Raw genomic sequence first — 452,136 nt, 5'->3', positions numbered from 1 at the left:
GGCTGGCCGGGTTGAGCGCGTTCTTGATGATCGAGATCGCCCTCGTCGAGTAGCTCATCGAGAGATGATCGGACAGGTCGATCGGGCACCCATCCTGCAGCGTGATGTTCTTGACCGTCGCGCCGGGGCCGGCGGTGAGGAACGTCGACTCAGACGGGGTGGTCACCTCGTCGTAGGTGGTCCGGATGATCGTGTAGTCGATCCCGGGCAGGGTGTCGCCACCGGCGTTGACGTTGTTGATGAAGTTCGAGCCGACGACCTGCTGGATACCGGAGATACCCACGGGGAGCTGCGCGAACCCGAGGATGTCGATGCCCAGGTTGTTGATGCTGCGGCCGAGTGACCCGATGCCCAACAGCGTGGTGCCGTGGTTGGTGGCACCGAGGGTGATCAGCTTCTGCACCTTGCTCGCACCGCCGTTGAACTTCAGGTACTGACGCGCGAGGACACCGCCCTGCGAGTGCCCGACGATGTCGACCTTCGACGCACCGGTCGCCGCGAGAACGCGGTTGACGAAGGTTGCGACCTGGCCGGCCGAGGTCGGGATGTCACCGGTGCCGTTGGTCCCGGGGATCAGGGAGATCACGCCACCGCCGTTGGTGATGTTGAGCTTGCCGTAGTTGAACGTGAAGGTGCAGTAGCCCGCCGCCTTCAGATCCGGGGAGATCCGCGCGAAGTTGTCGTAGGCGTTCTCCCACGTGCCGTGGAGCAGGACGACCGGGCGCTGACCCGACTTGGGCTTGCAGCCGAAGTCGTTGGCGCCGGGGGGCGCGGCGTTGGGATTCAGGATGGCGTAACCGAAGGCGTTGCCGAAGTTGGTCTGCTGCGGCCCCACCCCTGAGGTGTCCGAGGCGGTGCTGCCGGTGCCGTCGGGCACGGTGAAAGGACCGGCCACGGCGTTGGTGGTGATGGAACGGTTGGCCGTTCCGTTCTGTTGTTGGAGCTGAACCTTCGGAGCCGCCTTCGTCGGCTTCTTGGCCCCCTGCTTGATGGTGTCGGTTAGTTGCTGCACCGACGGTGCCGCGGTGGCCGGACCGGCCAGGCCTGCACCGAGTCCCGCCACAGCCGCGATCGACACGCAGCCGATCGCGAGGCGCTGGAGTCCACGAGTGGTCTTCATGTGTGCCCTTTCAGGGATCTCTTCCGGCGCCGCGGAAGCCGAATGCCCCCTGTTCGTACGCCGGGCGAAAGATATCCACGACAAGGGCATCCGTCGGACACATTCACCGAGGTACGTTCGTTTTCGGTAACGCGTGACCTGGGTCACTGTGAACAGTCACGACGCAGGGACCCTGTTCGCGTCGTATTCCTCAACGCCTGTTGGAGGAGGTCACCACTGGGCCCGTCATCGGGGTCATGCCCTCACCCGACCGGCGCGAGCACCGTGACCGAGTTGTGTCCGCCCATGCCCAGCGAGGGCTTCACCGTGATCCCGTCGACCATGGGCGTCGCGCCGTCGAGGAGCTGCGGATGCGCCTCGGCGACCTGTGGGGGCGCCGGGACCACGCCGTGCTCGGACCCCAGCGCGGCCGCAGCGATCTCGACCGCGGCCGCCGCACCCTGGCAGTGCCCGGTCAGCGGCTTCATCGAGTAGACGGCGGGGCGCGACTCGGCGAACATCTCCCCGAGGATCGCGGTCTCGGCCGCGTCGCACTGCGCGGTGCCGGGGCCGTGCGCGTTGAGGTACCGCACATCCCGCGCGGCGACGCCGGCATCGGCGAGGGCGTCGGCGACACACCGCATGATCTCCCGATGATCGGGCGCCACCGACGCCACGTGGAACCCGTCGTGCGACATCGCGCCCCCCAGGATGCCGAGGTAGCCCCGCGCGGGGCCGCGCCTGCTCACGACGAACCCGACTGACGCCTCCCCCATGGCGAATCCGCGGCTACCCTCCTGGAACGGTCGGCACGCGTCGAGCGGTTCGGTGTCGACGACACCCGCTCCGAGCCGAACGAAGTGATCGACGTTCTCGGGGGTGAGCGACAGATCGGTGGCGACGCACACGACGTCGTCGACGATGCCGGCGTCGAGCCACATCTTCGCGGTGATGAGTGCGACATTCCCGGAGCTGCATGTGGCCGACACATTCATCGCGGGACCGTGGAAGCCGAATTCCTGCATGAGGGTCGAGATGGGCGTCGAGGGAAGCAGACCCATGTAATCGCGAATGCGGCGGTGACCGTGATCGTCGAGATGGAACGACCGCCAGTCCTCGGTGTCGCCGAGCACCACGCCGTGCAACAACCCCACCCGGCGGCCGGGATCCCACCCCCGTGCGTGCGCGTCGTCGATCGCCTCCCTCGCCGCGAAGCGCATGGCCTGCGAGAAGCGACTGCGACCATCGGCCGGGTCGCCACCGTCGGGCACCTTCGCGAGCCAGATGCCACCCCCGTCGGCGTACGCCGCCCCCTGGTGGAGGACGGCGGCAGGTTTCCCGCCCGACACACCGCCCCACAGCGCATCGGTGCCCCACCCGTAACCGGTGACGGCTCCGACGCCGACGATGTCCACATTGTCCGTGCGATTGTTCGAGATCATTTCGGTGACACCTTTCGTCGTCGCGAGATCGGGGAAGACATCCCCGAGAACCATTGAGATACACATGGGGCGACAACACAAAAGAAGGCGTCAACAATGCGACATCACCAATGCGCAGTCACCCTTTCTGCACATTTTTCGAGTCCTCTCATCGCCTGTTGATGGTCCGATAGACTTCGCCGGTCGGGTGGACGAGACCCCGACGTCAGGTGAGCGTGGCGCGACGGGGAGGCACGGGGTGACCGATCCGGACCGTCACTACAAGATCCTGATCGATCACAGTCCCGACGCGATCGTCGTGCACGAGGGACGCCGGCTGGTGTTCGTGAACCCCGCGGCACTCCGCCTCGTCGGTGCGCATTCCCGCGATCAGGTTGTCGGCCATCTGTTCTCCGAGTTCGTCGACCAGGGCTCATTGGGTGCGCTACGGGAACGCATCCGCAGTCTCGAGGTCGAGGGCGTGCCGTCCACGCCGACCGAGATGATGCTGCGCTGCATCGGGGGCCGGCAGACGCCGGTGGAGTCCCGCTCGGTGCTCACCCTCTGGGAGGGGCGCCCGGCCTATCTCGCGGTCCTGCGTGATCTCTCCGCGCAACGCGCCGCCGAACGTGCCGCGGCGGCGGCCGAGCACCAGTTCGCCAGCGTCGTCTCCACCCTCGCCGAAGGTGTTGTCGTACAGGACCCCGACGGCATCGTGCAGTCGATCAACGCCGCGGCGGCCAGCGCCCTCGGTGTCGATGCGGCGGCCGTGGTCGGTCGGGACCTTCCGCGAGAGTTGGTGCGCGCCATCACCGTCGTCGACACCGACGGTCGGCCCGTGGCCCACGCAGACCTCCCTCACGCCACCACCTCGCGTACCGGCCGACCGACCCGTTTCCTTCTCGGCGTGACACGCCCCGACGGGACCCAGGTGTGGTTGCGCGGCACCTCGGCCCTGATCGACGATCACCCGCTGTCGCATCTGGTCGCGTCGTTCACCGACATCACCGCCGAACGCGCCGCCGCCGCACAACTCGCCTACCAGGCCACCCACGACTCACTGACCGATCTGCCCAACCGCCTCCACGTGGTGTCGGTGCTGACCGAGACCATGGCGTCGGCCGAGCGTGGGCCGATCGCGGTGCTCTACGTCGATCTCGACAATCTCAAGACGATCAACGACTCCTTCGGCCACAGCATCGGTGACGCCGTACTACGCGAGGTGTCGAGGCGACTCCGCGCGGTCGTGCCGGACGGGTGCCAGGTCGGTCGGGTCGGCGGTGACGAGTTCGTCGTACTGCTCGCGGGCCCGAGTGCCGACACCGACGAGGTGTCCGAGGCCGTCCACCACGCGCTGTCGCGCCCGCTCGAACTCGACGGCTGGACGATGGGAGTCGGCGCGAGCATCGGTCACGTGGTGGTGCCGCAGGGCGACGGCCGCACCATCGACGACCTCCTCCGCGACGCGGACATGGCCATGTACGCCGCCAAGGGGGCGGGTGGGAACCGGACGGTCAGGTTCTCCACCGACCGCACGGGCTGACACATCGGCGAACCGTAGGCTCGTCTGGTGCCTCCCACCGAGTCCTCGACCCCATCGGTCGACGCCACCGATCCGTCCTCGACACGCATCGAGGTGTCGCGCGTGATCGCCGCATCGCCCGCCGAGGTGTTCGCGGTGCTCAGCGACCCGCAGGGACACGTCGCCATCGACGGGTCGGGCATGTTGATGGGCGCCGACGGCGACCGGGTGCGCGCGGCGGGCGACACGTTCGTCGTGCACATGGACCGTGAGGCCCTCGGCGACATCCCGATGGGCGAATACGACGTGACCGTGACGATCGCGTCGTTCGAGCGCGACCGCGAGATCTCCTGGACGATCCTCGGCCGCATGCGCCCGCCCATCGGCCACGTGTACGGCTACCGACTGCGGCCCGAGGGCGACGGCACACGGGTCACATCGTTCTACGACTGGTCCGACATCCACCCGGAGTGGCGCGCGAAGGGCATCTTCCCGGTGATCCGACCTGAGTCACTCACGGCGACCCTCGGCATCCTCGCGCGCACGGTGCTCCGCGGATATCCCTGCGCGACCCCGACGGCCTGACGTCAGCGCTCGAGGCGCTCGTGATCGGCCGGATCGAGCGTGCGTCGGGTGACCGAGGTCGACCGACCGTAGATCGCCTCGTACGCGGCACGGTCGGCGACGGCCTGACGCCGACGGCTCTCCGGGAGCAGGTCGGGATCGAGTCCGTGCTTGCCGAGGCGGTGCGTCCGGTTCTGGTCCATGTAGGCCGCGCAGTAGATCAGCCCGAGAACCGCTGCGAGAGCGACCATCTGCGCGCGTAGCCACCACGGCCCCGGGAACATCATGAACACCGCGAAGATCGGTAGGAACGGCACCATGCCGCGCACGAGGTGTCGGATGTAGAAGTTGCGCCCCAGCAGATCTCGGCGCACCCAGTCGCGCAGGTCGTCGTCGAGGGTGCGGCCGAACGCGTATCCGATCCACTGCCACACCGTCGGTCGCGTGCGCGCCCGTGTCGATCCGATCATCGCTCGGCCTCCTTCTCCGCGGCTGCCCTGGCCGCGGCGTTGATCCGCCAGAGCACCTCGCGCAGATCCTCGAGATCGGCCAGGGACACCCCCAGGGCGTCGACCACGGCCGGCGGGATGTCGAGGGCTCTGGTGCGCAGGGCCGCGCCGGCGTCGGTGAGGGTGACGTCGAGCTGACGCTCGTCGGCGCTCGATCGCTCGCGGGTGACGAGTCCGGCCGCCTCGAGTCGTTTGAGCAGCGGCGACAACGTGGCGGAATCGAGCATGAGCACCTCCCCGATGGCGCGCACGCTGCGCGGCGACGACTCCCACAGCGCCAGCATCACCAGGTACTGCGGGTGGGTCAGCCCCAACGGTTCGAGCAGCGGCCGGTAGATCGTCAGCACGGTGCGGTTGGTGACGGCCAGGGCGAAACACACCTGCCGGTCGAGCCGGAGCAGATCGTCGGTCGCGGGAGCATCGGTCACGATATGGATAGTACACGATTGAATCGTGCACTATCTATCTTGCCGATCGCCCTACGACGGATCCCGCCGTCGGTGTCGACGGCGGGATCCGGTGGGCGATCGGTGATCGCTAGCGATCTGTGCAGGTTCTAGTAGCGGGTGCGGGCACTGAAATCGAGGTCGTTGCCGCCCCACAGCAGGATTCCCGAGACCGCCACGGTGCCGAGCACGAACATGGTGATGAGCATGGCCTCTCCTTCTCGTCGGCGAACGCCCCGAGTGGCACGTTCGTTCTGTTCCCCAGAATAGAACCGAAAAGAGGCTGCGCACAGGGAAAGTCGGCGACACCTCGTCGGCCCGTGCGAAGTGACGTGCGTCGCTGTGCGTCGCGGGCCGAGTCGCGGGTCACCGCCGACCGCGACACGTGACCGCCGTCAGTCCCCGGAGCGGAAGATCCGGCGACGCCGAGGCCGCGCGGTCTGCCGCAGCTCGGTCTCGCTCGTGAGCTTCACGCGGGGACGACCCGCGGTGGTCCCGCGACGTCGTTCGACGCGATCGATGGTGGCGATCCCGCGGGCCCGCACCGGTTGCACGCCGCGGCGACGGAGGAACGAGTCGAAGTCGCCCATCGCGTGCGGGCGGGTCGCGAGTCGACCCCCCGCGGCGTCGGCGATGAAGGCCTGCACCGTCTCCTCGGCGTCGGCACGGTTGGCGCCGATCCCGCCGGTGGGGCCACGTTTGGCCCAGCCGACCACGTATGAGCCGGCCACCTCGACCGAGGCGTCGGAGATCCGGCCGGCCTCGTTGGGGATCCGGCCCGCTGCGTCGTCGAACGGGAGGCCGGGTATCGGCCGGGTGCGGTAGCCGATGGAGGAGATGAGGTTGTCGGCAGGGATGTCGCGCACCACGTCGCCGGTGCGGACACGGACCGCCCGGACGCGGTCGTCCCCCAGCACCTCCAGCGGCGTGGAGTCGTACAGGAAGACGATCCGCTTGTGTGCCCCGTCCACCTCGGCGGTGACGGTGATCGACTCCTGATCCGACGCGTCGACGGTGATGATCTCGACCCCGGGGGTGTTCACCAGGGCGGTGTACTCGGCGGGAGTGTGGGCGCCGGTGTCGCGACCGCGGCGGCCCAGCAGGACCACCTCGTGGGTGCGGTGGGCCTCGAAGAAGTCCAGGGCCCGATCGGCGATGTCGGTGCGGCCGAGATCGGCGAGATCGGTGTGGAACAGGCGCACGATGTCGAGGGCCACGTTGCCCGTGCCGACGATGACGGTGCGCCCGATGTCGGCCGACTGCAACGGGTTCGGTGCGTCGGGGATGCCGTTGTACCAGGCGACCGCCGCACTCGCCGAGGTGCTGCCGGGAAGGTCCTCACCGGGGATGCCGAGACGACGGGGCTCCGACGCCCCGATGGCGTAGAAGACCGCGTCGAAGTGGTCGGCGAGATCCTGCGGCGAGACGTCGCGACCGACCTCGACACCGCCGAGCACCGTCACGCGAGGATCCCGCAGGTGCAGATCGAACCCGCGGGTGATGTTCTTCGTCGCCGGGTGATCCGGCGCCACGCCCGAACGCACGAGTCCGCCCGGCGTGGGCAGCTTGTCGATCACCGTGACCTCGACGGCGGTGCGCATCAGCAGGGTGCGCAGCGCGTAGCCCGCCGAGGGACCGGTGCCGACCAGCGCCACCTTCATGCCCTCGGGCAGCCGCAGCAGCGGCACGTACTCGGTGGGCTTCTGGTCCTGGGAGACCTCGCGGTCGCGGTAATAGGCCGCGTTCACCTCGGCGAAGTGCAGATCACGCGGACCGAGGCGGTCGACCGGGAAGATCGCGTCGACCGGGCACGCATCCGAACAGGCACCGCAGTCGATGCAGGTGTCGGGATCGATGTGCAGGATGTCGGCGGTCCCGAAACCCGGCTCGCCCGGCGCGGGGTGGATGCAGTTGACCGGGCAGACCGACACGCACCCGGCGTCGCTACAACACGACTGGGTGATCGCGAACGCCATCAGAGAAGATTCGCCCTGCGGTACCACCGTGCGGCCGGACGCGTGAGGAGACCGACGCTGTCGAGGAACTCCATGAGGTGGACGCAGCTCTCGCGCATCATCGACTGGAAGTGACGGTTGTTCTTCTTCACCGCCATCGCACGCTTGCTGTCCAATCCGGCGTTGGTGTACAGGTGCGGCGAGTGCAGGCTCGTCACGATGAGGAAGCCGGCGATCGCGATGATGAGTGCGCTGAGCTGGCGACGGAACCAGCCGACACCCTCCATCGACTCGCGCACCTCTTCACGCGCGAACTTCATGTGGCGCGACTCCTCGAGCACATGGATCTCGTTGACCGTGCGCACCAGAGGCAGCACGCGGTCGTCGTTCATGCAGCCGCGCTGGAAGACGTCGAGGACCTCTTCGGCGACGAGGATCGCGCTGTAGGCGACCTCGTTCTTCGCCAGCGCCATGAACGCCTTGCCGGCCCAACCCACGAACTTCGACGGCCGGTAGGAGGTGCCCACCATGACGTCGGCGCCCTTGGCGAACATCAGCGAGTGACGGCACTCGTCGGCGATCTCGACCAGCGACCACTGGAATTCGGGCGAGTGGTACTCGCCGAGGTACTGGTCGCGGATGACCATCTCCTGCAGGATCATCTCGAACCAGATGCCGTTGGTGGAGATGGACGCGAACTCGTGCCGGGTCAGCTCGATGCGCTGCTCTTCGGTCAGCTCGTCCCACATGTCGGTGCCGTACAGCGACGACCATTCCGGGCTGCAGCCGTACTTGGTCGGATCGAGGGGCTCGTTCCAGTCGATCTCGGTCATCGCGTTGCGCGACATCCGTGCGGCGGACGCGATCAGTCGGTCGGACACCTCGTTCGACCCCTGATCGCGACGGGTCTCGGTGGTTCCGGTGCTCTCGACGGTGATCGTCATCTCGCGTCCCTCCATCGTGACAACTGATGTTGTAGTCAATGAACGTTGTAGTCAACGCTCATTGTCACGATACGTGCTCGGCGTACACCTGTAAACCCTCGGCGGTGGCCCCGAACGCAGAACGTCCCCGTGGGGTGTCGCGGTGGACGTGGTGTCCACCGCTCCCCTCCACGGGGACGATCTCAGCAGTTCAGGCCGGTCGTGCGGGACCGCCCGAGGTCAGGCGCGCTGCCTCACTCCCTCGGGGGCATCGAGACGCGCACACCGTTGTCGCCACCGTGCTCGGGACCCGCGTCGGGGTGATCAGCCGGCAGACGACCGCGGAAACGAGCGGCCTCGCTGTCGCGGACGTCGGAACCCGAGTGCGCCGGGCGGTGGTATGGACCGGGCTTCGGTCGCACCTTGCCGCCGGGGAACGCCAGCCGCAGGATGGTGCGCTGCACCTGTCCCCACTGGGAGAAGAACGGACCGGTGTTGTACGGCAGGTCGTAGCGCTCGCAGATGTCCTTCACCTTCGGGGCGATCTGCGAGTACCGCGAGCTCGGCATGTCGGGGTAGAGGTGGTGCTCCACCTGGTAGCTCAGGTTGCCGCTGGCGATGTGGAACAGCGGGCTGCCGTCGATGTTGGCCGCGCCCACGAGCTGACGGGCGTACCAGGCACCGCGACTCTCGTCGGCCGCCTCCTCCTTGCTGAAGGTGTACGCCTGGTCCGGGAAGTGTCCGCAGAAGATGATCGCGTTCGACCACACGTTGCGGATGATGTTGGCGGTGAAGTTCGCCCAGAAGGTCGCGACGAACGTGTCCTCGACACCCGGCAGCACGCGGTCGGCGACCGATGCGATGGACTTCGTCCGCTTGCCGTTGAGTTTGCGGATCTGCTTGCCCAACCGCGAGCCCTTCGACTGGTGGACCCGACCACCGGTCGCGATGGCGGTCAGCGCGAACGCGCCGGCGCTGATCGCGGGCCAGCCGATGTAGTCCTTCACGATCTGAGCGCGCATCTTGCCGCCGATGCCGCGCAGGTCCTTGAGGACCTCGGTCGGCGACTTTTCGCCCCGTCGCAGCGCCTCGAGGTCGAGATCGTGCAACGCCACGCCCCACTCGAAGAACGCGATGAGCAGCAGGTTGTAGAACGGCTGCGCGAGGTACACGGGATTCCACGGCTGATGCGGGTCGATGCGCATGATCTCGTAGCCGAGATCCTTGTCCTTGCCGCGGATGTTGGTGAAGGTGTGGTGCACGTAGTTGTGCGAGTGCTTCCACGACTCGGCGGTCGATGCGGTGTCCCAGTCCCACACCGACGAGTGGATGTTGGGATCGTTCATCCAGTCCCACTGGCCGTGCATGACGTTGTGGCCGATCTCCATGTTCTCGAGGATCTTCGCCGCGCCGAGGGCCGCCGTGCCGGCGAACCAGGCGGGCTTGGACCGCGAGTTGAGGAGGATCACGCGGCCGAGCGCGACGAGCTGACGCTGCGCGGCGATCACGGACTTGATGTAGTTGCGGTCCTTGTCGCCGAGGTCGCTGTAGACCTCGTCGTGGATCGCGTCGAACTCCTTGCCCAGGCGCTCGATCGTCTCGGCGTCGAGGTGGGCGATCGGGTTCCCGGTGGGGTTGCGTCGTTCGGTGGTGGTCATGGGTTGTCCTCCCTGATGGATCGCTGTGGTGCGTCGCGAATCGCTGGTCTTGCCTGCCGCGTGGGTTGTGATGGAGCCGGATCCGTGGGTTACAGATCCACTTCCACGTCGCCCTCGGCGCTGTTCACGCAGATGCGGATCGACTGCCCCTCGGGTGAGGAGACGTCTCCGGTGCGCAGATCACGGATCTGTCCCTTCTTCAACACACCCGTACAGGTGTGACAGATGCCGATGCGGCACCCGTACTTGAGCTCCAGCCCCGCCTTCTCGCCTGCCTGCAAGATGGGAACGCCTGGCTCACACTCGAAGTCACTGTCACTCTTGAGCATCGTGACGTGGCCACCCTCACCTTCACCGGGGTCTGCACCGAAGGTGGGCTGGAATCGTTCGAGCAGGATCTGGTCGCCGATGTCGTTGGCCTTGTAGTGCTCGACGAGATCGTCGAGCAACTCCGCCGGCCCCGACGCCATCGTGGTGCGCTCCCGCCAGTCGGGGCACAACTGGTCGAGATCCTCGGGCTTCATGCGGCCCTCGTCGCCGGTCACCCGCAGGTTCAGCGTGAAGCCCTCGTGCGCCTTGTCGAACCGCTCGAGTTCGCGCAGGAACATCGTCTGCTCGCGACGATGGATCGAGTGGATGGCCACGACGTCGTTCATCTCTCCGCGATGATCGAGCGCGCGCATCATGCTCATGATCGGCGTGATCCCACTGCCGGCGCTGATGAACAGCATCTTCTTCGGCAGGGGCTCGGGCAGCAGGAACGTGCCCTCGACGTCGCTGAGGCGGACGATCTCACCGGGGCGGATCGCGCGCACCAGGTACGGCGAGACGGTTCCCTCCTCGACGAGCTTCGGCGAGACACTGATGAGTCCGTCGCGGGGTTCGGGATCCGAGGTCAGCGAGTAGGCACGCCAGTGGAACTTGCCGTCGATGACCAGTCCGAGCCGGACGTACTGACCGGGCTCGTGGCCGGGCCACTCGTAACCGGGTCGGATCCACACCGTCGAGGCGTCGGTGCCCTCGGGGCTGACCTCTTCGACGCGACCACGCAATTCCTTGGTGGTCCACAGGGGATTGATCAGCTCGATGTAGTCATCGGGTTCGAGCGGACTGAACAGCGCCCGGATTCCCTTGAGGAACCCCCTGCGCAGGGGCGATACCTGGGGTGTGGCGCCGCGTTCAGCCATCGAGACGCCCGCTGGGATTCATAGGTGACACGTGACCTCACAAGGTTCTCGATCGAGATGGCTGCTGTCCGCACCCCCGGTTACCCCCACGCCTGGCGTTCAGCGAGTGTGATCCGGGTCTCTCCGGCCAACAGTACGTTGCCTCAGGGCGTGGCGCGCACGCTTGCGATCACAGAACAGACAATGCAGTCGGGTGCAATGTCACCGTCAGGTCACGGCCTCCCGGATACGTGGTGACGCGCTCCAGATCAACGATCCGTGATGTGTGGTGCGGGACAAGCGACCGAACACTCGCTCCGTCCCGCGCCTGGTCAGTCGAGTGCGCCCACCGGCCTGAGGCAGACTGAGCGGATGAGAACCGGGGCGACATGACAACCGGACACCGCCGCCGCCGGCGCATCGGGGTCGCCCTCGGTGCCGTCGATCGCGCCGTCTACGACGCCGTCGCACGATCGGACAGTCCACTCCTCGACGCCACGATGCCGCGACTCACCAACGCGGCGAACTATTCGCGACTGTGGTTCGCCATCGCGGCGGGACTCGTCGCCTCGCGGTCGGCGTCGGCCCAGCGGGGAGCGGCACGCGGCGTCACCAGCCTCGCCGTCAGCAGCATCGTCACCAACCAGGTCGCGAAACGGGTCTGGTCGCGACGGCGACCGATCCCCGACGCGGTCCCCCTGGCCCGGGTGGTCCGCACGCCGTCGTCGACGTCGATGCCCTCGGGTCACTCGGCGAGTGCGGCGGCCTTCGCGGTGGGGGTCGGGTTGGAGAACCGGAAGTTCGGCGCCGCGTTGGCGCCGCTGGCCGCGCTCGTCGGCATTTCCCGGGTCGCCACGGGCGCGCACTACCCCGCCGACGTCGTCGTCGGGTTCGGGATGGGCGCCTCCATCGCGCTGATCATCGGGCGGGTGTTCCCGCCGATGTCGGTGTACCGCCCGGTCGATCACGCCCCTCGGTGGGTGCCGACCCGTGAGCGCAGCGACGGCGCCGGGGTGGTGCTGGTCATCAACCCGAACTCCGGCAGCGGCAGCGGCGAACGGATCATCGACGAGATCCGCGCCCATCTGCCCGCCGCGGAGATCGTGACCTGCGGCGAGGGTGACGACACCACCGAGTTGTTGCGCGCCGCCGCCGAGCGCGCCGAGGTCCTCGCCGTGGGTGGCGGCGACGGGACCGTCGCTGCCGCGGCCGACATCGCCCGCACCTCCGGGCTGCCGCTGGCGGTGTTCCCCGCCGGCACCTTCAACCACTTCGCCAAGGACATCGGGTGCGCCACGGTCGCCGACACCGTCGACGCGATCCGCAAGGGACGCGCGGCGCGGGTCGACCTCGCGCTGCTCAACGGTGAGACGGCGTTCATCAACAACGCGAACATCGGCGCCTATCCGCAGTTCGTGCGGTTCCGCGAGCGATACGAGAAGACGCTGGGCAAGCCGATCGCCAGCGTCTACGCGATGCTGCACACGCTGCGCCGCGAGCGGCCGGTGCGGCTGCGGTACCGGGACACCGACAACGGGGACACCACCGTCACCACGTCGCTGTTCTTCCTGGGGACGTCGGTATACGAGACCCCGGGGTTCGCGCCGGCGCATCGACCACGGATGGACGACGGACTCCTCGACGTCCGCATCCTCGAGGTCGACCGGCGGTTCGCGAAGAGCCGCATCATGTTCTCGGTCCTCACCGGTCAGCTCGCGCGGTCGAGTCTCTACCGCGAGCTGCGGGTCACCGAGTTCACGGTGACCTCGCTCGACGGGCCCACCACCATCGCACTCGACGGCGAGATCCGAACCCGGTGCACGACGGCGTCGTTCACCGTCGACCACGAGGGTCTGGTGGTGTTCGGGAGTTTCGAACGTGAGTGAGAACCACTCGGTCGTGGCCGCCGACGGGACGCGGCTGGCCGTCTCGATCCGTGGCCGCGGACCCGCGCTGCTGCTGCTGGCCGGACAGTCCAACGACCACACATGGTGGGACGGTGTGCGCGAGGACCTCGGCGTCGGCCGCACCACGGTCGCCGTCGACTACCGCGGGACCGGCGGCAGCGATTCCCCCGAGATGCCCTATTCGACACCGATGTTCGCCGACGATGCCGTCGCGGTGCTCGACGACCTCGGGATCGCGGACGCGGCCGTGTACGGGACGTCGATGGGCGGTCGCGTCGCGCAGTGGGTCGCCGCTCGACACCCCGGTCGGGTGACCCATCTGGTCCTGGGATGCACCACACCGGGTGACGCCCACGGCGTCCCCCGCAGCGCCGAGGTCCGTCGCGCGCTGGCGCACGATCGCTCGCAGGAGGTGCTCACCGACCTGATGTACACACCGCGGTGGCGCGCCGCACATCCCGGCCCCTATCGCACCCTCGGCGACCCGTCGATGACGAACCACGCCCGACACCGACACCTGCAGGCGAGCAACAACCACGACGCGTGGGATGCCTTGGGCGACATCACGGCACCGACCCTGATCCTGCACGGCAGCGACGACCGGATGGCCCCGGTCGGCAACGCCGCACTCCTCGCCGACCGCATCGCCGACGCGACCGTACGGGTTTTCAACGGCGCCCGTCACGCCTATTTCGAGGAATGCCACCACGAGGCCGGGCCAGCGGTGACCGAGTTCCTCGCCCGCTGAGGGACCCCACGCGTGGCGGTCAGGTCAGGGGAAAGTCGATGCGATCCAGGGCGAATCGTCGGACGCTGCCCGGGATCGTCGCGTCGCACGTGGACAGCAGCGGTGGTGACGCCGACACCCGCAGGGTGACCTCGGCACGCCGACCACCGCCGGCATCGAGGACGACACGCGCGGTCTCCCCGTCGTCGAGGACGTCGATCGGGGCGAACGCCTCGATCCGATCGTCCCCGGTGTGTGCGCGAGCGAAATGTTGCGCGGCCTGCACCACATGCGGGACGCAGGTCCGTCCGCGCAGCATCTCGGGGACGACGCGACCCTGGGCGTGCCGGGACATGAGGTCGACCACGTCCCCGGAATCGACCCGTCCGTAACTCAACCCGTCGGGCAGCACGATCATCGTCGCGGCGAAACGATCACCCCCCAGATGCGAACACTCCCAGGTGATGTCGGGGTTCGCGGCGGCCAGATCAGCCGTCGCGGCCCGACCGCGCACCGCGCAACATCGGTCGTGTTTGCCGTGGGCGCACACCGCCGCGAGGGGTCCGTCCACGATCGATCCGGCCGAGCCGTCGAGGGGCAGGTCGAGATAGTCCTCCGGCCCGGAGACCTCGCCGCCGTACAGCACCGAACCGACCGGCCTCGTCTGCGCGATGAACCACCGCCAGCGCGGTGTCTCGGCGCGACGCCCCGGGCGGCGGATCGCGACGATGCGCATCGAGGCCGCCTCGGCGCGACGCACGATCGCCCGCCCCAGTGAGGGGTCGAGGATGCGCGGCGACTGCAGGAACGCCGAATGTCCCCACGGTCCGGCCACCTCGAGGAGCAGCCAGTCGTGACCGAGAGATGCCGTCGCGAAGAGCGGCTCCTCGGCCGCCAGAGACCGATCACTACAGGGTGGCAGCGACACGCGCTGTTCGCCGGCGGTCACGCTCGGTCGGGCGCCCGGCGAGGTCACACCTCCGCCGGGACCACGACAGCCTCCCGCAGGAGGCGTCGGATCAGCACGGTGGCGTCGGCGGTGCCGAGGCCGGGAAGGGTTGTTGCGTCCGCACTCTCGGTCGAACGCAGGTGACGGAGCGCCGGCGCGCAGAAATCGGGGAACGAGATGCCACGGCCGGACAGTTGTACGCGGACGCGTCCGGTCGTCGGTTCGTCGACGACGGACCCGATGAGTCCGTGGCGCCAGCGCACGCGCACCGATTTCGCGGCGGCGATGGCGTCGAGGGTGGCGAGGGGTCGCACCGCGGCGGGGCGGGTGCGGCTCGCGAAGGTGTCGGCGAGGTCGTCGGCCGCGGCCGAACCCCATTCGTCGGCGCGGTCGCGGATCTCGTCGGCAAACGCCAGCAACGCCTTCGTCGCGTGGGCGGCGATCGCGTCGTGGTCGGTGGGGTCGATGCCGACGGGCAGTGACGTGCGCAGGTCGGCGACCGCGCCGGCGACGCGGTCGACCGCAGCGCGCGCGACGTCGACCCGTGTGAGTGCGGGGACGCCGATGGTCAGGTGGATGGCGGTCTCGTCGGTGGTCCGCGCCGAGTGCAGCCAGCCCCGCGGGAGATACAGGGCGTCGCCGGGGGCGAGATCGGTGTCGATGACGGGGGTCTCGGTGACGCGCCGGGCGATGGCGTCGCGATGACCGGTCCACGCATCGGTCGGCAGCGGACTGGTCACCACCGGTTCGTGCACCGTCCAGTGTTTGTGACCCGCCACTTGCAGCACGAACACGTCGTGGACGTCGTGGTGGGAGTCGAAGCCCTGGCTGCCCGGTGGGGTGATGTAGGCGTTGGCCTGCACGGGATGTCCGAGATCGTCGACGAGGCGACGGACGAAGTCGATCACCGGGGGCCACAGTCGGTGCAGTCCCTGCAGGACGATGGAAGCCCCGTCGGCGAACTGCGCCAATGCTTTTGCCGAGTCGACCTGATCGCCGATCTCGGCTCCGACGCCGGCCGACCCCAGGAACTCGTCCCGGGACAGCAGCGAACCGTTGCGCGCCATCCGGATGAACGGCGCGCGTACCCCGCGCTCGGCGAGCAACTCGTCGACCGCGGAGGCCGAGAGGAGATCACCGAAGTCGCGGGGCAGCGTCGTCGAGGTGCTGAGCAGTGGCTTACGACCCCAGTACTCGCGCTGGAAGGTTCCCAGATCGACTGAGATGCAACGGCTCAGCATCTTCTGGTGTCGTCAGGCCGTGCCGTCGGCGCCACCGTCGTGGCCGCCGGGGTTCGAGCCACCGTCGGCCGGACCCTCGCCCGCACCCGCGGTGCCGTCGGCGCCACCGTCGTGACCGTCGGGGTTCGAGCCACCGTCGGCCGGACCCTCGCCCGCACCCGCGGTGCCGTCGGCACCACCGTCGTGGCCGCCGGGGTTCGAACCGCCGTCGGCGGGGCCTTCTCCGCCACCGGTGGAGGTGGTGATGTCATCGTCGTCGAGCGCCATGATCTGCCTTTCGTCGCACGTGAGCTGGTGTGTGGTCCAACTCCTCCTGTCTACCACCAGAGCGACTCGGCTCGTGGGCCTCTCGGACACCTCCGATCCGACCGGTTCCGATGTGTGTGACGCGGAGCCGATGGTGGTACGCGGATGCGCCGGATCCGTCCATCCACCCGGGATACTGGGGTCATGCGGTCCCGACAGAAGGTCATCGACGCGGCCCTCGAACTGGTCGACGAGGGCGGGTTCGCCGCGGCGAGCATCGCGGCCGTGGCGTCGCGGGCCGGGGTGTCCCGGCAGACGATCTACTCGATCTTCGGCAGCCGTGAGGACATGGTGTCGCAGGCGGTGATCAGCGTGACGATGGCGGCGACGGAGGAGATGCGGTCGGGCGTCGACACCGCCGAGTGTCCCACCGAGTACCTCGTGGAGTTCATCGTCGCCGGCCGGGCGGTGCTCCACCGACATCCGGTGCTGGCCACCCTGTTGCGCGGCGAATCCCACAACCCTCTCTTCGATTCCGGCATGCTCGACCGCGCGCGCCCGGTGGCACGGGAGATGCTGTCCCCCATGGCCGATCGCTTCCCCCAGCTCGCCCCGCGCATCGACGACATCGTCGAGATGGCCGTGCTCCTCGGTCTCTCGGTCATCCTCTTCGACGACCCCACGGGCCGCTCCAACGAGGAACTCCGCACGTTCCTGACGCGATGGCTCGGTCCGTCGCTCGGCTAGTTCTTGACACTTTCCACGCTGACTGTCTAGTTTCAGGACGTCATCGCATCGCCGATCCATCGGGGGATCCCACATGGCCGACGTCAGTCGCCGCTCGTTTCTCGCAGGTACCGCCGCCGCGGGTGTCGCCGCGCTCGCCGCACCCGTTGTGGCGCAGGCGCAGACACCGCCGGCCCGCCGCGGGCCGGCCCCGGCACGGGTGCGCCTCACACGGGAGAGCCACCGCGTCGTGGTCGTCGGCTCGGGGTTCGGCGGCGGCGTCACCGCTCTGCGTCTGGCGCAGGCCGGGGTGCCCGTCCTGGTTCTCGAGCGGGGGAATCGCTGGCCCACCGGGCCCAACGCGACGACGTTCCCCCTCGCGACAGCGCCGGACAAGCGGATCCTGTGGCACCGCGGCGCCCCGCAACTGTTCGGGAAACCGGTCGGCTTCGAGCCCTACACCGGTCTGCTCGACGCCGTCGTCGGCGAGAACATGACGTCGATCTGCGCGGCCGGGGTGGGCGGCGGTTCCCTCATCTACCAGGGGATGACCCTGCAACCCGCCGCGGACGTGTTCGCGACGCAGTTCCCCGAGCAACTCGACTACGCGCGGATGGCCCGCGTCCACTACCCGCGCGTCGCGCGGATGCTGCAGCTCGAGACCGCACCCGACGCGCTCGTCGACAGCCCGCCCTACCACGCACCGCGTGTGTTCGCGAAACGTGCTCGGGCAGCAGGACTCCCGGTCTCGAAGATCCCCATGCCGATCGACTGGACCTACGCACTCCGCGAACTCCGCGGGGAGATGACCCCGTCGTACACCAACAGCGCTGGCAGCCTCGGGGTGAACAACGGCGGGAAACACAGCGTCGACGTCACCTACATCAAGCAGGCCGAGGCGACCGGTCGGGTCACCGTCGCGGTACGCCACGAGGTCCGCGAGGTGTTCCGAACCCGCAACGGGCAGTGGGAGGTCCACGTCGACCGCACCGACACCTCGGGTCGCGTGCTGGAGAACAAGATCATCACCACTCCGACGTTGGTGATGGCGGCGGGCACGATGAACACGACCCGCCTGCTGATGCGCGCCTCCGCCAAGAATCAGATCGGCGACATGCCCGACGGACTCGGGCGCGGATGGGGCAGCAACGCCGACCGGATCTACAGCTGGACCAGCCTCACCGACGACTTCGGCGCCGTGCAGGGTGGTCCCGTGGTGTTCGGATCGCTCGACTGGTCGCGACCGACGGAGGCCGTCACGGTGATCCAGGCGTCGATACCGTCGCTGGCGGGGATCGATTCGCGCACGACGATGATGGTCGGGTACGGCGTCAGCGAGGGCCGCGGCCACTTCACCTACGACTCGCGCGCCGACGACGCGATCCTGCGGTGGCCCGCCGACGGCGACGCCCACATCCAGAACACGCGTATCGGTCCGACCGTGCGCAAGATCGCCGGAGGCGACATCCTCACCGACACCACGGGCGTCTTCCCCAACACGTGGCATCCGTTGGGCGGTGCGTCGATGGGGTCGGTGTGCGACCTCGACGGCCGCGTCCGCGGGCAGAAGGGGCTCTACGTCCTCGACGGTGCGCTGATACCCGGCAACTGCGCGGCCTGCAATCCGTCGATGACGATCGCCGCGATCGCCGAACGCGCACTGGACAATCTGGTGGCGAACGACGTCGGGACCATCATCTGACGCGCGGACCTACCGCGCCCGCTCGATGGTGCCGTAGTCGAGTCCGCCGTGCGAGAAGGTCGGCACCACCGGCCACTGGCGCTTCCACGACGCACACTCCGAGGACGCGATGATCTGCAGCCAGCGCGGATCCTTCGGCGACGGCGACGCCATCGTCTTCTCCTTCACCATCGAGTCGTACTGGTCGAGCGAGTCCTCCATCGTGTTGGCGTTGAGGACGACCTCCCGGTTGTAGAACTCCGCCTGCCGTCGCACACCGGGGATCCTCGACAGCTCGGGCTGCCAACTGTCGGCGGCCATCCCGTTCTCCGACGACACCCAGACGCCGTCGGGGGTGTTGACCACGAGCGAGTGGTTGCCGTCGGTGTGGCCCGGCGTCCACAGCAGACTGACCCCGACACCGAGTTCGACATCGCCGTCGAACACCCGCACCCGGTCCATCGGCACACCGTCCATCCCGCCCTCGACGTACCACGACCACTGCAGCGGATGCGGCGCCTCGAAGGTGCCGAGTTCCTTGCGGTGCACGAGGAGTTCGGCGTTGGGGAACAACGGCTTCCGGGGCGCGGACTCGCCCGGGATCACCGAGGTGCTGCCGAGGATCATCCGGACGTCCTGGACGTGCAGATGATCGAAGCTGAGGAAGTCGACGTCGTCGTTGGTCAGTCCACACTGCGGCAGCACGCTCTGCGGGTCGTTGTAGTACTTCGTGAACACCTTGTGCGACAGGAACTTGCCGGCCATCGACTCGAGCTTCGCGTAGAACGGAGCCTCCGCGGAGCCCGCCGCGACCGTGGGTTCCCACACCAGGGTCTTGAGTTCGCCGTCAAACCCCTCGAACTGGATGACGAACATCCGGTTGATGATCGAGATCATCGGATTGGGTCCGACCGAGTAACCCTGGAAGGCGAACCGCTGGGGGTAGGGGGCCGCGGCGATGTCGAAGCTCTTGATCGCGCGCACCTGCCCCTGGGCGATGAACCGCTCGCGGTAGGCCTGCGCGGCAGCGCGGACGGCGTCGAGGCGCTTGCCGCGCGGCCAGATGTCGTGGACGCCCTCGAACTCGGGGATCGGCCGGATCACGCGATCGTCGATCGGTGCGGCGTGGGTCGGTGCCTCGAAGGTGGTCATGCCGGCTGCTCCTGGTGGTCGGGGTCGTCCGGCGAGGATACATCATCTGACACGAGATCGTTCCTGATTGGCCGCATCGATCCTCCGGGCACGGTCGTCGACCCCGGGCCGACTAGTCTGGACTGCGATGAGGCCGGGCGCGACGAGTGTGCAGACGACGGGCCGTCGCTACGGCGGCCAGGATCCGGCGGCCCGGCAGGCCGCGCGGCGTGAACAGCTGCTCGACGCCGGACTCGAGTGCTTCGGCACCGACGGCTACCAGCGGACCTCGGTGAAGCAGGTCTGCGAGCGCGCCGGACTGACACAGCGCTACTTCTACGAGTCCTTCGACGACCGCGAGAGCCTGCTGCTCGGTGTCTACGACTCGGTGGTCGAGGTGGTGCGCGGCCGGACCGAGGCCTCCATCGCCGACGGCGGCACCACCATCGCCGACCTGGCCCGCGTCGCGCTCGGCGAGTTCGTCGACTGCCTCACCGAGGACGCGCGACGCGCTCGGATCATGCTGCTCGAGGTCGTCGGGGTCAGCCCCACACTGGAGGCGCGCCGCTACCGGGTCATCCACGACTTCGCCGACGTCATCGTCGCGGCGGGCGCCGCTCACGCCGGTCTCGAGGAGACCACTCACGAGTTCCATCTCGTCGCGGTCGGCCTGGTGGGTGCGGTCAACCAGCTTCTCGTCGACTGGGTGCTCGGCAACGGCTCGACCGACCCCGATCACATCCTGGCGGTCTGTGTCCGACTGTTCGCGGCGACGTTCGACGACTTCGTCCCCGACTGATCCACGACCGGATCGCGTTCGGTCAACATGAGCAGTTCGGCGTGGATGCGTGCGGCGTCGGGTCCGCTGGAGAACGGCACCCGGTTCAGGTGGGCGGTGTCGCGCTGGTTGCGGTAGATCGCGATGAAGGCGACGACGAGTACGGGTACGAGGATCACTGCGAGGGTCATGTCAGAAAGTGTGTTCTCGCGCATATCGTGCCACCAGCGGCAGAATTGCCGATGTTCACAAAATTTCTGCCACACTGGTCGTCATGCTGCGAACAGTCGCCGTGATCGTGCAGGAACCCGTCGCGCTCTTCGAGTACGGGGTGGTGCACGAGGTCTTCGGGCTCGACCGCACCGATGACGGTGTGCCCCCGTTCGAGCTGCTCATCTGCTCCCCGACGCCGAACGTCCCGCTCTCGAGCGGCAGCGGGGCGTCGATCATCGCGCCCCTCCCGCTGTCGGCCGCCCTCGACGCCGACCTCGTCGCGATCCCCGGTGGCCCGAGCGACGGGGACCCACTACCCGAGGTCCTCGATGTGCTGCGCACCGTCACCGGCCGCGGTGGCCGTCTGCTGTCGGTGTGCACCGGCGCCTTCACGATCGCGGCCACCGGTCTGCTCGACGGGAAACGCTGCACCACGCACTGGCGTCACGGCGAGAAGTTGACCGCGCGATACCCGAACACCGTTGTCGACACCGATGTCCTGTTCGTCGACGAGTTCCCGATCGTCACCAGCGCGGGCACCGCCGCCGGTATCGATGCCTGCCTGCACATCGTCCGACAGGAACACGGGCCCGTGGTGGCCAACGCCATCGCCCGGCGCATGGTGGTTCCGCCCCACCGCGACGGCGGACAGCGACAGTTCGTCTCGGCTCCCGTGCCGGACTGTTCCGAGGACGGGTTCGGCGCGGTGCTGGCGTGGATGCTCGAGAACCTGGCCGAAGACATCTCGGTGCCCGCCCTCGCGGCCCGCTCGCACATGTCCGCGCGGACGTTCGCCCGTCGGTTCGTCGACGAGGTCGGCACCACTCCCCACCGATGGCTCACCGAGCAGCGGGTGTTGCACGCGCAGAACACGTTGGAGGCGACCGACATCGGGATCGAAGAGGTCGCCGAGCGCGCCGGCTTCGGATCGGCGACCCTGCTGCGACACCACTTCTCGGCCGTCGTCGGCGTATCCCCCACCGCCTATCGCCGACGCTTCGGGTGCCCGGTCGCGGCCGACTGACGCTCGTGCGCGGCCTGTCTCAGGGCTTCGCCGGCGGGTCCCCGGCGTCGGTGCTCACGGCGTCGGTGCTCATGGCGTCGGCGGTCACCGGAGCCGGCTCGACGATGTCGTCGAAGGCGATGCGGGGGACCACGGTGGCGGCGAGGACAGCCCGCACCGCATGCACGATCGTCGCGACAGCGAAGCCGACGGCAGCGGCGAGCGCGAGGTAGAACGCCACGTCGACGAGCGCACCCGACCCGGGTTCGGTGACGAGGGCCGCGGCCAGCGCCAGGACCAGCCCACCCAGGGACCACGCGGTCGCCACCAACCGGGGCGCGGTGGTCGACGCGGCGAACAGCCGGCGGTAGATCGTCGTCTCGAACTCGTCAACGGCCGCCAACCGCACCGGGTCCCCGTCGGCGAGAGTGCGCAGCGATGCGGCCAGAGCCGCGTCGCGACCGAGGTGGTCGCCCTCGCGCCGCCGGTGATGGGTGTAGGCGATGACCGCCGCGATCGCCGCCACGAGTCCGAACGCCGCCACCACAGAGCTGTCCACGGCCGTCACGCTACCGTCCGACCCCACCCGCGGCGGCGCGCAGCGAATTGTCCGTTTGATCGCCCGTCGTCGAGTCCCGCGCCCTACGATGGCCCCGAACATGCGCCCGGTCGTACCGGCCGGAGGCGCATCGGGCGTCCGTCCTCGAGGAGCACCGATGGCTGAACTGGTCGAACATTCCGCGCGCATCGTCGCTGCGCGGCTCGACAACACCTCGATCCGGGCGATATCCGGATCGATGGTGTCCTACCAGGGCACGGTGGCGTTCAAGTCCGCCGGCTTCGGCGGCGGATCGGGGGTACTCGCCGGACTGAAGCAGCGCGCGACCGGCGAGAGCCTGTCGTTGATGGAGGCCACCGGTACCGGAGTCGTCCACCTGGCCGTGAACGGTCAGTACGTCAGCGTGTTGCAGTTGACCAACGAGACGCTGCAGGTCGAGTCGCAGCAACTGTTGGCGATGGCCGGTGCCCTGCAGACCAACGTCACCTTCGCCGGCCTCGGCGGCATGAGCAGCGGCCAGGGGCTGTTCACCACCACGGTCACCGGTACCGGTCAGGTGGCACTGCTGTCGTCGGGCGGCCCGCTGATCCACCTCGAGGTCAACCCGAATCTCCCCCTGGTGGTCGACCCCGACGCCTTCGTGTCGGCGAAAGGTCAACTGCAGCAGTCGTTCGTCACCGACGTGAGCTGGCGCGACATGGTCGGCGCCGGCGGCGGTGAGGCCTTCTCCCTGCGATGGCAGGGCCAAGGTGTCGTCTCGATCCAACCCGCGGAACGGTGAACGCCATGGTCTTCGAGAAGGTCAACAGCAAGGTCGTCTCGGTCGACATCGCCCGAGCGGGAGGCGTGATCGCCCGCAAGGGAGCCATGCTCTTCTACACCGGCCAGGTGATGTTCTCGCCCCACATGATCCCCGGCGCCGGTGGCGCGGGCCTCGGCGCGATGGCCGGCGTGGCGGGTCGGATGATGGCCGGCGAGCACGAGAAGACGATGCTGGCGCAGGGAAACGGTGTGGTGCACTACGGTTTCGCCGGTCTTGCCGTCCACATCGTCGACCTGCCCCAGGGCGGCACGGTGACCGCCGACGCCTCGCGGCTGCTCGGGCACACCGCGGGCCTGCAGGCGTCGGTGGTGATGATGCAGTCCCAGTCCGGCGGCGGGGGTGGCGGCCTGCGCAACGCCCTGCGCGGCGCGGCGACCGGAGCCCTCACCGGCAACGGGTTGATGACCACGCAGCTGCAGGGCCAGGGCGCGGTCGTGCTGCTCGCCCACGGCGAGGTGATGGAGCTGCGTGTGGGTGGTGAACCCGTGGTCGTCGACCCCCAGGCGTTCGTGGGAACGCTGGGACACGTTCAGACACAGCTGAAGTCGGCGTTGAGTTGGCGGGATGCGGTCGGTCGCGGCGCGGGTGAGGCCATGCAACTGCACTGCACCGGCGACGGCATCGTGTTCGTGCAGGCATCGGAGCAGAAACTGTGAGGGAGAAGTTGTGAGCGACATCCTGAACCCCGGGGTCCTGGTGGGAAACGACAACGTGCCGCACAACTCCTACGCGTACTACATCACCCTCGACAAGCCCTGGATCATGTCGAAGGGCGCGATGATCGCCTACTACGGACAGATGCAGTTCCGGACGTTGATGCAGGGACTGCAGTCGGGACTGCTGTCGTCGATTGCGGGCACGATCAGCGCACCGATGTACATGGGTAACTTCGTGGTGGCCGAGGGCCAGGGGACGTTGATCATCGGCGATCGTGGATTCGACATCAACTCGTTCGACCTCGACGACGGCAACCTCACCGTGCGCGCGGCGAACCTCCTCGCCTTCGAACCGGGCCTGCACCTCAACCAGTCGATCGTGCCCGGCTACCTCACCCTCATCGGGACCGGCAAGTTCCTCGCGTCCTCGAACGGACCGGTGATGTTCGCCGAGCCACCGGTGCGCGTGGATCCGCAGTCCCTCGTCGGTTGGGCCGACTGCCCGTCACCGAGTCACCACTACGACCAGAACTGGGTGAACGGCTTCATGGCCGCCGGCGCGGCCATGATGGGGGCGGGCAGCGGTGAGGAACAACAGTTCGACTTCACCGGCGCGGGAACGGTTCTCATCCAGTCGAGCGAGAAGGTGCGCGACGACGCCGACGTGGTCCGCACCATCGAGACCCAGATCCCCGCGCTGTCACAGGGCGGCATCCGCCGGATCATGGCCACGGCGCAGGCGCACATCAGCCAGCAGTGATGGTCACCCGGCCGATGGCCGGCGCCGTGATCGTTTCGTTACCGACTCGCGGCGAGTTCTCGAATGGATACCGATGCCCTCGACGATTCTCTGTTCGGGCAGGTAACGGTATAGCGTCCTTTTCATAGCGATCAAAGAAATGGGTCGTCGCGTCACACGCGCCTGACCGCGCGTTGTTCGAAAGGCCCGCCATGGACCAGAACATTCTCGAGCACCACATCCCCCAGCCCGCAGGCGTCGAGCCCGCGGTCACCACCCCGGCCACCTTCGCGGCCCCTTCCCTCGCCGACGCGGACACCACGTCGGATTCTGTTCTCGCCGATGTCGCCGACAAGGCAGAGAACCTGTTCGGCGACATCGCCGACGCGCTGCCCGGTCCGCCGGAGAGCCTGCTGCTCGGCGAGCACGGCGGCGTCATCATGCTCGCCGCCCTGGTCATCGCGACCATCGTGATCCTGGCCGCCTCCGCGGCCACCGGGGCACTGTGAGCACGGGCTCCGCACCCATGGGTGTCGGCCCCGACGAGCGCAGCCGCGACTGGCTGACCCTGGCCATCGAGGGCGTTCTCGTCGCCGTCATCCTCGGCACGCTCATCGGCGCGGTCGTGACCGCGCTGCCGCTCATGGGCCTGCTGTCCACGATCGGTGTCATCGCAGCACTGGTCGTCATCGTGCTGCTCGTGGTCCTGGCCGCCTATCTGGGCCGCAGTGCCGACGACGAACCACTCGAGTCGCTGGGCGACGTCGAGAACTTCTGACGCGTCTTCCCTCGCTCAGCCGAGCGCGTAGACGATCCCGAGACCGGCAGCACACGATGCCAACGCCAGGATCAACGACAGTGTCGCATAACCGATCCCGGCGACCACGCGACCGGAGCGCAGCAGCGCCACGGTCTCCACGCTGGCGGTGCTGAAGGTGGTGTAGCCGCCGCAGAAGCCGGTTCCGATCACCGCCTGCCAGTCGGCGTCGACCCCGGCACCGGTCACCAGGCCGGCGACCACACCGAGCGCGAACGATCCGGTGACGTTGATGATGGTGGTCTGCCACGGCGTCGACCACCCGAAACGGTGGCGCAACTCGCCGTCGACCGCGAAGCGGGCCACCGCCCCGAGTGCACCCGCGAGGGTGACGAGGACCGCGATCATCGCGTCATCACCGATCTCGAAGCCATGAATCCAATTGCGGCGCAGATGATCCCAACGATGACGGTCGTCGCGACATAGGCGATCCCGATGACCCGATCGGCACCGGCGAGCAGCCGGTCCGACTCGAGTGCGAAGGCGCTGTAGGTGGTCAGCGAGCCGCAGAACCCGACCCCGACGAGTAAACGGATCCGCTGGCGCACACCGGTGTCGGGACCCGACACCGTCAACCCACCGACCAGCGACCCGAGAATCGTTGCACCGACCAGGTTCACGACGAACGTGGCCCACGGCCACTGTCCGGCCGCCGCCGGATCGAGCCGTTCGGCGGCGTACCGCAGCGCGGTCCCCACCAGCCCACCCCCGAACACCACGGACATCGCGCGCACCTGACGATGCAGGGGGATCGGGGCCGGCGTGTCGGGATCGGTCACCCGCTCACGCTACAACCGGCGCACAGACGCGAAGAAGCGTGCACCGCTCGCTCATCCCCTCCGATGGGGGCGGGAGTGATGCACGCTCCTGGCGTGACAGATCTGCGTCGGGTGCGATCAGACGCGTGCGCTGACCTTCTGGTCGATGTTGCCCTTTGTGGCCTTCGAGTACGGGCAGAAGCCGTGCGCGGTCTGGGCCATCTCGTCGGCGGTCGCCTGCTCCACACCGGGCAGGTAGACGTCGATGTCGGCCGTCAGGCCGAAGCCGCCGTCGGCGCTGTCCTTGCCGAGACCGATCTTGACGTTGACCTCGGCGTTGTCGGGAACGGTGTTACCGGCCTGACCTGCGGTTGCGCGGAGCGCACCCATGAAGCATGCGGCGTAACCGGCCGAGAACAGCTCCTCGGGGTTGCTGCCCTCACCACTGCCGCCCATCTCCTTCGGCGGGCGCAGGTCCAGGTCGATCTGACCCGTCTCGGAGTACACCTGGCCGTCGCGGCCGCCTCCGGTGGACTTGGACGAGATGGTGTAGACGACATCGATGCTCATGTAGCGCTCCCTTTCCTCGATCGGACACGTTCGCATGGTGTGCGAACGGCACTGATGAGGTGAACGACCCGGGGCAGAATTCTGTTCCGCCCCGGGCCGCCGTCACATCAGCTCGCGAGTCCCTCGCGGACCCCCGCCTCGACCTTCTTGCCCAGGTCGGGATCGACGTTGGTCCAGTACTCGAACACGCGGCTGAGCACCGGCTCCTTCACGCCGTCGAGGACGTGGCCGACGATGTTGTCGACGAGCCGATCACGCGCGTCGTCGTCCATCACCTCGCGGACGAGCTGACCCGCCTGCACGAAGTCACCGTCCTCGGGGTGCTCGATGTAGCCGGTACGCAAGGCGTCACCGTCGAAGCTCCACAGGCCCTCGTCGCCGGCGGCCTGCTCGGAGGCGTGCGGTCCGCCGTAGGAGTTCGGGGCGTACACCGGGACCTCGGGCCCGTTGGAGCGGTACGACATCGACCCCTCCTTGGAGTAGGTGTTGATCTCCGCGTTCTTCGCGTAGTTCACCGGCAGCTGCGAGTAGTTGGTGCCGATGCGATAGCGGTGGGCGTCGGCGTAGCTGAACACCCGACCCAGCAGCATCTTGTCCGGCGAGAAGCCGATGCCCGGAACGACATTCGACGGCTCGAACGACGACTGCTCGATGTCGTTGAAGAAGTTGCGCGGATTGCGGTTCAGCGTGAGCGTGCCGACCTCGATCAGCGGGTAGTCCTTCTGCGACCAGACCTTGGTGAGGTCGAACGGGTTGAACCTGTACCCCTCGGCCTCGTCCACGGGCATGACCTGGATCTTGAAGGTCCAGCTCGGGAAGTCACCGGAATCGATGGTCTCGTAGAGATCCTTGCGGTGGTGATCGGGGCTGCTGCCCGCGAGGGTGTCCGCCTCGTCCTGGGTGAGGAAGTCGATGCCCTGGTCGGTCTTGAAGTGGAACTTCACCCAGAAGCGTTCTCCCGCTTCGTTGACCGTCTGGTAGGTGTGCGAACCGAAGCCGTCCATGTTGCGCCACGTCTTCGGGATACCGCGATCACCCATCAACCAGGTCACCTGGTGTGCGCTCTCCGGGCTCAGGGTCCAGAAGTCCCACTGCATGTTGTGGTCACGCAGGGCCGAGCCGGGCAGACGCTTCTGCGACCGGATGAAGTCCTGGAACTTGATGGGGTCCTTCACGAAGAAGACCGGAGTGTTGTTGCCGACCAGATCCCAGTTGCCCTGAGTGGTGTAGAACTTCAGCGCGAAGCCGCGCGGGTCACGCCAGGTGTCGGGGCTGCCCTGCTCACCGGCGACGGTCGAGAAACGCGCCAGCGCTTCGGTTTTCGTGCCCTGCTGCAACACAGCAGCTTTCGTGTACTTCGAGATGTCGTGCGTGATCTCGAGTTCACCGAACGCGCCGCCGCCCTTGGCGTGCACGACACGCTCCGGCACGCGCTCACGGTTGAACTGCGCCATCTTCTCGATGAGGTAGTGGTCGTGCAGCAGGATCGGTCCCTGCGGGCCGGCGGTCAACGACTGGTCGTCGCTGGCGACCGGGATTCCGGTGTTGGAGGTGGTGTGCGGGGTGGAGGCGTGCTGGGTCATCGATGGTCTCCTAGTGGTGCCGTGCGGCTCGCCAGGGCTCGAAGAGTCGCGCTTGTCGGTCGGGCTGCATTCGTTCACGGCCGGAGATGGGACCAACGGTACGGCATCATCTGGACTGGATCCAGATCTCGGGGTCGATCCAGATCAGCCGCGACGGGACCGCATCTGTCCCGGGCGCAGGCGCATCGGCTCGGGCAGCCACTGATTGACGCTGCGACGCAACGTGAACAGCGCCGAGAGCAGGAGCAACGCGAACTGCACCCACGCGATCACCGTCATCACCGGCGAGACCTCGGGGTAGTCGAAGAGCAGGTCGATGCCGACCGGGATGCACAGCAGCATGAGTACGACCGCGGTGACGTAGAAGCTGCGGCAGTTGCGGCTGTGGTGGCGCGCGATGGCGGTCAACAGCGGGTACTGGATCGCCAGCAACACCACGATGGCGATCAGCATGATCACCGGATAGGTCGAGGAGAGCGAGTCGACCTGGGTGGCGGGCGCCGACTCACTGGGATCCGTCGCGATGCCCTCCTCCAGTCGGCCGCGCAGGGCATCGGAGATGGTCCCGAGATTGATCAACCCGTACGCCGCGCTGGCGAGAGCCGCGACGGCGCCGCCCACCCACAGCACGAACGCTTGCTGCAGCGCGCGGGGTGGCGGGCCGATGTCGTCGTTGCGCAGGTCCTTGTCGGCCGACGTCCGGCCGGCCGCGATCTCGGCCATGTCCATGGCGTCGAGCTCGGCGAGGCTGGGGATGGGCTCGGGATCCTGCGGAGTGCTCACGCACCCCAGTGTGGCACCCGACCGATCAGACGAGCAGTTCGGCGATCTGGATCGTGTTCAGCGCGGCACCCTTGCGCAGGTTGTCGCCGGCGACGAACAGCGACAGGCCGCGTCCGTCGGGCACCCCTTCGTCGACGCGGATGCGTCCGACCAGCGATTCGTCGATGCCGGCCGCGTCACGCGGGGTCGGCACGTCGACCAGTCGCACGCCGGCGGCGTCGGCGAGGATCTCGCGCGCACGCGCGGGCGACAACGGCCGGTCGAACTCGGCGTTGATCGACAGCGAGTGGCCGGTGAACACGGGAACGCGCACGCAGGTACCGCTGACCAGCAGCTCGGGCAGGTCGAGGATCTTGCGCGACTCGTTGCGCAGCTTCTGGTCCTCGTCGGTCTCGAACGATCCGTCGTCGACGATCGACCCGGCCAGCGGGATCACGTTGTAGGCGATCGGCGCGACGTACTTCACCGGATCCGGACCGGTGACCGCGGAGCCGTCGTGCACCAGCCCCTCGACACCGTCGATCCCGGCACGCAGCTGCCCGGCGAGCTCCTCGACGCCCGCGAGACCGCTCCCCGAGACCGCCTGGTAGCTCGAGATGATGAGCCGACGCAGACCAGCCTCGGCGTGCAGCGGCTTGAGCACCGGCATCGCGGCCATCGTGGTGCAGTTCGGGTTGGCGATGATGCCCTTGGGCGGGTTCGCGGCCAGATGGCCGTTGACCTCGGAGACGATCAGCGGGACGTCCGCGTCCTTGCGCCACGCCGAGGAGTTGTCGATCACGGTGACCCCGGCCGCGGCGAACCGCGGCGCCTGCTCCCGCGACATCGTCGCGCCGGCGGAGAACAACGCGATGTCGAGACCGGAGGGATCGGCCGTCGCCGCATCCTCCACGGTGATCTCACCGTCGAGCCACGGCAGCTTCTTGCCCGCCGACCGCGACGACGCGAAGAATCGCACCTCGTCGGCGGGGAACTCCCGCTCGGCGAGCAGGGTGCGCATGACGGCACCGACCTGTCCGGTCGCGCCGACGACTCCGATTCGTGTCATGGGTTCACCGCCCCGTTCCGGCGTGGACCTTCGCGACCTCGTCGCCGCCGAGATCGAAGGCGGCGTGGATCGCGCGGACGGCGTCGTCGAGCTCGGTGTCACGGCACAGCACCGAGATCCGGATCTCGGAGGTGGAGATGAGCTCGATGTTGATGCCGGCCTGGCTCAGCGCCTCACAGAACGTGGCCGTGACCCCGGGATGGCTCTTCATGCCGGCACCCACCAGCGACACCTTGCCGATGTGGTCGTCGAACAGGATCTCCGAGAACCCGATCTCGCCCTTGAGCTTCATCAGCTTGTCGACCGCGACCGGTCCGAGTTCCTTCGGCAGGGTGAAGGTGATGTCTGTCTTGCCGGTGTCGACCTTCGAGACGTTCTGCAACACCATGTCGATGTTGATCTCGGCGTCGGCGACGGCACGGAACACCCGCGCGGCGTAGCCGGGCTTGTCGTCGAGCCCCACCACGGTGATCTTGGCCTCGCTGCGATCGTGTGCGACTCCGGTGAGAATTGCGTCTTCCACTGCGATGTCCTCCATCGAACCGGACACGATGGTGCCGGGCTTGGTCGTGTACGACGAGCGAACGTGTACGGGAACGTTGTATCGGCGTGCGTATTCCACGCATCGCAGCATCAGGACCTTGGCGCCGCACGCGGCCATCTCGAGCATCTCCTCGAAGGAGACGGTCGCGAGGTGTCGTGCGTCGGGGACGATGCGCGGGTCGGCGGAGTAGATGCCGTCGACGTCGGTGTAGATCTCGCACACGTCGGCGTTCAGCGCCGCGGCCAGCGCGACGGCGGTGGTGTCGGAACCGCCGCGACCGAGCGTGGTCACGTCCTTGGTGTCCTGCGAGACGCCCTGGAAGCCGGCGACGAGGACGATCTTGCCCTCGTCGAGCGCGCTGCGGACGCGGCCGGGGTTGACGTCGATGATCTTGGCCTTGCCGTGGCTGCTCGTCGTGATGACGCCGGCCTGCGATCCGGTGAACGACTGCGCCTGCGCGCCCATCGAGCTGATCGCCATCGCGACGAGCGCGTTGGAGATGCGCTCACCGGAGGTGAGGAGCATGTCCATCTCGCGGGCGGGCGGCGAGGGGCACACCTGCTCGGCGAGGTCGAGCAGCTCGTCGGTGGTGTCGCCCATCGCCGAACACACGACGACGACGTCGTTCCCCTGCTTCTTGGTGGCGACGATCCGCTCGGCCACGCGACGGATGCGTTCGGCCGATGCGACCGACGATCCGCCGTACTTCTGCACCACGAGCGCCACGCCGGCCTACCTCCACCTGTCCTCGTCTGTGTACCGCCATCTGAGACTCGCCATACCCTACCGGCCCACCTGCGCCATGACCGATTCGAGCGGTGACCTGGCCGGATCGGTTCGATCGCGGGGCTTACGATCTGTAGTCGTGGCAGGAACCCCCTCGGCGAGCACCCCCACGGCGACCGATCGTCCCGGGTCGAGCACCGACGACCTCGAGCCGGCGTCGACCGACACCGCATCACCGGTCGAGTCCGGTTGGGCAGCCCGACACCAGGACTGGCTGGCGCCGATCGCGATCTATCTCGCGATCCGGGCAATCGGGCTGCTGACGCTCGCCCGCTTCGCCGACCTGCGGGGTGGCTCGGTCGGCTACTTCCTCTCGTCCTGGGACGGCAAGTGGATGCTGGCCATCGCAGAGCACGGATACAACGGGGTGCCCTTCACGCAGGCCGACGCCCACGGCTATCGCGACGCCAACACCCCCTACGCCTTCTTCCCCGGGTACCCGATGCTCGTCGGTGCGGTCGCGAAACTTCCCGGCGTCACCACGTTCGGCGCCGCGATGGCGGTCAACATCGTGGTCGGCTGCATCGCCGCGGTCGGCGTCGCGCGCCTCGGCGCCCTGTGTTGTCGCCTGATGGGCGACCGACCCCGAGGCGGGTCGGGGTGGTTCACCGACAACCTGCGGATCACCTCGCGCGTCTCGATGTTCCTCAACTCGACCACCGACTCGACCGACGCACCGACGTCGCGCGTGGCCCCGCGCAGGGTCGGACTGATCCTGGTGGTGCTGTTCGCCGCCGCGCCGATGGGCATCGTGCTGTCGATGGCGTACACCGAGGCCCTGTTCTGCGCGCTCGCGGTGTGGGCGCTCGTCGGTGTGCTCGAACGCCGGTGGCTGCTCGCCGGGGCCATGACGATGCTCGCCGGACTCACCCGCCCCACGGCCGTGGTGCTGGTCGGCGTGGTGATGCTGGCGGCTCTGCTCGCCCGTCGCGACGGACCCCGGGCGTGGCTCGCGGTGGTCCTCAGCCCACTGGGCTATCTCGGCTACCTCGGCGTGGTGTGGCACCAGACCGGCAGTCCCACCGGATGGTTCACCATCCAGACCCAGGGGTGGGGCACCGAGATCGACTGGGGCAGGGCCGCCTGGCAGTTCGTCAACTACTCGCTCGTCAACGCCGACGAGGTCGCCGTGGTCGCGACCGCGTGGATCATGGTCGCCACCATCGCACTCGTCGCGGTCTGCGTGTGGGAGCGGTTGCCCTGGCCGGTGCTGCTGTACGGGACGCTGGTCATCGTGTCGATCGTCGCCTCGAGCGGTTTGATGATGAGCCGACCGCGACTGTTGTTGCCCGCCTTCGTGATGCTGATCCCATCGGCGATCGCACTGTCCCGCGCGCGCCCGTTCACCCAGCTGTGGGTGCTCGCCGCGGTGGTGACGCTGAGCTCGTGGTTCGGCGCCCACATGCTGACGGTCTACCCGCACGCGATCTGAGCGCGCGGGGCCGATCACGCGCGAGCGAGCGCCAGCTTCTCGATCCGCGGCAGGGCGATCGCCATGATCGTCAGGTAGGCCGGAGCCCACAGGGGCACACCGAAACTCAGCACGCACCGGTCCTCACCGCGCGGGATCACCTCGTGACGCGTCGCGGGGACACCCGCCACCCGCCACGCCCACGCCCTCCCCTCGGTGAACTCGGTGATGGTGAACGGCAACGGCACCCCCACCGGGGTCCACACCTTGCCGCGCGCTCCCGCCGCGAGCCCGCCGGGGGTGTCGACCTGAGCACCCGAGACCGATGGCCCCCATTCCGGCCAGGCCGTGAGATCGGTGATGACGTCCCACACCGCGGCGGCAGGGGTGTCGATGGTCAGTTCGACCGATGGCATCGCATGTCGCAGTCCCAGTCGCATGGTCCCGACAGTAGGTGTCGTCGCCGACGTGTGTCGGGGGCATGACCCTCCGGGTCACATCTGCGGGGCTCACCGCACCCCGAGCCACCGCGGGCCGGGGAACCCGGTGTCGGTGTCGGTCCCCGACAGCTCGTGCGCGCCGAGTCGATCGCGGGCGGCGCGGATGGTCACCTCGTCACGGATGCCGTCGGCATCGGGACCGAGATCGGTCAGGACGCCGGCGTAGTAGTCGAGGGTGGGCAACCCCGCCTCGCGACGACTGCGTCGATCGGCAAGGGCCAACGCCAGGACGAGAGCAGGGCCGAGGATCAGGATCAGTGTGAAGGTCATGGCACTGACTCTGCGGGCACAACGATCCTGCCAACAGTGGCAGTTGCGACACTCTTCGCAAAGATCCCGCCAGTCAGCGTGCGGCGGCCTCGAACCCCACGCAGAGCAGCTCGACGCCGTGGTCGAGCCGACGCCGCGAATCGGTCAGTCGACGCTCGCGGCCGACGCCGCGCAGGGCCGCGACACGGGGCGGCGGCTCTTCGGTCTCGTCGCCGTCGAGCACGTCGTCGAGGCCGCTGCGGGTGGAGACCTGCTCGGGGTTGGTCCGCAGCAGCTGATCGCTGACGTCGGCCAGCGCGACACCCTGGATGTAGCTCCAGAGGGTCAGGGTCATCTCGGCCGATGTCACGCGGTCGACACCGAGCTGGGAGAAGCCGGCCATCATCCAGTCCAGACACCCCAGACTCGACGCGCCCATGCTGTGTCGCGGTGACGAGTAGGCCAGCACGACCCACGGGTGACGCTGGTAGAGCGCCCAGTCGATCTCGACGGCGACCTGCACGCACTCACGCCACGTGCGGTGACCGACGACGGCGAGATCGTCGCTGAGGGCGTCGCCGCCACCGTCGGTGCGCGCCATCTCGTGCGGGTAGGGGAATCTCCGGCCGACCTCCTCGGTCATGGCCATGAGCAGCGCGTCCTTGTCGGCGACGTGGCGGTAGAGCGACATCGCGCCCACCCCGAGACGGTCGGCGATCTTGCGCATGGTGACCGCCGCGAAGCCCTCGGCGTCGGCGAGATCGATCGCCGCCTCGACGATCGCCGACCGGGTCAGGCGCGTCGTCGACGTCGATTCGGTCATCGCACGTCACCTCCCGTCGACGGTGGCGCAGAGCACCACAGAATTCATTTGCGTACAGCGTACCCAACTGGGTATCTTTGCCGGAGCAAACCATCCGCGTACGCCGTACGCGCACCGGTGTCGGCAGTCGAGTCAGCAGAGGAGGACAGCAGCATGAGCACGATCGCGCAGACAACAGGAGGCGCCGACCCGCGAGGGACGCAACCGCGCACCGACCCCCGCGCCTGGCTGGGCCTCGCGATCATGTCGCTGCCGGTCCTGCTGGTCGCCATGGACTTCTCGGTCCTCTACCTCGCCATCCCGACCATCACCGATCAGCTCGAGCCGACGGCGGCCGAGCAGCTCTGGATCGTCGACATCTACGGCTTCCTCATCGCCGGCCTGCTCATCACGATGGGCAACATCGGTGACCGCTTCGGGCGCCGCAAGATCCTGCTGACGGGCGCGACGCTGTTCGGCCTGGCGTCGGTGATCGCGGCCTTCGCACCCAACCCCGAGGTGCTCATCGGCGCGCGCGCCCTGATGGGCGTCGGTGGCGCGACACTGCTGCCGGCGAGCCTGTCGCTGATCAGCAACATGTTCCCCAACCTGCGCCACCGCTCGCTGGCGATCGGCGTGTGGACCGCGTGCTTCGCCGGCGGCTCGGCCGTGGGCCCGGTCATCGGCGGCGTGGTGCTGCACCACTTCTGGTGGGGTTCGATCTTCCTTCTCAACGTGCCGATCCTGCTCGTGCTGCTGGTGCTCGCGCCGCGGTTCGTCCCCGAATACCGTTCGGGCACCACCGATCCCTTCGATGTCCTCGGTGTCGTGCTGTCGCTGCTCGGCATCCTGCCGCTGGTCTACGCGATCAAGCATCTTGCCGCCGACGGTGTCGATGCCGTCGGGATCGTCTCCGCGGTCATCGGTGTGGTCGCGATCGTGGCGTTCATCCGACAGCAGCGCAGCGCGAAACACCCGCTGCTGCAGATCAACCTGTTTCGTCTCCCTGCGTTCACCTCGGCGATCATGGCCGCGTTGACGTGCATGATGACCCTCGGCGCGCTGTCGTACCTGACCGGCATCTACCTGCAGTCGGTGCTGGGTCGCGATGTGTTGGCCGCCGCTCTGGCGGGTGTCCCGATGGCCGTCGCCGTCGCGGTGTTCTCACTGGGGGCGTCGCGGATCAGCTCGTTGCTCGGCAATCGCGGCGCCTTCGTGACGGCGCTTCTGTTCGCCGCGGTCGGCAATCTCGGGTTGCTCGGCCTGGGCACCGACACCCCGCTGTGGATCTACCTCGCGGCGACCACCGTCGCCGGCGTCGGGTACGGCATCGTCTTCAGCCTGGTGTCGGAGGTCGCGGTGGCCTCGGCCCCGCCCGAGCGTGCGGGCGCGGCATCGGGCATCTCCGAGACGAGCTTCGAGCTCGGCACCTCGCTCGGCCTCGCGCTGATCGGTTCGCTGGCGACACTGGTGTTCCGCGGCAATTCCGACGGACGCGACTTCTCCGACACCCTCGGTGAGACCCTGCGGCACGCAACACAACTCGGAACCGGCCAGGGTGACGATCTGGCGCAGACCGCCCGAACCGCGTTCGTCGACGGGCTGCATGTCGCCGTGGGCACCAGCGCAGGAATACTGGTGCTGATGGCCGCGGTGATCGCGGTCGTGCTGCGCCGCCGACCAGCGCGCTGATGGTGCCCGCACCGCGGGCGCAGGGAGGGACGACAACCGTGCACGAACTCTTCGAGAAGCGATGGAGCGCGCGAGGCCTCGACGCCTCGGCGACCATTCCCGCCGATCACCTCACCTCGATCCTGGAGGCGGGGCGCTGGGCGCCGACCTGGGGGTCGACGCAACCCGTGCGGTTCGTGGTGGGAGTGCGTGGCGATGCGACGTTCACCACGCTGACCGAGGTCCTCAGCCGCGGGAACGCCTGGGCGAGCGCGTCATCGGCGTTGATCCTGCTCACCACTCGCGACGACGCCACCGACGCGAACGCGACCACCTATGGAGCCGTCGACCTCGGCCTCGCGACCGCCCAGATGATCCTGCAGGCCGTCGATCTCGGATACGTGGGTCACCCGATGGCCGGTTTCGAGGTCCCCGCGACCATCGAGCGTTTCGAGATCCCCGCCGGTGAGCGGCCGCTGGTGCTGCTCGCGGTCGGGACCCTCGCCGACCCGGCCACACTGGAGCCGAAGATCGCCGAGAAGGACGCGCGCGAGCGCACGCGACGGCCCCTGGGCGAGATCGCGTTCGCCGAGCGCTGGGGCCACCCCTTCGGCGGATGAGTTCCGACGACGGCTCGGCACACCATCCGCCGCCCCCGCGGCCGTCGTTGCGGGCGCTGTTCTTCGGGGTGTCGGGCTTCGGCACGCGCTGGCCGGCCGCGGTACGGGCCGCGGCCGCGTTCGCGCTGCCGGCCGTGGTCCTGCTGATCGGCGGGCTCGGTCACAACGCACTGTTCGCCGCACTCGGTTCGTTCGCGGTGCTCTACGGCGAGAACCGTCCCTTCCGGATCCGATGGCGGGTCATCGGCATCGCCTCGGCGGCGCTGCTGGCCTCGGTCGCGGTGATGGGATCCCTCGGCCACCTCGCCGACCTCGACGCCTCGGCCGCGGTGCGGTCGGGACTGGTGATGGCGTCGGTCGTCATCGCCGGTGTCGCGGTGTTCGTGGGCAACGCCCTGCGGATCGGTCCGCCCGGGCCGCTGTTCTTCGTGCTGACCGGCGGGATCTCCGCGACGGTGACCCAGCACGGTGTGAACCCGTGGGTCGTCGTCGGGTGTACCGCGGCCGGGACCGTCGGCTCGATGGTCGCCGGCATGGCCCCGGCGCTGGTGCACCGCTCACGACCCGAGGAGTCGTCGGTGAGCGCGGCCGTCGCCGCGATCGACGACTACCTCGCGACCGACGCCCCACCGGAATCGGCGCTGCGCCAGGGTGCGTCGGGGCAGCTGCTGCACGCCTGGAGCGTGTTGCACGACGCCGCACAGACCGACGGCGCTCTGGCGCGGCGACTCCGGCAATCGCACCATCGACTCCACGGCGCCACCGACGACGAGACCCTCTCGACCGCACCGCTGCCGCGCCCGTCGGTGGGACAACGACTCCGGGCCGCCGCGCACCCGAACAGCCACGCCACGGTCGCGACCGTCCGGGTGGTCGTCGCGGCCACCGTCGTCGGGCTCGTCTCGGTCGCGGTCGGGCTGAGTCGACCGGACTGGGCGATCGCCGCGGTCGTCCTGGTTCTGCAGCTCGGGCCCGACCGCATCCGCGGTGTGTTGCGGGGCGCCCATCGACTCGCCGGAACCGTTGTCGGCGTGGGCCTGTTCGCGGTGGTGCACCTCCTCGAGCCGGGCAGTGTGGCGCTCGTCGCGATCCTGACCGTCCTCACCTTCACGATCGAGATCAGCGTGGTGAGCAACTACGGACTCGCCGTCCTCGCCATCACACCCCTCGCCTTGCTGATGTCGCCGACGACAGCGGGCCTCGCGGTGATCGCGGGCGACCGGATCATCGAGACGGCACTGGGCGTGGCCGTCGCGGTCGCCGCGTTGTGGGTCGTGAGCCCCGGCGCACATCGACGCACCACGCGGTGGTCCCGGTCGGCCGCGGTCGGGAACATGCGACGCCTGCTCGACGACGTCGCCGTCACCTCACCGCACACCGACGCCGCGCGGGCGGGCCGCCGGGATGTGCAGTGGGCGCTGATGGAGGCCGAGCTCGCGGCCACCGAGAGCGCGGTCGACGAACCCCGTTGGGCCCACACCGACTGGCCCTCCCACGTACACCTGCGTCACCTCGGCCACGACCTTCTCGCCGCGTGTTGGACGGCGCCGCGTGACCGTCCGCTCGGCGCGGACGTGGTCTCCGACCTCCGAGCCCGTGCGGCCAAGGTCGGGTGACCTGAAGGGGACAGTCGGGTGAGCTCTCGGAGACGACTGTTTGGCCCATCACGGGGGCGGGGGTATCGTCTGCCACCATGCGGCGCAGCCTCCTTCTCGGGTGCCGCGGCGGGGTCTGATCAGACCGGCTCCCCGTCGCGGGGGTCGATCCTGCGCCGGTCACTTCATCCACGACCACGGAGAAATGACCTTCCATGCCTGCAGCAGACAGTTTTCGTTCCGGAGCCAGCCGCATCGTCTCGCCCGGCGGCCCCGTCCCCTCTGATCAACCGAGCTGGAACACCCAGCGCGCGTCGGCGATGCCGTCGCATCGGTACAAGCCCTTCGCCGACGAGGTCGAGTCCATCACGCTGGCCGACCGCACCTGGCCCGACCGGGTCATCGACCGCGCCCCGGCGTGGTGCGCGGTCGATCTGCGCGACGGCAACCAGGCGCTGATCGACCCGATGAGCCCCGCGCGCAAGCGCCGGATGTTCGACCTGCTGGTCCGTATGGGCTACAAGGAGATCGAGGTCGGCTTCCCCTCGGCCAGCCAGACCGACTACGACTTCGTCCGCGAGATCATCACCGACGGAGCCATCCCGGACGACGTCACCATCCAGGTCCTCACCCAGTGCCGTGACGAACTGATCGAGCGCACCTTCGACGCCTGCCGCGGCGCGAACCGGGTGATCGTGCACTTCTACAACTCGACCTCGGTCCTGCAACGCCGCGTCGTGTTCCGCGCCGACAAGGCCGCGATCACCAAGATCGCCACCGATGCCGCCCGCAAGGTGAAGTCGGAGGAGCAGAAGTACCCCGACACCCACTGGCGCTACGAGTACTCCCCGGAGTCGTACACCGGGACCGAGCTCAGCTACGCCAAGGAGGTGTGCGACGCGGTCACCGAGATCATCGCTCCCACCCCGGCCGACCCGATCATCCTGAACCTGCCGGCCACCGTCGAGATGGCGACGCCGAACGTGTACGCCGACTCCATCGAGTGGATGCACCGCAACCTGGCTCGTCGCGACTCGGTGATCCTGAGCCTGCACCCGCACAACGATCGCGGAACCGCCGTGGCCGCAGCAGAACTCGGTTACCAGGCGGGCGCCGACCGCATCGAGGGCTGCCTGTTCGGCAACGGGGAGCGCACCGGCAACGTGTGCCTGGTGACCCTCGGGATGAACCTGTTCAGCCGTGGCGTCGACCCGCAGATCAGCTTCGCCGACATCGATGAGATCCGCCGCACCGTCGAGTACTGCAACCAGCTGGGCGTACCCGAGCGCCATCCCTACGGTGGCGATCTGGTCTACACCGCGTTCTCGGGCAGCCACCAGGACGCGATCAACAAGGGCCTCGACCAGATGAAGATCGACGCCGACGCCGCCGATTCCGACATCGACGACCTCTACTGGCAGGTTCCGTATCTGCCCATCGACCCCAAGGACGTCGGCCGCACCTACGAGGCCGTGATCCGCGTGAACAGCCAGTCGGGCAAGGGTGGCGTCGCCTACATCATGAAGTCCGACCACGGGCTGGCCATGCCGCGGCGACTGCAGATCGAGTTCAGCCGTGAGATCCAGAAGATCACCGACGGCGAGGGCGGCGAGGTCTCGCCGAAGGAGATGTGGGACGTCTTCGCCGACGAGTACCTGCATCCGCTGCGACCGTTGGAGCGCATCAGCCAGCGCGTCGACGCCGCCGAGACCGACGACGGTGAGGACCGCATCAGTGCCGTGGTCAAGGTCGACGGCGTCGAGAAGGAGATCGCCGGCCGGGGCAACGGGCCGCTCGCGGCGTTCGTCGATGCCCTGGGCACCGTCGGGTTCAACATCCGGATCCTCGACTACAGCGAGCACGCGATGACCGCGGGCTTCGATGCCAGCGCGGCCAGCTACGTGGAGACCGAGATCGACGGCGAGGTCGTGTGGGGCGTCGGCATCGCCACCTCGATCACCACCGCGACGCTGCGCGCGGTCGTCTCGGCCGTCAATCGCAACCACCGCAAGCGGTTCGGGTCGGGACAGGGCGACGACGTCGCCGCAGGTCCCGCGCCGCGCACCTGGGCGCCGTAGCCCGCGTCGACCCGCCCTGAACCGACGAACCCGCCTCCTGCATGAGGCGGGTTCGTCAGTTCGAAGCGGGCTGGCACACGCCGGCTGCCCTTGACGGCGACGTGGTCATGGACCACACTCCACGGATACATGTGACGAGCCGTCACAGCTAACCGAGGGGTCGATGATGACACCACAGTTCGACGCGATCATCGTCGGCGCAGGCTTCGGCGGCATGGGTGCCGCGATCGCACTCCGCGAACTGGGGTACGAGCGTCTGTCGATCCTCGATCGCGAGGACGACCTCGGCGGTACGTGGCACGTCAACCACTACCCCGGGCTCGCCGTCGACATCGCCTCGGTGACCTACTCGTACTCGTTCGCCCCGAACCCCCACTGGTCGCGACTGTTCGCACCCGGCGCCGAGCTGAAGAAGTACGCCGAACACATCGCCGACACCTACGACCTGCGGCGCGCGATGCGTTTCGGGGTCAGTGTGCAGCGCGCCGAATGGAATGGCCGCGAACACCACTGGACCGTGACCACCGACGCGGGCGAGACCCTCACCGGACGCTTCCTCGTGACCGCCACCGGATTCCTGTCCCAACCCCACACGCCCGACTTCCCGGGTATCGACGAGTTCGCGGGCACGATCATCCACACCACGCGATGGGATGACGACCACGACTTCACCGGCGAACGTGCCGCGATCATCGGCACGGGTGCCACGGCGGTGCAGCTCATCCCCGAGATAGCTGCGCGCGCAACCGCTCTCACGGTGTTCCAGCGCACCCCCATCTGGGTCGTGCCGAAGATCGACTTCGCCATACCGCCGTTCGTGCAGCGCCTGTTCGCCCGCGTGCCGCGCACCCAGCGGGCGGCACGATCGGTCAACAACGCGATCCTCGAGGGGATCATGGTGGTGGGTGTCCTGCACTTCCGGCAGGCCAAGATCGTCAACAAGATCGCCGCCGCCGCCGCGCGGGCGCACCTGCGGGTCTCGGTCCGCAGTCGCGCGACGAGGAAGGCCCTCACACCGCACTACGACTTCGGCTGCAAACGACCGACGTTCTCCAACAAGTACTTCCGCACGTTCAACCGCCCGAACACCCGGCTGCAGACATCGTCGATCGAACGCTTCGAGAGCGACGCGGTGATCACCGCCGACGGCACCCGCACACCGATCGACACGCTCGTGCTGGCGACCGGTTTCAACCTCTGGGACACCAATTTCCCGGCGTTGCAGATCATCGGACGCGAGGGACGCGACCTCGGTGCGTGGTGGCGTGAACACCGGTTCCAGGCCTACGAGGGCATCACGATCCCGAGGTTCCCGAACCTGTTGAGCCTGAACAGTCCGTACTCCTACAGCGGGCTGTCCTACTTCACGACGATCGAATCGCAGATGGCCCACATGCGCCGTCTGCTCGGCGAGCTGTCGCGGCGTGGCGCGGCCACCTTCGAGGTGACCGACGACGCCAACTCCGCCTTCCTGGACGACGTCACCGAGAAGCTCGGCGACTCGGTCTTCTACGGCGGCCAGTGCTCCACCTCGCGGAGCTACTACTTCAACCAGCACGGCGAGGCGGCGCTGCTGCGTCCGACCTCGACGTCGAACAGCCTCCATTCGGCCTCGACGTTCCCGCTCTCGGATTACGCATTCGGAACCAGCACCCAACCCGTCTGAGACGCCGCTGCGGGCCCCACCCCGTCACGCGGTACGGCCGTTCTCGCCGTAGCGGTCACTCGATGCTCGCGCACAACCCACGGATGTCCTCGGCCACAGCGGCGTTCACGCGACGGTCGAGGGCCGTCGGTCGGTGGAGGATCTCGTAGACGCGGGCCGCGCGGACGCCGGAGAGCACCAGCCGATGGACGTGGGGATGCCGCACCGCGTGACGGGGCATGAGCGCGATGCCGTGGCCGGCGGCGACCATGGCCTCGATGACCGCGAAGTCGTTGATGCGGTGGACGACCCGAGGTGCGACACCGGTCACCGTCGCGAGGGACAGCAGCACGTCGTCAACCGGGAACCCACCGCGCACGCTGATCCAGTCCTCGCCGTCGAGGTCATCGAGACTCACCGACTCACGCTCGGAGAGGCGATGGTCCGGCGGGACGACGAGGTCGACGGGTTCCCGCATCACCACGGCGGAGCGAACGCGGGGCGAGGTGATCGACGGCGCGCGTTCGTCGCGGTGGGTGAGCACAAGATCGTGGTCGGCCAGCGCATCGGGCGCCGAGCCGTAGGGCACGTCGACATCGACGGCCACGAGGTCGATCCCCGACGACCGCGTCGCCGACAGCAGACCCGGCAGCAGCAGCGCTGCGGCCGAAGGGAACATCGCGAGTCGCACCGTGCCGACGGTGGTGCGAGAACGGGCGGCCATCTCCTCGGCGGCCCGGTCGACGGCGGCGATCACCTCGTCGGCGCGCAGCACCAGCGCACGGCCCGCGTCGGTGAGCCGCAGGCCGCGCCCCTGCTGCTCGAGGAGCTCGATACCCGCCTCGCGGGCCAGAACCTTGAACTGCTGCGACACCGCCGACGGCGTGAGGCGCATCGCATCGGCGACGGCGCCGACACTGCCCCGATCGGCGAATTCCCTGAGCAGCCGCAACCGGTGCACGTCCATGTAGGAAATCTACAACGACCGCGCACAACAATTCGATTGTCCTGAAGCGGGCGCCTCGCCCATCGTTGTCCACATGAGCACTCGCCACCGTCTGATCGGGCTGACCGTCGTCGTGCTGTGGGGCCTGAACTTCATCGCGATCCACGCGGGCCTCGAACACTTCCCGCCGTTCTTCTTCGCCGCGCTGCGCTTCGCCCTGATGGCCGTCCCGGTGATCCTGTTCGTCCCCTTCCCGAACGTCCCCGTGCGGTGGCTCCTGCTCTACGGAACCGGGTTCGGGATCATCCAGTTCGCGTTCCTGTTCCTGGCCTTGGCGACCGGCATGCCGACCGGACTCGCGTCCCTGGTGCTGCAGTCGTCGGCCCCGTTCACCGTCGTCCTCGGGGTGGTGTTGCTCGGCGAGCGGATGACGCGGCGGCAGGTGGTGGGCATCGGTGTCGCGATCGGCGGCATGGTGCTGATCGGGATCGACCGCGCCGAGGCCGGCGCCGGGATCGGCGTGCTCCCGATGCTCCTCACACTGATCGCGGGACTGGGGTGGGCGTTCGGCAATCTCGGCAGCCGCATGGCCAAGCCCGACAACCCCATGCGGCTCACGTTGTGGATGTGCGTGATCCCGCCGATCCCGCTCTACCTCGTGAGCCTGGTGATCGAGGGACCCTCGGCCGGGGTCGACGCACTGTCGACCGCGTTCACGCACGAGGGTCTGATCGCGCTCGGTGGACTCGCCTACGTGATCGTGCTGGGAACCGTCGCCGGGTCGGGACTGTGGACCTATCTGATGAGCAAGCACCCGGCGAGCACGGTGGCGCCGTTCTCGCTGCTGGTGCCCGTGGTGGGGATCACCGCCTCGTGGCTCGTGCTCGGTGAGGATCCGTCTGCGCTGCAGCTCATCGGGGCCGCGGTGGTCATCGTCGGCTGCCTGGGCGGGATGATGGGCGCGGCGGGCAGAGCGGTCCCTGTGACAGACTCATCGGCATGTCCGACGCCCCCACGCAACGCCGGGCGCGCCTCCCGATTCGTACCCGGACGGCGCTCGCGGCGGCCGCAGGAGCTCGCTGGGCCTCCCAGAGAACCGGTCGCGGCAAAGGCTCCATGATCGGTGGCCTCATCGCCGCGAAGATCGACCCCTCGATCATGGGTCGCCTCGCGGGCGGTAAGGCCACCGCGCTCATCACCGGCACCAACGGCAAGTCCACGACGACCAAGATGACCGCCGCGGCATTGGCCGGGCTCGGTGGTGTGATCAGTCAGGCCGACGGCGCCAACATGGACGCCGGCATCATCGCCGCACTCACGCTCGGACGCGACGCTCCGTATGCCGCGATCGAGGTCGACGAGCTGCACGTACCCCACGTGTCCGACGCGGTCGATCCCGATGTGCTTGTGCTGCTGAATCTCTCACGCGATCAGCTCGACCGTGTAGGCGAGATCAACATCATCGAGCGCAGGCTGCGCGAGGGCATCGCCAAACACCCCGACATGACGGTGATCGCGAACTGCGACGACGTACTCGTCGCCTCCGCGGCGTACGACGCGGCGAACGTGGTGTGGGTCGCGGCCGGCGCCGGATGGGCCAACGACTCGGTGAGCTGCCCACGCTCGGGCGAACCGATCATCCGTTCCGGCGACGACTGGTACAGCAGCGGAACCGACTTCCGGCGCCCCACACCCTCGTGGTGGTTCGACGACGACTCCATCCACGGCCCCGACGGCTTCACCGCGCCGATGACCCTCACCCTGCCCGGGAAGGCCAACCGCGGCAACGCGACCCAGGCCGTCGCCGCGGCGGTGGCCATGGGCGCCGACCCCCACGCCGCGGTCGCCGCGGTGTCCGGTGTCGGCGAGGTCGCCGGGCGGTACGGGGTGCGCACCGTCGGCCCGCACTCGGTCCGTCTGCTGCTCGCCAAGAACCCGGCCGGATGGCAGGAGGCGCTGTCGATGATCGATCCCGATGCCGCCGGACTGGTGATCGCCGTCAACGGCCAGGTGCCCGACGGCGAGGATCTCTCGTGGCTCTGGGACGTGCGTTTTGAGCACTTCGAGAACACGACGGTCGTCGCCGCGGGAGAACGGGCCTCCGACCTCGGGGTGCGCCTCATCTACGCCGGGGCCGAGCACCAGACCATCCCCGATCCGTTGGTGGCCATCGCCTCGTGCCCTCCCGGCCGGGTGGATGTCCTCGCCAACTACACCGCGTTCCGTGACCTCGGCGTCGCCATCGACCGGATCGAACGCTCGGAGGGGACCCGCCGTGGCTGACCAGACCTCGACTCTCCGAATCGGTTTGGTGCTGCCCGACGTGATGGGCACCTACGGTGACGGCGGCAACGCCCTCATCCTCCGCCAGCGCGCACGGATGCGCGGCATAGACGCCGAGATCGTGCAGATCACCCTCGACGACCCCGTCCCCGAGTCGCTCGACGTCTACACGCTCGGTGGGGCCGAGGACTACGCGCAGCGTCTCGCCACCCGACACCTCCTGCGATACCCGGGTTTACAGAAGGCCGCCGCCAAGGGGGCGCCCGTGCTGGCGATCTGCGCCGCCATCCAGGTTCTGGGTCACTGGTACGAGACCTCGGCAGGCGAGCGGGTCGAGGGCATCTCGATGCTCGATCTCACCACCACACCGCAGGCGACCCGCAGCATCGGCGAGCTGGTCACCAGCCCCACCCTCGCTGGTCTCACACAGCAACTCACGGGATTCGAGAACCACCGCGGTGGAACGATTCTCGGCACCGACTCGGTTCCGCTGGCCCGCGTCGACTCCGGTCACGGCAACCGCGCCGGGGATCGAGCCGACGGCGCTGTCACCGGGTCGGTGATCGGCACCTACCTCCACGGTCCGGTGCTCGCCCGCAATCCCGAGCTCGCCGACCACCTGTTGTCGCGGGCCATGGGTGGCGCGACACTGCCACCGCTCGATCTGCCGGAGATCGACCAGCTGCGCCGTGAACGGATCGCGGCGGCGAAGCGGTAGCTGAGGCACCGTTCGGTGTCGGTGCTGCGTGCGACGGTGGAACGATGATCACGGGTCCGCGACACCAGCTCTTCGCCACCGTGCGCCCTGACAGCGATCGCGACGTCGCCGACCTCGACACCTTCGCGTGGTCGCTGGTGACCGAGCTGTGTCGCGCGCTCGACCTGACCGTCGTCGAGCAGGGCACCGAGACGCTCGACGGCGGGGTCACCGTCACGTCCGTCGGCACCGACGAGACCGCGGATCCCATCACCATCACGACGTTCTGGCGCCACGCCTGCACCGTGGTCGACATCCCATCCGGCGCCGCGCCAGACCCGCGGACCACGGGGGCGGTGTTGGAGGCCGAGGTCGCCCATTCCGAGGACTTCGCCGTGGTGGCCGGCGCCACGCACCCGGCGGGAGGGCACATGACGTCGGTGTACGAGGTGCTGTGGTGCGACAACAGTCGGAGACACTGGGAGCGGGCCGATCTGGGGCCGACACTCGAGGAGCTCGACTGAGTCAGCCGATCACCCGGCACCGCTCGCGGGTGCGGTCGACGGCGAACCAGCCTGCCTCGAAATCCTGCCAGCGTTGCAGGTGCTCCCGCGTGTTCTCGCCGTCGCGGGCGACCGCACGCTCGAGTCGTTCCGGGGCGGTGGGGCCGTCGAGCCACAGCGCGTGGTCGGCGCGATCGGCCATGGCGGTCCGCGCACTCGACACCCCCTCGATGACCAGGAGTGGTTCCCACCGGATCCACACGCGTGGACCCGGCTCGGCGGTGTCGCCACGCCACACACGCGGTCGGTGCCGGTAGTCGTGTCGGCGTGTATACGCCTGCAGCACCTCGTGTTCGAGCTCCGGCCACCATCCCACCGGGTCATCCCACGTGGCGAACTCGTCGGTGCGGATGAGCACGGCACCGCGCCGGCGCTCGCCCAGCGCACTCATCAGCTGATCGGCGAACGACGACTTTCCGGCGCCCGACGGCCCGTCGATCACCACGATGCCCGAACGGAGCTCGTCGGCGAGATCCGATGTCACCGAACGGGAATCGAGATCAGGAGACGACACGACGGCGACTACGTGAGAACACGGCGACCCGACATGGCGCGCCCGAGGGTGAGTTCGTCGGCGAATTCGAGGTCACCGCCCATGGGCAGACCGGAGGCCAGTCGGGTGACCGACAGGCCCGGGAAGTCCTTGAGCATCCGCACGAGATAGGTCGCGGTGGCCTCACCCTCGGTGTTCGGGTCGGTCGCGACGATGACCTCGGTGACGTCGACGCCGTCGGCCTGATTACCTAGACGCCGCAACAGTTCTCGGATCCTCAGCTGGTCGGGACCGATGCCGCCGAGCGGGTCGAGGGCGCCACCGAGGACGTGGTAGCGACCCTTGAACTCCTTCGTGCGCTCGATCGCCTGCACGTCCTTGGGTTCCTCGACCACACAGATCTTCGTGGTGTCGCGGCGGGCGTCGGAGCAGATGCGACACAGCTTGTCGGCGGAGACGTTGCCGCATTCGGCGCAGAAGGTGACGTCGTCGCGGACGTGTCCGAGAGCGGCGATCAACCGGTCGAACTCCTGGTTCTCGGAGCCGAGCAGGTGGAACGCAATACGCTGTGCGCCTTTGGGTCCCAGACCGGGAAGCTTGGCCAGCTCGTCGATCAGATCCTGGATCGGTCCCTCGTACACAGGGGTGTCACTGACCCAGGCCGGGGCCGCCGAATCCGGGCAGCCCGCCACCCAGTCCGCCGAGGCCGCCGGCCAGGGGGCCCATGGTCTGCGACGCCAGGGCGTCGCGCTTGCTCGCGAGGTCGGCGAGCGCGCCGACGATGAGATCCTGCAGTGTCTCGACGTCATCGACGTCGATCACCTTCGGGTCGATCGTCACGCCGGTCACGTCGCCGGTACCGCTTCCGGTCACGGTGACCAGGCCGCCACCGGCCGTGCCGGTCAGCTCGGTCTCCGCGATCTGGTTCTGCGCGGCGAGAAGCTGCTCCTGCATCTTCTGTGCCTGCGCCAACAGTCCTGCCATCGGGTTCTCGGGATCCACGTACTCCAGCGTAGTGGGCGCGCCGCCCAAGTCAGCGCAGCAGACGCTCGACGTGCTCGGCGATCTCGTCCAGGGTCACGCCGTCGGCGGCCTCGGCGTCGAACGACAGGACGTCGGTGCCGCCGAAGATCCGCGACGCGCGGGCGGTGAGCGCGAACTCGAACCGGTCGCCGATCCGTCGCCACTGGGTGATGCCATCGGGGACGGGCGCGCTCATACCGGTGCTGACCTGGTACGTCGGCGCCGTCGTGGTGACCTGGGTCAGCAGGTCACGTTGGATCTGGAAGCAGTCGCTGCTCTCGGTGTCGAGAAAGATGACGGCCTCGAACGCCAGATCGGCGATGCGGTCGTACGACGCGACGATCATCGGACCATCGTCGCACCCGCTGCGTCACGACGGCCCGACTGCGGTGGTGCGGGGTGCGGTGGTGTCGGGTCAGGGCCGGCGGTCGGTGGTGAAGGTGCGGGTACGGCCGGTGAGCGGATCGTCGAAGGTCAACTCGGCCGCGACCAGCCGCAGCGGTCGGGAGAAGTCGCCGCGGTCGGGGCGGGCGGCGAGGTCGTCGTCGATCTCGGGGTAGAGAGGATCGCCGACGATCGGGGTCCCGAGACCGGCCATGTGCACGCGGAGTTGATGGGTGCGGCCCGTGATCGGTGTCAGCCGGTACTCGGCGAGTCCCTCGGTGCCGGATTCCCCGACCACCTCGACGCGGCTGCGCGCGTTCACCGCACCCGCGACGACGCGTGCCCGCAGGTCGGTCGCGTCCTTGACGATGCGATCGGCGACCTCTGTCGGCATCGACACCCGCGGCGCCGGTGCGACCGCGCGATACACCTTGCGCACCTGCCGTTCGGCGAACAAACGCTGGTAGGCGCCCCGCACCTCGGGTCGGAGAGTGAACAGCAGCACGCCGGCGGTCAGCCGGTCGAGCCGATGGGCCGGACTCACCGCATCGATGCCGAGGTGGCGGCGCAGACGCACCAATGCGGTCTGCGTGACATGCGCGCCGCGCGGCATCGTCGAGAGGAAGTGCGGTTTGTCGACCACCACGATGTCGTCGTCGCGGTGCAGGATCGGCATCGCGAACCCGATCTCGACCTCGGTCGGGAGATCCCGGTAGAGGTACACCGGCCGACCCGCCCGGCATCGAGTCGCCGGGGTCAGCGCGATGCCGGTGGAATCGACGACCTCGCCGGCCGCGAAACGCTCGAGCAGGGCCGCATCGCCGACGCCGGCGAACGCCGGGGCCGCACGGAGTACGTCGAGGAGAGCGAGGGCGGGGTCGCGGACCACCACGCGCGTGGCGTCGACACCGTCACGCGGCGGCAGCGGGTGCGCTCGGCGGCGGCGTCCCATCGGTCGGCTCGTTGTTCGACTCAGCGCGACCGAAAAGCGGTCACGAGGTCTCGAGCCGCGTCTTCAGGTTGCCGAGCAACGCCGACTGGATGCGGTTCAGCCCCTTGGGGGCGAAGGTCTTCTCGAAGAAGCCGCCGATGCCACCGGCACCCTGCCACTGCGTGGTGGTCGAGACCTTCGAACCCGAACCCGCCGGGGTGACGGTGTAGGTGGTGACCATCGTCGAGTTCGCGTCGGTCTCGGTGATCGAGTTCGCGTCGGCCGTGACCGTCGCCTTCACGTTCCGCGAGCGCTTCTTCGTCGCCTGCAGCGTCCACTGCGCGACGGTGCCCGCGCCGGACTTCCCGCTCACCACCTGGTAGTCGAGGTACTGCTCGGGCAGGATCTGCGGACGCACCACGGTGTAGTCCGACAGCGCCGAGAGCACCGCGTCGGGTGCTGCGTTGATGTCGATCGACTGGGTCGCCGAAACCTGGGCCACGAGAATCTCCTCGGTGTCGGGCCCGCCGGAAGGGCAGGCCGTGTCGTGCCGAACAGATTACCGGTGGTCAGCCCCTCCTGATCGCCACCGGCGCCGACCCCGCGAGGGTGCGGGCGACCACGCAGTAGCGCTCGGTGAGTTCGAGGAGCTTCGCGACCTTGGCGTCGTCGGCGTCGGTGTCGAAGGTGAAGGTCAGCGAGATGTCGGTCATCCCGACGGGCACGTCGCGGTCGATGCCGAGGGTGCCGCGAGCGTCGAACGCGCCGTCGGCACGCACCTGTGCGTTGCGGATGTCGAGCGACATCGCCGTCGCAACCGAACGGAACGTCACCCCGGCACACGCCACGAGCGCCTGCAGCAGCATGTCGCCCGAGCAGGCCTCGCTGCCGTCGCCGCCGGTGGTGGGGTGCAGACCGGCGGTGATGGGACCGGCCCAGGTGTCGACGGTGCAGGTGATGTCCCCGTCGGTGAACGTCCCGACGGCGTGCAACGGCGCGAGGGCGGCCTCGGGCTGTTCCTTGTACTGGTCCTTGAGCGGCTTCTGCAGTTCGCGCAGTGCGGTGGCGTCCATGGACCAATCGTGGCACGCGTCGAGTGGTGTTCATTCACGCGCCATCCGGTCGTGTCCGGTGGCTGGTTGGCGGGGCCGAGAGCGGAGTCCTAGTCTCATCGAGATGACTTCAGACACAGCGGCGGGATCGGGCGAGGTGCTGAGGCGGCGGCGGTCGCAGGCGGGGTCGAACGACCGCGAGATGGGGACCGACGCGTTCGCCCGCGGTGTCGAGACGCTTCTCGCGAGCTACCGCGCGATCCCCGACCACGCCACGGTCCGCTTGGCGAAGAAGACCTCCAACCTCTTCCGCCGTCGCGCGAAGAACCCGTACCCGGGACTCGACGTGTCCGGCCTCGACCGGGTGATCTCCGTCGACCCCGACGCGATGACCGCCGACGTCGCCGGGATGTGCACCTACGAGAACCTCGTCGAGGCGACCCTCCCCTACGGTCTCGCACCACTGGTGGTGCCCCAGCTCAAGACCATCACCCTCGGCGGTGCGGTCACCGGACTCGGTATCGAGAGCACATCGTTCCGCAACGGGCTCCCGCACGAGTCGGTGCTCGAGATGGACATCCTCACCGGTTCGGGGGACATCGTCACCGCGAGTCCCACCAACAGCAACGCCGACCTCTTCCACGGCTTCCCCAACTCCTACGGGACGCTGGGCTACAGCACGCGGCTGCGCATCGAACTCGAACGTGTCGACCCGTTCGTGGAGCTGCGCCACCTGCGATTCACCGACATCGCGACGCTGCAGGACACGATGGACCGCATCATCACCGACGGCAGCCACGACGGCGAGACCGTCGACTACCTCGACGGTGTCGTGTTCACCGCGACCGAGGCGTACCTCACGCTGGGTCGTCGCAGCGCGGTCGAGGGACCGGTCAGCAACTACACCGGGTCCGACATCTATTACCGGTCCATCCAGCACGCGACGACCTCGACGCCGATCCGCGACCGGCTGACGATCCACGACTACCTGTGGCGGTGGGACACCGACTGGTTCTGGTGCTCGCGTGCGTTCGGCGCGCAGAACCCGAAGATCCGTCGATTCTGGCCGAAGAAGTTGTTGCGCAGCAGTTTCTACTGGAAGCTGATCGCCCTCGACCACCGTTACGACATCGCCGACCGACTCAACGCCCGCAAGGGTGAGCCGCCGAACGAGCGTGTCGTGCAGGACATCGAGGTGCCCATCGAACGGACCACCGAGTTCATCGAGTGGTTCCTCGACACCATCCCGATCGAGCCGATCTGGCTGTGCCCACTCCGGTTACGCGCCGCGAGCGACGCGAGCGGGTCGAACGGCGACAGGCCGTGGCCGCTATATCCCCTGGAGCCGAACCGTACCTACGTCAACGTCGGGTTCTGGTCGGCGGTACCGATTCAGGAGGGCGCAGTCGAGGGTCGGGCCAACCGTCTGATCGAGGCCAAGGTCTCCGATCTCGACGGCCACAAGTCCCTGTACTCGGACGCGTTCTACGACGAGGAACAGTTCGACGAGTTGTACGGCGGAGACGCGATGCGGCGTCTGAAGAAACAGTTCGACCCGGGAGCCCGTTTCCTGGATCTCTATGCGAAGGCGGTGAAACGTCAATGACGGCGAATCACGGAACATCCACCAAAGGCGGTTCACCGTCGATCATCTCGGCGCCCAAGATGTCGCTCGCCGAGATCGTCGAGGCGATCGCCGGCGGCGACCTGAAGGTGCGGGTCACCGCGTACGACGGCAGCGCCGCCGGACCTGTCGACGCCGAGTACGGCCTCGACCTCGTGACCCCGCGTGGCACAACGTATCTGGTCACCGCACCGGGTGATCTCGGGATGGCCCGGGCGTACATCTCCGGCGATCTCGACCTCAAGGGCTCTCCGCCCGGAGACCCCTACGATGCGCTCAAGGCACTCTCGGCGAACGTCAGTTTCGCCCGACCCAACGCGATCACGCTGGCCAACATCACGCGGTCGCTCGGGCTCGAGCACTTCAAGCCGATCACCCCGCCCGCCCAGGAGGCGCAGCCGAGGTGGCGTCGTATCGCCGAAGGGTTGCGGCACAGCCGAACTCGTGACGCCGAGGCGATCCACCACCACTACGACGTGTCGAACACGTTCTACGAGTGGGTTCTCGGGCCGTCGATGACCTACACGTGCGCCTGCTTCCCCGACCGCGACGCGAGCCTGGAGACGGCGCAGGACAACAAGTACCGCCTGGTGTTCGACAAGCTCGGCCTGAAGCCCGGCGACCGACTGCTCGACATCGGTTGCGGCTGGGGCGGCATGGTGCGCTACGCGGCTCGTCAGGGTGTGTACGCGATCGGTGCGACGCTGTCGGCCGAACAGGCCGACTGGGCGCAGAAGGCGATCGCCGAGGAGGGGCTCGCGGAGTTCGCCGAGGTCCGGTTCAGTGACTACCGCGACGTCACCGAGACCGGGTTCGACGCGGTCTCGTCCATCGGCCTCACCGAGCACATCGGTGTGGCGAACTACCCGTCGTACTTCGGGTTCATGCGCGACAAGGTGAAGCCGGGCGGGTTGATGCTGAACCACTCGATCACCCGGCCCGACAACAAGGGCAAGCACAAGGCGGGCGCGTTCATCGACCGATACGTGTTCCCCGACGGGGAGTTGACCGGATCGGGCACCATCATCGCGGCCATGCAGGACGCCGGCCTCGAGGTGGTCCACGAGGAGAACCTGCGCGAGCACTACGCGATGACGCTGCGCGACTGGAACCGGAACCTCGTGGCCAACTGGGACGACGCCGTCGCCGAGGTCGGTGAATCGACCGCCCGCCTGTGGGGTCTGTACATGGCCGCCTGCCGGGTCGGCTTCGAGCGCAACATCATCCAGCTGCACCAGGTGCTCGCGGTCAAGCTCGACGAGAACGGCGGCAACGGCCTCCCCCTGCGCCCCTGGTGGAACGCCTGATCTGACACCCCCGCAGTTGGGCACGTAGATCCCGCAGTTGGGCAGATAGTGCCGCACTTGGGCGCCGGCGTTTGTGATGCCGTTCGATCGGGGTCGTCACGTGCCCAACCGCGGGCGTTACGTGCCCAACTGCGGTCGTTACGTGCCCAACTGGCGGGCTAGGTGCCGTCGATGGGGCGGGCGCCGAGCTCGGAGACAAGCAGCGCCATGGCGACCTGCTCGGGATCCATGCGCGGATCGGGGTCGCTGTCGCGGGCGTCGGCGATCATCTCGTCACGATCGGCGTCGGTGAGGTCCTCGTCGGCGACGGGTGGCGCAGGTTCCGGGGATGGTTCCTCGGGCGGCGGTGGTTCGTCCGATGACCCCGCGGCCGCCGCGTTCGCCCCACTGCGTCCGCCACGACGCGTGTAGGTGGTCTTCTCCGCCGCTGCGCCCTTGCGGCCGGGACCCGTCGAGTCGGTCACCGTCGGCGCCGACGCCGCGTCGTTGGCCATGTGGACGCAGCGCATGGACCACTCGCCGCCGAACACGTCGCCCATCGCGGCGCTGATCACCGTCTGACCGCGGGGTTCGGAGAGCCGCGCGACCAACGGTGCCGCGTCGTGGCTGATCACGAGGGTCGACCCCTCGACCGCGCGCACCGTCGCGGCCGACAGCATCACCTGGATGATCTTGTCGCGTTCGCCGATCTTGGCGCGTACATCGGCCCACTTCGCGCGCACGGTCTCGACGTCGACACCGGCCGCCGCGGGAGGGCCCGGCTCGGCTGCGACGGGTTCGGGCGTCGGCGGTTCCGGTTCCGGTTCGGGCTCGACCGGTTCGGGCTCGAGCAAGGGCGGCTCGGGCTCGTCGACGACCTCCGGCTCGGGCTCGACGGCTACGGGCTCTACGACGGGGGGCTCGACGGCTACGGGCTCGACAACGGGGGGCTCGGCAGCTTCAGGCTCGACGGGCGGCTCGGGCTCCGGAACGACCTCGGGGGCGGCGGGCTCGGAGACCGCGACCGGTTCGACGACGGGTGCCGGCGCGGTGACCGGAGGCGCGGGTTCGGTCTCGGGCCGCGAGTCGGGCTCGGCCTCCCGACGCTGCGAGGGACGCACGAACTTCGACCCCGCGTCGGTGTCGGCGGGCGCGGCAGGCGGTCCGGCGGGTCCGGGCACCACCGCGGGTGCCGGTGCACCGATCTGGGCCGTGACCGCGGGTGCGCCACCGGCGAGCTGCGCCTCGATACGTTCGATCCGTTGCAGCACAGCTGATTCCGCATCCGACGCCGAGGGCAGCAGCATGCGCGCGCACATCACCTCGAGCAGCAGGCGCGGCGAGGTGGTGCCGCGCATCTCTCCCAGCGCCGCGTGCACCGTCTCGGCGAAGCGGGTCAGCGTGGCGGGGCCGATGCGCTCGACCTCGGCACGCATGTGCTCGACCTGGTCCTCGGGGACCTCGACGAGTCCGCGCTCCACCGCGTCGGGCACGGCCTGCAGGAGGATGAGGTCGCGGAACCGTTCGAGCAGGTCGACGGCGAACCGACGCGGATCGTGGCCGGCATCGACGAGCCGCTCGACCGCACCGAACAGTGCGGCGCCATTCGACTCGGCCAACGCGTCGACGGAGTCGTCGATCAGCGCGACATCGGTGACGCCGAGCAACGCCAGCGCCCGCTCGTAGGTCACGCCCTCGGGTCCGGCGCCGGCCAGCAACTGGTCGAGAACACTCAACGAGTCGCGTGGCGAGCCACCACCCGCGCGGATCACCAATGGGAACACCGGCGGCGCCACGGTGACGTTCTCCTTGGCGCAGATCGACTCGAGCAGGCCGCGCATCACCGCGGGCGCGAGCAGCCGGAACGGGTAGTGGTGGGTGCGCGACCGGATGGTCTGCAGCACCTTCTCGGGCTCGGTGGTCGCGAAGATGAAGATGAGGTGTTCCGGCGGCTCCTCCACCACCTTCAGCAGCGCGTTGAAGCCCGCGCTCGAGACCATGTGCGCCTCGTCGATGATGAACACCCGATACCGCGACGACGCCGGGGTGTAGGAGGCACGGTCGCGGAGCTCGCGGGTGTCGTCGACGTTGCCGTGGCTCGCCGCGTCGAGTTCCATCACGTCGAGGTTGCCGGGGCCGCCGGGCGCGAGCGCCACGCACGAGTCGCACACGCCGCACGGCGTCGAAGTGGGGCCTTCGACGCAGTTCAGCGACCGCGCGAGGATGCGCGCCGACGACGTCTTGCCGCAGCCGCGCGGACCCGAGAACAGGTAGGCGTGGTTGATGCGGCCGGAATCGAGTGCCCGACACAGCGGCTCGGTGACGTGTTCTTGTCCGACGACGTCGGCAAACGTAGCTGGTCGATACGTCCGGTACAGGGCCACGCGAGAAAGACTACCGGCGCCTACCGACGCGGCGAGCGCCCACCGACGGCACTGTCCACAGGCTCGCCGACGACGTCGTCGGTGGCCCCACGTGTGGCGACCCGGCGGCCACCGACGAGGTACGTGCCGAGGGTCGCAGACGCGGTGACCAGCAGGACCCACAGGTACGGCTGTGCGCCGAACCAGCGGAACCACTCGGGGACGGGGTTCATGAACAGGCCGATCCCGTAGAACGGCCGCAACCCCATGGCGCCGTCGGGCAGGAAGAACTTCCAGACGAACGTCGACAGCACGAGAGCCACGGGCAGAGCGGTCAGGGCCGCGGCTCGCACGTAGGCCTCGCGGGTCCAGGCCTGCAGGACGAGATCGACGGTCACCACCAGCAGGGGCACGAACCACACCCAGTGGTGGCCCCAGGAGAACGGCGACACCGCCGTCGTCGTCATACCCGTCAACGACAACGCGAGGACGTCGTTCCCGTGGCGATGCGCCACCATCGCCGCGCCCAGCCCGAGGGCGGCGACGACGACGACCGCCAGCAGCCACACCACCGTGTTCGGTTCACGGGTCTCGAAGACGTGCGCGATCGCGCCGCGCAGCGATTGGTTCGCCGGGTTGCGGACGTCGCCGACGCGCTGGGAGTCGAAGACCTTGTCGGTCCAGAACATCCACGACTGCTTCGGGATGAACACCACCCCGACCACCACGGTCGCCACCCCCGTGGCCGCGGCCACCGCGACCGCCCGCCACGAACGCGTGAGGGCGAGAAAGAACACGAAGAACGCGGGGGTCAGCTTGATGCCCGCGGCGATACCGACCCCGACACCGCGGAGTCGACTACCCGACGGGCGCAACAGATCCCACATCACGATCGCCATCAGGAAGACGTTGATCTGGCCGTACCAGATGGTGGTGCGCACCGGCTCGAGCAGCAGCGCGATCGCGACCAGCGACGTCGCCACCACCACCAGGCGCGCGTCGAGGCGGTATCCCAGCGCCCGGAAGCTCGCGATCACCACATAGAACAGCGCCACCACGACGAGGGCCGACCACGCCGCGACGGCGACGTCCTTGCTCACCCAGGCGAGCGGCTGCATCACCACGGTCGAGAACGGTGTGTAGGTGTAGTCGAAATGTCCCAGCACCGGCCGGTCGTAGATCGGCTGACCGTGGAGCAGGTGCTGGGCCCCGGCACGATAGACCCGCAGGTCCGCCTGGTTCTGGAACAGCCCGAAGACATGCGCGCGGAACGGGATGTACGCGTATTGCAGGTAGAGGGCGACGGCGGCGAGGGCCACGGGGATCGCGTAGAGGGCGGGGTGTCGCGGGAGGGTTCTCCCGGTCACCTCGCGCCCCATCATCTCGCCACCGTCAGACGACGTCGCTCCCGCGGCCACTGTTGTACTCCTGGACTCGATCGACACAGGGTGTCATCGATCGTCAGGAATGATAGCCATCCTGGGCGAGCGCTCGGGAATCGAACACGGACATTCGTGCGGGGACCAGGATCACCAACGTCGTCACCGCGGCGGCGACGAACACCCAGTTGTAGGGGTCGAGGGTGAACCATCGGAGCCACTCGATGCCGTGCTTGAAGAACAGGCCGGTGTAGCGGGCGTCGGGGTGGGTCTCGCCGACGAAGGTCATCGGGCCGTCGATCACCGTCCGCCACGCGAACGTCACCAACAGCAGGGCGACGGCCGACGTTGTCGCCGCGACCGCGATCAGCCGGGTGCGCGCCGCCAGCGCGTGATGCACGAGGATCACGCCGAGCGGGACCACCCACACCCAGTGGTGGCCCCACGACATGGGCGACACCGCGCACGACGTCATCCCCACCAGCGTCAACGCCAACAGCTCCTGGCCGTGTCGATGGGCGACCACCGCCGCCCACAACCCCAGCCCCATCGCGAGCAACGCGAGCACCAGCCAGGCGCCGGTCGAGGGGCTGTCGGTGCGGAAGTAGTTGGCCAGGGCCCCGCGGATCGACTGGTTGCCGACGGTGTCGGGCACCCCGACACGATTCGAGTCGAAGAACGTCCCCGTCCAGTACTGCCACGAGTCCCGGGGCAACACCACGAACGCGGCCACGATCGTCCCCACGAACCCGACGATCACGCCGATCGCGGCGCGCCATCGGCGCTGCACCAGCAGGTACAGCACGAAGATCAGCGGGGTCAGTTTCACGCCGGCGGCGATTCCGGTGCCGATCCCGTGCAGGCGCGAGCGATCGGCCCGCAGCAGATCCCACAGGATGACCGCCATGAGGAAGATGTTGACCTGACCGAACCAGATGGTGCTGCGAACCGGTTCCAACAACGCCGCCACCAGCACCAATGACACCGCGATCACCCGCAGGCGCGGGGTCATCGGCCGGCCCAGCGCCCGGAACGACAGCGTGATCACGAAGTAGAGCGCGACGAAGATCGCGGCCGTCCACACGATGCGCGCGGCGAGGAACGACATCCACGCGAACGGGGTGAACACCACCACCGACACCGGCGCGTAGGTGTAGTCCATCTGACCCAGCAGCTTGGCGTCGTAGAGGCGGCCGCCGTCGAGGACGGTGCGCGCCCCGGCGCGGTAGACGTCGAGGTCGAGCTGGTTGTCGAACAGTCCCCAGAACGGGACGTCGTAGCCGATGATCAGGTGCTGGACGTAGACGGCGAGGACGCCGAGGGCACCGAACCCGGCGACGATCAGCGTCCGGCGCGCGACCACCTCAGGACTTCGGGTCGGGAACCGCACCCACCGCGAGCAGCTTGTCGGCCGCGGCGAGCAGCACACAGGTCGCGACGCCGTCCATCGCCGTGGCCAGTTCCTCGGTGCCGGGGAACGTGGGCGCCAGGCGGATGTTGCGGTCGTAGGGATCGCGCTTGTACGGGTAGGTGGAGCCGGCCGCGGTGAGCGCGATGCCGGCCTCCTTCGCCAGTTCGATCACTCGCGCGGCGGTGCCGTCGATGACGTCGAGGCTGACGAAGTAACCGCCGTCGGGCTCGGTCCACGACGCGACCTTGGAGTCGCCGAGACGATCGGAGAGGATCTTCGCGACCAGTGCGAACTTGGGCGCCAACAAGTCTCGATGCTTCGCCATGTGGGCCCGCACACCGTCGGCGTCGCCGAAGAACATCAGGTGACGGAGCTGGTTGACCTTGTCGGGGCCGATGGAGCTGATGCCGACGTGCTTCTGATGCCAGGCGATGTTCGACTCCGACGACCCGAAGAACGACACCCCGCTGCCGGCGAAGGTGATCTTCGATGTCGAACCGAGGACGTAGGGCCGGTTCGGGTTGCCCTCCTGGGCGGCGATCTCGAGGATCGGCACCGGCGGCGGGAAATCCTCGGTGAGCGTGTGCACGGCGTAGGCGTTGTCCCAGTACACACGGAAATCGGGCGCCGCGGCGGGCATCGCCATCAGGCCGCGCACCACGTCCTCGCTGAAGGTGACACCGGTGGGGTTGGAGAACGTGGGCACCGCCCACAGTCCCTTGATCGTGGGATCGTCCGCGACCAGCGCCGCGCACGCATCGACGTCGGGACCGTTGGGCAGCATCTCGACGGTGACCATCTCGATGCCGAGGCTCTCGCAGATGGCGAAGTGACGGTCGTATCCGGGTGCGGGGCACAGGAACTTCACCGGGTCGCGACCCCACGGACCGTCCGAATCGGGAGTGCCGTGCAGCATCGCGAAGACGGTGAGGTCGTACATGATCTCGAGGCTCGAGTTGTTCGCCGCGATCAGCTGCTTCGGCGGCACGGCCAACAGCTCGCCGAAGATCTCGCGTAGACCGGGAAGCCCCGCGGTGCCGCCGTAGTTGCGGCAATCGGTGCCCGCGGGATCGGTGTGGGTGTCACCCGGCAGCGACAGCAATCCGTTGGAGAGGTCGAGCTGATCGGGGGAGGGTTTGCCACGAGTGAGGTCGAGCTTCAACCCTGCGGCCTGCAGCGTCTCGTAGAGTCCGGCCAGCTCGTCGCGGGTGGAACCCAGTTCGGCGGCACTCATCGAGTGGTAGTTCACGCTGGCCTTTCGCAGACGATCTCTTCAGGTCCGACACCACCGCGCCGTGGTGGACACATAAAAAGAGGATCCCGCGCACCCGAGAGAGCCCGTTGACCCTTGCTGCCTTCCGGCCCTGGGGGAGTTCACAGGATGCACGCCGCGCGGGATCCGAGGTCGAGTGTAGACGGTGGGGTGGCGGCGACTCCAACCCTTGCCACGACCAGGGCCTTTTTGGTGGTCATCCCTGCCGCGGCTACTATCGCAGCACTGGAGGATTCGCCTAGTGGCCTATGGCGCTCGCCTGGAACGCGGGTTGGGTTAACAGCCCTCAGGGGTTCGAATCCCCTATCCTCCGCCAGCACGGCCCTGAAGACATCTATTCCTCCGTTCGATCGGATCTGATCCGTCCCACGGTTGGAGCGCGCCGGACGTAACGGCTACCTCGGCTTGCCCACTTCTGGGCTGGCGTCACCGACCTCTTCCGATTCCAGTTCTACCTCAGCCTGAGTGATTGCTCCCTGATCTCGCAGTCGGACGTAGAGAGGAAGGCTGTTCAGCCGATCTAGGAACTTCCCGTACTCCGGCACCCCCTCAAGGGGGTCGGTATCGAGCTTGAAGTCTCGCCGGATGCGCGCCGTCCCTGCCCTGATCATGTCACCGTCTTCAGTGTCGTCAGCTGCAGCGTCGATACGCCTAAGCATCATTGAAGCGCGGTCGCGAAGGGTTCCGTTCGGGTGATCGTCCGCGAACTCTTCGATGATGCGTTGGACGCGCTGGTCGCGTCGGCTGTCGTTCTCCTTCGCGCGCGCTAGTTCGAGGGTCTCGGCTAGCTTCTTGATCAGTGAGGCGAAGTTCCTCTCAAGGACATCGATCCCGTCCGGCTGGGTCTCGTCGTCCTGATGCTCCTTCAAATGCGCTAGGAGTTCCTTTGCGAAGCCCGCCTTGCCAATATCTGTGTCAAACGCCGTCTTGAACGCGCTGGCGATTGCGTCCCACATGGACGTGTTGTCTCCGCTAATAGCCGCCGAGATTTGGGCGTCCTCGAGTGTGGCGACTTCCTCTTCGCTGCAGCCAAGGAAGCGCATGGCGTATCTCCGAGCTGCGATGCCGGCGAGGTTCGCCGGGACGAGGTCCTCCGGTTCTTCGATCGTGACGCCGTGTTCGGCAACCGCACCTGCAGCGACCGCCCAGTCGCCAAGCATGATGACGAGATCGTCAGTAACCGAGGGCTTCCCACGAGCGCCACCCTTCTTGATCTGGGCTTGTGCCGTCCTCCCAGCCTTGTCACTGTCCAATAGGACGGCGCAGGCGGGCTTGTACTGTGAGCGGCCACGCGCCAGGTAGAGCATGTACGGAACGTTGGAGCCTCCTGGGACGAGGGTGACTTGGTTGAGGTCGAGGCACTCACTCGGCACCGTTCCCCTGCGGCGGAGACGGGCGTTCATCCCCGCAATTAGGACTTGATCTGAGATTCCTTCGATGAACAGGTTGTCGCCCCCGATGAAGGCGGTCTCCGCGATGAAGGCACCTAGGGAAGTCCGGAGCGGCTCATAGTGGTTTTGGGTCGCGTCTTTGACCTGCCGAGTTCCCTCCTGCCGCGTGCCCTTGTCGACCACGCGCACTCGATGGCCTGCATTTCGGTTAATGAGAAACGGCGAGTGCGTGACATACACGACCTGGTCAGTCCGGTTGGAGTCCTCCGGTCGAGCGTGGTCCTCGAGGACACGAAGGAGATCCTGCTGACCAAGGGCGGACAGGTAGGCATCTGGCTCATCCATGAGGAGAACCTCTGGAATGCCCTGTGGGCGATCGTGTGACCGCAGTTGGACGTAATAACTCAGGAAGTAAGTCAACCCGCGACTTCGTTCACTGAAGGAATAGTCGGTGCCAGTACGGTCCCGAATTGTGAAGACGAGTTCGTGTTCGCGAGGCGAAACGCGGAGTTGAAAGTCCTCGTCTTGGCTCCACCACTTCGAGATATTCAGGTGACGCGCGATCGATCGGTTCATCTCCTGGACGAGCGCGTTGACCAGGCCCTCCTCCTCGTCAGCGATCGCATTCTGAAGGTCGCGAAACGCGCTGGAGTCGATGCGCGCGACCTTCGTCAGTAGGAGCTGGCCGAGCTTCTGTTGCTCTGTCTCAATATCCTGAGCAGCGGTGATCATCCCGACCAACCCGGCAGCCTGCGCTGTAACCAGTTCGGGTGTTTTCAGCCCAGCTAGAAGCTGGAAAAGCTCGTATCGGCGCCGCCGGCTTGCGAAGACGGACGTCGTCTTCGCAAGGCCAGAAATCGAAAGAGAATCTGGCAAGTCGACCTGGGTCTTCAGCAGATGCGCATGCGGCAAGAGTGGACTCAGACCCTTGACCTGATCATCGTCCAGCACGACTCTGGTCTCCGAGGCGTCGAGAACTTCAACACTGCCTGGGCTGGGGCGAAGCATTAGCAACTCACCATTCGCCTGCAACGGAATCTCCAGGGCAGTCAGGGCCTCGATGTCCGTGTCATCGAGCACAAATACAGCGCCGACCTCTGGAAACAATCGCTGATCCTTCTCCACCGAGAACAGCGTCGAGTACCGGCAAAAGTCATTCTGATGGTGACCTAGACCCGTTAGCACTATGTGGATGGCGTCGAGAAGGTGGGACTTTCCAGACTCATTCGCTCCAACGACCGCAGTGATGTCATCTTCGAGGCCGATTCGGACGTGCGGAAGCCAGCCATCTGCCGTCTCTTGCCAGGACTTTCGCTCCGATCGAAGGTTTGCCTTGAGCTCATAGTCGTAATTGAACGACTTGTACCAGCGAATAAGGACCTCACGAATACGCATAGTCGTCCTCCGTCGTGTGACTGCTCCGAGACGCTCAGCAAACCACGTTGCTCCGACAGTTCCAGGCGACCCGATCCCGGAGTGCACGAACACGCGCTCCAAGATCGCGTTGGCCGGTACACAGGTCCAGCACCTCCGCCAGATCTGGCAGGTCAGCTGCTACCAACCAAGCGAAATGGTCCGAGAGTGCCGCAGCGGAGCGCAATCCGCCTGTCGCGATGCTGCCGAGAACGAACGCCGCGGAATCCCCGGTCGACGCGCCGTCGTCGATGCCGCCGTGACCGGAGCAGGCACCCCGTCTGGTCACGGCGTGCATATATGTCCCGACACTGTATGTCCGACGTAGAGGAATCAGGATCGGGTACGCATAATCAGCGCGAGTTCTCGTAGTAGCCCGTGCCGCAGTTGTCGCTGGCCGATTGAACGGGCGCTGCGACCAGCGAGTCCGGCCGTCGCACGATCATCGTCCTCATCTCGAGATTCCCGGGGAACAACGCGCGCCGAGAGCGAGACTCGAAGGACTCATCCGATCGGACCGCGCCGAACACAATTTGCACGTTTGCGGTGCGCGGCTTGGATCATCCATTTCCCGGAGTCGAGCGGTGACAGATGCGGACGTCAGCTGGACAGCAACAAAGGAAACACCGCCTGGGTGAGCAGCGGCGCGATGTCGGGGTGATCTCCCTCGACCGGCGCCAGCCAGCGCACCTCGTCGATCTCCGCGGCCGCCCCGGGGATGTCCAGCCACGGATGTTCGAAGACCGATGCGCGCAGGGTGTACCCGTCCTCGTTGGCGGCGGGGGTCGCGTGGACGCCGAGAGACGTGAGCTGCGCCGGATCGAGAACGGCGCCGACCTCCTCGTGCACCTCACGGATCGCCGCCTGCGCCGCCGACTCCCCCGGTTCGGGTTTGCCGCCCGGGAGCATGAACCGCGCCGTCCCGCGTTTGCGGACGGTCAGCACCCGCCCCTCGCCGTCACGGATCACCACCGCACTCACCACGATCAACCGCTCGGTCACACCGTGAGACTAGTTCGGGGCGCCGAAAACCTGAGGTGGCCGAGCCGGTCGGTACGGCACACTGACCCGATGTTCCTGACCATCTCGGCTCGACGCTCCCCGGCGTTCGACGCCCCGAGCGACCTCGGCTTCCTGCTCCACAAGCACCCAGACAGGGTGCAGTCGTTCGACGTCTACGGCGGAACGGCGCAGGTCTTCTACCCCGAGGTGACCGACGAGATCTGCACCGTCGCGTTGCTGCTCGAGGTCGATCCGGTCGCACTCGTCCGCGGACGCTCCGGCGCGCGAGACGGTTTCGCCCTGGGGCAGTACATCAACGATCGCCCGTACGTGGCGTCGTCGCTCCTCGCCGTCGCGATGGGAAAGGTGTTCCGGTCGGCGCTGAACGGACGGTGCCCCGGCCACGAAGAGCTCGTGGACCGCGCCGCCGATCTCGAGGTCACCCTGCCCGCGGTGCCGGGGAATCCCGAACTGCTGCAACGACTGTTCGACCCGTTGGGCTGGACGATGACCGCGACGCCGGTCGCACTCGACTCCACCCGACCGGAGTGGGGTGCGGCGCCGTTCGTGTCGCTCACGGTGCGCGGGACGCTACGACTCGCCGACGCGCTCGGCCACCTCTATGTGCTCCTTCCGGTGCTCGACGACGCGAAGCACTACTGGGTGGGCGAGAGCGAAATCGACAAGCTGATCCGCACGGGCGGCTCGTGGCTGGCCACGCACCCCGAACGGGACCTCATCACGCACCGCTACCTCGCACGCCAGCGCGGCCTGAAAGAGGCTGCTGTACAACGACTCGTCGAACTCGACGACCGACCGGCCGACGATGCGGTCGCCGAGGAGGTGGTCACCACCGTCCGGCCGCTGGTACGTGACCGGCACGACGCGGTCCTGCAGGCGGTGCGGGAGCTACAGCCTTCTTCTGTGGTCGACCTCGGGTGCGGTCAGGGTGCATTGCTGGCGTCGCTGCTCGAGATTCGTGGCGTGACGTCGGTGGTCGGCACAGAGGTGTCGGATTCGGCACTGTCGACCGCCGCCACCCGGTTGCACACCGATCGCATGACCGAACGGCAGTCGGAGCGACTGCAACTACTGCTGTCGTCGCTGATGTACACCGACGACCGACTCGAGGGAATGGACGTCGCGGTGCTGATGGAGGTGATCGAACACATCGACATCGAACGACTCCCGACCGTCGAGGCAGCCTTGTTCGGGGCGATGCGGCCGCGCGCGGTCGTGGTCACCACGCCCAACGCCGAGTACAACGTCCGCTATCCCGGGCTGGCACCCGGCGCGTTCCGTCACACCGACCACCGGTTCGAGTGGACACGAGACGAATTCGCCGCGTGGGCCGTGTCGATGGCCGATCGGTACGGCTACTCCGTCGATCGTCGTCCGGTCGGCGAGGTGGACCACATCGTCGGATCGCCCACGCAGATGGCTGTTTTCCGTGTTCGCGCATCGCTGGAGGATGCGTCATGACCGAGTTGGCCATACCGCGTCTGTCCCTGATTCTCCTCATCGGCACCAGCGGGTCGGGCAAGTCGACCTTCGCCGCCGAGCACTTCGCGACCACCGAGGTCATATCGAGCGACGACTGTCGCGCGATGGTCTCCGACGACGCCAACGACCAGGGCGCCACCGGCGACGCGTTCGACGTGCTGGAGTACATCGCCGGGAAGCGCCTGAGCCGTGGGCTGCTCACCGTGATCGACGCGACGAATGTACAGGCGTCGTCGCGGAAGTCCCTGCTGGCGCTGGCGAAAGAGCACGACGTGCTCCCGGTCGCGATCGTCCTCGACCTCCCGGTGTCGCTCGCCGTCGAGCGCAACGCATCACGCCCGGACCGGACCTTCGGGTCGCACGTGGTGAAGCGACAGCACGACCAGCTGCGCCGTTCGCTGCGCAGTCTCAAGCGTGAAGGGTTCCGCACGGTCCACGTGCTCGATTCCGTCGAGGCCGTGGCGCAGGTGTCGTTCACACGGACGCGGCTGTTCAACGACCGCAGTGACGACCACGGGCCGTTCGACGTGATCGGTGACGTCCACGGCTGCCTCGGCGAACTACGAGAGCTATTGATGCGCCTGGGATACATAGTCATCGAGGACGCCGACGGTCAGCCGGTCGACGCCTCCCACACCGACCGGCGCCGCGTGGTGTTCGTCGGCGATCTCGTCGACCGCGGTCCCGACTCGGTGGGCGTGCTCCGCCTGGCGATGGGGATGGTCGCGTCGGGCAACGCACTGTGCGTGTCGGGCAACCACGAGGCCAAACTCGTTCGCGCGCTCGGCCGCAAGGATGTCATCCCGAGCCACGGACTGCAGAGAACACTCGACGAGCTGTCGGCCGCCGGGCCCGAGTTCACCGCCGCGGTCCGGGAGTTCTGCGACGGTCTCGTGGCGCACTATGTCCTCGACGGGGGTCGACTCGTCGTCGCCCACGCCGGCCTGAAGGAGAAATACCACGGACGCGCGTCGGGTCGGGTACGGGCCTTCGCGCTGTACGGCGACACCAGCGGTGAGACCGACGAGTTCGGACTGCCGATCCGTTACCCGTGGGCCGACGACTATCGCGGCGCGGCGACGGTTCTCTACGGCCACACACCGGTTCCGATTACCGAGTGGGTGAACAACACCCTGTGCCTCGACACCGGCTGCGTGTTCGGCGGCAGCCTCACGGCGCTGCGCTATCCCGAACGGGAGGTCGTCTCGGTGCCCGCGGCCGCCACCTACTACGAGCCGGTGCGGCCGCCTGCCCCGCCCGAGCGGGACCCACAGGTGCTGGCGCTCACCGACGTCCTCGGCCCCCGGGTCATCGACACCGCGTACATGGGTCGGGTCTCGCTGCGCGCGGAGAACGCGGCCGGCGCGTTGGAGGTGATGAGCCGCTTCGCCGTCGCACCGTCGGAGCTCGTGTACCTGCCGCCGACGATGTCACCGGTCGACAGCTCGTCGCGTGACGGACTGCTGGAACACCCCGACGAGGCGTTCGACTTCTTCGCGAAGAACGCGGTGTCGCAGGTGATCTGCGAGGAGAAGCACATGGGATCGCGGGCGGTGGTGCGGGTGTCGGTCGACGGCACAGGCGTCATCCACACCCGTACCGGTCGCGCGTTCTTCGACGCCGACACCCAGGCCGCGGTTCTCGCGGCGGTCGCACGTGCGGTCGAGATGGCCGGGGTGTTCGCCGAGCTCGGTGCCACGTGGGTCCTGTTCGACACCGAGATCCTGCCGTGGACGGTGAAGGCCGAAGCACTGGTCCGCGACCAGTACGCCCGTGTCGGTGCCGCGGCGACGACGGCGCTCCCCGCCGCCGTCTCCGTCCTGGAGACCGCGGCCGATCGGGGTCTCGCGGTGGGCGACCTGCTGACGCGGACGCGTTCACGTGCCGCCGACGCCGACCGGTTCGTCGACGCCTACCGCCGCCACGTCGCGCCGATCGATTCGCCGCTGGGGATCGCGATCGCACCCTTCCAGGTCCTCGCGAGCAACGGCGCCACCTACGAGACCCGCGATCACGGTTGGCATCTCGCGATCGCCGACCGTCTCGTCGACGCCGCGCCGGAGCTGTTCCGCACGACGCGTCGCTGCGAGGTGGACACCGGCGACGCGTCGTCGCGGACCCAGGGCATCGCGTGGTGGGAGGAGCTCACCGGTGCCGGCGGTGAGGGGATGGTGGTCAAGCCGCTGGCCAACGTCGGGCGCGGCCCGAAGGGCCTCGTGCAGCCGGGACTGAAGGTGCGCGGCCGTGAGTACCTGCGCATCATCTACGGCGCCGACTACACCACCCCGTCCACGCTCGAGGGACTGCGCCGACGCAATCTCGGACAGAAGCGGTCGATGGCCCTGCGCGAGTACGCCCTCGGGCTCGAGGCCCTGCGCCGCGCCACCGAGGACGAGCCGCTGTGGCGCATCCACCAGTGCGTGTTCGGACTCCTCGCCATGGAATCGGAGCCCGTCGACCCGCGATTGTGAGGCCTGGGGACGGCCTGCTCTTGATTCGAGAGCAGGCGTGCGATTGACTGGCACTCCGGACACCGTTGCCATCACCCGAGGAGTTCTGCCATGTCGGATCGACCCGTCACCGCCGCCACCGTCGTCGGCGCAGGCCTCGCGGCCACCGGCGTGGCCCACTTCGTCGCGCCGCAGGCCTTCGCCGGCATCACCGCGCAGGCCTTCCCCGATGACACCGACACCTGGATCACCCGCAACGGCATCACCGAGACCGTGGTCGGGACGGCGATCGCGATCCCCGCGACCCGCACACTCGGATGGATCGGACTCGGCGCGTACGTCGCCTTCCTCGGTGCCCAGGCCGTCCGGTCACGCTGAGATCTGTTCTTTCTCAGGCGGTCTCAGCCTGCTTCGCCGTCCGGACCTGACGTCCGCTCGGTGATGCGCGCGGCCCAGTCGTCGGCCCACCCCACCAACGGAGCGCCCGCCTCGAGGAGCGCGCTCGCGTCGTCGGTGAGCGCATAGCCCGCATCGGTCCGTTCGACGAGTCCCACGTCGCGCAATTCGGCCAGCCGGGTGTTCAGCGTGCTCGCGGCGACCCCACCGGCGCGCTCCTGGAGTGCCCGGAACGACGCGGGACCCTCGGCGAGCGCCCACAGGATCCCCAGCGTCGCCCGACGCCCCAGGAGATCGAGGAGCGCCATGATCGGGCGGCCGCTGGTGGATCCGCGCACCGGGCGACCGGGCCGCGGGGTGGCATCGGCTCGTCGCATGTCGACCAGCCTAGGTCGACAACCCTGGCGGTACGGTCGAACAGTGGGTGACACCGAGTCGACTCGTATCGCGTACGCGCACTGGGCAGGCGAGTACATCCATCGGTTCGGATCGATCGCGGCGACCCACCCACTCGATCGCGAACTGGTGCGCCTGTGGGCGTCGTCGACGTCAGGCCGGGTGCTCGATCTCGGTTGTGGCCCCGGTCAGTGGACGGGTTTCCTCCACGAATGTGGTTGCGACGTCAGTGGTGTCGACCCGGTGGCAGAGTTCGTCGAGCATGCGCGAGCGCACCACCCGCACCTCGATGTCGCCCAGGGCGACCTCGAATCCCTCCAGCTCCCGGCGGCGTCGATCGGGGCTGTGTTCGCCTGGTACTCCCTGATCCATCTCGATCCCGCCGCGGTGCGACGGACCCTGTCCGAGCTCGCGCGCGTGATCGCGCCCGGCGGAGTCCTGCTGATCGGACACTTCGCGGCTGACGCGGCGGTCGAGTCGTTTGCCCACACGGTGATCACGGCGTACCGCTGGCCCGTCTCATGGCTCGCCGACCTGCTGGGAGAGGCGGGATTCGACGTGACTGAGACCCATGTCCGGGAGGCCGCCGGGCAGCGGCCGCACGGAGCCGTCACCGCCCGCCGCCGCGACATCGGGTGAGAGCACCGAGATCCTGCCGCTCTCCGCACAATTCGTGCCACAACCGCTGGCGAGGCCGGCGGTGCGACCGGGATCTCGCTACCGTTCGATCATGCCGATCGTCCCCGACACCGCGAACTGGACCTGGGTGCTGGAGAGGGCCTGTCCGGCCTGCGGTCTCGACGCCTCACGGATCGAGTTCGACGCCGTCGCCGACCTCACCGAGGACAACGTCGACCGATGGCCACGGGCGCTCGACGTCGCCGATCCCGCGCTGCGCCCGGACGACCACACGTGGTCGCCCCTGGAGTACGCGGCGCATGTCCGCGACGTCTTCCGGATATTCGGCGTTCGTCTCGACATGATGCTGACGCAGACCGATCCACTGTTCGACAACTGGGATCAGGATGCGACGGCGATCGCCGAGAGGTATGGCGAGCAGGATCCCGCCGTGGTCCTCGCCGAGCTCCGTGACGCCGGCCTGGCTCTCGCGCGGGACTTCCGGGCGGTGCACCCCACCTCGCGCATGCGCACCGGTCGCCGCAGTGACGGCAGCGTGTTCACCGTCGAGACCCTCGCGCGGTACTTCATCCACGACCCGGTGCATCACCTCGTCGACGTCACCGGCGAACGCGTCAACCGTGGGTAGCCGCCCGTCGGCGGGCTGCGATCTCCAGCGCCATGGTGAGCACCGCGCCGTCGGGTGAGTCGAGCCGACCGGTCAGCGACACCGTCGCACGGTCGGGCCGGTGCAGGTCGACGGCCTCGACCGTGATCGATCCCGTCAACTCCTCGTCAGGACGCACCGGCCGCAGCAACCGCACGTTCTCCATCCCTCGGCCCGCGATCGTGGCCCATCGATCGAACACCGCCGGCACCGCGAGGCGCTGGAAGATCGCCATCGTGTGGATACCGCTGGCGATGATGCCCCCGAAGAAGTGGTCGGCCGCGTAGGCCGGATCGGTGTGGAACCGCTGCGGATCCCACTGACGCGCGAACTCGATGATCTCGGCCTCGGTCGGCGTGTAACTCCCCAGCGGCCACACCGAGCCGACCTCGAGTTCGTCGGCGTGGATGAGCTCCGTCATGTCCGACACTCTGCGCCATCCCCGGAGCACCGTCGGCAGCAGCCCGAGCGTGATCGGAACGAGATGTGGTCGCGATCCCATCGTGACCGACGCTCGGCCGCCCCGTGTCGGGCGGTGGGGACCATCGAGCAGACAGTCGACAGAGGAGAAGCCATGTCCAGCACATCCATCCGCCGCGCCAGCGCTCTCGGCGCATTCACCCTGCTCGCCGGCGCGGGCATCGCCTTCGTCGCGGCACCCGCTGCCGCCGCTCCGCTGGCCTGCCCGGCGCTGCCCGGTCAGACCGCGACCACCCCGAACTGCACCGCGACCTCGACGGTCACCGGGACGTCGGCCGCCATCGGCGACACCCAGGGCGCGGCGAGCGCCGACGGTGGCCGCAACGGGTTGTCGTTGGCCATCGGTCTCGGCGGTGGCAAGGCCACCTCGCAGGCAGAGAACTTCGCCGCCCCCGCGGCCATCGCGAGCGGACCCGGCGCCGTCACGAACCTGACCGGCATCAAGCCCGGTCTCGCCATCGGCATCGCCGGCCCGGGGGCCACCGTCACGGTCACCGGCCGCTCGGGCGCGACCTGCACCGGCGGGATCGGGTTCGCGGGCGACTTCCAGACGTTCTCGGGGTGCCTGAACCTGGGCAACGGCGAGATCCCGCTCGGCAATCGCTGACCCGACCGAACCCGGCTGCGTACTGGACACCGCCGTCACCGCGCCGTACCCTCCGAACTGAGTTAGTCGTCATTAACCCAGTTGCCCCGGAGTGTCTGCTGATGGTGTTCGATCGAGCGCGTAACCGGGCCGATCACGAGAGCCTCGTGGCCGACCTGTCCGAGCGCGTGGCCGCTGCCGCGCTCGGCGGGTCGGCCTCGTCGCGTGAACGACACGTCGCACGCGGCAAGCTGCTCCCCCGCGATCGCGTGGACAGCCTGCTCGATCCCGGCAGCCCCTTCCTCGAGCTGTCCGCCCTGGCCGGCACCGGTATCTATCTCGACGCCGCCGGTCACGACGAGTGCCCCGGCGCCGGGGTCATCACCGGCATCGGCCGGGTGTCGGGCCGGGAATGCGTCATCGTGGCCAACGACGCCACGGTCAAGGGCGGCACCTACTACCCGATGAGCGTGAAGAAGCACCTCCGCGCGCAGGAGGTGGCCCTGCACAACAACCTCCCGTGCATCTACCTCGTCGACTCCGGTGGCGCCTTCCTCCCGAAGCAGGACGAGGTGTTCCCCGACCGCGAACACTTCGGCCGCATCTTCTTCAACCAGGCGACGATGAGCGCGCGCGGGATCGCGCAGATCGCAGCCGTTCTCGGCTCGTGCACCGCCGGCGGCGCCTACGTGCCCGCCATGAGCGACGAATGCGTGATCGTCCGCGATCAGGGCACGATCTTCCTCGGCGGACCGCCGCTGGTGAAGGCCGCGACCGGCGAGGTCGTCACGGCCGAGGAACTCGGTGGTGGTGTGCTGCACTCGACGGTGTCGGGGGTGACCGATCATCTCGCCGACGACGACGCCGACGCGCTGCACCGGGTCCGACGCATCGTCTCCACACTCGGCCCACGGAGCGAGTCCCCCTGGCCGGTGCGCGAACCCCGCCCCGCCGCAACCGATCAGCGCGACCTGTACGACGTCGTCCCCACGGATCTGCGCACCCCCTACGACGTGCGCGAGGTGATCTCGCGTCTCGTCGACGTCGGCACCGAAGCCGACGGGACCGATTCCACGACGGGTGAGTTCGACGAGTTCAAGGCCGGTTACGGCACCACCCTCGTCACCGGCTTCGCCCACATCGAGGGCCATCCCGTGGGCATCGTCGCCAACAACGGGGTCCTGTTCGGCGAATCGGCCATGAAGGGCGCGCATTTCATCGAGCTGTGCGACAAACGGAGCATCCCCCTGCTGTTCCTGCAGAACATCTCCGGGTTCATGGTGGGACGCGACTACGAGGCCGGCGGTATCGCCAAGCACGGCGCGAAGATGGTCACCGCCGTCGCCTGCGCCCGCGTGCCGAAGCTCACCGTCGTGATCGGCGGGTCCTACGGCGCGGGCAACTACTCGATGTGCGGGCGGGCGTATTCCCCACGCTTCCTGTGGATGTGGCCGAATGCGCGCATCTCGGTGATGGGTGGCGAACAGGCGGCGTCGGTGCTGTCGACGGTGCGCAGCGACCAGCTCGACGCGAAGGGCGCCCCCTGGTCTGACGCCGATCAGGAGGCTTTCAAGGCGCCGATCCGCGAGCAGTACGAGCACCAGGGCAACCCGTACTACTCCACCGCGCGGTTGTGGGACGACGGGATCATCGACCCCGCCGACACCCGCAACATCGTCGGACTGGCCCTGGCGGCGTGCGCGAACGCGCCCCTGGAACCGGTCTCCTACGGCGTCTTCCGGATGTGACCTGATGACAGACAGCCTGATCCCGATCTCCTCGGTACTCGTCGCCAACCGCGGCGAGATCGCCGTGCGCGTGATGCGATCGCTGCGCGCGATGGGCATACGGTCCATCGCCGTGTTCAGCGACGCCGACGCCGACGCCCTGCACGTCACGGTCGCCGACGACGCCGTGGGCATCGGTCCCGCCCCCGCCCGCGAGAGCTACCTCGACATCGACAAGGTGATGGCCGCGGCCGTCGCCACCGGCGCCGACGCCATCCACCCGGGGTACGGATTCCTCTCGGAGAACAGCGCGTTCGCGACCGCCTGCGAGGCGGCCGGCATCGTGTTCATCGGTCCGACGCCCGAGGCCATGACGGTGATGAGCGACAAGATCACCGCGAAGAACACCGTCTCGGCACACGACGTCCCCGTCGTGCCCGGCATCGCGCGGCCCGGTCTCACCGACGACGATCTCGTTTCTGCGGCCGTCGACATCGGGTACCCGGTGCTCGTGAAACCGTCGGCGGGTGGCGGTGGCAAGGGGATGCGCGTCGTCACCGAGCCGTCGGCCCTTCCCGCCGCGCTCGCCGGTGCCCGCCGCGAGGCCGCCTCGTCCTTCGGCGACGACACCCTGTTCCTCGAGCGATTCGTGTTGTCGCCGAGACACATCGAGGTGCAGGTGCTCGCCGATGCCCACGGTGGGGTCATCCACCTCGGCGAGCGGGAATGCAGCCTGCAGCGTCGTCACCAGAAGGTGATCGAGGAGGCTCCCTCACCCCTGCTCGACGAGGCGACCCGAGCACGCATCGGGGCCGCGGCCTGCGACACCGCGCGCAGCGTCGGCTACCGGGGCGCCGGGACGGTCGAGTTCATCGTCTCCGCCGACCGACCCGACGAGTTCTTCTTCATGGAGATGAACACACGGCTGCAGGTCGAGCATCCGGTGACCGAACTGGTGACCGGGATCGATCTGGTGGAGTGGCAGATCCGCGTCGCCCGGGGCGAGAAGCTCGCCATCGCGCAGGACGACGTGACGATGACCGGGCACGCGATCGAGGCCCGCGTCTACGCCGAGGACCCCGCGCGTGGCTTCATCCCGACCGGTGGCACGGTGATCGACCTGGTCGAGCCCCGGGGCACCGGCATCCGGGTCGATTCCGGCCTCGTCACCGGCACCGTGGTCAGCAGTCACTACGATCCGATGCTGTCGAAGGTGATCGCCCACGGGCCCGACCGCGCCTCCGCCCTCGCGCGGCTCGACACCGCGTTGGCCGCGACCGGGGTGCTCGGTGTGGGCACCAACATCGACTTCCTGCGCACCGTTCTCGCCGAGGACGACGTGCTCGCCGGTCGCCTCGACACCGGCTTCCTCGACCGGCTCGTCGAGACCATCGTTGCTCCCGTCATCCCCGACGACGCGGTCATCGCCGCCGCCGTCGCCGGATGGGCGGCACGCTGGCGCGACGCCGGCTCCGGTCCGTGGTCACGACCCACCGGCTGGCGGGCCTCACGACCAGCCGCGCCGACCGTCGTCCGCCTGCAGGCCGGGCCCGACATCCGGGTGGTGTCGGTGACGGGGACACCCGACGACGCGCGGGTCTCGCTCGACGACGACGCCGATCTGCACGTGTCGGTCGCCGTGACCGACGAGGGTGTCGTGATCACCACCGACGGCACGCGGCGGCGCTATCGAGTTGCGCAGCGCGGCAACGACATCTGGGTGGATCGCACCGGGGGCACGTGGTCGGTGTCGCAGATCCCGGCGGGTACGGGACGCGCCGGCGCCGACGCGGCGACCGATGCCGATCTCCGGAGCCCCATGCCGGGGTCGGTCATCGCGGTCGGCGTGGCCGACGGTGACGAGGTGACCGCGGGGACGGTGGTCGTCATCGTCGAGGCCATGAAGATGGAACACGCGCTCAGCGCACCGGTCGACGGTCGGGTCGAACTGTCGGCCGCGGTGGGCGATCAGGTGGGCGTGGGCGAACTCCTCGCCCGCGTGATCCCGACCGACACCGAGACACCCACCGACACCGAGACATCCACGGGAACGACACCAGGGGAAACAGCATGACCATGACCAGCTCGGAATCGATCTCGACGGCGAACCTGCCGGAGGACTATCGCGACCTCAAGGCGACGGTGGCCGACTTCGCCCGGTCGGTGGTGGCCCCGGTGTCGGCGAAGCACGATGCGGAACGGTCGTTCCCGTACGAGGTCGTCGCGGGGATGGCGGAGATGGGCCTGTTCGGGCTGCCGTTCCCCGAGGAGTACGGCGGCATGGGCGGCGACTACTTCGCGTTGTGCCTCGCACTCGAGGAGCTCGGGAAGGTCGACCAGAGCGTCGCCATCACCCTGGAGGCCGGCGTCTCGTTGGGCGCCATGCCGATCTACAGCTTCGGGACCGAGGAGCAGAAGCAGGAGTGGTTGCCGCGCTTGACGAGTGGACAAGCGCTCGGCGCGTTCGGTCTCACCGAGGCGGGCGGCGGCAGTGACGCCGGCGCGACGAAGACCACCGCCGTCCTCGACGGCGACGAATGGGTCATCAACGGCTCCAAGCAGTTCATCACCAACTCCGGCACCGACATCACCGAGCTCGTCACCGTGGCCGCGGTGACCGGGGCCGACGCCAACGGCCACAAGCAGATCTCGTCGATCATCGTTCCCACGTCGTCGGCCGGCTTCACCGCAGGCCCGTCGTACGACAAGGTCGGGTGGAACGCCTCGGACACCCACCCGCTCACCTTCGACGACGTGCGGGTGCCGCGCGCCAACCTCCTCGGCGAGCAGGGTCGCGGGTATGCCAACTTCCTGCGCATCCTCGACGAGGGTCGTATCGCCATCGCGGCGTTGGCGGTCGGGGTCGCGCAGGGATGTGTGGACGAATGCGTGAAGTACGCAAAGGAACGGTCGGCGTTCGGGCGACCCATCGGCGACAACCAGTCGATCGCGTTCACCATCGCCCGCATGGAGGCACGCGCCTACGCGGCGCGCACCGCCTACTACGACGCCGCCGCGTTGATGCTGGCCGGCAAGCCGTTCAAGACCCAGGCGTCGATCGCGAAGATGGTCGCCTCGGAGGCCGCGATGGACAACTCGCGCGATGGCACCCAGGTGCACGGCGGCTACGGCTACATGAACGAGTACACCGTCGCCCGGCACTACCGCGACAGCAAGATCCTCGAGATCGGTGAGGGCACCACCGAGGTGCAGCTGATGCTCATCGCCCGCAGCCTCGGTCTGTAGGGAGCACGCCGGAGCGGGAGAACGGTCGTTCTCACATCGTGGGACGGCCGGAAATAGGCACGGAGCGACGGCGTTGACGTTGGCATGACGAACCCCAGCACGAATGACCTCAGCAGCAAGGCCACGACACTTCTCGAACTGCACAAGCCCGGTGACCCGGTGATCCTGCCGACCGTGTGGGACGCGTGGACGGCGAACCTCGCCGTCTCGGCCGGCTTCACCGCGCTGACCGTGGGCAGCCATCCGATCTCCGACTCGATCGGCAAGTCCGACAACGAGGGACTCACCTTCGACGAGGTGCTGACCCGCATCAAGCAGATCACCGCGGCGGTCGATGTGCCGATCTCGGTCGACATCGAATCGGGCTACGGCGAGGATCCGAAGCGCCTGATCGAGGGACTCATCGATGCCGGGGCCGTGGGCCTCAACATCGAGGACACCGTGCACAGCGAGGGCGGTCGTCTGCGCGAGGCCCAAGAGCACGCCGATTTCGTCGGAGCACTGCGTGCGGCGTCGGATGCGACCGACGTCCACGTCGTCATCAACGCCCGCACCGACCTGTTCGTGAAGGAGATCGGCGACGAGTCCGACCGCGTCGACCGCGCGATCTCCCGCCTGAAGCTGGCCGCCGAGGCCGGCGCCGACGTGCTGTACCCGGTCGGCTTCCACAGCGACGACGTCCAGAAGCGTCTGACCTCGGAGCTGCCCCTGCCGGTCAACGCCATCGGCCACCCGGTGAACAGCGACAAGGCGACGCTCGCCGGACTCGGCGTGGGTCGCGTCAGCTTCGGCCCGATCTGGCAGGCGGTTCTCGCCGAGCGATCGAACGAGATCCTCGCCCGCTGGAAGTGATCGTCCGTCGATGACACGAGAACGGCAGGCGCGCTAACACGCGCCTGCCGTTTCCGCGCGTCGGCGATGTGTGGTTTTTCTGACAGCCGTTTCGCCACCTCTCAAGTACCCCGACCGGGCAAGCGACCGTAGCCTTTCGCGAAAGTCGCTATTCAGTTCATCAAAGAATCTCGGGGATTCGCGTGATCAGAATCGTTGCGTCGGCACTGGCCGTGCTCACCGCTGTCGCCATGGTGGCCATCGCCGCACCGGGGGTCAGTTCGGCGCAGCCCGCGGTCGCGCAATCCTCCGTCGGCGCCTCTCCCGATCTGTCCGAACCCGGGCCCTTCCGGGTCACCGCGACCGCGCGGGTTGCTCCCTGCCGAGGTCCCGGTGCCGCCGAGCAGATCCGCAGCGTCCGCGAGCAGGGAGCCCGTTCGCCTCTGCTGTGTACCTCCGCCGCACCGATTGGCTCCGGGCCCGACACCGGTGTCGACGTCTACTCACCCGACGGTGCGCCCGGTCGCCGCCCGCTTGTCGTGCTCGTCGGCGGTAGCGGTGCCAACCCCGGCTACTTCGTCCGGATGGTGACCCACTGGGCGAGTCACGGGTTCGTCGTCGCGGTGGCCTACGACGCCCGGGAGATCGCACCCGAGAGCGTGTTCACCGGCATCCGGCGTGCGGTCGCCGCCACGAACGACCCACGCTCGCCGCTGTACGGCCGGATCGACCCGTCACGGGTCGTCCTCGCCGGCCACTCCGCCGGTGCCACCAAGGCGCTCGAGTCCGCGAGCCTCATCGCCTCTCCCCCTCTGCAGGTCATCACCGATCGCCTCCCGCTCACTGTCGCCTCCGGGGTCCGGGTGGTCGGGGTCCTCGCGATGGCGCCCGACATCTACACCCTGCCCGGACCATCGCGCACACCGACGCTGATCACCACCGGCACCGACGACCGCACCGCGTCGCCGAACCTATTGCGCCCCATCATCGTCGATCGTCCGGCCGCGCCGACGTGGTTCACCGTGGCGCGCGGCGCTCCCCACCTCGCCGCGGTCGATCCGGTGGCCGACTACCCGCTGACCCGTATCGGGTTGGCGTTCCTGGAGTTCGTGACGGGCAGCGACACGTACTGCCGCGCCTTCGTCGGCGCCTACCCTCCGGTGCTCACCGATCCTGTTCTCGCCGTGTCCGTTCGCAACGCAGCGGCGCGATCACTGGCCTGCACACGCTGACCATCCCCGCCGACCGGAGGACACACCTTGCCCCGCATCCTGGTCATGACCTCGCCCGCACGTGGCGTGATGTACCCGATCGTCGAGACGCTTCTGGAGCTCCGCGACCGCGGGCACGACATCCACATGATCACCATCGCCGACGAGGTGCCGATGCTGCGCGGCCTGGGACTGTCGGCCTCGCCGCTGCCGCCCGAGATCGACGAGGCGCTACCGGGTGACTGGCGGGGCGACGACACGCGGACACCGAACTCGCTGACCGACCGACTGCTGTCGCGGATCGACGCCGAGTTCACGCACCTCACCGCCGCTGTGGCCGATCATCGCCCGGACATGATCCTCACCGACGTGGTGGCCACCGGCGCCCAGTGCGCGGCCGAGGCGTCGGGCCTTCCGTGGGCCATCTGGAGCGCGACCTTCCTGCCGCTGTTCACCACCGACGGGCCGCCGATCGGGTTGGGGCTCACGCCTCGCGACGGACGACTTCCGCACCTGCGGGACGCGGTCATCGCCCATGCGGCGCAGGGTATCTGGGACGTCACGTTCCGACGAAAGTTCAACCGCGCACGACGCGGGTTCGGCCTCCCCGAGCTCCGGCATTGCGACGGTGTCATCCGTCGGGCGCCTCTGGTCCTGAGCCTGTGCGGTGCGCCGCTCGAGCGCCCTCGCGTCGATTGGCCGCCCAGCGTGACGATGGTCGGACCGTCGCTGTGGGCCCCGCCCGGCGACCGCGACCCCCGCATCGACGCGATCGACGGCCCGATCGCCCTGGTGACCTGCTCCACCGAACTGCAGGCCGACCAGACGCTGGCCACCACCGCGCTCGAGGCCCTCGCCGGGACCGGGATGCACGCGGTCGTCACCACCGGCGCGCTCGACCCCGATCAGTTCGTCGCCGGACCCGACGCCACCGTGGTGCGGTTCCTCCCCCACGAACAGGTACTCGACCGGGCATCGGTGGTGATCAGTCACGGCGGGATGGGCATCACGCAGAAGGCGCTGGCCCGCGGCATCCCGATGGTGATCGCACCGTTCGGACGCGATCAGCGCGATGTCGCCGCGCGGGTGGACGCAGCCGGGTCGGGGGTGCGTATCGAACCGCGCAGCATGACGGCTCGATCTCTCCGCGATGCGGTGTCGACCGCCCTCGGGCGCCGTGACCGGGCTCGGCAGATCGCGGCCATCGCACCGGCACAGGGGTCGGCCGATCGCGCCGCGACCTGCATCGAGACGACGCTGCACAGCGGCACCGCATCGGTGGGCACGGTTTTCACCCGGGCTGAACCGACCACATCCGCGGGGACCGCCGCGTCGAATATGCTGTGAACGGCAACTGCGGTTGTGGCCGCCCGGATCACCGGGCGACCACAGGCGTGAATCCCCCAACGAACGCACGACCCCGACCCAGGAGCGGCCGATGTCCGGTGAGCGGCGATCCGACGCCCGGCGTGCGATGCGCCGCGCGAACGCCCGGCACCACCGTGGCGCGAACCCGCTCGAGCGCGAGATCGACATCACCGAACGTCGTATGCACCGGCTGGTGGTCCTCGTCGGCATGATCCTGCTGCCGCTGGCGATCGTGCCCGGCATCCTGATCTGGAGCTCCCATCAGGACGACCCGCCGCAGAAGCGCATCGACACCGTGAGTGCGACGACCGACCTCGGTTCGGCGGCCGTCACCCCGATCACCTCGACCATCGGTTCCGACGAGTCGAACAAGGTGCCCGCGCACTGGACCTACAAGGGCGCCGCGAAGTCCGGGGTCATCACGGTCCCGCCCGGCACCGCAGCCGGCAGCTCTTTGCTGCTCACCGTCGACCAGGACGGCCGCCCCACCCCGCCGATGCCGTTGCGCGCCGACGCCGGCGTGACGGCGGTCGCGGTGGTCATCGTGCTCATCGGCCTGGTGATCGCCACGCTGCTGGCGCTGCAGAACTGGATCCGCACGCACTGCGACCGCAAGCGGGACATCATGTGGGACAACGCCATCGCGAGGTTCTTCGCTCCGGAGTGACCGCGGTTGCGGTGAGCGCGCAACGTCACTCCAGCCTGTTGCCGTCGGAGTCCCAGTGCGACTCCACCTTCTTGCTCGGCTGTACCCGCGGGGGCTCGCCCTTCTGCTTCGGGTAGTCCGGCGGGAAATTGAGTTCGCCGCCGGGCAACGTCTCCCACAGTTCGAGCAGTGGCTCGATCGAGTACGCCTGCGAGTCGATCTCCGACCACGGATCGCCGTCGGCCAGGTAGTCGGGGACGGTCGTGAGAGTGAAGTCCCTCGGGTCGGTGACCTCGGCGAGCCGCTCCCAGGTGACCGGTGTGCTCACCGGCGCCCCGGGCTGCGCCCGCAGGCTCCACGCACTGGCGATGGTCCGATCGCGGAGGTTCTGGTTGTAATCGAGGAACAGGCGGGTGCCGCGTTCCTCCTTCCACCACGCGGTCGTCACGCCGTCGTCGCGGCGCTCGAGCTCGCGGCCCAGTCCGATCGCCGCGTGGCGTACCTCGTTGAACGTCCACCGCGGCTCGATGCGCACGTAGATGTGGACGCCCCGGTTACCGCTGGTCTTGGGGAAGCCCCGCAGACCGTGTTCGGCCAGCAGCTCCCTCAGCACATCGGCGACGCGTTGGGCGTCGGAGAACGACGTGCCGGGCTGCGGATCCAGATCGATGCGGAGTTCGTCGGGGTGGTCCACGTCGGGGCGGCGTACCGGCCAGGGGTGGAAGGTCAGGGCACCCATCTGTGCGGCCCACACCAACGACGCGGGCTCGGTGGGGCATAGCTCGTCAGCCTTGCGTCCGCTCGGGAACGCGATCGACACGGTGTCGACAAAATCGGGCGCGCCCTTGGGAAGTCGCTTCTGATAGAAACCGTCGCCCTCGCGATCCTGCGGTCCGGTGGCCAGGCGCATGCCCTCGCGCCACCCGTCGGGCCACCGTTCCATGGCGGTCGGTCGTTCGCCGATCGCGGCCATGAGGGCGTCACCGACCGTGGCGAAGTACTCGCACACCTCGAGTTTGGTGATGTCGGGAGTGCGATCGGTCGCGTCGTAGACGACGCGGTCGGGGCTCGAGACGCGCACCTCGCGGTCGCCGACGGCCACCATCGCCGCTGGTGTCTTCGCCATCAATCGGCCCCTTCCAGCACATCGTGCAGGTCGTAGGTGAGCGGGACCTCGAGCTGGTCGTACCCGCAGCTCTCGGGGTCGCGGTCGGGGCGCCATCGCTGGAACCTCACGGTGTGCCGGAATCGCTCCTTCTCCATCTGGTCGTAGCCGACCTCGACCACCAGCTCGGGACGGATCGGGATCCACTCGCCGGTGCCTGCGGAGTTCCAGCGGTTCGGCTCGCCCCGCGCGGTGTGGTCGGGGTCGAGCCGCATGGGCTCGAACTGCTCCTGCAGTTCGACGCGTTTGGCGTCGGTGAACGCACTCGATCCGCCGACGCTGCGCAGCTGCCCGTCCTGGTAGAGCCCGAGCAACATCGATCCGACGCCGGTGCCGCTCTTGTGTACCCGGTAGCCGATGACCACGCAGTCGGCGGTGCGTTTGTGCTTGACCTTCAGCATCTCTCGCTTGCCGCCGACGTAGCCACCCTCGATGCGTTTGCTGACGACCCCGTCGAGTCCGGCGCCCTCGAAGGCACTGAACCAGTCGATCGCGGTCTGCGAATCGGTGGTCACTCGGCTCACCCGGAGGAGACCCGCGCCCGGTATCGCCTCGGTCAGCGCCTCGCGCCGCACTCGGAAGGGTTCGCCGGTGAGGTCGCGGTCGCCGAGGGCGAGGGCGTCGAACCCGATGAACATGGCCGGGGTGGTGTCGGCGAGCATCTGCACCCGCGAGTCGGCGGGGTGGATCCGTTGACTGAGCGAGTCCCAGTCGAGCCGGCGGACGCCGCCGATCTCGGCCTGCACGCCGATCTCACCGTCGACGACGACCCGATTCGGGAGTTCGGTGCGAGCCGCCTCGACGAGTTCGGGGAAGTAGCGCGCGAGATCTTTCCCGCTGCGTGAACCCATCACCACCTCGTCGCCGTCACGGAAGATCAGTGCCCGGAACCCGTCCCACTTGGGCTCGTGCGACCACGCGATGCCATCGTCGGGCTGGGCGGGCACGGCGGTGACCGCCTTGGCGAGCATCGGCGCGACAGGTGGCATGACGGGGAGGTCCACGCCCCCATGGTCTCACTCACCCCGCCCCCGACGCTGCAGAAGGCGCCGGTAGGTGCTGAGTGCGCTGACGACGCGCCGCGAGCCAAGGATGCTGACTACGCGACGTGCTCCGGAGATGCTGACTGTGTGGAAACGGCCGTCGAGTGTGTGAGTCATGGTTGCTGACTGTGTGGAAACGGTCGTCGAGTGTGCTGACAGCTCACCGCACGCCGACGACGAAACAACGCACACTCGGCGGCCGGCTTCCGCACCGTCAGCGGCAGTAGAACCCAACCATCCGTACGAAATACGTTCACAGTGAACAACATTCACCAAATTTAAGCCCCCACACCTCGAACACGCGTGCTAGAATAGACGTACAGTCACACCCGGGGAGGGGGCGTACCGTGAGCGATCTCGTAGCGGATTACGCTGCCCTGGAACAGATCTTGGATAGAATCGCTGCATCCGACTCAACGTCGTGCGACGCGGAGACCGTCGCCGAGCTGGCGATCCGCCACGAACACAACATCCGCCGAATGGAATCCATCGGCAACCAGCGCATCGTCGAGGTCTCCGACCGCGACGCCCACAAGACCGTGGGATGCGTGACGGTCACCGAGTTCCTGCAGACGAAACTGCGGATCACCCACCCCAAGAAACGGTTACAGGCGGTGCAGGCGTTGGAACCGATGCACGCGATGACCGGTGAGAAACTGCCGCCGGTGTGCCCGAACACCGCTCGCGAGTTGGCCGCCGGAACCATCGGACCCGACCACGTTCACGCGGTGTTGGACGTCATGGCCAAGATGCCCGCTGCGGTCGAGCCCGAGCAGCGGGCGCGTGCCGAGGAAACTCTCGCCGAGTTCGCGACGACGTTGACGCCTAGAGAGATCGGTGCGGTTGGAACACGGATCCTCGCCCACCTCGATCCCGACGGCAGATTGACCGACGACCGCGATCGCGCCCGGAACCGGAAACTGAACCTCGGGTGCCAGGACTCGCAGTTGATGTCGAAGCTGACCGCGACGCTGGATCCGATCACACGTGCTCTGTTCGACGTCGTCCTCGCGAAATGGGCGGCTCCCGGGATGAACAATCCCGACGACGATCAGTCACCGAAAGGCGATCACGCCGACGCCGACCCGCAGTTGCTGAAAGATGCGGCTGACCGAGACTGCCGCAGTCAGAGCCAACGCAACCACGACGCCCTCAAGGCCCTGCTGGACGCCGCCGTGAACGGTGGACTCGTCGGCGGCTCGCATCGTGGTTTGCCGCCGCAGATCATCGTGTCCATCACCGACGCACAGTTGCGCGAACACGCCGGTGTCGCACGCACCGCGACCGGTAGCGACCTGCCCATCAGCGACGTCGTGAAATTGGCCGCCGACGCGCAAGTCCACCTCGCGGTGTTCAGTGACATCACCAACGAGCCGTTGTTCTTCGGCCGCGGCCGGCGCCTCGCCTCACAAGCGCAGCGCTTGATGGCCTTCGCCCAGTACAAGGGCTGCAGCAAGGACGACTGCACGACACCGTTCGCCCACACAGAAATGCACCACGCCGAACAGGACTGGGCCGACGGCGGACTCGCCGACTCTCCGCACATGGCCCCCGCATGCGGACGCCACAACCGGGCCGTCGGTCCCGAACCGCATCAGTGGAGCACCGAGAAGATCACCGACGGTCCCGACAAGGGCCGCTACGGCTGGCGCCGCAACACCGACCCACCCGACCAGCTCCGCGCCAACCACCTGCACCGGGTCGACGAACTGCTCCAACAGCATTCGACGAGTAGTGACCCGTGGGTCGAACCTCCAAACATCGAAGAACCGCCGCCACAGGTCCTCGATGTCGAATACCCGCGTGCGCCACGCGTCGACATCACATGGCCGGATGCTCCGCTGTACCGAGCTGCCTCGTAGGTAGTTGCGTTCTACCGCCGCTGACTGTGCGGAAAGTCGGCGTCGAGTGTGCGCTGTATGACTGTCGACTTACGCGACGCGGTCAGCACACTCGACTGAACTTTCCACACACTCAGCACCACCGCGCGACTGAACTTTCCACACACTCAGCCCCCCATCGCTCGGCTCGACTTTCCACACACTCAGCCTCGACTTCCGCGACCGTACGTTTTTGCAGACAGTCGGCACGGTCGGCGGCGCGGTTACGCTCGATGTCATGGCGAACTCGATCCGGCCGATCGTGCTGGCATTGATCCGGCGGCCCTCCGACGGCGCCCTCCTCGTCACCGGCCACGGCATCGGGACCGACGACCCGCGCGTCCGCCCACTCGGCGGCGGCATCGAGTTCGGCGAGTCCGCGCGCACCGCGCTCGACCGCGAGGTCACCGAAGAGCTCGGTGTCACCGTTGCGTCCGCGACACTCCTCGAGGTGTTCGAGAACCTCTTCACCGCCGACGGCGAGATCGGCCACGAGATCGTGTTCACCTTCGACGCCGAGCTCCACGACTCCCCCGTCGACCGCGATCGGTTCCCGATCTTCGATGCCCCTCACGAGATCGCGTTCTGGTGGCACCCCACCGACACCACCGCCCGGCTCGTGCCCGCCGAGCTCGCCCACCTCGTCGAACGAACGAACCGATGATTCAGACACCCGGGGCGGGCCGATACGCGCCGTCACCCTCGGGCGACCTGCACATCGGGAACCTTCGTACGGCGCTGCTCGCATGGTTGTTCGCCCGCAGCACCGAGCGACGCTTCGTCCTGCGCATCGAGGACCTCGACGACCGCTCGCGCGACGCCGTCGCCGACGCCCAACTCGGCGACCTGTGCGCGCTCGGCATCGAGTGGGACGACGATCCGACCGTGCAATCACGACGCACCCACGTCTACGACGCCGTGATCGACGACCTCACCGCGGCGGGCCGCACGTTCGAGTGCTTCTGCAGCCGCCGCGAGATCCACGCCGCCACCACCGCACCCCACGCCCCGCCGGGTTCCTACCCCGGCACCTGCCGCGACCTCGGCGAGGCCGACCGGGCCGCCCGACGCGCCGCCGGCCGCGACCCCGCCATCCGATTGAGAAGCGATACAAGCTCTTTCACGATCACCGACACCCTGTGCGGCGAGTTCACCGGCGCCGTGGACGACTTCGTGCTCCGCCGCGGCGACGGCACCGCCGCCTACAACCTCGCCGTCGTGATCGACGACGGCGCCGAAGGCGTCGACCAGGTGGTCCGCGCCGACGACCTGCTGACCTCGGCCCCGCGACAGGCATACCTGGCCACGCTGATCGGGGTGCCCATCCCGCAGTACGCGCACGTGCCCCTGGTGCTCAACACCTCCGGGTCCCGCCTGGCCAAGCGCGACGGCGCCGTCACGCGCGCCGACCTCGCCATGGTCGGCGTCGACGACACACGGCTGCTGTCCCTGCTGGCGTCGTCGCTGAATCTCGGCACCGTCGGCGAAAACCTCACCGCGAACGACGTTCTCCGTCGATTCGATCCTGCGCGCCTCCCGAACGGCCCGTGGATTCTCGATCCCGACGACCTCTGGTGATCGACGATCAACGACGTGCGATCGCGAACCTCCTCGTCGTCGCTGATTTCCTCGGTGTCCGATTGGTTCTGATTTAGACTGGCGGCCACGCGGACCACACCCCGGCACGCGTCGAAACGAGAGGACGTCACATGACCGGACCCCAGTACCCGGGCCAGAATCCGGAGGGTCAGGATCCTCAGTACGGGTCGCCCCAACCCGGGCAACCCCAGTACGGACAACCTCAGTACGGCCAGCCCCAATACGGTCAGCCCCAGTACGGTCAGCCCCAGTACCCGGCTCCCGACCTGTCGAAGGGTGGCGCCGAGGGTTCCTACCCGCCGCCCGGGCAGTACCCGCCCCCGCCGCCGGTGGGCCAGCAGCAGTACGGCGAGCAGGGCATCTACTCGACCTCGGGTCAGCCGGCCGGCGCCGGTGTCCGCCTGGGTGCGCGCATCATCGACGGCCTCATCGTCGGCATCCCGGTCGCCATCGTCGAGGGCATCATCGGTGTGGCCGCGAACTACGCCGTCTACTACGTGGTGTCGGTGATCCTGAGCTTCGCGGCGATCCTCTACTTCACGTACTTCGAATCCCGGAAGGGCGCGACCCTCGGCAAGCAGCTGCTGAAGCTGCGCACCGTCGGACCCGACGGCAACATCCCGGCACAGGACATCGCCTTCAAACGGAACATCTGGCTGCTCCTCTCGGTGCTGTCGTCGCTCCTGGCGTTCATCTTCTTCCTCCCGTTCCTCGTCGGGCTGGCGACTCTGGGTGTGCTGATCGCCATCGGCGTGACCATCAGCAACGACCCGAACAAGCAGGGACTGCACGACAAGTTCGCGGGCGGAACCCGCGTCGTGCGCGTCTGACCTGACACCGAACACAGCGCCCCGCAGACGATCTCGTCTGCGGGGCGCTGCGCGTTGTGAAAGGTGCTGGGCCTACCGAAGTTTGACAGGCGCAACGGGCTTGCCGGTGAACATCCGGAAGCCATAGGCCTGCGCGATCGCGGCGATCGGTGCGGTCACCACGACGCCGACGTAGCAGATGACCGCTCCGATGCCACCGATGATCCCGGTCAGCAGGAACAGCACGAACACATCGCCGAAACGACCCGTGGCGAGACGGAAACTGGCCTTGATGGCCTCCACCGGCGACAGACCGTCGTCGACCACGAAGTAGAGGGTGTTCGCGAGCAGGAACCCGGCGATGATGCCCGGCAGATAGAACAGCGCCAGACCGATACCCACGATGAGTCCGACGATGAGCGACGCGACGATGACATCGCCGAGCTTGCGGAACCGGAACATCGAGCCGAACTGCGCCCGTTGACCGGCGACCTCCTGCAGTGCACCCTGGATCGCCGCGGCCTGGAACACGAAGAAGATGGCGACGAGCACCACGAAGAACACCGCGCTGAGCGCGATGAACCCGACCGAGAAACCGGTGCTCGTCGAGTCGACCGAATCCGACGCGAACGCCGCGCCCACGATGGCGAAGAAATAGATCACGAATGCGACCGCGATGACCGCGAAGTTCAGGACGAAGAACCCGATCCACGTTCCCGGATTGTCCTTGAACCGCTCCCATCCGACGCTGATGGCGTCACCGACCGAGTACTGGGTGGGCGGCGGGGTGAACCCGGGAGGCCCGCCGTAGCCGGGTGCACCGCCGAAACCACCGGGCGGCGGGTACGCCCCGGGAGGCGGCGGAGGGTATGCCCCGGGCGGCGGAGGTGGATACGAACCCTGTTGTGGCGGTGGGTATGCGCCGGGCGGGGGATACGACCCCTGCGGCGGCGGAGGGTACGAGCCCGGGGGCGGGTATCCACCCGGGGGCTGGTCACCGGACGGATCGGGCTGCTTGCGCAACGGGTCGTCAGAGGGCGGGTACGTCATGGCATTCCTGTCTCGATGCGATGGGCGTCAGGCTCTTTCTGTACAAAAGACTAGAGCCACCGACCCCCTGAGATGGGTGTGCGCACGCCGTGTTCGGCCGATCGACCTAACTGCTCCCGGCGTAGTAGCGCGCCAGGAACGCGTCGCGGTACTCGATGTAGTTGCCGTCCTCGATGGCCTGGCGCGCCCGGTCCACCAGCGTCACGATGAAGTGCTCGTTGTGGATGGTGCACAGCGTCGAGGCCAGTCCCTCCTTGGCCTTGAACAGGTGGTGGATGTAGGCGCGGCTGTACTGCGTCGAATAGTTCTCGAGTTCGGGTTCCATCGGCGAGAAGTCGGCGCGGAAGCGACTGTTGGTGATGTTGTAGCGACCGTCGAACGAGTAGATCGCCCCGTTGCGCGCCACCCGCGACGGCGACACACAGTCGAAGGTGTCGATGCCGTTCTCGATGGCGGTGAAGATGTCGTCGGGTTCGCTGATCCCCAAGAGGTGTTTGGCCGTATCCCTGGGCAGTTCGTCGTTGACCCACCCGACGATCTGTCCCAGGTTCTCCTTCTCGAGCGCCCCTCCGATGCCGTACCCGCCGAATCCGCGCCCGCCGGCGTCCTGGTCGCGGCGGCTCGCCTCCATCAGTCCGCGTGCGGCAGCACGCCGTAGGTCCTCGTACTGCGCGCCCTGCACCACACCCCACAGCGACTGCAGCGGCCGGTCGTGCCGTTCGCGGGTGAGGCGGTTGTGTTCGTCGAGGCATCGGATGGCCCACAGGCGGGTGCGTTCGAGTGAATCCACCTGGTAGGCGCGGGTGTTCATCAGCGTGGTCAGCTCGTCGAAGGCGAAGATGATGTCGGCACCGAGCTGGTGCTGGATCTGCATCGACACCTCCGGACTGAACCGGTGGGTGGTGCCGTCGAGATGGGATTTGAACGTGACGCCGTCGTCGTCGACGCGGGCGAGTCGCTCCTTGCCCGGCGCGATGACGTCGTCGTTCTCGGTCTCTCGCACCTCCATCGAGATGACCTTCTTGAACCCCACGCCCAGCGACATCACCTGGAACCCGCCGCTGTCGGTGTAGGTGGGACCGGGCCAGTTCATGAACCGACCCAATCCGCCTGCGGCGTCCACGATCTCGGGACCCGGCTGCAGATAGAGGTGATAGGCGTTGGCCAGCACCGCCTGCGCACCGAGATCGGCCACCGCCTCGGGCACCACGGTCTTCACCGTCGCCTTGGTGCCGACGGGGATGAACGCCGGCGTGCGGATGTCACCGTGCGGGGTGCGGATGACCCCGGTGCGACCGAGGGTCCCCGCGAGCTCGGTGCCGAACACGAAGCTGTGGTCGGGGGTGGTGGCGCTGCGGTCGGTGGTGTCGGGATCGGGGATGTCGGGGTCGGTCACGACTCCCGATCATCCCAGACCGACACCGCCCCGCACCTCCTCTTACCGTGGGGCATCACACGGGGGCGCGGGGGCGTCCTCGAAGAAGGGCTTGCCCGCGGGCAGCAGGTACAGCACGTCGAGCACCACCGGCGACGACGTCAGGTTGCGGCCTACGTGGGTGTTCTTCTCGCCCTCGGGTTCGACGATCAGCTGGCCCTGGCGGTAGACGACCGGCTTGCAGTCGGCTCCCGGGTGGGTGAGCGTGCCCTGTTTGACGATCCCGATGAGTCGACCGTCGTGGAAGTGCCATCCCGTGGTTCCGCCCGGCGCGATCGTGATCTCGCGGACCGTCGCCTTCCCCGGCCCGGTGATGAACGGCAGGAGGCCGGCGGGGATGTCGGCCCGGGCCAGTTCGACCGCGCTGATGCCCGAACTGGGTGTGGCGTGCGCGGTGGTGACGGGAACGGCGAGTGCGACCAGGGCGACTGCCGCCGCGATGCCGAGCCGCCGGGACATCGATGTGATGCGGGTCACTGTCATCGGGTCAGACTAGACCCGCGACAACGGCGACGATCGCCGCGATCTCTCGCTGCCATCGTCGCCGTCCCCCGAGCTCACCGCGAGGGCATGTCCACGTCTGGGGTCAGACGCCGACCTTCTCGCGGTGCCGGCCGCCGTCCGGTGTCGTCTCGGCGAGGTACTCGCCCAGCTTCTCGCCTTCGACATCGACATTCGGCAGGATTCGGTCGAGCCACTTCGGCAGCCACCACGCCTTGTCACCGAGCAGCGCGAGCGCGGCCGGGATGACGATCATGCGGATGATGAAGGCGTCGAAGAAGACCGCTGCGGCGAGGGCGAAGCCCATCGACTTGATCAGCGAGTTGTCCTGCAGCATGAAGGCCGCGAACACCGAGATCATGATCGTCGCCGCCGCCGCGACCACCCGGGCGCTGTGCCCGAAGCCCTTCTTGATCGCGTCCCTCGCCGAGGCGCCGTGGACGTACTCCTCGCGCATCCGGGTCACCAGGAACACCTGATAGTCCATCGCGAGGCCGAACACGATGCCGATGAGGAAGATCGGCAGGAAGCTCACGATCGGTTGCGGGTTGCCGATGAGCCCCAGGTCGCCGTTCTGGAAGATGGCGACCGTGGCGCCGAAGGTGGCGATGATGCTGAGCAGGAACCCGAGCGCCGCGGTGAGCGGGACCAGGATCGAGCGGAACACCAGCATCAGCAGGATGAACGCGAGACCCACGACCACCGCGAGATACGGGATGAGTGACTGCGAGAGTCGGTCGGACACATCACTTTCGATGGCGGTCTGACCGGTCACCCCGTAGGTGACACCGTCGGCGCGGGTGATGCCCGACTCCGCCGACCGCAGGTCCTTCACCAACTGCTGGGTGTCGCTCGAGCTCGGGCCGCTGTTGGGCAGCACCGTGATCACCGCGGCATCGCCGGCCTTGTTCACATCGCCGGGGCTCACCAGCGCGGTCTTCACGTCGGGGAGCTGCTTGATCTTCGTGACGACGCTGTTGAACGCGGCGTTGCGGGCGTTCGGATCCGAGACTCCCGAGGCGTTCGCCACCACGACCAGTGGACCGTTCTGGCCGGGACCGAAGCCCTCGGCCACGAGGTCGTAGGCCTTGCGGGGCGACGTCGACGGATCGGAGGTGCCGTCGTTGGGCAGCGCCAGCTTCAGACCGACCATCGGTGCGGCGATCACACCGAGGACCACGACACCGAGCACGAGGGCCACGGCCGGGTGCTTCACGACCTGGTTGACGAACCGCGAACCGTTCGACACGCGCGGCGCCGTCGAGCCCGCCGACTTCGGGGTGTCGGGTGCGTTGAGGAACCCGATGGAGCCTGCGAACGCCTTGCCGCCGAACAGTCCGAGCACCGCGGGCAGCAAGGTGAGCGCGACGAGGACGGCGACGAGCACCGTGACCGCGGCCGCGAGGCCCATGGCGGTGAGGAACGGGATGTTGACGATCGACAGCGCCGACAGGGCGATGATCACCGTCAGGCCGGCGAACACGACCGCCGATCCCGCCGTGCCGACCGCGCGTCCCGCGGCCTCGGCCCGGGTCTTCGACTCCAGGAGCTCGTGTCGATAACGGGAGACGATGAACAGCGCGTAGTCGATGCCGACCGCGAGGCCGATCATCGTCGCGAGAATCGGGGTCTCCTCGCTGAGGCTGAAGAAGCCCGACGCTGCGCTGACGCCCATGAGTCCGATGACGAGACCGACCAGAGCGGTCAGGATCGGCATGCCCCAGGCGACGAACGACCCGAACGTGATGATGAGGACGACAACGGCCACGCCGACACCGATGAGCTCGGAGGTGACACCGATGGCCGGCTGCGGCAGCGCGGTGCCGCTCATCTCGACGGTCAGGCCCGCGTTGCGGGCCGCGTCGGCGACGGCGGTCTGCTGGTCATGCGCCTTGTCGGAGACGTCGGTCGCCTGGGTCGCGGTGTAGGAGGCGCCGAGCTGCGCCACGGTGGCGTTCGCGTTGATCGGCGACGATGCGGCGGCGTCGGCTCGCGCCTGCGCGTCGGACTTGCCGAAGGTGTCCTTCTGGAAGTCGACGGAGGTCTGGACCACTTTGCCCGGATCGCTCGGCGTCCCGAACGCCTCGGGGCTGAACGGGTTGACGATGGAGTCGGGCGCCTTGACGCCGTCGAACTGCTTCATCGAGGTGACCATCGTGTCGATGGCGGGCTGGTAGTCCAGCAGGGTCTTGCCCTCCGGCGCCTTCAGCACGTACTTGATGCTGATGTCCTGCGAGAATTTCGGCTTCTCGGGGAAGCTCGAGACCAGGCTGTCCTGAGCCTTCTCCGACGGGATGCCGGGGATGGAGAAGCTCGAACTCGACGGGCCGGCGAGGGTCGATCCCGCCACGCCCATGCCGACCAGGATCAGCATCCAGATGCCGATGACCTTGAATTTGTTCGTGAACGCCCACTTGCCGATGCGGTACAAGTATGTGGCCATGGATTCTTTCCTGTTCGACGACGGATGTCGTTGGTGGTGAGTTGGTTTCGGGCGTCCTGGTCGGTGCTCGAGGAATCAGGGATCGGGTAGCGGCGCGGCCATCCCGGTGCGGATCTGTTCGAAGGTGCGCTGCAGCGTCGCGCGCAGCGCCTCCGGCGCAACCTCACCGTCGAGGTGGTCCTCGAGGGCGACGCGGATACCGACCGCGGCGCACCCCAGGACGAGTCGCGCGTACGTCAATCCACCGGGACCGATGGACCGCTGCTCGCACAGCGCCTCGAACCGCGCGACGATCGGGTCGATCCCGCCGTCACGGCTCTTCTTCATCGCGATGGACGGTTCGGTGTCCATCAGCGTCATCAGGTGCGCGAGCGCCCGGGGGTCGCCGTCGCGGTCGCAGATCACCTCGATGAACGCCGCAGCGGCCGAGTCCCAGAACCCCTCGTCTCCGGGACGCGCCTCCAGTGCGGTGAAGATCCGATCGATGACCTCGCTCAGGTAGAAGCGCAGCGCGTCTTCCTTGCCCGCGAAGTAGTTGTGGAACGTGCGCGGCGAGACGCCGACCTCGGCGGCGACCGCCTCCACCGAGACGCTGTCGAAACCCTCCGCCTCCGACAGACGCAGCACGGCGACGGCGAGCGCCTGCCGCGTCGCCGCCTTCTTCGTCTCCCGAAGTCCCGAGGTCATGCCATCGATCATGACCGAACTTGCGCAATCCTGCAATTTTTCCGACGCACGCACTTTTGCGTGATCGGTCACTGTGCCGCCGAGAAGTGACCGGGGTCGCACCGACGCCGTTCGATACGGTGGCGTCCATGCTGATGCACCGAGTCCGGGCGGTCGTCATGATCGCCGCCGCGACCGCCGCCCTGGGTCTCGCCGCGTGTGGCGACTCCGGCGACACCACCGCGCAGAGCTCCTCGACCACCGCGGCACCCGACGCCTCGGGGTCGGCCACCTCGGGATCAGACGCCTCGGGAGCAGCGGTCGACCCGAACGCGCCCACCACGACCGATCCGAGCGCGACGGCGGTCCCCGGCCCCCGACTGCCGGCAGCCACCTCTGTCCCGCCGTCGAAGGCGGCGCCGTCCATCGCCGGCACCCGGTGCGACACCGCCAACGGACCCGAGGGTGCTCTGCGGGTCGTGATCTTCCCGGGCGGTTCGGTCGACTGCGGCACCGTGATGCCGGTCGCCCGCACCTACGGCCCGACCATCTCCACCGGGCGCAACCGCACCGTCGACGGCTGGTCCTGCGGCCCGTCGCAGACCACCGGCGTGCTCGCCCGCTGCACTCGCGGCGAGTCCTCGTTCGGCTTCATCCCCCAGTGACGTCAGTTCCGGGCGTCAGATCCGGGAGGTTCCGCGCGAGTCGACGCCTCGTCAGGCGACGGTCATCGACAGTTCGTCGAGCGCCGACCGCAGCAGATCCACGTACTCGTCGGCATCGGGCACCGCGTCGGGTGACGTGAGCACCCCGAGGGTCACCGTGGTCCCCAGTCCGTAGATGCCGAGCCCGATACCGATGTCGGGCGACAGACACGGGAACCCGGCCACCATGACCGCCGGAGCACCGGACAACTCCATGTCGGCGTCGCCGCAGTTCACACTCGTCACCGACATGTGCGCGGGCACGAACTCGGTCCGCACCCCCCGTGCGCGTCCGCGACGCAGATACCTCGAGAGAATCGGCCACGGAACCGATTCGACGAGCCGCAGCATCGTGATGGTGTCAGGGCTGACCAGGCGTCGGCGTTCGGCGCCGAGCGACGACCGAATCGCCTCGGCACGATCGAGCGCAGTGGACGATGCGACCCCGAGTCCGACCACCGCGGTGGCAAATCGATTGTCCCCCAACCATTGCGCCCCCTCACGCACCGCGACCGGCACAGCGGCGGCGAGGGAATCCGGCGCCTCGCCGCGGCGGATCAGCAGGCGTTCGGTGGCGAGCGACGCGGCGCACAACGCGAGCTGGGTGACCGTGAACCGCTGCGACGCCGAGATGCGGCGCGGGATCGGTAGAACGGTCACATCGCGAACCCCGGCACCGCAGGTGTTGATCGATGCGCGGCGCAGGGGCGCGGTCGGTGGATCCTCGCTGTCCGACGACCGCGCCGAACGGCGTCCCGCGACGGCGGTCGCCACCAGTGCCGACGGCAGACGCACGAGACGCCCGAACGCCCGACCGACGTCACGGAGTCGCCACCCCACCGCGCCGGGTTCGTGGGGCTCGGAGGCGGCGGCGATCTCGGCGTCCGCGGGGTGCGGCGTACGACCGAAGAGGGCGCGCAACAACGCGGCGCCGCCGAGTCCGTCGGTCAACACGTGGCTGAACCGCACGAACACGATCGTGGCGCGACCGTCGACGTCCGGCACGCCGACGACGTCGGGGGCGATGTGGAGCTGCCACGGGGTGCGGGTCGCGTCCAGGGTCGACCCGAGGAGTTCCTCGATCCGGTCGACACATGTCGACCACTGACGGGTCGCCTCCGGTGTCGAGCACGTCGAGTCCTCGTCGACGAGCCGGTGCACACACTCGCCCATGTCGGCGGCGTGGTGCACCCACCGCGGATAGTCGATGCCGGCCGGACTCTCGGCGAGCCGCTTGTTCAGCGCAGGTATCGCGGCGGACCGATCGGCGATGACCTCGACCAGCTTCTCCCACGTGGGAGCGGCGGCAGGCCCTGCAGTCGCGAAGGCGAGCAGGAAGTACTGGTCCGTGGGCATCGCATCGGAGGTTCCAAACCAGAAAAGTGAATCTTTAGGATCTACAACAACTGCCATCGAACCACCATACGGCGGCCCCTCACGACAAATCCCCCGCCCGCGCATCGCGCGAACGGGGGATCTGGTGGCGGTGGCGGGGGGATTTGAACCCCCGGTACGGGGTTACCGCACACAGCATTTCGAGTGCTGCACCTTCGGCCGCTCGGACACGCCACCGCCGAAGACACTACCGCAGGACCCCGGTGAGCCTAAATCCGCTGCTCAGAGCCGTGCAGTGCCGGCGGGGTCACTTGCCGGTGAGCTTGTCCTTGACGTCGTCGATCTTGCCCTTGACCGCATCGGCGGCGTCGGCGATCTTCTGCTTGGTGTCGGCGGAGGCCTGGTCGCCCTTGCCCTCGGCCTTCAGCTCGTCGTCGCCGGTCACGCTGCCGGCGGCTTCCTTGCCGCGTCCCTTGAGTTCTTCGGCCTTGTTCTTGGCGTCGTCGGTGATGCCCATGGTTCATCCCTTCGTCGAGCGTGCGGGGGCCTCTGCTTCGGCGGTTCTCCTACCGCCACAACCCTCGGGGTCGACGCGCGACCCCCCTCCACCGTGCCACGCCGCCGGCGCAGCGGCCATGATGCGATCACCCGGATCGGTGCGCTCGGAAGAACTCGTGGAGCAGCGCGGCGCACTCGGCCTCCCGGACACCCGCCCGGACCTGCGGTCGGTGGGTGAGACGGCGATCGCGGACGAGATCCCAGAGCGAGCCCACCGCGCCGGTCTTCGGTTCCCACGCACCGAACACGAGTCGGCCGATCCGCGCCGAGGTGATCGCACCGGCACACATCACGCAGGGTTCGAGGGTGACGACCAGGGTGCAGCCCTCGAGTCGCCAACCGTCCCCGAGGACGGCCGCCGCGGCCCGCAGCGCGCGGATCTCCGCGTGGGCGGTCGGGTCACCGTCGCGTTCACGGGCGTTGCCACTGCGGGCGATCTCACGCAGGTCGGCGTCGAACACGACGGCCCCCACCGGGACATCGTCCACACCCGACGTTGTCGCGGCCTCGAGCGCCACGGCCATCAGGTCCGCATCGTTCGGTGTCATGGGTCGGTCGGCCTCAGCGCGTGGGATCCGCGTAGGTCAGTGACCGAGCTTGTCGAGGACGCGGCCGAGTTCGTCGGCGAAGCCGAGACGTGCGGCGATCATCCCGATCTGCTCGTCGGCGTAGAGGTCGGTGTCCCCGACGATCACGCTCATCACCGAGTCGGGCAGACCGAGGTCGGCGAGCACCCCGAGGTCGCCCTCCTCCCACGGCTCGACGTCGTCGAGGTCGTCGGAATCGATGTCGGGGACGTCGATGTTGATGGCGTCGAGGACGTCGGCGGCGATGTCATAGTCGATGGCGGCGGTCGCGTCGGAGACCAGCAACCGCGAACCCGACGGGGCCGGCCGGATCACCACGAAGAACTCGTCGTCCACATCGAGCAGACCGAAGACCGCTCCGGCGCTACGCATCTGCTTCAGCGATTTCTCGGCGTCGTCGAGGCTGCTCAGCGCTGCGTTGTCCATCGCGGAGACGGTCCACTTGCCCTCTTCGCGAACCACTGCGACGGCGAAACCATCCAGATCGTCCGAACTCGCAGCAGCCATGTGCGACACCGTAGTCGCACCGTCGGAGTTATCCCAAGCGATGGCCCTGACGGCACCTGCAGGACTCTTTCCGCAGGTGCGACACGATGTGCCACGCTGAGGGCATGTCGGCCGACACCCCATCGCGCACCACCGCATCCCAGGACACGTCGAGGGCCACCGCACCTCTGTGCGTGCTGGGCCTCGGCCTCATCGGCGGCTCGCTGCTGCGCGCGGTGGCCGACTCGGGGCGCACCGCGTTCGGCCACAACCGATCCACGGCGACGGTCACCGAGGCCACCGCGGCGGGTTACGACGCCGACGACGACCTCGAACGCACGCTGCGCCGCGCCGCCGCGACCGACGCGCTGATCGTGGTCGCAGTACCGGTGACCGCGGTCGACCCGGTTCTCGACGCCATCGCACGATGGGCACCGGAGTGTGCGATCACCGACGTCATCAGCGTCAAACAGGCTGTCGCACAGTCGGTTTTGCGAGCCGGTCTGTCGGCGCGATGGGTCGGCGGGCACCCGATGGCCGGTACGTCGCAGTCGGGGTGGGCGGCCACCGACCCCGGACTGTTCGCCGGGGCGAGCTGGGTGGTCGCCGCCGACGACGGCGTCGACCCGGGCATCTGGACCGACGTCGCCGACCTCGCCCTGTCGGTGGGAGCGGTCGTGGTCCCGGTGGAGACCGACGAACACGACCGTGTCGTCGCGGCGATCTCGCATCTGCCGCACGTGACCGCGGCGATCACCGCGGCAGTCGCCGGGGGCGACGGACAGCTCGCCCTGCGCCTGGCCGCGGGCAGCTTCCGCGACGGCACGCGGGTCGCGGGCACCGCGGTGCCGTTACAGCGGGCGATGCTCGAGGCCAACACGACAGCGCTGGTGAGCGCGATGGACGAGGCGCTCGACCGCCTGACCCGTGCACGCGACGACCTGCGCGACACCGGTTCGGTCGAACTCGTCGTCGACGACGGCCACCGCGTCCGCACCCGCTGGGAGGCGATGACCTCGACACCGGCGCAGCCGATCACGGGCGTGACGGTCGGCGAATCGGGATGGGCGGCGGAACTACGCCGTCAGGCGCACCTCGGCCGCGTGTGGACCACCGAGTCGCGGACTCAGATCCGCTCGGCGAGTCCCTCGTAGTCCCGGACGAAACCGGTGTCGTCGGTGGAGATGGACGACGAACCGACAGGTGACTGCACGGCGATCGCATCGGCGGACGAGTCGTAGCTCACCGTCGCCGGGGCGACCGAGCCCTCGGGGAGGTAGAGGTAGACGACCGGGACCTGGATCTGCGTCGGGTTCCGGTGCAGGTCGAGACGGCGGATCGGCAGGGCGTTGAAGAACGGGCTCAGCACGAGATCGACGTCCTGCGCTCCACCGAAGTCGCTACGCTCCGTGCCCTGCGGGGTCTGCACCAACCAGTTGTTCTCGCCATCGCGGGTGATCGAGATCTGCGTCTCGCCACCCGCCCGGGCAAGGTGCACCGACAGCCGTCGGGTGACACCCGCATCGTTGGTGAGCAGGTCATAGGTGGCCGAGAACGCCTCGTGGGTGTCGGTGGCCGCGCCGATGACCTGTCCGAACGCCTTCACGCGCAGACCGGTCACCTGCACGCGGACCTGCTCGAGCCGGGTCGCGTCGACGCCGCGCCAGGTGAAGACCTTCTTGAAGTCGTCGGACGACGACGACACCTCGGTCACGTCACGCTGGGCGTCGTGGGCGGTCACATCGCGGTCGGTCGCACCCGGGGCTGCAGGCGCGGATCCCGATGTCGGGGAAACCTGTGGAGAACTCACGCCTCTACGGTAGGCGACCGAGGCCGCTCGCGAACAACCGTCGGCCGAACCCATCGCGCCGGGCTGCGCACTCAGCGGCGACGGGCCGTGACCACCACGTAGGGCGAGTCGAAGGCGATGGCGCCGTCGGCGTCGGTGTGGGGTGCGAGCGCCACCTCGAACGCCGACATCAACCGGTCGTGCTGCATCTCGCTGACCCGGTGCAGCACATCGACGTGCATCGGCGACTCCTCGGAGATGAAGTGCAACGCGGTCTCGAGGGTGCCGAAGCGCCACGTGTGCACGCGATGGTCGATCTCGACGGTGTCGAAGTCGCCCGCGAGCCGGGCGTGGACGGTGTCGGGCACGCCCCAGTCGTCGGGCGAGTGATCAGCACCCTCGGGGCGCGGCCGCCCGAGCACCGACACGATGGGGTCGTAGAAGGGGTTGTGCGTGGCACGTACCCACGAGGTGAAGCCGAGCGTGCCGTCGGCGCGGAGCAGGCGGGCGATCTCGGCGACCTGCGCGGCCGGCTCCACGAAGATGATGCCCATGCTCGACAGGATCACGTCGGCGGAGTCGTCGGGCAGCCCCGTCGCCGAGGCGTCGGCGCGCACCCAGGTGATCGGATCTGATTGCGCCGCGTCGGCTTTCGCGGCGGCGAGGCCGAGCAGATCGGCGGTGATGTCCACACCGGTGACGCGGGCGCCGGCTTTCGCGGCACCCAGTGCGACCGAACCGGTGCCACACGCGAGGTCGACGACATCGCGGCCCTGCAGCGGACGGAGATCGTCGACCGTCGCGACGAGTTCGGCGGCGACACCGGCTATCCGTTCGCCGACCGCCTCGTACCGTCCCCGCGCCCACATCTGCTGTGTTGCCCCGTCACCGGTACCACCGTCGGCCGCCATGGACCCACCCTAGTCGCGCGGTTCGATCGGTATGCGCACCTCGAACGTGGTGGCACCGGGCTCCGATTCCACCCGCAGACTGCCCTTGTGCTTCTTCACCACGATGCGCCAGGAGATGTCGAGACCGAGCCCGGTGCCCTGTCCGACGGGCTTGGTGGTGAAGAACGGTTCGAAGATGCGGTCGCGGATGTCGGCGTCGATGCCCGGCCCGGTGTCGCCGATCTGGATGAGCGCGGTGTCGCCCTCGCGTCGCGTGCGGACGGTGAGTGTGCCCGCGCCGTCCATGGCGGCCACCGCGTTGTCGATGAGGTTGGTCCACACCTGGTTCAGCTCGGCCGCGTACATCGGGATCGCCGGCAGTGCGGGGTCGTACTCCTTGACGACCGTGAGGTCACCGATCTTGCGCCCCAGCATCACCAGGGTGCTGTCGAGCAGCTCCCGCAGATCGGCCCGCTGATAGGGGGCGCGGTCCATCTGCGAGTACTGCTTGGCCGCGTCGACCAGGGTCGACACCCGCGTGGTGGAGTCGGCGATCTCGTTCATCAGCAGCTCGGTCTCGACGGTGTAGTTCAGCCACCGGATCGCGCTCTCGAGCAGGACATCGTCATCGACACCCGCACGGACCTTGTCCAGCCAGGCGACATCCATCCCGGCGGCGACGAACGTCGGAGCGAGATCCCAGCCACCGGCCACACCGCGGGCGTCGAACCAGTCGGCGAGCTCGTCCTCGCGGTCGGCGGCCTCCATCGGCGAGAGCGTCGGCGCCTTCGCGACGAGCTCGGCCGCCTCGTCCTGCAGCCGGATGAGACTGGCCATCGTCTCGTGGTCGTAGGTGCCCGACGCGATCATGCCGAGCTTGCGGCGCATGTGCGACACCCGGTCCCGCAGGCTCGCCGTCGCACGGACGGCGGCCGCGGCAGGGTTGTTGAGCTCGTGGGTCAGACCCGCCGACAGCGAGCCGAGAGCGAGGAGCCGCTCGCGCTGGTCCATGATCTGTCGCGAGTTCTGGTTGCCGAAGAAGAGGCCCTCCAGCAGGTGGACGGCCATCGGGAACCACTCGCGGACCAGCCGGCCGAACACGTCGGCGTCGAGGACGAAGAACCGCGACGGCACGAGTACCCGCGCCGAGGCCGGGTACGTCTGCGCCGCCCGCTCACCCAGATATGCCTGCCACGCACCCGAGTACACGCCCGGCTGCGAGGTGCGACTGATCTCGATGTCCTCACCCCCGGACAGCTTGCTCATCACCATCTCGCCGGAGATGAGCACGTAGAAGCACGTGGCGTCGTCGCCCTCGGCGTACACCGGACCCGTTTCAATGAGCTCGACATGACCGTTCTCGCACAGGGTCTCGAGCTGTGACCGGTCGAGCTTCTCGAACAGGAAGAGCGTCCGCAGTTCGTCGGGACTGCACGTGGTGGGTGTCATGGTCGTCTGATTTCTTCGAGTGGGTGTCGGATTCGGTGGGGAGAGGGCCGGCGCGGGTCAGGGGTTGGCGATGTAGCGGTGCACGAGCATGACGGCCATCGCCCCCTCGCCCACCGCCGACGCGACGCGCTTGGCCGACTGCGAGCGCACATCGCCGGCGGCGTAGACCCCGGGCACGCTCGTCTCGAGGTGGTGGGGCATGCGGTCGAGCGGCCACCGGCCGACCCCGCTGTCGAGCAGATCGGGACCGGAGAGGATGAACCCGTGCTGGTCACGCGCGAGCAGACCGTCGAGCCAATCGGTGCGCGGCGCCGCCCCGATGAACAGGAACAGGAACCCGGCGTCAACGGACTCGACATCGCCGGTGGTGTTGTCGCGCAACCGGATCGACTCGAGGTGGTCGGTCCCGTCGACACCGACGACCTCGGTGCAGGTGCGCACGTGGACGTTGGGGGTCTTCTCGATCTGCGCGACGAGGTAGTGCGACATCGACGCCGCCAACGACGGCGCGCGCACCACGATGGTCACCGATCGTGCGCTACGAGCGAGGAACAACGCTCCCTGCCCGGCGGAGTTGGCGCCGCCCACGATGTAGACGTCCTGATCGGCACAGCGTGCCGCCTCGGTCACGGCCGACCCGTAGTAAACGCCACGGCCCGTGAGTGCCTCGAGTCCGTCGGCGTCGTGCTGCCGGTAGGAGACGCCGGTCGCGAGGATCACGGTGTGGGCGTCGACGCTCGTGCCGTCGTCGAAGCGGACGGTGCGCGCAGATCCGTTGGTCTCCAGGGCCACCACATCGCGGGTGGTGATGAGCTCGGCACCGAACCGCGTCGCCTGCCGACGTGCCCGGTCGGCGAGCTGCGCCCCCGACACCCCGTCGGGGAAGCCGAGGTAGTTCTCGATGCGTGAGCTCTGGCCGGCCTGGCCACCGGTCGCGGTGCGCTCGACGAGCACCGTCCGCAGGCCCTCGGACGCGCCGTACAGCGCGGCACCGAGCCCGGCGGGTCCGCCGCCGACGACCACCAGGTCGTAGAACTCGCCCGACGGAGCGGTCTGCAGGCCCAGGTGCGTGGCGAGTTCGGAGTCGGTCGGGGTGACCAGCGCGGTCCCGTCGGCGCAGATCACCGTCGGCAGCGCGGTGTCATCGAGACCGGCGGCGGCGAGCAACCGGGCCCCCTCGGGCTCGTCGGCCATGAACCACCGATAGGACAACTGGTTGCGCGCCAAGAACTCCCGCACCTCCGACGACCGCGGGTCCCACCGGTGGCCGATGACGCGCGTGTCCGTCGCGGGGCGGTTCTCGGTCGTGGACCACGCCTCGAGGAGCGCATCGACGACGGGATAGAGCTTCTCCTCCGGCGGATCCCACGGCTTGAGCAGATAGTGGTCGAGATCGACGAGGTTGATCGCGTCGATCGCCGCGCCGGTGTCGGCGTAGGCGGTCAACAGCACCCGACGCGCCATCGGGAACAGGTCCATCGCCTGTTCGAGGAACTCGATGCCGCTCATCATCGGCATCCGGTAGTCGGCGAGGATCAGCGCGACCGCCTCGCCGCGCAACGTCATCTCCCGCAACGCCTCCAGTGCCGACTCCGGCGACTCGGCGCGGATGATGCGGTAGCGCTCGCCGTAGCGGCGACGGAGATCCCGCGCGACGGCACGCGACACCGACGGGTCGTCGTCCACGGTCAGGATGGACGACTTCGCCTGGCTGGCATCGGCGGCCCTGGCGGGCGCGGCGTTCGGGACGGGAACAGACACTGGTGACCTCTCGAGGGTCGATGGTCGCCGCACACTCGACACCGCGCGCGACGCGACGACGATCATTGTGCGCCGATCCGGCGCGCGATGGGACGCCACGGACCGGTCTTCGCGCAGGGCGAACACGGTGGTCGTGGGGTGGCCCAACGCACATCGGGCGCACCCCGGGGGCGTGCCACGATGGATTCATGAGCACGCTCGAGGGCTACCCGGTGACCGCACCCGACCTCCGGCGACCGGTGTTCCTCGATCAGCGGTGGGACGACCTCACCTTCGTGCACTGGCCCGTGGCACCGGAGAACGTGGCGCACCTGTTCCCCGAGGGCACCCGCCCCGACGTGTTCGACGGCGTCACCTGGGTGGCCCTGGTGCCGTTCGTGATGAACTCCATCGCGCTGGGCCCGTCGACTCCACCCGTCCCCTATCTCGGGTCGTTCCTGGAGACCAACATCCGCCTGTACTCGGTCGACGACGCCGGGCGGCACGGCGTCCTGTTCCGATCGCTCGAGACCGAACGGCTCGCGGTGGTCCCCGCGACCCGTGTCGGGCTCGGCATCCCGTACACCTGGGCGAAGATGCGGATGACCCGCGACGGTGACCGCATCACCTACGACAGCACCCGTCGGTGGCCGCGACGCGGTCTGCGCAGCCGACTCACCATCGACGTCGGGGACGAGGTGACGCCGACCGACCTCGAGACGTGGCTCACCGCGCGGTGGGGCGCACACACCCGCGTCGCCGGACACACCTGGTGGGTACCGAACGAACACGACGCATGGCCGTTGCGTGGTGCCGAGGTGGTCGAACTCGACGACGACCTCCTCGACGCGTCGGGGGTGATGCCCGCCGGCGCACCTCTGCGCGCGTTGTACTCGCCCGGTGTCCGCACCCGGTTCGGGCGACCGTCACGCGTGGTCTGAACCCGACCCGTGCCGTAGGGCGTGATCGACGAGATCACGTGCGGGACCTCGTAACCCACGATCGCGATCCCAGATCGCTCGAAGCTGCCGCGGCATCGTGACCCCGTCGATGGCGACGGCGACGAGCGTGCCGCGCCGGAGGTCGTCGCGCACCGACAGCGACGACAGCACCGCAGGCGACCCCGCGCTGAGCATGGCCGCACGTACCGCCGACACCGAGTTGAGTTCGAGCATCGGTTCTGCCGGTGGGTGTCCGGCGGCGGTCATCGCGTCGGTGAACACCACCCGGGTCCCCGAGCCGGATTCGCGCTGCACCAACGCCGTTCGCGCCACGGTCGACGGAGCGACACGCCCCTTACGCGCCCAGGCGTGATCCGATGGCACCACGAGGAGGAGCTCGTCGTGGTCGACGACACGCGCCGTCACGCCACCCTGCACGCCGCCGTCCTCCACGAAACCCACCGCGCACTCCCCGGCGACCACCCGGGCGCGCACCTCCGTGCTGTTCATCGGCCACACACGGACCTTCACCTCGGGATGCGCATCGCGCAGTGCCACCACCCATTCGGGCATCAGGTATTCGGCGATCGTCATCGACGCCGCGACGGTCAGGGTCGCCGAGCGTTGCCCCAACAGGCTGTCGATGCCGGCCGAGAACCGTTGGGCCTGATGGAGGACGGCCGCGGCCCATTCGAGGATCACGACACCCTCGGTGGTCGGCTCCACGCCGGTGGCCGAGCGGCGGAACACCGCCATCCCGGTCTCGCGTTCGGCCGCGTGCACACGTGCGCTCACCGCCTGCTGACTCATCCCGAGTTCCCCGGCGGCCGCGTTCATGCTGCCGGCGCGGGCGACGGTGACGAGGACGTCGAGTGTCGCCAACTCGGGGACGTGCACGGGCACCACCATGAGCGCCGACGCTACAACCCCGACAGACCGGTTACAACCTGTGCTTGTAGCCCTACAAGATCGTGACGTCTACCCGCGGACACCGTGCTCGGCGATCGTGAGGACATGACCGCATCGATGACCACGCGCACCGCATCTCCGACTGCGCCTGCGCCGACCACGGCACGGCTCGCACACATCACCCCCAACTGGTTCACGACTGTGATGGGTACGGGCATCGTCGCGGTGGCGGCCGCGCAGCTGCCCGTCGGTGGTCACGGCCTCCGGCTGCTCGGGACCGCGCTGTGGGCGGCGTCGGTCGTGGTGTTCGTCGCCGTCACGGTTGCGTTCGCACTGCATTGGCACCGCCATCGCGACGCCGCGCGCGCCTACGCCCGTCACGCGACCATGGCGCACTTCTACGGGGCGCCGGCCATGGCGGCGATGACCGTCGGCGCGGGAACGCTCCTCTACGCCGCACCGATCGTCGGAGCGACCACCGCGCTCCTCACCGACGCCGCGCTGTGGGCGGCGGGGACCGCAGTGGGCGTCGCGACGCTGATCGTCGTCGGTGTCGGCTCGCTGCGCCGCCCCGACCGGGGTGGTCCGGCTGCGCCGACGCGGATGATGTCGGTCGTCGCGCCGACGGTCTCGGCCTCGACCGGCGCGCTCCTCGCCACACACATCGCGAACGACGCCGTCGCCCACCTGATCCTCGTGACCGCTGCCGTCATGTTCGCCACCGCGCTGGTCGCCGGTGGCGCCACCGCCGTGGCCGTGTTCCGCCAGATGCTGCGTACCGGGGCGCCTCTGGGCGCCGCAGCGCCGACCGTGTGGATCCCGCTCGGCATGATGGGCCAGTCGATCACCGCCTCGGTCGCCCTCGGTGCGGCGAGCGGCAGCACCGGTCTGCACTCCCTCGGGGTCGGCGTCGGTGTCATCTTCGCCGGTCTGGCCGCCGCCACCATCGCCGTCGCGATCACGGTCACCGCACGCGCGGCGCTGCGCGGACTGCCCTTCTCGATGACCTGGTGGAGCTTCACCTTCCCGATCGGCACCTGCGTCACCGGTGCGAGCGCGCTCGGGAAGGCCACCGGCTCCGTCGCTGTCGACGGCATCGCGGTCGGCGTTTTCGCGGCCCTGTTCGTCGCGTGGGCGGTGGTCGCGACCCGCACCGCGGTCGCCATGAAGCGCGGTGATCTGCCCGCAGCGCCCTGACGTCGTCGTTCGACCGACCCATCTGCGCGGGTTCCCGCGCGCCGGATCGGCGCCTGCCCATAGAGTCGCCACGTGCCGATCGCCGCGAGACGTCCCCGAACCGCGGCGCGGGCACTGGCCCTGCTTGTCGTCTGCGCCGGCGTCATCGGCCTGGCCGGGTGCAGCGACGACGCCGCGCCCTCTGCACCTGATCCCGCCGCGGCGAGCAGCTCGTCGACCGCTCCGAGCAACCCCGCCGGTTTCAGCGGCGTCTACGAGGCGCAGCTCACCACCTACCGGATCAACGGTCGACGTCCCGCCGCGGGCGAGCCCGAAGCCCAACCGACCACGCGGCGCTGGGTCGTGCAGACCCGGTGCGACGGTCCGGGTGCCGGCTGCGTCACCGTCGCCGCCGCCACCGCGCCCACGGCGAGCAATCTCAACCGACGGCGCATGGTGTTCGTCCACGAGGACGACGAGTGGACGCGCGTCACCGAGACCGTCACCCGCACATGCACACCCGCGGGCACGTCCTCGGCCGTCACCGAACCGTGGGTGGGCATGCAGCAGAGCGAGTTCCGCGCGACGGCCTCGTCATCGGCACAGCAGATCACCGACCTCGACGGGATCGTCGACACCTATCAGGGCGGCAGCTGCGCCCAGCTCGTCCGGTCCCGGATACGCCTGCACCGCGTCGGGGACCTTCCGGCGGGGACCGCGCCGCTGCCCAGGACGCCTGTCGTCGCGGCTCGTACCGACATCCCGGGGGCGGGCCTGCAGGGCCGGTACGAGGTGGCGCAGACGACGGTCTCCTCGCGACCGGCGAGCCTCGCCCGTCGATTCCCGGCGACCAGCGGTGAGGCCAGGCTCGCGCCGGTCTGTCTGCGCGACGGCAGCCGCTGCACCATCGCGTTGTACTCGACCGGGGGTCAGTACCTGTCCGCCCTGTCGTACCGCTCGCGCGGATTCGAGCGCACCACCACAGGGGTTCCGGTCACGTGTACGAACGGCGCCACCGGTGTCGCTCGCGCCACCGAACGTGTCGTGCCACCGGCGAACGCGCCTCGCCCCTTCGCCTCGGTGAGCGGACCGGGCACCACCACCTACCTCACCGGATGCGCCGGATCGGTGTCCCGGCGCACCACGCTGACCCGCCTGGGTGACTGATCACATCACCCGCGACCGACGACTGCCGGATGTTCGGTGCCGGAATATCGCGGACTGCGCAGTGGCTGCACCTTGCGAGCCCGGCGCGAGGCCGGCACGGCAGACCGAGGAGAAGACATATGAAGATCGGCATCATCGGCGCAGGATTCATCGGGGGAACGCTCACGCGCCGGCTGCGTGAACTGGGCCATCAGGTCGCGGTGTCCAACTCCCGCGACCCCCACGCCGCAGATCAGCAGGCCCTGACCGCGCTGGCCGAGGAGAGCGGTGCCCACGCGGTGTGGGCGCGCGACGCCGCCGAGGACGCCGATCTGGTGATCCTGTCGATCCCGCAGAAGAACGTCCCCGATCTGGCCGATGACCTGTTCTCCGCCCGGAAGCCGGGTGCGCCGATCATCGAGACGAACAACTACTACCCGCAGCAGCGCGATGGGTTGATCGCCGCGATCGAGGACGGCCAGACCGAGAGCGCGTGGGTCTCGGAGCAGATAGGCGAACCGGTGGTGAAGGTGTTCAACGGTATCTACTGGAAGCACCTCGGCTCGAAGGGTGTGCCCGCGGGCACCGAGGGCCGCATCGCTCTGCCCATCGCCGGTGACGACGCCGAGGCGAAGAAGATCGTCTCCGAACTCGTCGACGACCTCGGTTTCGACCCCGTCGACGCGGGCAGCATCGCCGATTCGTGGCGTCAGCAGCCCGGCCAGCCGGTCTACGGCAAGGACCTCGGCCCCGACGACGCGCGCAAGGCCCTCGCCGAGGCGAGCCCCGAGCGCACCGATGAGTGGAAGGCGACGTAACCGGCTGTCGTACAGCACGGTTGGCGGCCGGATCCCCGTAGCCCTGGTGGGCCCGGCTGACGTCATGACGCCCATCTGTACCGTTGACAACGATCATCCGACCGTTCGACGCGAAGGAAGGATCTATATGTCGCAGCCCGCGAAGCTGCCGAAAGACCCCGAGAAGGGGTACGTGGCACTCCTCGGATGGAGTCTCGCCGCAGTCGAAGCCCTCGAGGGATTCGATCGCCGATACGTCGTCGTCGCCCCCGAATGGGCGCAGGAGTACTGCACCACCCACGACATCCCGTTCCTGCCCTGGAACTTCGAGCGACTGAACGACCGCTCACTGGAGATCGCCGAGACGTTGCGCGACATGGGCGTCGACGTCGCGATCCCGCTCTACGAGGAGACCGTCGAGTGGGCGGGCGCCATCAATTCCGTTCTGCTGAACAACCCTCGCCTGTTCGGTCAGGCGATGTTGTTGCGCGACAAGGCGTTGATGAAGCGACGTGCCCAGCTCGGCGGCATCCGCGTCGGCATCTTCGAGGAGGCACACGACCGTGAGGACGTGATCCGCTTCCTCCGGCGCGTGAACCAGACGCTGCTCAAGCTCGACGGCGACCCGAACGACCCGATCCACCTCAAGGCGTTCGACAAGGCAGGCTGCCTGGGGCACCGCGTGATCCGTACCCCCGACGAGGTCGACTCCATCCCGGACGAGGAGTTCCCGGTGCTGATGGAATCGCACCTCGACGGTTGGGAGTTCGCGGTCGAGGCGTGGATCCACAACGGCAAGATCAAGTTCCTCAACATCTCCGAGTACGTGACGCTGGGGTACTCGGTGTTCGTGCCGGCCACCCCGGAGCTCGAGAAGTACCGACCCGCGATCACCGCACAGATCGAGAAGCTCATCAAGACCTTCGACATCGAGTTCGGTTTCGTGCACCCGGAGTACTTCGTGACCAGCGACGGCGAGATGTACTTCGGCGAGGTCGCCTACCGACCGCCGGGCTTCAAGGTGTTCGAGCTGCTCGAGCGGGCCTACGGCTTCAACGCCTACCAGGGGCTGGCTCTCGCGTTCGACCCGAAGACCACCGAGGAAGAGATCGACGCGTTCTTCCCGAAGGAGGTCGTCGACGCGGGCGGTGTCGCCGGGTGTTTCGGTGTGTATCCGCGACGTCGCGTGGTCAGCAACCTGCAGATCCCCGAGGTCACCGCCGAGGACGACTACTACGAGACGAACGATCTCGCGCCGCCGCTGGAGGAGACCGTCACCAAGCGCACCGCGTTCGGGACACACTGGGGTCTGCTGTACTTCTTCGGTGAGGACCCGTACCGGATGCGGGACCTGCTCAAACAACAGGAAGAACTGGACTTCTACGTGTGAGGCAGGAACTCGGGAACGACCGCAGCGGACCGACACAGTCGATGGACCCCGATCCCGGCGCCGCCGGTGACGGGTCGGGCTCCGACGACGTCGCCGCACCGGCGGTCGATCCGGCGCTGACGTCGCGGCTCGCCCAACTCGACCACGCGACCGCCGCGTTGCGCGCCGCCCCGGAGTTCACCAAGGGCACCAAGGTGCGTCGCGTGCTGGATGCGTTGCACCGCGTGCTCGGCCAGAAAGGTGGCTGCGCGGCCATCCGCGACCGGGCGGGTGCGCTCGACGAGGCCGGGCTGTTCGCCGGCACCGACTGGGCTCACCCCGACATCCTGGTCCCCGGTTTCGTGGGGACCAGTCTGCGCAGCGGGCAGGCCGACACCGTCACGCTCGAGGCGACGAGTGAGCTGCGTCTGGTGGCGATCGCGGCCGGCGAGTACACCCATCCCGCAATCGATCCCGACGACGCGAGGCGGTTCCTGTCGCAGGTGCTGGCGATGAACCTCGAGGTGCTGTTCACGCCGCCGTCGGAGGCCGAGCGGGTCCGCCTGGGCAAGACGGCCTATGTCATCCGCGATCTGTTCGGCTATGTCGCCGAGCAGATCGGCTACGACAGCGTGCTCGACGAACTCGTCGACGAGATCTGGCGGATCCTGCGCCAACGTCCCATCCAGGTCGACCAGGTGAAGGCGATCGTGACCCGCATCGCGATCTACCGCGACGACCCCTCGGTCGACCTCGGGGCGTCGGGGCAAGGGCTCGACCGGCTGATCACCGCGCTGTTCGGCACCACCGACGCATGCCGCGAAGACCCCGGGGTCGAGGTCTACCGCTCGCGCCTGGAGGTGATGGACGCGGGTGGATTGCAGTTCGAGGCAGGCGGTTTCGCGCGCGCGATGCACGACACCGGGCTGGTGTCGCCGTACCACGCCACCCTCGTGCGCCACCTCACCGAGAACAACGCCCACCTCCTTCCCGAGGCGCTGGGGTTGTCGGAGGTGGGTCGCACCTCGCTGCAGCGGTACCCCGAACTGGTGTCGCGGCTGATCATCGAGGCCGTGCACCCGGAGACCGCACAGTGTCTCTACGGGCTGGCACTGATGCTCGACCGCGGCATCCTGCACCAGCCACCGATCGTGCCGTCGCTGTGGCGCCAGATAGCACTGACCCTGTCGGACAAGGCATCCGAGCGACTCCACGCGGCCTTCGGCTCCACCCCGACCCCCGAGGCGCGTCTGCTGGGCGGGCTGTTGTCGATGCTGGGCCAGCCGCTCGGTGTCGGACAGGGCGACAACCCGACCTGCCAGTCGGCGCGGGCGCTGTCGATGTGGGCCTACAACGATCCCGACTACCTGCTGCAGATGGTGGTGTGGGCGGCCCGCGACGACGAGATCGTCATGCACTTCGAGGGCAAGGCACTGTCGTCGACCGACAGCGTGAGCGGCGTGGCCACGAGCGATCCGATCGACCTCGACCCCGTGTCGTTGCTGCTGGTGCCCTACCTCGACCGCATCTACGCCGAGATGGTCCGCCAGTGCGCGGGACGCCCGGGCGACCCGCACCGCTGGGTCAACCCGGAGTTCCACGGCTGGTGGTCGGCGCGCGACTTCCACATCGACGTCGACGTCGAGACCGGCAAGCTCACCGACCTCGACGGGTTCCTGCGGCAGTTCCACGCCTCCTACCACCCGGCCTACAACGGTGATCAGCCGCTGATCCACCCGCAGCCGGCGGGTGTCGCGGTGACCGACAGTGCCGCCCGCTACGTGGGCTGGCATGCGATCACCATCCTGCGCGTGGCGGCCGACCCGGACGGCGTGATGCGGGTGTACTTCTTCAACCCCAACAACGACAGTGGCCAGGATTGGGGCGACGGTGTCGTGGTGGGCACCGCGGGCAACGGCGAACGCCACGGCGAAGGATCGCTCCCGTTCGATCAGTTCGCCTCGCGGCTCTACATCTTCCACGCCGATCCACTCGAGAACGGCGAGCCGCAGAACGTGCCCGCCGAGGACATCGACCGCATCGTCGGCTTCATCGAACGCAGCTGGGGTGCCGATCGCATGCCCGACGAGACCTGACCGGTCACGGCACTGCGGGCGGGCACCCTCTGATCGCATGAATCTGCGGCGAATCCCTGTGTCGGTACGTCCGTTCGGGTAGACGTCGGGCATGCACGCGATCGACACCGGGTCCCGTCACGACACGAGCCGCACCGGACGTCTGACACGGGTGCTCGTCCTCGCGGGAGTGATCCTCTTCGTGGGCCGAGGGTTCGCCCGCATCGTCCACCCGGCGTTCTGGGCCGAGGACGGGGCGCAGTTCTTCTCCGAACAGATCAGCCGCGGTGGTCTCGACGTCCTGCTCACTCCCTACGCGGGGTACCTGCACGTGATCCCTCGACTGATCGCGCTGCTGTACGCGCCCCTGCCCTTCACGGTCGCGCCGCTGCTGTACGCGGTCACCGCGGTGGTCGTGGCGCTCGGCCTGTTCTCGATCGTGCTCTCCGAGCGACTCTCGTGGCTGCTGCCGACCCCGCGGGCCCGCGCCGTCGCGTTCGTCCTGCTGTGCGTGTCCCCTGTCCTCAGCGAGGTCTACGGCAACATCGCCAACCTCATCTTCGTGGGCGGTGTCGGTCTGTTCCTCATCGCCCTGTGCGACGACCCGGGGTCGCGGGTGGGCCGGGTGGTCGAGGTCGTCACGGTCGCCCTGTTGGCGACGAGCGGCCCGGTCGTCGTGCTCCTGCTCCCGGTGATCGTCTACCGGTGGTGGCGGGTCGGTCGATCGGCGCAGTCGGCGGTCGTCGCTGCGGTGGCGATCGCCGGAGCGGTCATCCAGGCGATCATCTACGCGTCGTCGTCGCGCACCACCCCCGGCGGCGGGTCGGTGGAGCTCGCCGTGCGGGCGGTGGTCGAGCGCGTCGCGGGTGGCTGGCTCTTCGGGTTCAGCAGCCTGTTCCACCCCGACGGCGGACCGCTGCTCCCGACCGTCGTCACCTCGGTGTGGCTGGTGGCGGCGTTCGGCGTGACCATGGCGGTGCTGCGGTGGGATGCGGTCGCCCCCTGGTTCTCGCTGCTGGCGCTGACCGGGGCCGCGAGCTACGCCTACGGCACGATCTTCGTGTCCGGTGCGCTCGCGGGACAGCGTCATCTCGTGACACCCGTGGCGATCGTGATCGTCCTGCTCGTCGCTGCCGCCAGTCGATCCACCGGTCGAGCCGGTCGGGGCGTCGCCATCGGCTGCCTGGTACTCGGCGTCCTGGGTGTCGTGGCCGCGCTCTACCTGTCGGCCCATCCCGATCCTGCCGACCTGTCCGGCCTGACGAGCTGTCGCGAGACCGGCGCCCGACTGTGCTACACCCCGATCAGCCCGTCGGGGTGGGGCGTCTACCTGACCCGATGAGTCTCCACGGCAGCGTCTCTCACCGTGGCGCGGCGACCGCGGCGGCGATGACGAGGTCGGCCGCGGCATCGATGCGGGCGCGCTGCCCGGTGACGAGCGCGTCCTGGCAGAGTCCCCGCAACCCGGAGACCACCAGCGTCGCGCGGGCTCTCGCGTCGGCGCGCGGATGCCCCAGTGCGACCAGGGCCGCGGTGATCGGCGCCAGCATCACCTCGACACCCGTTCGTGCGTACTGCTGGTAGGTGTCGGCATCGGTGCTCGCCAGACTCAGCACCTGCAGCATCATGGTGACGCTGCGGCGTTGCTCGCCCCGCGAAATGGCGCGCCACAGCGTCGTCGCGGCGGCGACGAACTCGTGTTCGGTGGTCACATCGGCGAACATCTCACCGGCATCAGGGCGGGCCGCGTCCAACGCCTGCTTCAGCAGCTCGCCGCGATCACCGAAGTAGTACAACAGCATTCGCTTGCTCGTGCCCAGCGCCTCGGCCATCGGCGCCAACGACAGGTCGCTCACCCCGTTGTCCTGCAGGTACGCCACCACCGAGCGGAGCAGTTCGGCGCGCTTGTCCAGATCGGGCATTCGGGGCATCGCTTGAATGTATCGATCGGTACGCCTACCGTCAAAGATGTGCCGATCGGTACAGGTATTCTCGAGGAGGTCAGATCGTGAGGCGAGATCGAACACTCCGGGTGGCGGTTGTCGGGGCCGGCATCGGCGGACTGAGCGCGGCCATCGCATTGCGCGCCGAGGGGATCGACGCCGTCGTGTACGAGCAGGCGTCGGAACTGAGAGCGCTCGGTGCCGGCGTGTCCATCGCCACCAACGGTTCTCGGATCCTGGACGGTCTCGGTCTCGGCGAGCAGCTCAGGAACGTTGCGGGCACGTTCTCGCGGTACGCGTTCCGCACCTGGCAGGGAGAGCCGATCGCCGGGGAGCCGTCGGAACTGTCCTTCGGCGACCCCGAACACACCCTGTTCCTGCACCGGGGTGACTTCCAGCAGGTGCTCTGCGACGCACTCCCGACCGATGCACTCCGGCTGGGTCACAAGGTCGTTGCGGTCCGCGAACAGGACAGCGGTGTGACGGTGGAGTTCGCCGACGGCAGCGTGGTCGAGGCCGATCTGGTGCTCGGAGCGGACGGCATCCACTCCCGACTGCAGGGGCTGGTGAGCACGCCCGCAGAGCCCGTCAGCGAGGGCGTGATGGCCTACCGGGGACTCATCCCGGCCGAGCGCGTCGAGCACATCATCGACATGAGCATGTGCGCGATGTGGCTCGGCCCGCAGCGCAGCTTCCTCGTGTACCCCGTCTCGGCCGGTTCACTGCTGAACGTGGTGGCGTTCGCGCCGAGCAACCTCGACGTCGCCGAGTCCTGGACCGCGCCCGGTGACGTCGAGGAACTCGCGGCCTCCTACGCCGGATGGGATCAGCGGGTGCTCGACATCATCGCCGCGATGGACGTCACGTTCCGCTGGGGGATCTACGACCGCGAACCCCTCGAACGGTGGTCCACCGATCGGATCGCGCTCCTGGGCGACTCCGCACATGCGGTCACCCCGCATCTGGGACAGGGCGCGAATCAGGCCATCGAGGACGCGGCGACACTTGCCGTCGTCCTGCGCGACTGCGCTGCGACCGACATCCCGGGGCGGTTGCGGGTCTACGAGGATCTGCGACGTGACCGCACCCGACTGGTCCGCGAGAGCGCCCGTGAGGCGGGTCGCACCTACCGCTCGACGGGGCTGTCCGGTCTCGAGCAGGCCGAGCGGATCGGAGCGATCGTCGCAGGCATCGACATCAACACCCACGACGCCGAGAACCTCGCCGAGCAGGCCATCGCCGCAGCAGGACGGGGATCGGCCACCGCACGACGGTGACGTCGCCGATAGTGGGGGCATGAAGTACGTCGACATCGCCTCCGTTCCGCAGCCCGCATCGCACATCGTCCTCGGACTGATGCGCATCGAGTCCCTCGACGACGAGGAGATCCGCACTCTGGTCGAGACGGCGCTCGACGACGGCGTCACCGTGTTCGACCACGCCGACATCTACGGCAGCGAGCGGCACGCGTGCGAGCGCAGGTTCGGCGCAGCGGTGTCGTTCACGGCCGCACAGCGCGACCGCGTGCTGGTGCAGAGCAAGGTCGGCATCCGTGACGGGTTCTACGACTTCTCGACGCGCCACATCCTCGATACCGTCGACGAGTCCCTCAGCGCGCTGCGCACCGACCATCTTGATCTGCTCCTCCTGCATCGCCCCGACACCCTCGTGGAGCCCGAGGAGGTCGCCGCTGCCTTCGACACCCTGCAGGCGGCGGGCAAGGTGCGCGCGTTCGGCGTCTCCAATCACACGCCGGGCCAGATCGAGCTCCTGCAGACAGCGGTGACGCAGCCTCTCGTGGTGAACCAGGTCCAGGTGAGTGTCACGCACGCGCCCCTGATCGCCGCCGGCGTCGCGGCGAACGTCGGGGACCTCGAGCAGTCGGTGAGTCGCGACAACGGGCTGCTCGACTTCTCCCGCGTCCACGGCATCACGCTGCAGGCGTGGTCGCCGTTCCAGTCCGGCGTGGCTGGACGCGGGGTGTTCGTCGGCGACCGTGAGAACTATCCGGAGCTCAACGACGTGCTCGACGACCTCGCGGCCGAGCACGGTGTGACACCGACCGGCATCGCGACGGCCTGGCTCACCCGGCATCCGGCGACCATCCAGGTGGTGCTCGGCACCACCACGCCGTCTCGGGTGTCGGAGGCCACGGCCGGTTCCGACATCACCCTCACCCGCGAGCAGTGGTACCGGATCTTCCGCGCTGCCGGACACACGCTCCCCTGACCGCGCACCCACCGCTCATCCGCGCGGCCACCACCGCGCGCGTGCGAACGGTGGACGCGCGAGAGCCCGGAAACGAACGAACCCGCCGACGCTGAGTGCGTCGGCGGGTTCATCGTGAGAGTGCGCCCGAAGGGATTCGAACCCCTAACCTCTTGATCCGTAGTCAAGTGCTCTATCCGTTGAGCTACGGGCGCGTGCTTTTCAGTTGTGGCGGTCCGGCCCCGCGAGGGGCCGATGCCGTGGCGGAGGCGAGAGGATTTGAACCTCCGGTCCCGTTTTAGCGGGACAATTCATTAGCAGTGAATCCCATTCGGCCGCTCTGGCACGCCTCCAGCGAGTCCTTGCGAACTGCCGAACGCAAAGGTTACACACGGGTTGACTTGCGGAGCAAACCGGTTGGTGACGTGGCGATATGCCGCCTAGATTTGAGCACGTGACACCACGAATCCGTCCCGATCTGGCCACCGTGCCCGCGTACGTGCCGGGCAAGACCTTCCCCGGATCGGTCAAGCTCGCGAGCAACGAGGTCACCTTCGGGCCGCTGCCCAGCGTCGCCGCGGCCATCGCCGACGCCGCAGCCTCGCTCAACCGCTATCCCGACAACGGGATGGTCGAGCTCACCGAGGCCCTCGCCAAGAAGCTGGGTGTGACGCCCGACAACATCCAGACCGGCTGCGGCTCGGTCAGCCTGTGCCAGAACCTCATCACCATCACCACGACACCCGGCGACGAGGTGCTGTTCGGTTGGCGGTCGTTCGAGACCTATCCGCTCGCGACCCGTGTCGCCGGCGCGACACCGGTCCAGATCCCGCTCACCGGGGATCACACCTACGACCTCGCCGCGATGGCCGAGGCGATCACCGAGCGCACCCGCCTGATCTTCGTCTGCAACCCCAACAACCCGACCGGCACCATCGTCACCGCCGACGACCTGGTCGACTTCCTCGACCGCGTGCCGCCGGAGATCGTGGTCGCGCTCGACGAGGCCTACATCGAGTACGTGCGGCCGTCGCAGGCGCAGAACTACGACGCGATCGAGCTGCACCGTCGCTACCCGAATCTGGTCGTCCTGCGGACGTTCTCGAAGGCCTACGGGCTGGCGGGCCTGCGCGTCGGGTACGCGATCGCCGACCCGACCGTCATCGACGGCCTCCGCCGTGTGCACGTGCCGTTCAGCGTCAACACGCTCGCGCAGGCCGCGGCCGTCGCCTGCCTCGCCGCCGACGACGAGTTGCTCGCCCGGACCGAGGCGGTCGTGGCCGAGCGTGACCGTGTGACCGCTCGACTACGCGACCTCGGCTACCGGGTCGCAGACTCGCAGGCGAACTTCGTGTGGATCGATCTGGGCGCCGACGCTCTCGATTTCGCAGCGGCGAGCATCGACCACGGCGTCGTGATCCGCCCGTTCGACGGCGACGGTGTGCGGGTCACGGTCACCGAGGCGGCCGAGACCGACGTGTTCCTCGCGTTCGCCGAGAATTGGGCCGGCGAGCACAGGGCGGGCGAGCATCGCTGACGCACCCCGCACCGAGGGCCTCGGGTTCGCCCAGTGTGCGCGAACCCGCGGGTGCAACATGTTCCCGCACTACCTCGAGGTCGCCGGCTGGCTCGCACTCGCGGCGGTGACGCTGGCGTGGATCGCGATGGCCGTCTACGTCACGATCGATCTCGTGAGCCGCGAGGTGGCATCGCGACCGCGACGACAGCGGCTCGCCCTGATCTGGCTCGTGCCGATCATCGGCGTCGCGATCCACCTGCTGGCCACCCGCCGCGACGCCCGCTGACCGCCTCACCCGACCGTGTCGTCGACGACCACGACGACCTTGCCGGAGATCTGACCCTGTGCCGCGCGGGCGTGGACGTCGATCACTCCCGTGAGCGAGACCCGTTCTGCGACATCGACGGTCAACTCACCCCGATCGACCCGGGTGGCGAGCTCAGCCAGCTGAGCGGCATCGCTGCGCACGTACATGTCGACGCCCCGGACACCACGGGCGGGATCGGCCGGGGCGGGCATCCACACGGTCGTGTTGACCACGACACCGCCGTCACCGACCAGGCCGGCGAGCGCGGTGAGACGGTCGGAGTCGATCGACGCCAGGTTCAGCAGGACATCGACCGGCTCGGTCACCGCGGCGAGCAGATCGGTCGCGGTGTGATCGACGATCTCGTGGGCGCCTGCGGCCATGACCCGCGCACGGCTCGACGGACCCGCGGTGGCGACGACATGTGCGCCGGCGGCGGCAGCCAACTGCACCGCGTAGCCGCCGACCGCACCACCGGCCCCGTTGATCAGGATCCGTTGTCCCGCCTGTAGTCCGGCGTGGTCGAACAGCGCCTGCCAGGCCGTGAGACCCACCAGCGGCAATGCGGCCGCGTCGGCGAGAGGGATGGACGTCGGCGCGGGCGTGAGCCCGTCGACCGCGGCGACGACGTACTCGGCCGATGCACCGTCGGGGGCGAACGGCAGGAACCCGATCACCCGGTCACCGACGGCGAACCGGTCCGCGCCGTCCCCGAGGGCGTCGACGACACCGGCGACGTCGAGGCCGGGAACGTGCGGGAGGTCGACCGGAATCGGCCCCTGCATGGCGCCCGCACGGATGGTGCCGTCGACGCTGTTGAACGACGTCGCGGCGACACGGATCCGCACCTGGCCCTCGGCGGGCTCCGGCCGGTCGACCTCTTCGTACCGCAGGGTGTCGGGGCTTCCGTACTCGTGGAATCGCAGTGCCTTCATGGTTTCGACCTCTCTCGCATTCTCGATGTGCTGCGAATTCGAAGCACCAGGAGAACGTTAGACCTAGTGCGAATTCGAAGCAAGTGTTTCGAATGCGAAGCAGGTCGTAGGCTCGGGGGATGTCCGACCACCCCGCACCCCTCGAGCGGATCCAGCTGGAGGCCTACCTCGCGTTGATGGATGTGGCCGGCCTGCTCCGGCACGCGGTGGAGCAGCAGCTCCGCGACGCGGGAGAGCTCAGCTACGTGCAGTTCCAGCTCCTGGCACGCCTGGGGCTGAACTCACCGACGGGCAGCGAACGGATGACCGATCTCGCCGACGGCGTCGTGTACAGCCGCAGCGGGTTGACCTACCAGGCGGGACTACTGGAGAAGGCGGGTCTGGTGACCCGTGCGCCGTCGAAAGACGACGAGCGCGGCGTGACGGTGTCCATCACCGACAGCGGCCGTGACCGCCTGGCCGCGGTGTTGCCCGGGCACACCGCGGTGCTGCGGGATCAGCTCTTCGGACCGATGTCGGCCGACGACCCACAGACGCTGGCGAGCCTGTTGTCACCGGTGCTGACGCACATGCGTTCAGCGCCACCACGATCGGCCGCACGACGGCGCTGAGCGGGAACGCTCCGGGCTAGAGCCCTCGGGCGATGGTGGGCCATAGTTCGGGCAGGTCACGCGACCAGTAGGCCCACGAGTGAGTACCGATCAACGGGAAGCTCTCCGTCGCGGGGACGTTGTTGGCGCGCAGGGTGACCGCGAACTCCAACGAGCATCGGTAGGCGCCGCTCTCCAGACCCGACGCGGCGAACAGCTGCTGCTGGCGCGACATCCCCGGATCGAGCGGTGCGGTGAAGTCGAGCGGTCCGATGGCCCCCGACCCGGCCGAGATGTACAGGTTCTTCCCGCGCAGCTTGTCCAGGTGCAGGCTCGGGTCGTGCGCGGCCCAGTTCGGTCCCTGGATCGGGCCCCACATGTTGGTGGCGTCGCCGCCGTCGCGTGCCACGGTCGCGCGGACGTAGGCCTCGTTGAGCAGACCGCTGACCGGCGGGCAGCCACTGAGCGACGCGGCACCGGTGTAGAGGTTCGGGTGACGGAAGGTGAGGGCGAGCGCGGCCTGGCCGCCCATCGACAGGCCGACGATCGCGTTGCGGCCGTTGCCGTTGTAGTACTGATCGATGAGCGGGGGGAGCTCCTGGGTCAGGAACGTCTCCCACATCGGCTGGCCGACCACAGGGTCCTTGCGGTCCCAGTCGGTGTAGAACGAACCCTTGCCGCCCGACGGCAGCACCACGTTGACGTTCTTGTCCTCGAAGAACTTCACCGCGTTGCCCTTGGTGATCCAGTCGCTGACCGCGCCGGTCGCGCCCGCACCGTCGAGCATGTAGACCGTCGACCGCGAGGCCGACGTGTCGCGGGGCAGCAGCACCGAGACGCTGACCTTGCCGCGCATGGCCGGGGAATCGATGGTGAGGTCGAGGTGCCGTGGCGTGACCTTGGTGACGGTGTCGAGGGTCGCCGCCTTCGGCGCGGGGGCGGCAGACGCGATCGGCCCGACGAGCACACCGGACCCGGCGACGAGTCCGGCCGCCATCAGGATCGGGGCGGCGGCACGGAGCAACCCCCGAGCACGCACACCCACACCATGTCGTGACATCTGAGAACCCCTCACGGCCGATCACCTCCCCCGACGCGACCTCGAGCCGCACTTCACTACAGCGAGAGTACCGAGCGATCCGGCGCCGAACAGCGATCTATCGTGGATCGGCATACTTCAGGTCGGTCACGATTGGGCCACCACGACGCAACGGAGGCGCCACCGTGCTCGAACCCGACGCGTTCGCGTTCGAGGCCGCGGTCGGGGTCCGGTGGTCCGACGCCGACAGCACCGGCGCGATCAACGACGCCCGCCTGGTCACCCTGATGGAGGAGGCGCGGGTGGCGTGGCTGCTCAGCGCGGGCGCGGAGTACCGACCCCTGATCACCAGCGCGATGATCGTGACCGTCGGCGTGCGGTTCCATCGGCGCCTCACGCATCGGGACGGTCCGTTGCGCATCGGGATGTGGATCGACCGGTACCGGTCGGTCGACTTCGTGATCGGCTACGAGATCGGCGCGGCCGATGACCCAGCAGGCTCCACACCGGCGTGCACCGCCACGACGCAGATGGCCGTCGTCGACATCGAGAACCACACCCTCCGTCGCCTCACCGCCGAGGAGAAGGGGCACCTGTCGACCTGGTCGCGCCCCGCCTGACCCCGCTGCCCACTCGCCGCTTCGTCCGTTTTCCGCCGTTCCGTCCGCTTTCGGTTCCCAGGAAACTCACAGTCCCGCAACCGATTACGCGGGCACAATCGGTGTCGGGCCTGTGTCGCCACACCAGGGTGTGTCCCTGCTCGACGGGTGGTTCCCGCTCACCCTGCAGATTCTCGCCGCCGTCGTCCTCGTCGTCGCCATCGGATGGAGGACGCGCCGCTGGCGCCTCCTGTGGTTCCCGATCGCCGTCGTCGTGGCCGTGGCCGGCGCGTGGGCCGTGCACCTCTACTTCGACTCCGAGGGCCTCGCGACCGACCCCGCCCCCTGGCAGCTGTGGGTCTGGGTGGGCCTGAGCGTCGGTGCGCTCGCGGTACTCGTCCTGGGTTTCACGACGGCGCGGTGGTGGCGACGCGGTGTGACGCTGGTGGCGGTGCTGCTCACCGTCCTCACGACCTCGGTCATCCTCAACCAGTGGGTGGGCTACTACCCGTCGCTGTCGGCCGCCTGGGGTGCGATCACCGCCGGACCACTGCCCGATCAGGTGTCGGCATCCGCCCTGCCGTCACTGCGCTCCACCACGCGCACGAAGGGTGCGGTCGTCCCGATGACGACCACCGACTCGATCAGCCACTTCGCGCATCGCACCGAATACGTCTACCTCCCGCCCGCGTGGTTCCGCGGCGCGACTCCGCCCGCGCTGCCCGTGGTGATGATGATCGCCGGCGAGTTCAACACCCCGTCGGACTGGATCCGCACCGGCGACGCCATCTCGATCGCCGACACCTACGCGACGAAGCACGGCGGTGAGGCACCGGTGCTCGCGTTCGTCGACGCCGGGGGCTCGTTCAACAACGACACCGAGTGCGTGAACGGTCCGCGCGGCAACGTCGCGACCCATCTCACCGACGAGGTCCGCCCGGCCGTGATCTCGCAGTTCCACACCGCGTCGTCGGCGGCGCAGTGGGGCATCGTCGGATGGTCGATGGGCGGCACGTGCTCGGTCGATCTGACCGTGATGCACCCCGACCTCTTCTCGAGCTACGTCGACATCGCGGGTGACGCGGCCCCTGTGGCGGGCACCGCGGCCCAGAGCGTGCAGCGACTCTTCGGTGGGAACGCCTCGGCGGCAGCCTCGTTCGACCCGGCGACGGTGATGACACGTCATGGGCCGTACGTCGGGGTCTCGGCTCGGTATGAGGAGGCCGACCAGAAGGGGATGCAGCGGTGGCACGGCAACCACGCGTTCCACGGCGGCGGCAAGCATCCGCCCGGTGGGCAGCAGGGCGGCGCGGGTGCCGGTCTCGGCGGGCGCGGTGACGGGGGGACCAACGATCAGTCGCAGGCCGCCGCGACGTTGTGCGCCGACAACCGGAAGGTCGACATCACCTGCACCATCGACACCCGGCCCGGCCGACACTCATGGCAGTTCGCCGCGGGCGCACTGCAGGACACCCTGCCGTGGATCTCCCACCAGATCGGTGTCGCGGGCTCCTGACACGCCAGTTGGGCACGTAACGACCGCAGTTGGGCACGTAACGACCGCAATTGGGCACCCGCGCCCCACGTGCTCGGCCACCTGCCCAACTGACGGAGTTACGTGCCCAACTGATGGCGTTACGTGCCCAACTGACGGGGTGGGGTGCCCAGGGGTCAGCGGGGCTTGGGGCCCTCGGTCGAGGACAGACGGAGGATGTTGCCCTGCAACACGTCCCGGTAGATGCGCAGTTGCTCTTCGCCGGAACGCACCTGTTCGGCGAGTCGCTGGGTGTTGTCCGCCGAGATCTCCCGATCGCCCGCACGCGCGACGAGACGGTCGATGCGGTCGTCGATGGTGGCGGTGTGCGCGAACTCCGCGAGCACCCGCAGCTCCACCGCGGCGGACTCGACCACCTCGGCCACCGACGCCAGTGCGGCGACCCGCTCGACGAGTTCACCCCACACCGGCCGCAGCGCGCCCTCGCGTCCGTCGATGTGCGAGGTGAAGTCGGCGTCGAATCCGGCGGCGCGCCGGCTGGCGTCGAGATCGATGCGGATGGTGCGCAGGGCGATCACGTCGGCGGCGATGTCGGCGAGTTCGGCGTGCAGGTCGACCGCGGTGCGTTGGATCTGGAAATGTTCGGAATGCCATGCCGGGCAGCGCATCACCCGGTCGTAGAACGAGCCGGCGGCGAACAGGATGGTCTCGTAGCCGTCGACGAAGCGGGCGTCGTCGGAGGTGGTGAAGGTGTCGGTGTCCCCGACGAGCTCGGCGACCCACCGGTGGCCGCGCTCGAGTCCCGCTCTGGCGGCGGCGGATCCGACCATCCCGGCGACGCGATCGATCGCGGCGGTCCCGGCGCGACGGACGTAACCGCCGGAATCGACGTTGGGTGTCGGGGTGTAGGTGAGTCCGAGGAACAACCGCTCGCGGTCGGCGAGTTCGAGGTGGACACCCTCGCGGCGTTCGCGCCGGATCCCGCGGATGCTGGTCGAGAAGATGCCCTTGCCGTTGACGAGGGATTTGCGGGCGTCGTCGAGCCGACGCACGAACGTGTTGCGACGACTCCGCAGCACCGGCGCCACCATGCCCGGGATCATCGGGTTGCCGAGCTGGGCCTCGATGGCGTTGATGGTGCGGTGCATCCTGCGCAGCTCACCGAAGCCGCCGCGATCGCCCCCGAGGACGGCCTGCGCCGTGGGGATCGGGAGCCCGGAGGACATGCGGCGGATCATGATCGCGCGGGCGGGTTCGGTGAGGTGGCCCGAGGCGATGACGACGGCGGCGGAGTCGGACAGTTCGGGATGTGGGCCCGGGATGATCGAGCGCTCGCACCAGCGTCGGATCGCGGCGGCGTCGACCCCGGGGGTGTCGGCACGAGTGGCCTCGGGCCGGTCCGGGGTGTCGCGATCGGGGCTGGTCACACCGTCGATGGTACGGATCGGACGCGCTCTCGACCGCTGGGACGACGCCAGATGATCGACGTCACGCGGTGCAGTGCCCACGCGATCGGGGCGGTGATGACCGTCGTCACCACGAACACGCCGATCGTCGACCCGGTGAAGGTGCGGTAGTCGAGGACGTCCATCACGATCTCCAGCACGAGGAGGTGGGTGAGGAAGAACTCGTAGGAGATCTCGCCGAGCCACACGATCATCGGCCGCGACAGCAGGCGGTCGATCCACGAGCCCGGCGGTCCGAGGACGAGGGCGCCGACGAGGCACATCGCGGCGCCCAGGTACAGCATGAGCTTGATGACGGTGGCCGACATCGTCGTCGGGGTGATGGTGGGTTCGCCGGCGAAATCGGCGCAGCTGAGCTGGAAGAGCAGAACGGCGATCAGCACGAGGAGCGTCGGGTGGGCACGCACCGACAGCTGCACGGCGACGGCCAGGATCATCCCGCCGACGAACCAGCTGAGGAATGCCGGTGGCCACAGCCGCGCGGTGGGATCGATGCCCGACCCGCTGTGGGTCGCCAGCGCCCATAGCGGCGAGATCGTCAACAGCGCCACCAGGCTGATCAGCACCAGATCGGGGCGCCACCGGCGTCGACAGACGAGCGCGGTGACCACCCACCCGATGGCGGGCAGCGCGAGGTAGAACACGACCTCCACCGCGAGACTCCACATCTGTGTGAGCGCGGTGTGCAGGTGTCCGAAACCGTATATCTGGGTGAGCGTGAGATTACGGAGCAGGCCTCCGACGCCCTGGCCGAACTCGGAGTCGTCGGTGCGGAACCACGCGTAGACGGCGTAGACCACGAGCACCGTGACCCAGTAGGCGGGCAGGATGCGGCGCACCCGGTGATCGGCGTAGCGCCGCAGCGACGGCGAGCCGGTGCCGTTCGCGAGACCCGAGACCCACGGGCGGAACAGCAGGAAACCCGACAGCGTGAAGAAGATCGGCACGCCGACCTCGAGGCGCGCGAGGATCCGACCCGGTAGGTCGTCGGTGTAGTGGCCGGTCCAGAAGGCCGCGTGCGAGGCGCACACCAGAAGCGCCGCGACACCGCGGATCCCGGTGAGCGACGACGAGAGGCGCAGCGCCGGGGCGGCGTTCGCCGTCTCGCTCAGTGCGCGCCCGTGGTCGTGAGCAGGGCCTGCGCGACGCGTTCGAGCGCGGCGACCCGACTGCCCTTCACCAGCACTGCGTCGCCGTCCCCGAGATCGCCGAGGGCCAGCACGGCGTCGTCGATGTCGGCGACGTGGGTGGCGCGCGGACCGTAATCCGGCGCATCGACGGCGATCACGTCGATTCCCAGTTCGGCGGCGCGGTCGCTGATCGCGAGGTGTTCGGCGCGCGCGGTGCCGCCGAGTTCGGCCATCACACCCAGGACGGCGAGCTTGCGGTTGCCCGTCAGCCCGGCGAGCGCCTCCAATGCGGCGACCATCGACGTCGGGTTGGCGTTGTAGGAGTCGTTGAGGATCTGCACTCCGGAGTCGGTGCGCGACAGCTCCATCCGCAGACCGGAGATCGCCGCACCCGACAGTCCTTCGGCGATGCGATCGACACCGAGCCCGATCCCGCCGGCGACCGCCGCCGCGGCGAGCGCGTTGTGGACCTGGTGGCGGCCGCGCGCCTGCATCGACACCTCGATCGACCCCCACGGGGTGTGCAGCACGAAGGTGGGTCGGAGTTCGGCGTCGACGCGGATGTCGGTGGCGCGGACGTCGGCGGTGGGCGCCGAACCGTAGGCGATGACACGCGCCGAGGTGCGTGCCGCCATCGACACCACCTCCGCCTGATCGGCGTTGAGCACGGCGAGACCGTCGTCGGGGAGAGACGCGATGAGCTCTCCCTTGGCCTGCACGATCGAGGCGATGTCGCCGAACAGTTCGAGGTGCACGCCGTCAACCCGGGTCACGACACCGATCGTCGGATGGGCGATCTCGCAGAGTGTCGCGATGTGGCCGACACCGCGCGCGCCCATCTCCACCACGACGGCCTCGGTGTCATCGGGGGCGTTGAACAGGGTCAGCGGCAGGCCGAGTTCGTTGTTGAACGAACGCTCGTTGGCCGCGGTCCGCAGCTCGGTCGACAGGACACGGGCGAGGAGATCCTTGGTCGAGGTCTTGCCGACCGAACCCGTGACGCCGATGACGGGGCCGGTCACACGAGCGCGGGCCGCCGTACCGAGGCGCGCGAGCGCCGTCGCGGTGTCGTCGACCTCGACAACCGTCACCCCGGGGTCATCGACCGGTGTCGAGGCCAGGGTCGCGCTCGCTCCCGCGGCCACCGCGGTGGGAATGAACTCGTGACCGTCCCGTGCGGCGACGATCGGCACGAACAGCTGACCGGCGGTGATGGTGCGCGAGTCGATACCGGCGCCCGACACCGTCGTGTCGGGGCCGATCAGCCGACCACCGGTCGCCGCGGCCACCTCCGTTGCTGTGAATTGCACGCATCGAAACTACTCCGCGGCAGCGCTGCCCCCCGCCGAACCCGTTCGGCGGTGCCGGGCACGTCCCTCGCGACCGACGGGCGGGCAACCGTATGGTGAGGGCATGCTGACCCCCGCCACCACCGGCGGATCGCCTGATCGTCACCGCCTGGTGGTCCTGTTCGGCGGAGTCTCGGCCGAACACGACGTGTCGTGTGTCACGGCCGCGCACGTCCTCGCCGCCGCCGATCGCGACCGCTACGAGATCGTTCCCGTCGGGATCACCCGCGAGGGGGCCTGGACCCGCAACGACGCCGCCATCGCCGCCATGGCCGAGCAACGCGCGCTGCCCGATCACCTCGAGCCTGTCGGCACGGCACTGCAACCGTTGGCCGCCGTCGCCGAGGGTGATCTGCCGGTGGTCGTGCTGCCGCTGCTGCACGGTCCGCACGGCGAGGACGGGACCGTGCAGGGCATGTTGGAGCTCGCCGGCGTCCCCTACGTCGGCAGCGGGGTGCTGTCGTCGGCGGTGTGCATGGACAAGGCGATGGCCAAGGTCGTCACGGCGCAGGCGGGGATCCCGCAGTGCCGGTGGCTGGAATACCGCGACGGCATCGGTGACCGCGCCGAGCTCGAGGCCCGCGCGATCGCCGAACTCGGCGTGCCGCTGTTCGTCAAGCCCGCGAATCTCGGTTCCTCGGTGGGGATCTCGAAGGCGCACGACGCCGCCGAGCTGACCGCGGCGATCGACCTGGCGCTGACCTACGACGAGGTCATCGTCCTCGAGGAGGCCGTCACCGGACGGGAGATCGAGGTCGCGGTGCTGGGCAACGAGGCACCCGAGGCGTCGCTGCCCGGCGAGGTGCTGCCCGGTGCAGAGTTCTACGACTACGCCGACAAATACCTCAACGGCACTGCGGGACTGCAGATCCCGGCGAAGCTGACCGACGACGAGATCGCGGAGGTCCGCGCGCTGGCCGTCTCGGCGTTCACCGAGATGCGCTGCTCGGGGATGGCGCGCGCCGACTTCTTCTACGAGGAGGGCGGTCGGGGCTGGCTCCTCAACGAGGTCAACACGATTCCCGGCTTCACGCCGTCGTCGATGTACCCGAAGATGTGGGAGGCGACCGACCTGCCGTACCGGGACCTCATCGACCGTCTGGTCGACCTGGCGCTGGCCCGCCACCGCCGTCGGTCCGGTTTCTCGACCTCGCACTGACGCCGCACACCGTGGACGACAACAAGGTACGCGGACAGATCTGGCGCGACGGCGAACCCGTCGACGGTTTCGAGTTGGCGAAGGTGTCGGACTGCATCGACGACCCCTCCACCATGATCTGGGCCGATCTCGTCGACCCGTCGCACGAGACGCTGAGCGCCCTCGCCGACGAACTCGACCTCAACCGCTGGGCGGTCGAGGATGCGCTCGCGGCGTCGGAACGGGTCAAGGCGACGGGCTACGCGCACCACACGTTCATCACCGTGTACGCGGTGGCGTTCGACGGCGCGGCAGCCTCGCCGGACTCCGAGCTCGATGTCGAGTTCGCCGAGAACGCACTGAAGGTGCAACGGATCTCGATGTTCATCGTGGGCAACGCGCTCATCACGGTCCGCCTCACGGCGGGGCGCGATGCGGCCGACGACCGGTCGGCGGTGTTCGACATGGACGACGTCGTCGCGCGGTGGGCCGAGATCGGGGGTCTCGAGCGCGGGGTGGGGTCGCTGCTGCACGGTCTCCTCGACGTCGTGGTCGATGGTCACTTCGAGGCCGTGCAGCAACTCGACGACGCGATCGAGGATCTCGAGAGCATGTTGTTCGACGACTCGACGGGGTCGCGATCGCTGCAGCGCCGCACCTACCTGCTGCGCAAGAACCTGGTGGCGCTGCGCCGGGTGGTGCTGCCGATGCGGGAGGTGGTGTCGCTGATCCAGCGTCGGCGCGACGCACTCGGCTCGTCCGACCGGCTCGACCCCGAGTTCACCGACCTCTACGACCACGTGCTGCGGGCGACGGAGTGGACCGAATCGCTGCGCGACATGGTGACCACCGTGTTCGAGACGAACCTGTCGCTGCAGGACGCACGGCTGAACACGGTGATGAAGAAGCTCACCGGGTGGGCGGCGATCATCGCCGTGCCGACGGCCATCACCGGCTTCTACGGTCAGAACGTGCCCTTCCCCGGGTTCGACCACACCGCCGGTTTCGTCACGAGTGTCGTACTGCTGCTGACCACGATGGTGGTCCTCTACGTCTTGTTCAAGCGCCGCGACTGGCTCTGATCCGCACGTCACGCCACGTGTCACCGCGGGCATTCCGCTCTCGGCGGAGCGGTATCTCACACCCGATGCGGACGTACCGGTCCGTACCGTGGAGGCATGCGAGTACTGGTCACCGGTGCAACCGGCTACGTGGGATCACGACTGATCACCGAACTGCTCTCCGCGGGGCACGAGGTGGTCGCGGCGTCCCGTAAGCCCGACGGTCTGGCCGCGTTCGGCTGGTACGACGACGTGTTGCCTGTGGCTCTCGACGCCACCGACCGGACCGCCGCGGCCACCGCCTTCGGCGCGATCGGCCACGTCGACGTCGTGTACTACCTCGTCCACGCGATCGGGCAGTCCGACTTCCGCAGCACCGACAACACCTCGGCCCGCAACGTCGCCGAGGCGGCCCGCGACGCCGGCGTCTCGCGCATCGTCTATCTCGGCGGTTTCGTGCCCGACGGCGAGAAGCTCTCCGAGCACCTGGAGAGTCGCGCCGAGGTCGCCGATCATCTGCGCGTCGACGACGGTCCCGAACTGGTGTGGTTGCGCGCGGCGGTCGTGGTGGGCGCCGGGTCGACCTCGTTCGAGCTCGTCCGCTATCTCGCCGACCGCCTCCCGGTGATCCCGCTGCCGGCCTGGGCCGACAACAAGATGGACCCGATCTCGGTGCGCGACATCTGCTACTACCTCGTCGCCGCAGCCGATCCCGACACCCTGCCCGCCGGCGACTACGACGTCGCCGGGGCCAACAAGTCGAGCTACCGCGAGCTGCTGTTCGCCTACCTGGCCGCAGCGCATCGTCGTCGTATCCCGTTGCCGCTGCGGGGATTCGGTACCGGGTTGGCGTCTCTGGTCAGCAGTTCGCTGGTGCCCGTCCCGACCGGTCTGACCGCCGACCTCGTCGCGTCGCTCGACTACCCGATGTACGCCTCGGAGGACCGGATCCGGTCGATCGTGCCCGACCCGCCCGGCGGTCTGCTCACCGTGACCGAGGCGGTCGAGCGGTCCGTGGCGAGCGGACCGGCGCTGCCGGTCAACCAGCTCACCGACATCCATCACCTGGCCGACTCCGACCCGGTGTGGGCCGGTGGCGATCTGCTGCGGGTGCGCCGTGTCGCCTCGACCCTGTTCGGCTCGGGCGGATGGGATCACGTGGAGAAGCTCGGTGCGGGTCTCGTGTTGTCCAACGGAACGGCGGCCGGCGCGGTCCGCACCGGCGTGGATCTGGCGCTGTCGTCCTTCAACAAGATCGCGCCGCGCGTAGGACGGTGACACGATGACGACGATGGTCACTCAGGGTTGGGACGAGTTGCGTGGCGCGGTGCTGCACCGCGAGCCCAGTCACCCGGGCGAGGATCCGGCCGTGATCCGCCGACGGCGCATCGTGGTCGTGGTGTTCCTGCTGATCGGCAGCGTGTTCCTGGCGTTGTCGCTCTCGACCGAGCCCGGCGCGTCGATCTTCTACGTCTACACCCTCGCCCTGGCCGCCACGTGGGTCATCGGGGCGGCACTGTCGCGACCGCTGCACCTCGGTCGCATCACGTGGCGTGGCCACCGGCGACGCCCGGTGCTGACCGGTCTCGGCGTCGGCCTCGGGCTCGGGCTCGTCTTCGTCCTCGGCGGACTGGTGGTGCGCCTCATCCCGCCGATCCACGATCTGATCGCCAACGTCTTCGAACACGCCACCAAGGGCAATCTGACCGTCGTCGTGGTCATCGCGCTGGTCAACGGCATCGCCGAGGAGATGTTCTTCCGCGGCGCCCTCTACTCGGCGCTGGGCCGGCACTACCCGGTGATCTTCTCGACCCTGATCTACATCGTGGTCACGCTGGCCAGCGGCAACCCGATGCTCGGTTTCGCCGCGATCCTGCTGGGTCTGGTCGCCGCCATCGAGCGCCGTGCCACCGACGGCATCCTCGCGCCCATGCTCACCCACGTGGCGTGGACCGCGGTGATCCTGTTGGCGCTGCCGCCCATGTTCGGGGTCTGAATCCGGCGTACCCGGCAGACCTGTTCATTCGGTCGTAAACTGCGTTCGTATGGACGCATCGGTATCCGGTGACATCACCCTGTCGGTCATCGTGGCGGCCAAGGACGCCGAGAACCTGATCGAGGACTGCCTGACCTCGGTGCTGCCACAGTTGCGACCCGGTGACGACATCGTCGTCATCGACGACCGTTCGTGCGACGCGACCGCCGAGATCTGTGCCCGCCTCGGCGTTCGCCTGCTGCTCAACTCCCATGCGCCCGGGCCCTACGGCGCGCGCAACCTCGGCGCCGCGCTCGCCACGACCACCGCGCTCGTGTTCTTCGACACCCGGTGTCGTGCGCTGGACGGCTGGCTGGAATCGCATCGTGACGCGCTGCGTGACGCCGACCGTCCGGTGATCTCGTACTCCGACATCGAGGTCGAGCAGACCGCCGACATCGCCGCCGCGATCGCCCGCCACCTCAACCCGTTCAGCGCCCGCACCTACGCCCACGCCGGCTTCTACCCCGCCTGCAATCTGGGCATCGATCGTGAATTCTTCTGGCGGGCAGGCGGGTTCGAAGAGATTCGCGGTGGCGCCGACGTCGGGCTGTGTTCTCGTGCCACCGATCTCGGCGTGGCGTTCGCCGTCGACCCGACCACGCGTGTGGTGTGGCATCCCCGTGAGCGATTCGCCGAACTGCGCGAGCAGTACCGGAGGTACGGGACGTCGAGTTTTCGCCAACGCCGACGCTGTGCGCCCCTGCTCGTCCTCGACACCGCCATCTTCCTGGTCCTCCGAGCACTCGGCACCGCGATCGGCCCACCGTCGTCGCGGTCGTCGCTGCGTGCCCGCCTCGGCGCAGGACTGATCCAGGCCGATTTCGAGGTGGCGGTTCTCCGTGCCGCCGCATCCGATGCGGCCGCGGCCCTGCGACGGACGGCCTGAGAGCCGAATCCGCTCAGGAATCTCTCGCCTGACGACCACGCCATAGACGGGCGCGTCCACACCCGGTCCATCCGAGGGCGGGTCCGTCGGAGCCCGGTGAGCTGTACTCATCCACTACTGGACGGCCACATCCTCGATATTACTTGGCCAGCCACACATATCCTGTTATTGTTTGGCCAGCCACATAAAACGATTATTCCGAGGAGACCCCCATGCAGGCCATTCAGTTCGATCGGTTCGGAACCACATCGGAACTGCACCTCGCCGAGGTCGACGTACCGCAGGTCGGTCCGGACCAGGTTCGCATTCGGGTGCGGGCCGCAGGGGTGAACGCGCTCGACGGGAAGATCCGTTCGGGCTCCATGACCGCCATCACGACGGCGTTCCCCTCCATTCCCGGCTTCGAGGTCGCCGGGGTGGTCGATGCCATCGGCGACGGCGTCGAGGACATCGCCGTCGGGGACGAGGTGTTCGGTTGGTCGTCCACCGGCGGCTACGCGGAGTACGCCCTCGCGGCAGTCGGGGAGATCGCGGTCAAACCGGCCGAACTCCCCTGGGAACAGGCCGTGTCGCTTCCCATCGCCGGCGCGACGGCCGAACGGGTTCTCGATCTGCTCGAGGTCACGGCCGGGGAGACGGTGCTGCTCCACGGCGCCGCCGGGGCCGTCGGCACCATCGCCGTGCAACTCGCAGCCGCACGCGGTGCCCGCGTCATCGCGACCGCCGGACAGGGCAATCAGCTGTACCTCGCATCGCTCGGAGCCACCGCCACCCTCTACGGCGACGGGCTCGTCGACCGCGTCGAGCAGTTGGCACCCGACGGTGTCGACGCGGTGTTCGATCTTGCGGGCAAAGGCGCCCTGGAGGACTCGATCACGCTCCGCGGCGGCACGGATCGGATCGCCACCATCGCCGACTTCCGCGCCCACGAGCTCGGGATCACCTTCGTCAGCGGGCCCACGCCACGCTCGCCGAGACGCCTCGCGGAGCTTGCCCGCGACGCCGCCGACGGGAGCCTCATCACCACGGTCACCACCTATCCGCTCGAACAGGCCGCCGCGGCCCAGGACGCGAGCGACGGCGGCCACACACGGGGAAAGCTCGCGCTGACCATCGCGTGACCTCGCACGTCCCCACCCATCCGACGCCACCCCTCCACACCAAAGGACCTCTCATGTACGACGCACTCTGGACCCCGGCCACTGTCGGCGCGACCGATGTCGCCAACCGCATCGCGATGGCCCCGATGACCCGCGACCGCTCCACACCCGAAGGCGTTCCGACCGAACTGAACGCCGAGTACTACGCCCAGAGGGCCTCGACCGGACTGATCATCACCGAAGGCACCCAACCGTCCGACGACGGCCAGGGCTACCTCCTGACCCCCGGCATCTACACCGACGCCCACGTCGCAGGCTGGCGCCAGGTCACCAGCGCGGTGCACGCCGCCGGCGGCAAGATCGTCATCCAACTGATGCACGTCGGGCGGGTCTCACACCCCGACAACACCCCGCACGGACGCCGGCCGGTCGCGCCGTCGGCGATCACCCCCGAGGCGTCGATGTTCACCGCGACGGGAATGCAGCCGATTCCACAGCCGCGGGAACTGTCGGGCCGGGAAGTGGCGCAGACCGTCGACGACTTCCGCGAGGCCGCCGCCGCGGCGATCGCCGCCGGCGCCGATGGGGTCGAGATCCATGGAGCCAACGGGTACCTGATCCAGCAGTTCCTCTCCGACAACACCAACTATCGCACCGACGCCTACGGCGGTTCGCTCGACAACCGGATCCGCTTCGCCGTCGAGGTCGCCACCGCGGTCGCCGACGAAATCGGTTCTGATCGCACCGGTTTCCGCATCTCCCCCGGTAACACCTTCAACGACATCGCCGAATCCGACACCAGCGAGCTCTACCCGGCACTCGCGGCCGCGCTCGCCCCATTGCATCTCGCCTACCTCCACGTCATGCATTCCGGCGACGACGCCCTCCTGACCACCATCCGGGACCTGTGGCCCACGACGGTGATCCTCAACCGCGCGGGCGCCGACATCGCCACCCGCGTTGCCGATGTGGAGAGCGGTGTCGCCGATCTCATCGCCATCGGCGGTCTCGCCCTGGCCAACCCCGATCTCGTGGCCCGGCTCCGACAGGGCGGACCGCTCAACGAACCCGACCCGAGCACGTTCTACGGCGGAGGCGCGGCGGGGTACACCGACTACCCGACCTGGCGGGCCGAGAATGGGGCACATGTCTGATCCCACCGCACCATCCCCCGGAGCTGTCTTCGATGAAGCGAACGTGAGTTACGCGATCTTTCAGCTCGCTCGCGCGCATCGCGGCTATGCCTCGGCGCTGCTGAGGCGGCTCGACCTGCACCCCGGGCAGGAACTGATCCTCATGCACCTGCATCAACGAGACGGCCAGACCCAGTCCGATCTGGTCGCCAACGTCGGTGTCGACCACTCCACCATGTCGAAAGCGTTGCGGCGCATGCACGATGCCGGCCTCGTGACTCGTTCGCCCGCCGAGTACGACCGCCGCGTCTCGGTCAATCACCTCACCGCCAAAGGCGAGGCGATGCGTGAACCGATCGCCGCGATGTGGCGCGACCTCGACGAGGTCACCACCGCCGACCTGACACCCGGCCAGTGCGCGTCGCTGGTGGCGACGGCACGCACGATCGTCGACTCCATCAACGCCCGACTGTCGCAGGCCGGGCCCACCGAGAGCGATGCACCATGAACGCCACCGCGCACAGTCCGTCCCGCCTCGTGGGCGACACCGGAACACGCCGCGGTCCGCGCAAACGTCGCGAATCGCGGCATCCATCGGCGGAAGTGGAGGGATTTGAACCCCCGGTCAGGGTTAACTGACGCTCGCTTTCAAGGCGAGTGCATTCGGCCGCTCTGCCACACTTCCTTCGCCGAGAAGGGTACGTCAGACCCGCATCGGGCTCGTCGAGGGTGATGGCACGGGCACGTGACCGATCGTTAGTGTCGTGTGTATGGACACCGCCGGTGATCGCGACCCTGTGGTGGTCGGACCCGCGTCGGCAGCACCGCACGTCTCGCCACGCGACATCGCCGACGGCATCTGCGTGCACCAGATCGGTGGGGGTCTGGGAAACCAACTCTTCGAGTACGCAGCAGGTTTCGCGCAATCACGGCGACTGGGCTGCCCGCTGTACATCGACGTGTCGGCGTTCTGCAGCTACGCGCAGCGCTCGTTCGAGATCGACGCACTCGGGCTACCCGGCACGCTGGTCAATCTCGACTACCCCCGCGCCGCCGCCGACGGTTCGGTGGGGTTGCGCCACCGGGTCGCGGCCGCGATGCCGCCGCTCGCGCGGCTGCGGATCTCGCGGGCGCCGGTGTTCCGGCCGGCGAGCCGGGAGGTCGACCCGTCGATCGACGCGATCACGCCGGGGACCACGCTGTCCGGGTATTTCCAGAGTCCGCGCTATTTCGGGGAGGCTGCCGACGAGTTGTTCGAGATCCTCGAGTCGGCCTTCGCACGCGCACGCGTCGACAGTCCGGCGCTACCGGGCGACTTCCTTACCGTGCACATACGGCGCGGCGACTACCTGCAGGCCCAGAACAGAGGGATCCACGGCCTCGCCGGACCGGGATACTTCCGTGCGGCGATGCACCGGGTGGCCGGCCTTCCGTCGACGCAGGTCCTCTTCACCGACAGCCCCGAGCTGCTCGCCCCCGACTTCGACTTCCTCGCCGACGCCGAGATCTACGACCCCGAGCTGGCGATGGGACCGGTCACCACGCTCGCCGCGATGGCGGCGGGACACGGCATGATCATGAGCAACTCGTCGTTCAGTTGGTGGGCGGCGTGGGTGATGAGTCGGCGCGACCCGAGCTGTCCCGTCGTCGCGCCGAGGCCCTGGCACGACGCCGGCCATGCCGCCACCGACCTCCTGCTCCCGCACTGGCTCACGCTGGACAAGCGGCTCTGACGGCCGGGGCCACCGACTGCTCGGCGGGGCCGGTCAGTCGGATTCGAGACCGTCGCGCACGCGGGTGAAGATGCTGCCGAGCTCGTCGAGTTGTTCGGTGCTGATGTGGGCGAGCAGATGCTTGCGGACGCGTCGGGAGTGATCGACCTCGGCGACACGCAGATGCTCGAGACCGCGATCGGTGATGCTGACCAGGCGATTGCGGGCATCGGTGGAATCGGGCAGCCGGGCGATGTCACCGATACCGACCAGCCGCGACACCTGCCGCGAGATGGTGCTCCGCGATCCGAGACCACTGCTCGACAGGTCCGACATGCGCATCGAGTCGTTCTCCGACAACGCCGTGAGCAGCAGGAACTCGCCGAGCGCGAGGTCGACATCGCAGACGAGGGCCTTGTCGAGGGTGACGAGCAGCGCGTGGGTGCCGTCGACGAAGGCGCGCCACGACCGCTGCTCCTCGGGCGACATCGACTCGCTGTCGGATGTCGCGTCGTGCGAGCGATCGTCGGTGACGGAGTGGAGGTTCGAGGACGCCGACGGGCCCGACCAGGCGTCGGAGTCGACCCCGTTCGGGGCCTCGTCCGTCTGCTGACCGATGCTGAACATGTGACCCCCGGAGTCGACGGCGTCGTGCGACAAACAGTTCGCGACGTCATCGAACGATACGACTCACGGCGACGGAAAACAGTCGGACGAACGCTCTACTTCGCGCGGCTAACTCTGTGTCGCAGCGGCCACGACCCGCGGCTCGCGTGTACCCGCCGATGTGACGGGGTAGAGATGACGGGTGACCTCCATGCGCACGATCGCCGTCCGCGGCGACGGATCCGACGCCGTCCTCGAACCCACCACCGCCCCGAAGCCCTCCGCCGGTCACGGCGAGGTCGTCATCGCCGTCGTCGCGGCCGGGGTCAACCGTGCCGACCTCATGCAACGACAGGGCCTGTATCCGCCGCCGCCCGGGGCCAGCGAGATCCTCGGCCTAGAGGTGTCGGGGACGGTCGCCGAACGCGGTGAGGGGGTGACCGGCCTCGCCGTCGGCGACGAGGTCTGCGCGTTGCTCGCCGGCGGTGGCTACGCCGAGTTCGTCGCCGTACCGGCCGGTCAGGTGCTCCCCGTGCCGGAGTCGCTCGACCTCGTCTCGGCCGCGGCGCTGCCCGAGGTCGCGGCCACCGTGTGGTCGAACCTGTCGATGACCGCCGGTCTCGCCGCCGACGACCTCCTGCTGATCCAGGGCGGCGCGAGCGGGATCGGCACCCACGCGATCCAGTTCGCGCGCGCACTCGGCGCCCGCATCGCGGTGACCGCGGGATCGCAACGCAAGCTCGATTTCTGCGCCGACCTCGGCGCCACCACCCTCATCAACTACCACGACGACGACTTCGTAAAGGTCGTGTCGGAGCTCGGTGGCGCGAACGTCATCCTCGACATCATGGGGGCGAAGTACTTGCAGCAGAACATTTCCGCCCTCGCCGACAGCGGCCGACTCGTCGTCATCGGGCTCCAGGGCGGCGCGACCGCGGAAGTGAACCTCGGCGCGATGCTCACCAAGCGCGCCACGGTCGCCGCGACCAACCTGCGCGGGCGTCCCGTCGACGGCCCGACCGGCAAGATCGCGGTGATGAACGGGGTACGGGAGGCGACGTGGCCGAAGGTCGCCGACGGCTCGATCCGTCCGATCATCGACCGCACCTTCGCACTCGCCGACGCCGATGCCGCGCACCGCCACCTCGACGGCGGCGACGCCATCGGCAAGGTGCTGCTCACGATCTGAGTTCCTGCCCGGTCGACGCAGTTACCTGCCCGATCGACGAACTTAACTGCCCGATCGATGCCTGGAAATGCCCGATCGACGGGAGGGTCAGGCGAGGGAGCCGAGGCAACGGACGAGCTGGTCGACCTCGTACGGGGTCGAGTACTGGCCGAGGCCGAGGGTGACCGCGCCACCGACGTCGCCGGCACCGATGCCGTCGAGCGCGCGGCTGGGTTGATCGGCGAGCGCACAGATGCCGTTGTCGGCCAGGCGCCGGACCACCTTGTCGGCCGACACCCCGCTGAAGGTGAAGCTGACCGTCGGCACGCGCGGGTCGCTGGTCCCGACCACACGGACGGTGTTGAGCTGCTCGAGGGAGTTCACCAGGTAGGTCAGCAATCGCTGGAGATATCCCGACAGGCTCGTCATCGAGGTGACGATCCGTTCGCGTCGGGTGCCGGTGGCGGCCTCGTCCAGACCTGCGAGGTGCTCGATCGATGCGACGAGTCCGGCCAGCATGGCGTGCTGGTGGCCGTCGACCTCCAGTCGCTCCGGGCCGACCGCGCGTGGCGACAGGCTCGCGGCGCGCACCCGGTCGAGCTGGTCGGGATCACGGAACACCATGGCGGCGGCCTGCGGGCCGCCCCACCGTTCGGCGGAGACCACGAGGACGTCGGCCTGGAGTTCGGTGATGTCGAGAGGCATGTAGGGCGCCGCGCTGGTGGCATCCACGACGAGCAGCGCGCCCACCGACTGCGCGACCTCGGCGACCGAACGGACGTCGGTGACCGTCCCGATGGTCGACGACGCGGCCGTCACAGCGATGACGCTGGTCGATTCGCCGGCGAGGTCGCGGTATTGCCAGGGCGGCAGCGCACCGTTCTCGATGTCGACCTCGGCCCACGACACCTTCGCGCCGAACCGGTCGGCCGCCCGTATCCAGGGGACGAGGTTGGCCTCGTCGTCGAGTCGGCTGACGATCACCGTCGACCCGAGCCAGACGCGAGGACTCATCGACTCGGCGAGGGTGTTGAGCAGGGCCCCGCGGCTCGGTCCGAGAACGACCCCGCGCGACTGTCCGCCGACGAGGTCGGCGACGGCGCCACGGGCAGCGTCGATGATCGCGCGCGACTGCAGTGCCGCGGGGTAGACCCCGCCCGGCGCGGACACCAGGGCCCGGAACGCCTTGGACACCGTCGATGCGACCGAGTCCGGGATCTGCATCCCGACCTGCGGATCGAGGTGGATCCATCCGTCGCCGAGCGACGGGAACAGCCCGCGCACCCGAGCGACGTCGTAACTCATGGCAGACACGATAGACCGTTCGCTTAGGTGATCCATACCAGCTCGTCACCGCAGGTGGGGACGGTGCCCACATGGCGTCGGACGCATATCGCACAATGGGTACATGACATCCCCAGTCTTCGGTTCAGGGTCGGACTCCACGGACTCCGACGACCGCATCGTGGTGGTCGGGCCCGGTGGCCCGACCGGCGCCGGCGACGACCACGAGGGGTCGGGTGGCCTCACCGACATGGTGGAGCAGCCGGCCAAGGTGATGCGGATCGGCACGATGATCAAGCAGCTGCTCGAGGAGGTGCGCGCGGCTCCTCTCGACGACGCCAGCCGCACCCGACTCAAGGAGATCCACCAGTCGTCGATCCGTGAACTCGAGGACGGTCTCGCGCCGGAGCTGCGCGAGGAACTCGAGCGGTTGGCACTGCCGTTCACCGACGAGTCGACACCCTCGGACGCCGAGCTGCGGATCGCCCAGGCCCAGCTCGTCGGCTGGCTCGAGGGACTGTTCCACGGCATCCAGACGGCCCTGTTCGCCCAGCAGATGGCCGCCCGCGCGCAGCTCGAGCAGATGCGTCAGGGACAGCTGCCCGGCCCAGGCGGCGGACCGATGTCCGGTGGACACGGCGTGACCGGCACCGGCCAGTACCTCTGACCTGCCGCGAGACCGTCGTCGCACGGCGAGGCCGGTAGGCTCGTGCACCGTGTCCACTGTTCTGCACGATGACGACGTCTCGCCGGCCGCGCCGGTCGCATCGGACTCGAGGACGTTCCGGCGCGCGTGGACCGACCTGCGCACCGGCTTCGGCCAGCGTGAACTGTGGGCCCTGCTCGGCTGGCAGGACATCAAGCAGCGCTATCGCCGATCCCTGCTCGGTCCGCTGTGGATCACCGTCGCGACCGGAGTCACTGCCGTCGCGATGGGCCTTCTCTACGGCGAACTGTTCGGCATCGACATCAAGACCTTCCTGCCGCACGTCACCCTCGGGCTGATCTTCTGGAACTTCATCTCCCAGTCGATCCTCGAGGGCTCGGTGGTGTTCTCCAGCAACGAGGGCCTGCTCAAGCAGATCCCGTCGGCGCTGAGTGTGCACGTCTACCGGCTGGTGTGGCGGCAGTCGATCATCTTCGCCCACAACATCGTGATCTACGCCGTGGTGATGGCGGTGTTCCCGCAGCCGGTGAACTGGACGATCCTGCTGATCATCCCGGCGCTGTTCCTCTTCGCGCTCAACGCGATCTGGGTGACGATCGTCTTCGGGATCCTCTCGACCCGGTTCCGCGACATCGGCCAGCTGCTCGCGACGGTGGTGCAACTGGTGTTCTTCATGACGCCGATCATCTGGACGACCGACAACCTCGGCCAGAACGCGAAGAACTCGGAGCGGCTCAAGCTGGTGGAGCTCAACCCGATGTTCCACTATCTCGAGATCTCCCGGGGGCCACTCGTCGGCGCGCACGTGGCGGCCTACCACTGGTTCATCGTGATCGGCTGCACGGCGGTGGGCTGGGCGGCCGCGCTCCTCGTGCTCCGCAACTACCGGGCCCGCGTGGCCTACTGGGTCTGAGGGGAACGCGATGAGCACAGTGCGGTTGGACACCTGGGGTGCGTGCGTCGACTTCCCCATCTTCGACGCGAAGACACGGTCGTTCAAGAAGTCGGTCCTCGGTCGCGCCGGTGGCGTGATCGGCTCGAACGAGTCGAACGTCGTCGTGGTCGAGGCGCTCAAGAACATCGACCTGCATCTCTCGCACGGTGACCGGATCGGTCTCGTCGGCCACAACGGCGCCGGCAAGTCGACGCTGCTGAGGCTGCTGTCGGGCATCTACGAACCGACGCGCGGGGCCTGCAAGATCTCCGGTCGCGTCGCGCCGGTGTTCGATCTGGGCGTCGGCATGGACCCGGAGATCTCGGGTTACGAGAACATCATCATCCGCGGCATGTTTCTCGGCATGAGTCGTCGGGAGATGCTCAAGAAGACCGACGAGATCGCCGAGTTCACCGAGCTGGGCGACTACCTGAAGATGCCGCTGCGCACGTACTCGACCGGTATGCGGGTGCGGGTGTCGCTCGGCGTGGTCACCTCCATCGACCCCGAGATCCTCATCCTCGACGAGGGCATCGGCGCGGTCGACGCCGACTTCATGCGCAAAGCCCGCGTGCGACTGCAGGATCTGGTGAAGCGTTCGGGAATCCTGGTGTTCGCCAGCCATTCCAACGAGTTCCTGGCCCAGCTGTGCGACCGGGCACTGTGGATCGATCACGGCCAGATTCGCATGGACGGTGGCATCGAGGAGGTCGTCGGCGCCTACGAGGGTCCCGACGCCGCACGACACGTACGCGACGTGATCGCCGATGTCGCCCGGGATGACAAGGCGCGCGACGATGCCGCGCGCGCCGGGTCGGCCGATCCGGCGTGACGGAGCGCGTTGTCGCGGTGGTGGTCACCCACCGTCGCGTCGAGCTGCTGCGACAGTCGCTGGCGGTGCTCACCGGCCAGAGCCGTCCCATCGATCATCTGGTGGTGGTCGACAACGGTGACGAGGCCGACGTCGCCGACCTCGTCTCCGGCCTCGACGTCCCGACCACCTACATCGGATCGGCCCACAACCTGGGCGGTGCAGGCGGTTTCGCCCTCGGGATGCTGCACGCCCTCGCCCTGGGCGCCGACTGGGTGTGGTGTGCCGACGACGACGGCCGACCCGAGGGACCCGAGGTGCTCGCCACACTGATGCGCTGCGCGACCGAGGGTGGCTACGACGAGCTGTCGCCGGTGGTCTGCAACATCGACGACCCCGACACCCTCGCGTTCCCGCTGCGACGCGGTGTCGTGTGGCGTCGCAAGCGATCTGAACTGTTCGCCGGGCCCGAGGAGACCGAGGAGGTCCTCGACGGGATCGCCTCGTTGATGAACGGCGCGCTGTTCTCCGCGCGCGCCATCGACGCCGTCGGCGTCCCCGATCTGCGCCTGTTCGTCCGCGGCGACGAGGTGGAGATGCACCGTCGTCTCGTGCGCTCGGGCATGCGCTTCGGCACCTGTCTCATCACGGCCTATCTGCATCCCGACGGGACCGCGGAGTTCCGCCCCATCCTCGGCGGTCGGATGCACACCCAATACCCCGACGACGCCACCAAGCGGTTCTTCACCTATCGCAATCGCGGTTACCTGCTGCACCAGCCGGGCCTGCGGAAGTTGATCCCGCAGGAGTACGCCCGCTTCGGGTGGTACTTCCTCGTGCAGAAGCGTGACATCGCGGGTTTCCGGGAATGGGTCCGCCTGCGCGGCCAGGGCCGGCGCGAGCACTTCACCCGACCCTGACGTTTCGCGCTCCGCTTTTCCTTGCCACGCTCCGCTTGCAAGTGGAGCGTCGCTCCACAGGTGGAGCGTGAACCATCAACCGGTGGCCGACTCCCTGCCGAATCAAACTAGAACATGTTCTAATCGAGGTGGATGTCGACCCACCGACGAGGAGACCGATCATGCGATTCACCTATGCCGAGGCGATGACGGATCCCCGCTTCTATCCTGATCTCGCGGTGGCGGCCGAGGAGGCGGGATACGAGGGGTTCACCATCCCCGACTCGCTGGCATACCCCGAGGAATCGGACTCCACGTACCCCTACACCGAGGACGGGAACCGCGAGTTCCTCGATGGCAAGGCGTTCATCGAGACGTTCATCCAGGCCATGGCGATGGGTGCGGTCACGAAGTCCATCCGCTTCAACCCGTTCGTGCTGAAGCTTCCGGTGCGGCCGCCGGTGCTGGTGGCCAAGCAGGCCATGTCGGTGGCGTTCATGACCGACAACCGACTCGCGCTGGGTGTCGGCACCAGCCCGTGGCCCGAGGACTACGACATCATGGGCGTCGACTACGCGCGTCGCGGCAAGCGGATGAACGAGTGCATGGACATCATCCGCGGGCTCTCGACCGGTGAGTACTTCGAGTTCCACGGCGAGTTCTACGATTTCCCCCGCATCAAGATGACCCCCGCACCCACGCAACCGATCCCGCTGCTGGTGGGAGGACACGCCGACCTCGCACTGAAGCGGGCGGTGGTCCGCGGCGACGGCTGGATGCACGGCGGCGGTCAGCCCGAGGAGCTCGACGCGCTCCTGACGAAACTGCACGACATCCGCAAGGGTGAGGGAAAGCTCAACGACCCCTTCGAGATCCACGTCATCTCGCTCGACGCCTACACCCCCGACGGATGCAAACGACTCGAGGACAAGGGCATCACCGACGTCATCGTCGGCTTCCGCATCCCGTACATCACCGGCCCCGACACCGAGCCTCTGCAGAACAAGATCGACAACCTACGGATGTTCGCCGACAACGTGATCAGCAAGGTCAATCCCTGACACGTGGCTCTACCCGATTCCGGACGGTCCCCTCAGACAGCCTGCGATGATCGTCGTGATGGGTTAGAACTGTCGCAGTGCCCATCGGGGCAGCGGGAGGAACATGCGGTACCAGCTCCTGGGGCCGCTCGCGGTGATGCGTGGGGACACGTCCTGCGAGCTGGGGTCTCCGAAGCAACGCTCGGTGCTGGCTCTGTTGTTGCTCGAGCGCGGTCGTGTGGTGTCCGCCGACCGTCTCTGTGCCGCGATCTGGGGCGACGATCTGCCGCCCAACGCGATGGCCGGCCTGCACGCCTACATCTCGCATCTGCGTCGCGTGCTGCGAGATCCCGAGGCCGGCACCTCCCCGATCGTGCGCCAGCCACCGGGCTACCTCATCGATGTGGCCCCCGAGCAGGTCGACGTCGCGGAGTTCCGCGCGCTCGTGGAGCAGGCCCGCGCCGACCTCGAGGCCCGGCGCGTGCGCGAGGCACTGGATGTGACCGCCCGCGCGCTCGCGCTGCACCGGGGAACGCTCCTGGCCGATCTGGCCGATCGTGACTGGGTGGCCACCCATGCCGTCGGTATCGCCGAGCTGGATGTCGAGTGCCGCGAGACCCGGATCACCGCGCTGCTGGCCACCGGGCAGATCGCGCCGGCGGTCGCCGACGCCGTCGACCTGCGGCGGCGGGCGCCGCTGCGCGACCGGGCGACCTGGTTGTCGATGCTCGCGCTGTACCGGGCCGGACGCTCGGCCGAGGCACTCGCGCTGCTCGGCCGCTACATCCAGCGCCTCGACGATGACCTGGGGCTGGCGCCGGGCCCCGAGCTCCGGGATCTGCAGGGCGCCATCCTCCGCCACGACCCCGCGCTCGCGTCCTGGCCCGACCGCCCCGACGCGGACCGTGCGACCCGCGCACAGGCCCCGACACCGCTCGTGGCCCGGGCCGAGCCGGCCACGTCGGAGTCGCCGACCGCGCTCGTCGGCCGTTCCCGCGAGATCGACATCATCGACCGCGTCGTGGCGGAATCGACGGCAGGAGTGAGCAGATGGCTCGTGCTGATGGGCCCGCCCGGCATCGGCAAGACACGTCTGGCCCAGTACGCCGGGTCCGCGACGGGCGATCGTGGCGGCCGTGTGGTGTGGGCGCGCAATCCCGAGGAGACGGCGCCGACGTGGTGGACCCTGCGGCAGATCGCGCGCGGACTCGACGCCGACACCGACGACCTGTTGATCGTCCCCGGCGGCGTCGACGCCGACACCGCACGTTTCGCGATCTACGAGCGCGTGCAGTCGATGATCGAGACAGCCTCGCGGACAGCGCCTCTCACGCTGATCATCGACGACGTCCAGTGGGCCGATCCCGCCTCACTGGGGTGCCTCATCTTCCTGGTCGGCGCTCTCGTCGAGACCCCGGTCACCATGGTCCTCACGCTGCGCGACACCGAGTCCCGGGGTGGCCTGCCACGACTGCTGGCCGCGATCGCCCGCGACGGCGGCAACCGACAGGTCGTGGTGCCGGCCCTCACCCACGACGATGTCGCCACCCTGGCCGATCAGGTCGCCGAGGAGTCGTTGACCGACCGCGAGCGCGGTGACCTCGCCGACCGCACCGGCGGCAACCCGCTGTTCGTGTCGGAGTACGCGCGACTGTCCCGCACCGAGCGGGCCGCCGGCGACATCCCGGTCGCGGTGCGCTCGGTGCTCGACCGACGCCTCGCCGCGCTGACCGAGCCGACACTCGAGGTGCTGCGGGTCGCGTCGGTCATCGGCGACGAACTCGACCTGCGGATCCTCATGCCCGTCTGCGAGTTCGACCCCCATGCGCTGGCCGCCCTGCTCGACGAGGCCGCCGATCACCGGATCATCACCACCGCCAGTGATTCCGGGTCGTACGTGTTCGCGCACGGACTGTTGCGCGACGAGGTCCTGACCTCCATGCGTCCGTCGCGGCGAGAGCTCCTACATCTGCGGGTGGCCGAACAACTGGGTGAGATGCGCGGCGGCGGTGACATCGTCGCGCGGCGTGCCCGACACCTCGTGGCCGCGGGCCCGCTCGCCGATCCGCTCGCGGTGGTCGAGGCGTGTTCGTCTGCGGCGGATGACGCTGCGGCGCGATGGAGTTCGGACACCGCGGCGCGGTGGTGGCGCGCCGCGATCGACGCCCACGATCGTCTCCCCGCCGACCGTCAGGTGGTGGCGCTGCGCGACGACCTGATCATGTCGCTGTTGCGCGCCGAAGCCCGTGCGGGTCGCGGACAGACCGTCCTCGACACCGCGGCGAGCCATCTGACCGAGGCCATCGACGCCGGACGTGTCGTCGCCACCGGGGCGCTGGCCGCGGCGGTGCTGCGATCGGGCGGCAGCTGGCCGTGGATGATCCCGAGCGAGAATCCCGGCCCGCTGATGGACATCCTCGAGCGGGGCCGGGAACTCACCGTCGGGAACGCCACCGCGCAGGCCTCGGTGTTGGCGGCACTGGCCGTGGGGCACTGCTATCACCCCGATCCCGCGGTGCCCGAGGGATATCTGCGCCGGGCTCGTGAGCTGGCCGACGAGCTCGGCGAGCCCGGCGTGCGCGCCGACGTGGACGCGGCGTATCTGCTGACCTATTGCGCTGTGCCCGAACGCAGCCGCGAGATCCTCGCGCGTGTGGACTCGGTGATCGCGGCGGATGTGCGGTCACCCGTCGACGCGGTGATCGGCCATTCGGTGGCCTCGATCGCCGCGCTGTACCTGGGCGATCTCCGACTGGCCGAGAACCATCTGCGCGCCGGCATCGAGGGCAGTGAGAAGTTGCGGCTTCCGGTGGTCCGCGCACAGCTGCGGTGGATGGAATCGACGCTGGCGCTGTGGCACGGGGATCTGGCCCGGGCGCAGCGCCATCACGCGATCGCCCGAGAGGTCCACGAGCAGACCGAGCTGTACGCGGCGGGCAGCGGCATGATCGCGCTGATGTCGCATGGTTGGGAACGCGGCGAGCTCGCCGACCTCGGTGTGGGCGAGCAGGATCCGCTGCGGTGGTTGCGCGAGGTGGTCGCAGCCGGCGACGACGTCGGGATGGTCGGGGTCGCCGCGGCCGGCGTCGCCGCGACCGCGGGTACCCGCACCGACCGGGTCACCGTCGAACGCCTCGTCGACCACTGGTGGCAGACCCGGATACCGCACATGTGGACCACGCTCGGCACCGACGCACTGCTCGCGCACGTTGTGGCCGACCACGGCCTCACTGACCACGTCGACCGCTTCGTCGCGGCCTTGACCCCGTTCGCCGACGGGGTGGCCGTGATCGGTCACGTCGGCTGCGCCGGTCCCGTGGCGCTCGCACTGGCGCGGCTGAACCTGGCCGCCGGCCGGATCGACCAGGCGCGCGACCGTGCACGGCAGGTCGTCGAACTCGGTGAGCGCACCGACGGGACACCGGCAGTACTGCGCGGCCGCGTCATCCTCGCGTCGTCGGCGGTCGGCCCCGATGAACGCGCCCGCGAGCTCGCCGGGGTGGCCGCCACCGCAACGCAGATGGGGATGTCGGGTCTCGCCGCCACCGCGGCGTCACTGGCCTGACCTCGGGGGACCCTCTCCCGCACGACTTCTCCAAGGTCTCTTCAAGCGCTGCCCCGCACTCTGATGTCCGACACGACGAGGTCCGGACGACCGGGCCACCACGAGGGCAGGAATCCGATGACCACAGTGCAGTCCCCCACCACCCACACCGAGGCCACCGACCCGATCGCCGCGCTGCGCGGCGCGGTCACCGGTGTGGTCGCCGGTCCCGACGACCCCGAGTACCGACGGGCGACCCCGTGGAACGTCGCGGTGCCGGTGACCCCGCGGGCGGTCGTGATCCCCGCCGACGCCGACGACGTCGCCGCCACCATCCGGATCGCCGCCGATCACGGGCTCACCGTGGCGGTCGCCTCCACCGGACACGGAGCAGTGGCCACCGACGAGTCGTCGATCCTCATCCACACCGGCGCCCTCACCGAGTGCACGGTCGACGCCACCACCCGCACCGCACGCGTCGGTGCCGGTGTCATGTGGCAGACGGTGATGGACGCCGCGGCCCCGCACGGACTGGCGCCGCTGGTCGGTTCGACGCCCGCACTCGGTGTCGTCGGGTTCCTCACCGGCGGCGGCATCGGGCCGATGGTCCGCACGTACGGGGCTTCGTCGGATCACGTCCGGGCATTCGAGCTCGTCACCGGCGCCGGTGAGCAGCTCCGCGTGACGTCGACCGAGAACCCCGACCTGTTCTGGGGCCTGCGTGGCGGCAAGGGCACGCTCGGCATCGTCACCGCGGTCGAGGTCGAGCTCGTCCCTCTCACCCAGTTCTTCGGCGGCGCACTGTACTTCGCAGCGGCCGACGCACCCGCGGTCCTGCGGGCGTGGCGGGACTGGAGCGCTGACCTCCCCGAGGACACGAACACCTCGATCGCGTTCCTGCAGCTGCCGCCGCTGCCGGACGTGCCGCCGCCGCTCGCCGGCGCCTTCACCGTCGCCGTGCGCTACACCTCGGTCGCCGACGCCGAGCAGGCCGCCGCGGTGCTCGCACCGATGCGCGCCGTCGCCGAACCGATCATCGACATGATCGGGGTGATGCCGTACTCGGCCATCGGTGCCGTGCACTCCGACCCCGTCGACCCGATGCCCGCGTTTCAGGACCACACCCTGCTCGCGTCGTTGCCGGCCGACGCCGTGGAGGCGTTGCTCGCCGTGACCGGTCCGGACTCGGGATCACCGCAGACGATCGTCGAACTCCGACGCCTCGGCGGTGCGCTGGCTCGGCCCGCTGCCGAGCCGAGTGCGTTCTGCCACCGCGACGTCGAGTACACGCTGATGGTGATCGGGGTGCTGGCGCCCGAGATCGCTGCCGTGGTGCCGGTACACGCCAACTCCGTGATCGCGGCGATGTCGTCGTGGTCGACCGGCGGCGAGCTGCCCAACTTCGCGCACTCCTGCGAGCCGGCCCACCTCGCCCGCCGCTACGACGAGAAGACCTTTCAGCGCCTGGCCGACCTCGCCGAGCTCCATGACCCGGCGAAAGTTGTCGCCGTCGGCCACGCCGTGCGCCACATGGAACCGTTCACCCTCTGACCCGGGAGGTCGGGTCTACTGCGACCCGACCTTCGGGGTCGCGCGGCCGATGATGGCCGCGGTGTCGACACCGACGGGCAATGTGCCGAAGACGCTGCCCCAGTCACCGCCGAGTCGACTGGTGCAGAACGCATCCGACACCGCCGGGTGACCGTGCCGGATCAGCAGTGATCCCTGCAGCGCCAGAGCCATGTCGCCGACCACGCGACGGGCACGGTGCTGCATGGTGTCGAAGTCGCCGAACTCGGCCTTCAACCGCGTGACCGCCGCGTCGTAGCGGTCGTCGGATCCGGTGGCGGTGTCGAGCTCGTCGAAGAACACCTCGAGGGTCTCGGGCTGCTTCACCATGGCGCGCAGCGTGTCGAGTGCGGCGACGTTGCCCGATCCCTCCCACACAGAGACCAGGGGCGCCTCGCGGTAGATCCGCGGCATCCGCGAGTCCTCCACATACCCGTTGCCGCCCAGGCATTCCAGAGCCTCGGCCGCGTGCAGGGGATTGCGCTTGCACACGAAGTACTTGGTGACCGCCAGCGAGATCCGTCGCAACGAGGCGGCGCGATCGTCACCGGAGGTCGCGCGATCGGTGAGCGCAGCCAGCCACATCGCGACCGTCGTGGACGCCTCGGCCTCCACGGCGAGATCAGCCAGCACGTTGCGCATGAGCGGCTGGTCGACCAGGGCCGCACCGAACGCGCTGCGGTGCACGGCGTGATGGGTCGCCTGATGCGTGCCGGCGCGCATACCGGTCGAGGCGCCGATGATGCAGTCGAGGCGGGTCATGTTCACCATCTCGACGATGGTGGGGACACCGCGTCCCTCCTCACCGACGAGCCAGGCGGTCGCCTCGTCGTACTCGATCTCGCTGCTCGCGTTGGAGTGGTTGCCGAGCTTGTTCTTGAGGCGCTGCAGGAACATCCGGTTGCGGGTGCCGTCGGGCAGCACGCGCGGGAGGAAGAAGCAGCTCAGTCCGCCGGGCGCCTGCGCGAGCACGAGGAACACGTCCGACATCGGTGCTGAGGTGAACCACTTGTGCCCGGTCAGCAGGTAGCTGCCGTCGGCCTGCGGAACCGCGCGTGTGGTCCCCGACCGGACGTCGGAACCACCCTGCTTCTCGGTCATCGACATGCCGGCGATGAGTCCCGGTTTGGTCAGCGGCGCAGCGGTTCTCGGGTCGTAGACCTTCGCGGAGAGCAGCGGTTCGTACTGCGCAGCCAGCTCGGCGTTGTGGCGCAGGGCGGGCACCATCGCGTACGTCATGGAGATGGGGCACTGGTGGCCGGCGTCGGTCTGGCCCCACACGGTCAGCTTCGCGGCGCGGTGCAGGTGGGCGTGCGGGTCGGGGTCGGCCCACGGGGCGGCATGCAGGCCCAGCTCGACCGCGGTCGTCATGAGCTGGTGGTAGGCGGGGTCGTAGCGCACCTCGTCGACGCGGTGGCCGTAGCGGTCGTGGGTGTGGAGCACCGGTGGGTGATCCTCGGCGAGGTCACCCCACTCGATGGCCTCGGCGCTGCCCGCGCGACGGCCGACCTCGTGGATGGTCTCCAGCGCGGAACCGGCACCCTCGCGGCTCAGCGCCTCGAGGATCGGCGGGTACTCAGCCGCGTCGTAATCCACCAGCGGCGGAACCTGATTGGTGACCTCGTGTGTGCTGTGCATCGGTGCTCCCCAGTGCTCGAAGGGTGAAGGTGGTGATGTCAGTGGTCAGAGTCGTCGGGTCGGGTGTCTCGTGGGTGTAGGCGCTGCGGGCCAGCGGTGTGACCAGGGCCTCGCCGATGGCCCCGACGATGCATGCCGCGGTGAACTCGCTGTTCTGGTGCGGGATCTCGCCGGCGTCGGCGGCGGCGTCGATCGCCACCGACAGGTTGTCGCGGAACGCCGTCCGGAACGCCAGACGTTCGGTGTCGATGGTCTGGTCGACCGGTTCGACGAGCAGGGCGTGGGCGAGGGTGGGCATGCGCAACGCGCGATCGGCGAACGCGCACACCGAGGCCACGACGGCGTCGACCGCGCGACCGTCGGTGGCGCGGGCCATCTCACCGATCTCGACCATCGCCTGCACCTCACGGCCGCACACGATGCGGAAGACCTCGGCGAACAGTTCGCTCTTGCCCTCGAAGTGGCGGTACACCGTGCCGGTGCCGACACCGGCGGCCGCGGCGACCGACGCCACCGAGCACCCTGCGTACCCGTGCTCGGCCACCTGTGCGATCGCCGCGTCGATCAGCCGCGTCCGGAGTTCATCCAGACGCCGCTGCACGGCGGGGGTGCGTCGGTATGCCATACCGAAGAAGTGAACACCCGTTCCGTTCTTGAGTCAACGGGTCAGGGAGGACCGGGCTCGGGGAAGGTCAGGTGATCGACGCGCGGAACGAGGCGAAACCCTGCAGACAGTTGTTGGTCAGCGGCTTCGGGTCGGACACCTCGATGGTGCTGACCCGGGCGATCATGACCTCGAGGAGGGTCTGCATCTCCAGCTTCGACAACTGCATGCCGACGCAGGTGTGCATGCCGTGACCCCATCCGAGGTTGCTGCCCCGGCGGTGCAGCGAGAACGTCTCGGGTCGGTCGAAGTGTCGCTCATCGAAGTTCGCCGCCGCGTAGAGCAGGACCACGCGCTCACCGGCGGGGATACGGACCCCGCCGATCTCGGTGTCGCGGGCGACCGTCCGAGTGAACCCGCGGACCGGTGAGGCCATGCGCACGGCCTCCACCACGGCGGTGGGGATGAGGTCCGGTTCTGCGCGCAGCTGTGCGTAGAGCTGCGGATCGCGACCGAGGCTCCACAGCAGCTGACCCGTGGCGAGGATGGTGGTGTCGAGGCTGGGGGCGACGAAATCGATGACCATCGTGCGCGCCTCGGACCGCGTGATCTCACCACGATCGGCCGCATCGAAGACGGTGGCCGCCCAGCCGTCGGGTGTGACCTGCGATCGACGCAGTCGCATCGAGTAGAGGTACAGCCCCAGGGCCGTCGCGGTGGCGTCGAGGGTGCGCCGGTTCACCGGACCGAGGATGTCGAAGGTGCTCGCGCCCCACGTGAGGAGCTGATCGTGACCGACCCGCACGCCGACGAGGTCGGCCACGGCGGAAATCGGCAGTCGGGTGGCGAAATCGGCGATGCCGTCGAAGGACTCGCGATGCAGCAGCCGCGTCACGGTGGCCTCGGCCTCGTCGCGCAACAGTGGCAGCGAGGGTCGGATCGCACGGGACATCAACGACTGCATGAGGATCCGCCGCCGTGTCGCGTGGGTGTCGTCGTCGCTGGAGAGCACCGTCTTGCGGCCGAGGAGGTTGGCGACCGGGTTCGCCGCGACACCGCGTCCGCTACGGAAGGTCGTGTCGTCACGCAACGCGCCGCGCACGTCGTCGAAGCGACCCATGGCCCACACGCGGTGGCGCGGCAGCCAGACGAGGGGGCCGGCGTCGCGGATCCGTCGGTACACCGGGTGCGGGTCGACCAGCGCCTGCCGGCCGTAGAGGTCGACGTCGACCGATGGGGCGGTACGTCGCGCGCTCCGACGCGACATCGTCTCCGGGCCGGCGGTCACGCGAGTACCCCGACGCGCCGCGGTACCGGTGACCGCATGTCGCGGAGCACGGTGAGGAGATCGCCGATCCCGTCGGGATCGGTGGCGCTCGCGGCGACCACACGGTCCGGGCGCACCAGCGCCGCGACCGCGTGATTGCGACGCAGCCACCGTGCCGGCGACGCGACACCGGCCGGGTGGGTGGCGAGACGATCGGCGTCGATGTGCACCGCACCGACATCCGCGACCCGAGCCGTGAGTGTCCCGGGGACGCGGCCTCGGGTCACGAGAGCCCAGCGCGATCCGATCAGTTCGTCGAGTCGTGCGGTGTCGGAGGCGAATCCGACGGCAGGTTGAGGAAGGGCCGAGCCGTTCACCCGGCGCAGCAGCATCCGCCGCAGGAGCGGTGTGGGCATCACGAGTGGTCCGGGCCGCAACGGCGGCACCCCGACGGCAGGCATCACCGCGGCGAGCCCCGGCACCCGACACACCGCGGCCACGCCGAGGCGGCGCACACCCGCGAAGCGATCCTGCCCGCCGGTCAGGGCCATCCCCACGGCCAACGCCATCCGGATGACCGCGATCGCGTGGGGGCGCCGCTCCACCTCGTAGGTGTCGAGCAAGTCGCCGCGCGCTGTCCCGTCGAGCACGTCGGCGAGCTTCCACGTCAGGTTCGACACGTCGCGCAGTCCCGAGCCGAGCCCCTGACCGACGAAGGGCGGCGTCTGGTGCGCGGCGTCGCCGGCCAGGAAGATGCCACCGGCGCGCCACCGGTCGGCCACGCGCGCGCGAAAGGTGTAGAACGCTCGTCGCAGGATCTCCGCCTCGTCGATCTCGTCGGCGGACAACCACGGCGACAGCAGGTTCCGCAGACCGTCGACCGAGACGAGCGCATCGAGGTCCTCGCCGTCGTGGACCCGGAACTCCCAGCGGTACCGGTTGCCCGTGACGGGCATGAAGGTGGCCGCCCGCGCCGGGTCGCAGATCTGGTGCACACCGTCCCAGACGTGGAGCGGGCGTGGGGTGTTCACGTCGATGACGAGCCACTTCTCGGCGAACCGCAGATCGGTCGAGGTGATCCCGAGGCGCTCACGCACGAGGCTGTTCGCGCCGTCGCAGGCGATCACGGCCGCACCGGCGACGGTCGTCTCGACCCCGTCGGCGTCGATGTGGCGGACCGTCGGTGTCGGCCCCTCGGCCACGTCGACGACCTCACACCCACGGCGCATGTCGATGAGCGGCTCTCGGCTCGCCGCGTCGTGGAGGATCTTCTCGAGGTCGGGTTGGTCGAACATGCTGTCCGGCGGGAATCCCTGGGGCCCGTCGGCGGTGTCGCGCCCGAACTCGGCCATCACGCGACCGCGGCCGTCGATGAGACGCATGCCGGGCATGGGCCTGCTCACGGTGCGGAACGCCTCGTCGACCCCGGCGGCCTGCAGGATCCGGAACACGTCGTCGTCGAGGTGCACGGCCCGCGGCAGGGCATACGGCTCGGGGTGTCGTTCGAGGACGACGGTCGCGACCCCGCGCCGGGCCAGCAACAGCGCCGCGGTCACCCCGACCGGACCGGCCCCGACGATGACCACGGTCGTCGACGCCCGCGGGGACGTCATGCGTACCGGACCGTGCACCGCTGCCTGCCCAGGTCGATCGATCCGTCGTCGGTGGCGATGCGGACCTCGACGACGTCGCCCTCGTGGAGATACTTCGGGTTCGACGCCTGGCGGGAGAAGAACTGCTTCCACTTCACATGCGGGGGAAGCAGCGCCCCGATCATCTCGATCGGCTTCGGCGGCGCCGACAGGGCGGTGCCCCCGGGGGTTCCGGTGAGCAACACGTCGCCGGGGGCGAGTCGCTGGAAACCGGCGAGCACGCTCAGCGCGCTGACCGGGTCGACGATCATGTCGCCGCCGACATGGCCGTCCTGTCGGCGTTCGCCGTTGACCCAGAGCTGCAGTCGCAGTTGGTCGAATCGACGCCACTCCTCGTGGTCGAGGAGCACCAGTCGCGGACCCATCGGGGTGAACGTGGGGTACGACTTCGACTCGTAGAACTGGGTTTTCGGCAGCTGGACATCGCGGGCACTCACGTCGTTCGTGATCACGACGCCGGCGATGACGTCGCCGAGATCATCCGCGGTCACCGTGCTCCCGACCGTCAACTCGCCGCCCGCGACGAGTCCGATCTCGACCTCATAGTCGAGCAGACGGACATGTGCGGGCTTCACGATGTCGTCGTACGGGCCGACCACCGATCCCGACGCCTTGCGGAAGAACGTCGCCTGCACCCGACTCGGGTCGATGTTGGAGTCGCGGGCGTGGCTGGCGTAGTTGACCATCTGCGCCACCACCCGACACGGCGTCGTGATCGGCGAGAGGAGGTCGAGGTCGGCCACCCGCGTCGAACCCGCATCGCCCGTGGCCGCGGCATCGATCGCGGCACGGTCGGCGAGGAGTTCGCCGGTGGTGGTGGCCGATGTGGTGATCGGCACGGCGACCTCGTCGCGCGCAACCCACCAGCCGGCGGTGGTTCGGATGATCGTCGTTGTCATGAGCGGGCAACTTTCAACAGGCCGAGGAGGCGGTGGATGTCGAACTCGTTGTCGTCGCGAAGGCCGTTGAGGATGCCTTTCACGAGGTCGGGGTCGGGGTTGGCGCCGAGGAAGTCGCGCGTGACCGGCGGGCCCCACTGCGAGAGGCCGCTGGCGGTCATGGGCGCCCATCCCGCGGTGACGCTGTTGTCGAAGACGTCGCCGTCGGCGTAGTGCTCGACCATGAACTTGTCGGGATCACGCCAGTAGTCGAAGATCTGGCTGCCCTGGATGTGGCGGCCCATTCCCCACGCGTGGTGGTATCCGCGGTCGGCCAGGTACGCGCCGCCGGCGGCGACAGCGTCGAGGTCAGCGACCTGATAGGCGCTGTGCACGTAGCGGGCTCGCGGTCCCAGCGTCATGGCGAGGGTGTGATGATCGGCGGCGTCGGCACCCCGGTCACACCGCATGAAGGCCATGGTCGGGCCGCGGTCGCGCTGACCGGGGAAGAACTGGAAGTCGCTCACGATGAACCCGAGCACCGACTGATACCAGTGCAACGCTTCACGGAAGCGGGGTGACTCGATCACCACGTGGCCGAGGCGTTGCACCCGCGCCGGGGCCCGCGGTGGGCGCTGGATCGCGTTGAACCGCGCCACCTTCCCGCCCGCGTTGACGGTGAGCGGTTCCTGATCGGGGAGGGAGGGCAGGTCGAACAGGTCGGCCACCACCCGCAGCGGCTGACCGGACGGGTCGACGAGGTCGACCACGCTGCCGCCGAGGTCGCCGAGTGAGTGCACGCGCGTGCCCGTCGCCTCGGCGAGGGTGGTGAGGTCGGTGGTGCTCTCGGCGCGGTACGCCGGTCCGACGAAGCGGGATCGACGTGCGCGGCGGATCAGCACGCACGGCGCGCCCGCCCAGGTCCCCCGCAACTCGAGGCGGTCGGCGGTGCGGTTCGCCACGGTGAACCCGAAGTCGCGCGCGAATCGTTCCGCGTCGGCGAGGTTCTGCTTCTCGAACTCCAACCAGGCGATGTCGATCACCTTGATCACCGGCGACCGATGGCGGTCGTCGGGATCACCGGGACGAGCGCCGAACTCACTGTGCAGATCGGCGTGTACCGACGGCGCCGGGACGGTTCCAACAAGCTGTGTCATGATCATCTCCCATCAAACTGATGAAATCCTCACTTTTGATGGACACCTCAGTCAAGTGCCTTCACACTTGGAATCATCGTCAGAAGTGAGGTGAGATCACCGGTGGACACCACCCCCGACATCCCGGCCAACCGACTCGATCGGCGGAAGGCACGTACACGGGCAGCACTGATCGACGCGGCGTGCCGGATGCTGGAGGGACCCCGCGGCACCGACGCCAGCATCTCCGAGATCACCGAACTCGCCGATGTCGGCATCGGATCGTTCTACAACCATTTCGCGGGCAAGGCCGAGCTGTTCGACGCTGCCATCGCCAGCACCCTCGACACCTATGGCCGGCTGTTCGACAGTGCCACCGAGGGACTGACCGACCCTGCCGAGGTGTTCGCCGCCGGCGTGCGGATGACGATGCGGCTCAATCGGTCCCACTCGCGGGTGGCGCGGACGATGGTCGGCGTCGGGATGAGCTACCTCGATCGCGACGACGGGTTGGCTCCCCGAGCGTTGCGTGATCTCGACGCCGCGCGCACATCCGGACGTCTCGACATCGACGACCTACCGGCAGCACTCGCGTGTACCGCGGGATCGCTGCTGGGGTGCCTGCATCTCGTCACCCGCGATCCCGGCATGGACACCGAGCGTGTCGCCGACGAGCTCGCGACGAATCTGTTGCGGATGTTCGGGCTGTCGAAGGCCGACGCGCACGAGGTCGCCCACCGACCCCTGCGGACACCGGCGCCCGAGATCGAGTGACCTCGACGCGCGCGCGTCAGGCGCCGCCGCGGAGCGAGTGTTGGTAGCGCTGCATACCCGCGATCCAGCGGTCGTAGTCCGATCCCTTGCGCTGGTACATCGTCAGCACCTCGGGGTGCGGCAGGATCAGGAACCGCTCGTCGCGCAGTGCCTCGATCACCACGGCCGCGACGTCCTCGGGTTCCAACACGGTGCCCGCGCTCGTCACCGCGCTCGCGGCGATCGAGCCTCCGTCGCGATCGCCGGAGAAACCTGCGTTGAGCAGTTCGGTGTTCACGCCCATCGGGCACAGGCAGCTCACCCCGACACCGGAGTCGCCGTAGGTGACGCGCAACCACTCGGCGAACCCGACCGCCGCGTGCTTGCTCACCGAATAGGTGACCGAGCCGATCTGCGTCAGCAGACCCGCGGCCGACGCCGTCGACAGGAAGTAGCCGCGACCACGCTCGACCCAGCCGGGCACCAGGGCGCGCGCCGCGCGCACGTGGGCGAGGACGTTGACGTCGAGCGCGGTCTGCCAGGCGGCGTCGTCGGAATCGAGCCCGAGGCCCGCGGTGGTACCGGCGTTGGCGACGTAGAGATCCACCGACCCGAACTCGCGTTCGGCGGTGGCGACGAGCTCGGCGATCACGGCGTCGTCGGACACGTCACCGGCGACAGCGGCCGCACGGGTTGCGCCGGTGTCGGTGTTGATCCCCTCCGCGACCGCACGTACGCGCTCGGCGTTCAGGTCGGCGACCACCACCGAACCGCCCTGGTCGACGATGGCCCGGGCGATCGCGGCACCGATGCCCGCGCCTGCTCCGGTGACGACTGCGACGGCGCCTGCGAGTTCCATCAGGCGATGCTAACGATCAGCGGATGCGGAAGATGACGGCGCGCTGCACCGCGAAGTTGATGACGGTGGCGGTGCCCTGGGCCAGGACGAACGCGGCCAGGCTGTAGAGCACCTCTTCGGGCCAGACGTGCGACAGCACCGAATAGATCCCCACCTGCACCGCGAAGGTCACCAGGTACAGCGCGACCACCGCGATGAAGCGGGCGCGGCTGGGTTCGGCGCGGAAGGTCCATCGACGGTTGATGAGGTAGGCCGTCGTCGTCCCGGCGATGAAGCCGACGGTCTTGGCGAGCCAGTACGGCGCGCCGAGCAGGTACTGCAGCACCAGGGTGATGCCGAAATCGAGGACACCCGAACCGGCACCGGTCACCACGAACCGGACGAGCTGTGTCTTCAGGTCGACGTCGGTCGATGCCTCCTGATCGTCGAGCGGCAGCTCGATCGGCATCGGGGCGTGCGGGCTCCGGAACTCCTCGTGGGCGTGATGTACGTCCTGCTCGCCCCGGGGGGCGTCGGCGCGTTCGGATCCCTGCTGTTCGGACACGCCGGTCAGACTATCCCCACCGGTGGCCGGCGCCTCGAACCGTTCCGACACGACGTTCGCGGCACTAACGTTGCCCGCATGAGCCACCGTCCTACCGGGTCGCGCGTGGTCGCGACCGTCATCGCGACATTCCTGCTGGTGCTGTCGACGGGCGTCGTCGCCGGTCCGGCCCTCGCCGACCAGCCGCCACCCACCGGTACACCGAACTGGTCGGGTCTCGACGTGCGCGACTACTCCGGACCGATCCCCGCGCGCGCCGGGACGCTGATCGAGTCGACTCCCCTCGCGCCGGCGCTGTCGATCCCGGGTGCCGGATCGGCCACGAGGATCCTCTACTCGACCATCGATCAGCACAACAGCGCAGCCGTGAGCACCGGTGCGGTGTTCCTGCCGCAGGGCACCGCGCCCCGGGGTGGATGGCCGGTGCTGGCATGGGCACACGGGACCGTCGGGATCGGCGACGACTGCACCCCCTCGGCGCAGCCGCGCGCCCAGCGCGACAGCGACTACCTCTCGCACTGGCTGCGACGCGGCTACGCCATCGTCGCCTCCGACTACGCGGGACTGGGAACCCCCGGTCTGATGAGCTATCTCAACGGCGTCGCCGAGGCGCGCTCCATCGTCGACTCCGTGAAAGCGCTTCGTGGACTTCGGGTCCCGACGGCGATGCGGTGGGCCATCGTCGGGCAGTCGCAGGGTGCGGGTGCGGCGATGAACGCCGCGCGACTGGCCACCTCGCTGACCCGCGGCACCGGTCTCGACTACCGCGGGGTCGTCGCCACCGGCACGCCGGCGAACATCGAGACCGTCCTGCAGTTCGGCGGTCCGACCTTCCCGCCGTTCGCGTTGCCCACCGGCCTGACGACGTACACCACCTACATTCTCGCGGCCATCCGCGAGGCGCGGCCGGATCTCCGCGTCGACGACATCCTCACCGCCCGCGGTCGCGCCGCCGCCGACAAGGCCGAGATCCTGTGCTACCCGGAGCTCCGACAGGCCCTGACCGGAGCCGACATCCGCACGTTCTTCGCCAAGCCGGTGTCGTCGATCCCGAACGCCTACGACGAACTCCATCGGTTCATCGGCACCCCCGCGAGCGGTTACGACCGGCCGATCTTCCTCGGGCAGGGCCTCACCGACGTCGACGTACCGGCGCCCTCGGCGTTGTCGTTGGCCGCGCAGCTCACCGCGAACCGTCAACCCGTCGAACTGCACGTCTACCCGACCGATCACTCCGGCACGGTGTACGCGTCGGTGAAGGACTCGACACCGTTCCTGGCCCGGATCCTGAGATGACGCGCCCGCTCGGACGTCGCCGGCTGCGCGCAATCCTCGTCGTGATCGTCGCTGCGGCGCTGTCGGTCCTCGCCGCGCCCGTCGCTTCGGCGATCCCGGCGCCGGGTACGCCGCTCACCCCCGAACCGGCACCGATCTGGTCGGGTCTCGACGTCCGGGACTACTCGGGCCCGATCCCCGACCGCGACGGCGCACTCATCGCCGACCGTCCCCTCGATCCGCGGCTGTCGTTGCGGGAGGCCGCACGCGCCTACCGGGTGGTGTACGCGACCACCGACGCACGGGGCCGGCGGGCGATCAGCACCGGCGCGGTGTTCGTACCCCGCGGGCAGGCGCCCGTGGGCGGTTGGCCCGTGATGGCCTGGGCGCATGGCACCGTCGGTATGGGGGACGACTGTGCACCCTCGGCGCAGGTGCGGTCGGAGTCCGATGCGGCCTACCTGAACCACTGGCTCACACGAGGTTTCGTCATCACCGCGACCGACTACACCGGGATGGGGACGCCGGGGCTCCTCGGCTACCTCAACGGTGTCGAGTCGGCCCATTCGGTCGCCGACTCGGTGCGAGCGGTCCACCAGCTGCCGATCCCTTTGTCACGCAGATGGGTTGCCGTCGGCCACTCCGAGGGTGCCGGTGCCGCACTGAACACCGCACGCCGCGCCGACGAGTTCACCGCAGGAGCCGGGCTGGACTACCGCGGCGTCGTGGCCACCGGAGCCCCGGCCAACATCGAGTCCGCCCTCGTGCTCGGTGGCCCACAGTTCCCGCCACTGACACTGCCGCGCGCGCTGAACGGGTACGTGCTCTACATCCTCGCCGGATTCCGCGACGCACGCCCCGACCTGCGCATCGACAGCCTGCTCACCCCACTGGGGCGGCGACTGGCCGACCTCGCCGGGATCACCTGCGGCACACAGCTTCGTCCGTACGCGCGCGATCTCGACCTGCGCACGCTGTTCACCCATCCGCTGTCGTCGATCCCGAACATCTACGGCGCGCTGCGGTCGTATCTCGGCACGCCCGACAACGGTTACCGCGAACCGATCTTCCTCGCCCAGGGGCTGCTCGACGTCAACGTCCCGGCCCCGTCGGCGTTGTCGTTGGCCGCGCAGCTCACGGCGAACCGCCAGCCATTGGAGCTGCGGGTCTACCCGGGCGCCGATCACCCGGGCGTCCTCGTCGCCGCACGCCCCGACGCCGACCGTTTCCTCGATCGGGTCCTCGGGCGGTGACGACGTCGGTCGCGTCACCGACTCCCGTAGGTTGGAATCCATCCGACCGCGAGGGAGCCGTACACCGATGAACCGTGAGACCGTCCGCTACGAGGTCACCGACGGTGTCCTCGTGCTCACCCTGACCCGTCCCGAGAACCTCAACGCGTTCACGGTGCAGATGGCCGACGATCTCGAGGCCGCGTTCGACGAGGCGTCGGCCGATCCGGAGGTCGCCGCGATCGTGGTCACCGGAGAGGGCAAGGCCTTCTGCGCCGGGATGGATCTGAGCAGCGAGGGCAATGTCTTCGGGCTCGACGAGGACCTGCAGCCCACGCTCGCCGACCTGTACGACCGCTTCGACGACCCCGCCATCGTCAGCGGCGTGCGCGACACCGGTGGCCGCGTGTCCCTGGCCATCTACCGCTGCCCCAAGCCGGTCATCGGCGCGATCAACGGCGCGGCGGTCGGTATCGGCGCCACGATGACCCTCCCGATGGACTTCCGGTTGGCGTCGGAGAAGGCCCGCATCGGGTTCGTCTTCGGGCGCCTCGGCATCGTGCTGGAGGCGTGTTCGAGCTGGTTCCTGCCGCGCGTGGTGGGGATGCAGAACGCCCTCGAACTGATCTACACCGCCGACATCGTCGACGCCGAACGGGCCAAGGACCTGGGGCTGGTGCGGTCGATCCATCCGCCCGAGGAACTGCTCGACGCGGCGATCGCGTTGGCGCACAGGTTCGTCGACGGCCGCTCACCGGTCGCCACCGCCCTGATGCGTCACATGCTCTACCGCAACAGCGCTTTCGCCTCACCGGTCGACGCCCACCGGGTGGACTCGCTGGCGATGTACTACACGTCGATCGCCGACGGCAAGGAGGGCGTCGCGGCGTTCCTGGAGAAGCGTCCGGCGCAGTTCACCTCGACACTGCCCGCAGATCTGCCCGACTTCCTCGCCGAGACCGACTCGATTCGCTAGCCGACCCGCGCTGCCGAGAACGTCCCCGAGAGATCCCACCGAGGGGGATCTGCCCTCGGTGGGCGCTCAGGGGGACGTTGTCGGCAGCAGCCCCTGTCGTCAGCTCTTTCGCAGTCCGAGCACGGCGAGCAGGGCCGGGCGACGGAGCACCATCGCGATCCACAGTGCGACACCGAAGTACACGGCGAACAGCGTGGTGCTCGCCAGCGGTGCGTCGTCGTTCCAGTTCGCGGTGACCGCTCCGCCGAGGTAGGCGGTGATCCCGATCGCGCCCAGCACCGCGGTCCGCGGGATGGCCCACACGACAAGGCAGAGGGCGAGAACGATGCCCATCACCGTCGCCTGGGTGGTGCTGAAGCCGAGCTTCTCGGTGCCCTCGACGACGGATTCGGGTTGGAAGAGCTTGCCGAGGATGTCGAACAGCAGGAACGCGCCGAGCAGCACGCTGAGAACCACTCCGGCGGTGTGGGTGCGCGATCGGCGAGTGGTGGTGGTCGTGTCGGCGGGGATGGTGGCTGTGGTGGTCATGGTGTCCTCCGTGGATGTGATGGTGTCGGTGGGGTTGACCGACACCGGCACCGGAACTCATCGGTCGTCTCCAGAAACCACTCCCGGCCTGCACCGTGGCTTGTACCGTCGGTCCGGTGAGAGAGTCCGCGGAGTTCACCGACAGCACTGGCACAACGCTTCCCGTGTACCGGTGGGCACCCGAGAGCGATCCTCGCGCGGTCGTGATGATCGTCCACGGCATGGGCGAGCACGTGCTGCGCTACGACCACGTCGCCGCGGCACTCACCGCCGCGGGCGTCGCCGTCTACGGATACGACCAACGCGGCCACGGTGCGGGGATCGGTGACGGCGTTCCCGGTGAGATCGGGAGCACCGGATGGTCGGCTCTCGTCGACGACATCGCCGAGGTGGCCCGCTGGATCCGACAGCGCGAACCCGGGCTTCCCATCGGCGTGTTCGCGCACAGCATGGGGTCGTTCGCGACCCAGCAGGTGCTGCCGGCGCACAGCGACGCGTTCGACGCCGTCGCACTGTCGGGCACCGCGGCGATCGACATCCTCGAACCGGCACTCGACCTCGACGCACCACTGGACCTCGCCGTCTTCAACGCGCCGTTCGAACCGCGGACCGGATTCGAGTGGCTCAGCCGTGACGAGGCCGCGGTCGACGCGTATGTCGCAGATCCGTTGTGCGGCTTCGGACTCGACGGTGATGCGAGCCGCGCCATGTTCGTCGGGGCACGTCCGCTGGCCGACCCCGCGGTGCTCGCGCGGATTCGGTCGGATCTGCCGTTGTACATCGCGGTCGGCGATCAGGACCCGGTGAACGGCAGTCTGGCGTTGTTCACGCCGTTGGTCGATCGGTTGCGCGACGCGGGCGTGGCGGACGTGACCACCCACGTGTACCCCGGTGCCCGACACGAGATCGTGAACGAGACCAACCGGGCCGAGGTCATCGGCGATCTCGTCGAGTGGCTGCGCGACAAGCTGATCGGGTCGCCGGAGGTCTCCACCGACTAATCGGACAATGGCGTCGTGAGCCGCACTCGGCTCCTATGCTGAGGCGATGGACACCATCAACGGCATCCCGGCGCACCCGCTGTTCGTGCATCTCACCGTGGTCGCGATCCCGCTGGCGGCGGTCCTCGGCATCCTCGCGGTGGTGTGGCCGGCGGCTCGCCGCAAGATCGGCATCATCGCGCCGATCGCCGGGCTCGTCGCGGTGATCATGACCCCGCTCACGACCAGCGCCGGTGAGTCACTGGAGAAGAAGGTCGGCCCGAACCAGTACCTCGCCGATCACACCGAACTCGGCGACAAGATGATCATCGTCGTCGCACCGCTGTTCGTGTTCATCGTCGTCTTTTGGGCGCTGAACAACGACTGGATCATGGGCAAGGTCGCCTCGAAGGTGTCGATACCCTCTCGCACGGTGACGATCTCGTCGGTGGCCGCCGCCGTGATCGTCGTCGGCTTCGCCATCGCGGCGATTGTCATGGTGTACCTCGTGGGCGAGAGTGGCGCGCGCTCGGTCTGGTTGGGATAGCGGCACGACCCACCCACTGGTCAGAACCCGCGCGACTCCCTGCGACGACGTTCTATCTCGGCGACCCGGCGCTGGTGCTCGGCCCGCTCGCGGCACTGCTGCAGGAACGCCGCGTCGGCCTCGGGATCGGACGGCACGAAGCGGCCCTTGCGGTCGTACTCCGGGAAGGCACTCGCCACTGGGTCGGTCCGCGCGCGACGCGGACGGCGCCTACGGCGCCGCCCGATGAGGAGCCAGGCGAGCAGCCCGACGACGGGGAACGCCACCACGATCAGCAGCCACGCCCATTGCGGGAGCCCGCGGATGTAGACGGTGTCGCGGCCGAGCACGTCGATCGCCCCGACCACTGCCAGCACGATCAGCAGGCCCGTCAGCAGGGCGGAGTACGGCAGGGCCGAGGTCCCGATCATCTCGAAATAGGGCATCACACCTCCGCGAACCGGTCACCGACGACGACCACTATCGCACGGTTGAACGGCGGGGAGGAACGGTCAGCGCCGACCCATGTGCCGGAGTACGTCCGGGGTGAGGGAGCTGACGTCGGCGTGCCCCGACAGTCCCAGCGTGAGGTCGAGCTCGGCGATGATGTTCGCGACGGCGTCGCGGGCGCCCTCGCGACCGTTGATCGCGAGGCCGTACATGTGGGGGCGACCGATGCAGACGGCGTCGGCCCCGAGCGCGAGCGCCTTGAACGCGTCGGCTCCGGTGTAGACACCGGAATCGATGAGCACCTTCGCCCGCCCGTCCACGGCCGCCACCACGTCGGGCAGCGCGTGCAGTGAACTGATGGAGCCGTCGACCTGTCGCCCACCGTGATTGGAGACGATGATGCCGTCGATGCCCATCTCCACCGCGGTGCGCGCGTCGTCGGGGTGCAGGATGCCCTTCAACACGACCGGCAGTGACGTCCGTTTCTGCAGCCCCGCTATGTCGTCCCAGGTGAGCGACGGCCGCGAGTAGATGTCGAGGAACGTCTGCACCGACTGCTTGGGGACCGGCGACGCCAGGTTCTTGAGAAGCGATCCCGGCAGGTGGCGCGCCATCGAGAACAGGGTGGACACGGCGGCGCGGGTGAGCTCGACCTTCGGTCCCGCTGCGCCCGAGGGGTTCGCGATCCGCTCGGCGACGATGTCGCGGAACCGCGGGTCCGAGGTGTACTGCGCGATGCCCTCGGCGCGCGCGAACGGCAACGATCCGAGGTTCAGATCCTGCGGACGCCACCCCAGCATGGTGGTGTCGAGGGTGACGACGATCGCCTCGGCGCCCATGGTCTCCGCGCGTCGCACGAGGGACTCGACGAGGGCGTCGTCGGTCGACCAGTACAGCTGGAACCAGCGCGGCGCCCCCGGCGTCACCGCCTCCATAGCGGCCGCGGTGTCCTCCATCGGCGAGCAACCCTGGTTGGAGAAGATGTAGGGGACACCGAGCTCTGCTGCGGCGGAACCGATGTGAATGTCGGAGTCGGGGTGGGCGAGCTCCCCGGCACCCACCGGCGAGAACAGCACGGGCGCGGGCAGGGTGGTACCGAAGAGGTCGACCGACAGGTCGCGTCGGGAGACGTCGCGCAGCACGCGGGGCACGATCGCCCAGTCGTCGAACGCGGCACGATTCGCGCGCATCGTCGCACCCTCGCCGGCACCGCCACCGATGTACGCCCACGCCCGCGGACCCATCGCCCGCTTCGCGCGACGCTCAAGCTCGGCGAAATCAGCAGGCACCGAGGGGATGTGGCCGAACACACCGGCCGAGTAGATGGCGTTCTGGCGGGCACGTCCCGGCGACGGCGGTGTCGCGGTGGGGCGTTCGATCTGATCGGTCATGATCTCCCTTTCACGGCGTCGGCCACACTCTGTAGCCGTGCCACGTACTGGTCGCGGGCGCGCTGATCGGCATGGGACAGGTTGTCGTTCGTCTCGTACATGCCTGCGGCGCCGTCGATCCCCTCGCGGAGGATGTCCATCTGCCCGACGTGTCGGGCCGTCTCGGTGATCATGTGCACCAGCACGAGACCGAGTGTGACGTCGCGCTTCTCGGGCGGCCACCACGGCACGGTGCCAGTGGTGGTGAGCGTCGACGCGTCGAAGGTCTCCTGCGCGTGCGCCCAGGATTGCCGGTACAGCGCGACGATGTCATCGACGGATTCGTCGGCGGCGGCCCACAGGTCGGCGTCGTCGTCGCTGCCCCGCCACGGTGTGGCGATGTCGGTGGGGCGGCCGAAGGTGTCGCCGAAATAGTCCAACTCGACCCCGGCCAGATGTTTGACCAGTCCCAGCAGATTCGTGCCCGTGGGCGTCAGCGGGCGACGGAGGTCGTAGGAGTCGAGGCCCTCGAGCTTCCACAGGGCCGCGTCGCGGAGGAGTTGCAGGCGGGCCTGCAGCTGATGCTGGAGCACGGTCAGGGCGTCGGCGCTCATGCGTGCGAGCCTAATCCCGCGCCCCGGTCGGCGGGCTGCCTAGGGTTGCGGGGGTGAACACGGTTTCGCGGCCGCCGGCGACGCTGATCGGGTGCCTGCTGAGCGCGGCGTCCGGGGCGGTCGACGTCGTCGTGTTCACCGGCCTCGGCCACGTGTTCGCCAGTGTGATCACCGGGAACGTGGTCGTGATCGGTGTCGGCATCGGTTCGGGCGACGCCACGGCGATGTCGCACGCGGCGGTCGCCGTGCTCGCCTACGCCGTCGGGGTGGCATTGGCCGCGGGGTTCACCCGGTCGAGTCGCTCCGCCGCTCGGCGCCTCGGGTGGCTCCACCTGGTCGAACTCGTTGCGCTGGTGTGTGTGGCCGCTCTGTGGATCGCGGCGGATTCCCACCCCGCGGGCGCGACCGCGTACGCGGCGTTGGTGCTCGCCGCCGGCGCGATGGGGGTGCAGACCCGGGCCTTCGCCCTCGTCGGTGTGCCGGGGCTGTCGAGCACCTATTTCACCGGCACGCTCACCGGACTGCTCACCGATCTCGTCGTCGACGGTCGGCTCAACCGGTCTGCCGCCCAGGGGTTGCTGTCGTTGCTGGCCGGGGCCTCTGCGTCGGGTGCGCTGGTGTCGCACGCCGCCGTCGCGGCACCCCTGCTCCCGCCGCTACTCGTCGCCGCGGTGCTGTTCCTCACCCTCCGCCGACCGGGCAGTTACGTGCGTCGATCGGGCAGGTAGGTGCGTCGATCGGGCAGGTAACGCCATCGATCGGGCATTTGCCCGCATCGACGGGGCAGATGGAGCCGTCGATCGGGCATTTACCCGCATCGACCTTGTTCGTGGGCTTCTGCACCGCGGGTTGTGCCCGATGGATGCGAACAGATGCCCGCTCGACGGAGGTAAGTGCACGATCGACGGAGGTATCTGCACGATCGATGCGGATAAGTGCACGGTCGGGGTGGGTCAGAGGAGGCCTCGTTCGTAGGCGACGCGGACCGCAGCGGCGCGGTCGCGGACCCCGAGCTTCGAGTAGATGTGGAGCAGATGGGTCTTGACGGTCGCCTCGCTGATCACCAGGCCCTGCGCGACCGTCCGATTCGTCCCTCCACCGGCGATGCGGGTGAGGACCTCGACCTCCCGGTCGGTGAGCTCCTCGTGGTGCCGCCGAGCCATCAGGCTCTGGGCGGCGCTGGGCGCCAACACACTTCGTCCGGCCGCGGCGTCGACGACGGCGGCGATCAGTTCGTCACGCCCGAGCGCCTTCAGGAGATATCCGTCCGCGCCGGCATCGATCGCGCCCGCGATGTCGCGGTCAGCATCGAAGGTGGTGAGCACCAGGATCCGCGGCCGGGCGCGGTCTCGGCGTCGCAGCGCCTCGATGGCGGGAACGCCGTCGCCGCCGGGCATCCGGAGGTCCATCAATACGACGTCGGGATCGAGCTCGGTGACCTGGGCGACGGCTTCGGGCCCCGACGACGCCGCACCGACGACCTCGATCCGCTCGTCGCCGGCGAGCATGCCGGTCACGCCGTCGCGGACGATCGGGTGGTCGTCGGCGATCACCAGTCGGATGGTCATGCCGGCACCACCGCGCTCACCAGGCATCCTCCGCCGATCTCGGTGGCGATGTCGACCGTGCCACCCGACGACGACACCCGCTCACGCATCCCCCGCAACCCGTTGCCCTCGCGGATCCGCTGCGGGTCGAAGCCGTCGCCGTCGTCCTTGATGTCGAGCAGCACACCCTCCTCGACATAGGACAGGCAGACGTCGACCGCGCGGGCATGTGCGTGCCGCGACACGTTCGACAACGCCTCCTGACAGATCCGCAAGAGGTCCTGATCGGCGTCGGTGGGGACGGGGTCGCCGGCGATCTCGACGTGCGCGGCCAGCCGGTGGACGGTCGCCCAGGCGTTCACCAGTTCGGTGACCGCGACCGGCAGGGGCTGCGCGTCGAGCATCGGCGACCGCAGCGCGTACACGGCGCGTCGGGCCTCGCCGAGACCGGAGCGGGCCAGATCTTTCGCGGTGTCGACCCGGCCGCGCCAGTCGGTGCCGTCGATGGCCTCGAGCTGACTGACGATGGCGACGAGGTCCTGGGCGACGGTGTCGTGGATCTCCCGTGACAGCCGTGCACGCTCCTCGAGCACACCCTGTTCCCGCGCCCGCAGCAGGAGTTGTTCCTGCAGTTCGACATTGCGCTGTTGCACCTGCTCGAGCTCGTGCACCGCGGCCTCGCGCCGGGCGACCTCCTCGTCGCGGCGCGCGCCCACCCAGCTGAACAAGACGACCAACCCGGTGTTGATCAGCACCAGGACGCAGAACGCGGGCCACGACCGCCCGAGTTGGTCGAACCCGCCGATCTGCGACACCGCCGCCAGCACGGCGTTGGCGGTCATCGCGATCCAGAGACCGCCACCGGTGAACATCATCAACGCGGTCAGGTACCCCATGAACGCGTAGATCCCGTAGAACGGGCTGAGCCAGATGAGCGACGCGGTGAACGCGAACTGCACGACCACGATCAGCACACGAGCCCGGCTCGACACCGTGCTGCGGCGCACCCACGTGCACTGCAGCGCGAAGGCCGCCGCCGACAGGACGATCAGGGCGATGAACGCATCGGTGTCGGCGGGCAGTCCCACGAGCGCGCTGATCATCAGCGACGCCAGGATGAGTCCACCGGGGATCACCGTCAGCCAGACCGGCGCGATGTCGAATCGCTGCCAGTTCAGCGGCTCCGGGGTGCGTTGCTGCCCACGCATGGGCTGATCCTGCCACGCCGGGCGCCGCGACATCGTCGAGCTCATTCCCATCGGAAGACCCGCACCGACACCGCCGCGAGGACGACGGTCCACGCCGCGAGGACCCCGAGGTGCAGGAGGCTCGGCCAACCACCGTCGATGGCGCTGGTCAGCGCACCGACCGCCGACCCGCTGGGTGTGCCGTCGGAGATGCCGCGCAGCCACCCCGGCATCGACGCCCGCGGGATCCACAGGCCGGCGAAGAACTGCAGGGCGAAGAACAGGACGGTGCCCACGGCGGCGGCGATCTTGTTGCTGCGGAACGCACTCGCGAGCACCATCCCGATCGACAGCATCGCCGCGACGGCGAACGCGAGTGCCAGCACGAACCCGATCCCGTTGCGCGGCAGCGGTGCACCGAACGCGGCGGGGACACCCACCATCGCCGCGACCACGACGACCTCGACCGCGAGGCACAGGATCACCTGCGCGGCCAGCAGCGCCGCCGGTGATGCCGGTGTGGTGCGCAGGCGTCGCAGGATCCCCATCTCCCGGTACCGCGTGAGCACGTCGGGGAGGATCTGGACGCTCAGGAGCACCGCGGAGAACATCACCAGGATGGGTTGGTAGGCGGTGAACCAACTCGAGCCGTCGAGGTCGGCGACCGATCGGGTCGTGGCGGGGATGACCCCCAGCACGATCGACGCGATGAGCGGCAGGGCGGCGACCCACACCACCAGGGCGGGGTTGCGGGCCATCAGACGCGCCTCGGAGGTGAGGATGCCGGGCAGTCCGTGCGGCAGTGTGAGGCCGGATGTGCGCGGCGACAGTGTGGTGGTCATGAGTGCAGGTCCTTTCCGTGGGTGACGAGCGAGACGAAAGCGTCATCGAGGGTGGGTTGTTCGACGCGGAGGTGTCCGGCGGAGACCCCCTGCGCGCGCAGGGCGGCGAGCACGTCGGCGACCATCTCGGCGTCACCGGTGACGTGAACGACCTCACCGCGTGTCTCGGTGTCGGACACCGCGGTCAGCGCACGGATGGTGCCTAGGTCGACCGGGGCGGACGGCACGAAGGTCATCACCTGGGCCCCGCCCACGCGATCGGCGAGTTCGGTCGGCGTCCCGAGGGCGACGACACGTCCCGAGTCGATGACGGCGACCCGGTCACACAGTCGCTGAGCCTCTTCCATGAAGTGCGACACCAGGAGCAGCGTGACGCCGGTCGTCCGCAGGTCCTCGAGCAGGCCCCACACCTCGCGGCGCGCCTGCGGGTCGAGACCGGTGGTGAGCTCATCGAGGATCGCCACTCGCGGACGGCCGACGAGGGCGAGGGCCACCGACAGTCGTTGCTTCTGCCCTCCGGAGAGCCGGGAGAAGGCGACGTCGCGCTGTGGGCCCAACCCGAGGCGCTCGGTGAGCTCGGCGATGTCGAAGGGGTTGCGGTAGAAGCTCGCGTACAGCGAGAGCGCCTCACCGACCCGAATCTTGTCCGGCAGCAACGACTCCTGCAGTTGGATCCCCAACACCTCACGGAGGTCAGGGGATTCGTCGGCCGGGTCGTGTCCGGCCACCTCCACGACACCGCCGTCACGGGTGCGTAGACCCCCGATGCACTCGACGGTCGTCGTCTTGCCCGCGCCGTTGGGGCCGAGGATCCCGAAGATCTCGCCCTCGGCGACCTCGAATCCGACGTCGACGACGCCACGGCCACCGGGGTAGCCCTTGCTCAGATGTTCCACTCGAATGATTGCCATGTCATCAGCGTCGTCGGGAAACGGGCTCGCGGCATCGACCGGTCGGTTACACCGGGATCAACCGATCGGTGGATCCACCGACGGGCCGCGCCGACCAGGATGGCGGATCAGCTCTTCACGGCACCACAGCGTGTTTGGGGTATGCGTTAAGCTTTTCGCACGACAGGCCTCGGGGGGGCGGTGCCGCGGTGGTGGGGGGAACTACCAGCGCGATCAGCACTTCTCATGCGATGCGGGAATCCGATTCGACATGTCCACGGTCGATTCGCAGAAGTGGACGAGGTGTTCGTTGGCGCCGATCAGACGCGGGATCACACACATACTGGACCACCCTTCGCGGGTGGCGCCGGTCTTCCAGCCCATCGTCCGGCTCGACAGCCGTGACGTCATCGGGTTCGAGGCGCTGGCCCGGTGGCCCGAGTCACCCGGGGTCAACCCGGTCGAGGCGTTCGACGTCGCCCGCGCTCTCGGCGAGGTGGCCCGACTGGACTGGTGGTGTCGACGACGCGCGTTCGAGACGGCGGTGGTCGACGAGATGGATCGCAGCCAATACCTGTTCATGAACGTCGAACCGGACACCCTGGCCTCACCGCCACCGTGGCACGACGACCGGTTGCTGGCCGACGTCGAGGAGTCGGGTATCCAGATCGTGCTCGAACTGACCGAGCGCACCCTGCTCAGCGATCCGTCGAGCGTGCTCCGCACGGTGGAGCAGTCACGGAGATCCGGGTACGGCATCGCGCTCGACGACATCGGTGCGCAGGTCGACGGCCTCGCGCTTCTCGATGTCATCGCTCCCGACGTGGTGAAGCTCGACCGTGGGCTCACCCATATGGACGAGTCGACCATCGAGACCGCCCTCGCGATCACCATCGCCGGCGAGTACGCCCGCCGTCACGATGTGGCGATCATCGCCGAAGGGGTCGAGACCTCCGCCCACGAGCGGTGCGCCGACCAACTGGGCGCGACCCTCGGTCAGGGATTCCGGTACGGCCGTCCGGGGCCGCTGTCGGATGTCGCGCCGCTGGTGGGACCGCGACCCCGCCTGGTCGACACGACACGCGGACGCGTCGATCCCCTACGTGCGATCTCTGATCGGGTGCCCACGGCGGTGGGCACGCTGGCCGACGTGTTGTCGATGTGCGACGCGGTCGAGAACGCCGCGCTGGAGGAGACCACGCCGGGGTGTGTGGTCGCGGCGCTGCAGGGTGCGCGTCACATCTCCGCGGAGATCGCGGCGCGCTACCGCGACCTGGCCCGACGGCAGCTCCTGGTCGGTCTCACCGGTCCGGGGCTCGGCCGTGCGCCGCAGCCGGGCGTCCTCGGACCGCTCACCCCGGACACCGCGCCCGACGACACCTTCGCGGTGGCGGTGATCGCCGCAGGTCATGCGGTCGCGGTCATCGCCACGGCCATCGACGGACCGGGCTCGGACGACTATCGGTGGTGCATCACGACCGATCGCACCGTGGTCGCCGAGATCGCACGGTCGATCATCGTGGGTCTCGCGCCGCGCTGAGGCGTCACAGCGACGCGAGCAGCATCGCGCCGACGGCCAGCATCACGACGGCGACGAACGCGTCGAGGATCTGCCAGGCGCGAGGCCGGGTGAACAGCGGCGCCAGCTTGCCCGCGGCGAATCCCAGGGCGCAGAACCACAGGATGCTGGCCGCGCCGGCGCCGATCGCGAACGCCCACTTCCCCTCGGGGCCGTGGCTGTTGGCGATCGCCCCGAGGGTCAGCACGGTGTCGAGGTAGACGTGCGGGTTGAGCCACGTGAGAGCGAGTGCGGCACCGACGGCGGCCCATCGTGACCGGCTGCCCGAACGGGAGGTGACCTCCCCGCTCGCGATGGCCGTCGGCGCCAGGCTGCGACGAGCGGCCATGAGCCCCAACACGATCACGTAGCCGGCGCCGAGCACCGTCGCCACGGTCACGATGCCCGGGTGCCCGGAGACGACGGCGCCGAGGCCGACCACACCCGCGAGGATCAGGACCAGATCGGAGACCGCGCACACCGCGACGATGGGGACGACGTGGGTCCGTGCGACACCGTTGCGCAGCACCATGACGTTCTGCGGACCGATCGCGATGATCAGGCCGGCACCGGTGGCGAGTCCGGTCAGTGCAATGGGCAGTGGGTTCATGCCGACGACGCTAATGACGGATCCACCATCAATCCAGCGAATGATTTTCACGAATCATTAGAATCACTTCATGATCACGAGTGACGGCCTCGCGACCCTGGCCGCGGTGGTGCGCGAGGGCACCTTCGATGCCGCCGCTCGCGCCCTGCACGTGACGCCGTCGGCAATCAGTCAGCGGATCAAGGCACTCGAGTCCGACGTCGGACGGGTCGTGGTGCGGCGCAGCAAACCGTGCGTCGCGACCACCGACGGCGAGGTGCTGCTCCGCCTCGCCAAGCAGTGGGATCTGTTGACCTCCAGCGCCTTCGCTGAACTGACCGGCGCCGCCGAGCACGAACCGGACGATCCGCGCGACCGTCCACGGGTGCACCTGCCCATCGCGAGCAACGCCGACTCGCTCGCCATCTGGTTGCTGCCGGTGATCGTGGACATGCAGAACCGGTTCGACGTCGCCATCGAGGTGATGCGCGACGACGAGAGCCACAACACCGAGTACCTGCGGTCGGGGCAGGTGCTGGGCGCCCTCACCTCCGATCCCACCCCGATCCGGGGGTGCACCGAACGACGTCTCGGCGCGACGCGCTACCTCCCGGTGGCGAGTGCCGACTTCGCGCGTACGTGGTTCCCGGACGGGCTGAACGCACGCGACCTCGCGCGAGCGCCGATGGTGGCCTTCGACCGCAAGGACACGATCATGGCCGCCCTCATCCGACGCCACACCCGCACACCGCTGTCGCCGCCGACCACGTACATCCCTGCGTCGACCGAGTACCACCGCGCCGTCGAACTCGGCGCCGGGTGGGGCACGGTGCCGCAGGCGCAGATCGCCGACGCCCTCGCCGCCGGCACCGTCGTGGTGCTCTCCGACGACCATGTCGACATCGAGTTGTACTGGCAGTACTGGACGGTCAACTCACCGCTGATCGCGGAGCTGACCGACCTCATCGTCGCTGCCGGTCGCGACTTCCTCGTGTGACGTCGCCCCCGTGTCGCGCAACGGATGCGCGATCTCGTCGTGAGCGAGTCGTGCTGCGGCGTAGGCGATCACGGCGACCGGGACGGGGATGACCGCGGCCAGGAGGAACGTCGTGGTGAGACCGACGGCGCCCGCGACCGGTGCGGCCACCGCCATCGACACGGGCATGAAGGCGACCGAGACGAAGAAGTCGAGGCTCGAGACACGACCCAGCATCGCCGGCGGCACGCGCCGTTGCAGGAGCGTCCCCCACAGCACCATCGGCGCGTCGAAGGTGATGCCCATGACGAAGGCGGCCACCACGAACATGGCGACGTGGTCGGCGAACGCGAAGGCGATCAACGGGAGTCCGCTGAGACCCCACACGACGAACATGATCGTCAGGTAGCGACGCGGCATGGGTCGCGACGCCATGTACAGCGACCCCAGCGCGCCTCCGACACCGAAGGCCGCCAGCACCATGGCGTGCGAGCCGGCGTCACCACCGGCGCGGTCCTTGATCGCGAACGGGACCAACACCTCCAGCGGGCCGGCGGTCATCATCACCAGGATCAGCGCGAACAACAACGTGGCCAGCAGCCACGGTGTGCGCCACATGTAGCCGAAGCCCTCGGCGATCTCGGCGACCGTGCGACGCACCGGATGTCGATCGTCGGTCACACGCTCGACGACCACCGGTCGCATCCGCATGTAGAAGACCGCCGAGAGTGCGCTCGCCACGGCCGACCCGAGGATCGCCACGGGAGGTGCGGACATCGCGATCAGTCCGCCGGCGAGTGCCGGACCCGCGGCCTGGAAGATGACCGGACGCAGGGTGCCCTCGAACCCGTTGACCGCGAGCAGTTCCGCCGGCGGCACCACGCGCGGCACCAACGCCGAGTACGCCGGGTAGTAGATGCCGGTGGTGATGCCACCGATCAACCCGACGACGGCGAGTGCACCGACACCGAGATTTCCGGTGACACCCAGCAGTCCGACACCGCCGATGGCGACCAGCTTCACGACCTCGAGCGCGATGAGGATGGTGCGCTGTGACATCCGGTCGGCGAGCACGCCGCCGAACAGCGTGGACACGACCATCCCGATCGCGGCGAGCGTGGTGATCGCCGACAGCGCACCGGGTCCGCCACCGAGGGCGATGACCTGCCAGACGACGCCGACGGTCCAGATGCCGTCGGCGAACGTCGCCAGCACGAGACCCATCGCGAGCAAGCGGTATTGGGTACGGGCCAACGGCGCCAGGGCACGCGGCAACCGCGATCGCTCGGCGCCGGTCGACGTCTCGGCCACGCTCACACCGTCCAGGATGCCCGTTTCGGCGGCGCAGACGCCACCGAGTTTCGCCCCGGGTGTAACAGGACGACCCTGCCCCTCGATAGTTCGGATGCATAACGAAATGACCGAATACACCGAAGGAGCACCACGTGACGTCCATCTCGAAGTCTCGCACCGCCGCGACCGCAGTCGCGCTCACCACGGTGGCCGCCGCCGGCGTCGGCCTCTCGGCGCTGGGGGCAGGGGTCGCTGCGGCAGCGCCTGCCCCGGCGACCTCCACCATCTACACCCTTGCCACCAGCGGATTCTGCGCCGGGTCGATCACCGCCGGTGTCGGGAACTACCCAGGCCAGGCCGATATCGGGTTCTCGGGCAACTTGATCGGCGTCGGACCATGTTCGATCACCGTCGACTTCGTCTTCCGTGGTCGCGCCGACGGACACGTCTCCACCTTCACGCGCACCTCGCGCGGTCCCGGCTTCGTCGGCAACCCCGGCCGCGACATCGTCAGCCCGGGCAAGGAGGGCGTCTACGACGTCACCATCACCCCGCGGGGGCAGCACGTCGGCAGCCAGAAGGCGGTCATCGACACCACCTACCGGCCGTGACCGTGATGGGCGTCGCCGGTGCCTGAGTCGACCAGGCGGCCGAGTTGCCGAGATCGTCCCCCTCAGAGCCCGCCGGGGGCAGATCGCCGTCGGCGCCCCGCCAGGGGGACGATCTCAGCAGCGGTCAGCTGTGGACGGCGTCGCGCTGCGGGACGGACTTCGGCGCGCGTCCGAAGGTCATCGACTCGGTGATCTTGTCGCGCTTGGCGTCGATCGCGTCGAGCACCACGTTCGCGCGGACCGTCCACGGCTTGTCGGCGCTGGCCTTGGGCAGGGCACCCGCCGACCGTGCGACGTAGCCGCTCGACAGGTCCACCATCGGGACGTCGGGGAGCTCCTTGCCGCCCCGGTCGGGGTAGGCGTGGGTGTAGCCGTGGGAGTCCATGTAGTGCAGCAGATCTGCGACGGCCTTGGACGTGAGGTCGGCGCGCAGCGTCCACGACGCGTTGGTGTAGCCGAACGTCCACGCGAAGTTCGGGACGCCCTCGAGCATGCGGCCGCGGTAGAGGAAACGCTCACCGGGCGTGACCTTCTCGCCGTCGACGGCCAGGCTGATCCCGCCGAACACCTGCAACTGCAGACCGGTCGCGGTGACGACGACGTCGGCGTCGAGGTGGTCGCCCGACGAGAGGCGGATACCGGTCTCGTCGAAGCTGTCGATGGTGTCGGTGACGATGCCGGCCTTGCCGGATTTGATGGCGCGGAACAGGTCTGCGTCGGGGACTACGCACAGGCGCTGATCCCACGGGTTGTAGGTCGGGTTGAAGTGCGTGTCGACGTCGAAGTCGTCGGGAAGGATGCGCTTGGCCAACCCGCGCAGCCGTGCGCGCGCCGAGTCGGGGAAGCGACGGCAGTAGAGGTAGAACGCCAGCGAGATCCCCGCGTTCTTGCCGCGGATGATCTTGCTCGCCAGCGGGGCGGGCAATCGCTTCTGCAGCGTGTGCGCGACTTTGTCGACCGAGGGCAGCACCGTGATGTAGGTGGGTGAGCGCTGCAGCATCGTCACGTGCTCGGCGTCGCGGGACATGCTGGGGATCAACGTGATCGCTGTGGCGCCGCTGCCGATCACGACCACCTTCTTACCGGCGTAGTCGAGATCCTCGGGCCACTTCTGCGGGTGCACGACCTGCCCGCCGAAGCGGTCGATGCCCGCGAAATCGGGGGTGTATCCGCCGTCGTAGTCGTAGTAGCCGGTGCACAGGTGGAAGAAGCGTGCCTGGTAGGTGACGGGCTTGCCGTCGATCTCGGTCTCCACCGTCCAGCGGTCGACCGTGGTGTCGAAGTCCGCCGAGAGCACGTGGACGCCGTAGCGGATCTTCTCGTCGATGCCGTACTCCGCGGCGGCGTCGACGAGGTACTGCCGGATGTCGTCGCCGTCGGCGATGGACTTCTCCCCGTCCCACGGACGGAACGGGTAGCTCAGCGTGTAGATGTCGCTGTCGGAGCGGACGCCGGGATACCGGAAGAGGTCCCAGGTGCCGCCGATCGCCTGGCGGCGCTCGAGGATCGCGTAGCTCAGGCCGGGGTTGCGTTCCTGCAGCCGGTACGCGGCGTCGATGCCCGATAGTCCCGCACCGACGATCAGCACGTCACGGAACTCGACTGCTGATTCCGACCTGGTCTCGGACGTGCCTGCCTGGGTCATGATGATCCTCTCCGCATCGGAGCCGATCCGGCTGACGAGCCCACCGGACGCTTATTGACTGATCGACAATAACGCTCTTATTGACGAAGCGTCAATAGCGGCGCAGCTGGTGTCACCAGCCTACGGCGATCGCGGCGACCACCACGGCGGCGACGAAGACGATGGCGATGACGTCGCTCATGCCGGGTCGTCGATCGGCACGGGCGACCGATCCGATCCCGCCGCGGTTGTCCATCGCGGTGGCCACCTCGCGCGCATTCTGCACCGCCAACGAGCACGCGATGGGCATGCATGCCGACCACTGTTCGACCCGCTGCTGGGCCGACCGCTTCCCGGGCGTACGACGCTGCCCGACGGTCTGCAGCAACACCCGGAAGTCGGAGATCATGAACGGCAGCAGACGGAGCGCGACGGTCACCGCGACCGCGACGGGCTGCAGCGGGATGCCGACCCGCCGCGCCCACCCGACGACCCGCTGCCCGAACGCGGGCACCTCGGCCATCGGCGTGGTCCAGCAGAAGATCAGCGACAGATAGAACGACACGATCGTGATCGAGATGAGCACGGCCCAGGTGCTCGCGCCACCGAGCCCGAGCCGGACGTCGAAGACCGTCACGAACGGCTTGCCGCCGCCCATCGCGGTGACGAAACCACCCAGGCCCATCAGGGCGAAGATCCACCACGGCAGCCGCGGCAGGGCGGCGACGGGGATGCGACCGGCGAGTGTCCATGCCGCGGCGATGAGCACCGAGGCGCCGACGGTGATCCAGCCCGGATCGATCGCGAACATCAGGGCCGTCGCGACGATGGCGAACACCTTGCTGCCCACCCACAGTCGATGCGCCGGCGACGGCCGGGGCAGAACACGTCCCACGACACCGGCCATCGACGCCCGAGAGGGACGCTTCTCGATCGTCGGCGGACGCGGCGGGAGGACCGCGACGTCGATCGCGCGGTCGGCGATGGCGCGCAATTCGTTCAGGTCATGGGTGACGATGACGAGCGTGGTGCCCGATGCGCGCACCCGTTGCAGGGCCGCGACCATGGCGATCCGCGACGCGTCGTCGAGTCCGGCGAGCGGTTCGTCGAGCACCAGGACCCGGGGGCGTGCGGCGAGGAGTCCGGCCAGCGCGACCCGCCGCTGCTGTCCGACGCTGAGGTGATCGACGCGCATCTCGGCCACCACCGAAGGGTCGAGACCCAACTCGCGCAACGACTCCCACACCAGACGGCCGTTGGAGCGGTCGACACCGGCGGCGTCGCAGATGTCGTCGCGGACACGGGAGCGCACCAGTGACAGTCGTGCGTACTGGTGGCCGAACAGTGCGCCGTCGCGGTTGTTGAGAACCGGCTCACCGTCGAGATGCACCTCGCCGGCGTCGGGCTTCTCGATCCCGGCGAGCAGGCGGGCCAGCGTGGACTTGCCCGCACCGTTGGCGCCGGTGACCAGCACGGTCTGACCCGGCGCGATGGTCATGTCGATGTCGGCGAGGACCTCGCGGTGCCACGGGGTGCCGCTGTCGTGGGCGAACCGCAGACCGCGGACATCGAGCCGCCCGCCGCGAATCCAGTTGCGGCGGTTGCCCGCAGGCGGTGTCGCGGGTTCGGTGTCGCCACCGGGGACGACGATCGTCGCGTCGGCGGCGGCGATCTCGCGCGGGTCGTGGGTCACGTGCACCACGGCGGTGCCCCCGTCGGCGAGTCGGCGGTAGGTGGTCATCAACGCCTCACGACCCGGGCCGTCGATCATCGCGGTGCTCTCGTCGCTCACCAGCAACTGCGGATCGCGGGCGAGGGCCCCGGCGATCGCGAGTCGTTGCAGTTGTCCCCCGGACAGTCGGGAGGTCTCGGCGTCGAGCGCGACATCGAGACCCACACGGTCCAGCAGCGCCCGCGCGCGTTCGGGGGTCATCGTGGGATCACCCCAGGCGAGGTCGTCGCCGACCTGCAGACCGAGCACACCGGTCTCGGGGCGTTGCCCGATGACAGCGGTGCCGCCGGGCGCGCCGAGGCCGGGATTGCCCGCACGGTTCACGACACCGGTGGTCGGGGCGCGGCCCGAGATGACCCGGGCGAGAGTCGATTTACCCGCCCCGTTGCGTCCGGCGACAGCGGTGAGACGACCGGGCGCGATGTCGGCGTTCATCCCCCACACGGTCGGGGTGGTGGCCCCGGGGTGGGTGACCGACACATCGCGCAGTTCCATCGGGACCGGCGCGATACGGCCGGTCTCCTCCACCAGCACATCGGTCGACGGCGGACCGAGACGACGTGCCAGCGACTGCGCCGGGCGCTTGACGAACAGGTAGGTGAACAGCGCGGTGAACACGACGCCGAGAAGTGTCGCGACGGGGATGGTGATCGGCCAGACCCGCAGGGCGCTCACCACCGCGCGGTCGATCTGCTCGACCTGGGTCGCGCCGGCGTTGCCGATCAGTCGCGCCGCACCGCCGACGCTGTTGCGGATGTTGTCGAAGATGAACTCGCGGTAGCTCGAGAACACCGCGAGGCCCGCGGTGGTCAGCGCCGCCGACGGGACCCCGAGACCGAGGATCGCCCCGGCGACGACGGTCGGCGGCGACCAGAGGCGCCGGATCGCGATGCCCGCGAAGCACCCGGACAACGCGGCAGCGGCCACCATGTTCGCCGTGCCGTATCCACCGAAGAGCAGCGCCACGATCCATCCGGTGACCCCGGCGAGGATGCACACCGACAGGCGTCGTCGGATGCCGAGGACGGCGAACGGGATCGACGAGACGAGGATCGCGGCCCCCGCGATCGGCAGCACCCGGCTCAGCACGCAGATCGCGGCGGCCACATCGGCGAGCGCCGCGGCCTCGGCCGCCTCGATGGCGCTGATCCGCAACCGCCGACGCCCGTCGACGGACTGCCTGCGTACCCGCGACTTCTCCAGGACGGAACTCACGCCCACCGCCCTCTCATCGTTCACACGTCATGTCCGTATCCAGGGTGCCAGAGCAGCGAACCCGCACGTCGCGGAGCGCGACGATGCATGAGAGTTCGGCCAGGGTCGCGGCCGTGTCGCGACGCCCCCACCTCGCGGAGCCGACCGTTTCTGAGGAAATGCTGCGAGTTCACAGACGGCGGTGACCACGACACCGTCGGGCGACTACCTAGGCTGACGGCATGTCAGCCACGATCTCCCGCATGCCCCGATGGGTCACGGTGTTCCTCGGTGTGGTGACGGTGTCGGTGATCGTCGGTGGAGCGGTGTTCGCCGCGGGCGCACCGTCGCGACCGATCGCGGCGCCACAGGCCGCCGACCCCCGACCGGAGAAAGTACAGTCCGCCCGCGACTCGCTGTCGGAGGCCAAGCTGCTGTTCGGCTTCCTGAACGCGGCCGTCGCGGGCGGGTCGGCGACGGTGACCACGCTGACCGACGGTGTCGGGCAGATCTTCGACGCGGTCGACACCGCCGGACGCGGATCGCAGCAGCTGGTGACGGCGCTCGAGCAGGCTCCGTCGTTGGCCGCGGCGGGTGGGCAGGTGTCGCAGCTGACGGCCCGGGCCGCCGACGCACTCGGAGAGGTGTCGCGGTTGTCCGACGCCGCCGCGCCGATCGACGACCTCGTCGACCGCATCGTCAACGCGGTCGAGTCCAACGCCATACCGGGGGCGCGGAGCAGTCTGCCCGCGCTGCGATCGCTGCAGAGGGCCACCGGTGATCTCACGTCACAGACCGAGGCGATCGCCGGATTGCGTCGGGCGTTGGCGGGTCTGGGACCGGCGGCGCGGTCATCGGCGGGAACCGTCGACGCGGGCATCTCCTCCGCGCGGCAGTCGGCCGGTCAGCTCAGCGAGGGCTTCGCGACGCTGTCCTCCGCACGCCCCCGGGTGGTCGAGGCGGCGAACTCGTTCACCAAGACCTTCGGCCAGCTGACCACCGTGCTGAAGACCATCGACAGCCGCATCGGTGCCGCGCAGGCCGACCTGGGTCCGACCGCCGCGATCACCCCGCCGGAGTCGGCGCGCCAGACACAGGTGATCCTCGCCCGCGACAACGCACCGTTGGTCGCGCGGTCGCTCCTGTGGGCCGGCGTCGCGGGACTGATCACGCTGCTGGTGCTGGGCGGCGTCCCGACCGTTCTCGGCTACCGGTCGCGCCGACGCGCGACGGTCGTCGACACCGCCGCCGACTGACCGCGCCGGCAGGTCACGACGCGCCGGACTCGAAGGTGCCGTGGCGGCCCGCGCCGGACACGAATCGCCCTGCGCCCTGTGCGGTGCCGTTCACCAACGATGTCGCACCGTGGCGGGTCTCGTTGAGCAGCGCCTGGTCGAGGGTGAGGCCGTCCTGTTCGAGCACCGACATCCGGTCCTCACGCATGCAGGTCTGCGGGAACGCGGCGAGGTCGTGGGCGAGCGCGACGGCGACCTCCAGGGCGGTTCCCGCGGGGGCGATCCGATTGACGAGTCCGATGGCGTGCGCCTCGGTCGCGTCGACCGGGCGTCCGGTGAGGATGAGGTCCATCGCGCGGCTCTCGCCGATGAGGCGGGGCAGCCGGACGGTTCCGCCGTCGATCAGCGGCACCCCCCACCGACGACAGAAGACCCCCAGGGTGGCGTTCTCGTCGGCCACGCGCAGATCGGCCCAGAGGGCGAGTTCGAGACCACCGGCGACGGCGTATCCCTCGATCGCGGCGATCACCGGTTTGCCCAGACGCATCCGGGAGACCCCCATCGGGGCGTCGCCGTCGGGAGCGAACCGGTTGATGCGCTCGGGATCACCCGCGGCGATGGCCCCGAGATCGGCACCGGCACAGAAGGTGCCACCGAGTCCGTGGAGGATCGCTACCGCGGCGTCGTCGTCGGCGTCGAAGTCGCGAAACGCCTGCGCGAGGGCCTCGGCGGTCGGGCGATCGACCGCGTTGCGCACCTCGGGGCGGTCGATGGCGATGACGGTCACCGGACCGTCGTGACGCACCTGTACCAGCTCGGCCATGGGTCGACAGTAGACCCGCGCGGTACGGGCCCGGGCCGGTCAGGCCACCGATAGTGTTGCGGCGATGAGCGACGACTCGAACCTGACGACCCCGACACAGGGCGGCGACCGGCCCGCCGGATGGCGCGACGACTGGACCTCGGGGCCACCGGTGTCGGCGTTGGGCGACCGCACCCCGCCGGACACACTCGACTACCCGACGCTGACCTACGAGGTGACCGGACGCATCGCGCGGATCACCTTCAACCGGCCCGCGCACGGGAACGCGATCACCTCCGACACCCCGCGCGACATCGCGGCGGCCGTCGAGCACGCCGATCTCGATCCGCGCGTGCACGTGATCCTGCTGTCGGGTCGCGGCAAGGGTTTCTGCGGCGGGTACGACCTCGGCATGTTCGCCGAACGCTGGCAGGACCCGGGCGCCGACGAGTCGCGGACGTCGGTGCACGAGGTGGGTGTCGACGGCACCGTGCTCGACCCGATGGTCCAGGCGACCAACCACAACCCGGCCGGTCAGTGGGACCCGATGGTCGATTTCGCGATGATGAGCCGCAACGGCCGAGGCTTCTCGAGCCTGCTGCACGCGAACAAGCCGGTGGTGGCGAAGCTGCACGGGTTCTGCATCGCCGGCGGCACCGACATCGCCCTGCACTGCGACCAGATCATCACCGCCGACGACGTCCGCATCGGTTATCCGCCGGTGCGGGTGTGGGGTGTGCCGTCCACCGGTCTGTGGGCCCATCGCATCGGAGACCAGCGCGCCAAGCGGATGCTGTTCACCGGCGACAGCATCGACGGGAAGACCGCGCTCGACTGGGGTCTCGCCGTCGAATCGGCACCGGCCGATCGTCTCGACGAGGTGGTGGAGGACTACGTCGCCCGCATCGCCGCGATGCCGATCAACCAGTTGATGATGGTCAAACTCGCCCTCAACAGCGCGCTGCTGTCACAGGGGGTGGCCAACTCGGCCATGATCAGCACCGTCTTCGACGGCGTGTCGCGACACACGCGCGAGGGCTACGCGTTCCAGACACGTTCGGCGACATCGGGATTCAAGCAGGCAGTGCGGGAGCGGGACGAGCCGTTCGGCGATCACAAGAAGGGGTGAGGGTGACCATCGCTCGGGAGGGGGGCCGCAGCTACGGGGGCGAGAGCCCGGTGGCGCGGGACGAACGACGGCGACGACAACTACTGGACGCGGGCCTGTCGATCTTCGGTTCGGTGGGTTTCCGCGCGGCGACCGTACGGGGCCTGTGCCGCGAGGCCCGCGTCGCCGATCGCTATTTCTACGAACAGTTCCCGACCCTCGAGGACCTGTTGCTCGCGGTGTACGCCGAATGCGTCGACCGGATGATGGCTGCCGTCGTCGCCGAACTCGCCGCCCTGCCAACGGATGCCACGACCGTGGTCCGAGCCAGTCGCGGGCTCGACGCGTTCTTCGGCGTGACCGAGAACCCGTTGCTCGCGCGCGTGGTGTGGCTCGAGGTCCTCGGGGTGAGCCCTCGGGTCGACCGGCTCTATCTCGACACCCTCAACCGGTTCGGCGACCTGCTGCTGTCGCAGATGCGGGCGGATCAGCAGGCTCCCGTCGACGAGGCCGAGCGCCGTGTCCTCGCGACGGCAGCCGTCGGCGGCATCCGACAGACGGGCACCGCCTGGCTGATCGACGGGTACACGACCGATCGGCGGGTGCTGGTCGCGGCGTCGACGCGGTTCCTCGTGGCCATCGCGGAGTCGGATCACTGATCGACCATCTCGCCGTCGTGGTGACGCCGATGCGTTAATCTGATGACGCTTGTCATCGGATGAAGGGTGCGCGCCATGGCGGAGATCGACCACGACTGGGTCGTCATCGGGTCCGGCTTCGGCGGCAGCGTCGCCGCCCTGCGGCTGGCCGAGAAGGGCTACGACGTCACCGTGCTCGAGAAGGGCCGTCGCTTCGCCGACACCGATTTCGCCTCGAGCGCCTGGCAGGTCGGCAAACTGTTGTGGGCACCGTTCGCGGGTCTGCGCGGCATCATGGCCATGACCCCGTTCTCCCACGTCACCGTCATCAGCGGGGTGGGCGTCGGCGGCGGGTCGCTGGTCTACGGCAACACCCTCTACGTCCCGCACTCCGACGATTTCTACCGTCACCCCCAGTGGGCCGATCTCGCCGACTGGCGCAGCGAACTCGCTCCCCACTTCGCGACCGCCCAGACGATGCTCGGCGTCACCACGTTCGTCGGCGAGGGACCGAGCGAGGACCTGATGCGTGACATCGCCGCCGACCTCGGCGCGAGCGACCGGATCCACACCACCGAGGTCGGGGTGTTCCTCGGCGAACCCGGGAAGCGGGTCCCCGACCCCTACTTCGACGGCGCCGGCCCCGACCGTGCGGGCTGCATCCGGTGCGGTCAGTGCATGCTCGGATGCCGCCACAACGCGAAGAACACCCTGGTGAAGAACTACCTCCACCTGGCCGAACGCCTCGGCGCCCGGGTGGAGGCCGAACGGACCGTCGTCGACATCCGTCCGATCGGCGCCGCCGACGGTTCCGACGGCTACGAGGTCACCACCGTCCGATCCGGCGGCATCCTGCGTCGCGACCGGCAGACGATCCGCACGCATGGCGTTATCGTGGCCGGCGGCGCACTGGGCACCAACCTGCTGCTGCGCACACTGCGCGACCGCGGCAGCCTGCCCCGACTGAGCGACCGGCTCGGCCACCTCGTGCGCACCAACAGCGAGGCCATCGTCGCGGTGACGTCGAACGACCCGAAAGCCGACCTGCGCAGCGACATCGCCATCACCACGAGCATCCATCCCGACGAACACACGCATTTCACCAACAACACCTACGGACTCGGCGGCGACGCCATGGGCCTCACGTTCGGTCCGCTCACCGGCGGTCGTCTCCGAGTGGGACAGTTCGTCCTCGCGATGCTCGCGCGCCCGTTGCGCTGGCTGAGCCCCACGCGACTGTCGGGGTGGTCGAGGCGTTCGGTGGTGTTCACCATCATGCAGAGCACCGACACCGCACTCCGGCTGCGACGCCGGAACCGGTTCAGCCGCATCAACACCGCGGTCGGCGACGGCGACGCGCCCCTCGGCGACCTCCCGATCGCGCGGACGATCGCCGAGTCGGCGGTCCGGCACATCGGCGGGGGCGGTTACGGTTCCACCGCGGTCACCGAATCGCTGCTCGCCCGCCCGACCACCGCGCACATCCTCGGTGGCGCGGTCATCGCCGACTCACCCGCACACGGTGTCGTGGATCGCTTCCGTCGCGCCTTCGGCTACGAGAACCTGCTGATCACCGACGGCTCGACGGTCGCCGCCAACGCCGGGGTGAACCCCAGCCTCACCATCACCGCGATGGCCGAGGAAGCGATGTCGCATGTGCCGCACAAGAATCCGACCACACCGTTCGCGGCGCGCCCGACCACGGTGAGCGCGCGATGAGCGGCGCGGGTTCCTGGGTCAGCGCGGGCCGCCATGCGGTGGTGACCGGCGGTTCGTCGGGTCTGGGACTGGAGATCAGTCGCCAGTTGGTCGAACGCGGTGTCGGGGTCACGCTGCTCGCCCGGGACGAGGCGAAGCTCGCCACGGCGGCGAAGGCGTTGCGCGCGCAGGTCGCCGACGCGGCGGTACGCACCCTGTCGGTCGACGTCTCCGACCCCGATGCGCTCGTGGATGCGTTCGCCGGACTCGCCGCCGACCATCCGATCGACGTGCTGATCAACTCGGCGGGCATCATGCGCGAGGGCTACTTCGAGACACTGCCCGCCTCGGCGTTCACCGACGTCATGGACATCAACTTCTTCGGCACCGTGAACGCCATTCGTGCTGTGCTGCCGCATCTTCCGCATCCCAGCGGGCGAATCGTGAACATCGCCTCCCTCGCCGGCCTCACCGGGGTCTTCGGCTACACGCCGTACTGTGCGGCCAAACACGCCCTCGTCGGTTTCACGAACGCACTGCGTTTCGAGATGGAACCGCAGGGCATCGGGGTGCACCTGATCTGCCCCGGCGAGTTCGACTCCCCGCTCGTGGAGGCACTCGATGCCACCCGCACCCCCGAGAACCGTGCCCACACGTTGACGATCCCGAAGGTGCCGGTGGAGACGATCGCGCGGGAGACGGTGGCGGCGTTGGACTCCGGCCGTGACCAGGTCATACCGGGACGTGTGCCCGCACTGGTCTCCACCGGCCAACGACTGCTCCCCGCCGCGGGCAAGCTGGTGGGCCGCCGCAAGGTCGCTCAGGTCTACCGAGGTCCCGGCCACCGATAGTCGGTAGAGTGTCCCGCCCGCCGGGAAACCTCGCCGACTCCGTGGCCGGCGCTACTGTCGGGCGGTGACCGGCGAATCGGATGACTCGGACGTGGTCGACCCGCGCATCGTCGCCCGGATTCGCGCGATCTGCACGGGCTTCCCCGAGGTGGTGGAACAGCGCGCATGGGTCGGAGACCGGTGGCGTATCCGCGCCGCGACGTTCGCGCACGTGTTGCTGGTGTCGCACGGGGCGCCGGCGTCGTACGCCCGGGCGATCGGATCCGATGACATCGCAGTGCCGGTCCTGACCTTCTCGTCGGCGCCGCCGGAGATCGATGCACTCGAGCGGATCGGGCTGCCGTTCTTCCGGCCCAGGTGGTCGGCGTCCGTGCTCGGCATGGTGCTGCCCGATCCGGCCGCGATCGACTGGGACGAGGTGGTCGAGTTGCTCACCGAGAGCTATTGCCTCCGCGCGCCCTGTCGGCTCGCCGCACTCGTCGACCGACCTGGCGACTGAGATGTGCCGCTGAGAACGCCAGCGATGCCCATACAGCGCTGCTGACCCGTGGAGTGAGAAATCTCGGCGCGGCGCTCAGGCCGACTTCTTCGCCGCGGCCTTCTTCGCGGGCGCCTTCTTCGCAGGTGCCTTTTTCGCAGCGGTCTTGCGGGGCGCGGCCTTCGCGGCCGGCGCCTTCTTCGCGGGTGCCTTCTCCTCGTCGGAACCCGAGTCGTCCGATGCCGATGTGTCCGGGCCGCCGCGGTTCTTCACCGATGCGCGCAGTGCGGCGAGCAGGTCGGCCACCTCGGAGTCGTCGTCGCCCGAGTCGTCGGTCTCGGCGACCGGGAACGCCTCGGTCCCCTCGGCTTTCGCCTCGATCAGCTTGCTCAGCTCGAGCTGGTAGGTGTCCTCGTACTCCGACGGGTCGAAATCGCCTGCCATGGTGTCGATCAACGACTGCGCCATCTCGAGTTCCTGCGGGCGGATGGTCGGCTCGTCCTCGAGCGCGGGGAACTCGGCCTTGCGGACCTCGTCGGGCCACAGCAGGGTCTGCAGGGTCATCACGTTGTCGACCACGCGCAGCGCCGCGAGCCGGGTCCGGTTGCGGAGCGTGAACGTCACGACGGCCACTCGGTCGCTGTCGGCGAGCGCCTGACGCAACAGCACGTACGCCTTCGGCGACTTCGACGCCGGTTCGAGGTAATAGGGCTTGTCGTAGTAGATCGGGTCGATCTGCTCACGTGGCACGAACCCGGTGATCGAGATCTCGGGGCTCTTCTGCACCGGCAGCTCGGCGAGGTCGGACTTGGTGAGGATCACCGTCTCGCCGCTGTCGCTCTCGTACGCGTTGGCGATGTCGGAGAACTCGACCTCGGTGTCGGTGCCCTCGCGCACCTTGCGGTAGCGGATGCGGGTGCCGTCCTTCGCGTCGACCTGGTGCGAGGTGCGGTCATGAGACTCCGTGGCGGAGTACACCTTGACCGGCACGTTGACCAGGCCAAAGCTCAGATCGCCTTTCCAGATCGAGCGCATGGGGATCATTGTGCCGACCTCGGGCGCGGTGCGCAGCCCCCTGGGCCGTGTCGATGCAGATCAGTGACCCGGCGGGGTTGCCTCGGCATCGGCTCGGGGCTCGGTCTCGACCAGCGTCAACGCCAGTCGCGGGCAGGCCCGGACCGCCCGCCGTGCCCGGCCGGTGGCGTCGTGCGGCACCTCGGGTCGGCGGCGGCCGTCGCGGCTCACCGGGTAACCCCACTCGTCGCGGTCGAACACCTCGGGCATCAGTTCGGCGCACAGGCCGCGGCCGTCGCAGGCGGTCCAGTCGATGTGCAGAGCGGTCATCGGATCTGTCCCGCCGCGACCTCGTCGGCGAACACCCGCAGTGCCGAGCGCACCATGTGAGCGGTGCCGTCGGGATGGCTGCACGCGCCGCGTCCGTCGATGGTGTCGGCGAGGGTGATCGCGCGGTGCGCGGCGTGGGCTCCCGCACCGGCGGCCACGGCCGTCATCGCCTCGGCCAGCGCGGGCATCCCGAACCGGCACGGACCGCACTGCCCCGCACTCTCGTGCGCGAGGTGGCCGACGATCTCGGCGACGACGGGCAGACCGCGCTCGCCGCGCATCAGGTACGAGAACACGCCGGCACCGGGACTCGCCCCGACCTCCGACAGCGACCGTGCCGACAGGGCCAGCCGCGGGACCGCGCGTCCGTCGACCCACGTGCCGTGGAACCCCCCGACGAGGACCGCGCGGAGATCGGTCGGGTCGACCGAGATGCGTCGGAGCATCACCGCCAGCGGGGTCCCGAGGTCGGTCTCGACGACGCCGTCGAGGCCGGCCCGGCCGGACAGGGTGACCAGTGCGGTGCCGGGTTCGGCGGCGGTGCCGCGGCCCCGGAACCACGCGGCGCCGTTGCGGTGGATGAGCGCGACGTGGGCGAGCGTCTCGACGTTCTGCACCAGCGTGGGTCGGCCGCCGACACCGCGGACCGCGCTCGGGACCATCCGATTGCGGGGGAGACCCGGCCCGCCGGAGAGCAGGTCGACGATGGCGGTGGTCTCGCCGTCGACGAAGCGCCCCGCGGTCGCGGTCACCGTCACGGGGGTGCGATCCCATCCCGACGCGGCGCGCTCGGCGACGAGCGCGGCGAGCTCGTCGACGCGGTGCGCGGGCACGCAGAGGTGGGCGGCCTGTGCGCCCACGGCCTCGGCGACCGCGGCGAGGCCGTCGAGCACCAGGTGCGGCGACTGCCGGAGCAGGACGGCGTCCTTGCCGCTGAGCGGCTCACCCTCGGCGCCGTTGGCGACGACGATCGGTCGGTTGCGTCGTCGTGCTGCGTGCGCGGTGGCCTCGATCTTGCGGGCGACCGGGAAGGCCGCGCCGCCACGACCCGTGAGCCCTGCCGCCGCGATCAGATCGATGAGGTCGCGACCGCGACGGGCCCTCGCCCCGTAGATCTCGTGGTGCCGCCGCAGCGAGCCGCCGGCACCGGTCAGCAGTCGGTCGGCGGGATGGTCGGACGCCGTGGCGCGGTGCCGCGACGGGCGGGGTTCGGTGATCGCGGTCATGCGGTCGCCACCTCTCGTGGTCGGGAGAACTCGGTGAAACGGGGGTGCAGTCGGATGCCGACGGCGATGAGCACGGCGACGACGCAGCACGCGGTGATGGCCCACATCCACGGGGCGCCGCTGTCGCTGCCCGCACCGAGCCCGTGCGCGACCGCGATGGGCCACAGTCCGTAGGCGGCCCAGTGGATGCTTCGAAATGCTTTCTGCCCGATGCGATGTCGGAGGAGTGCGCTGAGCACCACCACGACCACAAGGTCCAGGGTCAGCGTGCCCAGGCCCACCCAGAACCACTCGTAACCGCCGCCGAACGGGACGACCACGTCGACGAGGTCGAGCTGCGCGTACGGGTCGACGACGAGAGTCGTGACGTGCACCGCGATGAGCAATGTCGCCGAGAGAGAGGCGAACTGGTGCATTGACACCACACCGAAGCGCGGCAGTCCGGCGACCCCACGCCCCGATCGTGTCGCGATGCCGAGCACCATCGACACCGTCAGCATCATGAGAGCGGTGATGCCGGTGCCGCGGCCCAGCGCCCAGAGGGCCTCGTCGCTCACGCCGCCATCTCCGCATCCTGCGGCCAGCCGCCCAGCCCGACGACGGTCCCGTCGGCCGCGACCAGACGGGCGGGCAGCCCGGTGGACTCGATCCAGTGCTGTCCCGCAGCGCCTTTGACGATGGCGCCGGTGGTCAGCGTGTTGGCGTCGACGCACCGGCGGGCGACCACGGTCACGGTGCGCCAATGCCGTGCGGCCGGCTCACCCGTGCGGGGATCGATGATGTGGTGCACGCTGCGGCCCTTGTGGGTCCACTGTCGGCGCAGCGTGCTGGAGGTGGCCACCGCGCAGTCACCGACGAGTCCGATCTGTGCCGCGGGTTCGGGCCGCCCGTCGGCGGGGACGTCCTGGACCAGGATCTGCCAGCCGCCGGAGGGGGCGTCCCCGCGAGCGCTGATGTCGCCTCCGAGGTTCACCATGGCGCCGCAACCGATCTCGTCGGCGATGACCTCGGCGGCGAGGTCCGCGGCCACCGCCTTGGCGGTCGCCCCGAGATCGAGGAGCACGCCCTCGGGGACGGTGAGAATGTCGGCGTGGCGCCGGATCATCGTGTGATCGGCCTCGTGCACGGCGACGCTGGGTCCCGCGGTCAGTCCGCTCGCGCGGTCGGCGACGACATCGGCGAAGTCGCGGTCGTATCCCAGCGCGACGAGTCGTCGACCGATGGTGGGGTCGACGGCGCCGCCGGAGGCACGGGCGGCGTCGAGCGCGGCGTCGACGAGGGTCGCCAGGACCGGGGTGATCCGCGTGGGGTGCCCACGCCGGATCGACCGTCCGTACAGCTCGGCGTCGGGACGGAACCGGCTGCAGGCGGCGTCGACATCGGCGAGAACGGCATCGACGACGGCGCGCGCCTCCACGAGACGATCGGGGTCGGTGACGACCAGCGAGGCCTCGAGTCCCCACACACTCCAGGTGGACGTGGCGCAGACCGATGACGCACGGGGGTGATTCATGAGCCGCTCGTCTGGCCGTGGGTGTCGCCCGAGCCGGCGGTCACGGTGGGCGCGGTGCCGTAGGACGAGGTGCCAGACGAATCCGACCCGCTCGAGTCGGTTCCGGTCGAATCGGTGGTCCCGGTGGAGGTCGATCCCGTCGAGGTCGTGGTGGACGTCGTGGAGGTCGAGGTGCCGGTCGACCCGGTGTCGGCGTAGGCCAGGCCCGAGGTGATCCCGACGGCGGCGAGTGCGCTCGCCGCGAGAGCGCCGGCGGCCCATCGTGCTCGTCGGATCCCGCGTTGGGGTGTGTTCACGGCTGACTCCTTCGCATCTCGCGGCGACCGCTCGTCGGTCTTCTCGCCGGTGTGATGACCAGCATCGGAGCCGAACCTGGGAGGTCGCTGCGACCGGGCTGCGAAGGGGGTCGGAACAACGCGCAGGGTGGGGTCGTTGCCCCACACAGCAGTTTTGTCCACGAAATCTCAAGGAGCTCCACCGTCATGACCTCGCCGCAGTCCGCCCGACGCATCGTTCTCGCCGCCCGCCCCCACGGCGAGCCACAGGACTCCGACGTCCGATTCGAGGAGTTCACCCTCCCGGAACCGCGTGAGGGCCAGGTGTTGCTGCAGACGCTCGACCTCTCCCTCGACCCCTACATGCGCGGTCGGATGAGCGCGGCGAAGTCGTACGCACCGCCGGTCGAGATCGACGCCCCGATGGTCGGCGCGACCGTCTCGCGGGTGCTGGCATCGAGCGACCCCGGCTTCGCCGAGGGCGACGTCGTGCTCGGCTACGGCGGGTGGCAGACCCATTCGGTCGAGTCGACCACGCACCTCCGCAAGCTCGACGCCGATTCGGCGGTCCCGCACACCACCGCCCTCGGTGTCCTCGGCATGCCCGGCTTCACCGCCTACTCGGGCCTGCTGACCATCGGCCGCCCGCAGCCCGGCGAGACCGTCGTCGTCGCCGCGGCCACCGGTCCCGTGGGTTCCGCGGTCGGTCAGATCGCGAAGATCAAGGGCGCCCGCGCCGTCGGTATCGCGGGCGGACCCGACAAGGTCGCGTACCTGCGCGACGAGTTGGGTTTCGACGCCGCGATCGACCATCGCGCCGATGATTTCGCCGACCAGCTCGCGGCGGCGACCGGCGACGGCATCGACGTCTACTTCGAGAACGTGGGCGGCAAGGTGTTCGACGCCGTCCTCCCGCGCATGAACACCTACGGCCGGATCCCGGTGTGCGGGTTGGTCGCCAACTACAACCTGACGTCGCTGCCGGAGGGTCCCGACCGCAGCGGCGCACTCATGGGCGTCATCCTGCGCAGCAGCCTCACCGTGCGCGGCTTCATCCAGACCGAGTTCGCCGCCGAGCAGCAGGAGACCTTCCTGGGCGAGGCTTCGCAGTGGGTCGCCGACGGTTCACTGAAGTACCTCGAGCACGTGGTCGACGGCTTCGACAACACCCTCGACGCGTTCCGAGACATGCTGGCGGGCCGCAGCTTCGGCAAGACCGTGGTCCACGTCGCCGACTGAGGTCACCCGACACGCGCGCCGGCGGTCTCGTGGTCGTCGACCGAACGACATCGCCGTACTCCCGTGGGAGTACGGCGATGTGTCTCAGCGACGGATGCGTCGGGCGACGCCGTCGGCGAGGCCGGACACGATCTGTGTCGCGCGCTGCTGCTCGCCCTGCTGGGCACCGAGGATCACGATCGTCCCGGTCAGCACCGGCAGCGCCCACTGCAGGTAGCGGAGCTGCTTCTGGGCTGCGGCGACGTCGGGCGGCGTCGTCGGTGCGGGCTCGGTGGCACCCCGCACGGGGGAGCCGTCGCCGGTCGCGGTCTTGGCGCCCAGCAGGCCGCTGTAGACCGTGGCCGCCACGGCTGCACCGGTGACGGCGAGCTTGGCGACTGTGTTCGCGCGCACACCGGTCTGGTGCGCAGCGCGGCCGCGGTTGTCGTACAGCACGACGGCGCCGCCCACGGCGTGCGCGGCGATGGCGGCGGCGTTGACCGGCGACCAGCCGGCCCAACCGACGGCGGCGACCCGAGCGCGATCCTGGGGATCGCGGACCGCGGCAGCGGCGCCGTTGACCCCGACCGCGCCCATCAGCGATCCGCCGAACCATGCGGCTGCACCGAGATCGTGGAGTGCGCGAAAAGTGGTGATACGTCTGGACATATGGCCCTCCTGGGGCATCTCACCGGTCGGCAGTCGCCAAGGACGGCCGCGCGGTGACGCACCGCAGCGCTGACCAGATGAGTTCTGAGATCCATTGCTGCCGTGCGTGGATCCGCCACGGGACCCTCGGGACCGGTGGCAGGTGAATGTGCTGTGGTTCAGTCGACCCGACTGACTGCAGGAGCAACATCTCCACCGTAGACCGATGTGTCGCGCCGTGGTGGCACTGGTGATGTGCGGCACCTCATCCACGCAGGTCAGGACAGCCTCATCTGCCTGGACGAGCTGGTGCCGACCATGTTTCATGGTGGCCATGTCCGAGACCGAACCGATCCAGCACAGCGCCGAACCCCATGCATCGGGGACCGGGGGCAAACTCAACTGGTTGCGCGCCGGGGTCCTCGGCGCGAACGACGGAATCGTCTCCACCGCAGGCATCGTCATCGGTGTCGCCGCGGCGACCGCCGAGCGGGAGCCCATCTTCACCGCCGGGGTTGCGGGTTTGGCCGCGGGCGCGGTGTCGATGGCGCTCGGCGAGTACGTGTCGGTGAGCACCCAGCGCGACACCGAGAAGGCGCTGCTGGACAAGGAGCGGGACGAACTGGCCGAGCAGCCGGAGGAGGAACTCGAGGAGCTCGCCGCGATCTACGAGGCGAAGGGCCTCTCGACCGAGACCGCGTGGCAGGTCGCCACCGAGCTCACCGAGAACGACGCCTTCGCCGCGCACGTCGACGCCGAGCTGGGTATCGACCCCGATGATCTGACCAGCCCCTGGCAGGCCGCGATCTCCTCGGCCATCTCGTTCACCACCGGCGCGGTGCTGCCGCTGCTCGCCATCCTCCTGACACCTGCGCACCTGCGGATCCCGGTCACCTTCCTCGTGGTGGCCGCGGCCCTCGCCCTGGCCGGGTTCATCAGCGCGACGATCGGTGAGGCGCATCGCTCGCGCGCGGTCCTGCGGGTCACGGTCGGCGGCGTCATCGCCATGGTGGTGACCTACGCGATCGGACGGCTAGTGGGCGGAGTGGTCGTCTAAAGCGAGTCCCTTGCGTCGTTCGTTAGGTTGGGTCACATGAGCTATGAGCACGCGGAATCGATCGACATCGACGCCTCCCCCGACACCGTCTACCGCGTGGTGTCCGACGTGACGCGGACCGGGGAGTGGAGCCCCATCTGCACCGCCTGCTGGTGGGACAGCGGCGACGAGCCGGGTCCCGACGGTCCGCGGGTCGACGCCTGGTTCACCGGACGCAACGAGAAGCCGTCACGCACCTGGGAGACGCGATCGGTCGTGGTGGCCGCGGAGCCCGGGCGCGAATTCGCGTGGCTGGTCGGCGGGAAGTACGCGCGCTGGGGCTTCACCCTCGAGCCGGCGGGCGACGGAACCCGACTCACCGAGACCTGGCAGTTCCGCGACGACGGCATCGCCTTCTTCCACGAGAAGTACGGCGACGAGGCGCAGGCGCAGATCACCGATCGCGTCGACGCCGCCCACACCGGCATCCCGGCGACCCTCGCGAGGATCAAGAGCATCATCGAGGCCGAGCAGGCCTGATCCCAATTCGGGAGATCAGAAGTACTGGGTTGAATCCACGATCACGGCGATGAGCCCGGCGATCGCGACGATGATCACGATCGTCGTGATGACCCCGACCACGATGGTGGTGGGCGAGAACCGCCGTGGCGTCGCCTGTCGTGCGTCGGAGGCCATCGAGGTCGACGCGTCCGCGGGTGGGGTGGCGCCGGGGTCGACACTCCCACCGGTCTCGAGATCGGAGTCGGGGAAACGAGCGGGTTCGGCGTCGGGCATGTGCAGCTCCTGGCGTGACAGGCGATGGCGAGCACCGCGATGGTTGGTGTCACTCGCCCCGAGCTGGACGAACTCTCTCCAGTGTCCTCGCTTCGCGCCTACCCTGCCGTGACGACCGCGTCACAACCCGTCCGCTGCACCGCTCCACGCCGAGCGACAAAGTGATGCGACAAAAGTGCTCACATTGTCATCACTGGGGACGTATGGTTCATTTATGTCACTCCGGCATGGAACCCAGTGAAGGCGGTAGTCGTCATGCGCGTACTCGACCAGGTGATCACCAAAGCCCAGGCAGTGGTGCCGATGCAGCGCCAGATCCAGGCGCTCCATCTCTTTCAGCACACGAAGAGCCGCTTGATCGGCGACGATCAACCGCGATTCACCGAGTCCGCGATCCCCGACGTCGCCGACCTCGATCTCACCGACATCGATGTCAGCGACCCGTTCCTCTGGCGTCAGGGGCAGTGGGAGGCCTACTTCCGCCGACTGCGGGATGAGGCCCCGGTGCACTTTCGCGGCGACAGCAAGTTCGGGCCGTTCTGGTCGGTGACCCGATACGACGACATCATCACCGTCGACAAGGACTTCGAGACCTTCTCCGCCGAACCGCAGATCATCCTCGGCACACCGCCGGAGGGGCTCGACATCGAGATGTTCATCGCCATGGACCCCCCGCGACACGACCAGCAGCGCGGGGCGGTCCAGGGAGTCGTCGCCCCGCAGAACCTCGAGGAGATGGAAAGCCTCATCCGCGAGCGGGTCGCGGAGGTCCTCGATGAACTCCCCGTGGACGAACCCTTCGACTGGGTCGACCGGGTGAGCATCGAACTGACCTCCCGGATGCTCGCGACGCTGCTCGACTTCCCCTACGAGGAACGGCGCAAGCTGGTCGAGTGGACCGATCTGGTGGCCGCCAGCGCGTCGGCAACCGGCGGCTCCACCGACACCGATGCCGCGTACCGGGCTGCGGCCGAGGCCGCCAAGAGTTTCAGCAACCTGTGGCACGACAAGGCCGCGCGACTGAAGGCCGGCGAGAAGCCCGGCTACGACCTGATCACCCTGATGCAGATGTCCGAGGACACCAAGGACCTCATCGAGCGCCCGATGGAGTTCCTGGGCAACATCGTCCTGCTCGTCATCGGCGGCAACGACACCACCCGCAACTCCATGACCGGTGGTCTACTCGCCCTCAACCAGTTCCCCGAGCAGTTCGACCGCCTCCGCGACGACCCGGGCCTGGTGTCGAAGGCGGTCCACGAGATCCTCCGCTGGCAGACGCCGCTCGCCTACATGCGCCGGATCGCCACGCGCGACACCGTCCTCAACGGGCAATTCATCCGCAAGGGCGACAAGGTCGTCATGTGGTACGCCTCGGCCAACCGCGACGAGCGCACGTTCGACGACCCCGACAGCTTCATCGTCGACCGACGCAACGCGCGCCACCACCTGGCGTTCGGTATCGGCACGCACCGCTGCATGGGGAGCCGTCTCGCGGAGCTGCAGCTCCGCATCCTCTGGGAGGAGCTGTTGGCCCGGTTCGACGACATCGAGGTCCTCGCCGAGCCCGAACGCGTGCAGTCGAACTTCGTGCGCGGCTACAGCTCGATGATGGTCCAGCTCACCCCGAAGGGCGCCCAGCGGCGACAGCACGGCACCTACCGCGCGATGCACCAGGAACGGCGCCGACGCGAGCAGGCACAGGCCGCGGAGACGCCGGCACCGGCGCCGGCACGACCGCAGCGCAAGGGACGCGTCGAGCGGACGGTGCTCGACGTCCAGGTCGCCCGGCGACGGGATGCGGCCGAGGGTGTCGTCGAGCTGACGCTCACCGCCCCGTCGGGAGAACCGCTGCCGCAGTGGGCTCCGGGTGCGCACGCCGAACTCCACCTCCGTTCGGACATGACCCGGCACTACTCGCTGTGTGGTGATCCCGCCGATCGGTCGTCGTGGACGGTCGCGGTCCTCCGCGAACCGGACGGCCGTGGTGGGTCGGCGTTCGTCCACGACGAGCTCACCGAGGGGACGACCCTCCAGGTGACGGGTCCCGCCAACCACTTCGCGCTCGTCGACTCGCCGCGGTACCTGTTCGTCGCCGGCGGTATCGGTATCACCCCGATCCGCACCATGATCGCTGCCGCGGACGCCCACGGCGCGAAGTGGGAGATGGTCTACGTCGGCAAGTCCCGGTCGACGATGGCGTTCCTCGACGAGTTCGAGGGTGACGACCGGGTGACGGTGTGGGCCAAGGACGAACGCGGCGCACGCTTCGACCTCGACACGCTTCTCGCCGACCCCCGGCCCGATACGCTCGTCTACTGCTGCGGCCCCGACGTCCTCCTCGACGCCGTCGAGGAGAGGTGCGCCGTCTGGCCGGCCGAGAGCCTGCACCTGGAACGGTTCGCCCCCAAGACGATCGACGCCCCCGAGGGTGCGCTGGACTCGTTCGAGGTCGAGTGCGTCGACTCCGGTGTGACGGTCACCGTGCCCGCGGGGACGTCGATGTTCGAGGCCGTCGAGGAGGCCGGCGTCGACGTGATGGGGTCGTGCATGGAGGGCATCTGCGGCACCTGTCAGGCCGAGGTCCTCGACGGGACCCCGGACCACCGGGACTCCGTGCTCACACGCGCGGAGCGCGACCGCGGCGACTCGGTGATGCTCTGCGTGTCGCGGTCGCTGTCGTCGAAGCTGGTCCTCGACCTGTAGCCCGACGGACCTGCCGACAGGCGGTCAGTCGAATCCGCGGACCACCCGGTCGATGCGGCTGACCGCTTCGTCGACGTCCACTGTCGGTTGCAGGAGATGGCTCATCGTGAGTCGCACAACGGAATCGACGAGCGCCTCGGACACCGTGTCCCCCAGGAGTGATCGGAGTGCGCCGGTCGCCTGACCCAGTACGGCGTCGGGGTTCACGGTGAGCAGTGCGAGGAGGCCCGCGTCGTGGCCCGGCCGGAGGACGGCTGCGAGAGCGGCATTCGACCGACCGTGCTCCAGGACATTCCGCACGGCCGCCGAGACGCCCTTCTCGAAGTCGTCGGGATGCGCCGCGAGGCCGGCCGACACACGCTCCAGGAAGCGATCGACCTCTCGGTGCACCACCGCGTTGCCGAGCTCTTCTCGGGTCCCCACCTCTTTGTAAAGGCTCTGCCGCGGGACCCCGGAGCGCTTCGCGACCGCGGTCATGCTCAGGCCGTCCCAGCCCTGATCGGTGATGATCTCCACCGATGCGTCGAGGACACGCTCGAGACGCAGGGCCCGCAGTTCGGAATAGAAATCTGCCCCGGTCATGGGTCGAGCCTAGGTCAGACCATGACCTGCGGTGCGACGCGGACACCGACGGAGACCGTCACCGCCCGATCGCGTCGGGCGGGGTGATCTACGCCAGCGCGAGGAACAGTTTCTCGAGTTCGGCCTCGGTCATCGGTTCCCGCACGCCCTCGGCGTTGTCGGTCATGCACTCACGGAGTCCGGTCGCCACGATCTTGAACCCGGCACGGTCGAGGGCCTTCGACACCGCGGCGAGCTGGGTCACCACGTCCTTGCAGTCACGCCCGGCCTCGATCATCGCGATCACCCCGCCGAGTTGCCCCTGCGCGCGCCGCAACCGGTTGAGCACCTGCGCGATTGCGTCGTCGTCGCCGATCATGAGTTTCTCCTCGCCGCGGATGGTGATCACCCAGCATAGCCCCGGGGGTATCAGGGGGCGGCGATCGTCGCGATCGCCCTGCGCAGCAGCTCACCCGCCTCCGCCGCGATGGGCGTCAGCGCCTGTTCCCCCGTCACCGATCCCATGAGGTCGGGGTTCATCGCCTCGACGATCAGGGTGCGACCGGTGTCGTCGGCGGTGTCGGCACGGATGACGACGTTGCACGGCAACAGCATTCCGATCTGCGGTTTAACACCGAGAGCGCGGTGGGCGATGTGCGGATTGCAGGCTCCGAGGATGGTGAACGTCTCCATGTCCTCGTCGAGTTTCTTCTTCATCGTCGCCTGCACGTCGATCTCGGTGAGGACTCCGAAGCCCTGCTCGGCGAGGGCGTCGGTCACCTTCTGCTTCGCGGTGGCCAGGTCGGTGTCGGTGAGGGTCGTGCTCAGTCCCAGTTCCATGGGTGTCTCCTTCGTTGTGTTCGAGAACGTCGAGTTCAGTTGTGGGCGAAGCTGATCGAGGGCAGGACGCGCCGGAGCCATGCCGGTGACCACCATCCGGCGTGGCCGGTCAGTCGCAGCAGCACCGGTAGCAGGACCAATCGGATGAGGACGGCATCGAGGAGGACCGCAACACCCAGGATGATGCCCATCTCCTTCGGCGGGAGCGGATCGGCGAGGGCGAAGCTGAAGAACACCGCCACCATCACCGCGGCCGCCGCGAAGATCACCCGACCCGAGTGGGCCATGCCGTCGATCTGCGCGGTGTACGGGTCACCGCTCTTCTCGTAGTGCTCCTTGGCCGTGGCCAGTAGGAACACCGTGTAGTCCATCGCGATGGCGAAGATCATCGCGAAGAAGAACACCGGACCCCATCCGTCGAGGAATCCCTGCGGCGTGAATCCGAGCAGCGACGCCCCGTGACCGTCCTGGAAGACCAGCTTCGCGACACCGAACGCCGCCCCGGTGGACAGCAGACTGACCACGGTTCCCATCAGGGCGATGAGCGGCGCCTGCAATGCGACGAGCAACAGCAGGAAGCCCATGGTCAGGATGACGCCGACGATGACGGGCAGATAGTCGTCCAGTGCGGTCTGCAGATCGAGGTTCTCCGCGGGTGCCCCGCCGACGAGAGCATCGGCCGGGAGACGGTTGCGCAGTGTGTCGAGGATCGACCCCATCTGCGCGTTCGACGGGTCCACGGTCGGGATCGCCTGCATGAGGGCATATCCCGAACCGTCGCGCGCGGGCTGCGGCGGGGTGACCACCGCGATACCCGGGCTCGACGATGCGGTGGTCGCTGCGTCCTGCGCCTCGGCGGCCGGAGAGATGATCTGCAGCGCGCCAGGAGCACCCGGACCGAACTGCTGCTGCACCAGCGCATACCCCTGGCGGACCGGAGCATCCTCCGGCACCACCGAGATCGAGGGCATCGCGACCTTCAGCCCGAACACCGGCAGAGCCAGCAGCACCAGGATGCCCAGGGAGACGACCGCGAACGGCCACGGGTGCTTGTGCAGCAGCGACCCCCAGCGGTGGAACACCGGCGACCGGTGCTCCTGCTTCTTCGCGTAGGGCAACGACACCGCGTTGACCCTCGGACCGAGGGCACCGAGCACGGTGGGCAGCAGGGTCAGGGTCGCGAGAAGGACGAAGACCACCGCGAGCATGATCCCGACCGCCATCGTCCGCACCGCCGGCGCCGGGACGAGCAGGACGGCCGAGAGGCTCACGAGGACGGTGAGGCCCGACAGGAACACGGCCTTGCCCGCGGTGTCCATGGTGTCGACGACGGCCTGACGGCGATCGCCGCGCTGCTTCAGCGCGTCACGGAACCGCGAGACGATGAACAGCGCATAGTCGATGCCGAGCGCCAGGGCGAACATCATCGCGAAGTTCATGGCCCACACCGAGATCGGTGTCACCTGGTTGAGCAGCACCAGTCCACCCGCGGACGCGACGAGGCCCGCGACGGTCAGCAGCAACGGCAGACCGGCGGCGACCAGAGAACCGAACGCGAGCACCATGATCGCGAGTGTGACGGGCCATGAGAACAACTCGGCTGTGATCATCGCGTCGTGGTTGGCCTTGTTGAAGTCCGCCCACAGCGCCGACGCTCCGGTGGGGTAGACCTCGATCCCGTTGCGGGACAGCGCGGTCAGCTCCGACTTGTGGTCGTCGACGGCCTTCACCATCTCGTCGGTCGACGCGTTCGCCCCGGCGATGAGGATGCCGGTGTGGCGGTCGCGGCTGATGGTCACACCGGGCTGCGGCGCGACGATCTCGCCGAAGCGCGAGTCCGACCCGAGCTCTCGCTCGATCTCTGTGAACACCGCCTGCATGCTCGATTCGGAGACGGTGGCGGAGTTCGAGTGGACGACGATCTGCACCGCGGCCGAGGAGTTCCCGCCGAAGTGCTGCTGCGCCAGCTCGCGCACGGCGACCGATTCCGAGTCGTTCGCCTGCCACCCCGCCCCGGCAAGCGACGAGAACACCGAGGGCGCGAACGCACCGAGAACGACGATCGCGGCCAGCCACAGCCCGAACACCATTCGCCGGTGATCGGTACCCCAGCCGCCGACCCGACCGAGCAGTCCGGGACGCGGGGTGGTGTCGGGCCGACGGAGGTCGGGTGACGAGGGGGGTGCGGCGCGCATGGGATGTCCTCTCGGGTGCTTGATACCCCCATGGGTATACACACCCCCCGGGGTATCTGTCCAGCAGTCGGTAGGATCGGGACCATGGCCGATTCACTGGACGTCGACGGACGATCGGTGGGCGTCACGCACCTCGACAAGGTCCTGTACCCGGCGACCGGGACCCGGAAAGCCGAGGTGATCGACTACTACAACCGGGTGGCGCAGGTGATGCTCCCGCATCTGTGGCGGCGTCCGGTCACGCGTAAGCGCTGGCCCGACGGCGTCGAGTCGGCGCCCTTCTTCGAGAAGAACCTGCCCACGAGCGCCCCGGGCTGGCTGGAGCGCCGGGTCATCGAACACAGCGACCGCGACGCGGTCTACCCCGTCGCCACCTCGCGCGCCGACCTCGTGTGGTTCGGGCAGCAGGCCGCCCTCGAACTGCATGTGCCGCAGTGGACGTTCCCGCCCGATTCCGACGCCCCCGTCGCCAAGCCCGACCGCCGCGCCAACCGTCTCGTGCTCGATCTCGACCCCGGCCCGGGTGTCAGCCTCGCCCACTGCGCCGAGATCGCCCTGCTGGTCCGTGAACTCCTGGCCGGGGCAGGCCTCGATTCCTATCCGGTGACCAGCGGCAGCAAGGGGATCCACGTGTACGCCCCGTTGCCGGCCGCGGTGTCGAGCGACGGCGCCCGGGCGGTGGCGAAGCAGATCGCGACCGCGCTGGCCGCCGAGCGCCCCGACGACGTGACGGCGGTGATGGCGAAGGCGGTGCGCGCGGGAAAGGTGTTCATCGACTGGAGCCAGAACTCCAGCGCGAAGACCACTCTCGCGCCCTACTCCCTACGCGGGCGCGAGCAACCCTGGGCCGCGGCACCGCGATTCTGGGACGAGTTGTCCGATCCCGGCATCGCGCAACTCGACTTCACCGCGGTCCTCGAGCGCATCTCCGAGCACGGCGACATCCTCGCCGGTCTCGACGACGCGATCACGGCACCGGCCGTGGTCGTACCCGATGCCGCGGTCGTCGCCGATACGCCGGCGGTGGTCAGTCTCAGCGAATACCGGCGCAAGCGCGACGAATCGAAGACCCCCGAACCGTTCGGTGACGAGACACACCGGGCAGCAACGCGATCCGACGACACCGACGTCGAGGACGACGCCGGCCCGGGTCTGCCGATCTTCGTGATCCAGGAACACCACGCGCGCCGACTGCACTACGACTTCCGGCTCGAGAGGGACGGCGTGCTGGTGTCGTGGGCGGTACCCAAGAACCTGCCCACCGACAGCGACCAGAACCGTCTCGCGGTCCACACCGAGGACCACCCCATGGACTACGCCGATTTCGCCGGCGACATCCCCGCCGGGGAGTACGGCGGCGGACACGTGGAGATCTGGGACCACGGCACCTACGAGACCGAGAAGTGGCGTGACGACGAGGTGATCGTGCGACTGCACGGTGACCGCATCCAGGGTCGCTACGCCCTGATCAAGACGGGCGAGAAGAACTGGCTCGCGCACCTCATGTCCGACGAGCCGCGACCGATCGTCCCCGACAGCCTGCGCGATCCCCGCCCGATGCTCGCCACCGACGACCCCGTCGAGAAACTCTCCGCCGACACCTGGGCCTTCGAGGGCAAGTGGGACGGCTACCGGATCATCGCCCGCTACATCGGGGGCGAACTGCGGCTCACCAGCCGCGCCGGCATCGACATGACCGCCGACTTCCCCCAGTTGAGCTCCCTCGCCGACGATCTCGGGTTGATCGACACCGTGCTCGACGGCGAGGTGGTGGCCGTCGACGCAACCGGCAAGACCAACTTCACACTGCTCGCCAGCCGCGACTCCACGTCCGAACCCTTCACCCTCAAACTGATGCTGTTCGACATCCTGTACCTCAACGGTTCGTCGCTGCTCCGGATGACGTGGGAGCAACGCCGATCGCTGCTCGACGAGATCGCACCGGTCTTCGCCCGCGACCCGGCGATCGAGGTTCCGCCGCTGCTGAGCGGATCGGGTGCCGAGGCGATGGACCACAGTCGCGACAAGGGCTGGGAGGGCGTGATCGCCAAGCGCCGCGACTCGGTCTACCAGCAGGGGCGCCGGTCGCGGACGTGGCTCAAGCAGAAGAACTGGCGTGACATCGAGGTCGTCGTCGGTGGATGGCGTCCGGGCAAGGGCAACCGCTCGAACACGATCGGTTCGCTGCTCGTCGGACTCCCCGAGCACACCGGCCTGCGCTACATCGGACGGGTCGGTACCGGGTTCACCGACAAGCAGCGCACCGCCCTCGCCGAGGAGCTGGCGCCGCTGCGGCGGAAGACCTCCCCCTTCGTGGAACGACTCGACCGGCCCGTCGAACACGACGCGGTGTGGGTACTGCCGAAGGTGGTGGCCGAGGTGCGCTTCATGGACTGGACCAGCACCGGCCACCTGAGGCATCCGAGCTGGCGGGGCATCCGCAGGGACAAGCTTCCCGGCGATCTGTGATCATGAATCGCATGCTGACCGTCGCCCACATCAGCGACCTCCACTTCAGCGGGGAGGCCGACCACCGCGCGCGAGTGGAGGCGGTGCTCGCCCACATCTCTGCACGCGCCGACGGCATCGACGCCCTCGTGGTGACCGGTGACATCACCGACGACGGTTCGCCGGCCCAGTACGAGGAGGCCGCGGAGGTGCTGCGCGGGGTGCCGTTACCGACCACGCTGCTCATCCCCGGCAACCACGACCGCCGCGACGAGTTCGGCTTCGGCCTGTTCGGTCGTCACACCCACGACATGCCGCTCAACCGCTCCGCGGTGATCGCCGGCGCGCTGTTCCTCATGTGCGACAGCACCATCCCCGGGCGCAACGACGGATACCTCTCCGACGACACCGTCGCCTGGATGGATCGCGAGATCACCGCCGTGGGTGAGGGTGTGCCGGTCATCGTGTGTTTCCACCATCCCCCGGTGGTGCTGGGTATGCCGTTCATGGACTCGATCCGACAGACCGGGGAGGACCGCCTGCTGCGGCTCGTCGAGAAGCACCCCGGCATCGTCGGCTTCCTCTGCGGTCACGCGCACACCGGCGCCGTCACCAGCTTCGCCGGTCGTCCGGTGTGCCTCGCCCCGGGCGTCTCGTCGACCCTGAACCTCTCGTTCGAGGGAACCGACATCGTCGACGCCTCCCAGCCACCGGGTCTCGCCTTCCACCAGCTCGACGGCTGGCGTCTCATCACCCACTTCCGCGCGGTGGTCTGACATGCGTGTCCGTCACCTCAACTGCGGGACGATGCCCGTCCCCGGCGACTCACTGGTGTGCCATGTGCTGCTGCTCGAGACCGACAACGGCCTCATCCTCGTCGACTCCGGCTACGGTCTCGCCGACTGTGCCTCGCCCGCACGACGTCTGGGGCCGTTGCGCCATGTGATCCGTCCGGTGCTCGACCCGGAGGAGACCGCGGCCCGCCAGATCGAGAACCTCGGCTACTCCACCGACGACGTCCGCCACATCGTCGTCACGCATTTCGACCTCGACCACGTCGGCGGCATCGCCGACTTCCCCGGTGCCACCGTCCATGCCACCGCCACCGAGGTCACCGCCGCCCAACGCCCGCGCACCACGCTCGAGCACGGCCGCTACCGCCGACGCCAGTGGGCCCACGGCCCCACCCTGGTCACCCACGAACCCGTCGGCGAGTCCTGGCGGGGATTCGCCGCGGCGCGGGAACTCACCGCCATCGCCCCCGGGGTGGTCCTGATCTCGCTGCCCGGCCACACCCGTGGGCACGCCGCGATCGCCGTCGACGCCGGCAACCGCTGGGTTCTGCACTGCGGCGACGCCTTTCATCACCGGGGCGCCATCGAGGACGAGACCTCGACGCCGTGGACGATGCGGGTGACCGAGACCGCGCTCGCGATGGACCGCAAGCAGTTGCGGCGCAACCAGGAACGCATCGCCGAGCTGCGCCGTCGCGCAGAACCCGATCTGGTGATCGTCAACGCCCACGACCGCACGCTGTTCGACCGCGCCGTCGCCTCCGCCTGACCCTCAGATCACCCCGTCGGCCGCCGCGGCGAGGAATTCCGCGTGATCGCGGTCGACCTGATCGGCGTAGTCGACCGCCCACCGGGCGATGGCCTCGTCCGCGGTGTCCTTCTTGCCGAGGTAACCGGCGATCTGCGCGAACGCCGGACTCTGGCTGTGTGATCGGGCCAGCAGTCGCGCACAGAGTTCGCTGTAGCGGCGCAGTTCGCGCGCCTTGAGGTCGGTAGCGTCGATCGACCCCTTCATGTCCCGGAACTGCCGCCAGTAGAACGCGCCCTCGCGTGATGCGGTCCACCCGAGGAACGGATCGGAATTGGCCTGCAACACATGCGCACTCGCCACCACGCGGATCGCGTCACGCGCGTCGGCCGGCGTGTGCTCGGTCTCGGGTATCACCGAGGTGAGTCCGCCGTTGGTCTCGAGCACCGACGGCGCGACCTGCTTGAGCTGGAGCACCATCGGCTCATCCGACGGACCCTGCAGCAGCACGATCAGTGCGATGTTGCCGACCGAGCCGACACCCACCACCCGTCGTGCGACATCGACGATCTCGAACTGCGACAACAACAACGCCACGTCGGTGCGCACCGACGACAGGTAGTGGTCGAAGATCTCGTCGACGCGTTGCCCGGCGAGTTCGATCCGCTCGGGGTGCTGGGCGGACAGCGGGACCACGATGGGCGGATCCGGCGTGATGCGGCGGCGACCATCGGGACCGATCTCGGTGATCTTGTCGACGATGCTGTTCGCCGTGCGTCGCCGCGCCTTGGCCAGCGCGGAGTCGATGACATCGGCGACCACGCCACCGGCGTTGTCGGCCAGCACCTCTGCGTCGACCGATGTGTAGTAGCGGTCGATCACCGACTGCGACCCCGCCACGCGCAGTGCCCGGCGATAGGCCTGCGCGGCATCGGCGGCGAGCTCGGCCTGGTCGTCGCGGTCGGCGTCGTCGGCGCGGGCGCACAGCACCGCGCTGGTCACCAGCCGCTTGATGTCCCACTCCCACGGTCCGACGCCGGATTCGTCGAAGTCGTTGAGGTCGAACAGGATGCGGCGTTCGGGGCTGGCGTAGAAGCCGAAGTTGCCGATGTGGGCGTCGCCGCTGATCACCACGTCGACACCGGTCACCGGGATCGACGACAGGTCGGTGGCCATGATGTCGGCGGTCGCGCGGAAGAACGCGAACGGCGACTCGCTCATCCGCTCGATACGCAGCGGGATGAGTTCGGCGATACGCCCCTCGTGCTGCTTGCGGACGAGGTCGACCAGGTCGCGCTCGCCCGACGGCAGCTGCGCCAGCGTCGACCGGCCGCGCGTCTCCCGCATGGCCTTGCCCATCGCGAACGACTCGTCGTGGTCATGGCGTTCGAGGAACCGATGAAAGGGCATACCGCGATGCTAACGCCGGCACACGGGCGCGTACTGTCGCGATCGCAGCTGGTCTGCCGTACGAGTGACACCCAGGAGCCCCTGAGTCGGTCGTGCGGCATCGAGCCCGGTCACCGCCCTCGGTGGCGGCCGGGCAAGAGGGAACCCGGTGAGAATCCGGGACTGTCCCGCAGCGGTGAGTGGGAACGACCGCCGACAATCAGCACTGGCGGGTCCGCGAGAGCGGACCTGCTGGGAAGCGTCGGCCAGTAGGCCGCGAGTGTCACGCCCACGAGTCCGAAGACCTGCCAGTTGTGCCGGGTGCGCCGCACCCGGCGGATCATCGCCTCGTGGACTGGGCGTGTGACCGCAAGAGCTGACGGCTGTGCCCTCGTGAGGGGTACGGCTTCAGGCCGCGTGCCCTCGGCACCCGGCCGGCTCGTCGGTACCACGTCCCTTGGTGATGGCCATCCGCACGCACCGAAGGATTGTCACGCACATGACTGGTACACCGTTCACCGCAACCACTCTGGGCTCGGCCCGCATCGGACCGAATCGGCAGCTCAAACGCGCCGTCGAATCGTACTGGGCCGGTCGCACCGACCAGGCCCAGCTGCAGGCTCTCGCCGCCGACCTGCGCCTCGCCGGCCTGCGGGAACTACACGCCGCCGGGCTCGACTCGATCCCGGTCAACACGTTCTCGTTCTACGATCAGATGCTCGACACCGCAGTCCTTCTCGGCGCACTACCGCCACGGGTCGCCGACATCGCCGACGACCTCGACCGGTACTTCGCCGCGGCGCGGGGCACCGGCAAGGTCGCCCCGTTGGAGATGACGAAGTGGTTCGACACCAACTATCACTACCTCGTCCCGGAGATCTCGTCCTCGACCACGTTCTCGTTGCACCCGGACAAGGTGCTCGGTGAACTGAGCGAGGCTCTGGCACTGGGGGTCCCGGCGCGGCCGGTGGTCATCGGCCCGATCACGTTCCTGCTGCTGAGCAAGGGCGTCGACGGCACCGCGCCGATCGAACGACTCGACGAGCTGCTCCCGCTGTACCGCGAACTGCTGTCGTCGCTGCGTGACGCCGGCGCGGACTGGGTGCAGATCGACGAACCCGCACTGGTCACCGACCTGCACGACGACCCGGCCGGCCTCGTCACACGGGTCTACGGAGAACTGGCCCGCGGGACCGACCGGCCGGCGATCCTCGTCGCGAGCTACTTCGGCGATCTCCGGGAGGTGTTGCCGGCGCTAGCGGCCACCGACATCGAGGGAATCGCGGTCGATCTGGTGCGGGGCACCGCCGACCCGGTGGTCTCGGTACCGGCGTTGACCTCGAAGCTGCTGGTGGCGGGAATCGTCAACGGCCGCAACATCTGGCGCAACGACCTGTCGGCGTCGCTCGCGACCCTGGCGACGCTGTTGGGCTCGGCCGCGTCGGTGGCGGTGTCGACGTCGTGCTCGACGCTGCACGTGCCGTACTCCCTCGACAGGGAGTCCGGGCTCGACGACACCCTCCGCAGTTGGCTGGCGTTCGGCGCCGAGAAGGTCGCCGAGGTGGTCACCCTGGCCACCGCGCTGCGGGATGGACGCGACTCGGTTGGCGAGGCCCTGGACACCTGCGCGCGGGCACTGGCGGCCCGCCGTTCGGATCCACGTGTCCACGACGACGGCATCCGCGAGCGCGTCGCGGCCGCGGTCGAGGCAGGTGTCGCCCGCGGGCCGGCAGCGCAACGGCGTGCCGCCCAGGACGAACGGCTCGGTCTACCTGCCGTGCCCACCACCACGATCGGGTCGTATCCGCAGACATCGGAGATCCGGCGGGTGCGAGCGGCTCTGCGCGCGAACGAGATCGGTGTGGACGAGTACGAACAACGCATGCGCGGGGAGGTGGCGAGCGTCATCGCGCTGCAGGAGGACCTCGGGCTCGACGTGCTGGTACACGGCGAGCCCGAACGCAACGACATGGTGCAGTACTTCGCCGAACAGCTCGACGGGTTCTTCGCCACCGAGAACGGGTGGGTGCAGTCGTACGGGACGCGCTGCGTGCGGCCGCCGATCCTCTACGGCGACGTCCGCAGGCGGCATCCGATGACGGTGACGTGGATCGACTACGCGCAGTCGCTCACCGATCGACCGGTGAAGGGCATGCTGACCGGTCCGGTCACCATCCTCGCGTGGTCGTTCGTCCGCGACGATCAGCCGTTGTGGGACAGTGCGAATCAGATCGCGTCGGCGATCCGTGACGAGACCGTCGACCTCGAGGCGGCGGGTGTCGGGATCATCCAGGTCGACGAGCCGGCGCTGCGGGAGCTGTTGCCGCTGCGCGCGGAGGATCAACCGGCGTACCTGCGCTGGGCGGTCGACGCGTTCCGGCTGTCGACGGCGGGCGTGGCCGATGCGACGCAGATCCACACCCATCTCTGCTATTCGGAGTTCGGTGCGGTGATCGGTGCGATCGCCGATCTCGACGCCGACGTCACCTCCATCGAAGCCGCGCGGTCGCACATGGAGGTGCTCGACGACCTCAACGCCATCGGGTACGCGAACAGCGTGGGGCCGGGTGTCTACGACATCCACTCGCCTCGTGTTCCCGAGGTCGGCGAGATCGTGGCGTCATTGCGCGCTGCATTGGACGCGGTTCCTGCGCAGCGGCTCTGGATCAACCCGGACTGCGGGCTGAAGACTCGCTCGACCGACGAGGTGGAGGCGTCACTACGCAATCTGGTGACCGCGGCGCACATCGTGCGCGCCGAGTTGTGACCAAGTGAGGTGGTCGGGTGGGATCGGGGGTCTCGATCCCACCCGACCTGCCCACGCCCGGGGGGAGGCGGGGCACGCCTGGGGGTCGGTGTGTCAGCGGGGAGGGCGCAGTACCTCGACGCTGAAGGAGTAGTTGTTCAGTGGCTGTGGGTCTCGACCGTTGGCGTACACCGCGGAGGCGACGATCCCGGTGAAGGGGGTCGAGCCGATCGTGCCGACGCGCTGCCGCACCGACTTCCCCGGGTCGATGCCGTCGATCAGCTCGGTGCCGCCGAACCTGTTCGGGAAGGAGTTGATATACGCGACGATCCCGGTGGCCCGGGCGGTACCCACGTTGCTGATCACGACCGAGATCTCGCCGCGCGTCGCCGGATCGGTCGACACCTGCGGGCGCGAGATCGTGACGTCGGGTGCGCCGGTCAGTTCGGGAGACGCCTCCGGTGCCGCGCCGGCGCCCGGGGCCGCAGCCACCGACAGCGCAGCGGCCGCCGCTGCGGCGAGCGCGATGCGTCGTGTTCTCATCGACCTACCTCCTGGTGGAACGTGTGCGTACCAACTGGCTATCAACATGCTTTGCGCCGCGAAGGATGTCCAGTCCCCGATACGCAATCGCAACCTTTCGCACGTTCGTGCGGTCGTAGGGTTGCTGCCATGACCAGCAGAATCGACGTCATCGCCATCGATTGTCACGACATCCGACTCGTGGCCGACTTCTGGACCGCGGTCCTCGGATGGGAGGTCACCGACATCGACGGCGACGACTACCTCAGCATCGGTCCGGCCGACGGATCCACGCCCACCATCGACTTCCTCCGCGTCCCCGAGGCCAAGACGATCAAGAACCGTCTCCATCTCGATCTGCGCGCCGACGGGGTCACCACCGCCGACGAGATCGCCCGGGTGGAGTCGCTCGGTGCCACACGCGTCGACATCGGCCAGGACCCCTCAGTCACCTGGACCGTGCTCGCCGATCCCGAGGGCAACGAGTTCTGCATCCTCGGCCGCACCTGGCAGGAAACCAAACAGCCGTAGCAGTATGTCTCGCTGAGCGAGACGAACTGCTACGGCTGCAACGGTTCTGCGGCTGGTTACAGGGCCTTGAGCTCCTCGATGACCTCGCCGACCGACTTCTTGGCGTCGCCGAAGAGCATGGAGGTCCCCGCTGCACCGAACAGCGGGTTCTCGATGCCGGCGTAGCCCGACGACATCGACCGCTTGAGCACGATCACCGATCGCGCCTCGTCGACGTTGAGGATGGGCATGCCGTGAATCGGCGAGCTCGGGTCGTTGCGGGCCGCGGGGTTGGTGACGTCGTTGGCGCCGATGACGATGGCGACGTCGGTACGGCTGAACTCGCCGTTGATGTCGTCCATCTCCTTCATCGCGTCGTATTCGACGTCGGCCTCGGCCAGCAGCACGTTCATGTGCCCGGGCATGCGACCGGCGACCGGGTGGATCGCGTACTTGACCTCGACCCCCTTGGCCTCGAGCAGCGTCGCCATCTCCTTCACCGCGTGCTGCGCCTGTGCGACCGCGAGGCCGTAACCCGGGACGACGATGACCTGGTTGGCGTACGCCATCTGGATCGCGGCGTCAGCGGCGGAGGTGGCCTTCACGGTGCCGCCGTCGCCGGCGGGACCCGCTGCGGCGCCATCGGAGCCACCACCGAACGAACCGAAGACGATCGCGGGGATCGACCGGTTCATGGCCTTGGCCATCAGGTTGGTGAGGATGGAGCCCGACGCGCCGACGATCATGCCGGCGACGATGAGTGCGGTGTTGTCGAGCGCGATACCCGCTGCGGCAGCCGACAACCCGGTCATGGCGTTGAGCAGCGAGATGACGACGGGCATGTCCGCACCGCCGATGGGCAGCACCACGAACAGGCCCATCACACCGGCTGCGATGAGCAGGCCGACGATCCACCACACGCTGGCTCCGCCACCGCTGGTGGCCTGCACGCCGAGGTAGACCGCCACGGCGATCGATCCGACGAGCAGGATGATGTTGGCGAGCTGGAACAGCTTGGCGTTGCCGACGAAGACCTTCTCGATGCCCTTCGGCAGGATCTCCTGCAGCTTCGAGAAGGCGATCAGCGAACCCCAGAACGAGATCGAGCCGATGATGGCCGCGATCAACGACCCGACGACCAGCGGCGAGGCGGGCTCGGTGCCGCCGAACTCGGAGAAGCCCGAGGTCTCGATGAACTCCGACCACGCGATGAGCGCCACCGTGCCGCCACCGACACCGTTGAACAGCGCGACGAGCTGAGGCATCGCCGTCATCTTGGTCTTCAGCGCCGGCGGGATACCCAGTGCGACACCGATGATGAGACCGGCGGCGATGAGGATCCAGTTGATGGTCGGGACCTCGACGCGGCCGGGTCCCTCGTCTGCGCGGGCGCCCTCGTTCCAGACGTAGAGCAGGGTCGCGGCGACCGCGATCCCCATGCCGATGGCGGCGATCCAGTTGCCGCGCACCGCGGTCTTCGGTCCGGTCAGGCCGGACAGGCCGTAGATGAAGAGCCCGAAGGCGAGGATGTACAGCGCGGTGACGGCGTAGGAGACGCCCTGATTCGGCACGTGACCGCCGACGAGAACGAAGAAATCGTTGGTCACTTCTCGACCTCCTTCTTGCCCTTGAACATCCCGAGCATGCGGTCGGTGACGGCGAAGCCGCCGATGACGTTGAGCGTGCCGAACACCAACGCGACGAAGGCGATGATCCGCACGCCCCAGTTCGCGTCGGCGGGAAGGGCGCCGAGCACGACGAGCGCGCCGAGCACCACGATGCCGTGGATGGCGTTCGTGCCCGACATCAGCGGGGTGTGCAGGGTGTTGGGCACCTTCGAGATGACGGCGAAGCCCACGAATCCGGCGAGCACCAGGATCGCGAGGTTGGCCAGGAGTCCGGTGTACATCAGGCGTCGCCTGCCTCTCGGGTCACGCACGACTTCGCGAGCACCTCATCGGAGAAATCCGGTGCTATCGAGCCGTTCTCGTCGAGCATCAGCTCGATGAGGGCGAGGAGATTCTTGGAGTAGAGCTCGCTGGCATGCTCGGGCATGCCGGCGGGGAGGTTGAGCGGCGAACAGATCGTCACGCCGTGCTTGACGACGTTCTCGCCGGGCTCGGTGAGTTCACAGTTGCCGCCGGTCTCGCCGGCGAGGTCGACGATCACGCTGCCGGGCTTCATGCCCTCGACCGCGGCGGCGGTCACGAGGCGCGGGGCGGGACGTCCGGGCACGAGCGCGGTGGTGATGACCACGTCGAAACCCTTGATGGCATCCTCGAGGGCCTTCTGCTGCTGGGCGCGCTCGTCCTCGGTGAGCTCGCGCGCGTAGCCGCCCTCACCGGCGGCGTCGATACCGAGGTCGAGCCACTGTGCGCCGACCGACTTCACCTGATCGGCGACCTCGGGCCGCACGTCGTACCCGGTGGTGCGGGCGCCGAGGCGCTTGGCGGTGGCGAGCGCCTGCAGGCCCGCCACACCGACGCCGAGGATCAGCGCGGTCGCCGGCTTCACCGTGCCGGCCGCTGTGGTCAGCATCGGGAAGTAGCGGGTGGACTGTTCGGCGGCGAGCAGCACCGCCTTGTAGCCGGAGACGTTGCCCTGCGAGCTCAGCGCATCCATGGCCTGCGCCCGCGAGATGCGCGGGATGGCCTCCACGGCGAAGGCCTGTACCCCGGCCGACTTCAACGCGCCGATCTGATTCGTCTGGTTGCGCGGCGCGAGGAACCCGATGAGGGTCTGACCCGAGCGCATCTTCGCGACCTCGTCGTCGGTCGGGGCGACGACCTTGACGACCAGATCCGCCGACCACGGGTCACCGATGGTGGCCCCGGCGTCGGTGTAGAGCGAGTCGGGGATGAGAGCACCCAGGCCCGCCCCCGATTCGACGATCACGTCGACCTTCTTGTTCACCAACGACGCGACGACCTTGGGTACCAGCGCGACGCGCCGTTCCCCCTCTGCGATCTCGCGCACGACACCGACGCTCATATACCCACCTGTCTCACACTGCTGCACACGTGTTCACGACAGCGTCACGACGACACCGCGTGAGGCCGCGTCCGAGGGGTCACCGACGCTGGCACTTCGAAGGGCAAACGGTCACGATCGGCGACCGAAGGTTGAACGAAACATAGCACCGGACATCGCGGGGCGAGGTGCCCACCCGAGGGCCGCCAGATGACGACTGTCAGCGGAAACAGTCGCACGGACGAAACGTGTCAGATGGAGACAGCGGCGAGGACGTCACCGGTCGGCTGCGGTGATCCGCCGCGGGGCTCCATGGTCATGCCGACCGTCCGCGATCGGTCCAGTCCGTGGACGATCACCGGGGTCGAGGCCGACGCATCGGTGATCAGGCCGGCCGACTTCGGCGCGTGCGCGTTCCCGATGAGCCACAGCTGATAAGTCTGCGCGTTCGCGGGCACCGGTGCACTGTCGAGCAACACCACGGCGGTGTCCATCGACCGCGACGAGGCGACCACGACGGTCCCGGGCATGCCGGTCAGCTGTGTGCGGTGCATCTCGGCATCCTGCGCACTCATCACCGAACGGAGTTGCTCGAGTTCGGCCGAACCCGCCGCGACGGCCGGGGTGGACGGCTCCGGGGTCGACACCGACGACCGTCCGATGACGACACCGCCGATCACGAGCAGCAGTGCCGCGGCGGCCGACGCCACCGACATGGCGAGCCGACGTCGCCGGGTGCGCCGTGCGGCCAGCTCGTCACCGTGGGACGGGCCGTCGGTGTGCGGCGACTCGTCGACGGAGAGGGCAGGGATGTCCTGCGAGACCGGGCCGGAGGTGTCCGCCGGCAACGATCGCAGCGGCCGGACCGCTCCGAGACGATCCGCGGCGACGGCGTCGAGCAGCGACCGGCGCACCGCCGACGGCGGGACGACGGTGTGTTCGGCGGCCATGCGTGCGATGGCGTCGTGCGTGCGACGGATCTCGGTGACCGCGGCGACGCGACGTTCGGGGTCGACCGCCTGCAACGCGGCCTCAAACGACGCGCGCTCGGATCGATCGAGCGCGTCGATGGCGTAGAGCTCGAGCAGGTCGTCGACGAGCTCGCGAGGATCTCGGTCAGGCCTCATCGTTGGACTCCAGGCAGGACTTGAGTCGACGCAGCCCGTCCCGGATGCGCGATTTCACGGTGGGCAACGCCGCCCCGAGCTTCTCCGCCACCTGCGGGTAGCTCAGCCCGCCGTAGTACGAGAGCTCGATGCTCTCCCGCTGGGTGTCGGTGAGGGTGCCCAGGCACGCGATGACCGCGCGCCGGTCCTCGCGGGTGACCACCGATTCGACGACCTCGTCGACCTCGGTCATCGCGTTCGAGACCGTGTATTGCGTCCCACGCCGCGACGACGCCTCTTCCGAGCGGACGCGATCGACCGCTCGACGGTGCCCGATCGTCAGCATCCACGACACGACCGACCCCATGTCCGGTCGATAGTTCGAGGCGTTCTGCCATACCTGCAGGTAGACCTCCTGCAGCGTCTCCTCGGCGTAGCCGGGATCGCGCAGCACCCGCAGGATGAGGCCGTAGATTCGTGGACTGGTCGCGTCGTAGAGCGCCGCGAAGGCAGCCCGGTCGCGCGCAGCCGTCCTCTCCAACAGGTCTGCCAGTTCCGGCAGACGCGCGAGAGAACGGTCGGTCACAGGACCGACAGTAGCTTGTCTGATTCATCGCCCTACGCAATCGTGAGGACACGGTTGTGCCAGCCTGTGGCGCCACCCGGGATCGGGGGCGTGCGTTCCTCGGTCTGCAACTGACCGGTCTTGTCGGTGGCCCTGCAGTAGACGGTGTGCTGGCCAGGTGTGGCCTGCCACCGGTACGACCACTGCCGCCAGGTGTCGTTCGAGTACTCCTCGGTGAGATCTGCGGGTTCCCACGGTCCGTTGTCGATCCGCACCTCGACCTTCGAGATACCGCGATGCTGCGCCCAGGCCGTGCCCGCCAGGATGACCTCGCCGGCGGGGGAGTTCGAGAAGGGCTCGGGCCGGTCGATGCGCGACGCGGTCTTGATCGGCCCCTGCGCACCCCAGCCGCGCTTGGTCCAGTACGCCTCGGCCTTGTCGAACCGGGTGATCTCCCAGTCGACGACCCACTTGCAGGCGGAGACGAAGCCGTAGAGGCCCGGCACCACCTGGCGGACGGGGTATCCGTGTTCGAGAGGAAGGGGCTGCCCGTTCATGGCGACGGCGAGGATCGCATCGCGTCCGTCGGTGAGCGCCGAGATCGGGGACCCGGAGGTCCAGCCGTCGACGCTGGTGGAGAACAGCATGTCGGCGTCGCTCTTCACCCCGACGCGCTCGAGGATCGACTTGATCGGGTAGCCGATCCAGGTGGCGTTGCCGGCGAGGATGCCACCGACCTGGTTGGACACACAGGTGAGGGTGATGACCTTCTCCTCTGCCTGCATCCCCATCAGGTCTTCCCACGTGAGGGTCATCTCGTTCTCGACCATGCCGTGGATGCGCAGTTGCCAGTCCGCGGTCTTGAGGTTCGGGACCTGCAGCGCGGTGTCGATGCGATAGAAGTCGGAGTTCGAGGTCACGAACGGTGTCGCGCCGGGGACCTTCAGATCTGCGCCCGCGGGGATCGGCGCGGCCTTGCTGACCGGTGTCGGCAGCTTCAGCTTGCGGCGTTCGGCGATGGCGTCGCCGGCCTCGGCGATCTTCTTGCCCGCGAAGGCAACCGCTCCGGCGACCACGGCCACCGTCACCGCCGAGGAGAAGAAGAGCCGACGCGAGAGGCCGTTCTGTTCCGGTGCTGCGGCGTTGGTCCGGCCGAAGAAGCCGAGCAGTGCGCGGAGAACGATGATGCCGACGACCGCCGCGACGATCGACGGGATCGAGTAGCTCGCGTCGGCGGTGGGCCGGGCCATGGCGGCGAACACACCGAAGGCACCGAACAGCACGATGAGCACCGAGCCGATCGGACGGGTACGACGTTCGACGAGACCGGCGACCACGGCGAGCACCGCGATGCCCACGGCCATGCCGGTCAGCAGCGCGATCTTGTCGCTGGTGCCGAACTGCCGGATCGCGAATTCGCGCACCGGAGCCGGTGCGTTGTCGACCAGGTAGGAGCCGACCGCGAAGTAGGGAGAGGCGTAGGACGAGACCGCGACGGAGACGATCTCCCCGGCCGCCAGTGCGGACCCGACGGCCACGAGACCGGCCAGGGCGCCGCGGGCGGTCTTCTCGATTCGCATGATGGCCTCTCGGTGGAATACGTGGTGGAACATGGCGGCACCGCACCGGAAGGAAGTCGTGCCCTACCCGGCGAAATGCATGTGTCAAAGGTTCATCAAGCTATTCGTCGCCGACCATGAAACGGATGCCTGACGACCTCGACGTATTTCCGGGGCCGTTACCGCACCGTGATGCTTCAGATGCGTATTGACGGATTCGAGACAGAAAGTTTCGGTCATGACCCATCTGCCCGGCCGTAAGGTCCGAATGGCAAGTGACCGACAACACCAAAAGATTGGATAGGCAATGGCCCTCAAGAGGACCCAACGATTCGCCGTAGCAGTTGCAAGCCTGGGTATGGCAGTCGGCCTCGTCGCCGGTTGCTCCAGCGACGACAGCTCCGACTCCGCATCGTCCAGCACCGCCGCCACCTCGACCGCCGCGTCGTCGGCCGCCGAGAGCTCCGCCGCCAGCGCCGATCCGGCCGCTGACCTCGTCGGCTCGGGCTGCGCCTCCTACGCCGAGGCCAACGCCAGTGGCCCCGGCTCGGTCGGTGGCATGGCTTTGGACCCGGTTGCGACCGCAGCCTCGAACAACCCGCTGCTGAAGACCCTGACCCAGGCCGTCTCCGGACAGCTGAACCCCAAGGTCAACCTGGTCGACACCCTCAACAGCAGCCAGTTCACCGTCTTCGCGCCGGTCGACGATGCGTTCGCCAAGATCCCGGCGGCCACCATCGACACCCTGAAGACCGATGACGCCCTGCTGACCAAGATCCTGACCTACCACGTGATCCCGGGTCAGCTCTCGCCGTCGCAGATCGCCGGCACCCACAAGACCGTCGAGGGCCAGGACGTCACCGTCTCGGGCTCGGGCAACGACCTCAAGGTCGGCGCCGGTAACGCGTCGGTCATCTGTGGTGGCGTCAAGACCGCCAACGCGACCGTGTACCTCATCGACTCGGTGCTCATGCCCCCGGCCTGATCACTTGATCACTGATGTACCAGCTGTGAACTGACGTATCGGACCTCCGGGGCCGGTACGTCACCCACGGACAACGGACCGAAGCCATCTGCCCCTTGGCTTCGGTCCGTTGTCGTGTGTCCAGCCCATCGACCGTGCACTTATCGCCGTCGAGCGGGCAGTTGTTCGCTTCGATCGTGCGCCGTGCGACGCCGAGCGTCAGGCCTGACCGGCTGCGTGGCGGCCCGCGCGACGACCGAAGTAGGAGCCCTCGCCGAGCTGGGTTCCGCTGGCGTACCCCTTGCCGTCCTGGGCGATGTTGGCCGCGCCCGCGCCCGCCGCGTAGAGCCCCACGATCGGCGCGCCTGCCGCGGTGAGGACCTCGCCGTCGACGCTCGTCGCCAACCCGCCCATCGTGAAGCCGGCGTAGAGCGCCTTGCCCAGACTCAGATCGAATGCCGCCCAGGGGCCCTCGGTCTGCGGCGCCAACCACTCGGGGCGCTTGTGGAAATCGGGGTCCTCGCCATCGGCGGCGTGGGCGTTGTACCGCTCCATCGTCGCGACCAGACGACCGGCCGGGATCTTCAGGGCGGCCTCCATCTCCTCGATGGTCTCCCAGCCGTCGATGAACGAGATCAGCGGGAACGCAGGCCGTTCCATGTGTGCCTCGTCGACGATCAGGTAGGCCACGGCACCGGGCTGTTCCATCACGAAACCCGATGTGCGCGAATGGTAGGAGTCCTCGGCGACGAAGCGATCACCGTCGGCGTTGACGATGAGTCCGGTGATGAGCACCGAGGGTGGGTAGACCGGCGCGGTCACGAACGTCTGGTCCATGTGCTTGAGCGCCGCGCCGACCGACGCACCGAGACGGATGCCGAGCCCGTCGTCGAAGGTGTTGCCGAGTGTGTACGGCTTCTCCGACAGCGACGGCACGAACTCGTCGACCATCGACTCGTTCATGACGAACCCGCCGGCGGCGATCACCACGCTGCGCGCCCGGATCGCCCCGGTCTCGCCGAGCCGCTTCCACCCCACGCCCACCACGGCGCCGGCGTCGTCGACCACGAGGTGTCGTGCGCCGGTGTCGTAGCGGATCTCGACGTCGAGATCGGCGAGGCGCTTCACGAGGAGGTCGATCACCATCCCGGCGCCCCCGGTGTCACCGGGGACGGGCACCTTGTGGCCGCGCGGCGCGGGGATGGCGAGATCGCAGAACGGCCACACCTTCTCGTTGCCGGTGAACATGAGGCCCTCGGTGCCGGGCTGGATGACGGCCTTCTTGTCGTAGAAGCTGCGCTCGAAATGGAAGCCGAGCGCCTCGAGCCAGTCGAAGTGCTCGACGCTGTCGCGGCAATAGGCGTGGATCTTGTCGGGCTCGGGATCGCGGCTGACCGCGGTGATGTACTTCTCCATCTCCTCGGCCGAGTCGGCGTGACCCGTCGCCTGCTGCACCGCGGTCCCGCCACCGAGATAGAAGTGGCCACCCGCCAGCGAGGTGGTGCCGCCGGCGACACCGGCGCGTTCCAGGACGAGGACCGAGGCGCCGGCGGCGGCCGCCTCGACCGCCGCGCAACCACCCGAGATCCCGCACCCGACGACGAGGACGTCGACCTCGTCGGACCAGTCGGTGATGTCGGTGTGACGGATGACCTCGGGGAGTTCGGCGCGCACCGCATGTCCTCTCGCTCGTGACCCGGACGGTTCACCCGTCCGATGCGTCAAGAGTACCGAGATACTAGAACAGGTTCTAGTTTTTCCCGGTGCTCGAGGGGGACGGCCAGTCGAGGTCCATCCAGTCGACGTCGACACGGCTCGCCGCGCGAGCACCCCGCACGTCGCCCAGCGTGGCCGCGAGGACCTCCGCGGTCACCCCGCGCGCCCGGTCGGCGAGTGCGCCGAGGTCGTCGTCGTAGCGGCACATCAGACCGAGTCGCACACCGGTCACCTCACGCTCCTCCGAGGTCAGCGCGACCTCCAGCACCGGCCGCGACACCTGGCGACGGATCTCGATCATGATCACCCGACGCACCACGCGATCGGTGACGACGACCGAGGTGTGGTCGGTCGCCAACTCCGACCGCGAATGCGACAGCCTGCGCGCCGAATCGATGACCTTCGCGGTGAGCCGCTCGACGTCGGACGCCGGCGGATCCAGTTCACGACCCGCGTCGACGATCCACTTCTCGGACCCCTGATCGCTCACGTCCGTGACTGCCATGTGGTCTCCGATGTCGGTGGATCCGGTGTGGTCGGTGGATCTGAGGTGGTCGATGGACCACCCTTCGGGCGCGGGGCGCGGCCGGCCGGAGGATCGGGCCGTCTCGGGGGATCGGCTCGGCGCGCGGGCCGATCGGACACGGCCGGGTCGCGACCGGGTCGCCACGGCTCCATCCGCTCGGCGAGGCGGGCCCTGGTGCGTTGGAGATGACCCCGCACCGAGTTGGGCGTGATGTCGAGGACGCGGGCGATCTCCGGGTGCGACAACCCCTCCATCTCCCGTAGCCACCAGGTGGCGCGCGAGAGATAGGGCAGTTCGGCGAGCTCGCGTTCGAGTGCGTCGCGCAGTGAGGTGCCCATCGCATCGTCGAGAGGGGTCGGCGACGACGACGGGATCGCGGTGAGGAACTCGTCGTCGGCGGCGACCTCGCTGCGACGACGGCGCAGGTCGATGATCTTCCGGTGCGCGATCGAGAACACCCAGGTGCGGAAACTGCTCTGAAAACCGAACCGCGGCAGACCCTTCCACGCGGCCAGCAACGCCTCCTGCACCACGTCCTCGGCGTTGCCGGCGTCGGAGACCATGCGCCGCGCGTACCGCAACAGCATCGGCAGGGTTCGCCGGACCAGTTCGTCGAACGCGGCACGGTCGCCGACTGCGGCCGCCCGCGCGAGGGTCTCGTCGGACTCGTCGGCGATGTCGAGGCCGGAGACCTTCACCGGGACATCGCCCCGGGCGAGATCGTCGAGATCGGGGTCGCTGCGGGCGGGGTCAGGCGGCGCCACGGGATCCTCGGTCTGCACGTCGTGTGCCTCTCGTCGAAAGTGTGGGCCACGTCACGTTTCACCCCGCGTGCAGAACCGGCGCGGCCACCGACTCAACCATTACACCGGATCGCACCCGCGTTCGTGACAGGACGTTCGATCCGACCCGGTGCACGACGTTCGATCCAATCGAGTCCGGTCTGTCGAAAAGACCGCTCTCATGTGTTGACATGAAGGAGTGCAGATGACCACACCATCCACCGCCACGACCTCTTCGGCCGCAGCGAAGGTCTCCCCGAGCAAGGAGGTCTCCGAATCGCACCGTGACCTCGTCGGTGAGCACGGCCGTACCACCATCGCCGATCAGGTCGTCTCGAAGATCGCCGGTATCGCCGCACGCGAGATCGAGGGCGTCTACGACCTCGGCGGCCAGGCCGCCCGCATCGTCGGCCGCGTCCGCGAGGCCATCCCGGTCGGCGGCGGCCAGAGCATCACCCAGGGCATCTCGGTCGAGGTCGGCGAGAAGCAGGCCGCAGTCGATCTGGGCCTCGTCGCCAACTACGGCGTCGCGATCCACGATCTCGCCGCCGCGGTGCGCTCCAACGTCATCAACTCGATCGAGCAGATGACCAGCCTGGAGGTCACCGAGGTCAACATCGCCATCCACGACATCCACTTCGAGGACGACGAGACCACCGGCGAGACCGCGGAGCCCCGGGTCCAGTGAGTTCCGACGCCGAGGTCGCCGACGCGGTGGTCGCCGCCACCACGTCGGTGCCCGGCGTGACCGGCCTGAACTCCGGCCGGTTCGGCGAGGTGGCCACCTACACGGCCGGCCGTCGCATCGTCGGGGTCCGGCTCCAGGAGTTCAGCGGCGAGGTACACATCGAGGTCGATCTGTCGCGCAACGTGATGGACACGGCCGACGCCGTGCGAGCGGCGGCCGAGAAGGCGTCCGGACGGACCATCACGGTCATCGTCGAGGACGTGACGGTCGCCGACCCGCCCCCGGGCGAGATCGCCGATCACGACGCCGTCGTCGGCACGCAGGATCCGCCCGGTCTCGCCGCGGCCGACGGTGATCGCTGACCCGATGCCTCCGCCTTCGGACTACGCCGCCCGACGTCGGGCCGTGATACGTCAGTACCACCCCGACGTCGGCGGCGATCCGCAGGCCTTGCATCGCGAGTTGGCCCGACTCGACCGGGAATTCGGTCGAACCACCGGTGTCGACCCCGGTGCTCCCCGCTCCACCGGAGCCGCGCCCCGTGCGTCGGCGTCGCCGCGCCCCCGCGTGCGACCCACCTCACGGATACGTCGCCTCCGACGCTCGACGGTGAGGACCATCGACGCGGTGCGGGCAAGGCTCCCGCGCTCGGTCCCCGGCGCCAAGCGATACTTCGAGATCTGATCCACCGACATCGATTCGCCCGCGCGGGTCGCACCGGTGCCGATCACCCACCATCCACCGTCACACCGACCCATCAGGGGAACCACATGAACAACAACGCGACCATCGGTCTCATCGTCGGCCTGCTGCTGGCCATCGCCGCCACCACCGGCGGTTTCGGCGGCTTCATCCTCGCCATCGTGCTCGGCGCGGTGGGCCTCGCCGTGGGCCTGCACCGCGACGGGACCATCGATCTCTCCGGGCTCCTGCGGAGCCGCAACCGTGGCTGACCCGACCACCGGAGCCGCCCCAGGCGTCACCGACGGCGGCGGTCCCGGCACCACCACGATCCACGACCGGGTCGGCGAGCAGATCGGTCGCGCTGCTGCGCTGTCCATCGAAGGCGTTCTGCGCCATCGCGGATCACTCGGTCTCATCACCGGCGGGGACCACCCGAAGGTGTCGATCGACATGTCGCGTCCCCACCCGGACGTGAAGGTCGACATCGCCGTCCGTTGGCCCACCCAGGTGACCGCCCTCTGCCAGGAGGTGCGGGCCCTGGTCCACACCGAACTGGCGCGACTCACCGGCGTCACCCCGCACCGGGTCGACGTCACGATCGCCGACGTGATCGTCGCCGAGACGAGTGCGCAGAGGAGAGTGCGATGACCACACCCACGTCGCAGGGCACGCCCGACCCCGGTCCGGCGCCCCGCTTGAAGAAGATCGTCCCGCCCACCGCCACACCCGGCGCTGTCTGGATCACGTCACTGTTCGCCATCGCGCTCATCGCCCTCGGCGGTGTCGCCATCCGCGACATCTGCGTCGACCAGAAGTGGATCACCGGGTCGGGTTGGATCGCCGCCGCCTCGCGGTGGTTCGGCGACCTGTCGTGGCAGGGCTGGTTCTGGGCCGTCGCGATCGCGCTGATCGTCGTCGGGCTGTTCCTCGTGTGGACCGCGATACGACCGCGGTCGAAGACGCACATAGCCCTCGACGGGGCAGGCACTGTCGACGGTTACTCGCCGAGCACGTGGACCCGCAAGGTCGACGTCGCCCGCCGCGCGAGTGCCGTGGCACGCCAGAGCGCCGGGGTCACCCGCGCCGACAGCACGGTGAAGCGCCGCAAGGTGGTCACGCGCATCACCACCACCGACGAGGCCCCCGCCTCTGCCGATGAGGTCCGAGCGTCGATCGCCGCGTCCATCGCGACGGTTCTGCCGAAGCACACGGTGAAGGTCAAGACCATCACGATCAAGACCCCGAAGTCGCAGACGCCGCCGCCCGCAGCCGGCCGACCGAGCCTTCCGGAACCGATCGTGGAGAGCTCGGCCGACGACGAGACCGCTCCGGCGACGACAACCGCCGGCGCCACCGTCTCGACCAGCAAGGAGGTGCACTCGTGAACGTGTTGCCCACCGGTGTGAACCGGTTCATCACACTGCTCCTCGGACTCGTGTTCATCGCCGTGGGTGCGGTCGCCATCGCGTGGGAGCTCAAGGTCGCGCAGGTCCGCGATCAGCTCGACAAGATCGACCTGGGGTGGTTCGACCGTGCTCCGGACGAGAGCTGGTGGCTGTACGTCCTCATCGGGATCGCCGTGGGTGGCATCCTCATCGGACTGCTGCTGCTCGCGCTCAACAGCCGCCCCCGCAAGACCGGGACGGTCGTCCTCCCGGGCAGCGACGGATCGGGCACCCTGGCGGTCAACCCGGGCAAGATCGCGAGCGCCGTCGCCGAGGACCTCGCGCGGCACCGCCTCATCACCTCGACGCGCTCGCGGGCGGTCGACGACCGCAAGCGGGTCATGCTCGAGATCACCGTCGAGGCCGAGTCGAATCGGGACTTCGCAGAGATCACCGAGGTGGTCGGGCGCGCCGAGCAGCAGATCGCCGCCGCACTGCCGGGCAGCGAGGTCCGTCCGCGCTTCCAGATCCACATGTCGACCCCGAAGAAGGCCACACGCGTCGACTGACGATCATCGTCACGCACGAGGGGCCCGAGGCATCACGCCTCGGGCCCCTCGTCGTTCCGACCAGATGCCTACCGACGCCCGAAAGCTCCGCAGCCGCGGGCTGTTCACGCGGCACTCGTCCTACGCGGAGCGCCTGATCCGCTGGCGCTACAAACGCCCCGTAGCGCACACCCAACGAGTCGGCTCGGCCCAGATCCGCACATCAGTGCTGCGGCGCAGCAGCTAGATTGGCTGACCCGATAGGAGCGTGACGTCATGCGCTAGTTGCGTTGACTCGCAGGCGATTGCGCGCCGATAACGCTGATTAGTCAGGCGGTGGCCCGAAGTGGCAGGTAGACAACAGGTTTGCGTGGTCAGTTCGCCGTTGCGGCCACGTCGCTGTCGCGAGCGGGAACCGGACAACGAACCGTTCAATCGTCTCGAACGACTCGAAGTCTCGGACTGGACGCGGAACGCGGGTCGTCCGGGAACGGGATCCATAATTCTTGGGTCCCGACGATGGGAACCTCGCTAGCGGGCAACCGGTTGGTGAACAAGACCAGAGTGTCACCCCGCTTCGTGGCGGCCGGCGCGATCAGACCGTGAAAACCCTGTTGATGGGCGGCACCTGCGACTTCTTGGCAGGCCGCATAGGCGTCACGATCGTAGGTCTCGGACCGCATCTCTTCCAAGCTCAACCCCAGCTCCATGCGCGTTGTAGCGGTGCGCAAGTCGAGAATGTTCGTTACCGATACTTCGGCGGTGACGAGCATTCGAGGGGTGAGTGTGTCCTTGAAGTCGGCGGCCTTATCGACGACCGGGTCCACCAGATGGCGGTACGCCTCCACGATGACTGAATCGGTGGGTTGCCCGAGGTACAAAACCGGGAAGCTGTTGTTGCGGCCCCATCGCGAGTAGGCCGATCTCCCCTCCATCGCGCTGACAACGTATTTGGCCGGCAGGTGCCGATGCCAGGTCCCCGCGACCTGTGTGGGATTTTGACCGGCGATTGCGTTGGCGAGCGAATCCATGGCGACTAAAGGCCTCCGGAGATGCGATTGGCTTCCTCGAGTACGGAGTCAATGCCGTCGTGGCCGGTGAGCAGATCGATGGGTCGCTGCAAGTCGAGGTTGCGGTTGCGTGAGTTGAGCCAGATGCGAATGCCCTCGGGCGTATACGTGTCGCTGAGAAGCCGCAAGATCATCTGGACGTCAAGGAGGCGCTGGGCGCGAATGCCGGTGGGTTTGCTCGTCCCGGCCACCCACGTCTGCACGGTGCGCTCCGCCGCACCGACTGCCTTGCTGAGTTCAGTTCTGGTTAGTCCCGATTCGGTCACCTCTTCCAGGATGCGTAGGTAGGTGGTGCTGCCCTCACCCGTTCCAGCCGCGGTATTTCGTCCCCCGCTATTGCTCAACACCCCTTTATCTGTGTGCGTAGACATGGCTCTCCTCGTGGTCGGGTTGGTTCTTTATCACTCTATACACCACAAGATGCGTCTTGACCGCACCCCGAAATGCGTTCTTTCTGCGCCTAGTTTGCAGTATAAATTGCACCCCTGTGATACCGTGGGATCAACGAGACAGGAGGTGCGCGATGTCAGTTCCCATACGGCAGCCCTACAGGCAGTCGCTCCTGACCATCAGGGCGTCAGGGGCGGACAACCTCCTGATCCGTCGGCTCTACGGGCTGGAGTCGGGTTACGCCGCGGCTCCCCACCGACCTGACCGGCTGATTGTCGACGCACACGTTCCGCTATCGACGACCGGACCTGATGTTGCGTCAACGGCGCGGCGGGCTGGCGTTCCGTTCCTGATTGATCCGGAGACGCACTACCTACAGGACCTTCAGTGCGCGGCCGCGCCCTGGTGCGCAGTCCCCTACGCCAATCCCGACCTGCTGACCCCGTCTGCTCTCATGCGCGTGGACGCCCAGGACGCCCTGGTGGAAGCGGTGGTCAACTACCAGATCGAATCCGGAGCCACCGCGGTCATCGCGCCGTACGTACATATCGAGAACCCCACCGTGGGGTGGGTCCAAGTTCAGGCGGGGTTGTGGCGACGAACCATGGCCTACCTGCAGCGGGCCGAGATCAACTTGCCGGTGATCGCTGTCGTGGCCCTGGGGTGGCGATGTATGAACCCGATGGGCAGGAAAGCTCTCGACGATCTCTGGAACGGCCTGGCCGCGTTGTCTCCAGACGAGGTGGCGGTGGCGGCATCGCGCGTCCATTTGGGAGTCAAGCCCGCGGATCGCATCGGAAATCTGCTCGGGCTGGTCCGGGAGCTCTCACGCTCCTACATGGTCACGATGTGGCAGCAGGGACTTCTCGGTGAGGCGTGTGTCATCGAGGGTGCAGCAGGTTACGAGTGCGGAATCGGGTGGCGCGAGAAATGTGATCTTCAATCCCGGATGACCCAGAACCGGTCGCCAAGTACCGGCCCTCCCGGGCCGCGCCCGGTCTACATTCAGCAGGTGGGGCGGGGCGTACCCAAGCGACGGCTCGAACTCGCCCGCGCGAACCGCGCGCTGTGGGCCAGGCTGGTCTGCCACACGCCGGGGTGCTGCGCCCCCGCCGGCGACGACCTTATTGGTGACGCCCGTCGCCACGACGTCATCACCAGGGCCCGCGAACTCGAGCATCTTTCGGCCACCCCAGTACAGGCGTGGCAGTGGCACCTGCTGGCCCGACGCTTAGAAGAGGGCATAGACCTCGCGGACCGACTCAACGGGCTGGGACCGAAATCGCAGGCGCTGCCGTCGGTCGACACCAAGATCCTGCACGCCCTGCGCGAGATAGCCAACGCCAGGCGACGGCGAACCGCCACCGTGCGGCGGTCCGCGAGCTCGGCGTAACTCGCACCGACGCAGCCGAATCACCCTACACAGGAGCAAAGATGAGCAAACCGACCAGGCGAAACGTCGTGCCCAACCGCGCCGGCGGGTGGGACGTCAAAGGCGCAGGGACGCGGTCTAGCGCTCACACCGACACCCAGGCCCAGGCCGTCACACGCGCACGCGAAATCGTGAAGAACCTCGGCGGCGGCGAGGTAGCCATCAGCGGCCGCGACGGGAAGATCCGCGACTCGGACACCGTCGCGCCGGGCAACGACCCCAATCCGCCACGCGACACGAAGTAGTAAGGCAAAGACATGGACCCCCGCAACAACGACCCGCGCGGCGAACCCGCACCAGATCACGACCAACCCCCGGTCGTGGGCCACCCTGACGAACCCACTCTCGTCGACTGGGGTGAGAACGAAATATTCATGGGCGGGTACGGCTACCCCCGTAGCAACCGCACCCACTAAGGCTCACGCCCAACCCGACAGAGGTATACCCAGTGTCCAACGAAGATGCCGCCGACGACGAGACCCCAGCCACTAGCGACGAGGGCGCGACGCCCCCGCCAGGATCAGAAGAGATGAAGCTGATCGACTGGGGAGAAAACGAATCAATCACCGGTAGCGGCACACCTCCGCCACACCTCCGGTACGGCCGTGGCCGACCACGCTAAACCTGGCGAGGTTTTCGCCGACCACATCTCGGTAGTCCGAGACCTCGAGTTCAGTCGCATGAAGACGCTCGAGGGGCGCGGTGAGCTGGTGTTCAGAACCGACCTGGCGATCTTCGCGGCTGTCGTCGCCGCAGCGGCACTGGTTATCGGTCGGTCAACACCGGCTCAACTGCACACAGCAACTGTATGGGCCCTCCTGGGGAGTGTCCTCTTCCTCATTCCTTCGCTTTGCTACGGGGCGTTGGTGCAAAGCGGAACCAGCAAGTACTCCCTGACGAAAGAACAAACCCTCCAGACCATGGTCAGGGAGAAGTGGGATGCACCCGAACGCGAAGCCCGGTTCATAATCGCGAGCCGAGACGTCGAGTCAATCGGCACTTTGCGCACCGCTAACCAACGGCGAGCCAAACGCCTCCAGCGCGCAGTGTTCTTTCAGATCACATTCGTCTTGCTCGTCGTTGTCGCTGTGGTCGTCGAGGCCTTCGCTCGAATCGGATGAACCGATGCGGTTGCTGGCGTCGTTGCCGCACACCAATAGCGGGACATGAACAGGATTTTCACGCGAAGAGTACGAGCTGGGTCGGTGCAACACGACACCCTACGGGGGCGCACACATACCAGGGCTCCGGTCGATGGGTTCGAGTCGATGACGCGGGATGGATCTATCTAGGCGGCTTGTACTGCGGCTGGGCCGCCGAAAGCCATAGCGGTGATGACCGGGGGCGTGGATCGGTACCGCCGGTGCCGTCTAACAGCGACCCGAGGTCCTTCCTCGTCTGATGCTGTTGCCTCAACAAGCCGTTCATGTCTACACCGTCAGGGCAGCTCACGCGTTCCGGCGTGCGACCGCTCGGGCTTGAGGTCGCGCCTCAGGTCTACCGCCGTCCGAAGCTGCGCAGCCGCAGGCTGTTCGCCACCACGAACACCGACGAGAACGCCATGGCCGCCCCCGCGAACATCGGGTTCAACAGTCCCGACGCGGCGAGCGGCAGGGCGGCGACGTTGTAACCGAACGCCCAGAACAGGTTCGCCCGGATCGTCGAGAGCGTCCTGCGGGACAGCGTGATCGCGTCGACCGCGACCCGGAGATCGCCGGACAAAAGGGTCAGGTCGGACGACTCGATGGCGACATCGGTACCGGTTCCCATGGACAGGCCGAGGTCGGCCTGGGCCAGGGCGGCGGCGTCGTTGACGCCGTCTCCGACCATCGCCACCCGCGCCCCCTGTGACTGCAGGTCGCGCACGATCGACACCTTCTGTTCCGGTACGACACCGGAGTGCACGGTGTCGATACCGACCTCGGCGGCCACCGACCGTGCCGCGCCGTCGTTGTCACCGGTCAGCAGGATCGGCGTGAGTCCGAGCTCCCGCAGCCGCGCGATGGCATCGGCGGCACCGGGTTTGACCTCGTCGGCCACCACGACGACACCGCGGACCGCGTCGCCCCATCCGACGGCGATGGCGGTCGCGCCGGAGGCCTCCGCCGCGTCGATCCGGTCGCGCAGCTCGACGTCGATGTCGCCTCCGGTCTCGCTCGCGACCCAACCGACCCGTCCGGCGACGACGTCCACCCCGTGCACGCGGCCACGCACGCCGTGGCCGGCGACGTTGTCGAAATCGGTTGCCTGCGTGAGGTTGCGGAAGCTGGCGCGGCCGGCCGCCGCGATGGCGCGGGCGATCGGATGCTCCGAGAGGCTCTCGACCGACGCGGCGACCTCGAGGACCCGGTCGGCATCCGCGCCGACAGATCCCACGACGTCGGTGACGGTCATGACGCCGGTGGTGACGGTGCCGGTCTTGTCGAGCACCACGGTGTTGACGCGGCCGGCGCGCTCGAGGACCTGCGGTCCACGGATGAGGATGCCCAGGTGCGCACCACGCCCCGTACCGGCCATCAGCGCGGTGGGTGTGGCCAGCCCGAGGGCGCACGGGCACGCGATGATCAGCACGGCCACCGCCGCGGTGAACGCCGCCGAGAGCCCGCCGCCGGCGACGAGCCATGCGGAGAAGGTGACGACCGCGAGGACCAGCACCACCGGGACGAACCAGGCGGAGATCGCATCGGCGAGCCGCGCCACGTTCGCCTTACCGTTCTGCGCGTCCTCCACCAGACGGGCGATCTGTGCGATCTGGGTGTCGGCACCGACGGTGGTGGCCCGGACGGTGATGGCACCCGAGGTGTTGACGGTGGCGCCGACCACCCGGTCTCCCGGGCCGACGTCGACGGGCACCGACTCCCCGGTGATCACCGACGCGTCGACCGCAGACGTCCCCGACACGACCTCACCGTCGGTCGCGATCTTCTCCCCGGGCCGTACGACGAATCGATCGCCGACGACGAGATCGGCGGTGTCGATGGTCTTCTCGACCACACCGTCGGGCCCGTCGACGAGAACGGTGGCCTGTTTCGCGCCCAGTTCGGCGAGTGAGCGCATGGCGGCACCGGCCTGTCGGGTCGAACGCGCCTCGAGGAACCGTCCCGCCAGCAGGAACGTCGTGACCCCCGCGGCGACCTCGAGATAGATGTTCGCCGAGGCGTCCCCGCGCTCGAGCGTGAACGAGAACCCGTGGCGCATACCGGTCATCCCGGCCGAGCCGAAGAACAGCGCGTACAGCGACCATCCGAACGCGGCGAGGATGCCGATGGAGACGAGGGTGTCCATCGTGGTGGCGCCGTGGCGCGCGTTGGTCCACGTGGCGCGGTGGAACGGCCACGCCCCCCACACCACCACCGGCGCGGCCAGGGTGAGCGAGAGCCACTGCCAGTTGTCGAACTGGATCGCCGGGATCATCGCGAGCGCGACCACCGGGATGCTCAGCGCCGCACTGATGATCAGGCGTTGCCGCAGGGCGGCGGCGTCCCCGCCGTGGTCCATGTGACCGTGCCCGGCCTCGGAGTCGTGGTGGCCGTGCTCGGCATCGGAGTCACCGCGGGTGTGCGGGGGCCGACGCGTCGACGCCGAATACCCGGCGGCGGCAACGACATCGGCGAGGTCGGAGGTGCTCACCGAATCCGGGTGATGCACCTGCGCGGTCTCGGTGGCGAAGTTGACCGTCGCCTCGACGCCGTCGACCTTGTTGAGCTTGCGTTCGATGCGCGACGCACACGAGGCGCACGTCATGCCCGCGATGTCGAAGACATCAGTGACCTTGCCGGCGTCGACGACGGCCACCGAGCGGTCGTCGGTGTGGAGGGCCGCATCGCCCGACGCGGTCACGGTGCGACCAGCTCGTACCCGGCCTCGGTCACCGCCGCGGCGATCGCCGCGTCGTCGATCGGTCCGGAGCCGCGTACCGTCACTGCGCCCGAGGCGAGGTCGACCGCGACCTCGCGGACGCCGGGCACCTCGGAGACCTCTTCGGTCACCGAGGCGACGCAGTGCTGGCAGGTCATGCCGCGCACGGTGTAAGTGGTGGTCGTGTCGTCGTTCATGGTGTCTCCCTTCAGGATGTGACTCGGGCTCAGGACTTGACGAGGCGGGTGATGGCGTCCATCGCCTCGCGCACCTTGACCTGGCCGAGGTCGTCGCTCTCCTGAGCGGCGTTGATCACGCAGTGGTTCATGTGTTCCTCGAGCAACCCGAGGCTGACCGCCTGCAGCGCCTTCGTCATCGCGGTCACCTGGGTGAGGATGTCGATGCAGTAGGCCTCTTCGTCGACCATCCGCTGCAGTCCGCGGGCCTGGCCCTCGATCCTGCGCAGACGCTTGAGGTAGTCGTCCTTGCGCTGGATGTAGCCGTGCTGTGCACCGTCCATGACCGCGATCCCTTCCACCGGCGTGATACCCCCATCAGGTATACACCTTCACGCCAAAGTACGGTACCCCCCTACCGTATGTGGAGCGCAAACCTCGACCGACGATCCTCGTCCCAGACGTGCGGGCGTCAGCGGTCGGTGCGACTCTCCGATCGAGAGCGTTCGAGGCGCATGGCCTCGGCGAGGCGCGAGAGCGCCGCCACGACGTCGTCGAGCGCGTCGGGCACCGAGGGCGCCGCGGGGACATCGCGGTGCGCATCGACATCCGGTGTCGTGCGGACAGCGCGACTGCGCAGGTTGGGGATGTCGCCGGTCGGGAAATCGCCCGCGAGGATGTCACCGCTCGAGAACTCGCGACCGGGGACGTCACCGGCGGAGGCCACGGGACGGCTCCCCTCGACGCGGGGCGGATCGACAAGGGGGTCACCGAGGGGGTCGGCGGGAGCGGGCGCCTCGGAGCGCTCCGCGTGCGCGAAACGGGCCATCGTGGTGACCGACCCATGTCCGTTGGTGTTCACGGTGTCGATGTTCGGGGTGTGGGTGTCCTGGCTGTGGGAATTCGGACTGTGGGTGGTCGGGCCGCCGACGTGGCGGCGTCCTCCGCCGACCGACGGGGCGTGGCCGTTGGCCGGGGCGAACCAGTGGTCGCCTCCGTGGCCCTCGAACAACATGCACCGACCGGGCGATGTGCACGGGTTGCGGTCGATGAGCGACTGCGCGTGCTGGTCGCGGTCGTTCCACTCGAGCCAGAGCCGGCGGTCGAAGCGTGGGACGACCTCCGCATCGGTCGCGTGATCGCCGCGGTGCCCGATGCTCAGACGGCAGCCCAGCACCCACCCCGTGTCGGTGGTGTCGCCCAGCGCGGATCTCTCCGCACCGGTGCAGATCACCGTCGACCAACATCCGTCGTGCATTGTCGATACCCCCAGACCCACGTACCCACGGCTCGTCTGCCCCGGGCCGTGACAGGACCGGGATCAGGGCGAAACCGCGGTCCCCTGCCGGACAGACTAGTGCGAACAGACCACAGACGGGACCGCCGCTGTCCGATTCGCTCGGCAGCCGGTCGAAAGTTCACTCGATCGGCTGAAGTCTGTCGTCGCGATCGGTCGGTCGTGTGCCGTCACGGCCGCCGCGTTCCGCGCGTTCGGCCATCCGGATGCCGCGACCGATCACCACACCGACACCGAGGGCGATCGCCGACCAGCCCACAGCGACGGTGGTACCGATCGCCGCGATGAGGGTGATGTCCATCGGGTCGTCCTCTCTCGTCGCCCTCGATTGTGAGGATCGATCCTGAGAGAACGCTGTCGCGGAGGTAGATGTTCGATCACATCTCGACGGTCACCCGCCGCGGAGCTGAGAACCTGCTCAGAAGCCCAGATCGCGACCGATGATGTCCTTCATGATCTCGGTGGTGCCGCCGTAGATGGTCTCGATCCGCACGTCGGTGTACATCCGCGAGATCGGGTACTCGGCCATGTAGCCGTAGCCGCCGTGCAGCTGCAGGCAGGTGTCGACGATGCGCTTGGCGAGCTCGGTGCACCACCACTTCGTCTTCGAGGCGTCGACGGCGGTGAGCTCACCGTCGACCGCGCCCTGGATGCAGCGGTCGACGAACGCCTGGGCGATGTCGAGCTCGGTGGCGATCTCGGCGATCTTGTGGCGGTTGGCCTGGAACGACCCGATGGACTGGCCGAACGCCTTGCGCTCGGCGACATAGGTCAGCGTGTCCTCGAACGCCTTGCGGGCACCGGCGACCGCGCCGACACCGATCGCCAGTCGCTCCGAGGGCAGGTTGTGCATCAGGTGATAGAAGCCCTTGTTCACCTCACCGACCACGTTGGCGACCGGCACCCGCACGTTCGTGAAGCTCAGCTCGGCGGTGTCCTGGGCGTGCTGGCCCATCTTGTCGAGGTTGCGACCGCGCTCGAAGCCCTCCATGCCGCGCTCCACGGCCAGGAGGGTGAATCCCTTGTGTCCCGCCTCGGGATCGGTGCGGGTCACCACGATGACGAGGTCGGCGTTGATACCGCAGGAGATGAAGGTCTTCGCGCCGTTGAGGACCCAGTGGTCGCCGTCGAGCACCGCGGAGGTCTTGATACCGGCGAGGTCGCTGCCCGCGCCCGGCTCGGTCATCGCGATGGCGCCGATGATCTCACCCGAGGCAAACCCGGGGATCCAGCGCTGCTTCTGCTCGTCGGTGCACAGCTTCTTGAAGTAGGGACCGATCACGTCGTTCTGCAGCGTGAACGCCGGAGCGCGCGAACCGAACTTCGCCATCTCCTCGATGACGACGGCGTTGAACCGGAAGTCGTCGATGTCGGAGCCGCCGTACTCCTCGGGCATGTAGAAGCCCACGAGTCCGGACTCGCCGGCCTTCTTGAACACCTCGCGGTCGATGATCCCGTCGCGCTCCCACTGATCGGCGTACGGGGCGATCTCGCGCTCGACGAATGCCTTCGCCGACGCGCGCAGCTGGTCGTGTTCGGACTCGAAGACAAGACGCTTCATCGTGGGATCACCTTCACATCGTTCGCCGCGAGGACGCTTCACCGAGCGCTCGCTCTGTCACCCCCACGGTACGCCGATGACACACTTCCTGACAATCGTTTCAGTTTTTGGCATGCCCGCCCGCCGCGCTCCCGGCCGCCTGTCTCGCCGTCTGTTTCGCAGTGGTCCCGTCGTGCAATAGCGTGACGATCCGATGCCACGTCAGCGGGCGTCGGCGAGGATCCACACAGCACCTGAGGGGGTGGCGGTGAGCGCGACCGCGACATCGGAAACCGTCCAGTTCACCGCACCCGACGGTGTGCGTCTGTGCGGTACGCGGTGGGAACCGTCGGGACCCCCCTGGGGCACCGCGGTGATGCTGCACGGCGGCGGGCAGACCCGGTGGTCCTGGAAGGCGACGGGCGAACTCCTCGCCGCCGCGGGCATGCGGGTGGTCACCCTCGACTGTCGCGGACACGGCGACAGCGGGTGGTCGCCCGACGGCTTCTACAGCATCGAGATGTTCGCCGACGACGTCCACACGGTCATCACCGAGATCGGTGGACCGGTGACCCTGATCGGCGCCAGCGTCGGCGGTCTCACCGGCATCACCGTGGCCGACCGCTTCGGTCCCGAGGCCGTCTCCGCCCTCGTTCTCGTCGACGTGGTGCCGCGCTACGACCGCGCCGGCAGCGCCCGCATCCGACATTTCATGCGCAGCGGCATGGAGGGCTTCGACTCCCTCGAGCAGGCCGCCGACACCGTCGCCGGGTATCTGCCGCATCGCGAGAGGCCCCGCAGCACAGCGGGTCTCACCCGCAATCTGCGACAGCGGTCCGACGGCCGCTGGTACTGGCACTGGGACCCGCGGGTGATCGACCAGAAGACCCTCGACCGCATCCCCACCGACTATCTCGACGACGCCGCAGCGGGACTCGACATCCCGATCATGGTGGTACGCGGCAAACTGTCCGACGTGGTGCCCGAAGACGTCCTGAACGCCTTCTGCGAGCGGGTGCCCCACGCCCGGGTCGCCGAACTCCGCGACGCCGGGCACACCGCGGCCGGCGACGACAACGACGCGTTCACCGCCGCGGTCGTCGACTTCGTGGGCGATCTGCGCGACTGACGGCTGCGGGGCGGATCACGCGGCGGGCAGGTCAGGCGACGACCGGGCTCTCGATCGGCGTCGCTGCGGCCCAGCGCATCCCATCGATCCCGGGCGTCACCGCACCCGGATCGCCGATGCGGGCCCAGTCGAGGCGTGACACCGGATCGGCCAGCGGGCGATCGGCGCGCCGGTGACATCCACGGGACTCGTCGCGGTGCAGCGCGGCCGCCACCACCGCGCCGGCGACCATCGTGGCCGCGGCGTCGGCGACATCGGCGAACGATCGCAGCGGCCGCACCGGGGCGCCCGCGACCAGATCTGCGACGGCGGACAGACCCGCGGCGTCCCGGGTGACACCGGCTCCGGCCGACATCGCGTCCTGCAGCACCGTGCGGTCGCATCGTACTGCGCGGGTGAGCATCTCGACATCGACCGGGGCCGTCGGCACACCGGCACGATCGGCCGCCGCCTGCGCGACCCGGCGCCCCATCACCAGACCCTCCAGCAGACTGTTCGAGGCGAGACGGTTCGCGCCGTGCAATCCGGTGCGTGCGACCTCCCCCGCGGCGAACAGTCCGTCGACGGTGGTGTCGCCGCGCTCGCCGGTGACCACGCCACCGCAGAGGTAGTGCGCCCCGGGGACGATCGGGATGAGGTCGGTGCGGGGATCGAGGCCGATGGCGCGCACACCGGCGGTGACCGTCGGGAACCGTTGTGCGACATCGGGTACGTCGCGGGCATCGAGGTACATGCACGACCGGGCCGAGGCCACCATCGCCGAGTGCACGGCGTGCGCGACGACGTCACGCGGGGCGAGATCGCCGAGCGGGTGGACGCCCGCGGTGATCGAGACACCGGCCGCGTCGACGAGACGGGCCCCCTCGCCGCGCACGGCCTCGCTGATGAGCGTGCGCCGACCCCGCGCACCCGCGGTGTAGAGCATCGTGGGGTGGAACTGCACGAACTCGAGGTCGGCGACCGCGGCACCGGCACGCAGCGCGAGCGCGACCCCATCGCCCATCGATCCCTCGGGATTGGTGGTGGCCGCATAGATCTGGCCGATACCGCCGGTGGCGAGCAGCACGCTCGGTGCATGGGTGGTCACCGCGCGTCCCGTCCCGTCGCGCGCGGTCACACCGACCGCGCGTCCCTCGGAATCGGTGGCGATGGCGATGACCATGGTCTCGGCGCGGACACCCACGCGCCCGGTCACCATGTGCGGACGCAGCGCCTCCCACAGCGCGCGCTCCACCTCGGCCCCGGTGGCGTCGCCACCGGCATGGATGATCCGCCGCACGGAGTGTCCACCCTCGCGGGTCCGCAGCAGTGTCCCGTCGGCGTGGGCGTCGAACCGCGCGCCCCACGAGATCAACGCCGCGACGGCATCGGGGCCGTCGGCGAGGATCGACCGGGCGGCGAGGGGGTCGGTGTGGCCGGCGCCCGCGGCCACGGTGTCGGCGAGGTGCGCATCGACCGAGTCGGCGGGATCGGTGGGGTCGACGACGGCGATCCCACCCTGTGCGTAGCGCGTGGAGGTGTCCGATCCGGGGGTCCGCCGGGACCCCTTGGTCACCACGATCACCGACAACCCGAGTTCGGCGGCGTGGATCGCCGCGGTGAGACCTGCGACGCCGGCACCGACGACCACGAGGTCGGCGCGATTCCCGTCGTGTGCCATGTCGCCTCCCGGCTGCATCGGATCCGGTTTTCGACTGTCAGTCGAAAACAGGGTCCACGCTACGCCAGTGTGCGGCGATCCGGGTGACTCAGGTGTCGAAGGTGACGGTGACCTCGTCGGACACGGGCACCGCCTGGCAGGCCAGCGTCAGTCCCATCGCGAGGTCGGAGTCGACGAGGGTGTCGTTCTTGCGCATGTGCACCTCGCCGCTGACCACGCGGCAGGCGCACGAGCTGCACTCCCCCTCGCGACACGAGAACGGGGCGTCGTGTCCGGCGGCGAGCAGCACGTCCAGCAGCGTCGCCGACCGCGGCCAGGCGAGGTCGATCGACGTCCCGGCCAGGGTGACCGCGACCGACGCGTCGTCGTCGCCGCTGGAGACCGACACCTCGATCTCGCTGAACGGGTCGCCCGACAGCGAGATGTACCGCTCGGTGTGGGTGAGCGCGGCCGGGATACCGATCTGCTCGGCGGTCTCCTCGACCACCGCCATGAACGGCGGCGGCCCGCAGATGAACAGCTCCCGATCGGCCTCGTCGCGCATGAGGTCGGCCATGGCCGCGGCGTCGGGCAGACCGCGCTCGGTCTCGAGCCAGTGCGTCACGGCGAAGCGGTCGGGGAACTCGGCGACCATCTCGTCGATCTCGGCGGAGAAGATCGCCGAGTCGGCGTCGCGGTTGGCGTAGATGAGGTGCACCGACGACAGTCCGCCGATGAGGGTCGACTTCGCGATCGACATCAGCGGGGTGATGCCGCTGCCCGCGCCGACGAGCAGGAGATCGTTGCCGTAGGAGCGCGGATAGAACGATCCCGACGGGCTGAGCACCGTGATGCGTTCGCCGACGGTGACGTTGTCGCACAACCATCCCGAGGCGACACCGCCGTTCACGCGCTTGACCGTGACGATCAGGTCGTCGTCGAGATGCGGCGAGCTCGACATCGAATAGCACCGCGCGACAGCGGTTCCCGAGCCGTCGGCGCCGGGGATCTTCAGGGTGAGGAACTGCCCCGGGTGGTACCGGAACCGGCTGAGGATGCGGTCGGGGACCTCGAAGACGATGGAGACCGAATCCGGGGTCTCGCGGATGACGTCGACGACCTCGAGTTCGTGGGCGCGGCTCTCGAGCCGGCTCGCCGCCGCCTGCTCCGGCGTGTCGGACGTGCTCACTGGCCGATGCGCTGGCCTGCGGCCATCGGTCGGGCCATCACGTCCTGGTAGCGGCCGCCGAGCAGTCGCGGGAGGGCGTCGAACAGACGGGCGTCGGGCCCGATGAGCACCTTCGGCTTGTTCTTCTCGATGCCCTTGATGATCTTCTTCGCCGCGGTCTCGGGGCGGGTGAAGGCGATCTTCTGGAAGTTGTCGTCCTTGACCTTCAGGTCCTGGGCGAACTCGCCGCTCTGTCGGCCGTTGCGGACGATGCCGGTCTTGATGCCGCCCGGGTGCACACACGTGACGCCCACGTTGTGGCCGGCGCTGATCATCTCCTGGCGCAGCGACCCGGTGAACCCGCGGACGGCGAACTTGGCTGCGTTGTAGGCACTCTGGGCCGGGATCGACATGAGACCGAACACCGACGACACGTTCACCACATGGCCGTCGCCGGAGGCGATGAGGTCGGGCAGGAAGGCCTTCGTGCCGTGCGCGACACCCCAGAAGTCGATGCCCATGATCCAGTCGAAGTCGTCCCACGTCATGTCGAGGATCGACGCGCTCAGCGAGACACCGGCGTTGTTGATGATCACGTTCGCGCCACCGAAACGGCTGCGGACGTCCTCGGCGTGGGCGAGGAAAGCCTCGCGGTCGGCGACGTCGAGGGCGAACGGGGCCGCCTCGGCGCCGGCCTTCTCACACAGCGCCACCGTCTCCGACACCGCGTTGAGGTTGACGTCGGACAGGGCCAGGCGCGCACCCTTGCCGGCGAGTTGGACGGCCAGGCTGCGGCCGATCCCCGATCCCGCCCCGGTCACGACGACGGTCTTGCCCGCAAGTGTCTTCAACGCAGTGTCATGCTTTCTCGTAGAGCCGTTTTCGTACCACTCCGCCGGACGGCAGAGCGAGATGTCCGAACGGGTCGACCCGCACGGATGTGTCGGCGAACGGGCCGATCAGCGACGGCGGCGGCCGCCTTCGAGCTGGCTGAGCACCTCGTCGGGCAGCGACCGCGACATCTTGTAGATCTTGGTGGTCAGACGTCCCTTGATGAGACCGGCCTCGTAGAAGAACGTCAGCATCGGTCCACACATGAACGTGGCGTTCTCGCGGTAGCGCGGCGACCGCTGCGCGGCCTTCCAGCCGGCGAGCTGACCGATGCCGACCGACCGGTACGCCTGCGAGTCGACCAGGGTCGGCATCACGAACAGGGTCAGCAGTGCGATGAGGACGCGATTGACCGCGAGCGAGATCGGGCCGCACTTCTCGGTGGCCTGGATCAGCTCGTTGCGGGCGAAGGTGATGTGCCGCGCCTCTTCGAGGACGTGGATCTTCATCAGCTGGCGCACGTGCGGCTGGATGGTCTCGTCGGCCATCGACTCACGCTGCACGCGGTCGAGCACCTCCTCGACGAGCAGGGTGCCGGCGTAGACCAGCGGGCCGTGGGGGATGAAGCCGATGAGCCGCAGCGGCATCGACAGCAGCTTCGGACGGCGGTACGGCTCCATCTCGGTCTTGTTGATCAGGCGACCGAACATGGTCGAGTGCCGGGTCTCCTCGGCGATCTCGGTGAGCGAGTACAGGGTGTGCTCGTCGGCGAGGTTGTCGTTGGTGAACACCCCACGAAGCAGGTTGGTGCACAGCCCGACCTCGGCGTTGATGCCGTAGGTGAGGATCGCGACGGCCTCGGCGCGGCTCAGCGTCAGTTTCTGCGCGTCGTCGAGTCCCTCGTACAGCTCGGTGCCGAAGAGCGTGCCGCGCTTCTCGGTCGACCAGGCCTTCTCGGGGTCGATGTCGGCGTCCCAGTCGATGTCGAGCTCACCGTCGTAGGCACGATCCGCGGTCGACCGCAGCAGACGCTCGGCGATGGCCATGCGCTCGTCGATCTCCGACGGCGTGGGCCCTGCGGGCGTGGTGGCGGGCGCGTAGTTGTCGACGGTCACGATGAGTTCCTCTCACACAGGGTTTGACGAGCTCGAACGCCGCACGCAGGGCGTGGGCATGACAGTTGTTGAGTAAACGGTACTGGGCTGACAGAGGGTGTCAAGACGTCCATCAACGATCCACCGACCCCGGTAGGACGGTCTCCGGGCGTCGCGACGCGGCGGGGACGATGTGCACGAGCCGACGGCTCAGGGCGTCGCCGAACAGGCCGTGCGCCCTCGCCAGGTCCAGGTACTCGGCGAAGAACAGGTCCAGGCGTGCACCGCGCCGATTGCTGCGCCGCGCGGCCCACTGACTCCGACGCACCATGAGGCCGGTCTCGCGGTAGGCCTCGGGTGCGATCAGGGTGCGGGCCACCATGCGGAGCACGAGACCCGACACCACCGAGTAGAAGAAGGTGCGCAGCGGTCCCTTGCGGTCCATCGACGCCTCGAAGTCGAGGCGCGCGAAGTCATTGAGGCGGCGCGTCGAGCGTTCGTGCAGGTCCGCGACCTGCCGCACGTGCGGTTGCACCGACCGGTCGGCAGCGAGGGTGGTGACCAACGCTCGGGTGCACGATTCGGCCATGAGGTAGATCGACGCGGTCATCGCACCCGCCGGGATCAGCAGGGTGTAGCGCTCGAGGAGCCATGCCAGCCGGGGGTGCGGGTGCGGGGGCAGGCCCGTCACCGTGATCAGTCGACCGAACATCGCGGTGTTCGTGGTCCGGATGTTGATGGTCGCGAAACCCCAGCGCGCGGTGTCGTCGGCGAGGGTCTGGTCCTCGCCGATCCGTCGGAACTCGAGCATCGACTGCGAGGTGTTCGCGAAGACGCACAACGTGAGGAGGTTCACCAGTTCACGGCGGGCGAGCTCGGCCCGCTTCGGGGCGGGCATGCGCTCCCACAGCCGCGTGCCCGACACCGACACGAGGTGCTCGGGCAGCCAGGCGGCGTTCTCCGACGGGGTGGCCGACCAGTCGATGTCGAGATCGGCGTCGAAACGCTCGTCGACGGTGGCGATGAGGAACCGCTGGGCCGCACGTTCCCGGTCGGCGATGGAGCGACGACGCGGCCGGCGATCGGCATCGGGGGCCGCGTCGGCCGCGCCGACCCGGTCGATTCCGATGTTCGAAGTCATCACATTCCCCATTCGCGGACCTGTTGCACGATGTGACCCCGAATCCTACGTAATCCGGGGCTCATATGTAATTCAAGGCACATGCGGGCGGAAGTGGAAGACACATCACCGCACTTGAGGAGAGGGGACAGCGCCATGACCGAGGATCTGGGACGTGCCACGCCGCGCTCGCCGCACGACGATTCCGACTACCGCGGCGACGCGGCCATCGTGATCAAGGGGGTCGAGATCCCCGTGACGGTCGAGATGAAGGGGTACCGCGAACCCATCGACGGCATCTATCGATGGATCGGTCGCGTCGGCAAGAACGAGCGCCTCACCGCCGCCGTCGGCGACGCCAAGCGCATCCGGGTGATCGTGAAGACGCCGCACAGTGCACAGGAGGCCTACCTGGGCGATCCCGATTTCTGGGACCGCTTCCGGATCAACGGCAAGAGCACCCCGCCGTTCGCGGTCGCCAACGACATCGACGCCGACGATCCGGACACCGCGACCGCCTGACCGCACCCCGTCGGTGGTCCGATGTGGGCGAGGTGTGTGCGCAATGCCCGATTCGATGGAAACGTGGGGTGATGACGCTCGCGCACACCGATCCCAGCCGCCACGACCGCGCCGACCGTGGTGCCCCCGCACTGGTGCTGGGACCCCTCCTCCGGTTCGTCGACGAGTCGCGCGCGACCATCTGGGTCGAGACCGACCGGGCCACCGAGGTGCGCATCGACACCTCGGTCGGTGTCTCGGCGCGGACCGACACCTGGGGCGTCGGTGGACACCACTACGCGATCGTGGTGCTCGAGGGCCTGCCGGCGGACACACAGGTCGACTACTCGGTCGTCCTCGGTGACGACACCGGTTCCGACGCGGTGTGGCCGCCCGACGGCGAACAGTGCCGACTGCGCACCGCGGCGGTCGGGGCCGACGTCACGATCGCGTTCGGCTCGTGCCGTCGCGGTGACACCTACGACGAGGAATCACTCGGACGGATCGGTGCGGACGCGCTCGTCGGCCTCGCGCACCGGGTGAACACCGAGGCGCCGCAACGCCGCCCCGATCTGTTGATGCTGCTGGGCGACCAGGTGTACGCCGACGACCCGTCACCGGAGATCCTCGCGCGCCTGCACCGGCACCGCGCACAGACCGGCGGGCAGGGCGGTCCGGTCCCGGGTCGGGGGGCGTTGGACGACGAGGTGGCCGACGAGATCTGCGACCTCGAGGAGTACACCTGGCTCTACGCCGAGTCGTGGGGGACGCCCGAGGTGCGCGCACTGATGGCGGCCGTTCCCAGCTGCATGATCCTCGACGACCACGACCTGCGCGACGACTGGAACTCGTCGATGGACTGGCGGCGCACCGTCACCGCCGCGCCCTGGTGGCCGCGCCGGGTCGTCGGCGCCTTCACCTCGTACTGGATCTACCAGCACCTGGGCAATCTCTCGCCCGAGTCGCTCGCCATCGACCCCGTGTACGCCGCGGTGCGCGGGGCGGCCACCGACGCCGACCGCGAGCAGATCCTCGCCGACTTCGCCCTGCGCGCCGACGCCGAACCCGATTCCGCGCGATGGAGTTTCGTCCGCGATCTCGGCGCCACCCGCCTCATCGTGATCGACTCGCGCTGCTCCCGCGATCTCGATCCGGAGCGTCGCACGATGCTCGACGACAATGAATGGCAGTGGCTGCGGACGGTCGCCACCGAGACCGACGCGCGGCACATCGTGTTCGGCACGTCGTTGCCCTATCTGATGCTGCCGGCGCTGCATCACCTCGAGCAGTGGAACGAGGCCGTCGCCCAGGGTGCCTGGGGTCCGCGGGCGGCGAAGCTCGGCGAGAAGCTGCGCCTGGAACTCGATCTCGAACACTGGGCGGCGTTCGACAACTCCTTCGACGCGATGGCCGACCTCGTCGGCGAACTCACCTCCCGCGCCACACCACCGGCCTCGGTGGTGTGGCTCTCCGGTGACGTGCACTGCTCCTACGTCGCCGAGGCGGAGTTGGTCGGCCGCGCCACACCCGACACCACGCTGTGCCAGCTGACGATGTCGCCGTTCCGGAACCCCTTGGAGCGCCCCGTGCGCGCGGTCAACCGGATCGCCGTGAAGGCACCGATGGTCAAGCTCATGCGGGCGCTCGCCAAGCGCGCCGGGGCGGGCCCGTCACCGATGTCGTGGAAGGCGACGGCCGGGCCCTGGTTCGACAACGGCGTGATGTCGCTGACGGTGAGCGGTGAGCGGATCAGCGTCCGCGTCGAGCACGCCTTCGTCGACGACGATGGCGCACAACGGTTGTCGCAGACCCACGTCGCAGATCTCACCGCCGGCCCGGCGACCTCAGCGGCGCAGTGACGCCAACAGACCCTCGGGCAGTGACCGCGACGCCCGGTACAGCAGCGTGGTGACGCGACCGCGGATGAGACCGGCCTCGCCGAAGAACCGCAACATCGGTCCACAGGCGAACGTCGCGTTCTCGCGGTAGTGCGGCGAACGCTGCGCCACCAGCCAGCCGCGGGTCGGTGAGATGCCGACCGAGATGTAGGCGCGGGGATCGATCAGCGTCGGCATCACGATCAACACCAGCAGCCCGATCAGCACCCGGTTGATCGCGAGCGAGATCGGCCCACAGTTCTCGATCGCCCGCACAAGTTCGGTACGGGCATAGGTGATGTGGCGGGCCTCCTCGAGGATGTGGATGCGCATCATCTGTCGGACGTGGGGCTGCACGTTCTCGTCGCGGGTGGCCTCGCGCTGCACCGCGTCGAGCATCTCCTCGACGATGAGGGTGATCGCGAAGATGAGCGGCCCGTGGGGAACGAAACCCATCAGGCGCAGCGCCCAGTTCAGTGGAGCGGGCGCGGGCCAGGCCGGCATCTCCGCCTTGTTGATCAGGCGCCCGAACATCGTCGAGTGCCGGGTCTCCTCGGCGACCTCGGTCAGCGAGTACAGCATCTGCGGCTCGGTGAAGTCCTCGACGTGAAAGACCCTGCGCAGCAGGTTGTTGCACAGTCCCATCTCCGCGACGATGCCGTAGCTCAACACCGCGACCGCCTCGGCACGCCCCAGCGTCAGCTGCTGTTCGGGGGTCAGCGAATCCCACATCTTCGTGCCGAACAGCGTGCCGCGGCACTCGGTGAGCCACGCCTTGGTGGGGTCGAGGGGGGCGTCCCAGTCGATGTCGAGCTCGCCGTCGAGGGCGTTGTCGGCGGTCGAGCGCAGCAGTCGTTCCGCGGTGGTGCGCGGGTCACCCGGACCCGCGGACCCGACTCGGTGACGAGCGGTGTCGATGTCGACGCTCACGGTCGATCCCCTCCCCGACGCCGGACACGGCGCCTCTCAACATCAGTTGAGCGCCAACCCTGCGCCGATGCCGTTCGTGTGTCAAGGCTCACAGGCCCCGCCTGGACGAACTCCGACGAACCGGTGCCGACGGTGGACTTCAGCACGTCACCGGCGGTCCGTAGGGTGGATCGAGTACGTCACGCACCACCATCACCGACTCGAGATCACGGTTCGGCGTCCGATCCACAGGAGGCACCCATGGCCAGCTATCGAGTGATCAACCCCACCGGCGACGTCGTCGCGACCAAGGACATCGACAGTGCCGACGACGCGTACTCGTGGTTCAAGGAGAGCCAGGAGGACAACACCGAACTCGGGTGGCGCCTCGAGGTCGACCACGACGGCGAGTGGGCCTTCGTCGACGACTCCGAGGGCACCTCGAACTGATGGCGATCGCATCGACCAACCCGGCGACCGGGGAGACGATCCGGGAGTTCGACGCGTTGTCGGACTCCGAGGTCGAGGAGAAGCTCGCCACCGCCGCGCGGGTCGCACGGGAGTACCGCCGCACCGGCTTCGACGAGCGGGCCGCGGGACTGCGTCGGGCCGCCGACATCCTCGACGCAGACACCGACACGTTGGCCGCCACCATGACCGCGGAGATGGGCAAGACCATCACCGCGGCCAAGGCCGAGATCGGCAAGTGCGCCAAGGGGCTGCGGTACTACGCCGACGCCGCGCCGGCGATGTTGGCCGACGACATCGCCGACGCGGACGCCGTCAACGCCTCGCGGGCGCTGCACCGCTTCCAACCGCTGGGCGTGATCCTCGCGGTCATGCCGTGGAACTTCCCTCTGTGGCAGGTGATCCGGTTCGCCGGTCCCGGCCTCATGGCGGGCAACGTCGGACTGCTCAAGCACGCGTCGAACGTGCCGCAGACGGCGCTGTACCTCGAGGAGCTGTTCCGGCGGGCGGGGTTGCCCGAGGGCGTGTTCCAGACACTGCTGATCTCGTCGGGTCAGATCGAGGACATCCTCAAGGACCCCCGGGTCGCCGCGGCGACACTGACCGGCAGCGAGGGCGCAGGCCGCGCGGTCGGTGAGACCGCGGGCGGACAACTCAAGAAGGTTGTGCTCGAACTCGGCGGATCCGATCCGTTCGTGGTGTTGCCGTCGGCCGATCTGCCCGCCGCGGCGAAGACCGCGACCACCGCGCGCTGCCAGAACAACGGGCAGTCGTGCATCGCGGCCAAGCGGTTCATCGTCCACACCGACGTCTACGACGAGTTCGCCGAACTCTTCGTCGCCGAGATGGCCGCACAGAAGGTCGGCGACCCGACCGCCGACGACACCGACATCGGGCCCCTCGCCACCGAGCAGGGCCGTACCGACGTCACCGATCTCGTCGACGACGCGGTCGCCAAGGGCGCCAAGGTGCTCACCGGCGGCACCGTGCCCGACGGTCCGGGCTGGTTCTACCCGCCGACGGTCATCTCCGAGATCACCACGGAGATGGACATATACGGCGAAGAGGTCTTCGGGCCGGTGGCATCGCTGTACCGCGCCACCGACATCGACGACGCCCTGCGCATCGCCAACGACACCGACTTCGGTCTGGGGTCGAACGTGTGGACCACCGACGACGCCGAGATCGAGCGCTGCATCGACGAACTCGAGGCCGGCCAGGTGTTCGTCAACGGCATGACCACGTCGTACCCGGAGATCTCGTTCGGTGGCATCAAGAACAGTGGTCACGGGCGCGAGCTGGCCACGTTCGGCATTCGCGAGTTCTGTAACGTCAAGACCGTCTGGGTAGGCCCCACGGGGAAGAACGAATGAAGGAGAGAGCGTGAGCACGGTGCAGGTCAACAGGGGGCGTCGGCGCCCGGTCGTGATGTCGATGATCGTCGCGGTGATGGCCGCGCTCGGTCTCGTCGCCGGCACGGCGAGTGCCAGTGCGGCACCGCTCGGCCCGATCGCGAAGCTCGACGTCGATCGCTATCTCGGGGTGTGGAATCAGGTCGCGGCGATCCCGCAGCCGTTCAACATCGACTGCCTGCGCAACACCCAGGCCCGCTACACCCTGATCGACCCGAACAACATCAAGGTCGAGAACACCTGCACCAAGTTCACCGGGCAGCGCAGCGGCATCACCGGCAATGCCCGCGTCAACGACCAGAAGACGAAGGCGCAGCTGCACGTCAGCTTCCCGGGTGTGCCGTTCCAGAGCTCGAAGTCGGGCCCGACGAACTACATCGTCACCTACATCGCGCCCGACTACTCCTGGGCGCTCGTCGGCAGCCCCGAGCGTCTCTCGGGCTTCGTGCTCAAGCGCGACAAGCAGGTGTCGAGTGCACAGTGGAAGGCGATCAAGAACGTGATCGTCTCGCGCGGATACAACCTCAACCTGTTCATCACCACGCCCATCGACGGTGCGTACCCGAACGTGACGCCTCTCGCGCTCGTTCGCTGACACACCCGTTCCACCACGACGCCCCGCCGGGTCCACCCGGCGGGGCGTTGTGCATGGTGCGTGGCCGAGATCGTCCCCGTGACGACGGTCCGGCGGCGATACGCCCTCGGCAACCTCTCAGGGGGACGATCTCAGCAGCGCGCCTTGTTCAGAAGTAGTGCGACCGGCCGGCGACCACGCGACCGTGGCTGCCCGAGAAGGCCAGTGCGACACCGATGACCGCCAGCACGATGCCGATGATCCACATCCACTGGATCGGGATGATCAGACCGATGACGATCAGGATGAGTCCCAGGATCGTCATGAGGTCCCGTAGTCGACCGAGAGGCGCTTCACGCCGTTGAGCCACCCCGACCGCAGTCGTTCGGGCTCGGCCAGCTTGGTGATGTCGGGCATGTGGTCGGCAATGGCGTTGAAGATCAGGTTGATCTCCATGCGCGCCAGGTTCGCACCGATGCAGTAGTGCGTGCCGTGGCCACCGAAACCGACGTGCGGGTTGGGATCTCGCAGGATGTCGAACGTGAACGGGTCTGCGAAGACTTCCTCGTCGTAGTTGGCCGAGCCGTAGAACATGCCGACGCGGTCGCCCTTCTTGATCTGCACACCGTCGAGCACGAGGTCCTCACGCGCCGTGCGCTGGAACGAGTTGACCGGGGTGGCCCACCGGACGATCTCGTCGGCCGCGGTCGTGGGGCGCTCACGCTTGTAGAGCTCCCACTGATCGGGGTGGTCGAGGAAGGCGTTCATGCCGTGGGTGATCGCGTTGCGGGTGGTCTCGTTGCCGGCGACCGACAGCAGGATGAAGAAGTAGCCGAACTCGATCTCCGACAGTGATTCTCCGTCGAAGTCCGCGTTGACCAGCTCGGTGACGATGTCCTCCGCCGGACAGGTCTTGCGCGCCTCGGCCATCTGGTAGGCGTACCCGAGCACCTCCGCCGACGCGGTGGTCGGATCGACGGTGAACTCGGGGTCGTCGGCGTTCATCATCGAGTTCGACCACTCGAAGAGCTTGTGCCGGTCCTCCTGCGGGACACCGAGCAGATCGGCGATGGCCTGCAGCGGCAGCTCGACGGCGACCTGGTGCACGAAGTCGCCCCGACCGTTCGCGGCGGCCTCCTTCACGATGGTCTCGGCCGCGGTGGCCAGCTTCTCCTCGAGGCCGTGCACGGCGCGGGGGGTGAACAGCCGCGACACCAGCTTGCGCAGGCGGGTGTGCTCCGGCGGGTCGTGGTTGATGAGCAGCGCCTTGGTGATCTCGAGGGCCTCGGGCGGCATCGTGTCCTCGAACCGCATGATGACGCCGTTGTCGTTGGTCGACCACAGGGCGTCGTTCTTCGAGATGTCGCGCACGTGCTCGTGCTTGCTGACCACCCAGTACCCGCCGTCGGTGAAGCCACCGCCCTTGCCCGGCTTCTGGGCGTTCCACCACACCGGCGCGGTCTTGCGCAGCTGGGCGAACTCGTGGATCGGGAGGCCCTTCTCGAGCAGATCGGGGTCGGTGAAGTCGAACCCGTCATGCATGAACGGGCAGGCGGCGGGATCGGTCGCGGCGCCGGCAATACGATCGAGGGAGGTCATTCGTCTCCTGGTGGTACGTCCCGCCGCCGATCTCGTCGGATCACGGCAGCGGTGAGGTCGGCCCGTCAGCGAGACGGGTATGCGTAGTATCGAGGCCAGTGGTACCGATACCAATGGATACGATACCACTGGATCAGGAAGGTGTGTGCGTGGTCACGTCGAATTCATCGACCGCTCTCGGATCGGCCGGGGAACCGGACGATCGCGGTGGCGCGCCCGCGGCACCGACGCCGCGTGGCGGCCGGCCGAGGGACATGACGATCGACGCGCGCGTATTACCGGTGGTCCGCGATCTGCTCGTCGAGGTCGGTTGGAACGACCTGAGCGTGCGCGCGGTCGCGGCGAAGTCGGGCGTGGCCCGCGCGACCATCAACCGCCGCTGGGAGACGAAGGCGGAACTGGTGCTGCACGCGGTTCTCAACGACCGGATCGTGCTGGAGGACATCGGCACCGACGAACCCGGCGGGTGGATCGACGACCTCATCCGACAGAGCCGTCAGATCTTCGGTCACCCCGATCTGCGCTCGGCCCTGCCCGGTCTGCTCAGCACGTTCGAACAGGACCCGGGTCTCCGCAATCAGCTGTGGAGCGGCTTGGCCGGTCCGGCGGCCGAGCGATACGCCGTCCAGGGCGCCCCGACGCGACGCGATCAGGCCGAGACCGACGCCCTCGCGATGATCATCATCGCCGCGGGCACCGCCATGTTCGCCAGCGTGCTCGCCACCGACATCACCACCGACCCGATCCGCGACCGCATCGACGAACTGCTGCACATGATCGGACGCGAGGTCGTCGGCGGGGACGCGCAGGGCACAGACGGGGCGCAGGGGGCCTGATCAGGCCCCGGTGAACCTCGCGGCCCGGCGCTCGACGAACGAGGTCATGCCTTCGGCGCCGTCGGCGGTGGTGAACAGTCCCGCGACGGTCGGCTGCAGCTTCTCGACGGCCGCGGTGGTGTCGGGCAGTGCCGACTGCGCCGAGGCCAACGTGGCCCGGACGCCCAGTGGGGCGGCCTTGTCGACGATCGACCGCGCTATGCGCACAGCAGCCTCCCGCGCCGCACCTTCCGGGGCGATCTCCTGAATGAGGCCGATCCGGAACGCCTCCGCCGAGTCGAACTCGTCGCCGGTGAGCATCCATCGCATCGCGTTGCCCCACCCCGCCTCCCGGGTGAAACGCAGTGTCGCGCCCCCGAACGGGTAGATCCCGCGCTGCACCTCGAGCTGCGTGAAGCGCGCGGTGGTGTCGGCGACACGGATGTCGGCCGCGAGAAGCAGTTCGATCCCCAGCGTCATGACCCAGCCCTGCGCCGCGGCGACGACGGGTGTGGTCCACGGCCCGTCGAGCCGCCACGGGTCGCGCGAGCCCTCGGGCACCAACACCTCGCCGGCCAGCACGGCCGCACCGACGTCGGCGAGGTCGAGCCCGGTGGTGAAGTCGGCGCCGTGGGCGAAGAGGACGCCGCACCACACGTCGGGGTCGTCCTCCACGATCGCGTACGCGCGGGCCAGGTCGGCCAGCAGATCCCGGTTGAAGGAGTTGCGCTTCTCGGGTCGGTTGAGCCCGATCAGCAACAGGTGCCCGTCGCGCTCGAGGGTCAGGGTCGCGAGTGTGGGGTCCGTCGTCATGGTCCGAACCATACTATGGTTCTCACCATAAATGGTTCGGACCGACCGAATCAGTGCTTCTCGGCGAGCACCACGGCGAAGCGGTCGTCGGGATCGGTCCAGATCTGCTCGACCCCGAAACCGGCGGCGGTGAGTTCCTCGGTGATCCCCGACCGTCGGAACTTGGCGGAGATCTCGGTGCGCATCTGCTCGCCCTCGGCGAACTCGACCTCGAGATCGAGATCGCGCACGCGGACGGTCATGGCCCGGCGCGCCCGCAGCCGCATCTCGATCCACTCGTTGTCGGTGTCGAACATAGCGACGTGGTCGAAGCCGTCGAGATCGAAGTCGCCACCGAGGCGACGGTTGATGACGGCGAGCACGTTGCGGTTGAAGTCGGCGGTCACGCCGCGCGCGTCGTCGTAGGCCGGCACCACGATCGACTCGTCGACCACGAGGCCCACGCCGATGATGAGGTGTTCGCCGGGACGCAACGCGGCGGCGACGCCGGTGAGGAAGGCCGCCCGGTCGGCGGGCACGAGATTGCCCAGGGTCCCACCCAGGAACGCGACGGTCCGGTTGGCGTGATCGGGGATGGACGCGGCGGTGTCGATGAAATCGCTGACGATGCCGGCGACGCGCAGATCGGGGTACTCCACCGCCAGCTCGTCGACCGCACCCTGCAACGCGGTGACCGAGACATCCTGCGGCACATAGGTGGTCAACGTCCCGGCGCGGATCCCGGCGTCGAGGAGCAGACGCGTCTTCTCCGACGACCCCGAGCCGAGCTCGACGAGCGTGGTCATGCCGGTCGCGGCGGCGATGTCGTCGGCGTGGGCGGCGAGGATCGCCTTCTCGGTACGCGTGGGGTAGTACTCGTCGAGCGTGGTGATGACCTCGAACAGCTCGCTGCCCCGCTGATCGTAGAACCACTTGGGCGGCAGGTGTTTCGGCGATGCCGTGAGACCGGCACGCACATCGGTGACGAGGGCCTCGTCGACCTCGTCGGGGTTGATGTGGATCTCGAGTGCCTCGGTCGAGACGGGATGGGACACGGGTTGCCTCCTCAGGGGGCTCAGGGTGGAGCAGGTCGAATGGATCGAACGGGTCTAGAGGGGTTGCGTCGTCACCGATCCCGCGGTCGCGACGATCAGAGATCGGTCGGGCACGGGCTCCCAGGTGCGGTCCCCGTCGAGCGGGTCCGAGTCGAGGGGTTCCGAGGCCACCCACACGTCGTCGTCGGTGACCGACGTCGACAGCGAGTGATGGACGGCAGTGCCCCACAGCGTGGTCCCATCGCCGAGGAGGAGGTTCAGACGCGAACCGGGCCCGGACTCGTCGAGCGCGGTCACGACGCGGCGCAACACGTCGACGGGGTCGTGGTCGCGCAGGAGGTGTCGGATGACCATCCACAACCCGGCCGAGTCGGTGGCGGCGGGCAGCCGTAGCAGGTCCTCGACGGGCACCTCGGCGGCGAGGCCGGCGAGGCTGTGCGGCCATCCGGCGACGACACCGTTGTGACTGAAGGCCCATCGGCCGTCGACGAACGGGGCCGAGGCGGTCGCGACGACGGGCATCCCGACCGTGGCCGATCGGACCGCGGCGAGCACCGCGGTCGAGCGGGTGTGGGTCAGGACGTCGTCGACGGTGCGGTCGGTCCAGATCGGGGCGGCCGACCGATACAACGTCGCGGCAACGGGTCCCGTCGGGTCACCGTCCGAGCCGGAGTCGGGCCACCAGGCGGCACCGAACCCGTCGGCGTTGGCGACGGCGCCGCAGCGCATGTCGTTCGGTGCCCACGACTGGACGATCAGCGAGTGTCCCCCATGGTGGAGGACGTCACCCACGGCCGCGGCGGGCCCCAGGTAACCGAGGTGTCGACACATGTGTCAGTCGACGTCTCGCGCGAGTCGGAAACCGGAGAAGATCTGCCGCCGGATGGGGTGGTCCCAGTTGCGGAACGTCGAGCGCACCGCGACCGGGTCGGTACCGAACGACCCGCCGCGCAACATCTTGTAGTCGCCGCCGAAGAACACCTCGGAGTACTCGGGGTAGGGGAACATCGCGAACTCCGGGTAGGCGGTGAAGCCGCTCGAGGTCCACTCCCACACGTCGCCCACCATCTGCTCCACCCCCAGCGCCGAGGCGCCCGCGGGGTACGCACCGATGTCGGCCGGCTCGAGGTGTCGCTGCGCGAGGTTGGCGTGATCGGGCGTGGGATCGGCGTCACCCCACGGGTATCGGGGTCCGGCGACCGATACCCCGGTCGCCGGGTCGAAACGTGCGGCCTTCTCCCATTCGGCCTCGGTCGGCAGCCGCATCCCGGCCCAGCGCGCGAACGCCTCGGCCTCGAAATAACAGACGTGCACGACGGGTTGGTTCTCGCGGATCGGTGCCCGCACGCCGAAAGCGGTTCGCGACCAGGACCCGTCGGCGTCGCGATCCCAGAACTGCGGGGCCACGAGGCCTGCCTCGGCGCGATGCGCCCACCCGCGTTCCGACCACAGCTCGCGCCGGGTGTACCCGCCGTCGTCGATGAACTCCGCGTAGCGCCCGTTGGTCACGGGGTATCGGTCGATCGCGAAGGTCGGGACCATGACCGTGTGCGCGGGCTTCTCGTTGTCGAGGGCCCACGGGTCGGTGTCGGTGCCCATCACGAACGGACCGCCGGGGACTATGACCTGGTCGGCGACCACGCGGCCGGCGCGCGGCGGGGCGGGTGCGGTGAGAACCGGCTCGCCGGAACGCAACTGGTGGGTGGCGAGCATCGTCTCGTCGTGCTGCTGCTCGTGCTGGGCGATCATCGCGAACACGAATCCGCGGTCGACGAGCGGGTCGCCGGTCAGGGGTGTGGTGTCGAGGACGCCCATCGCGTGGTCGCGGACCGCGGCGGCGTAGGCACGCGCCTGGGTGGGATCGAGGATCGGGAGGCCCGGCCGCGACGACCGCGAGTGACGGAAGGCGTCGTAGAGGTCGTCGAGATCGGGGCGTAGCGGCTCGCGGCGGCCGACCTCGCGGATCAACCAGAGTTCCTCCTGGTTGCCGATGTGGGCGAGGTCCCACACGAGGGGACTCATGAGGGGCGAGTGCTGCGCCCGCAGATCGGCATCGGTGACCGCGTCGGTGAGAGCGGCGGTGCGGCTGCGCGCCCGCCCCAGCACCTCGGCGAGGCGGGCACGGGTGGCCGAGGGGGTCTCGCCGTACGGGGTGTCCACAGCGGGATGGAAAGCAGTCATGCCGGAATCGCCTCCTGGGCGGGGGTGTGGCCGCGGGCGCAGCGCGCTACGGCGGCGACGAGGTCGTCGTGGTCGGTTCCTGCGGGCGTGGCCTCGGCGGCCAGCGACAGCAGATGGCTTGCCGCCGAACGGAGCTCGGCGTCGCGCAGACCGCGCTGCGCGGCGCGGAGCCAGGCGTCGGCGGTGGATTCGGCGATGGCGGCGGCCGCGGCCCCGACGTCGTCGGCGGAGAGCAGTGCGGTGACCGCGGCGATCGGTACCGACCACATGCCGGCGGGCTGACCGTCGAGGTAGCGCACCTCGAGGTATCCCTGCGGGCGGACCATCGGGAAGACGGTGCTGACGTGGTACGCGAGGTCGTCGGCGTCGGGGCGGCGGCCGACGGCGGCATCGAGGTGCCCGTCCATCCAGTCGGCGAACGTCGCACCCGCGGGCGGTGTCCACAGGGTGCCCGCCGCGGTGCGTACGCACAGCAGCGGGACCGCGAGCACCCAGTCGGTGTAGTCGTCGATGGTCTGCGCCGGCGGGGGGATCCGGGTGCGGTCGGTCTCGAGCCACGTGCGCATCCGCTGCGACGCCCACGGCGACCCGTCGACGCCGTGCAGATCCGGGGAGTTCGCGAACGCCGACATGAGGGCCGGTCCGATGGTGTGCAGCAGCGTCCATCGGGTGACCGCGTGGTCGGCGTCGACGCCGGCGTCGAGCGCGACCTGGACCGCGGCGGTGTTGCACATCATCAGGGCGCCGAAACGACCGCTGCGGCCGAAGCTCTCCTCCATCGCGCGGTACCGCTCGGTGGTGAGCAACCGCTGCGGTGGGCGGAATCCGTCGGCCGCGCCGGCGACCACGGCGATGCCTCGGGCGGCGAGCAACTCGCGCAGCCGCGCCTCGTCGGCCGCGAGGGCTCGGCGGAGCGCGCGGGTGTCGGGGAGGGGGACGCTGGAGAGTTCGATCTGGCCGCCGGGCTCGACGGAGACGACACTTCCGGAGCCCAGGGGCAGTTCGGGGGAATCAGGTGCGATGGAGCGGGGGGCGTGCCGACCGAGTGCTGCGGCGAGGTCACGCAGCTCGGGTCGGGCGGCCTCGGCGGTGAGAGCGGGTCGCGCGGCGGAGACGGGATCGCGCGGGGTCTCCTCGGCGACGCGGGTGAACCATTCCAGTTCGGCGCCGATGAGTCGCGGTGGCCCCAGCTTGAAACACACCCTGGTCAGGTGTGCGGCGGCAGCCGGGCGAGAGGTGATCTCGCCGGAGGTGGTTGTCATGTCCGAACTCTCGTGTCAGGGCGACCGGCCTCGGGGCCGGTGCCACCTCTCGGATCGTCGCGATACTCGGCTGCTCGGTATCGGTGGCGCCGGATCCCGTGCGGTTCACGCGCGGGGATCGGGCGGCGAGGAGTGCTGCACACCGATGCTACGGATTTTCCGTCCGACGTACATCCCCCTCCGTAGGGGACCGGGAAGCATCCGTGGCGAGGGGGAGCGTCACGACGAAGGTCGCGCCGCCGACACCGGGCCGAACCCCGTCTTGCGCCGATTCGGACGAATGCGGCGATTCGTCCGTCGACTGCTCGTGGGTCACGGTCGCGTGGGTGACGTCGCCGCCGTGGGCGCGGGCCAGCGCGCGGGCGATCGGGAGGCCGAGTCCCGCGCCCGTCGAGTCACGTGCGGCGTCGAGTTGGACGAGCCGGTCGAAGATCCGCTCCCGCGCCTCGGGGGGCACCCCGGGACCGCTGTCGGTGACCGCGATCCGTGCCGTGGGGCCGTCGACGGAGATGTCGACCGTGACCAGAGCACGCGCGGTGTCGGTGGCGGCGCGCACCGCGTTGTCGACGAGGTTCGACACCACCTGCCCGATCCGGCCCCCGTCGACACGGATGGGCACAGCGGCGGCACCGGTGCGGCGGATGGTCACCGGTCCACCGAGCAGACGCCACCGATCGATGACGTCGTCGACCACCTCCACGAGGTCGGTGTCGGCGAGGGTGAGCTGCGGATCGCTGTCGATGCGCGCCATGTCGAGCAGGTCGGCGACGAGTCGCGAGGCGTGCTGCGACTCCCGCACCAGCAGCTCGGTCCACCGCGGGATGCGATCGGGGCGGTCACCGGCGTCGCGGCGCAGGGACTCGGCCACCGCCGACAACCCTGCGATCGGGGTGCGCAGTTCGTGCGCCGCGTCGGCGAGGAACCGTTTGGTGTCGGCCTCGGCCCGGCGAGCGGTGTCGGCGGCGGCGCGCTGTGCGGTCTCGGCCGCCTCGAGGGCATCGAGCATCTCGTCGACCGACCCCGCCGCGCGTCCGAGCTCGGTGTCGGGGGCGCGGGGGCGGAGGCGTCGACCGCGGTCGCCGGAGGTGATGCCGCGCGCGACGGCGACCATCGCATCGAGCGGCCGCAGCGCACGCCGGACGACGAGGAGCATCAGTGCAGCGGCCACCACGAGGGTCGCCGCGCCCGCGCCGAGCATCAACCACCGCAGTTGCGTCCGGACCTCGGCGATCGACGTGGTGTCGCCGAGGAGGGTGACCGTGGTGCCGCCCGGCAGCCGCCGGGTCACCACCAGCGAATCCGCGGGCGGCCGCGGCGGGCCTCGATCAGGGCCCACCCCCGGCGCCGGAGGGCCGCCACTCGGGTCGACGGCATCCCGACCGCCGGGGTCACCCGTACCCCGCCCACCCGGACCCGGACGACCCGACGGCGGGACCGGGACGTCACCGGCACCGGCGTCGGGGAACGGTCCGGGACCGCCGTAGACCTCGCCGTCGGAGGTGGTGACGCGCACCCGGATCGCGTCGCCCTGCAACGCGTTCGCGAGCTGTTGGGGTGAGTAGCCCTCGGCCACCAGCGTGGTGGACCGGTCGGCGCGGTCGGTGAGCCGGGCCGAGAGATCGCTGCGCAGTTGATGACCCAACGCGATGTCGATCGCGACCCCGACGAGCGTGAGCAGCACGGCGAACAGCAGCACCACGAGCACCAGCACCCGGCGACGCAACGAGGGTGTCGGGGTGGTCGAGATGCCCTCGGGGTCCACGGGGTGTCGGCGCCCACCGATGCGACGTATCCAGACGCTCGGGGAGGTCGCGGTCACGAGGCGACCCGGAGGACGTAGCCGAGGCCCCGGACGGTGTGGATCATGCGCGGTCCGTGGGCTTCCATCTTGCGGCGCAACGCGCTGATGTGGACCTCCACCAGGTTCACGTCGTAGGCGTCGTATCCCCAGACCGCCTGCAGGATCTGCGGTTTGGTGACCGTGCGGCCGCGTTGGGTGACGAGGAACTCGGCGAGCCGCAGTTCGGTCGCCGTCACGTCGAGGACGGCGCCGCCGCGGGTGATGGTGCCCGCGGTCGGATCGACCAGCAGGTCGCCCACCGACACCGCCGCCTCGGTCCGGCCGCGCCGGCGGAGCACCGCGTCGGCCCGCGCGAGCAGCTCGTCGAGCAGGAACGGTTTGACCACGTAATCGTCGGCGCCGCTGCGCAACCCGTGGAGCCGGTCGTCGATGTGGTCGCGGGCGGTCACCATGATGATGCCCGCATCGGAACGCTCGCGGACGATGTCGATCAGGTCGAATCCGTCGCGCCCGCCGGGCAGCATCACGTCGAGGATCACCAGATCGGGACGCCGCGCGGCGATCAGTTGTTCGAGATCGCCGCCGTCGGCGACACCGGTCGCGGAATACCCCGCGTCGACGAAGGCCTCCACCACCGGTTCGCGGATCGCGTCGGAGTCCTCGACGACCACGACGCGTTGCGCGGTGCTGAAGTCGCCCTGGGTCACCGGCCCATTGTGGTCTGCCATGACACCACTGTGCTCACGACTGCCTGAAGTGACGCTGAAGACCCGCTGTGGGGTCGCTCGATTCAGGATGGCTTCAGCTGCGGCCGTCACCGTCGTTGATGTCGGGCTCACCGCTCGACTCCCACGAGACACGAGACGAGGACCAGCGATGGCTGACAAGACTCCGGACAAGCCCGGCGACGACACCCCGACCGGGCGCATCGACCGCCCCGCCACCCCGGCGGACCCCCACACACCGACGGTCGCCTACAGCGCGAACAACCCGTCGACCAGCCCCCTCGAGGGCCAGCCCGCACCCGCTGCGGCAGCACCGGCCGCCCCCAGCGGGTCGCGCTGGTCGCGTGTCCGCTCGCAGGCCGGCGCCAAGCCCTGGCTGCCGCTCACCGCGGTCGGTGTGGGCGGGGCGCTCCTCGGCGCCGTCGTGGTGTCGGCGATCTTCCTCGCCAACCCGGTGGAGCAGAACGTCAACAACGCATCGTCGTCGAGCGCGCTGCCCCGCTCCGGTGGCGACCAGCCGCAGGCACCCGATGCCTCCGGCGCACCGTCGGCACCGGGTGGGTCGGGAGCACCCGCGGCCCCCGGTGACGGCGCCGGCCCCGGTGGCAAGGGCGGACCCGCGGGTCCCGACGCCAAGGGCGGCCCGGACGGACCGGATGCCAAGGGCGGCCCCGACGGCGCGAAGTGCGCCCCGGGTGGGCCCCCCGCCCCGGGCGGACCCGACGCCAAGGGCGGCCCCGCCGGACCCGACGCCAAGGGTGGACCGGATGCGAAGGGCGGACCCGCGGGTCCCGACGCCAAGGGCGGCCCGGCCGGTCCGGATGCCAAGGGTGGACCCGACGGCAAGGCCCCGACCGACGGTGGGCAGCGCCCGCCGGCACCGAGCGGCGCGCCTGCACCTCCCGCCGGTTCCTGAACGACCGTCATCGACCACCGCGGGTGGCGCTCGTCGCACGAGCGTCACCGCGGTCTCGTCGATCGACCGTAATGTTTAGTTAGCGTCACATCTGTGTCGCGGTCGCGTCGCGTCCACCCGGCACCCCTAGCGTCTCCCCTCGCGGGGGTTCGGGGGCGAGCCGAGAGACCAACAGATGTTTGCGCACAATCGAATTCGAACGCTGATCGTCACCGCCGCGATCGGTGCCGCCGCCGCGGGTGTCGTGACCGCACCCGGTGTCGCGGGCGCCACCCCGCCGGCGATCCCGTCGGCCGCGACCGCACGGTCCGAGCTGGCCGACCTCCAGGTCGCCACCGAGGGCTCGATGAGCGGGTACTCACGCGACCAGTTCCCGCACTGGATCGCCCAGTCGGGCACCTGCGACACCCGCGAGACCGTGCTCAAGCGCGACGGCAGCGGCGTGACGACCGGCTCGGACTGCTCCCCGACCGCCGGCAGCTGGTACTCGCCGTACGACGGCGTCACCATCGCGGAGTCGTCCGGTGTCGACATCGACCACGTGGTGCCCCTCGCCGAGGCGTGGCGCTCCGGTGCGGCGTCGTGGACCACCGCCCGCCGCCAGCAGTTCGCGAACGATCTCACCAACTCCCAGCTCATCGCGGTGTCGGCGAGTTCGAACCGCTCGAAGGGCGATCAGGATCCCTCGACGTGGCTGCCGCCGGTGTCGGCGTATCGCTGCACCTACGCCCGCATGTGGGTCGGGTCGAAGCACGCCTGGGGCCTGAGCCTGCAATCGTCGGAGAAGTCCGCACTCACCACCCTGCTGAACGGCTGCTGACCATGACAGGTGACATCGCGCCGGGAGAACTGTCCACCATCGTGACCGCCGCACCGGGGGGCGTGATGACCGACGAGGTCGGCGTCATCACCGGATCGGTCGAGATCGCCTGTCGCTGCGACGACGGCAACCGGGGCATCGCCCGTGTCCGGTACCAGGACGCCGGCGAGTGGTACACGATCACCGACGTCGCCCGTGCCCTCTCGGGCCCCGACGAACTCCCCGACTTCCACCGCTCGGTCGTCGAGCGCTTCGCGACCCCCTGACCCACCCGCCGATCGGGCAGGTAACTCCGTCCATCGGGCAGGTAACTCCGTCGATCGGGCAGGTAACTCCGTCGATCGGGCATTTATTCGCGTCGATCGGGCACTTATCAGCATCGAGTGGGCACAACGGCGGTCGAGCTCCGGACTGCCGTCGAATCGACTCCGGGATCTGCCCGATCGATCCAATTAAGTGCACGGTCGACGGCAGCAACTGCCCGGTCGACGGCGGCAACTGCACGGTCGGCGGCGGGAGGCGACGTACGGTGGGGCTGGCCGTGACACGGTGAAGCAGCGCAGACGCCACTCGAGGAGGCCGGCGACCATGAGCGATTTCCCGCACGACAACGAGACCCCCATCGGCGAGACGACAGAGATCGCCGAGGAGGAGAAGGCGTACGCCGCGTCGCAGGAGCCCACCGACGACGACTCCGACACGACGAAGCCCGACCACGCGCTGGGCGGTTCCGAGGGGACGACCGACGGAACCTGACCACGACACCGGCGTCGATCACCCCGCACTGGTCGCTGCGCTGCGGCGGGCCGGATGCGTGTTCGCCGACGACGAGGCACGCCTGCTCACCGACGCCGCCGAGTCGCCCGCGGCACTGCGTGCGCTCCTTGCTCGTCGGATCGCCGGGGAGCCGCTGGAACAGGTCGTCGGATGGGTCGCGTTCGACGGCCTGCGCATCGACGTGCGGCCCGGGGTGTTCGTGCCTCGACGGCGCACCGAGCTGCTGGTCACCATCGCCTCGGCCCGGCTGGTATCCGACTCGGTGTTCGTCGAGATATGTTGCGGCAGCGCTGCTATCACGCGCGCGGTGACCGAACGCACCGGTGTCCGGTCGGCCACCGCCTGCGACATCGATCCGATCGCGGTCGCCTGCGCGGAGGTCAACGCCCCCGACGCCCACATCGTCTGCGGCGACCTCTTCGACCCCCTGCCCCGCGATCTCGCCGGCCGTGTCGACGTCATTGTCGCCAACGCCCCGTACGTTCCCGGGAACGCGATCGCGTTCATGCCGCGCGACGCCCGCGACCACGAACCCCGACACGCACTCGACGGTGGCGACGACGGTCTCGCGATCGCCCGCCGCATCGTCGCCGACGCGCCCCGGTGGCTCGCCGACGGCGGCACCTTGGCGATAGAGACCTCACCCACGCAGGCCCCGCATCTCGAGGCCGCGTTCATACGGGCGGGACTGACCGCCACCACCGTCACCGACGACGCCGTCGACGGGTGCGCCGTGGTCGGTGTCCGTCGCGGGGTCGGTTCGCCTCTTCGGGCCGGTCAGCCCGACGTCCGTCCGTAGGCTGGACGCCGAAGGCCATCACGTCGCGCCACCGCGCGACGGGCACGACAACGGAGTAATCATGAATCCTCGGACCTGCCTGGTCACCGGCGCCACCGGATACATCGGCGGACGCCTCGCGCCACGGCTCATCGCCGCGGGCCACACCGTGCGTGCGCTGGCGCGGACGCCGGAGAAGCTCGCCGACGCCCCGTGGGCCGACACCGACGTGGTGGTCAAGGGCGATCTCTCCGACCGCGACTCCCTCGACCGGGCCTTCGAGGGCGTCGACGTCGTCTACCACCTGGTCCACTCCATGGGCCTGTCCGAGGACTTCATGGCCGAGGAGCGCGAGTCGGCCACCAACGTCGCCAAGGCCGCCCAGCACGCGGGCGTCTCGCGGATCGTCTACCTCAGCGGCCTGCACCCGACGGGCAAGGATCTGTCGCAACACCTCACCTCGCGGGTGGAGGTCGGCGAGATCCTCATGGCCTCGGGCATCGAGACGATCGTGCTGCAGGCCGGTGTCGTGATCGGCACGGGTTCGGCGTCGTTCGAACTGATCCGGCACCTCACCGATCGCCTGCCGGTGATGACGACACCGCGCTGGGTGCACAACAAGATCCAGCCGATCTCGGTGCACGACGCGATGCACTACCTCGTCGAGGCCGCCACGGCCCCGGTGCCGGAGAGTCGCACGTGGGACATCGGCGGCACCGAGGTGTTCGAGTACGGCGACATGATGCAGATCTACGCCGAGGCCGCCGGACTGCGCCGGCGCCGGATGATCGTGCTGCCGTACCTGACCCCGTCGATCGCGAGCCGCTGGGTGCGCCTGGTGACCCCGGTGCCGAGTGGTCTGGCCCGCCCTCTCATCGAGTCGCTCGAGTGCGACGCGGTGATGCACGACCACGACATTGACACCGTGATCCCCCGACCCGAGGGCGGACTGCAGACCTATCGCGAGGCTCTCGACGCCGCGCTCGACCGGGTCCGTCGCGCCGATACCGACAACGACTGGTCGAACGCCGACGCCTCCGTGGCGGCCGCCGAACCCCTTCCGTCGGATCCCACGTGGGCCGGCGAGGACGTGTTCACCGACACCCGCTCGCTGTCGACTTCGGCCACGCCCGAGGCACTGTGGGACGTCATCGAGGGTCTCGGCGGCGAGAACGGTTGGTACTCACTCGAATCCGCCTGGACCGCTCGCGCGCTCATCGACTCGGTCGCCGGCGGACCGGGCGTCCGTCGCACCCGCCCCTCGGGCACACCGGAGGTCGGCGACGCCCTCGACTGGTGGCGCGTGGAGGCCATCGAGCCCGGCTCGCTGCTGCGCCTGCGCGCGGAGACGAAGATGCCCGGCACCGGTTGGCTCGAGTTGCGAGTGGTCCCCGACGGCTCCGGGTCGCGACTGGAACAGAAGACCATCTTCTACGCACGCGGCCTGGCGGGCCTCGCGCACTGGTACGGACAGCTGCCGTTCCACAAGGTGGTCTTCTCGCGCATGCTGCACAACATCGTCGCAAAGGCCGAGTCGCACAGCTGATCTCGGCGGTGCACAAGCCATCATACTCCGATCACGGCCGCGCTAGGCTGACCCGGTGTACCCACCCGGCTATTTCGACCTCGAGACGCTGCTGACCGCGCAGTGGTCACCGGGTAGCGGCACGACGATCACCTCCAGCGTGTTGCCACCGCAGTGGAATCATGCGTTGGACCGACTCGGACGCGACCTGGCGGTCCGGCACTACAACGGCGACATCGCGCACATCCGTTTCGAGGCCGTGCACCGGCCGAACCGGGATGACGACGAGGACGACTACATCTGGTTGTCGAGCGAGGTGACACCCGTCGGCGACGTCCCCCAGGGAATGATGCACGACGGCGAGGGCGTCCTCGCTGATGCAGACGCGGAGTCGATCGTCTGCGCCTGCGCGTCATTCGTGCAGGATCAGATCGCGCGGGCCGGGATCGTGTGGCCGCGCGGTCGCGAGGGAGGTTTCCTCTACGCCTCGGTGGCAGACGGAGTAGCCGTGTGGGGTCCCGAGGCGGAGCACGCTCCGGTCGGCTCTCTCACCGCGTGACCCGCGTGCCTTCGCCCGGTCCACCCCACCCTGGCTGGGTCACGCCGGTCGCGACACCCTCTGCACCGCGAGGCGATAGCCGACACCGACGATCACCACACCCACCCCGACGGCGATCGACGCGACCGGCAGCGTCGCCACCAACACCACGCAGCCGACGGCGCCGAGCGCTTGGAGTGCGCGCGGATAGCGGCGGTCGTCGCCGCGCTGGGTCCATGCCGCGGCGTTGGCGATCAGGTAGTAGAGCAACACCCCGAAAGACGAGAACCCGATCGCGTCACGCAGATCGACGGTCAGCACGAGGGCGACGACCACCGCGGCGAGCGACACCTCGGCCCGCAGCGGGACGTGGTGCCTCGGCGCGATCCTCGACAGTGCCCGCGGGAGATCGCCGTTGCGCGCCATGGCCAATGCGGTGCGTCCGATCCCGGCGATGAGGGCCAGCAACGCGCCGAGCGCCGCCAGCGCGGCACCGATGCGGACCGGTGTCGCCCAGCCACTTCCCCCACCCGCGGTCGCCAGATCGACCAGCGGTGATCGGCTCGACCCAAGATCGTCGACACCGAGCACGGCCAGCGCGGCGATCCCGACGGCGACGTACACGACGAGCGTGATCCCCAGCGCGGTCACGATCGCGCGAGGGATGGCCCGCCGCGGGTCACGGACCTCCTCGCCCAGGGTCGCGATGCGGGCGTAGCCGGCGAAGGCGAAGAACAACAGCCCGGCCGACTGCGCGATGCCGTACCACCCGTGGCCGAGCAGATCACCGGTCAGATTCGACGCTTCGGGGTCACCGCCGACGACACCGACGGCGACCACCGCGACGAGGACGGCCAACACCACCGACACGATCACCATCGTCGCGGTGGCCGTGCGGGTCACACCGAAACAGTTCACGGTGGCCAGTGCGATGACCGCGGCCGCGGCGACCCAGGGAGCCGCCCCGGCCGGGACGGCGTACGTCGCGAAGGTCAGGGCCATCGCCGCGCAGCTCGCGGTCTTGCCGATGACGAAGGTCCACCCGGCGAGGAAACCGGCCCAGTCGCCGAGTCGCTCGCGACCGTAGAGGTAGGTGCCGCCCGACTGGGGGTACTGCGCGGCCAGTTGCGCCGACGACGTCGCGTTGCAGAACGCCACCACCGCCGCAATCGCCAGACCGATGAGCAGGCCCGATCCGGCCACGTCGGCCGCCGGGCCGAACACCACGAAGATGCCGGCGCCGATCATCGACCCGAGGCCGATCACGATGGCGTCGCCGGTGCCCAGCCGCCGCGCCAACCCCGCTACGGGCACCGACGGTCCAGACGACTCCGCCCCGGTCACGTCGATCGGAATCGATGTGCCGGGGCGGAGGAGCGTCGGTGGGTCAGGCGCCGAGCGCCGGGCCGAGCGTGGAGAACCACGACTCGTGCAGGCGGGCCTGCCAGTAATCCCAGAAGTGGACGCCCTCGGCGGTGATCTTCACGACCGGGTTCACGCCGTTGCGGCGCAGGGTGTCGACGTACTGGACGCTCGCAATGGAGGCGGCGACCTCGAGCGGCACGAGCTGAGCGAACTTCACCGGGTCGGTGGTCGGGTTGATGTTCGAGCCACCCGAGCCGGAGGAGATGTAGACGCGCTTGCCGCGCAGCTTGCCCGCGTTGAGTGCCGGGTCGTTGGCGAGCCACTCGCCGCCGGGCCACACGCCCCACATGTTGTTCACGTCGCCGCCGACCTGGCCGACTGCCACGCCGATGCCCTGCGCGAAGCCGGGCTCGCTGGCGACGGGGTAGCCGCTGTATGAGGCGACGCCGCGGTAGAAGCTCGGGTGACGCGTGGCGAGGTTGAGTGCGCTGGTACCGCTCATCGACAGACCGGCGATGGCGTTGCGGCCGTTGGTGCTGCCGTACTTGCCGGCCAGGTAGGCGGGGAGTTCACGGGTGAGGAAGGTCTCCCACTTGTTGAGCCCGAGGCCCGGATCGCGACGCTCCCAGTCGGTGTAGAAGCTGCCGGCGCCACCGAACGGCAGCACGACGTTGACGTTCTTGTTGGCGAAGAACCGCACGATGTCGGTGTTGATCAGCCAGCCGTTGTCGTTGTTGGGGGCGCGGAGACCGTCTAGCAGGTACAGCGTGGGGGCACCCGCCTTGCGGGCGCCGAGGATCTGCACCGGGATGCGCTTCTGCATGGCCGCCGAGTACACGTAATCGGAAGCGGTACGAGCCTGCGCGGGTCCTGCGGTGACGGTGGCGAAACCCGCGATGGACGCAGTGGCCAGGACTGCTGCCACGAGGCGTGTTCGGAGGCTGCGAATCGACATCGAATCTGGTCCTTAGGTTCTCGCGAGGCGGTAGACCCCAGCACAGTAACAGCCGGATAACAGGTCGGCAGAATCGCTGGTCTGCTATCGGACATATCGCTTTTACGATTCGATTACTTAGTACTACGCAACTAATATCCTCGCTCATGACCTCCGTTCACACCGCTGCCACCGGCACCGGCAGCGCGGTCGACGTCTACACCGCGCTCGCCCGGATCTCCCGAACGCTCCGCCACGAGGCGGGTTCGGGATCGCTCACGCTCGGCTCCACGTCGGCGCTGTGGGTGCTGGTGTCGAGCCCGCCGATGCGCCTGTCGGAACTGGCGGCACGTGAACGCGTCACCGCGCCGACGATGTCGCGGATCGTGAGTGGGCTCGAACGCGACGGGATGGTGGCCCGCACCGCCGACCCGCTCGACGGACGGGCCAGCCTGATCACCGCGACCGACGCGGCGATCGAGCTCATCACCTCCACCACCTCGCGCCGTGCGCGACTGATGGAGGAGGCGCTCTCCCGCCTGTCCCCCGACGACCGCGCCGCCGCCGAGCGCTCCATCGCCCTGCTCGCGGAGTCGTTGATCGAGACGGTCCGGCCCCGACCCGACTGACCTCCGGCGCAACCGCACACCACCGCTTCGTTCTTCACCGCGAGAGATCCGAGGAAGCCATGACCCGCAGTTCCACCCCCGTGCTCGACAAGGGCGCCGCACCCGAACCCTCGGGCCGCCGGCGCATCCGTTCGCTCGAGGAACTCGGTCCGCACTACAAGTGGATCGCTTTGTCCAACACCACGTTGGGGATGCTGATCGCCACGATCAACTCCTCCATCGTGCTGATCGCCCTGCCCGACATCTTCAAGGGCATCCACCTCAACCCGCTCGAGCCCGACAACACCAGCTACCTGCTGTGGATGATGATGGGGTTCCTCGTCGTCACCGCGGTGCTCGTCGTCAGCTTCGGTCGCCTCGGCGACATGTTCGGCAGGGCGCGCATGTACAACATCGGGTTCCTGGTCTTCACCATCTCGTCGGTGTTCCTCGCCGCGACGTGGTTCGACGGCAGCAAGGCCGCGATCTGGCTGATCTTCTGGCGCGTCATCCAGGGTGTCGGCGGCGCCTTCCTCATGGCGAATTCGTCGGCCATCCTCACCGACGCCTTCCCGACGCACCAGCGCGGACTCGCCCTGGGCATCAACGGTGTCGCGGCGATCGCCGGATCGTTCCTCGGCCTTCTCGTCGGCGGCGTCCTCGCCCCGATCGACTGGAACCTCATCTTCCTGGTGTCGGTCCCCTTCGGCGTCGTCGGCACCGTGTGGGCCTACATGAAGTTGCACGACACCGGAGTTCGCCAGAAGGCGTCGATGGACTGGTGGGGCAACCTCACCTTCGCCGTCGGTCTGATCGCGATCCTCGTCGGCATCACCTACGGCATCCAGCCCTACGGTTCGTCGAACATGGGCTGGACGAGTCCGATGGTGTTGAGCTGCCTCATCGGTGGGCTCGTGGTGCTCGCGGCGTTCGCGGTGATCGAGACCCGTGTCGCCAACCCGCTGTTCAACCTGTCGCTGTTCCGCAACCACTCGTTCCTCTACGGCAACCTCGCCAACCTCATGGCGTCGATCGGCCGCGGTGGTCTGCAGTTCATCCTGATCATCTGGCTGCAGGGAATCTGGTTGCCGCAGCACGGATACGACTACACCCGCACCCCGCTCTGGGCGGGCATCTACATGGTGCCGATGACGATCGGGTTCCTGCTGTCGGCGCCGGTCTCGGGATATCTGTCCGACCGCGTGGGCACGAAGTGGTTCACCACCAGCGGTCTCGCGATCACCGCTGTCACCTTTTTCGCGTTGATCGTGATCCCGGTCGACTTCAACTACTGGGCCTTCGCGGTCATCCTGCTGATCAACGGCGTCGGCATGGGTCTGTTCTCGTCGCCCAACCGCGCCGAGGTGATGAACAGCCTGCCCGCCAACGCACGTGGGTCGGGCGCAGGCATGATGACCACGTTTCAGAACGCCGCGATGGTGCTGTCGATCGGCCTGTTCTTCAGCCTGATGATCGCCGGTCTGTCCAGCGACCTGCCGTCGGCGATGCACGGTGGCCTGGTGGCCAACGGTGTCTCGCAGGCCGATGCGAACTCGGTCGCGAACCTGCCGACCGTCGGCATCCTGTTCGCCGCCTTCCTCGGCTACAACCCGATCAAGGAGCTCGTGGGTCCGCACCTGTCGACGCTGTCTCAGACCAACCAGGACACGCTCACGGGGCTGAAGTTCTTCCCGCACCTCATCTCCGAGCCGTTCTCGAACGGGCTGTCGGCGGCGTTCACCTTCGCGATCGTCTGCTGCATCCTCGGTGCGATCGCCTCGATGTTCACCGGGCGGTCGGGCGACAAGGCCGAGGTCGAGATCGCCCCGGAGCAGCGGTCCGACCACCGAGAGACCGTCGGCGAGGAACTCGCGAGTGTCGGCTTCGGCGGGGTCGCGGGTCGCGACTCCGAACACGCGCAGGCACGGCGGTAACCGTTCTCCACCGGGAGACCTCTTGACTTTCCTGGTTGGAAAGTAGAAGCTACTTTCCAACCAGGAAAGAGAGGCTCCCATGAACGACATCGATCCCGAACAGGCTCGCGCAGCACTCGATTCGGTCGGACGGGCACGCGACCACGTGGCCGCCGAGATCGGTTTGCCCCGCGCCTACTGGTGGATTCTCGCCGCGGCGTGGCTCGTCCTCGGCGTGATCGGGGCCTACGGTCCGGCCTGGGCGGCGACGGTCGCGACCATCGTCTTCGGTGTCGGGCACTCCATCGCTGCGTCGCGGCTGCTCGAGGGACGGCGTCGCACCGCGCAACTGCAGGTCAGCCGCGAGGTCGCCGATCGGCGCGTGCCGGTGGTCGTCGTGGCGATGCTGCTGGCGCTGGTCGCCCTCACCGTCGCCGCCGCGCTCGCCCTCGACGCCGACGGCGCCCACCACCCGCAACTGTGGGCGGCAGTGTTCGTCGCGGCGGTGGTCGGTTTCGGAGGACCCGAGATCCTGCGCACGCTGCGGCGCCGGCTGGGCGCATGACCGACGCGCGCTTCGACGAACTCATCCACCCCAGCACGCGGCTCACACTGATGGCGACACTCGCCGCCGCCGACTGGGTGGAGTTCTCCTACCTCCGCGAGCGGCTGTCGATGTCGGATTCCGCTCTGTCGAAACAACTCTCGACCCTCGAGGGCGCCGGGTACGTCGCCACCGAACGACCGACCACCGGCTCACGCCGCACGGTCCGCGCCCGCATCACCGACGGTGGGCGCACCGCGTTCCGCGGTCACGTCGCCGCGCTGCAGGCGATCGTGGGCGGGGACAGCTGAGCGACGACGACTCTGCTGAAAACTGCCCCGTGGCGGTGCCTCGAGGGGAATGTTCCCCCGGAGCGCCACCACGGGGCAGTTTTCAGCAACCACCGGCGATCACTCGACGCCGATGGTGACCTCGGTCGACTTCACGAGCGCGGTCGCGGCCTGCCCGACGGTGAGGCCGAGTTCCTCGACGGCCTCCTTGGTGATCGACGAGACCACGGTCTGGCCGCCCGGTTCGAGCGCGATCTTCACCGTCGCCATGACCGATCCCAGGGTGATCTCGGTGATCACGCCGGACAGCTGGTTGCGCGTGGACAGTCTCATCGGTGTCGTTTCCTCTCGTCGCGTGGGAACCACGAAACCGCAGTTCACAGCGGCAATCTAGCAACCCCGAGACGGCCTCGGCCATCGTCTCCGCTCACGCGGGCACCGCGCGGTGCAACGACCGCATCTGCGCGATGACGCTGCCGTTTTGACGCTGGCTCCTCGGTCGCGCAGCATGGTCACACATGTGGTTACCCGTCGGTAACCCCGTGTCACCTCGAGGAGAACCATGCGCAGGACCCTGTACGGACCCGACCACGTCGCCTTCGGTGAGTCGGCCCAGGAATTCGTCGACCGCTACGTCATGCCGCGGCACGAGTCGATCATCGAGCAGCGCTACATCGACCGCGAGATCTGGAAGCGCGCGGGCGAATCGGGCTTCCTCGGTCTCGAGGTCCCCGAGACCTACGGCGGCTCCGAGGCCGGTGACTACCGGTTCAACGCGATGTTCACCGAGGTGCTCTCGGGCGTGAGCGCCGCCCTGCCGTCGGCGTTCGGCATCCACGTCGACATCGTCGCGCCCTACCTCACCCAGCTGACCACCGAGGAGCAGCGCGAGCGCTGGCTGCCCGGCTTCTGCACCGGCGACATCGTCACCGCGATCGCGATGACCGAGCCCGCCGCCGGATCCGACCTCGCCGGCATCAAGACCACCGCCCGGCAGGAGGGCACCGATTGGGTCATCAACGGGTCGAAGACCTTCATCACCAACGGCTACAACGCCGATCTCGTGGTCGCCGCGGTCAAGACCTCGCCGGAGAAGAAGTCCAAGGGCATCACCATGTTCGCGATCGAGAAGGGCATGCCCGGGTTCGAGCGGGGCCGCAAACTCGACAAGGTCGGTCAACCCGAGTCCGACACCGCCGAGCTCTTCTTCTCCGACGTCCGCGTCCCCGCCGAGAACGTGATCGGCGAGGTCGACCGCGGCTTCATCCACATGATGACGTTCCTGCCGCAGGAGCGCCTCAACTGCGCGGTCTCGAACCTGGCGCACGCCAAGGCGTTGTTCGGCGAGACCCTCACCTACGTCAGCGAGCGCAAGGCCTTCGGCCAGGCGGTCGGGTCGTTCCAGTTCAACAAGTTCACGATTGCCGAACTGGCCACGAAGATCGACGTGACGCAGGCGTTCGTCGACGCGTGCGTGAGCGCCCACGCCGACGGTGAGCTGTCGGCGGCCGACGCCGCCAAGGCCAAGTGGTGGACTGCCGAGATCCAGAACTCGATCCTCGACACCTGCCTGCAGTTGCACGGCGGCTACGGGTTCATGAACGAGTACCGCATCGCCCAGGCGTGGAAGGACGCGCGCGTCACCAAGATCTGGGCCGGTTCCAACGAGATCATGAAGGAGATCATCGGCCGCGATCTCGGTTTGTAGTCTCCGGTAGCGTCCCTCGCAGGGGCCCGACCACACGAGGAGACATTGGTGTCCGTTCTCGACATGTTCCGACTCGACGGCAAGGTCGTCATCGTCACCGGCGCGTCCGCCGGTCTCGGTGTCGCGTTCGCGAAGGCGTCGGCCGAGGCGGGCGCATCGGTCGTCCTCGCCGCGCGCCGGGTCGAGAAGCTCGCGGAGACGAAGTCGCTGGTGGAGTCGGCCGGCGCGAAGGCGCTCACCGTCGCCACCGACGTCGCCGATCCAGAGGCGTGTGCCGCGCTCGTCGACGCCGCCATGGCGGAGTTCGGTCAGGTCGACGTGCTGATCAACAACGCCGGCGTAGGGACCGCGGTGCCCGCGACGCGGGAGACCGTCGAGCAGTTCCGCTCGGTCATCGACATCAACCTCAACGGCTCGTACTGGACGGCGCAGGCCGCGGGCAGGGTGATGGCCCCGGGCAGCTCGATCATCAACATCGCGAGCATCCTCGGCATCACCACCGCCGGACTGCCGCAGGCCGCCTACGCCGCCAGCAAGGCCGGCGTCATCGGTCTCACCCGCGACCTCGCCCAGCAGTGGGGAAGCCGAAAGGGCATTCGCGTCAACGCGATCGCGCCGGGCTTCTTCGCCTCGGAGATGACCGACCAGTACCACGACGGCTACCTCGAATCGCAGCAGCCGCGACAACTGTTGGGCCGCACCGGCGACCCGGCCGAGCTCGCCGCCACCGCGGTGTGGCTCGCCTCGCCCGCCGGCGGATACGTCACCGGCCAGACCATCGTCGTCGACGGTGGCGTGTCGATCACCTGACACGCAGGGCCCACCGATGACCGAACCCGACTGGACCCGCCCCTCCGGCTACAAGTCCGGCCGGGGATCGCCGTCGCGGCGGCGGCGTCGCTGGCCGTGGATCGCGGTCGGGGCGATCGGCGCGGTCGTCGCCGTCGGGTTGATCGCGCCCGACGACACCAAGCAGTCGTCCGATCAGGCCGCAGCAGTGGTCGCGACGCCGCCGGCCGGCGCCGAGTCGAGCGCTGCCCCATCGGGTTCGGCCCCGGTGACCACGACCACGAATACGCCGGCACCGGCGCCGTCGAGTGCAGCCGCCGTCGGGTCGACCACCCAGGCCCAGGCGGCCCTGAGGCAGCTCGACGGGTTGGCCGTGAAGGGCCGCGCGCCCAAGACCGGTTACAGCCGAACACAATTCGGGCAGGCGTGGAGCGACGACGTCGACGTCGACGGTGGCCGCAACGGCTGCGACACCCGCAACGACATACTGCGGCGCGACCTCACCGCCATCACCGTGCGGCCGGGGACCCGGGGTTGTGTGGTGCTGACCGGGACGCTCGCCGACCCGTACACCGCGACGTCCATCGCTTTCACCCGCGGCGCGCAGACCTCCGACGACGTCCAGATCGACCACGTGGTCGCGCTGAGCGACGCGTGGCAGAAAGGTGCGCAACAACTCTCGGCCGACAAGCGTCGTGACCTGGCCAACGATCCCCGCAATCTGCAAGCCACCGACGGACCGACGAATCAGCGCAAGGGCGACGGCGACGCCGCCACCTGGCTGCCGCCCTCCCGGGCGTTCCGCTGCACATACGTGAGCAGGCAGGTGCAGGTGAAGTCGGTGTACGGACTCTGGGTCACCCAGGCCGAGAAGGACGCGATCACCCGCGTGCTCACCACCTGCGGTGCGGTCGCCGCCCCGGCCCCGGTTCCCGAGACCCGCACGCAGACGCCGGTGCCGCGACCCGCTCCCCGCAACACACCGCCGCCGCCTGCGCCGGCCGCGCCGGTGGTTCCCGACGGGGGCGACGTCTACTACCGGAACTGCGCGGCCGCCAGGGCCGCCGGTGCCGCCCCGATCCGAGCCGGCGAGCCCGGGTATCGCGCGGGCTTGGACGGGGACGGCGACGGGACGGCCTGCGACAGGGGTTGATCGTAGAAGATCGACCGACATCGTCCGTCCTGACCGACAGCTCCGGCACATTGCCGGAGCTTGGCCCCGGTTCGGACGATCTCGGTCATGACGATCCGGCGTCGGTGGCCCGTGCCAGGATGGAATTCGTGACCTCCTCCGGATCGACGCACGCACTGTGGCGTCCCGGCATCGGATTGTCGCTGTGGTTCACCGACTCCGACGGGGCACCCACCGCCACCCCGGACGAGGGCTCGATCCCCGGGCCGGTCGCCGAGATCGTCTCCGGCCGCACCCTGCGGCGCACCATCACCGTGCACGGCCCCGGCGAGGGCACGATACGTCAGGTGGCGTCGTTGACGCTGGGGCCGGCGGCCGCGACCGACCTCCTCGACGCCCCCGGCCTGCGGTTGTCGGGTGAGCTCGGCTACTACGCGTACCTCGCGGCGTCGGTGCGGCGCTTCGTCTCGGCCGGTTCGGTGACGCCGGCGCTGGCGTGGTCGGCGGGCAGCTGGTCGACCCGATGGGCGCCGCTGCCCGGCATCCCGTGGCGAGCGTGGATGTCGGGGGCGGTCTCGGCGGCACCACCGGTGGTGATCGCGAACGGCGGCGCCGAGGCGGTGGCCGACTTCTGCCGCGAGATCACCGACCACGAGTGCCGACGACGCTGTGACGGCCTGTCGCACGGCGTGTTCCGGTCGTCGCTGGTCCGCTCACTGCTGCCCGGTTCCGACGACGAGCTCCCGATGTCGTCCGACCGCGCCTCTGCGGCCTCGACCGCATGGCAGGAGTGGGCCGACGGCGTACGGGAGAACGAGAGCGCTCTGGTGCTCCGACTCCACGAGCCCGAGTACCCCGATGACGACGACCCGTACACCGTTCCCGACGATCGGTGGCGGCTGCAGGTGTGTCGCCGCAGCACCGACGGCCTCGACGTGCCCATCGATCTGCACCGGCTCGGCCCGCACGAGCTCGACGAGGTGACCACCGAGATCGCCGGTGCCGTGCGGGCTTTCGCCGGACTGTCGCGGGCCGGGCACGATCGCGCCACCCTCGACTTCCTGCTTGACACCGACCTCGTCACCGACCTCCTCGACACCGGGGCCGAGCAGCTCGGGCGTGCGGGCATCGTCGTGCTGCTACCCCGCACCCTGGCGGCGGTCACCCCGGCGCTGTCGCTGCGGGGCCGCACCGGCGTCGGCGCCACCGTCGAGCGGTCGGTGATGGTGGGGCTGTCGGAGATCCGGGACTTCCAGTGGCAGTTGGCGATCGGCGAGGATGTCCTCGACGACGGCGAGCTCGCGTCACTCGCCGAACAGAAGGGCGGTCTCGTCCGGGTGCGGGGCGTCTGGATCCGCGCGGAGGGGTCGGCGCTGAGCCGGGCCGCGGAGTTCATCACCACCCAGCGGGCCCTGGCCGCCTCCGGCCACCCCGCCGACATGGGCGAGCTGTTCGGACTCGTCACCGGCGGTGCCGACCGCCTGGGCGTGCCGGTGACGTCGGTGTCGGGCCTGTCGTGGCTCGACGAGGTCGCGGCCGGCGGCACCCTCACACCCGAGCCGCTCGACGCCCCTTCGTCGCTGGCCGCCGAACTCCGGCCCTACCAACACCGTGGGATGGAATGGCTCGCGCACCTCGCGTCGCTCGGCATCGGCGCCGTTCTGGCCGATGACATGGGCCTGGGCAAGACCGTCCAGGTGATCGCGCTGCTGTGCAGTGAGCGGGAGACCGTCGATGCGGATGCACCGGCGGACCGCCCGGGGCCGACGCTGATCGTCTGCCCGATGTCGGTGGTGGGCAACTGGGAACGGGAGATCGCCCGTTTCGCACCGCATCTGCGCGTGATGGTGCACCACGGCCCGGGCCGCGCGCGGCGTGACCCCTTCACCGCCGCGGCACTCGACACCGACGTCACCATCACCACCTTCGCGATCGCCACCCGCGACGCGGAGTCGTTGCGGACCGTGGCGTGGCGCCATGTCGTGGTCGATGAGGCGCAGCACATCAAGAACGTCGCCACGGCCGCGTCGCGCGCGGTCCGCAGCATCGATGCGCGACAACGGATCGCGCTGACCGGCACGCCCGTGGAGAACCGCCTCGAGGACCTTCGTGCGGTGATCGATCTGGTCAACCCCGGTCTGCTCGGGTCACCGTCGGTGTTCAAGGCACGATTCGCCGAATCCATCGAGCGCGAGCGCGATCCGGAGGCCGCGCGCCGACTGAACGCGATCACCTCGCCGTTCATCCTGCGTCGGGTGAAGACCGATCCGACGATCATCGCCGATCTGCCCGAGAAGACCGAGTTGACCGTGCGCGCCAACCTGACCGTCGAGCAGGCGGCGCTCTACCGCGCCGTCACCGACGACCTGATGCAGGCGCTCGGTCGGGAGCAGTCGATGGCCTCGGGCGACGAAGGACACCGGGTGCGAACGGTTCTCGCCGCGCTGACCCGGCTGAAGCAGGTGTGCAACCACCCCGCGCATTTCCTCGGCGACGGATCGGCCCTGGTCCGGCGCAACGCCCACCGGTCCGGCAAGCTCGAGTTGCTCGGCGACATCCTCGAGAACATCGTGGCCGACGGTGAGCGCGCCCTGATCTTCACCCAGTTCACGGCGTTCGGCGAGATGCTCGCGCCGTGGTTGTCCAAGGTGTGCGGCGACGACGTGTCGTTCCTGCACGGCGGACTCTCGCGGACGGCCCGCGACCGGATGGTCGCCGAGTTCCAGGACGCGGCGGGCCCACCGGTGCTGATGGCGTCGCTCAAGGCCGGCGGGACCGGGCTGAACCTCACCGCCGCGAACCACGTCGTGCACCTCGACCGGTGGTGGAACCCCGCGGTGGAGGCCCAGGCCACCGACCGCGCCTACCGCATCGGACAGACCAAACGGGTCGAGGTGCGCACATTCGTGTGCGTCGGGACGATCGAGGAGCGCATCGACGCGATGATCACCGACAAACGCGCGCTCTCCGATCTGACCGTCACCGCCGGCGAGAGCTGGCTCGGAAAGATCGACGACGACCAGTTGTACGACCTCATGCGCCTGCGCGACGAGGCGGTGGGCGAGTGAGCCCCCGGAAGAAGGACGCACCCGTCCGCGGATACGGGCTCACCGCGTGGTCGCGGGCGGTACTCGCCGTCATCGACCGTCCCGAGGACACCCGTCGGGTCGGCAAGGCGCGCAGCTACTTCCGTGAGCGCACGATCCTCGACGTGCGCGTTCGACCCGGTACGGTCACCGCCCTCGTGCAGGGCAGCCAGGTCGAACCGTTCGAGACGTCGCTGACGATGCGGACCGTCGAACCCGACACCGTCGTCGCCCTGCTGCGCGAGCGCGACGCCACCGACGACCTGTTGGCCGTCGCGCGCGGTGAACAACCGCGGATCCTCGGTTCGCTGGTGCTGCCCACCGAGCCCGCCGACGTCCGAGGCGACTGCAACTGTCCCGACGAGGAGCCGCGCTGCATCCACGTGTTGGCGCTCGGGTACGAGATGGCCGCGCAGATCGACAAGACGCCGTCGATCGCGCTGACGATGATGGGCGCCGAGATCGCCACGCTCCTGGCCCATCTGCGCGACGACACCGACGAGCCGACCCGGCCGGTCCGCGTCCGCGCGCCCGCGGTCGTCGACTTCTACGGTTCCGGGTTCACACCGCCGCCCCTGCCGAGCCCGCCGTCGATCGACGTGTTCGCCGATCTCGACGTCGCCGGCCTCAACCGGGCGCTGAGGATGTCGGGCGTCGGTCCTCTCGACCTCGGCGAGGTCACCGACGAACTCGCCGAGCTCTACGCCCGCCTCATCCGCACCCCGCAGACGCCCACGTCGAGCACCTGACCACCCCAGTTGGGCACGTAACGACCGCAGTTGGGCACGTAACGACCGCAGGTGGGCACGTAACCCCTTCGGTTGGGCACCACGTGTCCTCAGCTGCCCAACCGCGGTCCTTACATGCCCAATCGGGGTCGTTACGTGCCCAATCGGGGTCGTTAGGTGCCCAACTGGGGAAGGGGTCAGGCGATGAGTCGTGCGACCCGGGCGGCTGCGCGACCGCCGGAAACGAGCGCGCCCTGGATCGACGGGGTGTCGCGGTGATCGCCGGCGAACACCAGCCGCTCACCCACCTGCAGCGGACGCCGCAGAGGTGTTCCGGGTTCCTGTCTGGGCAACGCGCGCCGGATGTCGTGGCGTGTGATGACCCGCCACGACGCGGTCGTCGTGCCCCAGAGGCGATCGAGTTCGGCACGCACCTGCGTCTCCGGCGCGGGCCCGGTGTCGTCGAGCAGGGTCGTCGCCTGCACGAGGGTCTTCCCCGGCGGCGCGTATCCAGCTGCGATGGAACTCATCTCGGCCGTGTTGACAACGACACCGCCGACACCCGACACCCGCAGGAAGGTGTCGGAGGCGAGTCCGTCGGCCTCGAACCACCACGTGGAGAGCCCGCGCATCGGTGACGTGGCCGAGGCGGTGAGGGTCGCCGCGTCGACCGAGTCGGTGGCCACCACCACGGCCCGCGAACGCAGGACCGCGCCGTCGGCGGTTCGCACCGAGGGGTCGGCGCCGTCGGTGATCTCCTCGACGCGGGTCGAATACGCGATGTCGACACCGGCGGTGCGGGCGAGCTGTTCGGGGAACGCCTGCATGCCGGCGTTCGGCACGCCGGGTGTCGCCAGGAGGAAGCTGCGCAGCACGAGGCGGACGTAGCGGTCGGAGGTGTCGCCGATGCCGTCGGCGAGGACTCCGCTGAGGAACGGCGCCAACAGCGAGTCGCGCAAAGGTCCACGCAGGCCGAGGCGATCCCAGTCGTCGGCGAGCGCGGCGTCGGGTGCGGTCGCCAGACGGCGCACCGGTCCGACGGCGGGCAGGGCCCACCGCACCGCACCGGCGACCGCACATGGTCGCAACAGGCCCACGCCGAAGGCCGAGCGCACCGTCTCCGGCAACAGTCGGGGGTGTCGGGTCGGGTCAGCGATCGTCCGCGCGTCGCCCGAGTCGTCGACGATCCGCACGCCGCGCCCGGCCACCCGCAGATCGAGCGCATCGACGTCGACGTGCCGCTTCACCGCCGGGTACGAGGGGTTGAGCAGCTGAAAGCCGCGGTCGCAGCGGAATCCGTCGATCACGTCGGTACGGATCCGACCACCGGGCACGGCGTCGGCCTCGAGGACGCGGACGGTCAACCCGCGCAACCGCAACGCCGCGGCACACCGCAGACCAGCGATCCCCGCCCCCACCACGATCACGTCCGCATCGATGCCACTCATGCCTCATCGATACCACCTACGCGTCGGGCGGGCCGAACGCTCCACAAGAGAGTCGACGCCGTCTCCCCGGTGCGACGCCGACGCCGATCGGGCAGTTACGTGCATCGAGTGGGCACGTCGTCGCATCGAGTGGGCAGACCACGACGCTCGGCTCCACCGGACGAGACGGTTCCCTCGAGCCCGCTCACCAACCCGCCCGATCGACGCGAACAAGTGCCCGATCGACGGGGTTTACTGCCCGATCGATGCGAACAAGTGCCCGATCGACGGGGTTTACTGCCCGATCGACGGCGAATGCTTGGCGTCGGTGACGGCACGCTGGTGTTCGAGCACGGCGAGCAGCTCCTGGTAGGGACCGACGACGAAGGCGTCGTCACCCGACGCGAACTTCGTGCCCCGGCGCGGTGGGTACTCGAGATCGCCCGCCCCGCTCTCACCGGACGCACGGCGGATGGCGATCACGCGGGTGTTCGCCGACAACTCGCGCATCTCGACCCCGACGAGTCCACCGTCGGCCCGGATCCGGACCCGACCGACCATGAACGACGTCGACTGCACCGAGAACGTGCCGAGGATCTCCAGTCCCAGTGCGGCGCCGATGAACCAGGGCGCCGCCAGCTCCGCGGTCGAGCGGACATGCCGGAAGCCGAATCGCGCGGCGACGGCGTCACCCATGCCGCGGTCGAACACCCGCAGCACCACGGGGACGCCGCGACGGGACCCGTCGGCGAAGCGGTCGCCGAGCGCGCCGCGCACGGCGATGCCGGTCTCGATGTTGATCACGTCGTCGCTGGTCAGAACGGCGACGGCCGCCGAGCGATGCACGCGCGCATCGGAGAGTGTCTCGGCGACGGTGGCGTCACCCACGATGACCGGTATCCCCGCCTTGGCGGCGGCGGAGAGGAAGCGGTTCGACGACGACCGTTCGATGACCACCACGTCCCGACCACGCGAGCGGAGCTCACGGGCGACCCGGATCCCGAACGCCCCCAGCCCGATAACCACGACATGTCCGGTCATGAACCGTGCACGTCGTCGTCCGGCCGCCTCGGCGATGCGTCGGGAGATGAGCAGTTCGGCGAGGAACGCCATGATCATCGCGGTCGTGGTGAGGCCCGCGAACATGAGGATGATCGACCAGATGCGCAGAGCCGGTGGCTGATCGGCGAAGTTGAAGTCGCCGTACCCGACCGTGGCGACGGTCTCGGTGCTGAAGTACACGGCGTCGAGAACGCTCATACCCGGCTTCTGATATCCCAGTCGCAGCACGGTGGTCGACAACGCGAGCAGGAAGAACAGCACGCCGATCATGCGGAAGAAGTTGGGGTTCGCATCTTCTCGGAATCCACGGACGGCTGCGCGCACGCGCTGCGGCCGCGACGGGCGACGTGCGGGCGCGACCGGGGTGTCGTCGGCGGCCGTCGCGATCCCCTGGGCGGCGAACTCGTCGGCGGTGCCGAGCAGTGTCACGACATCGCCTGCGAGAACGGGGTGATCACGCCCCGGGCAGAGCACGGTCGCCGGTGTGGCCGCCTGCGACAACGCCGAGGTGTGCGTGGAGACCGCCAGCGGCGCGAGGTCCCCGAAGCGTTCGCGCAACGTGCCCGCCCGACCCACGGTGACGGTGGTCGCCACGAAATCGATGCCTGCGGCGTCGATGTGATGATCGCCGATGCCCAGGCACGCCTCGATCACCGAGGGCGCGGCGAGGTCGGCGACGTCGAGTACCGCCCCCGGGGTCGACCCGTCGTCCATCGCGCCGGCGACCGTCGCGTTCGAGAGCTGGGTGATCACCCGGACGTCGGCACGCAGTTGTCCTGCCACCAGGGCGGTCTCGAGGTTGTGGAGCTCGTTCTCCTCGACGCACACCACCGCGACGGCTCCGGCGATCCCGGCGTCGACGAGCGCGTCAGCGACACCGACGACCGCGGTGTGCGCCCGGATGCCCCACCGGGCGACGGCCGCGTCGAGGGCGGGGTCGGCGGTGCGCACCACGACGACCACCTGTTCGCCGGCGTCGAGGAATCCGTCGATGATCGGCACCGCGATGCCGGCGAAACCGCACACGATCACGTGCCCGGACGGCAACACCGTGTGCGGCCCACGCTCCGGTTGCCACTGCGCCACGTGCCCACCTCCGCCGTCACTCCCGGTGGAGTGACCTTACGACGGAACGTGGGTGATCAGCGCGGTGTGGAGGACGATTCGGCGATATCGAGCACGTGGGTGAACGCCAGCAGCGACGGGTCGTGGCGCCACAGGAAGGTCGCCGCCGCGCGCGAGAGGGCGAGAGAGTCGCAGCGCCACGGTGCGATGTCGGCGCAGCAGGCGCGGCCGGTGAGCACGAGGGTGTGCAGACGCGGCGTGCCCGCGAGGTCGGTGTCGCAGTGGCTCAGCAGGTGCCGGTCGCGCGTAGAGGCCAACGCGCCGAAGGTGAAACCCGTGAGGTCCGACGCCTCGAGGGCGGTGCGGAGCTCATCGGTGACGGCGTAGAGGTTGCGGGTCGCGACGACCGCGGTCGTGATCGGGTACTCGATCGCGACGTGACCCGACAGGGCGCGCGGCGGGTTGTGGGTGCGATCCCACGAGGCCGTGAGCAGCCGGATCGGTGCGGGCGGACGGAGCCGGAAGTGCCGCGGACCGTCTGCGGCGGCGAGGCCACGGTGGATGTTCGGCGAGACGGCGGGGGCGACCGAAGATGTCATGTCTCATGGGTACGCGGACGCCGACCCCTCCGGGAGTCGTCACCGCGTAAAGAATCCGCGGTCGACGTCAAGAATCCGCAAAGCCTGCTCAGCAGTGACGGGCGAGGGCGAGGGTGCCGAGGTCCCGGATCGCCGCGCACGAGCGGCGCACCATGGTCGCGAACATCTCGTCTCCGCGCGGGGACCGGGTGCCGTACGCGCAGCCGAACACCGAGACCAGCGGTCCCTGGATCATCGCGAACCGGTAGTCGTCTCGGCATTCGTCCCGGTCGTGGTCGGTGACGCCGTGCCCGAGCAGCGCGTGGTGGTAGGCGTCGACCAGATTGGTCTCCGCCGCCCTCCGCGCATCCGATTCGAGGGCGGTGCCGACGAAGAACGCGAGATCGCGGGCGGGGAGACCGATCCCGACCGTCTGCCAGTCGACGGCGAGTACCTCGGTGTCGCCGGCGTCGAACATGAGGTTGTCGAGACGGTGGTCGCCGTGGATGAGCGCGAACCGTTCCGACCGCGCGAGGCTCCACCGCTCGATGACGTCGCCGACCTCGCGCAGGGTCTCGACGTCGGCGGCGGTGAGCTGCTCACCGACCGCATCGAGGAACAGATCGACCGTCGAGGGGTAGAGCTCCGCCAGCATCGCCGCCTCCGCGGGACCGTTCACGGTGAGTGCGGGGACGTCCGGCGCGGTCGGGGCGAGCAGTGTCGGGTCGCACCACCGGGGGCCGTGCAAGCCGGCGAGATTGCGCACGGCGACGAGGGCCGCGGCGGTGGAGCACCCGGCGATCTGGTCACCCTGGTGGTGGGCGTAGAGGTCGGTCAACACCAGGGTGAACTCGCTGCCGGTGTCGTTCATGATCGCGAGATGGCATGCGGGTACGGCGATCTCGACCGTGTCGGCGAGGTGGGCGTAGAAGCGGACCTCCGCGGCGTAGGCCCCGGCGAGCATCTCGCGTGCGGCGGGGTCGTCGGCGGGGAGTTTCGCGACCACGGCGCGCGGCACCACACCCGCGTCGACTCCGGCTCCGGTCATCGTGATGCGGTGGCACGACGCGATCTGTCCGGTGCCGATGCGTTCCGCGGTCGCGGTCGCCACCGGTGCACCGAACAGGTCGGTGAGCCACTGCGGTGTCATGGCATCGACGTCGGTCACGAGGGGGACGGTCATCGCAGCCGCCCCGGGTTCGCGACAGCGCGGGCGCACTTCTGCGGCGCGAGGGTCGACCACGCCGGCAGCAGCGGCGCGATCTCGACCGGTGTGGCGCCGTGGAGGATCACGCTGTCGACGCCGGCGTCGAACTGGTCGAGGATCCGGCGGGCGCAGTGGGTGGCCGATCCGGTGGCGGCGGCCGAGGTCCACTCGGCCGGGAGCAGCGCACTGAGATGGGCGATGTCGTCGGGTGTGGCGTCGGCGTCGAACGCGCCACGGAAGGCCTGCACCCGTTCGTCGGCGCGAAAGTCCGCCAATCGCTGCCGATCCCACCCGTTGGTGCGTACGAGCAGATCGCCGTAGCCCTGCAGGTAGGTGGCGAGCCGACCGACGATGCGGCGGGTGCGGTCGGGCTCGGGCACCCAGTCGCCGACGGTCGCCAGCACCGACCAGATGCGGATGGCACCCGGATCACGTCCGGCGCGCAGGGCGGCGTCGCGGATGACACCCACCTGCCGCGCGACGGTGTCGTCGGTGAGGAAGGTGTGCAGGACGACCCCGTCGGCGATCTGTCCGGCGAGGCGCAGCGTCGCGTCGCCGATCGCGACGAGCACGATCGGGATGTCCTCGTCGGCGTCGATCTGCAACCGCAGGAACGGGAATCGGCCGGCGGGCCCGTCGTGGTCGATGATCGACTCGCCCCGCCACAACCGCCGCAGCAGGTCGACGGCGTCGGTCATCTGCGCGGAGGTGATCCGCGGCAGGTTCATCAGGTCGAACAGGACGTCGAAGCCGCGGCCGAGGCCGAGCGCGAACCGCCCGTGACTCATGCGGTGGGCGGTGACCGCCGTCGTCGCGGTCACCAGCAGGTGGCGGGTGTTGTGGTTGGTGGCGGCGGTCGCGACGCCGATCCGCTCGCTCGAGGCGGCGGCCGCGCCGGTGAGAACGCCGGCGTCTTTCGTCGAGTAGCGCTCGGAGAGGAACACCGAACCGAGTCCCAGATCGTCGGCGGTGCGCACCTCGTCGAGGAGATCCCGCGGTGAGTCGGTGTGGTCGGCGAGACCGTAGAAGCCCAGTTCCGCGTGCTGGGGGCGAGGACCGTCGATCGACACCGCATACCTCCGTCCTCGTCACCGGCTGCCCACCCGACCCTGGACAACCGACTGGACAGCAGTCTAGCGAGCGCGGGTGCGACCCAGGGGCCTTTTCACGCGGGCACACTGGAAGCCATGCGCACCGCAGGCCGTCCCGCTCGTCCCCGATCGGCGTTCGCCGCCGCCGTCCTCGCCGTGCTCGGCGTGATGCTGATGGCGGCGTGCGGGAGCGACCCCGGGCCCGCGGCCACCCACAACGCCACCGACGACGCCTTCGTCACCGCCATGGCCCGTCATCACCAGCGGGCGATCGAGGTCGGACAGCTCGCGGCCGATCGCGGAACCGACCCTCGGGTCGTCGACTACGGGAAGCTCATCGTGTCGCAGCAGACGCCGGAGCTGCAGAAGCTGAACGGGTGGAGCGGCCACTGGGTTCTGCCCTCGGCCGCCGCGGGCGAGGCGATGCCCGACGGGTTCATCACCGACGCGACCCTGGCCGGGCTGCGAGCCCAGTCGGGGGTGGCGTTCGATCGCGCGGTCCTGCTCGCGTCGGCCGACAGCGAGACCGGAGCCGCCGCGATGGCTCAGCGTGAGCTGGCCGCCGGTGTGTACGATCCCGCCCGCGAACTCGCGACATCGATCGCGACCGCGCCGACCACCCAGATCCCGAAACTGCGCGCCCTCGCAGCCCAATTGGGCTGACGCGTCACGCCTTCAGCTGCGGGATCGGCCCTGCGAGCTCTTCGAGGGCCGCGGCGAGGGCCTCGGCGTCGACGGCCCGCAGCGGATCGAGCACCCGCGCACGCACGCTCGCCAGGTGCGCGGGGTAGGCACGCTCGAGTCGCGCGAATCCGGCGTCGGTGAGCACGGCGCTCATCCCCCGTCGGTCGCAGCCGTCACGCATGCGGGTCGTGTCACCGCGTGCGGTCAACGCCGCGATCAGCCGCGTCATCCGGCTCGCCGACAGCCCCACCAGCGATGCCAGCTCCGTCATACGACATCGCCTGTCGGGCGACTCGGACAGGATGACGAGCACCTGGTACTCGCCCAGGGTGAGGCCCGACTCCCTTTGCAGGTCGGTCTCCAGATCGCGGGGCACCACGACCAAGGCCCGCGCGAGAGCACGCCACACCCGGCCCTCGACATCGTCGAGCGGTTCGGTCACTCCCACCACCTCCGGATCGTCACCCTGCAATGCCGATCTTACTTGCGTAGGCAAGTATTTCCTGGGACAGTACTTGCCTACGCAAATACATGTGGTCGTGAAGTCACGACCGACATGCCGTCGACAGGAGTCCCATGTTCATCACCGCCGTCATCCTCAGCGTCGTGCTCGCCTTGGTCAGCCTGGGTGCGGGCGCGCCCAAGGCTCTGCTGAAGGGACCGGCGGCCGAACAGCTCTCCGGGCGAGGACTCAGCGCGTCGCTCATCCGGTTCATCGGTGGAGCCGAGGTCGCCGGAGCGGCGGGCCTACTGATCGGCCTCGCCTGGCATCCGCTCGGCATCGCCGCGGCGATCGGCCTGCTGATCGTGTTCATCGGCGCCACGGTGTTCCACGCCCGCAACGGCGACTACGCCAACTCCGAGACCCGCGGCGCATCGCTGCCGTCGGTGGTGCTCGCGATCGTGTCGCTCGCGGTCATCATCACCCTCGCCGCCGCCTGACCGCCGCGGCGCCGCCGGGTCGGGTCACGCGCTCCGGTCGGTCGGGGTCCACTCGAACTCCGACTCGTCGAGCGAGCGCATGACCCGGATGTAGTGGGCGGTCGACGCCGGCCAGTTGTTGGTGTTGCGACCCGAGGCCGTGCGGTACCAGCTGGTGCAGCCCTGCTCCCACACGGTCTTCGACAGCGCCGACTGCAGAGCGAGATTCGACCGCCGCTCGACGTCGGCGCGCACCTGCACCGCTCGCGCCCGGCCGGCATCGAGGCGTTCGACGGCCTGCACGACGTACTTCATCTGCGCCTCGAGCATCAGGATGATCGACGTGTGGCCGAGGTTCGTGTTCGGCCCGTAGAGCAGGAACATGTTGGGGAACCCGTGCACGCTCACCCCGAGGTGGGCCTGCGCGCCGTCGTCCCACTCACGGTGCAGGTCTCGGCCTTCTGCGCCCGTGACCGTGATCCCGCGCAGGAAGTCCGTCGCGTGGAAGCCGGTGCCGTAGACGATGGTGTCGGCCTCCACGGTCGACCCGTCGGCCAGACGCACGCCGTCGGGGGTGATGCGGTCGATGCCGGTGGTGGTGACGGTGACGTTCGGTCGGTCCAACGAGGCCAGGTAGTCGTTGGAGATGAGGATGCGCTTGCAGCCGATCGGATGATCGGGCGTCACCGCGGCCCGCGTCGCGGGGTCGGCGATCTGACGCCGCATGTGCAGCCGTGACCGCAGACCCACGATCTTGAGCAGCGCCGGGATCTTGGTGAACCCGATCGACCGTGGTTCCAGCGTCGCCCAGGTGAGCCAGCGCGAGAGTCGTTGCAGCGCAGGCACTCGGGCGAACATGCTTCGGGCCCACCGGGGGTAGGCGTAGTCCGCCTTGGGGATGACGAACGGGGCGCTGCGCTGCAGCAGCGTGAGATGGCCGACCTGCTCGGCGAGGCGCGGCACGAACTGGATCGCCGAGGCACCGGTGCCGATCACCGCGACCCGCGCGCCGGTGAGATCGGCGTCGTGATCCCAGCGCGCCGAGTGGAACAGGTTGCCGCGGAACGACTCCGCACCCTCGATCGTGGGGATCGCCGGGTTGCTGAGCTGGCCGCATGCGAACACGACGACGTCGTGCACGGTCTCGGTGCCGTCGTCGAGACGGACGGTCCACGACGCGCTCGTGTCGTCGAAGGTCGCCGCGGCGACCCGATTGCGGAAGCGGATGTGCGGACGCAGCTCGAAGGTGTCGGCGATCGATCGGAGATAGTCGAGGATCTCCGGCTGCGGCGCGAACCGTCGCGACCACTTCGCACTCGGCGCGAATGAGAACGAATACAGATGCGAGGGCACGTCGCATGCCGCTCCGGGGTAGGTGTTCTCCCGCCAGCATCCACCGACGTCGTCGGCCGCCTCGAACAGCACGAGGTCGTCGTGGCCGGCGCGGCGCAGGGTCGCGGCCATGCCCAGGCCCGCGAAGCCGGTCCCGATGATGGCCACCGACTGTCCTCGAACGCTCATCTGCTGCAACCTCGTCACGTAGACGACATCGCGTCGTGCGATGTCCCCTTCGAGGCTAGCCATCCGAGACCCGCCCGAACATGCGATTGGCGGCCAAGAAGTTACTAGAGTTGACCACCATGACCCGCCCCGCCGACGACGCCACCTGGACGGTGTTGCGGTCGGCGCCGGGCTCGAGGCTGCTCCTGGACTTCGCGGCCGAGCACGGGATCGGCGAACGGGAGATGCTGGCCGCCGCCGGGATCGACGGCGACGACGTCGTCGGGTCGATCACCGCCCAGCAGGAACTGTCGATGCTCGGCCTGCTCGCCGACCGGCTCGGTGCGGTCGAGGGGCTCGGCGCCCTGCTGGGACAGCGCTACCACCTCACCACCTACGGGCTGTGGGGTTTCGCCATGATCAGCAGCGCGACGCTCCGCGAGGCCATCGCCGTCGGTCTCCGACTGGTCAATCTCACCTTCGCGTTCTGCCACATCCGGCTGCGCGACGCCGACGGTCGCGCCGCCTTGGTCCTCACGGTCGAACACGGCGTGCCCGACCGGGTCCGCCGCATCGTCTGCGACCGCGACATCGCCGCGATACGTGTCATCGCGCACGAGATCATGGGGCGCGAACTGGTCGCCGAGGAGGTCACGTCCACCTTCCCCGAGCCGGCCGACACCTCCGCCTACGAGGCCGCCCTCGGCGTGACACCGCGGTTCGACGCAGCCGAGAACGCGATCTGGTTCTCCGCCGAGCTGCTCGACACGCCGCTGCCGCAGGCCAACGCGTTGGTCGCCGCCGAGATCGACGAACAGTGCCGGGCGCTCCTGCAGGAGCGCAGGGTCCGCGTGGGAACGGCGGCGCGCGTGCGGGACCTGGTGTCGGGGGCGCCGTCGGAACCCCTCACCCTGTCCCGGGCCGCCCACGAGCTCCACACCTCCGAGCGACACCTGCGCCGCCAACTTGCGCAAGAGGGAACCACGTTGCGGCGCATCGTCAACGAGGTCCGCGAGGACATGGCCGATGAGCTGCTCTGCGTCACCGGCCTGTCGGTCGCCGAGACCGCACGGCGGCTGGGCTACGCGGAGGTGTCGAGCTTCTCCCAGGCGTTCCGACGGTGGAAGGGCATGAGCCCGAGGGCGTATCGACACCTGCAGGCGGAGGCATCGGGGGCGGGGGCTGTGGGGGCGGCTCCGGTCAGCGTTCGCTGACCTGGCCGTCGAGCACGAGCCACGAACGGTCGCAGCGCACCGTGTCGAGCATGCGCCGGTCATGGGTGACCAGCAGCAGTGTGCCCTCGTAGCTGTCGAGCGCCTGCTCGAGTTGTTCGATGGCGGGCAGATCGAGGTGGTTGGTCGGTTCGTCGAGCACCAACACGTTCGTGCCGACGGCCTGCAGCAGTGCGAGGCCGGCGCGGGTGCGTTCCCCCGGCGACAGGTCGTCGACGGCGCGTTCGACGTGGTCGGCGCGCAGTCCGAACTTCGCGAGCAGGGTCCGCACCTCGGCGGTGGGCCAGTCGGGTACATGGCTCTCGAACCGGTCGACCAGCCGTGTCGCGCCGGTGAACTCCGCACGGGCCTGGTCGATCTCGCCGATCGCGACGTTCGCACCGAGACTCGCCCGACCGGAGTCGGGGGACTGTCGACCCAGGAGCAGACGGAGGAGGGTGGATTTCCCTGCCCCGTTGGGTCCGGTGATGCCGATGCGTTCGCCGGCCTCGACCTGCAGCGACACCGGTCCGAGGGTGAAGTCGCCCTGGTGCACCACGGCCTCGCTGAGAGTCGCGACCACCGAACTCGACCGCGGTGCGGCGCCGATGGTGAAGTGCAGCTCCCATTCCTTGCGGGGTTCGGCGACCTCCTCCAGGCGCGCGATCCGGCTCTCCATCTGCCGCACCTTCTGCGCCTGCTTCTCGCTCGATTCCGCGGCGGCCTTGCGGCGGATCTTGTCGTTGTCGGGCGACTTCTTCATCGCGTTGCGTACGCCCTGGCTCGACCACTCACGTTGCGTCCGTGCGCGATCGACGAGGTCGGCCTTCTTCTCGGCGAACTCCTCGTACTCCTCGCGGCGGTGCCGGCGGGCGGTCTCGCGTTCCTCGAGATAGCTGTCGTAGCCGCCACCGAAGACCGTCGTCGTGTTCTGGGCCAGATCGAGTTCGAGCACGCGGTTCACGCTGCGGGCGAGGAACTCCCGGTCGTGGCTGACGAGGACGACCCCGCCCCGCAGCTCGCGGACGAACGTCTCGAGGCGTTCGAGGCCGTCGAGGTCGAGATCGTTGGTCGGCTCGTCGAGCATCACGATGTCGAACCGCGACACCATGAGTGCCGCGAGGCCGACGCGTGCGGCCTGACCGCCCGAGAGCGAGGTCATGGTCGTGGTCGTGGGATCCACGGCGTGGGAGTCCAGACCGAGATCGGCCAGCACCGCGGGCAGTCGCTCCTCGAGGTCGGCGGCACCGGTGGCGAGCCAGTGGTCGAGCGCCACCCCGTACGCCTCGGCCGGGTCGACACCGGGTGTCGCCGCGGCCGGGTCCGACAGCGCCGCGGCCGCGGCATCCATCGCCGTGGTCGCCTCGGCACAGCCGGTCCGACGGGCGATGTACGCCGCCACGGTCTCACCGGGAACACGATCGTGCTCCTGCGGCAACCAACCGATGAACGCATCGGCCGGGGCCAGGCTCACCGTGCCCTCCAGCGGTTCGAGGACGCCGGCGAGGATGCGCAGAAGGCTGCTCTTGCCTGCGCCGTTGGCGCCCACGACACCGACGACGTCGCCGGGGGCGACGGTGAGATCGAGGCCGTCGAACAGCGTGCGATGGGCGAAACCGCCGGCCAGGTCCTTCGCGACGAGCGTTGCGGTCATGGCCCCATCCTCACACCCGTTCGCCGGGACATCACACAGCGATCGCGGTCAGGTGCGTGATGTGGGTTACCGTCGGACAACCGACACGACCGAGTGTCCGATACATACCGAGGACGTCCCCATCTCCGTTCACGATTCCGCCGCCGCCTCGCCCGAGCGCCCGTTCGTCGCCCCGCACGACGACGCCGCAGCGCACCGCAGGCCGCTGTTGCCCGCCGACGACCCGTTCTATCGCGCCCCCGGCGGGTTCGAGGACACGGTTCCGGGCACCGTTCTGCGCTCCCGTGACGTGACCCTCGCGTTCCTCGGCGTCGTCCGTCAGCGCATCCGGGCCACCCAGTTGGCGTTCCGGTCGACCGATTCCCAGGGCGAGCCCATGGTCGCGGTGACCACGGTTCTCCTCCCGCCCGGACGGGAGCGGGGCGCGCAGTGCCCCATCGTGTCCTACCAGTGCGCGATCGACGCCATCACCGGCCGGTGCTTCCCCTCCTATGCGCTGCGTCTGCGGGCGCGGGCCGTGGGCGCTCTGCCCCAGTTCGAGTTCCTGCTCATCGCCGCACTCCTCGCGGAGGGGTGGGCGGTCTCGATCCCCGATCACGAGGGTCCTCGCGGACTGTGGGGCATCCCGCGCGAACCCGGCCACATCGTGCTCGACGGTGTCCGCGCGGCACTCGACCACGCGCCGCTCGGTCTGCGCCACGACGCGCCGGTGGGGTTTTGGGGGTACTCCGGCGGCGGACTCGCGTCGGCGTGGGCCGCCGAGATGTTCGCCGAGCACGCGCCGGAACTCAACGTCGTCGGCGCCGTGCTCGGTTCGCCCGTGGGCGATCTCGGGAACACCTACATCCGCCTCAACGGCGGACTGTTCTCCGGGTTGCCCGCACTCGTGGTGGGGGCCCTGCAGCACGTCTACCCCGATCTGCAGCGCATCATCGACCATCACACGACACCACGCGGCAAGATCGCGCTGGCGCGTCTGCAACGCGCCACCACCGTCGAGGCGGTGCTGCGCTTCATGTTCACCGACATGGACGACATGCTCGACCGGCCGCTGGCGGAGATCCTCGCCACGCCCGAGGTGCGGGCTGTGTTCGACGAAATCCGGCTGGGCCGTTCGGCACCGGCCATGCCGGTCCTCATCGTGCAGGCCGTGAACGATCGCATCGTCTCGGTCGACGACATCGACGCGCTCGCAGCCTCCTACGCAGCCGCCGGAACCAGCGTCACCTACCACCGCGACCGGTTCAGCGAGCACATGCTGATGCACCCGATGGCGGCGCCCACCGCGCTGCGGTGGCTGCGTGAGCGCATCGAGGGACGCCCGGTCGACGAGAACCGCCAGCGCACCACCTGGCCGACGCTGCTCAACCCGAGCACCTACCGCGGGATGCTGCGCCTCGGCGCGATCTCCGCGCGGGTGATCACCGGCCGCACGATCGGCCGCCGCGAGCTGTCCGAACTCGATCGCTAACCGATGGCGGTGACGGCGTCGGCGGCTCCGGACACGACCACCGTCGCTCCGGCGTCGCCGCGCGATCCCATCCAGGCGACCCGGTCGATCTCGTAGACACACTCGTCGAGAACATGGCCGTCCTCCACGATCTCCCGGCGACTACGGAGCGTGTAGCCGAGTCGTTCCGACACCGCGATGCTCGCGCGGTTCTGCGCCAACGCCCATGAGCGGGCGGCTTCGGCGTTCAGATGCTCGAACGCGAACGCGAGGACACCCATGCGTGCGGCCGTGCCGATCCCGCGTCGTTGATGTTCGGCGAGGAGCCAGGATGTCGTACCCACGATCCGCTGGGTCGGCCACCCGGTCAGTCCCGACAGAGATTGCAGTCCGACCGCGATCCCCGACACCGTGACGACGAGGTCCAGCGTCCACTGCGGCCGTCGGGTCAGATCACGGTTGTGAGCCACCCGCGCAACGCGCTCACGGACCAGACTGTCCGGGTCACGCCCGGCCAGCCATGTCACGAAGTGCTCGTCGCCGGGAGGCAACACCGCGCCCGGTGCGCTCGCGGCACGCACAACCTCGGCGACCTCGTCGTCGGTGGGCGGGTGCAGAAGCACAGCGCCCGAGGTGATCCGCAGCGCCAAGGTCACGACACCGGTCAGCCGCGGGCCATGTTCACGAAACGGCTCAGGTGGAGCTGGTGGGCGACGGTAATGGTGGCGGTGGGGCCGTTGCGGTGTTTGCCGAGGATGATGTCGGCCTCGCCGGCGCGGGGGTCGTCGCGTTCGATGGAGTCGGGACGGTGCAGCAGGATCACCATGTCGGCGTCCTGCTCCAGCGAGCCCGACTCACGAAGATCCGACACCTGAGGCCGTTTGTCGGTGCGCTGCTCGGGGCCTCGGTTGAGCTGGCTGATCGCGACCACGGGAACCTCGAGTTCCTTCGCCAGCAGCTTGAGCTGACGGGAGAACTCCGAGACCTCCTGCTGCCGCGACTCGACCTTCTTGCCCGACGTCATCAGCTGCATGTAGTCGATGACCACCAGCCGCAGATCGTGGCGCTGTTTGAGGCGACGGGCCTTGGCGCGGATCTCCATCATCGTGAGGTTCGGGGAGTCGTCGATGAACAGTGGCGCCTCGCTGATCTCGCCCATGCGGCGTGCGAGGCGGGTCCAGTCGTCGTCGGTCATGCGGCCCGAACGCATGTCGGCCAGCTTGATGTTCGCCTCGGCCGAGAGCAGCCGCATCACGATCTCGGTCTTGCCCATCTCCAACGAGAACATCGCCGAGGTCATCTGGTTCGCGATCGAGCAGCTGCGCAGGAAGTCCATCGCGAGAGTCGAGTTGTGGGTCGGCACCATCGACTCACCGGCGAGGTACATGTGCGCGTCGTTGTCGACCTGCACGCACCGGACAGGCACGCTGTCGACGGCACGGATGTCGACGATGCGGCGCTGACCCGACGGGCGGCGCAGCTCCTTGTGGCGAATAGCCTTGCGGTGCACCGTGAAGACGTCGTCGTCGGCGTCGACGCGCAACCACCCGGTGGCGGCACGCCGGTAGGAGTAGCCCAGCCCGGCCACGAGATCGGCGATCACCGCGCTCATGTGTTGGGTGGCGGCGGGGACGGTGATCCAGCCGTCCTCGTCGACGATGCCGCGGGCGTCGAGCAACCCGGCGAGCAGCGCGCGCCGCTGGGCGATCGAACCGCGGAGGTACTCGTACGGGATGCGTCCACCGAGATCCGACATCAACGCCATCACGTCGACGGGGCCCTCGGCGTCGATGCGCATCGCGATCTCGGGATCGTCGAAGGCCATGCCCGCCAACGCCGCAACGGTGTACGGGCCGTAGCCGAACCGGCGTCGCGGGAGCTCCAGCGGCTCGGCGTTGCGCACCGACACCGCGCCGATCTGACCGATGAGCGCGAACGTGGTCTGTACCGAGCGCACACCGTCGGACTCGGTGAGCCACTGATGTTCGGCGTCGGCGACCAGCACCGAACCATCGGAGAACTCGACCTCGTAGCAGGGACGTTCGGTCATCACGTCGGTCGCGGCCACCACACGGGTGGGCGTACCGGCCGCGTCGATCAGCGAATCGCCGACCTTCACCTCACCCATGGTGGTCCAGCCGTTGGGCGTGGGCAGCGGGGTGTCGAGGGCGAGTGCCTTGCCGACACCGGGACGCGCGGCGACGATGATCATCTGACCCGCGTGCAGTCCGTTGGTGACCGCGTCGAGATCGGTGAAACCCGTTGGCACACCGATGGAGATACCACCGCGGGAGGCGATGGAATCGATCTCGTCCATCGTGGGCTGCAGCAGTTCCTCGAGCGGGACGTAGTCCTCGGCGGTACGCCGCTCCGTGACCTCGTAGACCTCGGCCTGCGCGCGGTCGACGACCTCGGCCACATCCTGACCGTCGTCACCGCCGTAGCCGAACTGCACGATGCGGGTTCCGGCCTCCACGAGACGCCGCAGGATCGCCTTCTCGGCGACGATCTGGGCGTAGAAGCCGGCGTTGGCCGCGGTGGGGACCGTGGAGATCAGCGTGTGGATGTACGGCGCACCGCCGATCCTGCGGAGCTCGCCCTTGCGCTCGAGCTCGGCGGAGACGGTCACGGCGTCAGCGGGCTCACCCTTGCTGTAGAGGTCCAGCACGGCGTCGTAGACGGCCTGGTGGGCCGGGCGGTAGAAGTCGCCGGGACGCAGCACCTCGAGGACGTCGGCGATCGCGTCTTTCGACAGCATCATGCCGCCGAGCACGGACTGCTCGGCCATGAGGTCCTGCGGCGGCTGGCGGCCGAAGTCCTCCGAGGGCGGCGGCTCGTCGCGCGGCGAATGCCCGCGATCGTCCACTACTGCCACGACTCATCCTCCCGACGTCTCACTGCGCTACCACTACACCGGCGGGTTCCCGCCGTGGGCGACCATCGTCGCCCTCCACCTCAGGTCACCTGTGGGTGAGTAGTACACCGCCGGTCCGACAGCTCCACGCGGGAGAACAACCCAGCCCTGTCGACCGGTCCACGAAGGCGGTCGGAGCGGGCGGGCGAACAGCGGCTACAGGCACGGTGAGTGACATTAGGGCGGGTTGTGACCGGCTACAAACCGGCCTGTGGACCAACTTGTGAACTACCTGTGGACCGAGTGGGCATAGACGCCGTGTTCCTGTGCATGAAGCTGGGGAACACGACCGTCTCCTGCGTGGTCGACGCTGGTCACCGTGCACTTTTGACGCCCAGGGCATGTGGATCGAATTCTTTTCGGCGTGTCGCGCTTTGCGCGTTTTCGGGCGTGTTCGTCGAATCGCAACTGCGGGCGTCGGTCGATTGGGTGAACCGTGCACGAACGGCAGGTTGCGCGACGGTGGTCGACACGTCGCGAGCACAGGTCCGCTTCCCACACAGTACGCGTGTCCTGCGGGCACCCTGCACGCATGGTTCAGAAACCGTGACGCCCGTATGGTTTTCGTCAACATTCGCGGACCACCGCGTAGAGAACTCGTCATCGCCGGCCGGCGGGCGCGCCCTCGCGGGTACACCGGTGGATGTGACACTCACCGACATCATGCCCACGTTGCGCATGTCGATCCCCGACCCCATCGATCTCCGTCAGTGGCCACCGGGCACCTCGGTGACGATCGATGACGTTGCGGTGCAGGGTTTCTCTCTCTCCACCGCGTCGGCTCTGCTGGGCAGTCCGATGCGCTGGGCGCCCGACGATCGCTCGACGACGATCGTCATCGTGTGCTCGGTGAGCGCAGTCCTGGACGACCCGGCAGAGCCGATCCTGTTGCTGGACTGCGATGTTCGCCGCGGCATCCCCACCGACACCGACGCGCCGGTCATCGACATCGCCTGGGATCACGCGCGTCTCATCGGACGGGTGTCGGTGGCCCACAAGCACCGGGTGCAGCTGTTGGGCGACGGGACGCACTCGCGACTGCCACACACTCTCGCGGCCGACACCGACACCGCCGCGGTCACCGCACCCCTCCCGAAGGACCTCGCCGTGGGCGACCGCATCGCGGTGCCCTGCACGGTCGGCGCCACCCCACTGCGCACATCGGCCGAAGGGGTGGTGGCGCACACAGCGGGTGCGGTCTAATCGACCCATGGCCCGTCTGCGTGTGACCCGCTCGTCGTCCGGCATCGTCGCGGTGCTCGCACTGCTCGCCACCGTGCTCGGCGTGGGGGCCGCCGCGGCCGCCCCGAGCGCGAGCGAGTCCACGGTGTGGCTGTGCCGGCCCGGTCAGCCCGGGGACGCCTGCGGCGGCCGTACCGGCGCGCCGGTCGACTGCTTCTACGTCTATCCCACCGTCTCCCTGCAGCTCGGTCAGAACGCGAACCGCGTGATCGGGCCGGAGGAACGGGTGATCGCCGCCGAGCAGGCCGCACCATTCGGCGCCCGCTGCAACGTGTGGGCGCCGATGTACCGCCAGAGCACGCTGCGCGGACTCTTCTCCGCCGGCAACGGCCCCCAGCGCAATGCCGCACTGGCCGTGGCGTTCTCCGACATCCGATCGGCGTGGTCGGACTACCTGGCCCACCACAACGCCGGGCGAGGCGTGGTCCTCATCGGACACTCACAGGGCACCCTCATGCTGCGCGCACTCATGCGCGAGTCGATCGACGGCACGGCCACCCGCGACCGCATCGTCTCGGCGCTCCTGCTCGGCGGCAACGTGCTCGTCCGCTCCGGCGCGACCACCGGCGGTGACTTCTCGACCATCCCGCTCTGCACCGCACGCAGCCAATTCGGCTGTGTGGTGGCCTATTCCACGTTCGGCACCACGCCTCCCGCCGACACCCGTTACGGCCGGGTGCCCGCGGCCGACAGCGCACCCACACCCGGCGCGCCGTTCCCCGCGGGCCCCGACTTGTCGGTGGCGTGCACCAACCCGGCCGCCCTGGGCAGCACCGCGACCGCACCGATCCGCGGGCTGATCGCCGGGCGCGCGGTGGACGGTTACCGGGCGCGCTGCACCACCGGGGCAGGTCCGCACGTGCTGCAGGTGAGTGGCGCAGCACCGATCCCGGCCTCGGCCCTGCCGCGACTGCCCAACCCGACGTGGGGCACGCATCTGCTCGACGTCAACCTCGCACAGCGCGACCTGATCGACCTGGTGGGTGCGCAGACCGCCGCCTACCTCGCAGCCCACTGACCCCGGCACCGAAAGACACGACGCCGACGGGTCACCACGCATAACGCACTCGGCCCCCGACACCAGGTGTCGGGGGCCGAGGCGTGTGGTGCGTTGGGGGTCAGCCCGCGACGACCGTGAGGTCGACCGACGCCGAGACGTCGGGGTGCAGGTTGACGACCACCGGGAAGCTGCCGGTGGACTTGATGTGCCCCTTGGGCAGCTCGACCGAACGCTTGTCGACGGCCGGGCCACCCGCGGAGCGGATGGCGTCGGCGACGTCGGAGACGGTGACCGAACCGAAGAGCTTGCCGGAATCGTGGGTCTTCACGGTCAGGGTGACCGCGTCAAGGCCCTCGATGGCCTGCTTGAGCTCGTTGGCGTGCTCGAGGCCGCGCACCGCGCGGGCCTCCTGCGAGCGACGGATGCCGTCGACCTGCTTCTGGGCTCCGCGGGTGGCCGGGATGGCCAGACCGCGGGGCAGCAGGAGGTTACGGCCGTAGCCGTCCTTGACCTCCACGGTGTCGCCGGCGACTCCGAGGTTGTCGACCTCGGTGGTGAGGATGAGTTTCATTGTGTTGTCCTTTCCGCTCAGCGGGCCGTCGAGGTGAACGGCAGCAGCGCCACTTCGCGCGAATTCTTGACTGCGACAGCGACGTCTCGCTGGTGCTGCACGCAGTTACCGGTAACCCGACGCGAACGGATCCTGCCGCGGTCGGACAGGAAACGACGCAGCAGCGACGTCTCCTTGTAGTCGATCTGAGTGTCTTTCTCCTTGCAGAAGGAACAGGCCTTGGCCGTGACGTCCTTCTCGGGACGGATCTTGCGTCCGCCTCCCGATGCCTTGGGCATGTACGTACTCCGCTGTCTCGCTTGCCGAGAACCACCGGTGGGACGAGGTCCCGGCCGGTGGCGACTCGTCAGAAGGGTGGTTCGTCGTCTCCGCCGCCGAACGATCCGGTCGCGGGGGCGCTGCCCCACGGATCGTCGTTCTGCGCGCCGCCGCCGCCGCCACCGGAGCCGCCGCGGTTTCCACCGCCACCGCCCGACGACGTAGAGCCGCCACCCCCGCCGCCTCCGCGCGATGCGCGGTTGACCTTGGCGGTGGCGTACTTCAACGACGGACCGACTTCCTCGACCTCGAGTTCCACGACCGTGCGCTTCTCACCCTCGCGGGTCTCGTACGAGCGCTGCTTGAGCCGACCGGACACGATGACGCGTGCGCCCTTGGTGAGGCTCTCGGCCACGTTCTCCGCCGCCTCGCGCCAGATGCTGCACCGCATGAACAGTGCTTCGCCGTCTTTCCATTCATTGGTCTGACGATCGAACATCCGCGGGGTGGAGGCGACGGTGAAGTTGGCCACCGCAGCCCCGGACGGGGTGAAACGCAGCTCGGGATCCGCCGTCAGGTTTCCGATGACGGTGAGGATTGTGTCGCCGGCCATGTCTGCTCCCTAAACGTGAGTGTGGTTGTCGAAGTCGATGCGCACCGACCGTGGTGGCGTCGTGATGACGCCGACCCTATTGATCGGTACCGACATACGACGCGGCTTCGCGCGATCCGGTTCCCTCGAGTGGGGAACCGGTCACGCGAGGCTGCCGAGTCGGGTGTCTACTTGGCCTTCATGACCTTGGTGCGGAGCACCGACTCGTTCAGCTTCAGCTGACGGTCGAGCTCGGACACCGTCTTGGACTCGGCATCGATGTCGATGACCGCATAGATCGCTTCGGTGTGCTTGTCGATCTCGTAAGCGAGACGGCGCTTTCCCCAGATGTCGACCTTGTCGATCTTCCCGCCGTCCTTGCGGACAACGTTCAGAAATGTGTCGAGCGAGGGGGCAACGGTGCGCTCATCCAGGTTCGGATCGAGGATCACCATCAATTCGTAATGACGCATAAGACCACATCACCTCCTATGGGCTGATCGGCCACGGACTGTCCGTGGCAGGAGGGTCGCCTGCGTCGGCAACCGGCCCAGGCTACCGCAGGCACCCGTGACCAGCGAAATCGTCGGCCATCGCGCACGAATCGATGCACGGACGTATCCGAATCGGACTCCGACGACCGCCGCCTGGCTCCTAGAGTCGTACCGATGGCGTGGTGGCGGATCGAGGAGCTGACGGCCCCGTGGCTCTCCGATGCCCTGGGCTCACCCGTCGCCGGCGTCGACATCGAGCCCTTCGCCCGTTCCGGCGCCACCGTCACCGTCCGCGTCGCAATCGACGCCCCCGACGCCCCTGACCTGCCGACGTCGGTCCTGGTGGTCGCGGCCGCACCGTCGTGGCGGGGCTCCGACCACCCGTTCCGCCGGCTCGTGGCGTTCCACACCCTGCCGCAGACGGGGGCCATCACCACGGTTGCGCGCTGCCTCGCCGCCGAACTCGACCCCACCACCGGCGACTTCTGGCTGATACTGCACGACTCGGGGCGGGCGACCGTCGGTGACGAGCTGGCCGGCATCACCCGCGGCAAGGCACAACTGGTGATCGCGGCGCTCGCCGACGTCCACACCACCCTCGCCGACCGCACCCTGCTGCCCGGCACCATCACCGAGCCCACGCTCGTCGATCGACGGGGCCTCGGGGAGCTCTACGTACGGTTCGTCGAGAACTACGGCGAGCAGATCGCGCCCCATGCCCTCGGCGTCGCCAACCGTGTCGTCTCCTCGGTCGAGTCGATGATCGCCCATCAGCGCCAGTCGACCTCCCCGCAGGCGGTGGTGCACGGCGACTTCCGTCTCGGCAACGTCCTGTTCGGCTGGTCGGGGACGCGGAGGCCGATCACGATCGTGAACTGGCAGCACGCGCACTGGGGCTCGCGTGCCACCGACCTCTCGACCTTCCTGGGCACGGCGCTCGACCCGAGGATGCGTCGCGAGTTCGGCGTCACCCTCCTGTCGGCCTACCACCGGATCGTCGGCGGCGACCTCGAGGCGCTGCGGCGCGACGTGCGCGACGCGGCCTTCCACTGCGTCGTCAACGCCATCACCTCGTGGGCCGATTCGATCGGTGCACGCACCGCCGACACCGAACGGCTCTGGCTGACCCACTTCCATCGGGCGTGCGGCTACCTCATCGATCTCGAGTCGACGACGAGCCCACACGCTGCGACCCTCGCCGCGGCCACCGATCTGTCACGGGCGGGCGCTCGGCGTCACCCGGCTCCCCCGGGTGTGCTGACCGACGACGAACCCGCGACCGACGGCGAGTCGCACACCGTCGTGTCCCCCGTCGACGAGGGACCGCACCCTCCGGCGCCGGGCGACGGCTGGAACGAGACCTGGTATCTCGACGTGGCCGACCCGACCGCCGGTGTCGGCGCGTCGATGCGGTTCGGCGTGGGGCCCGACAACCCCACCGGGTGGTTCAGTCTCACCGTCTGCGGACCCGACCTGCCGACCATCACGCTGTCCGACCCCGACATCGACCTCGCGCAGGTGCTCGCCGGTGCACCGGGCACGGTGATCTGCACGGTCGTCGACCCGCTCGCGCACATCCACATCGGTGTCGACGGTGTCGGACACGTGGTGCCCGATGCGTCGGCGGCCCGGTCGACGGTCGGCCCCGAGGTCGGTGTGCGGCTCGACCTGCACTGGTACACCTCGGCGCGGCCGTATCAATACGACCTCACCCGCGTGTACGAGATCGGCTGCATGGTCACCGGATCGATCACGCTGCGCGGCGAGGGACTGCCCGACACCCCCATCGCGATCGACGGGCCGGGCCAGCGCGACCACGCCTGGGACGCGCAGAACTGGTGGCACACCGAGTGGTACTGGCTCGCGGCACGCTTCGACGACGGCTCACACGCGCACGGCGTCGACATCCGGCTCCCGGGGATACCGCCCGTATCCACCGGCTACCTCCAGGCGCCCGGGGTACCCATCATCGCGATCGACAGTTGCAGCATGGTGGACGCCGACACCGACGGTGATGCGATCACCACGATGACGTTCGCCCTCGAACCCGGCTCGTCGACGGTCACGTTCCGCGCCCTCGGGCAGGGACCGCAGCTGCTCCGCCAGAGGTCCGGCGACGTCGCCGTCATGCCCCGGGCGTGGGGCGAGTTCACCCGGTCCGACGGTCGCCGGGGAGTCGGCTGGGTGGAGTGGAACACGGGATCACCTAACCTGTAGCCCATGCCCGCGATGTCCACGTCCGATCGGTGGCGCCTGCGATGGCACGCCGCGAAGGGCAACCTCGCGGTCGTCCTGCTCGTCCTCGTGGTGCTCAGCCTGGTGTTCATGTGGCTCGGCTACCTCGGCAAACTCGACTGCGGCGGCGCGCCGTACTTCCCCGACGGGCGTAGCAAGCACTGGCCGGTGGGCAAGAACGAGCTGCTGATGCCGTGCTACTCGGACCTGCAGTTCCTGTGGGTCGGGCGCGACATCAACAACCACGTGTTCCCCTACATCCACGGCGGCATCACCGACGACGGCGTGTTGTACGGCGGGGTCGTGGAGTACCCGGTGCTCTCGGGCCTGCTGATGTACCTCGGTGCGATCGGCGCCCACACCGACACCCAGTTCTTCATGCACTCGGCACTCATCCTGCTGCCGTTCGGCATCCTCGTGACGGTGCTGCTCGGCCTGCTGGTCCGCTGGTGGGCGCTGCTGTGGGCCGCGACGCCGCCGCTGATCCTCTATGCGTTCCACAACTGGGAACTGCCGGTGGTCGCCACCGCGGTCGGCGCCGTGGCGGTGATGGTCTTCGGCGCGCAGACCTCTCCGCGGACGGGCGCACCGCGCCTGTCGTTGCGGACGAGCAGCGTGATCGCATCGGTGCTGTTGGCGATCGGTTTCTGTCTCAAGCTCTATCCGGGTCTGTTCGTGCTCCCCCTCGCGGCGTACGTGTTGACCCGGGGCACACCGCGCGACGCAGCCGCGCTCGGCCGCCGCGCCCTCGACCGTGTCGCGGCGGCATGGGTCATCGGCGCCGCCATCGTCACCGTGGCGGCCATCCAGTTGCCGTTCATGATCGGCGGATTCGACGGGTGGAAGGCATCTCTGGCGTTCCAGGGCCGCCGCAAGTCCGACGTCGACACCAACTCGATCTGGTACTGGGGTGTCCGCCATCTCACCGGCGGCATGAACTCCACCTACAACTCGATCGTCGGTGTCGCATCACCCCTGCTGATCCTGGCGTCGTTCGCCGTCGTGATCTACCTCGGTGTGCGCGTGTGGCGCAGCGGTGAGGCCTACCCGTGGATCGGCGTGAGCGCCGCGATGTTGGCGGGTTTCATGCTGTTCCACAAGGTCCACTCGCCGCAGTACACGCTGTGGATCCTGCCGTTCTTCGTGCTCCTGCGGGTCGCGTGGCCGATCATCGCGCTCTATCTGCTGGCCGATCTCTCGTTGGACCTCACCATCTTCCGGCTCTTCGGCATCTACACCTCGGGATCGCCGATGAAGTGGTGGGTGATGGGCGGCGTGCAGTTCGGCGTGTGGACGCATGCGGTGTTGCTGGCCATCCTCGTGGTCGCGTTCGTGCGTGCGCCGCTGCGGGTACGCACGGCGAAACCCGATGGCTTTCTCGAACGGGTTCCCGCTACCGTCGCCGTGTGACTCAGCTCAGCGAGATGACCGCCTGGATCGGAACCCCGACACTGACCGGTACCCGTGTCCGATTGCGCCCGTTGACCTATGACGACGCGTCGGCGCTGGCCGCGGCCGTCGACGAACCCGAGGCGTTCCGCTGGACCAGCGTGCCAGGCGACGTGCCAGCGGCACACGACTACATCGCCACCGCCCACGCCGATCCCGCGCGGGTGGCGTTCGCGGTGATCGACACCGCCGGCGGTACCGACGCGATCGTCGGGACCACGAGCTTCTACGACATCGATCCCCGCAACCGTTCGGTCGCCATCGGCTACACCTGGTACTCGCGGCGCGTACAGGGCACCGCGGTCAATCCCGAGTCGAAACTACTTCTGCTGCAACACGCCTTCGAGACACGCCGCGCGGTGCGGGTGGTGTGGCACACCGACGAGCGCAACGCCCAGTCGCGTGCGGCGATCGCGAAGCTCGGCGCCGAGTTCGAGGGCCTGCTCCGCAAGCACCGACCGCTTCCCGACGGATCGTGGCGCACCACAGCGCAGTTCGCGATGACCGACGACGACTGGCCGTCGGCGCGATCGGTCCTGCGCGACCGGATCAGCTGACCGCGGCGGCCTTCTCGCGGCGCCGGCCGGTCGGGGCCGGCGCGCGGGGACGAAGACTGATCGTGTCGACGGCGTCGTCGAGGACACCACCACCGGGATCGTCGTAGAACTCGCCGCCGGGTCCCCTGCGGACCAGGTCGCGTTCGGGGTGGTAGATCTCCCAGATCACCACCGCGCACAGCCCGATCACGGCGAACGCACGGATCACCACCGCACCCGTGAACCACTGTTCGGGAAGCCATTTGACGTCGTCGGGGAGATAGAGCCCCATCCGCGGGATCCACACGAGGGCGTCGAGGACCATCCACGCGACCAGCAGGCGCGTGCGCGGGAGCGCCAGTACGGCCAGCGGCACGAGCCACAACGAATACTGCGGACTCCACACCTTGTTCACGAGCAGGAACCCCGCGACGGTCAGGAACATCAACTGCGCCAGGCGCGGTCGTCTCGGGGCATGCAGTCCGACGAACACCACACCCACGCACACCGCGACGAACGCGCCGAGGGAGATCGCGTTGACGAGATCGGACCGGCCGTTCGCGTCGGCGTCCCATGCGTACCCGCTGATCTTGCTGACCACCGTGAACCAGGTGTCCGGGTCGGTACCGCGATCGGAGTTGTAGCGGAAGAACTCCCACCACCCCGTCGGGACGGTCACCATGAACGGCAGGTTCACCGCCAGCCACGCCGCGACCGCGACCGCGACGGTCACCGCGAACTCGCGGATACGCCCCGCCCGCAGACACAGCACCGCCAACGGGATGATCATCAGACCCGGATACAACTTGGCCGCGACGCCGATCCCGAGGAACAGGCCTGTCGCCCAGGGGTTCTTGCGCGCCCAGGCCAGCATCGCCAGCGCGAGGAGCGCGGTGGCGATGGCGTCGAAATTGGTGAAGATGTGCACGATCACCAGCGGTGACAGCGCCGCGATGGCGGCCGACCAGATCCGCACACCCGCTGTGAGAGCGGTCGCCCAGATGGTCAACAGCCAGAACAGCGCCAGGCCGAGGGCGACGACGTTGAAGAACAACACGACGTCGAGGGCCCCGGGCACGCCCCAGTTGTCGTGGGCCCACCGCCAGCCGTGCGAGACCTCCATCGCGGCGTACATGTACATGCCGGTGAGCACCGGATACTCCATGTAGCGCGTCTCGGTGGAGCCGTCGGGGCGCTTCTGCTCCCACGACGACTTGTACGGCAGCGCGCCGGTGTCGAGCCGTTCGGCGGTGTAGAGCGGAATGGTGTCGGAGTAGCAGAGCGCGATGTACTGCCGGTGGTTGCTCCAGTCCAGTTCGAACCGTTCGGTTCCCGAGGCGGCCGATCCGGCGACGGGCGCCTGCTGCAGACACCCCGCCTTCCCGTACCACCCCAGCGCCAGCGCCACGAGCGCCATCAGCAGGATGACCCGCAGCGGCGTCAGGTAGCGCGACCGTCCGACCACCGCGTGCAACCCCAGCGGGCCGCCCACGGCGATCGAGGCCTCGCGGGCGACGGCATCGGTCCGCGACGGCAGGTCACGAGAGGTGTTCTCCCGCAGATCGTCCGACAGGCGGGTCGGCGAATCCCAGAAGTCGGGGTCTGTCGACTCCGGTGTCCTCGGATCGGTCTCGCGATCGCCCATCGGCCGGTTGCCCGTCAGGGCCCGTTACCGGCGCCGGCGGGATCCTGCGGTGTCGGGGTGATCACGGTCTCCGTCGGCGGGCCGGGGAGCGGGATCGTGACACCGGGGGCCAGCGTGGCCGACGGCGGCGCGAAGGTGGTGACCGGGGCCTCGGGGTCGGTGGTCTCGCTGTCCTGTTCCCGCGACCGGCGCGTGGCCGTGGTGCGCGGCGCCTCCTCGGGGACGCCGGCGACGCCACCGATGGCGGCCGGTGTCGGGAACTGTTCGATCGGGTCGTCGGCGAGCGCACCGTCCATCGCGGCCTGCCAGATGTCCGAGGGCAGGCCCGATCCGTAGACGATCGCGCCGTTGTAGTTCTTCAACGCGACACCGGCGTCGGTACCGACCCACACCGCGGTCGACAGCTGCGGGGTGTAGCCGACCATCCAGGCGTCCTTGTTCTGACCGGTGTCGCCGAGCTGCGTGGTGCCGGTCTTGGCCGCCGACGGCCGCTGACCGTCGTCGAGGGAGTGACCGTTGGAGTAGGCCGCGATCGGTTGCATCGCCGCGGTCGTGTTGTTGGCCACCGCCGCCGAGAAGCGCCGCTCACCGCTGTCGTTCTTGCGCTCGTAGAGCACCGTCCCGTCGGAGGTCTCGACCTTCTGCACGAAGTGCGGTGCGTGATAGACGCCCTGGTTGGCCAAGGTCGCGTACGCCGAGGCCATGTCCATCACCCGCGAGGGGTACTGGCCCAGCACCACGCCACCCTCGACGCCGGTGCCGTCGGTGTTCTGCAGCGTCTTCTTGATGTCGCCGAAGCTCTCGGCGACGCCGGCCTGGTGCGCGGCGTCGGCCACGGCCTGGGCCTGACCGTCGAGATCCATCATCAGGCGGTAGTAGACGGTGTTGAGCGACATCTTCAGCGCGGTCGCGAGGTTGCACGACCCGCAGCTCTCGCCGTCGGAGTTGGTGACGGTCAGTCCGCCGGGCGCGTCGAACGGCGCCGACGAGTACACCTTGGACAGCGGCACACCCTGCTCGAGCGCCGCGATCAGGGCGAACACCTTGAACGACGAGCCGGTCTGCAGCGCGGCCTGGGCGTAGTCGTAGCCCTGGCCGTTGTTGCCGCCGAAGTAACCCTTCACCGCGCCCGTGTTCGGATCGATCGACACGACCGCGTCTCGGACGTTGCTCGGCTCACCCTCGAGTTGGCCGTTGGCCGCCGAGACGACCGACCGCTGCACCTTCGGATCGATGGTGGTGGTGATCTTCAGACCCTCGGTCTGGACGTCCTGCTCGGAGATGTTCAACGAGCTGAGCTCGGCGAGGACCTGCTGCTTGATGAGTCCGTTCGGGCCGGTCGTCGTCGTGCCCGACGAGTCGCGCGGAGCGGCGACCTTCGGGTACTTCAGCGTCGCCTCGTCACTCGGGGTGAGTGCACCGGTGGTGACCATGCCGTCGAGCACGTAGCGCCAGCGTGCCTGAGCGGCGGCGAGATTGGTGGCGGGATCGTAGAAGGAGGGCGACCGGATCGACGACGCGAGCACCGCGGCCTCGGGCACGTTGATCTGGGTGATGTCCTTGTTGAAGTACGCCCGCGCCGCCGCGGAGATGCCGTAGGCACCGCGCCCGAAGTAGATGGTGTTGAGGTACGCGGCCATGATGTCGTCTTTGGTCCACTCGTTGGACATCTTGGTCGCGATCGCCAGTTCCTTGAACTTGCGGGTGTAGCTCCGCTCGTCGCCGACGAGCGCATTCTTCACGTACTGCTGGGTGATGGTCGATCCGCCGCCGGCGTCGTCGTTGTTGGTGATCTGACCGATCACCGCACGCGCCAGACCGGTGGGCGAGAACCCCGCGTTGGTGCGGAACTGTCGGTCCTCGGCCGCGATGACCGCGTCCTGCACGGCCTTGGGGATCTTGTCGATGGTGACGTCGGTGCGGTTGCCCTCCGGCGGCACGATGCGGGCGATCTCGCCGCCGTTCGCGTTGAGGATCGTGGCGACCTGGTTCTGCTTGATCGAGTCCGGGCCGGGCACCGAGGCGCCGAGATAGGTGAAGAGGAACACCACGGCCATCACCACGACCCCGAGGGGGACCAGGCTGCCGAGGATTCCGAGGGTCCACGCCACGACATTCAGCCGCGAGCGCTTCTTCTCGCGGACCGTGCGCGGCTGGGCGCCAGTTCCGTTGCTCACAACACCGTCTCCATACTCATAGTTCGAGCCCGCCACCGACACCGGGGCGGGCAGGTGGCCGCGGTCGTCCCGCGGCGGTCATATCGTGCTGGGCATCGTGGCCGTTTCCGGCATCACTCGCCGGTACCGGCCACCCGCCGCGACCGGCGGGCGCGCGGTCGTACGGGCAGCCCGGCAACGAAGGACTGCACCAGGTGGTTCCACCGGCAGCTCCGGCAGACCTCCACCACGTGCACCGAGAACTCCTCGGTGCTCGCGGCCAGACGCGTGATCTCCTCGGTCGACCGGGCCGAGCCGTTGACGGTACCCATCTTGTCCCCGAACACCCAGGAGACCAAGGTCAGCTGCTCCTTGCGGCACACCGGGCACAGCACGGTGCTCGGGCGGCCGTGGAACTTGGCGGCACGCAGCAGATACGGGTCGGCGTCGCACACCGCACCGACGGCGGTCCGCCCGGCGTAGACCTCGGACAGCAGGGATCTGCGCTGCAGCGCGTAATCCACCGTCTGTCTCTGCACAAGCACGATCTCAAGAGTACGTGCAGCCGCCCACCTGCCCACGGGTTCGGGTGCACCCGACCACGAGGGGTCACACAACTCTTGCCGGTCACCCGCACACCCGGTCTCGGTAAACCCCAGTTCACACGCGGTTTCCTATCCCGATTATATCGGCGCGATACATTGCGGGTAGTGTCACTGCCACACGTTCGTTCGACAGGTCGGGAAAGGGGTTACGCAATGCTCGAGTTGGCGGTGTTGGGTCTGCTCCTCGAGGCACCCATGCATGGCTACGAGCTGCGCAAACGCCTCACCGGACTGCTGGGCGCATTTCGCGCCTTCTCCTACGGTTCGCTGTACCCGACACTTCGCCGGATGCAGACCGACGGCCTCATCGAAGAGGACGCCGGACCGCAGGGAACTCTCAAGCGACGTGCGCGCAGGGTCTACAAGATGACCCCCGCGGGACGGGAACGTTTCGCCGAACTGGTCGCCGACACCGGTCCGCAGAACTACACCGACGACGGCTTCGGAGTGCATCTCGCATTCTTCAGCCGCACGCCGGCCGTGGCTCGCATGCGGATTCTCGAGGGTCGCCGGCGCCAGGTCGAGGAACGCCGTGAAGGACTGCGTGAGGCGGTGGGTCGGTCCAACCGGGCCGTCGACCGCTACACACGACAGCTCCACCAGCTGAGTCTGGAGTCCAGCGAACGCGAGGTCCGCTGGCTCAACGAGCTCATCGCCGCCGAATCGGCGGCCGAGCCCGAATCCCAGCTGCTCGAACCGGACACAACATCAGTTTCACCACAGAAAGAAGGAGATCCCGACCATGGGTGACACAAACTCAGTCCGCGTGGCCATTGTGGGTGTGGGTAACTGCGCCTCATCCCTGGTCCAGGGCGTGCAGTACTACAAGGACGCCGACGAGACCGCCACGGTCCCCGGCCTCATGCACGTGACCTTCGGCAAGTACCACGTCCGCGACGTCGAGTTCGTCGCCGCGTTCGACGTGGACGCCAAGAAGGTCGGCTTCGACCTCTCGGAGGCGATCTTCGCCTCGGAGAACAACACCATCAAGTTCGCCGATGTCGAGCCCACCGGCGTGACCGTGCAGCGCGGCCACACCCTCGACGGCCTGGGCAAGTACTACCGCCAGACCATCACCGAGGCCGACGGCGAGGGCGGCGACGTCGTGCAGACGCTCAAGGACAACAAGGTCGACGTCCTCGTGTCCTACCTGCCCGTCGGATCCGAGCAGGCCGACAAGTTCTACGCGCAGTGCTGCATCGACGCGGGCGTCGCCTTCGTCAACGCCCTGCCGGTGTTCATCGCCTCCGACCCCGAGTGGGCCGAGAAGTTCCGCGCCGCGGGCGTCCCCATCGTCGGCGATGACATCAAGAGCCAGGTCGGTGCCACCATCACCCACCGCGTCATGGCGAAGCTGTTCGAGGACCGCGGCGTCGCGCTCGACCGCACTTACCAGCTCAACGTCGGCGGCAACATGGACTTCAAGAACATGCTCGAGCGTGAGCGTCTGGAGTCGAAGAAGGTCTCCAAGACCCAGGCCGTCACCTCGAACCTGCACGGTTCGCTGGCCAACAAGATCGAGGACAAGAACGTCCACATCGGACCCTCGGACCACGTCGCGTGGCTCGACGACCGCAAGTGGGCCTACGTGCGCCTCGAGGGTCGCGCCTTCGGCGACGTGCCCCTGAACCTCGAGTACAAGCTCGAGGTCTGGGACTCGCCCAACTCGGCCGGCATCATCATCGACGCCGTGCGTGCGGCGAAGATCGCGCTCGATCGCGGCCTCGGCGGACCGATCCTCCCGGCCTCGGCCTACCTCATGAAGAGCCCCCCGGAGCAGCTCGCCGACGACGTCGCGCGCACCCAGCTCGAGGAGTTCATCATCGGAGCCGATTCCTGACGAGCAGAATCGGGATCGGAGCCGATTCCTGATCCGATCGAGATGATCTGATCGCGTGACTCACGAAGAACCCGCACCTGTTTCGACGGGTGCGGGTTCTTCGCGTTCGGCCCGCGGCACCACGGGTCGGGGTATCACTGAGGGATGCGCCCGCTCCTCTACTCGATCAACGTCACGCTCGACGGATGCTGCGACCACCGCGGCATCACCCCGGACGCCGAACTCCACCGGCGCGCCGCCGACAGGCTGTCGCAGGCCGACGCGCTGCTGTTCGGTCGCGTCACCTACGAGATGATGGAATCGGCCTTCCGCGGTGCCGACGATGACGCCGACCCGTTCGCCGCGGTCATCGACCCCGCGAAGAAGTACGTCGTCTCATCGACGTTGTCGAGCGTGGACTGGAACGCCGAGCTGATCCGCGGCGACCTCGCCGAGGCGGTGACCGCGCTCAAGGCCGAACCCGGCAACGGCATCTGTCTGGGCGGCGTGATGCTGCCGATGGCGCTCGCCGAACTCGGTCTCATCGACGAGTACGAATTCGTGGTGCATCCTCGTGTCGCGGGACACGGGCCGCGCTTGTTCGACGGTCTGCGGGCACCGCTCGATCTGGAATGCGTGGGACGTCAGGAGTACGAGTCGGGCGCCGTCGCGATGCGGTACGTACCGCGACGAACGCCCGCCGTACACGACAGCGGGGCGGCAGCATGAGCGCGAAGCGATGGGAAGCCCACGGCGGCGGCGGTCTCGAGGACTTCCGCTTCGTCGATCACGAGGTGCCGCCACCGGAATCGGGGCAGGTGACCATCGACGTCCGGGCCGCGGGCGTCAATCCCGCCGATCTGAAACACACGATGCGCGAGGGTGCGCAGTTCCCGCTGCCGGTCGGGTACGAGGTCGCGGGGGTGATCTCCGCGATCGGCCCGGACACCGAGATCGGTTCGGGCCCGGCGTCGGTGGGCGACGAAGTCCTCGCCTTCCGCGTGCGGGGCGGGTACGCGACCGCGATCACCGTCCCCGCGCGTGACGTGTTCGCCAAGCCACCCGGCGTGCCGTTCGAGAAGGCGGCCAACCTGCTGCTCGCGGGAACCACGGCGGCAGAGATGCTCCACGTGGTCGGCGCGGCCGAAGGGGAGACGGTCCTCCTGCACGGCGCATCGGGTGCCGTGGGTGTCGCGGTGTGCCAGCTCGCCCGCGCGCGGGGGATCACCGTCATCGGTACCGCCGGCGAGTCCGGGGCCGAGCGTGTCCGCCGGTTCGGTGGTGTCGCGGTCGCTTACGGCGAGGGATTGCTCGACCGGGTCCGGGAGATCGGTCCGGTCGACGCCGCGCTCGACGCGGCGGGCACCGACGAGGCGTTCGACGTGTCGGCGGCGCTGGTCGATCCCGAACGGTTCGTCACGGTCGTCAACATGCCGCGCGCGGAACGCGAGGGACTGCGCGCGATCGCCGGCGCCATGCCGGCCAGCGCGGCGTTCCGCGATGCCGTTCGCGCCGAACTCATCTCGATGGCCGGCCGCGGCGAAATCGACGTGCCGATGGCGCGCACTGTTCCGCTGGCCGACGCCGTCGACGCCCTGGCCTTCGTCATGGACGGACACCCCGGCGGCAAGGTCGCCCTGCTGCCCTGATCACGATGCACTCCTGAGTGCATCGCAACGCACGACGGCGCCGAACCCCTCGGTCGAGGAGGTCGGCGCCGTCGGCGTCGTCGAGCCCGCGATCAGTTCGGCGAGTTGAACCGATCGAACAGGAACTTGTAGGCCGGCACGGTGCTCAACAGGTACGGCAGTGCGTGGTTCAGCGCCAACCTCGACAGGATCGGCGGGGTGCGGTCGGTCGACACGACGACGTTCGCCCCCTTCGATCGCCAGCTGTTGACCATCGTCATCACCTGAGCATTCGGGATGATGTCGTCGTTGACACCCGTCTCGACGAGCACCGGTGCGCTCGGCTTGAGCTTCCCGATCAGCTGATCGTTGAGCGCCTTCTGGATCACCGGGTACTTCTGTGAGATCTGGTACAGCGACTGCTTCGAGTTCGTCCATTCGCTGGTGGACCGGAAGCCGTAGCGGAAGAAGGTGTCGCCGATGCAGTCGGTCGACAGGGTCTTCAGGATCTGTCGGCCGGCCGGGCTCGCCTCACGGTCGATGATCGGTCCCAGCTCGGGGTACCGGGCCACGAGACCGTTGATGGTGTAGCCGATCACGCCCACGATCGACGTGCCGTCGACCTTCTTCAACACGCTCTCGAGATCCGCCGGGGGCGCACCCGCGTAGGTGCCCTTGACGTTCAGCTCCGGCGCATAGGTCGACGCCATCTCCGCGGCCGACGCCGTGGCGCCACCACCCTGCGAGTACCCCCAGAACCCGACCGGCGAGTCCTTCGGCAGCTTGGCGAAGTTGAGGACAGCGCGGGCGCCGTCGAGGACTGCGTGGCCCTCCTCGGCCCGGTTCACGTAGGTGTGGATCCCCGGGGTGCCGAGACCGATGTAGTCGGTCATCATGATCCGGTAGCCCTGGTACAGCAGCAGATTCGCGAAGAGGCCCTCGTAGTTGATGCCGAGCGAGGGCTTGGCGAGGTCGATCGATACCGGCAGACCGAACAGCTTCGACGGGGCGCACTGATCGCCCTGGCCGATGGTGCCGGGTGCCATCACGACGGTCGGCCGCGGCCCCTTGCCACGCCACGGCGCGAACGGCTCGATGACCGTGCCGGTGACCGCGGTCGGCGTGCCGTCCTGCAGCTTCGAGGTGTACATGATGGTGCTGCCGTTGCCCGGGAACGCGCGGGGCACGCCCGGGATCTGGAGGAACAGCGGCGTCCCGCGCGACTTGATGATCGAGCCGGGTTCGGAAGAGTAGCTCGACGGCGGCGTGTAGAACGTGTCTCCGGGAGCGGCGGACGCGGTCCCGGTGGCGACGGTCCCGACACCGGCGACAAGGGTGATCGCCATGGCGATCGCGCGTAATTGTGACTTCACGCACTCACCATAGGACACTGCAACGCGTTCTTGTTACTCCCGGGTAGGCGTTGGAACGCACCACAACCGTGGGTCAGTCGGGCAGTTTCGGCACCTCACCGTGATCGGCGCGACCGAGAAGGACGCCGCGGGTCAGCGCGCCGGCGCCGAACCGCTCGCGCAGGCCGTCGACGGCGGCGTCGAGCGCCGAGGTGTCGAGGGTGACCTGGGCGCCGCTGGTCGACTCCCGGTGCTTCTCCTGCTCGCCGAACGGCAAGGCCAGCTGTACCGAATCGGCGTCGTCGAGGTTGGCCAGGGAGATGCCGATCAGGGTGCATCCACGTTCGGTGAGGAGATCGGACGCGTCGGCGAGCAGCCGTCGGGCGCCGACCATGATGATCTGCGTCGATGCCGTCGCCTCGTCGAGAGTGTGCGACCGCGTCGCGCGGGTGAAATCGTCGAACCGCAAGCGCAGCACCAGGGTTCGGCAGACGCGGTTCGCGTGGCGAAGGCGGCGCCCCAGCCTGTCGACGATGGCGACGACCGTCGCCTCGAGGTCACTCAACGCATGCGGTCCACGCCCGATGGCCCGTTGGGATCCGATCGAGTGGCGGCGTTTGCCGACGTGGACCGGACGCGGATCGCGCGCCAGCGACAGCGCATAGAGGTGCGCTCCGGCCGATCGGCCGACCACCGAACCCAGCATCTCGTGGCCCATGTCGGCGATGTCGCCGACGGTGTGGACGCCGCTGTCGTGCAGCTTCGCCGCGGTCACGGTGCCCACGCCCCACAGTCGTTCGACGGGCAGCGGGTGCAGGAACTCCAGTTCGGCGTGCGGGGCGACCTCGAGCAGTCCGTCGGGCTTCGCGACCGCGCTGGCCACCTTCGCGAGGAACTTCGTGCGGGCGATGCCGACGGTGATCGGCAGCCCGACCTCGGCGGCCACGCGATGACGGAGCCTCCGACCGATCTCCACGGGCGTCCCACTGATCCGCCGGAGACCGCCGACGTCGAGGAACGCCTCGTCGATCGAGATGCCCTCGACCAGCGGTGTCGTGTCGTGGAACACCTCGAACACCGCGCGACTCGCCTCGGTGTAGGCATCGAACCGCGGCGGGACGACCACCGCGTGCGGGCACAGTCGCAACGCGGCGCTGCCACCCATCGGGGTGCGGATGCCGAAGGCCTTCGCCTCATAGCTCGCCGCGAGCACCACACCGCCACCGACGATCACCGGACGACCACGCAGCCGTGGGTCGTCGCGCTGCTCGACCGAGGCGTAGAACGAGTCGAGATCGGCGTGCAGGATCGACGCCGCACCGTCGGTCGTGACCCGCTCCCTCACGAACACATGTTCGCACCCGGCTGTGACATCAGCGCAGCGCCGGACCGCCGCAGTCGCTTCGACTCGTGCGATCGGCGGCGCGCCGATGCCGGAGCCGGTATGACTGAAGCATGGCAAACAAGGTGCGCATCGGTGTCCAGCTCCAGCCACAACACTTCAGCGACTACTCGCAGATCCGAGACGCGGTGCGCCGTGCCGAGGACATCGGCGTCGACGTCGCCTTCAACTGGGATCACTTCTTCCCGCTCTACGGCGACCCCGAGGGTTCGCATCTCGAATGTTGGACCATGCTCGCCGCGTGGGCCGAGCAGACCTCGAACATCGAGATCGGCGCGCTGGTCACGTGCAACAGCTACCGCAACCCCGAACTGCTCGCCGACATGGCCCGCACGGTCGACCACATCTCCGGCGGTCGACTCATCCTCGGCATCGGTTCGGGCTGGTTCGAGCGCGACTACACCGAGTACGGCTACGAGTTCGGCACGGCCGGTTCACGATTGAACGCTCTCGGTGACGCCCTGCCCCGCATCGTCGACCGCTGGTCGAAGCTGAACCCGGCGCCCACCCGCGAGATCCCGATCCTCATCGGAGGCGGTGGCGAGAAGAAGACCCTCAAGCACGTCGCGCGCTACGCCCACACGTGGCACTACTTCGTCGACCCGGAGTCCTACCGCCACAAGTCGAGCGTGCTCGAGGCGCACTGCGCCGACATCGGCCGCGACCCGTCCGAGATCGAGCACTCCGCCGGCGTCGAGTTCGACCCCAAGGCCGCGCTGGCCGAGGGCCTCAAGGGGGTCGTCGAGCGGGCCGAGCAGCTGCACGCCGAGGGCGTCACGTTCTTCACCGTCGGCGTGGGCGGCCCCGATTACGAACTCGCCGCTGTCGCCGAGCTCTGCCGCTGGCGCGACTCGATCTCGGGGTGAGCGCACCGCCGTCCGGCCCGGGGGTGCTGTTCTTCGACGGCAACTGCGGCATGTGCACCCGGGCGCGAGATCTGTTGGAGCGCATGAACCGAACCGGCGATGTGCGACTCGAGCCGCTCCAGGCACCCGACTGCGCGCAGCGACTGTCGGCGGCGCTGGGTCGCCCGCTGGACGACGAGGAACTGATGGCGTCCATCTGGTGGCTCGGTGACGACGGCGCCGTCGTGTCGGCAGCGCAGGCCGCGGCCGTCGCCTCGAGTGTGGCGACGGGGGTCTCGGTTCCGCGCATGCTCTACCGCGTCCCCGGCCTCGGGCCTCTCTCGGAGCTCGGCTACCGGTGGGTCGCCACGCATCGACAGTATTTCCCCGGCACCACTCCGCACTGCGAGCGCACCCCGTCGGCCTGCTGACCGTTCCCGCAGCAGGCCGGCCTTGCCCGGTGCCATAGCCAGCTTTGCTTGCCGTTTACCTTGCGCCGGGTATCCCTTTACCTTCGATGCGTAGCGTCCGCGCGGTCCGTCCTTCCCCCACAGCCCTGGGAGAGTTCTCGTGGTCCGCATCGCGCTGCCCCTGTTCGCCCCTGCCTCGTCTGCGCCCGGTTCGTCGAGTCGCGCGCATGTCACCTGCAAGTACAAGTGCGGCGAGGCGTGCTGGCAGGAGCCCGGCAACACCAGCGACAACGAGTACTTCGGTGACGTCGTCCGTTCGATGGTGTCGCGACGATCGGTGCTGAAGGGCACGGCGACCGCGGCGATCGGTCTCGGCGCCGCCTCGGCGCTCGCGGCCTGCGGTGACGACGGCGGTTCGGCGACGTCGGCACCCTCGACACCGCCGGTCACCGGCACGGGGACCGGTGACGGCATGAACTTCGCCGCGGTGGCGCCCAACACCACCGACGCCGTCGTGATCCCGGCCGGCTACGAGCAGTCGGTCGTGATCCGGTGGGGCGACCCGGTGATCCCCGGGGCACCCGAATTCGACTTCACCGCACAGACTCCGCAGGCGCAGGAGAAGCAGTTCGGATTCAACAACGACTTCGCCGGTCTCATCGCGATAGACGGTGAGCCCGACCGGTTCTATCTGGTGTGCAACCAGGAGTACACGACCGAGGAGTTCATGTTCGCCGGCTACACGGCGAAGAACCCCACCGAGAACCAGGCGCGGGTGTCGATGGCCGCGCACGGGATCACCGTGGTCGAGGTGGCCGCCGAATCGGGTAGCGGGAAGCTGACCCCGGTTGTGGGCCAACGCAATCGGCGGATCACCGCGAGCACGCCGTTCACCCTTACCGGTCCGGCCGCGGGCAGCGAGTTCGTGAAGACCTCTGCCGATCCGGCCGGGACCACCATCCTGGGCACCATCGCGAACTGTTCGGGCGGTCTCACGCCCTGGGGCACCATGCTCTCCGGTGAAGAGAACTACAACAACTACTTCGCCGGCGCCGACGGCATCACCGACAAGGCCACCAAGGAGCGACTCGATCGCTACAGCTTCGCCGACGAGTCGGACTACCACCAGTGGGGACGCTTCGAACAGCGCTTCGATCTGTCGAAGAACCCCAACGAGGCCAACAGGTTCGGCTACATCGTGGAGGTCAACCCGCACGATCCGTCGTCGACGCCGATCAAGCACTCCTCGATGGGCCGACTCAAGCACGAGTCGGCGAACATCTTCGTCACCTCCGACGGCACCGTCGTCGCCTACACCGGTGACGACGAGCGCTTCGAGTACATCTACAAGTTCGTCTCGAGCCGCAAGATCCGCTCGGGCAGCGGCAATTCGGCGATGCGCGACAACATGCGCATCCTCGAGGTCGGCACCCTTTACGTCGCGAAGCTGACCGGGGACTCCCCGCAGAGCATCGACGGTTCGGGGAAGCTGCCCGCCGACGGCAAGTTCGCCGGTTCGGGAACGTGGCTCCCCCTGTTGACGGTGAACGAGGACGGGACGTCGGAGTCGAAGATCGACGGCATGACCGCCGCCGAGGTCGCGGTGTTCACCCGCGTCGCCGCCGACAAGGCCGGTGCCACCAAGATGGATCGCCCCGAGGACATCGAACCCCACCCGAAGACCGGAAAGGTGTACTGCGCGTTGACCAACAACACCAAGCGTGGCACCGATGGCAAGGCTGCGGCCGACGAGGCGAACCCACGCAACGAGAACAAGAACGGCCAGATCATCGAGTTCACCGACGATCACGCCGGTACCGCGTTCACCTGGGAGCTGCTGCTGGTCTGCGGCGATCCCGCCGCGGCCGACACCTACTACGGCGGGTTCGACAAGACGAAGGTCAGCCCCATCTCCTGCCCCGACAACGTCGCCTTCGACCCGCACGGCAACCTGTGGATCTCGACCGACGGCAACGCGTTGAAGAGCAACGACGGGTTGTTCGCGGTCGCCCTCGAGGGTGCGAATCGCGGCGAGACCAAGCAGTTCCTCACCGTGCCCAAGGGTGCCGAGACGTGCGGTCCGATCATCACCGAGGACCGCATCATCGTGTGCGTCCAGCATCCGGGCGAGACCGACGACGCCAGTGCCGACGCACCCGCATCGAACTGGCCCGACGGCGGCTCGGCCCAGCCGCGACCGTCGGTGGTCGCGGTGTGGAAGACCGGCGGCAAGATCGGCGTGTGACCCGCGGGCGGGCCGTCAGCGCGCCGGGGTCTCGCGCCGGGAGAGTGCCGCGAGCGAGGACACGACCCCGGCACCGTTGATGACCGCCCAGGCGATGTTGCCGGGTTTGCCCGAACGAACCGCGGCGACAGCGTGATTCGTTCCGAACAGTGCCGACAGCACGGTGAGACCGCGCAGCTGGGCGCGGATCGGATCGCTGTCGCCGGCGACGATGGCGCCGCCGGCGACGAGCGTGCCGAGGTTCCAGATCGCGATCTCGCGCTGCCACCCGGCGTTGACACCCCACGCGGTGGTCTCGGCGAACTTCTCCGGGAACACGCCCTGCACGACGAGCGCGGCGGCGGTGCCCGCCAGCCAGGTGGCGGTGGCGGTTCGGACGGTCGGCAGATACACGGTTCCCCCTCGCATGCTCATGGATCAGACGGGCTCGACGATACAACCGCGCCCGCGGCGACCGCGGGGCTCAGACAGACCCCAATTCCGGTTAACATCGATTAACCGATTGCTCGTGCATCGGAGTCCGCGAACCCGAGGGGGCAGCCCGCCATGACCACCACCGACTTCGACCTGTTCGCACTTCCCGAGGAGCACGTCGCGCTCCGCGAGGCCATCCGGGATCTGTCCGAGAAGCAGATCGCGCCCCATGCGGCCGAGGTCGACGAGGACTCCCGCTACCCCGACGAGGCGCTGGCGGCGCTGAGCGCGGCGGGCTTCGCCGCGCTGCACGTCCCCGACGAGTTCGGCGGCCAGGGCGCCGACGGGGTCGCGGTGTGCATCGCGATCGAGGAGGTCGCTCGCGTCTGCGCGGCGTCGTCGATGATCCCGATCGCCAACAAGCTGGGCACCACCGGTCTCATCCTCCGCGGCTCCGACGACCTGAAGAACCAGGTGCTGCCGTCGGTCGCATCGGGCGAGGCCATCGCCGCCTACGCATTGTCGGAACGCGAGGCGGGCAGCGACGCCGCGGCCATGCGGACCCGGGCACGCGCCGACGGTGACGGCTGGGTGCTCGACGGCGCGAAGTGCTGGATCACCAACGGCGGCAAGGCCTCGTGGTACACCGTGATGGCGGTGACCGACCCCGACAAGGGCGCCAACGGGATCTCGTCGTTCATGGTGCACGCCGACGACGAGGGGTTCGTGGTCGGGCCGAAGGAACGCAAGATGGGCCTGCACGGGTCGCCGACCGCCGAGATCTATTTCGAGAAGTGCCGGATCCCGGGCGACCGGATCATCGGTGAACCCGGCACCGGGTTCAAGACCGCCCTCACCACGCTCGACCACACCCGCCCGACGATCGGTGCGCAGGCCGTCGGCATCGCGCAGGGCGCGCTCGACGCGACCATCGCCTACGTCAAGGACCGCAAGCAGTTCGGCAAAGCCATCGCGCAGTTCCAGGGCGTCGAGTTCATGATCGCCGACATGGCGATGAAGATCGAGGCGGCGCGTCTGCTGGTCTACTCCGCGGCCGCCCGCGCCGAACGCGGAGAGTCGGCATTGACCTTCCAGGCGTCGGCGTCGAAATGTTTCGCCTCCGATGTCGCCATGGAGGTCACCACCAATGCCGTGCAGCTCTTCGGCGGCGCCGGCTACACCCGCGACTTCCCGGTGGAGCGAATGATGCGCGACGCCAAGATCACCCAGATCTACGAGGGCACCAACCAGATCCAGCGAGTGGTGATGGCACGCGCGCTGCTGCGCTGACAACCCCTCCGCTCAGGAGCAGTCGCCGGGTTCAGGCGACCGGCGTCGCGGGCAGGAGACGGTCGACGACGTCGGTGAGGGTGACGATCCCGCGGACCGCGTCGCCCTCGGACGACCGGACGATCGCGAGGTGCGTGCGGGATTCGCGCATGGTGCGCAGCACCTGGTGCACCGGTTCGGCGGCGTCGACCCACAGCGGTGAGCGCATGATGTCGCCGGCCGTGGATCCCTTCGGTGCGGTGAGCCCGTCGCGCACGTGCACCACGCCGACGATCTTGCCCGCCGCCCACACCAGCAGGCGCAGGTGCCCGGTGGTGTGTGCCGTCGAACGGATCTCGGAGATCGGCGACCCGACGTCGACGGTGGCGGGCACCGATTCGCCCACGATGTCCCCGACGGTGAGGCGTTCGATCTCCAGGGCACTGATCAGGCGTCCGTGGTAGCGCTCGTCGAGGGTGCCCACGGTGCCGGAGTGCTCCACCAGGTGCCGGAGCCCGTCGGTGTCCTGGGTGCCGTCGGTCTGGTCGACCGGCTCGACACCGACACGTCGCAGGCACCAGTTGGCGGCGGAGTTCAGGGCGACGAGCAGCGGGCGGGTGAACCACATGAAGCCGCGCATCGGGATCGCGAGCAGCGTCGCCGACCGCTCCGGGTGGGCGATGGCCCAGGACTTCGGCGCCATCTCACCGACCACCAGATGCAGGAAGGTCACGATGATCAGCGCGAGCACGAACCCGATGACGTCGGCGATCCACAGTGGGGCACCGAGACTCTCGAACTGCGGCGTGAGCCAGTAGTGCACAGCGGGTTTGGTGACGGCGCCCAGCGCCAGGGTGCACACGGTGATGCCGAGCTGCGATCCGGCGAGCAGCACCGACAGGTCCGATGCGCTGCGCAGGGCGGCCCGGGCGGCGCGGGAGTCGACCGCCGCGTCCTCCAGACGGTGGCGCCGGGCCGCGATCAACGCGAACTCGATCGCCACGAAGAACGCGCTGGCGGCGATCAGGCCGACGGTGACCGCGACGAGTACCCAGGGATTGCTCATCGTGTCGTCTCCATGCTGCCGGTCTGGTCGGAGTCGGCGTCGTCGGTGCCGTCGCGCACGACGATCCGCGCGTGGACCCGGGCCGGGACCATGCGTTCGACGGCGACCACGGTGACGGCCAGCTCACGCACCGGGGGAACGTCGTCGTGTACGAGATCGGCGGCGTCGCCGGGCAATTCGATCGTCACGGTGCTGCCGCACTCCGGAAAGCCACCCGCGGAGTGGATCGCGGCGCCGGCCAGGGTCTCGTAATCGCCTGCGGGCATGCGGTATCCGATGATGCGCTCCACCTCGTCGATGGGCATCCCGCCGGGTAGCGACCATCCGTCGGACGGCGAGCCGCTGATCGCGACGGGGTTGTCGGCATCGTGCTCGTCGGCGATGTCACCGACGAGTTCCTCGGCGATGTCCTCCACGGTGACGATGCCGGCGAAGCCTCCGTACTCGTCGATCACCATCGCCATCTCCGCGTCGGCCCGGTCGAGCGTCGTGAGCACCGCGGGCAGCGGCAGCGTCGTCGGCACCATGACCGCCGGGCGGAGATGATCACCGGCGACGCCGTGGGGTTCGTCGACCAGCAGGTCGTGCAGCGTGATGACACCGCGCAGGTCGTCGGGGCGATCGCCGATCACCGGGTAGCGCGTGTGACCGGTGCCCATCAGTTCCAGCACCGTCGCGACATCGTCGTCGGCATGGACGGTGCCGACCCGCGACCGCGGGACCATCGCGTGGACCGCGGTGCGGCCGGGGAAGTCGAGGATGCGGTCGAGCAGCGCCGAGAGATCGGGCGCGAGTTCGCCGGTGGCGCGCGATTCGGCGACGATGTGGGCGAGGTCGCGCGGCGTCGCCGAGTGTTCGACGTCGTGCACCGGCTTGATGCCGAGGACCTTCAGCAGCACGTTGGACGACTGGTCGAACAGCCAGATGAGCCACCCGAACAGCGACAGGTACAGAGTGGTGGACCGTGCGAGCCACTTCGCGACGGGCTCGGGCCGTGCGATGGCCAGGTTCTTCGGGAACAACTCACCGAACAGCATCTGCACCACGGTCGACAGGACGACCGCGACCACGGTGCCGATCGTGACACCGATCGCCGCGCCGAACCCGATGCCGCCGAGCAGCTCACCGACCCCCTCGCCGATCAGCGGCTCGGCGACGTAACCGACGAGCAGTCCGGTCACCGTGATGCCGAGCTGAGCGCCCGACAGCATGAACGAGGTGCGGCGGGTCACGCCGAGTGCGCGCTGTGCGGCACGGTCGCCGGCGGCCGCGGCGGCCTTGAGTCGCGACCGGTCGACCGCCATGTAGGCGAACTCCTGCGCGACGAAATACCCGGTGAACGCGGTGATGATGAGCACCACCACGATGCCGGCGAGGATTCCCAGGATCGTCACGATAGTTCTACGACCACCATCGGGTAAAAGTTCCTTTACTCTTCATCGGCCTGCCCCGCCACCCTCGACGCGATCCCGTCGGGGGGTCTCAGTCGAGCCAGTCGAGCACTGCGGCCGCGGTCCAGCTCTGCTGCATGCTGCCCAGCGGTTCGCCGGTGAACGGTTCGTAGTACTCCGCGAACGACCCGTCCTGCGCCTGCCGCAACCCCTCCTCGCGCAGACGCGCCGACTTCTCGGGCCATCCCCGGCGAGCGAACGCCCACGAGAACAGCCACGTCATCACCGGCCACACCGGCCCGCGCCAGTACTCACGCGGCTTGAAGTCCGCGGCGATCGGCGAGTTCGAGGGCGGCACCGCGTATTTGAGGTCCGGATGGCCGCAGAAGCGCGGCCCCTCGAACATCCGCATCAGCGCCCGCTCCCGTTCACGCGGCAATCCGCCGCACAGCAGCGGCGCGAACGACGCGATCGTCTCGGTGTTGATCCATCGACCCGCGCGCAGATCGAAATCACGGGCGGCACCGGTGCGCTCGCTGGTCGCCGCGACGACGCCGGCGCGGAAGCGGTCGGCCCAGGCCCGCAGGTCGCGGACGTCCGAGCGGGGTTTCGAGTAGTCCTCACCGATGGTGGCCAGCACGTCGCACGCGACGGCGAAGATGGCGCTGACGAAGACGTCCTCGACGGCGAAACTCATCACCGACGGCAGCAGGGCGTCGTCGTAGTTCACACGCTTCATCTGCTCGACCAGCCAGAGATAGCGGTCGTACTCCAGATCGGTCGGCCGCATCGTGAGATCGGCGACGTGCAGCAGGTCGGCGCGGGTGTACGGCGGCAGGTCGTCGCCGGGAACGACATTGCCGTAGGCGGCATCCCATCGAGGCGAGTTGTCCATGCCCGATTCCCACCCGTGGAACACCGTGATCCGCCCACGCCCCTGCGGATCACGCGCATGCGCGAGCCACCGGTGCCACCGCATGAGGTTCCCCCATCGGCGGTCGATGAACTCGTTGGCGGCCTGCCGGGTGGTTCGTCCGCGCCGACGCGACTGATCCAGGATGCGCTGTACCGCGATCGCGTGGACCGGGGGCTGGGTGATGCCGGAGGTGTCCGCCGTGCTCGGTGCGTGCTTCGCGAGGCGGGCGACCTCCCAGCGCGCCGGTCCCGGGAAGTAGCCGTCGCGGCCACCCGCGAACACGATGTGCGGGATCATCCCGTTCGACCACTGGGCCGAGAGCAGGGTGTCGAGTTCGACGACGGCGCGTTCGACGCTGAGCGGCGCGAGTCCGACCGCGACGAATGCAGCGTCCCAGCTCCACATGTGGGGATAGAGCCTCGGGGCGGCGCTCGTCATCGTGCCCAGGTCGTTGCCACGCAACAGGTAGGCCGCGCGCGCCGACAACTGGGTCGGGGTGAAGCCGAGGTTCGCCACCTGGGACATTCTGCCCGGACTCATCGCCCCCTCGCTCGTCACACATCGTTCACAGGTTGCTTAGGTAAGGTTTGCCACACCTGAGACGACGGATGTGAGCACGATGAAGAAGAAGCTGCTGTGGGCCGCAGGGATCGTGGTGGTGATCGCGATCGTCGCGTTCGCGGCCGGACCGTGGGTCTACAAGAACTGGATCGTCACCGACGCCGACGCCGAGCTCGCTCTGCCGTCGCAGACCCAGGGCGCCACGGTCGACGTCGCCGGGAACTGGGGCGTGGTCGCGGGCCCGAGCACCGACGACGCCCGTACCCAGGCCGGGTATCGCGTCGACGAGGTGCTCCGCGGTGAGAACATCACCGTCAACGGCCGCACGACAGAGGTGTCCGGCGGGATCACCGTCACCGGGAGCACCCTCCAGTCGGGCACCATCACCGTCGACGTCGCCTCCATCCGCAGCCCGGATTCGTCCCGCGACAACCGATTCCGGGGCACCAACATCATGGACACCGCCGCGCACCCCACGGCCACGTTCACCATCACCCGGCCCGTCGACATCTCCGGCGTCCCGGCCTCGGGCGCCCGCGCCACGGTGCCGGCGACGGGCACCTTGACCATCAAGGGCGTCGAGCGTCCGGTCACCACCGACCTCGCCGTGGCCCGCTCGGGATCGTCGGTGATCGTGCAGGGCTCGATCCCGGTCACGTGGTCCGACTACGGGGTCGAGGCACCGTCGATCGGCAGCTTCGTGACTGTGGACAAAACGGGCAGCATCGAGTTCCTGGTCAATCTGGCCAGGTCGTGACCGTCCGCGTCACCGTTGTCGAGGCCGAGGTCTCGGTAGCGTGGGCGCGATCAGCGACCGCTACGACCGCCCACCGGCACCTGAGAGAGGACATCCTTGACCGTCACGCCTGACGCCGACCCCACCGACACCCGACGAACCGGCTATCGGCGTCGGCTCATGGACGGGATGGCCGAGGCGTTGGCGGCGTCGCCGTATCGCGACGTCACCATCGGCGACGTCGTCAAACGGGCACACACCTCGCGTCGCACCTTCTACGAGGAGTTCCGCGACCGCGACGACTGCTACTTCGCGCTGTTGCGCTCGGTGCATTCGGCGATGCTGGCCGAGGTCGCCGCGGCCGTCGATCCTCAGTCGGGTTGGCAGGATCAGATCCGGCAGGCCGTCACCGCCTACTTCACCGGGGTGGCCGCGCACCCGGCGGTGATCCGCAGTTGGGTGCGTGAACTGCCGTCGCTCGGCGATCCCGCCGTGACCCTCGCGAGCCGTCCCCGTGACGAGTTCATCAACCTGCTCGTCGGACTCAGCGCCAGCGACGAGATGCGCACCGCCGGCTTCCATCCGCTGTCGGTCGACACGGCCCGATTCCTGGTCGGCGGGGTCGAGGAGATGACGGCGCTCGTCGTCGAGGACAACCGCCCCGTCGCGGAGATCGTCGAGGTCGCCGTCGAGGCCGTGACCGCCGTCGTCGGGCTGGCGCGCACACAGACCGCCGACGCCTGACCGCACGCCGCCCACGGCCGTGCCTATCGTGGGCGCATGCCCACCGCCCTCATCACCGGTGCGAGCCGCGGCCTCGGAGCCGCCATCGCACGCGCCCTCGCCCCCACCCATGACCTCCTGCTCGGCGGCCGTCCCTCGGCCGAACTCGACGATCTCGCCGTGGAGCTCGAGGGGTCGTCGACGTGGTCGGTGGAGCTGACCGACCACGACGAGGTCGAGGCGGCCACCGAGGCGATCACCTCACTCGACGTCCTCGTCCACAACGCCGGGGTGGGCGGCATCTCGGCAGTCGAGGAGACGCCGGCCGAGGAGTACCGCCGGATCATGGAGGTCAACTTCATCGCGGCCGCCGAGCTGACACGGCTGCTGCTGCCCGCGCTGCGCGAGGTGGACGGGCACATCGTGTTCGTCAACTCTGGCGCGGGCCGCACCGCCCGTCCGGGCTGGAGCGCCTACGCCGCGAGCAAGTTCGCTCTGCGCGCCTTCTCGGAGTCGCTGCGCGAGGAGGAACCCGACCTCCGGGTCACCTCGGTGTTCCCCGGCCGCATCGACACCGACATGCAGCGCGAACTCGTCGACGCCGAGGGCGGTGAGTACGACGCGAGCCGGTTCCTCGCACCGCAGACCGTCGCCGCGGCGGTGGCACAGGCGATCGCCACGCCCCGCGACGCACACCCCACCGAGATCGTGCTGCGTCCCACCGGCCGTCGGTGACGCACGCCCGGATCGGTTGACGGCCTAGATCTGCTTCAGGTCGGACGCGGGATCCCACACCGCCCGCATGCTGACGACGCGACCCTCGTCGTCGAACCGCATGATGTCGACCGGGGTGACCTCGAACTTCGCGTCGCCCGCCGCGGTGACCAGGGAGAACTCGAACACCGCGGTGTCGCCGGCGATCCGCATCCACTTCAGCTCGGTGGAGCGTTCGAGCTGCGCGATGACCCCGTAGAACTCGAGGAGCGCCTCGCGGGTCGACTTGATGTCGCTGCCGATCGGATCCTCCACCGTCGCCGAGTCCGCGTAGAGGTCGACGACCTGTTCGGCGGTCCCCGATCCGACCAGCTCCACGTACGCCTTCACCGCATTCGCGATCTGCTCGCTGCTCATCGATCACCCTTCGTCGAAACTAGAACGTGTTCTATCTTTGCGAGCAGAGTAGATCACCGGCCGCCCCGATTCGACCCGATCCGCGCTCGCCGGTGCCCTCGGACCGCGACTGCTTCGTGTTAAGACCCCCAAAACAGCATGACGTCGTAGACAATCGTGGTCGTGCCGACAAACCAAGGGGGATCGCTGTCGGGGGGACCGATTGATCCGGGCGGTCGCGCCCGCGCGTTGTCGACCGGGATCGCGGTGCTGTGTCTGCTCGCCGCAGTGGGCTGGACGGTCGCGGCCACCGCCCCCGGCGGCCCGGATTCGAGCCTTCGCGTGACCGGTGTGGTCGTCGCCATCGCCATCGCGATCGCCGCCACCGCGCTCTGGGCGACCCGCCGATTGACGTCGGCGCCGGCGCTTCTCGGGTTCATCGTCGTCGCCGACCTCGCGACCCTGGTCGCGGCCCTGTCGCCGGCCGACCCGCGGGTCGGTCTCGCAGGCACCATCACCCTCGTCTTCCTGGGTACGTTCACGGCGGCCTTCTCGGTCAGCGTCGTGGTGTACGGCCAGGCCGCGGCCGCAGCCGCGATCGTGGTGATCACCGCGGTCGTCGGCGTCTCGCAGTCCGCGGCGTCGGCCGGAGATCTGGCGCCGTTCGCCGTCGAGGCGGCGGTGGCCGCGATCGTGCTGCCGCTGATACTGCATCATGGGTTCGCGGTGGCCGGGAACAGGCACGTGACCCAGAGAGGTGAGCCGATGCGCGATCCACTGACCGAAGTCCTCACACGACACGGTCTGTACTCCGCTGCGTCGACCGGTCTGACGACCCTCAACCGGAAGGACTACCTCGTGGTGGTCCGTGTGCACCTCGACCAGTTCCACGACATCGCCGTCGGTGACGGACACGAGCGCGGCGAGCAGGTCCTCAAGCGGGTCGCGGGCCGACTCGCGCAGGGAGTCCGGGGTGGCGATTTCGTCGCCCGCACCGGTGACGCGGAGTTCTCCGCTCTGGCCGGCGTCACGCACGAGGGCGTCGAGATCTTCTCGAACCGCTTTCGCGAACTCGTCTTCGACGTCGACGACCCGGTGCCCGTGAGCGCCAGTGTCGGCGTCGCGTTCACGCCGACGCCGATCGACGCGGCCGACGTCCAGACCCCGATCGACGATCTGTTGCACCGGGCCGGAGTCGCCATGCAGTCCGCGCAGGACGCCGGTGGCGATCGTGTGGAGATCGACTGGAGTGTCGTCCCCCCGGTGATCGCCGGTGGACCGGACGCCTGACCGACCTCTGATTTCGCCCGGCCGGGGCCATCACACGGCGTAGCGTGCATCGAGTGCGCACCGCCGTGGGGGAGATGCGCCGCACCGTCGTGCATCTGGCGGCAGCGGCCTGGACGAAGCCTGACCGCTTCCAGTGGTTCTCCGACTACCTCGAGCTCCACGGTCTGCGCGGATTCGTCCGCATCGCCATCGCGTTCACCACCGTCCTCACCTCGAGCATCCCGTTCATCAACATGGCCAGCCCCGACGGGGCGTCGGATCCGGCGCGCTACACGACCGCCGCCATCGCCGGTGTCGGTGGCTGCGCTCTCGCACTGATGTGGGTCACGATGTCGTGGCCCGATCGGCGCCGGTCCGTCGCCTTCGTCGCGTTCGCCGACATCTTCATCGCGCTGGGCCTCTTCAGCGACGGTGTGCCGCTCGCCGGGTTGGCCGGCGCCACGGTCTTCGCGGTGGTCGGAGGGTACTGCGCGTTCTTTCACGGGACCCGGGTGCTGGTGGCACACATCGCCGCAGCGACGGTCGTGATCGGTGTCCTGGCCGTCATGACCGCCGTCGCGGGCGACCCGGCGATGGCGGTCAGCAAGGGCATGGTCGTGATCCTGGCCAACGTCGTCATACCGCTGACCTCGCAGGTACTGCTCGGCATGCTCAGCTCCGACTCCGTGGAGTCGCGCCGGGATCCCCTGACGCAGTTGCCGAATCGCCGCGGCCTCGAGCAGGCGGTGGCGTCGGTGGGCCGCTATCGGCCGCGGGGAGCCGACGACGTGGTGGTCGTGATCGTGCTGGATCTCGACGCCTTCAAACGCGTGAACGACGCCCGCGGGCACGAATGCGGAGACCTCGTCCTCGCCGAGACCGCACGCCGGCTCGCCACCACCATCGCCGCCAACGACATCCCGTGCCGGATGGGCGGCGAGGAATTCGTCGTGGTGGGTCGGCGGCCACTGCGCGAGGTGGCCGTGCTCGGCGAGCGGATCCGGTCGGCGGTGATGGCACCCAATCAAGGTCTGCGCGTGACGGCGAGTATCGGGGTGGCGTGGGCCGACGCCGAGTCGATGTCGACCGACAGCGCCGAGACGCTGGTCGAGAACCTCATCCGGGCGGCCGACCGTGCGATGTACGACGCCAAGCGTTCCGGGGGTAACCGGGTGCGCCTGCACACCGGCCCCGACGACACCGCCGAGGAGTGCGCGGGCTGAGGCTCAGATCGCGTCGAGGCGCGGCTTGACCTGCTGCACAACCGATTCGACCCATCCGGCCGGGTCGTCGGACGCGGGCCCCACGAACACCTGGCCGACACCCAGCGCGGCATAACGCTCCATCTCGGCGAGAAACGCATCGGTGTCGGCGAGGGGATCGGTCGCGGTGATGATGGTGCGCAGGATCGTCGAGGGATCGCGGTTCTCGGTGACGCAGTGCCCGTCGAGCACCTCGATCTTGTGGCGCACCTCGTCGACACCGGTCGCGAACAGATTGCACATGTCGGCGTATCGGGCCACGAGACGCAGCGTCTTCTTCTCGCCGCTGCCACCGATCATCAGCGGCGGACCGGGCTGCGACAGAGTCGGCGGGTTGTTGAGGGTCTCGGCGAGGCGATAGTGGGTGCCCTCGTACGGGCCGGCGTCGGCGCTCCACATCTGCCGACAGATCTCGATCGTCTCCTCGAGGCGCTCGAATCGCTCCGAGGTCGACGGGTAGGGCACGCCGAGACCGTGGTGTTCCCGCTCGTACCAGGCCGCACCCACGCCGAGGAGCGCGCGCCCCTGCGACAGGACGTCGAGGGTCGCCACCGTCTTGGCGAGCAGCCCGGGGTGTCGGTAGGTGATGCCGGTGACGAGGGTGCCGAGCTGGATCCGTTCGGTCTGACCGGCGAGGAAGTTCAGCACCGAGTAGCCCTCGAGCATCGGCTCGTCCGGCCCGCCGAGGTTCTCCATCTGGAACCAGTGGTCCATCACGGTCAGTGTCTCGATGCCGCCCTGATCGGCGGCTCGCGCGGCACCGGACAGCGCCGGGCCCAACGCGGCCGGACCTCCGGGCAGGGTCATGTTGGCAAGGTGCACAGCGAGTTTCACCGCGTCACCACCCCATCGATCCGGGGATGCCCTTGAACGGTCCGGCCACGGTGCTGGTGACCCAGCCGCCGTAGAAGCCGCCCGGCTGCGGGGTCACTGTCTCGCCGTTGACCGTTGCGCGATCGACCTGCGCGGCCATCACCGCGATCGCGCCGCGTAGATCGACGAAACCCGGCGTCGGGTCGAGATAGGTCCACGCCGCGCGCGGGGCGCCGGCCTCGGGCGTGACGAGGTCGAAATACGACGCCTCACCCTTCCACTCGCACCACGAGGCGCCCTGTGTCTCACGGAGCACGCCGTCGACGAACGCCTCGCGCGGGATGTAGTAGGTCGGCGGATGACTGGTCTCCAGTACGCGCCACCCCGTGGTCGTCGAGGCGATCTCCATGCCGCCGAGGGTGATCGTGATCGACCCCGAGAACGGTTCCAGCCGCGGGGGTCGCGGATAGTCCCACACCGATTCCTGTCCGGGAGCGGGCTTGTCGGGCGTGGGTCGACGCATCATGTGACCACTCTACGGACGCACACCCCCGTCGAGCGGGGGTCGGATTCAGACGCGGAACTCCCGGTAGATCTCCGGCAGGAACTGCGCGAGGTGGTTCATCTCCTGGCCGCAGTGCATCAAGAGGTTGCGGGCGAGATCGATGCCCAGGAACAGGTCGCTCGGGTCGACCGACGCGCCGCGGGCCACGGCGCATGCCGCCTGCGGGAGATCGGGCACGTGCAGACCGCGGATGTTGAGGTAGAACCGGCTGCGCATCTCCGCACCGCCGGGGATCGGGCGCACCTGGTGGGCGAGCCACCCGAGGTCGACCGGCGCGATGCTGCTGCCGACCCGCCCGTAGATGATGGTCTGGTCGGCGGGGACGGTGAACCCGTTGGCGACCGGATCGCGGAAGTCGATCCCCAGTTGCTGCAGCTTCGGCCCGACGAGCTCGTCGACGTAGCTGGTGTTGCCGATGTACTTGGCCTTGTCGGGGATCGGTGAGGTCGTGCGGTTCTCCCGCAGGGCCGCGTACTCGTGGGCGTCGGGGTGCCAGAGCTTGTACCGGGCCGATTCGATGGAATGCCACCCGAACCACCAGTCCCACATCGCGGCGGTCACGCGGGGCATCTCGGTGCGGCAGGCGACGAAGAGGACCCCATCGGCCCGCTGGCCGTATCCGACCTCGATGGGCGAGTAGCCCGACGGACCGAGGTCTCGTGTGAGGCGTCCGAAATCCGGGATTGATGCCGGAGGCAGCGGCGGACCGGCGAAGGCGGTCCGCACCACCTGCGGCGCGGGATCGGTGTGGGGCGTGAAGTACTTCGCGTAGGGCTTGGCCTGGTCGGCTGCGCGGTATCCGACGTAGCGCTCCGAGCAACTCTGCGTGATCGGCCCCTCCGACGACCCTGTCGGTGCCGCCCCGGCGATCGGACCCCGGCCCAGGGTCATCGCGGCCGCCGCCACGCCGGCACCGGCCGCGCCGAGGAGGGTTCGGCGGTTCGGATTCCATTTGCTCAACATCCGTTGAGCATAGGTTCGCCGGGCTTCTCCGGTCAACGGATCCGTCGCCGACGTGCGCAGTGATCGATCCTGCATTGTCGGTGGCCGATCTCGGACCGTAAGTTCATGGCCGTGGAGGAAGCCCAGAACAGTACCGAGCGGCCCGGTCGCCGCGACGTGATCATGGCTGCCGCGGTGACCGTCCTGGCCGAGCGCGGACCCCGCGGATTCACCCATCGCGCGGTCGATGCCGCCGCCGGCCTGGGTGCCGGGGCGGTGAATTACCACGCGCCGTCCCGGGCGCGACTGCTGTCGCTCGCCCTCGAGGAGGTGTTCCGCCGCGACCTCGAGACCGCCGCGCGCCACTTCGCGATCGAGCGCTGGACTCATGAGGCCGTGGTGGGCGCACTCGTCGGCTTCGTGACCGAGATGACCTCCGATGCCAACCGCGACCGCATCATCGCGCGCCACCACCTGCGCGGAGAGGCCCGCACCAACGACGAACTCCGCGACGCCTTCGACAGGCAGCAGACCGGATTCGTCCAGCTGGCGCGCGCCGGGTTCGAGACGGCCGGTCGACCGACGAGTGATGTGACCGCAGAGTTGTTCCGGATGGCGATCGACGGACTGATGAACCGTCAGACCATGTACGGCACCACTCCGCTCACCGACGATCAGGTGCTCGAGATCGCGCAGTTGATCGTCCCGCGCTGATCCCGCCCCTCGCCGTACCGCCCTGCCGGCGTCACAGGTGCAGGTGCGCCCGAAGTGCGGGCCAACGCAGTGCCGCCACCCGGACATCGGACGCGGCGTTGAACCCCGGCGTGAAGAGGTCGGCCACGGTCTCGGTCCCGAAGCTGAAGATGCCCAGGAGTCGGGCCTGCGCGCCGCTGCCGATCACCATCGGCCCGCCGCTGTCGCCGAATCCCGCCTGTACCGACGGCACGCCGGGCCGCGACTGCGCGCAGATCATCCCCGCGCGCACCGGTTCGACGAACGTCTGCCGCGCGCACGCCGCAGCCGAGATCACCGACAGCGGCCCGCTCAGCAACTGATCCGAACGGGACCCCGCAGGCGTGTAACCGTGGCCGAGGAGCGTGACCGGCGTGCCCGGGGCCGCGGGGGCCACCGACACGGCGAGGGTGCGTGCCCGCGGCACGGGCGCCGCCAGGGTCATCAGCGCGACGTCGTCGTGCGCGGCGGCGATGTCGAGGTTCGCCGGGTCACGCGGATTGGTCACCAGCCCGAAGCCGGGTGCGATGTCGACATGGCCCACGGTCCGTTCGACAGCCGAGCTCTCGCCGACCGGCGCATCGCCGAGGATCACCCCGAACACCGACGGCGCCAGCGCACGCCGCGGCGCGGTCGCCACCGTCTCGGGGTCGACGACGCAATGCGCGGCGGTGAGCACCGTGACCGGATCGATCAGCACGCCGCCGCAGTGCAGACGGTCGAATCGGGAGCCGGTCACCGTCTGCCCGACGACGCGGGATCCCTCGGTGAAGGTGATGGACACGAACCACGGCGCCGAGCCGACCTGCGCGGGAACGCCGTTCGACATCGCCGACGCGACCGTAGGACCTGTCGACATCACCAGCGCCGCGGCCGCCAGAACCATCACCGCCCGCACCATCCGGACCCGTGTCACCATCCGTCGCACCTCTTCCACACCTCAGACACCTGGATCGATCACGCGGCCATTCGCTACGCTAACGATGACCTTACGGTGGTTCGCTGTCGATCGGAACAGGCCGCCCGCACGTCTGCGGGGCGGGCGGACATCCCGGTCGCCGACCGCCGGATGCGATTACCGCGATCCGTATTCGCACTTATGCACAGGGTCGTGTTGAGCGCCAACTGGACACATGGTTGACTTCCTTGCACAAGCTTCCGACGTGGTGATTCCCGAGAGCTGTCCAGGCGCTCTCGGAGGGGTGGTGACACGATCACCCGCCGGGATCTCTGTGCCCTGAACGGGCACGGGGAGGCCACACGCCGCCGTGTATCTTTTTCGCTCGACCCCGCCGTCGCCGGCTCGCCGGCGCCTGACCGATCACGAGGAGAGTGACCGTGTCGCTTCACCATCCGCAGAGGGTGACCCGGACGACCGCAGGGGTGATGCTCGCCGCAGCCATCGCCGCGGGCACCGCCGGCCAGGCGTTCGCCGCACCCCCCGGAACAGCTCCCCCGTCGACGGACATGGCACCCGGTATCGCGCCCGCCGCACCGACACCGCCGCCGCCGGCACCGACGCCTCCGGCCGCGCAGGGACGGAGCATCATCCCGGCCCCGACCTACGACGCGCCGGTCATCTACGAGGACTCGCCAGGCTACACGCCGCCGGTCTACTCGGGCACCTACAACCCGCTCCCGCCGGTGCTCACCGCGCCCAAGCCGACGAAGCCGGTCAACCCCGTGCTCCCCCGGCCCGGCGTCATCAAGCTCGGTAACTTCCGCACCCCGCAGCCGGCGTTCCTCTCCGACGCCGACGCCCGCAACCTCAACGGCCAGGCCGCGACCATCGAGGCGCGCACCGCGACCTACTACGAGTCCATCGGCTTCCCGAAGGACCAGGCGGCACGTACGGCTGCCTCGACCACCCTCGGCGTCCTCGTCGGTGGTGCGACGGGCGCTGCCATCGGCGCGGTTCCGGGTGCAATCATCGGCTTGCCGGTCGGTGCCGGTGTCGGCGCCGTGTCCGGCCTGATCACCGCGGCTGTCGTGGCTGCGCCAACTTTCGGGACAACATTTCCCCTGATCGCCGGCCCGTTCACCGGAACCGGTGCGCTCATCGGTCTCGGTGTGGGCCCTGTCGTCGGGGGCCTCGGCGGTGCTGCTGTGGGCGCTCTCATCGGTGGCGGTATCGGCGGCGCCATCGGTTATGCGGTCGGTGCCGGTGATCCGGGTGCCGATCCGAACGCACCACTGGGCGGGGCCACGCAAGAGGATCCGCGGAAGTCGAAGCCGGCTCCGCCGAACCCCGATGCGAACCAGTACGAGCTGCACCTCGACCGTTCGAGACTGCCCGGTGGCGACAAGGTCGACTACGTGGTCGCCAAGAACGGCGATGTCTCCGGCAACGTGAAGATCGGAGCGGTGAACGTGCCGATCAAGATCAACCACGACGCCGCCGATGCGCCGTTCAAGGCAGCTGGTGTGTTCGCCCAGACCGCCCGTGACTCGGTGACGGCCGCGGTGATCAACTTCGGCAAGGAGGCGCAGCGCGCGTTCCCGGGCCTGGAGATCGCCTACCCGCAGTACGTCGGCGCGCCGACCGGGGGCCGACACCGACAGTGACATCCACGTGATGACGTGCGATCACGCCACCAGGCCACCCTCTCGCCATCGGGCGAGACCGGGTGGCCTGGTGGTGTGTGCCGTCACCGCGCTGATGCTGGGTCTCACCGCGTGCGGCGGCGGATCGCCTGCCGCGCCGGTGGTGACCATGCCGTCGGGAACCACCTCGGCAGCAGCGATTCCCTCCATCGACCCGTTGCGGTGCGACCCGTCGACCGCGGCTCCCGGCGAGACCGTGACCAACGGCCAGGGTGGGCGCGAGTCGGCGTTGTCTGTGGTCGCCGATTACCACTGGGCGATCATCACCGGCCGCGACACCGCGCGCGCAACGGACGACATCGCAACGGGTGCGCCCATGGCGTCGCCCTCGCTGATCTCGCAGGCACTCGAGGGATATCCCCCCGGCACCACTTATTGTCTGAGGATGCGACAAACGCGGCCGGACACCGTGTTGTTCACGCTCACCTACCAGCCCCCGGCTGGTGGCACGAGCGAGTATCGGCTCCGCGCAACAGTGACGGGCGCTCCCGGCGACGTGCGGATCACCGGCGCGGAGGAGCAGTGACCGACGGCCCCGACCACAGACCGGACGACCAACCTCGGCACCCCGACCCGTCGGTGACGCCTCCGAACGATCCCGACACCGATCCGTTCGCTCGGCAGTCGGCACCCGGGCCGACCGACGCGCCCCCGCCGCGCATCACGCCTCCCGAACCCCCGTGGTTCACCGCCGCCGATCACGGACCGCCGCAAGGAACACCGGAGGCCCCGTCCTGGGTCTCGATGAACACCGATCCGTCGTCGAACTGGTCGGCGACGCTCGAGGAGATCGCCGTGCGGGGCTCGCGAAGCAGGCGAGCTCGGGGTGGCAATCGTCGTCGTATCGCGCTCGTCGCGGGTGCGGTGGTCGTCGTTGCCGGAATCGTCGCGGGTGCTGTCGTTCTCGCGACGTCGACGGGGTCGAGCGGGTCGGATTCGACGGTTTCCGGCTCGGGTTCGGGTACGACCGTGGCGGCTCAGGACAACGCGGCTCCCGCGGACGGGCCACAGATCCCGTTCTGCACCACCGGGACCGATGGTGCGGTGACCACGATCGACGAGCGCGCCGATCCGACCTCACCGACCGGCGCCGTCGCGACCTTCCTCGCCTCGGCCATCACCGACAAGTCGCCGGTGGCGGCTCGCGCGGCGATCGCCGACACCGCGCCCGTCCCGACCGTCATCGAGTTGCAGCGGTGGATATCGGCGCTGCCGCAGGGAACCGACGCCTGGTGTGCGCGTGTCACTCTCACCGATTCTGCCGCGCGAGTCCTCGTCGACGTCCGCGTCCGCACACCGAACGCGGTCGCCGACGTCGCGCGCGGAGACGCCTTCTACGTCTCGTCGGACGGATCCGACCGCTGGAAGATCGACGCGATCATCTCCGGCGACGGTTCCTAGCGCCGCACCGATGTGCGTGCCCGATGTCGGCGCACCGCAGCACGATTCGCGCACCGCACCGAGCAGTAGCGCTGGGTTCCGTTGCGGCTGACGTCGACGATGACCATCTCGCAGTCGCCGCCACCGGGCAGGCCGGCGGCGCACCGGCCGATGCGGTGCATGCCGCGGGTGGTGAGGTGCAGCGCCGTCCCGACCGAGATGACCGCGGTGAGGACGTGGGCGAGCGACTGATTCCGGTCGCGATAGTGCAGGTGCCAACCCTCGTCGTCGTGGTTGGTCAACCGCGGATAGGCGGCGGCGACGCTCATCGTCTCGTTGAGCAGACGCGCCCGCTCGTCCTCCGTCGGAGCATCGACCATCCGCAGCCACTCGTCGATCACCTCCCGGGTGCGTGCGTGGTCGTCGGGACGGGTCTCGAATCGACCCGTCATCCCGAACTCGCGCGCTCGGGCCTCGATCCCGGCGCAGTCCTCGGGCCAGTCGTTGGCCAACGAGGCCGCCAGGAGCACCGCGTACTCGCCGTAAGGGTTGAGATGCACAAGACCATGACATCACAGTGGACGCATGCACACCTCTTCGACCGAGAACTCGACCCTCAGCCCCACCCGGCAGACCCACGAACACGCCTGGCTCACCGAGTCTGCGCACCGCACCAGCGACGGGACCGTCCTCTACGTCCGCTGCGGTGATTGCGGCACCCGTCGCGTCGACATCGCAGCGCACACCGACATGCCCCCGACCGCGATCAGCATCGCGCTCGGTGACTGAGATCGTCCGAATGCGGCATCGCCTCCGGCGTATCGCCGGAGGCGAGCCCGTGGACGGACGATCTCCGCGCCGTCCGTTCCGCTCACAACGAACACCGGACTTGAGCGGGAACAGATCAACCCCTCCGACCAGTTGAGCCGGTCAGACTTAACCTTGGAGGAAGAATGAGCGACACCCGCTTACCGGTTCTGTTCCTGACCGACCCCATCCTGCTGCCCGGCATGGTGGTCCCCATCGAGCTCGATGACGCGGCACGAGCGGCTGTCGATGCCGCGCAGGCCACCGATTCGCAGAAACTCCTGGTCGCGCCCCGTCTCGAGGACCGCTACCCCTCCTACGGCGTGATCGCATCGATCGTGCAGGTCGGACGCCTCGGCGGTGGACAACACGCCGCCGTGGTGAAGGGCGAGAAGCGGGCGCACATCGGCTCGGGCACCACCGGACCCGGCGCCGCGCTGTGGGTCGAGGTCGACGAGGCCGCCGAACCGACCGTCACCGACGAGACCCGCGAACTCGCAGCCGAGTACAAGAAGCTCGTCCTGGCGATGCTGCAGCGCCGCGAGGCGTGGCAGGTCATCGACTCGGTGAACAAGCTGACCGACCCCTCGGCCCTGGCCGACACGGCCGGTTACGCCTCGTACCTCACCGACGTGCAGAAGCGACAACTGCTCGAGACGCCCGACGTCGTCGAGCGGTTGCGCACCCTGATCACGTGGACCACCGATCACCTCGCCGAGGTGGAGGTGAACGACAAGATCGCCGGCGATGTCCGCGACGGCATGGAGAAGACGCAGAAGGAGTTCCTGCTGCGTCAGCAACTCGCCGCCATCCGCAAGGAGCTCGGCGAAGGCGAACCGGACGGTTCCGACGACTACCGCGCACGCATCGAGGCGGCGACGCTGCCCGACAACGTGCGCGAGGCAGCCCTGCGCGAGGTCGGCAAACTCGAGCGCTCGAGCGAGCAGTCGCCCGAAAGTGGTTACCTGCGAACCTGGTTGGACACCGTCCTCGAACTGCCGTGGGACACCACCACGACCGATTCGACCGACATCGCCTCGGCGCGCGAGATCCTCGACGCCGACCACCACGGTCTCGAGGACGTGAAGGACCGCATTGTCGAGTACCTCGCGGTGCGTGCCCGTCGCGCCGAGCGCGGCCTGCAGGTCGTCGGCGGACGCGGTTCCGGTGCGGTCATGCTGCTCGCCGGTCCTCCCGGCGTCGGCAAGACCTCGCTCGGCGAATCCGTCGCCCGGGCCCTGGGTCGCAAGTTCGTCCGCGTCGCCCTCGGCGGCGTCCGTGACGAGGCCGAGATCCGTGGTCACCGTCGGACCTACGTCGGTGCCCTGCCCGGACGCATCGTGCGTGCGATCGGCGAGGCCGGGTCGATGAACCCGGTCGTGCTGCTCGACGAGATCGACAAGGTGGGCTCCGACCAGCGCGGCGACCCGGCCGCGGCCCTTCTCGAGGTGCTCGATCCGGCGCAGAACCACACGTTCCGCGATCACTACCTCGATCTGGATCTCGACCTGTCCGACGTCGTGTTCCTCGCGACGGCCAATGTGGTGGAACAGATCCCGTCGGCATTGATCGACCGCATGGAGCTCGTCACCCTCGACGGCTACACCGAGGACGACAAGGTCGCCATCGCGCGGGACTACCTGCTCCCCCGCCAGCGCGACCGCGCCGCACTCACCGCCGACGACGTCACCGTGACCGACGAGGCGTTGCGCAAGATCGCGGCCGACTACACCCGCGAACCGGGTGTGCGTCAGTTCGAGCGGTTCCTGGCCAAGGCGATGCGCAAGGCGACCACGAAACTGGTCGGCGACGACACCGCCCTGGTGATCGACGAGCCCGATCTCGTCGACTACCTCGGCCGGCCCCGGTTCACCCCGGAGTCGGAGGAGCGGACCGCTGTGCCCGGTGTGGCAACGGGTCTCGCGGTCACCGGGATGGGTGGTGACGTCCTGTTCATCGAGGCGTCGTCCACCGTGGGTGACGCGGGTCTGACCCTGACCGGTCAGCTCGGCGACGTGATGAAGGAGTCGGCACAGATCGCGCTGTCCTACGTGCGCTCCCACGCAACCGAACTCGGCGTGGACCCGGCGGCGTTGGATCGCAAGATCCACATCCACGTCCCGGCGGGCGCCACCCCCAAGGACGGACCGTCGGCAGGCGTGACGATGGTGACGGCGCTCGTGTCGATGGCGACCGGCCGTCGCGTCCGCGCCGAGGTCGGGATGACCGGTGAGGTCACGCTGAACGGTCGGGTGCTCCCGATCGGTGGGCTGAAGCAGAAGCTGCTCGCAGCCCAGCGGGCCGGTCTCACAACGGTGTTCGTCCCCATCCGGAACGAACCCGATCTCGACGACGTGCCTGCCGAGGTCCTCGACGCGGTCGACGTCCGACCGATGACCGATGTCGCCGACATCATCCTCGCCGCGCTGGAGGACACCGCCGAGGCGACGACCGTCGCAGCCTGACCGCTCAGCACCCCGTCACACCCGTGACGGGGTGCTGTCGCGCGTGGGAGATTCAATCGCAGAAGTCGCAGGCGCGATCCGATGTCACCGGGCGACCGGGTATCACCGGGGCGCAACACGCATCGCCTCTCCACGCATTCAGGCCCTCGCGCACCGCGATGCCGGCGATCACGAGTGCCGCGATCGGATCGGCCCACGACCATCCCAGCGTCGAGTTGAGCACCAGACCCACCAGCACGACCGCCGACAGGTAGGTGCACAGCAGCGTCTGCTTCGAATCGGCCACCGCCGACGCCGAACCCAGTTCGCGGCCGGCCCGCCGCTGGGCGTACGACAGCACCGGCATGATCGCCAGACTGAGAGCGGTCAGCACGATCCCGACCACCGAGTGCTGCGCATCGGCCGCACCGAGGAGCCCGCGGGCGGCATCAACGGTGACATAGGCGGCGAGGGCGAAGAACGACACCGCGATGATGCGCAGCGCGACCTTCTCCCGCGCCTCGGGATCCCGGCCGGCGAACTGCCATGCCACCGCAGCCGCCGAGGACACCTCGATCACAGAGTCCAGGCCGAATCCGATGAGCGCGGTCGACGACACCCGCGTGCCCTCGACGAGCGCGACGACGGCCTCGATCACGTTGTAGGTGATGGTGCTCGCGACGAACCACCGGATCCGCCGCGACAACACCGCGCGCCGCAACGACGGTGTCACCGTCTCGGTCCCGGTCGCCATCAGCAGCACCCGTGCGCGTCGGAGTCGGGGCAGCATGCCGGATCGACCGCGAGAACCACGCCGACCAGGTCGTGCAGGGCACGGCCGATCCGGGCGTCGGCCAGCTCGTAGCGCGTACGCCGACCCTCCGGCGTCGCGACCACGAGTCCACAGCCGCGCAGGCACGCGAGGTGGTTCGAGAGGATCTGGCGCGACACCCCGATCTCGACCGCAAGGTCCGACGGATAGCCCGGCGCGTCCGCGAGCCGCATCAGGATCTGGGTGCGGGTGGAGTCGGACAGCGCATATCCGAACCGGGCGAGGGCGTCGTGACGCAGCGCGGTGGTCATGGCCGCTGACGATACAGGGTTGGCTGTATCGTCGCGATCCCTTCTACGATGAGCCCATGGTGATGGCGGATCGTCCCGAAGTGCAGACGGCATCGGCCCCGGTGACCGCATTGGCGATGGTCGGGTTGGCCGAGAGCATGCTCAACGGCCTCGCCCGGGTGCCGTTCCGGCGGTTCTGGGAGGGACCGGGCGGGCTGCTCGACAACATCGGTCAATCGGTGACGCGGCAGACCATCCGGTCGTTCATGGGCTACTCGATGGCGCTGCCGATCGAGGAGTTCCGGTCGATGGAGAAGATCCTCGACGACATCTGCCGCGTGGTGATGCCGCCGTTCATCAGCCTCACCGACGGTGTCGAGCTCACCGACGACACGGTCGGCGGTATCGAGGGCATCTGGTGCCGCGCCAAGGCCAGCTCCGACGACTACGTCGACGACAGCGAGGACAAGGAGACGATCACCGCCACGGTCCTCTACCTCCACGGCGGCGGGTACATCGGCACGTCGCCGATCATGTACTCGGCCTTCGCCGCTTCGCTGGTCAACATCACCGGCTACGAGGTGTTCATCGCCGACTACCGCATGGCACCGGAGTTCCCGTTCCCCGCGGGCGTGCACGACGCCGCCGACGCCTATCGCGGCCTGCTCGAGCGCGGGATCGACGCCGAACACATCGTGATTGCCGGCGACTCCGGAGGTGGCGGCCTCGCCACCTCGTTGGTGTCGTATCTGCACGACCACGGACTGGCGAAACCCGCTGCGGTGATGCTGTTCTCGCCTGAGGTCGATCTGGACCTCAATCACCCGTCGATCACCGCCAACGCCCAGCTCGACATCCTGCCGTGGAACGTGCCGGTCAGTCCGTACCTGCAGGGCGTCCAACCCAACGACGAACGCGTGTCGGCGATCTACGCCAAGCCCGACCCCACCTGGTTCCCACCGACCTTCGTCTGTTGGGGGGCCGACGAGATGTTCCGCGACGGCATCCGGAAATTCGCCGAGAGCCTCTCGGCCGCGGGTGTCACCGTGTACGCGATGGAGGAGAAGGGAATGTTCCACGTGTTCCCGATCCTCATGCCGTGGGCCGAGTCGTCGCGTCGGGTGTTCCGCGCTCTGCGCGAGTTGTCGCACCGTCACATCGAATCCGACCCCGCGGCCGTCGCCACGCACTGAGACGCCCCTGGAGCGCAGACCATGGCCTACGACGAGGACCTCGCCGATCGCATCCGCGACGCGATGGAGACCGAGCCGCACCTCACCGAGAAGCGGATGTTCGGCGGTCTCGCGTTCCTCGTCGACGGTCACATGGCCGTGGTCATCCTCAGCAAGCAGCAGGGCCTCATGGTGCGGGTCGATCCCGCCTACGCCGACGCTCTGATGGCCCGCGACCACGTCGGACCGATGATCATGTCGGGCAAGCCGGCTCGCGGATGGCTGCGCATCGACCCGCCCGGGCTCGTCGACGACGATGCGCTCGGCGACTGGACCGATCGCGCCGCGGCCTTCGTCCTGACGTTGCCGCGGAAATGAGTCCTCATCCCTCCGGTTCGGGGGCGTCGGCGTCGATCTGGCGGGCGTCGTGCACCACGAAGAGTGCGACGACGATCATCGCGACCGCGCAGACAGCCACCGCCGGCGTGCCCAGCCACCGGGAGACGATCGCGCCGACCACCGCTCCCCCGGCGAACGCCGCCACCACCGCGCTGTAGAGAGCGCACCGGCGGCGACTCTCGGCGTCGCGCTGCGTCAGCAGAGCGTGTACCGACTCGACGAACCGCATCAGGTTGCCCGTGGTCGCGATGGTGATGATGGGCATCCCGCCGATGGTGCGGAACAGCTCCATCTGCATGGCCGCCACGAACGCGATCGGCACCGTCACCACGACATTCGGCCATTCGGCGGGCACGGCGGCCACCACTCCGAGCACGAGTGCCTGCGCGGAGGTCACCGACACCAGGAGTGCGGCGCTCGTGGCGTCGCGCCACCAGGTGCGCAGGACCGTGGCGACGAGGACACCGACCACGAAGGCGAGGATCGACCACAGGTGCGCGACGGCACGATGCCACTCCCCCGCTGCCCCGGACGTCGCGAGCAGGATCACGTTGCCGGTCTGGGTGTTCGCGAACACGCCGCCGCGGGTGAGGTAGGTGTACGCGTCGAGGAAACCGCCCACGCCGATGAGGATCAACACGAACCTCGGCGTCGATGCCGTGGCGACCCGCGCCGATCCGCTCACCCCATGTCCTACGGGACGATGTTGATCATCTTGCCCGGCACGAAGATCACCTTCCGGGGCTCACCGTCGAGCAGGGGCGCGATCTTCTCGTCGGCGAGGGCGAGCGCCGTCACCGACGCCTCGTCGGCGTCGACCGCGATCGTGATGCGGCTGCGCACCTTGCCCTTCACCTGGATCGGGATCTCCACGGTGTTCTCGACCAGCAGGCTCTCGTCGGCGATGGGGAAGGGACCGCGGGCCAGCGGATCCGGGTGGCCGAGCCTCGACCACAGTTCCTCGGCGATGTGCGGTGCCACCGGCGCCAGCATCAGCAACAGCGGCTCCACCACGTCGCGTGGGGCGCCGTCGGCGTACACCTTCGTGAGATGGTTGGTGAGCTCGATGAGCTTGGCCACCGCGGTGTTGTCCCGCAACGCCGCGTAGTCGTCACGTGCTCCGGCGATGGTGCGGTGCAACAGCTTCTGTGTGTCCTCGCCCGGCGTGGCGTCGGTGACACGGACCGCGCCGGTCTCCTCGTCGATCACCAGGCGCCACACACGCTGCAGGAAACGCTGCGCACCGACGACATCCTTCGTCGCCCACGGACGCGACTGGTCGAGCGGACCCATCGAGAGCTCGTAGACGCGCAGGGTGTCGGCGCCGTAGTCGCGGCAGATGTCATCGGGCGCAACGGAGTTCTTGAGCGACTTCCCCATCTTCCCGTACTCGCGGTTCACGGGTGCGTCACCGAGGAAGAAGCCACCGTCGCGTTCGACGACCTCGTCGGCGGGCACGTAGATGCCACGGGCATCGGTGTAGGCGAAGGCCTGGATCATGCCCTGGTTGTAGAGCTTGCGGTAGGGCTCCTTCGAGCTGACGTGACCGAGGTCGAACAGCACCTTGTGCCAGAACCGCGAGTACAGCAGATGCAGGACAGCGTGTTCCACGCCGCCGATGTAGAGGTCGAGACCGCCGGGGTCGTTCGGGCCGTGGAGATCCGGGCGCGGGCCCATCCAGTACTGCTCGTTCTCGGGCGCGCAGAGGGTCTCGTCGTTGGTGGGGTCGATGTAGCGCAGCTGGTACCACGAGCTGCCGGCCCACTGCGGCATCACGTTGGTGTCGCGGGTGTAGTGCTGCAGCCCGTCGCCGAGATCGAGTTCGACGTTCACCCAGTCGGTGGCCTTGGCCAGCGGGGGCGAGGGCACGCTGTCGGCGTCGTCGGGGTCGAACGACACCGGCGCGAAATCGTCGACCTCGGGCAGCTCCACCGGCAAGTCCGACTCCGGGATGGCGTGGGCGGTCCCGTCGGCGCCGTAGACGATGGGAAACGGCTCACCCCAGTATCTCTGGCGTGCGAACAGCCAGTCGCGCAGTTTGTACTGCACGGTCCCCGTTCCCGCGCCGCGGGCCTCGAGCCAGTCGATGATCGCCGTCTTCGCCTCGTCGACGCGCAGGCCGTCGAGGAAGTCGGAGTTCACGATCGGTCCGTCACCGGTGTACGCCGACTCGGCGACACCCTGGTCTGACCCGATCACCTCGACGATGGGGAGTCCGAACGCGGTCGCGAACTCGAAGTCGCGTCCGTCGTGAGCGGGCACCGCCATGATGGCGCCGGTGCCGTAGCCGAGGAGCACATAGTCGGCGATGAACACCGGAACCTGTTGCCCGTTTACCGGATTGGTGGCATAGGCACCGGTGAAGACACCGGTCTTCTCCTTGCTCTCCTGCCGCTCGAGATCGGACTTCGCGGCGATGGTCGCACGGTACTGCGCGACGGCGGTCGCGGGATCGGTTGCGTCGCCCGTCCATCGGCTGTCGACATCAGCGGGCCACGCGTCAGCGACGATCGCGTCGACCAGCGCGTGCTCGGGCGCCAGCACCATGTAGGTGGCGCCGAACAGGGTGTCGGGGCGGGTGGTGAACACCTCGATGGGGCTCTCCACACCAGGCACACCGAAGGCGACCTGCGCTCCACGGGACCGGCCGATCCAGTTCTGCTGCATCGCCTTGACCTTGTCGGGCCAGTCGAGAAGTTCGAGATCGTCGATGAGCCGGTCGGAATAGGCGGTGATGCGCATCATCCACTGCCGCAGACGCTTCCGGAACACCGGGAAGTTGCCGCGGTCGCTCCGACCGTCGGCGGTGACCTCCTCGTTGGCGAGGACGGTTCCCAGACCGGGACACCAGTTCACGACCGAATCGGACTGGTAGACCAGGCGATAGGCGTCGAGGACCTCGGCACGCCCACGGGCGTCGAGGTCGGCCCACACCTCACCGTTCTCCGGGGCGCGCTCGCCTGTCTCGAACTCGGCGACCAGTTCGGGGATGCGGCGCGCACGGTCGGCGTCGGTGTCGTACCAGGCGTCGTGGATCTGCAGGAAGATCCACTGCGTCCAGCGGTAGAAATCGACGTCGGTGGTGGCGACCCGGCGACGCTCGTCGTGACCGAGACCCAATCGACGAATCTGGGCGAGGTAGCGCTCGACGTTCGCCTCGGTCGTCGTACGTGGGTGGGTACCCGTCTGCACCGCATATTGCTCGGCGGGCAGGCCGAAGGCATCGAAGCCCATCGTGTGCAGGACGTTGGCGCCGTCCATGCGGTGGAAGCGTGCGTAGACATCGCTGGCGATGAACCCGAGCGGGTGACCGACGTGCAGGCCGGCGCCGGACGGGTACGGGAACATGTCCTGGACGAAGAGCTTGTTCGACCGGTCCGGAGCGCCGAAGGCGGACAGATCGCCGGCCAGCGGGCCCACCGGGTTGGGGGCCTCGTAGGTGCGGCGGTCGTTCCAGATCCCCTGCCAGCACTCCTCGATCTCGCCGGCCAGCTGGGCGGTGTAGCGGTACTCAGTCACCTGACCAGCGTAAAGCGTCACCTCGATGCGGTCGGGGGCGGTAGGTGCTCGTAGAATCGACACCGTGAACGCTGCTGCCCTGACCATCGCCGTGGTCGATGCCGTCCTGGCGGTCGTCTTCGTCACGTCCGGCGTGCTCGGCGTGACGCGGCGCCTGCCGCGCAACCGGTTTGTGGGGATCCGCACGCCGGTCACCCTGCGCACCGACGAGACGTTCGCCGCGGCACATGCCGTCGCCGGACCGGGACTCATCGGTGGGGGCGTCATCCTCGCTCTCGGCGCCGTGCTCGGACTGGGTGCCGGCAGCGTCACCGGTCTGGTGTTCGCGGTGGTCGCGCTGGTCGCGGCGCTGGTCATCCTCGGCGCGGCGAGTTCCTACGGACTGCGCGCGGCGGCCCGGGTGCCCGACTGGGACGAGGAGGCGTCCTCGTGCGGCACCTCGGGCGGTTGCGGCAGCTGCGTGCTGCAGGGCTCCTGCGCCCCGGCCGAGGCCTCGTCCGCCGACGCCTCGGCGCACACCTCCTGACACGCGCCGGGTAATCCATCGTGCTCGCACGTCTGCACATCGACGGCTTCATCCTGGCGATCCTCGCCGCGGTCGCGATCGCCTCGATCCTCCCCGCGGGCGGTGGCTTCGCCGACGTGATGTCGTGGGTGGTGGTGGCCGCCATCGCGCTGCTGTTCTTTCTCTACGGCGCACGCATGCATCCGCGCGAGGCGCTGGCCGGCCTGACCCACTGGCGCCTGCACCTGACGATCCTGGCGTTCACCTTCGTGTTGTTCCCGCTGATCGGTCTCGCGCTGCGACCGATCGCGCCGCACGTGCTGGGTGACGATCTCTACACAGGTGTGCTGTTCCTGTGCCTCGTGCCGTCGACGGTGCAGTCGTCGATCGCGTTCACCTCCATCGCCCGGGGCAACGTGGCCGGCGCGATCGTGAGCGCGTCGGCGTCGAATCTTCTCGGCGTCGTCCTCACGCCCCTGCTCGTGGTGGCGCTCATCTCGACCACCGGCGGCGTCAGCATCTCGCCCGGCTCGTTCCTCACCATCGTCCTCGAGATCCTCGTGCCGTTCATCGTCGGTCAGCTCGCACGCCCGGTGATCGGATCGTGGCTCACCGCGCATGCCAAGCCGACGAAGCTCGTCGACCGCGGGTCGATCGTGCTGGTGGTCTACGTCGCGTTCAGCGAGGGCATGCAGCAGCACATCTGGTCAACGGTGCAGTGGTGGCAGGTGCTGGTGCTGATCGCGGGATCGGTCGCGTTGGTCGGTGTCCTGCTGTGGCTCACCTCGCGGGTGGCGCGTCTGTTGCGCTTCGACCGCGCCGACGAGATCGCGATCCAGTTCTGCGGCACCAAGAAGAGTCTCGCCACCGGACTACCCATGGCCGCCGTGCTGTTCTCCGACTCGCAGGTGGGCCTGATCGTGCTGCCGCTGTTGGTGTTCCATCAGGTACAGCTCATGATGTGCGCCTGGTGGGCGGGGCGACTCAGTCGCGACCCGGAGCGCGACGACGAGCCCGCCTCCACTGCCCTCTAGCTCATCGGAGGCGTGTTTGCCCGACCAGGATCGCAGCGAGGACAGCCCACGACACCGCGGTGGCGACGACGCCGATCGCCGAGTCAGGCGCCCAGATCCACAGCTGTCGCGCTGTAGCTCCGAGGAGCCGGGGGCCCATCACCACGGCCGCGACGACAACGAGCGATGCGACGGCGCAGGCGATGCGGACCCCGCGGTGTCGAGGGCGACGCCACGCCAGAACCATTGCGATGAAGCCGATTCCCGCCGTCACGACGAGGACCCACGGCAGCATCCCCAACATGGTGTCACCGCGACCCGGCTCTCGCTGCCGGCCGTCGACGATGGCAAGGAGATCACCGGCCACGGCAGCGAGAGCGGGGGCGCGCGTCTCGCTGTACGCGTTCGCCAGGATGACGACGCCCTTTGCGTCGGATCGCAGCATCACGTGCGCGAAGTAGCCGGGCGTCGCCCCCGTGTGGTGCACCACCCTGCGTCCGTCGGAATCATCGACACGCCAACCGAACCCGTACCGGTCATCACCCGATCGAACCCGCGGCTGATGAAGGTCCGCCAGCATCGTCGCATCGAGAACGGCGGGCGCTCGCCCCATCTGCGCCTGCGCGTAGAGGGCCATGTCGTCGATCGTCGACGCGATGTAGCCGTACGGAGCTCCCGATTCGTCGAACCCGGGGTCGTACCGAACCGGTTGTCCCCACCAGAATCGATGTCCTGCCGGCAGATCGCGGACATCGGCCGACGCGGCCGATGTGTGCATCATGCCGAGCGGATCGAGCAGATCCGAGCGCAGCACGTCGGCATACGGCCGCCCGGTGACCTTCTCGATCAGTGCACCGAGCATCAGGTAGTTGGCGTCGCTGTACCGGTAGCCCCCGGGACGGCCCGAACGGTGTAGATCCCGCGCTGCGCGGTCGATCGCGCCGGGGGAGGTGTCGAACCGCTCCGACACTGCCAATCCGTCAGCCGCCGTGAAACCGGCGGTGTGCGTGAGCAACTGTTCTGTCGTCGCGTCAGCGGCCGCCGACCACGGCAGGTGATCACCGACGCGATCGGACCATCGCAACGACCCCGCCCGTACCTGCTTCGCCACGATCGCCGCGGTCATCGACTTGGCCACCGACCCGATGAGGAAAGGTGTTCGCGCATCGACGGCGCGCCCTTCTCCGTCGTACCCGCGGAAGTGGTGGACAGGCGGCGCCTCGTCATCGATGAGGGCAACGCCCATACCCGGGATCGACTGCTCGTCGACGAGCCGATCGAGGTAGGTGTCGACGCGCGATCCGACATCGTCGGCCGGTCTGCCAGACGCAGTGGCCGGCGTACCGACGCACAGCGCGAGGAGAACGGCCACGACAAGCGTTCGGAGGCAGCCCAACCGGTGCGACGGGCCGACATTCTCAATATGACCGTATTGCATGAAACAATACAAGCATATTGGTTTAGCTCCGTCCACGCGGATAGGGTCGAGGCATGGCAGCGACCGAACATCGAGACGCACGTCGAGCGCAGATCGTCACGGGCGTCCGGGCCGTCGCACGTGCGCAGGGCATCGGGAACGTCACCGTCGCACGGGCCGCGGACGCCGCGGGCGTGTCCGTCGGCATGGTGCAGCACTACTACCGCACCAAGGAGGCTCTCCTCATCGACGCGTTCCGCGCCGTGCACGAGAGCGTGCTCGAGCGCGTCGACCACCAGATCGCGCTGTCGGAGCGACGCGGGGCGCGCATCGAGCAGATGCTCGTCGACGGCCTGGCGCAGCTTCTGCCGCTCTCACCGACGCGCCGCGACGAGGTGTACCTCACGCACGCCTTCGCCGGCCTGTCCCTCGAGGACGCCACCATTCGTACCCACCTCGTCGACGCACGCGACGAGATACTCCGGCGGGTGAGCGCAGCGCTGGAGAACGGTCAGTTGTGCGGTGAGGTGGATGCCGATCTGGACTGCGCTGCTGCGGCGTTCACCGTCGTCGCACTGGTCGACGGACTCGCCGCAAAGCTCCTTCCCGACGCCGACGCAACCGAGCGGTCATGGGCGGTCGACGCCCTCGCCGACGCGGTTGCCCGCCTGTGTCCGGGGGAATGCCATCACGGGCTCGACGACTGACCGCGTGGCCAGCAGTCCGGCGTGTCGCACCACCGCATCGAGTGATGCCTCCAACGGTGCCGTGCTGCGCTGGATCTGAGCCAGGAGCAGACCTCCCTGGAGGGCCGCCAACGTCGACATGGCGAGCGCAGACGTGTCGGTGTGTTCGCCGAACACCCCCCGCGCGCGCATCGAGTCGTAGCCGCGTCTGATCGCGCGTTCCCAGCGCGAGAGTGCCCGTGCCACAGCGGCTCTTGCATCGGGATCGGTCTCGGCGAGTTGCACACCGAGCGAACCGAGCGGACATCCGCCCGAACACCCGCCGAGCCGCTGGTAGTCGACGATCCCGCGGCACCAGTCACGCAAACCATCGAGGGAGTCGAGCTGGGCGAAGATCACCTCGTGGGCGCCGACGATGGACTCGTCCTGGTGATCGATCACCGCCCGCACGAGTGCGTCCTTGTCGGCGAAGTAGTGGTAGATCTGCGAACTGCTGACGCCGGCACGCGCTCGGACGTCCTCCATCGTGGTGCCCGCGATCCCGGTGTCGAGCATCAGCTCGGCCGCGGCGGTCACGATGCGCGCCCGGGTCTCGCGACCCCTGGCCGTGAGCGGCCTTCCGGTGTTGGTGCGCTGCGTGTCGGCGGTCATCGCTCCAGCGTAGGTTTTCTGGATTGGACAGTCCACTTTCGGTTCGACAGTCTGATGTCACCGAGGCGGCGTGCCCCGGGACCGAACACCAGTGAAGGACCAACGATGACCACATCGCAGGATTCGATGACTCAGCAGCTGACCGAGACCCTCGAGGGTTCGCTCACCCAACTCCCGGCCGAGGTCAGCGCGGCATTCGCCGCCGACCGGGACGGTCTCGACGCGGCCGGCGCCCCCGCCGGGGTGGCCGCGGTCGGCAGCACCGTCGCCGACGTAGACCTCATCACCGCGCAGGGTGCCACCACTCGCCTGCACAGCGAAATCGGCGGACGCCCTGCGGTTCTCGTGTTCTACCGCGGCGCCTGGTGCCCGTACTGCAACGTCGCGCTCGGGGCCTACCAGCGCGAACTGGTGCCCGCACTCGTCGACCGTGGCGCGACTCTGATCGCCATCAGCCCGCAGAAGCCCGACGGCTCGCTCAGCGCGCAGGAGTCGAACGAGCTGACCTTCACCGTGCTGTCGGATCCGGGCAACACCTTGGCCGGCAACCTCGGCATCATCGCGCCGAACAACCCCGACGCCATCGCCGCGCAGAAGCAACTCGGCCTCGATGTCACCGAGCACAACGCCGACGGCACCGCCGATCTGCCGTTCCCGACCGTCGTCGTTCTGGACGCGAAGGGCGCGATCGCGTTCATCGACGTGCACCCGAACTACACGACCCGCACCGAGACGACCGACATCCTCGCCGCGGTCGACGCACTCGGCTGACCGGCGGTGGAGGCACACTGACGAGGAGCGAACTAGAGCCGGGGTGCATCCGTCTCGAGGACGGAGATGACGCGGGCGACGGTTTCATCGAGCGTGTCATCCGAAGTGTCCAGGACGACACACTCCAGCGCGCCGAGGTCCGCGAACTGATCCCACATCGATGCGATGGGGCCGGCCGTGGTCAGGTCTGCTGCGCCAGAGCGAGCCTGGGCGCGGGCGAGCGCCACCGCGCGTCGAGGACGCAGAACGATGTATCGCACGGGGACCCCCGGGTACTGCGACATGCGCGATCGGAAGTGATCGAGCATCCAGGGGCCGACGATTCCGTCGACCACCGTTGCGAAACCACCATCGGCGTAAGCGAAGGCGGCCGCGGCGATCGCTTCGAGAACGGTGTGGTTCTGCCTCTCCGAGGCCGGCTCATACGGCGGGGTGGCGCCGGAGACGATCGCGTGCCAGAAGTCGTCGGTGTGGAGATGAACTGCTCGTGGGAACCCGCGTGCGACCTGCGCCGCAGTGGTCGTCTTACCCGCACCCGGCGGACCGGTGAGGATGATCAGGTCGGCGCTCACGGCCGAGACGGTAGTACCCGGAGGCGAACGTGTCGTGGGGTTTTCGGGTCAGCGCTTCTGGCGGCGTGAGCCCCCGTGCCAATCCTCGGTGGCGCCGGCCTCGTCCTCGGCGACGCCGAGTCCTCGCAACTGCGGCATCTCGCGCAGGCTGCGCTTGAGCTCGGCGAAACCGGGGAACCGTGCGAGACCGACGACGTGGTCCCACAACTCGGCGGCCTCCGACGGATCGGGCAGGCGACTGATCACCGGACCGAAGAACGCGACACCCTCCGGCGGCCGGAAATGGATGATCGGCGTCCCCACGTCCTTGCCGGTGAGGGCGAGGGCCTCGTCGGTCTCGGCCTGGATCTCCGCGTCGCGGCCGGCGTCGTCGAGGGCGTCGAGATGCGCGTCGGACATACCGAGCTCGTCGAGGATCGGGGCGAGGAACTCGCGCGTGCCGCGGTGCCCGGGATCCTCACCGGGCACGGGATCGGAGTCGAAGATGTGGTCACCCAGAGTCGCGTAGAGCGCCGTGACTCCTTCGCGGCCGTACTGCTCACGCACCGACGACGCGGCGCGGAGCAGGCGCAGACCCGCGGTGTGTCCTGCCTCGTATTCCGGCGGGAAGTGGGCGTCGTAGTCGATGTGGGAGTTGAGGAGTCGCAGCGAGATGAATCGCCACTCGACTGAGTAGTCGCGTTCGCGCTGGACCATGCGCACCCATTTGCTGGTCATCCAGGCGAACGGGCACACCGGGTCGAAGTAGAAGTTGATGTCGGCGGTGGTCATGCACTCCAGACAAGCACACCCGACGGGTCCGAGTCAGTGACCGACGACGTCGTCGATCGGTTCGCCCGCGGAGGTCTCCGGTGTCGGGTCGGGATGTCGCAACCGTCGCGCGGCGACACCGGAGACGATCGCGATCACGGCGACCGCGGCCAGCGCGCCGACGAACGGCCACGACAGGGGAGAGGTCCCGTATGCGCCGACCGCGGTGTACCCGATCGCCGACGGGAGGATCCCCACGACGGTGCCGATGAGGTAGTCGCGACCCCGGATCGCGCTGAGGCCGGCGGCGTAATTGACGACCGCGAACGGGAACGGGATGAGACGGATCAGCACCATCGCGATGAGTCCACGACGCCGCAGGATCGCGTCGATCGACGCGATGCGTTCCCATCCGAGTCGGGCCACACCGTCGCGTCCGAGCCAGCGGGCGAGCAGGAACCCGAACCACGCGCCGATGGTCGCCGCGACCATCACCACGATCGTGCCCTCGAGGAGCCCGAAGAGCAGGCCACTCGCGATGGTGAGAGCGCTCGCGGGAAACGGTGTGAGCGACACCGCGATGTAGACGAGGACGAACAGCACGAGGCCCCAGGCTCCGGCCGAGTCGACACGGTCACGCAAAGGTTGCGGGTCGGGGATGTCGACGGTCACCGCGACGACGACAGCGGCGACCACGATCGCGACGAGGAGAGCAGCCTTCCACCGATGGCTGGATCGGCGGCTCGGGCCGACCTGCGCGGCGTCGTCCACATCACTCCCCGGGGTCGGGGTTCAGCGTAATGCCCGGTCTGTCCCAGCCGTGCCCCCGCCGTCCCCGGAGACGGCGATCCCGCTCATTCGAGGACGATGTCGTGGCCCGGGCCCCGCTCGTCGTCGGGCCGGCGCCCGAAGTAGCGGCGGTCCGACTCGGCGATCGCCACATCGTTGATGCTCGCCTCGCGTCGCCGCATGAGGCCGTTCTCGTCGAACTCCCACAGCTCGTTGCCGTAGCTGCGGAACCATGCGCCGTCGGCGTCGTGCCACTCGTACTGGAACCGCACGGCCATCCGGTTCTCCCGGAATCCCCACAGGCTCTTGCGGAGCACGTAGTCGAGTTCGCGCTCCCACTTGGCGGTGAGGAATTCGACGATGGCGGGCCTGCCGGTGAGGAAGACATTGCGGTTGCGCCAGACGGAGTCGGGCGTGTACGCCAGACTCACCTTCTCGGGATCCTTTGTGTTCCAGGCATCCTCGGCGGCTTGCACCTTCTGGGTCGCCGACTCGATCGTGAACGGGGGCAGCGGCGGTCGGGGCTCGGGGGTCGTCACGGGTTCATCGTCGTACATCGACACCGGGTTGCGCGCGGCGAACCTGATCGGCGGCGCGGGCCGGGTCTAGGTCCACCGAGCACCGGATGGACGCAGGACCGATACGCAGCACCCCGGACGTGAGCGGCTGCGCGCGCAGACCGCCGCGTCCGATCAGCGCCTTGCGGGATCCCTCGCCGGCCATGGTGTCCATCCAGGAGCACGGGTGGGCGGGGCGGCCGCCGCGGAACCGGATCGGGCCGTCGCCGGTGTCGATCTCGAACTCCTCGCCGCGCAGGGGATCGAGTTCGAGTCCACGGACGGCGACGTTGCGACGCGCGACCACCGGGTCGGCGCCTTCGGTGGCCGCCTCCCACGCCTCGAGCGCCAGGAAGGTCACCGCCGCCTCCGTGTGCGCCCGCACCCCGAAGAACCGGTCGCCACGGATGCCCTTGTCGGCGACGATGTCGACGTGGTCGGGGAGCGCGGTGGGTACATCCTCGGCCGGACCGTCCTTGGCGCGTCCGAAGTAGGCGTGCCCCGGCGACGCCAGCAGCGTCACCACCTCGAAGCGGTATTCGCGATCCATACCCTCCACGCTGGCACACTGATGGATGTGACGGCATCCGGAGACTTGCGGAGCCGCGCATCGGGCGCGTGTCTCCTCGGCCCGCCCCGCGGCGAGTTCGACCCGATGTGAGCGGCACCGGCATCGCGCCAGGTCACCGCGACCGAGACCGCACGCTGTCATCGAAACCGCCCCTGACGGGGACTGCGTGCGACGCCCGGGTTCGGGACCTGGGCAGTCGGTGGTTGTTCGGTCTGTTCTCCGCGCTGCTGGCGGTGTCGCTGATCCTGCACCAGCTGTGGTGGGACGGCCTCGAGACCGACTCCCTGCACGCCGTGGTCGTCCTCGCCGCGCTGTGGTTGCTCGTGCGGCCGACGTCGGTCGTCCGGTTCGCGATGATGCTGGCCGCCGAGGTCGTCGCGGTGGGCCGCGACCTGCCCTACGTCGGCGACCACACGCTCGTCGTGTTCGTGACCGGCCTCGCGGTCCTCGCCCTCCTGGGCTGGACCTGCCTGCGGAGCCGACGCCTGCCCGCGGCCGGCGAGTTGTTCGACACCATCGCGCCGTTCCTGCGGGTGCAGCTGATCATCGTCTACGCGGCCGCGGCGCTGTCGAAGCTGAACACCGACTTCCTCGACCCGCAGACCAGCTGCGCCGGTCCGATGTCACAGAAGATCATCTGGTTCGACCCCACACTGATCGGCGGGACATGGCGGATCACGCCGTCGATCTGGGCGACCGTCGCGATCGAGATCGCGCTGCCGATCCTGCTCGCTGTGCCCCGGACGCGCGTGGTCGGACTCGTTCTCGGGTGTGCGTTCCACGTGGTGCTCGCGCTCGCGGGCAACGTCCCGTTCTCGGCGTTGGCGCTCGCGCTCTACGTCGCATTCCTGCCGATGCACACCGTCCCGGCCCTGCACTCCGTCCTGCTCCGACACAGACGATTTCGGTCGGTGACACGTTCCGTCGCCACACCCATCGCGTCGCTGGTGCTCTTCGTCGTCGGGGTGGGTCTCTGGCTCGGCGCCGCACAGGTCTTCGGCCGCGACCCGTGGTCGTGGTCCGATGGATTGGGCGGCCTCGCCCGACTCGCCATCGTCGTCATGGTCGGTCTCGCCGGCTTCGCGTTCGTGACCGGTCGACGCCGCGGTGGCACCGCCGAATACGCCCACCCGCGATCGGGTCGACATCTCGGCCACCCGATCCTCGTCGTGGCGGTCGCGCTGCTGCTCGCAAACGCCGCGTGCCCCTACCTGGGACTGCGATCGGAGAGCACCTTCACCATGTTCAGCAACCTGCGCACCGAGCAGGGCGCCTGGAACCACGTGCTGATCCCGGAATCGGTGCGCGTCTTCGGGTTACAGGATCGGCTGGTCACCGTGACCACGACCGACGATCCGGCGTTGGCCGCCCGGACGAGTTCGGGCACCGAGCTGACCCGGTTCGAGCTGAACCGCTACCTGCGATCACACCCTCGCGCGGAGGTCACGTGGTCGGAGGCGGGGGCGGATGGTGTCGTCACCCGATCGCGTGGGCCCACCGCGACGGCGCCGAGACAGACGCTCGCCGAGAAACTGGTGCATTTCAAGGACTTACGACCGCGCGACGACGGTGACTGCGGGTGACTCGCTCGAGACACGGGGCCACGCGTCGGGTCACCGCCGACTGCGGTAGAGCGACAGGTTGACCGACGCCGCGGTCAGCAGGGGCACCGACACCGCCAGCCGGTCGGCGCGGCGGACCAGATCGGTGATCACACTGTCGGATTCGACGTCACGGCCGGCAACCATGTCGCGATAGAGCGACGCGGTGAACGGTGAGCCCTCAGCGATCAGCCGTGCGCGGGCTCCGTCGATGATCTGCGGGCGGACCGTGACCCCGGATGCCGCGGCGACCGAAGCGCATTCGTCGATCATCGCGTGGGCGACCGAGGGGCCGTGGTCGGTGGCGGTGATGTCACCGACCGTGGCCTGCAGCAGCGTCGTGAGGGCCGCCGCCGAGGCGAGGAAGATCCACTTGTCCCACATGTCGGTGACGATGTCGGCCGAGCACACGGTGTCGAAGCCCGCTCCGGACAACGTCGCATCGACGGTCTCGATGCGCGCCGACCGTCCGCCCGCGAGTTCTCCGTACCGCATGAACCGGTCGGGTCCGAGTAGGTCGATCGATCCGTCGGGGCGGAGCTGGCTCGCGACGACGGCGACCCCACCCAGGACGGCCTCGCCGAACGCGTCGCGCAGCCGGTCGAGGTGACGCATCCCGTTGAGCAGGGGGAGCACCACGGTGTCGCCGGTGACAGCCGGTGCGATGTCGGCGATGGCGGCGTCGAGCGCCTGTTCCTTGACCGTGACGAGCACCAGGTCCCATGAGGTGTCGGCCAGTCGATCAGCCGTGACGGTCGGGGCGCGCGTGACCGTCGTCGTCTCGCCATCGCGCACCACCAGTCCGTCGGCGGCAAGCACCTCGGCGCGGGCGGGGCGGACGAGGAAGGTGACATCGCGACCGGCGTCGAGAAGAAGCGCTCCGAAGAACCCGCCGACCGCGCCGGCCCCGACGACGAGTGTGCGCACGCCGTCAGTTCCGGCCGACGTCGATGGGATGGCTCGCGAGGAGGGGGAGCGGCCACGGCTGGCGACGCAGCACGTCGGCGAAGACATCGGACCCGGCCGGAGCGATCAGGTCACCCGGCAGCGCCGAGGCGACCAACCACGAATCGTGGCGGAGCTCGTCGTCGAGCTGGCCGATCCCCCAGCCCGAGTAGCCGGCGAACACACGGATGCCCTCGAGGACGTCGGTGAGGTACTCGGGCTCGGCGTCGAGGTCGACGAGCACGACGCGACCGTCGACCGGCCGCACCCCGACGACGGTGTCGACATCGACGCCGCGCCGCACCACACCCAGGCACAGCGCGGAGTCCTGTTTGACCGGACCACCGATGAACACCGCGGGCGGCGCCGCAGCCATGTCGGTCCAGCGCGGCAGGAGGTTGTGGACGGCGGTCTGACTCATCCGGTTGACCACCACCCCGAGGCTGCCCGCGTCGTTGTGTTCGACGATGTAGATGACCGACCGCCGGAACGTCGGTTCGGTCAGGGTGGTCGCCGCGATCAACAGGCTGCCCGCGCGAATTCGCCCTGCCTCCACGGTGTCCCAGCTCGCGTCGAAACCCTCACCGACCGCGTCGTGTTCGCGCGAACCCTCACCGGGAACGTCCTCGGGGTCATCTGACCTGGCCACGACACCATCATGGCACGCGCGGCCGTCGGGGGCGGTCGGCTCGCACGTCCCGGGGCGATCTCGGAATTCGCCGGTACCGTGCCGGCGATCGTCAGGATTCTCACAGCTCGTGGCCCCGCACCCCGGCGGCGCGGTTTGTACTCTCGGTCGAGTGAGCTTTCTGCGCGCCTTCCACGGCCGCCCCGGACTGGGGCGGTTGCTGGCCGTGCGCCTGAGCAGCCAGGTGACCGACGGGCTGTTCCAGGCCGCGCTCGGCGGCGCCATCCTGTTCAACCCCGAACGGCACGCCGACCCGCTGGCCGTCGCCGGTGGGCTCGCGGTCCTGCTGCTCCCGTATTCGGTGATCGGTCCCTTCGCCGGTGCACTCCTCGATCACTGGGATCGGCGGACGGTGCTCATCTGGGCCAACATCGCGCGCGCCTTCCTCATCGGCGCGGTGGCGGCGTCGATCGCGGTCGGTGCCCCCGACACCGTCGTGTTGATCGCCGCGCTCGTGGTGACCGGGGCCAGTCGGTTCGTAGCCAGCGGTCTGTCCGCCGCCCTACCGCATGTGGTGGACCGCGAGGCCCTCGTCGGCATGAACGCCTTCTTCACCACCATCGGCTCGGGTGCCCTCGCCGTCGGTGCCGGGCTCGCCATCGGGCTGCGGGCGGTCTTCGGATCCGACAACTCCGGCAGCGCCGCCACCACCCTGGGCGCGGTGGTGATCGCGCTGCTCGGCGCCTTCCTCGCCGTCGGCTTCGCACACCTCGCCCTCGGTCCGGACCATCCCGACACCGAAGGCGCCCCGGTCAGCGCCGCGCACCCGCGCGGTCCGGCGATGCGCGCGGTGGCGGTCGGACTGATCCACGGTGCGCGCGCGGTCGCCCGGGCACGCGGGGTGTCGGGCGCGTTGACGGCGATCGGTGCGCACCGGCTGGTGTTCGGTCTGAACACGCTGATGCTGCTGGTCCTCACGCGGCACTCCACCCTCGGCGGCGGCATCGCCGGCGTCGGTCTTGTCGCGGCGATGACCGCGATCGGCATGTTCTTCGCCGCCATCCTCACTCCCATCTCGGTGGCGCGGTGGGGTCGACGCACCACGCTGTACGTGGCGTTGTCGGTCGGTGTGGTCGCCGAACTGACCCTGCTGACGTTCAACGGCATCGTGATCTGTGCCGCGGCGCTGGTGCTGGGGTTGATCGGGCAGATGGCCAAGTTGTGCGGCGACGCGGCCATGCAGATGGACACCGACGACGCCGTCCGGGGCCAGGTGTTCTCGTTCCAGGACGCGATCTTCAACGTCGCCTACGTGGCCGCGGTGACCGTGGCGGCGTTGGTGATCGCCGACAACGGTCACTCACCCGGACTGCCCGCCGCCGGCGCGGTGATCTACCTCGTCGCACTCGTCGCCGTCCGGGCGGTCTACTCGCCGCGGCGCCGGTTCGCCGACGATCCCGCAGCTCACCGTGCCGCCGCCGAGTCGGCAGCCGGGCCCTCGAACCCGGACTGCCCCCGCAGCGCCCAGGTGTCGGCGACACCGTCGGCGTCGGCGTCGATCACCACCCCGTCGAACTGACGGTCTCCGTCGAGATCGATCAGCACCCGCACCGGCTGCGGGTCGTCGGAGCCCGCGAACACCAGTCCGACCGTCGAGCGGCCCGACGCATCCGGGTCGACGATCCGGTCGTCGGAACGACCGTCCCCGTCGAGATCGCGACGATCATCGGGCGCGGCCTCGGCCGCCTCGGGCTCCGGTGCGTCGACCGAGGCGGGCGGGGTCGACGGCACTGCCGCCTGGGTCGGCGGAGCGGCCGGTCCGGTCCCGACGTGCACGTCGTGGACCCGGTGGTCCCACAGACCGCGACCGGTGTCGGAGTAGAACCGATCGGGATCGTCGCCGCCGACGTCGAGGGCCGCGAGATCCACACGACCGTCTCCGTCGGAATCCCACATCGCATCGTCGCGGAGGCCGTCACCGTCGAAGTCGACGGTGACCGCGTCGGGCACGCCGTCACCGGACAGGTCCCGGTCGGCTGGTGACGACCACTCGGTCGCGGCACCGTCGCCCGTCCCGAACGAGTAGGTGAGCAGGGGATGCACGTGCTGCGCCGACGCATCCGCACCGTGGGCCGTGGGATCGGTCGGGTCGTCGAACGCGAGATCGTCTGCAGTGAGATGGTCTGGGGCGCCGAGGAAGTCCATGGCGCTATGACGTTCGTGGCCGGCCGCCGGTTCCACTGTTCACGGGAAGCCGTCGGTTCCGGCCGAGACGGGCCCGCCGATCGCCTCGGTCCCGACGGGTAGCGTGACACTCGCTTCGTCGGCGAAAGGCCCTCATGTACATCAGCGAACTGGGCGAGATGTGGCATCGCGCCCGCGTGGAGCCGCGCACGGTGCATCTGGACTCCGCGGCGGCGTCACGATCCTCGAACGCCGTCATCGAGGCGGTGACCGCGCATCTGTGGCGCGAGTCCGAACGCGGCGCCTACATCGCCGCCGAGGAGGCCGCCGACCGGGTGGCGCGGTGCCGCCGTGACATCGCGGCGATGGTCGGCCACGACGCCGACGAACTCGCGTTCCGCGAGAGCGCTCTCGCGGCCTTGCGCGCGCTGCTCACCTACTGGAACCTGCCGATGTCGGCCACGGTGTGGGTCTGCCCGAACGAGTACGGCCCGAACCTCGACCAGTTCGAGCGACGCGGGTACGCGGTCCACACCATGCCGTCCACCGACGTGTACGGCCGGGTCGATCTCGACGCCCTCGAGAACATGCTGCAGTTCGAACAACCCGACGTCATCCACGTCTGCCATGTCGGGTCGCACAGCGGGATCGTGCAGCCGGCCGCGAAGATCGTCGAGTTGGCGCACCGCGCGGGTGTCCCGGTGGTCGTCGACGCCGCGCAGGCCCTCGGCCAGGTCGACTGTGTGACCGGCGCCGACATCGTCTACGGCACCAGCCGCAAGTGGATCGCCGGTCCGCGCGGCGTCGGCTTCCTCGCCGTGCGCGCCGATTCGCTGCGGCCGGTCGAGATCGAGAGCTCCGAGGCGTTCATCGCCGGCCGCATCGGCCTGGGTGTGGCCGTCCAGGAGTTGGCCAGCTTCGGTCTCGAGCGGGTGCGCCGCGAACTTGCGGCCATCGGCAGACACACACGCGAACGGCTCCACGGTGTGGGAAGCTGGGAACTTCTCGAACCCATCGACGAGCCGTCGGCGATCGTCACCCTGGCACCGCCGCCGGGATGGGGACCCGGTGATGTCGCCGGAGCACGAGAACGACTGCGCTCCTTGGGAATCCTGACCACCTGCGCCGAATCGTGGCGGGCGCCGCTGTTCACCGAACAGTCCGTACTGCGGATCAGTCCGCATCTCGACGTACAGCGCGAGCACCTCGACACCCTCGCCACCGAGCTACGGGGCATGGGCTACTGACACGCGCCTGCCGGCGGGATCGGTCTCAGCGGGATCGCAGGGTGGTCAACACATCCCGGTGGGTGATCCAGCCGACGACACGGTCGTGATCGGCGTCGAGCACCGGTAGTCCGGTACCCGCATGGTCGGCCATGGCCTCGAGCGCCTCGTCGAGCGTGCTGTCGGCGGTGACGGCCTCCGGTAGCTCGGCGATCTGCGCGACGGTGACCGCACGCGCGGAGGGGAGCTGCATCGCCTCGGCGATGCCCCGCGCACTCACGCACCCGCGGTAGAGACCTCCCTCATCGACCACCGGGACCAGGGGCCGGTCGGAATCGGCGAGGATGCCGGCCGCGGCCTCGAGATCGGTGTCGTCGGGAACGGGATCAGGCGCCGGTCCGACCGCACGCCCGATGGTCTGTCCCTCGAACGGGTCGGGGTGGACCGCCTTGTCGATGTCGATACCGCGCCGCAACAGCTTTCGCGTGTAGATGGTGTCCTTCGAGATGAGCTGACTGACCCCGGCCGACATCGCCACGGCCAGCATCAGCGGCAGGATGATGCTGTACTCGCCGGTCAGCTCGAACAGGATGATGACGGCGGTGATGGGTGCCCGCGTGGCCCCACCGAGCGCCGCGCCCATGGCCACCAGGCCGTAAGCCCCTGCGCTGACCACGATCCCAGGCGCGATGTCGTGTCCGATGGCCCCGAAGGCGCTGCCCGCCATCGCCCCGATGAACAGCGTCGGCGCGAACACACCGCCGGAACCGCCGATGCCGATGGTGAGGCTGGTGGCCGCGATCTTCGCGACGAGCAACAGCAGGAGGAACCCGATGACGTACTTGCCCTCCACGGCGTTCTGGAGGATCGGGTAGCCGACGCCGTACATCTGGGGGACCGCCAGCAGCACGGCGCCGAGCACGAGCCCGCCCACCGCCGGCCGTGCCCACTCGGGCCACCGCCACACCCAGTCGCAGAGATCCTCCACCAGGTACAGCACCTTCGAGAACAGCACACCGACAGCGCCGACGACCACGCCGAGCACGATGTAGAGCCCGTACTCGGCCGGGTTGTGCACGGTGAACGCGGGCAGCGACAGGAACGGGTCGTCACCCAGCACCGCGCGGGCGAGCAGGCTCGCCGTCACGCTCGAGAGGACCACCGCACCAAAGGATTCCGCGGCGAAGTCCCGGAGGATCAGTTCGAGCGCGAAGAACGGACCGGCCAGGGGAGCGTTGAACGTGGCGGAGATGCCGCCGGCGGCACCGCACGCGACGAGCACCTTGAGGCGGTCGGAGTCGACACGGGTCCACTGGCCGAGGCCGGAGCCGATGGCCGAACCGATCTGCACGATGGGTCCCTCCCGGCCCACCGATCCACCGCCACCGATGCACAGGGCGGAGGCGAGGGCTTTCACCAGCGCCACCCGCGGGGCGATCCGCCCGCCGCGTTGGGCCACGGCGTACATCACCTCGGGGACACCGTGTCCCTTCGCCTCGGGGGCGAAACGGTAGACGAGCGGTCCGTAGACGGCACCCGCGATCATCGGCGCGAGGAGCAGGAACCACATCCCCATACCCGGGAAATGCGGGCTGCCGACGCGGCCCGCGTCAGAGAAGTCGTCGGTCCCGGTGAACAGCCACGTGATCGAGGTGATGAGCCACCGGAAGGCCACGCTGCCCAGACCGGTACCGAGACCGATGACGACCGCGAGCGGGACGAGCGCGGCGCGTTCGGTCCGGAACCATCGGCTCAGCGACAGCGGGATCGCCATCACGTCGTAGCCGACAATTCGGACAGCACAACAGGTTCGGCGATGTCACCATGGCGCGATTCCATCGTCCGAACGTATCGCTCCGACGCACCTGCCCCGCGCCGACCCGGTGTCAGGCCGGTGTCAGCTCCAGCATCGAGATCTCCGGCGGGGCGCCCACACGCACCGGCGGACCCCACGCACCTGCCCCGCGCGTCGTGTAGATCGTCGTGTCGCCGACGGTGTCGAGACCCTCGACCGTGGGCTGCTGGAGCGGCACGAGATACCGCAGTGGCCAGATCTGCCCGGCGTGCGTGTGACCCGACACCTGCATGTCGACACCGGCTTCCGACGCCTCGCGTGCCTGCAGCGGCTGATGGGCGAGCAACAGGACGAAGCGGTTCGGGTCGCGTCCGGCCAGAGCAGCGCCGAGGTCGGGCTCATAGGGGCGCGGCGCGGTCGCGTCGTTGATGCCGGCGACATCGATCTGCGCACCGTCACGCGTCACCGTGGTCCGCTCGTTGCGGAGGACGTCGACCCCCAACGAGTCCCACAGATCGAGCCACCGCCCGCCGTCGTCGGCGTAGAACTCGTGGTTGCCGCTCACGGCGAACACACCGAGCGGCGCGGAGAGGTCGCGCAGCGGCGTGAGGTCACTCCCGACATGCTCGACGGTTCCGTCGATGAGGTCACCGTCGAGGATGACCATGTCGGGGCGCTCGCTGTTGATGCGATCGACGACCTCCCGGACGAAACCCACCCCGCGCGACGGTCCGGCGTGCAGATCCGACACCAGTGCCACCGTCGTGCCGGTGAAGGCAGTGGGGAGGCGATCGAGGGCCACCGTCGTCCGGGTGATGCGGGGATGCGCCGCCTCGACCAGGCCGTATCCGACGGCGGCCACCGATGCGACCACCACCACGGCCGACCCGATGCGGTTGGCGCGCAACCGGATCGCGGAACTCTCCCGGCCGCGGGCGACGTGGCCGAGGCGCACACCGAGCGTGACGACACCGAGGACGATGGTGCCGAGCAGCAGATAGAGCACGACCGCCATCCACGTCCATCCCACGAAGGCGGGCCACCGAGACCACGCCGGGTCGAACGCCGAACCGGAACCGAACCCGATCAGCGCGAGGACTCCGGCGACCACGAGGAGCACGTCGGCCCCGATCGCGGCGCGACGCGACAGTCGGGTGGTGCGAACGAATCGCAGATGGAGCACAACGGTGATGAGAGCGAGGAGGATCCCGACGATCGGAAGGTTGGACATCGTGGTCGCCAGGATACGGACACTTCGGACCTCGGGGCGCGCGGCCAAAAGGGCGTCCCGCACGTCGACGACCCGTACCGTGAGACCGAGCGTTCAAACCATGAGCACTTCTCCGCCCGTGCATCACCACCGCGCGCGCGTCCGCTCCATCCGTGAACACCAGACCGAGGAGTCACCATCAGCACAACCGCAGTCGCCGTCGAGATCTTGGCGGAACGTTCCACCACCACGACCAGTGTCGGCATCATCGGCTACATCATCATCGGCGGCCTCGCCGGCTGGATCGCCAGCAAGTTCATGGGCACCGACGCTCAGATGGGCATCGTCCTCAACGTCGTCGTCGGTGTCATCGGCGCGTTCCTCGGCGGATTCCTGCTGAGCTTCGCCTTCGACACCGCCAGCGGCGGTTGGTTCTTCACCTTCCTCACCGCACTCATCGGCTCGGTGATCCTGCTCTTCATCGTCAAGCGTCTCCGCAAGTAGCTCCTACTGCAGGCGCCTGGTGGCCTGCTTCACCAGTCCGCCACCGATGATCAGGCGTTGGATCTCGCTGGTGCCCTCGTAGAGGCGCAGCAGCCGGGCGTCGCGGAAGATCCGTTCGACGACGACGCCCCGCATGTATCCGGCACCGCCGTGCACCTGCACGGCGGTGTCGGCCACGGTGCCGAGCATCTCGGTGCAGAACAGCTTCGCCATCGACGGTGCGATCCGCCGGTCGGTCTCGGCCACCCACTGTCGTGCGGCCTCCCGCACGATGGTCCGCCCCGCCATCACCTGCGTGGCCATGTCGGCGATCATCGCCTGCACCAACTGATTGCTTCCGACGGGTGTGCCGCCCTGGGTGCTGATCGCCGCCGAGGTCACCGACTCATCCAGCGCACGCTGCGCCTGGCCCACCGCGACCGCAGCGATGTGGATGCGGCCCCGCGCCAGGATGGTCATCGCCGCCCGATAACCCACGTCGGCGTCGCCACCGACCAGGGCTTCTGCCGACACCCGCACCTCGTCGAAATGCACCGTCGCCGTGAGGGAACCCTCCTGGCCCATCTTCTTGTCGGCCGGCGCCACGCTCACACCTTCGGCGTCGGCGGGCACCAGGAACACCGCGATCCCCGGCCCCTCGGCGTCGGCGTCGCGGTAGCGCGCGAACACGACGAACAGGTCGGCGGTGGGGGCGTTGGTGATGTACCGCTTCTCGCCGGTGAGCACCCATTCGTCACCATCGGCGACGGCCTTCGTGCGCAGTCCGGCCGGGTTCGATCCGGCGCCGTCCTCGGTGAGGGCGAACGACGCGACGACCTCGCCGGAGGCGATCTTCTCGAGCCATGTCTTCTTCTGCTCATCGGTACCGAACTGCACCAGCACCTGCCCGGCGATGCCGTTGTTGGTCCCGAACATCGACCGCAGCGCGAGGCTGGTGTACCCGAGCACCTCGGCCAGGCGCACCTCCTGCGCGAGGTCGAGACCGAGGCCTCCCCACTGCTGGGGGATCGCGAACCCGAACAGTCCGAGATCGCGCGCGGCCTGCCGCAGATCGGCCGGGATCTCGTTGCCGTCGGCGATCTCCTGCTCACGGGGAATCACCTTCGTGCGGATGAACTCCTCGGTGGTGGCGAGGATCTGTCCGAGTTCCTCGGCATCGACCTCGGCGCCCGACACGGCGAGGTCACCGGCTCCGGGGCCGTCGATGGTGGGGCCGACCTGCGTTGTCGTCATCGGTCCAGCGTAGGTCGCCGCCCGCTGTGTCACACCGGGTTCGGGGCCGGTCGGGGGTCGATCCTGTCCGGGGGTCGATCAGCCGATGTGCGCCGCGAGGACCTGGTCGAGCAGGTGGGTGACGGCCGGACGCGCACGATCGGCGTCGGCGGCGACCAACCCGATACGCGTGCGGCGGTGCAGGATGTCGTCGGCGTCGACCGCGCCCTCGGCGGTGATGGCGAACTCGACCTCGGCCCGCGTCACGTCGATCCCGGGGGCGATCGGCCCGAGCGGCGCACTGATCGTGGCACCCTGCACCACGCGATCGGACTCACCGCCGAAGCGCGCGATGAGCGACGCCGGTAGTCGACGGTTGCGCGTACCGTGCGCCCCGACCAGCGGGATCGAGTCGGTGACACAGGGATGGGCGTCGAGACGCGCACGGGCGACGGCGGCGTCGACCGCGTCGGCGGCCATCGTGCGGTAGGTGGTGAGCTTGCCGCCGACCACGGTGACGAGCCCGTCGTCACCGACGGTGACCGAGTGCTCCCGGGAGAGGTCGGCCGTCTCACCGTCGGCCTGCAGCAGCGGTCGCAGACCGGCGAACGTCCCGATCACGTCGTCGCGCGACACCGGCCGAGCGAGTGCGGTGTTCAGGGTCGCGATGATCGAGTCGATCTCGTCGTCGGAGGCCTGCGGGACGGCGGGCACCGTGCCCGGCGCGTCGACGTCGGTGAGGCCGGCGTAGACGCGGCCGAGCTGTTCGGGCAGCGCGAACACGAACCGGTTGCGGGCGCCGGGGATCGGCACGGTGAGGGCGCCGGTGGGGTATCCCAGTGTCGCGGCGTCGAACACGAGATGCGTTCCGCGACTGGGACGCACCGTGATCGAGTCGTCGACGGTGCCCGCCCACACGCCCGTCGCGTTGATCACCGTGCGCGCACGGATGTCGAGGTGGTCACCGGTGATCCCGTCGATCACGGTCGCGCCCTGACCGGTCACCTCGGTGGCACGCATCCGGGTGCAGATCGCCGCGCCGTGGGCGGCCGCGGTCCGCGCGATCGCGACGACGAGTCGTGCGTCGTCGACGAGCTGGCCGTCGTACGAGCGCCATCCACCGCGCAGTCCCTCGGTCTCGACGGCGGGACACGCCGCGATCACCTCGGACGCCGAGATGCGGGCGGGATGCGCCAGCACATCGGCCGGGGTGCGTGCGCCGCGACGCAGGAGGTCGCCCACGGCGAAACCCGTTCCCACGAGGGCACTCCCGATGGCGGCATCGACGCGTCCCCGCATGCCCGGTCCGGCGGTGCCGTGGCCCGCGGAGTAGGACGGGACGACCTGGGCGACGGGGGAGACCAGGTGTGGCGCGATGGTGGTCATGAGGTTGTGCCGCTCGACGGCGCTCTCCCACGCGATCCGGATGTTGCCCGAGGCGAGGTAGCGGAGTCCGCCGTGGACCAGTTTGCTGCTCCACCGGCTGGTACCGAAGGCCAGGTCCTCGGCCTCCACGAGTGCGACGGTGAGACCACGCGAGGCGGCGTCGAGCGCCACGCCGACGCCGGTGACGCCGCCACCGATCACGAGGACGTCCCACGGTCTGCGCCGGGACTGCAGGCTCGTGCGGTCGCGGCGCGAGCGTTCGGGGCCGAGGTCGGCGCTGAAGGGATGCGGTGGTGTGGTCATGATCGTTCCTCGTCCCGATCACCGTCGCCGGTCGGGGTGTCCGCGGTGGTCGTCGGCACCGACACCGGCTCGACCGGGGTCAGGTAGCCGCACAGGGCACGCGTCAGTTCCTGCGACCAGTCGCCGCCGAGCACCGGGGCCACCACCGATCGGGACTGGATCGCCGACTGGGTGATGAGCAGGACCATCGCGCCGAGACGCATCGGGTCGCCCGAGCGGACGGCGCCCACCTGCTGGGCCTGCGTGATGCGGCTGTCGAGGAGTGCGAGGACTCCGCGTTGGCTGGCTCCCAGTCGCTGGAACACGTACGGCGCCATCAGATCCGGCTGTCGGCGCAGCAACGACGAGAACAGGGTGTCCTCGCTCAACGCGATCGCGGCGCCGACGATCCCGTCCACGAGAGCCGCGAGCACCTCCGGGGGACTCGATTCGGGCGCGGAGTCGATCGCGGCGTCGACGGCGGTGATGTGCTCGGTCACCAGGCTCGTCATGTCACGGGTCAGGAGGTCGCGGATGACCGCGCTCACCTCGGGCCATCGCCGGTAGACGGTCGGTCGGCTGACGCCGGCCTCGCGGGCGACCTCGGCGAGGGTCAGCTTGCGTCCGGATCCGCGGACGAGGCAGCGCCGTGCCGCGTCGAGGACGTCGTTCCTGGTTGACATGTTGTGTAAAACTGTAACGCATGATTGCCCCGCCGTCTGCCGCTCGTGCCCACGGATCAGCCCGGATCGGTCTGCCGCCGATGCAGTGGAACGCCTGGGGAGTCGCCGAGGAGGCGACGACCCTCTCGCCGGCGATCCTCGACCTCGTGCGCAGCGCGCTCGGGGTGAGCGGCGACCCGCGACCGGCGGCTGCGATCGACGAGGTGACCGTCGCATCGACCCGCGTGACCGACGACGACCGCGCGGCGCTCGCCGACATCGTGGGTTCGGGGTGCGTCTCGGTGGATCCGCAGGACCGTCTGCGCCGTGCCGGCGGCAAGAGCACTCCCGACCTGCTGCGTCGGACCGCGACCGAGCAGGACGCGCCCGACGCGGTCGTCGCTCCCGGGACCGAGGACGAGATTGCCGCGATCCTCGCCTGGTGCGCGGATGCCGGGGTCGCGGTGGTCGCCTTCGGCGGCGGCACCGGTGTCGTCGGCGGGCTCGATCCCGATGCCGGGCGTCACCGTGCCGTGATCTCGCTCGATCTGCACCGGTTCGACTCCCTGATCGATCTCGACACGACGTCGGGGATCGCGGTGCTCGGTGCCGGCGTCTCCGGTCCACGCGCCGAGGAACTGCTCACCGAGCACGGATTCTCGCTCGGCCATTTCCCCCAGAGTTTCGAGTTCGCCACCATCGGCGGGTTCGCGGCGACCCGCTCGTCGGGTCAGGACTCGGCCGGTTACGGACGCTTCGACGACATGGTCGTCGGGCTCACGGCGATCACCCCGCGCGGAACGCTCCGCCTCGGCCCCGTGGCCAAGTCGGCGGCCGGGCCCGACCTCCGGCAGATGGTCCTCGGATCGGAGGGCACCCTCGGGATCATCACCGCCGTAGCGCTGCGGGTGCATCCGACGCCGCCGCACGCCGTGAACGAGGCGTGGCACTTCGCGAGCTTCGCCGAGGGCGCAGCCGCGGTCCGCGCGGTCGTCCAACGGGGGACCGGTCCGACGGTGCTGCGACTGTCCGATGAGGTGGAGACCGGCGTCAACCTCGCCAGCCCCGGTGCCATCGGGGTCAGCGACGACGCCGTGGCCGGCGGTGTCCTCGCGATCACCCGGTTCGAGGGCGACGAGTCGCTCTGCGCTGCGCGGCGCGATCTCACCGCGGAGACGCTGCTGGCCGCGGGCGGCACCTCTCTGGGTGCCGCGCCGGCCGACGCATGGGAGCACGGCCGGTTCCGCGCGCCCTACCTGCGTGACGCACTGTTGGCGATCGGTGTGGGATGCGAGACCCTCGAGACCGCGACCACCTGGGCGAAGGTCCCCGCGCTGCGCGACGCGGTCGTCGCGGCGTTGACCACCGCACTGTCTCGTCCGGCCGCCGGCCTCACGGACGGTTCGCCGGCGCTGGTGATGTGCCACATCTCGCACACCTATCCGACCGGCGCCTCCCTCTACTTCACGGTCGTCTACCGGCTGGGTGACGACCCGCTGGCGCAGTGGGCGGCGGCCAAGGCCGACGCGTGCGCCGCGATCGTCGCCGCGGGCGCGACCATCACCCACCACCACGCTGTCGGGGCCGACCACCGGCCGTACCTGTCGGCGGAGATCGGCGAGGTCGGGGTCGCGATGCTGCGAGCGGTGAAGGACGCGCTGGACCCGGCGGGCGTGCTCAATCCCGGGACGTTGATCCCGTGACCAGTTCCGATCGCGGACCGGTCTCGTCTGTGGTGGCGCTGGTCAACCCGACGTCGCGCAACGGGGCGGCGATGGCGACGGCCCGGGAGGCGATCGCCGCCATGACCGCCCGCGGGGTGTCCGTCGACGCGCGATCGGGGTCGTCGGCCGCCGACGCCGCGATGATCGCCCGCGAGGCGGTGGCACAGGCGGGTGACCCGACATCGGGCATCGACGCCGTGGTGGTGATCGGTGGTGACGGCACCATCGGCCCCGTGCTCGAGGCGGCTCGCGGTACGCGGGTGCGCGTCGGCCTCATCCCGGCGGGCACGGGCAACGACCACGCACGTGCCCTGGCAATCCCGACCGGTGACGTCAGCGGAGCGATCGACATCATCACTGCAGGTCACACGCGTCGGTGCGACCTCGCGCGGCTCACCGTCGGCGACCGCACCACCACCTTCGGCACGGTCGCGGCGATCGGGCTCGACGCGGCCGTCACCGAACGCGCGGTGAACATGGCGCACCCTCGCGGGCAGTCGCGGTACGCACTGGCCGCTGTCGCCGAGATCGCGGCGCTGCGGCCCCGTCGGTTCCGGGTGACCGTCGACGGGATCGTGCACGAGATGGATCTGGTGATGGCCTCGGTGGGCAACACGCCGAGTTACGGCGGCGGCATGCGGATCTGCCCCCAGGCACGCATCGATGACGGCCTGCTGGATGTGACCCTCGTCGAACACACATCCCGACTGCGACTGCTGCGCCTGTTCCCGACGATCTACCGCGGGACGCACATCTCGCGTCGCGGGGTGCACACGCTGCGTGCGCGCACCGTGACGATCGAGACGGCCGAGCCGACACCGGTCTCCGCCGACGGGGAACTGCTCGGGGTGACCCCGGTCACAATCGAGATCGACGCATCCGCAATGGATTTCCTCAGCCCCCGACAGGCGGGTTCTCCACAGGCGTGACGGCCCTTTATCCCCACTGTCCACAGGCGTTCTGTGGATAAGTCGTGATTCGTGCTGGCCGCCAACGATTTCGATGGAGAAACGACGAAACCCGAACCGTCACAGACGATTCGGGCTTCGCGAGCAGCTGGTCTCAGCTGAGCTTGTCCTTGATGTTCTCGCCGACCTTCTTCACGCCGGCCGAACCCTGGTCCTTCTTGCCCTCGGCCTCGAGGTCCTTGTTGTCGGTGACGTCACCGACGACCTCTTTTGCCTTGCCGATGGCGTCTTCGGCGGCGTTCTTGGCCTTGTCAACAATCCCCATGAGAATCTCCTGTTGTCTCCCCCGACCGACGTCGGGGCGTTCGTGGACCATGCACCGGCGGCGCACGGGTAGAAAGGTCAGCGACAGTGTCGTCGCAGGTCAGCGGGCTTGATCCGCAGCGGCCTTCTCGCTGGTGGCGCCGGCGGTGGAGAGCTCACCGGTGTAGCTCTCGAGGTGCGCACGGACGAACCAGTGGAACTTCTCGAGCTCGGCGGTCTGTCCGATGAGGATGTCCTCGGTGACCGGGTCGAGCTTGCCGGTGGTCTCGATCGCGTCGCGGTGCGAGGTGATGAAGCCGACGTAGACCATGTCGAGGGCACCGAGATGCGCCTGGACGGTGTCGCGACCGAGGCTGTAGTCGTCCCAGCTGCGGCTGTCCTCGATGGCCTTGGCGGTGCCCTTGGGCGACTCGCCGAGGGTGGCGATGCGCTCGGCCAGGGTGTCGGCGTAACCGCGCACCAGCTCGACCTGCGGGTCGATCATCTCGTGGACGCCGATGAAGTTCGTGCCGACGACGTTCCAGTGGACGTGCTTGAGGGTCAGATGCAGGTCGTTGAGCGCGCTCAGTCGTTCCTGCAGCGTCGCGACCACGGTCGCAGCGCTGTCTGCGGTCAGTCCGGGTGTGGTGAAAGGAGCCATGTCTCCGACGGTAGGTCGCCACATGGGGCTTGCCCACCACTGGAGAAGATCGCAACCAGACCGATTCGACGATCACGAAACGGTAACGGCGAGCCGTGACCTCACCGAGACCGCTGCGAGACCACACCGTGATGATTCGGGGTGCGGGGCTGCTACCTGCATCTGTCAGCGTAGGGGTCATGGACGAGCAGACCACCACGGTCGACGAGATCGACAGCCGCGACGACTCCCGCCGCGAATGGCGGTCGGTCAACGCCGTCGTGATGGTGCTCGCCCTGCTGACCTGCCTGTTCGTGATCGCGCTGCCGATGCTGGGGTCGCTGGCGCTCGCCGGCGCCGTGTTGGGACTCTTCACCGGCGCGGGTCTCGCGACCCTCTTCGTGCTCTCCCGCGTGCAGGACTAACTTTCCGGGCCACCCGGCCGGGTGTCGTGGGCGCTCGGCGCGAGACCGTCGCGCACCGCCACCGACTCGACCCCTGCCGGCTCGAATATCTCGATGGTCACGTCTGTGTCGCGGTAGCCACCCGACGCGGCCGAGAGCACCTCGGTGAGCCGCCGATGGATCTCGTCTCCCGACCACCGATGCTCGGCCACCGGATGCCGCCAGTCGACGGCGACGACCGTTGCCCCGGAGGCGTGCTGATCACGGATCCACCCCAACACCCGCGCCAGCGGTTCTGCGTCGAGGTAGTAGAGGACCTCGCTGGCGACGACGAGGTCGTAGGTCTCGGCAGGGGTCCACGTGCTGAGGTCGGCGACCTCGAACCGCACGCGCTCGGAGTCGGCCACCAATCGTCGCCGTGCGATCTCGACGCCGCGCGGGTGCAGCTCGACGCAGTGGATGCGATCCACGCGCGCGAGCAGCTGTTCGGTGAGTGCACCCGTCGACGACCCCAGCTCGAGCGCGCTGCCGAAACGCGCCCGCGGGAGCGCGGCGACGGTGAGCTCGCGCTTGCGCCGCTCGTAGAAGTGGTCGTCGAAACCCCACGGGTCGTCCGACCGCGCGTACATCCGCTCGAAATACGCCGGGTCGGTCACGTGAAGAACACCTCGGTGCGCCCGGTGAGGCGGTCGAGGATCTGTGGTGGCAGCACCGCGCGGTCGGCAGGGTCGGGGGACAGGTCGGTGATCTGGCTGACGAACGCGGCGACCGCCCGCATCTTGGCCGCATGCGCGCCCTCGGAGAGAGGGTGTGCACTCGCGCGATCCCACGGAACCGCGGGATCGCCGGGGGCGGCCCAGTGCCACATCCACACCGGGTACTCGGCGAACACCGACCCCGTGCGCTGTGCCGCGGCCACCGCAGCCCGCCCGGCCGCCTCGTGATCGGGATGACGGTCGCCGCGCCAGGGCGCGAGAACCAGATCGTGGCCACCGAACGTCTCCATCGCCTCGACCACCGCCTCCTCCATCTCGGCGGCGTGGTCGGCGAGCTCCCCGTCGGGCAGACCCACATGCCTGACGTGCTCGACCCCCACCTCGGCCAGGGAAGCCTCCAACTCGGCGCGACGTATCCGCGCCAGGTCGGCAGGCGACACCGTCGGCGAACCGGGATGCGACGCGGCACCGTCGGACAGGCAGAGCACCGTCACCCCACCCCCGGCGGCGATCCTCTCCGCGATGAGCCCACCCGCACCGAGGACCTCGTCGTCGGGATGGGCCGACACGACCAACATCCGCGTGGGTTCGGCGAGTTCCAGGGCGGGCAGCCGGTGCGTCGACAGCCAGTCCCGCCACTCCTCGGCGGTCGCGAGCCCCTCAGCACCGAACCCCCCTGCGTTGAACCCCTCTGCGTCCTCACTGGTGACATCGGCGGCGGTCATGGTGCCTCTCTCGCATCGATCTCGGTGCACAGTCGTCCGAGCGCGATCAGGTCGCGTTCGGCGTGCGACTGCCGGATGTAGACGGTGAGATCGGCGACCGCACCCGCGTGTGCCGCGTCGGCGACCAGCGGTCCCGGTCCGCGGCTGCGGCCCACGCGATCGATGATCTCGCCGGCCACCGACTCGATGTGCGCCCGCACCCGCAACGCGAGCACCTGAGCGGCCACGACGTCGTCGGGCGCATCGTCGATGGCGGCCGCGGCGGAGGCCAGGACGGTCTCACCGGTGAAGAGTGCCACCTCCACCGCACCGCGGTGCATGAGCGCGACATCGTCGTCGCGAGGGTGAGCGAGCACGGCCTGCGCCACGCGTTGCGCGCCGCCGAACCAACACGCCGCGACCCCGATGGCGCCGTGCCAGAAGCCCGGGCGCCCGAAGTAGTCCTCGGCGTCGGCGATGAAGGTGGCCGGAGTCGCGTCGAAGGCGACGGCGTGGGTCTCGGTGGCGCGCATCCCCGCGGCGTGCCAGTCGTCGTTCCCCACGGTGATGCCCGGTGCGTCGAGGGCGACGGCGAGCAGGACGCGTCGGCCCTCGTGCCACGCCGTCACGAGTGCGTGTGTGCAGCCGAGGGAACCCGAACACCAGGGCTTGGTCCCGTGCAGAGACCAGGTGTCCGTGGACGCGGGGTCCGGGTGGGCCGCGAGCGCGGGCGGCGGACCCTCCGCGGCCCACACACCCCATCGTTCGCCGGGGGCGGGTGCCGGGGCACCGAGGTCGTGCAGGATCGCCTCGGCATCGACGTGGGCCTCCAGCAGGCGCCCGGTGGAGATGTCCGCGCGAGCTGCCTCGGTCAGGGCTCGCAGTCGTTCTGCCGTGTGTCCACGGCCGGGGAGAGGGAGGGTGGGGCCGATCCCCGCGATAGGGGCGGTCATCCGGCCACCGCACTCGGTGTGGCGGTGACGGGGGTGTCGAGGAGTGCGGGCAGCGACGTCGCGAATCCCGCCGGCACGCGCCCGCGGGCTCGGGTGGAGGTGACGACCGGCGCCTGTGCGCTCCACTCGATCGCGTACCGCTGCGCCCGGAGTCGGTGCACCAGGTCGACGTCCTCGTCGTGGGTCAGCGGCGCGAACCCGCCGAGTGCGCCGTAGACCGATGCGCGCATGCCCAGGTTCGCGCCGTGGATGTGCCGGTGGCCGTCGCGGTCGACGTACTGCGCGGCGAACCGTTGCGCGGCGTCGTGCGGCCACCGCTCCCAGTTCTCGGGGACGATGGTGCCGACGACGGCATCGGCTCCCGCGTCGGCCAGACGCAGATGATGCACGAGCCAGTCGGCCGGAACCCGTGAATCGGCATCGGTGTTCGCGAACCAGACGTCCGCGGCGCACGGGAACCCGGAGAACCCCGCCGCCCGCGCGACACCGACGTTGCGCGCGCCGATGGTGCGCACCTGGACGTGCCGTCCCACGACGGTCTCGGATCCGTCGTCACACGCGTCGGCGACGACCACCACCTGTACCGGCACCGACACCTGCGACGCGGCGCGATCGATGGCGGCCAGGGCCTCGGGCAGGTCGTCGCGCTCGTTGTGTGCGGGCACCACCACGACGCATCGCGACACGGCGGTCACCGCCGATCACCGGAACCCAGGATGCCGCTCGCGACGACCTCGGCGGCGTCGCGGTACACCGCACCGGCACCGGCCTGCAGGAGCTCACCGCGACCCACCCCGCCGGTCAGGACGCCGATCCCGGGGACGCCGCGGTCGGATGCGGCGACGAAATCCCATGTGGCGTCACCGATCATCACCGCATCGGCGGCACGCACACCGGCACGGTCGAGCGCGATGCCGACGATCGTCGAGTCCGGCTTCGCGGTGTCCACATCTGCACCCGATGTAATGGCGTCGACGAGATCGTCGACGCCGAGAAGTTCTCGCAGCACGGCCAGTTCGTGGTCGGGGGCCGAGGTCGCCAACACGACACGCATGCCCAGACGCTTGGCCTCCCGTACCAGCTCGCGCGCACCGGGCAGGACAGTGAGCTGCGAGGAACGCTCGGCGTACGCACGGTCGTGGGCGTCGGACAGGCGGGACTCGAGGTCGTCGGATCCGGCGTCGCCGGTGGAGACCTCGATGAGCTCCGACACCAGCAACGCACCGTCTTTGCCGATGCGCCGGTGAATCTCCCAGTGCGGCACCGTCAGATCACTCTCGGCGAAGGCCTCCCGCCACGCGGCGACGTGCGTGTACACAGAGTCGACGAGGGTGCCGTCGATGTCGAACAGGGCCGCCCGTGGTTCACTCACGCGCGGTCGCGTGCCGGGGCACGCACCGATTGCATTGCGCAGACAGGTAATTGCAGATATGCGAACAGCATGAGGGAACGGCCTTCCGAAGGCTCGAGGATGTGCGACGAACCACCCGAGGACTTCAGGCACGTATGCCCGAGTCTAGTCAGGCCGGGGGGGCTGTCAACACCGACGAGCGTTCGTCCGTGACAGTATGGGCAGGTGAGGAGGCCCGACCGTGGATGAGATGACCGAATCGAGCACGCTCCTCGCGCTGGCGCGCCTCGCGCGTTCTCTGCAGGAGCAGGACGACTCCGATGGCGAAGATGCACTGCTGCAATCGATCACGGCCAGTGCGGTCGAACTCGTCGCCGGTACGGACTACTGCGGTATCACGTTGGTCGAGAAGGACACGCTGACCTCGGTGGCGCCCACCGACGATGTCGCCGCCCGCGTCGACGCCATCCAGCACGAGCGTCGCGAAGGTCCCTGCCTCGATGCCGCATGGGCCGACCACATGGTCCGCGTCCCCGACTACGAGACCGAGACCCGGTGGCCCTCGTTCGTGTCCGCGGTGCGCACGGAGACCCCCGTACGCTCGACGCTGGCGTTCCAGCTCTACCGCGGTGAATCCACCATGGGGGCTCTGAACCTGTACGCGCACAACGCGAATGCCTTCGACGCCGAGTCGGAGGAGGTGGGGCTCGCGGTCGCCACCCACGCTGCTCTGGCACTCTTCGCGGCGCGTCGCGACGATCAGTTCGCCAGCGCGCTGGCCAGTCGCGACACCATCGGGCAGGCCAAGGGGATCGTCATGGAGCGATTCGACGTCGATGCGGTGCAGGCGTGGGAGCTGATGCGGAAACTCTCCCAGGACGCCAACATCAAGGTCGCCGAACTGGCACGCAAGCTCATCGACGCCGACCACCCCACCAAGCGCCGCGACCTGCTGAACTAGCGATCGCGACGGTCGACGCGGGTCAGCTGGGTCGTGCCTCGTGACCGATCCGGCCGTGGGTGCGACGGCGCTCTTTCATCTCCGACTCCATGACATGACGTCGGCCGTCCAGGAGCTCGTCGCGCGTGCGCTTCTCGAAGTCCTTCACCGTCGTGTAGTAACCGTCGTCGAACTCCTCCACGAGCTGGAACGTCCATCGACCCGGAAAGGTGTTGGCGCCGACGACCTCTCGCCGCATGTCGGCCGCGAGGTCATCGTGTCCGGCGGGCGTCGGACACGCCGGCGGGACGCCGGTGTTCGTCGTCGACCGGTAGGTCGTCTGCGTCGTCGGCCCCGGGCCGATCAGACAACGGTGAACCGACTCAGGATCGAGTGCACGGCCTGGGTGACGGTCATGCGGTCATAGGTCTGCACGAAATCGAAGGTGCGCTCGAGGTCGGGGCCCTCGTCGTGGAGATCGCGCGCGGCGAGCAGGGCGCAGAAGTGGGGACCGAGAACGGCCACGTTCCACTCGTCGGCCAGAGGATCGTCGGGATCGAGCGGCGCGTGCTGCACGTTCCCGTCGATCATGTTCACCAGGCCGACTCCGTAGACGCCGGCCAGACCGGCGTGCTCGGCCATTTCCTTCCAGCGCTTCGCCGTGAGCAGCGTGAAGAACTTCGCGTGCTGGAAGGTGCCGAGGACCACGACCGCCGCACCGGCCGCCGATGCCTGCGCCTCCAGCGACTTGCTCATCTCGATGAGCAGGTGCTTGGTGCCGCGGCGGGGGCGGTGCACCGCCGACCCGATGGCGTAGGGCGTGGTCGGTCCGGTCTCGGGCGTCGACCACACCGGGGCCTCGGGCAGGGGCACGATCGCCTCGTCGCCGAACTCCGCGGGGTCTTTCACCGGGGGATAGAGGTCACCCAGCCCGTAGGTCGCACCGACGGTCAGCGCCGCCATCTTGAGCGCCACCGAGTCGACACCCTCCGCGATGACCACGGCGTGGCTGCGCTCCACGTGCGCCGCCAGGGCATGGGCGAGACGTGCCATGTCGGGCTCGGTGGTGCGGGTCAGGAGTTCGGGTCCGGTGATGATCACGTCGGGCTCGATGAGCGCCAGCATCGTGATGGCGTATTCGCTCACCCCGAGGCCGTCGACACAGATCACCCGACCGGCACGACGTGCCGCGGCGACCTTCGCCATCGTTCGCTGGGGGCTGTGCAGCATCTCGTCGGGCTGGACCGAGACCGCGAGCCGCTCCAGCGAGGGCTCGAGATCGTCGTCGTCGACCGAATCGAGGTCGACCGTGACCAGCAACGGGAGGATGTCGGCGATCGTCTGCGCCTGTTGGGTGGCCGCGAACGCGAACTTGTGGTGATCGAGGATGTGTTCCTGCTGCATGAGGCGAGCAGCGTGCCGAAGAGATTCAGCGGTGCTCAGCGCGGACCCCGCGGGGCCGCGCACCTGGAGCTCGGCCGCGGCGAGAGCACCGTCGGTGAGACGTCGTACAGGCGCGAACTGCACAGACACCTCCAACGCCCCGACGAAGGAATCCTCGTCGTGACTCGAGCGTACCGGTCGTGAGTCGGTGGAAATACGCCTCACCGACCCGTGGTCGAGAGTGCGCAGGTGGAGACCGTGAGAGCGGTCCCGGGAGAGAAGGCCATGATGCGTGTCCCGTCTTGCCCTCGCCGTTTCGCAGCCGCACCGGCAGCGGATCGGTTCACGCTGCGTCAGATCTGATCCGGGATGTCCGGAGGGTTGATCGTGCGGGTCACGGAGGAGGAGGGGATGTAGTCGTTCGCGAGGCCAGTGTCTCGACCTGACCACAGAGTAGCCGGATTCGGCCCGTACGTCACGGGCCGGTAACCGACCACACGACCAGGTAACGGAATGATAACGACGGCGACAGGGTCAGGAACCCGGTCGATCGGGCTGCTCCTGCCACCACGCCAACAGCGCCGCCTCGGCCTCGTCACGGTCGAGCGGACCGCGATCGAGACGCAGTTCCTTGAGGTGCCGCCACGCGCGGCCGACCACCGGGCCCGCGGGCACACCGAGCAGTTCCATGATCGCGTTGCCGTCGAGATCGGGCCGCACCCGCTGCAGGTCCTCCTGCTCGGCGAGGACGGCGATGCGACGCTCGAGGTCGTCGTAGGTGCGCTGTAGCCGCTGAGCTCGGCGTTTGTTCCGCGTCGTGCAGTCGGCGCGCACCAACTTGTGCAGGCGGGGGAGCAGGTCACCGGCGTCGGTGACGTAGCGCCGGACCGCGGAGTCGGTCCACTTGCCCTCGTCGTACCCGTGGAAGCGCAGATGGAGGAACACCAGGGTGGCGATCTCCTCGATCACCGCCTTCGGGTACTTCAACGCCTTGAGTCGCTTGCGCACCATCTTCGCGCCCACGACCTCGTGGTGATGGAAGCTCACCCCACCGTCGGGTTCGTGCCGTCGCGTGGCCGGTTTGCCGATGTCGTGCAGCAGCGCCGCCCACCGCAGGACGAGATCGGGATCACTCTCCTCGAGATCGATCGCCTGCTGCAGCACCGTCAGCGAATGCCAGTACACGTCCTTGTGCTGGTGGTGCTCGTCGATCGCCAGCTTCATCCCCGGGATCTCCGGCAGCACCCGCTCGGCGAGACCGGTGTCGGTGAGGGCCACGACGCCCTCGACGGCGTGCTCGCCGAGGATCATTTTGTCCAGCTCGGCCGCGACACGCTCGACGGTGATGCGCTGGATCTGATCGGCCATCTCGGTGATCGCCGTGATCACCCGCGGGGCCGGGTTGAACCCCAGCTGCGCGACGAACCGCACCGCGCGCAGCATCCGCAGCGGATCGTCGGTGAACGACACCTCCGGCGGCGACGGGGTGTCGAGCACCCCGCGGACCAGGTCGGCCATGCCGTCCAGCGGGTCGATGAACTCCTGCTCGCCGCCCGCGCCGAGACGGACCGCCATCGCGTTGACCGTGAAATCCCGCCGCACGAGATCGCCCTCGAGGGTGTCGCCGAACTCGACCAGGGGATTACGGGTCACCTGGTCGTAGGTGTCGGCACGGAACGTCGTGATCTCGATCTGGTGGCCGGCACGCGACGCGCTGACCGTGCCGAACTCGATACCGGTGTCCCAGACGGCGTCGGCCCAGCCGCGCAGCAGCGCCTGCACATCGGCCGGTCGGGCGTCGGTCGTGAAGTCCAGATCGGTCCCCAGACGGCCCAGCACCGCATCGCGCACCGAGCCCCCCACAAGAAACAAGGAGAAGCCGCGGTCGGCGAAACGGTCACCGAGGGGCGTGAGGACGTCGGAGAACTGCCGCAGCGAGATCACCGCATTCGTCAGCAGACGGGTGCGGCGCTCGTCGGAGGACTGGCCGGCCGATGCTGTCACGAGGTGACAGCCTACCGACCCCGTGATCGCCCCGATCCGCCGTCGCCGACTCGCCGACCTCGCATGTTCCCCGAGCTGTCGCACCTGCCGTTCTCCGCAGGGGGACACCCGCCGTTCCCCGAACGGGGGGTTACAGGCGGCTAGCATCGTGGGGTGTCAGCCGAACCCACCGAGCCGAATCGCGATGTCGCAGGACATCCGCGTCGTCGGCGCGGCAAGAGGCGCGGCGGACGCCGACGGGGTTCGGCGACGGCCACGGGCATCGTCGCGGTCCCCGACCCCCATTCGGCGCCCACTGATTCTGCGGGCATCGCCCCGACGACGTCGGGCCCGGCCGCTGCCGGGTCCACCGAGACCCCCGGCGCAGCCACGGGTGGTTCCCGACGCGGGCGGCGCGGGCGGCGTCGCAAGCCCAGCCGCCCCACCTCCGACACCCCCGACAACGCCGTCGGCGGCTCCCGAGGCGGTGACGGCGACGTCACCGTCGCGGTCAAGCCCTCCGATCTGCGCGCCGCCGTCCGCCCTGCGGGCCGTGCGCCCCGATCGACGCCGACCGACGCGAACGCCGACGCGGGTCCGCGGCTGCGCACCGTGCGCGAGACCTCGGCCGGTGGCCTGGTGGTGTCGAACATCGACGGTCCGGCCGACGACCGGTGCGCCGCACTCATCGGCCGTGTCGATCGGCGCGGACGCATGATGTGGTCACTTCCCAAGGGACACATCGAGACCGGGGAGACCGTCGAGCAGACGGCCATGCGTGAGGTCGCCGAGGAGACCGGCATCGAGGGCACCGTCGTCGCCTCGCTGGGCAAGATCGACTACTGGTTCGTCAGCGAGGGCAAACGGATCCACAAGACCGTGCACCACTACCTGATGCGGTCGACCGGCGGTGAACTCTCCGACGCCGACTACGAGGTCGCCGAGGTGGCCTGGGTCCCGCTGTCGGACCTACCGAAGAAGTTGACCTACTCCGACGAACGCCGGCTCGCCCGCGCCGCCGCCGACGTCCTGGACTCCCTCACCTCCGACCCCGAGCTCCTCGCCCGCTCCGAGGCCGACAACGTGCGCACCGAGCCCAACGAATACGAAAAGGCCGCCGCCGCACGCAACCAGCGCCGCAAGGAACCGGTGCGCGCGCCGCGTCCACGACGCCGTCGTCGCGGCCCCCGACGCCCCGCCGCGGCGGACGGGAGCCCGGGCCCGACTGCGGCCCCGGCGCAGCCGGAATCGACACGGACGCAGCCCGAGGAGACGCGAGGCGCCCGCGAACCGCGTCACGACGGATGACCCGGCATCGACCGCCGGTACGAGGCCACCGGCGCACCGGTGCACGTGCCGCCGCGACGCTGCTCGCGGCGATCGTGTCGGCGATGTGGATCGCCGGAACCGGACCCGTCGGCGCGGCACCGTTCCCCGAACCCGCCGAATTCGTCAACGTCGCGATCGACTCGGTGTCGCCGTCGACGGTGACCACCTCGAGCCCGTCCACGGTGACGGTCACGGGCACGCTCTCCAACGTCGGTGACCGCCCGGTGCGCGATCTGGTGATGCGACTGCAGCGCGGCGACGCGGTGCAGTCGTCGACGGGCCTGCGATCGTCGCTCACGCGTGACACCGCGCAGTACGAGGTGACGACACCGTTCCGCGATGTCGCCTCCGAGCTCGACCCGGGACAGCGCCGGAGCTTCTCGCTGACCGTCCCGCTGTCGGCGCCCGCCGAGCCCCAAGCCGGCGGCGGCACAGCAGGACTCGGGATCGACACCCCCGGCGTGTACCCCCTGCTGGTCAACCTCAACGGCACGCCCGATTACGGCGAGGCCGCCCGCCTCGACGACTCCCGCACGCTGCTCTCGGTGCTGGGCCTGCCGCCCGACCGAGGTCGTGCGACGACCGCCGCGGGTGCGATGGCCGCGGGATCGGCCGACGCGCCGGGTGTCGGGACCGACGGTTCGGTCGCGCCGACGGTCTCCACACCCACGCAGTTCACCCTGCTGTGGCCGCTGGCCGCGCCGGGCCAACTCGCCCCCGGTGTCCCCGGCGGCGGGGATTCCGACGTCCGCCTCGTCAGCGACGATCTCGCCACCTCGCTGAATTCGGGCGGACGGCTCGACGGACTGCTGACCACCCTCGACGACGCGACGTCGACCGCGGACGCACCCCTGACCCGCAGCACCTGCATCGCCGTCGACCCCGATCTGCTGGTGACGGTGCAGGCGATGACGACCGGGTACGTGGTGTCGCGCGATCCCACCGACCCACGATCGGCCACCCGCGAGGGAACCGGCGCCGCCGCGGCGCGGGCATGGCTGGAACGGTTGCGGACGATGGCGTCGCGGCTGTGTGTGGTGGCGCTGCCGTTCGCCCAGGTGAACCTCGACACCCTCTCGGCGGCCGCCGACCCCGCGCTCACCCGGACCGGCCTCACGTCACCGGCCGAGATCGTCGACACCATCCTGGGGGTCACCAGCCTGCGCAACCTCGTGGTGCCCACCAGCGGAGCCCTTGACGCCACCGCGGCCGGTCTGCTCACCGCGAACCGACTCGACCGCGCGCTCGTGGCGTCGTCGTCGATACGCACCGCGACGCCGTCGGGGACCGGGCAGTACCGCGCGGCCGACGTCGGTGTCGCGACCTACGACCCGTCGGTCACCACGGCGCTGGCCGCCATGGGCGCAGCCCCCTCGACCCCGGCGATCACGCCCACCGATCAGCGGTTCGATCTCGACTCCGAGTCGCAGGACAGCCGACGCGTCGCGGCCACCTCGGCGTTGACCTACTCGGCCATCGCCCCGACCACCGGTTCCGCCGCGGCGCGGATCGGGGCTCCGGTCGACACCCCCGTGGTGGGGCGCAGCGAGGTCGTCGTGCCGCCCGCGGTCTGGTCGGCCTCGGCCGACGACGCCCGGGCCGTGCTCGACACCGCCACACTGCTGCTCGACGCCGGTCTCGCCGCACCCCGGCCGCTCGGGACCGTGGCCGCCGACCTCACCGACACCTCCACGACGGCCGAACTCCAGACGCCCCCCGACACGACCGTCGACCTGACCACCCTCGACGCCGACACCACCGGGATGATCACGCGGGCGACGTCGATGATCTTCCAGATCGAGGCCTCGATGGTGGCGCGCAACGACGTCGCGATGTCGCCGCGCACCTACGTCGCACCGCTGGTGGAGGACTTGATCCGCGCCATGCGGTCGGCACCGGTCGACGACACCGCGGACCGGCGTTCGATGGTGGCGACCGCACGGGCCCGGGTCGGAGCGGTCGATCGTGCCGTCGACCGGATGCGTGACTCGGTCGGCATCCTCGATCCCGGGGGGAAGTACACGCTCGCCTCCGAACGCAGCCCGTTGCTGCTGGTGGTGCGCAACGACCTGCCCCTGTCGATCCGCGTCCGCCTCGACACCGCGGCGCCGCCGGATCTCGACGTCGGCGACATCGGTGTCATCGAGATCCCGCCGAAGGGCACCCGGCAGATCCAACTGCCGACCCAGGCGCGGTCGTCGTCGTCGATGACGGTCAACATCGCCCTGGTGACCTCGAGCGGTGTCGCGATGGGCAGTCCGATCGAGCTGTCAGTACATTCCAACGCATATGGGAAGGCGTTGTTCATCATCACGATCTGTGCCGGTGTGCTGTTGGTCCTGCTCGCGGGCCGACGGCTCTGGCACCGGTTCCGCGGACAGCCCGACCCGGCCGACTTCGACCGGCCCGAACCGGACGAGCGTGAGCGTCTGATGGCCGACAGTCGTTATCTGCACGGCGGACACGCGGGCGCCGGGGCGGACACCCTCGAGCACCCGTTTCCCCGGATCCGTTCGGCCGGCGACACCGACCGTGGCCACGATCCCGAGCTTCCCGGCGGCCGCGATGACTGACGGCCCCGACGTCACCCCGCACGATCGGGACGACGAGCGCGCCGACACCGGTTCCCGGGCGGCGCCGCGCCGCATCCCCGCCACCGGTGAACCGCTGGGTGACCCCGCGTACGGCCGGGCCGCGCCACGCGCCATCCGCCCGGCCGGACAACGCGTCTCCGACCCCGGGGCGCTCGACGAGCCGGAGTCGACCCGGTCGCGTCGGCGCACACGCACCGAACCGCCGCCGCCGCGACGCCGCCCCGCCGGGTATGCACCCACCGGACCCGCACCGGCGCAGCGCCGACCGCCGCCGTTCGAGGTGGCCGGTCGCCGGACGGGATGGGACGGGACCGAGTGGGACGACACCGTCGACCCGCCGACCCGCCGGATGGCGATCTCGGCACCGCCACACGCCGACCCGGGCGACATCGGCGAGGTCGAGATCAGCGACGAGACGATCCGGGCGCGGAAGTCCGCCGCCGGCGCGTCGGCGCAGCGCGACGCCCGCCCCCGGCCGGACGATTCCGACGCGAGCGTGTTGCGGACGAGTGGTTCGATCGCGCTGGCCACCCTGATCAGTCGGATCAGTGGTTTCGTTCGCACCATCCTGGTGTTGGCGTCGCTCGGCGCCGCGACGGCGTCGTCGTTCCAGGCCGCCTACGTGCTACCCAGCATCGTCGCCGAGGTGGTCCTCGGCGCGGTGCTGACCGCGATCGTGATCCCGGTCCTGGTGCGTGCCGAGGCCGAGGATCCCGACGGCGGTGAGGATTTCGTCAACCGGATCTTCACCCTCGCGCTCACCACCCTCGGTGTCGCGACGGTCGTCGCGCTGGTGGCCGCCCCGCTGCTGACCTATCTCAACCTCGGCGACGGCGAGGTCAACCGCGATCTCGCGACCGCACTGGCCTATCTGCTGCTACCGGAGATCCTGTTCTACGGGATGTCGGCGTTGTTCACCGCCATCCTCAACATGAAGGGCGCGTTCCGTCCGGGGGCCTGGGCGCCGGTGTGCAACAACGTCGTCCAGATCGCCACACTCATCGTGTTCGCCCTGATGCCCGGTGAGATCTCGCTCGACCCGGTCCGGATGGGCGACGCGAAACTGCTCGTCCTCGGTGTCGGCACCACGCTCGGCGTCGTGTGCCAGGCTGCGATCCTCCTGCCGGCACTGCGACGCGCCGGGGTGCGGCTGCGGTTGCGGTGGGGTCTCGACGCCCGCCTGCGGGCGTTCGGACGGATGGCCGCGGCCATCGTCCTCTACGTCGCGGTGCTGCAGGTCGGGTTCTTCATCACCTACCGGATCGCATCGCACGCCGATGCCTCCGGCGTCAGCGTCTACGCGACCCACTGGCAGCTGCTGCAGCTGCCCTACGGCGTCCTGGGCGTCACCATCCTCACCGCGATCATGCCGCGGCTCTCCCGCAACGCCGCGGCGAAGGACACCCACTCGGTGGTCGACGACCTGTCGCTGTCGACGCGTCTGACCATGGTGGCGCTGCTGCCGATCATCACGTTCATGACGTTCTTCGGACCGGCGATCGCCATCGCCATCTTCAATTTCGGGCGGTTCGACCTGTCGGCCGCCGATCAGTTGGGGTCGGTCCTCAGCTGGGGTGCGTTCACGATCATCCCGTATTCGATGACGCTGGTGCAGCTGCGCGTCTTCTACGCCCGCGAGGACGCGTGGACACCCACGGCCATCGCCGTCGGCATCACCGTCGTGAAGTCGGTGTCGTCGTACCTCGGGCCCGTGCTGTTCGACGACGGTCAGACCGTGGTCCGCTGGCTCGCCTTCTCCAACGGCCTCGGTTACGTCGTCGGCGCGATCGTCGGCCACATGCTGCTGCGACGTCGGCTCGGGCGGATCCGCATGACCAATGTCTCGCGCACCACCCTGCTCACCCTGGCCGCCTCGGTGGGCGGTTGTGCGCTGGTGTGGGGCGTGTCGCAGGCGTCGGGCCTGCACCGATTCGCCTCCGATCACGGCAAGATCGGATCGCTGGCCTACCTGATCTTCACCGCGATCGTCGCCCTCGGACTCGTCTACACCGCACTGGTCCTCCTGCGGATCCCCGACGTGATCGCGGTCAGTGTCAGCGTCCGACGCATGCTCGGCCGGTTCATCCCGGCCATCGCACCGCGTGCGCAGTCGGCCGATGAATCGATCGCCGAGATGACCGTCGCGTTCCCGCGGATCACCGGCGACGAGAGCCTCCCCTATTCTGGGCAGGTACAGGTGTTGCGGCGATTCGATCGCGGTACAGCCAGCTGGCAGGCATATTCGGTACACACCGGTGGTGCGGTGGGTGGATCGTCGCCCGACGCGCCCAGGGATCTGCGGTATCGACGGAGAGGAGTTGGCCTCGTGGGTGACAACCGCGTCGACCCGGAGAAGGGTGTCGGGCCTGACGTCGACCACGGTGGGCTCCACGATCTGCCGGGATCGGTGAACACCGATCCCCGTCTGCGCGCCCTGCATCCCGACGCCTCCGCGTCTGCCGACGACACCGCCACCCGTGCTCAGCCCGCGGTAGGCGCACCCTCTCCGCCCGCGCCGACCGACGCGAATCCTCCTGCGGCACCGAACCCCCCGACGGGTCAGACGCCTGCCGGCGCCCCCGCGCCGACGGGCGCACCGCCGCGTCGCGGACCGCGCCTGGTGCCGGGCGCCGCGGTCGCCGGTGGCCGTTATCGACTGCTGCAGGCGCACGGCGGCACCCGCGGACTGCAGTTCTGGCGCGCACGCGACATCAACCTCGACCGCGACGTCGCCCTGACCTTCGTCGACGCCGATCAGACCTCGCCGCCACCGGAACCCGGTGCGGCCCAAGGCGTTCGCGGTGAAGGACCGCAGGCCGTGCTGTCGCGCACCCTGCGGCTGGGCCGGGTCAACTCACCCGGCATCGCCCGCGTCCTCGACGTGGTCCGGGGCTCGTCGGGCGGCATCGTGGTCGCCGAATGGGTGTCGGGTTCCTCGCTGGCCGAGGTCGCCAAGACCAAGCCGTCACCCGTCGGCGCCGCACGCGCCGTCCGTGCCCTGGCCGCAGCGGCCGAGGCCGCGCACCGGACCGGCAGCTCGTTGTCGATCGACCACCCCGACCGCATCCGGATCTCCCGTGAGGGCAACGCGGTGCTGGCGTTCCCCGGCACCATCGCCGGCGACGACAAGACCACCGACGTCCGCGGACTCGGTGCGGTGCTCTACGCGTTGCTCCTCGCGCACTGGCCGCTCGATCCCGACGGTGCCGCGAAGGCCATCACCAGCGCAACGACCGGCGAGCCCATCGGTGGGCTGCCGGTGGCCGAGCCGTCGGCCGCGGGCATCCCGAAAGAGCCGCGCGCCGTCCGCGCCGACGTGCCGTTCGAGATCTCCGCCGTCGCGGCACGGGCGTTGGAGGGCAACAGCGGGATCCGTACGGCCGCAACGATCCAACACGTCCTCGACCAGGCGACGGTCGTCGACCAGAAGACCGACCTCATGCCCGTCATCGGCGACGACACCGAGCGTCCGGCGCCCGCCACCAACGTCTCACCGCAGGCCGCGGGTCGTGGTGGGTCGCGTCTGTCGCTCTCCGACCGGTCACCGCGTTCGATGCGGGTCCTCGCCATCGCCGCCGCGGCCGGGCTGGTGATCCTGCTGCTCGTGATCGCGTTGATCGTCTGGCTCACCGACACCGTCGGCGGTTCCGACGGGCCGACCGACATCAACTCGATCATCACCTCATCGGCCCAGCCCGGTCAGTCCGGCGCAGCTGCCGCACCTGCCGGCGCGCTGAGCCTGCGGTCGGTCACCGTGGTCGACTACTCCAACCAGACCGCTGACTCGAGCACGAACGTCGGCAACATCATCACCGGGCAGGGTCCGGCGTGGAGCACCGACACCTACCGGGGCGGACCCCGCTTCGGCAATCTCAAGAACGGCCTCGGGCTGATGTTCGCGCTCGATCGCGCGGCCGCGGTCCGTACGGTCACGGTCCGAACACCCAATCCCGGTATCGCACTGCAGATCCGGATGTCACCCTCGGCGTCCGCGGGATTCGATGAGACGAGCCAGGTCGCCACCGCGACGGTCGACCGCCCGACGACCACGATCACCATCGACCAGCCGCGCTCGGCGCCGTTTGTCCTGGTGTGGCTTACGTCCCTCCCGCAGGGTGCGCGCGGTGGGTTCCAGGGGACCATCAGCCAGATCAGCATGGGCAGTTGACCGACGATCCCCTCGGTGTGACCGTCTGCGAGGACGGACTGGCCCGCCCGCCGTGGGCGGTGACGCCGGGCATGATGCGCGACTACTACGACACCGAGTGGGGGATGCCGGTCGACGGCGAGTCGGCCCACTTCGAACGTCTCTGCCTCGAGGGCTTCCAGTCGGGTCTGTCGTGGGCGACCATCCTGCGCAAGCGTCCCGCGTTCCGAGAGGTGTTCTGCGACTTCGACGTCGACACCGTCGCCGCCTTCGGCGAGACCGATGTCGAGCGTCTCCTCACCGACGCGCGGATCATCCGTCACCGCGGCAAGATCGAGGCCACCATCGGAAACGCCGCCGCCACGATCGCCCTGCGCGACGCCGTCGACGGGGGATTGGTGTCGCTGCTGTGGTCGTTCCGGCCCGATCGCACCCCCACCCCCGAGACGATCACCGAGGTGCCCACGTCGTCGCCCGAGTCGGTGGCGATGTCGAAGGAATTGCGACGCAGAGGTTTTCGGTTCGTCGGTCCGACCACGATGTACGCACTGATGGAGGCCCTGGGCATCGTCGACACGCACCTCGTGGGATCGTTCCGGCGAGGTTCGTCCGGGGTGTGGGCGCCCGACGGCAGCCCGCGGGCGCGGCGGTAGCGTCACCGGGGTGAGTGCACAGCTGCGCGATCTCCCCGTCCCGCTCGTCGGTGCCCCCATGGCCGGCGGACCCACCACAGACGATCTCGTCGTCGCCGTCGGGGACGCAGGGGGGCTCGGTTTCCTCGCCACCGCCTATCGGTCGGCCGAGCAGATCAGGGCCTCGATCGATGTCGTCCGCGAGCGCGGCGTGCAGCGTTTCGGCGCCAACCTCTTCGTCCCGGATGCCGCCGGTGTGCACGAGACCGATCCGGCGGGCGTCGCGCGATACGTCGAGGCTCTCGCACCCTGGGCGCAGGCTGCGGGCGTCGAGGTGCCCGAGGTGCCGTCGTTCTCGACCGCCGAGTACGCCGCCGCGTTCGACGTCGTCGTCGAGCGTCGCGTCCCGTGGGTGTCGTTCACCTTCGGGCTGCCCGCCCCCGACGAGGTCGCTCGCCTCCACGAGGTCGACGCCACGATCGTCGTGACGGTCACCACCGTTGCCGACGCGCACGCGGCAATGGAGCGCGGCGCCGACGTCCTCTGGGTGCAGGGACCGGCCGCCGGTGGCCATCGCTCGACGTTCGCCGTCGCGCAGACGCCGCCGGAGGAGTCGCTGGACGACCTGCTCTCGGCGATCGTCGAGTCGGTTCCGACACCGGTGATCGCGGCCGGGGGAGTCGCCGACGGATCCGACGTGGCACGACTCCTCGGGCTCGGCGCCGGTGCCGTCGGGATCGGCACCCTGCTGTTGCGGACCCCCGAGGCGGGCACCAGCGCCCCGTACCGTCGGGCCCTGGCCGCGGCGACCGAACCCGGTTCCGGGGCGCACACCGTGCTCACCCGGGCATTCTCGGGACGCCCCGCCCGCGGGCTCGCCAACCGGTTCCACCACGAACTGGGCCACCTCGCGCCGTCGGTGTTCCCCGAGGTCAACACCCTGACCGGCCCCATCCGGCGCGCGGCGACGGCCGCCGACGACGCCGAGGCCATCACGCTGTGGGCCGGCGAGGGTTTCGCCGCCGCCCGCGCGGTCCCGACGGCCACCGTGATCGCCGACCTGTGGCACGCAGCGGTCGAGCACGGCGCCGCCGGCTGATCCACAACAGGAATCGATCCACAGGCACCGACACGCTCGCCGATCGCGACCATGCGCACTCCACTACCGTGGCTGACCATGACCGATTCGGGGACGGGTGCCGACACGACGGCGTCCTCGGCTGCCCGGACGCCGACCGACGAACAGCTGCTCGCCGCGCATCTCGCCGGTGACCCGCGGGCCTTCGGCCACCTCATCCGCCGCCATCAGAACTACCTGTGGGCGGTCGCCCGCCGGAGCAGCCACAACGCCGAGGACGCCTCCGACGCTCTCCAGGAAGCGCTGCTGAAGGCGCACCGCAACGCCGCGACCTTCCGGGCCGATGCGCAGGTCCGGTCGTGGTTGCACCGCATCGTCGTCAACTGCGCGCTCGACCGCGTCCGCCACAACACCCTGCGACACACCGTCCCCATCCCGGAGTTCGACATACCGGCCCTGGCCGATCCACGGGACGCGACCGCCGAGATCGACACCCGCCTCGCCGTCGACCGCGCACTGGGCACGCTGCCCGCCGACCAGCGGCAGGCCGTCGTCGCCGTCGACGTCGAGGGCTACTCGGTCACCGACGCCGCCGCGATGCTCGGCGTCCCCACGGGGACCATCAAGAGTCGGTGCGCCCGGGGCCGCGCCAAGCTCGCCGTCGCACTCGGTCATCTCCGCGAACCCGACGATGTCCCACCCGGCGGGAACCCATCGATCCCGGTCGGCGTCTGATGGGTATGCGGATGGGCACGTACGCCGACACACCGACAGCTGCGAGCAGGGAACGGGAGGCACGATGACCGACGATTCCCCCGCGCCGCACCCCGGTCCGCCGTTTCCCGTCGACCTCGTCGCCGACCTGCACGCGGGTGTCCTTCCCGAGGACGAGGCGGCCGCGCTGTGGCCGCGGGTGCGCGCCGATCCCGCCGCCCGACGCGTGCTCGACGCCCTCGACGCCACCCGCACCGACCTCGCGTCCGCCCCGGTGGCCGATGATCCGCCGCCGGCCGCGGTCAGCGCGGCGATCGAGGCGACGCTGGCCGGTCTCGAGGGGCGCTCGACAGCCACGGAGGGCGACCCCACCACCGAAGGAGAGGTCGAGTCGCTCGCCGATGCGCGGGCACGATTGCGCGATGCCGGCCGGCGTCGCGGTCTGCTCATCGCGTTGGCCGCGGCCGCGGTCATCTCCGTGGTCACGCTGGTGGTGGCGATCTCGACGGCGTCGATGTCGTCGCAGGGCACCGTCACCAACGCCGAGCCGTCGGTCACGTCGTCCCAGCTCGCGCCGACACCGTCCGACGACCCCGCGGGAACCGACATCGCGCCCGTGGCCCTCCTGTCGGTGCTGGGGCGATCGGAGGCATCGTTCGACGGGTCCACCGACGCCGCGCGCCTGCAGCGATGTCTGTCCGCGAACGGCGTCGCCCCCTCCACGCCGGTACTCGGGTCGGGCACCCTCACCGTCGACGGTGGTCGGCGGACGGTCGTGCTGCTCGGCACCGGACAGGCCGGGCGCTTCGACGCGCTCGTCGTGGGCACCGACTGCGACAGCGGCCGACCGGCGCTGATCAGCCGACAACGCATCGGGGGCGCACCACCGACGAGGTGAGGCGACGGGAACAGATCCCCTTACCCTTGTGTTGAATCAGCCGATCACGCACGTGGAAAGAGGACAGATGAGCGACACAGGGACCGAGACGATCCACGACGTCATCATCGTCGGATCCGGACCGGCCGGATACACCGCCGCCGTCTACGCCGCACGCGCCGAACTGGCACCCGTCGTCTTCGAGGGCACGCAGTTCGGTGGTGCGCTCATGACGACCACCGAGGTCGAGAACTTCCCGGGTTTCCAGCAGGGCATCCAGGGTCCGGCGCTGATGGACGAGATGCGCGAGCAGGCACTGCGTTTCGGTGCCGACCTGCGCATGGAGGACGTCGACGTCATCCGGGCCGAAGGCGACATCAAGGAGGTCGAGGTCGGCGGCGAGGTGTACCGCAGCCGCGCACTGGTCCTCGCGATGGGTGCCGCAGCCCGCTACCTCGACGTCCCCGGCGAGTCGGATCTGCTCGGGCGCGGCGTCTCTGCCTGTGCGACCTGTGACGGGTTCTTCTTCAAGGACCAGGACATCGCCGTCATCGGCGGCGGCGACTCGGCCATGGAGGAGGCGACCTTCCTCACGAAGTTCGCCCGCAGCGTCACCCTCGTCCACCGTCGCGAGGAGTTCCGCGCGTCGAAGATCATGCTCGAGCGCGCCAAGGCCAACGAGAAGATCCGCTTCGTCACCAACGCCGGCATCAACCGCGTGCTGGGGGAGACGTCGGTGACCGGCCTGGAACTGGTCGACACCGTGACCGGTGAGACGTCGACACTCGACGTGACCGGCATGTTCGTCGCCATCGGTCACGACCCGCGCAGCGGTCTGGTCGCCGGTCAGGTGGATCTCGACGACGACGGATACGTCCGCACCGTCGGCGGCACCACCGCGACCAGCGTCGAGGGTGTGTTCGCCGCGGGCGACCTCGTCGACCACCGGTACCGCCAGGCCATCACCGCGGCCGGTACCGGCTGCAGCGCCGCGATCGACGCGGAGCGGTGGCTCGCCGAGCGCGCCGACGCCACGACCCATGTCACCGCCGACGTCGCGGTCGCATCACTGGCCTGACCACACCCCTCCGGATCGGCAGGCCGCCGCTTCCGGACCACACGTCACGTTTCCACTAGAGGAGGAACACACAATGGGTGCAAACACAGTCGTCGTCACCGACGCGACCTTCAAGTCCGAGGTTCTCGGCGCCGACAAGCCGGTGCTGGTCGACTTCTGGGCCACCTGGTGCGGCCCGTGCAAGATGGTCGCCCCCGTGCTCGAGGAGATCGCTGCCGACAACGGTGAGAAGCTCACCGTCGCCAAGCTCGATGTCGACGAGAACCCCAATGTCGCACGGGATTTCAAGATCATGTCGATCCCCACGATGATCCTCTTCGAGAACGGTCAGCCGACCAAGACGATCGTCGGGGCCAAGGGCAAGGCAGCCCTGCTGCGCGAGCTCGACACCGTCCTCGGTGCCGAGAAGCCCGCGGTCTGATCCACCGGCCGACGGGCTCGGCCTACCTTCGTTCATCGGGTGTGTGCGGCGTCCGCCGCGCGCACCCGATGGCGTGTGGAGCACCTGACGCAGCGTGTTGGTCAGGGGACCACCGACCTGAGACACTGTGATGTCGATATGCACTCCGAGCCGTCGACATGCGAGAAAGGCTGTGGTGATGGCGCTGTACCGCCTGGGTGATCAGGGGTCTGCTGTCGCTGAGATCCGTTCGATCCTCACCACGCAGGGCCTTCTCACCGACACCGGCTCGGCCGGTCGGCACAGCGCCGATGCCGAGACGTTCGACCGACCCGCCGTCTTCGATCACGAGGTCGAGCACGCGGTGCGCACCTTCCAGCAACATCGTGGCCTCATCGCCGACGGCATCGTCGGCCCGGCCACCTATCGAGTCCTGCGTGAGGCGTCCTACCGCCTCGGCGCCCGGGTGCTCACCTACACCCTGTCGGCCCCCCTCAACGGCGACGATGTCGCGACGTTGCAGTCGCGGCTGCAGAACCTGGGGTACTACACCGGTCTCGTCGACGGGCAGTTCGGCGCATCGACCGACACCGCGCTGCGGTCGTACCAGAGCGAGTACGGGATGACCCCGGACGGAATCTGCGGCCCGGACACGCTGCGCTCGCTGAACAACCTCGGTACCAAGGTCACCGGAGGTTCCCCGCACGCCATCCGCGAGCAGGAGTCGGTGCGACGCTCGGGCCCCCAGCTGTCCGGCAAGCGCGTGGTCATCGATCCCGGCAACGGAGTGGTCGACGCCGCTGTCAGCCCGGAGACCGCGGCGCTCGAGACGACCATCCTGTGGGATCTCGCGCACCGACTCGAAGGACGCATGGCGGCCGCCGGCGTCGAGACATTCCTGTCGCGATCGGTGTCGGACAACCCCGACGATGCCCAACGGGCCCGCACCGCAAACAGTTTCGACGCCGACCTCGTGGTCGCACTTCGATGCGCGCACCACAAGTCGCCGACCGCCGGCGGCGTCGCCACGTTCTACTTCGGCACGCCTGCGGGGTCGGTCTCGACCATCGGCGACTCGCTCTCGGGGTTCGTACAGCGAGAGATCGTGGCGCGAACTCCACTGCGCGACTGTCGGAGTCACCCGAAGACGTGGGACATCCTGCGCCTGACGCGGATGCCGGTCACCCAGATCGACATCGGGTACATCACGAACCCGCACGATGCGGCCGCCCTGAACGACCCCCAGATCCGCGACACCATCGCCGACGCGATCCTCGTCGCGGTCAAGCGGCTGTACCTGCTCGGCGAGAACGACCGGCCCACCGGCACCTACACCTTCGCCGACCTGCTGGCGTCGGAGCACATCGCTCGCTGAGCGGTTGCCCGCCACGACACCTCGGCGTCAGCCCACCGGTACCGCGGTCCGTTCCCGTCCGGTCGCGTCGATGGTCGCCATCACGACCAGCCCGGCCAGTGCGCTCTCCACCGCCGACTTCCACCCCAACCCCTCGTCGAGTTCCAGACGGAACCGCGGGAACCGATGGTGCGGGGCGACGAGCTCGAAGCCCACGTCGGTGAGGAAGTGTGCGTCCGTCATACATCCCGGGCAGAGGGTGGAGGACGGATCGGGGACACCCGGCTTCGCCGGCGCGAGGTCATCGGGTTCGTCACCCGCCGAGCGGACGATGCCGAAGGACTCCACCGCGCGGACGCCACGTTCGACGAGATCGGCGACGACCGCCGACACCAACGACTCGGCCGTTCCCTCGAAGCCCGCGTCCACACGGACCGACGTGAGAAGGACGGCGTCAGCACTGACGGGGGAGGTGGGGAACAGTCGGGCGCGCGGCACGCGACCGGGCGGTGCGTAGAACGCGGTGCCGATGGTGCGACCCGTCGTCGACTCGACCGCCACCTGTGCGCACTTACCCCAGTCGAGCATGACCATCGAGACCCATGCCTCTTTGTCGAACTCGCTGTCGATGACGTAGCCGCTCTCGGGTCCGGGGATCCCGACCGGATCGACCTCCCAGAAGATGCACTGCCGGACGTGGGTGGGCAGTGACTCGAAGCCGTCGAGCCGGAGCGGGCTGATCGAGACGCTCATCAGCCCCTCCCGACGGATTCGGGGCGCACCCTGTGGTAACGGGCGGCGTCATCGCGCGAATGCATTGCGGCACAACGGTTGTCGACCGTCGCGGGTGTCCAGGGGTGGCTCAGCGTCACAGTGACGTTTCGCTCCTTGACCGGAGTACGTGGTTCGACACGGTCACTTCGCCCCATTCTCGGCCAACAGATCCACGATGCGTTCGAGGTCGTCCACCGAGCCGAATTCGACCACGATCTTGCCCTTCCGCTTGCCGAGCGACACCGTCACGCGGGTGTCGAGGCGGTCGGAGAGCTTCTCGGCCACGTCCTGCAGACCCGGCATCAGCATCGGCTTGCGCTTCGTCGGCGTGCTCGGCGTCGCGGCCGGCCCGTCGTGATTGGCGAGGGTCACCGCCTCCTCGGTCGCGCGGACCGACATCCCCTCGGCGACGACGCGTGCCGCGAGCGCCTCCTGTAGATCGGATCCACCTTCCAACGACAGCAGTGCGCGGGCGTGACCGGCCGACAGGACCCCCGCGGCGACCCGCCGCTGGACGGGGATCGGCAGCTTCAGCAGTCGGATCATGTTCGTCACCACGGGACGAGAGCGTCCCAGTCGCGTCGCCAACTCGTCGTGCGTCACGCCGAACTCTTCGAGCAGCTGCTGGTACGCCGCGGCCTCTTCGAGCGGGTTCAACTGCACCCGGTGGATGTTCTCCAGGAGCGCATCCCGGAGCATGTCCTCGTCCTGGGTCTCGCGCACGATCGCCGGAATCGCGGTGAGTCCCGCGACCTGACTGGCCCGCCATCGACGCTCACCCATCACCAGCTGGAAGGCGACATCGCCCACAGGGGAGGGGAGACGACGGACGACGATGGGCTGCATCAGCCCGAACTCACGGATCGAGTGGACCAACTCGGCGAGGGCTTCCTCGTCGAAGGCGGTACGTGGCTGCTGCGGGTTCGGCTGGATGTGGGTCGGCGGGATCTCCCGATACACCGCACCCGCCGCCGACGCCGTGTCCTCAGGTGACTCTGCGGCGGGAACCGCGGTGGCGGTACGGGCTGCGCCGCCCTTGCGTGGCGCCTCGCCGAGCACGACATCTGCCGCGGCGGCGCCCAGACGGGGGCCCTCGTCGGGTCCGGTGGGGATCAGTGCTGCGAGTCCTCGCCCGAGGCCGCCCTTGCGCTGTGTCATGCGGTGCCGTCCTCCTGCCGTGTCGCCGATGCGCGCATCCCGAGCTCCCGCCCGGCGTCCAGATAACTCATGGCGCCTCGTGATCCGGGGTCGTACTCGATGATCGTCATCCCGAATCCGGGAGCCTCCGACACCTTCACGCTCCGCGGGATCACCGTGGTGAGCACCTTGTCGCCGAAGTGCCTACGTACCTCGTCGGCGACCTGGTCGGCCAGCTTGGTGCGTCCGTCGTACATGGTGAGAAGGACGGTCGACACCCAGAGGTCCTTGTTCAGGTGCGCCTGGACGAGCTCGATGTTCGACAGGAGCTGCCCCACGCCCTCCAGGGCGTAGTACTCGCACTGGATGGGGATGAGCACCTCCCGGGCGGCGACCATGGCGTTGACGGTCAGCAGGCCCAGCGAGGGCGGGCAGTCGATGATGACGTAGTCGATGTCGTGCGCCCGGATCGTCTCGAGGTCGATCGCGTTCCGCAGTCTCGTCTCGCGAGCGACCATCGACACCAACTCGATCTCGGCACCGGCGAGGTCCAGCGTGGCGGGCACGCAGAACAACCGGTCGTGAGCAGGCGAGGGCTGCATGGCCTCGGCGAGCGTGATCTCCCCGAGCAGGAGTTCGTACACCGAGGAGATATCGGGGTCACGGTGGTCGATCCCGAGCGCGGTGCTCGCGTTGCCCTGCGGGTCGAGATCGATGACGAGCACGCCCAGACCGTGCAGAGCGAGGGCGGCCGCGATGTTGACCGACGTCGTCGTCTTACCGACGCCGCCCTTCTGATTGGCGACCGTGATGATGCGGGGTTCCACGGGCCGAGGGAGCCGACCCGCCATGCCTTTGGTGAGGACCTGGCTCGCACGTTCGGCCGCAGCCGCAATCGGGGTGTCGTGGTACTTCCCCGTGGTTTCACGTGAAACGTTCGCCGGCGTGGCCTGCGTGCCGTCCGACGGTGTTTCACGTGAAACATGAGGCTGGGCCTCCGAGACAACCGCGCCAGAGGGAGCGCCTCCGTCGGGTGGAACCTGTCCCACAGCCACTCTCCTTCGACCCCGCTTGCTCAACATTCTGCGCCCAACCTCCACACCGCACCAATCCCACCGACCAGACGTGATCGCGCTCTAGACGCGGCCACGGTCATCGACGCTTGCCGGGCTTTCCGCGATACTCGCCGCGGACCACCGTCGTCGCCACGGCAAGAGTATCGGCACCGAACGACTCCACGCGCAGGTCGCCCAACCCGGCCCTCGACAACGCGGCGCGATGCTTCTCGATCTCCTCTCCGGCAGAGGAACCCTTGATGGCGAGGAGTTCCCCACCGGGCCGGAGAAGCGGTAGCGACCACCGCGCCAGACGATCCAGCGGCGCGACCGCACGGGACGTCACCACATCGGTTCCACCCACGGCAGCGATGACTTCCTTGTCCTCGGCACGCCCTCGCACCACCTCCACATCGAGACCCAGCATCCCGACGATCTCGACCAGGAACTCGTACCGACGCAGTAGCGGCTCCACAAGAGTGACGCGGAGGTCCGAACGGGCGAGCGCCAGCGGGATACCGGGCAGCCCAGCTCCACTACCGATGTCCACCACCCGACCGTCGGCCGCGATGGCCTCTGCCGCGGCAGCACAGTTCAACACGTGTCGGGACCACATCTGGTCGACCTCACGCGGGCCGATCAAACCACGAACCACTCCGGCATCGGCGAGGAAGTCACGGTAGGTGGCGGCAGCCTCGACCCGCCGACCGAAGAGCGTGTGGGCCGCGGCGGCGATATCGGGGTTGTCGAACTCGGCGTCGTGTTTCACGTGAAACATCCTTTCCGGGATGGGGCAGAAACGCCACAGGGCCCCGGCGGAACCGGGGCCCTGTGGGTGTCGAGTGGGGGAGAGGTCAGCGCTTGATGACCACGACGCGACGCTTGGGCTCGACGCCCTCGCTCTCGCTGATGACGCCATCGACAGCGGCGACCGCATCGTGCACGATCTTGCGCTCGAACGGGGTCATGGGGTCGAGCTCCTCGCGACCACCGTTCTCGGCGACGCGGTGGGCGACCTCCGAGCCGAGGGCAGACAGCCGCTGGCGACGGTCGGCACGCCAGCTCGCGACGTCCAGCATGAGACGTGACCGCTCGCCGGTCGCCTGCTGCACAGCCAGGCGTGTCAGCTCCTGGAGAGCGTCGAGCACCTCTCCGTTCTTGCCGACCAGCTTCACCAGATCACGTCCGCCGTCGATGCTCACGATGGCGCGATCGCCGTCGACATCCAGGTCGATGTCGCCGTCGAAATCGAGAAGGTCCAGAAGCTGCTCGAGGTAGTCACCGGCGACCTCGCCTTCCTCGACCAGACGGTCCTCACCGTCACCGGTGCCGGCGCTGTCCTCCGCGGAATCCGCGGAATCCGCGTCGGAAGGCGTGGTCGTGTCGTCGGCGACGATATCGTCCGTGGTCTCGATCTCAGCGACGTCGGCGTCGCTCGTCTCTGCCGTCATGTGTTCTCACCTTCGAATCGTGTGTGTACAAGTCAGTTCGCCGACCGCATCGTGGGGGTCGCGCGAGGGTGGTGGTGGAGATCAGCGTCGCTTGCGTCTGCGCTGCTGCGTCGTCGCCGGCTTCTGTCCCGGCCGTGGCTTCGCTCCGGAACCGGCTTTCGATCCGCCGCCCGATCCGTTGGACCCACCGCCGTTGGATGCACTCCCGTTCACGGCGCTGCCGGTCGTGGCCTTGCCGTTGCTCTTGGAGAGGTTCGGCGCCGACCCCTTGCCGTTCGCGCTCGACTTCGTGGTGTCACCCGACGTCGTCGCGTTGTCGCCATTGCCGTTCGCCCCGGACCCGTTGGCATCGGAGGCATCGACCGTGGTGGGTTCGGCCTTCTTCTTCGCGCGGTCCGGACGGGCGCCGGGCTTCGGTGCGTTGGCCTTCAGCTTCTCCTGCTTGGCGGCCTTCTTCTCCGCGTCTTCCTTCTCGATGCGGTTGAAGACGATGTGCTGCTGTCCGTAGGTCCAGAGGTTGTTGCTCACCCAGTACAGGAGGATGGCGACGGGGAAGAACGCACCGGACACCAGGATGCCGAGGGGGAAGACGTAGAGCGCGAGCTTGTTCATGATCGCGGTCTGCGGGTTCTCGAGAGCGGCCGCACCCTGACGGGCGACCGAGGCACGCGAGTTCATGTGCGTCGCGATGGACGAGATGATCACCAGCGGGATGACCAGGTAGACGATGTGGTTACGGGTGAAGTCGATGACGCCGTCCGCGCTGAACGCGACCCACTCCGACTTGGGCTGCGAGATCGCCGCCGAGAGAGGCACGCCGAAGAGCCGGGCGTCGAGGAAGTTCTGGACCTGGTCAGCGTTGAAGGCGTAGTTCCCGATCGATCGGGTCTGCTCGGCGCTCATGCCCAGCTGACCGAACCCGGTACCCATGCGGTTGAACGAACGCAGGACGTGGAACAGACCGATGAACACCGGGATCTGCGCCAACATCGGCAGACACCCGAGGAGCGGATTGAATCCGTGCTCCTTCTGGAGCTTCTGCATCTCCTCGGTCATCTTGACGCGATCCTTGGCGTACTTCTTCCGGATCGCCTGCAGCTGCGGCTGGATCTCCTGCATCTGCCGCGTGGTGCGGATCTGCTTCACGAACGGCTTGTAGAGGATGGCGCGCAGCGTGAACACGAGGAAGATCACCGAGAGTCCCCACGCGATGCCGCTGCCGCCGGGGGAGTCGGGGAGGATGTGGCTGAAGACCCAGTGCCAGACCCACATGATCGCCGAGACCGGCCAGTAGATGAAGTTGAGCACGGTGTCAGTTGCTCCTCACTGCGTCGGAGACGCACCTTGTCGCTGCGTCGGAGACGCACCTTGGTTCGGCGTCGGAGACGCTCGATCGATCAGCGTCGGGGACGCGGGGGTCGGGATCATCGCCGGTCTGCGCACCGGTCACCAGTCCATGGTGCCTGTTCCGCTCGGGGACGGGGTCATAGCCGGGTTTGTGCCAGGGCCCGCACTTGAGCAGGCGCCAGAGGGAGAGTGCCCCTCCGCGGATCGCGCCCCATTCGGTGAGGGCTTCCACGGCGTAGGTGCTGCAGGTCGGTTCGAAGCGGCAGCTCGGCATGCGGGTGGGGGAGATCCACGTCTGGTACGCACGCACCAGGAAGATCAGCGACCGCCGCATCCAGCTGCCGGGGTTCACGATGCCGCCAGGCCAGATCTGGCAATTGCCGACGACACCTGTTCTGCGAGTACACTTTCCGGTGCACTCGCCGCGTTCGGTAGAGCGCGGATGACGACGGTCGACGGCGTGGTGACCCCGTCGAGCGCATCGGCACTCGCTGCACGCAGACGCCTGGCGACCGCATGTCTGGCGACCGCGTTGCCGACCGACTTGCTGACGATCAGACCGACGCGCGGTCCGCTGGGCTCGGCGACATCGACGCGGACGCCGCGGGCGTCCGGCCACACATCCGGGGTGACCAGGACATAAGTCATGAGGTCACGACGACGTACGCGCACCCCGTGTCGAAGTGTGCGACTGAAGTCGGACCTGTGTGAGATCCGCTGATGTCGGGCGAGCACCGGTGCATTCGACAGTGCGTACGCACCGGATACGGAGCGTACGGACGTGACGAATCAGGCAGTCAGGCCCGCACGGCCCTTGCGGCGACGTCCGTTGACGATGGCACGGCCGGCACGTGTGCGCATGCGCAGACGGAAACCGTGCACACGCGCGCGCCGACGGTTGTTCGGCTGAAAGGTCCGCTTGCCCTTGGCCACGGGGAACTCCTCGTTGTCGGGGCGCCGGAGAGGACATGCGTCCTCGACACCCGTTTATCTGGTGGTCTCATGCCGGGTTCGGTCGAATCCGAGCGCATTCACCACGACCGGCCACTCCACGTGACGACGAGGAGCCTTCGAGCAGGCGACGCGCACGAGAAAACCCACACCTCGGCGACCGTTCGAGAGTACTGACCGTCTCGGGGCCGGTCAAACCGCCGAACAGGGGTCGGGCGACCCTCACCGGAAGCGGGCGCGATCGACCCGACCTGCGGCGACACGCCGTACACGCCGGGTGCCGCGATCTGCGGCCCGAAATGTGCGTACCGAACGGTTGAGAGTCCGTCGGACGTCTGTTAGCTTTCCACGAGCACATCGTTCGGCGGGGAGTTGATCGTCGATCGCGCGGCCTGGGGACAACCGGTCGCCGTGGCCCTCAGGGGCTGCCCGATGTCGTCGGCGCCGAGATGGTTCGGCCTGGTCGACGCCTCTTCTATATCTGTCCACACCTGTGGATAACCGTGTGGACAAACGTCGGTGGGTAGGCGACGATGGGCCACGCGGTACGGCCCACCACGGACGATCGCCACCTCGAGGAGGGGTCACGATGAGTTCCGACCGCGACACCTTCGGTGACATCTGGCAACAGGTGCTCGTGGAGCTCACCACCGACGACACCCTCGGTGATTCCCTCACCCGTCAGCAGAAGGCGTGGCTGTCACTGGTGCAGCCACTCACCCTCGCCGAGGGGTTCGCGTTGCTCGCGGTGCCGTCGGCACTCGTGCAGGAACAGATCGAACGCACTCTCCGCGAACCGATCCGCGCATCACTCAGTCGCCATCTCGGCGCGGAGGTCGATCTCGGCGTCCGGATCGATCCCGATGCCGAGTCCTCGGTCACCAACCATGCACCCCTCGACGTGAGCGCGGCGTTGAACACGCTCCCCGACACCTTCGCCGATCGGCGCGACGCGAACGACTACCTCCACGACACCCCGCGGATCGACGGTGTCCTCGGCAGCGGTCTCCCGCCGGCCGACGGTCGATCCGCCGACGGTGACTGGTCGACGTACTTCCATCCCGGTCCCGGTGAACCCAGCAGTCTGAACCCCAAGTACACGTTCGACACCTTCGTCATCGGGGCGTCGAACCGTTTCGCCCACGCCGCGGCGGTCGCGATCTCCGAAGCACCCGCGCGGGCGTACAACCCGCTGTTCATCTGGGGTGAGTCGGGACTGGGCAAGACGCATCTGCTGCATGCGGCCGGTCATTACGCGCAGCGGCTGTTCCCGGGGATGCGTGTGAAGTACGTGTCCACCGAGGAGTTCACCAACGACTTCATCAACTCGCTGCGTGACGACCGCCGGGTGGCGTTCAAGCGTCGCTACCGCGATGTCGACGTGCTCCTGGTCGACGACATCCAGTTCCTGGTCGGCAAAGAGGGCATCCAGGAGGAGTTCTTCCACACCTTCAACACCCTCCACAACGCGAACAAGCAGATCGTGGTGTCGTCGGATCGGCCGCCGAAGCAGCTCGCGACCCTCGAGGACCGGTTGCGCACGCGCTTCGAGTGGGGCCTCATCACCGACGTCCAGCCACCCGAACTCGAGACCCGCATCGCCATCCTCCGCAAGAAGGCGCAGATGGACAGCCTGCAGGTCCCCGACGACGTGCTGGAACTCATCGCCTCGAAGATCGAGCGCAACATCCGCGAACTCGAGGGCGCACTGATCCGTGTCACCGCCTTCGCATCACTGAACAACGCCGAGCTGAACCTGGCGCTGGCCGAGATCGTGTTGCAGGCGCTGCTCCCCGACACCGGGAACGTCGAGATCAATGCGCCGGCCATCCTCGCCATCACCGCGGAGTACTTCGGCATCAGCGTCGACGAACTGCGTGGGCCCGGCAAAACACGGTCTCTCGCCCAGGCCCGTCAGATCTCCATGTACCTCTGTCGTGAACTCACCGATCTCTCGCTGCCGAAGATCGGTGAGACCTTCGACCGCGATCACACCACGGTCATGTACGCGGACAAGAAGATCCGCAAGGAGATGGCCGAGCGCCGCAAGGTGTACGACTACGTCCAGGAACTCACCGCGCGCATCAAACAGCGCTCGCGGACCTGATCCCTTCCCCACTCCGGGCACCATGTCTCGACCTCGGGTCGAGATCGCTCGTCCCTGTCGACGGCCCTGAAGGGGCACTGTTCTGTCGTTCCCCAGCTGTGGATAACTCGGTGGATAACCCTCGTAAACTGTGGAGCAACGGTGGACCGAGGTGAACGAACACCGACGTGTGCACAACGTGGCGCCCAACCACCGGCAACGCTCCACGTGTCATACACAGACCTCCACCCGGTCCCAACTGGGCGGGATGGGCTCGGTCCACAGATTGAACAGCTCCTATGACTATTGATATTCACTCTCTTTCACTTCTCTTTATAAGAAGCGATGTGCACAGAGTCCTCTGTCCACACCCTCGGCCCGGACGCCGTCGTCGGCTCGGGTGCAAGCTCCACCCGTTTGCCACGATCGGCGCCGGTCCGTTCTAGAGTGGTGCCCACTGGCCGACGAAGCATCGTCCGCACCACGTCGTCTCGCGGACGACATCGTCACCACCGACCGGAAGGGCATTCGTCGCTATGGAGGATCGGACCGATCGGGAGGGTCGATCGCTGTGAAGTTCCGTGTGACACGCGACGAATTCGCCGACTCCGTGGCGTGGGTCGCCCGCAGCCTGCCCAGCCGCCCGCCCGTCCCGGTTCTCGGATGCGTGGTCCTGACCGCCGGTGACACCGGTCTGACCGTCTCGGGCTTCGACTACGAGGTGTCGGCCCAGGTCGACATCTCCGCCGAGGTCGCCGACGAGGGCCGGGTCCTCGTGTCGGGCAAGCTGCTCGCCGACATCACCCGCGCGTTGCCGGCCAAGCCGGTCGATGTCTCGCTCGACGGTTCGCGGGTCGCGATCACCTGTGGCAGTTCGCGTTTCTCGCTCCCGACCATGCCGGTCGAGGACTACCCGACACTGCCCGAGGTGCCCACCGTCACCGGCACGGTCCCGGCCGAGGTGTTCGCCGAGGCGATCACCCAGGTCGCGATCGCGGCCGGCAAGGACGACACCCTGCCGATGCTCACCGGTATCCGCGTGGAGATCGAGAACGACACCGTGGTGCTCGCCGCGACCGACCGCTTCCGGCTCGCCGTCCGCGAACTGACCTGGCAACCCACCACCGGTGACACCGCCGCGGTCCTCGTGCCGGCCAAGACACTGTCGGAGTCGGCGAAGTCCGCAGGTTCCGACGGATCCCCGGTGTCGCTGGCACTCGGTTCCGCGGGCAGCATCGGCAGCGAGGGACTGCTCGGCATCCTGGGCCAGGGCCGCCAGACCACCACGCGTCTCCTCGACGCGGAGTTCCCCAAGTTCCGCCAGCTGCTGCCGCCCTCCCACACCTCGATGGCAACCATCGAGATCAGTGCCCTGACCGATGCCATCAAGCGCGTCGCGCTCGTCGCCGAGCGGGGTGCGCAGGTGCGTCTGGAGTTCACCGACGGTTCGGTGCTGCTCACCGCAGGTGGCGACGACGCCGGCAAGGCCGAGGAGGAGGTGGCGGTGTCGTTCTACGGGGACCCGCTCACCATCGCCTTCAACCCGACCTACCTGCTCGACGGTCTCGCCGCCCTGCACACGACGTCGGTCGACTTCGGGTTCACGACCCCCAGTCGCCCCGCGGTGCTGCGTCCGTCGACCGGTGACGCACCGGTGCCCGACGACAGCGGCGCCTACGCCGCACCGTCCAGCGATTTCACCTATCTGCTGATGCCGGTTCGCCTTCCGGGCTGATCGACGTCGCGTCCCCGGCCCGCTGATGCGCCGGTGCCGCACCGCTTTTCGACGAGAGGACGCACCATGCAACTCGGCCTGATCGGTTTGGGCAAGATGGGTGCCAACATGCGTGAGCGCCTCAAGGGCGCCGGCCACGAGGTGATCGGTTACGACCCGCGACCCGAGGTCACCGACGTCCCCTCGCTCGACGAGCTCGCCGCCGCACTCCAGGCACCGCGTGTCGTGTGGGTCATGGTTCCCTCCGGTGCCGCGACCCGCGAGACGGTGGAGAAGCTGGCCGAGGCCCTGTCACCCGGCGACCTCGTGATCGACGGCGGCAACTCGCGCTACACCGACGATGCACCGCACGCGGAGTTGTTGGACGCCAAGGGAATCGGCTACATCGACTGTGGTGTGTCCGGCGGCGTGTGGGGCCTGGCCAACGGGTACGGCCTCATGGCCGGCGGAGCCCCGGAGCACATCGAGCGCGCCATGCCGATTTTCGACGCCCTGCGTCCCGAGGGTGACCGTGCCGACGGATTCGTCCACGCCGGACCGGTCGGTGCCGGTCACTACGCCAAGATGGTGCACAACGGCATCGAGTACGGGCTGATGCACGCCTACGGCGAGGGCTACGAGCTCCTCACCGCAGAGCCGCTCATCACCGACGTCGCCGGCACCCTGCAGGCATGGACCCACGGAACGGTCATCCGTTCGTGGCTGCTGGACCTGCTCGTGAAAGCGCTCCAGGAGGATCCCGGCCTGGCCGAGATCTCCGACTACACCACCGATTCCGGGGAAGGGCGGTGGACGGTGGAGGAGGCGATCCGACATTCTGTGCCCGCCAACGTCATCTCCGCCGCGCTCTTCGCACGTTTCGCGTCGCGGCAGGAGAGCGGTTCACCGACACTCAAGGCCGTCTCGGCGCTGCGCAACCAGTTCGGCGGCCACTCGGTGAAGCCGTCCGGTAGCTGAGAGCACGTGTTCGTCCGCACCCTGCGGCTGCGTGACTTCCGCTCGTGGAACGACGTGTCGGTCGACCTCGCGGCGGAGCCCACGATCTTCGTGGGGCGCAACGGTTTCGGCAAGACCAACCTGATCGAATCGCTGCAGTACCTGTCCACTCTCCGCTCGCATCGGGTGAGCACCGACGCATCACTGGTCCGGACCGGTGCGCAGTCGGCCACGGCGTCGGCGACGGTGATCAACGGGGGGCGTGAGCTGACCGCCGAGGTACAGATCACCCCGGGCAAGGCCAACCGTGCATCGGTGAACGGTGCACCGTCGCGGCGGGCACGCGACATCGTCGGCATCCTCCGGACCGTGCTGTTCGCACCGGAGGACCTGGCGCTGGTGCGCGGCGAGCCCGCCGACCGTCGTCGCTTCGCCGACGAACTCGCCGCGCTCGCCGGCCCACGCATGGTCGCTGCGCGCAGCGACTACGACAGGGTGTTACGTCAGCGATCGGCATTGCTGAAAACCGCTGCGGGAGCGATGCGTTCGGGCGGTGACTCGGCGGCGTCGGTGATCAGCACCCTCGATGTGTGGGACACCCAGCTGGCGCGCTTCGGCGCCGAGGTCACCGCCGGGCGCATCGACGTCGTCGAACGATTGCGACCACTGGTCGCCGACGAGTACGCGACACTCGCGCCGCACTCGCGTCCGGTCGACCTGCGCTACCGGCCCAGTGTGGGAGACGACATCGTCCCGGCCGACGGGACCGCGGCCGACGTCGAGTACATCGAGGCCGTGTTGCTGACCCGGTTGTCGGAGGCGCGCAAGAAGGAGATCGAACGCGGGGTGTGTCTGGTGGGTCCGCACCGCGACGACATCGACGTCGTGATCGCCGGTCAGGTCGCGAAAGGCTTTGCCAGTCATGGCGAATCGTGGTCGTTGGCGTTGGCGATGCGTCTGGGTTCGGTCGAGTTGATCCGTGCCGACGGTGCCGAGCCCGTGGTGATGCTCGATGACGTGTTCGCCGAACTCGACGCGTCCCGGCGCGCGGCCCTGTCACGGTTCGCGGCGTCGGTGGAACAGGTCATCATCACCGCGGCGGTCGCCGAGGACATCCCCGAGGCGATCGGCGGTCGCCGTATCGCGGTCGGGGTGCGCGAGTCGTCGCCGGAATCCGGTGGCCGGGAGTCGTACCTGCTCGAGGAGGATCAGCGGTGACCGACGAACCGCAGGTGGGCGGTCCGCAGGAGGAGCCGAGCAGCGGTCACGCGATGGCCCGCAAGGCACTCGAGGACGCCCGCAACGCCGCGCGTGCGGCGGGGAAATCGGTCGGCCAGGGCCGCTCCTCGCCGGTGCGGCGGCGCGCCCGCGGTCGTCGCGGCGGCTACTCGGGATCGGGGCCCGATCCCCGTGACCCGCAGCCGCTCGGTCGGCTCACCGGATCGCTGTCGCAGGACCGCGGATGGGGCGACAAGATCGGCGAGGGCACGGTGTTCGGGGCGTGGGCGCGGATCGTCGGACCCGACATCTCCGCACACGCCCAGCCGACCGATCTGCGCGACAAGATCCTCTATGTCACCGCCGAGTCGACGGCGTGGGCCACGCAGCTACGCCTCATCCAGGGCCAGATCATCGCGAAGATCGCCGCGGCCGTCGGGAACGGCGTGGTCACGCAGCTGCGGATCACCGGACCGAAGGCACCGTCGTGGCGCAAGGGCGAGCGACACGTCCGTGGCCGGGGACCGCGCGACACCTACGGCTGAAACTGCCCTTCAGAGGTGCGTGACGGTGCGCGCCCACGATCGCCCCTAGGAAATGTCGAGAAATTCGGTCTGTGGGCGCGTCAGACACCATGGACAGCCGTTCTCGGACGCCTGAGGCAGTACTATGGAGGGAGTGCCCCGAGAGGGGTTCGGAAAGCACGTCCCGAGCAATTGAGGAGCGGACCCCACCCGTGGCCGACAGCAGCGACACCCCGAACGACGAGAACTCCCCGGCGACCACCCCGCCGACATCACAGCCCGAGAAGGCGGCCCCCAAGAAGGCTCCGGCCAAGAAGGCGGGCAGCGGTAGCTACGGCGCCGACTCCATCTCCATTCTCGAAGGTCTCGAAGCGGTTCGCAAGCGTCCCGGCATGTACATCGGCTCGACCGGTGAACGCGGCCTGCATCACCTGATCTGGGAGGTCGTCGACAACTCGGTCGACGAGGCGATGGCCGGTCACGCGAGCAAGGTCGACGTGAAGCTCCTCGCCAACGGGGGAGTGGAGGTCATCGACGACGGCCGCGGCATCCCCGTCGAGATGCACAAGACCGGTGTCCCGACCGTCGAGGTCGTCATGACGCAGCTCCACGCCGGCGGCAAGTTCGACTCCGATTCCTACGCGGTGTCCGGTGGTCTGCACGGCGTCGGCATCTCGGTGGTCAACGCCCTGTCGACCAAGGTCGAACTGGAGATCGACCGCGACGGCTTCCACTGGTCGCAGACGTACAACTACGCCAAGCCCGTCGAGCTCGTGAAGGGGTCGGCCACCCGTCGCAAGGGCACGACCACCCGTTTCTGGGCCGATCCGGAGATCTTCGAGACCACCGACTACAGCTTCGAGACGATCTCGCGGCGTCTGCAGGAGATGGCGTTCCTCAACAAGGGGCTCACCATCACCCTCACCGACGAGCGTCCCGCGCAGATCGGCAACGACAGCGACGACATCGAGACGGCCGAGGCACCCAAGAGCCAGGCCGAGCTCGACAGCGAGGCCGCGACCGAGGTCTCCGACGTCATCGAGATCGCCGACACCGCGGGCGAGAGCGTGCGCAAGGAGGTCTCGGGCAAGCCGCGCACGAAGATCTACCACTACCCGGGTGGACTCGAGGACTACGTCGCGCACCTGAACAACCGCAACAAGTCGCGGTTGCCGATCCACGCCTCGATCGTGAGTTTCACCGCCAAGGGCACTGGCCACGAGCTGGAACTGGCGATGCAGTGGAACGACGGCTACTCCGAATCGGTGCACACCTTCGCCAACACCATCAACACCCACGAGGGCGGCACCCACGAGGAGGGTTTCCGGTCGGCGCTGACCAGCACGGTCAACAAGTACGCGCTCGACAAGAAGCTCCTCAAGGAGAAGGACGGCAAGTTGACCGGTGAGGACATCCGCGAGGGTCTCGCGGCGGTCATCTCGGTGAAGGTGTCCGATCCGCAGTTCGAGGGTCAGACGAAGACCAAGCTGGGCAACACCGAGGTGAAGAGCTTCGTGCAGAAGGTGGCCAACGAGCACCTGTCGCACTGGTTCGAGTCCAATCCCGCCGAGGCGAAGATCATCATCAACAAGGCGGTCGGTTCGGCGCAGGCCCGCATGGCCGCGCGGAAGGCTCGAGAGTTGGTGCGGCGCAAGAGCGCGACCGACATCGGTGGCCTGCCCGGCAAGCTCGCCGACTGCCGCAGCAACGACCCCGCCAAATGCGAGGTCTACATCGTGGAGGGCGACTCGGCCGGCGGCAGCGCCAAGTCGGGCCGCGATTCGATGTACCAGGCGATCCTCCCGATCCGCGGCAAGATCATCAACGTCGAGAAGGCCCGCATCGATCGTGTCCTCAAGAACACCGAGGTGCAGTCGATCATCACCGCCTTCGGCACCGGTATCCACGACGAGTTCGATCTCGCCAAACTGCGGTACCACAAGATCGTGCTGATGGCCGACGCCGACGTCGACGGCCAGCACATCTCGACGCTGCTGCTCACCCTGCTGTTCCGCTTCATGCGTCCCCTGGTGGAGCACGGCCACGTGTATCTCGCGCAGCCTCCGTTGTTCAAGCTCAAGTGGCAGAAGGGTGCCGTGCCGGAGTTCGCCTACTCCGACCGTGAGCGCGACGGACTGCTCGAGGCCGGCCGCGCCGCGGGCAAGAAGATCAACACCGACGACGGCATCCAGCGCTACAAGGGCCTCGGCGAGATGAACGCCAAGGAGCTGTGGGAGACCACGATGGACCCGACGGTGCGCGTGCTGCGCCAGGTCACCCTCGACGACGCCGCGGCCGCCGACGAACTGTTCAGTGTCCTGATGGGCGAGGACGTCGTGGCCCGACGCAGCTTCATCGCCCGCAACGCACGGGATGTGCGCTTCCTCGACGTGTGATCGACGCCGGTTTCGTTTCACGTGAAACACGGCGCCGTACAACGAAAGTGATCTGATGACTGACACCACCTTGCCGCCGGGCGGCACCACCGACGAAAACGGCGGCGACCGCATCGAGCCGGTCGACATCCAGCAGGAGATGCAGCGCAGCTACATCGACTACGCGATGAGCGTCATCGTGGGCCGCGCGCTGCCCGAGGTGCGCGACGGCCTCAAGCCCGTGCACCGTCGACTCCTCTACGCCATGGGAGACGCCGGATTCCGGCCCGACCGCAGCTACGTGAAGTGCGCGAAGCCGGTCGCGGAGACGATGGGCAACTACCACCCCCACGGCGACACCGCGATCTACGACGCCCTCGTGCGCCTCGCCCAGCCGTGGTCGATGCGCTACCCCCTCGTAGACGGCCAGGGCAACTTCGGCTCGCGCGGCGACGACGGTGCCGCCGCGATGCGGTACACCGAGGCCCGCCTCACGCCGCTGGCGATGGAGATGCTGCGCGACATCGACGAGGAGACCGTCGACTTCACGCCGAACTACGACGGCAAGACCATGGAGCCCACGGTGCTCCCGAGCCGTATCCCGAACCTGTTGATCAACGGGTCCGGCGGCATCGCGGTCGGCATGGCGACGAACATGCCGCCGCACAACCTCAACGAGGTCGCCGACGCGGTGTTCTGGGCGCTCGACAACCACGAGGCCGACGAGGAGTCGACGCTGGCCGCGTGCATGGAGCGGATCAAGGGACCCGACTTCCCGACCGCGGGACTCATCGTCGGGTCGCAGGGCATCGTCGACGCCTACACCACCGGGCGCGGCAGCATCCGCATGCGCGGTGTGGTCGATGTCGAGGAATCCCGCACCGGCGCAACGACACTGGTGATCACCGAGCTGCCCTACCAGGTGAACCCCGACCGCATGATCGTGTCGATCGCCGAGCAGGTCAACGACGGCAAGCTCAAGGGCATCAGCCGCATCGAGGACCAGTCGTCGGACCGTGTCGGTATGCGCGTCGTGGTGACCCTCAAGCGCGACGCCGTCGCCAAGGTCGTGCTCAACAACCTCTACAAGCACAGCCAGCTGCAGACCAGTTTCGGCGCCAACATGCTCTCCATCGTCGACGGCGTCCCGCGCACCCTGCGTCTCGACCAGATGATCCGCTTCTATGTGGCCCATCAGCTCGACGTCATCATCCGACGCACGCGCTACCGGTTGCGCCGAGCCGAGGAGCGCGCGCACCTGCTGCGCGGTCTGGTGAAGGCCCTCGACGCGCTCGACGACGTCATCGCGCTGATCCGGCGCTCGGCCAACACGGAGGAGGCGCGTGCGGGGCTGATCACCCTCCTCGACGTCGACGAGATCCAGGCCGACCACATCCTCTCGATGCAGCTGCGGCGTCTGTCGGCGATGGAGCGTCAGAAGATCGTCGACGACCTCGCCGAGATCGAGCTCGAGATCGCCGACTACCTCGACATCCTCGCCAAGCCCGAGCGCCAGCGTGCGATCGTGCGCGACGAGTTGACCGAGGTCGTCGAGAAGTTCGGCGACGAGCGACGCACCCGCATCATCGCCGCCGACGGGGACGTCACCGACGAGGACCTCATCGCCCGCGAGGACGTCGTCGTCACCATCACCGAGACCGGGTACGCCAAGCGGACCAAGACCGACCTCTACCGCAGCCAGAAGCGTGGCGGCAAGGGCGTCCAGGGTGCGGGTCTCAAGCAGGACGACATCGTCCGGCACTTCTTCGTCTGCTCCACCCACGACTGGATCCTGTTCTTCACCACGAAGGGTCGGGTCTACCGGGCGAAGGCCTACGAGCTGCCCGAGGCCAACCGCACCGCCCGCGGCCAGCACGTCGCGAACCTGTTGGCCTTCCAGCCCGAGGAACGCATCGCGCAGGTCATCCAGATCAAGAGCTACGAGGATGCTCCCTATCTCGTGCTCGCGACCCGCGGTGGTCTGGTGAAGAAGTCCCGTCTGGTCGACTTCGACTCGAGCCGTTCCGGCGGCATCATCGCGGTCAACCTGCGCGGTGAGGACGAACTCGTCGGCGCCCAGCTGTGCAGCTCGTCCGACGACCTGCTGCTGGTCTCGACCAAGGGCCAGTCGATCCGGTTCAGTGCGACCGACGAGGCGTTGCGCCCCATGGGGCGCCAGACGTCCGGCGTGCAGGGCATGCGGTTCAACGACGACGACCAGCTGCTGTCGCTCAACGTCGTCGTGGAGAGCACGTATCTGTTGGTGGCGACCGCCGGCGGCTACGCCAAGCGCACCGCGATGGACGACTACCCGGTGCAGGGACGCGGCGGCAAGGGCGTGCTCACCATCCAGTACGACCGCAGGCGCGGCGAGCTGGTCGGTGCGCTCATCGTCGACGACAACAGCGAGGTCTACGCCATCACCTCCAACGGTGGCGTGATCCGTACGCTGGCCAAGCAGGTGCGCAAGGCCGGTCGTCAGACGAAGGGCGTCCGCCTGATGAACCTCGACGAAGGAACTACGCTCTTGGCAATTGCCCGCAACGCCGACGAGCCCGATGAGATCGACAGCGCGTCCGACGGGAAGTAGCGGGGCAATCGTCTCCTCCCGGCAGACATCGCACCGCACACACGAGGTGAAGGAATTCAGGTGACCACACCCAACGAGCCCGACGGACAGCGCACCGGGTCCGACCCGGCCGGTGGCCACGGCGATCGGATCGCCGACGATCGCTCCGCCTCGAACGGTGAGTGGGCGCGTACCCCCGGTCGCCCCGGCGCCTCGGTGGCCGACCGTCCGCAGGGTGACTCCGGTGCCAACGGTGCGACCGGTGACGACAACGGCTCGTCACAGGGCGTACCGGACCCCGATGCGCAGCGTCCGACGTCGGGCACGGGTGCCGGTGGGAAGCCGCCGTGGCAGCGTGTCGGTTCGCAGTTGCCGCCGACCGGTGGTCCGGTGCAGCCCAACCGCCCCGACCAGTCACCGTCGTCGGGTCAGGCGGCCCCCACCGGTCAGCAGCCGGCGAACCCGAAGCCGTACCGGCCGCTGGTGACCGGGACCGCGGCGCCCAAGCCGCCCGGTCAGCAGAACCCCGCCGGACAGTCGGCCGATCAGCAGTCGGCCGCCCCGACCGCGCGGGCACCGATCTCGAAGCTCGACGCCCAGGGCAACGTGGGCCAGTCGGGGCAGGGTCAGGCCAACCGTGGTCGGAACTCGTTGGCCGGCAAGGTGATCGACGGACCGACTCGCAACATCGACCGCAGTGACATCCCCGAGGACCTGCCCGACCTCGATGCGATCCACCACCCGACCACCGCCCCGACCGCACAGGCCGCACCGTCCTCGTCGGCGTTCCGGTCGGTGGAGTCGGTCGCGCCGGGACCGCGCGGACCGCTGCGCGCCGCCGTACAGCTGCGCCGCATCGATCCGTGGTCGACGTTCAAGATCTCGTCGGTCCTCGCTGTCGCGCTCTTCCTCATCTGGATGATCGCGATCGGTGTGCTCTACGTGATCCTCGACGGCATGGGTGTCTGGGATCAGGTGAACAGCTCGTTCGGGACGCTGGTGTCGAGCGACGCCACCACCGACACCTCGTTCCAGATCACCGCGGGCGGTGTGTTCGGCATCGCCGCGCTCATCGGTGCGGTGTATGTCGTGGTGTTCACCGCCCTCACGACGGTGGGTGCGTTCATCTACAACATGAGCGCCGACCTCGTCGGCGGCGTCGAGATCACGCTGGCCGACCGCGACTGATCCGAGCCGGTTTTGTTTCTGGCGCGGTCAGTCGGTAATCTTTCCGAGGTTCACGGGCCTATAGCTCAGGCGGTTAGAGCGCTTCGCTGATAACGAAGAGGTCGGAGGTTCAAGTCCTCCTAGGCCCACGTGGTCAAGGTCGTTTTCGTGGTGGTCGGGCTGGTGGCGACGGTTGTCGTCGGGCTCGTCGCCGAGTCGAAGCGGAACACGATCGAGTGGCATTCCCTCCCCACCCGCTAGAGCGATCTGGCACGGGGCCTTAGCTCAGTTGGTAGAGCGCTGCCTTTGCAAGGCAGATGTCAGGAGTTCGAATCTCCTAGGCTCCACAACCTTTTTCCCGCGCGTCGCGCGTCACGAACCCTGGCCGGCGATGGCGAAGTACACCACGAGGCACAGCACGGCGGCGAAGATGTAGAACCAGCCGATCCACAGCGCAGCGGTCGCCAGCGACGAGCCCTGTTCCTTGCTCTCCCGGATCTGCCTGCGCGACACGTAGGCGCAGATGACGCCGAACACCGACGTGATCCCCAGGAACGACAGGATCAGCGCGACGACCGACAGCTTGTTCGTCGAGTTGCGGGGTGCGGCGCTCATCGCCTCGGACTCCTGATCGGCATCGGAGTCGGATTCGCGTTCGATGAACTCTGCGGGGCGGTACGGGTCATGGACTTCTGTCTGTGCCTCGGAGGGGTGGGGACCGCGTGCCGGCTCGGCCGGTCGCTGGTCGGACATCATCGAATACGCGGCGTTCGCGGTCGCCCCGGGCCCGCTGAGGACACCGGGTGGCTGTGCACGGGTCTGTGATCCGTCGCGGTCGTACGCGGGGCGCTGCTCGGTGCGCGGCTGATCCGCACGGAACGGCGGACGCTGCGGGGCGCCGTGCGCAGGACCGGGACGGCCCATGCCGGGCGGGGGAGGGGCCTGACGATGCTGCGGACCGGTGGGCGGTCGCTGATCTCCCCGTCGCGCGTCGGGCTGGTTCGGCGACGCTGGACGCCGAGGGTCGAACCGGCCGGCGTCGGGGTGACCGTTGTCGTAACGCCCGTCCTGTGGATGCACGCCTACAAGCTACTCGGCGCGGGCGGAGCCGTCGCCGCCCGACGTGGGGACGTCCTCGACCCGCGGCGGGTGCGCGGCCACCGGAGCCGGTGTGCGGCGGCCCGAGCGGAGGGCCACGGCAGCGGCACCGCCACCGGCGACCACGGCGATGCCGAGCACGATCAGACCGGTGCGAGCGCGACGTGACGGGCTCTTCGAGGCGCGCACCGACGGCAGGCGCGGCGTCGGCACCGACGGCAGCGACGGGGTCGGCACGGAGATGCGCGGGATCGAGGGACCCGAGCCCTTCGTCGCCGAGCCCCTCTTCGCGGCGCGATGGGCCAGGAGTCGGGAGGTGATCATCCGCACCGGGGTCGACCACGGCGCCACGTACCCCAACGCGGCCGAGCCGACCGCTGATCGCACCGGGTGCTGCGAGCCGGTCGCAGCGTGTGCGACGCCCTTGTCTCGATCATCTGAGGTACCGATCACGGCAGCCACCTCTTCCCGTCGACCTGGCTGTCGACCTACGTCGCCGCCCGCGGATGCGGACACTGTGTGACACCACCCTGCCAGGCCCATGCGAACCGCGAGACGCCGCCACGGGTGCGGGTGGCACCATGGAGGGGTGAGCACACCACAGAAAACCGCGACCGCGACCCTGCACACGAACCAGGGCGACATCGTCATCGACCTCTTCGGCAACCACGCGCCGAAGACCGTCGAGAACTTCACCGGTCTGGCCACCGGCAGCAAGGAGTACAGCCAGCCGAACGCCTCCGGCGGTGACAGCGGCCCCTTCTACGACGGTGCGATCTTCCACCGCGTGATCGACGGGTTCATGCTGCAGGGCGGCGACCCGACCGGCACCGGCACCGGCGGTCCCGGCTACCAGTTCGGTGACGAGTTCCACCCCGAGCTGTCGTTCGATCAGCCGTACCTGCTGGCCATGGCGAACGCCGGCCCGGGCACCAACGGATCGCAGTTCTTCATCACCGTCACCAAGACGCCGCACCTCAACCGCAAGCACACGATCTTCGGTGTGGTCGCCGACAAGGACTCGCAGGCCGTCGTCGACAAGATCGGGACCATCGCGACCGACCGTCGCGACAAGCCGCTCGACGACGTGATCATCGAGAAGATCGAGATCAGCTGAACCAGTACCCACCGCCGCCGGGGTATCAACCCCCGGCGGCGGTCTGTGTCCGCCACCCCGATCGGCCGACAGGTCTCGCCTGCAGCCGGTGCGGGCGTCCGGCGTGTCCGCAGTGTCTGACCCCGGCGGCCGTCGGACAACACTGCGTCGACTGTGTGCGCCAGGCCGGCGGGAGCGTTCCCGCCGCCCGCATGATGGGCGCCACCCGACCGCTCGTCACCTACGGGCTGATCGCGGTCAACCTCGTGATCTTCGTGCTCACCGCGGCACAGGCGCACAGCGCATCGAACGTCGGCCCGGGGACCTCACGCGTCTTCTTCGACGGCGTCCTCTTCGGGCCCCTCGTCGAACAGGGCGAGTACTGGCGCCTGTTCACCTCGGGCTTCCTGCACTTCTCGGTGATCCACGTCGGCCTGAACATGCTGACGCTCTACATCCTCGGCCGCGACCTCGAGATGTCGATCGGGTCGAAACGCTTCCTCGGCATCTACGTCACCGCACTGTTCGGCGGCAGCGCGGCGGTGTCGCTGTTCTCCCCCGACGCCGCGACGGCCGGAGCGTCCGGCGCCATCTACGGCGTGATGGGCGGACTGCTCGTGGCCGTGGTGCGCGCGAAACTGCCCGCCGGCCAGATCGTCGCGCTGATAGCGATCAACATCGTCATCTCGCTGTCGATACCGAACATCTCGCTGTGGGCGCATCTCGGAGGTCTCGTCTTCGGTGCCGCCGCCACGACGGGCGTGTTGATGGCGCCGGGGTGGGTCCTGCCCGAGGGACGACGCTCCGCCGCGGCCGCGAGCCGCGTCGGTTGGGTCGCGATCGTGGCGCTCACCCTGCTGGCCATCGCGATCAGCGCGGTCGCGGTCGCCGCCGTCTGACCTACCGGTCGTCGTCCTCGGGGCGCAGGCGCACATCTCTGCTCTCGGTGACGTCGTGGCCGAGCCCGGCCAGCGCCTCGGCGACGTCGGCGGGCGCAGCCCCCAACTCCCATCGGCCGAGGATCACCAGCTTCTCGTCGCCGTCGTTGCTGTCCACGATGTCGATCTCGAGGTTGGGCACCCGCCGCCCGAAACGGGGGTAGCTGACGACACGGATCCGCGCGATCGACGCCCGCGGATGGGTGTGACGGCCGGTGACGGTGCGGATCGTGAGCGACTCCCGCGTGGCGGTCAGGCGCGGTCGGATCACCAGCGACGACCCGCCCAGCGCGATCAGCAGCAGGCCGGCCACACCCATGATGACCAGACCTGCGGGGTCCGAACCGGACAGCGCAGCCGCGGCGAGAAGCACGACGCCACCGACGGTCAGTGCACAGCCCACGGGCACAGGTGTGGCCCACGACGTCGAGTTGTCCACAGGCTCTATCCCCAATGTGGATGAATTACACACATGTCATTCCCCAGGTTGGGGACAAAAAACTCTGTCGACGACGGAGTCGTCAGCGCCACTTCATCGTCATGAGAAGGCCCGTGATCATGAACCCGAAACCGATGAGGAAGTTCCAGGCACCGAGGTTGTACATCCAGTGCAGGAGCTTGCCGTCGCCGCCGAGGCTCGACGGGGTCGCGACGAGGTAGAACACGATCAGCCAGGCCAGGCCGATCAACATGAGGCCGAGCATCGCGGTCACATAGATCTGGCTCGACGGACCGGCCTTCACCTTCACCGGCGTACGGCTCGCCGGGTTGATGGTGTAATCGGTCTTCTTCCGGACTTTGGACTTCGGCATGTCTTCCTCGCTGTGAAACCTCGGTCGGCCGCGCCCCTCGCGGGGGGCGCATCGGGGGCGACTCGATGGGGGTCGGTGGTGCTCGCGGATGGGTGTCCCCACGGTATCCCACCGGCCGTTTCGGACCGATCACGCCGAGAAACCGATGTGAGACGCGACGGCCTGCGGCGGTAGCGTGACGGCGTGAGCACTCGCAACGGTGGACCGTCGGCCTCGGTCCCGTCGGTATTGGTTGTCGACAACTACGACAGCTTCGTCTACAACCTCGTGCAGTACCTGGGGCAGTTGGGCGTGACGGCGACGGTGTGGCGCAACGATGACGAGCGGTTGACCGATCTCGACGCCGTGGCCGAGCAGTTCGACGCGATCCTGCTCAGTCCCGGTCCCGGGACCCCGCAGCGGGCGGGCGCCACGATGCCGCTCGTGGATGTCGCCGCGCGGACCGCGACCCCTCTGCTCGGCGTGTGCCTGGGACACCAGGCGATCGGCGCGAGTTTCGGGGCGACCGTCGACCGCGCGCCGGAGCTGCTGCACGGCAAGACCTCGACGGTGTTCCACGACGCGAGCGGTGTGCTCGCGGGGCTCCCCGACCCGTTCGTCGCGACCCGCTACCACTCGCTGACCGTGGTGCCCGAGACGATCCCCGACGAGCTGGTCGTCACCGGACGCACCGAGACCGGCATCGTGATGGCCATGGCCCATCGCGATCTCCCGATCCACGGGGTGCAGTTCCATCCCGAGAGCGTGCTGACCCAGGGTGGGCACCGGATGCTCGCGAACTGGTTGCGCCTGTCCGGTTTCGAGATCTCCGAGCCTCTGGTCACGAGTCTCGAGGAGACCGCGGCCGCCGCCATCGGCGCCTGAGCGCGCGTGGGTCAGCCGGGCAGCAGGCTCGCCTGACCGACGACGACGTTGATCGCCCCGTTGTTGTTGATCAACGAGTTCGCGGCGGGCTGCTGCGAGATCACGCGGTTGGCATCCGGTGATCCCAGTCCGACGTTGCGCGGTGTCTGGTTGAGGGTGGTGTCGCGCCAGCCCGCGGCGGTCAGGGTGTCGATGGCCTGCTGCACCGTCTTGCCGGTCAGGTCGGGCATCCGGAACTGGTTGCCGCGCGAGACGGTCACCGTCACGGTGCTGCCCTCGTCGACCTGCGAGCCCGACGCGGGGCTGCTGGAGAGCACGGTCCCCTCGGGCTGATCGGAGTCGGCCTGCACGATCTGCGCCTTGAGCTTGGCCTGGTCGAGGGTCTCCGACGCCTGGTCGGAGGTCTGTCCGGTCAGTGTGGGCACCGAGACGCGCCGCGGCCCGGTCCCGATCTGCACGGTGACGAGGGTGTTGACCGCCTGCGAGGTGCCGATGGCCGGTGACAGCCCGGCGACCTTGCCGCGGAGCTGGTTCGTCGAGGCGACGTTGCCCTGTCGGACGTCGGTGAACCCGAGGTCACGCAGCGCCTTGCTCGCCTCGTCATAGGTCTTGCCGGTGAGATCAGGCAGGTCCTGACGCACCGGACCGGTGGAGATGTACAGGGTGACCTGGGAGTTCTTGTCGGCGCGGACGCCTTCGGACGGTGCCGTGCGGGTCGGGCTGCCCGACGCGACGTCGTTGCTCGACTCCTGTAGCTGGTTCACCCGGAACCCGAGACCCTCGAGTGTCGACCGTGCCTCGGCGGCCGACATGGAGGTGACGGCCGGGATCGCGACCTGGTCGTCGGACGAGTCGGCCCAGGGGCGGGTCAGCAGCAGCGCGACGAGCACGATCGCCGCGACCACGGCCGCGCCGATCGCGAGGATCTTCGGCATCGCGCCGCGGCGGCGGTCGTCGTCGTCGGGTTCGGGACGGCGGTGCGAGGTGGGACCCACCCGCGTCGACCGCGCGCGCGGCACCTGCTCGATGACGCCGGTCTTGTCCTCGTCGGAGAGCAACATCGGCGCGCTGGGTCGGCCGCCGGCGAGCACCTTCATCAGGTCCGACCGCATCTCGCCCGCCGACTGATATCGGTTGGCGGGGTTCTTGCTCATCGCCTTGAGGATCACCGAGTCGAGCTGCGGCGGGATCTCGCGACGGATGCTCGACGGGACCGGCGGGTCCTCCCGTACGTGCTGGTAGGCGACGGCGACGGGGGAGTCGCCGGTGAACGGCGGCTCGCCGGTGAGCAGCTCGAACAGCACACATCCCATGGAGTACACGTCGCTGCGCGCGTCGACGCTCTCGCCGCGGGCCTGCTCGGGCGAGAGGTACTGCGCGGTGCCGATGACCGCCGACGTCTGCGTCATCGCGCTGCTGGCGTCGGACATCGCGCGCGCGATGCCGAAGTCCATCACCTTCACCGCACCCGACTTGTCGATCATCACGTTCGCCGGCTTCATGTCGCGGTGCACGATGCCGTTCTGATGCGAGAAGTCCAGTGCCGCAGCGACATCGGCCATCCAGGTCATCGCCTGCCGGGGCGACACGTGGCCCTGGGCGCGCAACACGTCGCGCAGCGTCTCGCCGTCGACGTACTCCATCACGATGTAGGGGATGGGGCCCTCGGGAGTGTCTGCTTCACCGGTGTCGAACACCGACACGATCGTCGGGTGGTTCAGCGCGGCGGCGTTCTGCGCCTCGCGCCGGAAGCGCAGATAGAAGCTCGGGTCGCGCGCCAGGTCGGCTCGGAGCACCTTGATCGCCACGTCGCGGTGCAGACGCAGATCCCGCGCGCCGTGCACCTCGGACATACCGCCGAACCCCAGCGTCTCACCGAGTTCGTATCGGTCGGACAGGTGGCGAGGAGTCGACATCTGTCACCTCTCCGCGTCGGTGGGGGCGTTGTGATCGAGCCCGTCCGGGGTCTGACCGCCATGGTAGTTCTGGCCCAGACCGGGGATCAGCGAGCCGAGATCGGGCAGCAGTCCACCCGGGGCGGTGGTCGTGGTTGTCGTCTCCGGCGTCGTGGTGGTCGTGGTCGGAGGCGTGGTCGTGGTGGTCGTCGTCGTGGTCGTGGTGGTCTCGTCGGTGGTGGTCGTCGTCTCCGGGGTCGTCTCCTCGGTGGTGGTGACCACCGACGAGGACGACGGTGCCGGCGTCGTGCCGCTGCCACTGTCGTTCGTGGCGAGCCAGTACCCGACGAGCCCCAACGCGGCGAGCAGCAGCAACACCGCGACTGCGGCCAACGCCTTCTGGCCACCGGTCCAGCTCCCGTTGTCGGGGGCCGGCGCGGCGGGGATCGGGCGCCGTGAGGTGGCGGTGGGCGGCGGCGGGCCGGCGGGACGCGGGATGGGTGCCGACATCTCCCGGGTGTGCGGGGGCGGCGCGGCCACCACGGCACCCGCGCGCGGCGGAGGCGGACGTCGTCCGGCCCGCACCGCGGCGACGGCGTCGGCGAATTCGCCTCCGTTGGCGTAGCGCTGCTGGGGGTCCTTCGCCATGGTGATGGCGATCAGTTCCCGGATCCCGCCGGGCAGGTCGCTCGGCAGCGGGGGAGCGGTCTCGCGGATGTGCTTCATCGCGACGGTGATCGCGCCGTCGCCGAGGAACGGTCGACGGCCCGATATCGCCTCGTAGCCGACGACACCCAGCGAGTAGACGTCCGACGACGACGTCGCGTCCTCGCCGAGAGCCTGCTCGGGCGAGATGTACTGCGCGGTGCCCATCACCATGCCGGTCTGGGTCACCGGCGCCGCGTCGACGGCCTTCGCGATGCCGAAGTCGGTGATCTTCACCTGACCGGTCGGCGTGATGAGGATGTTGCCCGGCTTCACGTCGCGGTGCACGAGACCCGCGACGTGCGCGGCCTGCAGCGCCCGGCCGGTCTGCTCGAGCATGTCGAGGGTGTTGGTCAGCGACAGCCGACCCATCCGCGCGAGGACGGCGTTGAGCGGTTCACCGTTGACGAGCTCCATCACCAGGTACGCCAGCGCCGGTCCGCCCGACCGGTCGGGTGTCTCGCCGTAGTCGAAGATGCTCGCGATGCCCGGGTTGTGCAGCCGCGCGGTGGTCTGTGCCTCGATCCGGAAGCGGCGCAGGAACTCCGCGTCGTCGGAGAACTCCGACTTGAGCACCTTCACCGCCACCCGGCGGTCGAGACGGGTGTCGAGACCCTCCCAGACCTGACCCATGCCGCCGGTGGCGATCAATCGCATCAGCCGGTAGCGGTCGGCGATGGTGGTTCCACTCTGCAGACTCATCGGGTCCCCCTGTCATAGAGACTCATTGCGCGCCACCCACCATCGCGTTGATCACGGCTCGACCGATGGGTGCGGCCGACGAACCACCGGTCGACTGCACACCGCGATCACCGTTCTCGACGATGACCGCGACGGCGATCTGGGCGTTGCTCGACGGCCCGAAGGCGATGTACCAGGCGTAGGGGGTGTCGGCGGCCTCCGACGTCGCCGAGTGCTCGGCGGTGCCCGTCTTCGAGGCGATGGTGACCGGGCCACCCGATCCGGACGTGTTGCGCTCGGAGTCGACCATCAGGCTCGTCAGCGTCGCCGCCGTCGTCGCCGAGATCGGCTCGTTGATCGAGGTCGGCGCCGTCGTGTACAGCGTCTTGAGGTCGGGACCCTGCAGCTTGTCGACGAGGTACGGCTGCATCCGTACGCCGCCGTTGGCGACCGTCGCGGCGATCATCGCGTTCTCCAGCGGGGTCATCCGCACGTCGCGCTGGCCGATGGCGCTCTGTCCGAGGGCGGCGAGGTCGTCGATCGGACCGGTCGTCGAATCCGACACCGACATCGGCACATCCGGGGTGTCGGCGTCGAGACCGAAGCGGTTCGCGGTCGACTTCACCGTCGCGATCGGGTTCGACAGGCGTTCGGTGGCCAGCTGCACGAACGCGGTGTTGCACGAGTACTGGAACGCCTGACGCAGCGTGACCTCTCCGCCGCTGGATCCCGGGCAGGTCTCGCCGGCGTAGTTGGTCAGCGATGTCTCGGTGTTCGGCAGCGTGATGGAGCTGTTCGCGGTGAGGCGGGTGGTGTCGGGGTTCACGCCCTGCGCCAGTGCCGCGGCGGTGGTGACGACCTTGAAGGTCGACCCCGGCGGGTAGGTCTGGTTGATGGCGCGGTTGAGCATGGGTTGCGCTGTCTCGCTGGGGTTCTCGGGATTCCAGGCGTCCCAGCTGGTCTCGCGGACCGTCGCGTCGTGGCTTGTCAGCTTGTTCGGGTCGTACGAGGGTGTCGAGACCATCGCGAGGATCGCGCCGGTGCTGGGCGCGATCGCGACGACCGAACCACGGCAGCCGCCGGAGCAGCCGGCGTTCATGGCGTCGTAGGCCACCTTCTGCAGACGCGGGACCACCGTGGTGACCACGTTGCCGCCGCGCGGGTCCCGCCCGGAGAACATGTCGAGGAACCGCTGACCGAACAGCCGGTCGTCGTTGCCGTTGAGCAGCGAGTCGTAGCTCTGCTCGATGCCGGCGCTGCCGTACTGGAACGAGTAGAAACCGGTGACCGGCGCGAACGCTGCCGCGTACTTGCCCGGGTACACCCGCAGGTACTTCAGACGGTCGTTCGTGGGCACCGACTGTGCGATGACCTCCTGGCCGGCGGTGATCTGGCCGCGCTGCCGCGAGTACTCGTCGAGGAGCACCCGCTGGTTGCGCGGATCGGCCTTGAGGTTGTCGGCCTTGAACACCTGGATGTAGGTGGCGTTGGCCAGCAGGGCGACGACCATCACCATGACGGCGATGACGACGCGACGGATCGGGATGTTCACGCGCGCTTCACCACCTGCGTCTGGGCGAGCGCCACCGGGGTCTGCTTCTTCTTCGTGGTGTCGGGTTCCCGCGCGGCGTTCGACACCCGGATGAGCAACGCGACCAACACGTAGTTCGCCAGCAACGACGACCCGCCGTAGGACATGAACGGCGTCGTGAGTCCGGTCAGCGGGATGAGCTTGGTGACGCCACCGACGACGACGAACAGCTGCACGGCCATCGAGAACGACAGCCCGGTCGCGAGGAGCTTGCCGAAGCTGTCGCGGACCGTGATCCCGGTGCGCAGGCCCCGCACCACGAGGATCAGATAGAGACCGAGGATGCCGGCGAGTCCGACGAGACCGAGTTCCTCGCCGATGGTCGCGATGATGAAGTCGGTGTTGGCGAACGGCACGATGTTGGGTCGGCCCGACCCGAGACCGGTGCCGAACAGTCCGCCGGTCGCGAGCCCGAAGAGTCCCTGACCGACCTGGTAGCCGGTGCCGTAGAAGTCGCTGAACGGGTCCTGCCAGACCTGCACGCGCACCTGCAGGTGGGGGAACAGTTCGTAGGCGAGCACCGCGCCGACGGCGAAGAGGGCGACGCCGATGATCACCCATCCGGCGCGCTCGGTCGCGACGTAGAGGAGCGCGAGGATGGTCGAGAAGATCAGCAGCGGTCCGCCGAGATCGTTGGCGAGCGCGAAGATCCCGATGGTGACGATCCACGCGGCCAGCAGCGGACCCATGTCGCGGGCGCGCGGGAGATCCATCCCGAGGAAGTGCTTGCCCGCCGTGGTGAACAGGTCGCGCTTGGACACCAGCAGCGACGCGGTGAAGATGATGATCAGGATCTTCGAGAACTCACCGGGCTGGATGTTGAACAGCGGTGTGCGGATCCAGTTCTTGGAGCCGTTGATCTCCGACAGCGACGCCGGGAGGATCACCGGGATCGCGAGGAAGATCAGGCCGCCGAGGCCCAGGATGTAGCTGTAGCGCGACAGTGTGCGGTGATCCCGGACGAAGATCAGGATCGCGGCGAACGCGACCACCCCGAGCGCCGCCCACAGCACCTGCTGGTCGGCGTTGTTGGTCACGGTCGTGGCCTCGGCGGTCTCGCCGTTGCGGCCCGACCCGAGGTCGAGGCGGTGGATCAACACCAGACCCAGCCCGTTGATCACCGCGACGAGCGGCAGGATCAGCGGATCGGCGTAGGGCGCGTAGCGGCGGATCACCAGGTGCGCGAAGCCGAACAGGCCGACGAAGGCGCCCGCGTACTTCAACAGGTCGACGGTGAGCTGCTGCTCCTGGGCGGCCTCGACGTTGATCATCGCGGCGAAAACCACCACCGTGGCCGCACCGAGCAGCATGAGCTCGGTGTTGCGCCCGGTGGGTCGGCGGATGGGACCCGACGTCGGGGTCTGGGTGACGGCTTCGGATGACATCAGTGCCCCCGACAGACCTTGCGGCCACTGTCGTCGAAGCGATCACTGCTCGTGTCGATCGTGGTGGTCGGGGGAGCGGAGCTCACCGGTGCGCCGGGGGCCGGGGCGGGGGAGCCGGTCGGTGTCGGGGTCGCGGGCGGCGGGACGCTCGAGGCGGGTGCCGAGGTGGGTGCGCCGGTCGTGGTCGGGACCGCCGACGAACCCGCGCTGCCGCCGAGGGTGGAGGTGCCGCACAGCGGCAGCAACGACAGCAACGACACGTTCTGCTTCGCCTCGTCGAGCGGGACGCTCGGCTTGCTCGCACGCACCGTGTTCTGGCTCGGCTGCGACAGGTCGGTGACCGGCAGGCGCGTGCACGAGGCGGCGTCGCCGGCGTCGGTGAAGGTGATGGTCGGTGTCTCCGCCCGCAGATCGCTGACGCAGGCCGACAGGCTCACCGAGTTCAGCGAGAACCCGAGCACCGAACCCTGCATGCCGCGGTAGAGCACCACGTTGCCGTCGCTCTCGCCGACGTAGTAGTTCGAGCGGATCACCGACCGCGCGACGAATCCGCCGGCGATCACGAGCACGATCAGCGTGATCGCGGCCGCGGCGAACAACCACCGTCGACGCGGGCGCCGGGTGGCGACCGGCTCGGGCTCGACGGTCGGACGGGCGGGGGCCTCCCGCGGTGGGCGCAGGGCCGCCGCACGACCGGCCGCGGTGGTCGGGTCGGGGGTGTAGTCCTCGTCGTCGTCGCCCGCGGCACCGGCACGGATCGGACGGTGGTCGCCGTAGTCGACGTCGGCGACGTCGGCCACCACCACGGTCACGTTGTCGGGTCCGCCGCCGCGCAGCGCCAGCTCGATGAGGCGGTCGGCGCAGTCGCGGTGATCGGCGACCGACCGCAATGTGTCGGCGATCGTCTCCTCGGTGACGACATCGGAGAGGCCGTCGGAACACAGCAGGTAGCGGTCACCGTCGCGCGCCTCGCGGATGGTCAGCGTCGGCTCGACCTCGGTGCCGGTGAGCGCGCGCATGATGAGCGACCGCTGCGGATGGGTGTGGGCCTGTTCGGCGGTGATGCGGCCCTCTTCGACCAGCGTCTGCACGAACGTGTCGTCGCGGGTGATCTGGTTGAGATCGCCGTCGCGCAGGAGGTAGCCGCGGGAGTCGCCGATGTGGCACAGGGCGAGGCGGTTGCCGGCGAACAGGATCGCGGTGAGCGTGGTGCCCATCCCGTCGAGTTCGGGCGACTGGGCGACCTGATCGGCGATGGCGGCGTTGCCGCTGCGGATCGCGTCATCGAGCTTGCCGAGGAGATCGCCGCCGGGCTCGTCGTCGTCGAGGGGCTGCAGCGCCTCGATCACGAGTTGACTGGCGACCTCACCGGCCGCGTGGCCGCCCATGCCGTCGGCCAGGGCGAGCAGGCGCGCGCCCGCGTAGACCGAGTCCTCGTTGTTCGATCGGACCAGTCCGCGGTCACTGCGCGCGATGTAGCGCAGCACCAGCGTCACGGGCGCAACTCGATCACGGTCTTGCCGATACGCACCGGCGTGGCGAGGGGGACCTTCACCGCCGTCGTCACCTTGCCGCGATCGAGATAGGTGCCGTTCGTCGAACCGAGGTCCTCGACGTACCAGTCGTCGCCGCGTCGGGAGATCCGTGCGTGCCGTTCGGAGGCGTAATCGTCGGTGAGCACGAGCGTCGAGTCGGCCGCGCGACCGATGAGCACCGGTTGGGTACCCAGGGTGATACGTGTGTTCGCCAGGGCGCCGTGCGTGACCACGAGATACCGCGCCGCGCCCTTCGGTCGGGCGGCGCCGCCGCCACCGGAGAGCCGCCCCTTGCGCTCGTACCGCGGGACGGGTCGTTGGCCGGTCGCGGCGTAGACGTCATGCCGCAGCGTGCGCAGAACGGCCCAGACGAAGAACCACAGCAGCAGGAGGAACCCGATGCGGGTCAGTTGCAGCACGATGCCCTGCACAGCGGTTCACCTCCGGATGCGACGTCGTGGGGACACTTCGGGTCGGCCGCGATGTCTCGACCCGCGACATCGGCGCACCGACCATGGACTCACATCCTATGGGCAGGGTGCGAGTGAATCGGTATCTGTATGTGTCAGGTTGGCATCGCTTGCCGAGGGCGATGCGTCCGACCAGCGCCTAGTGCGCGGCCGTCACTGGAAGCGGACGGTGATGTCGGAATGGCCCACCCGGATGTGGTCGCCGTCGGCGAGTTCCCAGCTGCTCACGGCGACGTCGTTGACGGTGGTGCCGTTGGTGGAGTTCAGGTCGTGCAGCAGCGCGACCTGCCCGTCCCACCGGATCTCGACGTGGCGACGCGAGACGCCGGTGTCGGGGAGGCGGAACTGCGCGTCCTGACCGCGGCCGATCACGTTCGACCCGTCGCGCAGCGAGAAGGTGCGGTTGCTGCCGTCCTCGAGGCACAGCGTGACGCCGGCGGGGGCGTAGGCCGGGGCGGCGGTCGCCGCTCCGTAGCCCTGCTCGTACCCGGCGGGCTGGTAGTTGCCCTGGTCGTAGGCGCCCTGGTCGTAGCCACCCTGGTAGGCACCGCCGCCGCGGGGCGCGTACCCGCCCTGGTCGTAGCCGCCCTGCTGGTAGCCCGCGTCGCGGTAGTCGGCGTCGGCGTAGTACCCGGCGTCGGCCTGCTGGTAGCCGCGGTCGTTGCCCGCGGGGCCCTGGTCGTAGCCGGCCTGGTCGTACCCACCGGCCTGGCCGTAGCCGCCCTGCTGGTAGCCGCCACCGGCCCGGTAGGCGCCCTGGTCGTAACCGGGGCCACGGTCGTACGCGGGTGCGCCGGCGTCGGGATGGCGCGGGTCGCCGTAGTCGGCGGCCGGCGGGTAGCCGCCCTGATCGGCGGGCGGGTAGCCGCCCCGATCGTTGGGGGCGTATCCGCCCTGGTCGTAGCCGTGTCCGGGCTGCGCGTAACCGCGGTCGTCGTATCCGGCCTGGTCGTAGCCACCGGTGCCGTACCCGGGCTGCGCGTATCCGCCCTGGTCGGACGCGGGACGATCGCGACCCGGCTCCCGGTCCCCCTGGTCGTATCCCCGGCGCGGGTCGTGTCCTGAGTTCTGGGTCATCGGGAATGCTCCTGGTTCTGCGATCGCGTTCGGTGGGTGGCCTGCGGATGGGCGCGGTGGTGCGGGCGGGGCCGGGTGGGCCTCCCGCGATCCCACCGGCTTGGGGACGGCGTCGGGGTCGATCGCACCGCGTGCCCGGAACTGTCCGGTGTGCAGCGACGGCGAGTGTTCGAACTCGACGATCACATCACCGTAGGTCTGCCAGCCGTTGTCGCGGATGAAATGCTCGAGATGCTTCGAGAACGTCTTGCGGTTGAGTTCGTACTCGGCGGCCATCTGCTCGTGATCGGTCGAGCTGACCACCACCGTGTAGCTGTTCGGGGCGAGCCTGCCGCCGTCACCGAGGTTCTCGAGGGAATCCTCGGCCTCGCGCTGCAACGCGCCCTCGACTTCCTGAGGGGCAACCTTGCCACCGAAGACGCGGGCGAAGCCGTCGTCGACGGCGCCCTCGAGCTTCCGTTCGATTCTCTGCAGAATTCCCATGCCGGGGGCCTCCCTTCGCTCGCATCAGCGTGTCGCCGTGCCCCGTACGCCGTTTGATGATAGCGATTCGCCTGGGCATTCGTCCCATCGCGTCCCCATCCGTCCCGCCCGTCACAGCGCGTCGTGTCCTCCGATCAGGCGAAAGAGTGCCCCGAGCAGCGATTTAAACCCCAACTGCCCTGCGTGCTATCGTCTTGGGCGTCCGTTTGCTTCACAACGCGGACAGGCCACGGGCGAGTGGCGGAATGGCAGACGCGCTGGCTTCAGGTGCCAGTGTCCTTCGGGACGTGGGGGTTCAAGTCCCCCTTCGCCCACACACAAGAGGTCCCCGCTTCGGCGGGGACCTCTTGTCGTTGCAGCGGCGCGACCGGCGGTCACCGCGCGTCGATGAAGCCCATGATCGAGTTCGCGATGAGTTGCACCGCGATGGCGGCGAGCAGGAGTCCGGCGATCTTGGCCAGCAGGGTGACCCCGCCGACGCCGAGGATGCGGATGAGCACCGTGGAGAACCGCAACACGATCGCGATCACGACGTGGACGGTCACGATGGCCGCGGCGATGGCGATGTAGGCGGAGCCGTCCCCCGAGGCCTGGCTCACCGAGACGATCACCGCGGCGATCGCACCGGGACCGGCGAGCAGAGGTGTCCCCAGCGGGACGAGCGCGACGTTCACACCGTCGGACGCCGTGGGCCGCGAGGCGCCACCCCCGTTCAGCAGCTGCAGCGCCACCAACAGCAACAGCAGTCCCCCCGCGCCCTGCAGCGCGGGGACCCCGATGTGGAGGTAGGCGAGGATGAACTTCCCGCCGATGGCGAACGTGCTGATCACCAGCAGGCTCACCGCGGGGGCCTGCCACGCGGCGCGATGCCGGTCGGCCGGGGACTGGTGGCCGACGAGCGACAGGAAGATCGGGATCTGACCGGGCGGGTCCATGATCACGATCAGCGTGATGAGGACCGTCGTGTACTCGGTGACATCGAACCCCACCGTGTGGGGTCAGTCCGCGATCGGCGGCAGCGTCACGACCTGGCCGGCGTAGGCGAGGCCGGCACCGAAGCCCATCAACAACGCCGTCTGACCGGGCTGTGCCGCACCGGAGCGCAACACCTCCTCCATCGCCATCGGGATCGACGCGGCGCTGGTGTTGCCGGTCTGTCGGATGTCGTTGGCGACCACGGTCTTCTCGCCGAAGCCGAGGACCTTCACCAGCGCCTCGGTGATGCGGCTGTTGGCCTGGTGCGGGACGAAGACGTCGATGTCGTCGACGGCGACGCCCGAGACGTCGATGGCGTCGCGACAGGCCTTCTCGAGGAACGTGATGGCCCAGCGGAACACCGCGGGTCCGTTCATGCGGATGTACGGACGCACCGACGTGCCGCCGGTGGCCTCGGCCTCGGCGACCTCGTCGAAGTACTGGCCGAAGTCCTTGTCCTGCTTGATCGCCGTGGTCTGTGAGCCGTCGCTGCCCCAGGAGACCGGACCGACACCCTCGACGTCGGACGGACCGAGCACGACGGCACCGGCACCGTCGGCGAAGATGAAGGCGCAGCCACGGTCGGTGGGGTCGAGCAGGTCGGTGAGGCGCTCGACACCGATCACGAGCGCGTACTTCGCCGCGCCGGACCGGACGAGACCGGCCGCGGTGCCCAGCGAGTAACAGAACCCGGCGCAGCCGGCGCCCACGTCGAAGGCGGCGCAGTTCTCGATACCGAGCTCGGTGGCCACGACGGCGCCTGCCGACGGACCGAGGACCAACATCGACGACGTCGCGAGCACGATGCAGCCGATCTCGGCGGCGTCGATGCCTGCCGCGGCGATGGCGTCACGAGCGGCCGCGAGGCTCATGCTGACGATGGTCTCGTCGTCGCCGGCGAAACCGCGGGTCTTGATCCCCGACCGGCTCTGGATCCACTCGTCGCTCGAGTCGATGGCGTCGACGATCTCGGAGTTGGGCACCACACGCTTCGGGCGGTAGACACCGAGCCCCAGCATGCGCACGTGCGCGGTCGTGGGGGCGGTCGCCAGCACTGCAGTCATCTTCTTCTCTCCTCACCGGTCGGTGCGCCCTCGCCACCGCGGGGCCGTCGGCCCCAGCCGGGATGTCTCGGACTATCGGGCGCACCATATACAAGACATGGTGCCCCCAGCACCCCGTCTCATGTGCAGGAGGTCGGAGTTGACGGTCGAGGTGTTACCGAACACAGGTCGTCACCGATGGGACGACACGTGGCTGACGTCGCTGCAGTCGTTCCCGGCGACCGGCAACTTCGACCTCGAGGCGGGCGCCCACGGCGTGTTGATGGTCCACAACGAGGACATCGTCGACGCGGGTGGCGGCTTCGACACGCACCGTCACCGCGACGTCGAGATCGTCACCTGGGTGCTCGAGGGGAGCATCGAGCACCGCGATTCCGACGGCAACTGCGGCCTCATCGGACCCGGGCTGGTGCAGCGGATGTCGGCGGGCCGCGGGATCACCCACAGCGAGCGCAACGCGTCGTCGCGGCGGGACGACATCACCGCTCACGTGGTGCAGATGTGGTTGCCACCCGACGCCGACGGACGCGAACCCGGTTATGCAGAGCGCGATTTCACCGAGGACCTGTCCACGGGCGCACTGGTGACGGTGGTGTCGGGACGTGCGCGGGACCACGACACCGACGCGCTCGACATCGGCAACCGCTTCGTGGCCCTGCACATCGCGCGCCCGGGGGCGGGCACCACCGTCGAGCTGCCCGCGGCCCCGTTCGGGCACCTGTTCGTCGCGCGCGGGGAGGTCGAACTCCTCGGGCCATCGCCCACACCGCTGGCTGCCGGCGACGCCGTCCGCTCGGTCGACGAACCCGCGCTGACCGTGCGAGCGGTCACCGACGCGGAGATCCTCTTCTGGGAGATGCACGCCTCGTTCGACCTCTGAGGTCTCTCACAGCGCGAACTCAGCCGGCCAGCAGACCGTCGACGACGAGGGTGACCATGCGGAGCTGATCGACATCGCGTGGGCGTTCGCCGGAACTGACCGCGTGCATGGCCAGACCGTCGACGAGGGCGAGAACCGCCGCCGCCGCATCCGTGCATCGTCGCCGATCGGTGACGCCGGCGCGGACGAACGCCTGCGTCAGGGAGGCGCGGACCTCGCCGAGCACCTCGCGCTGCAGGTTCGCCAGCGTCGGTGAGACCGCGGCCCGGGCGGCGAAGGCGAGCTGCACCCGCGCCTCGTCGCGGCGCCGGTCGTCGAGGGGGAGGAGCTGGGTGAGGGCGCCGATGAGATCGCCGCGCACGTCGTCGCCGAGCTCCACGGCGTCGACGCGCTCGCGGATGCCGGTCACCACCGCGGTGAACGCGGCGACGATCAGATCGTCCTTCGTGCGGAACCAGTGCTGCACCGTGCCGATCGCCACCGACGCCTCGGCGGCGACCTCGCGGACCGTCACCCGGTCGAGCCCGCGATCGGTGACCACTCGCAGCGTCGCGTCGATGATCGATGCCGCGGCGGCAGGGGTTGACTTCTCGGCCATACCGAGGAACATACATCTGTATGAACCTATACAGATGTATGCCTGAGCGAGCTCGAGGACTGATCACGGCGGTGTGCGGCGCGCTGGCCCTCTCGTGGATCCCGTGGATGATCGACCCCGGAAGCGGATGGCTCTCGGCCGCGGTCCAGTCGGCGGTCTTCGTCGCCCTCGCGGTGTCGGGCGTGGTGTGGCCCGGCGGCAAGGTGGTCGCGGTCCGCTGCGCGCAACGACTCCTGATCAACCCGACCGTGCGGATCCTCATGTCCGTCGGCCTCAACCCGCTCGGACTGGTGATCCTCGAGACCACCGGGCGGGCGAGCGGACGACGTCGACGCACCCCGGTGGGCAGCGGCTTCCGCGACGGCACCCTGTGGGTGATCGCCGAACACGGCATGCGGGCGAACTACGTGCGCAACATGATCGTCGAACCCCACGTGCGGGTGCGCGTCCGTCGCGGATGGCGACAGGTCTGGATCGACGGCGTCGGCACCGTGCTCCCCGACGACGACCCCATCGCCCGTCAACGACAGATCGTCGGCCGGAACCCGTTGCGTGCGTTCAACGCGATGAACGTCCGCCTCCTCGGCGCGGAACTGCTCACCATCCGCATCGACCCGATCGTGATCACAGAGGATCAGGGTCGGACGAAGCCCCCTGTGTCTCAGGGTCGGACGAAGCCCTCTGTGTCTCAGGGTCGGACGAAACCCTCCGCGATCATCCAGTCCCGCGCGACCACGGCCGGCTCCTGACCGTTGACGTCGACCGCGAGGTTCAGGTTCGTGATGGTGTCGGTGGTCAGCTTGTCCGAGACCGGGGTCATCACCTTCTCGATGTCCGGGTGGTCCTTCGCGAACGCCTCGCGCATGACGATCGCCGCGTTGTAGTTCGGGAAGAACTGCTTGTCGTCGGTGAGCAGCTGCAGACCCAGTGACTTGATCCGACCGTCGGTGGTGAACACCTCGCCGAAGGGACACTCGGTACCGCCCGCGGTCGCCTGATAGATGATGCCGCCCTGCAGGATCGACACCGGCACCTTGGTGGGTGGGAACCCGTAGGCGCGGGCCATACCCGGGAAACCGTCCTGGCGCGAACGGAATTCGGTCTCCAGGCACGAGCGCGCGGCATTCGGGTCCCGGTTGACCAGAGCGGCGTAGTCGCTGAGCGTCTTCACCCCGGTCTTCTCACCGACGGCCTTGCTGGTCGCCAGCGCGTAGGTGTTGTTCATCGGTGCGGGCGCGGTCCAGACGAGCTTGTTCTCCTTGAGATCCTGATCGCGCACCGCCTCGAACTGGGCGCGTTCGCCGATCACGGGCTTCTCGTTGCCGAGGTAGTTGATCCATCCGGTACCGGTGTACTCGTAGGTGACGTCGACCTGCCCCGCGATCTCCGCGTCTCGTGTCGAGCGCGATCCGACGATGCTCGTGAGGTCGCGGACATCGGCGCCGGCGGCCATCAGGGCGTACTCGATGATGTAGCCCAGGATGGCCTGCTCGGTGAACTCCTTGGAGCCCACGGTGATCTTCACGCCGTCGAGAGCCGGGACCTTCTGGATAGATCCCGACGTCACGGTGAACGGCGGGGTACTGCCCGAGGACAGACCGCACGCGGCCGTCGCCAGCACCAACAGCGACGACAGTGCCAGCAGCACAACGGTTCTCACGCGGCGCGTCATACTCGCAGCCCCTTCGGCCCGAGCCAGCGTTCCGCCAGCGCCCCGACCCAGTCGACCATCATCGCCAGGCATGCGGCGAGCACCGAGCCCACCACGAGCGCGACGTAGTCGCGCAGCTTGTAGCCCGTGTCGATGAGGATGCCGAGGCCGCCGGCGTCGACGAGGAAGCTCAACGTGGCCGTGCCGACAGCGAGCACGAGCGAGGTCCGCAGGCCGGCGAGGATGTAGGGGATGGCCAGCGGGAACTCGAGGCGCACGAGGATGCCGGTCTTCGACATGCCCTGCCCCCGTCCGGCGTCGATCACCGCGGGATCGACGCTCGCATAGCCCAGCAGCGTGTTGGCCAGCACCGGCAGCAGCGAGTAGACGGCGATGGGGATGACCCCGATCCAGAAACCGGTGGTCGCGGTCCACAGGAACAGCAGCACCAGCAGCCCGATCGCGGGGGTCGCCTGGCCGATGTTCGCGATGGCGACGGCGATGGGAGCCAACTTCTTCAGGCGTGGGCGGCTCAGCAGTGTGCCCACCGGCACCGCGATCGCGACCACGATCGCTGCGACCACGACACTGATGACGAGGTGCTGCCACACCAGCGACGACACGTACGAGGCGTTGATGGTCTCCTTCTGCGTGGCCGTCAGATCGCGGGTGAACGCCCAGACCAGCACCGCCGCGGCGACCGCGATCACCAGCACCGGTTGGATCAGCAGGCGCAGGCGGCCCTCGCCGAGTTCGGAATCGACATCGGAGCCGATGGTGGTGGTCATGCGGGGTCCGTCGCGGCGACCTCGTCGGGGATCCGCATGTCGCGGATGGCCGCCATGAGGGTCTCGATCACGACGACGCCCTCGTAGCGACCGTTCTTGCCGGTGACGATCGCCGACACGCAGCCGGTGGAGAGGATCGCCTCGAGCGCCTGCTGCAGCGTCGAGGACATCGAGACGAGGTCGGCGGCGACACCCACGTCGCGCAGCGAGCTCGCCGAACGGAGGTGGTGATCGCGGACCCAGCGCACCGGGCGATCGCGGTCGTCGAGGATGACGCCCCAGTCGTCGGGCGTGCGGGCGATCGCGGCGGCGAACTCGGCAGGCGCATCGTTCTCGTGTGCGGTGGGTCGGTGCTCGAGCCCCACGTCACGCACCCGCACCAGACCGAGCTGCTGGAGAAGGGCGCCGCTGCCCACGAACCCCTCCACCATCTCGGTGGCGGGGTTGGCCAGGATCGCCTCGGGGGTGTCGTACTGCTGGATCGACGACGCCTCGCCGAGGACGGCGATACGGTCGCCGAGCTTCACGGCCTCGCTGAAATCGTGGGTGACGAAGACGATCGTGGTGCCGATCTCGGCGTGCAGCCGGATCAGCTCGTCCTGCAACGACGCCCGCGTGATCGGGTCGACGGCGCCGAACGGCTCGTCCATCAACAGCACCGGGGGATCGGCCGCGAGCGCCCGGGCCACACCGACGCGCTGCTGCTGACCACCGGAGAGCTGGCGCGGGAATCGATGGAGGTAGACCGCCGGGTCGAGGCCCACGAGGTGCAGCATCTCCTCGGTGCGCGCGGTGACGCGCTTCTTGTCCCACTTCAGCAGTCCCGGGACCAGCGCGACGTTCTGCGCGATCGTCATGTGCGGGAACAGGCCGGCCTGCTGGATGGAGTAGCCGATGGAGCGCCGCAGTTCGTTGGCCGGGATCGAGAGCGCGTCACGGCCGCCGATGCTGATCGATCCCGACGTGGGCTCGATGAGCCGGTTGATCATGCGCATCGTGGTGGTCTTGCCACAGCCCGAGGGCCCGACGAACACCACGATCTCGCTGGCGTTCACGGTGAGCGACACGTCGTCGACGGCGGCGGTCTTCTGCCCGGGGTAGCGCTTGCTGACGTGGTCGAGCACGATGTCGACGCCCGCCGACCCCCGTGTGCCCGTCGATGTCCCGGTACTGCTGGTGGTGGTGGTCATGTCAGTCACGCAGACCCTTCGAGGTCGTGAGTCGTCCGATGATCATGTAAACGGCGTCGAGAAGCAGCGCCAGCACGACGATGAGAACCGTGGCGGTGAGCGCCATGGGAATGGCGGTGGGGCTGCCGACCCGGGCGAGTCCGGTGAAGATCAGGTTGCCCAGGCCGGGACCCTTCGCGTACGCGGCGATCGCGAGGATGCCCATCGCCATCTGCGAGCTGACCCGCATCCCAGCGAGCACGGCAGGCCAGGCGAGCCGCATCTCGACGCGTGTCAACATCTGCAGCCGCGACATCCCGGTGCCGCGGGCGGCGTCGACGAGAGCCGGGTCGATCGACGACAACCCGACGATCGCGTTGCGGACGATGGGCAGGAGCGAATAGAGGACCAGGGCGAAGATGCTGGGGATCACCCCGAGTCCGAACACCGGGATGAGCAGACCCAGCAGCGCGAACGAGGGGATCGTCAGGATCACCGACGACACCGAGTTCGCCAGCGCGGCGACCGCCGGGTTGCGATACGTGGCGATGGCGACCGCGAGGGCGATCAGCGTGGCCAGGATGACGCTCTGCACCACCGCACTCACGTGCTGGTAGCTGTCGAACAGGAGCTGACGGCGATGGTCGGTGAAGTAGTCCCACACGTCGTTCACGTCGAGTCGAGCCTCGTTCCTACCCACCCCGGAAGGGGTGCGGCGGCGATGGGAGATCGCGCGACCGTGCGTGAAGGCCCCGGATTCGCCGAGTCTTGACGAGAAGCCACCGGATGCCCCGGAGGGCTCGCGAACCGGGTGTACCGGAGCGTGTTCCCGCCGTGGCTCGTTCGGATCAGTATGCGCCAAACCTTGCCGCCCATCGGCGATCACACGGAACATGCAGGTGGGACCATGTGCGGATGCGTGCTCTGATGTCGGATTCGCCGGTGTCGGGCGCGGGCGCGTCGGCCTGATCTACCGATGAAAGGCACTGTGCTGTGACCACGATCCTCGAACCGACCCACTCCCGCCTCAGCGGCCCGATCACCTCGCGCCCGCGGCCGGCGATCGAGGTGACCAAGTTGGGCCACCACCTCGGGGCGCGGATCGACGGCGTGACCCTCCGACCGGATCTCGACCCCCGCGTGATCGAGGAGATCCGGCGCGCGGTGCTGACGCACAAGGTCGTGATCATCACCGGTCAGCACCACATCGACGACGCCGCGCAGTACGAGTTCGCCGGTCTGCTCGGCACGCCGACGAAGGCGCACCCGACGGTGCTGTCCCGCGGCGAGGACCTGTTGCCGCTGGAGGGTGCGGCCAACTCGTGGCACACCGACGTCACCTTCGTCGACCGCATCCCGAAGATGTCGGTGCTGCGTGCGGTGGTCCAGCCCAGCTACGGCGGCGCGACCATGTGGGCGTCGACCGTCGCCGCCTACGCGGCCCTGCCCGCGCCGTTGCGGGTGCTCGCCGACAACCTGCGGGCGATCCACACCAACGACTACGACTACGCCGAGCACCTCACCGTCGGGGACTCGAGCGACCCCGAGTACCGCGCGGAGTTCACCAAGACGGTCTTCCGGACCGAGCACCCGGTGGTGCGGGTGCACCCCGAGACCGGTGAGCGCGCGCTGACGCTGGGGCACTTCGTCTCCGGTTTCGCCGGGCTCAAGACCTCGGAGTCGGCCGACATCCTGCGGCTGCTGCAGGCACGGGTCGAGCGGCCCGACAACACGTTCCGCTGGAACTGGTCACCCGGCGACATCGCCATCTGGGACAACCGCTCCACCCAGCACTACGGCGTGGCCGATTTCGGCGACGCCTACCGCAAGGTCAACCGCGTGACACTCGCCGGCGACATCCCCGTGGGTGTCGACGGCCGGCCGTCGGTCTCGCTCGCCGGCGATGCGTCGGCCTACTCGGTGGTCGACACCCCGCACCCGGTGTCGGGGTTCGTGCCCGCCAGCGAACGCAGCATCACCGCGCCGATCGACTGACGCGCGTCCGTACCATCGGCGCCACGTCCGTATCCATCACAGACGAACGAGGAGCTGACATGGTCGAGGTATCGCGCACGTTCACCGTCGCCAAGGATCGGGCGGCCGTCGCCGCTTACCTGCGCGACTTCACCAATGCGACGCAGTGGGACCCAGGGAGCCAGGACAACGTCCAGACCACACCCGGCCCGGTCGCGGTGGGCACCGTGTGGCACAACACCTCGAAGCTGGTCGGGGTGACCACCGAACTCGACTACACGCTGGTGCGCGACGACCCCGACCACCTGCGGTTCGAGGGCGTCAACAAAACCGCGACGAGCAGCGACGATCTGGCGCTGGCGGACGCGGGGAACGGCGGCACCCAGATCACCTACCGGGCGAACGTGTCGCTCAACGGCGCGGCGAAGCTGGGCGAGCCGATCATGTGGCTGGTGTTCCAGAAGATCGCCGGTGAGACCGTCCGCTCGATGACGTCGGCGCTGGAGGCGCTGTAGTCCGGGTTCTCCCTTGTCGTCCGTACGACAGTCCGTGAACCGCCACCTCGACGTCCCATCTGTGGGATCGTGCCCATCGTGAATGCTCCGAGCGTGTCCTCGGAGCCCGGGTCGGATGAGGTGTGAAGAGGTACATGGCCGCGGCGAGACGTTCTCGACTGGCGACCGCGCGCCTGCACGAGCCGCATCTGGAGGCGGTGTCGCGCCGCACCATCGGTTTCGCGACGATGAACTTCGGTGTCCTCGGTGTCGTCACCCGCCTCTATCAGGACCCGACCGATGCGGTCGGGATCGTGGTGTGGGTGCTCGCGGGAGCGGCCGTCCTCGCCGGCGCCGTCTGGATGACCACCCGCGTCTTCGTCGACGGCGTGGGTGCGCGGGTGTTCGGTGTGTTCGCCGATGTCGGGACCCTCGCGGTCATCTTCACCATCTCGCCCCGTGTGGACGCTCTGTTCGGTTGCGCGCTCTACGCGGTGACCGGTGCCTTCTTCATGTTCTTCCTGTCGCGTGCCTGGCTCGTCGCCCACATCGCGTTCGCCACGGCGGCCACCGTCGGGTTCACGGTGTGGGCCCTCGCCGAGGGTTCGGGAGTCGCCTACACACTGGCCCGCACGATCATCGTGCTGCTCGTCGTGATCGGACCGACCTTCACGATGGAACTGGCGTGGTCGACCTTCCGGCGCCGCTCGGACCTCGCGGCGACCGACTCGTTGACCGGCGTACACAACCTGCGCGGCATGTGGCAGGAGGCGATACCGATGATCGAGCGGGTCGCCGGCGCCGAGACGTCGGTGGCGTTCGCGGTCGCCGACATCGACGGTTTCAAGAAGGTCAACGACGCCCACGGCCACGAGGTCGGCGACGAGGTACTGGTGCGGGTGGCGCATGAACTCAGCGAACACGTCGGCGACGCCGGGTTCGTGTCGCGCAGCGGCGGTGAGGAGTTCACCCTGGTGGTCGCCGGCCCGACCGCGACGGTGCGCGAGATCGCCACGACGATCCCGACGGTGTTCGACGGTGGGGCCGACGCGCCGTCGGTCACGATGAGCATCGGGGTCGTCGCCGCGCACCCCGCACGGTCGGGGCGGGAGGCTGCGCGCGACGCACGACGACGCGCCGACCACACCATGTACGAGGCGAAGCAGTCCGGCGGCAACCAGATCCGTCTCGCCCTCTGACCCGTCCCGTCGTACCCGCCCGGTAGAACTGGATGATGCGACTCCACGAGGTCATCGAGACGTCGGAGGCGGTCGGCGCCGTACCGGGCCGCCGCGCCAAGATCGACCTGCTGGCCCAACTCATCGCCTCTCTCGACACCGAAGAGGTGGTGCCGGTGGTCGCCTGGCTCACCGGTCGCCCCCGGCAGGGACGGATCGGCGTCGGTTGGCGCACGTTGTCGACCGCGAGACCCGAGCCCGCCGTGGAGCCAGGGCTGTCGGTCCTCGATGTCGACACCGCTCTGACCGATCTGACCACCATCTCCGGTGCGGGCTCGACGGCGCGGCGCCGCGATCTGCTCGCCGGGCTCTTCGGCGCGGCCACCGCGGCCGAGCAGGACTTCCTCGTCCGGTTGCTCACCGGGGAATTGCGGCAGGGCGCCCTGGAGGGTGTGGCGACCGATGCCGTCGCGGCCGCGTTCGACGTCGAGCAGAGCGCGGTCCGGCGTGCGGCGATGCTGTCGGGTGACCTTGCCGTCACCGCCGCGGCGGCCCTGTCGGGGGGCGCGGAGGAATTGGCACGGTTCACTCTCACCGTGGGTCGGCCGGTGCGCCCGATGCTCGCCTCACCCGGAGAGTCCATGGACGCGGCCTACGCCGCGCTCGGTCCCGACGTCGTCGTCGAGCACAAGCTCGACGGCGCGCGCATCCAGGTGCATCGCGACGGCGACGAAGTCCTGATCGTCACCCGCACGCTGCGGGACATCACCTCCGCCGTGCCCGAGCTGGTCGAGTTGGTCCGTGCCCTGCCGTGCCGCTCGGTGGTGCTCGACGGTGAGACCCTCGCGCTCGAGGACTCCGGCCGGCCGCGTCCGTTCCAGGAGACGATGAGTCGGTTCGGATCCGCGGCGGGCGACCTGCTGCTGTCGCCGTACTTCTTCGACTGCATCCATCTCGACGGTGAGGATCTGCTCGATGCCCCGCTCGAGAAGCGCAGGGCAGCACTCGATTCCGTGGCCGGTCAGCACCGGATCCCAGCGGTGGTCCGGCCGACCGCCGAACAGGCCCGCGCGCATTTCGATGCCGCGATTGCCGCGGGACACGAGGGCGCCATGGTGAAGTCGCTCGACTCCACCTACGCCGCGGGGCGTCGTGGCAAGAGCTGGCTCAAGGTGAAACCCGAGCACACCCTCGACCTCGTCGTCATCGGGGTGGAACAGGGCTCCGGTCGCCGCGCCGGCTGGCTGTCGAATCTGCACCTCGGCGCCCGCGACCCCGACGGCGGTCCACCGATCATGGTCGGCAAGACGTTCAAGGGACTCACCGACGAGCTGCTGCGATGGCAGACCGAGGAGTTCCCGAAGCATCGCTCGCACAGCGATTCCCACGCGATGTACCTGCACCCGGAGATCGTCGTCGAGATCGAGCTCGATGGGGTGCAGACCAGCAGCCGCTACCCGGGTGGTGTCGCGCTGCGCTTCGCGCGCGTGTCGCGATACCGGCCCGACAAGGACGCCGCCGACGCCGACACGATCGACGCCGTCCGAGCCCTCCGTGTGGGTGGCTGAGCGCCCGGGGTCAGCGCGTCGTCGTCAGGTCAGCCGCAGCGGTACGCCGCAGTCGGCGAACACCTCGATGATGTGGTCGAAGACCGATCGGTCGCCACGCATCTGCGTCGACAGCTGCTCTCGGGCGACACCGCTGTGGTTCCACTCGAATTCGAACGGCCGATCGTCCGGGGTGCCGAAACCCCCACGGAGACAGTCCGCCAAGGCGTCGAGGTTTGCGCCGAAGTACCCACCGGGACCGTTCACCGCCCGCCCGATCTCGGTGTAGAAATCCTCGGGTGACGTGATCGCGCTGCCGTCGATCTCGTAGCGCACCGGGTCCGAGGAACGGGCGGGGGCATCGGTCATGCGTCCACTATCTCGCAGAACGAGCCGTAGTGGTCACCGGTGTAGTAGTAGTGCGGCGGGGAGGTGAGCGGCGTTCCGCCGGTGACGATCCGACGAGCTCCCCGGGTCGACGCACCGGGGGTCGGCACCGTGTACTCGTGGTAGTAGCTCGACGACTGCGAGGGCAGCACACCCTCGCGATTGGAGAACACGACCCCGTCGTTCTTGGGGTACGGGAACGGACCGCCGGAGTGGATGAGGTCCACCGTCTGCGAGGCCTGCACCGGCAGGTTGGCGAGGTAGCAGTTCGAGATGGCGGCATCGGCGGTGGCAGGCGTCGCGACGGTGATCGCCGCACACGTCGCGAGACCGGCGACAGCGGTCACGATGCGGCTGCGGACGGTCCCGGTACGGAGAGTGGTTAGCATGGGCAATAGTGTGACCGACCTCGGTGACGAACGCTGAGAGTTGGGGTGAACACCACGTGACATACCTCAGCGACGATGTGCCACAACGAGATCGAGAGACTGCTCCATACGGGTCCAGGATGAGCCGTCGGCGGCGGGACGGCCGTACTCCGACAGCAGGGCCACCAGCGAGTCCGAACTCGTCGCCCATCCGTGTCCGTCGAGCCAGTCCTGTGTGGCGAACTGGCCGATGTCGAAGAACAACTCGTCCATCGTGACGCCGAAGGCCGAGGCGTCGAAGTCGGCGTGGTCGGGTTCGAACGGTTCACGAGGGACGTCGAGGATCAGCACGCTGCCCGAGGGCGCGACGGATCCGATGGTGGTCAGCAGGGCCTGCTGATCCTCGGCGCGCAGGTAGGGGAGGAGTCCCTCGGCGAGCCACACCGTGGGGATGTCCTCACGGAAGCCTGCGTTACGCAGGGCGCCGAGCCAGTCGTCACGCAGGTCGCAGGCGACGGTTGTCCGACGAGCGGCGGTCTGTGCGTCGAGTCCGTCGAGGACCTCGTTCTTGAACTCCAGGACCGCAGGCTGATCGACCTCGAACACCGGTGTCCCGGGTGCCCACGGGAGGCGATGGGCGCGCGCGTCGAGACCGGAGGCGAGGATGACGGCCTGCGCGCAGCCCGATGCGGTCGCGTCGGCGACGGCGGTGTCGATGCGCAGGGTGCGCGCAGCCATCATGTCCCGGAGCATCGTCACCGAATCCGCCACCGCCGGGTCGGCGGCGACGACCTCCTCGATCGCCTCGGGGGTGAGGGAGTCGTCGCCCGCGGCGCGGACGAAGGCCTCGGCGAACCGATCGCTGATCAGCGCGTCGGGTCGCCGGGTCTCCAGTGCCCGTCCGAGGGCGACGAGCAGGGCGGTGCGCCCCACGCTGGAGGTGATGGTCCAGGAGTCCTTGTTCGTACGCATAGCTAAATGCTACGCCTGTGTCCCCTGGCCGGTCAGGACGCGATCGGCGGTCGTCGGCGTCGGGGTCGCGGCGATCACCGGGCCGAGCAGCCGGCCACCGTTGAGAGCACGCAGCACCGAGGTGGCACCCGGATAGGTGTTGTAGTAGATCCCGGCGCACTCGCCGATCGCGTAGAGCCCGGGCAGCGCCGATCCGTCGGCGTCGAGAACGCGACCGGTGGCGTCGGTGGCGAGACCACCGAAGGTGAAGGTGATGACACACGCCAGTGGCCAGGCGACGAACGGGGGCTCGGTCAGCGGTCGAGCCCAGTTCGATTTCGGCGGCAGCAGGCCCTGCGTGTGGACCCCGTCGCAGGTGAGCGGATCGAACTCGCCGGGGACACATGCCGAGTTGAACTGCGACACGGTCCATCCCAGTTCCGTGGCGTCGACGTCGATACGTGCGGCCAGCTCGGCGAGGGTCGTCGCGGTGTAGGGCGGTCGGTCGCTGAGCACCGTGCGTGCGATGCCGGGGATGTCGTGGATCCGACTGTCGGCGATGAGGTAGGCGCTCTGGTGGGCGTCGCGCCAGATCCGGTACGCCACCTCCTCGAACGTGTTGTCCGGGGTGTCGGCACCCTCGTCGAGGAAGCGGCGGCCGAAGGAATCGACCACGATCCCATAGGGATAGGCCATCACCAGTGCCTCGGGTCGATTCGAGCGCGCGTCGGTCGGCTCGCCGTGGAACCGGTCGTACTGTCCCGCGGGCGCGGCGCCGTTGCGCATCGCGATCTCGATGCAGCCGCCGTCGTTCGCGAGACCGCCGGGGGAGATGGTCCGCAGTGCCCCCGCGGTCGGCCCGAGGTGTCGTTCACGCATCTCCGGTGACCCCTCGAAGCCGCCCGCCGCGATCACCACCGACGTCGCGTGCACCGTCTCGGGACCGGACGGTGTGTCGACGAGAACGGTCCATCCGCCCTCGTGACGCGTCATGTCGACGACCTTCGCCCGGTAGCGGATCTCGCCGCCGAGGCGCTCGACCGACGCGCAGAGTGCGTTCACGATCGTCGCCCCTCCGCCCTGCGGCATCAGTCGCGGTCCCCGGGAGGTGAGGAAGTAGGTGGAGTCGGTGACGAAACGGATGCCGTGGCCGGTCGCGAGCCAGTCGATCGTCTCGCGGCATCCCGCGGCCAGTGCGGTGATGTGGTCGGCGGGGGTGCGGCCCTCGCTCAGCGCGTGCATCCGATCGGTGAAGTCGACCGACGGGTCGCCGTGCTCGGTGGTGCGGAAGAACGACGATGTCCAGGCCGTGTTCCCTCCCCGACTCTCCACGCTCGAGCGCTCGAGGACGAGCACCCTGGTGCCGGTGCGCTGTTCGAGAACGCTGGTCGCGGCGGAGAGTCCCGCTGCGCCACAACCGATCACGATCACATCGACGTCGTCCATCTCTTCTCCTCGGTCCTCGACGGGTGGTGCGCAATCGACGGGTGGTGGGTCATCGGGGTCTGATGCTGCGGGGCAGGGTGGCGGCGACGAGCGCGGCGGCGCCCATGCACGCGACGCACAGGATGACGACGCCGTTCCAGCCGTGGCTGTGGAAGGTCGCTGTCGCGACCGTGGCCCCGACGCTGTTGGCGACGTAGTAGACGGTCAGGTAGAGCGCCGAGGCCTGGGCGCGTGCCGTGGTCACCGACGAACTGGCACTCGCCGACGCGACCACGTGGCCGGTGAAGAAGCCCGCGGTCACGATCACGAGTCCGACCGCGATGGCGGCGAGGGAGTCGGTCAGCGTCACCAGCGTCCCGATCGCAGCCAGAGCGGCACCGGCGAGGAGGGTGCGATCGACGCCGATGGACCCCGCGACCCGCCCCACGCGCGGGCTGGTGACCGTGCCGACCAGGTAGATCAGGAAGAAGGCGCCGACGGCGCCCTCACTCAGCCCGAAAGGTGATGCCTCCAGCCGGAATCCGAGAACGGTGTAGACGGCGCCGAACACCACCATGAACAGTGCCCCCAGCAGGTAGAGCCGGAGAAGGAGCGGGTTGCGCAGATGGCGGCCGAGTGTCCCGACGAGTTGGCGTGGGGTCAAGGGGGCCGATCGCCGTGGACCGTCACCGGGGATGAGGACACGGAACACGACGGCGCAGAGCATCGACAGGACCCCGAGCACCCCGAGGGCGACACGCCATCCGGCCGCCTCGGCCACGAGACCGGAGATGAAGCGCGACCCCAGGCCGCCGATACTGTTGCCCGACAGATAGATCCCGATGGCGGCCGTCGTATGGCGCGGATCGATGCGATCGGCGAGGTAGGCCATGGCGGTGGCGGGCAGACCCGCCAGCGCGAGTCCCTGCAGTGCTCGCAGACCGATCAGCCACCACGCGTCGGTACACAGTGGGAGCAGGACGCCGATCACCGACGACGTCACGATCGACCCGGTCATCACCGGTACGCGGCCCACGATCTCCGAGAGGCTGCTCATCGGGATCAGGCCGATCGCCACACCGGCGGTGGTGGCCGAGATCGTGAGGCTCGCGATCACCGGACTGACGTGGAGGCCGGATGCCAACTGCGGCAACAGTCCCTGGGTGACGTAGAGGAGCAGGAACACCCCGACGCCGGCGCTGAACAACGCGACCATCGCGCGTCGATGGTCGCGATCGGTCGGGACGAGGAGGGCGGTGCCGGTGCTCGCCGGCGTCGGGACACGAAGGATCACGCCGCCGACGCTAGGTACTCGTTGATCATGCGTCCAATGATCAATCGACCTAACATTCATGCAATGATGCATGAGCGTGAGATCGAGACACCGGTCGACGCCGCGACACTGATGCCCAAACTGGCCCAGTTCGCCGCGGTCGCAGAATCCGAACACATGACCAATGCCGCAGCGGCGCTGGGAGTTCCGCAACCCACGGTGAGCCGGTCGCTCGCACGCCTGGAGGCCGAGCTCGGCACCCAGCTCTTCGTCCGGCAGGGCCGGTCGGTGCGACTCACACCGGCCGGCCGCACGTTCGCCCACCATGTCGCGCGTGCGATCGACGAGATCACCGCGGGGATCGCGCAGACGCTCGACAGCGTGGACCCGGGTCGTGGACGGGTGGCGTTCGGCTTCCCTCTCACGATGGGTGGCGACACCGTTCCCCGGGTGGTTCGCGACTTCCACCGGCAACACCCCCGTGTCTCACTGGATCTCATGCAGGGCAGCGGCGAGGATCTCCTCGACGCCCTGCGGGGCAACAGGATCGACCTGACGCTTCTCACGCCTCCACCGGCCGCACCCGAGATCGAGTCGATCACGGTGCAGTACCAGTACCTGCGCCTGCTGGTGCCGCGGGGACACCGCCTGGCCGATCAACGCCGCGTCCGGCTCGCCGAGGTGCGCGACGAGCCGTTCGTCGGCTTCCCCGATTCGTACTGGATCAGTGCCATCATCCGAGGGCTCTGCGACAGAGCGGGTTTCACGCCGTCCGTGGTGTTCCGCAGCCGTGAGTCCGAGACGATCCGCGGACTCGTCACCACCGGGCTGGGCGTCGCGGTGATGCCCCCGACGGCCGCGCGGTGGCCCGGCGTCGCCGAGCTAGAACTCGTCGACGCCGATGCCTACCGCGAGATCGGACTCGTGTGGCTGCGGGATCGCACCCTGCCGCCACCGGTGGCGCTGTTCCGCGACTTCATCGTGTCGCGTCGCCACCAGTTCTCCGGAGGTCCCCCCGGCAAGGACCGCCTCAGCCCGCGGTGACCTTGGCCGCGCGCTCGGCGAGCGTCTCGCCGCCGATGGACCAGTCGTCCTTGGACACCTCGTCGATGGTGGCCCACACGCTCGCGGGCTTCGCGCCGGTCACCTCGACGTAGACGGCCGTGAGCTTCTCGAGCAGTTCCTTCTTCACCTCGGGCGACTGACCGGGGGTCTGGACGATGTGCAGCAGCGGCATGGCAGATCCTTGCGATGGGAGGGGTCGGGGGCCGAGCGGCCGCTCCGAGTGAACGTTGCCGACGCTAACAGCGGGGTACGCGGGTCGCGCGCCGTGTGGCCGGATTCACATAGCGGGTCGGCTATACCTCGTCGATCCACCGGTTGGCCGCCGATGCGCGAGCGAGCACATCGGCGTGCGGGGTGCCGCGGGTGGCGGTCAGACCGAGCCTCTCGACGAGTGGTGGTCCACCGGTGATCGGCTTCCATCGCAGGACGGGATCGGGTTCGATCGCCGACCGCGGTCGCAGGGACACCAGATCGGGGTTGGTCTGCAGGACGTGCTGGAAGAGGATGTGCCTGCTGGTGTCGGCCACCACGAGCCCGGGTTCCCAGCCGTGCACGCCCAGGGCGGCGAGCAGCGAGCTCGCGAAGAGCGGCGCGGTTGCGGTGTCGAACCACAGCAACCGCTGTGTCACCAGGCGTTCCCACGGCACCGTGTCGACGTCGGCGAACGGGTGGTGCCTGCCGACCACCGCACCGAGCTCCTCGCGCCACACCTCGGCGCCGACGAGGCGTTCGGAGGTCAGCGGGAGCCTGACCAGCCCGAATGTCAACTCACCGTGCTCGAGGAGAGTCGACTGACGGCTCGACCCCGCCGATCGGAGCTCGATGCGGGCGGAGGTCTCGAACTCATCGCGCGCCTGCGCCTCGAGAGCCACCTCCACCAGCTCGACGACGTGGGCCGGCACGCCCGAGCACACGCCGAGCGACCAGGAGTGGCTGGTCCGCACCGCGGCGTCGACCGCGGCACGCAGGGCCGACGGCAGAGAGTCGACACCTTCGAGGAACCGTCGCCCGGCCGGGGTCAGTGTCATCCCGCCGGCAGACCGCGCGAACAGTTCGACACCGACGCGCCCCTCGAGCTTGCGGAGCTGGTGGCTGAGACTCGGTTGTGCCAGGTGGAGCTCTTTGGCGGCCGCCGAGACGCTGCCCTCCCGCACCACGGTGAGGAAGTACCGCAGATGGCGGAACGTGACCTCGTCGAGGTCGCTCATCGGGACCGGTCGCAGGCGCGATGCGACGGGCGCGCGGTTGTCGGGGTCATAGTCATCCGACTATAGCCCGCACCGCAAACGCGTCTTACCCTCTCCCGCCCCGCCGGCGATAGCGTCATGGCCATCGGACCCGTCTGTCGACCCGCACCGATCGGAGAACCCATGTCACCCACACCGACCAGCGCCACCGTCTCGAACGATGTCGTCGGATCCGCGTTGGTCGAGGCCGACCTCGAGACGCCGACCGCAGCGCCGGAGCCGACCCGGTCACGCCTGTCGTTCTGGTTGGTGACCGCGGCCACCGCTCTCGCTCTGGCGGCCAGCGGCACCCCGTCGCCGCTGTACGTCGACTACCAGGCCAAGTGGGGTTTCTCCGCCACGACGGTCACCCTCATCTACGGGATCTACGCCGGTGGCGTCTTGGTGGCGCTGTTGACCATGGGCGGCCTCTCCGACCGCATCGGTCGCCGGCCGGTGATGATCGGGAGCATCGGTGTGCTGGCGGCCAGCATGGTGGTGTTCGTGTTCGCCGACAACGTCGGGTGGCTCTACGTCGCCCGCGCGATCCAGGGTGTCGCGACCGGTGTCTTTACCGGTGCCGCCGGAGCCGCGCTGTCGGAGTTGCACTTTCGTCGTGACCACCGCATCGCCTCGCTGGTGAACAGCACCGCGACGGCGTCGGGCATCGCGTTCGGCGCCGTGCTGACCGGCATGCTCGCGCAGTGGGCGCCCGCCCGTCTGGTGCTGCCCTACCTCGTGGTCGCGGGGTTGTCGGTGCTGGTCCTCATCGGGATCGCCATCTGGGTACCCGAGACCGTCACCGCACGGCAGTCGCTGCGCAGCAGCCTTTTCCGTCTCCAACGACTCAGCCTGCCGGCCGGGATCCGGCGGGAGTTCGCCATCGGCGGGCTCAGCGTGACCGCCGCCTGGTCGGTCGGTGGGCTCTACCTCGCCCTCGGCGGCACCCTCGCCAAAGAGCTCCTGCACGTCAACAACCACCTCGTCGCGGGGTTGGTGATCCTCGCGGTCCAGGGTGTCGGTGGTCTCGGTCAGCTCGTGTGGAACCTCAGCCGCCCGACCGCGTCGATACGCTCGTCGGCGCTGGTGGGGTCGGCCGCACTCATCGTCGGTCTTGTGCTCGCCTCGATCGCTCTCGCGACGTCGAGTTCGGCCGTCTTCTTCATCGGGGCCGTCGCGACCGGTGTGGGATTCGGTCTGGCGTTCATGTCCGGGACCCGTCGCGTCACGCAGGTCGCACCCGACGCCCAGCGCGGTGAGGTGCTCGCGGCGTATTTCGTGATCGCCTACATCGCCATCTCCGTGCCCGCGATCATCGCCGGACTCGTCTCGACGCACCTCGGCATCACCGAGACCTTCTACTGGTTCGCCGGCATCACGTCGGTGATCGCGGCGATCGTGTTCGTCGCCGGGCTGGTCGAGGGCAAGCAATCGATTCGAAAGTGAATCATTCGTCCGACGCTGGTGGATCAGTGTGCGGACCGGCCGCAGCACCGCTCCACCAGCGCGATGATCTGGCCCGAACCGTCTGTTAACCGGCTGGTCACGCACGTGCTGGTGACCTGGATCACGCCGGGTTCGAGAAGCTTGTGGTGAGCAACTAGTTTTCCTAATTTCTCCCTGGGACGCGACGTCGCCTCCCGCAGAACGTGTGTCACACCCATCGGGCAGTTCTGAAGCGGAGTAGGGCTCAAATGATCACCAACATCGATGTGACGTTGCGAGACGGTGGATATCGCAACGGATTCAACTTCACCCTCGACTACGCGCTCGACCACGCGCAGCGAAGCGTCGAGTCGGGTTTCGACTGGGTCGAGATCGCCTATCTGAAGGGATCTTTCGATCCGTCGAAGAGCACGGGGCTCACCGGTCGCGGCGACCCCGACTACGTGCGGGCGCTCGCCGACGCGATCGGACCCGACCACGTCGGGTTGATCGGACACCCCAAGAACCTGACGCGGACCGACCTCGCCGACGCGTACGACGCCGGCGCGCGGTTGATCCGACTGTGTCTGTCCCCGGGGTCCTCGGCGGCCGATCTCGACCTGCTCGGCGCGGCGAAGGGGATGGGATACACCGTGTGCGCCAACCTCACCCGGGTCAGTCGCCTCACGGCTCGCCAGATCGCCGACATCTCCTTCCGCGCCGCCGAGGCCGGCGCCGACGTGGTCTACCTCGCCGACTCGAACGGCAGCCTGCGGCCCGCCGACGTGAGCTCGCTGGTCAATCTCGTGGCGACCGTCGCACCCGCCGCGGCCGGCCTGCACGCCCACAACAATCTCGGATTGGCGCTGGCCAATGCGCTGGCCGCGGTCGACAACGGTGCGACATGGATCGACTCGTCGGTCCTCGGGATGGGCAAGGGGGCAGGGAACCTCATCGCCGAGCAGTGGATCGCCTACCTCGACCGCGACCCGTCGATCGAGTCGACGTCGGTCGACCTCGGTGTGCTGCTGGAACTCTCCGACCACCTCGCCGCCTCGGTGGTGGAGTCGCGTCCCTCGCTGCCCATGACGGATCTCCTGATGGGCCACTTCGACCTGTCGATCGAGCAGCGCGAGCACTTCCGCGGCAGCCACCGCGACTCCGTCGTCGCTGCGCGTGACCTGCAGGGAGTGGCCTCGTGACACGACGCCGCCGTGCGGTCGTGTTCGGTCCGGTACAGCCCGTCTTCGACCCCGCGTTCCTCGATCCGATCACCGACTGGTTGACCGACAACGGGTACGCGGTCGAGGTCCTCGACAGCCTCACCGTCATCGACGACCCGGCGATGACCCTCGCCGACGTCGCATCGGAGTGGGTGCGGCGTCGTCCCGACCTGGAGGCGGCCGATCTGCTGTGCGGCAACGCATTCGGTGGCGCGCTGGTGCAGGTGATGGCCCCGGTGGTGAACCCCGGGGTCGCCGTCCTGGCACTGTCGGCACCGACGGTCGCCGACCGGGTCCTGGGCACACGACTCGCCGAGGTCGCCCGGCACGCGCGGATGGGCAATCTCGCCGGTGCGCTGTGGACGCTCGACGATCTCGTCCGGTCGGAGTCCATGCCGTCCCCGGCCCGGGTCGCGACGCCCACCACGGGCGATCATCTCCAGGCCTGCCGCCGGATCGATCTGGGGATGTCGCTGCTCACCGATCTCGACGTGAGTGCGTCGATCACGTCCCACACCGGTCCGGTCCTGAGCATCGTCGGCGCCCAATCGCGTCTGGTGACCGCCGACCATGTCCGCCTGCCCACCCATGGCGTGGTGGCGGAGATCCCCGATGCGGGTATGCGTCCGCACCGCGACAACGCCGCCGCGGTCGTCGATCTCCTCACCGAGCAGCGGACCTTCCTCGCGGGCAGGACCGATCGCGCGGGCGGGCGACACCATCGAACACACCACATCGACACCCAGGGGGCGGCATGACCAGCATCGCGGTACTACCCGGCGACGGCATCGGACCGGAGGTGACCGACGCGGCGTTGCCCGTCATCGCCGCCGCCGGCCTCGACTGGGATCTCGAGTTCGGCGACGTCGGGTGGAGTTGCTGGCAGAACGAGGGCGACCCGGTACCCGAACGGACGTGGGATCTCATCGACCGGACCGACGGCACGCTGCTCGCCGCGATCACCAGCAAGCCCCTGCGCGAGGCCGAGGCCGAGTTGCCCGACGATCTGCGTGGCACCGGACGGACGTTCGTGTCCCCGGTGATCCAGCTGCGCCAGCGGTTGGGGCTCTACGCCAACCTGCGGCCGGTGACCGACTTCCGCGACGACGCGTTCGCGTTCGAGGTGGTGCGTGAGAACACCGAGGGTCTCTACGCGGGCTTCGACTACCACGGGCTCGACGGCGAACTGTGGGATCTGGTGTCGGCGCACCCCAACGCGGCCGCCTCGGGTGCTGCTGATTCCAGTGTGAGCCTGCGTCTGCAGACCCGCGTCGGCATCGACCGTCTGCTGCGCTTCGCCTTCGAGCGTGCCGTGATCGGCGGTCACCGTCTCGTGACGCTGGCCGACAAGCCGAACGTGTTGCGGCAGAGCAGCAACTTCCTCCGCGGACGGCTCGAGGCGATCGCCGCCGAGTATCCCGGGATCGACACCGAGATCGCCAACGTCGACGCGGTCGCACTGTGGATGGTCAAGAGTCCCGACCGTTTCGGGGTCATCGTGGCCGAGAACATGTTCGGCGACATCCTCTCCGACCTCGGAGCCGGGGTCATGGGCGGGCTCGGTCTCGCCGCCAGCGCGAACATCGGCGACGGTGGCTGCTACTTCGAACCGGTGCACGGCAGTGCACCGAAGATGGCTGGGGCCGGGCGTGCGAACCCGATCGCGATGATCCTGACCATCGCGGGACTCGCCGACCACCTCGGCGAGACCGAGGCCGCGACGCGCATCCGTTCCGCCGTCCGCGCGGTGATCCGATCGGGCACCGCCGTCACCTACGACCTCGGCGGGACGGCCACCACGGGAGTGGCGGCCAAGGCCGTCATCGAGGAGCTGTCATGACCGCCACCACCACCGCGTTCGACGACGTCCTCGAGCGTCTCCGCCACACCGACACCGCGGCGGTCTCCGACGCCCTCGACAGCCTGGGCATCCCCGGCGTGCTGCGCGGGATCGTCTGTCGTGTTCCCGGTGTCACCACGGTCGGCGTCGCGTACACCGTCACCTATGGACCGGTCACCGACACCGGGACCTTCCACAACGCGGCCAACTACATCGACGACGTGCCGGCGGGGTCGGTCGTCGTGGTCGACAACGGCGGCAGCCTCGAGTGCACCAACTGGGGCAACATCCTCACCTCGATGGCACTGCAGCGCGGCATCGCCGGCACCGTGATCCACGGATCCGCGCGCGACGTCGCCGAGATCCGTGGCCACGGCTACCCCCTGTTCAGCACCGGGGTGTCGATGGTGAGCGGGAAGAACCGGGTGATGCTGTCGGCGGTCGGATCCGACGTCGTGATCGACGGCGTGCGGGTGAGTCCCGGTGACGTCATCGTCGGTGACGACAACGGGGTGATCCGGATCCCGCAGGCGATCGCCGAGGCCGTGGCCGATCGTGCGGTACGCGTCGACGAGACCGAACGCGCCATCGCCGACGCGGTGAGCACGGGGATGCGACTCGACGAGGCGCGAGCCCGGTTCGGGTACTCGACCCCGTGGGAGCCGGCGTCGGCGCGGTGACGGATCCGGTCGCGCTCGACCCCGCGCGCCGTCCGTTCGTCGACCTCCATCACCACGCCGGTGTCGACACCCTGCGTCGGCGACGCACCGTGATCGAGACGGGTGAGGCCTACGCGGCCATCGGGGCCTGGGTGGTGGTCAAGAGTCATCTCGTCCCGACGACCGCGGCCGCGTGGGAGGCACGCGCGCGGGGGCTGCCGGTATCGGGTTCGGTGGTCCTCAATCACGGTGTCGGAGGGCTGGATCCGCGCGTGGTCGTCACCGCGGTGCTCGCCCACGGTCCCGACGCCCCGGCTCGCACGGTGGTGTACCTCCCGACGGTGACCGGACACGCACACCCTGCGGGCGGTGGGCAGCGGCCGTTCCATCCCGACGTCGCCGCGCACGCGGCCGGGGTCGCGGTCAGTGACGACGATGGCCACCTCCGGCGCGAGACCCTGGAGGTCATCGCGTGCTGCGCCGACCTGCCGGTCGTGCTGGCGACCGGGCACAGCACGCGCGAGGAGGTCCTCAGGGTCATCGACGCGGCGGTCGCGCGGGGCGTGTCACGGCTCGTCGTCACCCACGCGACCCACCCGATGGTCGGTCTCACCGACACCGACCTCCGCGATCTCGCCGACGTCGAGGGCCTGGCCATCGAACTGACGGGGCTCACCTACATCCTCGGGCGACAACGCCCCGAGCAGTTCTTCGACTCGGTCCGCGCCCATCCGCGGGTACTGCTCAGCTCCGACCTCGGTCAGCCGACCACCGTCGACGTCGTCGACTGGTTGCCCTGGACGCGTGAGTGGATGCGGGCGGGCGGTCTCGGTGACGACGCAGTCCGGTCGCTGCTCGTGACCACCCCGGCGGAACTGCTCGCGCCCTGACCGGGGGCGTCACTACCGGACCGCAGGGTTGGTGACCGGGGGCGCGAGGCGGACGTCGGTGGAGACGATGCGGGAGCCCAGGGGCAGCAGCGAGATGGGGATCATCTTGAAGTTCGCGATACCCAGCGGGATCCCGATGATGGTGAGGCACAGCACGATACCGGTGCCGATGTGTCCGATCGCGAGCCAGATGCCCGCGAAGATCAACCAGATCACGTTGCCCACCGCCGCCGCGGCGCCGGCCGACGGGTCGCGCACGACGGTGCGGCCGAACGGCCACAGGGCGTAGCCCGCGATGCGGAACGAGGCGATCCCGAACGGGATCGTGATGATCAGGATGCAACAGACGATGCCGGCGAGCACGTAGCCGATGGCCATCCAGAACCCGCAGAGCACCAGCCAGATGATGTTGAGGAGTGTCTTCATCACACCAGTGTGCCGATCACCGGCCGTCGCGGCGACGACAGCCGTGATCTACCGTTTGGCCATGGCGAACGCAGTGACCTCGTTGACCAACCGCGTGGTGCGGACCGCGATGCAGCGACCGCGCTCGATGCGCGACCTCGTCGACCTCACCCGGGCCCCGGCCGAGGGGCTGGAGGGCAAGACCGTCCTCATCACCGGATCGTCGTCGGGTATCGGCGAGGCGGCCGCGCGGAAGTTCGCCAAACACGGCGCGAACGTGTTGCTCGTGGCGCGGCGGGCCGAGGAACTCGAGACCGTGGCGGCCGGCATCCGCGCGGACGGCGGGCTCGCACACCCCCTGCCCGCGGACCTGTCCGACACCGACGACATCGCCCGCCTCATCGAGGCCGTCATCGCCGACCACGGGTGCCCAGACATCGTCATCAACAACGCGGGCCGCTCCATCCGCCGCGACGTGCTCGATTCGACCGACCGCCTGCACGACTACCAGCGCACCATGGCGATCAACTACTTCGGCCCGGTGCAGCTCACGCTCGGCTTCCTCCCGGCGATGCGCGAGCGGGGCAGCGGACAGTTCATCAACGTCTCCACCTGGGGTATCCCGATGGGCGCGATGCCGAAGTTCTCCGCGTACGCCGGTTCGAAGTCCGCGCTCACCGCGTTCGGCCGCAGCATCGCCGCGGAACTGCGGGGCACCGGGATCGCGGTGACCACGGTGTTCTTCCCGCTGGTCCGGACCCCGATGATCTCGCCGACCGACGAGTACACCGAGGCTCCGGCGCTGTCGTCGTCGGAGGCGGCACGCTGGCTGATCCACGCCGCGATCCATCGTCAGGCCGAGGTGATGCCGCGGGTCGCGCGGTTCATGCGGCGCGTCGGTGCCGTCTCGACCGACGCCGCGGACGAACTGATCGCGCGCTCGGCGGTCTGACCCTCGGGCGGTCTGTGGCGCGCGCCACATATCCACCGCCCTTCCTGGCACAATGGCGGCCGTGGCGGGAACATCCAACGGATCGCTCGAGCAGCCGGACCAGGTCCGGCTGGCCTTCGAGCGGTTCCTCGCCGACCGATCCACGCGGCGCGACTCGATGCGTTCGGTGGTCCGCGACTCCTGGATGCGGTCCCTGCGCCGTGGCGTCGACCCGGCCGGGTCCACCGTCGCCGACATGACGTCGGCCGATTTCGACACCTATCGTGCCGCGCACCCGATGACCGCGATGCGTCCGCTGGTCCGTTCGCTGATGCTCGACGACATCGGCGGCGCCGGGGTCGTGGTCGCTCTCACCGACGAGGTCGGGCGCCTGCTGTGGCTCGAGGGTGATCACGCGGCCCGCGACCGCGCCGCCGCCATCGACTTCGTCGAGGGCGCGATCTGGTCGGAGGAGACCGTCGGCACGAACGCCCCGGGCCTGGCCCTCGCGGTCGATCGCGGGGTGCAGATCGTCGGCAGCGAGCACTTCGCCGAACCGGTGCAGGAGTGGAGCTGCGCCGCGGCGCCCGTGCACGACCCGGTGACCGGACACGTCATCGGCGTCCTCGACATCACCGGTGGACGACAGGTTGCGGCACCGTTCGCGATGTCGACCGTCCGATCGGTGGTCGCCGCCATCGAGATGCAGATGCGCTACGGCGGAGTCGATCTCGGTCAGATCGCCGGATCGGAGGACACGTCCGGTGCGCGGTTGTCGGTGACCGATGTCGCGGGCCTGCGGGTGGTGCTCGACGGTCGCACGCATCGCCTGAGTCCGCGTCACGCCGAGATCCTGCTGTTGCTCGCCCACCATCCCCACGGTCTCGGTACCGAGGAGTTGGCCGCGAAACTGTCCGACTCCGGCGTCGATGCGGTGACCGTGCGCGCCGAGATATCCCGGCTGCGGCGCGATCTCGGCGCCGAGGTCGTGTTGTCGCGCCCGTATCGGCTCGGTGTGCACATCGATTCCGACGTGCACCGCATGACCGAGCGGGTCCGCGACGGCGACGTCGTCGGCGCGATCGACGAACTGGGCCGCGGCGGGCTGCTCGCCCAGTCGCATGCTCCCGGTGTGGTGGAACTGTTCGAGGAGATCACCGCCGACATCCGTTCGGCGGTGATGCGCGGACACGAACGACGCGCGCTGCAGGCGTGGACCGATTCGGTACACGGGCGTGATGACGCCGCGGCCTGGCAGGCCCTTGCGGCGACGATCGGTCCGAGTGATCCCGGTCATGCGCAGGCGCTGGGACGGGTTGCCCTGTTGGACAGACGCTTCGGGCTCAGCCGCTGAGTGGACCCCCTCGACTCTGGCCAGATCGCGATAGAGCCAGCGTAGGATACGGGTCATGGCAATGAATCTCGACGGGGTACTCGCCGACCGCAGTCGCTGGACGGCCGACGAGTGCTCGGTGGCCAAGGCACTCGAGGTCGTCGGATCGCGTACCGCGATGTTGTTCCTGCGTGAGGCGTTCTACGGCACCACGCGGTTCGCCGACTTCGCCCAGCGCGTCGGCGTGACCGATGCCGCCGCGGCCACCCGACTCAAGCAGCTCGTGTCCGACGGGATCTTCGCCAAGCGCCCCTATCAGGAGCCGGGATCGCGTCCGCGTCACGAGTACGTCCTGACCGACAAGGGACGCGATCTGCTCCCGGTGGTGCTGGCGATGATGGAGTGGGGCGACCGCCACCTCCAGCCGCAGGGCCCGCCGGTCGAGGTCGTGGACGCGGCGGGGGAGCGGGTCGGTGTATCGGTCCGTACGTCGGCCGGCGACGAGGTGGGTCTCGAGAGTCTGCGACTGCGACGAGGGCGCCGTACCTGATCGGACCATGTCTGAATTGACCCTGGTGTAGTCAGGGCCTACGTTGATCGCTATGGTCAACACCAGAGTTCCGGCGTCGGAGACGACCGCCACCCGCCGTCCCGGCGTGGTCCTGTTCGTCCTGTCGCTGGCCGCGTTCATGGCCAGCCTCGACGTCTTCATCGTCAACGTCGCCTTCGACGACATCGGCCGCGACTTCGCGGGATCGGATCCGGCGCAGTCGATCCCGCTCTCCCAACTCTCGTGGATCCTCAACGCGTACACCATCGTCTATGCCGCGCTGCTGGTCCCGGCCGGTCGTCTCGCGGACCGGTTCGGACGCAAGGAGAGCTTCCTGTTCGGGCTCGCGCTGTTCACGGTGGCCAGTGCCGCGTGCGCGGCGAGCGACGGTGTCTGGTGGTTAGTCGCCGCGCGCGTGGTGCAGGCCGTCGGCGCGGCGATCCTCACCCCCTCGAGTCTGGGCCTGGTGATCGCGGCGGCAACCCCGGCCAACCGTGCCCGGTCGGTGCGGATCTGGGCGGCCACCGGCGCGCTGGCCGCGGCCCTCGGCCCGGCGTTGGGCGGCATGCTGGTCGAGGCGTCCTGGCGATGGATCTTCCTGGTGAACATCCCGGTCGGGATCATCGCCTTCGTGGGAGCGCTCATCGTGGTCGACCGTTCGCGTGACGACTCGCCGACCCCGTTCCCCGACATGCTCGGTGCCGCGCTCCTCGCCGTGTCGATCGGTGCGCTCACCCTGGGACTGGTCGAGGGCCCCGACTGGGGCTGGGCCGACCCACGCACCCTGACCGCATGGATCGTCTCGGTGATCACGCTGGGCCTGTTCGTCGTCAGCTCCGCACGCCACAGGTCCCCGGTGATCGACGCGGCGCTGTTGCGCGTCCGCGCCTTCTCCTTCGCCAACGCGACCGCGGTCCTGTTCTCCATCCCGTTCGCGGCCTCGCTGCTGGTGAACATCCTGTGGATGCAACAGGTCTGGGGGTACTCGGCGATCCGCACCGGCTTCGCGGTGGTGCCCGGGCCGTTGATGGTCCCGCTGTTCACCGTCGTCGGACACCAGCTGGCCACCCGTCGGGTACCGATCGGCGTGATCGTCGGGGTCGGCTGCGCGCTCATGGCGGGCGGCGCGTTGCTCCTGGCCGCATCGGTGGGTCAGACACCGGACTACGTGGGCGACATGCTGCCCAGCCTGCTCATCGGTGGCAGCGGCATCGGTCTCGCCCTGCCCTCGATCCTGTCGTCGGCGACCGCCGACCTGCCGCCCGCACAGGCCGCGACCGGCAGTGCCGTGGTCAACATGAGTCGGCAGATCGGCACGGCGCTCGGCGTCAGCATCATCGTCGCCGTCATCGGGACACCGATCGGGTACGCCGCGGCCCACACCTCGTTCACGCACGCATGGTGGACGCTCGCCGCGATCGCGGTCCTCGCCGCGATCGTCGCCCCGGGCATGACCCCTCGACGTTCCCCGGCGCCACCGGTGGCGGCGAACTGAGTCCCGCCGACTCCTCCCGTTCAATGGAACGTTTCTGTTAGTTTGTTCCATATCGGCGTGGGCGTCACGCCGTCGGAAGGAAGTGACGACGTGGTCGCGAACCCCATCGCATCGAGCGAGTCGCGCTGGCGAGGCCTGGCGTCGACCATCCCCGAGGGTGTCGCCACCCCCGCCATGAACGACGCACTGCCCGACGTGGGCAGCCCCGCACCCTGGTCGATCGCCGGCAGAGGGGTGTTCTGGTCGGCGAAGGCGCGTCGCTCCGACCGCGACCTCCTCCCGCCGGCCCTGGCCCGCTTCGCGGTCCCGCTGCTCCGCGTCGGGTTCGGCGTGCGCTACAGCCACACGCCGGTCGGCACCTACAACGAGCTCGGCGGCGTCATCGTCTACGCACGCCCGGGCGGAGTGTTCGGGCACATCCCGTTCCTGCCCGTCGACTCGGCGGCCACCATGCGCGGGGGGCGCGAGAACTGGGCTCTGCCCAAGGTCCTCGCCGAGTTCTCCGGCGACCCGGCCGAGCGCAGCGAGTTCACCGCCTCCGGCGACGGCTGGTCGGTGGGGGTGAGCGTCGGTGACGCCGCGCCCGCTCGCGCCCTCGCGGTACCGAAGGCGCTCGGGTGGCCCATCCTGTCGTCGGTGATCGTCCCGGTGATCAGCGGCATGGAGCAGGTGTTCGCCGACGGGTCACGGGCCCGCACCGGCGCCCTCGACATCCCGGACTTCGACATCACCACCGCCGAGACCACCGTGACCGTGTCGACCACGGGGAGCGAGCCCCTGCGTCGGTTGTTCCCCGATCGCGCCTACCGCGGCAACGTCATCACCTACCGCGACGTCGTGCTCGGAGCTCCCCGCATCCGCTGACCGGTCGGGACCGCTCAGCTGCGCCACGGTGAGTCGGCTGCGGCGAGTTCCATGCGCGTGACGCCGTTGTCGCGCCTCTCCCGCAGCAGCTCTCCGGGCGTCGAATACCGCGGTGCGGCAGCGTCGTTGCGTGCAGCATGGTCGACGATGGCGTCGACCAGCGACCGCACCATCGACAGACGCGGGAACCGGGAGTGGACGACCTCCTCGTGGTCGGCGACGACCTCGGCCTGTCGGCCGAAATCGATCCCCACTCCCTCCC

At 68.8% G+C, this 452,136-nt stretch carries 442 protein-coding genes, 8 tRNA genes, 1 other RNA gene, 1 pseudogene and 1 riboswitch (2 of these 453 running past the window's edge); of the genes and pseudogenes, 219 read left to right on the top strand and 233 right to left on the bottom strand.

Translation table 11 applies throughout. The features are described 5' to 3' along the window. Together ASG12_RS03510 and ASG12_RS03505 are read right to left on the bottom strand one after the other, a co-directional pair. Positions 1 to 1,120, bottom strand: partial view of an esterase/lipase family protein gene (locus ASG12_RS03510; protein WP_055785230.1) — the 5' portion only. The gene continues 38 nt to the left of window position 1, outside the view; only the first 1,120 of its 1,158 coding nucleotides appear in the window; the start codon lies at positions 1,118 to 1,120; its stop codon lies off the left edge, out of view. 242 nt (positions 1,121 to 1,362) lie between these two features. Next, positions 1,363 to 2,541, bottom strand: a complete 1,179-nt coding sequence (locus ASG12_RS03505; protein ID WP_055787554.1) for a beta-ketoacyl synthase N-terminal-like domain-containing protein — start codon at positions 2,539 to 2,541, stop codon at positions 1,363 to 1,365. Between the two features lie 238 nt (positions 2,542 to 2,779). Here ASG12_RS03505 and ASG12_RS03500 point away from each other — a divergent pair, with 238 nt between their 5' ends. Both ASG12_RS03500 and ASG12_RS03495 read left to right on the top strand, forming a co-directional pair. After that, entirely contained in the window at positions 2,780 to 4,063 is a 1,284-nt protein-coding gene (locus ASG12_RS03500; RefSeq protein ID WP_055785227.1) for a diguanylate cyclase domain-containing protein, read from the top strand. Positions 4,064 to 4,090: 27 nt separating this feature from the next. Beyond that, positions 4,091 to 4,627, top strand: a complete 537-nt coding sequence (locus ASG12_RS03495; protein ID WP_055785224.1) for an SRPBCC family protein — start codon at positions 4,091 to 4,093, stop codon at positions 4,625 to 4,627. Between the two features lie 2 nt (positions 4,628 to 4,629). On the opposite strand, the gene ASG12_RS03490 is transcribed toward ASG12_RS03495, so the two are convergent. From ASG12_RS03490 to ASG12_RS03465, 6 genes are all read right to left on the bottom strand, one after another. Further along, a complete protein-coding gene (locus ASG12_RS03490; protein ID WP_055785221.1) occupies positions 4,630 to 5,076 on the bottom strand; it encodes a DUF5313 family protein in 447 nt (148 codons plus the stop codon). Next, a complete protein-coding gene (locus tag ASG12_RS03485) occupies positions 5,073 to 5,546 on the bottom strand; it encodes a MarR family winged helix-turn-helix transcriptional regulator (protein ID WP_055785218.1) in 474 nt (157 codons plus the stop codon). The genes ASG12_RS03490 and ASG12_RS03485 overlap by 4 nt, the downstream gene beginning before the upstream one ends. Positions 5,547 to 5,956: 410 nt before the next feature. Further along, entirely contained in the window at positions 5,957 to 7,537 is a 1,581-nt protein-coding gene (locus ASG12_RS03480) for an FAD-dependent oxidoreductase (protein ID WP_055785215.1), read from the bottom strand. Next, the gene (locus ASG12_RS03475) at positions 7,537 to 8,460 is read right to left on the bottom strand and encodes an AurF N-oxygenase family protein (RefSeq protein ID WP_055787551.1); all 924 of its coding nucleotides are present in this window, start codon (positions 8,458 to 8,460) and stop codon (positions 7,537 to 7,539) included. The genes ASG12_RS03480 and ASG12_RS03475 overlap by 1 nt, the downstream gene beginning before the upstream one ends. Before the next feature lie 233 nt (positions 8,461 to 8,693). Continuing rightward, complete coding sequence (locus ASG12_RS03470) at positions 8,694 to 10,097, bottom strand: fatty acid desaturase family protein (RefSeq protein ID WP_055785212.1); 1,404 nt, start codon at positions 10,095 to 10,097, stop codon at positions 8,694 to 8,696. Positions 10,098 to 10,186: 89 nt separating this feature from the next. After that, positions 10,187 to 11,284 (bottom strand): ferredoxin reductase, encoded by a 1,098-nt coding sequence (locus tag ASG12_RS03465; RefSeq protein ID WP_045824665.1) that lies wholly within the window; start codon positions 11,282 to 11,284, stop codon positions 10,187 to 10,189. A 368-nt stretch (positions 11,285 to 11,652) separates the two neighbouring features. Here ASG12_RS03465 and ASG12_RS03460 point away from each other — a divergent pair, with 368 nt between their 5' ends. Together ASG12_RS03460 and ASG12_RS03455 are read left to right on the top strand one after the other, a co-directional pair. Next, positions 11,653 to 13,149 carry a bifunctional phosphatase PAP2/diacylglycerol kinase family protein gene (locus ASG12_RS03460; RefSeq protein WP_055785207.1) on the top strand — a complete coding sequence of 499 codons (1,497 nt, stop codon included), beginning with the start codon at positions 11,653 to 11,655 and terminating at the stop codon, positions 13,147 to 13,149. Beyond that, positions 13,142 to 13,918 carry an alpha/beta fold hydrolase gene (locus ASG12_RS03455; protein WP_055785204.1) on the top strand — a complete coding sequence of 259 codons (777 nt, stop codon included), beginning with the start codon at positions 13,142 to 13,144 and terminating at the stop codon, positions 13,916 to 13,918. Before ASG12_RS03460 ends, ASG12_RS03455 begins: the two co-directional genes overlap by 8 nt. A 19-nt stretch (positions 13,919 to 13,937) precedes the next feature. Here the strand turns inward: ASG12_RS03455 and ASG12_RS03450 are convergent, their stop codons facing one another. From ASG12_RS03450 to ASG12_RS03440, 3 genes are read right to left on the bottom strand one after another with little or no spacing between them, the layout of a single operon-like run. Continuing rightward, entirely contained in the window at positions 13,938 to 14,873 is a 936-nt protein-coding gene (locus tag ASG12_RS03450) for a sucrase ferredoxin (protein WP_235455947.1), read from the bottom strand. Beyond that, on the bottom strand, positions 14,870 to 16,087 hold the full coding sequence (locus tag ASG12_RS03445; RefSeq protein ID WP_055785201.1) for a cupin domain-containing protein: 1,218 nt from the start codon (positions 16,085 to 16,087) through the stop codon (positions 14,870 to 14,872). Before ASG12_RS03445 ends, ASG12_RS03450 begins: the two co-directional genes overlap by 4 nt. 12 nt (positions 16,088 to 16,099) lie before the next feature. After that, the gene (locus tag ASG12_RS03440) at positions 16,100 to 16,354 is read right to left on the bottom strand and encodes a hypothetical protein (RefSeq protein ID WP_045824669.1); all 255 of its coding nucleotides are present in this window, start codon (positions 16,352 to 16,354) and stop codon (positions 16,100 to 16,102) included. Between the two features lie 183 nt (positions 16,355 to 16,537). Between ASG12_RS03440 and ASG12_RS03435 the strand changes: the two genes are divergently transcribed. Both ASG12_RS03435 and ASG12_RS03430 read left to right on the top strand, forming a co-directional pair. Beyond that, a complete protein-coding gene (locus tag ASG12_RS03435; RefSeq protein WP_055785199.1) occupies positions 16,538 to 17,080 on the top strand; it encodes a TetR/AcrR family transcriptional regulator in 543 nt (180 codons plus the stop codon). A gap of 73 nt (positions 17,081 to 17,153) precedes the next feature. Further along, positions 17,154 to 18,761: a GMC oxidoreductase gene (locus ASG12_RS03430; protein WP_055785197.1), complete on the top strand. Its 1,608-nt coding sequence runs from the start codon at positions 17,154 to 17,156 to the stop codon at positions 18,759 to 18,761. Positions 18,762 to 18,770: 9 nt separating this feature from the next. On the opposite strand, the gene ASG12_RS03425 is transcribed toward ASG12_RS03430, so the two are convergent. Further along, entirely contained in the window at positions 18,771 to 19,892 is a 1,122-nt protein-coding gene (locus ASG12_RS03425) for a hypothetical protein (protein WP_055785195.1), read from the bottom strand. A 127-nt stretch (positions 19,893 to 20,019) separates the two neighbouring features. On the opposite strand from ASG12_RS03425, the gene ASG12_RS03420 reads away from it, so the two are divergent. Then, a complete protein-coding gene (locus ASG12_RS03420) occupies positions 20,020 to 20,670 on the top strand; it encodes a TetR/AcrR family transcriptional regulator (protein ID WP_055785193.1) in 651 nt (216 codons plus the stop codon). On the opposite strand, the gene ASG12_RS03415 is transcribed toward ASG12_RS03420, so the two are convergent. After that, positions 20,607 to 20,840, bottom strand: coding sequence for a hypothetical protein (locus ASG12_RS03415; RefSeq protein ID WP_055785190.1), 234 nt, complete (start codon positions 20,838 to 20,840; stop codon positions 20,607 to 20,609). The two genes, ASG12_RS03420 and ASG12_RS03415, sit on opposite strands and share 64 nt — an antisense overlap. Before the next feature lie 83 nt (positions 20,841 to 20,923). On the opposite strand from ASG12_RS03415, the gene ASG12_RS03410 reads away from it, so the two are divergent. Then, a complete protein-coding gene (locus tag ASG12_RS03410) occupies positions 20,924 to 21,886 on the top strand; it encodes a GlxA family transcriptional regulator (RefSeq protein WP_055785188.1) in 963 nt (320 codons plus the stop codon). A gap of 19 nt (positions 21,887 to 21,905) precedes the next feature. Here ASG12_RS03410 and ASG12_RS03405 read toward each other — a convergent pair whose 3' ends face one another. Then, on the bottom strand, positions 21,906 to 22,424 hold the full coding sequence (locus ASG12_RS03405) for a hypothetical protein (protein ID WP_156377902.1): 519 nt from the start codon (positions 22,422 to 22,424) through the stop codon (positions 21,906 to 21,908). A 157-nt stretch (positions 22,425 to 22,581) separates the two neighbouring features. On the opposite strand from ASG12_RS03405, the gene ASG12_RS03400 reads away from it, so the two are divergent. The 5 genes from ASG12_RS03400 (at position 22,582) to ASG12_RS03380 (ending at position 25,420) form a co-directional block, all read left to right on the top strand. Continuing rightward, entirely contained in the window at positions 22,582 to 23,205 is a 624-nt protein-coding gene (locus ASG12_RS03400) for an AIM24 family protein (RefSeq protein ID WP_055785185.1), read from the top strand. A 5-nt stretch (positions 23,206 to 23,210) separates the two neighbouring features. Beyond that, complete coding sequence (locus ASG12_RS03395) at positions 23,211 to 23,903, top strand: AIM24 family protein (RefSeq protein ID WP_055787545.1); 693 nt, start codon at positions 23,211 to 23,213, stop codon at positions 23,901 to 23,903. Between the two features lie 10 nt (positions 23,904 to 23,913). After that, positions 23,914 to 24,663: an AIM24 family protein gene (locus tag ASG12_RS03390; RefSeq protein ID WP_055785182.1), complete on the top strand. Its 750-nt coding sequence runs from the start codon at positions 23,914 to 23,916 to the stop codon at positions 24,661 to 24,663. 191 nt (positions 24,664 to 24,854) lie between these two features. Continuing rightward, positions 24,855 to 25,151, top strand: a complete 297-nt coding sequence (locus tag ASG12_RS03385) for a hypothetical protein (RefSeq protein WP_055785179.1) — start codon at positions 24,855 to 24,857, stop codon at positions 25,149 to 25,151. Further along, a complete protein-coding gene (locus ASG12_RS03380) occupies positions 25,148 to 25,420 on the top strand; it encodes a hypothetical protein (protein ID WP_055785176.1) in 273 nt (90 codons plus the stop codon). Before ASG12_RS03385 ends, ASG12_RS03380 begins: the two co-directional genes overlap by 4 nt. A gap of 15 nt (positions 25,421 to 25,435) precedes the next feature. Here the strand turns inward: ASG12_RS03380 and crcB are convergent, their stop codons facing one another. From crcB to ASG12_RS03345, 7 genes are all read right to left on the bottom strand, one after another. Beyond that, positions 25,436 to 25,807, bottom strand: a complete 372-nt coding sequence (crcB, locus tag ASG12_RS03375) for a fluoride efflux transporter CrcB (RefSeq protein WP_055785173.1) — start codon at positions 25,805 to 25,807, stop codon at positions 25,436 to 25,438. Further along, the gene (locus ASG12_RS03370; RefSeq protein ID WP_055785168.1) at positions 25,804 to 26,238 is read right to left on the bottom strand and encodes a fluoride efflux transporter FluC; all 435 of its coding nucleotides are present in this window, start codon (positions 26,236 to 26,238) and stop codon (positions 25,804 to 25,806) included. The genes crcB and ASG12_RS03370 overlap by 4 nt, the downstream gene beginning before the upstream one ends. A gap of 117 nt (positions 26,239 to 26,355) precedes the next feature. Continuing rightward, positions 26,356 to 26,787, bottom strand: coding sequence for an organic hydroperoxide resistance protein (locus ASG12_RS03365; RefSeq protein ID WP_055785165.1), 432 nt, complete (start codon positions 26,785 to 26,787; stop codon positions 26,356 to 26,358). A 107-nt stretch (positions 26,788 to 26,894) separates the two neighbouring features. After that, positions 26,895 to 28,370: a catalase gene (locus ASG12_RS03360; protein ID WP_055785161.1), complete on the bottom strand. Its 1,476-nt coding sequence runs from the start codon at positions 28,368 to 28,370 to the stop codon at positions 26,895 to 26,897. 144 nt (positions 28,371 to 28,514) lie between these two features. Further along, positions 28,515 to 29,153 carry a hypothetical protein gene (locus tag ASG12_RS03355; RefSeq protein WP_055785158.1) on the bottom strand — a complete coding sequence of 213 codons (639 nt, stop codon included), beginning with the start codon at positions 29,151 to 29,153 and terminating at the stop codon, positions 28,515 to 28,517. Positions 29,154 to 29,178: 25 nt separating this feature from the next. After that, positions 29,179 to 30,201: an aspartate-semialdehyde dehydrogenase gene (locus ASG12_RS03350; protein WP_055785156.1), complete on the bottom strand. Its 1,023-nt coding sequence runs from the start codon at positions 30,199 to 30,201 to the stop codon at positions 29,179 to 29,181. A gap of 4 nt (positions 30,202 to 30,205) precedes the next feature. Next, positions 30,206 to 31,471 (bottom strand): aspartate kinase, encoded by a 1,266-nt coding sequence (locus ASG12_RS03345; protein WP_055785153.1) that lies wholly within the window; start codon positions 31,469 to 31,471, stop codon positions 30,206 to 30,208. 139 nt (positions 31,472 to 31,610) lie between these two features. On the opposite strand from ASG12_RS03345, the gene ASG12_RS03340 reads away from it, so the two are divergent. Beyond that, on the top strand, positions 31,611 to 32,963 hold the full coding sequence (locus ASG12_RS03340; RefSeq protein ID WP_443089072.1) for a hypothetical protein: 1,353 nt from the start codon (positions 31,611 to 31,613) through the stop codon (positions 32,961 to 32,963). Between the two features lie 14 nt (positions 32,964 to 32,977). On the opposite strand, the gene ASG12_RS03335 is transcribed toward ASG12_RS03340, so the two are convergent. The 3 genes from ASG12_RS03335 to ASG12_RS03325 all read right to left on the bottom strand — a co-directional run bounded on the left by ASG12_RS03335 (position 32,978) and on the right by ASG12_RS03325 (position 34,514). Next, positions 32,978 to 33,382: an SRPBCC family protein gene (locus ASG12_RS03335; RefSeq protein WP_055785151.1), complete on the bottom strand. Its 405-nt coding sequence runs from the start codon at positions 33,380 to 33,382 to the stop codon at positions 32,978 to 32,980. Between the two features lie 69 nt (positions 33,383 to 33,451). Further along, complete coding sequence (locus ASG12_RS03330) at positions 33,452 to 33,712, bottom strand: hypothetical protein (protein ID WP_055785148.1); 261 nt, start codon at positions 33,710 to 33,712, stop codon at positions 33,452 to 33,454. 73 nt (positions 33,713 to 33,785) lie between these two features. After that, complete coding sequence (locus tag ASG12_RS03325; protein WP_055785145.1) at positions 33,786 to 34,514, bottom strand: TetR/AcrR family transcriptional regulator; 729 nt, start codon at positions 34,512 to 34,514, stop codon at positions 33,786 to 33,788. Positions 34,515 to 34,667: 153 nt separating this feature from the next. Between ASG12_RS03325 and ASG12_RS03320 the strand changes: the two genes are divergently transcribed. The 5 genes from ASG12_RS03320 to ASG12_RS03300 all read left to right on the top strand — a co-directional run bounded on the left by ASG12_RS03320 (position 34,668) and on the right by ASG12_RS03300 (position 42,123). Then, entirely contained in the window at positions 34,668 to 36,185 is a 1,518-nt protein-coding gene (locus ASG12_RS03320; protein WP_055785142.1) for an MFS transporter, read from the top strand. Between the two features lie 38 nt (positions 36,186 to 36,223). Further along, complete coding sequence (locus ASG12_RS03315; protein WP_055785139.1) at positions 36,224 to 36,784, top strand: nitroreductase family protein; 561 nt, start codon at positions 36,224 to 36,226, stop codon at positions 36,782 to 36,784. After that, positions 36,781 to 38,400, top strand: a complete 1,620-nt coding sequence (locus ASG12_RS03310; protein ID WP_055785135.1) for an FUSC family protein — start codon at positions 36,781 to 36,783, stop codon at positions 38,398 to 38,400. The genes ASG12_RS03315 and ASG12_RS03310 overlap by 4 nt, the downstream gene beginning before the upstream one ends. A gap of 194 nt (positions 38,401 to 38,594) precedes the next feature. After that, positions 38,595 to 40,457, top strand: a complete 1,863-nt coding sequence (gene leuA / locus ASG12_RS03305) for a 2-isopropylmalate synthase (RefSeq protein ID WP_055785132.1) — start codon at positions 38,595 to 38,597, stop codon at positions 40,455 to 40,457. Between the two features lie 166 nt (positions 40,458 to 40,623). Then, positions 40,624 to 42,123, top strand: coding sequence for a flavin-containing monooxygenase (locus tag ASG12_RS03300; protein ID WP_055785129.1), 1,500 nt, complete (start codon positions 40,624 to 40,626; stop codon positions 42,121 to 42,123). 55 nt (positions 42,124 to 42,178) lie between these two features. Here ASG12_RS03300 and ASG12_RS03295 read toward each other — a convergent pair whose 3' ends face one another. After that, positions 42,179 to 43,069 carry a LysR family transcriptional regulator gene (locus tag ASG12_RS03295; protein WP_055785126.1) on the bottom strand — a complete coding sequence of 297 codons (891 nt, stop codon included), beginning with the start codon at positions 43,067 to 43,069 and terminating at the stop codon, positions 42,179 to 42,181. Positions 43,070 to 43,142: 73 nt separating this feature from the next. On the opposite strand from ASG12_RS03295, the gene ASG12_RS03290 reads away from it, so the two are divergent. Genes ASG12_RS03290 through ASG12_RS03275 form a run of 4 tightly spaced genes read left to right on the top strand, consistent with a single transcriptional unit; the run spans position 43,143 to position 46,552 of the window. Further along, positions 43,143 to 44,168 (top strand): EamA family transporter, encoded by a 1,026-nt coding sequence (locus tag ASG12_RS03290; protein ID WP_156377901.1) that lies wholly within the window; start codon positions 43,143 to 43,145, stop codon positions 44,166 to 44,168. Beyond that, positions 44,165 to 45,331 (top strand): Mur ligase family protein, encoded by a 1,167-nt coding sequence (locus tag ASG12_RS03285; protein ID WP_200932753.1) that lies wholly within the window; start codon positions 44,165 to 44,167, stop codon positions 45,329 to 45,331. The genes ASG12_RS03290 and ASG12_RS03285 overlap by 4 nt, the downstream gene beginning before the upstream one ends. Beyond that, entirely contained in the window at positions 45,324 to 46,049 is a 726-nt protein-coding gene (locus ASG12_RS03280) for a type 1 glutamine amidotransferase (protein WP_268810421.1), read from the top strand. The genes ASG12_RS03285 and ASG12_RS03280 overlap by 8 nt, the downstream gene beginning before the upstream one ends. A 44-nt stretch (positions 46,050 to 46,093) precedes the next feature. After that, positions 46,094 to 46,552 carry a hypothetical protein gene (locus ASG12_RS03275; protein ID WP_055785120.1) on the top strand — a complete coding sequence of 153 codons (459 nt, stop codon included), beginning with the start codon at positions 46,094 to 46,096 and terminating at the stop codon, positions 46,550 to 46,552. A 1-nt stretch (position 46,553) separates the two neighbouring features. Here ASG12_RS03275 and ASG12_RS03270 read toward each other — a convergent pair whose 3' ends face one another. The 7 genes from ASG12_RS03270 to ASG12_RS03240 form a co-directional block, all read right to left on the bottom strand. Next, the gene (locus tag ASG12_RS03270; RefSeq protein ID WP_055785118.1) at positions 46,554 to 47,105 is read right to left on the bottom strand and encodes a uridine kinase family protein; all 552 of its coding nucleotides are present in this window, start codon (positions 47,103 to 47,105) and stop codon (positions 46,554 to 46,556) included. An 8-nt stretch (positions 47,106 to 47,113) separates the two neighbouring features. Further along, positions 47,114 to 47,725: a recombination mediator RecR gene (gene recR, locus ASG12_RS03265; protein WP_055785114.1), complete on the bottom strand. Its 612-nt coding sequence runs from the start codon at positions 47,723 to 47,725 to the stop codon at positions 47,114 to 47,116. 7 nt (positions 47,726 to 47,732) lie between these two features. Then, positions 47,733 to 48,068 carry a YbaB/EbfC family nucleoid-associated protein gene (locus ASG12_RS03260; RefSeq protein ID WP_045824761.1) on the bottom strand — a complete coding sequence of 112 codons (336 nt, stop codon included), beginning with the start codon at positions 48,066 to 48,068 and terminating at the stop codon, positions 47,733 to 47,735. Between the two features lie 49 nt (positions 48,069 to 48,117). Beyond that, positions 48,118 to 48,453: a hypothetical protein gene (locus tag ASG12_RS03255; protein WP_055785111.1), complete on the bottom strand. Its 336-nt coding sequence runs from the start codon at positions 48,451 to 48,453 to the stop codon at positions 48,118 to 48,120. 69 nt (positions 48,454 to 48,522) lie between these two features. Continuing rightward, positions 48,523 to 49,443 (bottom strand): pseudouridine synthase, encoded by a 921-nt coding sequence (locus ASG12_RS03250; RefSeq protein ID WP_055785108.1) that lies wholly within the window; start codon positions 49,441 to 49,443, stop codon positions 48,523 to 48,525. 40 nt (positions 49,444 to 49,483) lie between these two features. After that, positions 49,484 to 49,924 carry an SRPBCC family protein gene (locus tag ASG12_RS03245; RefSeq protein ID WP_055785105.1) on the bottom strand — a complete coding sequence of 147 codons (441 nt, stop codon included), beginning with the start codon at positions 49,922 to 49,924 and terminating at the stop codon, positions 49,484 to 49,486. Between the two features lie 67 nt (positions 49,925 to 49,991). Beyond that, positions 49,992 to 50,495 carry an OsmC family protein gene (locus ASG12_RS03240; protein ID WP_045824704.1) on the bottom strand — a complete coding sequence of 168 codons (504 nt, stop codon included), beginning with the start codon at positions 50,493 to 50,495 and terminating at the stop codon, positions 49,992 to 49,994. Between the two features lie 181 nt (positions 50,496 to 50,676). Between ASG12_RS03240 and ASG12_RS03235 the strand changes: the two genes are divergently transcribed. Both ASG12_RS03235 and ASG12_RS03230 read left to right on the top strand, forming a co-directional pair. After that, positions 50,677 to 52,080, top strand: coding sequence for an FAD-binding oxidoreductase (locus ASG12_RS03235; RefSeq protein ID WP_055785103.1), 1,404 nt, complete (start codon positions 50,677 to 50,679; stop codon positions 52,078 to 52,080). Next, on the top strand, positions 52,077 to 53,405 hold the full coding sequence (locus tag ASG12_RS03230; protein ID WP_055785100.1) for a class I SAM-dependent methyltransferase: 1,329 nt from the start codon (positions 52,077 to 52,079) through the stop codon (positions 53,403 to 53,405). The genes ASG12_RS03235 and ASG12_RS03230 overlap by 4 nt, the downstream gene beginning before the upstream one ends. A gap of 158 nt (positions 53,406 to 53,563) precedes the next feature. On the opposite strand, the gene ASG12_RS03225 is transcribed toward ASG12_RS03230, so the two are convergent. The 5 genes from ASG12_RS03225 to ffs all read right to left on the bottom strand — a co-directional run bounded on the left by ASG12_RS03225 (position 53,564) and on the right by ffs (position 59,941). Beyond that, complete coding sequence (locus tag ASG12_RS03225) at positions 53,564 to 55,768, bottom strand: DNA polymerase III subunit gamma and tau (protein ID WP_055785097.1); 2,205 nt, start codon at positions 55,766 to 55,768, stop codon at positions 53,564 to 53,566. A 20-nt stretch (positions 55,769 to 55,788) separates the two neighbouring features. After that, positions 55,789 to 57,165 (bottom strand): glycosyltransferase 87 family protein, encoded by a 1,377-nt coding sequence (locus ASG12_RS03220; RefSeq protein WP_055785094.1) that lies wholly within the window; start codon positions 57,163 to 57,165, stop codon positions 55,789 to 55,791. A gap of 43 nt (positions 57,166 to 57,208) precedes the next feature. Next, positions 57,209 to 58,489, bottom strand: a complete 1,281-nt coding sequence (locus ASG12_RS03215) for a glycosyltransferase 87 family protein (RefSeq protein WP_055785091.1) — start codon at positions 58,487 to 58,489, stop codon at positions 57,209 to 57,211. A gap of 1 nt (position 58,490) precedes the next feature. Then, positions 58,491 to 59,786 (bottom strand): aminotransferase class I/II-fold pyridoxal phosphate-dependent enzyme, encoded by a 1,296-nt coding sequence (locus tag ASG12_RS03210; RefSeq protein ID WP_055785089.1) that lies wholly within the window; start codon positions 59,784 to 59,786, stop codon positions 58,491 to 58,493. A 60-nt stretch (positions 59,787 to 59,846) separates the two neighbouring features. Further along, an RNA gene (gene ffs, locus ASG12_RS21080) (signal recognition particle sRNA small type) lies at positions 59,847 to 59,941 on the bottom strand. Positions 59,942 to 60,037: 96 nt separating this feature from the next. Here ffs and ASG12_RS03205 point away from each other — a divergent pair. Next, positions 60,038 to 60,126: transfer RNA gene (locus tag ASG12_RS03205), tRNA-Ser, on the top strand. Between the two features lie 79 nt (positions 60,127 to 60,205). Here ASG12_RS03205 and ASG12_RS03200 read toward each other — a convergent pair. Then, a complete protein-coding gene (locus ASG12_RS03200; protein ID WP_055785086.1) occupies positions 60,206 to 62,596 on the bottom strand; it encodes an AAA family ATPase in 2,391 nt (796 codons plus the stop codon). 618 nt (positions 62,597 to 63,214) lie between these two features. Further along, positions 63,215 to 63,616: an NUDIX hydrolase gene (locus ASG12_RS03195; RefSeq protein WP_235455944.1), complete on the bottom strand. Its 402-nt coding sequence runs from the start codon at positions 63,614 to 63,616 to the stop codon at positions 63,215 to 63,217. A gap of 69 nt (positions 63,617 to 63,685) precedes the next feature. Here ASG12_RS03195 and ASG12_RS03190 point away from each other — a divergent pair, with 69 nt between their 5' ends. The 3 genes from ASG12_RS03190 to ASG12_RS03180 all read left to right on the top strand — a co-directional run bounded on the left by ASG12_RS03190 (position 63,686) and on the right by ASG12_RS03180 (position 67,947). Further along, complete coding sequence (locus ASG12_RS03190) at positions 63,686 to 65,098, top strand: 3' terminal RNA ribose 2'-O-methyltransferase Hen1 (protein WP_055785082.1); 1,413 nt, start codon at positions 63,686 to 63,688, stop codon at positions 65,096 to 65,098. Further along, the gene (locus ASG12_RS03185; protein WP_055785079.1) at positions 65,095 to 67,590 is read left to right on the top strand and encodes a polynucleotide kinase-phosphatase; all 2,496 of its coding nucleotides are present in this window, start codon (positions 65,095 to 65,097) and stop codon (positions 67,588 to 67,590) included. The genes ASG12_RS03190 and ASG12_RS03185 overlap by 4 nt, the downstream gene beginning before the upstream one ends. 90 nt (positions 67,591 to 67,680) lie before the next feature. Then, the gene (locus tag ASG12_RS03180; RefSeq protein ID WP_055785076.1) at positions 67,681 to 67,947 is read left to right on the top strand and encodes a hypothetical protein; all 267 of its coding nucleotides are present in this window, start codon (positions 67,681 to 67,683) and stop codon (positions 67,945 to 67,947) included. A 23-nt stretch (positions 67,948 to 67,970) separates the two neighbouring features. Here ASG12_RS03180 and ASG12_RS03175 read toward each other — a convergent pair whose 3' ends face one another. Continuing rightward, the gene (locus tag ASG12_RS03175) at positions 67,971 to 68,342 is read right to left on the bottom strand and encodes a winged helix-turn-helix transcriptional regulator (RefSeq protein ID WP_055785073.1); all 372 of its coding nucleotides are present in this window, start codon (positions 68,340 to 68,342) and stop codon (positions 67,971 to 67,973) included. Positions 68,343 to 68,385: 43 nt separating this feature from the next. Here ASG12_RS03175 and ASG12_RS03170 point away from each other — a divergent pair, with 43 nt between their 5' ends. Together ASG12_RS03170 and ASG12_RS03165 are read left to right on the top strand one after the other, a co-directional pair. Next, positions 68,386 to 69,000, top strand: a complete 615-nt coding sequence (locus tag ASG12_RS03170; RefSeq protein WP_055785069.1) for a class I SAM-dependent methyltransferase — start codon at positions 68,386 to 68,388, stop codon at positions 68,998 to 69,000. A 91-nt stretch (positions 69,001 to 69,091) separates the two neighbouring features. Then, positions 69,092 to 69,628: a DinB family protein gene (locus ASG12_RS03165; RefSeq protein ID WP_055787534.1), complete on the top strand. Its 537-nt coding sequence runs from the start codon at positions 69,092 to 69,094 to the stop codon at positions 69,626 to 69,628. On the opposite strand, the gene ASG12_RS03160 is transcribed toward ASG12_RS03165, so the two are convergent. Then, complete coding sequence (locus tag ASG12_RS03160) at positions 69,615 to 70,067, bottom strand: MaoC/PaaZ C-terminal domain-containing protein (RefSeq protein ID WP_055787531.1); 453 nt, start codon at positions 70,065 to 70,067, stop codon at positions 69,615 to 69,617. The genes ASG12_RS03165 and ASG12_RS03160 overlap by 14 nt on opposite strands. Positions 70,068 to 70,220: 153 nt before the next feature. Between ASG12_RS03160 and ASG12_RS03155 the strand changes: the two genes are divergently transcribed. From ASG12_RS03155 to ASG12_RS03120, 8 genes are all read left to right on the top strand, one after another. After that, positions 70,221 to 70,733, top strand: a complete 513-nt coding sequence (locus tag ASG12_RS03155; RefSeq protein ID WP_055785066.1) for a DUF6764 family protein — start codon at positions 70,221 to 70,223, stop codon at positions 70,731 to 70,733. Positions 70,734 to 70,834: 101 nt separating this feature from the next. Further along, positions 70,835 to 72,460 carry a carboxyl transferase domain-containing protein gene (locus tag ASG12_RS03150; RefSeq protein WP_055785063.1) on the top strand — a complete coding sequence of 542 codons (1,626 nt, stop codon included), beginning with the start codon at positions 70,835 to 70,837 and terminating at the stop codon, positions 72,458 to 72,460. 4 nt (positions 72,461 to 72,464) lie between these two features. After that, entirely contained in the window at positions 72,465 to 74,513 is a 2,049-nt protein-coding gene (locus tag ASG12_RS03145) for an acetyl/propionyl/methylcrotonyl-CoA carboxylase subunit alpha (RefSeq protein WP_055785060.1), read from the top strand. Between the two features lie 2 nt (positions 74,514 to 74,515). Continuing rightward, a complete protein-coding gene (locus ASG12_RS03140; RefSeq protein ID WP_055787526.1) occupies positions 74,516 to 75,685 on the top strand; it encodes an acyl-CoA dehydrogenase family protein in 1,170 nt (389 codons plus the stop codon). Between the two features lie 84 nt (positions 75,686 to 75,769). Further along, positions 75,770 to 76,537, top strand: a complete 768-nt coding sequence (locus tag ASG12_RS03135; RefSeq protein ID WP_055785057.1) for an isocitrate lyase/PEP mutase family protein — start codon at positions 75,770 to 75,772, stop codon at positions 76,535 to 76,537. Positions 76,538 to 76,719: 182 nt separating this feature from the next. Continuing rightward, complete coding sequence (locus tag ASG12_RS03130; protein ID WP_156377899.1) at positions 76,720 to 77,748, top strand: poly(ethylene terephthalate) hydrolase family protein; 1,029 nt, start codon at positions 76,720 to 76,722, stop codon at positions 77,746 to 77,748. A gap of 45 nt (positions 77,749 to 77,793) precedes the next feature. Next, positions 77,794 to 79,074: a glycosyltransferase gene (locus ASG12_RS03125; RefSeq protein ID WP_055785050.1), complete on the top strand. Its 1,281-nt coding sequence runs from the start codon at positions 77,794 to 77,796 to the stop codon at positions 79,072 to 79,074. A 91-nt stretch (positions 79,075 to 79,165) separates the two neighbouring features. Continuing rightward, positions 79,166 to 79,762, top strand: coding sequence for an Rv1733c family protein (locus ASG12_RS03120; protein WP_055785046.1), 597 nt, complete (start codon positions 79,166 to 79,168; stop codon positions 79,760 to 79,762). 25 nt (positions 79,763 to 79,787) lie between these two features. Here the strand turns inward: ASG12_RS03120 and ASG12_RS03115 are convergent, their stop codons facing one another. Beyond that, complete coding sequence (locus ASG12_RS03115; protein WP_200932720.1) at positions 79,788 to 80,867, bottom strand: DNA polymerase domain-containing protein; 1,080 nt, start codon at positions 80,865 to 80,867, stop codon at positions 79,788 to 79,790. Beyond that, positions 80,867 to 81,910: an ATP-dependent DNA ligase gene (locus ASG12_RS03110; protein WP_268810420.1), complete on the bottom strand. Its 1,044-nt coding sequence runs from the start codon at positions 81,908 to 81,910 to the stop codon at positions 80,867 to 80,869. The genes ASG12_RS03115 and ASG12_RS03110 overlap by 1 nt, the downstream gene beginning before the upstream one ends. A 275-nt stretch (positions 81,911 to 82,185) precedes the next feature. Between ASG12_RS03110 and ASG12_RS03105 the strand changes: the two genes are divergently transcribed. The 4 genes from ASG12_RS03105 (at position 82,186) to ASG12_RS03090 (ending at position 86,258) form a co-directional block, all read left to right on the top strand. Next, the gene (locus tag ASG12_RS03105) at positions 82,186 to 83,811 is read left to right on the top strand and encodes a DUF222 domain-containing protein (RefSeq protein WP_443089080.1); all 1,626 of its coding nucleotides are present in this window, start codon (positions 82,186 to 82,188) and stop codon (positions 83,809 to 83,811) included. A 256-nt stretch (positions 83,812 to 84,067) separates the two neighbouring features. Further along, a complete protein-coding gene (locus ASG12_RS03100) occupies positions 84,068 to 84,493 on the top strand; it encodes an NUDIX domain-containing protein (RefSeq protein ID WP_055785038.1) in 426 nt (141 codons plus the stop codon). Next, entirely contained in the window at positions 84,490 to 85,407 is a 918-nt protein-coding gene (gluQRS, locus tag ASG12_RS03095; RefSeq protein WP_055785035.1) for a tRNA glutamyl-Q(34) synthetase GluQRS, read from the top strand. Before ASG12_RS03100 ends, gluQRS begins: the two co-directional genes overlap by 4 nt. 131 nt (positions 85,408 to 85,538) lie before the next feature. After that, positions 85,539 to 86,258, top strand: a complete 720-nt coding sequence (locus ASG12_RS03090; RefSeq protein WP_055785032.1) for an RDD family protein — start codon at positions 85,539 to 85,541, stop codon at positions 86,256 to 86,258. A gap of 72 nt (positions 86,259 to 86,330) precedes the next feature. On the opposite strand, the gene ASG12_RS03085 is transcribed toward ASG12_RS03090, so the two are convergent. The 5 genes from ASG12_RS03085 to ASG12_RS03065 all read right to left on the bottom strand — a co-directional run bounded on the left by ASG12_RS03085 (position 86,331) and on the right by ASG12_RS03065 (position 92,353). Further along, complete coding sequence (locus tag ASG12_RS03085; protein WP_055785030.1) at positions 86,331 to 87,287, bottom strand: hypothetical protein; 957 nt, start codon at positions 87,285 to 87,287, stop codon at positions 86,331 to 86,333. Positions 87,288 to 87,393: 106 nt separating this feature from the next. Beyond that, on the bottom strand, positions 87,394 to 88,683 hold the full coding sequence (tgt, locus tag ASG12_RS03080; protein WP_082501602.1) for a tRNA guanosine(34) transglycosylase Tgt: 1,290 nt from the start codon (positions 88,681 to 88,683) through the stop codon (positions 87,394 to 87,396). Positions 88,684 to 88,725: 42 nt separating this feature from the next. Continuing rightward, positions 88,726 to 89,205 (bottom strand): cupin domain-containing protein, encoded by a 480-nt coding sequence (locus tag ASG12_RS03075; protein ID WP_156377898.1) that lies wholly within the window; start codon positions 89,203 to 89,205, stop codon positions 88,726 to 88,728. A 103-nt stretch (positions 89,206 to 89,308) separates the two neighbouring features. Continuing rightward, positions 89,309 to 91,666 (bottom strand): MMPL family transporter, encoded by a 2,358-nt coding sequence (locus ASG12_RS03070; protein ID WP_055785027.1) that lies wholly within the window; start codon positions 91,664 to 91,666, stop codon positions 89,309 to 89,311. Positions 91,667 to 91,741: 75 nt separating this feature from the next. Next, complete coding sequence (locus tag ASG12_RS03065; RefSeq protein WP_055785023.1) at positions 91,742 to 92,353, bottom strand: TetR/AcrR family transcriptional regulator; 612 nt, start codon at positions 92,351 to 92,353, stop codon at positions 91,742 to 91,744. Between the two features lie 128 nt (positions 92,354 to 92,481). Between ASG12_RS03065 and ASG12_RS03060 the strand changes: the two genes are divergently transcribed. Further along, entirely contained in the window at positions 92,482 to 92,997 is a 516-nt protein-coding gene (locus tag ASG12_RS03060; protein WP_055785020.1) for a hypothetical protein, read from the top strand. A gap of 51 nt (positions 92,998 to 93,048) precedes the next feature. Here ASG12_RS03060 and ASG12_RS03055 read toward each other — a convergent pair whose 3' ends face one another. The 5 genes from ASG12_RS03055 to ASG12_RS03035 form a co-directional block, all read right to left on the bottom strand. Further along, positions 93,049 to 94,449: a wax ester/triacylglycerol synthase domain-containing protein gene (locus ASG12_RS03055; RefSeq protein WP_268810418.1), complete on the bottom strand. Its 1,401-nt coding sequence runs from the start codon at positions 94,447 to 94,449 to the stop codon at positions 93,049 to 93,051. A 68-nt stretch (positions 94,450 to 94,517) separates the two neighbouring features. Continuing rightward, positions 94,518 to 94,608: transfer RNA gene (locus ASG12_RS03050), tRNA-Ser, on the bottom strand. A gap of 70 nt (positions 94,609 to 94,678) precedes the next feature. Continuing rightward, positions 94,679 to 94,888 (bottom strand): CsbD family protein, encoded by a 210-nt coding sequence (locus ASG12_RS03045; protein ID WP_045824786.1) that lies wholly within the window; start codon positions 94,886 to 94,888, stop codon positions 94,679 to 94,681. Positions 94,889 to 95,015: 127 nt separating this feature from the next. Further along, positions 95,016 to 95,477 (bottom strand): nucleoside deaminase, encoded by a 462-nt coding sequence (locus ASG12_RS03040; RefSeq protein WP_055785013.1) that lies wholly within the window; start codon positions 95,475 to 95,477, stop codon positions 95,016 to 95,018. Positions 95,478 to 95,513: 36 nt separating this feature from the next. Beyond that, positions 95,514 to 96,023, bottom strand: coding sequence for a tRNA adenosine deaminase-associated protein (locus ASG12_RS03035; protein ID WP_045824805.1), 510 nt, complete (start codon positions 96,021 to 96,023; stop codon positions 95,514 to 95,516). Positions 96,024 to 96,127: 104 nt separating this feature from the next. Here ASG12_RS03035 and ASG12_RS03030 point away from each other — a divergent pair, with 104 nt between their 5' ends. Next, positions 96,128 to 97,156 carry a prephenate dehydrogenase gene (locus tag ASG12_RS03030; protein ID WP_055785010.1) on the top strand — a complete coding sequence of 343 codons (1,029 nt, stop codon included), beginning with the start codon at positions 96,128 to 96,130 and terminating at the stop codon, positions 97,154 to 97,156. Here the strand turns inward: ASG12_RS03030 and ASG12_RS03025 are convergent. The 4 genes from ASG12_RS03025 to ASG12_RS03010 all read right to left on the bottom strand — a co-directional run bounded on the left by ASG12_RS03025 (position 97,129) and on the right by ASG12_RS03010 (position 101,891). Continuing rightward, positions 97,129 to 97,812 (bottom strand): putative glycolipid-binding domain-containing protein, encoded by a 684-nt coding sequence (locus ASG12_RS03025; RefSeq protein ID WP_235455941.1) that lies wholly within the window; start codon positions 97,810 to 97,812, stop codon positions 97,129 to 97,131. The genes ASG12_RS03030 and ASG12_RS03025 overlap by 28 nt on opposite strands. 71 nt (positions 97,813 to 97,883) lie before the next feature. Next, the gene (locus ASG12_RS03020) at positions 97,884 to 98,702 is read right to left on the bottom strand and encodes a class I SAM-dependent methyltransferase (protein ID WP_082501597.1); all 819 of its coding nucleotides are present in this window, start codon (positions 98,700 to 98,702) and stop codon (positions 97,884 to 97,886) included. 9 nt (positions 98,703 to 98,711) lie between these two features. Continuing rightward, complete coding sequence (locus ASG12_RS03015) at positions 98,712 to 100,130, bottom strand: ATP-binding protein (protein WP_055785004.1); 1,419 nt, start codon at positions 100,128 to 100,130, stop codon at positions 98,712 to 98,714. Between the two features lie 57 nt (positions 100,131 to 100,187). Beyond that, the gene (locus ASG12_RS03010) at positions 100,188 to 101,891 is read right to left on the bottom strand and encodes an FAD-dependent oxidoreductase (protein WP_055787510.1); all 1,704 of its coding nucleotides are present in this window, start codon (positions 101,889 to 101,891) and stop codon (positions 100,188 to 100,190) included. A gap of 188 nt (positions 101,892 to 102,079) precedes the next feature. Between ASG12_RS03010 and ASG12_RS03005 the strand changes: the two genes are divergently transcribed. Beyond that, positions 102,080 to 102,811, top strand: coding sequence for a YqjF family protein (locus ASG12_RS03005; RefSeq protein ID WP_082501596.1), 732 nt, complete (start codon positions 102,080 to 102,082; stop codon positions 102,809 to 102,811). Here the strand turns inward: ASG12_RS03005 and ASG12_RS03000 are convergent. Beyond that, positions 102,797 to 103,720, bottom strand: a complete 924-nt coding sequence (locus ASG12_RS03000) for a LysR family transcriptional regulator (protein ID WP_055785001.1) — start codon at positions 103,718 to 103,720, stop codon at positions 102,797 to 102,799. The two genes, ASG12_RS03005 and ASG12_RS03000, sit on opposite strands and share 15 nt — an antisense overlap. 105 nt (positions 103,721 to 103,825) lie before the next feature. Between ASG12_RS03000 and ASG12_RS02995 the strand changes: the two genes are divergently transcribed. From ASG12_RS02995 to ASG12_RS02970, 6 genes are all read left to right on the top strand, one after another. Beyond that, the gene (locus ASG12_RS02995; protein WP_156377897.1) at positions 103,826 to 104,917 is read left to right on the top strand and encodes a C4-dicarboxylate ABC transporter; all 1,092 of its coding nucleotides are present in this window, start codon (positions 103,826 to 103,828) and stop codon (positions 104,915 to 104,917) included. A 72-nt stretch (positions 104,918 to 104,989) separates the two neighbouring features. After that, the gene (locus ASG12_RS02990; RefSeq protein ID WP_055784995.1) at positions 104,990 to 106,063 is read left to right on the top strand and encodes a hypothetical protein; all 1,074 of its coding nucleotides are present in this window, start codon (positions 104,990 to 104,992) and stop codon (positions 106,061 to 106,063) included. A gap of 29 nt (positions 106,064 to 106,092) precedes the next feature. Further along, positions 106,093 to 106,860, top strand: coding sequence for an NADPH-dependent F420 reductase (locus ASG12_RS02985; protein WP_082501595.1), 768 nt, complete (start codon positions 106,093 to 106,095; stop codon positions 106,858 to 106,860). 127 nt (positions 106,861 to 106,987) lie between these two features. Then, positions 106,988 to 108,229 (top strand): ATP-grasp domain-containing protein, encoded by a 1,242-nt coding sequence (locus ASG12_RS02980; RefSeq protein WP_055784991.1) that lies wholly within the window; start codon positions 106,988 to 106,990, stop codon positions 108,227 to 108,229. A gap of 41 nt (positions 108,230 to 108,270) precedes the next feature. Beyond that, positions 108,271 to 110,304, top strand: coding sequence for a hypothetical protein (locus tag ASG12_RS02975; RefSeq protein WP_055784988.1), 2,034 nt, complete (start codon positions 108,271 to 108,273; stop codon positions 110,302 to 110,304). A gap of 91 nt (positions 110,305 to 110,395) precedes the next feature. After that, positions 110,396 to 111,625, top strand: a complete 1,230-nt coding sequence (locus tag ASG12_RS02970) for a hypothetical protein (RefSeq protein WP_055784986.1) — start codon at positions 110,396 to 110,398, stop codon at positions 111,623 to 111,625. Positions 111,626 to 111,644: 19 nt separating this feature from the next. Here the strand turns inward: ASG12_RS02970 and ASG12_RS02965 are convergent, their stop codons facing one another. After that, a complete protein-coding gene (locus ASG12_RS02965) occupies positions 111,645 to 112,214 on the bottom strand; it encodes a TetR/AcrR family transcriptional regulator (protein ID WP_055784983.1) in 570 nt (189 codons plus the stop codon). 77 nt (positions 112,215 to 112,291) lie between these two features. Between ASG12_RS02965 and ASG12_RS02960 the strand changes: the two genes are divergently transcribed. Next, entirely contained in the window at positions 112,292 to 113,503 is a 1,212-nt protein-coding gene (locus tag ASG12_RS02960) for an FAD-dependent monooxygenase (protein ID WP_055784980.1), read from the top strand. Positions 113,504 to 113,522: 19 nt separating this feature from the next. Further along, the gene (locus tag ASG12_RS02955) at positions 113,523 to 114,455 is read left to right on the top strand and encodes an aldo/keto reductase (protein ID WP_055784977.1); all 933 of its coding nucleotides are present in this window, start codon (positions 113,523 to 113,525) and stop codon (positions 114,453 to 114,455) included. Positions 114,456 to 114,576: 121 nt separating this feature from the next. On the opposite strand, the gene ASG12_RS02950 is transcribed toward ASG12_RS02955, so the two are convergent. Beyond that, positions 114,577 to 114,649: transfer RNA gene (locus tag ASG12_RS02950), tRNA-Arg, on the bottom strand. A gap of 46 nt (positions 114,650 to 114,695) precedes the next feature. Next, positions 114,696 to 114,787, bottom strand: a tRNA-Ser gene (locus tag ASG12_RS02945). A gap of 101 nt (positions 114,788 to 114,888) precedes the next feature. Here ASG12_RS02945 and hisC point away from each other — a divergent pair. Together hisC and ASG12_RS02935 are read left to right on the top strand one after the other, a co-directional pair. Beyond that, positions 114,889 to 115,971, top strand: a complete 1,083-nt coding sequence (gene hisC / locus ASG12_RS02940) for a histidinol-phosphate transaminase (RefSeq protein WP_055784975.1) — start codon at positions 114,889 to 114,891, stop codon at positions 115,969 to 115,971. A 58-nt stretch (positions 115,972 to 116,029) separates the two neighbouring features. Continuing rightward, complete coding sequence (locus ASG12_RS02935) at positions 116,030 to 116,239, top strand: hypothetical protein (protein ID WP_055784972.1); 210 nt, start codon at positions 116,030 to 116,032, stop codon at positions 116,237 to 116,239. 5 nt (positions 116,240 to 116,244) lie between these two features. On the opposite strand, the gene ASG12_RS02930 is transcribed toward ASG12_RS02935, so the two are convergent. After that, positions 116,245 to 117,195 (bottom strand): NADP-dependent oxidoreductase, encoded by a 951-nt coding sequence (locus ASG12_RS02930; protein WP_055784970.1) that lies wholly within the window; start codon positions 117,193 to 117,195, stop codon positions 116,245 to 116,247. A gap of 119 nt (positions 117,196 to 117,314) precedes the next feature. On the opposite strand from ASG12_RS02930, the gene ASG12_RS02925 reads away from it, so the two are divergent. After that, positions 117,315 to 117,806 carry a MarR family winged helix-turn-helix transcriptional regulator gene (locus tag ASG12_RS02925; protein ID WP_055784967.1) on the top strand — a complete coding sequence of 164 codons (492 nt, stop codon included), beginning with the start codon at positions 117,315 to 117,317 and terminating at the stop codon, positions 117,804 to 117,806. Between the two features lie 16 nt (positions 117,807 to 117,822). Here the strand turns inward: ASG12_RS02925 and ASG12_RS02920 are convergent, their stop codons facing one another. Continuing rightward, on the bottom strand, positions 117,823 to 118,782 hold the full coding sequence (locus tag ASG12_RS02920) for an alpha/beta hydrolase (protein ID WP_055787506.1): 960 nt from the start codon (positions 118,780 to 118,782) through the stop codon (positions 117,823 to 117,825). Between the two features lie 227 nt (positions 118,783 to 119,009). Here ASG12_RS02920 and ASG12_RS02915 point away from each other — a divergent pair, with 227 nt between their 5' ends. Beyond that, positions 119,010 to 119,444 (top strand): acyl-CoA thioesterase, encoded by a 435-nt coding sequence (locus ASG12_RS02915; protein ID WP_235455939.1) that lies wholly within the window; start codon positions 119,010 to 119,012, stop codon positions 119,442 to 119,444. A gap of 112 nt (positions 119,445 to 119,556) precedes the next feature. Then, positions 119,557 to 120,939, top strand: a complete 1,383-nt coding sequence (locus ASG12_RS02910) for an alpha/beta hydrolase (RefSeq protein WP_235455937.1) — start codon at positions 119,557 to 119,559, stop codon at positions 120,937 to 120,939. A gap of 155 nt (positions 120,940 to 121,094) precedes the next feature. Here the strand turns inward: ASG12_RS02910 and ASG12_RS02905 are convergent, their stop codons facing one another. The 3 genes from ASG12_RS02905 to ASG12_RS02895 are packed head-to-tail and all read right to left on the bottom strand — an operon-like array spanning position 121,095 to position 124,824. After that, positions 121,095 to 122,345 (bottom strand): hypothetical protein, encoded by a 1,251-nt coding sequence (locus ASG12_RS02905; protein WP_443089071.1) that lies wholly within the window; start codon positions 122,343 to 122,345, stop codon positions 121,095 to 121,097. Next, positions 122,342 to 123,466 carry an acyltransferase family protein gene (locus ASG12_RS02900; RefSeq protein ID WP_443089079.1) on the bottom strand — a complete coding sequence of 375 codons (1,125 nt, stop codon included), beginning with the start codon at positions 123,464 to 123,466 and terminating at the stop codon, positions 122,342 to 122,344. The genes ASG12_RS02905 and ASG12_RS02900 overlap by 4 nt, the downstream gene beginning before the upstream one ends. Positions 123,467 to 123,492: 26 nt before the next feature. Next, positions 123,493 to 124,824, bottom strand: coding sequence for a UDP-N-acetylmuramoyl-tripeptide--D-alanyl-D-alanine ligase (locus tag ASG12_RS02895; protein WP_055784964.1), 1,332 nt, complete (start codon positions 124,822 to 124,824; stop codon positions 123,493 to 123,495). Between the two features lie 103 nt (positions 124,825 to 124,927). Here ASG12_RS02895 and ASG12_RS02890 point away from each other — a divergent pair, with 103 nt between their 5' ends. From ASG12_RS02890 to ASG12_RS02855, 8 genes are all read left to right on the top strand, one after another. Continuing rightward, the gene (locus tag ASG12_RS02890) at positions 124,928 to 126,022 is read left to right on the top strand and encodes a D-alanine--D-alanine ligase family protein (RefSeq protein WP_055784960.1); all 1,095 of its coding nucleotides are present in this window, start codon (positions 124,928 to 124,930) and stop codon (positions 126,020 to 126,022) included. An 11-nt stretch (positions 126,023 to 126,033) separates the two neighbouring features. After that, the gene (locus ASG12_RS02885) at positions 126,034 to 127,083 is read left to right on the top strand and encodes a magnesium transporter CorA family protein (protein ID WP_055784957.1); all 1,050 of its coding nucleotides are present in this window, start codon (positions 126,034 to 126,036) and stop codon (positions 127,081 to 127,083) included. 96 nt (positions 127,084 to 127,179) lie between these two features. Beyond that, on the top strand, positions 127,180 to 128,340 hold the full coding sequence (locus ASG12_RS02880; protein WP_055784954.1) for an NAD(P)H-binding protein: 1,161 nt from the start codon (positions 127,180 to 127,182) through the stop codon (positions 128,338 to 128,340). Positions 128,341 to 128,344: 4 nt separating this feature from the next. Beyond that, on the top strand, positions 128,345 to 129,058 hold the full coding sequence (locus tag ASG12_RS02875; protein WP_045821104.1) for a CPBP family intramembrane glutamic endopeptidase: 714 nt from the start codon (positions 128,345 to 128,347) through the stop codon (positions 129,056 to 129,058). A gap of 49 nt (positions 129,059 to 129,107) precedes the next feature. Next, positions 129,108 to 129,986, top strand: a complete 879-nt coding sequence (locus ASG12_RS02870) for a glycosyltransferase (protein WP_055784952.1) — start codon at positions 129,108 to 129,110, stop codon at positions 129,984 to 129,986. Between the two features lie 212 nt (positions 129,987 to 130,198). Next, the gene (locus ASG12_RS02865) at positions 130,199 to 131,107 is read left to right on the top strand and encodes an NADP-dependent oxidoreductase (protein ID WP_055784949.1); all 909 of its coding nucleotides are present in this window, start codon (positions 130,199 to 130,201) and stop codon (positions 131,105 to 131,107) included. A 53-nt stretch (positions 131,108 to 131,160) separates the two neighbouring features. Continuing rightward, the gene (locus ASG12_RS02860) at positions 131,161 to 132,240 is read left to right on the top strand and encodes an alkene reductase (RefSeq protein WP_055784946.1); all 1,080 of its coding nucleotides are present in this window, start codon (positions 131,161 to 131,163) and stop codon (positions 132,238 to 132,240) included. Next, positions 132,233 to 132,727, top strand: coding sequence for a MarR family winged helix-turn-helix transcriptional regulator (locus ASG12_RS02855; protein WP_055787489.1), 495 nt, complete (start codon positions 132,233 to 132,235; stop codon positions 132,725 to 132,727). Before ASG12_RS02860 ends, ASG12_RS02855 begins: the two co-directional genes overlap by 8 nt. A 90-nt stretch (positions 132,728 to 132,817) precedes the next feature. Here ASG12_RS02855 and ASG12_RS02850 read toward each other — a convergent pair. Further along, positions 132,818 to 132,904 (bottom strand) — tRNA-Ser (locus tag ASG12_RS02850). A gap of 85 nt (positions 132,905 to 132,989) precedes the next feature. Between ASG12_RS02850 and ASG12_RS02845 the strand changes: the two genes are divergently transcribed. Next, positions 132,990 to 133,952 carry an alpha-1,2-fucosyltransferase gene (locus ASG12_RS02845; RefSeq protein ID WP_055784943.1) on the top strand — a complete coding sequence of 321 codons (963 nt, stop codon included), beginning with the start codon at positions 132,990 to 132,992 and terminating at the stop codon, positions 133,950 to 133,952. A gap of 33 nt (positions 133,953 to 133,985) precedes the next feature. Here ASG12_RS02845 and ASG12_RS02840 read toward each other — a convergent pair whose 3' ends face one another. Beyond that, positions 133,986 to 134,558 (bottom strand): MarR family winged helix-turn-helix transcriptional regulator, encoded by a 573-nt coding sequence (locus ASG12_RS02840; RefSeq protein ID WP_156377896.1) that lies wholly within the window; start codon positions 134,556 to 134,558, stop codon positions 133,986 to 133,988. A 190-nt stretch (positions 134,559 to 134,748) separates the two neighbouring features. Between ASG12_RS02840 and ASG12_RS02835 the strand changes: the two genes are divergently transcribed. Beyond that, entirely contained in the window at positions 134,749 to 135,726 is a 978-nt protein-coding gene (locus ASG12_RS02835) for an NAD(P)H-quinone oxidoreductase (RefSeq protein WP_055784938.1), read from the top strand. 87 nt (positions 135,727 to 135,813) lie between these two features. Here ASG12_RS02835 and ASG12_RS02830 read toward each other — a convergent pair whose 3' ends face one another. Continuing rightward, the gene (locus tag ASG12_RS02830; protein WP_055784935.1) at positions 135,814 to 137,010 is read right to left on the bottom strand and encodes a cysteine desulfurase-like protein; all 1,197 of its coding nucleotides are present in this window, start codon (positions 137,008 to 137,010) and stop codon (positions 135,814 to 135,816) included. Positions 137,011 to 137,113: 103 nt separating this feature from the next. Between ASG12_RS02830 and ASG12_RS02825 the strand changes: the two genes are divergently transcribed. From ASG12_RS02825 to ASG12_RS02795, 7 genes are all read left to right on the top strand, one after another. Continuing rightward, the gene (locus ASG12_RS02825) at positions 137,114 to 137,656 is read left to right on the top strand and encodes a bacterial proteasome activator family protein (RefSeq protein ID WP_055784933.1); all 543 of its coding nucleotides are present in this window, start codon (positions 137,114 to 137,116) and stop codon (positions 137,654 to 137,656) included. Positions 137,657 to 137,705: 49 nt separating this feature from the next. Then, positions 137,706 to 138,569 (top strand): galactan export ABC transporter permease subunit Wzm/RfbD, encoded by an 864-nt coding sequence (wzm, locus tag ASG12_RS02820; protein ID WP_055784930.1) that lies wholly within the window; start codon positions 137,706 to 137,708, stop codon positions 138,567 to 138,569. 10 nt (positions 138,570 to 138,579) lie between these two features. Then, a complete protein-coding gene (gene wzt / locus ASG12_RS02815) occupies positions 138,580 to 139,422 on the top strand; it encodes a galactan export ABC transporter ATP-binding subunit Wzt/RfbE (protein ID WP_045821094.1) in 843 nt (280 codons plus the stop codon). Further along, the gene (gene glfT1, locus ASG12_RS02810) at positions 139,419 to 140,321 is read left to right on the top strand and encodes a galactofuranosyltransferase GlfT1 (RefSeq protein WP_055784927.1); all 903 of its coding nucleotides are present in this window, start codon (positions 139,419 to 139,421) and stop codon (positions 140,319 to 140,321) included. The genes wzt and glfT1 overlap by 4 nt, the downstream gene beginning before the upstream one ends. A 161-nt stretch (positions 140,322 to 140,482) precedes the next feature. Further along, a complete protein-coding gene (locus tag ASG12_RS02805; protein ID WP_055784924.1) occupies positions 140,483 to 141,361 on the top strand; it encodes an LLM class flavin-dependent oxidoreductase in 879 nt (292 codons plus the stop codon). 103 nt (positions 141,362 to 141,464) lie between these two features. Beyond that, entirely contained in the window at positions 141,465 to 144,905 is a 3,441-nt protein-coding gene (locus tag ASG12_RS02800; protein ID WP_055784922.1) for a BTAD domain-containing putative transcriptional regulator, read from the top strand. 117 nt (positions 144,906 to 145,022) lie between these two features. Further along, positions 145,023 to 146,435, top strand: coding sequence for an FAD-binding oxidoreductase (locus tag ASG12_RS02795; protein WP_055784920.1), 1,413 nt, complete (start codon positions 145,023 to 145,025; stop codon positions 146,433 to 146,435). Between the two features lie 15 nt (positions 146,436 to 146,450). Here the strand turns inward: ASG12_RS02795 and ASG12_RS02790 are convergent, their stop codons facing one another. From ASG12_RS02790 to ASG12_RS02765, 6 genes are all read right to left on the bottom strand, one after another. After that, complete coding sequence (locus ASG12_RS02790) at positions 146,451 to 148,091, bottom strand: acyl-CoA dehydrogenase family protein (protein WP_055784917.1); 1,641 nt, start codon at positions 148,089 to 148,091, stop codon at positions 146,451 to 146,453. Further along, positions 148,030 to 148,716: a TetR/AcrR family transcriptional regulator gene (locus ASG12_RS02785; RefSeq protein ID WP_055784913.1), complete on the bottom strand. Its 687-nt coding sequence runs from the start codon at positions 148,714 to 148,716 to the stop codon at positions 148,030 to 148,032. The genes ASG12_RS02790 and ASG12_RS02785 overlap by 62 nt, the downstream gene beginning before the upstream one ends. A gap of 67 nt (positions 148,717 to 148,783) precedes the next feature. After that, positions 148,784 to 149,983 carry a cytochrome P450 gene (locus ASG12_RS02780; RefSeq protein WP_235455915.1) on the bottom strand — a complete coding sequence of 400 codons (1,200 nt, stop codon included), beginning with the start codon at positions 149,981 to 149,983 and terminating at the stop codon, positions 148,784 to 148,786. Further along, positions 149,980 to 151,575 (bottom strand): bifunctional 3-(3-hydroxy-phenyl)propionate/3-hydroxycinnamic acid hydroxylase MhpA, encoded by a 1,596-nt coding sequence (gene mhpA, locus ASG12_RS02775; protein WP_055784911.1) that lies wholly within the window; start codon positions 151,573 to 151,575, stop codon positions 149,980 to 149,982. The genes ASG12_RS02780 and mhpA overlap by 4 nt, the downstream gene beginning before the upstream one ends. Beyond that, positions 151,572 to 152,513 (bottom strand): fumarylacetoacetate hydrolase family protein, encoded by a 942-nt coding sequence (locus ASG12_RS02770; protein ID WP_055784909.1) that lies wholly within the window; start codon positions 152,511 to 152,513, stop codon positions 151,572 to 151,574. The genes mhpA and ASG12_RS02770 overlap by 4 nt, the downstream gene beginning before the upstream one ends. Next, a complete protein-coding gene (locus tag ASG12_RS02765) occupies positions 152,510 to 153,649 on the bottom strand; it encodes a VOC family protein (protein WP_156377895.1) in 1,140 nt (379 codons plus the stop codon). The genes ASG12_RS02770 and ASG12_RS02765 overlap by 4 nt, the downstream gene beginning before the upstream one ends. A gap of 102 nt (positions 153,650 to 153,751) precedes the next feature. On the opposite strand from ASG12_RS02765, the gene ASG12_RS02760 reads away from it, so the two are divergent. Then, the gene (locus tag ASG12_RS02760) at positions 153,752 to 154,402 is read left to right on the top strand and encodes a TetR/AcrR family transcriptional regulator (protein WP_235455905.1); all 651 of its coding nucleotides are present in this window, start codon (positions 153,752 to 153,754) and stop codon (positions 154,400 to 154,402) included. A gap of 16 nt (positions 154,403 to 154,418) precedes the next feature. Here ASG12_RS02760 and ASG12_RS02755 read toward each other — a convergent pair whose 3' ends face one another. Further along, on the bottom strand, positions 154,419 to 155,240 hold the full coding sequence (locus ASG12_RS02755; protein ID WP_055784900.1) for an SDR family oxidoreductase: 822 nt from the start codon (positions 155,238 to 155,240) through the stop codon (positions 154,419 to 154,421). Positions 155,241 to 155,256: 16 nt separating this feature from the next. After that, positions 155,257 to 155,688: a GtrA family protein gene (locus tag ASG12_RS02750; RefSeq protein ID WP_045821085.1), complete on the bottom strand. Its 432-nt coding sequence runs from the start codon at positions 155,686 to 155,688 to the stop codon at positions 155,257 to 155,259. 174 nt (positions 155,689 to 155,862) lie between these two features. Here ASG12_RS02750 and ASG12_RS02745 point away from each other — a divergent pair, with 174 nt between their 5' ends. The 3 genes from ASG12_RS02745 to ASG12_RS02735 all read left to right on the top strand — a co-directional run bounded on the left by ASG12_RS02745 (position 155,863) and on the right by ASG12_RS02735 (position 159,267). Next, positions 155,863 to 157,080 (top strand): alpha/beta hydrolase family protein, encoded by a 1,218-nt coding sequence (locus ASG12_RS02745; protein ID WP_055784897.1) that lies wholly within the window; start codon positions 155,863 to 155,865, stop codon positions 157,078 to 157,080. Beyond that, positions 157,077 to 158,312: an alpha/beta hydrolase family protein gene (locus tag ASG12_RS02740; RefSeq protein WP_055784895.1), complete on the top strand. Its 1,236-nt coding sequence runs from the start codon at positions 157,077 to 157,079 to the stop codon at positions 158,310 to 158,312. The genes ASG12_RS02745 and ASG12_RS02740 overlap by 4 nt, the downstream gene beginning before the upstream one ends. Before the next feature lie 67 nt (positions 158,313 to 158,379). Next, positions 158,380 to 159,267, top strand: coding sequence for a crotonase/enoyl-CoA hydratase family protein (locus ASG12_RS02735; protein WP_055784892.1), 888 nt, complete (start codon positions 158,380 to 158,382; stop codon positions 159,265 to 159,267). Positions 159,268 to 159,366: 99 nt separating this feature from the next. Here ASG12_RS02735 and ASG12_RS02730 read toward each other — a convergent pair whose 3' ends face one another. Continuing rightward, the gene (locus tag ASG12_RS02730) at positions 159,367 to 159,795 is read right to left on the bottom strand and encodes a DoxX family protein (RefSeq protein WP_055787482.1); all 429 of its coding nucleotides are present in this window, start codon (positions 159,793 to 159,795) and stop codon (positions 159,367 to 159,369) included. Positions 159,796 to 159,911: 116 nt separating this feature from the next. Between ASG12_RS02730 and ASG12_RS02725 the strand changes: the two genes are divergently transcribed. Further along, a complete protein-coding gene (locus ASG12_RS02725) occupies positions 159,912 to 160,796 on the top strand; it encodes an alpha/beta fold hydrolase (RefSeq protein ID WP_055784889.1) in 885 nt (294 codons plus the stop codon). Between the two features lie 46 nt (positions 160,797 to 160,842). Further along, complete coding sequence (locus ASG12_RS02720; protein ID WP_055784886.1) at positions 160,843 to 161,322, top strand: DUF2231 domain-containing protein; 480 nt, start codon at positions 160,843 to 160,845, stop codon at positions 161,320 to 161,322. Positions 161,323 to 161,342: 20 nt separating this feature from the next. On the opposite strand, the gene ASG12_RS02715 is transcribed toward ASG12_RS02720, so the two are convergent. From ASG12_RS02715 to ASG12_RS02705, 3 genes are all read right to left on the bottom strand, one after another. After that, the gene (locus ASG12_RS02715; protein WP_055784883.1) at positions 161,343 to 161,747 is read right to left on the bottom strand and encodes a PLD nuclease N-terminal domain-containing protein; all 405 of its coding nucleotides are present in this window, start codon (positions 161,745 to 161,747) and stop codon (positions 161,343 to 161,345) included. Between the two features lie 66 nt (positions 161,748 to 161,813). Next, positions 161,814 to 163,142, bottom strand: a complete 1,329-nt coding sequence (locus ASG12_RS02710) for an alpha-hydroxy-acid oxidizing protein (RefSeq protein ID WP_055784880.1) — start codon at positions 163,140 to 163,142, stop codon at positions 161,814 to 161,816. Next, the gene (locus ASG12_RS02705; protein ID WP_055784875.1) at positions 163,139 to 163,735 is read right to left on the bottom strand and encodes a DinB family protein; all 597 of its coding nucleotides are present in this window, start codon (positions 163,733 to 163,735) and stop codon (positions 163,139 to 163,141) included. The genes ASG12_RS02710 and ASG12_RS02705 overlap by 4 nt, the downstream gene beginning before the upstream one ends. A 53-nt stretch (positions 163,736 to 163,788) precedes the next feature. On the opposite strand from ASG12_RS02705, the gene ASG12_RS02700 reads away from it, so the two are divergent. Continuing rightward, entirely contained in the window at positions 163,789 to 164,463 is a 675-nt protein-coding gene (locus tag ASG12_RS02700; protein ID WP_055784872.1) for a YoaK family protein, read from the top strand. A gap of 225 nt (positions 164,464 to 164,688) precedes the next feature. Here ASG12_RS02700 and ASG12_RS02695 read toward each other — a convergent pair whose 3' ends face one another. Genes ASG12_RS02695 through ASG12_RS02680 form a run of 4 tightly spaced genes read right to left on the bottom strand, consistent with a single transcriptional unit; the run spans position 164,689 to position 168,222 of the window. After that, the gene (locus ASG12_RS02695) at positions 164,689 to 165,303 is read right to left on the bottom strand and encodes a response regulator (RefSeq protein ID WP_055784868.1); all 615 of its coding nucleotides are present in this window, start codon (positions 165,301 to 165,303) and stop codon (positions 164,689 to 164,691) included. Next, the gene (locus ASG12_RS02690; protein ID WP_235455902.1) at positions 165,300 to 166,523 is read right to left on the bottom strand and encodes a sensor histidine kinase; all 1,224 of its coding nucleotides are present in this window, start codon (positions 166,521 to 166,523) and stop codon (positions 165,300 to 165,302) included. Before ASG12_RS02690 ends, ASG12_RS02695 begins: the two co-directional genes overlap by 4 nt. A gap of 8 nt (positions 166,524 to 166,531) precedes the next feature. After that, positions 166,532 to 167,311 (bottom strand): ABC transporter permease, encoded by a 780-nt coding sequence (locus ASG12_RS02685; RefSeq protein WP_055784862.1) that lies wholly within the window; start codon positions 167,309 to 167,311, stop codon positions 166,532 to 166,534. Beyond that, positions 167,308 to 168,222 carry an ABC transporter ATP-binding protein gene (locus ASG12_RS02680; protein WP_055784860.1) on the bottom strand — a complete coding sequence of 305 codons (915 nt, stop codon included), beginning with the start codon at positions 168,220 to 168,222 and terminating at the stop codon, positions 167,308 to 167,310. The genes ASG12_RS02685 and ASG12_RS02680 overlap by 4 nt, the downstream gene beginning before the upstream one ends. Positions 168,223 to 168,562: 340 nt before the next feature. Here ASG12_RS02680 and ASG12_RS02675 point away from each other — a divergent pair, with 340 nt between their 5' ends. Continuing rightward, complete coding sequence (locus tag ASG12_RS02675; RefSeq protein ID WP_055784858.1) at positions 168,563 to 169,741, top strand: sensor domain-containing phosphodiesterase; 1,179 nt, start codon at positions 168,563 to 168,565, stop codon at positions 169,739 to 169,741. A 4-nt stretch (positions 169,742 to 169,745) separates the two neighbouring features. Here the strand turns inward: ASG12_RS02675 and ASG12_RS02670 are convergent, their stop codons facing one another. Further along, positions 169,746 to 170,369, bottom strand: coding sequence for a LysE/ArgO family amino acid transporter (locus tag ASG12_RS02670; protein ID WP_055784856.1), 624 nt, complete (start codon positions 170,367 to 170,369; stop codon positions 169,746 to 169,748). 70 nt (positions 170,370 to 170,439) lie between these two features. Here ASG12_RS02670 and ASG12_RS02665 point away from each other — a divergent pair, with 70 nt between their 5' ends. Next, positions 170,440 to 171,345 (top strand): LysR family transcriptional regulator ArgP, encoded by a 906-nt coding sequence (locus ASG12_RS02665; protein ID WP_055784853.1) that lies wholly within the window; start codon positions 170,440 to 170,442, stop codon positions 171,343 to 171,345. On the opposite strand, the gene ASG12_RS02660 is transcribed toward ASG12_RS02665, so the two are convergent. Next, positions 171,283 to 172,650, bottom strand: a complete 1,368-nt coding sequence (locus ASG12_RS02660; RefSeq protein WP_443089078.1) for an MFS transporter — start codon at positions 172,648 to 172,650, stop codon at positions 171,283 to 171,285. The two genes, ASG12_RS02665 and ASG12_RS02660, sit on opposite strands and share 63 nt — an antisense overlap. A 119-nt stretch (positions 172,651 to 172,769) precedes the next feature. Here ASG12_RS02660 and ASG12_RS02655 point away from each other — a divergent pair, with 119 nt between their 5' ends. Beyond that, on the top strand, positions 172,770 to 173,228 hold the full coding sequence (locus tag ASG12_RS02655; RefSeq protein WP_055784850.1) for a hypothetical protein: 459 nt from the start codon (positions 172,770 to 172,772) through the stop codon (positions 173,226 to 173,228). 124 nt (positions 173,229 to 173,352) lie between these two features. Here ASG12_RS02655 and ASG12_RS02650 read toward each other — a convergent pair whose 3' ends face one another. After that, entirely contained in the window at positions 173,353 to 174,873 is a 1,521-nt protein-coding gene (locus tag ASG12_RS02650) for a flavin-containing monooxygenase (protein ID WP_055784845.1), read from the bottom strand. 112 nt (positions 174,874 to 174,985) lie between these two features. Further along, a complete protein-coding gene (locus ASG12_RS02645; RefSeq protein WP_235455900.1) occupies positions 174,986 to 177,799 on the bottom strand; it encodes an ATP-binding cassette domain-containing protein in 2,814 nt (937 codons plus the stop codon). Between the two features lie 221 nt (positions 177,800 to 178,020). Here ASG12_RS02645 and ASG12_RS02640 point away from each other — a divergent pair, with 221 nt between their 5' ends. Next, positions 178,021 to 179,034: a hypothetical protein gene (locus ASG12_RS02640; protein ID WP_055784842.1), complete on the top strand. Its 1,014-nt coding sequence runs from the start codon at positions 178,021 to 178,023 to the stop codon at positions 179,032 to 179,034. A 13-nt stretch (positions 179,035 to 179,047) separates the two neighbouring features. On the opposite strand, the gene ASG12_RS02635 is transcribed toward ASG12_RS02640, so the two are convergent. Continuing rightward, positions 179,048 to 179,836: a crotonase/enoyl-CoA hydratase family protein gene (locus ASG12_RS02635; protein WP_055784839.1), complete on the bottom strand. Its 789-nt coding sequence runs from the start codon at positions 179,834 to 179,836 to the stop codon at positions 179,048 to 179,050. A gap of 64 nt (positions 179,837 to 179,900) precedes the next feature. On the opposite strand from ASG12_RS02635, the gene ASG12_RS02630 reads away from it, so the two are divergent. The 5 genes from ASG12_RS02630 to ASG12_RS02610 all read left to right on the top strand — a co-directional run bounded on the left by ASG12_RS02630 (position 179,901) and on the right by ASG12_RS02610 (position 184,609). Beyond that, on the top strand, positions 179,901 to 180,944 hold the full coding sequence (locus ASG12_RS02630; RefSeq protein WP_055784837.1) for a crotonase/enoyl-CoA hydratase family protein: 1,044 nt from the start codon (positions 179,901 to 179,903) through the stop codon (positions 180,942 to 180,944). A gap of 2 nt (positions 180,945 to 180,946) precedes the next feature. Beyond that, the gene (locus ASG12_RS21855; protein ID WP_055784834.1) at positions 180,947 to 181,582 is read left to right on the top strand and encodes a TetR/AcrR family transcriptional regulator; all 636 of its coding nucleotides are present in this window, start codon (positions 180,947 to 180,949) and stop codon (positions 181,580 to 181,582) included. A gap of 75 nt (positions 181,583 to 181,657) precedes the next feature. Beyond that, positions 181,658 to 183,280, top strand: a complete 1,623-nt coding sequence (locus ASG12_RS02620) for an FAD-dependent oxidoreductase (RefSeq protein WP_055784832.1) — start codon at positions 181,658 to 181,660, stop codon at positions 183,278 to 183,280. Next, a complete protein-coding gene (locus tag ASG12_RS02615) occupies positions 183,277 to 184,110 on the top strand; it encodes an SDR family NAD(P)-dependent oxidoreductase (RefSeq protein ID WP_055784830.1) in 834 nt (277 codons plus the stop codon). Before ASG12_RS02620 ends, ASG12_RS02615 begins: the two co-directional genes overlap by 4 nt. 64 nt (positions 184,111 to 184,174) lie before the next feature. Beyond that, entirely contained in the window at positions 184,175 to 184,609 is a 435-nt protein-coding gene (locus ASG12_RS02610) for a hypothetical protein (RefSeq protein ID WP_055784828.1), read from the top strand. Positions 184,610 to 184,684: 75 nt separating this feature from the next. Here ASG12_RS02610 and ku read toward each other — a convergent pair whose 3' ends face one another. The 6 genes from ku to ASG12_RS02580 are packed head-to-tail and all read right to left on the bottom strand — an operon-like array spanning position 184,685 to position 188,967. After that, a complete protein-coding gene (gene ku / locus ASG12_RS02605; RefSeq protein ID WP_055784825.1) occupies positions 184,685 to 185,623 on the bottom strand; it encodes a non-homologous end joining protein Ku in 939 nt (312 codons plus the stop codon). Between the two features lie 60 nt (positions 185,624 to 185,683). Beyond that, entirely contained in the window at positions 185,684 to 185,932 is a 249-nt protein-coding gene (locus tag ASG12_RS02600) for a ferredoxin (RefSeq protein WP_055784823.1), read from the bottom strand. Then, positions 185,929 to 187,158: an NADH-ubiquinone oxidoreductase-F iron-sulfur binding region domain-containing protein gene (locus tag ASG12_RS02595; protein WP_082501590.1), complete on the bottom strand. Its 1,230-nt coding sequence runs from the start codon at positions 187,156 to 187,158 to the stop codon at positions 185,929 to 185,931. Before ASG12_RS02595 ends, ASG12_RS02600 begins: the two co-directional genes overlap by 4 nt. Then, complete coding sequence (locus ASG12_RS02590) at positions 187,155 to 187,715, bottom strand: ferric reductase-like transmembrane domain-containing protein (RefSeq protein ID WP_055784820.1); 561 nt, start codon at positions 187,713 to 187,715, stop codon at positions 187,155 to 187,157. The genes ASG12_RS02595 and ASG12_RS02590 overlap by 4 nt, the downstream gene beginning before the upstream one ends. Continuing rightward, a complete protein-coding gene (locus tag ASG12_RS02585) occupies positions 187,712 to 188,671 on the bottom strand; it encodes an FAD:protein FMN transferase (RefSeq protein WP_055784818.1) in 960 nt (319 codons plus the stop codon). Before ASG12_RS02585 ends, ASG12_RS02590 begins: the two co-directional genes overlap by 4 nt. Further along, positions 188,668 to 188,967, bottom strand: coding sequence for a hypothetical protein (locus tag ASG12_RS02580; protein ID WP_055784816.1), 300 nt, complete (start codon positions 188,965 to 188,967; stop codon positions 188,668 to 188,670). Before ASG12_RS02580 ends, ASG12_RS02585 begins: the two co-directional genes overlap by 4 nt. Before the next feature lie 186 nt (positions 188,968 to 189,153). Between ASG12_RS02580 and ASG12_RS02575 the strand changes: the two genes are divergently transcribed. Further along, complete coding sequence (locus tag ASG12_RS02575) at positions 189,154 to 190,185, top strand: NADP-dependent oxidoreductase (protein WP_055784813.1); 1,032 nt, start codon at positions 189,154 to 189,156, stop codon at positions 190,183 to 190,185. An 84-nt stretch (positions 190,186 to 190,269) separates the two neighbouring features. On the opposite strand, the gene ASG12_RS02570 is transcribed toward ASG12_RS02575, so the two are convergent. Then, positions 190,270 to 190,833, bottom strand: a complete 564-nt coding sequence (locus tag ASG12_RS02570; protein WP_055784810.1) for a hypothetical protein — start codon at positions 190,831 to 190,833, stop codon at positions 190,270 to 190,272. A gap of 313 nt (positions 190,834 to 191,146) precedes the next feature. Here ASG12_RS02570 and ASG12_RS02565 point away from each other — a divergent pair, with 313 nt between their 5' ends. Further along, positions 191,147 to 191,869 (top strand): VIT1/CCC1 transporter family protein, encoded by a 723-nt coding sequence (locus tag ASG12_RS02565; protein ID WP_156377893.1) that lies wholly within the window; start codon positions 191,147 to 191,149, stop codon positions 191,867 to 191,869. 36 nt (positions 191,870 to 191,905) lie between these two features. Then, positions 191,906 to 192,388 carry an SRPBCC family protein gene (locus ASG12_RS02560; RefSeq protein WP_055784805.1) on the top strand — a complete coding sequence of 161 codons (483 nt, stop codon included), beginning with the start codon at positions 191,906 to 191,908 and terminating at the stop codon, positions 192,386 to 192,388. A gap of 15 nt (positions 192,389 to 192,403) precedes the next feature. On the opposite strand, the gene ASG12_RS02555 is transcribed toward ASG12_RS02560, so the two are convergent. Beyond that, positions 192,404 to 192,643 (bottom strand): DUF6480 family protein, encoded by a 240-nt coding sequence (locus tag ASG12_RS02555; RefSeq protein WP_045821058.1) that lies wholly within the window; start codon positions 192,641 to 192,643, stop codon positions 192,404 to 192,406. Positions 192,644 to 192,898: 255 nt separating this feature from the next. Between ASG12_RS02555 and ASG12_RS02550 the strand changes: the two genes are divergently transcribed. Next, entirely contained in the window at positions 192,899 to 195,346 is a 2,448-nt protein-coding gene (locus tag ASG12_RS02550; protein WP_055787470.1) for a cytochrome P450/oxidoreductase, read from the top strand. 24 nt (positions 195,347 to 195,370) lie between these two features. Here the strand turns inward: ASG12_RS02550 and ASG12_RS02545 are convergent, their stop codons facing one another. The 4 genes from ASG12_RS02545 to ASG12_RS02530 all read right to left on the bottom strand — a co-directional run bounded on the left by ASG12_RS02545 (position 195,371) and on the right by ASG12_RS02530 (position 198,942). Then, complete coding sequence (locus tag ASG12_RS02545; RefSeq protein WP_045821057.1) at positions 195,371 to 195,928, bottom strand: TetR family transcriptional regulator; 558 nt, start codon at positions 195,926 to 195,928, stop codon at positions 195,371 to 195,373. A gap of 88 nt (positions 195,929 to 196,016) precedes the next feature. Then, complete coding sequence (locus ASG12_RS02540) at positions 196,017 to 196,286, bottom strand: metal-sensitive transcriptional regulator (RefSeq protein WP_045821135.1); 270 nt, start codon at positions 196,284 to 196,286, stop codon at positions 196,017 to 196,019. 50 nt (positions 196,287 to 196,336) lie between these two features. Further along, positions 196,337 to 196,747: a DUF302 domain-containing protein gene (locus ASG12_RS02535; RefSeq protein WP_055784802.1), complete on the bottom strand. Its 411-nt coding sequence runs from the start codon at positions 196,745 to 196,747 to the stop codon at positions 196,337 to 196,339. A 35-nt stretch (positions 196,748 to 196,782) separates the two neighbouring features. Next, positions 196,783 to 198,942, bottom strand: a complete 2,160-nt coding sequence (locus ASG12_RS02530) for an MMPL family transporter (RefSeq protein WP_055784799.1) — start codon at positions 198,940 to 198,942, stop codon at positions 196,783 to 196,785. An 84-nt stretch (positions 198,943 to 199,026) separates the two neighbouring features. On the opposite strand from ASG12_RS02530, the gene ASG12_RS02525 reads away from it, so the two are divergent. The 3 genes from ASG12_RS02525 to ASG12_RS02515 are packed head-to-tail and all read left to right on the top strand — an operon-like array spanning position 199,027 to position 202,953. Beyond that, positions 199,027 to 201,411, top strand: coding sequence for an ATP-dependent DNA ligase (locus ASG12_RS02525; RefSeq protein ID WP_055784797.1), 2,385 nt, complete (start codon positions 199,027 to 199,029; stop codon positions 201,409 to 201,411). Positions 201,412 to 201,422: 11 nt separating this feature from the next. After that, positions 201,423 to 202,166: a metallophosphoesterase gene (locus tag ASG12_RS02520; RefSeq protein WP_055787467.1), complete on the top strand. Its 744-nt coding sequence runs from the start codon at positions 201,423 to 201,425 to the stop codon at positions 202,164 to 202,166. 1 nt (position 202,167) lies between these two features. Beyond that, positions 202,168 to 202,953, top strand: a complete 786-nt coding sequence (locus ASG12_RS02515; RefSeq protein ID WP_055784794.1) for an MBL fold metallo-hydrolase — start codon at positions 202,168 to 202,170, stop codon at positions 202,951 to 202,953. A 3-nt stretch (positions 202,954 to 202,956) separates the two neighbouring features. Here the strand turns inward: ASG12_RS02515 and ASG12_RS02510 are convergent, their stop codons facing one another. Next, on the bottom strand, positions 202,957 to 204,342 hold the full coding sequence (locus ASG12_RS02510; RefSeq protein ID WP_055784791.1) for a DUF2252 domain-containing protein: 1,386 nt from the start codon (positions 204,340 to 204,342) through the stop codon (positions 202,957 to 202,959). Between the two features lie 90 nt (positions 204,343 to 204,432). Next, a riboswitch (cobalamin riboswitch) is annotated at positions 204,433 to 204,648 on the top strand. Positions 204,649 to 204,820: 172 nt separating this feature from the next. On the opposite strand from ASG12_RS02510, the gene metE reads away from it, so the two are divergent. Further along, positions 204,821 to 207,088, top strand: coding sequence for a 5-methyltetrahydropteroyltriglutamate--homocysteine S-methyltransferase (gene metE, locus ASG12_RS02505; protein ID WP_055784789.1), 2,268 nt, complete (start codon positions 204,821 to 204,823; stop codon positions 207,086 to 207,088). Between the two features lie 93 nt (positions 207,089 to 207,181). Here metE and ASG12_RS21940 read toward each other — a convergent pair whose 3' ends face one another. Then, positions 207,182 to 207,610, bottom strand: a complete 429-nt coding sequence (locus tag ASG12_RS21940; protein WP_055784786.1) for a hypothetical protein — start codon at positions 207,608 to 207,610, stop codon at positions 207,182 to 207,184. A 129-nt stretch (positions 207,611 to 207,739) separates the two neighbouring features. Here ASG12_RS21940 and ASG12_RS02495 point away from each other — a divergent pair, with 129 nt between their 5' ends. After that, on the top strand, positions 207,740 to 208,120 hold the full coding sequence (locus tag ASG12_RS02495; protein WP_055784783.1) for a VOC family protein: 381 nt from the start codon (positions 207,740 to 207,742) through the stop codon (positions 208,118 to 208,120). Positions 208,121 to 208,176: 56 nt separating this feature from the next. Here the strand turns inward: ASG12_RS02495 and ASG12_RS02490 are convergent, their stop codons facing one another. From ASG12_RS02490 to ASG12_RS02465, 6 genes are all read right to left on the bottom strand, one after another. After that, on the bottom strand, positions 208,177 to 209,706 hold the full coding sequence (locus ASG12_RS02490) for an NAD(P)(+) transhydrogenase (Re/Si-specific) subunit beta (RefSeq protein WP_055784781.1): 1,530 nt from the start codon (positions 209,704 to 209,706) through the stop codon (positions 208,177 to 208,179). Beyond that, positions 209,703 to 210,008, bottom strand: coding sequence for an NAD(P) transhydrogenase subunit alpha (locus ASG12_RS02485; RefSeq protein WP_055784778.1), 306 nt, complete (start codon positions 210,006 to 210,008; stop codon positions 209,703 to 209,705). The genes ASG12_RS02490 and ASG12_RS02485 overlap by 4 nt, the downstream gene beginning before the upstream one ends. Next, on the bottom strand, positions 210,008 to 211,090 hold the full coding sequence (locus ASG12_RS02480; RefSeq protein WP_055784775.1) for a Re/Si-specific NAD(P)(+) transhydrogenase subunit alpha: 1,083 nt from the start codon (positions 211,088 to 211,090) through the stop codon (positions 210,008 to 210,010). The genes ASG12_RS02485 and ASG12_RS02480 overlap by 1 nt, the downstream gene beginning before the upstream one ends. Positions 211,091 to 211,320: 230 nt before the next feature. After that, complete coding sequence (locus ASG12_RS02475) at positions 211,321 to 212,196, bottom strand: anti-sigma factor (protein ID WP_055784772.1); 876 nt, start codon at positions 212,194 to 212,196, stop codon at positions 211,321 to 211,323. After that, on the bottom strand, positions 212,186 to 212,761 hold the full coding sequence (sigK, locus tag ASG12_RS02470; RefSeq protein ID WP_055784769.1) for an ECF RNA polymerase sigma factor SigK: 576 nt from the start codon (positions 212,759 to 212,761) through the stop codon (positions 212,186 to 212,188). Before sigK ends, ASG12_RS02475 begins: the two co-directional genes overlap by 11 nt. A 32-nt stretch (positions 212,762 to 212,793) precedes the next feature. After that, positions 212,794 to 214,320 carry a molybdopterin-dependent oxidoreductase gene (locus ASG12_RS02465; RefSeq protein ID WP_055787465.1) on the bottom strand — a complete coding sequence of 509 codons (1,527 nt, stop codon included), beginning with the start codon at positions 214,318 to 214,320 and terminating at the stop codon, positions 212,794 to 212,796. Positions 214,321 to 214,606: 286 nt separating this feature from the next. Here ASG12_RS02465 and ASG12_RS02460 point away from each other — a divergent pair, with 286 nt between their 5' ends. Further along, on the top strand, positions 214,607 to 215,284 hold the full coding sequence (locus ASG12_RS02460; RefSeq protein ID WP_055784767.1) for a fasciclin domain-containing protein: 678 nt from the start codon (positions 214,607 to 214,609) through the stop codon (positions 215,282 to 215,284). Positions 215,285 to 215,482: 198 nt separating this feature from the next. On the opposite strand, the gene ASG12_RS02455 is transcribed toward ASG12_RS02460, so the two are convergent. The 3 genes from ASG12_RS02455 to ASG12_RS02445 form a co-directional block, all read right to left on the bottom strand. Continuing rightward, the gene (locus ASG12_RS02455) at positions 215,483 to 216,937 is read right to left on the bottom strand and encodes an FAD-binding protein (RefSeq protein ID WP_055784764.1); all 1,455 of its coding nucleotides are present in this window, start codon (positions 216,935 to 216,937) and stop codon (positions 215,483 to 215,485) included. Between the two features lie 76 nt (positions 216,938 to 217,013). Further along, positions 217,014 to 217,484, bottom strand: a complete 471-nt coding sequence (locus ASG12_RS02450) for a hypothetical protein (protein WP_156377892.1) — start codon at positions 217,482 to 217,484, stop codon at positions 217,014 to 217,016. Continuing rightward, a complete protein-coding gene (locus ASG12_RS02445) occupies positions 217,466 to 218,269 on the bottom strand; it encodes an RNA polymerase sigma factor (protein WP_235455846.1) in 804 nt (267 codons plus the stop codon). The genes ASG12_RS02450 and ASG12_RS02445 overlap by 19 nt, the downstream gene beginning before the upstream one ends. A gap of 223 nt (positions 218,270 to 218,492) precedes the next feature. Here ASG12_RS02445 and ASG12_RS02440 point away from each other — a divergent pair, with 223 nt between their 5' ends. The 7 genes from ASG12_RS02440 (at position 218,493) to ASG12_RS02410 (ending at position 221,613) form a co-directional block, all read left to right on the top strand. Then, positions 218,493 to 218,975 (top strand): Asp23/Gls24 family envelope stress response protein, encoded by a 483-nt coding sequence (locus ASG12_RS02440; RefSeq protein WP_055787464.1) that lies wholly within the window; start codon positions 218,493 to 218,495, stop codon positions 218,973 to 218,975. Beyond that, positions 218,972 to 219,337, top strand: a complete 366-nt coding sequence (locus ASG12_RS02435; protein WP_055784758.1) for a hypothetical protein — start codon at positions 218,972 to 218,974, stop codon at positions 219,335 to 219,337. Before ASG12_RS02440 ends, ASG12_RS02435 begins: the two co-directional genes overlap by 4 nt. Before the next feature lie 4 nt (positions 219,338 to 219,341). Next, on the top strand, positions 219,342 to 219,659 hold the full coding sequence (locus ASG12_RS21500; RefSeq protein WP_156377891.1) for a hypothetical protein: 318 nt from the start codon (positions 219,342 to 219,344) through the stop codon (positions 219,657 to 219,659). 86 nt (positions 219,660 to 219,745) lie between these two features. After that, the gene (locus ASG12_RS02425) at positions 219,746 to 219,928 is read left to right on the top strand and encodes a DUF2273 domain-containing protein (protein WP_045821043.1); all 183 of its coding nucleotides are present in this window, start codon (positions 219,746 to 219,748) and stop codon (positions 219,926 to 219,928) included. Then, on the top strand, positions 219,921 to 220,307 hold the full coding sequence (locus ASG12_RS02420; protein ID WP_055784754.1) for an Asp23/Gls24 family envelope stress response protein: 387 nt from the start codon (positions 219,921 to 219,923) through the stop codon (positions 220,305 to 220,307). The genes ASG12_RS02425 and ASG12_RS02420 overlap by 8 nt, the downstream gene beginning before the upstream one ends. Beyond that, the gene (locus tag ASG12_RS02415) at positions 220,304 to 221,044 is read left to right on the top strand and encodes a DUF6286 domain-containing protein (RefSeq protein ID WP_055784751.1); all 741 of its coding nucleotides are present in this window, start codon (positions 220,304 to 220,306) and stop codon (positions 221,042 to 221,044) included. Before ASG12_RS02420 ends, ASG12_RS02415 begins: the two co-directional genes overlap by 4 nt. After that, entirely contained in the window at positions 221,041 to 221,613 is a 573-nt protein-coding gene (locus tag ASG12_RS02410) for a hypothetical protein (protein WP_055784747.1), read from the top strand. The genes ASG12_RS02415 and ASG12_RS02410 overlap by 4 nt, the downstream gene beginning before the upstream one ends. 410 nt (positions 221,614 to 222,023) lie before the next feature. On the opposite strand, the gene ASG12_RS02405 is transcribed toward ASG12_RS02410, so the two are convergent. Together ASG12_RS02405 and ASG12_RS21075 are read right to left on the bottom strand one after the other, a co-directional pair. Continuing rightward, positions 222,024 to 222,623, bottom strand: a complete 600-nt coding sequence (locus ASG12_RS02405; protein ID WP_055784744.1) for an RES family NAD+ phosphorylase — start codon at positions 222,621 to 222,623, stop codon at positions 222,024 to 222,026. A gap of 5 nt (positions 222,624 to 222,628) precedes the next feature. Continuing rightward, on the bottom strand, positions 222,629 to 223,033 hold the full coding sequence (locus ASG12_RS21075; protein ID WP_082501588.1) for an antitoxin Xre/MbcA/ParS toxin-binding domain-containing protein: 405 nt from the start codon (positions 223,031 to 223,033) through the stop codon (positions 222,629 to 222,631). Between the two features lie 152 nt (positions 223,034 to 223,185). Between ASG12_RS21075 and ASG12_RS02395 the strand changes: the two genes are divergently transcribed. The 3 genes from ASG12_RS02395 to ASG12_RS02385 all read left to right on the top strand — a co-directional run bounded on the left by ASG12_RS02395 (position 223,186) and on the right by ASG12_RS02385 (position 225,605). After that, positions 223,186 to 224,445 carry a hypothetical protein gene (locus ASG12_RS02395; RefSeq protein WP_055784740.1) on the top strand — a complete coding sequence of 420 codons (1,260 nt, stop codon included), beginning with the start codon at positions 223,186 to 223,188 and terminating at the stop codon, positions 224,443 to 224,445. Between the two features lie 41 nt (positions 224,446 to 224,486). Then, the gene (locus tag ASG12_RS02390; RefSeq protein WP_055784737.1) at positions 224,487 to 224,729 is read left to right on the top strand and encodes a DUF2188 domain-containing protein; all 243 of its coding nucleotides are present in this window, start codon (positions 224,487 to 224,489) and stop codon (positions 224,727 to 224,729) included. A gap of 360 nt (positions 224,730 to 225,089) precedes the next feature. Further along, positions 225,090 to 225,605, top strand: a complete 516-nt coding sequence (locus tag ASG12_RS02385; RefSeq protein ID WP_055784735.1) for a hypothetical protein — start codon at positions 225,090 to 225,092, stop codon at positions 225,603 to 225,605. Between the two features lie 376 nt (positions 225,606 to 225,981). On the opposite strand, the gene ASG12_RS02380 is transcribed toward ASG12_RS02385, so the two are convergent. From ASG12_RS02380 to ASG12_RS02355, 6 genes are all read right to left on the bottom strand, one after another. Beyond that, a complete protein-coding gene (locus ASG12_RS02380) occupies positions 225,982 to 228,279 on the bottom strand; it encodes a heavy metal translocating P-type ATPase (RefSeq protein ID WP_055787463.1) in 2,298 nt (765 codons plus the stop codon). Positions 228,280 to 228,320: 41 nt separating this feature from the next. Next, positions 228,321 to 228,539, bottom strand: a complete 219-nt coding sequence (locus ASG12_RS02375; protein ID WP_055784732.1) for a heavy-metal-associated domain-containing protein — start codon at positions 228,537 to 228,539, stop codon at positions 228,321 to 228,323. 29 nt (positions 228,540 to 228,568) lie between these two features. Further along, positions 228,569 to 228,862, bottom strand: coding sequence for a metal-sensitive transcriptional regulator (locus ASG12_RS02370; RefSeq protein WP_045821124.1), 294 nt, complete (start codon positions 228,860 to 228,862; stop codon positions 228,569 to 228,571). Positions 228,863 to 228,990: 128 nt separating this feature from the next. Continuing rightward, the gene (locus ASG12_RS02365; RefSeq protein ID WP_055784730.1) at positions 228,991 to 229,776 is read right to left on the bottom strand and encodes a hypothetical protein; all 786 of its coding nucleotides are present in this window, start codon (positions 229,774 to 229,776) and stop codon (positions 228,991 to 228,993) included. Between the two features lie 160 nt (positions 229,777 to 229,936). After that, complete coding sequence (locus tag ASG12_RS02360) at positions 229,937 to 230,116, bottom strand: hypothetical protein (protein ID WP_055784727.1); 180 nt, start codon at positions 230,114 to 230,116, stop codon at positions 229,937 to 229,939. A 117-nt stretch (positions 230,117 to 230,233) separates the two neighbouring features. Then, positions 230,234 to 231,376, bottom strand: coding sequence for an acyl-CoA dehydrogenase family protein (locus ASG12_RS02355; RefSeq protein WP_055784724.1), 1,143 nt, complete (start codon positions 231,374 to 231,376; stop codon positions 230,234 to 230,236). A 247-nt stretch (positions 231,377 to 231,623) separates the two neighbouring features. Here ASG12_RS02355 and ASG12_RS02350 point away from each other — a divergent pair, with 247 nt between their 5' ends. Next, entirely contained in the window at positions 231,624 to 232,484 is an 861-nt protein-coding gene (locus ASG12_RS02350) for an alpha/beta fold hydrolase (RefSeq protein ID WP_055787460.1), read from the top strand. A gap of 31 nt (positions 232,485 to 232,515) precedes the next feature. Here ASG12_RS02350 and nadB read toward each other — a convergent pair whose 3' ends face one another. The 5 genes from nadB to ASG12_RS02325 all read right to left on the bottom strand — a co-directional run bounded on the left by nadB (position 232,516) and on the right by ASG12_RS02325 (position 238,357). After that, the gene (gene nadB, locus ASG12_RS02345) at positions 232,516 to 234,144 is read right to left on the bottom strand and encodes an L-aspartate oxidase (protein ID WP_055784721.1); all 1,629 of its coding nucleotides are present in this window, start codon (positions 234,142 to 234,144) and stop codon (positions 232,516 to 232,518) included. 88 nt (positions 234,145 to 234,232) lie between these two features. Continuing rightward, the gene (locus ASG12_RS02340; RefSeq protein ID WP_055784719.1) at positions 234,233 to 235,312 is read right to left on the bottom strand and encodes a ferredoxin--NADP reductase; all 1,080 of its coding nucleotides are present in this window, start codon (positions 235,310 to 235,312) and stop codon (positions 234,233 to 234,235) included. Beyond that, entirely contained in the window at positions 235,309 to 236,142 is an 834-nt protein-coding gene (locus tag ASG12_RS02335) for an SDR family NAD(P)-dependent oxidoreductase (protein ID WP_055784717.1), read from the bottom strand. Before ASG12_RS02335 ends, ASG12_RS02340 begins: the two co-directional genes overlap by 4 nt. 108 nt (positions 236,143 to 236,250) lie before the next feature. Next, positions 236,251 to 237,237, bottom strand: coding sequence for an AurF N-oxygenase family protein (locus tag ASG12_RS02330; RefSeq protein ID WP_055784714.1), 987 nt, complete (start codon positions 237,235 to 237,237; stop codon positions 236,251 to 236,253). 112 nt (positions 237,238 to 237,349) lie between these two features. Continuing rightward, entirely contained in the window at positions 237,350 to 238,357 is a 1,008-nt protein-coding gene (locus ASG12_RS02325) for a diiron oxygenase (RefSeq protein ID WP_055784711.1), read from the bottom strand. 135 nt (positions 238,358 to 238,492) lie between these two features. On the opposite strand from ASG12_RS02325, the gene ASG12_RS02320 reads away from it, so the two are divergent. Together ASG12_RS02320 and ASG12_RS02315 are read left to right on the top strand one after the other, a co-directional pair. Then, positions 238,493 to 238,858, top strand: coding sequence for a DUF4873 domain-containing protein (locus tag ASG12_RS02320; RefSeq protein WP_055784708.1), 366 nt, complete (start codon positions 238,493 to 238,495; stop codon positions 238,856 to 238,858). A gap of 71 nt (positions 238,859 to 238,929) precedes the next feature. Beyond that, positions 238,930 to 240,696: a DUF7800 domain-containing protein gene (locus tag ASG12_RS02315; protein WP_055784705.1), complete on the top strand. Its 1,767-nt coding sequence runs from the start codon at positions 238,930 to 238,932 to the stop codon at positions 240,694 to 240,696. Here ASG12_RS02315 and ASG12_RS02310 read toward each other — a convergent pair. Beyond that, complete coding sequence (locus ASG12_RS02310; protein ID WP_235455844.1) at positions 240,682 to 241,644, bottom strand: AurF N-oxygenase family protein; 963 nt, start codon at positions 241,642 to 241,644, stop codon at positions 240,682 to 240,684. The genes ASG12_RS02315 and ASG12_RS02310 overlap by 15 nt on opposite strands. Before the next feature lie 240 nt (positions 241,645 to 241,884). Here ASG12_RS02310 and ASG12_RS02305 point away from each other — a divergent pair, with 240 nt between their 5' ends. The 3 genes from ASG12_RS02305 to ASG12_RS02295 are packed head-to-tail and all read left to right on the top strand — an operon-like array spanning position 241,885 to position 244,098. Continuing rightward, a complete protein-coding gene (locus ASG12_RS02305; protein WP_045821024.1) occupies positions 241,885 to 242,073 on the top strand; it encodes a hypothetical protein in 189 nt (62 codons plus the stop codon). Beyond that, the gene (locus tag ASG12_RS02300; RefSeq protein WP_055784702.1) at positions 242,073 to 243,464 is read left to right on the top strand and encodes an NADP-dependent succinic semialdehyde dehydrogenase; all 1,392 of its coding nucleotides are present in this window, start codon (positions 242,073 to 242,075) and stop codon (positions 243,462 to 243,464) included. Before ASG12_RS02305 ends, ASG12_RS02300 begins: the two co-directional genes overlap by 1 nt. 10 nt (positions 243,465 to 243,474) lie before the next feature. Continuing rightward, a complete protein-coding gene (locus ASG12_RS02295; protein ID WP_443089070.1) occupies positions 243,475 to 244,098 on the top strand; it encodes a lipocalin family protein in 624 nt (207 codons plus the stop codon). Between the two features lie 148 nt (positions 244,099 to 244,246). Here the strand turns inward: ASG12_RS02295 and ASG12_RS21935 are convergent, their stop codons facing one another. Both ASG12_RS21935 and ASG12_RS02290 read right to left on the bottom strand, forming a co-directional pair. Beyond that, the gene (locus ASG12_RS21935; RefSeq protein ID WP_200932719.1) at positions 244,247 to 244,402 is read right to left on the bottom strand and encodes a hypothetical protein; all 156 of its coding nucleotides are present in this window, start codon (positions 244,400 to 244,402) and stop codon (positions 244,247 to 244,249) included. Further along, positions 244,399 to 245,676, bottom strand: coding sequence for a cytochrome P450 (locus ASG12_RS02290; protein WP_055784696.1), 1,278 nt, complete (start codon positions 245,674 to 245,676; stop codon positions 244,399 to 244,401). Before ASG12_RS02290 ends, ASG12_RS21935 begins: the two co-directional genes overlap by 4 nt. A gap of 254 nt (positions 245,677 to 245,930) precedes the next feature. On the opposite strand from ASG12_RS02290, the gene ASG12_RS02285 reads away from it, so the two are divergent. After that, the gene (locus ASG12_RS02285) at positions 245,931 to 246,512 is read left to right on the top strand and encodes a TetR/AcrR family transcriptional regulator (RefSeq protein WP_235455842.1); all 582 of its coding nucleotides are present in this window, start codon (positions 245,931 to 245,933) and stop codon (positions 246,510 to 246,512) included. Here the strand turns inward: ASG12_RS02285 and ASG12_RS02280 are convergent, their stop codons facing one another. The 7 genes from ASG12_RS02280 to ASG12_RS02250 all read right to left on the bottom strand — a co-directional run bounded on the left by ASG12_RS02280 (position 246,513) and on the right by ASG12_RS02250 (position 254,310). Next, the gene (locus ASG12_RS02280; protein WP_200932718.1) at positions 246,513 to 247,304 is read right to left on the bottom strand and encodes a crotonase/enoyl-CoA hydratase family protein; all 792 of its coding nucleotides are present in this window, start codon (positions 247,302 to 247,304) and stop codon (positions 246,513 to 246,515) included. It lies immediately after the preceding gene. Between the two features lie 50 nt (positions 247,305 to 247,354). Further along, positions 247,355 to 248,338 (bottom strand): L-histidine N(alpha)-methyltransferase, encoded by a 984-nt coding sequence (egtD, locus tag ASG12_RS02275; protein WP_055784687.1) that lies wholly within the window; start codon positions 248,336 to 248,338, stop codon positions 247,355 to 247,357. A gap of 54 nt (positions 248,339 to 248,392) precedes the next feature. After that, on the bottom strand, positions 248,393 to 249,169 hold the full coding sequence (egtC, locus tag ASG12_RS02270; protein WP_055784685.1) for an ergothioneine biosynthesis protein EgtC: 777 nt from the start codon (positions 249,167 to 249,169) through the stop codon (positions 248,393 to 248,395). 3 nt (positions 249,170 to 249,172) lie between these two features. Beyond that, positions 249,173 to 250,519 (bottom strand): ergothioneine biosynthesis protein EgtB, encoded by a 1,347-nt coding sequence (gene egtB / locus ASG12_RS02265; protein ID WP_055784682.1) that lies wholly within the window; start codon positions 250,517 to 250,519, stop codon positions 249,173 to 249,175. Continuing rightward, entirely contained in the window at positions 250,516 to 251,781 is a 1,266-nt protein-coding gene (gene egtA, locus ASG12_RS02260) for an ergothioneine biosynthesis glutamate--cysteine ligase EgtA (RefSeq protein ID WP_055784681.1), read from the bottom strand. The genes egtB and egtA overlap by 4 nt, the downstream gene beginning before the upstream one ends. A 148-nt stretch (positions 251,782 to 251,929) precedes the next feature. Next, positions 251,930 to 253,600 carry a HAMP domain-containing sensor histidine kinase gene (locus ASG12_RS02255; protein ID WP_156377889.1) on the bottom strand — a complete coding sequence of 557 codons (1,671 nt, stop codon included), beginning with the start codon at positions 253,598 to 253,600 and terminating at the stop codon, positions 251,930 to 251,932. Beyond that, positions 253,597 to 254,310: a response regulator transcription factor gene (locus tag ASG12_RS02250; RefSeq protein ID WP_055784675.1), complete on the bottom strand. Its 714-nt coding sequence runs from the start codon at positions 254,308 to 254,310 to the stop codon at positions 253,597 to 253,599. Before ASG12_RS02250 ends, ASG12_RS02255 begins: the two co-directional genes overlap by 4 nt. A 148-nt stretch (positions 254,311 to 254,458) precedes the next feature. On the opposite strand from ASG12_RS02250, the gene ASG12_RS02245 reads away from it, so the two are divergent. The 7 genes from ASG12_RS02245 to ASG12_RS02220 all read left to right on the top strand — a co-directional run bounded on the left by ASG12_RS02245 (position 254,459) and on the right by ASG12_RS02220 (position 259,682). Next, positions 254,459 to 255,223: a hypothetical protein gene (locus tag ASG12_RS02245; protein WP_055784672.1), complete on the top strand. Its 765-nt coding sequence runs from the start codon at positions 254,459 to 254,461 to the stop codon at positions 255,221 to 255,223. 175 nt (positions 255,224 to 255,398) lie between these two features. Then, the gene (locus ASG12_RS02240; RefSeq protein WP_045824811.1) at positions 255,399 to 256,043 is read left to right on the top strand and encodes an HNH endonuclease family protein; all 645 of its coding nucleotides are present in this window, start codon (positions 255,399 to 255,401) and stop codon (positions 256,041 to 256,043) included. 2 nt (positions 256,044 to 256,045) lie between these two features. Then, positions 256,046 to 256,309 (top strand): hypothetical protein, encoded by a 264-nt coding sequence (locus tag ASG12_RS02235; RefSeq protein ID WP_055784670.1) that lies wholly within the window; start codon positions 256,046 to 256,048, stop codon positions 256,307 to 256,309. A 322-nt stretch (positions 256,310 to 256,631) separates the two neighbouring features. After that, positions 256,632 to 256,799, top strand: coding sequence for a hypothetical protein (locus ASG12_RS21930; RefSeq protein WP_200932717.1), 168 nt, complete (start codon positions 256,632 to 256,634; stop codon positions 256,797 to 256,799). Between the two features lie 28 nt (positions 256,800 to 256,827). Then, positions 256,828 to 257,619, top strand: coding sequence for a putative protein N(5)-glutamine methyltransferase (locus tag ASG12_RS02230; RefSeq protein ID WP_055784667.1), 792 nt, complete (start codon positions 256,828 to 256,830; stop codon positions 257,617 to 257,619). A 61-nt stretch (positions 257,620 to 257,680) separates the two neighbouring features. After that, the gene (locus tag ASG12_RS02225) at positions 257,681 to 259,144 is read left to right on the top strand and encodes an SDR family oxidoreductase (RefSeq protein WP_055784665.1); all 1,464 of its coding nucleotides are present in this window, start codon (positions 257,681 to 257,683) and stop codon (positions 259,142 to 259,144) included. A gap of 55 nt (positions 259,145 to 259,199) precedes the next feature. Continuing rightward, complete coding sequence (locus ASG12_RS02220) at positions 259,200 to 259,682, top strand: hypothetical protein (protein ID WP_055784662.1); 483 nt, start codon at positions 259,200 to 259,202, stop codon at positions 259,680 to 259,682. A gap of 39 nt (positions 259,683 to 259,721) precedes the next feature. Here the strand turns inward: ASG12_RS02220 and ASG12_RS02215 are convergent, their stop codons facing one another. Next, the gene (locus ASG12_RS02215) at positions 259,722 to 260,975 is read right to left on the bottom strand and encodes an APC family permease (RefSeq protein WP_235455837.1); all 1,254 of its coding nucleotides are present in this window, start codon (positions 260,973 to 260,975) and stop codon (positions 259,722 to 259,724) included. Between the two features lie 73 nt (positions 260,976 to 261,048). Beyond that, a complete protein-coding gene (locus ASG12_RS02210) occupies positions 261,049 to 261,981 on the bottom strand; it encodes an alpha/beta hydrolase (RefSeq protein WP_055784656.1) in 933 nt (310 codons plus the stop codon). A 146-nt stretch (positions 261,982 to 262,127) separates the two neighbouring features. Between ASG12_RS02210 and ASG12_RS02205 the strand changes: the two genes are divergently transcribed. From ASG12_RS02205 to ASG12_RS02190, 4 genes are all read left to right on the top strand, one after another. Next, positions 262,128 to 262,589 (top strand): MarR family winged helix-turn-helix transcriptional regulator, encoded by a 462-nt coding sequence (locus tag ASG12_RS02205; protein WP_045824817.1) that lies wholly within the window; start codon positions 262,128 to 262,130, stop codon positions 262,587 to 262,589. A gap of 59 nt (positions 262,590 to 262,648) precedes the next feature. Next, positions 262,649 to 264,502, top strand: coding sequence for an MFS transporter (locus ASG12_RS02200; protein ID WP_082501584.1), 1,854 nt, complete (start codon positions 262,649 to 262,651; stop codon positions 264,500 to 264,502). 79 nt (positions 264,503 to 264,581) lie between these two features. Next, positions 264,582 to 265,046 (top strand): hypothetical protein, encoded by a 465-nt coding sequence (locus ASG12_RS02195; RefSeq protein WP_055784653.1) that lies wholly within the window; start codon positions 264,582 to 264,584, stop codon positions 265,044 to 265,046. After that, positions 265,043 to 265,336: a transcriptional regulator gene (locus tag ASG12_RS02190; RefSeq protein ID WP_045824819.1), complete on the top strand. Its 294-nt coding sequence runs from the start codon at positions 265,043 to 265,045 to the stop codon at positions 265,334 to 265,336. Before ASG12_RS02195 ends, ASG12_RS02190 begins: the two co-directional genes overlap by 4 nt. A gap of 99 nt (positions 265,337 to 265,435) precedes the next feature. On the opposite strand, the gene ASG12_RS02185 is transcribed toward ASG12_RS02190, so the two are convergent. Then, positions 265,436 to 265,648, bottom strand: coding sequence for a TOBE domain-containing protein (locus ASG12_RS02185; protein ID WP_045824820.1), 213 nt, complete (start codon positions 265,646 to 265,648; stop codon positions 265,436 to 265,438). A gap of 229 nt (positions 265,649 to 265,877) precedes the next feature. Here ASG12_RS02185 and ASG12_RS02180 point away from each other — a divergent pair, with 229 nt between their 5' ends. From ASG12_RS02180 to ASG12_RS02160, 5 genes are all read left to right on the top strand, one after another. Then, a complete protein-coding gene (locus tag ASG12_RS02180; RefSeq protein WP_045824821.1) occupies positions 265,878 to 267,023 on the top strand; it encodes an acyl-CoA dehydrogenase family protein in 1,146 nt (381 codons plus the stop codon). Between the two features lie 48 nt (positions 267,024 to 267,071). After that, positions 267,072 to 267,833 carry an SDR family NAD(P)-dependent oxidoreductase gene (locus ASG12_RS02175; RefSeq protein WP_055784650.1) on the top strand — a complete coding sequence of 254 codons (762 nt, stop codon included), beginning with the start codon at positions 267,072 to 267,074 and terminating at the stop codon, positions 267,831 to 267,833. A 16-nt stretch (positions 267,834 to 267,849) separates the two neighbouring features. Next, positions 267,850 to 268,965, top strand: coding sequence for a GmrSD restriction endonuclease domain-containing protein (locus ASG12_RS02170; protein ID WP_055784646.1), 1,116 nt, complete (start codon positions 267,850 to 267,852; stop codon positions 268,963 to 268,965). Positions 268,966 to 269,084: 119 nt separating this feature from the next. Then, positions 269,085 to 272,012: a DEAD/DEAH box helicase gene (locus tag ASG12_RS02165; RefSeq protein WP_082501583.1), complete on the top strand. Its 2,928-nt coding sequence runs from the start codon at positions 269,085 to 269,087 to the stop codon at positions 272,010 to 272,012. Beyond that, complete coding sequence (locus ASG12_RS02160) at positions 272,009 to 272,779, top strand: SWIM zinc finger family protein (RefSeq protein WP_055784643.1); 771 nt, start codon at positions 272,009 to 272,011, stop codon at positions 272,777 to 272,779. The genes ASG12_RS02165 and ASG12_RS02160 overlap by 4 nt, the downstream gene beginning before the upstream one ends. A 176-nt stretch (positions 272,780 to 272,955) precedes the next feature. Here ASG12_RS02160 and ASG12_RS02155 read toward each other — a convergent pair whose 3' ends face one another. The 5 genes from ASG12_RS02155 to ASG12_RS02135 all read right to left on the bottom strand — a co-directional run bounded on the left by ASG12_RS02155 (position 272,956) and on the right by ASG12_RS02135 (position 279,167). Then, the gene (locus ASG12_RS02155; protein ID WP_082501582.1) at positions 272,956 to 274,206 is read right to left on the bottom strand and encodes an FAD-dependent oxidoreductase; all 1,251 of its coding nucleotides are present in this window, start codon (positions 274,204 to 274,206) and stop codon (positions 272,956 to 272,958) included. Positions 274,207 to 274,479: 273 nt separating this feature from the next. Beyond that, positions 274,480 to 276,333, bottom strand: a complete 1,854-nt coding sequence (locus tag ASG12_RS02150; protein WP_235455835.1) for an NAD-binding protein — start codon at positions 276,331 to 276,333, stop codon at positions 274,480 to 274,482. A gap of 56 nt (positions 276,334 to 276,389) precedes the next feature. After that, positions 276,390 to 276,911, bottom strand: a complete 522-nt coding sequence (locus tag ASG12_RS02145) for a hypothetical protein (RefSeq protein WP_055784640.1) — start codon at positions 276,909 to 276,911, stop codon at positions 276,390 to 276,392. A gap of 88 nt (positions 276,912 to 276,999) precedes the next feature. Next, positions 277,000 to 278,058, bottom strand: a complete 1,059-nt coding sequence (locus ASG12_RS02140; RefSeq protein ID WP_235455825.1) for a phosphotransferase family protein — start codon at positions 278,056 to 278,058, stop codon at positions 277,000 to 277,002. A gap of 11 nt (positions 278,059 to 278,069) precedes the next feature. Then, the gene (locus tag ASG12_RS02135; protein ID WP_055784637.1) at positions 278,070 to 279,167 is read right to left on the bottom strand and encodes a TIGR03857 family LLM class F420-dependent oxidoreductase; all 1,098 of its coding nucleotides are present in this window, start codon (positions 279,165 to 279,167) and stop codon (positions 278,070 to 278,072) included. A 117-nt stretch (positions 279,168 to 279,284) separates the two neighbouring features. Here ASG12_RS02135 and ASG12_RS02130 point away from each other — a divergent pair, with 117 nt between their 5' ends. After that, positions 279,285 to 279,851 carry a DUF305 domain-containing protein gene (locus ASG12_RS02130; protein WP_055784634.1) on the top strand — a complete coding sequence of 189 codons (567 nt, stop codon included), beginning with the start codon at positions 279,285 to 279,287 and terminating at the stop codon, positions 279,849 to 279,851. Between the two features lie 4 nt (positions 279,852 to 279,855). On the opposite strand, the gene ASG12_RS02125 is transcribed toward ASG12_RS02130, so the two are convergent. After that, positions 279,856 to 280,314 (bottom strand): MarR family winged helix-turn-helix transcriptional regulator, encoded by a 459-nt coding sequence (locus tag ASG12_RS02125; RefSeq protein WP_156377888.1) that lies wholly within the window; start codon positions 280,312 to 280,314, stop codon positions 279,856 to 279,858. Between the two features lie 134 nt (positions 280,315 to 280,448). Here ASG12_RS02125 and ASG12_RS02120 point away from each other — a divergent pair, with 134 nt between their 5' ends. Then, positions 280,449 to 280,814, top strand: coding sequence for a DoxX family protein (locus tag ASG12_RS02120; RefSeq protein WP_055784631.1), 366 nt, complete (start codon positions 280,449 to 280,451; stop codon positions 280,812 to 280,814). 24 nt (positions 280,815 to 280,838) lie between these two features. Here the strand turns inward: ASG12_RS02120 and ASG12_RS02115 are convergent, their stop codons facing one another. Next, positions 280,839 to 282,314: a flavin-containing monooxygenase gene (locus ASG12_RS02115; RefSeq protein ID WP_055784628.1), complete on the bottom strand. Its 1,476-nt coding sequence runs from the start codon at positions 282,312 to 282,314 to the stop codon at positions 280,839 to 280,841. Between the two features lie 119 nt (positions 282,315 to 282,433). Here ASG12_RS02115 and ASG12_RS02110 point away from each other — a divergent pair, with 119 nt between their 5' ends. Next, entirely contained in the window at positions 282,434 to 283,507 is a 1,074-nt protein-coding gene (locus tag ASG12_RS02110) for an AraC family transcriptional regulator (RefSeq protein WP_055784625.1), read from the top strand. Here the strand turns inward: ASG12_RS02110 and ASG12_RS02105 are convergent. Next, positions 283,494 to 285,158 (bottom strand): ABC-F family ATP-binding cassette domain-containing protein, encoded by a 1,665-nt coding sequence (locus ASG12_RS02105; protein WP_055784622.1) that lies wholly within the window; start codon positions 285,156 to 285,158, stop codon positions 283,494 to 283,496. The two genes, ASG12_RS02110 and ASG12_RS02105, sit on opposite strands and share 14 nt — an antisense overlap. On the opposite strand from ASG12_RS02105, the gene ASG12_RS02100 reads away from it, so the two are divergent. Next, positions 285,157 to 286,629 carry a lipase family protein gene (locus tag ASG12_RS02100; protein ID WP_082501579.1) on the top strand — a complete coding sequence of 491 codons (1,473 nt, stop codon included), beginning with the start codon at positions 285,157 to 285,159 and terminating at the stop codon, positions 286,627 to 286,629. The genes ASG12_RS02105 and ASG12_RS02100 overlap by 2 nt on opposite strands. Here ASG12_RS02100 and ASG12_RS02095 read toward each other — a convergent pair. Further along, positions 286,626 to 287,264 (bottom strand): GNAT family N-acetyltransferase, encoded by a 639-nt coding sequence (locus ASG12_RS02095; protein ID WP_055784620.1) that lies wholly within the window; start codon positions 287,262 to 287,264, stop codon positions 286,626 to 286,628. The genes ASG12_RS02100 and ASG12_RS02095 overlap by 4 nt on opposite strands. An 8-nt stretch (positions 287,265 to 287,272) precedes the next feature. After that, positions 287,273 to 289,483, bottom strand: a complete 2,211-nt coding sequence (dnaB, locus tag ASG12_RS02090) for a replicative DNA helicase (protein WP_055784617.1) — start codon at positions 289,481 to 289,483, stop codon at positions 287,273 to 287,275. Positions 289,484 to 290,167: 684 nt separating this feature from the next. Between dnaB and ASG12_RS02085 the strand changes: the two genes are divergently transcribed. Both ASG12_RS02085 and ASG12_RS02080 read left to right on the top strand, forming a co-directional pair. Continuing rightward, positions 290,168 to 290,725, top strand: coding sequence for a hypothetical protein (locus tag ASG12_RS02085; protein WP_156377887.1), 558 nt, complete (start codon positions 290,168 to 290,170; stop codon positions 290,723 to 290,725). A gap of 7 nt (positions 290,726 to 290,732) precedes the next feature. Beyond that, positions 290,733 to 291,782: a DUF3089 domain-containing protein gene (locus ASG12_RS02080; RefSeq protein WP_082501577.1), complete on the top strand. Its 1,050-nt coding sequence runs from the start codon at positions 290,733 to 290,735 to the stop codon at positions 291,780 to 291,782. A gap of 100 nt (positions 291,783 to 291,882) precedes the next feature. On the opposite strand, the gene rplI is transcribed toward ASG12_RS02080, so the two are convergent. From rplI to rpsF, 4 genes are all read right to left on the bottom strand, one after another. After that, positions 291,883 to 292,335, bottom strand: coding sequence for a 50S ribosomal protein L9 (gene rplI, locus ASG12_RS02075; RefSeq protein WP_045824834.1), 453 nt, complete (start codon positions 292,333 to 292,335; stop codon positions 291,883 to 291,885). Between the two features lie 17 nt (positions 292,336 to 292,352). Further along, positions 292,353 to 292,613 carry a 30S ribosomal protein S18 gene (gene rpsR, locus ASG12_RS02070; RefSeq protein ID WP_055784611.1) on the bottom strand — a complete coding sequence of 87 codons (261 nt, stop codon included), beginning with the start codon at positions 292,611 to 292,613 and terminating at the stop codon, positions 292,353 to 292,355. Between the two features lie 68 nt (positions 292,614 to 292,681). Then, positions 292,682 to 293,206: a single-stranded DNA-binding protein gene (locus tag ASG12_RS02065; RefSeq protein WP_055784608.1), complete on the bottom strand. Its 525-nt coding sequence runs from the start codon at positions 293,204 to 293,206 to the stop codon at positions 292,682 to 292,684. A 167-nt stretch (positions 293,207 to 293,373) separates the two neighbouring features. After that, the gene (gene rpsF, locus ASG12_RS02060; RefSeq protein WP_055784605.1) at positions 293,374 to 293,658 is read right to left on the bottom strand and encodes a 30S ribosomal protein S6; all 285 of its coding nucleotides are present in this window, start codon (positions 293,656 to 293,658) and stop codon (positions 293,374 to 293,376) included. A gap of 195 nt (positions 293,659 to 293,853) precedes the next feature. Here rpsF and ASG12_RS02055 point away from each other — a divergent pair, with 195 nt between their 5' ends. Genes ASG12_RS02055 through ASG12_RS02045 form a run of 3 tightly spaced genes read left to right on the top strand, consistent with a single transcriptional unit; the run spans position 293,854 to position 297,920 of the window. Beyond that, entirely contained in the window at positions 293,854 to 295,896 is a 2,043-nt protein-coding gene (locus tag ASG12_RS02055; RefSeq protein ID WP_055784602.1) for a phosphotransferase family protein, read from the top strand. Positions 295,897 to 295,899: 3 nt separating this feature from the next. Next, positions 295,900 to 297,324, top strand: coding sequence for a hypothetical protein (locus ASG12_RS02050; protein ID WP_055784599.1), 1,425 nt, complete (start codon positions 295,900 to 295,902; stop codon positions 297,322 to 297,324). Between the two features lie 14 nt (positions 297,325 to 297,338). Beyond that, positions 297,339 to 297,920: a GNAT family N-acetyltransferase gene (locus ASG12_RS02045; protein WP_055787435.1), complete on the top strand. Its 582-nt coding sequence runs from the start codon at positions 297,339 to 297,341 to the stop codon at positions 297,918 to 297,920. On the opposite strand, the gene ASG12_RS02040 is transcribed toward ASG12_RS02045, so the two are convergent. The 3 genes from ASG12_RS02040 to ASG12_RS02030 all read right to left on the bottom strand — a co-directional run bounded on the left by ASG12_RS02040 (position 297,913) and on the right by ASG12_RS02030 (position 302,239). After that, a complete protein-coding gene (locus ASG12_RS02040) occupies positions 297,913 to 299,544 on the bottom strand; it encodes a glycosyltransferase family 87 protein (protein ID WP_082501576.1) in 1,632 nt (543 codons plus the stop codon). The two genes, ASG12_RS02045 and ASG12_RS02040, sit on opposite strands and share 8 nt — an antisense overlap. Before the next feature lie 14 nt (positions 299,545 to 299,558). Further along, positions 299,559 to 301,721: a transglycosylase domain-containing protein gene (locus tag ASG12_RS02035; protein ID WP_055784596.1), complete on the bottom strand. Its 2,163-nt coding sequence runs from the start codon at positions 301,719 to 301,721 to the stop codon at positions 299,559 to 299,561. A 113-nt stretch (positions 301,722 to 301,834) separates the two neighbouring features. Next, a complete protein-coding gene (locus ASG12_RS02030; RefSeq protein WP_045824842.1) occupies positions 301,835 to 302,239 on the bottom strand; it encodes a DUF5318 family protein in 405 nt (134 codons plus the stop codon). 219 nt (positions 302,240 to 302,458) lie between these two features. Between ASG12_RS02030 and ASG12_RS02025 the strand changes: the two genes are divergently transcribed. The 4 genes from ASG12_RS02025 (at position 302,459) to ASG12_RS02010 (ending at position 305,773) form a co-directional block, all read left to right on the top strand. Then, entirely contained in the window at positions 302,459 to 303,055 is a 597-nt protein-coding gene (locus tag ASG12_RS02025) for a PadR family transcriptional regulator (protein WP_055784593.1), read from the top strand. Further along, the gene (locus tag ASG12_RS02020) at positions 303,048 to 304,145 is read left to right on the top strand and encodes an inositol-3-phosphate synthase (RefSeq protein ID WP_055784590.1); all 1,098 of its coding nucleotides are present in this window, start codon (positions 303,048 to 303,050) and stop codon (positions 304,143 to 304,145) included. The genes ASG12_RS02025 and ASG12_RS02020 overlap by 8 nt, the downstream gene beginning before the upstream one ends. A gap of 144 nt (positions 304,146 to 304,289) precedes the next feature. Then, positions 304,290 to 304,853 (top strand): dihydrofolate reductase family protein, encoded by a 564-nt coding sequence (locus ASG12_RS02015; RefSeq protein ID WP_055784587.1) that lies wholly within the window; start codon positions 304,290 to 304,292, stop codon positions 304,851 to 304,853. Then, positions 304,850 to 305,773: an NADP-dependent oxidoreductase gene (locus ASG12_RS02010; RefSeq protein ID WP_055784584.1), complete on the top strand. Its 924-nt coding sequence runs from the start codon at positions 304,850 to 304,852 to the stop codon at positions 305,771 to 305,773. Before ASG12_RS02015 ends, ASG12_RS02010 begins: the two co-directional genes overlap by 4 nt. Positions 305,774 to 305,865: 92 nt before the next feature. Here the strand turns inward: ASG12_RS02010 and ASG12_RS02005 are convergent, their stop codons facing one another. Then, a complete protein-coding gene (locus ASG12_RS02005) occupies positions 305,866 to 307,098 on the bottom strand; it encodes a lipase family protein (RefSeq protein ID WP_055784581.1) in 1,233 nt (410 codons plus the stop codon). A gap of 100 nt (positions 307,099 to 307,198) precedes the next feature. Then, a complete protein-coding gene (dinB, locus tag ASG12_RS02000; RefSeq protein WP_055787430.1) occupies positions 307,199 to 308,449 on the bottom strand; it encodes a DNA polymerase IV in 1,251 nt (416 codons plus the stop codon). 110 nt (positions 308,450 to 308,559) lie between these two features. Here dinB and ASG12_RS01995 point away from each other — a divergent pair, with 110 nt between their 5' ends. The 3 genes from ASG12_RS01995 to ASG12_RS01985 all read left to right on the top strand — a co-directional run bounded on the left by ASG12_RS01995 (position 308,560) and on the right by ASG12_RS01985 (position 312,006). Next, positions 308,560 to 309,372: an LLM class F420-dependent oxidoreductase gene (locus tag ASG12_RS01995; protein WP_055784578.1), complete on the top strand. Its 813-nt coding sequence runs from the start codon at positions 308,560 to 308,562 to the stop codon at positions 309,370 to 309,372. Next, complete coding sequence (locus tag ASG12_RS01990) at positions 309,369 to 309,782, top strand: thiol-disulfide oxidoreductase DCC family protein (RefSeq protein WP_235455813.1); 414 nt, start codon at positions 309,369 to 309,371, stop codon at positions 309,780 to 309,782. The genes ASG12_RS01995 and ASG12_RS01990 overlap by 4 nt, the downstream gene beginning before the upstream one ends. Before the next feature lie 139 nt (positions 309,783 to 309,921). Next, positions 309,922 to 312,006: a PhoX family protein gene (locus ASG12_RS01985; RefSeq protein WP_055784576.1), complete on the top strand. Its 2,085-nt coding sequence runs from the start codon at positions 309,922 to 309,924 to the stop codon at positions 312,004 to 312,006. A gap of 15 nt (positions 312,007 to 312,021) precedes the next feature. Here the strand turns inward: ASG12_RS01985 and ASG12_RS01980 are convergent, their stop codons facing one another. Further along, complete coding sequence (locus ASG12_RS01980) at positions 312,022 to 312,399, bottom strand: hypothetical protein (protein WP_156377886.1); 378 nt, start codon at positions 312,397 to 312,399, stop codon at positions 312,022 to 312,024. A 153-nt stretch (positions 312,400 to 312,552) separates the two neighbouring features. Between ASG12_RS01980 and ASG12_RS01975 the strand changes: the two genes are divergently transcribed. Then, on the top strand, positions 312,553 to 313,710 hold the full coding sequence (locus tag ASG12_RS01975) for an acyl-CoA dehydrogenase family protein (RefSeq protein WP_055784572.1): 1,158 nt from the start codon (positions 312,553 to 312,555) through the stop codon (positions 313,708 to 313,710). Positions 313,711 to 313,741: 31 nt separating this feature from the next. On the opposite strand, the gene ASG12_RS01970 is transcribed toward ASG12_RS01975, so the two are convergent. From ASG12_RS01970 to ggh, 3 genes are all read right to left on the bottom strand, one after another. After that, entirely contained in the window at positions 313,742 to 314,755 is a 1,014-nt protein-coding gene (locus tag ASG12_RS01970) for a hemolysin family protein (RefSeq protein ID WP_055784569.1), read from the bottom strand. Beyond that, positions 314,752 to 316,152 carry a hemolysin family protein gene (locus ASG12_RS01965; protein WP_055784566.1) on the bottom strand — a complete coding sequence of 467 codons (1,401 nt, stop codon included), beginning with the start codon at positions 316,150 to 316,152 and terminating at the stop codon, positions 314,752 to 314,754. The genes ASG12_RS01970 and ASG12_RS01965 overlap by 4 nt, the downstream gene beginning before the upstream one ends. 85 nt (positions 316,153 to 316,237) lie before the next feature. Continuing rightward, positions 316,238 to 317,578: a glucosylglycerate hydrolase gene (ggh, locus tag ASG12_RS01960; RefSeq protein WP_055787424.1), complete on the bottom strand. Its 1,341-nt coding sequence runs from the start codon at positions 317,576 to 317,578 to the stop codon at positions 316,238 to 316,240. A 103-nt stretch (positions 317,579 to 317,681) separates the two neighbouring features. Between ggh and ASG12_RS01955 the strand changes: the two genes are divergently transcribed. From ASG12_RS01955 to ASG12_RS01945, 3 genes are all read left to right on the top strand, one after another. Continuing rightward, entirely contained in the window at positions 317,682 to 318,380 is a 699-nt protein-coding gene (locus ASG12_RS01955) for a YceI family protein (RefSeq protein WP_055784563.1), read from the top strand. A gap of 96 nt (positions 318,381 to 318,476) precedes the next feature. Next, the gene (locus ASG12_RS01950; RefSeq protein WP_055784560.1) at positions 318,477 to 319,103 is read left to right on the top strand and encodes a TetR/AcrR family transcriptional regulator; all 627 of its coding nucleotides are present in this window, start codon (positions 318,477 to 318,479) and stop codon (positions 319,101 to 319,103) included. Between the two features lie 36 nt (positions 319,104 to 319,139). Then, positions 319,140 to 319,817, top strand: coding sequence for an SDR family oxidoreductase (locus ASG12_RS01945; RefSeq protein WP_055784558.1), 678 nt, complete (start codon positions 319,140 to 319,142; stop codon positions 319,815 to 319,817). A 24-nt stretch (positions 319,818 to 319,841) separates the two neighbouring features. On the opposite strand, the gene ASG12_RS01940 is transcribed toward ASG12_RS01945, so the two are convergent. After that, a complete protein-coding gene (locus ASG12_RS01940; protein ID WP_045824856.1) occupies positions 319,842 to 320,213 on the bottom strand; it encodes a nuclear transport factor 2 family protein in 372 nt (123 codons plus the stop codon). A 162-nt stretch (positions 320,214 to 320,375) separates the two neighbouring features. Here ASG12_RS01940 and ASG12_RS01935 point away from each other — a divergent pair, with 162 nt between their 5' ends. Beyond that, positions 320,376 to 321,482: a GGDEF domain-containing protein gene (locus ASG12_RS01935; protein ID WP_156377885.1), complete on the top strand. Its 1,107-nt coding sequence runs from the start codon at positions 320,376 to 320,378 to the stop codon at positions 321,480 to 321,482. A gap of 53 nt (positions 321,483 to 321,535) precedes the next feature. Further along, positions 321,536 to 322,684, top strand: a complete 1,149-nt coding sequence (locus ASG12_RS01930) for a GGDEF domain-containing protein (protein WP_055784553.1) — start codon at positions 321,536 to 321,538, stop codon at positions 322,682 to 322,684. Between the two features lie 3 nt (positions 322,685 to 322,687). Here the strand turns inward: ASG12_RS01930 and ASG12_RS01925 are convergent, their stop codons facing one another. Genes ASG12_RS01925 through ASG12_RS01915 form a run of 3 tightly spaced genes read right to left on the bottom strand, consistent with a single transcriptional unit; the run spans position 322,688 to position 325,064 of the window. Continuing rightward, positions 322,688 to 323,557, bottom strand: a complete 870-nt coding sequence (locus tag ASG12_RS01925) for an LLM class F420-dependent oxidoreductase (protein WP_055784549.1) — start codon at positions 323,555 to 323,557, stop codon at positions 322,688 to 322,690. Positions 323,558 to 323,561: 4 nt separating this feature from the next. Then, complete coding sequence (locus tag ASG12_RS01920) at positions 323,562 to 324,062, bottom strand: DUF427 domain-containing protein (RefSeq protein WP_055784546.1); 501 nt, start codon at positions 324,060 to 324,062, stop codon at positions 323,562 to 323,564. Between the two features lie 45 nt (positions 324,063 to 324,107). Continuing rightward, complete coding sequence (locus tag ASG12_RS01915; protein ID WP_235455811.1) at positions 324,108 to 325,064, bottom strand: DAPG hydrolase family protein; 957 nt, start codon at positions 325,062 to 325,064, stop codon at positions 324,108 to 324,110. A 105-nt stretch (positions 325,065 to 325,169) separates the two neighbouring features. Here ASG12_RS01915 and ASG12_RS21850 point away from each other — a divergent pair, with 105 nt between their 5' ends. Next, positions 325,170 to 325,757 carry a TetR/AcrR family transcriptional regulator gene (locus tag ASG12_RS21850; protein WP_055784543.1) on the top strand — a complete coding sequence of 196 codons (588 nt, stop codon included), beginning with the start codon at positions 325,170 to 325,172 and terminating at the stop codon, positions 325,755 to 325,757. 31 nt (positions 325,758 to 325,788) lie between these two features. Here ASG12_RS21850 and ASG12_RS01905 read toward each other — a convergent pair whose 3' ends face one another. Next, positions 325,789 to 326,694 carry a S1 family peptidase gene (locus ASG12_RS01905; protein WP_055784541.1) on the bottom strand — a complete coding sequence of 302 codons (906 nt, stop codon included), beginning with the start codon at positions 326,692 to 326,694 and terminating at the stop codon, positions 325,789 to 325,791. A 443-nt stretch (positions 326,695 to 327,137) separates the two neighbouring features. Here ASG12_RS01905 and ASG12_RS01900 point away from each other — a divergent pair, with 443 nt between their 5' ends. From ASG12_RS01900 to ASG12_RS01890, 3 genes are all read left to right on the top strand, one after another. Continuing rightward, entirely contained in the window at positions 327,138 to 328,340 is a 1,203-nt protein-coding gene (locus ASG12_RS01900; protein ID WP_156377884.1) for a hypothetical protein, read from the top strand. A 70-nt stretch (positions 328,341 to 328,410) separates the two neighbouring features. Further along, entirely contained in the window at positions 328,411 to 328,905 is a 495-nt protein-coding gene (locus ASG12_RS01895; protein ID WP_055784534.1) for a hypothetical protein, read from the top strand. 53 nt (positions 328,906 to 328,958) lie between these two features. Next, complete coding sequence (locus tag ASG12_RS01890; RefSeq protein ID WP_156377883.1) at positions 328,959 to 329,780, top strand: hypothetical protein; 822 nt, start codon at positions 328,959 to 328,961, stop codon at positions 329,778 to 329,780. On the opposite strand, the gene ASG12_RS01885 is transcribed toward ASG12_RS01890, so the two are convergent. After that, complete coding sequence (locus tag ASG12_RS01885) at positions 329,777 to 330,319, bottom strand: CGNR zinc finger domain-containing protein (protein WP_055784529.1); 543 nt, start codon at positions 330,317 to 330,319, stop codon at positions 329,777 to 329,779. The genes ASG12_RS01890 and ASG12_RS01885 overlap by 4 nt on opposite strands. 25 nt (positions 330,320 to 330,344) lie before the next feature. Between ASG12_RS01885 and ASG12_RS01880 the strand changes: the two genes are divergently transcribed. After that, positions 330,345 to 330,548 carry a hypothetical protein gene (locus ASG12_RS01880; protein WP_055784526.1) on the top strand — a complete coding sequence of 68 codons (204 nt, stop codon included), beginning with the start codon at positions 330,345 to 330,347 and terminating at the stop codon, positions 330,546 to 330,548. Positions 330,549 to 330,712: 164 nt separating this feature from the next. Continuing rightward, positions 330,713 to 333,031, top strand: a complete 2,319-nt coding sequence (gene lon, locus ASG12_RS01875; RefSeq protein WP_055784523.1) for an endopeptidase La — start codon at positions 330,713 to 330,715, stop codon at positions 333,029 to 333,031. Between the two features lie 52 nt (positions 333,032 to 333,083). Here lon and ASG12_RS01870 read toward each other — a convergent pair whose 3' ends face one another. Further along, the gene (locus ASG12_RS01870; RefSeq protein ID WP_055787418.1) at positions 333,084 to 333,764 is read right to left on the bottom strand and encodes a cation transporter; all 681 of its coding nucleotides are present in this window, start codon (positions 333,762 to 333,764) and stop codon (positions 333,084 to 333,086) included. After that, positions 333,764 to 334,093: an ArsR/SmtB family transcription factor gene (locus ASG12_RS01865; protein ID WP_055784519.1), complete on the bottom strand. Its 330-nt coding sequence runs from the start codon at positions 334,091 to 334,093 to the stop codon at positions 333,764 to 333,766. Before ASG12_RS01865 ends, ASG12_RS01870 begins: the two co-directional genes overlap by 1 nt. Before the next feature lie 56 nt (positions 334,094 to 334,149). On the opposite strand from ASG12_RS01865, the gene ASG12_RS01860 reads away from it, so the two are divergent. Both ASG12_RS01860 and ASG12_RS01855 read left to right on the top strand, forming a co-directional pair. Further along, entirely contained in the window at positions 334,150 to 335,265 is a 1,116-nt protein-coding gene (locus ASG12_RS01860) for an alpha/beta hydrolase (RefSeq protein WP_045824888.1), read from the top strand. A gap of 21 nt (positions 335,266 to 335,286) precedes the next feature. Next, positions 335,287 to 335,622 carry a TfoX/Sxy family protein gene (locus tag ASG12_RS01855; protein ID WP_055784516.1) on the top strand — a complete coding sequence of 112 codons (336 nt, stop codon included), beginning with the start codon at positions 335,287 to 335,289 and terminating at the stop codon, positions 335,620 to 335,622. A gap of 4 nt (positions 335,623 to 335,626) precedes the next feature. On the opposite strand, the gene ASG12_RS01850 is transcribed toward ASG12_RS01855, so the two are convergent. Beyond that, positions 335,627 to 336,328, bottom strand: coding sequence for a YoaK family protein (locus ASG12_RS01850; RefSeq protein WP_055784514.1), 702 nt, complete (start codon positions 336,326 to 336,328; stop codon positions 335,627 to 335,629). Positions 336,329 to 336,336: 8 nt separating this feature from the next. Then, positions 336,337 to 339,162 (bottom strand): leucine--tRNA ligase, encoded by a 2,826-nt coding sequence (gene leuS / locus ASG12_RS01845; RefSeq protein ID WP_055784511.1) that lies wholly within the window; start codon positions 339,160 to 339,162, stop codon positions 336,337 to 336,339. Positions 339,163 to 339,226: 64 nt separating this feature from the next. On the opposite strand from leuS, the gene ASG12_RS01840 reads away from it, so the two are divergent. Both ASG12_RS01840 and ASG12_RS01835 read left to right on the top strand, forming a co-directional pair. Further along, positions 339,227 to 339,688, top strand: coding sequence for an SdpI family protein (locus tag ASG12_RS01840; RefSeq protein ID WP_055784508.1), 462 nt, complete (start codon positions 339,227 to 339,229; stop codon positions 339,686 to 339,688). 20 nt (positions 339,689 to 339,708) lie between these two features. Next, positions 339,709 to 340,701, top strand: a complete 993-nt coding sequence (locus ASG12_RS01835; protein WP_235455809.1) for a bile acid:sodium symporter family protein — start codon at positions 339,709 to 339,711, stop codon at positions 340,699 to 340,701. A gap of 1 nt (position 340,702) precedes the next feature. On the opposite strand, the gene ASG12_RS01830 is transcribed toward ASG12_RS01835, so the two are convergent. Beyond that, positions 340,703 to 342,052, bottom strand: a complete 1,350-nt coding sequence (locus ASG12_RS01830; protein ID WP_055784503.1) for a serine hydrolase domain-containing protein — start codon at positions 342,050 to 342,052, stop codon at positions 340,703 to 340,705. A 119-nt stretch (positions 342,053 to 342,171) separates the two neighbouring features. Between ASG12_RS01830 and ASG12_RS01825 the strand changes: the two genes are divergently transcribed. Further along, on the top strand, positions 342,172 to 342,804 hold the full coding sequence (locus ASG12_RS01825; RefSeq protein WP_055784499.1) for a TetR/AcrR family transcriptional regulator: 633 nt from the start codon (positions 342,172 to 342,174) through the stop codon (positions 342,802 to 342,804). On the opposite strand, the gene ASG12_RS01820 is transcribed toward ASG12_RS01825, so the two are convergent. Further along, entirely contained in the window at positions 342,727 to 343,434 is a 708-nt protein-coding gene (locus ASG12_RS01820) for a TetR/AcrR family transcriptional regulator (RefSeq protein ID WP_055784497.1), read from the bottom strand. The genes ASG12_RS01825 and ASG12_RS01820 overlap by 78 nt on opposite strands. Positions 343,435 to 343,539: 105 nt before the next feature. Between ASG12_RS01820 and ASG12_RS01815 the strand changes: the two genes are divergently transcribed. Next, positions 343,540 to 344,205, top strand: coding sequence for a peroxiredoxin-like family protein (locus tag ASG12_RS01815; protein WP_055784494.1), 666 nt, complete (start codon positions 343,540 to 343,542; stop codon positions 344,203 to 344,205). A 32-nt stretch (positions 344,206 to 344,237) separates the two neighbouring features. On the opposite strand, the gene ASG12_RS01810 is transcribed toward ASG12_RS01815, so the two are convergent. The 5 genes from ASG12_RS01810 to ASG12_RS01790 form a co-directional block, all read right to left on the bottom strand. Then, a complete protein-coding gene (locus tag ASG12_RS01810; protein WP_055784491.1) occupies positions 344,238 to 344,777 on the bottom strand; it encodes an AAA family ATPase in 540 nt (179 codons plus the stop codon). 48 nt (positions 344,778 to 344,825) lie between these two features. Next, positions 344,826 to 345,548 carry a DsbA family protein gene (locus ASG12_RS01805; protein ID WP_055784488.1) on the bottom strand — a complete coding sequence of 241 codons (723 nt, stop codon included), beginning with the start codon at positions 345,546 to 345,548 and terminating at the stop codon, positions 344,826 to 344,828. 33 nt (positions 345,549 to 345,581) lie between these two features. Further along, positions 345,582 to 346,298, bottom strand: coding sequence for a TVP38/TMEM64 family protein (locus ASG12_RS01800; RefSeq protein ID WP_082501573.1), 717 nt, complete (start codon positions 346,296 to 346,298; stop codon positions 345,582 to 345,584). Between the two features lie 83 nt (positions 346,299 to 346,381). Then, positions 346,382 to 346,855, bottom strand: coding sequence for a nuclear transport factor 2 family protein (locus ASG12_RS01795; protein WP_235455807.1), 474 nt, complete (start codon positions 346,853 to 346,855; stop codon positions 346,382 to 346,384). Positions 346,856 to 346,859: 4 nt separating this feature from the next. Beyond that, entirely contained in the window at positions 346,860 to 347,423 is a 564-nt protein-coding gene (locus ASG12_RS01790) for a hypothetical protein (RefSeq protein ID WP_055784486.1), read from the bottom strand. Between the two features lie 224 nt (positions 347,424 to 347,647). Between ASG12_RS01790 and ASG12_RS01785 the strand changes: the two genes are divergently transcribed. After that, complete coding sequence (locus ASG12_RS01785; protein WP_156377882.1) at positions 347,648 to 349,027, top strand: HTTM domain-containing protein; 1,380 nt, start codon at positions 347,648 to 347,650, stop codon at positions 349,025 to 349,027. Positions 349,028 to 349,057: 30 nt separating this feature from the next. Here ASG12_RS01785 and ASG12_RS01780 read toward each other — a convergent pair whose 3' ends face one another. Next, positions 349,058 to 349,972 carry a 2-dehydropantoate 2-reductase gene (locus ASG12_RS01780; protein WP_055784480.1) on the bottom strand — a complete coding sequence of 305 codons (915 nt, stop codon included), beginning with the start codon at positions 349,970 to 349,972 and terminating at the stop codon, positions 349,058 to 349,060. 4 nt (positions 349,973 to 349,976) lie between these two features. After that, positions 349,977 to 350,639: a YqgE/AlgH family protein gene (locus ASG12_RS22035; protein ID WP_443089069.1), complete on the bottom strand. Its 663-nt coding sequence runs from the start codon at positions 350,637 to 350,639 to the stop codon at positions 349,977 to 349,979. A gap of 151 nt (positions 350,640 to 350,790) precedes the next feature. Here ASG12_RS22035 and ASG12_RS01770 point away from each other — a divergent pair, with 151 nt between their 5' ends. Then, a complete protein-coding gene (locus ASG12_RS01770; RefSeq protein WP_065973670.1) occupies positions 350,791 to 352,197 on the top strand; it encodes an MFS transporter in 1,407 nt (468 codons plus the stop codon). Here the strand turns inward: ASG12_RS01770 and ASG12_RS01765 are convergent. Beyond that, positions 352,083 to 352,823, bottom strand: a complete 741-nt coding sequence (locus ASG12_RS01765; RefSeq protein ID WP_055784479.1) for a hypothetical protein — start codon at positions 352,821 to 352,823, stop codon at positions 352,083 to 352,085. The two genes, ASG12_RS01770 and ASG12_RS01765, sit on opposite strands and share 115 nt — an antisense overlap. Positions 352,824 to 352,957: 134 nt before the next feature. On the opposite strand from ASG12_RS01765, the gene ASG12_RS01760 reads away from it, so the two are divergent. Next, positions 352,958 to 354,049 (top strand): aminotransferase class V-fold PLP-dependent enzyme, encoded by a 1,092-nt coding sequence (locus tag ASG12_RS01760; protein ID WP_055784477.1) that lies wholly within the window; start codon positions 352,958 to 352,960, stop codon positions 354,047 to 354,049. 25 nt (positions 354,050 to 354,074) lie between these two features. On the opposite strand, the gene ASG12_RS01755 is transcribed toward ASG12_RS01760, so the two are convergent. Beyond that, complete coding sequence (locus ASG12_RS01755; RefSeq protein WP_055784474.1) at positions 354,075 to 355,802, bottom strand: chloride channel protein; 1,728 nt, start codon at positions 355,800 to 355,802, stop codon at positions 354,075 to 354,077. Positions 355,803 to 355,914: 112 nt separating this feature from the next. Further along, entirely contained in the window at positions 355,915 to 357,054 is a 1,140-nt protein-coding gene (locus tag ASG12_RS01750; protein ID WP_055787410.1) for a metallophosphoesterase, read from the bottom strand. A gap of 207 nt (positions 357,055 to 357,261) precedes the next feature. On the opposite strand from ASG12_RS01750, the gene ASG12_RS01745 reads away from it, so the two are divergent. Further along, entirely contained in the window at positions 357,262 to 357,537 is a 276-nt protein-coding gene (locus ASG12_RS01745) for a GlsB/YeaQ/YmgE family stress response membrane protein (protein ID WP_235455805.1), read from the top strand. A 3-nt stretch (positions 357,538 to 357,540) separates the two neighbouring features. Here the strand turns inward: ASG12_RS01745 and ASG12_RS01740 are convergent, their stop codons facing one another. The 3 genes from ASG12_RS01740 to ASG12_RS01730 form a co-directional block, all read right to left on the bottom strand. After that, on the bottom strand, positions 357,541 to 358,770 hold the full coding sequence (locus tag ASG12_RS01740) for an acyl-CoA dehydrogenase family protein (protein ID WP_045824961.1): 1,230 nt from the start codon (positions 358,768 to 358,770) through the stop codon (positions 357,541 to 357,543). A 78-nt stretch (positions 358,771 to 358,848) separates the two neighbouring features. Then, positions 358,849 to 360,438 (bottom strand): glycerol-3-phosphate dehydrogenase/oxidase, encoded by a 1,590-nt coding sequence (locus ASG12_RS01735; RefSeq protein WP_082501572.1) that lies wholly within the window; start codon positions 360,436 to 360,438, stop codon positions 358,849 to 358,851. After that, positions 360,435 to 361,100 (bottom strand): TetR/AcrR family transcriptional regulator, encoded by a 666-nt coding sequence (locus tag ASG12_RS01730; RefSeq protein ID WP_082501571.1) that lies wholly within the window; start codon positions 361,098 to 361,100, stop codon positions 360,435 to 360,437. Before ASG12_RS01730 ends, ASG12_RS01735 begins: the two co-directional genes overlap by 4 nt. Before the next feature lie 20 nt (positions 361,101 to 361,120). Between ASG12_RS01730 and ASG12_RS01725 the strand changes: the two genes are divergently transcribed. Further along, positions 361,121 to 362,782, top strand: a complete 1,662-nt coding sequence (locus ASG12_RS01725; protein ID WP_055784468.1) for an FAD-binding oxidoreductase — start codon at positions 361,121 to 361,123, stop codon at positions 362,780 to 362,782. Further along, positions 362,779 to 363,732, top strand: coding sequence for a diacylglycerol/lipid kinase family protein (locus ASG12_RS01720; protein ID WP_082501569.1), 954 nt, complete (start codon positions 362,779 to 362,781; stop codon positions 363,730 to 363,732). Before ASG12_RS01725 ends, ASG12_RS01720 begins: the two co-directional genes overlap by 4 nt. Before the next feature lie 133 nt (positions 363,733 to 363,865). On the opposite strand, the gene ASG12_RS01715 is transcribed toward ASG12_RS01720, so the two are convergent. After that, positions 363,866 to 364,036, bottom strand: a complete 171-nt coding sequence (locus tag ASG12_RS01715; protein WP_045821745.1) for a CsbD family protein — start codon at positions 364,034 to 364,036, stop codon at positions 363,866 to 363,868. 99 nt (positions 364,037 to 364,135) lie between these two features. Next, entirely contained in the window at positions 364,136 to 364,675 is a 540-nt protein-coding gene (locus ASG12_RS01710) for a Dps family protein (protein ID WP_055784466.1), read from the bottom strand. A 179-nt stretch (positions 364,676 to 364,854) separates the two neighbouring features. Between ASG12_RS01710 and ASG12_RS01705 the strand changes: the two genes are divergently transcribed. Then, positions 364,855 to 365,079: a hypothetical protein gene (locus tag ASG12_RS01705; protein ID WP_055784464.1), complete on the top strand. Its 225-nt coding sequence runs from the start codon at positions 364,855 to 364,857 to the stop codon at positions 365,077 to 365,079. Here ASG12_RS01705 and ASG12_RS01700 read toward each other — a convergent pair. From ASG12_RS01700 to ASG12_RS01680, 5 genes are read right to left on the bottom strand one after another with little or no spacing between them, the layout of a single operon-like run. Then, positions 365,076 to 365,714: a class I SAM-dependent DNA methyltransferase gene (locus tag ASG12_RS01700; protein WP_055784462.1), complete on the bottom strand. Its 639-nt coding sequence runs from the start codon at positions 365,712 to 365,714 to the stop codon at positions 365,076 to 365,078. The genes ASG12_RS01705 and ASG12_RS01700 overlap by 4 nt on opposite strands. Then, a complete protein-coding gene (locus tag ASG12_RS01695; protein WP_055784460.1) occupies positions 365,711 to 366,499 on the bottom strand; it encodes a PIG-L deacetylase family protein in 789 nt (262 codons plus the stop codon). The genes ASG12_RS01700 and ASG12_RS01695 overlap by 4 nt, the downstream gene beginning before the upstream one ends. Next, on the bottom strand, positions 366,496 to 367,431 hold the full coding sequence (locus ASG12_RS01690; protein WP_055784458.1) for an acyl-CoA dehydrogenase family protein: 936 nt from the start codon (positions 367,429 to 367,431) through the stop codon (positions 366,496 to 366,498). The genes ASG12_RS01695 and ASG12_RS01690 overlap by 4 nt, the downstream gene beginning before the upstream one ends. After that, positions 367,428 to 368,126, bottom strand: a complete 699-nt coding sequence (locus ASG12_RS01685) for a glycosyltransferase (RefSeq protein ID WP_055784456.1) — start codon at positions 368,124 to 368,126, stop codon at positions 367,428 to 367,430. The genes ASG12_RS01690 and ASG12_RS01685 overlap by 4 nt, the downstream gene beginning before the upstream one ends. Then, complete coding sequence (locus tag ASG12_RS01680) at positions 368,123 to 368,803, bottom strand: HAD family hydrolase (protein WP_055784455.1); 681 nt, start codon at positions 368,801 to 368,803, stop codon at positions 368,123 to 368,125. Before ASG12_RS01680 ends, ASG12_RS01685 begins: the two co-directional genes overlap by 4 nt. A 229-nt stretch (positions 368,804 to 369,032) precedes the next feature. On the opposite strand from ASG12_RS01680, the gene ASG12_RS01675 reads away from it, so the two are divergent. Beyond that, positions 369,033 to 369,743 carry a GAF and ANTAR domain-containing protein gene (locus ASG12_RS01675; RefSeq protein ID WP_055787399.1) on the top strand — a complete coding sequence of 237 codons (711 nt, stop codon included), beginning with the start codon at positions 369,033 to 369,035 and terminating at the stop codon, positions 369,741 to 369,743. Between the two features lie 22 nt (positions 369,744 to 369,765). Here ASG12_RS01675 and ASG12_RS01670 read toward each other — a convergent pair. The 3 genes and pseudogenes from ASG12_RS01670 to ASG12_RS01660 all read right to left on the bottom strand — a co-directional run. Further along, positions 369,766 to 370,008: pseudogene (locus ASG12_RS01670) on the bottom strand (hypothetical protein); the annotation flags it as partial. Between the two features lie 77 nt (positions 370,009 to 370,085). Further along, on the bottom strand, positions 370,086 to 371,249 hold the full coding sequence (locus tag ASG12_RS01665) for a DICT sensory domain-containing protein (protein ID WP_082501568.1): 1,164 nt from the start codon (positions 371,247 to 371,249) through the stop codon (positions 370,086 to 370,088). A 390-nt stretch (positions 371,250 to 371,639) separates the two neighbouring features. Beyond that, a complete protein-coding gene (locus tag ASG12_RS01660) occupies positions 371,640 to 373,109 on the bottom strand; it encodes a CCA tRNA nucleotidyltransferase (RefSeq protein WP_055784451.1) in 1,470 nt (489 codons plus the stop codon). A gap of 153 nt (positions 373,110 to 373,262) precedes the next feature. Between ASG12_RS01660 and ASG12_RS01655 the strand changes: the two genes are divergently transcribed. From ASG12_RS01655 to ASG12_RS01610, 10 genes are all read left to right on the top strand, one after another. After that, entirely contained in the window at positions 373,263 to 374,396 is a 1,134-nt protein-coding gene (locus ASG12_RS01655) for an NUDIX hydrolase (RefSeq protein ID WP_082501565.1), read from the top strand. After that, a complete protein-coding gene (locus ASG12_RS01650) occupies positions 374,393 to 376,990 on the top strand; it encodes a DUF6049 family protein (RefSeq protein ID WP_055784449.1) in 2,598 nt (865 codons plus the stop codon). Before ASG12_RS01655 ends, ASG12_RS01650 begins: the two co-directional genes overlap by 4 nt. Positions 376,991 to 377,360: 370 nt before the next feature. Then, complete coding sequence (gene murJ, locus ASG12_RS01645; protein WP_082501743.1) at positions 377,361 to 381,179, top strand: murein biosynthesis integral membrane protein MurJ; 3,819 nt, start codon at positions 377,361 to 377,363, stop codon at positions 381,177 to 381,179. Further along, positions 381,176 to 381,811, top strand: a complete 636-nt coding sequence (locus tag ASG12_RS01640) for a DNA-3-methyladenine glycosylase I (protein WP_055784443.1) — start codon at positions 381,176 to 381,178, stop codon at positions 381,809 to 381,811. The genes murJ and ASG12_RS01640 overlap by 4 nt, the downstream gene beginning before the upstream one ends. A gap of 10 nt (positions 381,812 to 381,821) precedes the next feature. Beyond that, positions 381,822 to 382,889 carry a nitronate monooxygenase gene (locus ASG12_RS01635; protein ID WP_235455794.1) on the top strand — a complete coding sequence of 356 codons (1,068 nt, stop codon included), beginning with the start codon at positions 381,822 to 381,824 and terminating at the stop codon, positions 382,887 to 382,889. A 78-nt stretch (positions 382,890 to 382,967) separates the two neighbouring features. Then, on the top strand, positions 382,968 to 383,603 hold the full coding sequence (gene sigM, locus ASG12_RS01630; protein ID WP_055784441.1) for an RNA polymerase sigma factor SigM: 636 nt from the start codon (positions 382,968 to 382,970) through the stop codon (positions 383,601 to 383,603). 64 nt (positions 383,604 to 383,667) lie between these two features. After that, entirely contained in the window at positions 383,668 to 384,480 is an 813-nt protein-coding gene (locus ASG12_RS01625) for an anti-sigma factor family protein (RefSeq protein WP_055784439.1), read from the top strand. Between the two features lie 67 nt (positions 384,481 to 384,547). Next, on the top strand, positions 384,548 to 385,537 hold the full coding sequence (trxB, locus tag ASG12_RS01620; RefSeq protein WP_055784437.1) for a thioredoxin-disulfide reductase: 990 nt from the start codon (positions 384,548 to 384,550) through the stop codon (positions 385,535 to 385,537). A gap of 73 nt (positions 385,538 to 385,610) precedes the next feature. Then, on the top strand, positions 385,611 to 385,958 hold the full coding sequence (gene trxA, locus ASG12_RS01615; RefSeq protein ID WP_045824930.1) for a thioredoxin: 348 nt from the start codon (positions 385,611 to 385,613) through the stop codon (positions 385,956 to 385,958). 178 nt (positions 385,959 to 386,136) lie between these two features. Further along, positions 386,137 to 387,312 (top strand): N-acetylmuramoyl-L-alanine amidase, encoded by a 1,176-nt coding sequence (locus tag ASG12_RS01610; protein WP_055787396.1) that lies wholly within the window; start codon positions 386,137 to 386,139, stop codon positions 387,310 to 387,312. Positions 387,313 to 387,339: 27 nt separating this feature from the next. Here the strand turns inward: ASG12_RS01610 and ASG12_RS01605 are convergent, their stop codons facing one another. From ASG12_RS01605 to rpmH, 9 genes are all read right to left on the bottom strand, one after another. Further along, the gene (locus tag ASG12_RS01605) at positions 387,340 to 388,044 is read right to left on the bottom strand and encodes a hypothetical protein (protein WP_055784435.1); all 705 of its coding nucleotides are present in this window, start codon (positions 388,042 to 388,044) and stop codon (positions 387,340 to 387,342) included. 162 nt (positions 388,045 to 388,206) lie between these two features. Further along, a complete protein-coding gene (locus ASG12_RS01600) occupies positions 388,207 to 389,223 on the bottom strand; it encodes a ParB/RepB/Spo0J family partition protein (RefSeq protein WP_055784433.1) in 1,017 nt (338 codons plus the stop codon). After that, positions 389,220 to 390,251 carry a ParA family protein gene (locus tag ASG12_RS01595; RefSeq protein ID WP_055784431.1) on the bottom strand — a complete coding sequence of 344 codons (1,032 nt, stop codon included), beginning with the start codon at positions 390,249 to 390,251 and terminating at the stop codon, positions 389,220 to 389,222. Before ASG12_RS01595 ends, ASG12_RS01600 begins: the two co-directional genes overlap by 4 nt. Before the next feature lie 103 nt (positions 390,252 to 390,354). Next, positions 390,355 to 391,035 (bottom strand): 16S rRNA (guanine(527)-N(7))-methyltransferase RsmG, encoded by a 681-nt coding sequence (gene rsmG / locus ASG12_RS01590; protein WP_082501562.1) that lies wholly within the window; start codon positions 391,033 to 391,035, stop codon positions 390,355 to 390,357. Positions 391,036 to 391,111: 76 nt separating this feature from the next. Further along, a complete protein-coding gene (locus tag ASG12_RS01585) occupies positions 391,112 to 391,708 on the bottom strand; it encodes a Jag family protein (RefSeq protein WP_055784427.1) in 597 nt (198 codons plus the stop codon). Between the two features lie 81 nt (positions 391,709 to 391,789). Beyond that, positions 391,790 to 393,016 carry a membrane protein insertase YidC gene (yidC, locus tag ASG12_RS01580; protein WP_055784424.1) on the bottom strand — a complete coding sequence of 409 codons (1,227 nt, stop codon included), beginning with the start codon at positions 393,014 to 393,016 and terminating at the stop codon, positions 391,790 to 391,792. Positions 393,017 to 393,020: 4 nt separating this feature from the next. Continuing rightward, positions 393,021 to 393,407 (bottom strand): membrane protein insertion efficiency factor YidD, encoded by a 387-nt coding sequence (gene yidD / locus ASG12_RS21065; protein WP_443089068.1) that lies wholly within the window; start codon positions 393,405 to 393,407, stop codon positions 393,021 to 393,023. Further along, positions 393,404 to 393,790: a ribonuclease P protein component gene (rnpA, locus tag ASG12_RS01570; protein ID WP_055784423.1), complete on the bottom strand. Its 387-nt coding sequence runs from the start codon at positions 393,788 to 393,790 to the stop codon at positions 393,404 to 393,406. The genes yidD and rnpA overlap by 4 nt, the downstream gene beginning before the upstream one ends. 54 nt (positions 393,791 to 393,844) lie before the next feature. Next, the gene (gene rpmH, locus ASG12_RS01565) at positions 393,845 to 393,988 is read right to left on the bottom strand and encodes a 50S ribosomal protein L34 (RefSeq protein WP_045824938.1); all 144 of its coding nucleotides are present in this window, start codon (positions 393,986 to 393,988) and stop codon (positions 393,845 to 393,847) included. 607 nt (positions 393,989 to 394,595) lie between these two features. On the opposite strand from rpmH, the gene dnaA reads away from it, so the two are divergent. The 10 genes from dnaA to ASG12_RS01515 all read left to right on the top strand — a co-directional run bounded on the left by dnaA (position 394,596) and on the right by ASG12_RS01515 (position 406,963). Next, positions 394,596 to 396,113, top strand: a complete 1,518-nt coding sequence (gene dnaA / locus ASG12_RS01560) for a chromosomal replication initiator protein DnaA (protein WP_055784420.1) — start codon at positions 394,596 to 394,598, stop codon at positions 396,111 to 396,113. Between the two features lie 550 nt (positions 396,114 to 396,663). Further along, complete coding sequence (gene dnaN / locus ASG12_RS01555) at positions 396,664 to 397,827, top strand: DNA polymerase III subunit beta (RefSeq protein ID WP_055784418.1); 1,164 nt, start codon at positions 396,664 to 396,666, stop codon at positions 397,825 to 397,827. A gap of 66 nt (positions 397,828 to 397,893) precedes the next feature. Beyond that, positions 397,894 to 398,784 carry a phosphogluconate dehydrogenase (NAD(+)-dependent, decarboxylating) gene (gene gnd, locus ASG12_RS01550; protein WP_055784416.1) on the top strand — a complete coding sequence of 297 codons (891 nt, stop codon included), beginning with the start codon at positions 397,894 to 397,896 and terminating at the stop codon, positions 398,782 to 398,784. Positions 398,785 to 398,790: 6 nt separating this feature from the next. Continuing rightward, complete coding sequence (gene recF / locus ASG12_RS01545) at positions 398,791 to 399,981, top strand: DNA replication/repair protein RecF (RefSeq protein ID WP_055784414.1); 1,191 nt, start codon at positions 398,791 to 398,793, stop codon at positions 399,979 to 399,981. Positions 399,982 to 400,034: 53 nt separating this feature from the next. Then, positions 400,035 to 400,526, top strand: a complete 492-nt coding sequence (locus tag ASG12_RS21490; protein WP_156378002.1) for a DUF721 family protein — start codon at positions 400,035 to 400,037, stop codon at positions 400,524 to 400,526. 326 nt (positions 400,527 to 400,852) lie between these two features. Next, the gene (gene gyrB / locus ASG12_RS01535; RefSeq protein WP_055787395.1) at positions 400,853 to 402,901 is read left to right on the top strand and encodes a DNA topoisomerase (ATP-hydrolyzing) subunit B; all 2,049 of its coding nucleotides are present in this window, start codon (positions 400,853 to 400,855) and stop codon (positions 402,899 to 402,901) included. A 55-nt stretch (positions 402,902 to 402,956) separates the two neighbouring features. Beyond that, positions 402,957 to 405,470, top strand: a complete 2,514-nt coding sequence (gene gyrA / locus ASG12_RS01530; protein ID WP_055784410.1) for a DNA gyrase subunit A — start codon at positions 402,957 to 402,959, stop codon at positions 405,468 to 405,470. A gap of 60 nt (positions 405,471 to 405,530) precedes the next feature. Further along, a complete protein-coding gene (locus ASG12_RS01525; protein ID WP_055784408.1) occupies positions 405,531 to 406,637 on the top strand; it encodes a DUF3566 domain-containing protein in 1,107 nt (368 codons plus the stop codon). A gap of 54 nt (positions 406,638 to 406,691) precedes the next feature. Continuing rightward, a tRNA-Ile gene (locus tag ASG12_RS01520) sits at positions 406,692 to 406,765 on the top strand. Between the two features lie 125 nt (positions 406,766 to 406,890). Next, positions 406,891 to 406,963: transfer RNA gene (locus ASG12_RS01515), tRNA-Ala, on the top strand. 25 nt (positions 406,964 to 406,988) lie between these two features. Here the strand turns inward: ASG12_RS01515 and ASG12_RS01510 are convergent. Next, positions 406,989 to 407,696 carry a DUF4190 domain-containing protein gene (locus tag ASG12_RS01510; protein ID WP_156377880.1) on the bottom strand — a complete coding sequence of 236 codons (708 nt, stop codon included), beginning with the start codon at positions 407,694 to 407,696 and terminating at the stop codon, positions 406,989 to 406,991. A 9-nt stretch (positions 407,697 to 407,705) separates the two neighbouring features. Beyond that, positions 407,706 to 408,167 carry a hypothetical protein gene (locus tag ASG12_RS01505; protein WP_055784404.1) on the bottom strand — a complete coding sequence of 154 codons (462 nt, stop codon included), beginning with the start codon at positions 408,165 to 408,167 and terminating at the stop codon, positions 407,706 to 407,708. Between the two features lie 88 nt (positions 408,168 to 408,255). On the opposite strand from ASG12_RS01505, the gene ASG12_RS01500 reads away from it, so the two are divergent. Together ASG12_RS01500 and ASG12_RS01495 are read left to right on the top strand one after the other, a co-directional pair. Then, the gene (locus ASG12_RS01500; RefSeq protein ID WP_082501559.1) at positions 408,256 to 408,831 is read left to right on the top strand and encodes a peptidylprolyl isomerase; all 576 of its coding nucleotides are present in this window, start codon (positions 408,256 to 408,258) and stop codon (positions 408,829 to 408,831) included. Positions 408,832 to 408,986: 155 nt separating this feature from the next. After that, positions 408,987 to 409,709 carry a rhomboid family intramembrane serine protease gene (locus ASG12_RS01495; RefSeq protein WP_235455773.1) on the top strand — a complete coding sequence of 241 codons (723 nt, stop codon included), beginning with the start codon at positions 408,987 to 408,989 and terminating at the stop codon, positions 409,707 to 409,709. A gap of 1 nt (position 409,710) precedes the next feature. Here the strand turns inward: ASG12_RS01495 and ASG12_RS01490 are convergent, their stop codons facing one another. Both ASG12_RS01490 and crgA read right to left on the bottom strand, forming a co-directional pair. After that, positions 409,711 to 410,187: a PH domain-containing protein gene (locus tag ASG12_RS01490; protein WP_082501555.1), complete on the bottom strand. Its 477-nt coding sequence runs from the start codon at positions 410,185 to 410,187 to the stop codon at positions 409,711 to 409,713. A gap of 82 nt (positions 410,188 to 410,269) precedes the next feature. Next, entirely contained in the window at positions 410,270 to 410,560 is a 291-nt protein-coding gene (crgA, locus tag ASG12_RS01485) for a cell division protein CrgA (RefSeq protein ID WP_045824948.1), read from the bottom strand. Positions 410,561 to 410,743: 183 nt separating this feature from the next. On the opposite strand from crgA, the gene ASG12_RS01480 reads away from it, so the two are divergent. Continuing rightward, positions 410,744 to 411,424, top strand: a complete 681-nt coding sequence (locus ASG12_RS01480) for an aminodeoxychorismate/anthranilate synthase component II (RefSeq protein WP_055784397.1) — start codon at positions 410,744 to 410,746, stop codon at positions 411,422 to 411,424. A gap of 11 nt (positions 411,425 to 411,435) precedes the next feature. Here ASG12_RS01480 and pknB read toward each other — a convergent pair whose 3' ends face one another. The 7 genes from pknB to ASG12_RS01445 all read right to left on the bottom strand — a co-directional run bounded on the left by pknB (position 411,436) and on the right by ASG12_RS01445 (position 421,246). Next, positions 411,436 to 413,340, bottom strand: coding sequence for a Stk1 family PASTA domain-containing Ser/Thr kinase (pknB, locus tag ASG12_RS01475; RefSeq protein WP_055784395.1), 1,905 nt, complete (start codon positions 413,338 to 413,340; stop codon positions 411,436 to 411,438). 3 nt (positions 413,341 to 413,343) lie between these two features. Further along, positions 413,344 to 414,726 (bottom strand): serine/threonine-protein kinase, encoded by a 1,383-nt coding sequence (locus tag ASG12_RS01470; protein WP_082501553.1) that lies wholly within the window; start codon positions 414,724 to 414,726, stop codon positions 413,344 to 413,346. A 22-nt stretch (positions 414,727 to 414,748) separates the two neighbouring features. After that, entirely contained in the window at positions 414,749 to 416,257 is a 1,509-nt protein-coding gene (locus ASG12_RS01465) for a penicillin-binding transpeptidase domain-containing protein (RefSeq protein ID WP_055784393.1), read from the bottom strand. Beyond that, complete coding sequence (locus ASG12_RS01460; protein WP_055784391.1) at positions 416,254 to 417,681, bottom strand: FtsW/RodA/SpoVE family cell cycle protein; 1,428 nt, start codon at positions 417,679 to 417,681, stop codon at positions 416,254 to 416,256. The genes ASG12_RS01465 and ASG12_RS01460 overlap by 4 nt, the downstream gene beginning before the upstream one ends. Continuing rightward, a complete protein-coding gene (locus ASG12_RS01455) occupies positions 417,681 to 419,177 on the bottom strand; it encodes a PP2C family serine/threonine-protein phosphatase (protein ID WP_055784389.1) in 1,497 nt (498 codons plus the stop codon). Before ASG12_RS01455 ends, ASG12_RS01460 begins: the two co-directional genes overlap by 1 nt. After that, positions 419,174 to 419,647 (bottom strand): FHA domain-containing protein FhaB/FipA, encoded by a 474-nt coding sequence (locus ASG12_RS01450; RefSeq protein WP_055784387.1) that lies wholly within the window; start codon positions 419,645 to 419,647, stop codon positions 419,174 to 419,176. The genes ASG12_RS01455 and ASG12_RS01450 overlap by 4 nt, the downstream gene beginning before the upstream one ends. 192 nt (positions 419,648 to 419,839) lie before the next feature. Next, on the bottom strand, positions 419,840 to 421,246 hold the full coding sequence (locus tag ASG12_RS01445) for a DUF3662 and FHA domain-containing protein (RefSeq protein ID WP_055784384.1): 1,407 nt from the start codon (positions 421,244 to 421,246) through the stop codon (positions 419,840 to 419,842). Between the two features lie 231 nt (positions 421,247 to 421,477). Here ASG12_RS01445 and ASG12_RS01440 point away from each other — a divergent pair. Next, a tRNA-Leu gene (locus ASG12_RS01440) sits at positions 421,478 to 421,560 on the top strand. Positions 421,561 to 421,620: 60 nt separating this feature from the next. On the opposite strand, the gene ASG12_RS01435 is transcribed toward ASG12_RS01440, so the two are convergent. Together ASG12_RS01435 and fabH are read right to left on the bottom strand one after the other, a co-directional pair. Continuing rightward, positions 421,621 to 422,235 (bottom strand): MarC family protein, encoded by a 615-nt coding sequence (locus ASG12_RS01435; RefSeq protein ID WP_055784383.1) that lies wholly within the window; start codon positions 422,233 to 422,235, stop codon positions 421,621 to 421,623. A 9-nt stretch (positions 422,236 to 422,244) separates the two neighbouring features. Beyond that, entirely contained in the window at positions 422,245 to 423,285 is a 1,041-nt protein-coding gene (gene fabH / locus ASG12_RS01430; protein ID WP_055784381.1) for a beta-ketoacyl-ACP synthase III, read from the bottom strand. A gap of 139 nt (positions 423,286 to 423,424) precedes the next feature. Between fabH and ASG12_RS01425 the strand changes: the two genes are divergently transcribed. Then, on the top strand, positions 423,425 to 424,165 hold the full coding sequence (locus ASG12_RS01425; protein ID WP_235455771.1) for a pirin family protein: 741 nt from the start codon (positions 423,425 to 423,427) through the stop codon (positions 424,163 to 424,165). Positions 424,166 to 424,184: 19 nt separating this feature from the next. Here ASG12_RS01425 and ASG12_RS01420 read toward each other — a convergent pair whose 3' ends face one another. Beyond that, positions 424,185 to 424,763 carry a TetR/AcrR family transcriptional regulator gene (locus ASG12_RS01420; RefSeq protein WP_055784377.1) on the bottom strand — a complete coding sequence of 193 codons (579 nt, stop codon included), beginning with the start codon at positions 424,761 to 424,763 and terminating at the stop codon, positions 424,185 to 424,187. Between the two features lie 107 nt (positions 424,764 to 424,870). Here ASG12_RS01420 and ASG12_RS01415 point away from each other — a divergent pair, with 107 nt between their 5' ends. Continuing rightward, positions 424,871 to 425,512, top strand: coding sequence for a nitroreductase/quinone reductase family protein (locus ASG12_RS01415; RefSeq protein ID WP_082501739.1), 642 nt, complete (start codon positions 424,871 to 424,873; stop codon positions 425,510 to 425,512). Here ASG12_RS01415 and ASG12_RS01410 read toward each other — a convergent pair. From ASG12_RS01410 to ASG12_RS01395, 4 genes are read right to left on the bottom strand one after another with little or no spacing between them, the layout of a single operon-like run. Beyond that, a complete protein-coding gene (locus tag ASG12_RS01410) occupies positions 425,452 to 426,435 on the bottom strand; it encodes a glycine betaine ABC transporter substrate-binding protein (protein WP_055784374.1) in 984 nt (327 codons plus the stop codon). The two genes, ASG12_RS01415 and ASG12_RS01410, sit on opposite strands and share 61 nt — an antisense overlap. Then, the gene (locus ASG12_RS01405; protein WP_055784372.1) at positions 426,432 to 427,202 is read right to left on the bottom strand and encodes an ABC transporter permease; all 771 of its coding nucleotides are present in this window, start codon (positions 427,200 to 427,202) and stop codon (positions 426,432 to 426,434) included. The genes ASG12_RS01410 and ASG12_RS01405 overlap by 4 nt, the downstream gene beginning before the upstream one ends. Beyond that, positions 427,199 to 428,401, bottom strand: a complete 1,203-nt coding sequence (locus ASG12_RS01400; RefSeq protein ID WP_443089067.1) for an ABC transporter ATP-binding protein — start codon at positions 428,399 to 428,401, stop codon at positions 427,199 to 427,201. Before ASG12_RS01400 ends, ASG12_RS01405 begins: the two co-directional genes overlap by 4 nt. Further along, a complete protein-coding gene (locus tag ASG12_RS01395; protein WP_045820911.1) occupies positions 428,394 to 429,044 on the bottom strand; it encodes an ABC transporter permease in 651 nt (216 codons plus the stop codon). The genes ASG12_RS01400 and ASG12_RS01395 overlap by 8 nt, the downstream gene beginning before the upstream one ends. Before the next feature lie 329 nt (positions 429,045 to 429,373). On the opposite strand from ASG12_RS01395, the gene ASG12_RS01390 reads away from it, so the two are divergent. The 4 genes from ASG12_RS01390 to ASG12_RS01375 all read left to right on the top strand — a co-directional run bounded on the left by ASG12_RS01390 (position 429,374) and on the right by ASG12_RS01375 (position 433,585). After that, positions 429,374 to 430,366: a TauD/TfdA dioxygenase family protein gene (locus tag ASG12_RS01390; protein WP_156378001.1), complete on the top strand. Its 993-nt coding sequence runs from the start codon at positions 429,374 to 429,376 to the stop codon at positions 430,364 to 430,366. 59 nt (positions 430,367 to 430,425) lie between these two features. Next, the gene (locus ASG12_RS01385; protein WP_055784369.1) at positions 430,426 to 430,860 is read left to right on the top strand and encodes an SRPBCC family protein; all 435 of its coding nucleotides are present in this window, start codon (positions 430,426 to 430,428) and stop codon (positions 430,858 to 430,860) included. Between the two features lie 134 nt (positions 430,861 to 430,994). Then, positions 430,995 to 432,038, top strand: a complete 1,044-nt coding sequence (locus ASG12_RS01380; protein WP_055784367.1) for a GGDEF domain-containing protein — start codon at positions 430,995 to 430,997, stop codon at positions 432,036 to 432,038. A gap of 35 nt (positions 432,039 to 432,073) precedes the next feature. After that, positions 432,074 to 433,585: an ATP-dependent DNA ligase gene (locus tag ASG12_RS01375; protein ID WP_055787384.1), complete on the top strand. Its 1,512-nt coding sequence runs from the start codon at positions 432,074 to 432,076 to the stop codon at positions 433,583 to 433,585. A gap of 24 nt (positions 433,586 to 433,609) precedes the next feature. Here the strand turns inward: ASG12_RS01375 and ASG12_RS01370 are convergent, their stop codons facing one another. The 5 genes from ASG12_RS01370 to ASG12_RS01350 all read right to left on the bottom strand — a co-directional run bounded on the left by ASG12_RS01370 (position 433,610) and on the right by ASG12_RS01350 (position 437,989). Beyond that, positions 433,610 to 433,933 (bottom strand): barstar family protein, encoded by a 324-nt coding sequence (locus tag ASG12_RS01370; protein ID WP_055784365.1) that lies wholly within the window; start codon positions 433,931 to 433,933, stop codon positions 433,610 to 433,612. Then, on the bottom strand, positions 433,930 to 434,340 hold the full coding sequence (locus ASG12_RS01365; RefSeq protein WP_082501550.1) for a ribonuclease domain-containing protein: 411 nt from the start codon (positions 434,338 to 434,340) through the stop codon (positions 433,930 to 433,932). Before ASG12_RS01365 ends, ASG12_RS01370 begins: the two co-directional genes overlap by 4 nt. A 66-nt stretch (positions 434,341 to 434,406) precedes the next feature. Beyond that, positions 434,407 to 435,291, bottom strand: coding sequence for an SAM-dependent methyltransferase (locus ASG12_RS01360; RefSeq protein WP_055784361.1), 885 nt, complete (start codon positions 435,289 to 435,291; stop codon positions 434,407 to 434,409). Positions 435,292 to 435,300: 9 nt separating this feature from the next. Then, complete coding sequence (locus tag ASG12_RS01355; RefSeq protein ID WP_055784359.1) at positions 435,301 to 436,716, bottom strand: FAD-dependent oxidoreductase; 1,416 nt, start codon at positions 436,714 to 436,716, stop codon at positions 435,301 to 435,303. 49 nt (positions 436,717 to 436,765) lie between these two features. Further along, entirely contained in the window at positions 436,766 to 437,989 is a 1,224-nt protein-coding gene (locus ASG12_RS01350; protein WP_055784357.1) for an MFS transporter, read from the bottom strand. A 63-nt stretch (positions 437,990 to 438,052) separates the two neighbouring features. On the opposite strand from ASG12_RS01350, the gene ASG12_RS21485 reads away from it, so the two are divergent. After that, a complete protein-coding gene (locus ASG12_RS21485) occupies positions 438,053 to 439,012 on the top strand; it encodes a LysR family transcriptional regulator (protein WP_055784354.1) in 960 nt (319 codons plus the stop codon). Here ASG12_RS21485 and ASG12_RS01340 read toward each other — a convergent pair. Together ASG12_RS01340 and ASG12_RS01335 are read right to left on the bottom strand one after the other, a co-directional pair. Next, positions 438,999 to 439,205: a tautomerase family protein gene (locus ASG12_RS01340; protein ID WP_055784352.1), complete on the bottom strand. Its 207-nt coding sequence runs from the start codon at positions 439,203 to 439,205 to the stop codon at positions 438,999 to 439,001. The genes ASG12_RS21485 and ASG12_RS01340 overlap by 14 nt on opposite strands. A 121-nt stretch (positions 439,206 to 439,326) precedes the next feature. After that, positions 439,327 to 440,241, bottom strand: coding sequence for a LysR family transcriptional regulator (locus tag ASG12_RS01335; protein ID WP_055784350.1), 915 nt, complete (start codon positions 440,239 to 440,241; stop codon positions 439,327 to 439,329). A gap of 162 nt (positions 440,242 to 440,403) precedes the next feature. Here ASG12_RS01335 and ASG12_RS01330 point away from each other — a divergent pair, with 162 nt between their 5' ends. The 6 genes from ASG12_RS01330 to ASG12_RS01305 all read left to right on the top strand — a co-directional run bounded on the left by ASG12_RS01330 (position 440,404) and on the right by ASG12_RS01305 (position 446,296). Next, positions 440,404 to 441,705 (top strand): MFS transporter, encoded by a 1,302-nt coding sequence (locus ASG12_RS01330; protein WP_162243391.1) that lies wholly within the window; start codon positions 440,404 to 440,406, stop codon positions 441,703 to 441,705. Between the two features lie 248 nt (positions 441,706 to 441,953). Beyond that, positions 441,954 to 442,886 carry a hypothetical protein gene (locus tag ASG12_RS01325; RefSeq protein WP_055784345.1) on the top strand — a complete coding sequence of 311 codons (933 nt, stop codon included), beginning with the start codon at positions 441,954 to 441,956 and terminating at the stop codon, positions 442,884 to 442,886. Next, the gene (locus ASG12_RS01320; RefSeq protein ID WP_055784343.1) at positions 442,883 to 443,665 is read left to right on the top strand and encodes an alpha/beta hydrolase; all 783 of its coding nucleotides are present in this window, start codon (positions 442,883 to 442,885) and stop codon (positions 443,663 to 443,665) included. Before ASG12_RS01325 ends, ASG12_RS01320 begins: the two co-directional genes overlap by 4 nt. Continuing rightward, complete coding sequence (locus ASG12_RS01315; protein WP_055784341.1) at positions 443,662 to 444,747, top strand: isocitrate/isopropylmalate dehydrogenase family protein; 1,086 nt, start codon at positions 443,662 to 443,664, stop codon at positions 444,745 to 444,747. The genes ASG12_RS01320 and ASG12_RS01315 overlap by 4 nt, the downstream gene beginning before the upstream one ends. Then, the gene (locus tag ASG12_RS01310) at positions 444,744 to 445,427 is read left to right on the top strand and encodes an RraA family protein (RefSeq protein ID WP_055784338.1); all 684 of its coding nucleotides are present in this window, start codon (positions 444,744 to 444,746) and stop codon (positions 445,425 to 445,427) included. The genes ASG12_RS01315 and ASG12_RS01310 overlap by 4 nt, the downstream gene beginning before the upstream one ends. Next, the gene (locus ASG12_RS01305) at positions 445,424 to 446,296 is read left to right on the top strand and encodes a DUF6282 family protein (protein ID WP_156377875.1); all 873 of its coding nucleotides are present in this window, start codon (positions 445,424 to 445,426) and stop codon (positions 446,294 to 446,296) included. The genes ASG12_RS01310 and ASG12_RS01305 overlap by 4 nt, the downstream gene beginning before the upstream one ends. A 12-nt stretch (positions 446,297 to 446,308) precedes the next feature. On the opposite strand, the gene ASG12_RS01300 is transcribed toward ASG12_RS01305, so the two are convergent. After that, a complete protein-coding gene (locus ASG12_RS01300) occupies positions 446,309 to 446,722 on the bottom strand; it encodes a YccF domain-containing protein (RefSeq protein ID WP_055784332.1) in 414 nt (137 codons plus the stop codon). A 61-nt stretch (positions 446,723 to 446,783) separates the two neighbouring features. Here ASG12_RS01300 and ASG12_RS01295 point away from each other — a divergent pair, with 61 nt between their 5' ends. From ASG12_RS01295 to ASG12_RS01275, 5 genes are all read left to right on the top strand, one after another. Next, the gene (locus tag ASG12_RS01295) at positions 446,784 to 447,653 is read left to right on the top strand and encodes an SDR family NAD(P)-dependent oxidoreductase (RefSeq protein WP_055787380.1); all 870 of its coding nucleotides are present in this window, start codon (positions 446,784 to 446,786) and stop codon (positions 447,651 to 447,653) included. A gap of 52 nt (positions 447,654 to 447,705) precedes the next feature. After that, positions 447,706 to 448,986 carry a GAF domain-containing protein gene (locus tag ASG12_RS01290; protein ID WP_055784330.1) on the top strand — a complete coding sequence of 427 codons (1,281 nt, stop codon included), beginning with the start codon at positions 447,706 to 447,708 and terminating at the stop codon, positions 448,984 to 448,986. A gap of 55 nt (positions 448,987 to 449,041) precedes the next feature. Continuing rightward, positions 449,042 to 449,515, top strand: coding sequence for a winged helix-turn-helix transcriptional regulator (locus tag ASG12_RS01285; protein ID WP_055784326.1), 474 nt, complete (start codon positions 449,042 to 449,044; stop codon positions 449,513 to 449,515). Between the two features lie 52 nt (positions 449,516 to 449,567). Then, positions 449,568 to 451,010 (top strand): MFS transporter, encoded by a 1,443-nt coding sequence (locus ASG12_RS01280; protein ID WP_055784324.1) that lies wholly within the window; start codon positions 449,568 to 449,570, stop codon positions 451,008 to 451,010. Between the two features lie 90 nt (positions 451,011 to 451,100). After that, positions 451,101 to 451,874 (top strand): acetoacetate decarboxylase family protein, encoded by a 774-nt coding sequence (locus ASG12_RS01275; protein WP_055784322.1) that lies wholly within the window; start codon positions 451,101 to 451,103, stop codon positions 451,872 to 451,874. Between the two features lie 14 nt (positions 451,875 to 451,888). Here ASG12_RS01275 and ASG12_RS01270 read toward each other — a convergent pair whose 3' ends face one another. Next, positions 451,889 to 452,136: the final stretch of an HD domain-containing protein gene (locus tag ASG12_RS01270; protein ID WP_055784319.1), read on the bottom strand. The gene runs 385 nt beyond the window's last position; 248 of the gene's 633 nt are visible here — the last part of the coding sequence; the start codon falls outside the window, past its right edge; its stop codon occupies positions 451,889 to 451,891.

The organism is Williamsia sp. Leaf354 (assembly GCF_001424365.1).
In the GTDB taxonomy this organism is placed as follows: domain Bacteria; phylum Actinomycetota; class Actinomycetes; order Mycobacteriales; family Mycobacteriaceae; genus Williamsia_A.
Note: the sequence above shows the minus strand (reverse complement) of the source record. Positions and strands in the feature narration are given on the sequence as shown.

What these genes read in the sequence shown, in the direction of transcription:
- ASG12_RS03505 (WP_055787554.1), bottom strand. Translation starts at nt 2,541, where the DNA reads ATGATCTCGAACAATCGCACGGACAATGTGGACATCGTCGGCGTCGGA.
- ASG12_RS03490 (WP_055785221.1), bottom strand. Translation starts at nt 5,076, where the DNA reads ATGATCGGATCGACACGGGCGCGCACGCGACCGACGGTGTGGCAGTGG.
- ASG12_RS03480 (WP_055785215.1), bottom strand. Translation starts at nt 7,537, where the DNA reads ATGGCGTTCGCGATCACCCAGTCGTGTTGTAGCGACGCCGGGTGCGTG.
- ASG12_RS03475 (WP_055787551.1), bottom strand. Translation starts at nt 8,460, where the DNA reads ATGACGATCACCGTCGAGAGCACCGGAACCACCGAGACCCGTCGCGAT.
- ASG12_RS03470 (WP_055785212.1), bottom strand. Translation starts at nt 10,097, where the DNA reads ATGACCACCACCGAACGACGCAACCCCACCGGGAACCCGATCGCCCAC.
- ASG12_RS03465 (WP_045824665.1), bottom strand. Translation starts at nt 11,284, where the DNA reads ATGGCTGAACGCGGCGCCACACCCCAGGTATCGCCCCTGCGCAGGGGG.
- ASG12_RS03460 (WP_055785207.1), top strand. Translation starts at nt 11,653, where the DNA reads ATGACAACCGGACACCGCCGCCGCCGGCGCATCGGGGTCGCCCTCGGT.
- ASG12_RS03445 (WP_055785201.1), bottom strand. Translation starts at nt 16,087, where the DNA reads ATGCTGAGCCGTTGCATCTCAGTCGATCTGGGAACCTTCCAGCGCGAG.
- ASG12_RS03440 (WP_045824669.1), bottom strand. Translation starts at nt 16,354, where the DNA reads ATGGCGCTCGACGACGATGACATCACCACCTCCACCGGTGGCGGAGAA.
- ASG12_RS03435 (WP_055785199.1), top strand. Translation starts at nt 16,538, where the DNA reads ATGCGGTCCCGACAGAAGGTCATCGACGCGGCCCTCGAACTGGTCGAC.
- ASG12_RS03430 (WP_055785197.1), top strand. Translation starts at nt 17,154, where the DNA reads ATGGCCGACGTCAGTCGCCGCTCGTTTCTCGCAGGTACCGCCGCCGCG.
- ASG12_RS03425 (WP_055785195.1), bottom strand. Translation starts at nt 19,892, where the DNA reads ATGACCACCTTCGAGGCACCGACCCACGCCGCACCGATCGACGATCGC.
- ASG12_RS03420 (WP_055785193.1), top strand. Translation starts at nt 20,020, where the DNA reads ATGAGGCCGGGCGCGACGAGTGTGCAGACGACGGGCCGTCGCTACGGC.
- ASG12_RS03415 (WP_055785190.1), bottom strand. Translation starts at nt 20,840, where the DNA reads ATGACCCTCGCAGTGATCCTCGTACCCGTACTCGTCGTCGCCTTCATC.
- ASG12_RS03410 (WP_055785188.1), top strand. Translation starts at nt 20,924, where the DNA reads ATGCTGCGAACAGTCGCCGTGATCGTGCAGGAACCCGTCGCGCTCTTC.
- ASG12_RS03400 (WP_055785185.1), top strand. Translation starts at nt 22,582, where the DNA reads ATGGCTGAACTGGTCGAACATTCCGCGCGCATCGTCGCTGCGCGGCTC.
- ASG12_RS03395 (WP_055787545.1), top strand. Translation starts at nt 23,211, where the DNA reads ATGGTCTTCGAGAAGGTCAACAGCAAGGTCGTCTCGGTCGACATCGCC.
- ASG12_RS03385 (WP_055785179.1), top strand. Translation starts at nt 24,855, where the DNA reads ATGGACCAGAACATTCTCGAGCACCACATCCCCCAGCCCGCAGGCGTC.
- crcB (WP_055785173.1), bottom strand. Translation starts at nt 25,807, where the DNA reads ATGATCGCGGTCCTCGTCACCCTCGCGGGTGCACTCGGGGCGGTGGCC.
- ASG12_RS03365 (WP_055785165.1), bottom strand. Translation starts at nt 26,787, where the DNA reads ATGAGCATCGATGTCGTCTACACCATCTCGTCCAAGTCCACCGGAGGC.
- ASG12_RS03360 (WP_055785161.1), bottom strand. Translation starts at nt 28,370, where the DNA reads ATGACCCAGCACGCCTCCACCCCGCACACCACCTCCAACACCGGAATC.
- ASG12_RS03350 (WP_055785156.1), bottom strand. Translation starts at nt 30,201, where the DNA reads ATGACACGAATCGGAGTCGTCGGCGCGACCGGACAGGTCGGTGCCGTC.
- ASG12_RS03335 (WP_055785151.1), bottom strand. Translation starts at nt 33,382, where the DNA reads ATGCGACTGGGACTGCGACATGCGATGCCATCGGTCGAACTGACCATC.
- ASG12_RS03330 (WP_055785148.1), bottom strand. Translation starts at nt 33,712, where the DNA reads ATGACCTTCACACTGATCCTGATCCTCGGCCCTGCTCTCGTCCTGGCG.
- ASG12_RS03325 (WP_055785145.1), bottom strand. Translation starts at nt 34,514, where the DNA reads ATGACCGAATCGACGTCGACGACGCGCCTGACCCGGTCGGCGATCGTC.
- ASG12_RS03320 (WP_055785142.1), top strand. Translation starts at nt 34,668, where the DNA reads ATGAGCACGATCGCGCAGACAACAGGAGGCGCCGACCCGCGAGGGACG.
- ASG12_RS03310 (WP_055785135.1), top strand. Translation starts at nt 36,781, where the DNA reads ATGAGTTCCGACGACGGCTCGGCACACCATCCGCCGCCCCCGCGGCCG.
- leuA (WP_055785132.1), top strand. Translation starts at nt 38,595, where the DNA reads ATGCCTGCAGCAGACAGTTTTCGTTCCGGAGCCAGCCGCATCGTCTCG.
- ASG12_RS03300 (WP_055785129.1), top strand. Translation starts at nt 40,624, where the DNA reads ATGACACCACAGTTCGACGCGATCATCGTCGGCGCAGGCTTCGGCGGC.
- ASG12_RS03295 (WP_055785126.1), bottom strand. Translation starts at nt 43,069, where the DNA reads ATGGACGTGCACCGGTTGCGGCTGCTCAGGGAATTCGCCGATCGGGGC.
- ASG12_RS03290 (WP_156377901.1), top strand. Translation starts at nt 43,143, where the DNA reads ATGAGCACTCGCCACCGTCTGATCGGGCTGACCGTCGTCGTGCTGTGG.
- ASG12_RS03285 (WP_200932753.1), top strand. Translation starts at nt 44,165, where the DNA reads ATGATCGGTGGCCTCATCGCCGCGAAGATCGACCCCTCGATCATGGGT.
- ASG12_RS03275 (WP_055785120.1), top strand. Translation starts at nt 46,094, where the DNA reads ATGATCACGGGTCCGCGACACCAGCTCTTCGCCACCGTGCGCCCTGAC.
- ASG12_RS03260 (WP_045824761.1), bottom strand. Translation starts at nt 48,068, where the DNA reads ATGGCAGGACTGTTGGCGCAGGCACAGAAGATGCAGGAGCAGCTTCTC.
- ASG12_RS03255 (WP_055785111.1), bottom strand. Translation starts at nt 48,453, where the DNA reads ATGATCGTCGCGTCGTACGACCGCATCGCCGATCTGGCGTTCGAGGCC.
- ASG12_RS03250 (WP_055785108.1), bottom strand. Translation starts at nt 49,443, where the DNA reads ATGGGACGCCGCCGCCGAGCGCACCCGCTGCCGCCGCGTGACGGTGTC.
- ASG12_RS03240 (WP_045824704.1), bottom strand. Translation starts at nt 50,495, where the DNA reads ATGGACGCCACCGCACTGCGCGAACTGCAGAAGCCGCTCAAGGACCAG.
- ASG12_RS03235 (WP_055785103.1), top strand. Translation starts at nt 50,677, where the DNA reads ATGGGGACCGACGCGTTCGCCCGCGGTGTCGAGACGCTTCTCGCGAGC.
- ASG12_RS03230 (WP_055785100.1), top strand. Translation starts at nt 52,077, where the DNA reads ATGACGGCGAATCACGGAACATCCACCAAAGGCGGTTCACCGTCGATC.
- ASG12_RS03200 (WP_055785086.1), bottom strand. Translation starts at nt 62,596, where the DNA reads ATGCGTATTCGTGAGGTCCTTATTCGCTGGTACAAGTCGTTCAATTAC.
- ASG12_RS03190 (WP_055785082.1), top strand. Translation starts at nt 63,686, where the DNA reads ATGTTCCTGACCATCTCGGCTCGACGCTCCCCGGCGTTCGACGCCCCG.
- ASG12_RS03185 (WP_055785079.1), top strand. Translation starts at nt 65,095, where the DNA reads ATGACCGAGTTGGCCATACCGCGTCTGTCCCTGATTCTCCTCATCGGC.
- ASG12_RS03180 (WP_055785076.1), top strand. Translation starts at nt 67,681, where the DNA reads ATGTCGGATCGACCCGTCACCGCCGCCACCGTCGTCGGCGCAGGCCTC.
- ASG12_RS03175 (WP_055785073.1), bottom strand. Translation starts at nt 68,342, where the DNA reads ATGCGACGAGCCGATGCCACCCCGCGGCCCGGTCGCCCGGTGCGCGGA.
- ASG12_RS03165 (WP_055787534.1), top strand. Translation starts at nt 69,092, where the DNA reads ATGCCGATCGTCCCCGACACCGCGAACTGGACCTGGGTGCTGGAGAGG.
- ASG12_RS03160 (WP_055787531.1), bottom strand. Translation starts at nt 70,067, where the DNA reads ATGACGGAGCTCATCCACGCCGACGAACTCGAGGTCGGCTCGGTGTGG.
- ASG12_RS03155 (WP_055785066.1), top strand. Translation starts at nt 70,221, where the DNA reads ATGTCCAGCACATCCATCCGCCGCGCCAGCGCTCTCGGCGCATTCACC.
- ASG12_RS03150 (WP_055785063.1), top strand. Translation starts at nt 70,835, where the DNA reads ATGGTGTTCGATCGAGCGCGTAACCGGGCCGATCACGAGAGCCTCGTG.
- ASG12_RS03145 (WP_055785060.1), top strand. Translation starts at nt 72,465, where the DNA reads ATGACAGACAGCCTGATCCCGATCTCCTCGGTACTCGTCGCCAACCGC.
- ASG12_RS03140 (WP_055787526.1), top strand. Translation starts at nt 74,516, where the DNA reads ATGACCAGCTCGGAATCGATCTCGACGGCGAACCTGCCGGAGGACTAT.
- ASG12_RS03135 (WP_055785057.1), top strand. Translation starts at nt 75,770, where the DNA reads ATGACGAACCCCAGCACGAATGACCTCAGCAGCAAGGCCACGACACTT.
- ASG12_RS03125 (WP_055785050.1), top strand. Translation starts at nt 77,794, where the DNA reads ATGACCTCGCCCGCACGTGGCGTGATGTACCCGATCGTCGAGACGCTT.
- ASG12_RS03120 (WP_055785046.1), top strand. Translation starts at nt 79,166, where the DNA reads ATGTCCGGTGAGCGGCGATCCGACGCCCGGCGTGCGATGCGCCGCGCG.
- ASG12_RS03115 (WP_200932720.1), bottom strand. Translation starts at nt 80,867, where the DNA reads ATGGCGAAGACACCAGCGGCGATGGTGGCCGTCGGCGACCGCGAGGTG.
- ASG12_RS03100 (WP_055785038.1), top strand. Translation starts at nt 84,068, where the DNA reads ATGGCGAACTCGATCCGGCCGATCGTGCTGGCATTGATCCGGCGGCCC.
- gluQRS (WP_055785035.1), top strand. Translation starts at nt 84,490, where the DNA reads ATGATTCAGACACCCGGGGCGGGCCGATACGCGCCGTCACCCTCGGGC.
- ASG12_RS03090 (WP_055785032.1), top strand. Translation starts at nt 85,539, where the DNA reads ATGACCGGACCCCAGTACCCGGGCCAGAATCCGGAGGGTCAGGATCCT.
- ASG12_RS03085 (WP_055785030.1), bottom strand. Translation starts at nt 87,287, where the DNA reads ATGACGTACCCGCCCTCTGACGACCCGTTGCGCAAGCAGCCCGATCCG.
- ASG12_RS03075 (WP_156377898.1), bottom strand. Translation starts at nt 89,205, where the DNA reads ATGACAGTGACCCGCATCACATCGATGTCCCGGCGGCTCGGCATCGCG.
- ASG12_RS03070 (WP_055785027.1), bottom strand. Translation starts at nt 91,666, where the DNA reads ATGGCCACATACTTGTACCGCATCGGCAAGTGGGCGTTCACGAACAAA.
- ASG12_RS03065 (WP_055785023.1), bottom strand. Translation starts at nt 92,353, where the DNA reads ATGACCTCGGGACTTCGGGAGACGAAGAAGGCGGCGACGCGGCAGGCG.
- ASG12_RS03060 (WP_055785020.1), top strand. Translation starts at nt 92,482, where the DNA reads ATGCTGATGCACCGAGTCCGGGCGGTCGTCATGATCGCCGCCGCGACC.
- ASG12_RS03055 (WP_268810418.1), bottom strand. Translation starts at nt 94,449, where the DNA reads ATGGCAGTTGTTGTAGATCCTAAAGATTCACTTTTCTGGTTTGGAACC.
- ASG12_RS03045 (WP_045824786.1), bottom strand. Translation starts at nt 94,888, where the DNA reads ATGGGCATCACCGACGACGCCAAGAACAAGGCCGAAGAACTCAAGGGA.
- ASG12_RS03040 (WP_055785013.1), bottom strand. Translation starts at nt 95,477, where the DNA reads ATGACACCGAACGATGCGGACCTGATGGCCGTGGCGCTCGAGGCCGCG.
- ASG12_RS03035 (WP_045824805.1), bottom strand. Translation starts at nt 96,023, where the DNA reads ATGGCTGCTGCGAGTTCGGACGATCTGGATGGTTTCGCCGTCGCAGTG.
- ASG12_RS03030 (WP_055785010.1), top strand. Translation starts at nt 96,128, where the DNA reads ATGTCGGCCGACACCCCATCGCGCACCACCGCATCCCAGGACACGTCG.
- ASG12_RS03020 (WP_082501597.1), bottom strand. Translation starts at nt 98,702, where the DNA reads ATGGCGGCCGACGGTGGTACCGGTGACGGGGCAACACAGCAGATGTGG.
- ASG12_RS03015 (WP_055785004.1), bottom strand. Translation starts at nt 100,130, where the DNA reads ATGACACCCACCACGTGCAGTCCCGACGAACTGCGGACGCTCTTCCTG.
- ASG12_RS03005 (WP_082501596.1), top strand. Translation starts at nt 102,080, where the DNA reads ATGAGCACGCTCGAGGGCTACCCGGTGACCGCACCCGACCTCCGGCGA.
- ASG12_RS03000 (WP_055785001.1), bottom strand. Translation starts at nt 103,720, where the DNA reads ATGGTGGTGCCCGTGCACGTCCCCGAGTTGGCGACACTCGACGTCCTC.
- ASG12_RS02995 (WP_156377897.1), top strand. Translation starts at nt 103,826, where the DNA reads ATGACCGCATCGATGACCACGCGCACCGCATCTCCGACTGCGCCTGCG.
- ASG12_RS02985 (WP_082501595.1), top strand. Translation starts at nt 106,093, where the DNA reads ATGTTCGGTGCCGGAATATCGCGGACTGCGCAGTGGCTGCACCTTGCG.
- ASG12_RS02980 (WP_055784991.1), top strand. Translation starts at nt 106,988, where the DNA reads ATGTCGCAGCCCGCGAAGCTGCCGAAAGACCCCGAGAAGGGGTACGTG.
- ASG12_RS02975 (WP_055784988.1), top strand. Translation starts at nt 108,271, where the DNA reads ATGGACCCCGATCCCGGCGCCGCCGGTGACGGGTCGGGCTCCGACGAC.
- ASG12_RS02970 (WP_055784986.1), top strand. Translation starts at nt 110,396, where the DNA reads ATGCACGCGATCGACACCGGGTCCCGTCACGACACGAGCCGCACCGGA.
- ASG12_RS02965 (WP_055784983.1), bottom strand. Translation starts at nt 112,214, where the DNA reads ATGCCCCGAATGCCCGATCTGGACAAGCGCGCCGAACTGCTCCGCTCG.
- ASG12_RS02955 (WP_055784977.1), top strand. Translation starts at nt 113,523, where the DNA reads ATGAAGTACGTCGACATCGCCTCCGTTCCGCAGCCCGCATCGCACATC.
- ASG12_RS02935 (WP_055784972.1), top strand. Translation starts at nt 116,030, where the DNA reads ATGTTCCCGCACTACCTCGAGGTCGCCGGCTGGCTCGCACTCGCGGCG.
- ASG12_RS02930 (WP_055784970.1), bottom strand. Translation starts at nt 117,195, where the DNA reads ATGAAGGCACTGCGATTCCACGAGTACGGAAGCCCCGACACCCTGCGG.
- ASG12_RS02925 (WP_055784967.1), top strand. Translation starts at nt 117,315, where the DNA reads ATGTCCGACCACCCCGCACCCCTCGAGCGGATCCAGCTGGAGGCCTAC.
- ASG12_RS02920 (WP_055787506.1), bottom strand. Translation starts at nt 118,782, where the DNA reads ATGGCGGCCGGACTCGTCGCCGGGTCCGGTGTGCTCGTCGGGCCGATC.
- ASG12_RS02890 (WP_055784960.1), top strand. Translation starts at nt 124,928, where the DNA reads ATGCTGACCCCCGCCACCACCGGCGGATCGCCTGATCGTCACCGCCTG.
- ASG12_RS02880 (WP_055784954.1), top strand. Translation starts at nt 127,180, where the DNA reads ATGCGAGTACTGGTCACCGGTGCAACCGGCTACGTGGGATCACGACTG.
- ASG12_RS02875 (WP_045821104.1), top strand. Translation starts at nt 128,345, where the DNA reads ATGACGACGATGGTCACTCAGGGTTGGGACGAGTTGCGTGGCGCGGTG.
- ASG12_RS02870 (WP_055784952.1), top strand. Translation starts at nt 129,108, where the DNA reads ATGGACGCATCGGTATCCGGTGACATCACCCTGTCGGTCATCGTGGCG.
- ASG12_RS02865 (WP_055784949.1), top strand. Translation starts at nt 130,199, where the DNA reads ATGCAGGCCATTCAGTTCGATCGGTTCGGAACCACATCGGAACTGCAC.
- ASG12_RS02860 (WP_055784946.1), top strand. Translation starts at nt 131,161, where the DNA reads ATGTACGACGCACTCTGGACCCCGGCCACTGTCGGCGCGACCGATGTC.
- ASG12_RS02855 (WP_055787489.1), top strand. Translation starts at nt 132,233, where the DNA reads ATGTCTGATCCCACCGCACCATCCCCCGGAGCTGTCTTCGATGAAGCG.
- ASG12_RS02845 (WP_055784943.1), top strand. Translation starts at nt 132,990, where the DNA reads ATGGACACCGCCGGTGATCGCGACCCTGTGGTGGTCGGACCCGCGTCG.
- ASG12_RS02840 (WP_156377896.1), bottom strand. Translation starts at nt 134,558, where the DNA reads ATGTTCAGCATCGGTCAGCAGACGGACGAGGCCCCGAACGGGGTCGAC.
- ASG12_RS02835 (WP_055784938.1), top strand. Translation starts at nt 134,749, where the DNA reads ATGCGCACGATCGCCGTCCGCGGCGACGGATCCGACGCCGTCCTCGAA.
- ASG12_RS02830 (WP_055784935.1), bottom strand. Translation starts at nt 137,010, where the DNA reads ATGAGTTACGACGTCGCTCGGGTGCGCGGGCTGTTCCCGTCGCTCGGC.
- ASG12_RS02825 (WP_055784933.1), top strand. Translation starts at nt 137,114, where the DNA reads ATGACATCCCCAGTCTTCGGTTCAGGGTCGGACTCCACGGACTCCGAC.
- wzt (WP_045821094.1), top strand. Translation starts at nt 138,580, where the DNA reads ATGAGCACAGTGCGGTTGGACACCTGGGGTGCGTGCGTCGACTTCCCC.
- ASG12_RS02805 (WP_055784924.1), top strand. Translation starts at nt 140,483, where the DNA reads ATGCGATTCACCTATGCCGAGGCGATGACGGATCCCCGCTTCTATCCT.
- ASG12_RS02800 (WP_055784922.1), top strand. Translation starts at nt 141,465, where the DNA reads ATGCGGTACCAGCTCCTGGGGCCGCTCGCGGTGATGCGTGGGGACACG.
- ASG12_RS02795 (WP_055784920.1), top strand. Translation starts at nt 145,023, where the DNA reads ATGACCACAGTGCAGTCCCCCACCACCCACACCGAGGCCACCGACCCG.
- ASG12_RS02790 (WP_055784917.1), bottom strand. Translation starts at nt 148,091, where the DNA reads ATGCACAGCACACACGAGGTCACCAATCAGGTTCCGCCGCTGGTGGAT.
- ASG12_RS02785 (WP_055784913.1), bottom strand. Translation starts at nt 148,716, where the DNA reads ATGGCATACCGACGCACCCCCGCCGTGCAGCGGCGTCTGGATGAACTC.
- mhpA (WP_055784911.1), bottom strand. Translation starts at nt 151,575, where the DNA reads ATGACGTCCCCGCGGGCGTCGACGACCGTGGTCATCGTCGGGGCCGGT.
- ASG12_RS02770 (WP_055784909.1), bottom strand. Translation starts at nt 152,513, where the DNA reads ATGACAACGACGATCATCCGAACCACCGCCGGCTGGTGGGTTGCGCGC.
- ASG12_RS02765 (WP_156377895.1), bottom strand. Translation starts at nt 153,649, where the DNA reads ATGACACAGCTTGTTGGAACCGTCCCGGCGCCGTCGGTACACGCCGAT.
- ASG12_RS02755 (WP_055784900.1), bottom strand. Translation starts at nt 155,240, where the DNA reads ATGGAACTCGCAGGCGCCGTCGCAGTCGTCACCGGAGCAGGCGCGGGC.
- ASG12_RS02750 (WP_045821085.1), bottom strand. Translation starts at nt 155,688, where the DNA reads ATGCCGATCGAGCTGCCGCTCGACGATCAGGAGGCATCGACCGACGTC.
- ASG12_RS02745 (WP_055784897.1), top strand. Translation starts at nt 155,863, where the DNA reads ATGAGCCACCGTCCTACCGGGTCGCGCGTGGTCGCGACCGTCATCGCG.
- ASG12_RS02740 (WP_055784895.1), top strand. Translation starts at nt 157,077, where the DNA reads ATGACGCGCCCGCTCGGACGTCGCCGGCTGCGCGCAATCCTCGTCGTG.
- ASG12_RS02735 (WP_055784892.1), top strand. Translation starts at nt 158,380, where the DNA reads ATGAACCGTGAGACCGTCCGCTACGAGGTCACCGACGGTGTCCTCGTG.
- ASG12_RS02730 (WP_055787482.1), bottom strand. Translation starts at nt 159,795, where the DNA reads ATGACCACCACAGCCACCATCCCCGCCGACACGACCACCACCACTCGC.
- ASG12_RS02720 (WP_055784886.1), top strand. Translation starts at nt 160,843, where the DNA reads ATGGACACCATCAACGGCATCCCGGCGCACCCGCTGTTCGTGCATCTC.
- ASG12_RS02715 (WP_055784883.1), bottom strand. Translation starts at nt 161,747, where the DNA reads ATGCCCTATTTCGAGATGATCGGGACCTCGGCCCTGCCGTACTCCGCC.
- ASG12_RS02710 (WP_055784880.1), bottom strand. Translation starts at nt 163,142, where the DNA reads ATGACCGATCAGATCGAACGCCCCACCGCGACACCGCCGTCGCCGGGA.
- ASG12_RS02705 (WP_055784875.1), bottom strand. Translation starts at nt 163,735, where the DNA reads ATGAGCGCCGACGCCCTGACCGTGCTCCAGCATCAGCTGCAGGCCCGC.
- ASG12_RS02695 (WP_055784868.1), bottom strand. Translation starts at nt 165,303, where the DNA reads ATGACCATCCGACTGGTGATCGCCGACGACCACCCGATCGTCCGCGAC.
- ASG12_RS02690 (WP_235455902.1), bottom strand. Translation starts at nt 166,523, where the DNA reads ATGTCGCGGCGCCCGGCGTGGCAGGATCAGCCCATGCGTGGGCAGCAA.
- ASG12_RS02685 (WP_055784862.1), bottom strand. Translation starts at nt 167,311, where the DNA reads ATGACCACCACACTGTCGCCGCGCACATCCGGCCTCACACTGCCGCAC.
- ASG12_RS02680 (WP_055784860.1), bottom strand. Translation starts at nt 168,222, where the DNA reads ATGGCAATCATTCGAGTGGAACATCTGAGCAAGGGCTACCCCGGTGGC.
- ASG12_RS02670 (WP_055784856.1), bottom strand. Translation starts at nt 170,369, where the DNA reads ATGAACCCACTGCCCATTGCACTGACCGGACTCGCCACCGGTGCCGGC.
- ASG12_RS02665 (WP_055784853.1), top strand. Translation starts at nt 170,440, where the DNA reads ATGATCACGAGTGACGGCCTCGCGACCCTGGCCGCGGTGGTGCGCGAG.
- ASG12_RS02650 (WP_055784845.1), bottom strand. Translation starts at nt 174,873, where the DNA reads ATGACCCAGGCAGGCACGTCCGAGACCAGGTCGGAATCAGCAGTCGAG.
- ASG12_RS02640 (WP_055784842.1), top strand. Translation starts at nt 178,021, where the DNA reads ATGTCAGCCACGATCTCCCGCATGCCCCGATGGGTCACGGTGTTCCTC.
- ASG12_RS02635 (WP_055784839.1), bottom strand. Translation starts at nt 179,836, where the DNA reads ATGGCCGAGCTGGTACAGGTGCGTCACGACGGTCCGGTGACCGTCATC.
- ASG12_RS02630 (WP_055784837.1), top strand. Translation starts at nt 179,901, where the DNA reads ATGAGCGACGACTCGAACCTGACGACCCCGACACAGGGCGGCGACCGG.
- ASG12_RS02620 (WP_055784832.1), top strand. Translation starts at nt 181,658, where the DNA reads ATGGCGGAGATCGACCACGACTGGGTCGTCATCGGGTCCGGCTTCGGC.
- ASG12_RS02615 (WP_055784830.1), top strand. Translation starts at nt 183,277, where the DNA reads ATGAGCGGCGCGGGTTCCTGGGTCAGCGCGGGCCGCCATGCGGTGGTG.
- ku (WP_055784825.1), bottom strand. Translation starts at nt 185,623, where the DNA reads ATGCGCTCGATCTGGAAAGGCGATCTGAGCTTTGGCCTGGTCAACGTG.
- ASG12_RS02600 (WP_055784823.1), bottom strand. Translation starts at nt 185,932, where the DNA reads ATGACCGCTCTGCACATCGACTGGACCGCCTGCGACGGCCGCGGCCTG.
- ASG12_RS02595 (WP_082501590.1), bottom strand. Translation starts at nt 187,158, where the DNA reads ATGACCGCGATCACCGAACCCCGCCCGTCGCGGCACCGCGCCACGGCG.
- ASG12_RS02585 (WP_055784818.1), bottom strand. Translation starts at nt 188,671, where the DNA reads ATGAATCACCCCCGTGCGTCATCGGTCTGCGCCACGTCCACCTGGAGT.
- ASG12_RS02575 (WP_055784813.1), top strand. Translation starts at nt 189,154, where the DNA reads ATGACCTCGCCGCAGTCCGCCCGACGCATCGTTCTCGCCGCCCGCCCC.
- ASG12_RS02570 (WP_055784810.1), bottom strand. Translation starts at nt 190,833, where the DNA reads ATGTCCAGACGTATCACCACTTTTCGCGCACTCCACGATCTCGGTGCA.
- ASG12_RS02565 (WP_156377893.1), top strand. Translation starts at nt 191,147, where the DNA reads ATGTCCGAGACCGAACCGATCCAGCACAGCGCCGAACCCCATGCATCG.
- ASG12_RS02560 (WP_055784805.1), top strand. Translation starts at nt 191,906, where the DNA reads ATGAGCTATGAGCACGCGGAATCGATCGACATCGACGCCTCCCCCGAC.
- ASG12_RS02555 (WP_045821058.1), bottom strand. Translation starts at nt 192,643, where the DNA reads ATGCCCGACGCCGAACCCGCTCGTTTCCCCGACTCCGATCTCGAGACC.
- ASG12_RS02550 (WP_055787470.1), top strand. Translation starts at nt 192,899, where the DNA reads ATGCGCGTACTCGACCAGGTGATCACCAAAGCCCAGGCAGTGGTGCCG.
- ASG12_RS02545 (WP_045821057.1), bottom strand. Translation starts at nt 195,928, where the DNA reads ATGACCGGGGCAGATTTCTATTCCGAACTGCGGGCCCTGCGTCTCGAG.
- ASG12_RS02540 (WP_045821135.1), bottom strand. Translation starts at nt 196,286, where the DNA reads ATGATCGGCGACGACGACGCAATCGCGCAGGTGCTCAACCGGTTGCGG.
- ASG12_RS02535 (WP_055784802.1), bottom strand. Translation starts at nt 196,747, where the DNA reads ATGGAACTGGGACTGAGCACGACCCTCACCGACACCGACCTGGCCACC.
- ASG12_RS02530 (WP_055784799.1), bottom strand. Translation starts at nt 198,942, where the DNA reads ATGCGCGCCGCACCCCCCTCGTCACCCGACCTCCGTCGGCCCGACACC.
- ASG12_RS02525 (WP_055784797.1), top strand. Translation starts at nt 199,027, where the DNA reads ATGGCCGATTCACTGGACGTCGACGGACGATCGGTGGGCGTCACGCAC.
- ASG12_RS02520 (WP_055787467.1), top strand. Translation starts at nt 201,423, where the DNA reads ATGCTGACCGTCGCCCACATCAGCGACCTCCACTTCAGCGGGGAGGCC.
- ASG12_RS02515 (WP_055784794.1), top strand. Translation starts at nt 202,168, where the DNA reads ATGCGTGTCCGTCACCTCAACTGCGGGACGATGCCCGTCCCCGGCGAC.
- ASG12_RS02510 (WP_055784791.1), bottom strand. Translation starts at nt 204,342, where the DNA reads ATGCCCTTTCATCGGTTCCTCGAACGCCATGACCACGACGAGTCGTTC.
- metE (WP_055784789.1), top strand. Translation starts at nt 204,821, where the DNA reads ATGACTGGTACACCGTTCACCGCAACCACTCTGGGCTCGGCCCGCATC.
- ASG12_RS21940 (WP_055784786.1), bottom strand. Translation starts at nt 207,610, where the DNA reads ATGAGAACACGACGCATCGCGCTCGCCGCAGCGGCGGCCGCTGCGCTG.
- ASG12_RS02495 (WP_055784783.1), top strand. Translation starts at nt 207,740, where the DNA reads ATGACCAGCAGAATCGACGTCATCGCCATCGATTGTCACGACATCCGA.
- ASG12_RS02485 (WP_055784778.1), bottom strand. Translation starts at nt 210,008, where the DNA reads ATGTACACCGGACTCCTGGCCAACCTCGCGATCCTGGTGCTCGCCGGA.
- ASG12_RS02480 (WP_055784775.1), bottom strand. Translation starts at nt 211,090, where the DNA reads ATGAGCGTCGGTGTCGTGCGCGAGATCGCAGAGGGGGAACGGCGCGTC.
- ASG12_RS02475 (WP_055784772.1), bottom strand. Translation starts at nt 212,196, where the DNA reads ATGAGGCCTGACCGAGATCCTCGCGAGCTCGTCGACGACCTGCTCGAG.
- ASG12_RS02465 (WP_055787465.1), bottom strand. Translation starts at nt 214,320, where the DNA reads ATGCGAATCGAGAAGACCGCCCGCGGCGCCCTGGCCGGTCTCGTGGCC.
- ASG12_RS02460 (WP_055784767.1), top strand. Translation starts at nt 214,607, where the DNA reads ATGGCCCTCAAGAGGACCCAACGATTCGCCGTAGCAGTTGCAAGCCTG.
- ASG12_RS02450 (WP_156377892.1), bottom strand. Translation starts at nt 217,484, where the DNA reads ATGGCAGTCACGGACGTGAGCGATCAGGGGTCCGAGAAGTGGATCGTC.
- ASG12_RS02440 (WP_055787464.1), top strand. Translation starts at nt 218,493, where the DNA reads ATGACCACACCATCCACCGCCACGACCTCTTCGGCCGCAGCGAAGGTC.
- ASG12_RS21500 (WP_156377891.1), top strand. Translation starts at nt 219,342, where the DNA reads ATGCCTCCGCCTTCGGACTACGCCGCCCGACGTCGGGCCGTGATACGT.
- ASG12_RS02425 (WP_045821043.1), top strand. Translation starts at nt 219,746, where the DNA reads ATGAACAACAACGCGACCATCGGTCTCATCGTCGGCCTGCTGCTGGCC.
- ASG12_RS02415 (WP_055784751.1), top strand. Translation starts at nt 220,304, where the DNA reads ATGACCACACCCACGTCGCAGGGCACGCCCGACCCCGGTCCGGCGCCC.
- ASG12_RS02405 (WP_055784744.1), bottom strand. Translation starts at nt 222,623, where the DNA reads ATGGATTCGCTCGCCAACGCAATCGCCGGTCAAAATCCCACACAGGTC.
- ASG12_RS21075 (WP_082501588.1), bottom strand. Translation starts at nt 223,033, where the DNA reads ATGTCTACGCACACAGATAAAGGGGTGTTGAGCAATAGCGGGGGACGA.
- ASG12_RS02395 (WP_055784740.1), top strand. Translation starts at nt 223,186, where the DNA reads ATGTCAGTTCCCATACGGCAGCCCTACAGGCAGTCGCTCCTGACCATC.
- ASG12_RS02390 (WP_055784737.1), top strand. Translation starts at nt 224,487, where the DNA reads ATGAGCAAACCGACCAGGCGAAACGTCGTGCCCAACCGCGCCGGCGGG.
- ASG12_RS02375 (WP_055784732.1), bottom strand. Translation starts at nt 228,539, where the DNA reads ATGAACGACGACACGACCACCACTTACACCGTGCGCGGCATGACCTGC.
- ASG12_RS02370 (WP_045821124.1), bottom strand. Translation starts at nt 228,862, where the DNA reads ATGGACGGTGCACAGCACGGCTACATCCAGCGCAAGGACGACTACCTC.
- ASG12_RS02365 (WP_055784730.1), bottom strand. Translation starts at nt 229,776, where the DNA reads ATGCACGACGGATGTTGGTCGACGGTGATCTGCACCGGTGCGGAGAGA.
- ASG12_RS02360 (WP_055784727.1), bottom strand. Translation starts at nt 230,116, where the DNA reads ATGGACATCACCCTCATCGCGGCGATCGGTACCACCGTCGCTGTGGGC.
- ASG12_RS02355 (WP_055784724.1), bottom strand. Translation starts at nt 231,376, where the DNA reads ATGAAGCGTCTTGTCTTCGAGTCCGAACACGACCAGCTGCGCGCGTCG.
- nadB (WP_055784721.1), bottom strand. Translation starts at nt 234,144, where the DNA reads ATGGCACACGACGGGAATCGCGCCGACCTCGTGGTCGTCGGTGCCGGC.
- ASG12_RS02325 (WP_055784711.1), bottom strand. Translation starts at nt 238,357, where the DNA reads ATGACTTCGAACATCGGAATCGACCGGGTCGGCGCGGCCGACGCGGCC.
- ASG12_RS02320 (WP_055784708.1), top strand. Translation starts at nt 238,493, where the DNA reads ATGACCGAGGATCTGGGACGTGCCACGCCGCGCTCGCCGCACGACGAT.
- ASG12_RS02315 (WP_055784705.1), top strand. Translation starts at nt 238,930, where the DNA reads ATGACGCTCGCGCACACCGATCCCAGCCGCCACGACCGCGCCGACCGT.
- ASG12_RS02305 (WP_045821024.1), top strand. Translation starts at nt 241,885, where the DNA reads ATGGCCAGCTATCGAGTGATCAACCCCACCGGCGACGTCGTCGCGACC.
- ASG12_RS02300 (WP_055784702.1), top strand. Translation starts at nt 242,073, where the DNA reads ATGGCGATCGCATCGACCAACCCGGCGACCGGGGAGACGATCCGGGAG.
- ASG12_RS21935 (WP_200932719.1), bottom strand. Translation starts at nt 244,402, where the DNA reads ATGACGATCCTGGGACTCATCCTGATCGTCATCGGTCTGATCATCCCG.
- ASG12_RS02290 (WP_055784696.1), bottom strand. Translation starts at nt 245,676, where the DNA reads ATGACCTCCCTCGATCGTATTGCCGGCGCCGCGACCGATCCCGCCGCC.
- ASG12_RS02285 (WP_235455842.1), top strand. Translation starts at nt 245,931, where the DNA reads ATGACGATCGACGCGCGCGTATTACCGGTGGTCCGCGATCTGCTCGTC.
- ASG12_RS02280 (WP_200932718.1), bottom strand. Translation starts at nt 247,304, where the DNA reads ATGACGACGGACCCCACACTCGCGACCCTGACCCTCGAGCGCGACGGG.
- egtC (WP_055784685.1), bottom strand. Translation starts at nt 249,169, where the DNA reads ATGTGTCGACACCTCGGTTACCTGGGGCCCGCCGCGGCCGTGGGTGAC.
- egtB (WP_055784682.1), bottom strand. Translation starts at nt 250,519, where the DNA reads ATGACTGCTTTCCATCCCGCTGTGGACACCCCGTACGGCGAGACCCCC.
- egtA (WP_055784681.1), bottom strand. Translation starts at nt 251,781, where the DNA reads ATGACAACCACCTCCGGCGAGATCACCTCTCGCCCGGCTGCCGCCGCA.
- ASG12_RS02250 (WP_055784675.1), bottom strand. Translation starts at nt 254,310, where the DNA reads ATGGCAGACCACAATGGGCCGGTGACCCAGGGCGACTTCAGCACCGCG.
- ASG12_RS02245 (WP_055784672.1), top strand. Translation starts at nt 254,459, where the DNA reads ATGGCTGACAAGACTCCGGACAAGCCCGGCGACGACACCCCGACCGGG.
- ASG12_RS02240 (WP_045824811.1), top strand. Translation starts at nt 255,399, where the DNA reads ATGTTTGCGCACAATCGAATTCGAACGCTGATCGTCACCGCCGCGATC.
- ASG12_RS02235 (WP_055784670.1), top strand. Translation starts at nt 256,046, where the DNA reads ATGACAGGTGACATCGCGCCGGGAGAACTGTCCACCATCGTGACCGCC.
- ASG12_RS21930 (WP_200932717.1), top strand. Translation starts at nt 256,632, where the DNA reads ATGAGCGATTTCCCGCACGACAACGAGACCCCCATCGGCGAGACGACA.
- ASG12_RS02225 (WP_055784665.1), top strand. Translation starts at nt 257,681, where the DNA reads ATGAATCCTCGGACCTGCCTGGTCACCGGCGCCACCGGATACATCGGC.
- ASG12_RS02210 (WP_055784656.1), bottom strand. Translation starts at nt 261,981, where the DNA reads ATGTCGATTCGCAGCCTCCGAACACGCCTCGTGGCAGCAGTCCTGGCC.
- ASG12_RS02205 (WP_045824817.1), top strand. Translation starts at nt 262,128, where the DNA reads ATGACCTCCGTTCACACCGCTGCCACCGGCACCGGCAGCGCGGTCGAC.
- ASG12_RS02200 (WP_082501584.1), top strand. Translation starts at nt 262,649, where the DNA reads ATGACCCGCAGTTCCACCCCCGTGCTCGACAAGGGCGCCGCACCCGAA.
- ASG12_RS02195 (WP_055784653.1), top strand. Translation starts at nt 264,582, where the DNA reads ATGAACGACATCGATCCCGAACAGGCTCGCGCAGCACTCGATTCGGTC.
- ASG12_RS02190 (WP_045824819.1), top strand. Translation starts at nt 265,043, where the DNA reads ATGACCGACGCGCGCTTCGACGAACTCATCCACCCCAGCACGCGGCTC.
- ASG12_RS02185 (WP_045824820.1), bottom strand. Translation starts at nt 265,648, where the DNA reads ATGAGACTGTCCACGCGCAACCAGCTGTCCGGCGTGATCACCGAGATC.
- ASG12_RS02180 (WP_045824821.1), top strand. Translation starts at nt 265,878, where the DNA reads ATGCGCAGGACCCTGTACGGACCCGACCACGTCGCCTTCGGTGAGTCG.
- ASG12_RS02170 (WP_055784646.1), top strand. Translation starts at nt 267,850, where the DNA reads ATGACCGAACCCGACTGGACCCGCCCCTCCGGCTACAAGTCCGGCCGG.
- ASG12_RS02165 (WP_082501583.1), top strand. Translation starts at nt 269,085, where the DNA reads ATGGAATTCGTGACCTCCTCCGGATCGACGCACGCACTGTGGCGTCCC.
- ASG12_RS02155 (WP_082501582.1), bottom strand. Translation starts at nt 274,206, where the DNA reads ATGAGTGGCATCGATGCGGACGTGATCGTGGTGGGGGCGGGGATCGCT.
- ASG12_RS02145 (WP_055784640.1), bottom strand. Translation starts at nt 276,911, where the DNA reads ATGACATCTTCGGTCGCCCCCGCCGTCTCGCCGAACATCCACCGTGGC.
- ASG12_RS02130 (WP_055784634.1), top strand. Translation starts at nt 279,285, where the DNA reads ATGCGCACCGCAGGCCGTCCCGCTCGTCCCCGATCGGCGTTCGCCGCC.
- ASG12_RS02120 (WP_055784631.1), top strand. Translation starts at nt 280,449, where the DNA reads ATGTTCATCACCGCCGTCATCCTCAGCGTCGTGCTCGCCTTGGTCAGC.
- ASG12_RS02115 (WP_055784628.1), bottom strand. Translation starts at nt 282,314, where the DNA reads ATGAGCGTTCGAGGACAGTCGGTGGCCATCATCGGGACCGGCTTCGCG.
- ASG12_RS02110 (WP_055784625.1), top strand. Translation starts at nt 282,434, where the DNA reads ATGACCCGCCCCGCCGACGACGCCACCTGGACGGTGTTGCGGTCGGCG.
- ASG12_RS02100 (WP_082501579.1), top strand. Translation starts at nt 285,157, where the DNA reads ATGGCCCCATCCTCACACCCGTTCGCCGGGACATCACACAGCGATCGC.
- ASG12_RS02105 (WP_055784622.1), bottom strand. Translation starts at nt 285,158, where the DNA reads ATGACCGCAACGCTCGTCGCGAAGGACCTGGCCGGCGGTTTCGCCCAT.
- ASG12_RS02080 (WP_082501577.1), top strand. Translation starts at nt 290,733, where the DNA reads ATGGCCCGTCTGCGTGTGACCCGCTCGTCGTCCGGCATCGTCGCGGTG.
- rplI (WP_045824834.1), bottom strand. Translation starts at nt 292,335, where the DNA reads ATGAAACTCATCCTCACCACCGAGGTCGACAACCTCGGAGTCGCCGGC.
- rpsR (WP_055784611.1), bottom strand. Translation starts at nt 292,613, where the DNA reads ATGCCCAAGGCATCGGGAGGCGGACGCAAGATCCGTCCCGAGAAGGAC.
- ASG12_RS02065 (WP_055784608.1), bottom strand. Translation starts at nt 293,206, where the DNA reads ATGGCCGGCGACACAATCCTCACCGTCATCGGAAACCTGACGGCGGAT.
- rpsF (WP_055784605.1), bottom strand. Translation starts at nt 293,658, where the DNA reads ATGCGTCATTACGAATTGATGGTGATCCTCGATCCGAACCTGGATGAG.
- ASG12_RS02055 (WP_055784602.1), top strand. Translation starts at nt 293,854, where the DNA reads ATGGCGTGGTGGCGGATCGAGGAGCTGACGGCCCCGTGGCTCTCCGAT.
- ASG12_RS02050 (WP_055784599.1), top strand. Translation starts at nt 295,900, where the DNA reads ATGCCCGCGATGTCCACGTCCGATCGGTGGCGCCTGCGATGGCACGCC.
- ASG12_RS02045 (WP_055787435.1), top strand. Translation starts at nt 297,339, where the DNA reads ATGACCGCCTGGATCGGAACCCCGACACTGACCGGTACCCGTGTCCGA.
- ASG12_RS02040 (WP_082501576.1), bottom strand. Translation starts at nt 299,544, where the DNA reads ATGGGCGATCGCGAGACCGATCCGAGGACACCGGAGTCGACAGACCCC.
- ASG12_RS02025 (WP_055784593.1), top strand. Translation starts at nt 302,459, where the DNA reads ATGCTCGAGTTGGCGGTGTTGGGTCTGCTCCTCGAGGCACCCATGCAT.
- ASG12_RS02020 (WP_055784590.1), top strand. Translation starts at nt 303,048, where the DNA reads ATGGGTGACACAAACTCAGTCCGCGTGGCCATTGTGGGTGTGGGTAAC.
- ASG12_RS02015 (WP_055784587.1), top strand. Translation starts at nt 304,290, where the DNA reads ATGCGCCCGCTCCTCTACTCGATCAACGTCACGCTCGACGGATGCTGC.
- ASG12_RS02010 (WP_055784584.1), top strand. Translation starts at nt 304,850, where the DNA reads ATGAGCGCGAAGCGATGGGAAGCCCACGGCGGCGGCGGTCTCGAGGAC.
- ASG12_RS02005 (WP_055784581.1), bottom strand. Translation starts at nt 307,098, where the DNA reads ATGGCGATCACCCTTGTCGCCGGTGTCGGGACCGTCGCCACCGGGACC.
- ASG12_RS01995 (WP_055784578.1), top strand. Translation starts at nt 308,560, where the DNA reads ATGGCAAACAAGGTGCGCATCGGTGTCCAGCTCCAGCCACAACACTTC.
- ASG12_RS01975 (WP_055784572.1), top strand. Translation starts at nt 312,553, where the DNA reads ATGACCACCACCGACTTCGACCTGTTCGCACTTCCCGAGGAGCACGTC.
- ASG12_RS01970 (WP_055784569.1), bottom strand. Translation starts at nt 314,755, where the DNA reads ATGAGCAATCCCTGGGTACTCGTCGCGGTCACCGTCGGCCTGATCGCC.
- ASG12_RS01955 (WP_055784563.1), top strand. Translation starts at nt 317,682, where the DNA reads ATGAAGAAGAAGCTGCTGTGGGCCGCAGGGATCGTGGTGGTGATCGCG.
- ASG12_RS01945 (WP_055784558.1), top strand. Translation starts at nt 319,140, where the DNA reads ATGCCCACCGCCCTCATCACCGGTGCGAGCCGCGGCCTCGGAGCCGCC.
- ASG12_RS01940 (WP_045824856.1), bottom strand. Translation starts at nt 320,213, where the DNA reads ATGAGCAGCGAGCAGATCGCGAATGCGGTGAAGGCGTACGTGGAGCTG.
- ASG12_RS01920 (WP_055784546.1), bottom strand. Translation starts at nt 324,062, where the DNA reads ATGATGCGTCGACCCACGCCCGACAAGCCCGCTCCCGGACAGGAATCG.
- ASG12_RS01915 (WP_235455811.1), bottom strand. Translation starts at nt 325,064, where the DNA reads ATGTTGAGCAAATGGAATCCGAACCGCCGAACCCTCCTCGGCGCGGCC.
- ASG12_RS21850 (WP_055784543.1), top strand. Translation starts at nt 325,170, where the DNA reads ATGGCCGTGGAGGAAGCCCAGAACAGTACCGAGCGGCCCGGTCGCCGC.
- ASG12_RS01905 (WP_055784541.1), bottom strand. Translation starts at nt 326,694, where the DNA reads ATGGTGACACGGGTCCGGATGGTGCGGGCGGTGATGGTTCTGGCGGCC.
- ASG12_RS01880 (WP_055784526.1), top strand. Translation starts at nt 330,345, where the DNA reads ATGCACACCTCTTCGACCGAGAACTCGACCCTCAGCCCCACCCGGCAG.
- lon (WP_055784523.1), top strand. Translation starts at nt 330,713, where the DNA reads ATGAGCGACACCCGCTTACCGGTTCTGTTCCTGACCGACCCCATCCTG.
- ASG12_RS01870 (WP_055787418.1), bottom strand. Translation starts at nt 333,764, where the DNA reads ATGGCGACCGGGACCGAGACGGTGACACCGTCGTTGCGGCGCGCGGTG.
- ASG12_RS01865 (WP_055784519.1), bottom strand. Translation starts at nt 334,093, where the DNA reads ATGACCACCGCGCTGCGTCACGACGCCCTCGCCCGGTTCGGATATGCG.
- ASG12_RS01860 (WP_045824888.1), top strand. Translation starts at nt 334,150, where the DNA reads ATGGTGATGGCGGATCGTCCCGAAGTGCAGACGGCATCGGCCCCGGTG.
- ASG12_RS01855 (WP_055784516.1), top strand. Translation starts at nt 335,287, where the DNA reads ATGGCCTACGACGAGGACCTCGCCGATCGCATCCGCGACGCGATGGAG.
- ASG12_RS01825 (WP_055784499.1), top strand. Translation starts at nt 342,172, where the DNA reads ATGGCAGCGACCGAACATCGAGACGCACGTCGAGCGCAGATCGTCACG.
- ASG12_RS01820 (WP_055784497.1), bottom strand. Translation starts at nt 343,434, where the DNA reads ATGACCGCCGACACGCAGCGCACCAACACCGGAAGGCCGCTCACGGCC.
- ASG12_RS01815 (WP_055784494.1), top strand. Translation starts at nt 343,540, where the DNA reads ATGACCACATCGCAGGATTCGATGACTCAGCAGCTGACCGAGACCCTC.
- ASG12_RS01805 (WP_055784488.1), bottom strand. Translation starts at nt 345,548, where the DNA reads ATGACCACCGCCGACATCAACTTCTACTTCGACCCGGTGTGCCCGTTC.
- ASG12_RS01790 (WP_055784486.1), bottom strand. Translation starts at nt 347,423, where the DNA reads ATGGATCGCGAATACCGCTTCGAGGTGGTGACGCTGCTGGCGTCGCCG.
- ASG12_RS01765 (WP_055784479.1), bottom strand. Translation starts at nt 352,823, where the DNA reads ATGGACTTCCTCGGCGCCCCAGACCATCTCACTGCAGACGATCTCGCG.
- ASG12_RS01760 (WP_055784477.1), top strand. Translation starts at nt 352,958, where the DNA reads ATGTACATCAGCGAACTGGGCGAGATGTGGCATCGCGCCCGCGTGGAG.
- ASG12_RS01755 (WP_055784474.1), bottom strand. Translation starts at nt 355,802, where the DNA reads ATGGCGATCCCGCTGTCGCTGAGCCGATGGTTCCGGACCGAACGCGCC.
- ASG12_RS01750 (WP_055787410.1), bottom strand. Translation starts at nt 357,054, where the DNA reads ATGTCCAACCTTCCGATCGTCGGGATCCTCCTCGCTCTCATCACCGTT.
- ASG12_RS01740 (WP_045824961.1), bottom strand. Translation starts at nt 358,770, where the DNA reads ATGACGACAACGCAGGTCGGCCCCACCATCGACGGCCCCGGAGCCGGT.
- ASG12_RS01735 (WP_082501572.1), bottom strand. Translation starts at nt 360,438, where the DNA reads ATGACCACACCACCGCATCCCTTCAGCGCCGACCTCGGCCCCGAACGC.
- ASG12_RS01730 (WP_082501571.1), bottom strand. Translation starts at nt 361,100, where the DNA reads ATGTCAACCAGGAACGACGTCCTCGACGCGGCACGGCGCTGCCTCGTC.
- ASG12_RS01725 (WP_055784468.1), top strand. Translation starts at nt 361,121, where the DNA reads ATGATTGCCCCGCCGTCTGCCGCTCGTGCCCACGGATCAGCCCGGATC.
- ASG12_RS01715 (WP_045821745.1), bottom strand. Translation starts at nt 364,036, where the DNA reads ATGGGGATTGTTGACAAGGCCAAGAACGCCGCCGAAGACGCCATCGGC.
- ASG12_RS01710 (WP_055784466.1), bottom strand. Translation starts at nt 364,675, where the DNA reads ATGGCTCCTTTCACCACACCCGGACTGACCGCAGACAGCGCTGCGACC.
- ASG12_RS01705 (WP_055784464.1), top strand. Translation starts at nt 364,855, where the DNA reads ATGGACGAGCAGACCACCACGGTCGACGAGATCGACAGCCGCGACGAC.
- ASG12_RS01695 (WP_055784460.1), bottom strand. Translation starts at nt 366,499, where the DNA reads ATGACCGCCGCCGATGTCACCAGTGAGGACGCAGAGGGGTTCAACGCA.
- ASG12_RS01690 (WP_055784458.1), bottom strand. Translation starts at nt 367,431, where the DNA reads ATGACCGCCCCTATCGCGGGGATCGGCCCCACCCTCCCTCTCCCCGGC.
- ASG12_RS01675 (WP_055787399.1), top strand. Translation starts at nt 369,033, where the DNA reads ATGACCGAATCGAGCACGCTCCTCGCGCTGGCGCGCCTCGCGCGTTCT.
- ASG12_RS01650 (WP_055784449.1), top strand. Translation starts at nt 374,393, where the DNA reads ATGACCCGGCATCGACCGCCGGTACGAGGCCACCGGCGCACCGGTGCA.
- murJ (WP_082501743.1), top strand. Translation starts at nt 377,361, where the DNA reads ATGGCGATCTCGGCACCGCCACACGCCGACCCGGGCGACATCGGCGAG.
- sigM (WP_055784441.1), top strand. Translation starts at nt 382,968, where the DNA reads ATGACCGATTCGGGGACGGGTGCCGACACGACGGCGTCCTCGGCTGCC.
- ASG12_RS01625 (WP_055784439.1), top strand. Translation starts at nt 383,668, where the DNA reads ATGACCGACGATTCCCCCGCGCCGCACCCCGGTCCGCCGTTTCCCGTC.
- trxB (WP_055784437.1), top strand. Translation starts at nt 384,548, where the DNA reads ATGAGCGACACAGGGACCGAGACGATCCACGACGTCATCATCGTCGGA.
- trxA (WP_045824930.1), top strand. Translation starts at nt 385,611, where the DNA reads ATGGGTGCAAACACAGTCGTCGTCACCGACGCGACCTTCAAGTCCGAG.
- ASG12_RS01610 (WP_055787396.1), top strand. Translation starts at nt 386,137, where the DNA reads ATGGCGCTGTACCGCCTGGGTGATCAGGGGTCTGCTGTCGCTGAGATC.
- ASG12_RS01605 (WP_055784435.1), bottom strand. Translation starts at nt 388,044, where the DNA reads ATGAGCGTCTCGATCAGCCCGCTCCGGCTCGACGGCTTCGAGTCACTG.
- ASG12_RS01600 (WP_055784433.1), bottom strand. Translation starts at nt 389,223, where the DNA reads ATGACACAGCGCAAGGGCGGCCTCGGGCGAGGACTCGCAGCACTGATC.
- rsmG (WP_082501562.1), bottom strand. Translation starts at nt 391,035, where the DNA reads ATGTTTCACGTGAAACACGACGCCGAGTTCGACAACCCCGATATCGCC.
- ASG12_RS01585 (WP_055784427.1), bottom strand. Translation starts at nt 391,708, where the DNA reads ATGACGGCAGAGACGAGCGACGCCGACGTCGCTGAGATCGAGACCACG.
- dnaA (WP_055784420.1), top strand. Translation starts at nt 394,596, where the DNA reads ATGAGTTCCGACCGCGACACCTTCGGTGACATCTGGCAACAGGTGCTC.
- gnd (WP_055784416.1), top strand. Translation starts at nt 397,894, where the DNA reads ATGCAACTCGGCCTGATCGGTTTGGGCAAGATGGGTGCCAACATGCGT.
- ASG12_RS21490 (WP_156378002.1), top strand. Translation starts at nt 400,035, where the DNA reads ATGGCCCGCAAGGCACTCGAGGACGCCCGCAACGCCGCGCGTGCGGCG.
- gyrA (WP_055784410.1), top strand. Translation starts at nt 402,957, where the DNA reads ATGACTGACACCACCTTGCCGCCGGGCGGCACCACCGACGAAAACGGC.
- ASG12_RS01500 (WP_082501559.1), top strand. Translation starts at nt 408,256, where the DNA reads ATGCGAACCGCGAGACGCCGCCACGGGTGCGGGTGGCACCATGGAGGG.
- crgA (WP_045824948.1), bottom strand. Translation starts at nt 410,560, where the DNA reads ATGCCGAAGTCCAAAGTCCGGAAGAAGACCGATTACACCATCAACCCG.
- pknB (WP_055784395.1), bottom strand. Translation starts at nt 413,340, where the DNA reads ATGTCGACTCCTCGCCACCTGTCCGACCGATACGAACTCGGTGAGACG.
- ASG12_RS01470 (WP_082501553.1), bottom strand. Translation starts at nt 414,726, where the DNA reads ATGAGTCTGCAGAGTGGAACCACCATCGCCGACCGCTACCGGCTGATG.
- ASG12_RS01460 (WP_055784391.1), bottom strand. Translation starts at nt 417,681, where the DNA reads ATGTCATCCGAAGCCGTCACCCAGACCCCGACGTCGGGTCCCATCCGC.
- ASG12_RS01445 (WP_055784384.1), bottom strand. Translation starts at nt 421,246, where the DNA reads ATGGGAATTCTGCAGAGAATCGAACGGAAGCTCGAGGGCGCCGTCGAC.
- fabH (WP_055784381.1), bottom strand. Translation starts at nt 423,285, where the DNA reads ATGACTGCAGTGCTGGCGACCGCCCCCACGACCGCGCACGTGCGCATG.
- ASG12_RS01420 (WP_055784377.1), bottom strand. Translation starts at nt 424,763, where the DNA reads ATGGCCGAGAAGTCAACCCCTGCCGCCGCGGCATCGATCATCGACGCG.
- ASG12_RS01415 (WP_082501739.1), top strand. Translation starts at nt 424,871, where the DNA reads ATGATCGACCCCGGAAGCGGATGGCTCTCGGCCGCGGTCCAGTCGGCG.
- ASG12_RS01410 (WP_055784374.1), bottom strand. Translation starts at nt 426,435, where the DNA reads ATGACGCGCCGCGTGAGAACCGTTGTGCTGCTGGCACTGTCGTCGCTG.
- ASG12_RS01405 (WP_055784372.1), bottom strand. Translation starts at nt 427,202, where the DNA reads ATGACCACCACCATCGGCTCCGATGTCGATTCCGAACTCGGCGAGGGC.
- ASG12_RS01385 (WP_055784369.1), top strand. Translation starts at nt 430,426, where the DNA reads ATGGTCGAGGTATCGCGCACGTTCACCGTCGCCAAGGATCGGGCGGCC.
- ASG12_RS01380 (WP_055784367.1), top strand. Translation starts at nt 430,995, where the DNA reads ATGGCCGCGGCGAGACGTTCTCGACTGGCGACCGCGCGCCTGCACGAG.
- ASG12_RS01375 (WP_055787384.1), top strand. Translation starts at nt 432,074, where the DNA reads ATGCGACTCCACGAGGTCATCGAGACGTCGGAGGCGGTCGGCGCCGTA.
- ASG12_RS01370 (WP_055784365.1), bottom strand. Translation starts at nt 433,933, where the DNA reads ATGACCGATGCCCCCGCCCGTTCCTCGGACCCGGTGCGCTACGAGATC.
- ASG12_RS01365 (WP_082501550.1), bottom strand. Translation starts at nt 434,340, where the DNA reads ATGCTAACCACTCTCCGTACCGGGACCGTCCGCAGCCGCATCGTGACC.
- ASG12_RS01360 (WP_055784361.1), bottom strand. Translation starts at nt 435,291, where the DNA reads ATGCGTACGAACAAGGACTCCTGGACCATCACCTCCAGCGTGGGGCGC.
- ASG12_RS01355 (WP_055784359.1), bottom strand. Translation starts at nt 436,716, where the DNA reads ATGGACGACGTCGATGTGATCGTGATCGGTTGTGGCGCAGCGGGACTC.
- ASG12_RS21485 (WP_055784354.1), top strand. Translation starts at nt 438,053, where the DNA reads ATGATGCATGAGCGTGAGATCGAGACACCGGTCGACGCCGCGACACTG.
- ASG12_RS01340 (WP_055784352.1), bottom strand. Translation starts at nt 439,205, where the DNA reads ATGCCGCTGCTGCACATCGTCCAGACCCCCGGTCAGTCGCCCGAGGTG.
- ASG12_RS01335 (WP_055784350.1), bottom strand. Translation starts at nt 440,241, where the DNA reads ATGAGCGACCTCGACGAGGTCACGTTCCGCCATCTGCGGTACTTCCTC.
- ASG12_RS01330 (WP_162243391.1), top strand. Translation starts at nt 440,404, where the DNA reads ATGTCACCCACACCGACCAGCGCCACCGTCTCGAACGATGTCGTCGGA.
- ASG12_RS01325 (WP_055784345.1), top strand. Translation starts at nt 441,954, where the DNA reads ATGATCACCAACATCGATGTGACGTTGCGAGACGGTGGATATCGCAAC.
- ASG12_RS01315 (WP_055784341.1), top strand. Translation starts at nt 443,662, where the DNA reads ATGACCAGCATCGCGGTACTACCCGGCGACGGCATCGGACCGGAGGTG.
- ASG12_RS01310 (WP_055784338.1), top strand. Translation starts at nt 444,744, where the DNA reads ATGACCGCCACCACCACCGCGTTCGACGACGTCCTCGAGCGTCTCCGC.
- ASG12_RS01300 (WP_055784332.1), bottom strand. Translation starts at nt 446,722, where the DNA reads ATGAAGACACTCCTCAACATCATCTGGCTGGTGCTCTGCGGGTTCTGG.
- ASG12_RS01295 (WP_055787380.1), top strand. Translation starts at nt 446,784, where the DNA reads ATGGCGAACGCAGTGACCTCGTTGACCAACCGCGTGGTGCGGACCGCG.
- ASG12_RS01290 (WP_055784330.1), top strand. Translation starts at nt 447,706, where the DNA reads ATGGCGGCCGTGGCGGGAACATCCAACGGATCGCTCGAGCAGCCGGAC.
- ASG12_RS01285 (WP_055784326.1), top strand. Translation starts at nt 449,042, where the DNA reads ATGGCAATGAATCTCGACGGGGTACTCGCCGACCGCAGTCGCTGGACG.
- ASG12_RS01280 (WP_055784324.1), top strand. Translation starts at nt 449,568, where the DNA reads ATGGTCAACACCAGAGTTCCGGCGTCGGAGACGACCGCCACCCGCCGT.